This is a genomic window from Agromyces sp. Y558 (assembly GCF_059445415.1).
This window is the reverse complement of the sequence record NZ_JCAIUH010000001.1, coordinates 1,375,578-1,826,490: the sequence shown is the minus strand read 5'-3', so window position 1 is coordinate 1,826,490 and position 450,913 is coordinate 1,375,578. Positions and strand designations below refer to the sequence as shown.

Annotated in this window: 438 protein-coding genes, 1 tRNA gene and 2 pseudogenes (2 of these 441 only partly in view); 182 read left to right on the top strand and 259 right to left on the bottom strand. The window is 68.1% G+C overall.

Annotated elements, in window-relative coordinates; all coding sequences use genetic code 11:
- The 3 genes from AC1C2T_RS08610 to AC1C2T_RS08600 all read left to right on the top strand — a co-directional run.
- Nucleotides 1-940, top strand: the 3' portion of a protein-coding gene (locus tag AC1C2T_RS08610) for an FAD-dependent monooxygenase (RefSeq protein ID WP_495384986.1). It extends 242 nt beyond the left edge of the window; only the last 940 of its 1,182 coding nucleotides appear in the window; its start codon lies beyond the left edge, outside the window; the stop codon is at nt 938-940.
- A 58-nt stretch (nt 941-998) separates the two neighbouring features.
- Nucleotides 999-2,330, top strand: a complete 1,332-nt coding sequence (locus tag AC1C2T_RS08605; protein ID WP_495362150.1) for a GNAT family N-acetyltransferase — start codon at nt 999-1,001, stop codon at nt 2,328-2,330.
- 152 nt (nt 2,331-2,482) lie between these two features.
- Nucleotides 2,483-4,024 carry a peroxidase family protein gene (locus AC1C2T_RS08600; RefSeq protein WP_495384985.1) on the top strand — a complete coding sequence of 514 codons (1,542 nt, stop codon included), beginning with the start codon at nt 2,483-2,485 and terminating at the stop codon, nt 4,022-4,024.
- Nucleotides 4,025-4,066: 42 nt separating this feature from the next.
- On the opposite strand, the gene AC1C2T_RS08595 is transcribed toward AC1C2T_RS08600, so the two are convergent.
- Nucleotides 4,067-5,209 (bottom strand): AI-2E family transporter, encoded by a 1,143-nt coding sequence (locus tag AC1C2T_RS08595; protein ID WP_495362148.1) that lies wholly within the window; start codon nt 5,207-5,209, stop codon nt 4,067-4,069.
- Between the two features lie 186 nt (nt 5,210-5,395).
- A complete protein-coding gene (locus AC1C2T_RS08590) occupies nt 5,396-6,835 on the bottom strand; it encodes a lipase maturation factor family protein (RefSeq protein ID WP_495384984.1) in 1,440 nt (479 codons plus the stop codon).
- Nucleotides 6,836-7,183: 348 nt separating this feature from the next.
- On the opposite strand from AC1C2T_RS08590, the gene AC1C2T_RS08585 reads away from it, so the two are divergent.
- Both AC1C2T_RS08585 and AC1C2T_RS08580 read left to right on the top strand, forming a co-directional pair.
- Nucleotides 7,184-8,119, top strand: a complete 936-nt coding sequence (locus tag AC1C2T_RS08585; protein WP_495384983.1) for a hypothetical protein — start codon at nt 7,184-7,186, stop codon at nt 8,117-8,119.
- Nucleotides 8,116-8,562, top strand: coding sequence for a GntR family transcriptional regulator (locus tag AC1C2T_RS08580; RefSeq protein WP_495384982.1), 447 nt, complete (start codon nt 8,116-8,118; stop codon nt 8,560-8,562). Before AC1C2T_RS08585 ends, AC1C2T_RS08580 begins: the two co-directional genes overlap by 4 nt.
- A gap of 69 nt (nt 8,563-8,631) precedes the next feature.
- Here the strand turns inward: AC1C2T_RS08580 and AC1C2T_RS08575 are convergent, their stop codons facing one another.
- The gene (locus AC1C2T_RS08575) at nt 8,632-10,080 is read right to left on the bottom strand and encodes a phytoene desaturase family protein (RefSeq protein WP_495384981.1); all 1,449 of its coding nucleotides are present in this window, start codon (nt 10,078-10,080) and stop codon (nt 8,632-8,634) included.
- 21 nt (nt 10,081-10,101) lie between these two features.
- The gene (locus AC1C2T_RS08570; protein WP_495384980.1) at nt 10,102-10,830 is read right to left on the bottom strand and encodes an NUDIX hydrolase; all 729 of its coding nucleotides are present in this window, start codon (nt 10,828-10,830) and stop codon (nt 10,102-10,104) included.
- A gap of 78 nt (nt 10,831-10,908) precedes the next feature.
- Between AC1C2T_RS08570 and AC1C2T_RS08565 the strand changes: the two genes are divergently transcribed.
- A complete protein-coding gene (locus AC1C2T_RS08565) occupies nt 10,909-11,730 on the top strand; it encodes an MBL fold metallo-hydrolase (RefSeq protein WP_495384979.1) in 822 nt (273 codons plus the stop codon).
- A 5-nt stretch (nt 11,731-11,735) separates the two neighbouring features.
- On the opposite strand, the gene AC1C2T_RS08560 is transcribed toward AC1C2T_RS08565, so the two are convergent.
- Nucleotides 11,736-12,308 carry an NADPH-dependent F420 reductase gene (locus AC1C2T_RS08560; protein WP_495362141.1) on the bottom strand — a complete coding sequence of 191 codons (573 nt, stop codon included), beginning with the start codon at nt 12,306-12,308 and terminating at the stop codon, nt 11,736-11,738.
- A gap of 101 nt (nt 12,309-12,409) precedes the next feature.
- Between AC1C2T_RS08560 and AC1C2T_RS08555 the strand changes: the two genes are divergently transcribed.
- Nucleotides 12,410-12,928, top strand: a complete 519-nt coding sequence (locus AC1C2T_RS08555; RefSeq protein ID WP_495362140.1) for a MarR family winged helix-turn-helix transcriptional regulator — start codon at nt 12,410-12,412, stop codon at nt 12,926-12,928.
- 166 nt (nt 12,929-13,094) lie between these two features.
- Here AC1C2T_RS08555 and AC1C2T_RS08550 read toward each other — a convergent pair whose 3' ends face one another.
- Complete coding sequence (locus AC1C2T_RS08550; RefSeq protein ID WP_495384978.1) at nt 13,095-13,397, bottom strand: DUF1540 domain-containing protein; 303 nt, start codon at nt 13,395-13,397, stop codon at nt 13,095-13,097.
- A gap of 176 nt (nt 13,398-13,573) precedes the next feature.
- Between AC1C2T_RS08550 and AC1C2T_RS08545 the strand changes: the two genes are divergently transcribed.
- Nucleotides 13,574-14,056, top strand: a complete 483-nt coding sequence (locus tag AC1C2T_RS08545; RefSeq protein ID WP_495362138.1) for a hypothetical protein — start codon at nt 13,574-13,576, stop codon at nt 14,054-14,056.
- Between the two features lie 67 nt (nt 14,057-14,123).
- On the opposite strand, the gene AC1C2T_RS08540 is transcribed toward AC1C2T_RS08545, so the two are convergent.
- A complete protein-coding gene (locus AC1C2T_RS08540; protein ID WP_495385408.1) occupies nt 14,124-15,059 on the bottom strand; it encodes a cytochrome b/b6 domain-containing protein in 936 nt (311 codons plus the stop codon).
- Between the two features lie 230 nt (nt 15,060-15,289).
- Between AC1C2T_RS08540 and AC1C2T_RS08535 the strand changes: the two genes are divergently transcribed.
- Nucleotides 15,290-15,931, top strand: coding sequence for a ClpP family protease (locus AC1C2T_RS08535; protein ID WP_495384977.1), 642 nt, complete (start codon nt 15,290-15,292; stop codon nt 15,929-15,931).
- Complete coding sequence (locus AC1C2T_RS08530; protein ID WP_495362136.1) at nt 15,928-16,554, top strand: ClpP family protease; 627 nt, start codon at nt 15,928-15,930, stop codon at nt 16,552-16,554. The genes AC1C2T_RS08535 and AC1C2T_RS08530 overlap by 4 nt, the downstream gene beginning before the upstream one ends.
- Here the strand turns inward: AC1C2T_RS08530 and AC1C2T_RS08525 are convergent.
- The 3 genes from AC1C2T_RS08525 to AC1C2T_RS08515 form a co-directional block, all read right to left on the bottom strand.
- Nucleotides 16,536-17,060, bottom strand: coding sequence for a helix-turn-helix domain-containing protein (locus tag AC1C2T_RS08525; protein WP_495384976.1), 525 nt, complete (start codon nt 17,058-17,060; stop codon nt 16,536-16,538). The genes AC1C2T_RS08530 and AC1C2T_RS08525 overlap by 19 nt on opposite strands.
- Nucleotides 17,061-17,136: 76 nt before the next feature.
- The gene (locus tag AC1C2T_RS08520) at nt 17,137-17,370 is read right to left on the bottom strand and encodes a hypothetical protein (protein WP_495384975.1); all 234 of its coding nucleotides are present in this window, start codon (nt 17,368-17,370) and stop codon (nt 17,137-17,139) included.
- A 388-nt stretch (nt 17,371-17,758) separates the two neighbouring features.
- Nucleotides 17,759-18,397 (bottom strand): NAD(P)H-binding protein, encoded by a 639-nt coding sequence (locus AC1C2T_RS08515; protein ID WP_495384974.1) that lies wholly within the window; start codon nt 18,395-18,397, stop codon nt 17,759-17,761.
- Nucleotides 18,398-18,471: 74 nt separating this feature from the next.
- On the opposite strand from AC1C2T_RS08515, the gene AC1C2T_RS08510 reads away from it, so the two are divergent.
- The gene (locus AC1C2T_RS08510) at nt 18,472-18,945 is read left to right on the top strand and encodes an NUDIX hydrolase (protein ID WP_495362132.1); all 474 of its coding nucleotides are present in this window, start codon (nt 18,472-18,474) and stop codon (nt 18,943-18,945) included.
- A 153-nt stretch (nt 18,946-19,098) separates the two neighbouring features.
- On the opposite strand, the gene AC1C2T_RS08505 is transcribed toward AC1C2T_RS08510, so the two are convergent.
- Nucleotides 19,099-19,806 (bottom strand): NAD-dependent deacylase, encoded by a 708-nt coding sequence (locus AC1C2T_RS08505; protein WP_495362131.1) that lies wholly within the window; start codon nt 19,804-19,806, stop codon nt 19,099-19,101.
- 74 nt (nt 19,807-19,880) lie between these two features.
- On the opposite strand from AC1C2T_RS08505, the gene AC1C2T_RS08500 reads away from it, so the two are divergent.
- Nucleotides 19,881-20,852, top strand: a complete 972-nt coding sequence (locus tag AC1C2T_RS08500; RefSeq protein WP_495384973.1) for a hypothetical protein — start codon at nt 19,881-19,883, stop codon at nt 20,850-20,852.
- Nucleotides 20,853-21,121: 269 nt separating this feature from the next.
- On the opposite strand, the gene AC1C2T_RS08495 is transcribed toward AC1C2T_RS08500, so the two are convergent.
- Both AC1C2T_RS08495 and AC1C2T_RS08490 read right to left on the bottom strand, forming a co-directional pair.
- Nucleotides 21,122-21,322, bottom strand: coding sequence for a hypothetical protein (locus tag AC1C2T_RS08495; RefSeq protein WP_495362129.1), 201 nt, complete (start codon nt 21,320-21,322; stop codon nt 21,122-21,124).
- A gap of 97 nt (nt 21,323-21,419) precedes the next feature.
- On the bottom strand, nt 21,420-22,025 hold the full coding sequence (locus tag AC1C2T_RS08490; RefSeq protein ID WP_495384972.1) for a class I SAM-dependent methyltransferase: 606 nt from the start codon (nt 22,023-22,025) through the stop codon (nt 21,420-21,422).
- A gap of 89 nt (nt 22,026-22,114) precedes the next feature.
- Here AC1C2T_RS08490 and AC1C2T_RS08485 point away from each other — a divergent pair, with 89 nt between their 5' ends.
- Entirely contained in the window at nt 22,115-22,906 is a 792-nt protein-coding gene (locus AC1C2T_RS08485) for an EI24 domain-containing protein (RefSeq protein ID WP_495384971.1), read from the top strand.
- Between the two features lie 33 nt (nt 22,907-22,939).
- Here AC1C2T_RS08485 and AC1C2T_RS08480 read toward each other — a convergent pair whose 3' ends face one another.
- Nucleotides 22,940-24,106 (bottom strand): epoxide hydrolase family protein, encoded by a 1,167-nt coding sequence (locus tag AC1C2T_RS08480; protein ID WP_495384970.1) that lies wholly within the window; start codon nt 24,104-24,106, stop codon nt 22,940-22,942.
- A 61-nt stretch (nt 24,107-24,167) separates the two neighbouring features.
- On the opposite strand from AC1C2T_RS08480, the gene AC1C2T_RS08475 reads away from it, so the two are divergent.
- A complete protein-coding gene (locus AC1C2T_RS08475) occupies nt 24,168-25,160 on the top strand; it encodes a helix-turn-helix transcriptional regulator (RefSeq protein ID WP_495384969.1) in 993 nt (330 codons plus the stop codon).
- Nucleotides 25,161-25,203: 43 nt separating this feature from the next.
- On the opposite strand, the gene AC1C2T_RS08470 is transcribed toward AC1C2T_RS08475, so the two are convergent.
- A complete protein-coding gene (locus AC1C2T_RS08470) occupies nt 25,204-26,388 on the bottom strand; it encodes a hypothetical protein (RefSeq protein WP_495362124.1) in 1,185 nt (394 codons plus the stop codon).
- 91 nt (nt 26,389-26,479) lie between these two features.
- Between AC1C2T_RS08470 and AC1C2T_RS08465 the strand changes: the two genes are divergently transcribed.
- On the top strand, nt 26,480-26,881 hold the full coding sequence (locus AC1C2T_RS08465) for a RidA family protein (RefSeq protein WP_495362123.1): 402 nt from the start codon (nt 26,480-26,482) through the stop codon (nt 26,879-26,881).
- 39 nt (nt 26,882-26,920) lie between these two features.
- On the opposite strand, the gene AC1C2T_RS08460 is transcribed toward AC1C2T_RS08465, so the two are convergent.
- Entirely contained in the window at nt 26,921-27,913 is a 993-nt protein-coding gene (locus AC1C2T_RS08460) for an ArsR/SmtB family transcription factor (protein ID WP_495384968.1), read from the bottom strand.
- A gap of 80 nt (nt 27,914-27,993) precedes the next feature.
- Here AC1C2T_RS08460 and AC1C2T_RS08455 point away from each other — a divergent pair, with 80 nt between their 5' ends.
- The 5 genes from AC1C2T_RS08455 to AC1C2T_RS08435 all read left to right on the top strand — a co-directional run bounded on the left by AC1C2T_RS08455 (nt 27,994) and on the right by AC1C2T_RS08435 (nt 32,519).
- Nucleotides 27,994-28,419 carry a cupin domain-containing protein gene (locus tag AC1C2T_RS08455; RefSeq protein ID WP_495384967.1) on the top strand — a complete coding sequence of 142 codons (426 nt, stop codon included), beginning with the start codon at nt 27,994-27,996 and terminating at the stop codon, nt 28,417-28,419.
- 267 nt (nt 28,420-28,686) lie between these two features.
- Nucleotides 28,687-29,463, top strand: a complete 777-nt coding sequence (locus AC1C2T_RS08450; protein ID WP_495385407.1) for a class I SAM-dependent methyltransferase — start codon at nt 28,687-28,689, stop codon at nt 29,461-29,463.
- Between the two features lie 31 nt (nt 29,464-29,494).
- On the top strand, nt 29,495-29,734 hold the full coding sequence (locus AC1C2T_RS08445) for a hypothetical protein (protein ID WP_495384966.1): 240 nt from the start codon (nt 29,495-29,497) through the stop codon (nt 29,732-29,734).
- 71 nt (nt 29,735-29,805) lie between these two features.
- Nucleotides 29,806-31,968, top strand: coding sequence for an ATP-binding protein (locus AC1C2T_RS08440; RefSeq protein ID WP_495384965.1), 2,163 nt, complete (start codon nt 29,806-29,808; stop codon nt 31,966-31,968).
- A 32-nt stretch (nt 31,969-32,000) separates the two neighbouring features.
- Nucleotides 32,001-32,519: a gluconokinase gene (locus tag AC1C2T_RS08435; RefSeq protein ID WP_495384964.1), complete on the top strand. Its 519-nt coding sequence runs from the start codon at nt 32,001-32,003 to the stop codon at nt 32,517-32,519.
- A gap of 48 nt (nt 32,520-32,567) precedes the next feature.
- On the opposite strand, the gene AC1C2T_RS08430 is transcribed toward AC1C2T_RS08435, so the two are convergent.
- Nucleotides 32,568-33,173 carry a TetR/AcrR family transcriptional regulator gene (locus tag AC1C2T_RS08430; RefSeq protein ID WP_495362117.1) on the bottom strand — a complete coding sequence of 202 codons (606 nt, stop codon included), beginning with the start codon at nt 33,171-33,173 and terminating at the stop codon, nt 32,568-32,570.
- 229 nt (nt 33,174-33,402) lie between these two features.
- Between AC1C2T_RS08430 and AC1C2T_RS08425 the strand changes: the two genes are divergently transcribed.
- Genes AC1C2T_RS08425 through AC1C2T_RS08415 form a run of 3 tightly spaced genes read left to right on the top strand, consistent with a single transcriptional unit; the run spans nt 33,403 to nt 35,721 of the window.
- Nucleotides 33,403-33,966 (top strand): hypothetical protein, encoded by a 564-nt coding sequence (locus AC1C2T_RS08425; protein ID WP_495384963.1) that lies wholly within the window; start codon nt 33,403-33,405, stop codon nt 33,964-33,966.
- Nucleotides 33,963-35,411, top strand: a complete 1,449-nt coding sequence (locus tag AC1C2T_RS08420) for a dihydrolipoyl dehydrogenase family protein (protein WP_495384962.1) — start codon at nt 33,963-33,965, stop codon at nt 35,409-35,411. The genes AC1C2T_RS08425 and AC1C2T_RS08420 overlap by 4 nt, the downstream gene beginning before the upstream one ends.
- Nucleotides 35,412-35,415: 4 nt before the next feature.
- Entirely contained in the window at nt 35,416-35,721 is a 306-nt protein-coding gene (locus AC1C2T_RS08415) for an EthD family reductase (protein ID WP_495384961.1), read from the top strand.
- A 141-nt stretch (nt 35,722-35,862) separates the two neighbouring features.
- On the opposite strand, the gene AC1C2T_RS08410 is transcribed toward AC1C2T_RS08415, so the two are convergent.
- Nucleotides 35,863-36,456: a helix-turn-helix domain-containing protein gene (locus tag AC1C2T_RS08410; RefSeq protein ID WP_495384960.1), complete on the bottom strand. Its 594-nt coding sequence runs from the start codon at nt 36,454-36,456 to the stop codon at nt 35,863-35,865.
- 67 nt (nt 36,457-36,523) lie between these two features.
- On the opposite strand from AC1C2T_RS08410, the gene AC1C2T_RS08405 reads away from it, so the two are divergent.
- The gene (locus AC1C2T_RS08405) at nt 36,524-37,480 is read left to right on the top strand and encodes an NAD(P)/FAD-dependent oxidoreductase (RefSeq protein WP_495384959.1); all 957 of its coding nucleotides are present in this window, start codon (nt 36,524-36,526) and stop codon (nt 37,478-37,480) included.
- A gap of 9 nt (nt 37,481-37,489) precedes the next feature.
- Here AC1C2T_RS08405 and AC1C2T_RS08400 read toward each other — a convergent pair whose 3' ends face one another.
- Together AC1C2T_RS08400 and AC1C2T_RS08395 are read right to left on the bottom strand one after the other, a co-directional pair.
- On the bottom strand, nt 37,490-38,122 hold the full coding sequence (locus AC1C2T_RS08400; protein ID WP_495384958.1) for an MBL fold metallo-hydrolase: 633 nt from the start codon (nt 38,120-38,122) through the stop codon (nt 37,490-37,492).
- 82 nt (nt 38,123-38,204) lie between these two features.
- Nucleotides 38,205-38,432 carry a hypothetical protein gene (locus tag AC1C2T_RS08395; RefSeq protein WP_495384957.1) on the bottom strand — a complete coding sequence of 76 codons (228 nt, stop codon included), beginning with the start codon at nt 38,430-38,432 and terminating at the stop codon, nt 38,205-38,207.
- 248 nt (nt 38,433-38,680) lie between these two features.
- Here AC1C2T_RS08395 and AC1C2T_RS08390 point away from each other — a divergent pair, with 248 nt between their 5' ends.
- Nucleotides 38,681-39,289, top strand: a complete 609-nt coding sequence (locus tag AC1C2T_RS08390; protein ID WP_495384956.1) for a dihydrofolate reductase family protein — start codon at nt 38,681-38,683, stop codon at nt 39,287-39,289.
- A 118-nt stretch (nt 39,290-39,407) separates the two neighbouring features.
- Here the strand turns inward: AC1C2T_RS08390 and AC1C2T_RS08385 are convergent, their stop codons facing one another.
- From AC1C2T_RS08385 to AC1C2T_RS08370, 4 genes are all read right to left on the bottom strand, one after another.
- On the bottom strand, nt 39,408-40,931 hold the full coding sequence (locus AC1C2T_RS08385) for an ATP-dependent DNA ligase (protein WP_495384955.1): 1,524 nt from the start codon (nt 40,929-40,931) through the stop codon (nt 39,408-39,410).
- A 46-nt stretch (nt 40,932-40,977) separates the two neighbouring features.
- Nucleotides 40,978-41,463 carry a hypothetical protein gene (locus tag AC1C2T_RS08380; RefSeq protein WP_495384954.1) on the bottom strand — a complete coding sequence of 162 codons (486 nt, stop codon included), beginning with the start codon at nt 41,461-41,463 and terminating at the stop codon, nt 40,978-40,980.
- 157 nt (nt 41,464-41,620) lie between these two features.
- The gene (locus tag AC1C2T_RS08375) at nt 41,621-42,508 is read right to left on the bottom strand and encodes an alpha/beta fold hydrolase (protein ID WP_495384953.1); all 888 of its coding nucleotides are present in this window, start codon (nt 42,506-42,508) and stop codon (nt 41,621-41,623) included.
- A gap of 23 nt (nt 42,509-42,531) precedes the next feature.
- On the bottom strand, nt 42,532-43,158 hold the full coding sequence (locus AC1C2T_RS08370) for a TetR/AcrR family transcriptional regulator (protein ID WP_495384952.1): 627 nt from the start codon (nt 43,156-43,158) through the stop codon (nt 42,532-42,534).
- An 84-nt stretch (nt 43,159-43,242) separates the two neighbouring features.
- Between AC1C2T_RS08370 and AC1C2T_RS08365 the strand changes: the two genes are divergently transcribed.
- A complete protein-coding gene (locus AC1C2T_RS08365) occupies nt 43,243-44,043 on the top strand; it encodes an alpha/beta fold hydrolase (RefSeq protein ID WP_495384951.1) in 801 nt (266 codons plus the stop codon).
- Between the two features lie 77 nt (nt 44,044-44,120).
- On the opposite strand, the gene AC1C2T_RS08360 is transcribed toward AC1C2T_RS08365, so the two are convergent.
- Entirely contained in the window at nt 44,121-45,836 is a 1,716-nt protein-coding gene (locus AC1C2T_RS08360; protein ID WP_495384950.1) for a siderophore-interacting protein, read from the bottom strand.
- Nucleotide 45,837: 1 nt separating this feature from the next.
- Nucleotides 45,838-46,833 carry an ABC transporter substrate-binding protein gene (locus tag AC1C2T_RS08355; protein WP_495384949.1) on the bottom strand — a complete coding sequence of 332 codons (996 nt, stop codon included), beginning with the start codon at nt 46,831-46,833 and terminating at the stop codon, nt 45,838-45,840.
- 104 nt (nt 46,834-46,937) lie between these two features.
- Here AC1C2T_RS08355 and AC1C2T_RS08350 point away from each other — a divergent pair, with 104 nt between their 5' ends.
- The 3 genes from AC1C2T_RS08350 (at nt 46,938) to AC1C2T_RS08340 (ending at nt 49,872) form a co-directional block, all read left to right on the top strand.
- Nucleotides 46,938-47,966, top strand: coding sequence for a FecCD family ABC transporter permease (locus tag AC1C2T_RS08350; RefSeq protein ID WP_495384948.1), 1,029 nt, complete (start codon nt 46,938-46,940; stop codon nt 47,964-47,966).
- Between the two features lie 68 nt (nt 47,967-48,034).
- The gene (locus AC1C2T_RS08345) at nt 48,035-49,051 is read left to right on the top strand and encodes a FecCD family ABC transporter permease (protein WP_495384947.1); all 1,017 of its coding nucleotides are present in this window, start codon (nt 48,035-48,037) and stop codon (nt 49,049-49,051) included.
- A complete protein-coding gene (locus tag AC1C2T_RS08340) occupies nt 49,048-49,872 on the top strand; it encodes an ABC transporter ATP-binding protein (protein ID WP_495384946.1) in 825 nt (274 codons plus the stop codon). Before AC1C2T_RS08345 ends, AC1C2T_RS08340 begins: the two co-directional genes overlap by 4 nt.
- Before the next feature lie 53 nt (nt 49,873-49,925).
- Here the strand turns inward: AC1C2T_RS08340 and AC1C2T_RS08335 are convergent, their stop codons facing one another.
- From AC1C2T_RS08335 to AC1C2T_RS08320, 4 genes are all read right to left on the bottom strand, one after another.
- Nucleotides 49,926-52,520, bottom strand: a complete 2,595-nt coding sequence (locus tag AC1C2T_RS08335) for a purple acid phosphatase family protein (protein ID WP_495384945.1) — start codon at nt 52,518-52,520, stop codon at nt 49,926-49,928.
- Between the two features lie 257 nt (nt 52,521-52,777).
- The gene (locus AC1C2T_RS08330) at nt 52,778-53,512 is read right to left on the bottom strand and encodes a hypothetical protein (protein ID WP_495362101.1); all 735 of its coding nucleotides are present in this window, start codon (nt 53,510-53,512) and stop codon (nt 52,778-52,780) included.
- Nucleotides 53,509-54,294, bottom strand: coding sequence for an ABC transporter permease (locus AC1C2T_RS08325; RefSeq protein WP_495384944.1), 786 nt, complete (start codon nt 54,292-54,294; stop codon nt 53,509-53,511). The genes AC1C2T_RS08330 and AC1C2T_RS08325 overlap by 4 nt, the downstream gene beginning before the upstream one ends.
- Nucleotides 54,291-55,007: an ABC transporter ATP-binding protein gene (locus tag AC1C2T_RS08320; protein ID WP_495351861.1), complete on the bottom strand. Its 717-nt coding sequence runs from the start codon at nt 55,005-55,007 to the stop codon at nt 54,291-54,293. The genes AC1C2T_RS08325 and AC1C2T_RS08320 overlap by 4 nt, the downstream gene beginning before the upstream one ends.
- A gap of 184 nt (nt 55,008-55,191) precedes the next feature.
- On the opposite strand from AC1C2T_RS08320, the gene AC1C2T_RS08315 reads away from it, so the two are divergent.
- Together AC1C2T_RS08315 and AC1C2T_RS08310 are read left to right on the top strand one after the other, a co-directional pair.
- Nucleotides 55,192-55,992, top strand: coding sequence for a sensor histidine kinase (locus tag AC1C2T_RS08315; RefSeq protein WP_495384943.1), 801 nt, complete (start codon nt 55,192-55,194; stop codon nt 55,990-55,992).
- 29 nt (nt 55,993-56,021) lie between these two features.
- Nucleotides 56,022-56,666: a response regulator gene (locus tag AC1C2T_RS08310; RefSeq protein WP_495362097.1), complete on the top strand. Its 645-nt coding sequence runs from the start codon at nt 56,022-56,024 to the stop codon at nt 56,664-56,666.
- Between the two features lie 246 nt (nt 56,667-56,912).
- Here the strand turns inward: AC1C2T_RS08310 and AC1C2T_RS08305 are convergent, their stop codons facing one another.
- Nucleotides 56,913-57,374, bottom strand: coding sequence for a MarR family winged helix-turn-helix transcriptional regulator (locus AC1C2T_RS08305; protein WP_495362096.1), 462 nt, complete (start codon nt 57,372-57,374; stop codon nt 56,913-56,915).
- A 20-nt stretch (nt 57,375-57,394) separates the two neighbouring features.
- Entirely contained in the window at nt 57,395-57,901 is a 507-nt protein-coding gene (locus tag AC1C2T_RS08300) for a MarR family winged helix-turn-helix transcriptional regulator (protein WP_495384942.1), read from the bottom strand.
- 88 nt (nt 57,902-57,989) lie between these two features.
- Between AC1C2T_RS08300 and AC1C2T_RS08295 the strand changes: the two genes are divergently transcribed.
- The 9 genes from AC1C2T_RS08295 to AC1C2T_RS08255 all read left to right on the top strand — a co-directional run bounded on the left by AC1C2T_RS08295 (nt 57,990) and on the right by AC1C2T_RS08255 (nt 66,657).
- Nucleotides 57,990-58,922: an SDR family NAD(P)-dependent oxidoreductase gene (locus AC1C2T_RS08295; RefSeq protein ID WP_495384941.1), complete on the top strand. Its 933-nt coding sequence runs from the start codon at nt 57,990-57,992 to the stop codon at nt 58,920-58,922.
- Between the two features lie 10 nt (nt 58,923-58,932).
- Nucleotides 58,933-59,814 (top strand): amidohydrolase family protein, encoded by an 882-nt coding sequence (locus AC1C2T_RS08290; protein ID WP_495384940.1) that lies wholly within the window; start codon nt 58,933-58,935, stop codon nt 59,812-59,814.
- 4 nt (nt 59,815-59,818) lie between these two features.
- On the top strand, nt 59,819-61,009 hold the full coding sequence (locus AC1C2T_RS08285; RefSeq protein WP_495384939.1) for an acyl-CoA dehydrogenase family protein: 1,191 nt from the start codon (nt 59,819-59,821) through the stop codon (nt 61,007-61,009).
- Nucleotides 61,010-61,030: 21 nt separating this feature from the next.
- Nucleotides 61,031-61,483, top strand: coding sequence for a MaoC family dehydratase (locus AC1C2T_RS08280; protein ID WP_495384938.1), 453 nt, complete (start codon nt 61,031-61,033; stop codon nt 61,481-61,483).
- A gap of 69 nt (nt 61,484-61,552) precedes the next feature.
- On the top strand, nt 61,553-62,542 hold the full coding sequence (locus AC1C2T_RS08275) for an ABC transporter substrate-binding protein (protein ID WP_495384937.1): 990 nt from the start codon (nt 61,553-61,555) through the stop codon (nt 62,540-62,542).
- Nucleotides 62,543-62,617: 75 nt separating this feature from the next.
- Nucleotides 62,618-64,171, top strand: a complete 1,554-nt coding sequence (locus AC1C2T_RS08270; RefSeq protein WP_495384936.1) for an acyl-CoA synthetase — start codon at nt 62,618-62,620, stop codon at nt 64,169-64,171.
- Entirely contained in the window at nt 64,168-65,019 is an 852-nt protein-coding gene (locus AC1C2T_RS08265) for an ABC transporter permease (protein WP_495384935.1), read from the top strand. Before AC1C2T_RS08270 ends, AC1C2T_RS08265 begins: the two co-directional genes overlap by 4 nt.
- Nucleotides 65,016-65,792 carry an ABC transporter permease gene (locus AC1C2T_RS08260; RefSeq protein WP_495384934.1) on the top strand — a complete coding sequence of 259 codons (777 nt, stop codon included), beginning with the start codon at nt 65,016-65,018 and terminating at the stop codon, nt 65,790-65,792. Before AC1C2T_RS08265 ends, AC1C2T_RS08260 begins: the two co-directional genes overlap by 4 nt.
- Nucleotides 65,782-66,657, top strand: a complete 876-nt coding sequence (locus tag AC1C2T_RS08255) for an ABC transporter ATP-binding protein (RefSeq protein ID WP_495362086.1) — start codon at nt 65,782-65,784, stop codon at nt 66,655-66,657. Before AC1C2T_RS08260 ends, AC1C2T_RS08255 begins: the two co-directional genes overlap by 11 nt.
- A gap of 140 nt (nt 66,658-66,797) precedes the next feature.
- On the opposite strand, the gene AC1C2T_RS08250 is transcribed toward AC1C2T_RS08255, so the two are convergent.
- Nucleotides 66,798-69,212, bottom strand: a complete 2,415-nt coding sequence (locus AC1C2T_RS08250) for a tannase/feruloyl esterase family alpha/beta hydrolase (RefSeq protein ID WP_495384933.1) — start codon at nt 69,210-69,212, stop codon at nt 66,798-66,800.
- Between the two features lie 119 nt (nt 69,213-69,331).
- Here AC1C2T_RS08250 and AC1C2T_RS08245 point away from each other — a divergent pair, with 119 nt between their 5' ends.
- A complete protein-coding gene (locus AC1C2T_RS08245; protein WP_495384932.1) occupies nt 69,332-69,817 on the top strand; it encodes a 2'-5' RNA ligase family protein in 486 nt (161 codons plus the stop codon).
- A 152-nt stretch (nt 69,818-69,969) separates the two neighbouring features.
- Here AC1C2T_RS08245 and AC1C2T_RS08240 read toward each other — a convergent pair whose 3' ends face one another.
- The 6 genes from AC1C2T_RS08240 to AC1C2T_RS08215 all read right to left on the bottom strand — a co-directional run bounded on the left by AC1C2T_RS08240 (nt 69,970) and on the right by AC1C2T_RS08215 (nt 74,385).
- Nucleotides 69,970-70,770, bottom strand: a complete 801-nt coding sequence (locus AC1C2T_RS08240) for an ABC transporter permease subunit (RefSeq protein ID WP_495384931.1) — start codon at nt 70,768-70,770, stop codon at nt 69,970-69,972.
- Nucleotides 70,763-71,704, bottom strand: a complete 942-nt coding sequence (locus AC1C2T_RS08235; RefSeq protein WP_495384930.1) for an ABC transporter ATP-binding protein — start codon at nt 71,702-71,704, stop codon at nt 70,763-70,765. The genes AC1C2T_RS08240 and AC1C2T_RS08235 overlap by 8 nt, the downstream gene beginning before the upstream one ends.
- 39 nt (nt 71,705-71,743) lie before the next feature.
- Entirely contained in the window at nt 71,744-72,445 is a 702-nt protein-coding gene (locus AC1C2T_RS08230; protein WP_495384929.1) for a TetR/AcrR family transcriptional regulator, read from the bottom strand.
- A gap of 94 nt (nt 72,446-72,539) precedes the next feature.
- On the bottom strand, nt 72,540-72,917 hold the full coding sequence (locus AC1C2T_RS08225; RefSeq protein WP_495384928.1) for a PLDc N-terminal domain-containing protein: 378 nt from the start codon (nt 72,915-72,917) through the stop codon (nt 72,540-72,542).
- A 34-nt stretch (nt 72,918-72,951) separates the two neighbouring features.
- Nucleotides 72,952-73,827 carry an LLM class flavin-dependent oxidoreductase gene (locus tag AC1C2T_RS08220; RefSeq protein WP_495384927.1) on the bottom strand — a complete coding sequence of 292 codons (876 nt, stop codon included), beginning with the start codon at nt 73,825-73,827 and terminating at the stop codon, nt 72,952-72,954.
- 126 nt (nt 73,828-73,953) lie between these two features.
- Complete coding sequence (locus AC1C2T_RS08215) at nt 73,954-74,385, bottom strand: hypothetical protein (protein WP_495384926.1); 432 nt, start codon at nt 74,383-74,385, stop codon at nt 73,954-73,956.
- A 313-nt stretch (nt 74,386-74,698) separates the two neighbouring features.
- Here AC1C2T_RS08215 and AC1C2T_RS08210 point away from each other — a divergent pair, with 313 nt between their 5' ends.
- Together AC1C2T_RS08210 and AC1C2T_RS08205 are read left to right on the top strand one after the other, a co-directional pair.
- Nucleotides 74,699-75,061 (top strand): hypothetical protein, encoded by a 363-nt coding sequence (locus AC1C2T_RS08210; RefSeq protein ID WP_495384925.1) that lies wholly within the window; start codon nt 74,699-74,701, stop codon nt 75,059-75,061.
- 166 nt (nt 75,062-75,227) lie between these two features.
- Nucleotides 75,228-75,518: a DUF4287 domain-containing protein gene (locus AC1C2T_RS08205; protein WP_495362078.1), complete on the top strand. Its 291-nt coding sequence runs from the start codon at nt 75,228-75,230 to the stop codon at nt 75,516-75,518.
- On the opposite strand, the gene AC1C2T_RS08200 is transcribed toward AC1C2T_RS08205, so the two are convergent.
- Both AC1C2T_RS08200 and AC1C2T_RS08195 read right to left on the bottom strand, forming a co-directional pair.
- Complete coding sequence (locus AC1C2T_RS08200) at nt 75,427-76,968, bottom strand: MFS transporter (RefSeq protein WP_495384924.1); 1,542 nt, start codon at nt 76,966-76,968, stop codon at nt 75,427-75,429. The two genes, AC1C2T_RS08205 and AC1C2T_RS08200, sit on opposite strands and share 92 nt — an antisense overlap.
- On the bottom strand, nt 76,968-77,258 hold the full coding sequence (locus AC1C2T_RS08195; protein WP_495384923.1) for a putative quinol monooxygenase: 291 nt from the start codon (nt 77,256-77,258) through the stop codon (nt 76,968-76,970). The genes AC1C2T_RS08200 and AC1C2T_RS08195 overlap by 1 nt, the downstream gene beginning before the upstream one ends.
- A gap of 65 nt (nt 77,259-77,323) precedes the next feature.
- Between AC1C2T_RS08195 and AC1C2T_RS08190 the strand changes: the two genes are divergently transcribed.
- Complete coding sequence (locus AC1C2T_RS08190; RefSeq protein WP_495384922.1) at nt 77,324-77,959, top strand: TetR family transcriptional regulator; 636 nt, start codon at nt 77,324-77,326, stop codon at nt 77,957-77,959.
- Nucleotides 77,960-78,002: 43 nt separating this feature from the next.
- On the opposite strand, the gene AC1C2T_RS08185 is transcribed toward AC1C2T_RS08190, so the two are convergent.
- The 5 genes from AC1C2T_RS08185 to AC1C2T_RS08165 all read right to left on the bottom strand — a co-directional run bounded on the left by AC1C2T_RS08185 (nt 78,003) and on the right by AC1C2T_RS08165 (nt 80,607).
- On the bottom strand, nt 78,003-78,686 hold the full coding sequence (locus AC1C2T_RS08185; protein WP_495362077.1) for an NUDIX hydrolase: 684 nt from the start codon (nt 78,684-78,686) through the stop codon (nt 78,003-78,005).
- Between the two features lie 25 nt (nt 78,687-78,711).
- Nucleotides 78,712-79,122, bottom strand: coding sequence for a DoxX family protein (locus AC1C2T_RS08180; protein WP_495384921.1), 411 nt, complete (start codon nt 79,120-79,122; stop codon nt 78,712-78,714).
- A gap of 65 nt (nt 79,123-79,187) precedes the next feature.
- Nucleotides 79,188-79,610 carry a hypothetical protein gene (locus AC1C2T_RS08175; protein WP_495384920.1) on the bottom strand — a complete coding sequence of 141 codons (423 nt, stop codon included), beginning with the start codon at nt 79,608-79,610 and terminating at the stop codon, nt 79,188-79,190.
- 137 nt (nt 79,611-79,747) lie between these two features.
- Nucleotides 79,748-80,287, bottom strand: coding sequence for a PspC domain-containing protein (locus AC1C2T_RS08170; protein ID WP_495384919.1), 540 nt, complete (start codon nt 80,285-80,287; stop codon nt 79,748-79,750).
- The gene (locus AC1C2T_RS08165) at nt 80,284-80,607 is read right to left on the bottom strand and encodes a PadR family transcriptional regulator (RefSeq protein ID WP_495362073.1); all 324 of its coding nucleotides are present in this window, start codon (nt 80,605-80,607) and stop codon (nt 80,284-80,286) included. Before AC1C2T_RS08165 ends, AC1C2T_RS08170 begins: the two co-directional genes overlap by 4 nt.
- A gap of 249 nt (nt 80,608-80,856) precedes the next feature.
- Between AC1C2T_RS08165 and AC1C2T_RS08160 the strand changes: the two genes are divergently transcribed.
- The gene (locus AC1C2T_RS08160; protein ID WP_495384918.1) at nt 80,857-81,510 is read left to right on the top strand and encodes a class I SAM-dependent methyltransferase; all 654 of its coding nucleotides are present in this window, start codon (nt 80,857-80,859) and stop codon (nt 81,508-81,510) included.
- Between the two features lie 141 nt (nt 81,511-81,651).
- Here the strand turns inward: AC1C2T_RS08160 and AC1C2T_RS08155 are convergent, their stop codons facing one another.
- The 5 genes from AC1C2T_RS08155 to AC1C2T_RS08135 form a co-directional block, all read right to left on the bottom strand.
- Complete coding sequence (locus tag AC1C2T_RS08155; protein WP_495384917.1) at nt 81,652-84,726, bottom strand: sugar-binding protein; 3,075 nt, start codon at nt 84,724-84,726, stop codon at nt 81,652-81,654.
- 130 nt (nt 84,727-84,856) lie between these two features.
- A complete protein-coding gene (locus AC1C2T_RS08150) occupies nt 84,857-85,675 on the bottom strand; it encodes a carbohydrate ABC transporter permease (RefSeq protein ID WP_495362070.1) in 819 nt (272 codons plus the stop codon).
- Entirely contained in the window at nt 85,672-86,577 is a 906-nt protein-coding gene (locus AC1C2T_RS08145; protein WP_495362069.1) for a carbohydrate ABC transporter permease, read from the bottom strand. Before AC1C2T_RS08145 ends, AC1C2T_RS08150 begins: the two co-directional genes overlap by 4 nt.
- Nucleotides 86,570-87,925 (bottom strand): ABC transporter substrate-binding protein, encoded by a 1,356-nt coding sequence (locus AC1C2T_RS08140; RefSeq protein ID WP_495384916.1) that lies wholly within the window; start codon nt 87,923-87,925, stop codon nt 86,570-86,572. Before AC1C2T_RS08140 ends, AC1C2T_RS08145 begins: the two co-directional genes overlap by 8 nt.
- Complete coding sequence (locus tag AC1C2T_RS08135; RefSeq protein ID WP_495384915.1) at nt 87,922-89,019, bottom strand: carbohydrate kinase family protein; 1,098 nt, start codon at nt 89,017-89,019, stop codon at nt 87,922-87,924. The genes AC1C2T_RS08140 and AC1C2T_RS08135 overlap by 4 nt, the downstream gene beginning before the upstream one ends.
- Nucleotides 89,020-89,136: 117 nt before the next feature.
- On the opposite strand from AC1C2T_RS08135, the gene AC1C2T_RS08130 reads away from it, so the two are divergent.
- Nucleotides 89,137-89,886, top strand: coding sequence for a DeoR/GlpR family DNA-binding transcription regulator (locus AC1C2T_RS08130; RefSeq protein WP_495362066.1), 750 nt, complete (start codon nt 89,137-89,139; stop codon nt 89,884-89,886).
- The gene (locus AC1C2T_RS08125) at nt 89,883-91,211 is read left to right on the top strand and encodes a 6-phospho-beta-glucosidase (RefSeq protein ID WP_495384914.1); all 1,329 of its coding nucleotides are present in this window, start codon (nt 89,883-89,885) and stop codon (nt 91,209-91,211) included. Before AC1C2T_RS08130 ends, AC1C2T_RS08125 begins: the two co-directional genes overlap by 4 nt.
- Nucleotides 91,212-91,326: 115 nt before the next feature.
- On the opposite strand, the gene AC1C2T_RS08120 is transcribed toward AC1C2T_RS08125, so the two are convergent.
- Nucleotides 91,327-92,688, bottom strand: coding sequence for a serine hydrolase domain-containing protein (locus tag AC1C2T_RS08120; RefSeq protein WP_495384913.1), 1,362 nt, complete (start codon nt 92,686-92,688; stop codon nt 91,327-91,329).
- A gap of 214 nt (nt 92,689-92,902) precedes the next feature.
- Between AC1C2T_RS08120 and AC1C2T_RS08115 the strand changes: the two genes are divergently transcribed.
- From AC1C2T_RS08115 to AC1C2T_RS08080, 8 genes are all read left to right on the top strand, one after another.
- Nucleotides 92,903-93,340: a DUF4190 domain-containing protein gene (locus AC1C2T_RS08115; RefSeq protein ID WP_495384912.1), complete on the top strand. Its 438-nt coding sequence runs from the start codon at nt 92,903-92,905 to the stop codon at nt 93,338-93,340.
- Between the two features lie 212 nt (nt 93,341-93,552).
- Entirely contained in the window at nt 93,553-94,395 is an 843-nt protein-coding gene (locus AC1C2T_RS08110) for an alpha/beta fold hydrolase (RefSeq protein ID WP_495384911.1), read from the top strand.
- A gap of 31 nt (nt 94,396-94,426) precedes the next feature.
- Complete coding sequence (locus tag AC1C2T_RS08105; protein WP_495362057.1) at nt 94,427-94,768, top strand: ArsR/SmtB family transcription factor; 342 nt, start codon at nt 94,427-94,429, stop codon at nt 94,766-94,768.
- Nucleotides 94,769-94,772: 4 nt separating this feature from the next.
- On the top strand, nt 94,773-95,279 hold the full coding sequence (locus tag AC1C2T_RS08100; RefSeq protein WP_495384910.1) for an SRPBCC family protein: 507 nt from the start codon (nt 94,773-94,775) through the stop codon (nt 95,277-95,279).
- On the top strand, nt 95,279-95,899 hold the full coding sequence (locus AC1C2T_RS08095) for a dihydrofolate reductase family protein (RefSeq protein ID WP_495384909.1): 621 nt from the start codon (nt 95,279-95,281) through the stop codon (nt 95,897-95,899). The genes AC1C2T_RS08100 and AC1C2T_RS08095 overlap by 1 nt, the downstream gene beginning before the upstream one ends.
- Nucleotides 95,900-95,978: 79 nt before the next feature.
- Complete coding sequence (locus AC1C2T_RS08090; protein WP_495384908.1) at nt 95,979-96,707, top strand: TetR/AcrR family transcriptional regulator; 729 nt, start codon at nt 95,979-95,981, stop codon at nt 96,705-96,707.
- Entirely contained in the window at nt 96,694-97,446 is a 753-nt protein-coding gene (locus AC1C2T_RS08085) for an SDR family NAD(P)-dependent oxidoreductase (RefSeq protein WP_495384907.1), read from the top strand. The genes AC1C2T_RS08090 and AC1C2T_RS08085 overlap by 14 nt, the downstream gene beginning before the upstream one ends.
- A gap of 103 nt (nt 97,447-97,549) precedes the next feature.
- Nucleotides 97,550-97,945, top strand: a complete 396-nt coding sequence (locus tag AC1C2T_RS08080; protein ID WP_495384906.1) for a nuclear transport factor 2 family protein — start codon at nt 97,550-97,552, stop codon at nt 97,943-97,945.
- Nucleotides 97,946-97,972: 27 nt separating this feature from the next.
- Here the strand turns inward: AC1C2T_RS08080 and AC1C2T_RS08075 are convergent, their stop codons facing one another.
- Entirely contained in the window at nt 97,973-98,548 is a 576-nt protein-coding gene (locus AC1C2T_RS08075; RefSeq protein WP_495384905.1) for a hypothetical protein, read from the bottom strand.
- Nucleotides 98,549-98,780: 232 nt separating this feature from the next.
- Here AC1C2T_RS08075 and AC1C2T_RS08070 point away from each other — a divergent pair, with 232 nt between their 5' ends.
- Together AC1C2T_RS08070 and AC1C2T_RS08065 are read left to right on the top strand one after the other, a co-directional pair.
- Nucleotides 98,781-99,356, top strand: coding sequence for a hypothetical protein (locus tag AC1C2T_RS08070; protein WP_495384904.1), 576 nt, complete (start codon nt 98,781-98,783; stop codon nt 99,354-99,356).
- A 203-nt stretch (nt 99,357-99,559) separates the two neighbouring features.
- Nucleotides 99,560-100,834, top strand: a complete 1,275-nt coding sequence (locus tag AC1C2T_RS08065) for a matrixin family metalloprotease (RefSeq protein ID WP_495384903.1) — start codon at nt 99,560-99,562, stop codon at nt 100,832-100,834.
- 117 nt (nt 100,835-100,951) lie between these two features.
- On the opposite strand, the gene AC1C2T_RS08060 is transcribed toward AC1C2T_RS08065, so the two are convergent.
- Nucleotides 100,952-103,612 (bottom strand): ATP-dependent Clp protease ATP-binding subunit, encoded by a 2,661-nt coding sequence (locus AC1C2T_RS08060; protein WP_495384902.1) that lies wholly within the window; start codon nt 103,610-103,612, stop codon nt 100,952-100,954.
- Between the two features lie 163 nt (nt 103,613-103,775).
- Here AC1C2T_RS08060 and AC1C2T_RS08055 point away from each other — a divergent pair, with 163 nt between their 5' ends.
- A complete protein-coding gene (locus tag AC1C2T_RS08055; protein ID WP_495384901.1) occupies nt 103,776-104,891 on the top strand; it encodes a GmrSD restriction endonuclease domain-containing protein in 1,116 nt (371 codons plus the stop codon).
- A 683-nt stretch (nt 104,892-105,574) separates the two neighbouring features.
- On the opposite strand, the gene AC1C2T_RS08050 is transcribed toward AC1C2T_RS08055, so the two are convergent.
- Nucleotides 105,575-106,741: an SAVED domain-containing protein gene (locus AC1C2T_RS08050; RefSeq protein WP_495384900.1), complete on the bottom strand. Its 1,167-nt coding sequence runs from the start codon at nt 106,739-106,741 to the stop codon at nt 105,575-105,577.
- A 112-nt stretch (nt 106,742-106,853) separates the two neighbouring features.
- On the opposite strand from AC1C2T_RS08050, the gene AC1C2T_RS08045 reads away from it, so the two are divergent.
- From AC1C2T_RS08045 to AC1C2T_RS08030, 4 genes are all read left to right on the top strand, one after another.
- Nucleotides 106,854-107,840, top strand: coding sequence for an SMODS domain-containing nucleotidyltransferase (locus AC1C2T_RS08045; protein ID WP_495384899.1), 987 nt, complete (start codon nt 106,854-106,856; stop codon nt 107,838-107,840).
- Nucleotides 107,841-108,499: 659 nt separating this feature from the next.
- Nucleotides 108,500-109,525 carry a ThiF family adenylyltransferase gene (locus AC1C2T_RS08040; protein WP_495384898.1) on the top strand — a complete coding sequence of 342 codons (1,026 nt, stop codon included), beginning with the start codon at nt 108,500-108,502 and terminating at the stop codon, nt 109,523-109,525.
- A gap of 231 nt (nt 109,526-109,756) precedes the next feature.
- Nucleotides 109,757-110,140, top strand: a complete 384-nt coding sequence (locus AC1C2T_RS08035) for an SDR family oxidoreductase (RefSeq protein WP_495384897.1) — start codon at nt 109,757-109,759, stop codon at nt 110,138-110,140.
- A complete protein-coding gene (locus tag AC1C2T_RS08030) occupies nt 110,083-110,709 on the top strand; it encodes a Rossmann-fold NAD(P)-binding domain-containing protein (RefSeq protein ID WP_495384896.1) in 627 nt (208 codons plus the stop codon). The genes AC1C2T_RS08035 and AC1C2T_RS08030 overlap by 58 nt, the downstream gene beginning before the upstream one ends.
- 50 nt (nt 110,710-110,759) lie before the next feature.
- Here the strand turns inward: AC1C2T_RS08030 and AC1C2T_RS08025 are convergent, their stop codons facing one another.
- Nucleotides 110,760-111,074, bottom strand: coding sequence for a DUF6966 domain-containing protein (locus tag AC1C2T_RS08025; protein WP_495384895.1), 315 nt, complete (start codon nt 111,072-111,074; stop codon nt 110,760-110,762).
- An 87-nt stretch (nt 111,075-111,161) separates the two neighbouring features.
- Between AC1C2T_RS08025 and AC1C2T_RS08020 the strand changes: the two genes are divergently transcribed.
- Nucleotides 111,162-111,512 carry a hypothetical protein gene (locus AC1C2T_RS08020; RefSeq protein ID WP_495384894.1) on the top strand — a complete coding sequence of 117 codons (351 nt, stop codon included), beginning with the start codon at nt 111,162-111,164 and terminating at the stop codon, nt 111,510-111,512.
- On the opposite strand, the gene AC1C2T_RS08015 is transcribed toward AC1C2T_RS08020, so the two are convergent.
- Together AC1C2T_RS08015 and AC1C2T_RS08010 are read right to left on the bottom strand one after the other, a co-directional pair.
- The gene (locus AC1C2T_RS08015) at nt 111,509-112,081 is read right to left on the bottom strand and encodes a DUF6036 family nucleotidyltransferase (protein WP_495384893.1); all 573 of its coding nucleotides are present in this window, start codon (nt 112,079-112,081) and stop codon (nt 111,509-111,511) included. The two genes, AC1C2T_RS08020 and AC1C2T_RS08015, sit on opposite strands and share 4 nt — an antisense overlap.
- The gene (locus AC1C2T_RS08010; protein ID WP_495384892.1) at nt 112,078-112,656 is read right to left on the bottom strand and encodes a helix-turn-helix domain-containing protein; all 579 of its coding nucleotides are present in this window, start codon (nt 112,654-112,656) and stop codon (nt 112,078-112,080) included. Before AC1C2T_RS08010 ends, AC1C2T_RS08015 begins: the two co-directional genes overlap by 4 nt.
- A 304-nt stretch (nt 112,657-112,960) precedes the next feature.
- On the opposite strand from AC1C2T_RS08010, the gene AC1C2T_RS08005 reads away from it, so the two are divergent.
- From AC1C2T_RS08005 to AC1C2T_RS07995, 3 genes are all read left to right on the top strand, one after another.
- Complete coding sequence (locus AC1C2T_RS08005; RefSeq protein WP_495362037.1) at nt 112,961-113,482, top strand: hypothetical protein; 522 nt, start codon at nt 112,961-112,963, stop codon at nt 113,480-113,482.
- Between the two features lie 239 nt (nt 113,483-113,721).
- On the top strand, nt 113,722-114,897 hold the full coding sequence (locus AC1C2T_RS08000) for a Fic family protein (RefSeq protein WP_495384891.1): 1,176 nt from the start codon (nt 113,722-113,724) through the stop codon (nt 114,895-114,897).
- Nucleotides 114,894-115,814 (top strand): SDR family oxidoreductase, encoded by a 921-nt coding sequence (locus AC1C2T_RS07995; RefSeq protein WP_495384890.1) that lies wholly within the window; start codon nt 114,894-114,896, stop codon nt 115,812-115,814. The genes AC1C2T_RS08000 and AC1C2T_RS07995 overlap by 4 nt, the downstream gene beginning before the upstream one ends.
- A 21-nt stretch (nt 115,815-115,835) precedes the next feature.
- Here AC1C2T_RS07995 and AC1C2T_RS07990 read toward each other — a convergent pair whose 3' ends face one another.
- Together AC1C2T_RS07990 and AC1C2T_RS07985 are read right to left on the bottom strand one after the other, a co-directional pair.
- The gene (locus AC1C2T_RS07990) at nt 115,836-117,074 is read right to left on the bottom strand and encodes a type II toxin-antitoxin system HipA family toxin (RefSeq protein ID WP_495384889.1); all 1,239 of its coding nucleotides are present in this window, start codon (nt 117,072-117,074) and stop codon (nt 115,836-115,838) included.
- Complete coding sequence (locus tag AC1C2T_RS07985; RefSeq protein ID WP_495362033.1) at nt 117,067-117,348, bottom strand: helix-turn-helix domain-containing protein; 282 nt, start codon at nt 117,346-117,348, stop codon at nt 117,067-117,069. The genes AC1C2T_RS07990 and AC1C2T_RS07985 overlap by 8 nt, the downstream gene beginning before the upstream one ends.
- Nucleotides 117,349-117,558: 210 nt before the next feature.
- Here AC1C2T_RS07985 and AC1C2T_RS07980 point away from each other — a divergent pair, with 210 nt between their 5' ends.
- Both AC1C2T_RS07980 and AC1C2T_RS07975 read left to right on the top strand, forming a co-directional pair.
- Nucleotides 117,559-117,735 (top strand): hypothetical protein, encoded by a 177-nt coding sequence (locus AC1C2T_RS07980; protein WP_495384888.1) that lies wholly within the window; start codon nt 117,559-117,561, stop codon nt 117,733-117,735.
- Between the two features lie 41 nt (nt 117,736-117,776).
- Nucleotides 117,777-118,568, top strand: a complete 792-nt coding sequence (locus AC1C2T_RS07975; RefSeq protein WP_495384887.1) for an aminoglycoside adenylyltransferase domain-containing protein — start codon at nt 117,777-117,779, stop codon at nt 118,566-118,568.
- Between the two features lie 152 nt (nt 118,569-118,720).
- On the opposite strand, the gene AC1C2T_RS07970 is transcribed toward AC1C2T_RS07975, so the two are convergent.
- Nucleotides 118,721-119,239, bottom strand: a complete 519-nt coding sequence (locus AC1C2T_RS07970; protein ID WP_495384886.1) for a nitroreductase family deazaflavin-dependent oxidoreductase — start codon at nt 119,237-119,239, stop codon at nt 118,721-118,723.
- Nucleotides 119,236-119,760, bottom strand: a complete 525-nt coding sequence (locus tag AC1C2T_RS07965; protein WP_495384885.1) for a tryptophan-rich sensory protein — start codon at nt 119,758-119,760, stop codon at nt 119,236-119,238. The genes AC1C2T_RS07970 and AC1C2T_RS07965 overlap by 4 nt, the downstream gene beginning before the upstream one ends.
- Before the next feature lie 59 nt (nt 119,761-119,819).
- On the opposite strand from AC1C2T_RS07965, the gene AC1C2T_RS07960 reads away from it, so the two are divergent.
- From AC1C2T_RS07960 to AC1C2T_RS07950, 3 genes are all read left to right on the top strand, one after another.
- Nucleotides 119,820-120,422, top strand: a complete 603-nt coding sequence (locus AC1C2T_RS07960) for a TetR/AcrR family transcriptional regulator (RefSeq protein ID WP_495384884.1) — start codon at nt 119,820-119,822, stop codon at nt 120,420-120,422.
- A gap of 192 nt (nt 120,423-120,614) precedes the next feature.
- Nucleotides 120,615-121,205, top strand: coding sequence for a hypothetical protein (locus AC1C2T_RS07955; protein ID WP_495384883.1), 591 nt, complete (start codon nt 120,615-120,617; stop codon nt 121,203-121,205).
- Between the two features lie 73 nt (nt 121,206-121,278).
- Nucleotides 121,279-121,851: a dienelactone hydrolase family protein gene (locus tag AC1C2T_RS07950; RefSeq protein ID WP_495384882.1), complete on the top strand. Its 573-nt coding sequence runs from the start codon at nt 121,279-121,281 to the stop codon at nt 121,849-121,851.
- 17 nt (nt 121,852-121,868) lie between these two features.
- Here AC1C2T_RS07950 and AC1C2T_RS07945 read toward each other — a convergent pair whose 3' ends face one another.
- A complete protein-coding gene (locus tag AC1C2T_RS07945) occupies nt 121,869-122,219 on the bottom strand; it encodes a metallopeptidase family protein (RefSeq protein WP_495384881.1) in 351 nt (116 codons plus the stop codon).
- A 255-nt stretch (nt 122,220-122,474) separates the two neighbouring features.
- Between AC1C2T_RS07945 and AC1C2T_RS07940 the strand changes: the two genes are divergently transcribed.
- The gene (locus AC1C2T_RS07940; protein ID WP_495385406.1) at nt 122,475-124,481 is read left to right on the top strand and encodes an acyl-CoA dehydrogenase family protein; all 2,007 of its coding nucleotides are present in this window, start codon (nt 122,475-122,477) and stop codon (nt 124,479-124,481) included.
- A 48-nt stretch (nt 124,482-124,529) separates the two neighbouring features.
- On the opposite strand, the gene AC1C2T_RS07935 is transcribed toward AC1C2T_RS07940, so the two are convergent.
- Nucleotides 124,530-125,405 (bottom strand): RNA polymerase sigma-70 factor, encoded by an 876-nt coding sequence (locus AC1C2T_RS07935; RefSeq protein WP_495384880.1) that lies wholly within the window; start codon nt 125,403-125,405, stop codon nt 124,530-124,532.
- Nucleotides 125,402-125,995 (bottom strand): carboxymuconolactone decarboxylase family protein, encoded by a 594-nt coding sequence (locus tag AC1C2T_RS07930; RefSeq protein ID WP_495384879.1) that lies wholly within the window; start codon nt 125,993-125,995, stop codon nt 125,402-125,404. The genes AC1C2T_RS07935 and AC1C2T_RS07930 overlap by 4 nt, the downstream gene beginning before the upstream one ends.
- 372 nt (nt 125,996-126,367) lie before the next feature.
- Here AC1C2T_RS07930 and AC1C2T_RS07925 point away from each other — a divergent pair, with 372 nt between their 5' ends.
- From AC1C2T_RS07925 to AC1C2T_RS07915, 3 genes are all read left to right on the top strand, one after another.
- Nucleotides 126,368-126,976 carry a hypothetical protein gene (locus AC1C2T_RS07925; RefSeq protein ID WP_495384878.1) on the top strand — a complete coding sequence of 203 codons (609 nt, stop codon included), beginning with the start codon at nt 126,368-126,370 and terminating at the stop codon, nt 126,974-126,976.
- A 49-nt stretch (nt 126,977-127,025) separates the two neighbouring features.
- Nucleotides 127,026-127,805 carry a PspA/IM30 family protein gene (locus tag AC1C2T_RS07920; protein WP_495362020.1) on the top strand — a complete coding sequence of 260 codons (780 nt, stop codon included), beginning with the start codon at nt 127,026-127,028 and terminating at the stop codon, nt 127,803-127,805.
- A gap of 205 nt (nt 127,806-128,010) precedes the next feature.
- Entirely contained in the window at nt 128,011-128,649 is a 639-nt protein-coding gene (locus tag AC1C2T_RS07915; RefSeq protein ID WP_495384877.1) for a TetR/AcrR family transcriptional regulator, read from the top strand.
- Nucleotides 128,650-128,668: 19 nt separating this feature from the next.
- On the opposite strand, the gene AC1C2T_RS07910 is transcribed toward AC1C2T_RS07915, so the two are convergent.
- From AC1C2T_RS07910 to AC1C2T_RS07895, 4 genes are all read right to left on the bottom strand, one after another.
- Nucleotides 128,669-129,652: an NAD(P)H-dependent flavin oxidoreductase gene (locus tag AC1C2T_RS07910; RefSeq protein WP_495384876.1), complete on the bottom strand. Its 984-nt coding sequence runs from the start codon at nt 129,650-129,652 to the stop codon at nt 128,669-128,671.
- 26 nt (nt 129,653-129,678) lie between these two features.
- Nucleotides 129,679-131,868 (bottom strand): 3-hydroxyacyl-CoA dehydrogenase NAD-binding domain-containing protein, encoded by a 2,190-nt coding sequence (locus AC1C2T_RS07905; RefSeq protein ID WP_495384875.1) that lies wholly within the window; start codon nt 131,866-131,868, stop codon nt 129,679-129,681.
- A gap of 80 nt (nt 131,869-131,948) precedes the next feature.
- Complete coding sequence (locus tag AC1C2T_RS07900) at nt 131,949-133,157, bottom strand: acetyl-CoA C-acetyltransferase (protein ID WP_495384874.1); 1,209 nt, start codon at nt 133,155-133,157, stop codon at nt 131,949-131,951.
- 9 nt (nt 133,158-133,166) lie between these two features.
- Entirely contained in the window at nt 133,167-134,342 is a 1,176-nt protein-coding gene (locus AC1C2T_RS07895; RefSeq protein ID WP_495384873.1) for an acyl-CoA dehydrogenase family protein, read from the bottom strand.
- Between the two features lie 212 nt (nt 134,343-134,554).
- Here AC1C2T_RS07895 and AC1C2T_RS07890 point away from each other — a divergent pair, with 212 nt between their 5' ends.
- Nucleotides 134,555-135,862, top strand: coding sequence for an acyl-CoA dehydrogenase family protein (locus tag AC1C2T_RS07890; RefSeq protein ID WP_495384872.1), 1,308 nt, complete (start codon nt 134,555-134,557; stop codon nt 135,860-135,862).
- Nucleotides 135,846-136,637 (top strand): SDR family oxidoreductase, encoded by a 792-nt coding sequence (locus AC1C2T_RS07885; RefSeq protein WP_495384871.1) that lies wholly within the window; start codon nt 135,846-135,848, stop codon nt 136,635-136,637. Before AC1C2T_RS07890 ends, AC1C2T_RS07885 begins: the two co-directional genes overlap by 17 nt.
- An 83-nt stretch (nt 136,638-136,720) precedes the next feature.
- Here the strand turns inward: AC1C2T_RS07885 and AC1C2T_RS07880 are convergent, their stop codons facing one another.
- Nucleotides 136,721-138,361, bottom strand: coding sequence for an alcohol dehydrogenase catalytic domain-containing protein (locus AC1C2T_RS07880; RefSeq protein WP_495384870.1), 1,641 nt, complete (start codon nt 138,359-138,361; stop codon nt 136,721-136,723).
- 7 nt (nt 138,362-138,368) lie between these two features.
- Entirely contained in the window at nt 138,369-139,943 is a 1,575-nt protein-coding gene (locus AC1C2T_RS07875; protein WP_495384869.1) for a long-chain-fatty-acid--CoA ligase, read from the bottom strand.
- Between the two features lie 149 nt (nt 139,944-140,092).
- Between AC1C2T_RS07875 and AC1C2T_RS07870 the strand changes: the two genes are divergently transcribed.
- Nucleotides 140,093-141,388 (top strand): TetR/AcrR family transcriptional regulator, encoded by a 1,296-nt coding sequence (locus AC1C2T_RS07870; protein WP_495384868.1) that lies wholly within the window; start codon nt 140,093-140,095, stop codon nt 141,386-141,388.
- Nucleotides 141,389-141,406: 18 nt separating this feature from the next.
- Here the strand turns inward: AC1C2T_RS07870 and AC1C2T_RS07865 are convergent, their stop codons facing one another.
- The 10 genes from AC1C2T_RS07865 to AC1C2T_RS07820 form a co-directional block, all read right to left on the bottom strand.
- The gene (locus AC1C2T_RS07865) at nt 141,407-142,915 is read right to left on the bottom strand and encodes an aldehyde dehydrogenase family protein (protein WP_495384867.1); all 1,509 of its coding nucleotides are present in this window, start codon (nt 142,913-142,915) and stop codon (nt 141,407-141,409) included.
- Between the two features lie 90 nt (nt 142,916-143,005).
- Nucleotides 143,006-144,169 carry a phosphotransferase family protein gene (locus AC1C2T_RS07860; RefSeq protein WP_495384866.1) on the bottom strand — a complete coding sequence of 388 codons (1,164 nt, stop codon included), beginning with the start codon at nt 144,167-144,169 and terminating at the stop codon, nt 143,006-143,008.
- Complete coding sequence (locus AC1C2T_RS07855; RefSeq protein ID WP_495384865.1) at nt 144,166-145,617, bottom strand: cytochrome b/b6 domain-containing protein; 1,452 nt, start codon at nt 145,615-145,617, stop codon at nt 144,166-144,168. The genes AC1C2T_RS07860 and AC1C2T_RS07855 overlap by 4 nt, the downstream gene beginning before the upstream one ends.
- Nucleotides 145,614-146,678: an electron transfer flavoprotein subunit alpha/FixB family protein gene (locus AC1C2T_RS07850; protein WP_495384864.1), complete on the bottom strand. Its 1,065-nt coding sequence runs from the start codon at nt 146,676-146,678 to the stop codon at nt 145,614-145,616. Before AC1C2T_RS07850 ends, AC1C2T_RS07855 begins: the two co-directional genes overlap by 4 nt.
- A gap of 10 nt (nt 146,679-146,688) precedes the next feature.
- On the bottom strand, nt 146,689-147,465 hold the full coding sequence (locus tag AC1C2T_RS07845; protein WP_495384863.1) for an electron transfer flavoprotein subunit beta/FixA family protein: 777 nt from the start codon (nt 147,463-147,465) through the stop codon (nt 146,689-146,691).
- The gene (locus AC1C2T_RS07840) at nt 147,462-148,685 is read right to left on the bottom strand and encodes a CaiB/BaiF CoA transferase family protein (RefSeq protein ID WP_495385405.1); all 1,224 of its coding nucleotides are present in this window, start codon (nt 148,683-148,685) and stop codon (nt 147,462-147,464) included. The genes AC1C2T_RS07845 and AC1C2T_RS07840 overlap by 4 nt, the downstream gene beginning before the upstream one ends.
- A 184-nt stretch (nt 148,686-148,869) precedes the next feature.
- On the bottom strand, nt 148,870-149,499 hold the full coding sequence (locus tag AC1C2T_RS07835; RefSeq protein WP_495384862.1) for a TetR/AcrR family transcriptional regulator: 630 nt from the start codon (nt 149,497-149,499) through the stop codon (nt 148,870-148,872).
- A gap of 113 nt (nt 149,500-149,612) precedes the next feature.
- Entirely contained in the window at nt 149,613-150,677 is a 1,065-nt protein-coding gene (locus AC1C2T_RS07830) for a winged helix DNA-binding domain-containing protein (RefSeq protein ID WP_495384861.1), read from the bottom strand.
- Nucleotides 150,678-150,714: 37 nt separating this feature from the next.
- Nucleotides 150,715-151,197 carry a recombinase family protein gene (locus AC1C2T_RS07825; protein ID WP_495384860.1) on the bottom strand — a complete coding sequence of 161 codons (483 nt, stop codon included), beginning with the start codon at nt 151,195-151,197 and terminating at the stop codon, nt 150,715-150,717.
- Nucleotides 151,198-151,436: 239 nt separating this feature from the next.
- Nucleotides 151,437-152,507: an epoxide hydrolase family protein gene (locus AC1C2T_RS07820; RefSeq protein ID WP_495384859.1), complete on the bottom strand. Its 1,071-nt coding sequence runs from the start codon at nt 152,505-152,507 to the stop codon at nt 151,437-151,439.
- Nucleotides 152,508-152,651: 144 nt separating this feature from the next.
- On the opposite strand from AC1C2T_RS07820, the gene AC1C2T_RS07815 reads away from it, so the two are divergent.
- A complete protein-coding gene (locus AC1C2T_RS07815; protein WP_495362017.1) occupies nt 152,652-152,966 on the top strand; it encodes a hypothetical protein in 315 nt (104 codons plus the stop codon).
- A 36-nt stretch (nt 152,967-153,002) separates the two neighbouring features.
- Here the strand turns inward: AC1C2T_RS07815 and AC1C2T_RS07810 are convergent, their stop codons facing one another.
- The 4 genes from AC1C2T_RS07810 to AC1C2T_RS07795 are packed head-to-tail and all read right to left on the bottom strand — an operon-like array spanning nt 153,003 to nt 154,761.
- Entirely contained in the window at nt 153,003-153,329 is a 327-nt protein-coding gene (locus tag AC1C2T_RS07810) for an ArsR/SmtB family transcription factor (protein ID WP_495384858.1), read from the bottom strand.
- Nucleotides 153,326-153,793, bottom strand: coding sequence for an SRPBCC family protein (locus AC1C2T_RS07805; protein WP_495384857.1), 468 nt, complete (start codon nt 153,791-153,793; stop codon nt 153,326-153,328). The genes AC1C2T_RS07810 and AC1C2T_RS07805 overlap by 4 nt, the downstream gene beginning before the upstream one ends.
- A gap of 36 nt (nt 153,794-153,829) precedes the next feature.
- Nucleotides 153,830-153,961, bottom strand: coding sequence for a hypothetical protein (locus AC1C2T_RS07800; protein WP_495384856.1), 132 nt, complete (start codon nt 153,959-153,961; stop codon nt 153,830-153,832).
- A gap of 5 nt (nt 153,962-153,966) precedes the next feature.
- Nucleotides 153,967-154,761, bottom strand: coding sequence for an SDR family NAD(P)-dependent oxidoreductase (locus AC1C2T_RS07795; protein ID WP_495384855.1), 795 nt, complete (start codon nt 154,759-154,761; stop codon nt 153,967-153,969).
- Nucleotides 154,762-154,976: 215 nt separating this feature from the next.
- Here AC1C2T_RS07795 and AC1C2T_RS07790 point away from each other — a divergent pair, with 215 nt between their 5' ends.
- From AC1C2T_RS07790 to ectB, 6 genes are all read left to right on the top strand, one after another.
- Nucleotides 154,977-156,323 carry a glycosyltransferase gene (locus AC1C2T_RS07790; protein ID WP_495384854.1) on the top strand — a complete coding sequence of 449 codons (1,347 nt, stop codon included), beginning with the start codon at nt 154,977-154,979 and terminating at the stop codon, nt 156,321-156,323.
- A 218-nt stretch (nt 156,324-156,541) separates the two neighbouring features.
- Nucleotides 156,542-157,423 (top strand): RNA polymerase sigma-70 factor, encoded by an 882-nt coding sequence (locus AC1C2T_RS07785; protein WP_495384853.1) that lies wholly within the window; start codon nt 156,542-156,544, stop codon nt 157,421-157,423.
- On the top strand, nt 157,410-157,775 hold the full coding sequence (locus AC1C2T_RS07780) for a hypothetical protein (protein WP_495384852.1): 366 nt from the start codon (nt 157,410-157,412) through the stop codon (nt 157,773-157,775). Before AC1C2T_RS07785 ends, AC1C2T_RS07780 begins: the two co-directional genes overlap by 14 nt.
- A gap of 95 nt (nt 157,776-157,870) precedes the next feature.
- Nucleotides 157,871-158,629, top strand: coding sequence for an SDR family oxidoreductase (locus AC1C2T_RS07775; RefSeq protein ID WP_495384851.1), 759 nt, complete (start codon nt 157,871-157,873; stop codon nt 158,627-158,629).
- A gap of 6 nt (nt 158,630-158,635) precedes the next feature.
- Complete coding sequence (locus AC1C2T_RS07770; protein WP_495384850.1) at nt 158,636-159,418, top strand: SDR family oxidoreductase; 783 nt, start codon at nt 158,636-158,638, stop codon at nt 159,416-159,418.
- Between the two features lie 189 nt (nt 159,419-159,607).
- Nucleotides 159,608-160,882, top strand: coding sequence for a diaminobutyrate--2-oxoglutarate transaminase (gene ectB / locus AC1C2T_RS07765; RefSeq protein WP_495384849.1), 1,275 nt, complete (start codon nt 159,608-159,610; stop codon nt 160,880-160,882).
- A 79-nt stretch (nt 160,883-160,961) separates the two neighbouring features.
- Here ectB and AC1C2T_RS07760 read toward each other — a convergent pair whose 3' ends face one another.
- The 9 genes from AC1C2T_RS07760 to AC1C2T_RS07720 form a co-directional block, all read right to left on the bottom strand.
- The gene (locus AC1C2T_RS07760) at nt 160,962-161,528 is read right to left on the bottom strand and encodes a hypothetical protein (protein ID WP_495384848.1); all 567 of its coding nucleotides are present in this window, start codon (nt 161,526-161,528) and stop codon (nt 160,962-160,964) included.
- 66 nt (nt 161,529-161,594) lie between these two features.
- The gene (locus AC1C2T_RS07755) at nt 161,595-163,226 is read right to left on the bottom strand and encodes an ABC transporter ATP-binding protein (RefSeq protein WP_495384847.1); all 1,632 of its coding nucleotides are present in this window, start codon (nt 163,224-163,226) and stop codon (nt 161,595-161,597) included.
- Between the two features lie 7 nt (nt 163,227-163,233).
- Nucleotides 163,234-164,346: a serine hydrolase domain-containing protein gene (locus AC1C2T_RS07750; protein ID WP_495384846.1), complete on the bottom strand. Its 1,113-nt coding sequence runs from the start codon at nt 164,344-164,346 to the stop codon at nt 163,234-163,236.
- Entirely contained in the window at nt 164,343-164,864 is a 522-nt protein-coding gene (locus AC1C2T_RS07745; protein ID WP_495384845.1) for a GNAT family N-acetyltransferase, read from the bottom strand. Before AC1C2T_RS07745 ends, AC1C2T_RS07750 begins: the two co-directional genes overlap by 4 nt.
- 3 nt (nt 164,865-164,867) lie before the next feature.
- A complete protein-coding gene (locus AC1C2T_RS07740) occupies nt 164,868-166,040 on the bottom strand; it encodes an anhydro-N-acetylmuramic acid kinase (RefSeq protein ID WP_495384844.1) in 1,173 nt (390 codons plus the stop codon).
- Complete coding sequence (gene murQ, locus AC1C2T_RS07735) at nt 166,037-166,948, bottom strand: N-acetylmuramic acid 6-phosphate etherase (protein WP_495362001.1); 912 nt, start codon at nt 166,946-166,948, stop codon at nt 166,037-166,039. The genes AC1C2T_RS07740 and murQ overlap by 4 nt, the downstream gene beginning before the upstream one ends.
- Nucleotides 166,945-167,832, bottom strand: coding sequence for an ABC transporter permease (locus AC1C2T_RS07730; RefSeq protein WP_495362000.1), 888 nt, complete (start codon nt 167,830-167,832; stop codon nt 166,945-166,947). The genes murQ and AC1C2T_RS07730 overlap by 4 nt, the downstream gene beginning before the upstream one ends.
- A complete protein-coding gene (locus AC1C2T_RS07725) occupies nt 167,829-168,800 on the bottom strand; it encodes an ABC transporter permease (protein ID WP_495384843.1) in 972 nt (323 codons plus the stop codon). The genes AC1C2T_RS07730 and AC1C2T_RS07725 overlap by 4 nt, the downstream gene beginning before the upstream one ends.
- Nucleotides 168,801-168,879: 79 nt before the next feature.
- Nucleotides 168,880-170,430 carry an ABC transporter substrate-binding protein gene (locus AC1C2T_RS07720; RefSeq protein ID WP_495361998.1) on the bottom strand — a complete coding sequence of 517 codons (1,551 nt, stop codon included), beginning with the start codon at nt 170,428-170,430 and terminating at the stop codon, nt 168,880-168,882.
- A gap of 190 nt (nt 170,431-170,620) precedes the next feature.
- Between AC1C2T_RS07720 and AC1C2T_RS07715 the strand changes: the two genes are divergently transcribed.
- Together AC1C2T_RS07715 and AC1C2T_RS07710 are read left to right on the top strand one after the other, a co-directional pair.
- Nucleotides 170,621-171,523 carry a MurR/RpiR family transcriptional regulator gene (locus tag AC1C2T_RS07715; protein ID WP_495361997.1) on the top strand — a complete coding sequence of 301 codons (903 nt, stop codon included), beginning with the start codon at nt 170,621-170,623 and terminating at the stop codon, nt 171,521-171,523.
- Nucleotides 171,524-171,576: 53 nt separating this feature from the next.
- Nucleotides 171,577-174,426 (top strand): FAD-binding and (Fe-S)-binding domain-containing protein, encoded by a 2,850-nt coding sequence (locus AC1C2T_RS07710; RefSeq protein WP_495384842.1) that lies wholly within the window; start codon nt 171,577-171,579, stop codon nt 174,424-174,426.
- Between the two features lie 278 nt (nt 174,427-174,704).
- Here the strand turns inward: AC1C2T_RS07710 and AC1C2T_RS07705 are convergent, their stop codons facing one another.
- A complete protein-coding gene (locus tag AC1C2T_RS07705; RefSeq protein ID WP_495384841.1) occupies nt 174,705-175,745 on the bottom strand; it encodes a ScyD/ScyE family protein in 1,041 nt (346 codons plus the stop codon).
- Between the two features lie 390 nt (nt 175,746-176,135).
- Between AC1C2T_RS07705 and AC1C2T_RS07700 the strand changes: the two genes are divergently transcribed.
- Nucleotides 176,136-177,539, top strand: coding sequence for an HNH endonuclease signature motif containing protein (locus AC1C2T_RS07700; protein WP_495384840.1), 1,404 nt, complete (start codon nt 176,136-176,138; stop codon nt 177,537-177,539).
- A gap of 530 nt (nt 177,540-178,069) precedes the next feature.
- A complete protein-coding gene (locus AC1C2T_RS07695; protein ID WP_495384839.1) occupies nt 178,070-178,708 on the top strand; it encodes a hypothetical protein in 639 nt (212 codons plus the stop codon).
- Nucleotides 178,709-178,899: 191 nt separating this feature from the next.
- Here AC1C2T_RS07695 and AC1C2T_RS07690 read toward each other — a convergent pair whose 3' ends face one another.
- From AC1C2T_RS07690 to AC1C2T_RS07675, 4 genes are all read right to left on the bottom strand, one after another.
- Nucleotides 178,900-180,492 carry an ABC-F family ATP-binding cassette domain-containing protein gene (locus AC1C2T_RS07690; RefSeq protein WP_495360853.1) on the bottom strand — a complete coding sequence of 531 codons (1,593 nt, stop codon included), beginning with the start codon at nt 180,490-180,492 and terminating at the stop codon, nt 178,900-178,902.
- An 88-nt stretch (nt 180,493-180,580) separates the two neighbouring features.
- The gene (locus tag AC1C2T_RS07685) at nt 180,581-181,360 is read right to left on the bottom strand and encodes a TetR/AcrR family transcriptional regulator (protein ID WP_495384838.1); all 780 of its coding nucleotides are present in this window, start codon (nt 181,358-181,360) and stop codon (nt 180,581-180,583) included.
- 75 nt (nt 181,361-181,435) lie between these two features.
- Nucleotides 181,436-182,233 (bottom strand): SDR family NAD(P)-dependent oxidoreductase, encoded by a 798-nt coding sequence (locus AC1C2T_RS07680; RefSeq protein ID WP_495384837.1) that lies wholly within the window; start codon nt 182,231-182,233, stop codon nt 181,436-181,438.
- A 74-nt stretch (nt 182,234-182,307) separates the two neighbouring features.
- A complete protein-coding gene (locus tag AC1C2T_RS07675; RefSeq protein WP_495384836.1) occupies nt 182,308-183,294 on the bottom strand; it encodes an AraC family transcriptional regulator in 987 nt (328 codons plus the stop codon).
- 137 nt (nt 183,295-183,431) lie between these two features.
- On the opposite strand from AC1C2T_RS07675, the gene AC1C2T_RS07670 reads away from it, so the two are divergent.
- Nucleotides 183,432-184,247: an NAD(P)H-binding protein gene (locus tag AC1C2T_RS07670; protein ID WP_495384835.1), complete on the top strand. Its 816-nt coding sequence runs from the start codon at nt 183,432-183,434 to the stop codon at nt 184,245-184,247.
- A 97-nt stretch (nt 184,248-184,344) separates the two neighbouring features.
- On the opposite strand, the gene AC1C2T_RS07665 is transcribed toward AC1C2T_RS07670, so the two are convergent.
- Nucleotides 184,345-185,634, bottom strand: coding sequence for a DUF2254 domain-containing protein (locus AC1C2T_RS07665; RefSeq protein WP_495384834.1), 1,290 nt, complete (start codon nt 185,632-185,634; stop codon nt 184,345-184,347).
- A gap of 276 nt (nt 185,635-185,910) precedes the next feature.
- Between AC1C2T_RS07665 and AC1C2T_RS07660 the strand changes: the two genes are divergently transcribed.
- Nucleotides 185,911-186,957, top strand: a complete 1,047-nt coding sequence (locus AC1C2T_RS07660) for an NADPH:quinone reductase (protein WP_495384833.1) — start codon at nt 185,911-185,913, stop codon at nt 186,955-186,957.
- On the opposite strand, the gene AC1C2T_RS07655 is transcribed toward AC1C2T_RS07660, so the two are convergent.
- The 5 genes from AC1C2T_RS07655 to AC1C2T_RS07635 form a co-directional block, all read right to left on the bottom strand.
- The gene (locus tag AC1C2T_RS07655) at nt 186,954-187,667 is read right to left on the bottom strand and encodes an ABC transporter ATP-binding protein (RefSeq protein WP_495384832.1); all 714 of its coding nucleotides are present in this window, start codon (nt 187,665-187,667) and stop codon (nt 186,954-186,956) included. The two genes, AC1C2T_RS07660 and AC1C2T_RS07655, sit on opposite strands and share 4 nt — an antisense overlap.
- The gene (locus AC1C2T_RS07650; protein WP_495360858.1) at nt 187,664-189,439 is read right to left on the bottom strand and encodes a branched-chain amino acid ABC transporter ATP-binding protein/permease; all 1,776 of its coding nucleotides are present in this window, start codon (nt 189,437-189,439) and stop codon (nt 187,664-187,666) included. Before AC1C2T_RS07650 ends, AC1C2T_RS07655 begins: the two co-directional genes overlap by 4 nt.
- A gap of 2 nt (nt 189,440-189,441) precedes the next feature.
- Complete coding sequence (locus tag AC1C2T_RS07645; RefSeq protein WP_495360859.1) at nt 189,442-190,317, bottom strand: branched-chain amino acid ABC transporter permease; 876 nt, start codon at nt 190,315-190,317, stop codon at nt 189,442-189,444.
- A 106-nt stretch (nt 190,318-190,423) separates the two neighbouring features.
- Entirely contained in the window at nt 190,424-191,596 is a 1,173-nt protein-coding gene (locus AC1C2T_RS07640; RefSeq protein ID WP_495360860.1) for an ABC transporter substrate-binding protein, read from the bottom strand.
- 245 nt (nt 191,597-191,841) lie between these two features.
- The gene (locus AC1C2T_RS07635; RefSeq protein ID WP_495360861.1) at nt 191,842-192,369 is read right to left on the bottom strand and encodes a GNAT family N-acetyltransferase; all 528 of its coding nucleotides are present in this window, start codon (nt 192,367-192,369) and stop codon (nt 191,842-191,844) included.
- Nucleotides 192,370-192,734: 365 nt separating this feature from the next.
- Here AC1C2T_RS07635 and AC1C2T_RS07630 point away from each other — a divergent pair, with 365 nt between their 5' ends.
- The 3 genes from AC1C2T_RS07630 to AC1C2T_RS07620 all read left to right on the top strand — a co-directional run bounded on the left by AC1C2T_RS07630 (nt 192,735) and on the right by AC1C2T_RS07620 (nt 196,028).
- A complete protein-coding gene (locus tag AC1C2T_RS07630) occupies nt 192,735-193,826 on the top strand; it encodes a 1-deoxy-D-xylulose-5-phosphate reductoisomerase (RefSeq protein ID WP_495384831.1) in 1,092 nt (363 codons plus the stop codon).
- A 209-nt stretch (nt 193,827-194,035) separates the two neighbouring features.
- A complete protein-coding gene (locus AC1C2T_RS07625; RefSeq protein ID WP_495384830.1) occupies nt 194,036-194,611 on the top strand; it encodes a GNAT family N-acetyltransferase in 576 nt (191 codons plus the stop codon).
- A gap of 55 nt (nt 194,612-194,666) precedes the next feature.
- Nucleotides 194,667-196,028, top strand: coding sequence for an FAD-binding oxidoreductase (locus AC1C2T_RS07620; RefSeq protein ID WP_495360864.1), 1,362 nt, complete (start codon nt 194,667-194,669; stop codon nt 196,026-196,028).
- A gap of 68 nt (nt 196,029-196,096) precedes the next feature.
- On the opposite strand, the gene AC1C2T_RS07615 is transcribed toward AC1C2T_RS07620, so the two are convergent.
- Genes AC1C2T_RS07615 through AC1C2T_RS07600 form a run of 4 tightly spaced genes read right to left on the bottom strand, consistent with a single transcriptional unit; the run spans nt 196,097 to nt 197,871 of the window.
- Entirely contained in the window at nt 196,097-196,585 is a 489-nt protein-coding gene (locus AC1C2T_RS07615) for a GNAT family N-acetyltransferase (protein ID WP_495384829.1), read from the bottom strand.
- A gap of 35 nt (nt 196,586-196,620) precedes the next feature.
- Entirely contained in the window at nt 196,621-196,809 is a 189-nt protein-coding gene (locus tag AC1C2T_RS07610) for a hypothetical protein (protein ID WP_495384828.1), read from the bottom strand.
- Nucleotides 196,806-197,417 (bottom strand): TetR/AcrR family transcriptional regulator, encoded by a 612-nt coding sequence (locus tag AC1C2T_RS07605; RefSeq protein ID WP_495360867.1) that lies wholly within the window; start codon nt 197,415-197,417, stop codon nt 196,806-196,808. The genes AC1C2T_RS07610 and AC1C2T_RS07605 overlap by 4 nt, the downstream gene beginning before the upstream one ends.
- 49 nt (nt 197,418-197,466) lie before the next feature.
- Nucleotides 197,467-197,871 carry an NIPSNAP family protein gene (locus tag AC1C2T_RS07600; protein WP_495360868.1) on the bottom strand — a complete coding sequence of 135 codons (405 nt, stop codon included), beginning with the start codon at nt 197,869-197,871 and terminating at the stop codon, nt 197,467-197,469.
- A gap of 109 nt (nt 197,872-197,980) precedes the next feature.
- Between AC1C2T_RS07600 and AC1C2T_RS07595 the strand changes: the two genes are divergently transcribed.
- Nucleotides 197,981-199,186 (top strand): DNA glycosylase AlkZ-like family protein, encoded by a 1,206-nt coding sequence (locus AC1C2T_RS07595; protein ID WP_495384827.1) that lies wholly within the window; start codon nt 197,981-197,983, stop codon nt 199,184-199,186.
- On the opposite strand, the gene AC1C2T_RS07590 is transcribed toward AC1C2T_RS07595, so the two are convergent.
- Nucleotides 199,167-200,000, bottom strand: coding sequence for an alpha/beta fold hydrolase (locus AC1C2T_RS07590; RefSeq protein WP_495384826.1), 834 nt, complete (start codon nt 199,998-200,000; stop codon nt 199,167-199,169). The two genes, AC1C2T_RS07595 and AC1C2T_RS07590, sit on opposite strands and share 20 nt — an antisense overlap.
- Before the next feature lie 138 nt (nt 200,001-200,138).
- Here AC1C2T_RS07590 and AC1C2T_RS07585 point away from each other — a divergent pair, with 138 nt between their 5' ends.
- Both AC1C2T_RS07585 and AC1C2T_RS07580 read left to right on the top strand, forming a co-directional pair.
- Nucleotides 200,139-200,639 carry a CGNR zinc finger domain-containing protein gene (locus AC1C2T_RS07585; RefSeq protein WP_495384825.1) on the top strand — a complete coding sequence of 167 codons (501 nt, stop codon included), beginning with the start codon at nt 200,139-200,141 and terminating at the stop codon, nt 200,637-200,639.
- Nucleotides 200,640-200,684: 45 nt separating this feature from the next.
- Nucleotides 200,685-201,611: a prenyltransferase/squalene oxidase repeat-containing protein gene (locus AC1C2T_RS07580; protein ID WP_495384824.1), complete on the top strand. Its 927-nt coding sequence runs from the start codon at nt 200,685-200,687 to the stop codon at nt 201,609-201,611.
- 126 nt (nt 201,612-201,737) lie between these two features.
- On the opposite strand, the gene AC1C2T_RS07575 is transcribed toward AC1C2T_RS07580, so the two are convergent.
- From AC1C2T_RS07575 to AC1C2T_RS07525, 11 genes are all read right to left on the bottom strand, one after another.
- Nucleotides 201,738-203,177 carry a sulfatase family protein gene (locus tag AC1C2T_RS07575; protein WP_495384823.1) on the bottom strand — a complete coding sequence of 480 codons (1,440 nt, stop codon included), beginning with the start codon at nt 203,175-203,177 and terminating at the stop codon, nt 201,738-201,740.
- A gap of 120 nt (nt 203,178-203,297) precedes the next feature.
- The gene (locus tag AC1C2T_RS07570) at nt 203,298-204,317 is read right to left on the bottom strand and encodes an aliphatic sulfonate ABC transporter substrate-binding protein (RefSeq protein WP_495360874.1); all 1,020 of its coding nucleotides are present in this window, start codon (nt 204,315-204,317) and stop codon (nt 203,298-203,300) included.
- Nucleotides 204,318-204,339: 22 nt separating this feature from the next.
- Nucleotides 204,340-205,149: an ABC transporter ATP-binding protein gene (locus AC1C2T_RS07565; protein ID WP_495360875.1), complete on the bottom strand. Its 810-nt coding sequence runs from the start codon at nt 205,147-205,149 to the stop codon at nt 204,340-204,342.
- Nucleotides 205,146-205,964 carry an ABC transporter permease gene (locus tag AC1C2T_RS07560; protein ID WP_495384822.1) on the bottom strand — a complete coding sequence of 273 codons (819 nt, stop codon included), beginning with the start codon at nt 205,962-205,964 and terminating at the stop codon, nt 205,146-205,148. Before AC1C2T_RS07560 ends, AC1C2T_RS07565 begins: the two co-directional genes overlap by 4 nt.
- A 28-nt stretch (nt 205,965-205,992) precedes the next feature.
- Nucleotides 205,993-207,234 carry an ROK family transcriptional regulator gene (locus tag AC1C2T_RS07555; RefSeq protein ID WP_495384821.1) on the bottom strand — a complete coding sequence of 414 codons (1,242 nt, stop codon included), beginning with the start codon at nt 207,232-207,234 and terminating at the stop codon, nt 205,993-205,995.
- On the bottom strand, nt 207,231-207,461 hold the full coding sequence (locus AC1C2T_RS07550; RefSeq protein WP_495384820.1) for a hypothetical protein: 231 nt from the start codon (nt 207,459-207,461) through the stop codon (nt 207,231-207,233). The genes AC1C2T_RS07555 and AC1C2T_RS07550 overlap by 4 nt, the downstream gene beginning before the upstream one ends.
- Before the next feature lie 334 nt (nt 207,462-207,795).
- On the bottom strand, nt 207,796-208,851 hold the full coding sequence (locus AC1C2T_RS07545; RefSeq protein ID WP_495360879.1) for a family 43 glycosylhydrolase: 1,056 nt from the start codon (nt 208,849-208,851) through the stop codon (nt 207,796-207,798).
- Between the two features lie 33 nt (nt 208,852-208,884).
- On the bottom strand, nt 208,885-211,617 hold the full coding sequence (locus AC1C2T_RS07540; protein WP_495384819.1) for a family 78 glycoside hydrolase catalytic domain: 2,733 nt from the start codon (nt 211,615-211,617) through the stop codon (nt 208,885-208,887).
- Complete coding sequence (locus tag AC1C2T_RS07535) at nt 211,614-212,528, bottom strand: carbohydrate ABC transporter permease (RefSeq protein ID WP_495384818.1); 915 nt, start codon at nt 212,526-212,528, stop codon at nt 211,614-211,616. Before AC1C2T_RS07535 ends, AC1C2T_RS07540 begins: the two co-directional genes overlap by 4 nt.
- Before the next feature lie 3 nt (nt 212,529-212,531).
- Entirely contained in the window at nt 212,532-213,416 is an 885-nt protein-coding gene (locus AC1C2T_RS07530; protein ID WP_495360882.1) for a carbohydrate ABC transporter permease, read from the bottom strand.
- A gap of 115 nt (nt 213,417-213,531) precedes the next feature.
- Nucleotides 213,532-214,842 (bottom strand): ABC transporter substrate-binding protein, encoded by a 1,311-nt coding sequence (locus AC1C2T_RS07525; protein ID WP_495360883.1) that lies wholly within the window; start codon nt 214,840-214,842, stop codon nt 213,532-213,534.
- Nucleotides 214,843-215,079: 237 nt separating this feature from the next.
- On the opposite strand from AC1C2T_RS07525, the gene AC1C2T_RS07520 reads away from it, so the two are divergent.
- Nucleotides 215,080-216,084, top strand: coding sequence for a LacI family DNA-binding transcriptional regulator (locus tag AC1C2T_RS07520; RefSeq protein WP_495384817.1), 1,005 nt, complete (start codon nt 215,080-215,082; stop codon nt 216,082-216,084).
- Between the two features lie 238 nt (nt 216,085-216,322).
- Here AC1C2T_RS07520 and AC1C2T_RS07515 read toward each other — a convergent pair whose 3' ends face one another.
- The 4 genes from AC1C2T_RS07515 to AC1C2T_RS07500 all read right to left on the bottom strand — a co-directional run bounded on the left by AC1C2T_RS07515 (nt 216,323) and on the right by AC1C2T_RS07500 (nt 218,742).
- A complete protein-coding gene (locus AC1C2T_RS07515; protein WP_495384816.1) occupies nt 216,323-217,327 on the bottom strand; it encodes a CPBP family intramembrane glutamic endopeptidase in 1,005 nt (334 codons plus the stop codon).
- A 70-nt stretch (nt 217,328-217,397) separates the two neighbouring features.
- On the bottom strand, nt 217,398-217,697 hold the full coding sequence (locus AC1C2T_RS07510; RefSeq protein ID WP_495384815.1) for a transcriptional regulator: 300 nt from the start codon (nt 217,695-217,697) through the stop codon (nt 217,398-217,400).
- An 8-nt stretch (nt 217,698-217,705) separates the two neighbouring features.
- On the bottom strand, nt 217,706-218,143 hold the full coding sequence (locus tag AC1C2T_RS07505; protein WP_495384814.1) for a hypothetical protein: 438 nt from the start codon (nt 218,141-218,143) through the stop codon (nt 217,706-217,708).
- Nucleotides 218,144-218,238: 95 nt separating this feature from the next.
- The gene (locus AC1C2T_RS07500) at nt 218,239-218,742 is read right to left on the bottom strand and encodes a MarR family winged helix-turn-helix transcriptional regulator (RefSeq protein ID WP_495384813.1); all 504 of its coding nucleotides are present in this window, start codon (nt 218,740-218,742) and stop codon (nt 218,239-218,241) included.
- A gap of 162 nt (nt 218,743-218,904) precedes the next feature.
- Between AC1C2T_RS07500 and AC1C2T_RS07495 the strand changes: the two genes are divergently transcribed.
- Both AC1C2T_RS07495 and sufU read left to right on the top strand, forming a co-directional pair.
- Nucleotides 218,905-220,200, top strand: coding sequence for a SufS family cysteine desulfurase (locus tag AC1C2T_RS07495; RefSeq protein ID WP_495384812.1), 1,296 nt, complete (start codon nt 218,905-218,907; stop codon nt 220,198-220,200).
- A complete protein-coding gene (gene sufU, locus AC1C2T_RS07490; RefSeq protein ID WP_495384811.1) occupies nt 220,197-220,676 on the top strand; it encodes a Fe-S cluster assembly sulfur transfer protein SufU in 480 nt (159 codons plus the stop codon). The genes AC1C2T_RS07495 and sufU overlap by 4 nt, the downstream gene beginning before the upstream one ends.
- 57 nt (nt 220,677-220,733) lie before the next feature.
- Here the strand turns inward: sufU and AC1C2T_RS07485 are convergent, their stop codons facing one another.
- The gene (locus AC1C2T_RS07485) at nt 220,734-221,393 is read right to left on the bottom strand and encodes an NAD(P)H-dependent oxidoreductase (RefSeq protein WP_495384810.1); all 660 of its coding nucleotides are present in this window, start codon (nt 221,391-221,393) and stop codon (nt 220,734-220,736) included.
- A gap of 90 nt (nt 221,394-221,483) precedes the next feature.
- Between AC1C2T_RS07485 and AC1C2T_RS07480 the strand changes: the two genes are divergently transcribed.
- On the top strand, nt 221,484-221,927 hold the full coding sequence (locus tag AC1C2T_RS07480) for a MarR family winged helix-turn-helix transcriptional regulator (protein ID WP_495384809.1): 444 nt from the start codon (nt 221,484-221,486) through the stop codon (nt 221,925-221,927).
- A gap of 62 nt (nt 221,928-221,989) precedes the next feature.
- Here AC1C2T_RS07480 and AC1C2T_RS07475 read toward each other — a convergent pair whose 3' ends face one another.
- Genes AC1C2T_RS07475 through AC1C2T_RS07435 form a run of 9 tightly spaced genes read right to left on the bottom strand, consistent with a single transcriptional unit; the run spans nt 221,990 to nt 230,540 of the window.
- On the bottom strand, nt 221,990-222,568 hold the full coding sequence (locus AC1C2T_RS07475) for an NUDIX hydrolase (RefSeq protein ID WP_495384808.1): 579 nt from the start codon (nt 222,566-222,568) through the stop codon (nt 221,990-221,992).
- A 27-nt stretch (nt 222,569-222,595) separates the two neighbouring features.
- The gene (locus AC1C2T_RS07470; RefSeq protein ID WP_495384807.1) at nt 222,596-223,975 is read right to left on the bottom strand and encodes a class I SAM-dependent methyltransferase; all 1,380 of its coding nucleotides are present in this window, start codon (nt 223,973-223,975) and stop codon (nt 222,596-222,598) included.
- Entirely contained in the window at nt 223,972-225,351 is a 1,380-nt protein-coding gene (locus AC1C2T_RS07465) for an FAD-binding oxidoreductase (protein ID WP_495384806.1), read from the bottom strand. Before AC1C2T_RS07465 ends, AC1C2T_RS07470 begins: the two co-directional genes overlap by 4 nt.
- Before the next feature lie 59 nt (nt 225,352-225,410).
- Nucleotides 225,411-226,217, bottom strand: coding sequence for an alpha/beta fold hydrolase (locus AC1C2T_RS07460; RefSeq protein WP_495384805.1), 807 nt, complete (start codon nt 226,215-226,217; stop codon nt 225,411-225,413).
- Between the two features lie 28 nt (nt 226,218-226,245).
- Nucleotides 226,246-227,226, bottom strand: a complete 981-nt coding sequence (locus AC1C2T_RS07455) for a VOC family protein (RefSeq protein ID WP_495360896.1) — start codon at nt 227,224-227,226, stop codon at nt 226,246-226,248.
- Nucleotides 227,223-228,311, bottom strand: a complete 1,089-nt coding sequence (locus AC1C2T_RS07450; protein ID WP_495384804.1) for a 4-oxalomesaconate tautomerase — start codon at nt 228,309-228,311, stop codon at nt 227,223-227,225. Before AC1C2T_RS07450 ends, AC1C2T_RS07455 begins: the two co-directional genes overlap by 4 nt.
- On the bottom strand, nt 228,308-229,105 hold the full coding sequence (locus tag AC1C2T_RS07445; protein WP_495360898.1) for an NAD(P)-dependent oxidoreductase: 798 nt from the start codon (nt 229,103-229,105) through the stop codon (nt 228,308-228,310). The genes AC1C2T_RS07450 and AC1C2T_RS07445 overlap by 4 nt, the downstream gene beginning before the upstream one ends.
- Complete coding sequence (locus tag AC1C2T_RS07440; protein WP_495384803.1) at nt 229,102-229,806, bottom strand: 4-carboxy-4-hydroxy-2-oxoadipate aldolase/oxaloacetate decarboxylase; 705 nt, start codon at nt 229,804-229,806, stop codon at nt 229,102-229,104. Before AC1C2T_RS07440 ends, AC1C2T_RS07445 begins: the two co-directional genes overlap by 4 nt.
- A gap of 2 nt (nt 229,807-229,808) precedes the next feature.
- A complete protein-coding gene (locus tag AC1C2T_RS07435) occupies nt 229,809-230,540 on the bottom strand; it encodes a PIG-L deacetylase family protein (protein ID WP_495360900.1) in 732 nt (243 codons plus the stop codon).
- Between the two features lie 173 nt (nt 230,541-230,713).
- On the opposite strand from AC1C2T_RS07435, the gene AC1C2T_RS07430 reads away from it, so the two are divergent.
- The 5 genes from AC1C2T_RS07430 (at nt 230,714) to AC1C2T_RS07410 (ending at nt 234,937) form a co-directional block, all read left to right on the top strand.
- On the top strand, nt 230,714-231,370 hold the full coding sequence (locus AC1C2T_RS07430) for a GntR family transcriptional regulator (protein ID WP_495384802.1): 657 nt from the start codon (nt 230,714-230,716) through the stop codon (nt 231,368-231,370).
- A gap of 151 nt (nt 231,371-231,521) precedes the next feature.
- Nucleotides 231,522-232,496, top strand: a complete 975-nt coding sequence (locus tag AC1C2T_RS07425) for an ABC transporter substrate-binding protein (RefSeq protein WP_495384801.1) — start codon at nt 231,522-231,524, stop codon at nt 232,494-232,496.
- On the top strand, nt 232,493-233,338 hold the full coding sequence (locus AC1C2T_RS07420) for an ABC transporter permease (RefSeq protein WP_495384800.1): 846 nt from the start codon (nt 232,493-232,495) through the stop codon (nt 233,336-233,338). Before AC1C2T_RS07425 ends, AC1C2T_RS07420 begins: the two co-directional genes overlap by 4 nt.
- Nucleotides 233,335-234,108 carry an ABC transporter permease gene (locus AC1C2T_RS07415; protein WP_495384799.1) on the top strand — a complete coding sequence of 258 codons (774 nt, stop codon included), beginning with the start codon at nt 233,335-233,337 and terminating at the stop codon, nt 234,106-234,108. The genes AC1C2T_RS07420 and AC1C2T_RS07415 overlap by 4 nt, the downstream gene beginning before the upstream one ends.
- 25 nt (nt 234,109-234,133) lie before the next feature.
- The gene (locus AC1C2T_RS07410) at nt 234,134-234,937 is read left to right on the top strand and encodes an ABC transporter ATP-binding protein (protein ID WP_495385404.1); all 804 of its coding nucleotides are present in this window, start codon (nt 234,134-234,136) and stop codon (nt 234,935-234,937) included.
- Nucleotides 234,938-234,987: 50 nt separating this feature from the next.
- On the opposite strand, the gene AC1C2T_RS07405 is transcribed toward AC1C2T_RS07410, so the two are convergent.
- Both AC1C2T_RS07405 and AC1C2T_RS07400 read right to left on the bottom strand, forming a co-directional pair.
- A complete protein-coding gene (locus AC1C2T_RS07405) occupies nt 234,988-236,874 on the bottom strand; it encodes a subtype B tannase (RefSeq protein ID WP_495384798.1) in 1,887 nt (628 codons plus the stop codon).
- A gap of 298 nt (nt 236,875-237,172) precedes the next feature.
- Nucleotides 237,173-238,054 (bottom strand): sigma-70 family RNA polymerase sigma factor, encoded by an 882-nt coding sequence (locus AC1C2T_RS07400; protein WP_495384797.1) that lies wholly within the window; start codon nt 238,052-238,054, stop codon nt 237,173-237,175.
- Between the two features lie 78 nt (nt 238,055-238,132).
- Here AC1C2T_RS07400 and AC1C2T_RS07395 point away from each other — a divergent pair, with 78 nt between their 5' ends.
- The gene (locus tag AC1C2T_RS07395) at nt 238,133-238,915 is read left to right on the top strand and encodes an SDR family oxidoreductase (RefSeq protein WP_495384796.1); all 783 of its coding nucleotides are present in this window, start codon (nt 238,133-238,135) and stop codon (nt 238,913-238,915) included.
- A 22-nt stretch (nt 238,916-238,937) separates the two neighbouring features.
- Here the strand turns inward: AC1C2T_RS07395 and AC1C2T_RS07390 are convergent, their stop codons facing one another.
- The 5 genes from AC1C2T_RS07390 to AC1C2T_RS07370 all read right to left on the bottom strand — a co-directional run bounded on the left by AC1C2T_RS07390 (nt 238,938) and on the right by AC1C2T_RS07370 (nt 243,555).
- A complete protein-coding gene (locus AC1C2T_RS07390) occupies nt 238,938-239,303 on the bottom strand; it encodes a nuclear transport factor 2 family protein (protein WP_495384795.1) in 366 nt (121 codons plus the stop codon).
- A gap of 28 nt (nt 239,304-239,331) precedes the next feature.
- Nucleotides 239,332-240,366 carry a DUF2804 domain-containing protein gene (locus AC1C2T_RS07385; RefSeq protein ID WP_495384794.1) on the bottom strand — a complete coding sequence of 345 codons (1,035 nt, stop codon included), beginning with the start codon at nt 240,364-240,366 and terminating at the stop codon, nt 239,332-239,334.
- A 66-nt stretch (nt 240,367-240,432) separates the two neighbouring features.
- Nucleotides 240,433-241,326 (bottom strand): carbohydrate ABC transporter permease, encoded by an 894-nt coding sequence (locus AC1C2T_RS07380; protein WP_495384793.1) that lies wholly within the window; start codon nt 241,324-241,326, stop codon nt 240,433-240,435.
- Complete coding sequence (locus AC1C2T_RS07375) at nt 241,323-242,243, bottom strand: carbohydrate ABC transporter permease (protein WP_495384792.1); 921 nt, start codon at nt 242,241-242,243, stop codon at nt 241,323-241,325. Before AC1C2T_RS07375 ends, AC1C2T_RS07380 begins: the two co-directional genes overlap by 4 nt.
- A 4-nt stretch (nt 242,244-242,247) precedes the next feature.
- Nucleotides 242,248-243,555: an ABC transporter substrate-binding protein gene (locus AC1C2T_RS07370; RefSeq protein ID WP_495384791.1), complete on the bottom strand. Its 1,308-nt coding sequence runs from the start codon at nt 243,553-243,555 to the stop codon at nt 242,248-242,250.
- Nucleotides 243,556-243,805: 250 nt separating this feature from the next.
- On the opposite strand from AC1C2T_RS07370, the gene AC1C2T_RS07365 reads away from it, so the two are divergent.
- A complete protein-coding gene (locus AC1C2T_RS07365; protein ID WP_495384790.1) occupies nt 243,806-244,909 on the top strand; it encodes a LacI family DNA-binding transcriptional regulator in 1,104 nt (367 codons plus the stop codon).
- A gap of 17 nt (nt 244,910-244,926) precedes the next feature.
- Here AC1C2T_RS07365 and AC1C2T_RS07360 read toward each other — a convergent pair whose 3' ends face one another.
- Nucleotides 244,927-246,792: a glycoside hydrolase family 2 protein gene (locus AC1C2T_RS07360; RefSeq protein WP_495384789.1), complete on the bottom strand. Its 1,866-nt coding sequence runs from the start codon at nt 246,790-246,792 to the stop codon at nt 244,927-244,929.
- 105 nt (nt 246,793-246,897) lie between these two features.
- On the opposite strand from AC1C2T_RS07360, the gene AC1C2T_RS07355 reads away from it, so the two are divergent.
- Nucleotides 246,898-248,280: an MFS transporter gene (locus AC1C2T_RS07355; protein WP_495384788.1), complete on the top strand. Its 1,383-nt coding sequence runs from the start codon at nt 246,898-246,900 to the stop codon at nt 248,278-248,280.
- Nucleotides 248,277-249,287, top strand: coding sequence for a DUF2804 domain-containing protein (locus tag AC1C2T_RS07350; protein WP_495360917.1), 1,011 nt, complete (start codon nt 248,277-248,279; stop codon nt 249,285-249,287). The genes AC1C2T_RS07355 and AC1C2T_RS07350 overlap by 4 nt, the downstream gene beginning before the upstream one ends.
- Nucleotides 249,288-249,350: 63 nt before the next feature.
- Here the strand turns inward: AC1C2T_RS07350 and AC1C2T_RS07345 are convergent, their stop codons facing one another.
- Nucleotides 249,351-250,289, bottom strand: coding sequence for an RNA polymerase sigma-70 factor (locus AC1C2T_RS07345; protein WP_495360918.1), 939 nt, complete (start codon nt 250,287-250,289; stop codon nt 249,351-249,353).
- Nucleotides 250,290-250,490: 201 nt separating this feature from the next.
- Here AC1C2T_RS07345 and AC1C2T_RS07340 point away from each other — a divergent pair, with 201 nt between their 5' ends.
- Nucleotides 250,491-251,831 (top strand): FAD-binding oxidoreductase, encoded by a 1,341-nt coding sequence (locus tag AC1C2T_RS07340; RefSeq protein ID WP_495384787.1) that lies wholly within the window; start codon nt 250,491-250,493, stop codon nt 251,829-251,831.
- Between the two features lie 27 nt (nt 251,832-251,858).
- Here the strand turns inward: AC1C2T_RS07340 and AC1C2T_RS07335 are convergent, their stop codons facing one another.
- The 3 genes from AC1C2T_RS07335 to AC1C2T_RS07325 form a co-directional block, all read right to left on the bottom strand.
- A complete protein-coding gene (locus tag AC1C2T_RS07335) occupies nt 251,859-252,662 on the bottom strand; it encodes a GNAT family N-acetyltransferase (RefSeq protein ID WP_495384786.1) in 804 nt (267 codons plus the stop codon).
- A 75-nt stretch (nt 252,663-252,737) separates the two neighbouring features.
- Nucleotides 252,738-253,265: a bifunctional nuclease family protein gene (locus AC1C2T_RS07330; RefSeq protein ID WP_495360921.1), complete on the bottom strand. Its 528-nt coding sequence runs from the start codon at nt 253,263-253,265 to the stop codon at nt 252,738-252,740.
- A gap of 58 nt (nt 253,266-253,323) precedes the next feature.
- The gene (locus AC1C2T_RS07325; RefSeq protein WP_495384785.1) at nt 253,324-254,199 is read right to left on the bottom strand and encodes a lytic transglycosylase domain-containing protein; all 876 of its coding nucleotides are present in this window, start codon (nt 254,197-254,199) and stop codon (nt 253,324-253,326) included.
- A gap of 172 nt (nt 254,200-254,371) precedes the next feature.
- Here AC1C2T_RS07325 and AC1C2T_RS07320 point away from each other — a divergent pair, with 172 nt between their 5' ends.
- Entirely contained in the window at nt 254,372-255,052 is a 681-nt protein-coding gene (locus AC1C2T_RS07320) for a YdeI/OmpD-associated family protein (RefSeq protein ID WP_495384784.1), read from the top strand.
- Between the two features lie 12 nt (nt 255,053-255,064).
- On the opposite strand, the gene AC1C2T_RS07315 is transcribed toward AC1C2T_RS07320, so the two are convergent.
- From AC1C2T_RS07315 to AC1C2T_RS07290, 6 genes are all read right to left on the bottom strand, one after another.
- A complete protein-coding gene (locus AC1C2T_RS07315; protein WP_495384783.1) occupies nt 255,065-256,282 on the bottom strand; it encodes an oxygenase MpaB family protein in 1,218 nt (405 codons plus the stop codon).
- 251 nt (nt 256,283-256,533) lie between these two features.
- Nucleotides 256,534-256,665, bottom strand: coding sequence for an LPXTG cell wall anchor domain-containing protein (locus AC1C2T_RS07310; protein ID WP_495384782.1), 132 nt, complete (start codon nt 256,663-256,665; stop codon nt 256,534-256,536).
- Between the two features lie 126 nt (nt 256,666-256,791).
- Entirely contained in the window at nt 256,792-258,999 is a 2,208-nt protein-coding gene (locus AC1C2T_RS07305) for a glycoside hydrolase family 43 protein (protein WP_495384781.1), read from the bottom strand.
- 2 nt (nt 259,000-259,001) lie between these two features.
- On the bottom strand, nt 259,002-259,850 hold the full coding sequence (locus tag AC1C2T_RS07300) for a carbohydrate ABC transporter permease (protein WP_495384780.1): 849 nt from the start codon (nt 259,848-259,850) through the stop codon (nt 259,002-259,004).
- A gap of 2 nt (nt 259,851-259,852) precedes the next feature.
- Nucleotides 259,853-260,731 carry a carbohydrate ABC transporter permease gene (locus AC1C2T_RS07295; RefSeq protein WP_495384779.1) on the bottom strand — a complete coding sequence of 293 codons (879 nt, stop codon included), beginning with the start codon at nt 260,729-260,731 and terminating at the stop codon, nt 259,853-259,855.
- Nucleotides 260,732-260,827: 96 nt separating this feature from the next.
- The gene (locus AC1C2T_RS07290) at nt 260,828-262,138 is read right to left on the bottom strand and encodes an ABC transporter substrate-binding protein (protein WP_495384778.1); all 1,311 of its coding nucleotides are present in this window, start codon (nt 262,136-262,138) and stop codon (nt 260,828-260,830) included.
- 147 nt (nt 262,139-262,285) lie between these two features.
- On the opposite strand from AC1C2T_RS07290, the gene AC1C2T_RS07285 reads away from it, so the two are divergent.
- Nucleotides 262,286-263,311, top strand: coding sequence for a LacI family DNA-binding transcriptional regulator (locus tag AC1C2T_RS07285; RefSeq protein ID WP_495384777.1), 1,026 nt, complete (start codon nt 262,286-262,288; stop codon nt 263,309-263,311).
- 36 nt (nt 263,312-263,347) lie between these two features.
- Entirely contained in the window at nt 263,348-265,330 is a 1,983-nt protein-coding gene (locus AC1C2T_RS07280) for a glycoside hydrolase family 2 protein (protein ID WP_495384776.1), read from the top strand.
- Between the two features lie 104 nt (nt 265,331-265,434).
- Here the strand turns inward: AC1C2T_RS07280 and AC1C2T_RS07275 are convergent, their stop codons facing one another.
- The 4 genes from AC1C2T_RS07275 to AC1C2T_RS07260 form a co-directional block, all read right to left on the bottom strand.
- A complete protein-coding gene (locus AC1C2T_RS07275; protein WP_495384775.1) occupies nt 265,435-266,352 on the bottom strand; it encodes a ferredoxin family protein in 918 nt (305 codons plus the stop codon).
- Nucleotides 266,349-267,584, bottom strand: coding sequence for a cupin domain-containing protein (locus AC1C2T_RS07270; protein WP_495384774.1), 1,236 nt, complete (start codon nt 267,582-267,584; stop codon nt 266,349-266,351). The genes AC1C2T_RS07275 and AC1C2T_RS07270 overlap by 4 nt, the downstream gene beginning before the upstream one ends.
- Complete coding sequence (locus tag AC1C2T_RS07265; RefSeq protein ID WP_495351342.1) at nt 267,584-267,841, bottom strand: BatC protein; 258 nt, start codon at nt 267,839-267,841, stop codon at nt 267,584-267,586. The genes AC1C2T_RS07270 and AC1C2T_RS07265 overlap by 1 nt, the downstream gene beginning before the upstream one ends.
- 178 nt (nt 267,842-268,019) lie before the next feature.
- A complete protein-coding gene (locus AC1C2T_RS07260; protein ID WP_495360928.1) occupies nt 268,020-268,967 on the bottom strand; it encodes a LysR family transcriptional regulator in 948 nt (315 codons plus the stop codon).
- A gap of 77 nt (nt 268,968-269,044) precedes the next feature.
- Between AC1C2T_RS07260 and AC1C2T_RS07255 the strand changes: the two genes are divergently transcribed.
- From AC1C2T_RS07255 to AC1C2T_RS07240, 4 genes are all read left to right on the top strand, one after another.
- On the top strand, nt 269,045-270,802 hold the full coding sequence (locus AC1C2T_RS07255) for an L-aspartate oxidase (RefSeq protein ID WP_495384773.1): 1,758 nt from the start codon (nt 269,045-269,047) through the stop codon (nt 270,800-270,802).
- 74 nt (nt 270,803-270,876) lie between these two features.
- A complete protein-coding gene (locus tag AC1C2T_RS07250; RefSeq protein ID WP_495360930.1) occupies nt 270,877-271,284 on the top strand; it encodes a VOC family protein in 408 nt (135 codons plus the stop codon).
- Between the two features lie 213 nt (nt 271,285-271,497).
- A complete protein-coding gene (locus AC1C2T_RS07245) occupies nt 271,498-272,214 on the top strand; it encodes a TetR/AcrR family transcriptional regulator (RefSeq protein ID WP_495384772.1) in 717 nt (238 codons plus the stop codon).
- On the top strand, nt 272,211-273,212 hold the full coding sequence (locus tag AC1C2T_RS07240; protein ID WP_495384771.1) for an N-acyl homoserine lactonase family protein: 1,002 nt from the start codon (nt 272,211-272,213) through the stop codon (nt 273,210-273,212). The genes AC1C2T_RS07245 and AC1C2T_RS07240 overlap by 4 nt, the downstream gene beginning before the upstream one ends.
- Before the next feature lie 76 nt (nt 273,213-273,288).
- On the opposite strand, the gene AC1C2T_RS07235 is transcribed toward AC1C2T_RS07240, so the two are convergent.
- Nucleotides 273,289-274,440: an enoyl-CoA hydratase/isomerase family protein gene (locus AC1C2T_RS07235; protein ID WP_495384770.1), complete on the bottom strand. Its 1,152-nt coding sequence runs from the start codon at nt 274,438-274,440 to the stop codon at nt 273,289-273,291.
- A 328-nt stretch (nt 274,441-274,768) separates the two neighbouring features.
- Here AC1C2T_RS07235 and AC1C2T_RS07230 point away from each other — a divergent pair, with 328 nt between their 5' ends.
- Both AC1C2T_RS07230 and AC1C2T_RS07225 read left to right on the top strand, forming a co-directional pair.
- Nucleotides 274,769-275,830: a linear amide C-N hydrolase gene (locus AC1C2T_RS07230; RefSeq protein ID WP_495384769.1), complete on the top strand. Its 1,062-nt coding sequence runs from the start codon at nt 274,769-274,771 to the stop codon at nt 275,828-275,830.
- Nucleotides 275,831-275,932: 102 nt separating this feature from the next.
- The gene (locus AC1C2T_RS07225) at nt 275,933-278,101 is read left to right on the top strand and encodes an FUSC family protein (RefSeq protein ID WP_495384768.1); all 2,169 of its coding nucleotides are present in this window, start codon (nt 275,933-275,935) and stop codon (nt 278,099-278,101) included.
- Between the two features lies 1 nt (nt 278,102).
- On the opposite strand, the gene AC1C2T_RS07220 is transcribed toward AC1C2T_RS07225, so the two are convergent.
- Entirely contained in the window at nt 278,103-278,477 is a 375-nt protein-coding gene (locus AC1C2T_RS07220; RefSeq protein ID WP_495384767.1) for a DUF1048 domain-containing protein, read from the bottom strand.
- Nucleotides 278,478-278,616: 139 nt separating this feature from the next.
- Between AC1C2T_RS07220 and AC1C2T_RS07215 the strand changes: the two genes are divergently transcribed.
- Nucleotides 278,617-279,234: a TetR/AcrR family transcriptional regulator gene (locus AC1C2T_RS07215; protein ID WP_495384766.1), complete on the top strand. Its 618-nt coding sequence runs from the start codon at nt 278,617-278,619 to the stop codon at nt 279,232-279,234.
- A 30-nt stretch (nt 279,235-279,264) separates the two neighbouring features.
- Here the strand turns inward: AC1C2T_RS07215 and AC1C2T_RS07210 are convergent, their stop codons facing one another.
- From AC1C2T_RS07210 to AC1C2T_RS07190, 5 genes and pseudogenes are all read right to left on the bottom strand, one after another.
- Entirely contained in the window at nt 279,265-280,008 is a 744-nt protein-coding gene (locus tag AC1C2T_RS07210) for a formylglycine-generating enzyme family protein (RefSeq protein ID WP_495384765.1), read from the bottom strand.
- On the bottom strand, nt 280,005-280,595 hold the full coding sequence (locus AC1C2T_RS07205; RefSeq protein WP_495384764.1) for a DUF6036 family nucleotidyltransferase: 591 nt from the start codon (nt 280,593-280,595) through the stop codon (nt 280,005-280,007). The genes AC1C2T_RS07210 and AC1C2T_RS07205 overlap by 4 nt, the downstream gene beginning before the upstream one ends.
- The gene (locus AC1C2T_RS07200; RefSeq protein WP_495384763.1) at nt 280,576-281,178 is read right to left on the bottom strand and encodes a helix-turn-helix domain-containing protein; all 603 of its coding nucleotides are present in this window, start codon (nt 281,176-281,178) and stop codon (nt 280,576-280,578) included. The genes AC1C2T_RS07205 and AC1C2T_RS07200 overlap by 20 nt, the downstream gene beginning before the upstream one ends.
- A gap of 84 nt (nt 281,179-281,262) precedes the next feature.
- A pseudogene (locus AC1C2T_RS07195) lies at nt 281,263-281,815 on the bottom strand (formylglycine-generating enzyme family protein); the annotation flags it as partial.
- Between the two features lie 26 nt (nt 281,816-281,841).
- Nucleotides 281,842-282,315 (bottom strand): DNA alkylation repair protein, encoded by a 474-nt coding sequence (locus AC1C2T_RS07190; RefSeq protein WP_495360944.1) that lies wholly within the window; start codon nt 282,313-282,315, stop codon nt 281,842-281,844.
- A gap of 225 nt (nt 282,316-282,540) precedes the next feature.
- On the opposite strand from AC1C2T_RS07190, the gene AC1C2T_RS07185 reads away from it, so the two are divergent.
- Nucleotides 282,541-282,732, top strand: coding sequence for a hypothetical protein (locus AC1C2T_RS07185; protein ID WP_495384762.1), 192 nt, complete (start codon nt 282,541-282,543; stop codon nt 282,730-282,732).
- Between the two features lie 430 nt (nt 282,733-283,162).
- On the opposite strand, the gene AC1C2T_RS07180 is transcribed toward AC1C2T_RS07185, so the two are convergent.
- Nucleotides 283,163-283,510: a hypothetical protein gene (locus tag AC1C2T_RS07180; protein ID WP_495384761.1), complete on the bottom strand. Its 348-nt coding sequence runs from the start codon at nt 283,508-283,510 to the stop codon at nt 283,163-283,165.
- 162 nt (nt 283,511-283,672) lie between these two features.
- Between AC1C2T_RS07180 and AC1C2T_RS07175 the strand changes: the two genes are divergently transcribed.
- Complete coding sequence (locus AC1C2T_RS07175; RefSeq protein WP_495384760.1) at nt 283,673-283,954, top strand: immunity protein CdiI family protein; 282 nt, start codon at nt 283,673-283,675, stop codon at nt 283,952-283,954.
- Nucleotides 283,955-284,076: 122 nt separating this feature from the next.
- Nucleotides 284,077-284,238, top strand: a complete 162-nt coding sequence (locus AC1C2T_RS07170) for a hypothetical protein (protein WP_332064384.1) — start codon at nt 284,077-284,079, stop codon at nt 284,236-284,238.
- A 66-nt stretch (nt 284,239-284,304) separates the two neighbouring features.
- On the opposite strand, the gene AC1C2T_RS07165 is transcribed toward AC1C2T_RS07170, so the two are convergent.
- Nucleotides 284,305-284,541: a hypothetical protein gene (locus AC1C2T_RS07165; RefSeq protein ID WP_495384759.1), complete on the bottom strand. Its 237-nt coding sequence runs from the start codon at nt 284,539-284,541 to the stop codon at nt 284,305-284,307.
- A gap of 239 nt (nt 284,542-284,780) precedes the next feature.
- Entirely contained in the window at nt 284,781-285,383 is a 603-nt protein-coding gene (locus AC1C2T_RS07160; RefSeq protein ID WP_495384758.1) for a DUF998 domain-containing protein, read from the bottom strand.
- Between the two features lie 423 nt (nt 285,384-285,806).
- Here AC1C2T_RS07160 and AC1C2T_RS07155 point away from each other — a divergent pair, with 423 nt between their 5' ends.
- Nucleotides 285,807-287,060, top strand: coding sequence for an FAD-dependent oxidoreductase (locus AC1C2T_RS07155; protein ID WP_495384757.1), 1,254 nt, complete (start codon nt 285,807-285,809; stop codon nt 287,058-287,060).
- Nucleotides 287,061-287,403: 343 nt separating this feature from the next.
- Here the strand turns inward: AC1C2T_RS07155 and nrdF are convergent, their stop codons facing one another.
- From nrdF to nrdH, 4 genes are all read right to left on the bottom strand, one after another.
- Complete coding sequence (gene nrdF / locus AC1C2T_RS07150) at nt 287,404-288,426, bottom strand: class 1b ribonucleoside-diphosphate reductase subunit beta (protein WP_495384756.1); 1,023 nt, start codon at nt 288,424-288,426, stop codon at nt 287,404-287,406.
- An 88-nt stretch (nt 288,427-288,514) separates the two neighbouring features.
- Complete coding sequence (gene nrdE / locus AC1C2T_RS07145; protein ID WP_495384755.1) at nt 288,515-290,620, bottom strand: class 1b ribonucleoside-diphosphate reductase subunit alpha; 2,106 nt, start codon at nt 290,618-290,620, stop codon at nt 288,515-288,517.
- Between the two features lie 32 nt (nt 290,621-290,652).
- Nucleotides 290,653-291,069 (bottom strand): class Ib ribonucleoside-diphosphate reductase assembly flavoprotein NrdI, encoded by a 417-nt coding sequence (nrdI, locus tag AC1C2T_RS07140; protein ID WP_495360950.1) that lies wholly within the window; start codon nt 291,067-291,069, stop codon nt 290,653-290,655.
- A 68-nt stretch (nt 291,070-291,137) separates the two neighbouring features.
- Complete coding sequence (gene nrdH / locus AC1C2T_RS07135; protein WP_495360951.1) at nt 291,138-291,371, bottom strand: glutaredoxin-like protein NrdH; 234 nt, start codon at nt 291,369-291,371, stop codon at nt 291,138-291,140.
- Nucleotides 291,372-292,065: 694 nt separating this feature from the next.
- On the opposite strand from nrdH, the gene AC1C2T_RS07130 reads away from it, so the two are divergent.
- Nucleotides 292,066-292,863: an alpha/beta fold hydrolase gene (locus AC1C2T_RS07130; protein WP_495384754.1), complete on the top strand. Its 798-nt coding sequence runs from the start codon at nt 292,066-292,068 to the stop codon at nt 292,861-292,863.
- A gap of 162 nt (nt 292,864-293,025) precedes the next feature.
- On the opposite strand, the gene AC1C2T_RS07125 is transcribed toward AC1C2T_RS07130, so the two are convergent.
- Nucleotides 293,026-293,610 carry an HhH-GPD-type base excision DNA repair protein gene (locus AC1C2T_RS07125; RefSeq protein ID WP_495360953.1) on the bottom strand — a complete coding sequence of 195 codons (585 nt, stop codon included), beginning with the start codon at nt 293,608-293,610 and terminating at the stop codon, nt 293,026-293,028.
- A 229-nt stretch (nt 293,611-293,839) separates the two neighbouring features.
- Here AC1C2T_RS07125 and AC1C2T_RS07120 point away from each other — a divergent pair, with 229 nt between their 5' ends.
- Nucleotides 293,840-294,223, top strand: coding sequence for a VOC family protein (locus tag AC1C2T_RS07120; RefSeq protein ID WP_495360954.1), 384 nt, complete (start codon nt 293,840-293,842; stop codon nt 294,221-294,223).
- Nucleotides 294,224-294,374: 151 nt separating this feature from the next.
- On the opposite strand, the gene AC1C2T_RS07115 is transcribed toward AC1C2T_RS07120, so the two are convergent.
- The 5 genes from AC1C2T_RS07115 to AC1C2T_RS07095 all read right to left on the bottom strand — a co-directional run bounded on the left by AC1C2T_RS07115 (nt 294,375) and on the right by AC1C2T_RS07095 (nt 300,589).
- A complete protein-coding gene (locus tag AC1C2T_RS07115; protein WP_495384753.1) occupies nt 294,375-295,451 on the bottom strand; it encodes a LacI family DNA-binding transcriptional regulator in 1,077 nt (358 codons plus the stop codon).
- Between the two features lie 24 nt (nt 295,452-295,475).
- Nucleotides 295,476-296,507, bottom strand: coding sequence for a galactofuranose ABC transporter, permease protein YjfF (yjfF, locus tag AC1C2T_RS07110; RefSeq protein WP_495384752.1), 1,032 nt, complete (start codon nt 296,505-296,507; stop codon nt 295,476-295,478).
- On the bottom strand, nt 296,504-297,550 hold the full coding sequence (locus AC1C2T_RS07105) for an ABC transporter permease (RefSeq protein WP_495384751.1): 1,047 nt from the start codon (nt 297,548-297,550) through the stop codon (nt 296,504-296,506). The genes yjfF and AC1C2T_RS07105 overlap by 4 nt, the downstream gene beginning before the upstream one ends.
- Nucleotides 297,547-299,259, bottom strand: coding sequence for a sugar ABC transporter ATP-binding protein (locus AC1C2T_RS07100; RefSeq protein WP_495360959.1), 1,713 nt, complete (start codon nt 299,257-299,259; stop codon nt 297,547-297,549). Before AC1C2T_RS07100 ends, AC1C2T_RS07105 begins: the two co-directional genes overlap by 4 nt.
- 340 nt (nt 299,260-299,599) lie before the next feature.
- A complete protein-coding gene (locus AC1C2T_RS07095) occupies nt 299,600-300,589 on the bottom strand; it encodes an ABC transporter substrate-binding protein (RefSeq protein ID WP_495384750.1) in 990 nt (329 codons plus the stop codon).
- A gap of 276 nt (nt 300,590-300,865) precedes the next feature.
- On the opposite strand from AC1C2T_RS07095, the gene AC1C2T_RS07090 reads away from it, so the two are divergent.
- Nucleotides 300,866-301,621: a hypothetical protein gene (locus AC1C2T_RS07090; RefSeq protein WP_495360961.1), complete on the top strand. Its 756-nt coding sequence runs from the start codon at nt 300,866-300,868 to the stop codon at nt 301,619-301,621.
- An 8-nt stretch (nt 301,622-301,629) separates the two neighbouring features.
- On the opposite strand, the gene AC1C2T_RS07085 is transcribed toward AC1C2T_RS07090, so the two are convergent.
- The 12 genes and pseudogenes from AC1C2T_RS07085 to AC1C2T_RS07030 form a co-directional block, all read right to left on the bottom strand.
- On the bottom strand, nt 301,630-302,697 hold the full coding sequence (locus AC1C2T_RS07085; RefSeq protein WP_495384749.1) for a LacI family DNA-binding transcriptional regulator: 1,068 nt from the start codon (nt 302,695-302,697) through the stop codon (nt 301,630-301,632).
- Nucleotides 302,698-302,725: 28 nt separating this feature from the next.
- The gene (gene mmsB, locus AC1C2T_RS07080) at nt 302,726-303,967 is read right to left on the bottom strand and encodes a multiple monosaccharide ABC transporter permease (protein WP_495384748.1); all 1,242 of its coding nucleotides are present in this window, start codon (nt 303,965-303,967) and stop codon (nt 302,726-302,728) included.
- 46 nt (nt 303,968-304,013) lie between these two features.
- Nucleotides 304,014-305,540, bottom strand: coding sequence for a multiple monosaccharide ABC transporter ATP-binding protein (gene mmsA, locus AC1C2T_RS07075; protein WP_495351399.1), 1,527 nt, complete (start codon nt 305,538-305,540; stop codon nt 304,014-304,016).
- 134 nt (nt 305,541-305,674) lie between these two features.
- A complete protein-coding gene (gene chvE, locus AC1C2T_RS07070; protein WP_495385403.1) occupies nt 305,675-306,754 on the bottom strand; it encodes a multiple monosaccharide ABC transporter substrate-binding protein in 1,080 nt (359 codons plus the stop codon).
- A gap of 190 nt (nt 306,755-306,944) precedes the next feature.
- Nucleotides 306,945-308,459, bottom strand: coding sequence for an L-arabinose isomerase (gene araA / locus AC1C2T_RS07065; protein WP_495384747.1), 1,515 nt, complete (start codon nt 308,457-308,459; stop codon nt 306,945-306,947).
- 45 nt (nt 308,460-308,504) lie between these two features.
- Nucleotides 308,505-310,121, bottom strand: coding sequence for a xylulokinase (locus AC1C2T_RS07060; RefSeq protein WP_495384746.1), 1,617 nt, complete (start codon nt 310,119-310,121; stop codon nt 308,505-308,507).
- A gap of 164 nt (nt 310,122-310,285) precedes the next feature.
- Nucleotides 310,286-310,999, bottom strand: a pseudogene (locus AC1C2T_RS07055) (L-ribulose-5-phosphate 4-epimerase); the annotation flags it as partial.
- Nucleotides 311,000-311,465: 466 nt separating this feature from the next.
- Complete coding sequence (locus AC1C2T_RS07050; RefSeq protein ID WP_495384745.1) at nt 311,466-312,584, bottom strand: substrate-binding domain-containing protein; 1,119 nt, start codon at nt 312,582-312,584, stop codon at nt 311,466-311,468.
- A gap of 77 nt (nt 312,585-312,661) precedes the next feature.
- Nucleotides 312,662-314,017 (bottom strand): multiple monosaccharide ABC transporter permease, encoded by a 1,356-nt coding sequence (gene mmsB / locus AC1C2T_RS07045; protein WP_495360968.1) that lies wholly within the window; start codon nt 314,015-314,017, stop codon nt 312,662-312,664.
- The gene (gene mmsA, locus AC1C2T_RS07040; RefSeq protein ID WP_495360969.1) at nt 314,014-315,558 is read right to left on the bottom strand and encodes a multiple monosaccharide ABC transporter ATP-binding protein; all 1,545 of its coding nucleotides are present in this window, start codon (nt 315,556-315,558) and stop codon (nt 314,014-314,016) included. The genes mmsB (AC1C2T_RS07045) and mmsA (AC1C2T_RS07040) overlap by 4 nt, the downstream gene beginning before the upstream one ends.
- Before the next feature lie 207 nt (nt 315,559-315,765).
- Nucleotides 315,766-316,854: a LacI family DNA-binding transcriptional regulator gene (locus tag AC1C2T_RS07035; RefSeq protein ID WP_495384744.1), complete on the bottom strand. Its 1,089-nt coding sequence runs from the start codon at nt 316,852-316,854 to the stop codon at nt 315,766-315,768.
- Between the two features lie 97 nt (nt 316,855-316,951).
- A complete protein-coding gene (locus AC1C2T_RS07030; RefSeq protein WP_495384743.1) occupies nt 316,952-317,641 on the bottom strand; it encodes a TetR/AcrR family transcriptional regulator in 690 nt (229 codons plus the stop codon).
- A 104-nt stretch (nt 317,642-317,745) separates the two neighbouring features.
- Here AC1C2T_RS07030 and AC1C2T_RS07025 point away from each other — a divergent pair, with 104 nt between their 5' ends.
- Nucleotides 317,746-318,633, top strand: a complete 888-nt coding sequence (locus AC1C2T_RS07025) for an alpha/beta fold hydrolase (RefSeq protein ID WP_495384742.1) — start codon at nt 317,746-317,748, stop codon at nt 318,631-318,633.
- A gap of 79 nt (nt 318,634-318,712) precedes the next feature.
- On the opposite strand, the gene AC1C2T_RS07020 is transcribed toward AC1C2T_RS07025, so the two are convergent.
- The 6 genes from AC1C2T_RS07020 to AC1C2T_RS06995 form a co-directional block, all read right to left on the bottom strand.
- Nucleotides 318,713-320,191, bottom strand: coding sequence for an MFS transporter (locus AC1C2T_RS07020; RefSeq protein WP_495384741.1), 1,479 nt, complete (start codon nt 320,189-320,191; stop codon nt 318,713-318,715).
- Between the two features lie 57 nt (nt 320,192-320,248).
- Nucleotides 320,249-321,079 (bottom strand): aldo/keto reductase, encoded by an 831-nt coding sequence (locus AC1C2T_RS07015; protein ID WP_495384740.1) that lies wholly within the window; start codon nt 321,077-321,079, stop codon nt 320,249-320,251.
- A gap of 215 nt (nt 321,080-321,294) precedes the next feature.
- Nucleotides 321,295-322,248: a cyclase family protein gene (locus AC1C2T_RS07010; RefSeq protein ID WP_495384739.1), complete on the bottom strand. Its 954-nt coding sequence runs from the start codon at nt 322,246-322,248 to the stop codon at nt 321,295-321,297.
- Complete coding sequence (locus AC1C2T_RS07005; RefSeq protein ID WP_495384738.1) at nt 322,245-323,717, bottom strand: APC family permease; 1,473 nt, start codon at nt 323,715-323,717, stop codon at nt 322,245-322,247. Before AC1C2T_RS07005 ends, AC1C2T_RS07010 begins: the two co-directional genes overlap by 4 nt.
- A gap of 258 nt (nt 323,718-323,975) precedes the next feature.
- Nucleotides 323,976-325,172: a cystathionine gamma-synthase gene (locus AC1C2T_RS07000; protein WP_495384737.1), complete on the bottom strand. Its 1,197-nt coding sequence runs from the start codon at nt 325,170-325,172 to the stop codon at nt 323,976-323,978.
- 102 nt (nt 325,173-325,274) lie between these two features.
- The gene (locus AC1C2T_RS06995; RefSeq protein WP_495360976.1) at nt 325,275-326,642 is read right to left on the bottom strand and encodes a cystathionine beta-synthase; all 1,368 of its coding nucleotides are present in this window, start codon (nt 326,640-326,642) and stop codon (nt 325,275-325,277) included.
- A gap of 327 nt (nt 326,643-326,969) precedes the next feature.
- Here AC1C2T_RS06995 and AC1C2T_RS06990 point away from each other — a divergent pair, with 327 nt between their 5' ends.
- Nucleotides 326,970-327,653, top strand: coding sequence for a thioredoxin-like domain-containing protein (locus AC1C2T_RS06990; protein ID WP_495384736.1), 684 nt, complete (start codon nt 326,970-326,972; stop codon nt 327,651-327,653).
- Nucleotides 327,650-328,345, top strand: a complete 696-nt coding sequence (locus tag AC1C2T_RS06985) for a DUF305 domain-containing protein (RefSeq protein ID WP_495360978.1) — start codon at nt 327,650-327,652, stop codon at nt 328,343-328,345. The genes AC1C2T_RS06990 and AC1C2T_RS06985 overlap by 4 nt, the downstream gene beginning before the upstream one ends.
- A gap of 46 nt (nt 328,346-328,391) precedes the next feature.
- On the opposite strand, the gene AC1C2T_RS06980 is transcribed toward AC1C2T_RS06985, so the two are convergent.
- Nucleotides 328,392-328,946, bottom strand: a complete 555-nt coding sequence (locus AC1C2T_RS06980; RefSeq protein ID WP_495384735.1) for a CGNR zinc finger domain-containing protein — start codon at nt 328,944-328,946, stop codon at nt 328,392-328,394.
- Nucleotides 328,947-328,972: 26 nt separating this feature from the next.
- Between AC1C2T_RS06980 and AC1C2T_RS06975 the strand changes: the two genes are divergently transcribed.
- Nucleotides 328,973-329,635 (top strand): LysE family translocator, encoded by a 663-nt coding sequence (locus AC1C2T_RS06975; protein WP_495360980.1) that lies wholly within the window; start codon nt 328,973-328,975, stop codon nt 329,633-329,635.
- 122 nt (nt 329,636-329,757) lie between these two features.
- Here the strand turns inward: AC1C2T_RS06975 and AC1C2T_RS06970 are convergent, their stop codons facing one another.
- A complete protein-coding gene (locus AC1C2T_RS06970; protein WP_495384734.1) occupies nt 329,758-331,764 on the bottom strand; it encodes an ABC transporter ATP-binding protein in 2,007 nt (668 codons plus the stop codon).
- Between the two features lie 390 nt (nt 331,765-332,154).
- On the opposite strand from AC1C2T_RS06970, the gene AC1C2T_RS06965 reads away from it, so the two are divergent.
- A complete protein-coding gene (locus AC1C2T_RS06965) occupies nt 332,155-333,009 on the top strand; it encodes a type IV toxin-antitoxin system AbiEi family antitoxin domain-containing protein (RefSeq protein ID WP_495384733.1) in 855 nt (284 codons plus the stop codon).
- Between the two features lie 287 nt (nt 333,010-333,296).
- Here the strand turns inward: AC1C2T_RS06965 and AC1C2T_RS06960 are convergent, their stop codons facing one another.
- The 3 genes from AC1C2T_RS06960 to AC1C2T_RS06950 form a co-directional block, all read right to left on the bottom strand.
- On the bottom strand, nt 333,297-334,286 hold the full coding sequence (locus tag AC1C2T_RS06960) for a carbohydrate ABC transporter permease (RefSeq protein WP_495360983.1): 990 nt from the start codon (nt 334,284-334,286) through the stop codon (nt 333,297-333,299).
- Complete coding sequence (locus tag AC1C2T_RS06955; RefSeq protein WP_495360984.1) at nt 334,283-335,251, bottom strand: carbohydrate ABC transporter permease; 969 nt, start codon at nt 335,249-335,251, stop codon at nt 334,283-334,285. Before AC1C2T_RS06955 ends, AC1C2T_RS06960 begins: the two co-directional genes overlap by 4 nt.
- 114 nt (nt 335,252-335,365) lie before the next feature.
- Nucleotides 335,366-336,724, bottom strand: coding sequence for an ABC transporter substrate-binding protein (locus AC1C2T_RS06950; RefSeq protein ID WP_495360985.1), 1,359 nt, complete (start codon nt 336,722-336,724; stop codon nt 335,366-335,368).
- A gap of 270 nt (nt 336,725-336,994) precedes the next feature.
- Here AC1C2T_RS06950 and AC1C2T_RS06945 point away from each other — a divergent pair, with 270 nt between their 5' ends.
- A complete protein-coding gene (locus AC1C2T_RS06945; protein ID WP_495384732.1) occupies nt 336,995-338,017 on the top strand; it encodes a LacI family DNA-binding transcriptional regulator in 1,023 nt (340 codons plus the stop codon).
- A gap of 118 nt (nt 338,018-338,135) precedes the next feature.
- Nucleotides 338,136-339,026 carry a hypothetical protein gene (locus AC1C2T_RS06940; RefSeq protein ID WP_495384731.1) on the top strand — a complete coding sequence of 297 codons (891 nt, stop codon included), beginning with the start codon at nt 338,136-338,138 and terminating at the stop codon, nt 339,024-339,026.
- A gap of 255 nt (nt 339,027-339,281) precedes the next feature.
- Here the strand turns inward: AC1C2T_RS06940 and rplL are convergent, their stop codons facing one another.
- Together rplL and rplJ are read right to left on the bottom strand one after the other, a co-directional pair.
- Nucleotides 339,282-339,665: a 50S ribosomal protein L7/L12 gene (gene rplL / locus AC1C2T_RS06935; RefSeq protein WP_495384730.1), complete on the bottom strand. Its 384-nt coding sequence runs from the start codon at nt 339,663-339,665 to the stop codon at nt 339,282-339,284.
- 50 nt (nt 339,666-339,715) lie between these two features.
- Nucleotides 339,716-340,231 carry a 50S ribosomal protein L10 gene (rplJ, locus tag AC1C2T_RS06930; RefSeq protein ID WP_108594454.1) on the bottom strand — a complete coding sequence of 172 codons (516 nt, stop codon included), beginning with the start codon at nt 340,229-340,231 and terminating at the stop codon, nt 339,716-339,718.
- A 355-nt stretch (nt 340,232-340,586) separates the two neighbouring features.
- On the opposite strand from rplJ, the gene AC1C2T_RS06925 reads away from it, so the two are divergent.
- The 4 genes from AC1C2T_RS06925 to AC1C2T_RS06910 all read left to right on the top strand — a co-directional run bounded on the left by AC1C2T_RS06925 (nt 340,587) and on the right by AC1C2T_RS06910 (nt 343,848).
- Entirely contained in the window at nt 340,587-342,311 is a 1,725-nt protein-coding gene (locus AC1C2T_RS06925; RefSeq protein ID WP_495384729.1) for a DHA2 family efflux MFS transporter permease subunit, read from the top strand.
- 1 nt (nt 342,312) lies between these two features.
- Entirely contained in the window at nt 342,313-342,786 is a 474-nt protein-coding gene (locus AC1C2T_RS06920; protein WP_495360990.1) for a MarR family winged helix-turn-helix transcriptional regulator, read from the top strand.
- 70 nt (nt 342,787-342,856) lie between these two features.
- Complete coding sequence (locus AC1C2T_RS06915) at nt 342,857-343,366, top strand: MarR family winged helix-turn-helix transcriptional regulator (RefSeq protein ID WP_495360991.1); 510 nt, start codon at nt 342,857-342,859, stop codon at nt 343,364-343,366.
- A gap of 92 nt (nt 343,367-343,458) precedes the next feature.
- Nucleotides 343,459-343,848: a RidA family protein gene (locus AC1C2T_RS06910; protein WP_495384728.1), complete on the top strand. Its 390-nt coding sequence runs from the start codon at nt 343,459-343,461 to the stop codon at nt 343,846-343,848.
- 148 nt (nt 343,849-343,996) lie between these two features.
- Here the strand turns inward: AC1C2T_RS06910 and AC1C2T_RS06905 are convergent, their stop codons facing one another.
- On the bottom strand, nt 343,997-345,928 hold the full coding sequence (locus tag AC1C2T_RS06905; protein WP_495384727.1) for a M64 family metallopeptidase: 1,932 nt from the start codon (nt 345,926-345,928) through the stop codon (nt 343,997-343,999).
- A gap of 355 nt (nt 345,929-346,283) precedes the next feature.
- Nucleotides 346,284-347,498, bottom strand: coding sequence for a PucR family transcriptional regulator (locus AC1C2T_RS06900; RefSeq protein WP_495384726.1), 1,215 nt, complete (start codon nt 347,496-347,498; stop codon nt 346,284-346,286).
- Between the two features lie 364 nt (nt 347,499-347,862).
- Here AC1C2T_RS06900 and AC1C2T_RS06895 point away from each other — a divergent pair, with 364 nt between their 5' ends.
- Together AC1C2T_RS06895 and AC1C2T_RS06890 are read left to right on the top strand one after the other, a co-directional pair.
- Nucleotides 347,863-349,542, top strand: coding sequence for an MDR family MFS transporter (locus AC1C2T_RS06895; protein WP_495385402.1), 1,680 nt, complete (start codon nt 347,863-347,865; stop codon nt 349,540-349,542).
- A 10-nt stretch (nt 349,543-349,552) separates the two neighbouring features.
- Complete coding sequence (locus tag AC1C2T_RS06890; protein ID WP_495360996.1) at nt 349,553-349,996, top strand: MarR family winged helix-turn-helix transcriptional regulator; 444 nt, start codon at nt 349,553-349,555, stop codon at nt 349,994-349,996.
- Nucleotides 349,997-350,043: 47 nt separating this feature from the next.
- Here the strand turns inward: AC1C2T_RS06890 and AC1C2T_RS06885 are convergent, their stop codons facing one another.
- From AC1C2T_RS06885 to AC1C2T_RS06855, 7 genes are all read right to left on the bottom strand, one after another.
- Nucleotides 350,044-351,897, bottom strand: a complete 1,854-nt coding sequence (locus tag AC1C2T_RS06885; protein ID WP_495384725.1) for a Xaa-Pro dipeptidyl-peptidase — start codon at nt 351,895-351,897, stop codon at nt 350,044-350,046.
- Nucleotides 351,898-352,071: 174 nt separating this feature from the next.
- Nucleotides 352,072-353,304 (bottom strand): PucR family transcriptional regulator, encoded by a 1,233-nt coding sequence (locus tag AC1C2T_RS06880; RefSeq protein ID WP_495384724.1) that lies wholly within the window; start codon nt 353,302-353,304, stop codon nt 352,072-352,074.
- 149 nt (nt 353,305-353,453) lie between these two features.
- Nucleotides 353,454-355,016, bottom strand: a complete 1,563-nt coding sequence (locus AC1C2T_RS06875) for a sensor histidine kinase (RefSeq protein ID WP_495384723.1) — start codon at nt 355,014-355,016, stop codon at nt 353,454-353,456.
- The gene (locus tag AC1C2T_RS06870; protein WP_495384722.1) at nt 355,013-355,762 is read right to left on the bottom strand and encodes a response regulator transcription factor; all 750 of its coding nucleotides are present in this window, start codon (nt 355,760-355,762) and stop codon (nt 355,013-355,015) included. The genes AC1C2T_RS06875 and AC1C2T_RS06870 overlap by 4 nt, the downstream gene beginning before the upstream one ends.
- Nucleotides 355,763-355,843: 81 nt before the next feature.
- The gene (locus AC1C2T_RS06865; protein ID WP_495384721.1) at nt 355,844-356,662 is read right to left on the bottom strand and encodes a TrmH family RNA methyltransferase; all 819 of its coding nucleotides are present in this window, start codon (nt 356,660-356,662) and stop codon (nt 355,844-355,846) included.
- 462 nt (nt 356,663-357,124) lie between these two features.
- On the bottom strand, nt 357,125-358,195 hold the full coding sequence (locus tag AC1C2T_RS06860) for an alpha/beta fold hydrolase (protein WP_495384720.1): 1,071 nt from the start codon (nt 358,193-358,195) through the stop codon (nt 357,125-357,127).
- 9 nt (nt 358,196-358,204) lie between these two features.
- Nucleotides 358,205-358,654 carry a hypothetical protein gene (locus AC1C2T_RS06855; RefSeq protein ID WP_495384719.1) on the bottom strand — a complete coding sequence of 150 codons (450 nt, stop codon included), beginning with the start codon at nt 358,652-358,654 and terminating at the stop codon, nt 358,205-358,207.
- Nucleotides 358,655-358,907: 253 nt separating this feature from the next.
- Here AC1C2T_RS06855 and AC1C2T_RS06850 point away from each other — a divergent pair, with 253 nt between their 5' ends.
- On the top strand, nt 358,908-360,350 hold the full coding sequence (locus AC1C2T_RS06850; protein WP_495384718.1) for a DUF1254 domain-containing protein: 1,443 nt from the start codon (nt 358,908-358,910) through the stop codon (nt 360,348-360,350).
- A 61-nt stretch (nt 360,351-360,411) separates the two neighbouring features.
- A complete protein-coding gene (locus AC1C2T_RS06845; protein WP_495384717.1) occupies nt 360,412-361,125 on the top strand; it encodes an amidase domain-containing protein in 714 nt (237 codons plus the stop codon).
- 6 nt (nt 361,126-361,131) lie between these two features.
- Here AC1C2T_RS06845 and AC1C2T_RS06840 read toward each other — a convergent pair whose 3' ends face one another.
- The 7 genes from AC1C2T_RS06840 to AC1C2T_RS06810 form a co-directional block, all read right to left on the bottom strand.
- Nucleotides 361,132-362,211, bottom strand: coding sequence for a sugar phosphate isomerase/epimerase family protein (locus AC1C2T_RS06840; RefSeq protein WP_495384716.1), 1,080 nt, complete (start codon nt 362,209-362,211; stop codon nt 361,132-361,134).
- A complete protein-coding gene (locus AC1C2T_RS06835) occupies nt 362,208-363,077 on the bottom strand; it encodes a sugar phosphate isomerase/epimerase family protein (protein ID WP_495384715.1) in 870 nt (289 codons plus the stop codon). The genes AC1C2T_RS06840 and AC1C2T_RS06835 overlap by 4 nt, the downstream gene beginning before the upstream one ends.
- Nucleotides 363,078-363,274: 197 nt before the next feature.
- Complete coding sequence (locus AC1C2T_RS06830) at nt 363,275-364,480, bottom strand: substrate-binding domain-containing protein (RefSeq protein ID WP_495384714.1); 1,206 nt, start codon at nt 364,478-364,480, stop codon at nt 363,275-363,277.
- The gene (locus tag AC1C2T_RS06825; protein WP_495384713.1) at nt 364,480-365,718 is read right to left on the bottom strand and encodes an ABC transporter permease; all 1,239 of its coding nucleotides are present in this window, start codon (nt 365,716-365,718) and stop codon (nt 364,480-364,482) included. The genes AC1C2T_RS06830 and AC1C2T_RS06825 overlap by 1 nt, the downstream gene beginning before the upstream one ends.
- Complete coding sequence (locus AC1C2T_RS06820) at nt 365,715-366,794, bottom strand: ABC transporter permease (protein ID WP_495384712.1); 1,080 nt, start codon at nt 366,792-366,794, stop codon at nt 365,715-365,717. The genes AC1C2T_RS06825 and AC1C2T_RS06820 overlap by 4 nt, the downstream gene beginning before the upstream one ends.
- A complete protein-coding gene (locus tag AC1C2T_RS06815; protein WP_495384711.1) occupies nt 366,791-368,434 on the bottom strand; it encodes a sugar ABC transporter ATP-binding protein in 1,644 nt (547 codons plus the stop codon). Before AC1C2T_RS06815 ends, AC1C2T_RS06820 begins: the two co-directional genes overlap by 4 nt.
- A complete protein-coding gene (locus AC1C2T_RS06810) occupies nt 368,431-369,546 on the bottom strand; it encodes a Gfo/Idh/MocA family protein (RefSeq protein WP_495384710.1) in 1,116 nt (371 codons plus the stop codon). The genes AC1C2T_RS06815 and AC1C2T_RS06810 overlap by 4 nt, the downstream gene beginning before the upstream one ends.
- A gap of 107 nt (nt 369,547-369,653) precedes the next feature.
- Here AC1C2T_RS06810 and AC1C2T_RS06805 point away from each other — a divergent pair, with 107 nt between their 5' ends.
- The 3 genes from AC1C2T_RS06805 to AC1C2T_RS06795 all read left to right on the top strand — a co-directional run bounded on the left by AC1C2T_RS06805 (nt 369,654) and on the right by AC1C2T_RS06795 (nt 372,542).
- Nucleotides 369,654-370,841, top strand: coding sequence for an ROK family transcriptional regulator (locus tag AC1C2T_RS06805; RefSeq protein WP_495361013.1), 1,188 nt, complete (start codon nt 369,654-369,656; stop codon nt 370,839-370,841).
- A 205-nt stretch (nt 370,842-371,046) separates the two neighbouring features.
- Nucleotides 371,047-371,745 (top strand): YqaJ viral recombinase family protein, encoded by a 699-nt coding sequence (locus AC1C2T_RS06800; protein ID WP_495361014.1) that lies wholly within the window; start codon nt 371,047-371,049, stop codon nt 371,743-371,745.
- Complete coding sequence (locus AC1C2T_RS06795) at nt 371,742-372,542, top strand: alpha/beta fold hydrolase (RefSeq protein WP_495361015.1); 801 nt, start codon at nt 371,742-371,744, stop codon at nt 372,540-372,542. Before AC1C2T_RS06800 ends, AC1C2T_RS06795 begins: the two co-directional genes overlap by 4 nt.
- A 25-nt stretch (nt 372,543-372,567) precedes the next feature.
- On the opposite strand, the gene AC1C2T_RS06790 is transcribed toward AC1C2T_RS06795, so the two are convergent.
- A complete protein-coding gene (locus AC1C2T_RS06790) occupies nt 372,568-373,533 on the bottom strand; it encodes a capsular polysaccharide synthesis protein (RefSeq protein ID WP_495384709.1) in 966 nt (321 codons plus the stop codon).
- Between the two features lie 16 nt (nt 373,534-373,549).
- A complete protein-coding gene (locus AC1C2T_RS06785) occupies nt 373,550-373,789 on the bottom strand; it encodes a hypothetical protein (RefSeq protein ID WP_495384708.1) in 240 nt (79 codons plus the stop codon).
- Between the two features lie 150 nt (nt 373,790-373,939).
- Here AC1C2T_RS06785 and AC1C2T_RS06780 point away from each other — a divergent pair, with 150 nt between their 5' ends.
- Nucleotides 373,940-374,854: an NADP-dependent oxidoreductase gene (locus AC1C2T_RS06780; RefSeq protein ID WP_495384707.1), complete on the top strand. Its 915-nt coding sequence runs from the start codon at nt 373,940-373,942 to the stop codon at nt 374,852-374,854.
- Between the two features lie 152 nt (nt 374,855-375,006).
- Here AC1C2T_RS06780 and AC1C2T_RS06775 read toward each other — a convergent pair whose 3' ends face one another.
- Nucleotides 375,007-375,966, bottom strand: coding sequence for an ArsR/SmtB family transcription factor (locus AC1C2T_RS06775; protein ID WP_495384706.1), 960 nt, complete (start codon nt 375,964-375,966; stop codon nt 375,007-375,009).
- Between the two features lie 56 nt (nt 375,967-376,022).
- Between AC1C2T_RS06775 and AC1C2T_RS06770 the strand changes: the two genes are divergently transcribed.
- Both AC1C2T_RS06770 and AC1C2T_RS06765 read left to right on the top strand, forming a co-directional pair.
- Nucleotides 376,023-377,396, top strand: a complete 1,374-nt coding sequence (locus AC1C2T_RS06770) for an MFS transporter (protein ID WP_495384705.1) — start codon at nt 376,023-376,025, stop codon at nt 377,394-377,396.
- Nucleotides 377,397-377,461: 65 nt separating this feature from the next.
- Complete coding sequence (locus AC1C2T_RS06765) at nt 377,462-378,850, top strand: ATP-binding protein (RefSeq protein WP_495384704.1); 1,389 nt, start codon at nt 377,462-377,464, stop codon at nt 378,848-378,850.
- 161 nt (nt 378,851-379,011) lie between these two features.
- Here the strand turns inward: AC1C2T_RS06765 and AC1C2T_RS06760 are convergent, their stop codons facing one another.
- From AC1C2T_RS06760 to aceA, 3 genes are all read right to left on the bottom strand, one after another.
- Nucleotides 379,012-379,572, bottom strand: a complete 561-nt coding sequence (locus AC1C2T_RS06760) for a GNAT family N-acetyltransferase (protein WP_495361022.1) — start codon at nt 379,570-379,572, stop codon at nt 379,012-379,014.
- A 90-nt stretch (nt 379,573-379,662) separates the two neighbouring features.
- Nucleotides 379,663-381,363, bottom strand: coding sequence for a malate synthase A (gene aceB / locus AC1C2T_RS06755; protein WP_495384703.1), 1,701 nt, complete (start codon nt 381,361-381,363; stop codon nt 379,663-379,665).
- Between the two features lie 123 nt (nt 381,364-381,486).
- A complete protein-coding gene (aceA, locus tag AC1C2T_RS06750; RefSeq protein ID WP_495384702.1) occupies nt 381,487-382,893 on the bottom strand; it encodes an isocitrate lyase in 1,407 nt (468 codons plus the stop codon).
- Between the two features lie 322 nt (nt 382,894-383,215).
- Here aceA and AC1C2T_RS06745 point away from each other — a divergent pair, with 322 nt between their 5' ends.
- Together AC1C2T_RS06745 and AC1C2T_RS06740 are read left to right on the top strand one after the other, a co-directional pair.
- A complete protein-coding gene (locus tag AC1C2T_RS06745; RefSeq protein WP_495384701.1) occupies nt 383,216-384,733 on the top strand; it encodes a helix-turn-helix domain-containing protein in 1,518 nt (505 codons plus the stop codon).
- A gap of 276 nt (nt 384,734-385,009) precedes the next feature.
- On the top strand, nt 385,010-386,458 hold the full coding sequence (locus tag AC1C2T_RS06740) for an NAD(P)/FAD-dependent oxidoreductase (protein WP_495384700.1): 1,449 nt from the start codon (nt 385,010-385,012) through the stop codon (nt 386,456-386,458).
- Nucleotides 386,459-386,512: 54 nt separating this feature from the next.
- Here the strand turns inward: AC1C2T_RS06740 and AC1C2T_RS06735 are convergent, their stop codons facing one another.
- The 4 genes from AC1C2T_RS06735 to AC1C2T_RS06720 all read right to left on the bottom strand — a co-directional run bounded on the left by AC1C2T_RS06735 (nt 386,513) and on the right by AC1C2T_RS06720 (nt 390,285).
- Complete coding sequence (locus tag AC1C2T_RS06735; protein WP_495361027.1) at nt 386,513-387,157, bottom strand: hypothetical protein; 645 nt, start codon at nt 387,155-387,157, stop codon at nt 386,513-386,515.
- 116 nt (nt 387,158-387,273) lie between these two features.
- Nucleotides 387,274-387,987: a winged helix-turn-helix transcriptional regulator gene (locus AC1C2T_RS06730; protein WP_495361028.1), complete on the bottom strand. Its 714-nt coding sequence runs from the start codon at nt 387,985-387,987 to the stop codon at nt 387,274-387,276.
- Nucleotides 387,988-388,000: 13 nt separating this feature from the next.
- Nucleotides 388,001-388,462 carry a VOC family protein gene (locus AC1C2T_RS06725; RefSeq protein WP_495384699.1) on the bottom strand — a complete coding sequence of 154 codons (462 nt, stop codon included), beginning with the start codon at nt 388,460-388,462 and terminating at the stop codon, nt 388,001-388,003.
- Nucleotides 388,463-388,611: 149 nt separating this feature from the next.
- A complete protein-coding gene (locus AC1C2T_RS06720; RefSeq protein WP_495384698.1) occupies nt 388,612-390,285 on the bottom strand; it encodes a PucR family transcriptional regulator in 1,674 nt (557 codons plus the stop codon).
- Between the two features lie 141 nt (nt 390,286-390,426).
- On the opposite strand from AC1C2T_RS06720, the gene AC1C2T_RS06715 reads away from it, so the two are divergent.
- The 3 genes from AC1C2T_RS06715 to AC1C2T_RS06705 all read left to right on the top strand — a co-directional run bounded on the left by AC1C2T_RS06715 (nt 390,427) and on the right by AC1C2T_RS06705 (nt 394,932).
- On the top strand, nt 390,427-391,911 hold the full coding sequence (locus AC1C2T_RS06715; protein WP_495384697.1) for a CoA-acylating methylmalonate-semialdehyde dehydrogenase: 1,485 nt from the start codon (nt 390,427-390,429) through the stop codon (nt 391,909-391,911).
- Nucleotides 391,912-392,162: 251 nt separating this feature from the next.
- Entirely contained in the window at nt 392,163-393,368 is a 1,206-nt protein-coding gene (locus AC1C2T_RS06710) for an aminotransferase class I/II-fold pyridoxal phosphate-dependent enzyme (RefSeq protein WP_495384696.1), read from the top strand.
- 76 nt (nt 393,369-393,444) lie between these two features.
- A complete protein-coding gene (locus AC1C2T_RS06705; protein ID WP_495384695.1) occupies nt 393,445-394,932 on the top strand; it encodes a flavin monoamine oxidase family protein in 1,488 nt (495 codons plus the stop codon).
- On the opposite strand, the gene AC1C2T_RS06700 is transcribed toward AC1C2T_RS06705, so the two are convergent.
- The 4 genes from AC1C2T_RS06700 to AC1C2T_RS06685 all read right to left on the bottom strand — a co-directional run bounded on the left by AC1C2T_RS06700 (nt 394,829) and on the right by AC1C2T_RS06685 (nt 398,110).
- On the bottom strand, nt 394,829-395,587 hold the full coding sequence (locus tag AC1C2T_RS06700) for a Pr6Pr family membrane protein (RefSeq protein ID WP_495384694.1): 759 nt from the start codon (nt 395,585-395,587) through the stop codon (nt 394,829-394,831). The two genes, AC1C2T_RS06705 and AC1C2T_RS06700, sit on opposite strands and share 104 nt — an antisense overlap.
- 90 nt (nt 395,588-395,677) lie before the next feature.
- Nucleotides 395,678-396,517, bottom strand: coding sequence for an amino acid ABC transporter ATP-binding protein (locus AC1C2T_RS06695; RefSeq protein WP_495384693.1), 840 nt, complete (start codon nt 396,515-396,517; stop codon nt 395,678-395,680).
- 1 nt (nt 396,518) lies between these two features.
- On the bottom strand, nt 396,519-397,181 hold the full coding sequence (locus AC1C2T_RS06690; RefSeq protein WP_495361036.1) for an amino acid ABC transporter permease: 663 nt from the start codon (nt 397,179-397,181) through the stop codon (nt 396,519-396,521).
- A 110-nt stretch (nt 397,182-397,291) separates the two neighbouring features.
- On the bottom strand, nt 397,292-398,110 hold the full coding sequence (locus AC1C2T_RS06685) for an amino acid ABC transporter substrate-binding protein (RefSeq protein ID WP_495361037.1): 819 nt from the start codon (nt 398,108-398,110) through the stop codon (nt 397,292-397,294).
- A gap of 298 nt (nt 398,111-398,408) precedes the next feature.
- Here AC1C2T_RS06685 and AC1C2T_RS06680 point away from each other — a divergent pair, with 298 nt between their 5' ends.
- From AC1C2T_RS06680 to AC1C2T_RS06665, 4 genes are all read left to right on the top strand, one after another.
- Nucleotides 398,409-398,735 carry a hypothetical protein gene (locus AC1C2T_RS06680; protein ID WP_495361038.1) on the top strand — a complete coding sequence of 109 codons (327 nt, stop codon included), beginning with the start codon at nt 398,409-398,411 and terminating at the stop codon, nt 398,733-398,735.
- Between the two features lie 133 nt (nt 398,736-398,868).
- Entirely contained in the window at nt 398,869-399,333 is a 465-nt protein-coding gene (locus AC1C2T_RS06675) for a DUF6069 family protein (protein ID WP_495384692.1), read from the top strand.
- Nucleotides 399,320-400,495, top strand: a complete 1,176-nt coding sequence (locus AC1C2T_RS06670; RefSeq protein WP_495384691.1) for a sensor histidine kinase — start codon at nt 399,320-399,322, stop codon at nt 400,493-400,495. The genes AC1C2T_RS06675 and AC1C2T_RS06670 overlap by 14 nt, the downstream gene beginning before the upstream one ends.
- Complete coding sequence (locus tag AC1C2T_RS06665; RefSeq protein ID WP_495384690.1) at nt 400,492-401,106, top strand: response regulator; 615 nt, start codon at nt 400,492-400,494, stop codon at nt 401,104-401,106. The genes AC1C2T_RS06670 and AC1C2T_RS06665 overlap by 4 nt, the downstream gene beginning before the upstream one ends.
- A gap of 21 nt (nt 401,107-401,127) precedes the next feature.
- On the opposite strand, the gene AC1C2T_RS06660 is transcribed toward AC1C2T_RS06665, so the two are convergent.
- Together AC1C2T_RS06660 and AC1C2T_RS06655 are read right to left on the bottom strand one after the other, a co-directional pair.
- Nucleotides 401,128-402,405: an acyl-CoA dehydrogenase family protein gene (locus tag AC1C2T_RS06660; protein WP_495384689.1), complete on the bottom strand. Its 1,278-nt coding sequence runs from the start codon at nt 402,403-402,405 to the stop codon at nt 401,128-401,130.
- Nucleotides 402,402-403,646 carry a CaiB/BaiF CoA transferase family protein gene (locus tag AC1C2T_RS06655; RefSeq protein WP_495385401.1) on the bottom strand — a complete coding sequence of 415 codons (1,245 nt, stop codon included), beginning with the start codon at nt 403,644-403,646 and terminating at the stop codon, nt 402,402-402,404. Before AC1C2T_RS06655 ends, AC1C2T_RS06660 begins: the two co-directional genes overlap by 4 nt.
- A gap of 193 nt (nt 403,647-403,839) precedes the next feature.
- Here AC1C2T_RS06655 and AC1C2T_RS06650 point away from each other — a divergent pair, with 193 nt between their 5' ends.
- The 3 genes from AC1C2T_RS06650 to AC1C2T_RS06640 all read left to right on the top strand — a co-directional run bounded on the left by AC1C2T_RS06650 (nt 403,840) and on the right by AC1C2T_RS06640 (nt 406,828).
- Nucleotides 403,840-404,610, top strand: coding sequence for a FadR/GntR family transcriptional regulator (locus AC1C2T_RS06650; protein WP_495384688.1), 771 nt, complete (start codon nt 403,840-403,842; stop codon nt 404,608-404,610).
- Entirely contained in the window at nt 404,591-405,355 is a 765-nt protein-coding gene (locus AC1C2T_RS06645) for a PDC sensor domain-containing protein (protein ID WP_495384687.1), read from the top strand. Before AC1C2T_RS06650 ends, AC1C2T_RS06645 begins: the two co-directional genes overlap by 20 nt.
- A gap of 108 nt (nt 405,356-405,463) precedes the next feature.
- Complete coding sequence (locus tag AC1C2T_RS06640) at nt 405,464-406,828, top strand: NAD-dependent succinate-semialdehyde dehydrogenase (protein WP_495384686.1); 1,365 nt, start codon at nt 405,464-405,466, stop codon at nt 406,826-406,828.
- Nucleotides 406,829-406,908: 80 nt separating this feature from the next.
- Here the strand turns inward: AC1C2T_RS06640 and AC1C2T_RS06635 are convergent, their stop codons facing one another.
- Both AC1C2T_RS06635 and AC1C2T_RS06630 read right to left on the bottom strand, forming a co-directional pair.
- The gene (locus tag AC1C2T_RS06635; RefSeq protein ID WP_495384685.1) at nt 406,909-408,531 is read right to left on the bottom strand and encodes an amidohydrolase; all 1,623 of its coding nucleotides are present in this window, start codon (nt 408,529-408,531) and stop codon (nt 406,909-406,911) included.
- Between the two features lie 124 nt (nt 408,532-408,655).
- Nucleotides 408,656-410,500: a flavin-containing monooxygenase gene (locus tag AC1C2T_RS06630; protein WP_495384684.1), complete on the bottom strand. Its 1,845-nt coding sequence runs from the start codon at nt 410,498-410,500 to the stop codon at nt 408,656-408,658.
- 190 nt (nt 410,501-410,690) lie between these two features.
- Between AC1C2T_RS06630 and AC1C2T_RS06625 the strand changes: the two genes are divergently transcribed.
- Nucleotides 410,691-411,140 (top strand): MarR family winged helix-turn-helix transcriptional regulator, encoded by a 450-nt coding sequence (locus AC1C2T_RS06625; protein ID WP_495361050.1) that lies wholly within the window; start codon nt 410,691-410,693, stop codon nt 411,138-411,140.
- 98 nt (nt 411,141-411,238) lie between these two features.
- Here AC1C2T_RS06625 and AC1C2T_RS06620 read toward each other — a convergent pair whose 3' ends face one another.
- The 5 genes from AC1C2T_RS06620 to AC1C2T_RS06600 form a co-directional block, all read right to left on the bottom strand.
- A complete protein-coding gene (locus AC1C2T_RS06620) occupies nt 411,239-411,595 on the bottom strand; it encodes an iron chaperone (protein ID WP_495384683.1) in 357 nt (118 codons plus the stop codon).
- A 92-nt stretch (nt 411,596-411,687) separates the two neighbouring features.
- Nucleotides 411,688-412,452 carry an amino acid ABC transporter ATP-binding protein gene (locus tag AC1C2T_RS06615; RefSeq protein ID WP_495384682.1) on the bottom strand — a complete coding sequence of 255 codons (765 nt, stop codon included), beginning with the start codon at nt 412,450-412,452 and terminating at the stop codon, nt 411,688-411,690.
- Entirely contained in the window at nt 412,449-413,462 is a 1,014-nt protein-coding gene (locus AC1C2T_RS06610; RefSeq protein WP_495384681.1) for an amino acid ABC transporter permease, read from the bottom strand. Before AC1C2T_RS06610 ends, AC1C2T_RS06615 begins: the two co-directional genes overlap by 4 nt.
- Nucleotides 413,463-413,471: 9 nt before the next feature.
- On the bottom strand, nt 413,472-414,440 hold the full coding sequence (locus AC1C2T_RS06605) for an ABC transporter substrate-binding protein (RefSeq protein WP_495384680.1): 969 nt from the start codon (nt 414,438-414,440) through the stop codon (nt 413,472-413,474).
- An 88-nt stretch (nt 414,441-414,528) separates the two neighbouring features.
- Complete coding sequence (locus tag AC1C2T_RS06600) at nt 414,529-416,112, bottom strand: amidohydrolase (protein ID WP_495384679.1); 1,584 nt, start codon at nt 416,110-416,112, stop codon at nt 414,529-414,531.
- Between the two features lie 113 nt (nt 416,113-416,225).
- Here AC1C2T_RS06600 and AC1C2T_RS06595 point away from each other — a divergent pair, with 113 nt between their 5' ends.
- Together AC1C2T_RS06595 and AC1C2T_RS06590 are read left to right on the top strand one after the other, a co-directional pair.
- Nucleotides 416,226-417,155, top strand: coding sequence for a LysR family transcriptional regulator (locus AC1C2T_RS06595; protein ID WP_495384678.1), 930 nt, complete (start codon nt 416,226-416,228; stop codon nt 417,153-417,155).
- A 162-nt stretch (nt 417,156-417,317) separates the two neighbouring features.
- A complete protein-coding gene (locus AC1C2T_RS06590; RefSeq protein WP_495384677.1) occupies nt 417,318-418,847 on the top strand; it encodes an APC family permease in 1,530 nt (509 codons plus the stop codon).
- Between the two features lie 135 nt (nt 418,848-418,982).
- Here the strand turns inward: AC1C2T_RS06590 and AC1C2T_RS06585 are convergent, their stop codons facing one another.
- Complete coding sequence (locus AC1C2T_RS06585) at nt 418,983-419,444, bottom strand: Clp protease N-terminal domain-containing protein (protein ID WP_495361058.1); 462 nt, start codon at nt 419,442-419,444, stop codon at nt 418,983-418,985.
- Between the two features lie 260 nt (nt 419,445-419,704).
- Between AC1C2T_RS06585 and AC1C2T_RS06580 the strand changes: the two genes are divergently transcribed.
- Nucleotides 419,705-420,916 carry an FAD-dependent monooxygenase gene (locus AC1C2T_RS06580; RefSeq protein WP_495384676.1) on the top strand — a complete coding sequence of 404 codons (1,212 nt, stop codon included), beginning with the start codon at nt 419,705-419,707 and terminating at the stop codon, nt 420,914-420,916.
- A gap of 99 nt (nt 420,917-421,015) precedes the next feature.
- The gene (locus AC1C2T_RS06575) at nt 421,016-421,285 is read left to right on the top strand and encodes an acylphosphatase (protein WP_495384675.1); all 270 of its coding nucleotides are present in this window, start codon (nt 421,016-421,018) and stop codon (nt 421,283-421,285) included.
- A gap of 21 nt (nt 421,286-421,306) precedes the next feature.
- On the opposite strand, the gene AC1C2T_RS06570 is transcribed toward AC1C2T_RS06575, so the two are convergent.
- The 6 genes from AC1C2T_RS06570 to AC1C2T_RS06545 form a co-directional block, all read right to left on the bottom strand.
- The gene (locus AC1C2T_RS06570; RefSeq protein ID WP_495361061.1) at nt 421,307-421,531 is read right to left on the bottom strand and encodes a hypothetical protein; all 225 of its coding nucleotides are present in this window, start codon (nt 421,529-421,531) and stop codon (nt 421,307-421,309) included.
- Nucleotides 421,532-421,708: 177 nt separating this feature from the next.
- Nucleotides 421,709-422,398, bottom strand: coding sequence for a 50S ribosomal protein L1 (rplA, locus tag AC1C2T_RS06565; protein WP_495361062.1), 690 nt, complete (start codon nt 422,396-422,398; stop codon nt 421,709-421,711).
- A 135-nt stretch (nt 422,399-422,533) separates the two neighbouring features.
- The gene (gene rplK / locus AC1C2T_RS06560) at nt 422,534-422,962 is read right to left on the bottom strand and encodes a 50S ribosomal protein L11 (protein ID WP_108594416.1); all 429 of its coding nucleotides are present in this window, start codon (nt 422,960-422,962) and stop codon (nt 422,534-422,536) included.
- Between the two features lie 157 nt (nt 422,963-423,119).
- Nucleotides 423,120-424,064, bottom strand: coding sequence for a transcription termination/antitermination protein NusG (gene nusG, locus AC1C2T_RS06555; protein WP_495361063.1), 945 nt, complete (start codon nt 424,062-424,064; stop codon nt 423,120-423,122).
- 65 nt (nt 424,065-424,129) lie between these two features.
- Complete coding sequence (gene secE / locus AC1C2T_RS06550) at nt 424,130-424,405, bottom strand: preprotein translocase subunit SecE (protein ID WP_495361064.1); 276 nt, start codon at nt 424,403-424,405, stop codon at nt 424,130-424,132.
- Between the two features lie 40 nt (nt 424,406-424,445).
- A tRNA-Trp gene (locus AC1C2T_RS06545) sits at nt 424,446-424,518 on the bottom strand.
- A gap of 238 nt (nt 424,519-424,756) precedes the next feature.
- On the opposite strand from AC1C2T_RS06545, the gene dgt reads away from it, so the two are divergent.
- From dgt to AC1C2T_RS06525, 4 genes are all read left to right on the top strand, one after another.
- On the top strand, nt 424,757-426,274 hold the full coding sequence (dgt, locus tag AC1C2T_RS06540; protein WP_495384674.1) for a dGTP triphosphohydrolase: 1,518 nt from the start codon (nt 424,757-424,759) through the stop codon (nt 426,272-426,274).
- 123 nt (nt 426,275-426,397) lie between these two features.
- Entirely contained in the window at nt 426,398-426,802 is a 405-nt protein-coding gene (locus tag AC1C2T_RS06535) for a DUF7144 family membrane protein (RefSeq protein WP_495361066.1), read from the top strand.
- Between the two features lie 86 nt (nt 426,803-426,888).
- Entirely contained in the window at nt 426,889-428,127 is a 1,239-nt protein-coding gene (locus AC1C2T_RS06530) for a pyridoxal phosphate-dependent aminotransferase (RefSeq protein ID WP_495384673.1), read from the top strand.
- Between the two features lie 266 nt (nt 428,128-428,393).
- Entirely contained in the window at nt 428,394-428,609 is a 216-nt protein-coding gene (locus AC1C2T_RS06525) for a dodecin (protein ID WP_495361068.1), read from the top strand.
- A 133-nt stretch (nt 428,610-428,742) separates the two neighbouring features.
- Here AC1C2T_RS06525 and AC1C2T_RS06520 read toward each other — a convergent pair whose 3' ends face one another.
- Complete coding sequence (locus AC1C2T_RS06520; RefSeq protein ID WP_495384672.1) at nt 428,743-429,636, bottom strand: LysR family transcriptional regulator ArgP; 894 nt, start codon at nt 429,634-429,636, stop codon at nt 428,743-428,745.
- Nucleotides 429,637-429,666: 30 nt separating this feature from the next.
- Here AC1C2T_RS06520 and AC1C2T_RS06515 point away from each other — a divergent pair, with 30 nt between their 5' ends.
- Entirely contained in the window at nt 429,667-430,482 is an 816-nt protein-coding gene (locus tag AC1C2T_RS06515) for a LysE/ArgO family amino acid transporter (protein ID WP_495384671.1), read from the top strand.
- Between the two features lie 20 nt (nt 430,483-430,502).
- On the opposite strand, the gene AC1C2T_RS06510 is transcribed toward AC1C2T_RS06515, so the two are convergent.
- The gene (locus tag AC1C2T_RS06510) at nt 430,503-430,880 is read right to left on the bottom strand and encodes a YciI family protein (protein WP_495361073.1); all 378 of its coding nucleotides are present in this window, start codon (nt 430,878-430,880) and stop codon (nt 430,503-430,505) included.
- Nucleotides 430,881-430,884: 4 nt separating this feature from the next.
- Nucleotides 430,885-431,226: a YciI family protein gene (locus tag AC1C2T_RS06505; protein ID WP_495384670.1), complete on the bottom strand. Its 342-nt coding sequence runs from the start codon at nt 431,224-431,226 to the stop codon at nt 430,885-430,887.
- A gap of 233 nt (nt 431,227-431,459) precedes the next feature.
- Here AC1C2T_RS06505 and AC1C2T_RS06500 point away from each other — a divergent pair, with 233 nt between their 5' ends.
- From AC1C2T_RS06500 to AC1C2T_RS06460, 9 genes are all read left to right on the top strand, one after another.
- A complete protein-coding gene (locus AC1C2T_RS06500; protein ID WP_495384669.1) occupies nt 431,460-431,879 on the top strand; it encodes a YciI family protein in 420 nt (139 codons plus the stop codon).
- A gap of 16 nt (nt 431,880-431,895) precedes the next feature.
- The gene (locus AC1C2T_RS06495) at nt 431,896-433,266 is read left to right on the top strand and encodes an RNA polymerase sigma factor (RefSeq protein WP_495384668.1); all 1,371 of its coding nucleotides are present in this window, start codon (nt 431,896-431,898) and stop codon (nt 433,264-433,266) included.
- An 80-nt stretch (nt 433,267-433,346) separates the two neighbouring features.
- A complete protein-coding gene (locus AC1C2T_RS06490) occupies nt 433,347-434,294 on the top strand; it encodes an ABC transporter ATP-binding protein (protein WP_495384667.1) in 948 nt (315 codons plus the stop codon).
- Nucleotides 434,291-435,148: an ABC transporter permease gene (locus AC1C2T_RS06485; protein ID WP_495384666.1), complete on the top strand. Its 858-nt coding sequence runs from the start codon at nt 434,291-434,293 to the stop codon at nt 435,146-435,148. The genes AC1C2T_RS06490 and AC1C2T_RS06485 overlap by 4 nt, the downstream gene beginning before the upstream one ends.
- Nucleotides 435,149-435,281: 133 nt before the next feature.
- On the top strand, nt 435,282-436,175 hold the full coding sequence (locus AC1C2T_RS06480) for an ABC transporter ATP-binding protein (RefSeq protein ID WP_495361080.1): 894 nt from the start codon (nt 435,282-435,284) through the stop codon (nt 436,173-436,175).
- Nucleotides 436,172-436,987 carry an ABC transporter permease gene (locus AC1C2T_RS06475; protein ID WP_495384665.1) on the top strand — a complete coding sequence of 272 codons (816 nt, stop codon included), beginning with the start codon at nt 436,172-436,174 and terminating at the stop codon, nt 436,985-436,987. The genes AC1C2T_RS06480 and AC1C2T_RS06475 overlap by 4 nt, the downstream gene beginning before the upstream one ends.
- 21 nt (nt 436,988-437,008) lie before the next feature.
- Complete coding sequence (locus AC1C2T_RS06470) at nt 437,009-438,328, top strand: sensor histidine kinase (RefSeq protein ID WP_495384664.1); 1,320 nt, start codon at nt 437,009-437,011, stop codon at nt 438,326-438,328.
- A complete protein-coding gene (locus AC1C2T_RS06465; protein WP_495361083.1) occupies nt 438,325-438,963 on the top strand; it encodes a response regulator in 639 nt (212 codons plus the stop codon). The genes AC1C2T_RS06470 and AC1C2T_RS06465 overlap by 4 nt, the downstream gene beginning before the upstream one ends.
- A gap of 132 nt (nt 438,964-439,095) precedes the next feature.
- A complete protein-coding gene (locus AC1C2T_RS06460; RefSeq protein ID WP_495384663.1) occupies nt 439,096-440,790 on the top strand; it encodes a long-chain-fatty-acid--CoA ligase in 1,695 nt (564 codons plus the stop codon).
- A 209-nt stretch (nt 440,791-440,999) separates the two neighbouring features.
- Here the strand turns inward: AC1C2T_RS06460 and AC1C2T_RS06455 are convergent, their stop codons facing one another.
- Both AC1C2T_RS06455 and AC1C2T_RS06450 read right to left on the bottom strand, forming a co-directional pair.
- Nucleotides 441,000-441,668, bottom strand: coding sequence for a LuxR C-terminal-related transcriptional regulator (locus AC1C2T_RS06455; RefSeq protein WP_495384662.1), 669 nt, complete (start codon nt 441,666-441,668; stop codon nt 441,000-441,002).
- Nucleotides 441,661-442,824: an ATP-binding protein gene (locus tag AC1C2T_RS06450; RefSeq protein WP_495385400.1), complete on the bottom strand. Its 1,164-nt coding sequence runs from the start codon at nt 442,822-442,824 to the stop codon at nt 441,661-441,663. The genes AC1C2T_RS06455 and AC1C2T_RS06450 overlap by 8 nt, the downstream gene beginning before the upstream one ends.
- 262 nt (nt 442,825-443,086) lie before the next feature.
- Here AC1C2T_RS06450 and AC1C2T_RS06445 point away from each other — a divergent pair, with 262 nt between their 5' ends.
- Nucleotides 443,087-444,844: a PspC domain-containing protein gene (locus AC1C2T_RS06445; RefSeq protein ID WP_495384661.1), complete on the top strand. Its 1,758-nt coding sequence runs from the start codon at nt 443,087-443,089 to the stop codon at nt 444,842-444,844.
- A 2-nt stretch (nt 444,845-444,846) separates the two neighbouring features.
- Nucleotides 444,847-445,245, top strand: a complete 399-nt coding sequence (locus tag AC1C2T_RS06440) for a hypothetical protein (protein ID WP_495384660.1) — start codon at nt 444,847-444,849, stop codon at nt 445,243-445,245.
- Nucleotides 445,246-445,385: 140 nt separating this feature from the next.
- On the opposite strand, the gene AC1C2T_RS06435 is transcribed toward AC1C2T_RS06440, so the two are convergent.
- The 6 genes from AC1C2T_RS06435 to AC1C2T_RS06410 all read right to left on the bottom strand — a co-directional run.
- Nucleotides 445,386-446,618: a UDP-N-acetylmuramate dehydrogenase gene (locus tag AC1C2T_RS06435; RefSeq protein WP_495361088.1), complete on the bottom strand. Its 1,233-nt coding sequence runs from the start codon at nt 446,616-446,618 to the stop codon at nt 445,386-445,388.
- A gap of 1 nt (nt 446,619) precedes the next feature.
- Nucleotides 446,620-447,075 (bottom strand): MaoC family dehydratase, encoded by a 456-nt coding sequence (locus AC1C2T_RS06430; protein ID WP_495361089.1) that lies wholly within the window; start codon nt 447,073-447,075, stop codon nt 446,620-446,622.
- Nucleotides 447,075-447,521: an FAS1-like dehydratase domain-containing protein gene (locus AC1C2T_RS06425; protein WP_495384659.1), complete on the bottom strand. Its 447-nt coding sequence runs from the start codon at nt 447,519-447,521 to the stop codon at nt 447,075-447,077. Before AC1C2T_RS06425 ends, AC1C2T_RS06430 begins: the two co-directional genes overlap by 1 nt.
- Before the next feature lie 636 nt (nt 447,522-448,157).
- On the bottom strand, nt 448,158-449,711 hold the full coding sequence (locus AC1C2T_RS06420) for an APC family permease (RefSeq protein ID WP_495384658.1): 1,554 nt from the start codon (nt 449,709-449,711) through the stop codon (nt 448,158-448,160).
- Between the two features lie 46 nt (nt 449,712-449,757).
- Nucleotides 449,758-450,639, bottom strand: coding sequence for a universal stress protein (locus tag AC1C2T_RS06415; protein ID WP_495384657.1), 882 nt, complete (start codon nt 450,637-450,639; stop codon nt 449,758-449,760).
- Nucleotides 450,639-450,913, bottom strand: partial view of a flavin monoamine oxidase family protein gene (locus tag AC1C2T_RS06410; RefSeq protein ID WP_495384656.1) — the end only. It continues 1,090 nt past the right edge of the window; 275 of the gene's 1,365 nt are visible here — the last part of the coding sequence; its start codon lies off the right edge, out of view; it ends in the stop codon at nt 450,639-450,641. Before AC1C2T_RS06410 ends, AC1C2T_RS06415 begins: the two co-directional genes overlap by 1 nt.

Below are 450,913 nucleotides of genomic sequence, written 5' to 3'. Positions count from 1 at the left end.
CGACCACGTGAACGCCGTCGTACCAGGCGAGTTCATCGGCGGCGACGTCGAGATTCCGCGCGGTGACCTCGCCGGCATCCTGCATCGACTCTCCGCCGCCGACGCCGAGTACGTGTTCGACGACGAGATCACCGCGATGGCCGAGACGGTTGCCGGCATCGACGTCGCCTTCGCGCGCCGGCCGAGCGAACGATTCGACCTCGTCATCGGGGCCGACGGCGTGCACTCCGCGGTGCGACGCCTGGCATTCGGGCCCGAGGAGCAGTTCGTCGAGTCGCACGGGTACTACTACGCGATCACGAGCGGAGAAGCGCCGCTCGGCGACCTCGAGACGCGGCTCGCCAGCGGGCGCGGCATCGCCTACGGCTACAACGAGCCCGACCGACTGGCGCTCCTCGGAGGCCAGAAGGCGCCGAACCTGTTCGTCTTCCGAGCCGAACACGCCGACTACGACCGGCGCGACACCGCATCGCAGCGCGCCTTCCTCGAGTCCGCCTTCGCGGGAGTCGGATGGCGGGTGCCCGCCGCGCTCGCGGCGAGCAGAGGGGCATCCGATTTCTACCTCGACGGTCTTGCGCGCACGCGCATGACGTCGTTCACCCGGAGTCGTGCCGCGCTCGTCGGCGACGCCGGCTATGCGAACACCCTCGGCGGGTTCGGCACGGGGCTCGCACTCATCGGCGCGTACATCCTCGCCGGCGAGCTGATCGCCGCCGGCGGCGACCATGAGGCGGCGTTCGCAGCGTACGACCGCCGCATGCGCAAGCCCACGAAGATCGCCCGCTCCGGCAACGCCGGCCCCTTCCTCGCACCATCGTCGTCGTGGCGCATCCGGATGCGCGACTGGACGTTCGCGAACCCCCTGATGTACCGCTCGATGATGTGGATGACCGACACGTTCGCGACGGACGACAGCATTCCCGACTACCGGATGCGGTGACGGCCGGCGGGCCACCACGTCCCGCACAGGCGGCCGAGCCCCCGACTACGATGGATTGATGTCGTTCGACCTGCAGGGCTTCCCCGCCGATTCCGCGGCGTTGGCCACGCTCGCTGCGAAGGGCCTCGCGTACCGACTCGTCGATACGACCGACGTCGCCGCCACCTCGGCGTGGGTGCAGGCCGACTTCCGCGGCTTCCACCACGCGCGTCCGCGTCAGATCGACCTCGACTTCGACCTCGGGATGCTCGCCGACCGTCGCGTGCACGGTGTCTACGACCCGACGATCGCCGATCCGGCGGTGCCGGTCGCCACCGTCTCGAGCTGGCCCACGGGCCTCAGCGTGCCCGGCGGCCGCAGCGTCGACGCGTGGGCCGTGAGTTCGGTTACCGTCTCACCGACGCATCGGCGACGCGGCATCGCCCGGGCGCTCATGCTCGCGGAGCTCGCGAACGCACGCTCGGCGGGCGCCGCACTCGCGATGCTCACGGCGACCGAGGCCACGATCTACGGCCGGTTCGGCTACGCTCCGGCCGCGCGTGCGGCGACGGTGTTCGTCGATCGCCGTCGGGCGCACTGGATCGGGCCGGATGCCCCGGGCCGCGTGCAGTTCGTCGATGCGACCTCTCTGCGCGAGATCGCACCGGCGCTCGCCAGGCGCTCCGTCGCGCGCACGCCCGGCGAGATCGATCGCTGGCCGGGACTCCTCGACCGCGTGCTCGGACTCCACGACCCCGAGGGCGAGCGTTCGCGTTCGCGGCGAGCTGTGCGCTACGACGACGAGCGCGGCCAGCCGCAGGGTTTCGCCGTCTTCCAGATCACCCGCGAGCCGAACGAGCCGGGTGTCGCGGAGTTCGATTTCCTCGCCGCGGCCACCGATGACGCCGAGCGGGCTCTGTGGCGATTCCTCGTCGAGCAAGACTACGTGTCAGGCACGCGCGGCTTGCTGCGTTCGGTCGACGAGCCGCTGCCGTGGCTGCTCGAAGATCCTCGTGCTGTGACCGTCTCCGACGTCGTCGACCACTTGTGGCTGCGCATGATCGATCCGGTCGCTGCGCTCTCCAAGCGCCGATACAGCACGCCCGGGCGCCTGATCATCGAAGTCGACGATCCGGTCGGCATCGCGGGCGGACGATTCGATCTCGTCGTCGACGACGGCGGCAAGGCCGAGGTGACCGCGATCGAGACGACGGATGCCGCGGCATCCGCTCGGGGCGTTCGCAGCATCCGCCTCGGGGCCCGCGAGCTCGGCGCGATCTACCTCGGCGGGGTGCACCCGTCGGTGCTGGCGCGGGCCGGACGCATCGTCGAGCTCGTTCCTCGATCGATCGACCTCGCCGACCGTATGTTCGCGTCGCAGCGAACCCCGCATCTCAGCATCTGGTTCTGATCTCAGGGGCAACCCTGATGAGGAATCCTCAGTTCAGCGCGTAGCGTCGCGCTCGTCAACAGCCGTGACTGCGACGAGATGGAAGCCCCGACTCCGGCGATCGAACCGCCGGTACATCCGTGCGTTTGCGACGTGTCTGAAGGGCCAAAGCCATGCAACATGCGAACGCGCACTCCATCGTGCCATTGAACGTCCCCCACTCGAGAAGCCACGAAGGGCGCTTCGGTCGCCTCTTCGGTCGCGGATTCACCACGTGGTCGCCACCGGGCGCTACTGAGGCCGAGAAGTCGCTCGCGATCAGCACCTTCGCGGTCGACCAGATGTTCACCGACGACCCGCTGCCCGAGAGCGCCACCCCCGTCGGGTACACCTACTTCGGGCAGTTCATCGATCACGACATCACCTTCGATCCGCAGTCGAGCCTGACCAAGCACAACGACCCCGACGGGCTGCAGAACTTCCGCTCGCCGCGGTTCGACCTCGACAGCCTCTACGGCCGCGGGCCCGACGACCAGCCGTACCTGTACGACCGCGCCCGTTCGCTGCATGACGGCTACCACGGGTTCCTCAAGGTCGGAACGGGCGAGTCCCCGAAGGAGCCGGATCTGCAGCGCAATGCCGACGGGGTCGCCCTCATCGGCGATCCCCGCAACGACGAGAACCGCATCGTCGGTCAGCTGCAGCTCGCGTTCGTACTCGCGCACAACAGCACGCTGCAGAAGCTCGCGGATGCCCCGGATGCGGGGCTTCGATCGGGCCACGAGTTGTTCCTCGAGGCGCAGCGCATCACCGTGTGGTTCTACCAGTACCTCGTGTGGAACGACTTCGTCTCGAGGATCGTCGCACCGTCGGTGTTCTCGAAGGCGATCGCCTTCGACGAGGATGCCGGGGACGGCGATGGGCCCTTCTACACCGTGACCTACGGCCTCAAGGACGTCTACGACTGGAGCGAGAACCCGTTCATGCCCGTCGAGTTCTCCACGGCGGCCTACCGCTTCGGGCACTCCATGATCCGAGCCGAGTACCAGTTGAACTTCCCGATCCAGGGCGGCATCGGTGCACCGTTCGGCAAGCCGATCTTCTCGACGCCGGGTGTCATCCAGCCGATCCAGCCCGTGCCGGGGCCGTCCGACCTGCGCGGAGGCTCACCGCTACCCGACCGGCACTCGCTGCAGTGGGACTGGTACTTCAGGTTCCCGTCCTCGGGCGGTCCGTTCCCGCAGCTGGCGCACAAGATCGACACCCACCTCAGCAAGGCGGTCTTCACGATCCCGGGCGGACCGACGCCGAATCCGCTGGCCGAACTCAACATCCGGCGCGGATGGCGCATGGGCCTGCCCCCCGCGACGGAGGTCGCGCACGCGCTGCACATCCGCCCGCTCGAGGGCCTCGACCCGCTGGAGGAGTCGCTCTGGGTCTACATCCTCAAGGAGGCAGCCGAGCAGGCCGACGGCGAGCACCTCGGCGCCGTCGGTTCGACGATCGTCGCCGCGGTGTTCTCGGGGCTGCTGCGCGGCGACGCGTTCTCGTACCTCAACCGCGACCCGCATTGGACGCCCGCGAAGGAGCAGTCCGGCGGCACCGCGCTGTTCGAGAAGATCTCGCTCGACCCCGAGAAATGGGAGATCACCGACCTGCTGAAGGCCGCGGGCGTGCCGATCACCGGAGACGACATCGACGCCCTGTTCGCCTGAAGAACTGGGCCGAATCATCCGACTCGGCGAACGGTGCCGGGGCTACATGTTGTCTTGGCGGGGGAAGACGACCTTCTGCACGATGATGATGAGCGACGCCGCGACGGGGATCGCGACGAGCGCGCCGAGTACGCCGCCGAGCGTGCCGCCCGCGACGGCCGCGATCACGACGAGTGCGCCGGGCACCGCGACGGCGCGGTTCATGATGCGCGGGCTCAGCACGTAGGCCTCGACCTGCATGTAGATCAGGTAGTAGATGGCCGCGGCGAGCGCGGTCGCGGGCGACGCCGCGAATGACACCAGGGAGATGATGACCGCGCCGCTGAGTGTACCGATGAGGGGCACGAGCGAGAAGAGGAACGCGATGAACGCGAGCAGGATCGGCGCCGGCGCCCCGATGATGGAGAGGTAGATGAGGCTCAGCACGCCGTTGATCGCACCGAGGGTGACCTGGCCGATGACGTAGCGACCGACCGAGCTGGTGATCTCCTCCGACACGTCGCGGAAACCGCTTCGCGAACTCGCGGGCACGAATCGCGCCGCGTACCGCTTCATCGAGTCGAGGGAGGCGAGGAAGTACAGGGTGAGGATGAGCACGATCGTCGCGCCCGTGAACCCGCCGGCGATGCCGGCACCGACGGCGAGGATGCCGCCGCCGAGCGAGCCCAGGTTCGCGGGGTCGGCGAGCCACTTGCCCGCGGACTCGATCGCGTCCTGGATGGCGTGCTCGCTGCCGCCGAGGGTGTTCAGCCAGGCCACGAAGTCGCTGTTCTGCACGTTCTTGAGGATGTCGTCCCAGTTGTTCACGATGTTCGTGGTCTGTTGGACGACGATCGGCACGATCGTCGCGATGAGTCCGACGAAGATGCCGATCACCCCGACGAACACGATGACGATCGCGACCCACCGCGGCATGCCTCGCCGTTGCAGCCAGCTCACGATGGGATCGAGGCCGAGCGCGAGGAAGAGCGCGAGCGCCACGTAGAGGATGACCGTGCCGAGCTGACCGAGGATGCTGCCGAGGAGGAGTGCGAGCAGCACGCCGAGCGCGCCGATGAAGCCGATGCGGAATGCTCGGATCCTCAACTCGGGCCCTCGGGAGCCTGCGTCGCTCGTGATCTGCGCCGCGGCAGGCGCTGTCTCCGGCGCTGGTTCCGGCGCCACTCGCTTCGTTCGGATCCGCATGAGTCCGACGGTAGCGGCAAGCTGCCCAGCGAGCACGTGGTTGACTCGGCGAGTTCGATCCGATAGTGCACCCCCGGCAACGGCTCGAATGTAGGACATCAGTCGGTATGTAGGACGTTCCTGCGCGCGAACGTCCTACATACCGCCTCGTGTCCTACACAACTCGGAGGAGCCGCGGCGACCGACTCAGCCGAGCCCCGACGGCGGCACCACCTCGCCCTGCAGCGTGCGCACCCAGCGGTCCCCCGTCGCCCGAAATTCCGCACGTGTCGCGAAACGATAGTGGTGGGCCCGGGCGCGCACCCAGCGGGGCGCCGACCCCGCGAACGGGTCATGCGCGAGCAGCGCGAGCGTCGAGGCATCCGCTTCGAGCAGGCGAAGCAGGAACACCTCGAACCAGGGCTCCCACATCCGCCCGAGCGGCAGGAACCACATGAGCCAGTCGAGGCGCAGATGGTACGGCGCCCACTGCCGCGGCACGGCGCGCAGCGCCCCGGGTTTGCCCTTGAAGCCGTATTCGCGCCAGTCGGCGTCGTCATCGGGCGCGTCGGCCAGCGTGCCCTCGATGACGATCTCGATGCGCCGCTTCGTCACAGTGCCGAAGGCGCCGTAGGCGTTCACGAGCATCCAGCGGTTGAACGACGCGTTCATGAGCTGACGGCGCGAGAAGAGGTTCTTGATCGGCCAGAAGCTCAGCACGACGAGCAGGGCGGATGCCGCGAGCACCACGATCGCCCACCAGAGCGGCGTCGCCGCGGCATCCGTACCGAGTTCGACCGGAATCGCCGGGATCAGCCAGTGCCAGGCCGAGTCGGTGATGGCGGATGCCGCGAGCACGACCGTGATCCAGTTGAGCCACGCGAAATTGCCGGTGACGATGAGCCAGAGCTGAGTGAGGATGACGATCGCCGCGGCCGTCGAGCCCACGGGCCCCGGCACGAACAGCAGGAACGGCACGACGAGCTGCGCGAAGTGGTTGCCGAGCACCTCGCTCTTGTGGAACCAGCGCGGCAGCAGGTGCGCCTGGCGACTCAGCGGATTCGGCATCGGCTGCGTCTCGTGGTGGTACATGAGCGCCGTGAGGTCGCGCCACTCACGGCCGCCGCGGATCTTGATCATGCCGGCACCGAATTCGAGCCGGAACACGAGCCACCACACGGCGACGATGATCGTGACGGGCGGCGGCGTCTCGTTCGAGCCGAGGAATGCGACCGTGAAGAGCGCTTCGCAGAGCAGCATCTCCCACCCGAAGCCGTAGAAGGTCTGGCCGACGTTCACGATCGAGAGGTACCCGATCCAGAGCGCGAGGAAGACGAGCATCGGCAGCCACGGCGGGCCGAGCTGTGGAAGCCCGACCACGACGGATGCCGCGAGCACGAGCCCGGCGACGGCGAGCACCACGAGCCGCCGATCGGTGTAGCCCCAGCGGAAGAGACTCGGTCCGCGCAAGCGCGGCGCGAGGCGGAGCAGCTCGGGCACCGGCAGCAGTCCGTGCTCGCCGAGGAGCGGCCGGAACTGGTTCAGCGTCGACAGGAACGCGACGAACGCGAGCGCGCCGACGCCGCGCTGCAACACTTGGCGCGCGATCTCGTAGTCGTGCGCGTCGAACCAGTCGAGCCAGTCCACACCCTCACGCTACGCCCGTCGCCCCTGTTGGTTGAGCCCGTCGAAACCCGCCCACCGTGGAAGTTCCACAGCTGCGGGTTGAGCTCGTCGAAACCCGCCCACCGTGGAAGTTCCACAGCTGCGGGTTGAGCCCGTCGAAACCCGCCCACCGTGGAAGTTCCACAGCTGCGGGTTGAGCCCGCTTTTGCGAGTACTCCCGGCGTAGCTTCACCGGTTGCTTCACAATCGGTCGTTCTTCACACCCCTGAAGGTCTCAGAGCTATTGAAGCGAAGGCGCTCTCCATCAGTTGTGTATTGCTTAATGTATTGCACCCTTGATACATTCGTCATACACAAAGGAGGCGCACTGTGGATGTCATCAGCGACATGATTGCACACGTCCTGCCCTCGACCTGGCTCGCGGCAGCAGTGCTCGTTGCGCTGTCGATAGTTGCGCTTGTCGCGGTCCAATTGCGCCCCGTCCGCCGACAGCTAACAAATTGGTTCGTCCGGCATATCGACGTGGAAGTGCCGGCTTCGATCACCTCGGGGCTGATGATCAGCGAGCACAGACGGGTCTCGGGAGCGGTGTTAGGAGGGATCATCGGACTTGCAGCTGCCACCTTTTTCGTCTACCTCGTCGGCGCCGATCGAGCTCAACCAGCCACTCTCTTTCTGCTTGGCTCGTACGCAGTGAGCGCGGTGGTTGGGCGCTCAATCGCGTCCTGCATCGGAGCTCTGTCAATCACTTCTTCCACCGTTCGAGTTGCAAACGTGCGTCACCGCGAAATGCTGGACTACCTTCCGGCGTGGGCCGGCATCACAACTCGAGTCACAGTGGCGCTGTCCGTCGCAGTGTTGGCGATACTCGCCCTCTCACCCCTGCTTTGGCAAGTCGAGCTCGCTGTATTTCCAGCCTCCTTCAGCGTGGCCGCCATTGTTACCGCGCTGGCCGTCGTCTCGCTCATCGCATTCGAGGCTGGCTCTCGCCTCATTGCCCGCTCCCCCCAGCGGCAGGACTCAGAAGTCACGTTGGCGTGGGATGACGCACTTCGTTCGTCGGCTGTCCGAGATCTCGCTTCGGCGACGTGGTTGCTAGGCCTATTCGGTCTATTCTTCGGATTCGGGGAGGTCGCACTCGCGCTGTCGCCCGCCCAGCCGCCGGCCATAGCAAGCGCGTCGGCGTTCAATATTGTTGGGACAACGGCTTTGATCGCTGTGATCGGCGTAACACTTCACCCACGCACTCGCACGTATGCATTCCGTCGACTTCACCCGGAGTTGATTGGAAACAGTGCCCGGTGATCATCAGTGTGGACGCCTCCTCAGCAACACCGCCCTTCGACCAGGTACGAGTGCAGCTGATCTCAATGATCAACTCGGGCGCTCTGATGCCTGGCACTCGTTTGCCGACAGTGCGCGCTCTGGCCGCGGATCTGCACCTGGCACCAAATACGGTCGCGCGGGCCTACAAAGAACTCGAGGAAGCGAGATTCGTCCATACCCGGGGCCGAGCGGGCACCTTCGTGGCAGCCGGAAGTGACAGTTCAAAAACGCAGGCCATGGAGGCGGCGCGCGAATACGCCGAAACGATGCAGAGCCTTGGGGTATCCCCCGCTGACGCGATCAACTTCGCCACAGCTGCACTCACAGCCAATCGCAGCGTTTCACTCGCAAGCCCGATGGAGCTCCAACCTCGGAGCGACGTCGCCGCCAGCGGCGAGCAGATTCCCGCCAACGCGACCTGAAAGTCACGGGTTGAGTCCGTCGATACCCGCCCACCGTGGAGGTTTCGGCAAGCTCAACCCACAGACGCGTCAGCGAATGCCGAAGCGCTCTCGCAGCGCGAGCTTCGCGGCGAACCAGCCGTTCATACCGTGCACGGCGGGCCCGGGCGGTGTCGCGCTCGAGCAGAGGTACACGCCGTCGACCGGCGTGCGCCACGGCGCGGTCGAGACGACCGGCCGTTTCACGAGTTGCGCGAACGAGAGCTCGCCTGCGTAGATGTCGCCGCCGAGGTAGTTCGCGTTGTACCGCCCGATCTCCGCCGCCGAGCTCGCGGCAGAGGCGAGCACGACGTCACGGAATCCGGGCGCGAACCGCTCGACCTCGGCGGTCACGAGTTCGGTCGCGTCGAGTGTCGAGCCCGCCGGCACGTGCGTGTACGCCCAGAGCACATGCTTGCCCGCCGGCGCACGGCTCGGGTCCGCGACCGTCGGCTGGGTGACCAGCACATACGGATGCCGCGGCGCCCCGCTTCCCCCACCACCGGCCGGCACCCCGGGCTGCAACCCCCGCGACACCGCGTTCTCGGCGGCGGCGATCTCGGCCCTGCTGCCGCCGAGGTGCACCGTCGGCGCCAGCCCGACCTCGGCATTCGCCCACGGCACCGGGCTGCTGAGCGCGAAGTCGACCTTCGCGACCCCCGATCCGTAGCGGTAGCGGCGCAGGGCGCGCGCGTACCGCGCAGGGAGGTCGGCGGTGAAGAGCAGCTCGGGCGAGGTGTCGAGCAGCACCGCGCGGGAGCCCGCCACCTCGGACAGCGAGGTCACCGCGGCATCCGTCACGATCTCGCCGCCGCGCTCTCGGAGCTCGTCGGCGAGCGCATCCGCGATCGTCTGCGAGCCGCCGACCGGCAGGCCCCAGCCGACCCCGTGCCCGTGCATTGCGAGCAGCAGCCCCGCGCCCGCCGAGGCGAGTGAGGGCATGCCGCCCGCGGCATGCGCTACGGCGCCCGTGAAGAGCGCGGGTGCCACGTCGTCGCGGAAGCGCGTGTTCCAGGCGGGGCTGCCCTGCTCGAGGGCGCGCAACCCGAATCGCACGGCGGCGATCGGGTCCCGTGGCACACGCAGCAGCTGCGAGCCGGTGAAGTCGACGACCCCGCGGCTCCGCGCGAGGAGCGGGGCGATCAGTTGCCGCCATGCCCGGCCGTCGACGCCCAGGCCATCGACGGTGCGGTCGAGGTCGCGCCAAGCGAGCCCTGCGCGGCCCCCGTCGAGCGGGTGCGCGTAGGACAGCTCGGGCACGATCCATTCGATGCGATCGAGCAGGCCGAGCTTCTTGAACACCGGCGAGGCGAGGGCGGCAGGATGCACCGCCGAACACACGTCGTGCAGGAACCCGGGCAGCGTGAGCTCCGCTGTGCGCAGCCCGCCGCCGACCGTCGGCGCAGCCTCGAGCACGCGCACCGAGAGCCCGGCGCGGGCGGCGAGCACTGCGGCGACGAGCCCGTTGGGCCCACTGCCGACGACGGTGACGTCGATCATGCGCTCACGTCGATCATGGGATCAGAACGAATTGAGGTAGACCCACGGCAGACGGTCCATCATGAGTCGGTGCCGGTTGCCCTCGGCATCAGGAGCGTCGTCGGGCACGGCCGGCTCGCGATCGCGGTGCTTCTGCTCGTCGGCGTACTCGTCGTCCTCCTGCCAGAGGATCGTCGATCCGCCGTGCGCGATCTTCGCGACGTAGGGCCGCACCTCACCGCTGCGCAGTTCGGCAAGCGCTTCGTCGACGGATGCCGCGTGCGCCAGTCCGTGCAGGGTCACGTAGGTGGGCGGCCAGAGCGTCATCGATCCGGCGGTGTGGCGATCGAGCGCGTCGATCGGGCGCAGCCATTCGGCGGCGGCGACCTCATCGGGTGCGAGCCGCAATTCGCCGTCGGGCACCCGCACGGCGAAGAACGTCGTGGTGAGCTGCTTGGGTGAGCCCTTCGGCGGTGTCCAGTGCGAGAACGGCACGAGCTCGGCGGGGTCGAGCACGAGGCCGACCTCTTCACGCGTCTCGCGCACGGCGGCGCGGCGAGCGGCGTCGATTCCGTCGAGAGAGCCCCCCGCCGCATCCGTGTCGTCGACTGCGCCACCCGGGAAGACCCACGCACCGGCGAACGAACCTCGATCGCGTGGCCGCTCGGCGAGGAGCACCTCGAGCCCGCGCTCGCCGTCACGCAGCAGCACGACGGTTGCAGCGGACCCGGTGGTGGCCGGGTCGGTCAAGGATTCGAGATCGCTGTCCATGCCCTCAGACTAGGCCGCGGATTGCTCAGGCGCACCGGTCGCTCACTCTCCCGCCGAGCCGCGGGATACACTGCCCGGATGGATCAGGACACCGGCCCCGGCGAGCGCGTGTCGACGTTCGCACGGCTCGTGCTCGCGCCCAACGCCGGGCCGATGACCCTCGACGGCACCAACTCCTACGTGTTGCGAGCGCCAGGTTCGGCGGGCGTCGTCGTGGTCGACCCGGGCCCTGCCGATGCCGCGCATCTCGCGGCGCTCGCGAGCGCCGGCCCGGTCGAGCTCGTGCTCGTCACGCACCACCATGCCGATCACTCCGAGTCGCTCGAAGCGTTCCATGCGCTGACGGATGCCCCGGTGCGCGCGATCGACCCGGCCCTCTGCATCGGCGGGGCGCCGCTGGCCGACGGCGAACGCATCCACGCCGCCGGACTCGAGATCGAGGTGATCGCGACCCCCGGCCACACGGCGGACTCGGTGTGCTTCGCCCTTGCCGCCGACACGATCGCGGGTGCGACTGCGGGATCATCCGGAACCGTGCTCACAGGCGACACGATCCTCGGCCGCGGCACGACGATCATCGCCGATCCCGACGGCGCCCTCGGCCCCTACCTCGACTCGCTCGTACGGCTGCGCGGCGCCGGCACGCCGGGTCCGGTGGGCGTGCTGCCCGGTCACGGACCTGCGCTGCCCGACCTCGCGGCGATCTGCGACGCCTACCTCGCCCACCGCGCCGAGCGCCTCGAGCAAGTGCGGAACGCCCTGCGCGCGATCGGCTCGGACGCCTCGGTCGGCGCTGTCACCGACGTCGTCTACGCCGACACGGATGCCTCGGTGCGAAGCGCAGCCGAGGCATCCGTTCGAGCGCAATTGGCCTACCTGCGGCAGCAACCGCTCGCCTGACCTGATCAGGCGACGAGTGCGAGTCCCGCGTTCCAGCCGACCTTCTCCTGCACGGCGAGGGTGAGCTGCAAGAAGCCGATGGACTCGAGCTCGCGTGCCCGCGAGAGGCGGCCCGCGTCGACCGCGACCACGCCGCCCGCACGCACGATGTCGGCGAGTGCTCGCTTCGCGTCGTCGTCATCGCCGGCGATGAGCACGGTGGTGGGGTTCGAACCGATGGTCTTCGCGGCCAGGGTGGCGGCGAAGTTCGTGTTGAAGGCCTTGAGCACCTTCGAGTCGGGCAGGGCTGCGGCGAGCTCGTTCGCGGCTGAACCGTCGGCGGGAACGACGAGACCGTCGAAGGTCTCGAAGTCGAGCGGGTTCGTGATGTCGACGACGATCTTGCCGGCGAGTTCGGCGCCGCGTGCGGCCACGATCTCGGCGAGGGCGGGGTGCGGCACAGCGAGCACCACGATGTCGCCGGTGATCGGCTCGACTGTGTCGCGGCCGACGTACTCGACGGTGTTTCCGCCAGCGGCCACGATGCCTCCGATGGCCGTACCCATGTTGCCGTTTCCGATGATGCTGACGGTCGTCATGTTGATCCTCTCAGCGCCGTTCGACGCGATTACTTGTCCCGACAACCATCACCATACGCGGAATCAGTTGTCGCGTCAACCAATGAGGTAGACTCGCGGATATGACGGATGAGACGCGGTGGCTCGACCCCGAAGAATCCGCCGCGTGGGTGCGCCTCGTGGCGCTCGCCGAGCTGCTCCCCGGCGCCCTCGATGCGCAACTGCTGCGCGATGTCGGACTCACGCACTTCGAATACGGCGCACTCATGGCGCTCGCGTCGGCACCGACGCGCACCATGCGCATGACCGTACTCGCGTCCAGCACGAACGCGACGCTCCCCCGCCTCTCCCATGTCGCCCGCCGTCTCGAGGAGCGCGGACTCATCGAGCGCTTCCCCTGCCCCGAAGACCGTCGGGCGACGAACGCCAAGATCACCGATGCGGGTCTCGCACTGATCGCCGAAGCCGCCCCGGGCCACGTCGCGACCGTGCGAACGAAGGTGCTCGACGCGCTCGCACCCGAGCAGCTCGAGCAGCTCTACGACATCGCCGGCGCCGTGCTCGCACGACTCGACCCCGACGGGCGGCTCGCTGCGACCTCATGCCAGTTCAGCGAGGGCCCCGTCACCCCCGTCAACTGACCCGATTCGGTCTACCCGCACATCGAGAGTGCGCTAGATGTCGGAATCCGGCGCCGAAAACGACAGTTGGCGCACTCTCGACGAGCGGCGGGACGACGGGCGCGATGGGCGCGCGCGGTGGGGGCGGTCGGAGGGGTAGTGACGATGTGCACTCGGGAACGCGCGCTCAGCGCGGTTCGTAGGTGAGGCAGTCGGCGTCGTCGCTCCCGGGCCCGATGCGAACGGATGCCGCGGTGCACTCGAGCTTCGAGTTGTGGATGCACTCCGACCGCTGGCAGGCCCCGACGTGCGTCACGACCTTGTCGAGTCCGCCCTTCTTTCCGAGCGGGATGAACGTGGCGCACTCGGCATCGCCGACGGAGCCGCCGATCGTGACCGCGGCCGCGTGGCAGTGGGAGTGGTCGTTGTAGGAACATCCGGCCACCGAGCATTCGGCAACGGCGGGCAGTTCGTCGAGCGTCATGCTCATGGTGACCTCCAGTGCGGTGCGCGGCTGTTCGTTGGGGCGATAGTACGCCCGCGCGTGTCGGCCGCACAGCGTCTCCGGGACAAGTTTCCGCAGATCATCGCCACTTTCTTCTGAGGCGAGGCTTACCTATCCAGCAGCCGGGCCCGAATGTCGGAGGGGTGCGGGAGGCTGCCTCCATGGCATCCGACGACTTCGAATTCCTCTACGGCGAGTGGCACGTGCGCAACCGCAAGCTCCGCGACGTCACCGATCCCGACTGCACCGAATGGGTCGAGTTCGATGCGACGGCCGAGGTGTACCCGATCCTCGACGGCTTCGGTCACGTCGACCGCATGACCGTGCCCGAAGCGCCCGACGGCGGTGCGTTCGAGGGGTTCACGCTGCGCCTGTACGAACCGGGCGCCGACCTCTGGCGCATCTGGTGGAGCTCGACGCGGTTCCCCGGAATACTCGACACCCCCGTCGAAGGTCGGTTCACCGACGGGCATGGTGTGTTCGAGGCCGACTTCGAACTCCGCGGCGCGCCCGCGCGCGAACGCTTCGAGTGGCTGACGAGCGACCCCGAGCATCCGCACTGGCAGCAGTCGTTCTCGCTCGACGGGGGTGCGAATTGGCAGCCGCCGAACTGGCACATGCACCTGACGCGCCGCGCGTCGTAACTCAGCACATGCCCTGACACCCGCCTGCCAGAGCAACCGCGGCTCGGCTCGACTCAGCTCACCCAGCTCACCGCGAGACGGTGCCCATGCGGCCCGCGATCGGCTTCAGCACGGCGGGGCGCACGGCGAACCAGCCGGCCACGAGCACCACGAGCGACGCGGCGAAGATCCAGAAGCCCGCCCACGATGCGTCATCGCGGCTCGCGTACATCGCGTCGAGGTTGCGCAGGGCGCCGGTGGCGAAGACGAGCGTGACGTGCACGATGACGAACGCCACGAACACGAGCATCACGGGGTAGTGCAGCGCACGCGCGAGCGACGCGGGATAGACGCGATTCAGGCGTTCGGCCCGCTGCGGCCACACCGACGAGAGGCGCAGGCCCGTGATCACGGCGAGCGGAGCCACCACGAACACGATCGCGAAGTAACTGAGCAGCTGCAAGCTGTTGTAGTTCACCCACGCGTGCTCGATCGGCCAGTCGAGCGAGGCGTACTGCAGCCCCGCCGACACGGCGTTCGGCCAGATGTCGGCGCTCGTCGGCACGATGCGCATCCATTGCCCAGTCACGAAGAGCAACACGATGAAGACGATGCCGTTGAGCACCCAGAGCGCGTCGACCACGTAGTGCAGCCAGAGGTAGATGCCGATCCTCCACGGCGGGGTCTTGGTGCGCACCAGGCCCTCGTTGTTCCGCACCCACCTGGCCGGCGGCCGGCCGCCCTTGCGCAGCAGCAGACCGGAACGCACGAGCAGCACGAGGAAGAACCCGTTGAGGAAGTGCTGCCACCCGAGCCACGCCGGAATGCCGACGGGCGCATCCTCGGGCAGCGGAGTCGTGCCCGGATACCGCGTGATGAACTCCTGCACCGACGGCTGGGCGCGCAACCAGATCGCGAAGAGCACGACGGCGGCGAGCAATGCGAACCCGACGAGTACCGCCCACACGAACGGAAGCCACCGACTGCGCCGACGGGTCGCGTGATGCGGGGTCGGGTCGCTCAGACGGGTCACCGACACATTTTGACACGACGGCGCGTGCGCACGCCGAGCGCCAGAGCCGAAGAGTCACGGATGCCGCGGCATGCCCACTGCCCGCACGGCCGTTCTGCCCGCAAACCGTGCCGACAACTGTGCTGCTGTCAGCAGCACTGCCCTCGGCAGTACCGCTCACGGCAGCACTGCTCTCAGCGGCATCCGCCCCACGGCCGACGGCCCGCGCGCACGCTGGAAGCATGAGCGACAACGAATCCCCACCGATCCAGTCGATCGACGCCGAACTCACGAAGCGCCTCTTCCACGAGCGCATCATCGTGCTCGGCGACAGCCTCGACCAGCAGGTCGGCAACCGGCTCTGCGCGCAGCTCGTCACGCTCGCGGCCGATGACCAGCGCCGCGACATCCGCTTCTGGATCAATTCGCCCGGCGGCTCGGTCTCCGCCATGCTCGCGATCGCCGACCTCATGCGGTCGATCCCGAACGACGTGTCGACGATCGCCGTCGGCATCGCGGCGAGCGCGGGGCAGTTCCTCCTGAGCGCCGGCACGAAGGGCAAGCGGTTCGCACTGCCGCACGCACGCATCCTGATGCACCAGGGCTCGGCCGGCATCGGCGGCACGGCCGTCGACGTCGAGCTGCAGGCCGACGACCTGCGCTACACCCGTGACACGGTGCTCGGCATCACAGCCGAGAACACCGGCCAGCCGATCGAGCGCATCGCCGAGGACTCCTTGCGCGACCGCTGGTACACCGCCACCGAGGCCGTCGACTACGGCTTCATCGACCGCATCGCCGACGGCTTCGGCGAGATGTTCCCACAGGGACGCGATCCCCAGGTCGGACTGCAGGCGCAGACCGGATTGCGAGTGCCGGCATGAGCAGCTACACGATCCCCTACGTCGTCGAGAAGCGCGGCAACAGCGAGCGTTCGCTCGACGTCTACAGCCGCTTGCTCTCGGACCGCATCGTCTATCTCGGCACCGAGATCGACGATGGGGTGGCGAACGTGCTCATCGCACAGTTCCTGCATCTCGCCTCGGAGTCGAGCGAGACGCCCATCAGCCTGTACCTGAACTCCCCCGGCGGCTCGCCCGGCGCTGCGCTCGCGGTGTACGACACGATGCAGCACATCCGCCCGAATGTCGCGACGACGTGCGTCGGCCAGGCCGTCGGTCCGGCGGCCGTGTTGCTCGCCGGCGGCACGAAGGGGCAGCGGGCGATCCTGCCGCACGGCCGGGTGGTGCTGCACCAGCCGTCGACGCAGGGGCGCGGCACGATCCCCGACCTCATCCTGCACGCCGACGAGGTGGTGCGCGTGCGCGCCGAGCTCGAGGCGGCCCTCGCGGCTGACACCGGCCGTGACGCGGTGACCCTCCGGCACGACACCGACCGCGATCTCATCCTGCCTGCGAGCGCTGCCGTCGAATACGGGCTCGCCGATCACGTGCTGACGACGCAGGTCGAGGTGGCGGCGTCGCGAGGTTACGCGGCGAGCAGGTAGACGCCCGGTCCGGCGGGCGCGTGCAGCCCGCTGGGCAGGACGACGGCCAGCGGATGCTCCCCAGCCGCGCCGACCGGGTCGACCCTCTCGACCCTCTCGACCAGGTCGACTCCGTCGACCGCGTCGGCCCGGAACGCGAACGACGCCTCGACTCGCAGTAGTTCGCGCCGCTCGGCTTCGCGTCGCTCGGCCTCCTGACGCTCGGCGAGCGACGAGCCGACGCGCTGCACGACGTCGACGAGTTCGAGCCCGAGCGACTCGGCGACCGAGCCGAGCACCTCCGACGAGGGCTCCTTACGTCCGCGCTCGATCTCGGAGAGGTACTGCGGCGAGACACCGGCAGTCGCTGCGACCTCCGTCAGGATCCGCTCCTGGCCGAGCCGTTCGCCGCGCAGCACCTCGCCGAGCGCGTGTCGCCACAGCGGCTTCGCTGCGTTCGGCCTCGGAGCACTCGGCTCCGAGGCGCGTCGGTCAGTGGCCCGTGTGAACTCGACGACCTTGCCCATGACCCCGAGGTTAGCCGCGGCATCCGCTCGCCGTCAGGCCGATCCGCTCAGAGCAGAACGCATCGACCCTGCTCGGTCACGCCGGCGGGTTGGCGGGATCGACCGTCTCGATCGTGTCGGCCTCGACGGCGTTGTCGGCATCGAGGTCGTTCGGGTCGTCACCCTGCGGTGCTCCGTTCCGGGCGGCGTCTGATTCGGCCGTCTCCGTGTCGTCGGCCGCGTTGCGCTGCTCGGCGTCGAGGTCGTTGGCACTGGTGTCGACGATGCCCCGAGCTTCGTGTCGTTGCGTCGTATCTCGTGGATCGGTCATGATGCCTCCGCGGTAGGGATGCATCCAGCGTGAGCGGGGTCCGCGGCATCCGTCAAGAGCTTGACGTGACGCCGAATTCGTTCATCGAACTGAGCTACGCCGCTGGCAGCCGCGGGCGCTCTTCACCGTGCGGGTGAGCCCGAACGACCGCAACTCGATCATGCTCGGCTGAACGCGACGCGCTGCAATGCTGGCGCTCGAGCCCGCTCGCGGGCAGAATGAACCCACTGACGTGGAGGTGCACGATGACGATTGATGCAGTGCTGTGGTCGATTCTCGGAACGTTCTTGACGGTCGGCGGGGTGCTGCTCCTCGCGGCACTCTGGTCGCTCATCCGCCGGCCACGCGAGCACTGACCCGGCGTGAGGCCGTGCTCGGCAGCACCCGCTCAGCCGAAGGCGTCGGCGATCGGCGTACCGTCGCCGTTGAACCGGATGGTGCGGTGTGCCGTGTGCGGTCGATGCAGCACTTCGGCCGCGACCGCTGCGACATCCGCTCGGTCGACGGTACGGCTCTCGGATGCCTCGGTGTCGATGCGTCCCGTGCCGTCGCCGTCGGTCAGTCGGCTGGGGCCGAGAATCGTCCAGTCGAGCTTCGTGGTCGCGAGGTGCTCGTCGGCCGCGGCCTTCGCCTCGGCGTAGGCGTGGAACGAGTTGTCCTCGGGCACCGTGTGGTCGGGCGATTCGAAGTACGACACCATCACGTAACGCCGAACGCCCGCGCGTTCGGCCGCGGTCATCGACCGGATGGCGGCGTCGCGATCGACGGCGTACGTGCGTTCGGGACTGCCGCCGCCGGCACCGGCCGACCAGACCACGGCATCGTGTCCGTGCAGCAGTTCGGCGAGCGTGTCGACGTCGAGCTGCTCGATGTCGGCGACGACCGGGTTCGCTCCGGCCGCCTCGACGTCGGCGGAGTGATCGGCGTTGCGGATGATCGCGTCGACGACGTCGCCGCGATCGGCGAGCAGCCGTTCGAGTTTCAGGGCGACCTTGCCGTGGCCCCCGATGATGATGATGCGTGCCATGTGCAGCTCCTTCAGCTCGTTCAGCTCGTTCAGTCCACGCTACCCCCGGCACGCGAAGGCTCGCGCGGTGAACGATGTCGGTGACGAGCGCGGGTCTGCTGCTGTTCCGTGAGTCGCCCGGGCTCGAGGTGTTCATCGCGCACATGGGAGGGCCGTTCTGGGCGCGGAAGCAGGCCGGTGCCTGGTCGATCCCCAAGGGCGGGTACGCTGACGATGAAGGGCCGCTCGCGGCGGCGCAGCGGGAGTTCGCCGAGGAGATCGGTACGCGAGCGCCCGACGTCGACGTCATCGATCTCGGCGACTTCCGGTATTCCTCAGGCAAGCGCGTGCGCGTGTTCGCCGGCCGGGCTCAGCGCTTCGAGGTCGCCGAGGTGGCCTCGAACACCTTCGAGCTCGAATGGCCGCCACGGTCGGGCCGGCTTCGCGAGTTCCCTGAGGTCGATGCAGCTCGATGGGTGCCCATCACCGAGGCGCACGAGCTGTTGGTCGCAGGTCAGCGCCCCGCGCTCGACGCACTCCGAGCGCGGCTCGACGCAGAGCACGACTGAACGCGAGCGCGGCTCGGCGACGTCGATGGCCGTGCCGGCGGCGGCAGCAGCGGCAGCGGCGCGGGCGACGTTGCCGACGCTCACGCGACGACGCTCGCGCCGTTCACGCCCGTGCGTCGAGCCGCCCGTCACGCCCGTGCGTCGAGCATCCCGTCACGCCCGTGAGTCGAGCATCCCGTCGACCCACTCGGGCACCACGAGGCTCGCCGGGCCGTGCCGCACCTCGTCGAACAGCATCGTGATCTCGCTCGGCGCGAGGTTCAGCTCGACCGTGCGCGCGCCGTACTCGGCGGCCGTCGAGACGAACCCGGCAGCCGGGTACACCGCCCCCGAAGTGCCGATCGCCGCGAAGACGTCGCACGCGGCGAGCGCTCGCTCGATACGGTCGAGCTCGTAGGGCATCTCGCCGAACCAGACGACATCGGGGCGCAGCATCCGCTCGCCGCAGGCTGGGCACTGCGACCACTCGATGAGGTCGGCCGCCACCGGCGACCGGCCGCCGCAGGCGGCGCAGAGCGTCGAGCCGAGCTCGCCGTGCATGTGCACCACACGGCGGGACCCGGCACGCTCGTGCAGGTCGTCGATGTTCTGCGTGACGATGAGCAGCTCGTCGCCGAGGCGGTCGTCGAGTCGCTGTTCGAGCCGTACGAGCGCGTCATGGGCGGGGTTCGGAGCGACCGCCGCGACCGCGCGCCGTCGCGCATCGTAGAACCGCTGCACGGTGTCGGGGTCGCGGTCGAACGCCTCGGGCGTCGCGACATCCTCGACGCGGTGGTTCTCCCACAGCCCGCCGGCGTCGCGGAAGGTCGGCACCCCGCTCTCGGCAGAGATGCCGGCCCCCGTGAGCACCACGATTCGCATGCACCCAGTACATCGCACCCGCGTGCGCCGCGCCGGTCCTTCCTCCCTGACCCGGGATCGGCGAGGATGAGTGTGTGCCCGGGCAATCGTTGACCGACATCGCCGAGGAGTTGTACGCGCAGCTGCCCGATGCGTTCACCGCGGCGCGCAACGAGCACGCCAAGTCGGTCGCTGCCGACGATCGCGAACTGGCAGCCGGTGTTCGCGAGCTGCGTCGCCCATCGCCTGCGGCGTGGCTCGTCAACCAGCTCGTTCGGCATCGCGGCGAGCAGGTCGACTCGATCATCGGCCTCGGAGCCCAGCTTCGCGATGCCGGCGACGAACTCGACGCCGGAACGCTCGCGCAGTTCGCCCGGCAACGCCGCCAGCTCGTCTCCGCACTGGCCCGCGAGGCCGGCGAGCTCGCCGAGTCACTCGGCAACCCGGTGCGCAGCCCGGTGCTCGACGAGGTCTCCCAGACGATGCAGGCGGCGATGTCGGATGCCTCTGCCGCCGACGCCGTGCGCACCGGACGGCTCGTTCGCAGCCTCGAGGCCGTCGGCCGCGAGGTCGATCTCGACGGCGCGGTGGCCGGCGGCGATGCGGATGCGGATGCGCCAGGCCGCAGCGACGCTCACGGCCGGCGATCGGACGGCACGACGGCGCCGAGTGCCGGAGACGAGACCGAAGACGACAGCGGCGGCACCGGCTCGGGGGCGAAGGCGAGCACCCGAGCGGCCGAGCAGGTGAGCGCGGAGGCGGCACGACGCGACGCGCGAGAGCGGGCCGAGCGGTCAGCACGGGAGGCACGGGAGGCCGTCGCTCGAGCGGCGGAGGCCGAACGAGCGCTCGACGATCTCGAGCAGCGCATCGCGACGCTCGGCCGACTGATCGACGATCGCTCCGAGCAACGCGACGACCTCGAGAAGCGATTGCGCGAGGTCGAGACCGAACTCGGCGATGCCGAACGCGAACTCCGCCCGCTCGGTCGGGAGCACGACCGCGCGGCGCGGTCGGCGAGTGAAGCTCGCGCCGCAGCCGATGAGGCGCAGGCCGCGCTCGACTGACCGGCCGTCAGCCGCGGGTGCCTTCGCCCGTCCCGACGCGAACGGCGCGGAATGCTTCGGCTCCGCGCCGTCGCCGCGTCAGTCGCGGGACTGCTCGAGCAGATCGGCGACGTACGTCGTGATGTCGACGGGCTGGGTGGGCGGCAGCGAGACCGCCGCGGGGTCGATGGAGTTCGCAGGCATTTTCGATTCCCTTCGTGCGCGAGTGCGCGCACTCAGGGATGTCCGGCAGCCGGCACCCGGTTCCACGAGCCGTGGACGAATGGCGCTCAGCGCTCGATCGAATCCTGTCCATCGGAACCGCGACGCGCGAACACGCTTCGCAGCACGAAGAACACGATCACGGCGACAATGGCGACGATCACGAGCTTGCCGACGAACCAGAGCAGGCTGAACAGGACGTCGACGAGGAACCATGCGATGACGACGGCGACGATCACGCCGATGACGGTCCAGACGGTGCGGCTCATGGTTCAAGGGTAGTCGAGGGCGACGGATGCCTCACGGCGGGCGCGATTCGCCCGCTGGCGCCGCTCGCCGGCGGGGGCGACTCGACCGCCGTCGCCATCAAGGCGCGTGCCCGTCGAAGAGCAGGGTCGGCACAGCGCCGAACGGCATCGAACGCACGCGGAGCGGGCGCACGTCGTCGCCCACGAACCCCGCATCGGCAAGCGCCCGCCCGGTGTCGCGGTCCCAGTGGCATCCGTGGCAGAACCTTGCCGTGAACGGAGTCGCGACGCGCTGCAGGGCGCGCTTCGCGGTGCGCGGGGGCGCGGCGACGTGATCGATGAACACCACCCGGCCGCCGGGCGCGAGCACGCGCCGCACCTCGGCGAGCGCCATCGCCAGGTCGTCGACCGAGCACAGCACGTAGGTGGCGACGACGGCGTCGACCGAGCGATCGGGCAACGGAATCGACTCGGCCCGCGCGTCGAGTGGTTCGCCGTGATGGCGCCACTCGCGGGCGCGCGTGGCGAGTTCGGCCCGCCGCGCGGCATCCGGTTCGAGGCCGACCCAATCGACGTCGGGATGCAGCGCGCCGAAGTTCTCGCCCTCCCCCGCGCCGATCTCGAGTACCCGCCCGCGCACGCGACCGACGAACTCGCGCTCGAGGTCGTCGAGCTCGTCGTCACCGATGAGGCCGGATGTCGCGGCAGGGCGTCGTTGTTCCATGCCGCCATGCGAGCACGTCGGCGGGCGCGCGTCAACTCGCGCTCCAGAGGACGAGACATCTGTCCGGAGCAGATCGCTAGGCTGGTGCGATGCTCAGGCGATTCCTGTCGGGCGCGGCCCTGCTCGTGCGCGGGTTCGGCTTCTGGCGGCGGCGACCCGGCGTCATGCTGCTCGGGCTGATCCCTGCGGCGATCGTCTTCGCGGTCGTGGTCGCCGCACTCGTCGCGCTCGGCATCCAGCTGCCGGCCATCGTCGACTGGGCGACGCCGTTCGCCGATGCGTGGCAGGAGTTCTGGGCTGCTTCGCTGCGCATCGCCCTCGCCGCGGTCACGTTCGCGGGCGCGGTGCTGCTCGCCGCCGTCACGTTCACGGCGCTCACGCTCGCCGTCGGCGATTCCTTCTACGAGCGCATCTGGCGCGCCGTCGAACTCGAACTCGGCGGCGAGGTGCCCGATCGCGGAGCCGGGTTCTGGCGCGCAGCCGCGGATGCCGCCGGGCTCGTCGCCCTCGGCGTCGTCTCGGCGCTCGTCGTGGGCCTCGTCGGGCTCGTGCCGCTGATCGGTGCGATCGCCGCGCCCGTGCTCGGCGTCGCGCTGTCGGGATGGCTGCTCGCCCGCGAACTCACCGCGCGAGCCTTCGAGGCCCGAGGCATCACCTCGGAGGCGCGCAGGGCACTGCTGCGCGGGCATCGCGCCGAGATGCTCGGCTTCGGCGTCGCCACGCAGCTGTGCTTCATGGTGCCGCTCGGAGCGGTGGTCACCATGCCGGCGGCGGTCGCCGGTTCGACGATGCTCGCCCGGGCCGCACTCGACTCGGCGCCAGTGGTTCTCCGACGAGATTCAGGATCAGCGGCCGATCACCGCCGCCAGGGCAGTGCGTGATCGCGCTGATCTGCTCGCTTCACAACCACGCGCTCAGCTCGGCGCAACTGGTCGGACGGAGGGTGTCGCGCTGAAGAAGGCACGGATGTCGCCGGCGACGAGTTCCGGCACCTCGAGCGCCGCGAAGTGGCCGCCCTGCTCGAAGCGACTCCAGTGCACGATGTTCGAGTTGTCGCGCTCGGCGAAGACCTTGATTGTCTGGAAGTCGTCCTTGAAGACCGCGACTCCCGTGCGCGCAGCGCTGACCTGCGGCTCGGCGGCGGCACGGGCGTTCTCGAGGTAGCTGCGACTCATGCCAGCCGCGGCATTCGCGAACCAGTTGACGCTCACCTCGGTGATGATCTGCTCGAGCGAGACGAGCGAGGTGCCGTTGCCGAACGAGTTGAAGAGCTCGCTGTACGCGAGCAGTCCGATGGGCGAGTCACTGAGGCCGACCGCGACGGTCTGCGGGCGGCTCGCATTCATCGTGTTGTAGCCGCCGACCGACTGGAACCACTGCATGTGCTCGAGCCCCACGTAGTCCTGCGGCGTGAGGTGCTCGAACTCGGTGGGGTCGCCGCTCGGGAACGAGAAGAGCTGCAGCACGTGCAGTCCCAGAAAGCCCTCGGGGTCGAGGAGTCCGAGTTCACGGGCGACCATCGCGCCGTTGTCGGAGCCGTGGATGCCGTACTCGGCATATCCGAGGCGACGCATGAGCTCGTCGTAGGCGAGGGCGACGCGGGCGACGGTCCAGCCCGCTTCGGCGACCGGGTTCGAGAAGCCGTAGCCCGGGGCATCAGGAATCACGACGTCGAAGGCGTCTTCGGCGCGACCACCGTGCGCGACCGGGTCGACGAGCAGGTCGATGAGCTCGAGATAGTCGACGGACGAACCCGGGTAGGTGTGGGCGAGCAGCAGGGGGGTCGCACCGGGATGTGCCGAACGCACGTGGATGAAGTGGATGTCCTGACCGTCGACCTCGGTCACGAAGTGCGGGAACGCGTTGATGCGGGCCTCCACAGCACGCCAGTCGAGGGTGCGCCATGCGTCGAGCGCCTCGCGGAGGTAGGAGTTCGGGGTGCCGGCGTCCCAGTCGTCGGTCGGTGCGGGCTGCGGCAGGCGGGTGCGGGTGAGACGCTCCATCAGGTCGTCGATCTCGGTCTGGGCGACCTCGATCCGGAAGGGGCGGATGTCGGTGCCGGTTGCGGTGGTGTCGTTCATGTCTTCGACGGTACGGTGCATATAGGCACGTTCAGTTCCTAATCAAAACAGTTCCCGGAGATTGTTTCCCGGAGCCCTCCGAGAGGCTCTCGTCATCGCCGACACTGCCACACGATTGCTCGCCCTGCTCGCCCTGCTGCAGACGCGGCCCGACTGGACGAGCACCGAACTCGGCGCCCGACTCGGCGTGACGCCTCGCACCATCCGCAATGACATCGACCGGCTGCGCGAGCTCGACTACCCGGTCGACGCGACCCGCGGCGCCGCCGGCGGCTACCGACTCGGGGCCGGCGCGAAACTGCCCCCACTGCTGCTCGACGACGAGGAGGCGGTCGCCGTGGCGATCGGTCTGCGCGCCGCGACGGGCATCTCGGGCGTCGAGGAGTCGAGCTCCCGCGCGCTCTCCAAGCTCGAGCAGGTGCTCCCCTCGCGACTGCGGCCGACAGTTGCAGCCCTCGCGACCGTCGTCGAGCGAGCGCCTGAGAACACTGGCACCGACGCGCCCGACCCCGAGGTCGACGCGGCCGTGCTCACGGCGATTGCCGGCGCCATCCGTGACATCGAATGGTTCCGGTTCGACTACCAAGGCGCATCCCGCCTCATCGAGCCGTACCGGCTGCTCAGCTGGCAGCGCCGTTGGTATCTCGTCGGGCGCGACCCGTCGACCGAGGAGTGGGGCACGTTCCGGGCCGACTGGATCGAACCGCGCATGCCGACGCGACGGCGCTTTGCGCCCGCCTCGTTGCCGGGCGGGGACTACACGGCGTTCGCCATGCGCTCGATCGCCGCGAGCGGGTGGAAAGTGAACGCACGCCTTCGTATCGCAGCACCCGCCGACGCCGTGCTCGCACGCATCAACCACGCGGTGGGCGTCGTCGAAGTGGTCTCCGACACAGAGTCGGTCCTCGTCACCGGCGCCGACTCGCTCGACACGATCGCCGCCTATATCGGAATGCTGGGCATGGACTTCTCGGTGGATTCGCCGGCCGAGCTCCGGCCGCTCTTGCTGACGCTCAGCGAGCGGTACGCACGTGCAGCGAACATCACCGTCTGAAGCGATCGGACGCCGATCGATTCGAGAGCGTGCAGGCTCGAGCTCAGCGGCACGTCTTCGAGCGCTCGATGAGCTCGTCGGAGGGATGACCGTAGAGCCATTCACCGTTGCCGTTGGGGTCGGTATGTCCCATGCCGATCGCCCACGCAACGGCCCACGGCTCGTTGTTGTCTGCGTATTCGCCGACGATGTCGTAGCACTTCGAGGTGATGGCGTGACCCACCTCGTGCGTGACGAGCGCGACCATGAGCGGGTCGCCCCACTGCTCGGCGATGCTGTTCGAGAGCGTGATCGTCGAGAGGCCGCCCTCCCACGTGTCCCACGTGGCCGTTCCACCGGCCGAGCCGTTGTCACCGTAGCCGATGACGATCGGCGCCCAGTCGAACTCGAGCAGCACACCGCCCGCGATCGAACGCGCGTACGCCTCGACGGCGACCCGCTGCCCGTACAGCGGCCCGGCCTTCTCGGCTTCCTCGGCGGCGTGCGTCGACTGCAGCGCAGTGGCGGCGACCACGTATTCGTCGACCCGCGCAGGAGCGTCGTAGCCCCAGGTTCCACCCGCGAGCTGCTCGACCGCGTTGCGGAAGTCGATGTGCTCGATATTGCGCGCCGAGCCGTTCGCCGCTTCGATCGAGGCTGCGACGGGGGCGATCGCCTCGACGAACACGAGCCCCGAATCGGCGGTGGCGCTGTCGGCCTCGGCCACGGATGACGCGTGGCGCTCTGATTCGTCGGCGCCGTCGTGCAACCGCTCGGTCTCGGCGGTGAGCGCTTCGGAGGCGGCATCGAGATCGGCGTACCAGACCGGGCGCGGCAACGGCCCCGTCGGTTCAGCTGATTCGACTTCGAAGTCGGGTGCCGCCTCGATCAGCGCGCCGAGCTCGCCGGCCACGGCCGACAGATCGGTTTTGGCGACGGTGTCGACGAATCCGTCGGGTGCGGCGAGCAGCGATGTCGCGATCTCGGCGGTCTCGGCGGCATCCGCTTCGACGACGCCCGTCGAGTCACTGACCACCTTCGCCTCGGCCACCGCTGCACGGTGGGCGGCGACCGCCGACGTGAACCTCAGGTTCGCGATCGTATGGGTCGTGAGGATCGCTGCGGCGGCGAGGAGGAACAACGCCGCGCCGATCACCAGCCACGTGATGGTGCGCCGCAAGTGGGGCGCGGCAGAGGATGAGGGCACGACGGCTTCGGGCGCCGGGCCCGCGATGGGTTCGAGGGTCACCCGTGCAGTATCGCTGTTCACGGCCCGGTTGGGCAATCCGGTCGTCACGGCTTGCCGCGTGTTGTCAGAGGTTCATGCAAGCGTCAAGCCCATGGAGATCACCCTTTTGCAACCCGCCGGGCTCGTCGTGAGTCCGGCGTTCAGCCACGTCGCCATCGTGCCCGCCGGCGCCGCGACCATCTTCGTGGGCGGCCAGAACGGCGTCGACACCACTGGCGCGGTCGTCTCGAGCGACGTTGCCGAGCAGTCGATCCGCGCGATCGACAACGCGGCCATCGCACTCGAAGCGGCGGGCGCATCGCTCGCCGACGTCGTGCAGTGGACCGTGCTCATCGCCGCCGACGCCGACCTCGGTGCCGCATACGGCGCCATCGCGCCGCGGCTCGCCACGGGCGGCGCTCCGCCGCTCGTCACAGCCGCACGGGTTGCGGCGCTCGGCGTGCCGGGCGCCCTCATCGAGGTGAGCGCCATCGCTGCGGTGATTCCGGCCTGAGTGAGCAGATGCCGTCGCCGCGTGCCCCTCGACATCCGCTCAGCGAATCGCGGCGCCGACCATCGCCTCGCCGAGTGGCGTGCGCGAGTGCAGCACTCGAGCACCGTCGCGCACGCTCGCGATGAGTCCGCTGTCGCGCAGCACCGAGAGGTGATGTGAGGCCGTCGAAACGGCGATGCCACGATCGGTGGCGACTTGCGAGGTCGTGCGGGGGTCGTGCGAGCTCAGCAGGATCTCGGCGCGCGCCGGACTGATCAGGGCACCGAGCGAGCGCGATGCCGCCGCGGGATCCTGCGCCCACGTCTCGGTCACGCCCTGCGCCGGGTAGAAGAGCGTCGGCTGCGCCGGCCGCTCGGTCAGCACCGTGCATCCCAGTCCGCTCATAACCGAGGGGACGAGCACGAGCCCGCTCCCTCGGCAGTCGACGAGCTCGCTGTGCTGGCGCAGACGCACGCGCACGGCATCGCTGTGCCACGTGACCGATTCGTTCAGCCCGGCCACCATCACGGCGATTCCCTCGGTCGTGACGCGGCGAGCCCGCACAGCGATGTCTGCGCGCAGGATCCGCTCGAGGTGCGGCCAGACGGGGGCGAGGAGCGAGTCCCAGAGTTCGCCCCACGCGTCGGCGATCATGCCTCTGGCGCGGATCGGGTGCTCGATCATGCGGGCGATCGCCTCGTGCCGGTGGCCGCTTGAGCGGGCGAGCATCTTGGTGAGGTCGGCTCGGAGCAGCTCTGGGCGCACGGCCCGCAGTCGCGCAGCTTCATCGGCCGGGCTCATGTCCCAGCTCGGCGTCGCGGTGAGGAAGTCGGGGAAATACCCGGCCTCGCCGACGATCACGGCCATGAGTTCGAACGGCTGCTGCGATACCCGTTCGCGCACGCTGCGCAGCCAGCCCCACTGCCTCGGCTGCTCGGCGGGCCGCTGCAGTACGCGCATCGCATGGCTCAGTTCGTGCCCCGGCGAGACACCGAAGCGGATCGCCGAGATGTCATCGGGTGCCAGTCTGAAATCCACGAACTTTCGATCCACATCGAAATGCTATCGAGTCGGATGACGCGGGCGGAGCCTGTTCTCAACGAATTACCGCTCATGTCGACGAAAGGCACCCCATGAACCTCGCAGCACCGACGCCCGCAACCGTGGCTCCAGTCACGCCGACCCTGCCGAGCACGGCGTCGACGAAGACGCCCGCGCCGACACCACCCATCGTGCCCGCCGAGCTCATCCGGCTCGGAACCGGCCGCACCCTGCGCTTCGTCGGGCGTGAGCACGGCGCCGCCGTCTCGTACTTCCTCGTCGACAACGAACCCGGGCAGGGGCCGGGCCTGCACCGCCACCCGTACTCCGAGACGTGGATCGTGCTGGACGGCGAGGCCCACCTGACGATCGGCGACGAGGAGTTCGTCGCCACTGCCGGCGACACGGCCACCGCTCCGGCCGGAGCGTGGCACCGCTTCGTCGCGGGTGGCGCCGGGCGACTGCGCATGGTGTGCATCCACGCGTCGGACGTGATCGAGCAGGAGTTCGCCGAGTGACCACGCGCGAGGTCGGGCGACCTCAGCCGAAACTGGTCAGCACTGACACTGAGTAAATCTCAGTGTGCTGCACGGATGCGGCGCCAGTCGAACGCGCGCACGATTGGCGGATCCTTCTCATCCGAGTGCGTCGAGGAGACGACCATGACCGAATCACCCGTGAACCTGCAGGTTGAGCCTGCCGAAGCCTCGCCCGAGCAAGTGTCCCGACACGCTCGACCCGCAGCAGACCCGGCCGATCAGGCCCTCAAGGCGAAGCACCGCACCATGTGGGCGTCGGGCGACTACCCGACACTGGCCTCAGACTTGGTCTGGAGTCTCGGCGCCACCCTCGTCGACGAGGTCGGGGTGAACCCGGGCGACCGCGTGCTCGACGTGGCGGCCGGCTCCGGCAACGCAGCCATCCCCGCCGCACTTCGGGGCGGCACCGTCGTGGCGAGCGATCTCACGCCCGAGCTCTTCGATGTCGGCCGACGACGCGCACAGGAGGCGGGGGCTGCGCTCGAGTGGCGTGAGGCCGACGCCGAGTCGCTGCCGTTCGACGATGCGGCCTTCGATGCGGTCGTCTCCTGTCTGGGCGTCATGTTCGCACCGCACCATCGGCAGGCCGCGGGCGAGCTGCTGCGCGTCACCCGCCCCGGCGGTCGCATCGGCCTGCTCAGCTGGACGCCCGACGGCTTCATCGGCCAGATGTTCCGAACCATGAAGCCGTTCGCGGCCCCCTTGCCCCAGGGCGCCGAGCCTGCACCGCTCTGGGGCGACGAGCACCACGTGCGGGAACTGCTCGGCGACGGCGTCGACGAGTTCACCGCACGACGCGAGAGCGTCACCATCGACCGGTTCGACTCACCCGAGGAGTTCCGCGACTACTTCAAGCGAAACTACGGTCCGACGATCGCGGTGTACGGCCGCATCGCCGACGACCCCGACCAGGTTCGAGCCCTCGACGATGCTCTCGTCGAACTCGCCCGATCCCACGGCCTCCGCTCAGCCGGCGACGCGATGCAGTGGGAGTACCTGCTCGTCACCGCTCGCCGAACCTGACGCGGTCAGGGCCCCACCCGAAGGAGCTGTCATGTACCAGAGCGAGGACTACCTCGTCTTCGAGTTGCATCAACGAGGCGAAGAACGCCTGCTGCGGGAGCTCGAGCAGCGCCGCGTCATCGCGGAGCGCGCCGCCGAAGAGGCGGAGGTGCAGGTGACGGATGTCGCGCGGCCGCCGTTCCTCGTGCGCTGGCGCCGCCGCCTCACCTGGGCGGTGCACTCCACGAGCCACGCAGCCCCGGGCGGCGGCCCCACCCCGATCGCGTCGTGACGCTCGCCGATGCCGATTCCCGGGTGGACGCACCGGTGCGGCGCGCGACGCCCAGGCCTACACTGGGCGTCGTGGCCGGCCACCCGCTCACGCCACGCGAAAGCGCGGTGCTCGCCGCCATCGAGCGGCGCCTGAGCAACCCCGAGATCGCCGCGGAGTTGTTCATCTCCGTGCGCACCGTCGAGAGCCACGTGGCGAGCCTTCGCCGCAAGCTCGGCGCCGACAGCCGGGCCGCGCTCATGGTCGCCGCGGGCGACCGGCACGAAGCATCCGTTCGCCTGCCGCGCAATGCTTTCGTGGGGCGTACCGCCGATCTCGGGGCCGTCGCCGATCTCGTCGATCGCCATGGGTGGGTGACCATCGTCGGCCCCGGCGGCGTGGGCAAGACACGGCTCGCGCTCGAGTTCGCGAGGAGGCGCCATGGCGAGCGCGCACCCGTCATCGTCGAACTCGAGCACGCGGAGCCCGACGATGTCGTCGCCCGCATTGCGCGAGCGCTCGATCTCGAATCGGCGCCGGGCGCCGACGTCTCGGCCTCGATCGCCGTCGCCCTGGGCGCCCGCCCTTACCTGCTCGTGCTCGACAACATCGACCGGGTCGGCCCGATGGTCGGTGAGGTCGCCGCGTTCATGCAGGCGACGACCCCGAGCCTCAGAATCCTGACCACCTCGCGCACCCCGATCGGCGACACGGCCGAGCAAGTGCATACGCTCGCGCCGCTTGCGGTCGAGGGTACGGATGCCGCGGCGACCGAGATGCTCCTGGACCGCCTCGGTGATCGAGGGCAGCTCACCACCCCCGCCGAACGCGACCTCGCCGGCGAGATCGCGACGCGGCTCGACGGACTGCCGCTCGCGATCGAACTCGCGGCCGCCTGCGCGCGGCACCTCTCGCTCGCCGAACTCGCCTCGCGTCTCGAACGGGACTTCGCGATGCTCGACCGCGCGGTGCCGATGGGCCGTCATCGCACGCTCGACACGGCGTTCGAATGGACGTGGGACCTGCTCACCGACGATGAGCGAGAGGTGCTTTGCCGACTCGGCGCACTCCCCCGAACGTTCGACGTCGATCTCGCCGCGGCCGTCACGCACCCGGGCGCCGAGGGGGTCGTGCTGCGCTTGCTCGACCACTCGATGCTCGTGCCGACCGGCGGGCACCCACGCCGGTTCCGCCTGCTCGCGGTCATGCGGGAGTTCGTGCTCGCACGCACCGACGCCGCCACGGTGCGCGAAGTGCTCGAACGCCATGCGGAGTACTACGCCGCCCTCGCATCCCAGTTCATCGTTCGTGCACGCGTCGATGACAGTGCCGAGGCCATGAGCCTGTCGGCGCGCGTCTGCCCCGAGGTGAACGCGGCACTTCGTTGGGCGCTTGCGGCGGGGCATCCGTGCGCCCTGGTACTCGCCGCCGACCTCGCGATCGGCATCGAGCAGTACGGGTCGGATGTCGACAGCGTGCGCACGCTCGCGAGAGCCGCGCGCGACGAACGGCTGCTGTCCACGGCATCCGCCGACCAGTTGCTGGTCATCGGCAACGGGCTCTCGTACTACGACGTGCAACTCGTCGAAGAACTCGCCGAGCGGGCCCTCACGATCGCCGACGACGACCGGTCGCAGCTCGCCGCTCATCATCTCGCCGGAATCGCCGACGCCTACCGCAGTCGCACCGACGCCGCGATCGTGCATCTCGCCGTGGCAGAACAGCTCGCGCTGGCCCTCGACGACGAGTGGGAGCTCGCTGCCGTGCATCAGATGCGTGGCATCGCGTTGCGCGGCCCGTCGACCGCCGAGGCAGCGCGTGCGATCGCCGAGTTCGACGCGGCCATGCGCGGGTATGCGCGGGCGGGCGACGCGACCCATGTGAGCAATGCCCGGTACATGATGGCCCACACCGCGGCCGTGGCTGGGATCGAGCGTGATCGTGCGGTCGTCTGGGCGGCCGAGTGCGCCGAGTACGCGCGCGCCGCGGGCAACGTGCACGAGCTCGCGCACGCCGAGCTGGTGCAGCAGACGCTCCGGGTTCCGGATGTCGCGAGCGGTCTCGATGAGCTGGTCGACGTCTTTCGCCGGCTCGGCGACGTGCGCTGCACGACGCGCAGCCTGATCCTGCAGGCCGACCGGGCGGAGCCGGCCGAACGGAGCCGCCTGCTCGAGCGGGCGCTCGAGTTCGCCGACTCCGCCGGTGACCAGGCGAACCAGTCTGCGATCCGCGAACGCCTCGCGATTGCCGGCTGAGCGCGCGACGTGCACGCGGTTAGGCTCTGACGATGGGCATCTACGTCGTCGTCATGGGCGTCTCAGCCGTCGGCAAGTCGACGATCGGCCGAGCGCTCGCCGACCGTCTGAACGTGCCCTTCCGCGATGCCGACGACCTGCACCCCGAGGCGAATCGGCGGAAGATGGCGTCGGGAGTCGCTCTCGACGACCTCGACCGCGGGCCATGGCTCGACCTCGTGGGCGCTGAGATCGGGTCGGCGGACACGGGCATCGTCATGGCATGCTCCGCCCTGAAGCGTGCGTACCGCGACCGCATCCGTGCCGCCGCGCCGTCGACCGTGTTCCTGCACCTGCACGGCTCGCCCGAACTGCTCGCCGCGCGCGCGGCCGCCCGCACCGGTCACTTCATGCCGCCGAGCCTGCTCGCTTCGCAGCTGGCGACACTCGAGCCCCTTGCGTCAGACGAGGCCGGCTGCACGATCGACGTCACCGGCGGCTCGGTTGCGATCGTCGAGCGGGCGCTCATCGCGCTCCACCCCGACGTCGAGTCGCTCACACCCCGATCGTGAGCGCCGCCGCGTTCCTGTGCCCACGCAAGTCGATCGAATCGGAGGTTTTCACCGTCCGCTGTCGTCGACCGGCCTGAGGATCGAGGAGAATCCCGCCTCGAGAGAGTCTGCGATGGCGGATGGATCCCCCAGGTAGCCGTTGACCATTGCGCCGTCACGGAGAATCATGAGCTGATTCGCCACCGACCGCACGTCGCTCCCGCCGGTTTGCGCGGCTATCGCGGCGAAATGATCGAGCATCCAGGCCCGGTGTGCATCGACGGCGCGGCGAACGGGATCCTGGGGGTCGGGATACTCTGCAGCCGCGTTGATGAACGCACATCCGCGGAAGCCTGGGCTGCAGCTCGCTGCTCCGATGCCGGCAGCGATGGTGCGTGCCGTCGCAAGCGGGTCTCCCGCGTGGACGGTGCTCTTCATCCAAGCCTGTTCGGCCTTCGACTGCTGCTCCAGGTAGGCGACCACGAGGTCGCTCTTCGTGCGGAAATGGCGATAGAAGGTGACCTTGGTGATGCCGACCTGCTCGATGATTCGGTCGGCGCTTGTCGCCCGGATGCCGTGGTTGTAGAAGAGTTCGTTGGCGGCATCGAGAATTCGCTGTCGTGTGTTCGCGCCGCCCGATGTCTTCGCCGCGGGGGCGGTTGTCTCATCGTGCACTTCGGGCTCCGCTCAGGAATTGGACTGATCACGTCAGCGCTCGCGCATCCCCTGGCGACATAGACGTACTAGTAACCATACTCGCGGAGCCGGTCCACTCGCAACCAATTCAGACAGCCGACGAGGGGAACAAACGCCACGTTTGCGCTTCCCCGATGACAGGGCTATCGTCTCTCGGTAGACGTACTAGTAACTCTACATACGCACTATTCGAAATGAGATGTTGAAGATGTCAGATACCACCTCCTCGACGGGCATGAGCAGCACGTTGCGCAGCCTGTACTTCGTCCGCTTCGGGTTCACCGTGGTCTGGGCGATATTGCTGTTCCTGACCGGCGGGGCCGCGGGAGCCTTCCTCACGACCCTGCTGATCGTGTACCCGCTGTTCGACGCAGCATCCGTCTTCTGGCAGATCCGCTCCGAAGGCGACAACCGTCGCGCGAAGGTCTCGGAATGGATCAATGTCATCGTCAGCGTTCTCGTGGCGATCGCCCTCGGCTGGGCATCGACGGTGTCGGCTTCCACCGCGCTGACTGTGTGGGGCGTGTGGGCCATCGGCGCGGGTCTCCCCCAGCTGATCACCGCCATTCGCAACCGCCGCACCGGTGGGCAGGTGCCTCAAATGCTGTCCGGCGGCATTTCCCTCCTCGCCGGCGGGGCATTCATCGCGCAGGGTCTTCAGGGCAACGGGATGATCACGGGAGTGGCGGGTTATGCCCTTCTGGGTGCGGTCTTGTTCCTGATCTCCGCCATCCGTCTGTCCATCGTGCTGCGGAAGAAGGTCGCAGCATGACCGCCGGCTCCATCGCACACGACTACGATCTGATCGTCGTCGGCGGCGGAGCGGTCGGCGAGAACGTCGCCGACTACGCCACGAAGCGCGGCATCCGCGTCGCGATCGTGGAATCCGAGCTCGTCGGAGGCGAGTGCTCCTACTGGGCGTGCATGCCCTCCAAGGCGCTCCTGCGCAGCGGACACGCGATCCGCGCCGCACGCCGCCTGGCGGGAGCGCGCGAGGCGATCACCGATCACATCGATGCCGCCGCCGTCCTTGCGCGACGCACGTCCTTCACGGACGACTGGAACGACGACGGCCAGGTCTCCTGGATCGAATCCGCCGGCATCGACCTCATCCGCGGGCACGGCCACATCACCGGCACAGGGCAGGTCACCGTCGGCGATCGCGTCTACACGGCCAAGGCCGTCGCAGTCGCGACCGGCTCCGTTCCCGTCCTCCCTCCGATTCCCGGCCTGGCAGAGGCCTCGCCGTGGGGCACCAGGGAGGCCACCTCCGCTGACCACGTACCTCCCCGGCTCGCCATCATCGGGGGCGGCGTGGCCGGCACCGAACTCGCGTTCGCGTTCTCGTCTCTCGGCTCACAGGTCACACTGCTCTCCCGCACTCGCCTGCTCGAGCGCGAAGAGCCGTTCGTGGGCGAGCATGTCGCCGCAGCGCTGATTGCTGAAGGCGTGAAGGTCGACACCGCGGCGGGCCTCGCCAGAGTCGACCGCGACGCCGTTGGCATCGTCACGATAACCTTTGCCGACGGCACCACCCTCAGCGCGGACGAGCTCCTCGTGTCGACGGGGCGACGCCCGGCCACCGACAACCTCGGTCTCGAAGCACTGGGACTGGATGTCAGCCGCGGAATCACCGTCGACGACACCATGCTCGCGCACGGCACCGACTGGCTGTACGCAGTCGGTGACGTGAACGGACGTGCGATGCTCACCCATCAGGGCAAGTACCAGGCACGCGCCGCGGGGGAGGCGATCGCGGCACGGCTGAGCGGATCGCCCGTCGCCAACGAGAAGTGGGGACAGCACGTCGCCACCGCCGACCATGCGGCAGTTCCGCGCGTCGTGTTCACCGACCCTGAGGTCGCCGCCGTCGGTCTCACCGAGGAAGGCGCCAGGCAGAAGCAGCTCAACTACCGCGCGGTCGAGTACGACCTCGGCTGGGTCAGCGGAGCGAAGCTCCATGCCGACGGCTATACCGGACGCGCAAAGCTCATCGTCGACGAGGACCGGCAGCTGATCGTCGGCGCGACGTTCGTCGGGCAGGACGTCGCTGAACTCGTGCACGCAGCGACCATCGCCATCGTCGGAGAAGTCCCCATGGAACGGCTCTGGCACGCGGTGCCCGCGTATCCGACCATCAGCGAGATCTGGCTCCGGCTCCTGGAGACCTACGGCCGGCCGGCCGAAGCACAAGTACGCGACCAGAAAGGAATGTGACATCATGCCCACGAAGATCACCATCATCATCGAGAACCCCGCCGACTCGGCCCAGTTCGAAAACGCCTACCCGGAGATCGTCGCCCTCGCCGAGCAGCTGCCCGCGCTGCAGCGAATCGAGGCGGCAAAGGTCTGGCCCAAAGAGGACGGAACACCCACTCCCGCGCATCGCACCCTCGACCTGTACTTCGAGTCGTACGAAGCCGCCTCGGCGGCCGTCGCGACGCATGTCGCGGGAGAGTTCTTCCAGCGACTGATCGGCACGGGAGTACCGTTCAGCGGCTTGTTCTCCGACATCGAACGAGCCTGACCAGCGTCGGGCGCGCAGCACTGAAGACTGCGCCCCGGCGATCATGCCCCTTCTTCTCGCGCGTGTGGGATGCGCGAGAAGAAGGGGCATGACGCCGGTCGAAGTCGCCGCGTACTTGCGCGCCGACACATGGTCGATCGCTCACGCGCGTGCGTCGTCCGCCGACCCGGTGCGCAGGTGCACCCGCTCCCCCTGCACGCTCAGTAGGTTGAGGATCTCGGCCGGCTCACTCGAGGCGCTCGCGTGGCCGTGCGGAACACGAGTGTCGAACTCCGCTGCCTCGCCTGCTTCGAGGATGATCTCCTCGTCGCCGAGCGCGAGACGCACCCGGCCGCTCAGCACGTAGATCCAGTCGTAGCCCTCGTGGGATCCCTGCGCGACGGGCTGATCGCTCGGATACCCCGGCAGCACCATCTTGAAGGCGCGCAGCTCGGGGTTCTGCCTGGTGAGCGGGATGATCGCCCGCCCGTCGCGGTAGAAGGGCTTCGGGTGGATGCGGGGGTCGGCGATCTGAGGTGCGCCGACGAGGTCGTCGAGGTTCGCCCGGTAGGCGGCGGCGATGCGAACGAGGAGTTCGAGGGTGGGCCGGCGCAGCCCCGATTCGAGGCGCGAGAGCGTACTCGTCGAGATGCCCGTCTCGGCCGCGAGCTCGGCGAGCGTGTACCCGCGGCGGCGGCGGAGCCCACGAAGCCGCGGGGCGACCGAGTCGAGCATGGCTTCGATGTCGTCGACCATCTGACTCCTCCTTGCCGTTTCGGCAACGTGCGTTGCGTCGATTTCAGACTATCGCGAGGGTGGACGCATGCAACGTGAATCGTGGGATGTCATCATCGTCGGCGGCGGCAGCGCCGGGCTCAGCGCCGCCCTCATGCTCGTGCGCGCTCGGCGCCGGGTGCTGGTGCTCGACGGCGGTGCACCGCGCAACCGCTTCGCCGCCCACATGCACGGCGTGCTCGGCCGTGACGGCTGGTCCCCGCGCGAACTGCTCGCGCGGGGCCGCGAAGAAGTCGAGCGCTACCGCGGTGTCGTGCGCGACGGCGAGGTCGCCTCCGTCGAGGTCGCGCGCAGCGGCGCCGTGGCCGCCGACGAGGGTGGCTTCACCGTGACCCTCGACTCCGGCGAGGAGCATTCCGCACGTCGCCTGCTCGTGGCGACCGGCCTTCGCGACGAGCTGCCCGAACTGCCCGGCCTCGCCGAGCAATGGGGCACCGGGGCGGTCGTCTGCCCCTACTGCGACGGCTGGGAGGTGCGCGACGGGCGCATCGGCGTCCTCGCCACCGGCGAGCGCAGCGTGCACCAGGTGCAGTTGCTGCGGCAGTGGTCGTCGTCGGTGACCTTCTTCACCAACGGCACGGATGTCACGACCGACGCCCTGGCCGGGATGACCGCTCGGGGCATCGCCCTCGATGACCGGCCGTGGGCTGAGGTGCTCGCCGATGATGACGGGCGACTCCGCGGCATCCGCCTCGCCGACGGCGCCGTCGTGCCGCTCGACTCGATCTTCCTCGGCCCGCGTTTCGTGCCGAACGACGCACTGCTGCTCAGCCTCGGCGCCGCCTCGGGCCCGGCCTTCGGCGAGGGCGACTGGGTCGGCGTCGACCCCACCGGGCGCACGAGCGTGCCCGGGCTCTGGGCGGCGGGCAATGTCGTGAATCCGATGGCCTCGGTGCCACTCGCCTCAGGCGCCGGCAATCTCGCCGGCGCGGCGGTCAACGCAGATCTGATCGAGGAGGAGATCCACGCCGCGCGCGCCGCGTGATCGTGCCGCCTAGGCGAGCGTGACCGACTCCCCCACCGCAAGGCGGCGAATCTCGGCCCCGGCGTGTTCGGCCTCGTGCTCGAGCCAGCCGTCGATGTGCGCCAGCCCGTGCTCGTTGAACAGGCCGTCGTGGGTCGCGTAGGCGCGCTGCGGCCCGATCTCGCGCAAGTACGCGACCATCTCGGCCCCGAGCATCCACGGTGCCTGGGCGGGCAGGAGCAACGTGGGCACCGGCACCCCCGGCACCGTGAGCGCGTCACCTGGGTAGAACACTTCGTCGTCGACGAGGAAGCCGAGGTTCGTCGAGATCGGGTTGTCGGGATGACTCCGGGCGTGCCACTCTCCGAAGACGCGAACCGGGAAGCCGGCGGCCTCGAACCGATCCCCGTCGCTCACGACGTGCACGGTCGCGGGAATGCCGGCGAGCAGTTCGGCCACCGCGGCGGACGTCCACACCTCGACCTCGGGGCCGCACGCCGCGAGCCGCTCGACATCCACGTGGTCGGAGTGCCCGTGCGTGATGAGCACCGCCTCGACCCCGTCGAGAACCGGCCCGTCGGCGAACACGCCGGGGTCGATCACGAGAGCACGCCCGTCGCGTTCGAGTCGCGCGCAGGCGTGGCCGTACTTCGTGAGCTCCATGTGTCCACCCTTCCGATCCGCTTCGTCGCCGATCCTACGGTGAGATCCGATAGCGTCGGCGAGTCGAGTCCGGCTGCTCGGCTCAGATCTCCGTGTGGCCGGGATCCGCCGCCGCGAGCGTGCGGATGACCGGCTCGGCGATCGCCTCGAACTCGAGCACCGCGACCTCGTTGCCGCCGGCGCGCGTCACGGGCCCCGGCACGAACAGGGTGCGTTGCGGTCCGCGGCGCCAGTAGCGGCCGAGCAGGAAACCGTTGACCCAGACGAGGCCCTTGCCCCAGTGCAGGGTGTCGAGCAACAGGTCGGGCACCGACTTCGAACTGGCCCGCGGCGAGGAACGGGTCGGCCAGGAACAGCGCGCCGGCCGCGCCGGCCGCGCCGCTCGTCGTGCGCGCGAGTTCCGCGAACCCGCAGCGCTGAGCCCGCTCCCGTCGACGAGGGGCTCGCGGCGGGCGGCGATCGGTCGTATCGTGCAGACGGGATCCGCTTCAGGACCGACCGAATGATCGACGGATCCGACCGCACGTCGAACGCCGTCTCACCGCGAAGGAGCAGATCATGGGAATCATCGTCGTCGACCTCTTCATCACCCTCGACGGGGTGTATCAGGCCCCGGGCGGCCCAGACGAGGATCGTGATGGCGGATTCGAGTTCGGCGGCTGGCAGGGCGCGTACTTCGACGACGAGTCGGGCGAGTCGATCGGTGCCGGCATCGATCGCCTGCAGGCGTTGCTGCTCGGCCGCAAGACGTACGACATCTTCGCCGGCTACTGGCCGAACGCCGGCGACCAACCCATCGCGACCAAGTTCAACGCGGTGCCGAAGTTCGTCGCCTCGAACACGCTGACCGATCCGAGCTGGGCTGGAACGACGGTGGTGACGGATGTCGCGACCGACGTGGCCGCGATTCGCGACCGCTTCGAAGAGATTCACGTCATCGGCAGCGGTGACCTCGTGCAGTCCCTGCTCAGGGAACATCTCGTCGACCGACTGAATCTCTGGGTCTACCCGATCACCTTGGGCACCGGCAAGCGACTCTGGATCGACGGCCTGGTGCCGTCGGCCTTCACACTCGCCGAGCCGCCCAAGGTCTTCCCGAAGGGTGCGATCCAGCTCGTCTACGAGCCCGCGGGCGAGCCCGTTACCGGCATCGACATCTCGGAGTAGCCCTGACCCGCGCGCCCAAGCGCCCGCCGATCAGGGCTGCATCAGGGGCATCAGTATCGGGGCGCATCGAAGAGATCAGGAGCACTCGGGAGTTGTGTGCCATCCACCCATTCACGCGCTATCCCCGCAACAGCCCGCGCAGCGTCTGGATCGTGTCGGCCTCGGCCGCACGCTTGTCATCGCGATAGCGCTTGACGCGCGCGAAGCGCAGCGCGATGCCGCCGGGGTAGCGACTCGAGCGCTGCACCCCGTCGATCGCGATCTCGACGACGATGCTCGGCTCGACCCACACGGTGTTCGCGGTGCGCCGGGTCTCGATCTGTGGGAACCGCTCGGTCTGCCATCGCAGCAGCTCGTCGGTGAGCCCCTTGAACGTCTTGCCGACCATCACGAACTCGCCCGGCTCGCCGAACTCGCCGACGGGGTCGAGCGCCCCGAGGTGCAGGTTCGAGAGCCATCCGGTGCGCCGCCCCGAGCCCCACTCGCACGCGAGCACGACGAGGTCGTAGGTATGCACGGGCTTCACCTTGATCCAACTCGACCCGCGCCGGCCCGCCGCGTACGGCGAGCCGATCGCCTTGACGACCACGCCCTCTTGCCCCGCGGCGAGCGCGTCGCGGGACACCCGCTCGGCGACCTCGGGGTCGGCGGTCACCTCGCCGGGGATGCGCTGGGCGGGCGCGATGCGCTCGAGTTCGGCGAGCCGCGCCGAGAGCGGTTCGTCGAGCAGGTCGCGCCCGTCGACGTGCAGCACGTCGAAGAACCACGGATGCAGCAGGGTGTCGCGCGCGGCATCCGCACCGAATCGCGACATCGTCTCTTGGAACGGCCGTGGCGCACCGTCTTCGTCGAGTGAGAGCGTCTCGCCGTCGAGGATGACGTCGCGCACCGGCAGGCTTCGCACGACGTCGACGACTTCGGGTAGGCGGTGCGTGACGTCGGCCAGGTTGCGGGTGAAGACGCGCACCTCGTCGCCGGCACGATGCACCTGGATGCGTGCGCCGTCGAGCTTGAACTCGACGGATGCCTCGCCGGTGGTCTCGAGGGCGGCCGCCGCACTCGACGCGGTCGCCGCGAGCATCGGCAGCACGGGCCGCCCGACGACGAGGCCGACGGCTTCGAGTTCGGCTTCGGTGCCGGTGAGCGCGAGCCGGGCGGTCTCGCCGAGATCGCCCGAGAGCATGGCGGCACGGCGTACGACGTCGCCGGGGCGATCGGCGGCGCGTGCGATCGCGTCGGTCAGCACCCCCTCGAGTGCGCCGGTGCGCACCTCGCCGAGCAGCACCCGGCCGATGAAACCCTGCTCGCGTTCGGTGGCACGCCCGATCAGCTCGCGCAGCTCCCGAGCGCGCTCACCCGATGACCCGGCACCGGATGTCGCGGCCAACCGCCCGAGCGCGGCGTCGAGCTCACCGATGGTGATGCCGGCCTGATCAGCGGGTGCCGCTGCCGCTGCGGCGACCCCGCGCCATCCGACGCCAACGCGGCCTTGCCGAGGCTTGCCCACCAGAAAGCCGACCGCCGGCGCGATCTCGTCGGGTTCGAGGCGGCGCAGCAGTTCGGCCAGCGCGTCGACCTTCGCGAGTCGCGAGCGGGTGGACGCAACGGTGTCGGCAGTCAGCACGAGTTCGTCGAGCAGCACACGGCCAGTCTCGCACCGACGACCGACATGCCGGCGGCCGAACGGGTCACGCGCCAGAAGACGAGGTGCTCGTCATCTCGCGAGGCTTGCCGGCGCGCTTGGCGCTCGTCAGGTACGCGCTGGCCGTCGGGCTGAACATCGCGGCCGTTGCCACGATGACGAGCAGGATGTGCGCCATCCGGACGACGAGGAAGACCGCTCCGAGCGGGCCCCCGCTTCCGAAGGCCTCGAGCATGGTCTCACCGTCTGCAAGAGCGAACGCGGCCGGAACGACGAGCGATGCGAGTCCGATGACGCTCAGCAGCACGGTCAGCCCGATGCGGGCGGCGCGACTTCCGCGGAGGAGGCGGGTGATCATGACGATGGCGACCGTGTACGCGACGACGCGGAAGCCGAGACTGAGCCAGGCCCCTGCGTCCAGCCCTCCCTGCCCGGCGATCTCGCTGATGGCGAGGACGGATTCGATGGCTCCGGCGGCGACCGCCGCGAACCATGCTGACACTGAGATTCTCACGCTGGTTGGTGTGTTCATGCGGCGACACTACGAACGGCATCGTCGTCGTCGCATCCCTCAGAGGAGCCATCTCGCCCCGTACTCCGGTAGGGCGCGCGGGCGAGTCGAAGCTCAGCGTGTGCCGCCGTGCATTCGGTCGAGCGGGTCCAGATGATCGGTGCTGGACTCGACCCGACTACTCGAGGAACACTGCAACAGACGCGGTGAACCGATCGGGGTCGTCGAGCCACGGGAAGTGACCGGCGCCGGCCTGCACGACGAGTTCGGCGTTCGGGAACAGTGACGCGAACTCGGCCACCATCGCCGAAGGCGAGTTCAGGTCGATCTCCCCGGCGAGCAACAGCACGGGCGGGTCGAATGCGCCGAGGGCCGAACGCGTGGCCTCGGGATCGAACGCGCACTCGGCTCCGAAGACGGCAGCGGCCTCGTTGTTGCGATGAGCGTCATCGGCGGCCCGATGCGCCTGCGCCGCGGCATCCCATCGCCCGTAATAGAAAGGCCCGACAGCCTGCCAGCTGTCGTCGGTAGCCTCGCCGGCGACGATGGCCTGGAGGGCTGCAAAGGATGCCTCGAACCACGGCTCTTCGGCGCGCAGCCGCGCGGTGGTGATGCGCATGTCGGCGGTGACCACTAGCCCGACGGCCGAGGGACTCGGGGTGACGAGCACGAGCCTGCCGACTCGATCGGGGTGGCGGGCGGCGTACAGCACCGCCACGTTCGTGCCCGCGGAGTGCGCCAGCAGGTCGAACCGTTCGAGTCCGAGGTGCTCGCGCAGCGCCTCGAGGTCGTCGACGAGACGATCGCAACGGTACGACGAGACATCCGTCGGCACGGCCGAGTCTCCGGTGCCCCGGGGGTCGAGCAGGATCAACTGCCGGTACGCGGAGAGGCCGCTGAGATCGCCGAGGTACACCGAATCTTGCATCGGCCCCCCGGGCACGCAGATCAGTGGAGTGCCGTCTCCGCGCAGGTGGTACGCGAGTTCGGTTCCATCGTGTGCAGCGAAGGGAGGCATCCCGTCGATCATGGCATCGTCGCCCGTCACAGGGGCGGTGTCGTCCATTGGAATCACCGGAACGATCATCGTCAGGCGCCATAGGCGGCGAGGAACACCCGCGTCGCGTGCGCGGCGTGTCGGCGCATGGCCTCCGGGGAAGGAATGGCGGCATCGCCGAGGAGCATCGCCTCGTTCACCGGCGCCCCCAGGACGAGCCAGTTGAAGGTCGTCGCCGCCTCCAACGGATGCTCGATGCGAAGCAGCCCGCGCTCGGCCAATGAAGTCATGACCTTCGCGAGGGAGCGGATGGCGCGCTCCGGACCGTTCTCGTACAGGGCTCGGGCGAGGTCGGGAAAGCGGCCGACTTCGCCGATCACCAGGCGGCGCAGGTTGAGCAGCCTCGGGGTCATCACCACGGCGAGCTCGTTCACGGCGTAGCTCTCGAGGTAGCGGGCCACATCGCCGTCGGGAGCCGGCTCATCGTCGAGGTCGTGCAGGCCGTCGCCCGCACTGCCGGTCATCGAGGAGACGAGTTCGACGAAGAGCGCCTCTTTGCTGCCGAAGTGGGCGTAGACGGTCTGCTTCGACACCTGCGAGAGCTCGGCGAGTTCGTCCATGCTCGTGCCGAGGTAGCCGTTGCGCAGGAAGAGCTGCTCGGCCGCGGCGAGCATCGCGCGGCGTTTCCGCTCCGATCGGGGCAGTTCCGTGGCGACCATGGTTCCTCCTCTTGACGCGCAGTACTGAACAGTCTAGTTTGATCAAATCAAACTGGTCAGTCCATTTCATGAGAAGAGGAATCCATGTCCGAGTTCGTAACCACCTCCGCCGGAGACCGAGTCGCCTACGACCGGCGCGGTGAGGGGCCCGCGCTGATCTTCGTGGTCGGCGCCGGGCCGTGGCGGGCGATCGATCCCGACACCACGCGCACGGCCGAACTCGTCGCCGAGCGTGGCGTCACGACGATCGTCTACGACCGAGTCGGTCGGGGCGAGAGCCCCGCCGACGGCACGATCTCGCTCGAGCGCGAACTCGCGGCGATTGAGGCACTGATCGAGGTCGCCGGCGGCAGCGCGGTGCTCTGCGGCCACTCCTCGGGGTGTTCGATCGCCCTCCGTGCCGCGGTGAACGGGCTCGCCGTCAGTGGGCTCGCCCTCTGGGAGGCCCCATTCGCCCCGCCGAACAGCGGCGCACGCGACTGGGCCGATGAAGTGAACCGGCGCATCGATGCGGGCGACTTCGGCGGTGCGCTCGACGAGTACATGAAGGACATGCCGCCCGAGATCCTCGAGATCGTGCGCAGCATTCCCGCCATGATCGACCAGGCGCCGAGCCTTCGGCCCGATGGCGAATCCCTCGCCTGGGCCGAGTCGGCACCGCATGCCGAGCTCTTCGGCGGCATCCGCGTGCCCGTGCTCGCGATGGTCGGCGCCGATACCTACGACATCATGACGCCGGCCGCCGAGTCCATCGCGAACGCCGTGCCCGGTGCCACCTGGAAGGCGATGCCGGGCAGCGAGCACGGCTGGGAGCCCGAGGCCATGGCCACCGAGCTCGCCGCGTTCGTGCACGCGGCGCAGCGAGTTACACCGCTTCGAGGCTGACGGCCTGCGCCACGTCCTTGTTCGGCCAACAGTCGACTGTCGCATGAAGGCCGGCTGGGGCGAAGGCCGCGCCGCGCTCAACGCGCGCGCAGCACCGCAGCTTCGATGCCCCACCCGAGCGCGATCGTGCGCTCGTGACGCCAACCGGCGACTGCTGCGAGGGCGGTTAGCGCCACTTCATCGCGGAGTCCGACGCCGTTCGCCGCCAGGGCCAGCACCGGCGATTCGTGCGCCGCCGGGTTGAGCGAGTCGGCGCGAGCCGCGTCGACGACCACCAGCACGTCGACCCGTTCGCGGAGCCGACCGAGCAGCTCGCGCGCCTCGGCATCGGTGCGATGCCCCAGGGCGAAGGCCGCGATCGCGAGATCGGCGACGCCGCCGCCATCTTCGCCGAGCTGGTCGCTGCGGTTGGCGAGTGCGGATGCTCCGTCCCCGGTCACATGGAACGTCGCCTCGATCCCGGCCTCCGCGGCGAGGTCGGCGACCTCCGCCGATCCTGGACCGGTGAGCAGCACGCGCGAAGCATCGCGCCACAGCTCGTCGCGGAACAGGGCGCCGCCGACGAAGCGCAGCACCTCCGCCGCGTGACACAGCTCGTCGAACGTCTCGGCGTCAGCCGCGACCTCGGCGGCAAGAGTCGCCCGGTTCGCCTTCTCCCACGGCGAGCCGCCATCGAGGAGGGCGGGCGCGAGCTCGGTGAGCGCGAGCAGCACGTCGGCCTCGTGCCCGTCGAACTCATCTCGTTCGTGCTCGTCGGCCAGCAGCGATTCCCCGGCGGCATCGAGTCGGAATCGCCCTCCGTCGACGGCGATCATGCCGTGGTGGATGAGCGTCGGCGTGAGCGCATCGAGGGCGCCGCGGGAGAGCCCGAGGCGGGCGGTGATCTCGTCGCCACTCGCATCGGGGTGATCGGCGATCTCATCGAGGAGACCGCAGCGCAGCGCCGCTCGCACGACGAACCAGGCCAGCGGCGAGGCGACCTCGGGATGCTGCGGGGTATCCGCTTCGTCGACGGCGTGCCAGTAGCCGGTCAGATTCATCCGGGTCTTCGCGAGGCCGCGCTCCTTCGTCAGGAACCGCCGGGTCGGCAGCAGCGTGCGGCTCTCGGCGCCCGCCCAGACGAACCCGTCGCCCCCGCTCGGCACGGCCGCGCGAACCGCGGCCTCGAGCGCATCGCGGTCGGTCGACGGCGCCACCACCCAGGAGATCGTGTCTCCGTCGCGCAGCGCGAGTTCCTGTCGAGCGGATGCCGCAGCGATCGTGATGACCGCATGCACCGGGGCATCCGTCGGCCGCTCGTCGAAGAATCGGCCGATCGCGGGCAGCGCGGTCTCATCGCCCACCAGCGCGACCCAGTCCATCGACGCCGGAAGGACGATCGACGACTTGGGTCCGACGAGCCAGAGCGCATCGCCCGGCTCCGCTGAACGCGCCCACGACACGGCGGGCCCGGCGCCGTGCAGGACGAAGTCGAGGTCGACCTCGCCGTCCGCGACACGTCGCGGCGTGTAGTCGCGTGCCTGCCGATCCGGGGCCGGGATCCACTCGATCCCCTCGGCCAGCTGCACCGGCAGCACGTTCTCGACGTCACCGTGCTCGGCGAAGATCACCTTGACGTGATCGTCGAACCCCGGCGCATGGAAGGGGCCGTGCGCGAGTCCATCGCGCTCGAATGCGGCGGCCTCCGCGCCGCCCAGGGTGACCCGCCGCATGCGTGGAGTGACGTCGCGGACGGCGGTCACCTCGAGCCGTCGCAGAACGAGCGGATGCGTGACGAACTCGCGCAGTGCCATCTCAGCCGAAGAGTGCTTCGATGACGTCGAGCGTGGCCAACGCCTCGTCGTAGTCGCCCCGCAGCGACCAGTACGGGAGCGTGTAGACACTGTCGTTCTGGAATGCGGGAAGCGCCGCGTAGACGGGGTTCTGTCCGAGCGTCTCGGCATCCATCGTGTCGCCGTTGAAGCCCATCACGAACAACGTCGGCTGCGTGAGCGTCTGCCCCGCCTGCTCGGTGGAGAGCTCGAACATGTCGCCGCCGCCGCCGTAGACCTCGAAGTCGCCGTCTGCGAAGATCGGAGCCGGTTCCAGGCCGACCTCGGCCAGTTCCTTCGGCAGGCCGACCGACTCGACGAGCGGGTAGGCAGTGCCGTCGCCCGTGAACGCGATGTACACCACCGGGGCTTCAGGCGGCGTGATCGCATCGCGCACCTCGGCGACCCGTGATTCGTACGCCGCGACGGCCTCGTCGTAGTCGTCCTTCTGACCGAAGACGTCATCGGCGAGGAAGGAGAACTGCTCCTTCCACGTGTCGAGGGACTTGCCGACGAGCACGGTGGGGGCGATGTCGCTCAGTTCGTCGTAGACCTTCTCAGCCTGGAACAGCGGGAAGCCGATGCCTCCGCCGATGATCAGGTCGGGGTCCTGCGCGAGGATCGCCTCGAGGTCGAAGCCGTCGACGGTCCACGGGAGGAAGACCGTGCCGTCCCCCTCCGGCGCGTCGCCCCAGAGCTCGGAGAACTCGCCCTCCGTCGCATCGGCGCTCTCGGGGATGGTCGCGGTGACGGGCTGGTCGAGGTCGTAGAGGTACCCGGCGAGCGCGTAGTTGAGCACGACGATCTTGCTCGCGTCGGTCGGGACCTCGACGTCGCCGTAGTCGGTCGTGACGACGCGCGTCGCGGGCGTCGCGGCGGCCGGCTCGTCCGCGTCGGCCGGGGCGGCGGCGCACGCGGTCGCGCCGAGGGCGACCGATACGAGGAGAGCGGTGGCTGCGAGCAGGCGTGAAGGGCGCATGAAATCGCTTTCGGTCTGGGCGGAGGTTGGCGGCCTGGGAGGTGGCGCACCGGTAATGTTAGCCTTACCTTAGCGACGATTCGAACCCGGTCACCTCCTCCTCCATGCCTGCAGCCACCGTCTTCACTGCGCCTCGTCGCGGTGCCACGAACGTGCTTCTCCCCTTCCTCGTCGGCGTCGTCATCCTCGCCGTGCTGTGCGTCGCGAGCCTGGTCATCGGGTCTGCTCCGATCCCGCTCGCCGAGTTGTGGAAGGCCGTCACCGCACCCGAAGACCCCATCGCCGAGGCCACCCTGCTCGGACTCCGCGTGCCGCGGACGATCCTCGGAGTACTCGTCGGCGCGGCGCTGGGTGTCTCGGGCGCACTCATGCAGGCGCTCACCCGCAACCCGCTCGCAGACCCCGGCATCCTCGGCGTCAACGCCGGTGCGGGCTTCGCGGTCGCCGTGGGCGTTGCCTTCCTCGGCGTCACCCGTATTCACGAGTACCTTCCGCTCGCCTTCCTCGGCGCGTTCCTCGCCGCCGTGCTCGTCTACCTGCTGGCGGCGCTCGGCGAGCGGCCACCGTCGCCCATGCGGATGACCCTGGTCGGCGTCGCGACGAGCGCCGTGCTCATCGGCTTCTCGCAGACGCTTGCGCTCGTCAACGTCGAGACCTTCGATCGGATGCGCTTCTGGGGTGCCGGTACCCTCGCCGATCGCCCCGCAGGCACGATCGAAGCCGTCGCCCCATGGATCATCGTGGGCCTCGTGCTGGCGCTGCTGAGCGGCCGAGCGCTCAATGCCATCACGCTGGGCGACGACGTCGCTCGCTCCTTCGGCGCACGGGTCGGCCTGGTTCGGGTCGGGGTCGCCGTGTCGATCACGCTCCTCTGCGGCGCGGCCACGGCCGCCGTCGGACCGATCGGCTTCATCGGGCTCATGGTGCCGCATCTCGTGCGCCCGTTCACCGGCCCCGACCAGCGGCGCATCATCGCCTTCTCGGCGATCGTCGCGCCGATCCTGCTGCTCGGCTGCGACGTCCTCGGCCGCGTCATGGTCGACAGCGAGTTGCAGGTGGGCATCGTGACCGCCCTCGTGGGCGCGCCGATCCTCGCACTGCTCGCCCGGAACCCGCGCACGGTGCACCTGTGACCGGCGGGCCGGCGCCCGCGAAGCTCCTCAAAAGGGAGGCTCCGCGACGAGCACCGAATCGAACACTGGTGCTGCGCGGCGGCGGCGCGAGCGTCCGCATCGATCGGCGCGCACTCATCGTCGCCGTCGTGCTGCTCATCGTGATCGCCGCGCTCGCGATCTGGGGACTGACACTCGGCTCGTTCCCGATCTCGGTGCCCGAGGTCGTCCAGGTGCTCACCGGCGGCGGCGACGACTCCGCGAAGAAGGTCGTGCTCGAGTGGCGCGGTCCCCGCGTCCTCGCCGCGATCATCTTCGGCGCGCTGCTCGGCATCAGCGGAGCCATCTTCCAGTCGCTCACCCGGAACCCGCTCGGCAGCCCCGACATCATCGGCTTCAACGCCGGCTCCTACACCGGCGTCATCGTCATGCTCATGCTCGGGATCACCGGGTACGCGGCCACTGTCACCGCCGCGATGGTCGGCGGTCTGGTCGCCGCGGCCATCGTGTACCTCCTCGCGTTCCGGCAGGGGGTGTCGGGGATGCGACTGATTCTCGTCGGCATCGCGATGAGCGCCTTCCTCGGCGGCATCAATCAGTGGTTCTCCGTGAAGGCCGACGTCGACGAGGCGATGCGCGCGGCAGTTTGGGGTGCGGGCAGCCTGACTCTCGCCGACCAAACCTCCGTGATCTTCGGGGCGATCGTCCTCGCGCTCATCGTGCTGACGCTGCCGCTGGCCCAACAGCGAATGCGCCGCCTGGAACTCGGCGACGATGCCGCCGCCGCGCTCGGCGTGACCGTCGAACCCACCAAGGCGCTGCTCGTCGTCATCGGCGTGGCCGCGACGGCAGTGGTGACCGCGACGGCGGGGCCGATCGCCTTCGTCGCGCTCGCCGCACCGCAGATCGGCCGGCGTCTGCGCGGACGCGGCACGTCGGTGGACGTCGTGTCGGCGGCCCTCGTGGGCGCGGTGGTGCTGCTGTCTGCGGATCTCATCGCGCAGCACGCGATTGCCCACATCCAGCTTCCGGTGGGCGCCGTCACGGTGTGCATCGGCGGCATCTACCTGCTGTGGCTGCTCATCGTCGAAGGGAGACGGAAGTGACGGATTCCTTCGAACATGGTGCCGCGGTGTCGGCTCCGCCGGCCCCCACGCTCACCGGCAGCGGGCTGCGTATCGGATACCGCACCGGGGCGGCGATCATCGACGGCGTCGACGTGAAGATCCCACCGGGCGAGCTGACGGTCATCATCGGGCCGAACGCCTGCGGCAAGTCGACGCTGCTGCGCTCGCTCGCCCGTCTGCTGCGACCGGAGCAGGGCACCGTACTGCTCGACGGAACCGACATCCGCTCGGTGCCGACGAAGGAGCTCGCCCGAAGACTCGGCCTCCTTCCGCAGGCGCCGATCGCCCCCGACGGCATCACGGTTCAGGATCTGGTGGGCCGCGGCCGTTACCCGCACCAGAGCATTCTGCGCAGCTGGTCGGTGGACGACGAGAACGCGGTCGCCACCGCCCTCGCATCAACCGGTGTCGCCGACCTCGCCGAACGGCGCGTCGACGAGCTCTCCGGCGGCCAGCGGCAGCGGGTGTGGATCGCCATGGCGCTTGCGCAGGAGACTGCCGTGCTGCTGCTGGACGAGCCGACGACCTTCCTCGACATCGGCCACCAGAACGACGTGCTCGAACTCATCTCGGGGATGCGCGATGGCGAGCGCACGATCGTGGCCGTGCTGCACGACATCAACCAGGCGGCGCGGTTCGCCACCCACCTCATCGCGATGAAGGACGGACGCATCGTCGCGGAAGGCACACCCCAGGACATCGTGACGACCGAACTGATCCACGAGCTGTTCGGCTTGTCGGCGCGCATCATCTTCGACCCGGTGTTCGGCTCCCCGGTCGTGCTGCCCGGCGCCGCCTGAGCAGGCGCAGTCGAGCGGATGCCGCGTGCGCCGCGACATCCGCTCGACTCGTGCTAGCCCAGCGAGACCGAGCCGGTGGTGCGCCGCCGCCGGTGAATCGCGACCGCGGTCACGAGCCCGCCGAGCGCGAGCAGCGCCCCGGCGGCCCAGATCGCGGCGGATGCCTCGGCTCCCGTGCTCGCGAGGTCGCCGCTTGCACCAGCACCTGCACCACCGCCATCTGCGCCGGCGGCCGCGTCGACCTGAACGGCATCCCAGCCGATGAGCGAGCCGTCGGCCGCCTGGACGACGAGGCGGTGCTCACCCGTCGCGGTGCCGACGGGCACCACGGTGGTGAACTCGCCGCTCGAGTCGGCGGTCGCGCCGCCGAGCAGGGTCGGCTCGGAGTGGAGCCACGCCCACACGCCGGTGCCGGCGCGCTCGTCGCCGAGGCCGACGGTGAAGGGCTCGCCGAGAGTCACCGTCGCCGGCACGGTGACGCCACCGCGATTCGCGTCCGTCAGCTCGGCCGGGTCGATCGGGTCGGGTGCGTCGCCGGGCTCGCCCGGGCCGGGCAGCTCAGGGTCGACGGGCGGTTCGACGCCAGCTTCGGTGACCCATTTGCGACCGTCGTCCTTCTTGGTGACGGTGAACTCGTCGTAGACCGCGCCGACCGGCAGCTCGGTCGTCGCGTTCGGCTGCTTCTCAGCGAGGTACGAGCGGTAGACGAGCTTGTCGTCCGACACGTTGACGACTTGGTACGTCGTGACGCCCGCGCCCCGCAGCACCTGGGTGGCGTTGTTGTTCGTCCAGACGTTCTTCTCGTCGGACTCGAGCTCGTAGTGCTTCGCACCCGAGTTGGAGACGATGTAGACCGGGCCATCCGTGATGCCGGGGGTCTCGGTGACGTCGTCGTTGTTGTAGCCGCGAGCGTAGGTGTGGTCGTGGCCCATCATGACGAGGTCGATGTCGTGCTTCTCGAAGATCGGCACCCAGTACTCGCGCAGCACGGGCTCGTCGCGCCCCTCCGAGGCGGAGTAGACGGGCTGGTGGAAGGTCACGACGTTCCACTTCGACGGGCTGGACTCGAGCACGTAGTCGAGCCAAGCCGCCTGGAACTGCGTCCACAGTTCGGAGACCTTCGTCGACGGGCAGTCGGTGCCGGCGCAGCCGGGCAGCACGTCGGGCGTGAGGAACGTCGTGTCGCGGGTCGCGTTCAGGGTGATGAAGCGCACGTCCTGGTAGTCGGTGAAGTACACCGTCTCGGCGGCGAACTGAGTCCAGTGCTCGAAGTACGCGGCGTACTGCTTCGCGACATCCGTGTCACCGTCGGCGAGGTCGGCGAGTTCACCGGTCGTCTCGGTCGTCGGGTTGTTGCGCGGGTACTCGAAGTTCGCCTTCCACGACTTCAGGAGCTTGTCGCCCGAGTACTCGTGGTTGCCTGGAGCGGCCATGACGTTCGTCGTCGCCGCCGAGTTCTCCATGCCCTTGAACCAGTTGAGCCACTCGGTCTCGTTGCTGCCGGTGTTGATGAGGTCGCCCGCGTGCACCGAGCCGATCGAGTCGGGCGCGGTCTCCTCGGCCTGTCGCACGACCGACGGCCACGTCGTGTCGAGGCCGATCTGCGCGTCGCCGTAATAGACGAACTGGAACTCGTCGGCGTTCGGGTCGGCGGTGCCGAACTCGAACCAGTCGCTCCAGCTGCCTTCGAGGCCGACACGGTACTCGTACTCGGTCGCGGGCGTCAGCGTGTCGACGGTCGCCGAGAAGTGCTGCTTCGGGTTGCCGTTGACCGTGCCGGCCGCGTACGCGTCGATGGTGCGGATGTCGGTGGAGCCGGCCGTGCGGATCTGCACCTGGCCCGACTCGTGCGAGACGTCGCCGGCGAGCCACGAGAACGACTGCGAGGTCATCGGCGTCTCGGTCGGGGTCAAGATGACGCGTGTCGGCGGCGCCACGACGGGCACACCGGGCTCACCCGCCGGCAGCAGCCGGATCGAGGGCACGTCGAGGTAGATGTCCGAGCTCGTCTCGCGGTCCTGGTAGAGCGCGATGGCCACGGTGTTGGTGCCGTCGACGAGCACGTCGCCGTCGACCTCGAAGTGGCCGGGCGCGGGGTCGGATGAGCCCGAGCCGGCGTACTGCACGTTGCTCGTCTCGCTGACGCGGTCGGCGTCGAAGCCGGCGACGCGTTCGCCGTTGATCCACACCACTGCGCCGTCGTCGTAGAGCAGTTCGCCGACGATCGATCCGACCTCGTCGGAGACGCCCGTGGCGAGCTCGAACGTCGTGCGGAAGAAGAAGGTCGGCACGTCAGGCGCGGCCACGCCGTCGAGGTACTGGTTCAGCAGGGTCTTCGGCGTCTGCGGGCCCACGGGCGCGAGCTTGCCGTTCTTCGCGCCGAAGCTGCCCTGCGCCGACTTCCAGGTGCTGTCGTCGAAGCCGGTCGTCGTCCAGACGCGCAGCGGCTCCGCGCCGCGCGCGGGGTCTGTGCCGTCGTCGAGGTACTTCCAAGTGGTGGTGCCGGTGCTGATCACGGGCTCGGTCGGTACATCGGGGGCGGCCAGTGCCGGCACCGGCGCCGCGAGCACACCGCCGAGCAGGGCGAGCAGCGCAGCGGAGACCGCACCTCGCCTCCCCCAGCGTGTCGCGTTCTTCGTCGTGGTCATCTGATTCCTTCGTCGCATGGGTAGGCGGGTGGGCATGGTCACGCACGGCCCTCGCTCGCGGGGCGGCGGGCGCAGGTCGCGCGATCTTGTCCCGCGCCCATGCAATCGGGGTCGGATGTCTCGGGGCTGGCCAGCAGGCATCCGCGAGGTGAACCGGCATGAATGCCCGCAAGAACCAAAGGATCCGCATGCAGGCGTCCGATCACCGCCAGGCTTCCGATGCGTGCGGTCGTCCTGAGTTGCGACTTTGGCTGGGATTACGGGTCGCGACGGATGAACTGTGTGATTCCGAGTGCGCCGATCAGAATGATCCAGGCGCTGGCCACGAGTGCGCCAGTTCCCGTGGTGAGGAAGGGGTCGGTGGGGTCATAGAGCTGTGCCGCCGCACGGTCGGGCAGCCAACGGGCATGCTCGGTGAGGCCTGCCAGGACGGGCGAGATGATCAGCACGAGGCTGAGCATGCCCACGAGTGCGGGTACCAGGTGCCGGACGATGAGGGCGACGGCGTGGGAGAGCAGGCCGATCAGTGTGAGGTATCCCGCTGCTCCGACGAGGGGCCACAGTTCCGTATCTCCCGTCGGTTGCGGTACGGCGAAGAGGGCACGGGTAATCGAGGCGGCGGTCAGTGCCGCCGCGATTGTGGCTATAGCGGTGAGTGCGATGGTAGATCCTGCCGCGACTGTCTTGCCTGCGGCTAGGAGGCCACGGCGCGGCACCACGGTGAGGCTTGTGCGGATCTGACGGCCGATGTATTCCTGGGTGGCGGGGAGGATGCCGAGCAGAACGAACCCGGCTTGGATGAATGGCACTGCACGACGTGCGGCATCCACAGCCGTCACCGACGCCCCCTGGCCAATCGCGCTGGCGGCAATAGCTGCGGTGATCAGCGCTCCGATGAGGATCGTGCCGAGAATGGTGAGGATGGTGACGGGGAGGGTTCGCAGCTTGTCGAGTTCGGACGCGATGACGTTTCCGATGCGCACCGTGCTCACGCATCCCGGTGGCGGAAGACGACCGCTGCGATCACCAGAAGCAGAACGACCCAGCCGGTCATGATCAATGCCCCTGGACCGGCATCCAGTCCGCCCTCGACGGTGCGTAAACCGAAGAGCTTGAGTCCTGCCATGTCGGGGAGCCAGTGCGCAGCTGGGGTGAGTTTCGTCAGGAGGAGTGAGACCGACACTACGGAGCTGTTCAGGATGAGGATGATGAGCGGGATGATGCCGTTGCGGGTGAGGACGGTGATCGTGAAGGCGATGAGTCCGGTGAGGGTCCAGTAGAGCGCACCGCCGAGGCAACGGACGAGTGCGTCGGCTAACGTGATGGTCTCGGTTTCCTCATCGCCGATGACAGCGCGTGCGATGCTGATGGCGAGGGGCATGGCGACCGCCGCGACGACAATGATGAACAGGCAGACCGTGATTGCCTTCGCGATCAGGAGCCGCACGCGATGCGGCATCGCGGTGAGAGTCGCGGTGATCTGCTGTCCTCCGCCGACATCGGTGCTGTTGGCGGTGTATTCGCTGCTGAACACCATGACTCCGATGACGACAGCGCCGACCGTGCCGAGTGGCATCGCGGCGAATGCCGTCTCGAACGGCGACGTGGATGCGTGCATCTCAGGCTGACCCGCGCCGAGCGCGGCACGAGTCGACAACGAGTTGAGCAGCGTGATCGCGACCGATCCCGGCAACGTCACGGCGATTCCTGCCCAGACTCCGGGCAACGTTGCGGCCTTGTGCAGTTCAGCGCCAATGGCGCGGATGAGGCTCATCGTCCGTCCTCGACCCGGGTTGATTCAGTGAGGGCGAAGAAGGCGGTCTCGAGCGTCGGATACCCCGCGGTGACTTGAGCCAGCGAGCCGTCCGCGACGATGTGTCCACCGGCGATGACCACGAGGTCGTCGGCGATCTCCGCGACCTCGCTCATCAGATGGCTGGACAGCAGGACGGTGCCACCCGCGTCGGCATGGTCACGCAGCAGCCCTCGTATCCACCGGATGCCCTCGGGATCGAGGCCGTTCACCGGCTCGTCCAGCACGAGCGCCGCCGGCTCGCCAAGGAGTGCCGCGGCAAGGCCCAGTCGTTGCCCCATGCCGAGGGAGAGATTGCTGACGCGGGTGCGCCCAGCGTCTGCGAGGCCCACCTGTTCAAGCACGTCGTTCACGCGGCGCTTCGGGATGCCATTGCTGCGTGCTACCCAGGCGAGGTGGTTGCGGGCGGTGCGCGAGCGGTGTGCGCCCGAGCCGTCCAGCATGGATCCGACCGTGCGCAGCGGATCACGCAGGCTTCGGTACGGCCTCCCATCGATCAGTACGGACCCTGCAGTGGGACTGTCGAGGCCGAGGAGGATGCGCAACGTTGAGGACTTGCCCGCCCCGTTCGGCCCGAGAAATCCGGTCACTCGGCCGGGCAACGCCTGGAAACTCGCATCGGAAAGCACGGTGCGCGAGCCATGCCGTTTGGTGAGCGCGTCGATGGAGAGCATGACACCATGTCAGTCGAGAACCGCCCGAGCGTCATCGGACCAGTGACCTGTCTTTCGAGGTCTTCTCGGTCTCAGTTCTCTCCGACCCAGGGCCGATGCTCGCGAAAGCGCCGGAATATAAAATTGGTTGATGGACTCCGCCCGCCCCACGTGGCGCTCACGCGTCTGGCTCGTCGCGTTGATCGTGCTCGTCGCGATCGTGCTGGTTCTGGCGATCACCGGGACCGACAGACCTGTTGCGGGCTGGATCGCGTTGGTCGTGTCCGCGATCATCATCGTCTTGGTGATGGGCTGGGCCTTTGCCCGCTCACGGTCGCAGCGCAAACACTATGAAGACGACTTGGCAGCGTGGGCGGCCGAGCGTGCGACGCAGCGCGAACGGCTGCGGATCGCTGCCGATCTGCATGACCTGGTCTCCCACGGAATCGGACTCATCACCGTGCGCGCCGCCACTGCCCGCTGCATGACAGGTCCGAACGGCGAGTCCGAACGGATGAGTGCGCTGACCGACATCGAGCACGCCAGTCGTGAGACCACCACCGAGCTTCGCCGGATGCTGGGGGTTCTCCGCACCCCAGGCGTGGCCCCCTTGCGTCCCGCCGACACTCTCGACGACCTGCCCTCGATCATCACGGCCGCGAATGCAGCCGGCGTCACCGCCAGCCTCGACCTCGACTCGGGAGGTGATGTGTCACCCGGTGCACAGCTCACCGTCTGCGCCATCGTCCGTGAGGCACTCAACAACACCCTCCGACATGCCGGCCCCACGACCGCGCGCATCAGCGTCCACCGGGACGGCGACGCGATCGTCGTCGACGTTCACGACGCCGGACCGCGAGAGGGCTGGTTCCCACACCCCGGCGCAGGCCACGGACTCAACGGCCTCCGTGAACGCGTCACCGCACTCGGAGGCACCATTCACACCCACACCAAAGGAAAGGGCTTCCACCTGACTGCGCGCTTCCCCGATCAGGGGAACCCGTGAACAACGCATTAGACACAGCCGCGATCCGAGTGCTCATCGTCGACGACCAACCGCTGCTCCGCCACAGCCTCACGATTCTCGTCAACGGGACCTCAGGCCTTACGGTGGTCGGGGAAGCCGCCACAGGTACGGACGCCGTGCGCCTTGCACGCGAACTCACCCCCGACGTCACCTTGATGGACATTCGCATGCCCGGCGGCGATGGCATCGAGGCGACACGCAATATCGCTGCGGACCCCGCACTCGCGTCCTGCCGAGTGCTCGTGCTCAGCATGTTCGAGCTAGATGAGTACGTCTACGGCGCACTTCGAGCCGGGGCCAGCGGCTTCCTTCTCAAAGACGCTCACCCAGACCAGCTCCTCGACGCCATCCGCCGTACCCACGCCGGCGAATCCCTCTTCGCACCAACCATCCTGACCCGGCTCGTCGAGCACTACGTCAACCGCCCAGCCGCTACACCGGCTCGAAAACTGGATCCGATCACCGAGCGGGAGACCGAAGTGCTCACCCTCGTCGGACAAGGGCTGTCCAACGACGAAATCGCCACCACGCTCATCATTTCGATCAAAACCGTCAAGACCCACATCGGCAACCTCCTCGCCAAACTCCACGCCCGCGACCGCGCCCAACTCGTCATCACCGCCTACGAAACCGGCCTCGTTGCCCGCGCATGATCCCTCAAATCGCTCCTGTCCTGCTGCATGAACGCAGACCACGGCGAAACCTAGGGTTGACGATTACGGTCCGAGGCCGTGTTCGTGCTGCGGTCCAGGGTGTCAATTTCAGCTCACGCACACGTTTCAGCTCACGTCTGCACAGCTCGCTCCGGCCTGTGGTTTGCTGACGAGTGGCGGTGTTCTTTTGACCAACAGTCCCGATAGAGCCCTGCGGACCACCCTGCGGACCACCTGCCCGCAGAATCAGTCCTCCAAGGCCACCCGGCGGAGCAGTCGAAGCAGTTCGGCACGCTCCACTGCATCGAGGCGGGCCAGCGCCTGGTCCTCGGCACCCTGGGCGGCCGCTCTCGCCCGCGCGTAGAGCTCTTGTCCCGCGGGCGTCGCCGTGATGACGTTCGACCGCCGGTCCGCCGGGTCTGCACTGCGCCCAACTAATCCATCTCGCTCCAGTTCATCGACGATTCCGACGATCTGACTCGCGTCCAAACGTAGGAAGTCCGCGAGTTCACGCTGCGAAGGGGCGGCACCGCTGCAGGCGAGAGAAAGTACGGAATAGGGCCGCACCTTGAGACCCAATGGTGTCAAGGCGGCGTTGGCGAGGGCGGTTCCGATCGACCGCGCCCGCGCTGCCAAGAACTCGACTTCATCAGTCAGCGAAGTAGCGGCGAGCCTCGCAGCCCTCGTCGACACGTTCACTTCGGTCACGGATCCACCTCCGCGACCGATTATCCCGTGCGCTCGACGTTCAGGGCGACCGAGCCGCCTGCGCGCCGGGAATCGAGGGGCTCGATCTCTTTGCCGCTGAACGTCGACTGCAGGAGCACAAGGAGTTGGGCACGGTCTGGCTCGTCGAGGTCGCCGTGCGCAGTACGTTCCGCGACACCCGTCGCGGCATGCGCTCGCGCAAAAAGAGAATTGCCACTCGGTGTTGCCACCACCACTTTTGCCCGGCGATCCGAGGGATCGGGCTGGCGGACCACAAGCCCCCGCCGCTCTAGGTCGTCCACGAGGGCTACGACCTGGCTGGGATCGAGTTGTAGCAACTCTGCGAGTTCCCGCTGCGATGCCCCGATCGCTGAGACCGCGATGGCAAGCACGGAGTACGAACGCACCGTCAGCTGGAGCGGTGAGAGCACCCGGTTTGCTGCCGCATTGGCCCTGACACTCGCCCGCGCCAGCATGAACCCGAGATCGCCATGAAGGGCCGTTCCGCGCAGCTGGTCGCTCGTCATGACCCAACCGTATCAATACATGGTTGCTTCAATCATTGACATATTCAATGGATATGTGGTCTCATGGCCAACAACAAAGGAGTTGTCTATGTCACTCGACGGCAAAGTAGCCATCGTCACAGGTTCGGGCCGCGGCCTCGGCCTCGCATACGCACACGAACTCGCGAAGCACGGCGCATCCGTCGTCATCAACGATATGGACGCCGCCACTGCCGACGAAGCCGTCGCTTCGATTCGCGCTGCAGGCGGCACCGCGACATCGGTTGTCGCCCCGGTTGGACCGACTGAGACCGCCCGAAAACTCGTGGCCACCGCGATCGACGAGTTCGGCCGTCTCGATATCCTCGTAACGAACGCCGGCGTCCTTCGTGACGCCGTGCTCTGGAAGATGAGCGACGACGACTTCGACACCGTCATCGGCGTTCACCTCCGCGGCACCTTCACGTGCGTCCGGGAAGCGGCTTCGCACATGCGAGAGAGCGGCTCAGGCGGTCGCATCATCTGCATCGGATCCCCCACGGGCCAGCGCGGCAATTTCGGTCAGACGAACTACGCGGCGGCGAAGGCTGGCATAGTCGGGATGGTTCGCACGTGGGCACTCGAACTCAAGAAGGCCGCAATCACCGTGAACGCCGTCGTACCGGTAGCAGCGACGGCTATGACCGCAACCGTGCCGTACTTCGCTGCCGCCGTCGAGGCGGACCGCGCCGGGGAGCCTATGTCCCCGTTCTTCCGGCAGGAGCTCGGTTTCGGAACGTCCGAGGATGTCGCCGGTACGATCGCCTATCTCGCCTCGGACGCCGCCGCGGGCATCAGCGGCCAAGTGATCGGTGTCGGCGGCGACAGGCTCCAGATCTGGTCGCATCCTGAACCGGTCGTCTCGGTGTACCGCGACGGCGGCTGGTCGTACGAGGTCCTCGAAGCCGACTTCCCCACGATCATCGCCGGCAACCTCCAGTCGGTCGGTGAGAAGTTCCCGCCGCTGCCCGACGACCTTCAGCGCACGGCGTCCACTGCCTGACCAACCGGCCATGTCCCGTTACGAGCCAGCCATCGATCTCGGTTCCCTCACCGCGATCGACATGCACGTGCACATCGAGGTGGACCACGACGGGCACACGTCGCTACCCGGAGACCTCATCGATGCGGCATCGCGGTACTTCCGTACCGACGGGCCACGCCCCGACCTCGATTCCGTCGCGGCCTACTACCGCGAGCGGAGTATGGCTGCCGTCGTGTTTACGGTCGATGCCGAGACGAACCTCGGCCACCCCGCGCTGTCCAGCACCGAGATCGCCGAGGGTGCGGCGCGCAACAACGACGTGCTCATCCCGTTCGGCTCCGTGGATCCGCATCGCCCCACCGCCGTCGAGGAGATCCGGCGCCTGACTGAGGAGAGCGGCGTCCGCGGTTTCAAGTTCCACCCGACCGTCCAGGGATTCGACCCAAGCGACGAGCAGTGGTATCCGATCTACGCCGCGGTTCAGGATGCAGGCGTGCCGGCCCTGTTCCACACAGGACAGACCGGCATCGGCGCCGGCGTGCCCGGCGGTCGCGGCCTCCGGCTCGGGCTCTCGAACCCGATGCTGCTCGATCCTGTCGCCGCGGACTTCCCCGACTTGCAGATAATCATGGCCCACCCCTCGGTGCCCTGGCAGGACGAGGCACTCTCGGTCGCCACTCACAAACACAACACCTGGATCGACCTGTCGGGCTGGAGCCCCAAGTACTTCCCGTCGGAACTGGTGCGCTACGCCAACACGCTTCTCAAAGATCGTGTGCTGTTCGGCTCCGATTTCCCCTTGCTGACGCCCGATCGTTGGCTCGCCGACGCCGCGGAGACGGCTCTCAAGCCCGAACGGCTGCCGGCGATCCTCAAAGACAATGCCGCCCACCTCCTCGGGCTCGGGTGACGCCATGGCCGCCATCGACTCCACTTCCCCCATCGGCATCGATCCGTTTGGATTCGCGGACGCCCACCTGAGCGCCGCTGCGGCGGGCATTCTCTCGACCCTGCAGGAGACGCTCGATCGCGACATCCGGCCACTGATGACGGATGCGTGGGAGGCGGCGGCGATGCCCGCCGCCGTACTCGACGCACTCGTGCCGCTCGACCTCATGTCCCCGGAAGGCGTCTCGGCCGACGAGGCACGTTCCAGCATGTTCGCGGGATTCCGCAACTACGTGCTGGCTCGCGCGGATGTCTCCGTCGCGACGTTGTACAACGCACAATCTGGCCTGTTTCGCACCACGGTGCTGCTCGGAGGTTCCCCGGAGCAAGCAGCGATGCTCGACCCCCAGGTGATGAGCTTCGCGCTGACTGGCGTATTCGCGCTGACGGAGCCGGATCACGGCTCCGACATCGCGCGCGGGCTGGCCACTACCGCTCGGCGGGACGGCGACGACTGGGTGATCGACGGCGCGAAGCGCTGGATCGGAGGTGCGGCCGACGCCGATGTCCTCGCGGTCTTCGCGCGCGATGTCGACGACGGGAACGTGAAGGCGTTCCTCGTGCCGCGCGCGGCGTCCGGCGTCTCGGTCGAGCCCATGCGCGGCAAGATCTCCCTGCGGCCGATGCAGAACGCATCCGTCGTCCTCAATGGCGTGCACGTGGCCGAGGGCGATCGCCTCCAGCGGGTCGACTCGTGGTGTGACGTCGCGTCCATCCTGCGAGCCATGCGATCGGATGTCGCGTGGATCGCCACCGGTCTGCAGGCCGGCGCGCTCGAGAGCACCCTGCGCTACGTGAGCCGACGGGAGCAGTTCGGGCGTCCGATCGCCGGGTTCCAGCTCGTGCAGGAAAAACTCGCCCGGATGCTCGGGAACCTCACGGCATCACTCGGCATGGTCGTCCAGCTCTCCGCTCGCCAGGACGCCGGTGATGCGCGCGACGAGAACTCGTCACTCGCAAAGATGCACACGGCGCGCATGGCCCGCGAAACCGTAGCACTCGGGCGGGAACTGCTCGGCGGCAACGGCATCCTCCTCGAGCACGATGTCGCCCGCTTCTTCGCGGATGCCGAAGCCGTCTACTCCTACGAAGGCACCCACGAAATCAACTCCCTCGTCGTCGGTCGCGCATTGACCGGCGCTTCCGCATTCGTCTGAACCCTTGGAAAGGCCCCACCCATGACCACGACCGTCACCTACGACGCCCTCCCCGGCCTCGCCGGAACCGAACTCGGCTACTCCGACTGGCTCGAAGTGAGCCAGGACCGCGTCAACCTCTTCGCCGATGCGACCGATGACCACCAATGGATCCACGTCGACCCGCAGCGGGCCGCTGACGGCCCCTTCGGCGGTGCTATCGCCCATGGTTTCCTCAGCCTCTCGCTGACCGTGAAGTTCTGGACGGAACTCCTCGAGGCCGAGGGGGTCGCTACGAAGGTGAATTACGGACTTGACAAGGTCCGGTTCCCCTCACCCGTGAAGGTCGGCGCGCGCGTGCGCATGAACGCCGTCATCGCCGAGGTCACCGAGGTTCCGGGCGGATATCAACTGCACGTGGATCAGACGATCGAGATCGAGGGCGCATCCAAACCCGCGGTCGTCGCCCGCGGACTGTACCGCTTCTACGCCTGACCCGTCTGTCTTTACTGCACCACCCCACCCGCCTCGGCGGTCCATTCGAGTAACGAAGGAGTCACTTTCATGGCAAGTATCAGTAAGTTCGGCATATTGGCAGCAGTGGCGGCAGTCAGCCTCGCGCTCGCCGCCTGCTCGAGCGGTTCGCCCAGCGGCGACACCGCGGCCCCTGAAGGGGAATCCAGCGACCTGACGCCCATCACCGTCGGCCTCCTACCCATAGCACCCGCCGCTGCCGTGCAATACGGCATCGACCAGGGCATCTTCGAGGAGCACGGGCTCGACGTCACGACCCAGATCGCGCAGGGCGGCGCCGCCATGCTTCCGGCCGTCTCGACAGGCCAGCTCGACTTCGGAGTCGGCAATCCGCTCTCCGTACTCGTCGCGGCGAGCCAAGGAGTCGACGTGCACGTCGCCAGCGGATACTCGTTCTCCCTCGAGGAAGGTGAGGACATCAATGCGGTAATCACCCGGACGGGCGACGGCATCGAGTCGTGGTCCGACCTCGACGGCAAGCGTGTCTCCGTCAACGCCGTGAACACCCAGGGCGACCTCACCATCAAGGCATCGGTCGACGCCGACGGTGGCGATTCCGAGTCCATCGAGTTCATCGAGATCGCCTTCCCAGATGCCCTCGCCCAGCTCGACAGCAACAACGTCGACGCCGTCTGGGTCCCCGAGCCCTTCCTGTCGCAGGCCACTGCCGCGCCCGACAAGTACTCGGTGCTCGGCTACCCGAACCAGAACACCATCCCCGGTCTGCCGACGATGGTCACCTTCACCTCGGGGACGGTCGCGGACGACGAGAGCGACACGGTCCAAAAGTGGCGCGATGCCATCGCCGACGTGCTCGCGGCCGCCGCAGCTGATCCCGAGGGCTTCTCGGCGACCATCGCGGAGTTCACTGGCATGCCCGCGGAGGCAGCGCAGAACCTCCGTCTCGAGCGCTTCTCCGCCGATCTCGATCCTCAATTGCTCGCCGACCTGACCGACTTGGCATTGGAGTATGGATTCATGGAGTCCGAGCCCGACCTGGACACCGTGATCATCCCCTAGGGACACCGGGTTGGGGGCGCCGCGCAGGCGCTCCTATCCCGACACTCCTCCACCGAATGCAATGAGGCATATTCCATGAAGAACGCGGGACTCGGCACCTGGATTTCTCGACGCCGGGCGAAGTCGTACGGGGACGTCGCGATCGTCTCCTCCGGCGGGGCTCTTCGGTACGAAGAACTCTCCGAGCGCATCGCGCGCCTGGCGAGCGCACTCACGAGGCGGGGCGTGGCCACGGGCGACCGCATCGTGTTCGTCGGCAATAACCACCCCGACTTCCTCACGACCTTCTTCGCGTGCGGAGCCATCGGTGCGATCTTCGTGCCTCTGAACACCCGGCTCGCCCCCCGCGAGCTCGAGTACATGATCGAGGACTCCGGCGCCACGACTCTCGTGACCCTCCAGGCCACACGGGAGCTCGCGCGCGCCGCCGCCTGGTCGAGCGTTCTCACGCGCCGCTTCGTCATCGATGGCCCAGCCGAACTTCCGGCTGTCGAGTCTTTCGAGGACGCCATCGCCGCAGCCTCGGCAGAGCTTCCCGACGTCGCGGTATCGCTCGAGGACCCTGCGATGATCCTCTACACCTCCGGAACCACCGGCCGCCCGAAGGGCGCCGTCCTGACGCACGGAAACCTCACCTGGAACTCGATCAACGCGCTGGTCGACTACGACATCACCTCGGACGAGGTGACGTTGCTCATCGCCCCCATGTTCCATGTCGCATCGCTGAGCATGGGCGCACTGCCGACGCTCCTCAAGGGAGGAACGATCGTGCTGCATGAGAGGTTCGATCCCGGGGCCGTGCTCGAGGCCATTCAGGCCCACGGTGTCACGAGCCTCTCTGGTGTGCCGACGACGTTCCAGATGATCGCCGAGCATCCCGCGTGGGCAGAGACCGACCTCTCTTCCATCCGCAAGCTCACCTGCGGCGGATCGAGCGTCCCGCTGCGCGTGGTCGAGGCCTACGAAGAGCGCGGCCTGAGTTTCTCCTCCGGGTACGGGCTGACCGAGACGGCGCCCGGAGCCACGGCGCTGCCGTATCGCAAGGCGCGCGAGCACATCGGCTCATCGGGCATCGCCCACTTCTTCACGGACGTGCGCATCGTCGGCGAAGACGGCCGGGTCCTGCCCGCCGGCGAGGCGGGAGAGATTCAGATCAGCGGACCGAACGTCATCCCGGAGTACTGGAATCGGCCGGAGGCGAGCCGCGAGGCGCGCGACGGCGTATGGTTCCGCTCCGGCGACATCGGATTCTTGGACGACGACGGCTATCTGATGGTCAGCGACCGCCTCAAGGACCTGATCATCTCCGGTGGCGAGAATATCTACCCCGCTGAAGTGGAACAGCTGATCATGGAGATCAGCGAGATCACGGCCGCCGCTGTGATCGGCGTCCCCGACGACCGATGGGGAGAAGTTCCGATCGCGATCGTCGCCCTGCAGGAGGACGCGCAGCTTTCCGCGGAGGCCGTCATCACGCACTTGACGGGACGCCTGGCCAAGTACAAGATCCCGCGAGCCGTGGTGATCGTGGATGACCTTCCGCGCACCGCCAGCGGGAAGGTGCGCAAGGTCGACCTGAGGGAGCGTTTCCGTTCCCTGCCCGAACTCCATGGAGAGGTGATCTCATGAGCGCTCCCGCAGCGCCGGTCGACACCGTCACACGGAGCATTGCCGCAGCGGACGCGTCGCGTCGTCGGCGCCGGTTCCGTCCCCGTCGCATGCTGCTCGGAGCCGCCGGCGTGCTCACATTCCTCCTCGTCTGGGAGATCGCATCCCGCACCGGCCTCGTCGATTCCACCTACCTTCCCCCAGCCTCGGTCGTCATCGCGACGCTGTTCTCGAACGCGACCCTGACGGGCTTCTGGATCGCGGTGGGGCAGACGCTCACCTCCTGGGCTCTGGGTATGCTGCTCGCCACCGCCCTCGCCGTGCCGCTCGGTATCCTCATCGGCCTGTCGCCGTTCCTGCAGAAGGCGACTCGGTCCACAGTGGAGTTCCTGAGACCGATCCCCTCCGTGGGCCTTATCCCCTTGGCCGTCCTTCTCTTCGCCGTCCCGCTGCAGCAAAGCCTGCTCATCGTGACGTACGGGGCCTTCTGGCAGGTGTTCATCCAAGTGCTGTACGGGGTCGCAGACGTCGACTCCGTCGCGATGAACACCGCGCGGAGCTTCGGATTCACCTGGTGGCAACGGGTTCGCGACGTCGTCTTCCCGACAATGCTCCCCTACCTGCTGACAGGCATCCGACTCGCCGCAGCGGTTGCCCTCATCCTCGCGGTCACCGCAGAACTCGTCATCGGCACCCCGGGGCTCGGCAACCAGATCGCGTTGGCGAAGGAGGCCGGCCTCTACGCCTCGACGTACGCGCTCGTACTCGCCACCGGCCTGCTGGGCGTACTCATCAACGTCGGCGTCCGCGCGCTCGAGCACCGCCTGCTCGGTTGGCACCAGTCGGTGCGAGGGGAGGTGGCCGCATGAGGAAGACACTCGTCTCCTTCGGTTATGCGCTCGGGCTGCCGCTGATTCTCATCCTGATCTGGTGGGCGCTCGGCCTGAATGCGACGAGCATCTTCGTTCCCAAGCCGGGCGAACTCCTCGCAGAGTTCTTCGAAACCTGGGTCGGCGATCGCTTCTTCACGGATGTCCTCCCGAGCCTCGCTCGGTTCGCGGTGGGCACCGGCATCGCGATCGTGTTCGGCATCCTCATTGGACTGCTCGTCGGACTCAGCCGCGACCTTCGCGCCTTCACGGAGCCGACCTTCGAGTTCTTCCGCGCGATCCCACCGCCAGTGCTCATCCCGATCTTCGGCCTGCTGATCGGCGTGAGTGACGGCATGAAGGTGGTCGTCATCGCCGCAGGGGCAATCTGGCCGGTCCTGCTCAACACCATCGAGGGAGTGCGCGCAGTCGATTCCGTGCAGAGCGAGACGACGCGTTCCTACGGCATCCAAGGATTCTCACGCGTGCGCTTCCAAGTGATGCCTGCGGCCGCACCCAGCATCCTCGCCGGCGTTCGACAAGCACTTCCGATCGGGATCATCCTCATGGTGATCAGCGAGATGTTCTTCTCGTCCTCAGGACTGGGCTTCTCCATCATTCAGTTCCAGCGCCGCTTCGCGATCCCCGAGATGTGGTCGGGAATCCTGCTGCTGGGACTGATCGGCTACGCCGTCTCGATGATCTTCAAGTTCGTCGAACACCGCATCCTCCACTGGTACTACGGATTGAAGGACATCGAGAATGCCGCCTGAGAGCACCCCCGGAATCTCCCCCACTCCACGCGGGCGCAGCCTCCCGGCCGAACAGACGCTGCTGTCGGTGCAGGGCCTGCAGAAGGTCTACCGAACGGATGCGGGCGACATCGAAGCCGTGCGCAACCTGACCTTCGACCTCGGCAAGAACGAGCTCACATGCCTCGTCGGGCCATCGGGCTCCGGCAAGACGACGCTGCTCAAGTGCATCGCCGGACTGCTCGAACCGACAAGCGGCGAGATCGTCCTCGACGGCAAGCGCGTGACAGGCCCCCCGAAGAAAATGGCCGTCGTGTTCCAGGAGTACGGCCGGTCGCTGTACCCATGGCTCCGCGTCGAGGAGAACGTCGAGCTTCCGCTCCGGAATGCGAGAGTTCCGAAGCCCGAACGGAAGCGACTCGTGGCGGAGGCGATCGAGAGCGTTGGCTTGTCCCACGTTCCGAAGTCCTACCCGTGGCAGCTGTCCGGCGGGATGCAGCAGCGCGTCGCCATCGCGCGCGCCATCGCCTACCAGCCCGAGGTGCTGCTCATGGACGAGCCGTTCGCGGCCGTCGACGCCCAGACTCGCGCCGACCTCGAGGACCTCGTCCGGGCCATCCGGAAACGGCTGGGCGTGACCGTGCTGTTCGTGACCCACGACATCGACGAGTCGGTGTACCTCGGCGAGCGCGTCATCATCCTGTCTTCGTCGCCCACCGTCGTCCAGGAGGACCTCGTGATCGACCTCCCGCAGGATCGCGACCAGCTCGAGACACGTGCGCTGCCGCGGTTCACCGAACTCCGCCACCACGTCTACGAACAGATCCAGCTCGCGAAGAAGGGGTTCCGCCCCGACTCGGCTCGAGCCCAGGCACCCGCCCGGTGAGCTCCACGGCGGGATCGCCTCTGCACGCAGCGATGGCAGCCCGACCGCCGGCTGAGTTCGCCAACCGTCGCGCGGTGCCGCTCACCGACCGTTCGGGGACCCGACCGTGGCGGCCGAGTCCCCGAAGCGTCAGCGAGTGATCACCGCACCACGAGCGCGATGCCGATTCCCCTCGTCGGCGAGACGGTCGCATCGCCGGAGTACGACGCGACGATCGAGTGCGCACCCCGAGTCAACGTCCCAACGGGGATGCTGGCTTTACCGTCAGCAATCGTGCCGGTCACGGTCCTGCCCGCCACGGTCACGGTCACGGTGCCAGTCGCCTCCTTCCCGACCGGCAGTATCCGCACCACGACGGTGACGGGCCTGGAACTCGAGGACAGCAGCGGACTGGTGGTGACGAGCGCCGCCGACGCGCTGCGCACCGTGAGCGGCGTGCTGCTGGCGGCGCTGGAGTCACCCTCCCCAGAACGAGCGGTCACCCTCACGCTCAACTCGCTGCCCTGGTCAATGAGCCTGACGGTGTAGCTGGACCCGGTTGAGCCGGCAATCGGTCGACCGTCCCGCATCCATTGGAAGCTGAACGTTGCTCCCGATCCCGTCCAGTCGCCTGCGGTCGCCGTGAGCGTTCGGCCCACGTCGGGGCTTCCCGTCACGACCGGCGCGGAGATATTCACTGGCGTGGACGTCACCTCGCATGTGAAGCTGTCGGCGCGGTCACGATCCCCGCCGCCATAAACGGCAACCGAGGGGTACGGGCAGAGCGGTCGCGTCAGGTCGGGTGACCAGCTTGCGGGCACCTCGGGGTTCGTCGGATCCAGCGAGGCGACGATCCGATCCGGAGGCGTTCCTCCCTCGACCCACTCGACGAGCGCCGCGAGCGCGGCGTACCGATCGGTTGCAGGTCCGCCTTGAACGTGGCCCATACCCGGGACCTCGAAGTAGCGAGCGAACTGGTCCGCCTTGTCACCGTAGCCGGCCTGAAGCCCTTCGTACCAAGAGGCGGTGTCATCCGGCGAGAACACGCCGTCGGCGGCGCCGTGAATGACGATCATCTTGCCGCCGCGGTTGCGGAGCGTATCGAGGTTCGTCGGGTTGGGCGGCGTCATGAACGACATAGCGCTCTCGGTGTAGACCCCGTTGGTGGTGTAGATCTTCGAGGCAAGAGCATCGATGTCCACGCTCATCGCGTACTGCCCCAGGCCAGGAAGCGCCGGCGCATCGGGCGGGGTTGTGAAGATGTAGCCGGCCGCACCCGGGTCCCGGGTCACGGATGCGTTGAACTCCCACCCTGCCCAGCCTGACTGAACGATGCCAGGATCGAAGGGGAAGGAGCTATAGATCGCTTCTCCGGTGCGGGTGCGGGCACCGCCGAAAATGTCGGTCACCACCACCTTCTGCGCGGCAGTCAAGCATGTTCCATCGCGGGCCGCCGTGCACGTGGGCACATCGCGATCAAGGGAGAACACCTCTTGGCAGAGCGAACTTGCTTGGACCGCTCCGTCTTCGAGCCCGTCGAGGGCGTCGCAGCGCGTCAACACGGCGCCCGCAATCGTTGCGCGCTCCGCAGGCGTCAGTGCGCTCGACAGGTTCGCCGGGTCTGTTGCCACGGTGGCGTAGCGCTGCGCGCCCCAGATTTGAGCCACAGCGGCTTTGGGGAGATTGAAGCCGGGCGCCAACGCGAGGAAACCGTCGTATTGGTCGGCATATCGGGCGGAGCCGACCATGGTGTGCCGGCCGCCATTCGATCCTCCGGTCATGTACGAGCGGTCGGGTCCACGTCCGTAGCCCGCGGTGATGAGCGCCTTCGCCATCGGGGTCAGTGTGCCTACTGCTTGGTACCCATAGTCGAGCCGCGCCTGGGGATCGAGGCCGAAGGTTGGATTCTGGCTGCCGGAGTGTCCTGCATCCGAACTGATCACCGCGAAGCCCGTCTGAAGGCCACTCTCCCCGCCACCGACGCGCCCGAGCGCCGTCGCAACAGATCCATCGATGCCTCCGTTGGCCTGATACAGGAATCGCCCGCTCCACTCCACCGGCAACCGCATCTCGAAGCCGATGGCATAGGACTGACCGTCGACAGAGCTCACCCTCTCGTTCATCACGCCCTGTACGAGACAGTGCTCGCCGACGGATACCCCTGCGACCGGCCCAACGGGCACTCTTTCCGCGATGGTGATCCTCGTGTGCGGAAAGACGAAGCCCGCGAGGGACTCGCACTGCTCAAGGGAACTCTGCCGCGCAGGGCTCAGCTGCGGGAGTCCCCCCTCGACTGTCGCCCCTGCCGGAGCCGCCGAGGCGGGAACCGCCACTGAAGAGAAGAGCAGCGTTGTCGCGGCGATCGTCGCACCGACGGTGGTGATCCAGCGCTTGCGCGCGTTCATTGCGAACTCCCGATGACGACTGACGCCGTACCCCTGCACTTCGTTGTGACTGACATGTCGATTCCTCTCCATGCGTCGCCGACGAGGCAGCCCGCCGACGACGGCGGTGAATTCGACGGGCAACACTGCCCGGCGTACCGCCAAAGTATCGCCGTTGATTGGAAATTGCAATCATTGGATTCTTCCATTACTCGAACGCCAGTCGGTCAGTATTTGCGCTCGCTCACCCGGAGAGTCAGGAGATTCCTCTGAGGCCGTATATCGTCGAATTCCGCAGCTAGCCTCGGGGAATGGAAGAAAGGCGTCTGCTCGCCGTGATGGCGACCCCGCTCGAGGTCCCCGCGCTGGTTGAGCGGAATCGCTGGCCTGTGCACGTAACCATCGCTGGCAACTTCCACGTCGATGACGGCCGGGTCAATGATGTTTCAAACCAGCTCGCGGCTGTCGCCAGTGATGTCCTCGCATTCGACGTCAACCTTGGGCCGACGGCTCAATTCGGACTGGAGCAGAACATCGCGGTGCTTCTGGCTGAACATCCGGCCCTTTACCGTCTGCACGAGTCGTTGGCCGCCGCGCTGAAGCGGACACCCGGGTTCGCAGCCGTCGAGCCGGACTTTTGGGAGGTCGGTTATCGCCCACATGCGACTCGTGGTCCGTTTATCAGCGTCGGCGAAGGAGACATTTTGTCGATCAGATGGTTGACGTTGGTGTCGCTCGATGAATCCACAGGGCGGAGGATCACAACCATCGAGCTCGACCTACATGACGCCCGGTGAAGGGTCCTCGAGCGCTCCCAATCCCGGCCGGATTGACTGCTCGTCGCGCGCTCGATACGGGATGCCCGTTTACCCCGCCCGTGAATCACCACTGACGTTGTGGCGGGTTCGGCGATGGGGTGCGGCAGGGTGCCGCACCCCATCGCCTGTTCTCAGCCGGTGATGTCGCGCCGGCGGAGGATCAGGGTCGCCCCGACGACGAACACGATGCTGAGGCCCCACAGCATCACGAGGCCCGCCCAGTCCGTGCCGTCGAGCAGCGGAAGCTCGCGATATGCCCATGAGTACGGCGACAACGCACGCAACCAATCACCGCCGTCGACCTGGTTGGCGATCGCGTTGAACACATAGCCGATCACCGCGACCCCAGCGCCTGCGGCCGTCGCAAGGATGCGTCGGCCCGTCGCGGCACCGACCATGAGCGCTATCGTGCCGGACATGAACGCGAGACCGACCAATGCAGCCGAGGCCCCGAACACGTTCGGCGGATCTATACCGAGTTCGGACGGTTCGTTCAATAGCAGCACGATGACAGCTGCAAGCAGCCCCAGCCACGCGAGCCGTACCAGCACGGAGAGCGCCGATTCGAGGGCGTACTGGCTGCGGCCTACCCCGTGGGCGAGCGTGAGTTCCAGCGTGCCGGATTCCTCTGCGCCGGCAATCGCGGATGAACCCCAGGACGTGGCCGCGATGACGAGGAGCAGGAAACCGATCAACCCGAAGAACGTGCTCTGCGCGTACCCCGCCCCGGAGGCGATCTGCTCGAACCCGAGCGTCGTCACGAGTTCCTCGGGCATGCTGTCGATGATCTGCTGCATCTCCCCGTTCCCACCGATGCTCGGGAACAGCGGGAGGTACATGAACAGGGCTGCAGCGACACCGAGGCTCCATCCGATCAACGATCGCCATGAATCGCCGAGCGAACGGCGAAAGACCGGAAGCACCCTAACCACGGTTCACCTCCTGGTCGCGCCCGTTGCCGGTCGATCCGCCATAGAGCTGCAGGACGGACTCCTCGAGGTCGGGCTCCTCAACGACGAGGTCAGTGACCCGGTGCCGTGCGAACAGCTTCACGAGCGGGTCGATGTCACCGTCGAGCGTCGCGGTCAGCCGCGTCTCACCCTCTCCGGTGATCACGACATCTCGAAGACCTGGGATGGTCGCGAGCTCGTCGCGGACCGCGCCGGGATCCGCCCCGCCAAGGCTCACCCGTACACGCCTGATCTGGCCCAGCCGCAGCGAGGCGACCGCGCCTTCCGCGACGATTCGCCCGCCGTTGAGCACGGCGACATGGTCCGCGATCTGTTGGATCTCACTCAGCACATGCGAACTCAAGAGCACGGTCTGCCCACCGGCGCGGGCCTCGCGCACCATCTCGAGGAACTCCCGTTGCACGAGAGGATCGAGCCCACTCGTCGGTTCATCCAGCACGAGCAGCTCTGGGCGATGCATGAACGCTTGAATGAGTCCGAGCTTCTGCTTGTTGCCTTTGGACAGCGTCCGAACTTGTCGACTCAGGTCCAACCCAAGCCGGTCGGCGAGATCCCCGACCGCTCCGGGCGCGACCGTGCCGCTGATCTCGGCGTAGTGCCGCAGCAGCCTGCGGCCACGGATGCGCCCTTCCAGACGAAGCTCGCCAGGCACATAGCCGATCCGGCGTCGAAGCGCAGAACCACCGGCCCGTGGATCCAGCCCAAGCACCCGAGCCTGACCAGCCGATGGCCGAATGATGTCGAGCAGCATCCGGAGGGTGGTCGTCTTTCCGGCCCCGTTCGGGCCGATCAGCCCGAACACGGTTCCGGGCTCCACAGCGATGTCGAGGTCGTGAATCGCCGGATGCGATCCATACCGTTTCTTCAGACCGATTGTTTCAATGGCAGGGGTCATCGCCCATGCTCCTTTCAAGGAAGAGAAGTCTCCGAGTGATCAAGAACCGGTGCCGTGCGGCGGGTCGGGGTCTTGATTCGGGTCGTTCTCGCCCTTGTCGGAGCGAGGGCCGCTCGTTCGCGCGAGCGCCTCTTGCGCGGCGACGAGGAACCGATCGTCCGCGTACAGTCCATGCGTGTAGAGATCGAGGATCGGAATCGTGGAGCGACGAATCCCCGCAGCACTGAGCTGCTCCACGCCGAGGGTACGTGCGATCTGGCGGTGCATCACCAACGGCACCACCCCATACAGGGTCAGGTACAGCGCGGTCACCGAGCGGTCGATCGGCTCACGCATGATGCCCGCCGCCACCTGCTCGTCGACCATCGCCGAAGTCCCCGCGCGAAGCGCGTCGAAGAGCTGATCGGCGGCGGGGCTGTTCGACGTAAGCATGCGCGCCGTGTAGTCGATCAACGGACGATACGTGTCGACATCCGCGAGCCAACGATGAATCGCCGACGACGAGTCAACGCCCGCGAGCTCGTCCTTCCGCCCGAGAAACTGGCTCACGACGTACTCATCGCACGCGACCCGCAGCCCATCCTTCGACTCGAAATGATGCACCACCAGCCCCGGGCTCACCCTAGCTAGCGTGGCGACCGCGCGCACCGATGTTGCCGCAAAACCCTCGCGCCCGAAGAGGTCCACCGCCGCAGCACGGATCCGCGCCTTCGTGGTGAGATCTTCGTCGGCTGAACGCATGTTCAATACCCTAAACGATCGTTCAACCACGGGCAAGCAGAACTCGCGCGCGGGAGGCGCGACCCATCACGGGATCGTTGGGTCTTCCCCCGTGTCAGCTCGCGGGGTCGCCGTCGGCTTCCCGCTTCCGCCGTTCGAGTTCGGCTCGGCGCTCGTAGTACTCGATCTCGCGGTCGAGGTCGGCGAGCTGCTGCTCGGTGGAATCGACCTGCGGCATGGCGGGCCCGTAGTTCGGCTGCGATCGCTGCGATCGCTGCGCCATGAGCGAGCCGATGCCGTCACCGGCCGACGACCCGCCGTACTCGCGTCCGATCACGAACCACAGCAGCGTGCCGATGAGCGGCAGCAGCACGACGAGCAGGATCCAGGCGAACTTCGGCAGATGCCGCACCTGGGACTCGTCGCGCGTGATGATATCGATCAGCGCGAACACCATCGCGGCGACCACGATGACGGGAAAGACGGCAGCCATGGCCGTCAGCATATTGGGCCGGGCGAATGCGGCGCTACGGCGAAACCAGCCGAGCCACCTCGCCGACCTCCCGCATGAATTCCTCGACGTCGGGCTCGTCTGAGGTGGGTTGCAGCACGACCGCGTCGACGCCGGCTGCGAAGAACCGCTCAGCGGCCTCGGCGACGGCGGATGCGTCGCCGACGGCGGCCAGTCGCTGGTCGTCGGGCATGTTCCACTGCGTGAGTTCTCGTGCGACCCGCTCGTCGGCCTCCTTGCCGCCGAACGCGGCCATCAGGTAGACGACCACCTCGTTGCGCCCCTCACGCCCGGCGGCGCTGCGCCCGGTCGCGATCGTCGCCACGGCCTCTGCGGCGCGATCGACCGTCGTGCCGCCGGTGAGCGCTGTGCCATCGGCCACCTCACCGGTGAGCTGCAGCGTCTTGGGGCCTTCACCAGCCGCGTACACGAGCGGCGCCGTCGCCGGTGGCCAGTCGAGCTTCACTCGATCGAGCTTCACGTATCGACCGTCGGTCGTGACCTCCTCGCCTGTGAGTAGCTGCCGCAGCGCCGGAACATACTCGCGCATGAGCGTCAGCGGCGAAGCGACACGGCTGCCCGTCTGCGCCATCCATCGCTGCACGCCATGGCCGACGCCCGGCAGCAGACGGCCCGGGAACATGCGCTCGATGGTCGCGATCTCCATGGCGGTGATCGCGACGTTGCGCAAGGGCATCGGTGCGACGCCGATGCCCACCCGCAGACGCTCGGTCCACGCGAGGGCCGCGGCGGCGGTGGCGAAGGCCGACTGCTGAAAGCAGTCCTCCCAAAGCCAGAGTTCGGGCACGCGCGCCGCTTCGGCGGCCTCGACCGCGGGTCGGAACTGCTCAGGTGGGAACGCAGGCTGGAAGATCGCTCCGATTCGACGCATGCGACAACTCTGGCAGCACCCGCCGGCATGCGCCCACTGTCGTTCACCGAGCGGATGCTTGAACCCGGCGTCTCGCCCGGCTCGACATCGCGGTCCCCGAATCGACCAGCTGTTCTGGCCGCAAGCTCAGATGGAGAGCTGGATATCGGCGTGCCTGTTCCCGCCACACTGTTCCGTGCCGTCGATTCGCTCCCAGTCGGCCTCGATTCCGCCTTCTGCGATGACGGCTCCATCTTCATCGGTGAGCCGGTAGCCGAGAACGGGAAGGCCGCTGTTCAAAACTGCGGACCAGCCATTCGTGCTGTCGCCCGAAAGATCAAAGACTCCGGTCGGCAGGGGCGTCTCGGTCGAACCCACCTCGAGCGGCAGCTCCACCGGGCCAGGAGTGCAGGACTCCCCTTCGCACAACGCGAGTTCAAGGCCCGGCCGGGGATCGAGAAGTTCGATGCGTGCGGCGCTGCTGTGGCCGATCGTCGTGCAGGCGAGGAATGGGGGCACACAACCGGTGAGCAACAGAAGCGACACCACGAACAGTGGCACCACCTTCAACAGTCGCATCCAATCAGGCTACGAGCCTGACGATCGCGGTCCGCCGAATGTTGTCGGACCGTGACACCCAGAGAGCTCAGCGGCCCCTTTGACGTTGACGGCGACAATCACCGGAGAACAACCGACTCAGACGACGATGCCTCTGCGAGCCAGGAGTGCCCAGAGGCCTTCGGAGCTCGATCCCTCAGCAAACGGTCCGCGCCGAGGTGCCACGCGCTTGGGCGCAGCTTGCGTATTTCTCGGCAAGCAACTCTGACAGCACCGCCGGCATGCGCCCACTGTCGTTCACCGAGCGGATGCTCCGATCGGGGATGATGGGGCGATGACCGACCGTTCCGCGCCATCCGTCGAGGCCCGCCCGAGCACCAATTTCAGACTGCTCGGGGTGATCGCCTTCGCCGTCGGAGTCGCGAGTGTCGTGATAACCCGCCTGCTCGGTCTCGTCACACCGTTCCTGATCAGCACCGCACTGCCGATGGCGTACGAACTCATCACCACGCTGGGGCTCGTCGCCAACGTGCTCTCACTCGTTCTCGGCATCGGGGCACTCGTGCTCGGCCTGATCGTGCTGCTGCGGCGCGACGCCCCGAAGGGATTCGCCGCCGCCGGCACCGCACTCGGCGGGGTAGAGGTGCTCAGCGCCCTCATCGGACTCGGGCAGTCCGCGGTGTACTCCAGGATGTGACCGAGGTCTCGAGGGGGCGGCATGTACGAGCTCGAAGTACGCGACGACCATCGGCTGATCAACTCGATCTTCGATCCACGTCGAAATGATGGCGATCGGATGCCGCGAGCCGCAGTCTGGACTCAACGGATGCCACGCGGCATCCGCCCGCGAAAGGAAGCACCGCATGTCATTCCAGGCCTACCTCGATACCATCGAGAAGAAGACCGGACTCACCCCCCGGCAGCTCGTCGACCTGGCCGCCGAGCAGGGCTTCGGCCCGGGCACGAAGGCGACACCGATCGTCGCGTGGCTGAAAGCGGACTACGGCCTCGGGCAGGGGCACGCGATGGCGCTCGTGCACGTGATCACGAAGGGTCCGCAGATCAGCACGAAGCACGTCGGCACCGACGGCGTGCACAGCGACGCCACCGACACCCTCTGGCTCGACGGCGCGGCGACGAACCCGAACGGTTAACCGGTTCGCGCCGCAGCACGCCGAGGGAGACCACCCCCAGCACGGTGACGAGGGCGGCCCCGACCTGAAAGGCCAGCGCGTACCCGCCGGTGAGGGCCACGGATGCCGCGGCGCCCGCGGACTCGAGCGCGCGGGCATGCCCGAGCGAGAGTGCCACGAGCGCGGCGAGACCGAGCGCCCCGCCCACCTGGGCCATCACGTTCTGCACGGCGGATGCGAGGCTCGCGTCGGCATCCACGATCCCGTGGAAGGCGGCATTGGCCGCCGCGGGCATCAGCACTCCCGATGCGACACCGAGCACGAGCATGCCGGGCAGGATGCCACCGGCATAGGAGCTGCCGACGTCGATGCCCGACGAGAGGACCAGTCCGGCGGCCACGCCGAGGAGACCGGTACCGAGCAGCCTGCCGGCGCCCGCTCGGGGCATCAGGGCGGTGCTGATGGCGAGCCCGGCCCCGATGCCGAGGCCGAGCGGCACGTACGAGAGTCCGCCCTGCAGCGGGGTGAACCCCAGCACCTGCTGCTCGAACAGGGTCAGCAGGAACACGTAGGAGAAGAAGACGGCGGAGTTCACCACGATCGCCGCGTAGGTGATCGCCCGCACCCGATCGGCGAAGAACCGCGCCGGGATGAGTGGCCGGCTCGACCTCGACTCGACGAGCAACATGGCTCCGACCAACACGACGCCGGCCAGGAGTGGGCCGAGCGCTTGCGGCGACGCCAACGACGACGCGGGAATCTGCAGGAGGCCGAAGACGATGCCGACGAGGCCGAGGGTACCGAGAAGGGCGCCGGTGAAGTTCACCCCGTGTGCGGCGCTTGCTACCCTGCTCCTGCCCACGATGAACGGCACGAGCACGATCGCGACCAGGGCGATGGGCAGGTTCACCAGGAAGATGAATCGCCAATCGGCGAGGTCCGTGAGCAAGCCCGAGATGACCGACCCCGAGACGCCGCCGAGACCGCTGAGTCCGCCCCAGGTGCCGAGCGCTTTCATCCGTTCGCGAGGATCCTGGAACAGCAGCACGATGAGCCCCAGCCCCGCGGGCGCCGCCAGGGCTTCGCCGAGCCCCTGAACGAAGCGGCCGCCGACGAGCATGCCCGGACTGAGGGCGGCACCGCAGGCGAGCGACCCGACCGCGAACACGATCACGCCGAGCAGGAAGATCCTGCGCTGGCCGAACACGTCGGCCAACCGCCCGCCCAGCAGCAGCAGCCCGGCGGCGGTCAGCACGTAGGCGTTCACCACCCACGCGAGCCCGGCATCCGTGAATCCGAGTTCTTCGTGGATGCGCGGCAGCGCCACGTTCACGACCGTCAGATCGAGCACCAGGATGAACTGGAACAGGCCGAGCACGGTCAACGCGCGCCACCGCAGTGGATTGCGTTGACCATCGATCGGCGCCGGGAGCGCCTGCTCCGCGGCTGGTGTCCGCTGCGCGTCGGACATCAGTCGAACGCCGGGGAGGCGTGATCGATGGCGTACTTCGTGATGTCGCCGCCCAGAAACTGCACCTCGAGTCGCGGCGCGTTCGCCCTGACACGCCAGGCCTGGAGCGCCTGCTCGCTCTCCCATCGTTCGAAGAGGTTCACGCGTCTCGTGTCCACCGAGTCCACTGAGATGGCGAGGTCGAGGCATCCGTCGGCCCGACGAGCGCGCACGAGCAGCTCGGCGTGGGCCGCGACGTAGTCGTCGCGCACCTTCGGTTCGAGCTCCAGGTATCCCGCGATGATCAACATGATGATTCTCCTTATCACTGCTAAGTTGCCTGCAACCTACCCTTACCACCGATAAGGTGTCAACCGTGGCATCCAACACTCGACCGCCCCTCACACGAGCAGGAATCGAACTGGTCGCCCTCGACCTGGTCAACGAGGTGGGCCTCGACGCACTGAGCATGCGCCGCCTCGCCGACCGCCTCGGCGTGCAGTCGCCCGCCCTGTACTGGCACTTCCGCAGCAAGCAGGAGCTGCTCGAGGGCATGGCCGAACGCATCTACCTCGCGGGCGGCATGGGTGCACCGTCAGCCGAGGAGGCGTGGCAGGACTGGGTCATGCGTCGCTCGGCCGCCTACCGTGCTGCATTGAACTCCTGCCGCGATGGTGCGCGCATCGCGGCAGAGGCCAGCGGCGCCAGCCCCACCCTCATCGGTCTCTTCGACGAGGAGATCACCGCGATGGTGGGCTTCGGCTTCACACCGGCGCTCGCGCTGCACACCATCTCGGTGATCACCCACTACATCTCGGGCTTCGTGCTGAAGGAGCAAGCGCCCGCGAACCAGGCGCCCCCAGCCGGTGACGCCCCGCTCGACATCTCCGACACGCTGAAGAGTGCCTTCGCCGAAGGAGGCGCACCGCTCAGCACCGAGGTGTTCGAACACGGCATCCGAATGATCGTCGCCGGCGTCAACAGCGAACTCGGCTCGATTCCACCGGCGTGACCAGGCCTGGCCGGCACGGCCAGCGTGTCACCAGTGCAGCGCGTCACCGGCCTACGTTGTCGGGCTCCACGGTGCGTGCCTGGTCCCACGGCTCTGCCCAGCCGAGATCGTCGAACATGCGGTCGAGCACGAGCGCGGTGAAACCCCAGATGAGGCGACCTCCGACGGTGAACGCCGGCGAACGGTACGTGTGCGAATCGAGCTTGAACGCCGTGTTCGCCCGGTTCGCCGGGTCGAGCAGATCGCCGACCGGCACGCGGAACACATCGACGGACTCGTCGTGATCGACCGCCGCGACCTCTGAAGGCCGCGTCCACCACGCCGGCACGGGCGTGACGAGGTGATTGCTCACGGGCACGGGCATCGGCGGCAGCGTGCCGAGCGGCTCGACGCCGTCGGGGTCGACGCCGGTCTCTTCACGGGCTTCCCGAAGCGCCGCGGCGATCGGTCCGTCATCGGATGCATCGAGCCGGCCGCCCGGGAACGCGATCTGCCCCGCGTGGCTGCGCAGCGTCGCCGCGCGGCGGAGCAGCAGCACATCGAGGTCGCGCGCGACCGCCGCGTCGGTGCGGGCGGGGATCGCGTCGAGCACTCCGAACAGCACGAGCACTGCCGCCGGGCGTGCGGTCGAGGCATCCGAGAGGTCGCGTGGCATGTCGGGGTGCCAGTCGAGGCCGCGCTCGCAGAGGGCGATGAGTTCGGCGCGAGCGTCGGTGGTCACGGGCATGGCTCCACCATACGGATCCCCGCTGTCAGCGACGCGGCTCAGCCGTCGACCAGATCGCGAGCGCCACGAGCAGCGGCTGGAACAGCAGGCGGATGCCTCGGGCACGATCGGAATCCAGGCCGAAGGCCGCCCGCCTCTCGGTGAACTGCGCGATGTTGCCCGGGAACACGGCGACGAAGAATGCCGCGACGATCCATCCGATGCGCCGGCGCTCGCGCGGAAGCGCCACGAGCGCGCCGCCGAGCCCGATCTCGACCGCGCCCGAGGCCACGACGACGGCATCGGCATCCATCGGCACCCACGACGGCACCTGCGCGCGAAACTCCTTGCGCGCCCAGAACAGATGACTCACCCCGGCGAACACGAGCCCTGCGGCGAGCGCGATTCGCGCGATCGTGCGGGGCGTGGTGCTTGTGGGAACGTCGCTGCGTGCCATGTCGACCTCCGGCCCTGGTCTGTACGCCCACACTACGGCGTTGTGTTCGTCGCCGCGCCTGTGCGCTATTCCTTCGCGAAGACGTTCGGGGCGATCTCGACCGAGTCTTCAGGAGCCGGTGCTCCATCAGGTCCATCGACTCTGACGACATAGCTGCCGCTGGCCCCTCCGCCACCGAACTCCGGCGCCCCACCGCAGACGATCACCCATTCCTCGGAGTTCGGATAGACGAGGAGGCAGACACGATCAGCTTCCTTGCCCTTCGCCAAGTAGAGGGTGTCGCCGTCGTGTTCGGCCACGAGGCGGCTGCTTTCCGGGTCCAGATCGTCGTAGGCGTACTCCGGTAGATCAGGCGGGAGAACGTCACCCTCCTCGGCGGCACGGTCGAGGGCGGCGAAGCCGGACCCTGAATGGATGCATCCCGCCAGCGCGAGCACCGCGAACAGTGCGACGCCTGTCGCCGATGCGAGCTTCCTGTTCGATCTCATAGCCGAATACTGGCACGTGGGGAAAGAGGATGGGCCGCACTGGCGGCAATGAAATCCGCTCGCGCTGCGAATCGATGCGGCCGGGGCCCGCTGAGGGCCTGACCTCACTCGGATAGGGAAAGAATCAGAGCTTTCCTTCAGGCCGTTTGCGTTCTCGGAGCGTCGCGAAGTCTCCGGTACTCGTCGAGAGTTTCGACGCGGGGAACGAAGAGAAGCATTGCAAGGTAGACGATTCCGATGAGGCCGCCTGTCACCAGCGCAAGGAAGACGGCTATGGTGCGTACCCAGTCGACGCGAAACTCCCCGCGGGCTGCGATGCCGAGGCAGAGTCCTCCGAACCACTTTCCCTGATCGATGCGGCACCAGAACGGACCCCGCGCTTGCGCTCGAGAGGACCCGGTCGCCTCGTCATCAATGTTGACTGCGCCAGCGCCAGCCAGCAGTTCACTCATGCGTGTATCGCTGATCGGGACGCCGGACGCGTCGACGACGTGGCGCATCTGCTCACCGAGGGAGGCTTCCAAATCGCGGATGGTTTCGTCCGCGTCGGGGTCTGATGTCAGCGCCAGGCGAGCGTCGTCGATATACCGAAGGAGTCGCCGGTATGCGGCGGCCGTCATGGCAATCGCTTCCGCGTGTCCGCTGAGCGTGATGTACCGAGTCTGTTGCATCGTCATCGTCCAATCGTTTCAAGAGTGCCCGTGAGAGCCCGCCAGTAGTCACGGAAATCGGTGAGTTGTGTTCGTCCCGTTTCGGTAAGGGAGAAATACTTCCGGGGCGGCCCAGATGATGACTCCTCCCACTCGTGCTCCACGAGTCCGTCGCGCCGCAGCTTGTTCAAAAGCGGGTAGAGCGTTCCCTCCTGAACGGGGAATCTCGCCTCTCGCAGGGCGGCGACGATTTCGGCCGCGTAGCGGCGGCGGTCTTCTATCGACGCGAGAACCAAGGGTTCGAGCATGCCTCGGCGCAGCGCAGCGAGCTTGCTATCGTCTTCCATACCGGTACTGTATCACCGCAAGGTACCTGTAACTGTATTCAATGCGAGATCGCCCCGAGTCGGCGCACCCTGACGAGCGGTTCCATGGCGAGCGGCTCGAGCTGGCCGGGTGACCGACGGGCGGGGCATCGGGGCATCGGGGCAGCGGGGCATCGGGGTGTTGCCGAAACGGCAAACCGGTGTGCCATTCGGAGGTCGGGTCCGTACGCTCTCAGCAGCAGAGCAGAGCACCCGGAAGGAAGCACACCGATGAGTCGACACGAGCACGAGCCCACCGAGGCCGAGGCGGCAGAGCTGTTCGAGCCGTCGAGTTGGGAGGAGCGCTACTCCGGCGAGCAGACGGTGTGGAGCGGTAATCCCAATCCGCAGCTGGTCGCCGAAGCATCGGCGCTGACCCCGGGCACCGCGCTCGACGTCGGCTGCGGTGAGGGCGGCGACGTGATCTGGCTCGCCCGACAGGGGTGGAAGACGACGGGAGCCGACTTCTCGGCCAACGGCCTCGCCCGCGCGGCCCGGCATGCCGACGAGGCAGGCGTCGCCGACCGCACCGACTGGTGGCAGGTCGACGCCCGCACGTTCGCCGCCGAGAGCCGGTCGTACGATCTCGTCACGACGCACTTCCTGCACCCGCCCGACGGCGGGATGGTCGAGGTGACCCGCCGGCTGGCGCAGGCCGTCGCACCCGGCGGGCACCTGCTGGTGGTCGGTCATGCGCCGTCGGAGGTGTTCACGCACCTGTCGACGAGTCATCGCAAGGCGATGTTCCTCGCCGAAGAGCTGCTGCCCGCCCTGCCCGACGACTTCGAGGCGCTCGTGGTCGAGCAGCGCCCGCGCACGATGGTTCGCGACGGCGTGACGGTCGACGTGCACGACGCCACCCTGCTCGCGCGACGGGCGTCATGACGCGTCCCAGTTGGATATACATACCACCTGAGTGGTCTCGATGCCTCCGTCGCCGACCTCGGTAGGCGAGTCGGCATTCCGGTGTGACGAATCATGAACGCCCGGCTCCCGTGACGGGAGCCGGGCGTTCACGAGCTGAACTCAGCCCTTGCCGGGCCGGTGCGCCTCGATCGGGAAGCTCCACGCGTTCACGCCATCCCCCGATGTCGAGTCACCCGAAGGCTCCTCGGCGTAGGAGACGAGGATCTGCGCGTCGTCGGCGAGTGCAGAGCGGATGCTCGCATCGATCGGCACCGTCAGCTTGCCCTTGCCTGCGTCGACCTCCTGCTCGAACGACGCCAGCAGCCGACCGCCCATGTCGGGTGCCCACGGCGGCGCCGCACCATCCGACGGAGAGCAGGCTTCGAAGCCGTAGACATCGCCGGCGCAACTCGACGTCCAGACGGGGATGAATGACGTGTCGCCCTTCCAGAGGAAGACGCGCACCGTTCCGGCCTCGACGGACCGGTACGAGATCTGCACCTTCTTCTGCTGGATCTTCAGGTCGCCGATGCTCATCGCATCGCTCGGCTGCACTCCCGAGATCGTGCCGCCCCGCGTCGCCGACTGCGCGATCGTCTGGGGCGACTGCACACCCTGCAGGGCGGTGTCGGGAATGATCGGCTCAGTCGACTCGACCGGCCGGTCGGCAGGCGGCGCGTACCCGTCGAGGTACGCGTGACCCCATCGATACGGCTCCGACTGCTGGCTGCCGAAGGCAGACCATGCGGTGCGAGTCTGACCGATGAAGTCCTGCGTGTCGGAGTCGTACGGCGTGACGTTCAGCCCGAGATACCCCGGGTCGACGTCGTTCAGCGCTGCGTCGCCCTGCGGCACCGCGCTCGTCGGCCCGACGGCTGCCGGAAGTGCGGCGAGCGGCACCTTCACCTCGACGTCGTAGCCCCCGCCGGCGAACGTGCCGTCGGCCTGGCGTGCGACCTCGACGGCCACCTCGACGCCCTCGGCGTTCAGGCCGCCCTCGACGGTCTCGGCGAGCGGACCCGTCGAGAACCCCTGGTGGTTGTCGGCGTCGCGAGACCAGCACGGCCCGTCTGCCCCGTTACCGTTCGTCGCCTCAGCGTCGTCGGTGAAGGGGAACATGCCGAGCTTGAAGGTCGACGAGGTGTCGATCGAGTCACCCCGCGGGTCGAGCAGCAGTTCGACCGAGTCGACCAACCAGTGGCCGAAGCAACGGTCGGGCGTCGAAGCGGCACTCGCCACGTCGTCGGTCACATGGATCTGCGCGTACAGCGCATCATCGTGCCAACCGAGCCGGGCGATGCTGCCCGCACCGCAGTCCACGCCGTCGTCGGCGCAGGCCGCGCCCTCCCAGCGCGTGCCCACGTTGACCGGCGTGCCGGTGTAGACGTCGTCGGCGGTGCCGTCGATCGTCGGCGCGGCATCGAGCTGCGGGATGACCACGGTGGGCACGACGTACACGGTCTCGTTCTCGGTCGACGTGCCGGCACCCGAAGTGGTCGTCGCCGTGAACGTCGCCGTTCGGCTGCCGGGGTCCGCCGGATCGGTGTGGGTGACGACGAACTCGATCGTCGTCGTCTCGCCCGGGGCGAGACCCGCGAAGGGCTTCACCGCCGCATCAGCGACGAAGCCTGCCGGCACAGTGAGGGCGATCTCGCCCGACTCGGCGCCGGCGGCGCGGTTGGTCACCTCGACCGGCACGGTCACCGTCTCACCGGCACCGACCTGGGCGACCGCCACTGAGCGGCCACCGACGTAGGCATCGTGATCCTGCGTCCACTGCTCGTACTCGGCCGCAGTGCCCCAGCGCTCGAAACGCCCCTCGACCGGCGCGACGAGGTCGATGCGCGTGTCGTTGTACGCGGTCACTCCGTCACCGGCGAACTCCGCCGCGATCTTGTACGTGGCGGGGGCCGCGTCGGCCGCGGGAGTGACGGTGAACGTCGCCTGCGCGGCATCCTCATCGCTGATGCCGTCGATCTCGACCGGGTCGGAGACCTGCCAGCCGTCGGGCACGACGAGACTCACCGCGCCGCCGCCGAGCTCGCCGTCACCCGAGCGCAACGCGACGGTCGCGGTGAACGGCTCGCCTGCAGCCTCGTAGTACTCCTCGGCCGAGAGCGAGAACTCCGAACCGAGCGGCATGCCGCCCGGGTCGGCGACGACAGCGCCGTAGAGCACCGCGTCGTCGTTCGCGGCATCCGGCGAGGTGTTCGGCTGCATCGGCACGATCGACTGCGAGACGCCGTAACGCTGGCACGTCGGATCGACGAGCGTGGTCTGCATCGTGCGCGCCTGTGTGGGGTGCGCCCTGCCGCCCTCGCGGCCGACCTGCGCCCAGGTCTTGGCCGATCCGGCCGCCTGGCCGGCGAGATTGCCGTCGGCCCACGCATACGGCGATTCGTAGCCGGTCCACGTGCCGACGACGGTGAACGGGTTCGTCGCCGCGGGCACGAAGCCCGTGTTGCAGGCCGGGCCGGCGGTGCCACCGGCGCCCGTCGTCAGCCCACCGGCGAGCACCTTCTTCACCTGCCACGGCTCGACCGCGCCGACGCCGGTGAGCTGCTCGGGGTACATGTTCGGGTCGGCGGCCGCAGCCGCGGCTTCCCAGACCATGCGCCCCTGTGCGTACTGGTGGTTGCCGTGCCCGACGGCGAGCGACGGCGTGCTGCCGACGAGGATCTCGGGCTGCGTCTCACGGATGATCCGCACGGTGCGGCTCAGCGTCTCTTCGGCGTTCCACACCTTGGCCGTGAGCGGCGCCGAGGTGTTGTAGAAGAAGTCGACGCGGTCGAGGTTGAAGATGTCGATGGTGCCGGATCGGACGTGCGACGTGCGATCTTCGTTCTCGCGACGCACGCCGAGGTCGGGGCCCGCCTCGGGGCCGACCGAGTTCGAACCGCCCTCGCCTCGCGTCGCCATGATGATGCCGCACCGCACGCCGTAGAGGTCGTGCCAGACGCCGCAGGGGGTCGTGAACCCGGCGTCATCGTCGGGGTGGGCGTAGATGCCCATGATGTCGATCTTCTCACGCTCGGTCTCCGTGGCGATCGAGGGATCTCCGACGTCGAACTTCAGCGCCGCGTCTGGTGGGCCTGAGTCTCCGTTGCCCATCGTCGCGGCGACCGCGTTGCCCGGGCCCATGAGCGCGACGACCGTGATCAGCGACGTGAGCAGGATTGCGTGGTGACGTTTCATGCGGTCCTCCATTGGACGCTCAGGACGACTGACTGCCACCCTGAATCGCGTCCCACGCTAGAGCAGATTCGATCACGCGCGCAAGCAGGTGCGTGCAGATTCGCGCAGCTTGATGCGCGAATCTGCTCGCTCACTCGCGCACTGCGCCCTCGATCATGCCCTTGATGAAGTGGCGCTGCAGGAAGATGTACAGCGCGACGACCGGCAACGCGACCATCACGGCACCCGCGGCGAGCAGGGCAGTGCCTTGCGTGTACTGCCCCTGGAAGAACGCGAGGCCGAGCGGTGCCGTTCGCACGTCGCCGTTCGGCGACATCACGAGCGGGATGAGGAACTCGTTCCACGTCCACATGAAGACGAGCAGCACGAGGGTGAGGATTGCGGGTCGCCCGATCGGCACCAGCACCTGCCAGAGGATGCGCATCGAATTGGCGCCGTCGAGACGAGCGGCCTCGATGAGGGCCCGGCTCGAGGAGCGGAAGTACGTTCGCATCCAATACGTGCCGAAGGCGATCGACATCGCGATCTGCGGCGCCGCGACTCCCCAGACGGTATTGGTGAGGCCCAAGACGCGCAGGTCGAAGTAGAGCGGCACGATGAACGCCTCGGTCGGCACCATGATGCCGAGCAGGAACAGGTAGAAGACGAGCGTCGCCCCGCGGAAGCGCATCGTGCCGAGCGCATACCCGGCGAGGATCGAGGCGAGCACCGAGACGACGACGACGATCGCGGCCACGACGACGGAGGTCAGCATGTACTGTCCGAACCGCCCGACCTCCCACGCCTCGGGGAAATTCTCGGGATGGAATATGCTCCCCTCGCGGGCGGCCGAGGCGTCTTTCGGCCCGAAAGCGAGAGTGATGATCACACCGATGGGGCCGAGCACGACAAGAGCGAACGCGATGAGCACGACGTAGTTCGCGCCCCGTTCGATCGGGGAGACCTTCATTTCCGCTCTCCGATCATGTTGACGATGGCGTTGATGGCGAACACCACGAGGGTGAGCACGATGCCGACGGCGGTGGCGACACCGACATCCCCGAGTTGGAAGGCCCGGCGGTAGATCTCGTAACTCGGCACGGTCGTCGAGGTGCCGGGGCCTCCGCTCGTCGTGACGTAGACGAGGTCGAAGGTCTTGAGGGCGGCGACGATCGTGAGGGTGAGCGCCACCGTGATCTCACCGCGCACAGTGGGCAGGGTGATCGCGAAGAACTCGCGCACTGGGCCGGAACCGTCGAGTCGTGCCGCTTCGTACAGTTCGCGCGGCACCCGGCTCATGCCTGCCATCAGCAGAACGGTGACGAGGCCGGTGCACACCCAGGTGCCGATGAGCCCGACGGCGGGCAGGGTGAACGTGTAGTCGCCGAGCCACGGGCGGGTCAGCGAATCGAGTCCGATGAGGCGCAGGAAGCCGTTGAGCGGGCCGTCGGGCGCATAGATCTGCCGCCAGGTCACGGCGACGACGACCATGGCGATGACCTGGGGCAGGAAGATGACGCTTCGGAAGAACCCGAGCCCCCTGACCTGCGAGCGAGTCAGCAGCGCAGCGAGCACCAGCCCGATGACGAGGGGCAGCACGGCGTAGAAGAACACGAGCACGAGGGCGTGCCAGAACGCCTCGCGCAAGCGCTCGTCGTAGAGGATCTCGACGTAGTTGTCGAGGCCGACGAACGTCGATTCCCCGAGGCCGTCCCAGTCGAAGAGGGAGTACTGGGCGGCCCGGCCCAGCGGGAAGAGCAGGAATCCGCCGTAGATCAGCAGGGCTGGAGCGAGGTACGCCCACGCCACCCAGCCCGATCGGGCGGGACGCCGAGTGGCGCCCCGCCCGACCGTTGTGGAGCCGTCAGCCATTGCTTGCGACGAACTCCGCATAGTCGGCCTCGAGCGCCTCCGTGAACTGCTCGGGAGTCACCTGGCCGGCCAGCAGGTCTTGCAGCGACTGCCCCATGGTGTCGGCGAAGGTCGGCGTCGCGTAGTCGAGGTACGGCAGCAGGCTGCCCTCGCCCGTGACGGTGCCGAACACGGTGAACACGTCGGCCATCACGCCCGAGGAGGGCGCGAGTTCGGCCGTGCGGTTCACCGGCAGGTTGCCGGTCTCCGCGAGAACGTCCATCGCGTCGTCGTTCGTGATGAAGTCGATGTACGCGGCCGCCACGTCGTTGTTGTCCGCGGCCGAGGTGATCGTGAAGGGCAGGCCGGTGCCGCCGGTGGTCGCCGGCGTGCCGTCGGCCGTGTTCGGGATGAAGAATCCGACGTCGTCGCCCATCGCATCAGCGAGGTCGGCTGCCAGCCATGAGCCGCCGATGAGGAACACCCCGTCGCCCGCAGCGAGCGCCTGCCACGCCGCGTCGTAGTCGGTGCCGTTGACTCCCTCATTGAAGTACCCCGCGTCGACCCAGCCCTGCATCGCAGCGGCCGCCTCGACGTTCTCGGGGGTGGTCCAGCTCTGGCCGGCGTTGCCGAGTCCGAGGTCGGTGATCACCTCGGCGTCGACGTAGTCACCCTGCAGCGGGCCGAACACGTGGAGTGCCGGCCACTGCTCGATGTTGCCGAGCTGCATCGGGGTCTCCCCCGCTGCAGCCGCCGCCTTCAATGCGGCATCGAACGCACTCCAGTCGGCGGGCACCTCCAAGCCGAGCCCTTCGAGCTTGCTCTTGGAATAGAAGACGCCCACAACCTCACCGACCTGCGGCAGTCCGTACAGATTGCCGTCTCCGAAGACCTTCGCATCCTCGCTGTAGGTCGAGTACTGCAGCACCGACGGCGAGTACCGGTCGAACCATCCGTAGGCCTCGGCGTAATCGTCGAGCGGGCGCAGCTGGCCCGCGCCGACGAACTGCCCCATCGTGTTGCGGCCGTTGTTCGCCTGCACCACGTCGGGCGCGTCGGCATCGGTGAGGGCCAGCCGAAGGGTGGTCGCGAGGTCGTCGAACGACTGCGAGTTTCGATCGATCGTCACGTTCGGGTACTTCTCCATGAACGCGGCATTGAGCTGTTCCATCTGCTCGTTCTGGCCGCCGCGCACCTCTTGGTCCCACACCGTGAGGGTGACGTCGCCGACGCCCGAGATGTCGGTGCTGATCTCTCCCGTGTCCGCGGAGTTCTCAGGGCCGCCGCTTCCGGGTGCGCAACCTGCGAGGGCGAACATGAGCGCAGCACCTCCCAGGGCAGCTGCGGTCAGTCGGATGTTTCGCTTCATGATGTACCTCTCTTGTCGTGGAACGATCGCCGGGCTGCTGCTGCCCGGTAGTCGGCGAAGGGGAAGGTGAATTCCGATCTGCGACGACCGGATGTCTCGGGGAGCACGTCGTTGAGGAACGAGAAACGCGCGACGAGCTCGCGGCCGCCGGCGCGGCGCGTTCGATCCCACCAGTCGGCGAGGTCGCCCCAGCCGGGCGCGGCAAGCGCTCCGCCCGGGAATTCGACGGCGAGGGCGGCACACAGCGCGGCGAACGAGAGGCTCTGCTCGAGCGGCCACTCGCGCAGCGTTCCGAGCACGAGTGATGCACCGAACACGTCGCCGGCGCCCGTCGCATCGCGCCCGTTCGCGGGAACGGCAGGCACCGTCACCTCCTCGCCGCGCGCTGAGTCGATCGCGACTGCTCCGGCTTCGCCGCGCGTCACGACGACGAGCGGCACCCGGTCGGCGAGGGCTCGTGCAGCGGCGACGGCGGAGTCCGTGCGTGTGTAGGCGATGGCCTCGGACTCGTTCGGTGTGAACGCGAAGCAATCGTCGAGGGGCTGCAGGTCGGCAGGGTCCCACCGCTCCGATGAGTCCCAACCGATGTCCGCGAAGATCTTCGTGCCGGCGTGCGCCGTCGCGCGCCACCAGTCGTCTGCGCGAGCCCCGCGAGACATCGCGCGCAGATCGGCGAACGTCGCGCGCGCCGTGACGCCGACGCCGACGAGCTCGCCGGGCGTGACAGGGGCCGCGACCTCGTGCGTGATCATGCTGCGATCGCTGCCCGACGCGATCGAGACGGTGACCGGAGTAGGCCAGTTCGGCACCAACCGCGACGAGCTGAGGTCGATGCCCTCCCGATCGGCGAGGAACTCCCAGCACCAGCGACCGTAGACGTCGTCGCCGAGGGTCGCGGCGAGCGCGGTGCTCAGGCCGAGGCGGGCGGTCGCGACCGCGAGATTGGCGACACCGCCGGGACTGGCGTCGAGCGCGTCGGCGTGCACTTCCGTGCCGGGCCGGGGAGTTGCGTTCACGTCGGTGAAGACCAGATCGAAGAAGACCGGCCCGGTGAGGAGCACGTCGACGGCATCGCTGACAGCTCGTTCAGCCACGAATCCTCCTTGACTGCGATCACGTGCGCGATCGTCGATCGGGTTTGACTGAACATACTCTCGAATGAACGCTTCTGCGTCAATTCATGCTCGAAGTTGACTGCTACGATCGTCGACATGCTCACAGCAACGCGACAGGCGCACATCCTGAACTCCCTGCGCAGTGACGGCGAAGTCACCGTCGAAGAGCTCGCAGAACAGTTCGGCGTGTCCCTGTCCACCATCCGTCGCGACCTCAACGCGCTGAGCGCCGAAGGCCTGCTCCGACGCGTGCGCGGCGGGGGCAGCATCGAGCCCGACCAGATTCCGTTCACCGACGTCGAACGGCAGCATCACCCCGAGAAGGCGCGCATCGCCGAGCGGGCCGCCGCACTCGTGGCCGATGGAGACGTCATCATCATCGACATCGGCACGACGACGGCGCTGCTCGCCCGGCAACTCCGCGGCCGACGCATCACGGTCATCACCTCGAGCCTCGCGGTCATCGACGAACTGCGAGACGACGACGTGGTCGAACTCATCGTGCTCGGCGGCGCCGTGCGCAAGAACTACAACTCGATGATCGGCACCCTCACCGAGCAAGCGCTCGCGCAGATTCGCGCGACGACCTGCTTCCTCGGCACGAGCGGCATCAGGGCCGACGGCACCATCTCCGATACGACGGGCATGGAGGTTCCGATCAAGCGAGCGATGATCGAGTCATCCCAGCGCACCGTCGTGCTGGCGGACGCCTCGAAGTTCCCGGGTGTCGGGGTCTTGAGCGTCTGCGGCCCCGAACTGATCTCGGCCGTCGTGACGAACGACGATGCGGATGCCGCGACACTCGGCGTGTTGCGCGAGGCGGGCGTCGAGGTGAGCGTCGCGTGAAGCTCACCATCATCGGGGGCGGGGGGTTCCGCGTTCCCCAGGTCTTCGAGGCCGTCTCCGCCGATGACGCTCCCGTGCGCATCGATGAACTGCGCCTCTACGACGTCTCGGAATCACGCCTGCAGACGATCGGCGCGATCCTTTCGAGCCTTGCGAAGCAGCGACGGCATGTGCCGACCATCACGCTGACGACCGACCTCGAAGAAGCCCTTCGCGGCACCGACTTCGTATTCAGCGCGGTGCGCATCGGCGGCACCCAGGGGCGCATCCTCGACGAGCGCACCGCACTCGACCTCGGCGTGCTCGGTCAAGAGACGGTCGGCCCCGGCGGCCTCGCGTACGCGCTCCGAACGGTGCCGTTCATGACCCGACTCGCCGAGACCATTCGCAAGGTCGCCCCCGAGGCGTGGGTGATCAACTTCACGAACCCGGCGGGCATCGTCACCGAGGCGATGCAGCGGGTGCTGGGCGACCGGGTCGTCGGCATCTGCGACACCCCGATCGGGCTCATCCGTCGCGCAGCCACCGGCGCCGGCGGATCCCCCGACCACACCGGTTTCGACTACGTCGGCCTGAACCACCTCGGGTGGCTCCGCTCGATGACGGCGAGCGGCGAAGATCTGTTGCCTCGGCTGCTCGCGTCCGATCAGGCGCTCGAGAGCATCGAAGAGGCCCGCCTGATGGGCTTCGACTGGGTGCGGGCACTCGGCGCACTGCCGAACGAGTACCTCTACTACTACTACTTCACGCGCGAGGCGACCGAACGCATCCGCTCGGCCTCTTCGACCCGCGGCGAGTTCCTCGACCGCCAGCAGTCGGCGTTCTACAGCGCCCCGGGCGAAGACCCGCTCGCGACGTGGCTGACCGCTCGACGCGAGCGCGAGTCGAGCTACATGGCCGAGAGCCGGGCAGCCGACGAAGAGCGCCACGAGTCCGACGTCGACGGCGGCGGGTACCACGAGGTCGCCCTCGACCTCATGGCCGCCCTCGCCACCGGTCGATCCGCGACGATGATCCTCAACGTGCGGAACAACTCGCTCGTGCCGCAGCTGCCCGAAGACGCGGTCGTCGAAGTGGGCTGCGTCGTCGACGCCGAAGGCGTGCACCCGTGGCCGATCGCACCGGTCACGGGAGAGATGCTCGGACTGATGACGCAGGTGAAGTCGGCCGAGCGGCTCATCATCAGCGCCGTTCACGAGCGGTCGCGGGAGCAGGCCTGGCGGGCGTTCGCGGCGCATCCGCTCGTCGATTCGGTCACCGTGGCGCGTTCGCTCCTCGACCGCTACCGCGAGAACTTCCCCGAGATCGGCGCGCTGCTGCCCTGAGCCTGAAGGCCGCCGGCGGTACGACGAAGCCATCGGGTTGGCGCGAACCTCTTGCATCGATGGTCGGTTGCGGATCCCCCTCGCGGGCAGGCGTGGACGCAGGGGCTCGCCGCCCTCAGCCGAGCGCGGCGACGGCGTCGGCGACCAGTTGCACTTCGGAGGGCTCGTCGGCGACGGCGGGGGTGAAGCCCATGCGCACCACGACGAGGTCTTCCGACGGCACCATGATGACCTTCTGGCCGTCGTGCCCGTTCATGGAGTACGTGTCTTCGGGCAGCTCGGGCCAGCGCAGGCTGCCGTCGGGCAGCGTGTTGGTTCGGAAGCCCATCGCCAAGCCGAAGTCGTCTGTCTCCTCGTAGTCGAGGTTCGTGAGGGTCTGCTCCATCCAGCCGTCGGGCAGCAACTGCTCGCCGTTCCATTCGCCGTTCTGCAGGGTGAACTGGCCGATCGCGGCCCAGTCGCGCGGCGCCGCCCAGAGGTACGACGAGCACACGGGCGTGCCCACGGCATCGGGTTCGAAGATCGCCGACGAGAGGCCGAGCGCGCCGAGGATCGTCTGCCTGGGCAGGTCGGCGCCGAGCCCGGTGCGCTCGGTCAGCACCGAGCAGAGCAGCGTCGTGCTGCCGCTCGAGTACTCCTGCACCGTGCCGGGCTCGTTCTCGAGCGGCAGGCTCGCGACGTAGGCGCCCATGTCGGGCTCGAGGTAGAGCATGCGGGTGATGGGCGTGCCGAGGTCGTAGGTCTCGTCCCACTCGAGGCCGCTCTGCATGCGCAGCAGGTCTTCGACGGTGATGTCGGCGCGCTCGTCGGTCCACTCGGGTCGTAGGTGGTCGTCGTCGAGCGAGACGACGCCCTGCTTCACGAGCATGCCGGTCATCAGCTCGGCGACGCTCTTCGACATCGACCAGCCCAGCTGCGGCGTTGCGGCGTCGAAGCCGTCGGCGTAGCGCTCGGCGACGAGCTCGCCGTCTTTCACGACGACGACCGCGCGGGTGCCGAGCGCTTCGATGTCGGATGCCGCGAGCTCGTCGCCGAACGCACGGCCCATCGCCTGCTCGAGTGCAGCGTCGACCTCGGGTGTCGCCGCGGCGGGGGCTGCGACATCCGTGAACGGATTGCCCGTCGCGTCGATCGCGGTGGCATCGCCGAGCTCGGGCCGATGGTCGGCGAGCGTGCAGCCGAAGCCCTCGGCGTACCACGCCGTCTGGTGCGCGATCGCGCCGACGATCGAGGCGGTGGCCTTGCCGGCATCCGTGTCGACGTCGACCTGCAGGTAGGGCACGAGCGGGTTCAGCGGCAGGTCGGTGGCGGGGTCGTCGCGGCCGGCGACCTCGGTGACGGCGCACGCGTTGTGCGCGGCGTACCCGGTGCCGGTCAGCAGGATCGGCTGCTGCCAGAGGTAGACCCCGGTGAACGCGGCGATGAGAACGAGGGCGGTGACGGCGACGATGACGATCACCCGGCGGAGGATGTGCACGAGCGGATGCTAGCAAGTACGACACGTGCGGCCCAATCGCTGTTCGATTTCCACCAACGGAGCAACCATTCGCCCCCTCGACGCGAGCCTTCTCGACATTCTCAGCACGTCTGCCATCATCGTCCAGGAGGCATTCAGCATCGGCAGAGCGGTCTCGCTCGCACCAGGTGCCTTCGCTATGCCATCACAGCACCGTCCACAACAGAGGAGCACCATGACCGACCCGAGCCAGCAGCCCCAGCCGGGCATTCCCCAGCCGCCCGCAGCCGCGCCGACCGCGCCCGGCTACCCCGCCGCGCCCGGCTACCCCGCGGCGCCGGGTTACCCCGCCGCGCCGGTCGCGCCCATGGCTGCCCCCGTGGCTCCCGGGAAGGGCCTCGGCATCGCGGGCCTCGTTCTCGCGATCGTACTGCCGTTCGTCGGCCTCATCGTGAGCCTCGTCGCGAGGTCGCAGTCGAAGAAGGCGGGCGTGAAGAACACCCCGGCGACCGCCGGTATCATCGTCGGCTCGATCCTGACCGCGGTGGCCATCATCGTCACGATCATCGTCATCGCGGTCAGCGCATCGCTGATCGGCGGCGTCGTCGACATGTGCAGCGAGCTCGGCCAAGGCGTCTGGGAAGTCGAGGGGGTCACTTACACCTGCGGCTGATCGCAGCGCGTATTCAGCACGGCGACGCCCGACCCTCGAGGGGGTCGGGCGTCGCCGTTGTGAAGGATCTCGATGCGCGCTTGGCGCTCGACACTCACAGGCTCGAAGCTTCAGGGCCTCGCACCACTGCGCTCTTCCGAGTTCGCCATTCACCGCTCTGGCGAACTCATGGTGCAACGTCACCCGAGTAGAAGCCGAGTTAGCCTGAGGCCATGGAGCAAGCCGCGCAGCCCGACCGAACACTGGAGTGGCGCGGTCGAACCGTCGCGTGGCAGAGCTTCGGCGAAGGCCCTGCGCTGGTGTTCCTGCACGGAACCCCTTGGTCGTCCGCGCTCTGGCGGCCGCTGGCCGAAGCGCTCTCGGCGAGGTTCACCGTCTACCTGTGGGACATGCCGGGGTATGGCGCTTCGTCGAAGCATCCGGATCATGCCGTCGACCTGGGGCTGCAAGGCGAGCTGTTCGCCCAGCTGCTGCAGCAGTGGGAGCTCGATCGCCCGCACGTGATCGCGCACGACTTCGGCGGCGCCGTCGCGCTCCGCGCCCGGCTCCTGCATGGTGCCCGGTACGCCTCGCTCTGCCTCGTCGACGTCGTCGCGCTGCGCCCGTGGGGCTCAGCGTTCTTCACCCTGGTGCAGCAGCATGCAGACGTTTTCGCCCAGCTCCCGGCGGCGATCCACCGCGGCGCCATCGAGGCCTACATTCGGGGCGCGAGCCACCGGGGCCTCAGTGAAGCGGAGCTCGAGATGCTCGTCGCCCCGTGGACCGGGGAACTCGGCCAACCCGCCTTCTACCGGCAGATCGCGCAGGCCGACGAACGGTTCACCGAGGAGGTCGAGGGGCGCTACACCACCGTGATCGAGCCGACGCACATCGTCTGGGGCGTCGATGACACCTGGATTCCGGTCGACCGGGCTCACCGGCTCCACGCGCTGATTCCGGGTTCGACGCTCGCCCTCATCGAGGGAGCGGGGCATCTGATCCAACTCGACGCCCCCGCGCACCTGTCGGCCGAACTCACCCGGTGGACCGAATCTGTGCGCGGCTCCGGTTTGTGACACTTGCCGATATGGGTATATGTTTGCTGTCATGGCACGAGCAGCGACCACGTCGGACGTCTTCAACGCCATCGCCGAGCCCCGGCGTCGGGACATCCTGACGCTGCTGCGGGCAGGCGAACGACCGGTGACGGAGGTCGCCGAGGAGCTGGGGATGTCCCAGCCCGGTGCGTCGAAGCACCTGCGGGTGCTCCGAGAGGTCGGGCTGGTGCGGGACCGCAAGGTAGGCAAGCAGCGCCTGTACGACGTGGACGCCCGTGGGCTGCAAGCGGTTCACGAGTGGACCGGCGGGTTCGAGCAGTTCTGGAACGAGAGCTTCGATCGGCTGGACGCATACGTGCAAGACCTCAAACAGGAAAGACAAGAGGAGTAGCTGAATGACGACGACTGGACGAGAATCGCGGGCGCACTCCGCGACAGCCGACCGCGAGACCGTGATCTCCCGAGTGATCGACGCCCCGCGGGAGCTGGTGTTCGAGGCGTTCACCGAGGTGCGGCACCTGTCGCAGTGGTGGGGGCCGGAAGGATTCACCACCACCACGCGGGCCTTCGAGTTCCGCGTCGGCAGCGAGTGGGACTTCGTGATGCACGGGCCGGACGGCACCGACTACAGCGAGTGGATCACGTGGACCGAGATCGTCCCGCCGGAGCGGATCGCGATGCTCCACGGCGAGTACCGCGGTGACCCGCATGCGTTCGAGTCGGTGCTCACGTTCGCGCCCGACGGGGAGGGGACCCAGATCGAGATGCTCACGGTGTTCCCCACCAAGGAGCTGCGTGACGAGGCGATCGAGAAGCACGGTGCGATCGAGGGTGGTCAGCAGACCCTGGGCAACTTGGCTGCCTACGTCGCAGAGATCGTTCGGAAGGTAGCGGAGGGCTGATGACCGGCAAAGTGTTCTTCAGCGTGTCGATGTCGCTCGACGGGTTCATCGCGCCTGAGTCCCCCGACGAGCTGATGGGGCAGCAGTGGATGGAACTGCAGCAGTGGGTGTTCCGACAGCGGTTCTTCCGAGAGAACTTGAAGCTCGGCGAGGGCGGCGAGGAGGGCCGTGGCAACGACATCGTGCGGGAGACGTTCGAGCGCACCGGTGCGAGCGTGATGGGCAAGCGCATGTTCGACGCCGGTGAGCAGATGTGGCCGGAGGAGCCCCCGTTCCACACGCCGGTGTTCGTCGTGACGCATGAGAAGCGCGACCCGTGGGAGCGGCAGGGCGGAACCACCTTCCACTTCGTGAACGACGGTATCGAGTCCGCGCTCGACCACGCCCGCAAGGCCGCCGGCGAGCAAGACGTCCGCATCGCGGGAGGCGGAGAGACGATTGTGCAGTATCTCAATGCCGGCTTGATCGACGAATTCCATGTCGCGCTCTCGCCCGTGCTGTTCGCCTCTGGAGTCCGCTTGTTCGAGGGCGTGGACGCGGGCCGAGTAGCTCTTGACCTGGTCCGTGCAGAGCCTTCGCCGAAGACGACGCATCTCACCTACACCGTGCATCCGCGGTAGGCGCGGAGAGCGGCGCGGGCGCTCGCGTTGCGCCGCTCTCGCTGCAGGTTTACACTGTAAACAACGAAGGGAGCACGAGATGGCGGCACGCCTCGACGCCGATGCGATCGCCGACGCAGCCATCGTCATCGCCGACCGCGACGGCTTGAGCGCAGTCTCGATGCGCCGCGTCGGCGCCGCACTCGGCATCTCGGGCATGGCCCTCTACCGCCATATCGCCGACCGCGACGATCTCGTCGTGCGCATGGCAGCACGAGTGGCAACCGAGCACGCGCTGGTTCCGAGCGGCGACGCGAGCTGGCGCGACTCTCTCGAGCACCTCGCATCGCACATGTGGAATGCGTTCGAACGCCATCCGTGGCTCCTCGGCGCCGTGATCTCCCCCGGTCGCGTGCTCGACCTCGCGAGCGTCGAGCAGACGGGCCTGGTGCTGCACCGCTTGAGCGCGGCCGGGGCCGACGACGACTCCGCGGGTGACGTGTTCATCGGCACCGCCGCGATCGTGATGGGTGCGGCCGCATTGACGCTTACCCCACTCCCCCATGAGCGCGCCATCGACTACAGCATCGATCGACTCTCGACCGATGCCGATGCCGATGCCGACGCCGCCTCTGACGTCAACTCCGCCGCCGCACTCGCATCCGACCCGCAGGTCTCGCGATTCCGCGCCCGCCCGCTCAACGCGGCCCGCGGGCGGCACATCCTGCAGACCACGCTGACCCGCTTCCTCGACGAGGTCGAGGCAAGCCTCACCCCGCCTCCAACTCGGGGGCATGACCGAAAGGAACCCCAAAATGCGTCTCTCTGAGAAGGTCGCCATCGTCACCGGCGGTGCCGGCGGCATCGGCCAGGGCATCGTGCGCCACTTCCTCGTCGAGGGTGCTTCCGTGCTCGTCGTCGACCTGATCGACCAAGCGGCGGGTGAAGAGGTCGTCGCGGGCCTCGCGAAAGGCCGCCCGGCCCGCTACCTGCAGATGGACATCTCGAAGGCCGAGAACGCTCCCGTCATCGTCGCCGCCGCGGTCGAGGCGTTCGGCAGGCTCGATGTGCTCGTGAACAACGCCCACGCGTCGCAGCAGGCACCCATCATGGAGACCACACAGGAGATGTGGGATCTCTCACTGGGCAGCGGCATGTACGCGACGTTCCATCTCATGCGCGCCGCGCACCCCGAACTCGTGAAGACCAAGGGCGCGATCGTGAACTTCGCCTCGGGCGCCGGCATCAAGGGCATGCCCACGCAGGTCACCTATGCCGCCGCGAAAGAGGCGATTCGGGCGATCACGCGCGTTGCCGCACACGAGTGGGCCGCCGACGGAGTGCGCGTGAACCTCGTCTCACCCGTGGCGCTCACGCCGGGCATCCGCCAGTGGGCGGAGGCAGCCCCCGCCGAGTACCAGAAGGTCGTCGACGGTGTTCCGCTCGGCCGACTCGGCGACCCCGAGCACGACATCGCCCCGGTCGTGGCGTTCCTCGCGAGCGATGACTCCCGTTATATGACGGGCCAGACCCTCATGACCGACGGCGGATCGACCATCATGCCCTGAGCGCCGAGCGCCGAGCGCTGTGCGCCGTGCGTCGTTCGCCGATTCCGACTCTGAAGAGCACTCGGTGATTGTGCGCGGCCGTCTACCGGAGCATCCTGAACTCATGAGCGACCGCGAAGAGTTCTTGATTTGGCTGCAGAGCGAGTTCGTGCGGGCCGAGCGCGCCATGTTCGACGGCGACGACGGCCCGCGTCGCGCGATCTGGTCGGAGCACGAGCCGGTCAGCGTGCTCGGCGCGTGGCGCAACGCCACGAATCGCGCCGAGCTGGCCGAGGCGTTCGAGGTGCTTGCGACGAGCTTCTCGGACTGCACCGACTACGCGTTCGACCTGATCGCCTTCAACGTGCTCGGCGAGATGGCCTACACCGTGGGCTACGAGCGCGCGTCAGCCTCGATCGACGGCGAGCCACGCACCTTCACGCTGCGCGCCACTCAGGTCTATCGCCGCGAGTCCGACGCATGGCGCGTCGTGCACCGGCACGCGGACACGGCCGGGTAGTTCGACGAACACCGAGTGCGATTGGCGCTAGTCGTCGCCGTCGAACAGCCCGCCATCGAGCAGCCAGTGGTGACGCAGGCGGAGCGCGCGTTCGGTGCTGGCCAGGACGGTGGCCACCAGGAGCGTGATGTTGAACGCGGCCGGGAGCTGGATCGGAGAGGTGAAGGAGCCGACATTCTGGGCGACGGGTGGGATCTGGGAGATCTGCTCCACGATCTGCGGGACACCGAGGATCAGGGCGACGATGAGCACAGCGATGGACGTGAGCCCGATGGCACGGCCCATAGCCGGGTGCTCGCGATCCAGGCGCGCACGCCGGCCCTCGGCTGAGGCGGGATCGGGTACCAGCTGCTGCTCGACCCCGGCATCGCTCAGGTAGTGGCAGCGCTTCAGCCCGTAGCTGCTGGCGACCACCTCGACGGTACCGCCCGGCACCGGGAACGCCGCGGGGAGCTTGGATCCGGCGTGATGCAGACCGTCGCGGTAGAGCTGCGCCCAGACTTCGCCGTTCGAGTCGCCCGCGAGCCGCACGTCGACGGACCAGATCTGACGCAGGCCGTCGTCACGAATGAGGCGAAGATGGAACAGCGCGCGAGAGAACATCTGCCACCACCGAAAACGCTTGAGCGCGTGCCCATCACCAGGCTTGACCTTGCGAGCAGCGCGCCGACGCTTCCGATCCGAAACCACATCAGCCACCCTAGCGACTCGCTCTGCGGCAGCGACCGAGCGCCATGACCACCTCGAGTGCGGTCGGCGCCATTCGAGCTCGTTGCGGACGAGTCCGGGGGTTTTCCGGATTCCCCGTGTTGCACGCGCTCTCTATGTTCGAAACATGCCTCTCGCCGCCCTCCTTCGAACGTGGCTCGCCTCCGTCGTCGCCTGCCTTCCGCTCTTCGTCTTGCTGCTCATTCCCGAACTCATGCGCAGTCGGGCGGGCAGCGAGCAGCTGCTCATGATCGGCATCGTCGCCATGCTTGTGCTCGTCGTCGCGGCGTTCACGGTCGCGCCGGTGTTGAGTGCGATTGCAGCGCCGAGCGCTGATGGATGGACGCCGCGGTCGGCCTTGCGGGCGACACGAGCGGTGTGGCACTCACACGCCGCCCGCGCCTGGCTGGCCATCGGAGTTGCGGTGCTCATCTACGCGATCGGGCAGGCCGTCGGCTACTGGGTCGGCGCGCTCGTGCCATCGGTGAGCGACAACCCGGCGGCGATCGGCACCGATCCATCTGAGCCGCGGTGGCTGATCGACTACCCCGCATACGCGCTGCAAGCCGTCGTGATCTACACCTTCACGACCCTCGCGGTCGCCTGGTACGGATGCCGCATCCGCTCGCTCTCCCTCACCCTGGCCGCTGGTGCTGTGTCCCTTCACGGTTCTCGGCCACCCCGTGCGGCGTCCACAAGCTGAGCTTCGACCTCCTGTGACCGAGTGACCCCCTCGCGAATCGTGCGCATCATGGCCTTCCCGGAATTCAGCGCCTCAGCGCCGGCCGTGGCATCCCCTGAACTCGGGGTCTCGGGCTCGGCCGCGCCGTGAGTATGCTGCGGGTGTCCGCGCAGCGCCGCATGGGGCGACCGGGCTCATCCGCACCGCGACGCTTGGGGACACGCATGTCGAATCAGAATCAGTCGCTCGAAAAGCTCAGCTTCTCGGGAGGCGTCATCACGTATCGGATGACGAACGCGCCGACGGCGCCGCCGGCGCTCACGCCGGCCGAGGTCGCCGCACAGCTCACTGAGGCCTTCGCCCGCTGGGAAGAGGTGTCCAACTTCGACTTCCAGCAGGTCGATACCGGCAGTGCGCTCTTCTCCCTCTCCTTCACCGACTTCGATCGAGCCGACTGGGCGGACTGGCGCAAGGACAATCCGAACGCGATCGCGCGCATGACGCCCGGCAGCGGCGACCATCGCAACATCGTCTTCGACGATGGCGAGAACTGGACGAAAGCCGGGCAGGGCGCCGCAGGCCATGCAGTCAACCCGGCACTGTGGCTCTTCACTGCGCTTCTCCGCAACTCCACCGTGAAGAACCTGACCGCGGTGGCCGTGCACGAAATCGGGCATGCGCTGGGGTTGGAACACACGACCGACACGCAGTCGATCATGCAGCCCACGGTCACCGTGCGCGACGGGTCGCTCTTCTACTACCTCAGCGACCAGAGCCTGCGGCAGGTCGATGTGGAGGCGCTGGAGCGGCTCTACGGCGATCCGCACGCGGCGGCACCACCTGCCGCTTCGCCCGTCGGGTACGCGATCGTCGGTTCGACGTTCAGCGTCGCCAAGGAGGACTCGTCGTCACCGCGCACGCTCGTCGCTGCCTGTTGGGGTGAACGCCAGGGCTCGTCGGTCGAACTGATGCGCGCATACGCCTGGGACCAGGAGCGCGGCGCGCAGGGCTATGCGCAGTGGATGCTCTACCTGCGCAGCACGAACGACCTCTTCAATCGCTGGTACGTGGTGGGCGGAGGCACGTACGTCGCGAACTCCCCCAACGTGCACCTCACGATCGGCGAGCGACCAGACGGCACGAGCGCGACGCTGAGCGCGACGGACTTCAGGGTCATGGACCAATGGGGCGATCAGAGCGGGGTGCATCGGCTCGTGGCCCGGGCCCGAACGTACAACGATGCGGCCAAGACCGACTGCGACAGCATCATGTACTTCTCAGTTCATCGAGGGCTGGGAAAGTCGACGGCGGCGTTGGTCGGCAGCTTCACGAACATCGGCACCGCCGGCTTCAACGATCAGTACCGGGCGCGGGCGTGGGGCGAACCCTCCGGTGCACACCAGCACCGACTCGCTCGCGCGCGCACCTGGCCCGACGGTGGCAGCCTGCCGAAGTACGACAACGCGTTCTCCGAGACCTACGGCTGGTTCGCGACGTAAGCCGATGGCGCCGGGCGACGACCTCGCGGCGCCACGAAGGCCCGGCCGCTCGTGAGCGGCCGGGCCTTCGGGTTGGGGGGTCTCGATACGGCGCTGGCGCGCCTACTCGACCGACGATTACGCGGCGAGCTGCACGATCGCGTTCGGCACGGGCGCGACGACGAACTCGCCGTCGACCGCATCCACCTGCACGCCCTCGCCGTCACCGACGCCGCCGCTCACGAACAAGTCCGCGATGCGGTCATCGATCTCGCGCTGGATGACCCGGCGCAGCGGGCGAGCACCGTACTCGGGCTCGTAGCCGCGTTCGGCCAGCAGCGACACCGCGGCATCCGTCACCTCGAAGGTGACCTCGCGCGATGCGAGCCGACGCTCGGTGGCACCGAGCATGAGGCGCACGATCTGCTCGAGCTGCGGCTGGTCGAGCTTCTTGAACAGCACGATCTCGTCGATGCGGTTCAGGAACTCGGGGCGCATGGCCTCGCGCAGCTTGCCCATGACACGGTCACGCAGGTCCTTCTCGGAGGAGAAGCCCGAGGCATCCGCCCCAGCGACGAAGCCGAGCGCACCCGACCGCGACGCGAGGAACTCCGAGCCGACGTTCGAGGTCATCACGATCACCGCGTTGCGGAAGTCGACTGTGCGGCCCTGGCCGTCGGTCAGGCGTCCGTCGTCGAGCACCTGCAGCAGCAGGTTGAACACGTCGGGGTGCGCCTTCTCGATCTCGTCGAACAGCACGATCGAGTACGGGTTGCGCCGCACGCGCTCGGTGAGCTGGCCGGCCTCGTCGTAGCCGACGTATCCGGGAGGGGCTCCGACGAGTCGCGACACGGTGTGCCGCTCGCCGAACTCGCTCATGTCGAAGCGAATCACGGCGGTCTCGTCGTCGAACAGCGACGACGCGAGCGACTTCGCCAGCTCGGTCTTGCCGACACCCGTCGGCCCGAGGAACAGGAAGCTGCCCACCGGGCGATTTGCGTCGCCCATGCCGGTGCGGTTGCGTCGCACGGCCTTGGCGACCGCGGTGACTGCGTCGTCTTGGCCGATGACGCGCCCGTGCAGCTCGCCCTCGAGGTCGCCGAGGCGCTCGCGCTCACTCTCGGTGAGGCGGTTCACCGGAATACCGGTGGCCCGCGAGATCACCGCGGCGATCTCGGCCTCGTCGATGACGACGCTCTGCCGGTTGGGCTTCTCACTCTGCTGGTTGAGCTTGTCACTCTGCTGGTTGAGCTTGTCGAAACCCCCACGAGCGGACGCCTCGTCGAGCTTCCCCTGCACCTTCGAGATCTCATCGCGAATGCGCGAGGCCTCTTCATAGTGCTCGCCCGTGACGGCGGCGTTCTTGTCGGCCTCGAGCGACGCGAGCCGCTCGATGAGCGCCGACACGTCAACCTTCACGCCGAGCCGCAGGCGCAGTCGCGCCCCGGCCTGGTCGATGAGGTCGATGGCCTTGTCTGGCAGCACCCGGTCGGTGAGGTAGCGCGCGCTCAGTTCGACGGAGGCGCGCAACGCGGCATCCGTGTACTCGACACCGTGGTGCTCTTCGTACGCCGACTTCAGACCGTGCATGATGAGCACGGCGTCTTCGATGTTCGGCTCGCCGACCTTCACCGGCTGGAACCGGCGCTCGAGAGCGGGGTCCTTCTCGACGACGCGGTACTCCTTGAGCGTCGTCGCACCCACGAGGTGCAGGTCGCCACGCGCGAGTCGCGGCTTCAAGATGTTGCCCGCGTCGGTACCGCCATCGCCCGAGCCGCCCGCACCGACCACGGTGTGGATCTCATCGATGAAGATGATGAGCTCGCCCTTGTGTGCGGCGATCTCGTCCACGGTCTTGGTGAGGCGCTCCTCGAAGTCACCGCGGTAGCGGGTGCCGGCGAGCATGCCGGGCAGGTCGAGTGAGATGACGCGCTTGCCGAGCAGTGCCTCGGGCACCTGCTCTTCGACGATCGCGCGGGCGAGGCCCTCGACGATCGCGGTCTTGCCGACGCCGGCCTCGCCGACCAGCACCGGGTTGTTCTTGGTGCGGCGGCTGAGGATCTCGATGGTCTGCTCGATCTCGTCGGCGCGCCCGATCACGGGGTCGAGCTCGCCGTTCTCGGCCAGCTCCGTGAGGTCGGTGCCGAACTTGTCGAGCATCGGCGTCTCGGATGCCTCGGACTCACCCTCTGCGGATTGAGCCTGTCGAAATCCCTCACCCTCAGCGTCAACCGTCTCCCGCATCCCCTGCGTGAGCGCCTCGGCGGTCACACCGGCGCGGGCCAACACCTGGCCGGCCGGAGCATCCTGCCCCAGCACGAGCGCGAAGAAGAGGTGCTCGGGGTCGATGTACGTCGATCCGCTCGAGCGCGCGACCTGGTAGCTGTGGAACAGCGCGCGGCTCGCACTCGGCGTGATCGTGGCAGAGTTCGCCTTCTCCTGCTGGTTGAGCCTGTGTTCCTGCTGATTGAGCTTGTCGAAATCAGTCGCCGCGGGCAGCCGCGCCTCGGTCGCGGTGATGAGCTGCTCGGGGGCGACGCCGATGCGGGCGATGGCCTGCTTGACGGCGTCGTCTTCAACGATCACGCGCAAAATGTGCAGTGCGTCGAGCTCGGTCTGGCCGCGCTCGAGCGCGAACTTGCCGGCGCGCTGCAGGATGCCCTGGGTGCGCGCGGTCAAGAAACGGCTGAGGTCGATCGAACGCGCCTGGCGCGAGCGCTCGCCCTCGAGGTAGCGGTTCAGAAACTCGTCGAATGAGTTGGTTTCGTCACCGTTCTGGGGTGTGAAGTCTTCGGGCACCAATCCTCCTGAAGTAGAACTTGAGTTGGGTACGCTCAAGTTCAACAAGATGAGGGCGTGGGTATTCCCAATCGATCGAACGCCACGACGCGGAGCATCTGCTCGGTCGTCACACCCGCCGAGGGCCAATGAGAGACAGCAACGTCGTCCCTATGATGTGACCATGACGATCTCCCTCACGCCGACGACGCATGTGACGCTAGACCTGCTCGCATGGCATGAGTCAGGGGGCCTCGAACTGAGCCCCAAGTTCCAACGTCGTCCGGTCTGGAAACCGACTGCAAAGAGCTACTTCATCGACTCGTTGCTGCGCGGATACCCAATTCCCCCCATCCACGTACGTCTTGGACTAAGCAGAACGGGTACTGCTCGCCGAGAGATCATCGACGGCCAGCAGCGCTTGAGGGCTGTCTTCGACTTCATCGCGGGCAAGTACCGGCTTTCGCGAACACTCGAGGCGCCGTGGGCAGGGAAGTCGTTTGCCGAACTTGATGAAGCCGACGCGGCAAACCTAAAGATGTACAAGTTCCACGCATTTCAGTACGACGCGATCGACGACTCAACCGTCCTAGAAATATTTGCCCGCATCAACACCTACTCGGTTGGGTTGAATAAGCAGGAGCTCCGAAACGGAAAGTACTTCGGCGCGTTCAAGAACACGATGTACGACCTCGGCCGAGCTCATCTCGGGTTCTGGCGCGACACCAGGCTGTTCTCTGAAACGTCGATCGCTCGGATGCTAGAGGTAGAATTTGTTAGTGAGTTGACGATCCTCCTTCTTGACGGCGTTCAAGATAAGAAGACAAGCATCGACACTTTCTACAGCGGACTCGACGAGGACTGGGGAGCGAGTCCAGTCCAGTGGAACTATCGAGGCAATGGGCTGCCTGCCGAGTACCTCTCGCGGCGCGACACCACTGCCCGGTTCGACGCGATTCTCGATCACGTTTCTGAGATTGCCGGATACCTGATCCCGGAGTCTGAGTTCCGACGAATTCCGTTGTTCTACTCGCTGTTTGCGGTCGTCGCTCACCACATGTATGGCCTTCCTGGCGTCACAATGACCAGCCCACAGCGTCGATTCTCCGACGACGAAGCCCTGAATGTCCGCGATGCAATGGAGCGTCTCTCGGCCGTGCTCGTTGAACGCGCACCGATCGAGGAGTTGCCCGCTTGGCAGCGTGAATTCCTCATTGCCTCGTCGCGCCAGACTGACAACGTTGGGCCGAGGATGACGAGATTCGAAACCCTCTGGGACCAGGCGAATCTGGCTAGCTGATGCCGGCGAGTCTTCAACCGGCCATTGATCGGTTTACAAAGCAATCGAGGTCGACACTCGAATGGCTCGGGGCCACAGAGGCCCTCTGGCAGCTCGCCCCGCCGACTACTCAGGTTCGAATCAACCTACGGGCGCCCCAGATGGAAGCCCTCTACGAAGCCGCATTCCTTCGAATCTTCACCTCATGGGAAGTCGTCATCGAGGAGCTGACTATTCGGATGATGGCCCGCGCCTCAACGCCGACGTGGACCCCTCAAGCTCCCAGCGACAAGACGCTCTACCAAACCCAGCTGGACGCCAAGTCTGCGCTTTACGGACCACGAGACTACCTTCTCTGGCACGACCCGCAGAAATCCGCAACCCGGATCGCGACCCACCTTACAAGTTCGCCCGTGGAGGCCGAACTTTTGTCATCACGAGTCTGGCTGGAGGGCATCGGTCAAGTTAGACACCGTATAGCCCACTCATCGGACGATGCCGCTCACAAGTTCGAGACCGCCGCTCAAGCCCTCACTGGCACAACTCACCGAGGCTCACCCGGTCGTTTGCTACGCGCTCAGGATATCTCCGACCCGCTAAACCCAGCGCGATGGATCAAGCGGTTCGACGATCAGTTGGCTGCAATCCTCGGGCGGATGTGCGCGTAGCGCATCCATACCCGTCTGCCGCTAATTAGTCTGCCGCTAATTAACGGTGACGGCGACCTCGTAGCCATTCTCGTTCCGCTGGTACACGTGGAAAGCGGGATGAACGTCTCGCATCCGGGCACGCCCGATCTCAATGGCTGCCAAGGTTGGCACGGCGAGAACCAGATGCAATGTAGTCACCTCCGGCAGCCGCTGTTCAAGCTCTGCGAGGCAGTCGCGCCAAGCCGCTGCGAACGCTTGGACACCGGCCTTCCCTTCCAGCACTGAGGGCCCGCCGGGCGTGCTGGTCAGCTCGACGATTGGGAGGCGGCCCAGCTCGGTGGGGAGCGCCTCGGCCGAAACGCGCCCCGACACGTTCACGATCACAGTGGCCTCGCTTGCAACGGTGTCTGCTCCGCGAAAGTCGAAGCTGAACGATGGCGCTGGAGACTCCTCGACCAGCCAGGACCAAAGGAGCGGGCCGTCCCCCCGTGAACGGCCGAACAGCTGCACATCGTACTTATCGTCGAGCCGGGACCCCAGATACACGAGCAGCGGGAGCGGAGCGATGGCGAACACACTGAGCGTATCGGCGAAGCCCCGCTGCAACTGGCTGATGCTGGCCGACATGCCCTCATCGATCTTCGTTTGGCCCCGCCCCCACGCCCACGGCTCGGACTCGGCGTCCGGCAATTCGACGTTGACCGTTTCGCCCCGTGGGTCCTCACCGAACGCGGTCAGGTTTGCGAGACGGAGCGCTTCGGCGATCTCACGGTCCGTCGCCGGCATGTACGTACCACGGATGGCACCGGTGACTCGGAGGACCGCGGTCGGCGTGAGCGTGCTGAAGTTGGTTACCTGGCGCACGCGCTTCTCGTGTGCCGCCTTGCTCGCCATGAGGAACTCCAAGGTGTAGTGACCGGAAAGTGACGCGTCGTCGGCCTGTTTGTGGCAGGGGTCGCACAGCAGCATTAGGTTCGACTCTTCGGCGCGCTCCTGCTCCGTGAGGTCGGACTCGCCGCGAGGAGAACTGTTCCCGTCGGTCGCGCCAACGGCATGTGCGATTTCGCCGACCGGCTTTGAGTAGAAGTACGAGTCCGACCCGATGAGCCACTCCGCGCAGATCACGCAGCGCCCGGCGGACTTCGCCCAAATCGCCCGTTTTACTGGCTCGGGAATTTGAGCTCGCTTCATCGTCTCGATGGTGCCCGTCGTTTCGCTCACAGGGGACACCCCGCTTCAATGTCGGTGGTCGCGCGTAGCATAGTTACACCAGTGTAGTTCCTCCAAATCGAGTGCCCGCTCGGGAGGGCGACTCACCCGACTAGGAGGATCAATGAATCTCACGAACCACTTCGACGTGTTGCTGAACGACACGGTGAATCTCAGTCCCTTCCGGCTGAACCTGCTGTCTGAACGCGTCGACAGCATCTATGGCGCGCTCCAGAACGACGAGGAGATCGGGAGCTACATCCGAGGGAAGTCACCTCAGGGCTCATGGGCGCACCGCACCATCATCAACCCGGTCGGCGACAAGGAGTTCGACGCGGACTTCATGCTCGTGATGGACGAGGTCGAAGGGTGGGAGCCCGCTGAATACATCGACCAGGTGTACAAGGCGCTCCACAGACATTCGACCTACAAAGACATGCCGCACACTCGCAAGTGCCGTTGCGTCCGGCTCGTCTACGCGAACTCCTGCCATGTCGACATCGTCCCCACCATCCATCTCCTGAGCGGCCAGCACATCGTTAACCGAGACGAGAATGAGTGGGAGCCCGCCAACCCGCAGGGGTTCACTAACTGGATGCGGGAACGCGACGAGATCACCAACCGCAACTTGCGGAAAGCCATCCGACTGATGAAGTTCCTGCGCGATCACAAGAATTCCTTCACCGGCACCCGGTCGGTCATACTCACCACTCTCCTCGGCGACCGGGTCGACGGCCTCAAGCCGATACTGAATCCTGGTTATTACTCAGACGTCCCAACCACGCTCGTGAATCTCGTCACGGACCTCGACGAGTGGCTGCAGGCACGACCGAACCGGCCGTCCATCGCGGACCCGTCCGGATCAGGTCGCACGTTCGACCATCGTTGGAGCGACGTGAGTTACTCCTTCTTCCGGCAGCGCATCCATGTGCACGCCGCCGAAATGATCGACGCGTACAACGAGACGGACAAGGACGAGAGCGTCCGGAAGTGGCAGGCGATCTTCGGTGAAGGGTTCAGAGCCCCAGCGACCACCGAGAGCAGCGGTCGCTTCGGAAAGGCGGCCACCCCCGTGGTGGGTGCCGCGTCACTCTCCGGGCGAGCGGGGTGAGCGGCGAGCACACGCCGTGGCAGAAGATTGCGTGGGCGGAGTTCAAACGAATACAGAACGAGAACCCTCGTTCGCTCCGAGTCATCGGCAGACGAAAGCTCGACGCGGACGGCCGACTTCCCGTCGAGATTGAGCTGCCCACCGTGGAAATTCCTCACCGCGAAGGCGGCGCCGTGCTCGGAGCGTCGGAGCGGTTACTCGTCCTTGTCCCAAAGCACGACATCAGCTCATTCCAAGTCGTCACCGAGCACCTGCGCTTCATCGACGTCCCGCATGTACTGCAGGGCACGCGACTCTGCATCTACCTCGACCCGTCACGTGAATGGGACCCAGTAGGTGGCACCGCCGCGTTCCTCGAACGACTTTGGGCGTGGCTCACTGACGCAAGCATGAACTCATTTGACCCCAGCACCGCGTTGTACCACGCTGTCGGCGGTGTCCTCCACGAAACAGACGGAGCACCCACCCACGTATTCCGAGAAGAGCTTCCGCTGTCACCGAAACTGATGCACGCGGTGTTTCGGAACGATCACCGCATCGACCTGAGCGCAACCGGGAACCCGGGTGCCCACGCGGTCGCCATGGGCCACTCAAGCCATGCCCTCCCTCTTGGCGCCAGCCGCACCCTCGAGGGTCTGACCGCGAGTCTGCGGACCCCCTTGAGCCCTGCAGCGGCCGCGCGGACGGGCATTCACCACACCTACAACATCGGCGACCGCCTCCGCGCGGCGGCGAAGCGAAACCCCGACGGCACCCCGCTCAGCTTCGTCGTCACCGTCGCGCACCCCGCAGGCGGTCCTCCGCATGTGCTCATCGGGCGGGTCAGCGCTGAGCACGCCGACATCCTGCGGTCCATCCCCTCGATCGGAGGCACCCTCCCGAACGTCGACATCACGTGGTGCCCGGTGTCCGATGAACGGCCGAGTGTAACGACGCGAAGAGACTCGGCACGCCCCGTCTCGACCCTCGACCAGAAGGCGCTCACCCTGATCGGGTGCGGCGGCCTCGGATCATGGGTCGCCGAGTTCGCTGTGCGCGCCGGAATCCGCCGCATCCGGCTCATCGACCCGGGCCGCATCAGCGGCGGTCTCCTCGTTCGCCAGAACTTTACGGAGGAAGACATCGGACTGAACAAGGTCCACGCCCTCTCGGCCCGGCTCCGCCTCATCTCTGACAATCTCGAGATCATCAAGAACAACGACCTCCACACCGCCCTAGTCGAAAGCCGGGACGAAGACGACATCATCATCGACACGACCGTCACACGCTCCGTCGCCCGGTACCTCGACCTCATCGCCGAACTCGGTCCCCGCCGCGCCACCATCGTGCAGATGGCAACCGACTCTCGAACTGGCAGCCTCGGACTCCTCACCATCGTCGCGCCCAACGGAACGCGAACTCCACTGCAGGTCGACAACCATGCTCGAGCCATCGTCGAAGCCGACCCCGAACTCGAACCATACGCAAACTTCTGGTCACTCTCGGCGGCAGGTCAGGTCGTGCCAACCCGCGGATGCTCAATCCCCACGTTCCACGGCTCTGCCGCTGATCTCGCCGCTATCGCCGGTAGCCTGCTCTCACTGCTCGGCGTGCAGCTACGCGAGCCGCAGTCAGGCCTCCACCTGATTGCCCTCCCGCACGCGGCCGACAACGTCCCGCGACACCTGTTCATCGCCGCACCGTAAAGGACCGACAGTTGGGTCGCGGTTCCCGACGATTGGCTAGACAATCGAGCGACGGTCGTACCGCCTCCGTGCGGCCGCTTGATTTCGCCAGCGCTAACACGGATATCTCCGGTCGCGCAGGATCCGCGACTTGGCCTGGCGATCGAGTGGCCACCATCGCCAAGGTATGACTCGACCCACACGGGTAGACGTACCCTCGGGCGTGCTCAAGAGCGTATTAGCGTCTCACCTATGACCCACCCCCGTACCGCGATCACCGGCGGCACCGGATTCGTCGGACGCCACCTGGCCGAACGGCTCGGGCTCGAGGCATCCGTCGTCATCTCTCGCCGCACCAGCGACGTCGACGCACTCACCCGCGCGTTCGAGGGGTGCGAGGTCGTCGCGCACTGCGCGGGCATCAACCGCGAGATCGGTGACCAGACCTACCAGCGGGTGCACGTCGAGGGCACCGCGAACGTGATCGAAGCGGCCAAGCGGGCCGGGGTGCGCAAGGTCATCATGCTGAGCTTCCTTCGGGCGCGACCCGACTGCGGATCGGCCTACCACGAGACGAAGTGGGCGGCCGGGTCTCGATACGCGTCGCTTCGCGGCGCTACTCGACCAACGGGGTAGGTGACTCGGGCCTCGACTACACGATCCTGAAGGCCGGCATGATCTACGGCCGCGGCGGGTCTCGAGACGCGCGCTTCGCGCGCTCCTCGACCAGCGGAGGGCGCCACCTCAGCCGCACCGTGCAGACCCTTCCGGTGTTCGCGACCGTCGGGTTCCACGAGAAACCCATCCGCCCCATCCCGATCGACGACCTCACCGACATCCTCGAAGCCGCGATCGACGGCCGGATGCCGTGTGAGACCGTCGCCGTCATCGGCGTCGAACAACTCACCTTGTCGAAGGCCGTGCGGCGCGTCGCATCCGTGCTCGGCCGCCGCGTGGTCGTGTTGCCGTGGCCGGTGTGGGCGCAGTACGCACTCGCGCAGGCCACCGAATGGACCATGAAGGTCCCGCTCGTTGCGAAGGCCCAGGTGCGCATGCTCGCCGAGGGCGTGACGGATGCCGCACCGCCCGCGGCATCCGTGCCCGATGATCTGCTGCCACGGCGCAGGTTCACGGCCGAGCAGATTCGGCCGAGCTTGCCCGAGCCCGGCGGGTTCGGGTGGAAGGACCTGCGGGTCGGTCGCTGAGGCGCATGTCAAGTGAGGTGTTCTCACCCAGCGTCCGATTGCAACGCTCGCTAGCTTCTCCGATGCAGAACGATTTGAAGACTCGTCGCCTCTGACCAGACCTCGTTCCGGATCGCGACGAGCTCCTCGTTGATCGCGTCAATGTCCGCCTCGGCAATGTCATGACCGTTCAGAGGGTGCAGGACGAGATCGTTCAGACTTCCCAATCCCCCGAATGCGCTGAGGAGATGGTCGAGTCCGGTCGCATCGCCGGATTCGAGTCTGCGAAGATCTGTGCCGATCCAGTTCGACCACCCTTGCTCGCCGTGCCTTTCAAGCAGCGCAGATAGTCGGGCGAGAGCGTCGAACAGAGGTTCATCGGTCACTGGCCAAGCATCGCATCAACTCGGGCCGACGAGAGCGACCGGTTGAAAGATGCGGGACGCACCTCGCGAGCCCCACCCCGTTCGCGGATGCCGCGTGAGACCGTCGCCGTCGTCGGCGCCGAGCAACTCCTGCTGGCGAAGGCCGTGCGGCGCGTGGCATCCGTTCTCGGCCGCCGTGTGGTCGTGGTGCCGTGGCCGGTGTGGGCGCAGTACGCGCTCGCGCAGGTCACCGAGTGGACCATGAAGGTGCCGCTCATCGCGAGGGCGCAGGTGCGCATGCTCGCCGAGGGCGTGACGGATGCCGCGCCGCCCGCAACATCGGCGTCCGACGACCTGCGCCCGCGACGCACATTCACGGCCGAGCAGATCTGCAGCGCGCTGCTCGCCGAGGGCGGCCGCTTCAGATGGCGCGACCTGCGGGCTCGTCGGAGCGCTTAGAGCCGAACCGGCGGAGGCGTCGCCGGCGGATCCAGCGGCCCATCCGCGAGGATGCGCTCGACCATCGACCATGCACGCTCAGTGAGCGCGTCACCGGGGAAGTACTCGCTGAACAGGGCGTCAGCCGCTTCGACTGTGTCGATCTCGCAGATCGCGAGCAGCTGGCGGATGTCGTCGGTGTCGCGGCCTGGTCGACTGGCCTTGAGCTTCATCGCGAGCAGCGCTTCGGCGGACGCAACCTCGATCGTCACGAGTTCGTCGCGATGGATCGTCTCCCATTGGATCTCGCGACCCCACCACGGCGCCAAACCCGCCGCCTTGAAGTTGAGCCAGTCGCGCTGCCATCCGCGCCGATCGGCTATGTGCTCGGCGGCGGTCACGACGGCTGCCTCAGATCCTGGCCGAACCTGCACGGCGTCCAGATCGACCGTCGTTCGCCGATCGAAATGGCGCAGCACGAGCGCCCCTCCACCGACGATCCTGAGTCCGACGGGTTCGCCAGCAGCATGCAGCTCCTCGACAAGCTCGCGTAAGCCGTCGATCAGGTCGTCACGGTCGAAGAGGATCACACGCTCTCCAAAGAATCTCGCCAGATCAAGACGCCGTGCTCGAGGAACTCGGTCGGCACATCACCGCGAGGCGGTGCCGGATCGGCAGGGTCGATCTGAAGCACACGGGCGCGTTCAAGGCTCCGCTCGGGCGCGTGTACCCAGGTCGGTAGTGGGACGCGCTGCGCATTCAGCCGGTACGCGACGAGAGCCGCGATCGCCGAGTCCCACGTCTTCGACCCCGTCGTCTCGGGCTCCGTGATCGCCAGCACGCCACGGAGCAGCCCCCGTTCCGCGACGAGATTGTCATTCATCTGGATGAAGTACCGGAACGCCAGCTGCGCGTCGTCACGCTTCACGGCGCTTCGGATGGCTGCCGCGACCGTGGCGACATCGTCACGCGTCGTCGCGGCCGCGTACAGACGGTGACCGCCTCCGGCGAGCAGTCGGCTCGCCGTATCGAAGCGCGGAGTCTCATGCCGCCCCTCGACGAGCGCCACACGACTCTGCGAAACCCCCGACCGGTCGGCAAGGTCACGCTGCGTCAGCTTGCGAGCACGCCGAGCGGAGCGAACGAGCGTCGAGATCTCAGCCATGCGTCTCCCCCGGGGATATTGATGCGGTAGTCGCAATCATAGCTAATTTAGTGGGTTAAAGGGGTGGATGCACCCGACCTCGCCGAAGGCCTGACCGATACGGCGGCGACTCGTAGGCTGGGAGCGTGCCCCGACTTCACTCAGAGCCCGATCTCTCCAAGTGGGTGCCGATCACGGACTCTCTCGGATTCCGCTGCGAGCAGCGAGAAGCACACATCGACCTCGAGCCGCGGTGACATCCGCTTGCCCGGGTCCCGAAACAGCTGTCACGATGCCTGTAGCCCAACGAGACCGGAGATCGCCGATGCCCGACACGCTTGACCGCGCGCCAGCTGCCACACTCTCGACGCTGCCAGGCGCGGCGATCATCCGCCGCATCCGAGGCATGCTCTTCTCAGCAATCGGCACGGCGTTCGTCTACTCCATCCTCGGCACGGCGAGCAAAGGCCGCTGCTCCGGCGGACTCAGCGGCGATGGCGGGTACGTCGATGGGAGCGGCGATCCGACGGCCGTCGTCCCGATGTGCGTGAACGTCACGCTGCGGCCGAGCTCGATCGTATTCTTCGCGATCGCGGTGATCGTCATCGTTGCGTTGACACTCGTGCTGCGACGCGCGGACTCCGAGGCCGCGGCCCTTCGAACCATCGACCGAGCGATGATCGTCATCGTCGCCGGCACGATCGCGTGGGCGGCGTTGGCACTGATGTCGTTCCTTGCGCTCCCGTTGGACTCCTGGAATGGCGTTGAGCCCTTCACGATCCCGTTCACGTTCGGCAACATCGACATCGACATCTCGCCGGTGCAGTCTCTACCGACGGCCGAGTGAGACGGACGCGGTGGCGCCGTTGCGCGCCCAGTAGGCCTCACTCGCGTGGCGCCCTCAGGCGCAGCTGATCCCGCCATCGCGGCGCGCGCGGCGATCTTCATACTCCGGATTCCGGATGCTCCAAGCGATTCATTGCTGGAATCACGCACCTCTGAATCGCAAATCTCTAGACCATTCGATCGGTGCAGACCCGCGGAATCTAGCCGAATCCAGCACTTTGACGTAAAATACGGACCATCATGGCCGCAAATACTCGCATCGAGTCGAGCAACAATGAGTTCACGTTTCCGAGCTTCGAATTCGATTCGCCACTCGCTGCCGCCGTTGTCGAACTCGAACGACTGCGAGGAGAGATCGGCGTCGGAACGACCCCCGCCCAGGTCTTCCATGAGCTGCACGGGCTCTTCCAGTTTCTCTCGAGCATGATCTCCGCGCGCATCGAAGGCAATCGCACGACGATCTTCGACGCGATCGCCGGGGCACAAGCCGCAGAGACCGAGCCCGACCAGGTCGATGAGACCGTTCGCGAGATCCTGAACCTCAACGAGGTCATGGAGTTCATCGACGAGACCGACCACGTCCGACCGATCACACATGCCTTCGTGCGTGAGCTGCATCGCCGAGCGGTTGACGGACTCATCCGCGAACGCGACCCGAGACCGGGCGCCTATCGCAATCGCGATGTCGCGATCCAAGAGGCAACGCATCGACCGCCGCTCGCGCAATCGGTACAGAGTGAGATGGACCGATTCCTCGAGTTCGTGAACCGGCCAGTGCAGACGCATCAGCAGCTCCTGCACGTCGCCATCGCACACCACCGTTTCCTCTGGATCCATCCATTCCAGAACGGCAATGGGCGCGTCTCGCGCCTTCTCAGCTACGCCATGCTCGGCCGCCATGGATTCGTCAGCCCGATCGGTCTTCGCGCCGTCAACCCCACCGCGGTGTTCGGGGTATCGCGCGCCGAGTACTACGACGCCCTCGCGGCGGCCGACGATCTCAGCGACGCCGGCACGATCGCGTGGTGCGAGTTCTTCATCAGCGGGCTCCTCACCGACCTGCGCCGACTGCACCGCCTGCAGAACATCGAGTTCGTGCGGAAAGAGCTCATCGCACCCGCCCTCGAACGATTCGTGCGCTCTGGAGGCATCTCCGCGCGGGAACGCGAGGTGATGCTATTCACGTTCGATCAGGAGCTGGTCAAGGCGGGCCAGCTCGAGCATCTGCTCCCGGGCAGCCCGTCGATCAGAAGTCATGCGTTGCGGCCGTTGCTCGATCGTGGGCTGCTCAGGCCGACACATGTCGGTGGTCGTTCATACTTCGTTTCGTTCGGTCCGAATGAGTTGACGCCTTTCCTGATCCGTGAACTCGACCGGGCAGGATTCCTGCCACCGCTTCTGAAGGAGTCGGTATGACCGCGACCTACCCCCGCACCGCGATCACCGGTGGCACCGGATTCGTCGGACGCCACCTGGCCGAACGGCTCGGGCCCGAGGCATCCGTCGTCATCTCTCGCCGCACCGGCGTCGACACCAGTGACGTCGACGCGCTGACGCGAGCGTTCGAGGGGTGCGAGGTCGTCGCGCACTGCGCCGGCATCAACCGCGAGATCGGCGACCAGACCTACCAGCGAGTGCACATCGACGGCACCGCGAACGTGATCGAAGCGGCCAAGCGCGCCGGCGTGCGCAAGATCATCATGCTGAGCTTCCTGCGGGCCCGGCCCGACTGCGGATCGCCGTACCACGAGTCGAAATGGGCGGCCGAAGAGCTGATCCGTAACTCGGGTCTCGACTACACGATCCTCAAGGCCGGCATGATCTACGGCCGCGGCGACCACCTCATCGACCACCTCAGCCGCACCGTGCAGACCCTGCCGGTGTTCGCGACCGTGGGCTTCCGCGAGAAACCCATCCGCCCCATCCCGATCGACGACCTCACCGACATCCTTCAAGCCGCAGTCGACGGGCGGATGGCGCACCCTTCGACAAGCTCAGGGAGCACCTATGCCGTCGTCGGCGCCGAGCAACTCCTGCTCTCGAAGGTCGTGCGGCGCGTCGCATCCGTTCTCGGCCGTCGCGTGGTCGTGGTGCCGTGGCCGGTGTGGGCGCAGTACGCGCTCGCGCAGTTCACCGAGTGGACCATGAAAGTGCCGCTCGTCGCGAAGGCCCAGGTGCGCACGCTCGCCGAGGGCGTGACGGATGCCGCGCCGCCCGTAGCATCGGTGCCCGACGACCTGCGCCCGCGGCGCATGTTCACGGCCGAGCAGATCCGCGAGAGCCTGCCCGAGCCGGGCGGGTTCGGGTGGAAGGACCTGCGGGTCAGCCGCTGAACGCGGCCGACCGCGCACGCGTCAGGCGGTCGGTTCGCCGGCGCCACGCCCTTCGATCAGGTTCGTCGTGAATGCCCGGATCTCGTCAACCAGACCGGGATGGGCACGCGGATGCGGCACCGAGACATCCACCGCTTCGAGCACTGACGCCAGCGTCTCGTCGACGACCGCTTCGGCGTCGCGGAGCCCCCACCCGCGCCCCTCCAAGATGAGATGCTCGCGCGTGATCACGCGATGCCGATACTCGCCATCGACCGCGAGCCCGAGCTCGCCGTCGTTCGACTGGTGCACCTGCGGCACCACATCGTAGGCGGGTGCGAGCATGATCGAGCCGTCGATCGGATGCAGCAGCGAGACGTTCTTCGCGTGCAGGTCGAGGTTGCCCACGGCAACCGACAGCACCACCAGGCGCAGCAGTCGAGTCATCGATGCGCGGTCAGCGACCGTCGAAAGCACGGCAGCCATGCGCGCCAGGCTCGTTCGACCGCCGTATCGCTGGTGCTTCTCGATGCCGACCGCTCCGAGAGCCTGATTGAAGTCTTCCTGGTGCACCCGCGCCTGCGGGGCATCCGGCGCCCGGTCGTAGCGTTCGATGACGAGCGCCGCGACCCCGTTGAACTCCTCGATGCCAGTCTCGTAGGCCAGCAGACCGACCGCGCGAGCGAGGCGAGCACCGTACTCCTCGTCGAAGATCACGGTCGGGAGTTCGCGGGACTCGGGCTTCAGGATGTGCGTTGAGGGAAAGCCGTCGAGCGCTCGGCTCCATCCCTTGCCGTCACGGACGAGGACGATCTTGTCTTGCACACCCGCCAACGAGGTCTTGCCGCCGATCGGCTTGTTCCCGAGCGGATTCTCCTGCACATGGCTGAGCAACTCGGAGACATCAGCGGTCGAGAGGGCCTCGATCGATGGCTGGCGCGGCTCACCCGGCACCTCCGGATCCCAGATCTGCAGGGCTCCAGCGACGTCGCGACCGTATCGGCGCAGCATGCCGATCACATCTTGCTCTGCAATGCCCGCCTCGTGAGCCAGACGGGTGAGCATTCGCCCCTCAGGAAGCAGTTCGCGGAAGAAGGCCTGCCGCCGAGCCTTGCGCGCGCGAGTCGGCACTGCGGCGAGCGGGATCGAGACAGAGAGCACCGGACTGTCGAGGCCGAACGTCGCGACGGCGGCAGGATCGGTCACGAAGTCGAACGTGCGCCACGTGCCGGTCAGTACCCCGACGGGTACGCCATACAACTCGACGACGAGATCAGCCACGGTCGTCGACCTCACCACGGGATTCAGGGGAATCGCTCGGGACGATCGATTCGGCGGGGGTGATCGTCGCGGTGAGCTCGACGCCGGTCTCGCGCATCATCGCGAAGAGACGGTCGACGAAGATCGACGGCTTGCCTGCCTCGATCTCCCAGATGTAGCGCTGGGTCGTGCCGAGCCGCTCGGCGAGTTCGCGCTGCGTCAGGCCGTTGAGCAGCCGCGCCTGCTGCAGGATGCGCCCGAGCGAATCGGGGCTCGTGACCTTGCCTGTGTACATGGCTTCACCTCGCTGACGTGGAAATCGTAGTCATGCTACGTGACTACGATTTCGGAGTCAACTGGCCTGACTACACTATCGGAGTCAGCCCATCCCGATCGACGACCTCGCCGACATCCTCGTCGCCGCGATCGACGGGCGGATGCCGCGCCCTTCGACGGACTCAGGGAACATCGGCGCAATACCGCTCGCACAGGTCACCGAGTGACCATGAAGGCGAAAGCCCAGGTGCGCATGCTCGCTGAAGGCGTGACGGATGCCGCGCCGCCCGCGGCATCCGTGCCCGACGACCTGCGGCCGCGGCGCAGGTTCACGGCCGAGCAGATCCGCGAGAGCCTGCCCGAGCCCGGCGGGTTCGGGTGGAAGGACCTGCGGGTCAGTCGCTAGGCCCACACTGTTGCGACGGCCCACCTTGCTAGCGTGGCGGCATGGAGGAGCTGCTCGAACCCGTGCTGAACCATCTCGACGAGGCCGGTCCCGGTGAGATCGTTGGCGTTTACTTGTACGGCTCGGCCGTGTCGGGCGGTCTCCGCCCAGACAGCGACATCGACATCCTCGTCCTGGCGCGCCGCTCGCTCACCGCCGAAGAGCGCGGGGCGCTCACGCGGGTGCTGCTCGGTGCCTCGAGCGGATCGGCGCATACGCGCACGTTGTCGGACGGCAGTCGCGGCCGCCCACTCGAACTGACATGCGTGGTCATCGACGACGATCGCCGCGGCCCGGAGCCTGCCGCACACGACTTCCAGTTCGGCGAATGGCTGCGGGCCGACATCCTCGATGGGCAGACTCTGGAGCCGACCATTGACCCCGACGTGCCGATCCTGCTCGCGACGGCGCAAACCGCGCACCGGGTACTGCGCGGCCGCCCGCTCACCGAAGCCGTCGACCCCGTGGCGCCCGCAGTGCTGCGCGAAGCCATGCTCGCGATCATCCCCGACATCCTCGAGGAGATCGGCGGCGACGAGCGGAACACGCTGCTCGCCTTCGCCCGTATCGTGACGACGCTCCGCACCGGTGAGATCGTGCCGAAGGATGTCGCCGCTGCATCGGTCTCGGCCACGTTGGAGCCGAGGGAACGGGCGCTCCTCGAGCGCGCACGGGCCGGCTACCTCGGTGAGGCGGTCGACGACTGGACTGGCCTCGGCGACGAGGTCACCGCGCTCTCTCACGCGTTGGCGACGCAGGCGCAGCAACTCGCAACGACCGACGGGAACGCGTAGCGGTTCACAGATCACCGAACACCTGCGCGCATGGCGGGTGCGAGGAGGTCTGGCCCCCTCGAGATCGGGGATGTACCGCAGTGCGAAGCGTATTGATTAGATCAATCGAATACTGGAGGTGACACGATGCCGGCCCATCCCGATCGACGACCTCACCGACTCGGGGTGACCCGGTAGACCGGGTGCGCCTCGGCAAGACGATCGAATGTTGCGAGCGGGGCGTCCGTCTCGCACCCGATGTGCGGACGCGCGCCCGGCGCGATCGCCACATAGCGGCGGAGGATCGGGGCCCGCTCCCTCACCGGCACGAGCTCGAGTCGCACAGCCTCCTCCTGACGGTGTCGGACGAGCACCGCCTGTCCGTCCGCAGCCTCGACGTTGCGGACCCAATTCACCATTGGACCGAGCATCGACACCACGTATTCGGAGCCGTTGAGCCCGATCACCACGATCGGCACGTCGGCCATCAGGCCAGAGCGCCGACCGCGGACTCTCAGCACGGCGGTGCGGTCGGACCACACCAGCCCCTTCGAGTAGAGCACTGCGTCGAGCCGATTCCACCATCGCATCACGCCGGCCGGCCGGCCGCGCCGGTACATCCTGCGTTTCAGAGCGCCGAGCCAGCCGGCCACGGCGTCAACGGCCACTCGGAGCGCGGCCGTCGCGGTCACGGTCGCTTTCGGTTCAGCAGCACCACCGCCACGACCCCCGCGGCGATCGGCACGAATTGCAGCCAGCCATGCAACGGAGCCAACCCGACATCCCCCGAGGTGTCGACGACCGTGAGCGCTGCGGCCGCGATCACCACCGCGACGAGCACGAGTCCGCTGGCCAGCCAGCCCACTCCGCGCCGGCCGGTTCGGGTGAACCAGATCGTGACGAGCCAGCCGGCCACGCCCAGCACGCCGACGGTCGTCAGGATCGCCAGATAGGCCGAACCCGCGGCATCGATCGCTCCTGCATCAAGCGTTGGGTACGACGAGCGGATGTGGGCGGCAAGCACCTGCGTCGTCGCGCGATCGATGAATGCGTAGGCCGTCACTGCGATCGTGAGCACCAAGCCGGCCCACATCACCGGAATCGCTCCAGAACGGGTCGTGCTCGACGGGGTCATCGTTTGCGTGGTCATTTCCATCCCTTGCGTGTCGTGCAAACCTTCATTTGAGAAAGTCACTGTCTTATAGACCGTCACTGTACAAAGGTTTTGAGATAGCCGCAAGCAACCAGACAGTGACCTGCTAGCGTCGCCGTATGGCAGGACTCAGAGAGCAGTGGAGGCGAAGCGCCCGAACGGCCATTCAAGAACGCGCCCTCGACCTCTTCGATGCACGCGGATTCGACGCCGTGACCATCGAAGAGATCGCGGCCTCGGCCGAGGTGTCGCCCTCGTCGGTGTACCGCTACTTCGGTACCAAAGAGGGTCTGCTCGTCGCCGACGAGTTCGACAGCATGAGCCCTGAGTCCCTCGCAGGCATCTTCGATCCGACCGATCCAGTCGAGAGCCTCGTGCACGTCGTCCGCCGGTACGAAGCCGCTCCCGGTAAGACGACGACCAGCGCCACGACCATCACCGGGTCCCTCGAGGCGAGCCCGTGGCGCAGGGTGCGCTACTTCTTCACGGAACCGTCGGTGCGGATGGCAGCCACCGCATCGCTCGACAAAGCCGCCCAGCGCATTGCGCCTCTGCTGGCCACCGAGGGCGGGCTGACTCCGGCGCAAGCGCACGTTGCGGCGAATGCGCTCGCATTCGGCTACTTCGCTGCCCTCGAAGCGTGGTTCGAAGACGGCGGCACCCGCCCGATCGCCGAGTACGTCGAGGATGGCCTCGCCCCGTTGCGCCGGATCTGGGCCTGAGGTCTCGCAGAGCGAGGACTCCCCCGAAGCGTCGGACGGGCTGCAGCGTTGTAGCGCTCAGTCGTGGCGCCTCCCTTCGACAAGCTCAGGGAACAGTCGACAAGCTCAGGGAACAGTCGACAAGCTCAGGGAACACAAGCTGGAGGCGGGTGACGGGCCTTGCGGGTCAGCGCCGACTCGTAGGCTGGATGCGTGCCCCGACTTCACGCAGAGCCCGATCTCTCCAAGTGGGTGCCCATCACGGACTCCCTCGGATTCCGCGGCCGCCGCCACCGCAAGGCGGCGATCGCAATGCTCCTGTCGCAGGCCAAGGGACCCGACGCCGCACCGCCCGGCGCGGGCAGCGGCTTCAGCGCCTGGGCGATGAGTCAGGCCGTTCCGTTCCTGATGCGCAAGGCCGCGGGCCGGGTACTCGTGTGGGTCTGGAAGGCGGAGCCGGAGCTGCTCGTCGTGATGGCGCAGGTGCAGGAAGCGACACCGCAGCTGCGGACGGCGCGGGCATCGATGCCGATCGAGTACGACGACACCGAGGAGTTCCGCGCCAATTACCTCGGCGTCGGTGAGAAGCTCGCGATGCCACTGCCGCCGGGCGGCCGCCCGCCGTTCGCAACGTACACGTGGGATCTCGGTTCGCACTTCGTGAGCGTGACGGCCGTGTGCAACGATCGCGAGCGATTCGGCACCGTCATCGGAGCCGTTGACGAGCTCGCGCGCGGCATCCGCGTCATCGACGACCTCACCATCGGGGAATCGGCGACGGTGCTGCGCATCGACCCGGCCTGAGTCGACATCGTCTGATCAAGCGAGTAGCTTCTCGATCGGAACCGGAGAACGCTCGGCGAACGGGGAAATCACGATGTCAGAGGTACTGCTCTTCCACCACGCACTCGGCCCCACCGAGGGGCTGCACGCCTTCGCGAACGAATTGCGCCAGGCGGGCCACGCCGTGCACACGCCTGATCTGTTCGAAGGGCGCACATTCGCCTCGATCGAAGAGGGCGTCGGATACGCCAACGCGGTCGGATGGGGCGAGATCATGGCGCGCGGCGAGCGCGCGGCGGAGGCGCTGCCGAGCGGGCTCGTCTACGCGGGATTCTCGCTCGGGGTCGTGCCCGCGCAGAAGCTCGCCCAGACCCGCCCCGGTGCGAAGGGCGCGCTGTTCTTCTACTCGTGCCTTCCGCCCGCGGAGTTCGGCGCGTGGCCGGCCGGCGTCCCGGTGCAGATTCACGGCATGGACGCCGATCCGATCTTCATGGAGGAAGGCGACGTCGACGCCGCCCGTGAGCTCGTCGAATCCGCCGACGACGCCGAACTCTTCCTCTATCCCGGCGACCAGCACTACTTCGCGGACTCCAGCCTGCCGAGCTACGACGAGGGCGCGACCGAGCTCCTCCTGCGGCGCGTGCTCGAGTTCCTCGCGCGCATCTGACGGTGCGGTGCGGCGCCCTACGCCCAGCCGAGCTCGCGGAGCCGAGCATCGTCGAGCCCGAAGTAGTGACCGATCTCGTGCACGAGCGTGATGTGCACCCGCGAGCGCAGCGCCTCGAGGTCGGCGCTATGCTCCGTCAGGTTGTTCTTGTACAACGTGATGCGGTCGGGAAGCTCACCGAACCCGTAGACCCCGCGTGTGGTCAGCGGATGCCCGCTGTACAGGCCGAAGAGCCGCGGGCGCTCCCCCACCGGCTGGTTCTCGATCATGATCGCAACATTCTCGACCCCACGCACCATGTCGTCGGGGAGCGCGTCGAACTCGTCGGCGACCAGTCGCTCGAAGTCGTCATCGGAGATCTCCACCACGTGCCAATTGTGCGCTCGGAGTTGCACCCTTGCTTCGGGGCTCGCGGGCGTGCTCGGCCTCGGCGTGATCTCGCGAGGTCGGGCGCGTTGACGCACCGCGGCCGCGGGGCGTATACCTGAGCGATAACCAGCGCGCCACACAGCGGTTGCAGTCGATGATGTGACGACCCGCCAGGGGAACGCCCCAGCGGGTCGACTCGACCCGGTGGCTGGGAGCGGGAGACGTGGCGCAACGAGGAGGTTCGCGTGAGCAGCATCCCTGAGTCTTCTGATTCCCCTGAGCGCTCTGAGCGCTCTGAGCGCCCTGAGCGCTCTGAGCCCACCGGCTCCCCCGTCGGCGAGATCGACGAGCAGCAGTCGCGCGCGGTTGCCGAGGCAGCGCGCGAGCAGGACTGGCGCAAGCCGAGCTTCGCACGGGGCCTCTACCTCGGGCAGTTCGACCTGTCGCTGATACATCCGCACCCCCGACCCGCCCCTGGCCGCCGCGAGCGCGGCGAGAGGTTCCTCGCTGAGCTCGAGTCGCTCCTGCGCGCGGTCGACGTGGCGCGCATCGAGCGGGAGTCGCGCATCCCCGACGAGACCTTCCAGGCGCTCGCCGACATCGGTGCATTCGGGATGAAGATCCCGGTCGAGTACGGCGGCCTCGGGCTCGGGCAGTTCTACTACAACCGCGCGCTCGTGATGATCGGGTCGGTGAACGCCAGCCTCGGCGCGGCGTTGTCGGCGCACCAGTCCGTCGGTCTGCCCGAGCCGCTCGTGCTCGCGGGCACGGAAGAGCAGAAGCGGCAGTTCCTGCAGCGCTGCGCGAAGGGCGCGATCAGCGCCTTCCTGCTGACGGAGCCGGAGGTCGGCTCGGACCCTGCACGGCTGCGGGCCACAGCAGTACCGACCGAGGATGACGCGGCGTACGTGCTGGACGGCACCAAGCTGTGGACCACCAACGGGGTCGTCGCCGAGCTGCTCGTCGTGATGGCGCGCGTGCCCGAGTCCGACGGACACCGCGGCGGCATCAGCGCGTTCATCGTCGAAGCCGACTCTCCCGGCATCACCGTGCACCGCCGCAACGCGTTCATGGGGCTGCGCGGCATCGAGAACGGGCTGACCTCGTTGCAGAGTGTGCGCGTGCCGCGCGAGAACCTGATCGGCCGCGAGGGCCAGGGCCTCAAGATCGCGCTGACCACCCTCAACGCCGGCCGGTTGGCGATCCCCGCTATTTGCGCCGGCGCCGGCAAGTGGAGCCTCAAGATCGCACGCGAGTGGTCGCAGGAGCGGGTGCAATGGGGGCGACCGGTCGGCGAGCACGCCGCAGTCGCACACAAGATCGCCTTCATCGCCGCGACGACGTTCGCACTCGAGGCGGTGGTCGACCTGTCGGGGGTGCTCGCCGACGAGGACCGCAAGGACATCCGCATCGAGGCGGCGCTCGCCAAGATGTGGGCTTCGGAGATGGGATGGCGCATCGCCGACGAGCTCGTACAGATACGCGGCGGCCGCGGGTTCGAGACCGCGGCGTCCCTCGCCGCCCGCGGCGAACGCGCCGTCGGCGCCGAACAGGTGCTGCGCGACATGCGGATCAACCGGATCTTCGAGGGCTCGACCGAGATCATGCACCTGCTCATCGCGCGGGAGGCCGTCGACGCGCATCTCACGGCCGCCGGAGACCTGATCGATCCGCATCTGGACGTCTCCCGCAAGCTGAAGGCCGCCGCCTCCGCCAGCGGGTTCTACGCCCGCTGGCTTCCGCAGCTGGTCGCCGGCAAGGGCGACCTGCCGACGTCGTACGACGAGTTCGGGGCGCTCGCGTCGCACTTGCGCTACGTCGAGCGCACCAGCCGCAAGTTGGCGCGCGCGACCTTCTACGGGATGGCGCGCTGGCAAGGCGCCCTGGAACGCAAGCAGGGGTTCCTCGCCCGCGTCGTCGACATCGGCGCCGAACTGTTCGCCGTGTCGGCTTCGTGCGTGCGCGCGGCGATGATCGCCGCCGACTCGCCAGAGCGGGGCAAGGCCGCATACCAGCTCGCCGACACGTTCGCCGAGCAGTCCCGCCATCGCACCGAACTACTGCTGGATGCCCTGTGGCACAACACCGATTCCGCCGACGAACGCCTTGCCGCCCGAGTGCTCGACGGCCGCTACACCTGGCTCGAGGAAGGCATCATCGATCCCAGTGAGGGCACCGGTCCGTGGATCACCGAGGAGCTGCCCGCCGACGCGACGGAGAACGTCGCACGCCGCGTCATCCGGCCGACGAAGGAGTCGTAGTCCCGTCGAGGGAGCTGCGAAACTCCGCATCGGCAGTCTCGTCGCGAGTCACCGAGCCAGCTCGGCCTCCGCCCCCAGCCACCCCAGCTTGTCGGGGTTCGCCATCGAGAAGATGCGCGTGATCCGCCCACCCTCGACGGTCAGGCTCACGACCCCCGCCACCTGTCCGTCCAAGTCGACCCGGATGCCCGGCTGCCCGTTCAGCCACGTCGGAGAGGCGACGAACACACCGGGGTACTTCGCGAGCCCGGAGACCAGGTACCTCGCGATGCGGTCGGCGCCGATGATCGGTCGAAGTGCGGCGCCCTTCACCTTGCCGCCGCCGTCGGCGACAGACACCACGTCGGGTGCGAGCACGTCCATCAGCCCCTGCAAATCGCCCGTATTCAGGGCGGCGACGAATCGCTCGACCGCCTCCTCGTGCTCCGAACGCACGACGTCCATGCGCGGCCGACGCGCGGCGACGTGGTCCTTCGCCCGGTGCGCGATCTGCCGCACGGCCGCCGGCGACTTGTCGACGGCGACCGCGATCTCGTCGTACGGCACGTCGAACACCTCGCGCAGCACGAACACCGCGCGCTCAGTCGGCCCGAGCGTCTCGAGCACGGTGAGCATCGCGATCGAGACGCTCTCGGCCAACTCGACATCGTCGGCGACATCCGGACTCGTGAGCAGCGGCTCGGGCAGCCACTGCCCCACGTACGACTCGCGGCGGCGCGCCACCGTGCGCAGGTGGTTCAGCGCCTGCCGCGTCACGATGCGCACGAGGTAGGCGCGCGGGTCGCGCACCTCGTCGCGTGCGACATCCGCCCAGCGCAGCCATGACTCCTGCAGCACGTCTTCGGCGTCGGCCGCCGAGCCGAGCATCTCGTACGCGACCGTGAAGAGCAGGTTGCGGTGGGTGACGAACGGATCGTCGGTCATGCCGCCGAGCCTACGTCAGCCGGCCGGGACGCGAGCGGGGGCAAACCGCACGAGTCGGAGAACCCTTCCGAGCGAATGCCGAGCGTGATGTTCATGCGCGCACTCATGTTCATGAACGCTACCCGGGCGGTGAGCTCGATGAGCGCTGCCGGCCCGAGCGCGTCGAGCAGCGCGGCCGACTGCTCGTCGGTCACCGCGGGCGGGGTCTGGCTCATCGCCTCGGCGTACTCCATCACGCTGCGCTCCAGTGGCGAGAAGACGGATGCCTCGCGCCAGCGCGGCACCTCGCGCACCTTCGCCTCGTCGAGCTTGTCGTTGTGCGCCATGAAGTAGTTGAGGTCGAGACAGGCGCTGCAGCCCACGTACGCTGCTGCGGCCATGACGGCGTACGAGTCGAGGCTGGGGTCGAGCTCCTTCCAGCGCAAGACCTTCTGGCCGATGCCCATCGCGTCTTTCATCACGCGCTGGTGGTGCCACAGCACGCCGAGCGAGTCGGGCACCTGACCGATCATCTTGCGGGCGCCGAACTTCACGAGCGCGCCGTACAGACCGGTGACTTCGGTCGGGGGGATGCGGGTGTCGGTGGTCATCGTGTCCTCCAGAGGTGTCATCGACGGGCGGTACGTTCTCCCCGTCGACATGGAGACACCGGCCGGCCGACGGATGTGACATCCACCCGCACCGCGTCGCGTTCTCCGAGATCGATCCGTTCCAGCATCTGAGCACCGGCAACTACGCCAGGTACGTCACGGACCACCGCATGCAGGGAGGCCCAACGCCTCCGAATTCGCACAGAGCCCTAACGCTTCGGCTGCGGCAAGCGTAGATTGCGTTATATCGCGTTTACGACATGGCTCTGACGCAGTGACGAAGCTGGACGAAGGCGGACACATGGACCCGAATCACGAACGACGGCTCACAGCGGGCAACGCCCTCGAGCGCACCGACGGGAGGTGGGAGTCGTGGAGGTCCTGCTCTGGATATTCCTCTCGTTCCTGATCTTCGTCGTCGTCGCGATCACCGCAGTCGTCTTCATCCTGCGAGCGGTGTACCGACGGCTTCGCCGCAATCGCGCTCTGGCCGACACGGCGCTGCGAACACGCGCCGGTTTCAGTCGGGGTCCGCAGCGAAAGATCCTCTCCCTGCGGGTGCGGCTCGCAGAAACGCTCGAAAGCGGGCAGGCCGCGGTCGACCTCGCAGGTCGCAGCGAAGGGCCGCGGGGCGAGCTTCCGCGACTCTTCCGCCGCATCCAGGAGGAGTGCGTCGCTCTGGATCTGCAACTGCGGCTGCTGGAGAGCGAGAAGGATTCCGCCGTGCTGGCCGAGGAACTGCCCGCGGCCGCCGATCGCGTCGATCAGGTAGCAGGACTGGTGCGGCGGTTGCGTTCCGCGGTCGCGTCGGGACTCACGGGCTCGACCGACGACACCCTCACCACTCTCCACGCCGACATGGAACGGGAGGTCGCCGCACTGCATGCCGGCGTGCAGGAACTGCACCGACTCAACCAACGGGACGAACGCTTCGAGCCGACTCGACAGCCGGTCACCGACCGCGTCCGCCGTCCGAGATAAGTCAGTCGTCCGAGACAAGTCCGTCGTCCGACATTAAGGGGACCCAACCATGAGCAACACCTCGCGGATCAAGACCATCTTCCGGAGCAAGACCACCAAGGCCCTCGACAAGGTGGAAGACCCTCGCGAGACCCTCGATGACAGCTATGAGCAGCAGGTGAAGCTGTTGCAGGAGGTGCGAAAGGCCGTCGCCGAGGTTGCCACGGCGAAGAAGCGCATCGACCTGCAGGGGCAGGAGATGGGAACCCGGTACCAACGCCTGGGCGACCAGGCCCGTGAGGCGATGGTGCAAGGCCGCGAGGACCTCGCCCGCGCGGCGCTCGAGCGCCGCGCACTGCTCGAGAGCCAGGTCGCGAAGCTGCAGGAGCAGTACACCGTGCTCCAGAAGCAGACGTCGCAACTGCAGGAACGGGAACGTCACCTCGACGAGCAGGTCGCCGCGTTCCGCATCGAGAAGGAGACCATCAAGGCCACCTACACCGCCTCGGAAGCGCAGGTGAAGGCGAATGAGACAGTGGCGGGCATCGGATCGAACATGAACGATATCGGCGTCAGTCTCGACCGCGCCCGCGACCGGGTCGCCCAGATGCAGGCGCGTGCCGCCGCCACCGACGAACTCCTCGCCAGCGGGGCGCTCAAAGACCTCACCGCCGCACCGGATGCCGACATCGAGCGACAACTGGCAGTGCTCTCGGCGAAGGCCGACGTGGATCGTCAACTGCAATCCATGAAGCAGGCCGGCACAACCAGCACCAGCCCCGGATCCGCGAGTCGCCGCGACGGGCCCGACGCGTGGCTGAGCATCGGACAGGCGCCGAACACGCCCTGAGTCGCTTGCCGCGCGGGTGCGACTGCTCGAGCTCCCCGAGCGACCCCGCCATAGATTCGCCACGTGACGCACCTCCGCACCGCGCTACCTGCCGAGGGCGGCGGCTTCGGGTGGGCGACCTGCGCGTCGGGCAGAGGCCGAGGAGCCGGTTGGCCGAGCCGCAGAACGCCCCATCGAGCGCGGAATCTAACTAGAATTCGAAATCATGGCGAACCCGGTCGACGACGTCGCGGCACCGACAAGCAAGTCGGCCCGCAAGTCGGAGCGCACGCGCGAGCGCATCCTCGATGCCGCCGCGCACGTGTTGAGCCGCAAGGGGTACGCGGGCACGCGCCTCGTCGACGTCGCGACGCACGCGAAGCTGCAGGCACCGGCCATCTACTACCACTTCGCGTCGCGCGACGAGCTGATCGAAGAGGTGATGTGGGTCGGTGCCGCGCGGGTGCACTCGCACGTCGTCGCCGAGCTCGAGGCGCTGCCCGCCGCGCTCACGCCGCTCGACCGCATCCTCACGGCCGTCGAGGCGCACCTGCGGTACGAGTTGCTCATCTCCGACTACACGACCGCGTCGATCCGCAACGCCAACCAGGTGCCTGAAGGGTTGCGCGCGAAGGCCGCCGCCGAAGAGGCCGCCTACGCGAAGCTGTGGCGCGACCTCTTCGTCGCCGCGATGGATGCCGGTCAGCTGCGCGCCGACCTCGACGTCACGGTGTCGCGGATGCTCCTGCTCGGGGCGATGAACTGGGCCGCCGAGTGGTGGAACCCCCGGCATCGCACCCTCGAAGACCTGGTCGCCGCGACACAGGACATGGTGCGGTACGGCATGGCACCCGCGCGCGGATAACGCGTCAGCGCGGCATCCGCTACACCGCGACCGGCTCGCCGAACAGCGCGAGCTTGCCGCGCAGCACCTGCTCCGCCTCGACGACGGTGCGCCGCACCACTTCGCCGGCGGTCGGGATGTCGCGGATGATGCCCTGCACGAGCCCGACCGACCAGATGCCGGCGTCGAGGTCGCCGTTCTCGAAGACCGTGCGCCCGCGCGCCCCGGCGACCAACTCGCGCACGTCGGGGAACTGCCCGCCCTTCGCGAGGATCTCGACCACTTCGTCGCTCACCGCGTTCTTCGCGACGCGCGCGGTGTTGCGAAGGCTGCGGAAGATGAGGTTCGTGTCGAGTTCGGATGCCTCGACGATCCGCTCCTTCACGGCCGATGCGATCGGCGACTCGACTGTGCACATGAACCGCGAACCCATGTTGACCCCGTCAGCGCCGAGGGCGAGCGCAGCGGCGAGGCCGCGCCCATCGGCGAATCCGCCCGACGCGATGAACGGGATCGACAGCACATCGGCGGCTGCCGGGATGAGCACGAGGCCCGGCACGTCGTCTTCGCCCGGATGCCCCGCGCACTCGAACCCGTCGATGGAGACCGCCGTGACGCCCACGCGCTCGGCCTTCAGCGCGTGCCGCACGCTCGTGCACTTGTGGATCACCTTGACGCCATGCGGGGCGAACGCCTCGACGTGCGGTTCCGGGTTCGAACCCGCGGTCTCGACGATCGTGACTCCGGCGTCGATGATCGCCCGGCGGTACTCGTCGTACGGCGGCGGGTTGATCGACGGCAGGATCGTGAGGTTCACCCCGATCGGCTTGTCGGTGAGGGCGCGCGCCCGCTCGACCTCTTTCACGAGATCGGCGGGGGTGGGCTGCGTGAGCGCCGTGATGATGCCGAGGCCGCCTGCCTCGGAGACCGCGGCCGCGAGCTCCGCGCGCCCGACCCACATCATCCCGCCCTGCACGACCGGGTGCTCGATGCCGAGCGCCTCGGTGAATCGCGTGGTCAGCATGCTTCGTTCCTTCCTCGCCCTGCGGCTTACTCGTAGGTCTCGCCGGTCGCGGCACGTGCCACGAGCGAGTCGGGCGGCAGGAATCGGTCGCCGTAGGCCGCAGCGAGCTCGCGGGCACGGTCGACGAAGCCCGGGAGGCCACCCTCGTACTGGTTGACGTACTGCAGCACACCGCCCGTCCACGCGGGAAACCCGATGCCGTAGATCGAGCCGATGTTCGCGTCGGCGACACTCGTGAGCACGCCGTCGTCGAGGCAGCGGATGGTGTCGATCGCCTCCGCGAAGAGCATCCGCTCCTGCAGGTCGCGGAACGGCAGCACCGTGCGGCCCGAGCCGTACTTCGTCCGCAAGCCCGGCCAGATGCCGGCGCGCTTGCCCTGCTCGTCGTAGTCGTAGAACCCGCGCCCGGCCTTACGACCGGTGCGGCCCTCGACATCGACCATCCAGTCGACGACCGCGTGCGAGGGGTGCCCCGCCCAGGCGCCGCCCTCGGCCTCGACGGCCGCGAGGGTCTCGTGGCGGATCTTCTGCGTGAGTGACAGCGTCAGCTCGTCGAGGAGTTGCAGGGCACCGGCCGGGTACCCGGCCTGAAGCGCCGCCTGCTCGACCGACGCGGGCTCGACGCCCTCGCCGACGGCGGCGACCGCCTCGGCGATGAACTCGCCGATGACGCGCGAGGTGAAGAACCCGCGGGCGTCGTTCACGACGATCGGCGTCTTGCGGATCTGTTGCACGAAGTCGAACGCCTTCGCGAGCACCTCGTCGCTCGTGCGCTTGCCGCGCACGATCTCGACGAGCGGCATCTTGTCGACGGGCGAGAAGAAGTGGATGCCGATGAAGTCCTCAGTGCGCTCGACCCCTTCGGCGAGCAGCGTGATCGGCAGCGTCGAGGTGTTCGATCCGAGCACCGCATCTGGTTCGACGATGTGCTGGATCTCACCGATCACGGCCTGCTTCAGCTCCACCGACTCGAAGACCGCCTCGATCACGAAGTCCACGCCCGCGAATTCCGCTGGGTCGCCGGTGGGGGTGATGCGGCCGAGCAGGGCGGCGCTGCGCTCGGGCGTCGTCTTGCCGCGGGCGAGCGCGCGATCTTCGAGCCCACGGGCATAGTCCTTGCCGCGCTCGGCCGCCTCGACCGAGACGTCCTTCAGCACGACGTCGATGCCGGCCTTCGCCGAGACGTACGCGATGGCCGCGCCCATCATGCCGGCGCCGATCACGCCCACCTTCTTCGCCGTGAACCGCGGGTAGCCGTCGGGGCGGCTGCCGCCCGTGTTGATGTGCTGCAGGTCGAAGAAGAGCGCCTTGATCATGTTCTTCGCGACCTGGGTGTGGGTGAGCGAGACGAGGTAGCGCGTCTCGATCTTCGAGGCAGTGTCGAAGTCGACGTAGGCGCCCTCGACCGCGGCCGCCATGGCCGCTCGCGGCGCGGGCATGGGCGCGCCCTTCAGCTGCTTGCGCAGCATCGCCGGCATCGCGGGCAGCATCGAAGCGACTCCGGGCGAATTCGGCGCGCCGCCGGGCAGCTTGAATCCCTTCTGGTCCCACGGCTTCACCGCGGTCGGGTTCGCGGCGATCCACGCCTTCGCCGCAGGCACGAGTTCGTCGGCAGACACCACGAGCTCGTCGACGATGCCCACGGCGAGCGCGTCGGTCGGCGAGAACTTCGTGCCGGGCAGGATCACCTCGGCGAGCGCGCGCTGCAGGCCGAGCATGCGCACGAGGCGGGTGATGCCGCCGCCGCCCGGCAGCAGGCCGAGTGTGACCTCTGGCACGCCGAACTGGGCGCCTTTCGCGTCGACCGCGATGCGTCGGTGGCACGCGAGCGCGACCTCGAGGCCGCCGCCGAGCGCGGTGCCGTTCATGGCCGCGACGACGGGCTTGCCGAGCAGTTCGAGGCGCCGCATGTCGCGCTTCACCGCGTCGATGTGCGCCGTTTCTTCTGCGGCGTGAGCCGGGTCGGCCGCGCGAAGCAGGTTGAGGTCGCCGCCCGCGAACCAGCTGCGCTTGGCCGAGACCAGGATCACGCCGGCGATGTCGTCGCGCTCGGCCTCGAGCCGGTCGACGGTCGCCTCGAGCGATTCGCTGAAGTGGGCGTTCATGGTGTTCACGCCGCTCTCGGGGTCATCGAGTGTGACGATGACGACCCCCTCGTCATCGCGCTGCCACGCGTAGCCTTTCGCCATGCGCACGTCTTCGATGGTGCTGCTCATCCGTGTCTCCTCCGCGTCATCCGCATACTCGAACCCACTGCTCGAACCCGCTACTCCACCCGCTGTTCGAACCCGCTTGCTCACACCCGCTCGATGACGGTCGCGATGCCCATGCCGGCGCCCACGCACAGCGTCGCGAGCCCGCGGCGCAGATCCCGCCGCTCCAGCTCGTCGAGCAGGGTGCCGAGGATCATCGCGCCGGTCGCCCCGAGCGGATGCCCCATGGCGATCGCCCCGCCGTTGACGTTGACCTTCTCGTGCGGAATGTCGAGATCGTCCATCCACCGCATGACCACGGCCGCGAACGCCTCGTTCAGCTCGAACAGGTCGATGTCCTCGACCGTGAGCCCGGCCTTGGCGAGCGCCTTGCGCGTCGCCGGGGTCGGCCCGGTCAACATGATCGTCGGCTCGGAGCCGGTGACGGCCGTCGCGACGATGCGCGCCCGGGGCGTCAGGCCGAACCGTTCGCCGATCTCGCGACTGCCGACCACCATGAGGGCAGCGCCGTCGACGATGCCCGAGGAGTTGCCGGCCGTGTGCACGTGCGAGATGCGCTCGACCGCGTGGTACTTCTGCATCGCGACCGCGTCGAACCCGGCGTTCTCACCGAGCGACGCGAACGCGGCCGGAAGCTCGCCGAGAGTCGCGGTCGTCGACCCCGGGCGTCGGTGCTCGTCGGTCTCGAGCAGCGCCACGCCGTTCTGATCCCGAACGGGCACGATCGACCGATCGAACCAGCCGTTGCTCCACGCGTGCTCGGCCCGCCGCTGCGACTCGGCCGCGTACGCATCGACGTCTTCACGGCTGAAGCCCCCGAGCGTCGCGATGAGGTCGGCCCCGATGCCCTGCGGCACGAAGTGGAGGTCGTAGTTCGTCGTCGGGTCCTGCGCATACGCGCCGCCGTCGGAGCCGATCGGCACGCGCGACATCGATTCGACGCCGCCGGCCAGCACGAGGTCTTCGAACCCCGAGGCGACCTTCTGGGCTGCGACGTTCACCGCCTCGAGGCCCGACGCGCAGAACCGGTTGAGTTGCACCCCCGCGACGGTCTCGGGCAGCCCGGCGACGAGGGCCGCCGTTCGCGCGATGTCGCCGCCCTGCTCACCGACCGGTGAGACGACGCCGAGCACGATGTCGTCGATCGCGGCGGGGTCGATGCCCGGATTGCGCTCACGCACGGCATCGATCAGACCGACGACCAGGTCGACCGGCTTGGTGCCGTGCAGCGAGCCGCCGCGATTGCGCCCGCGCGGTGTGCGCACGGCGTCGTAGATGTAGGCCTCGCCCATGCTTGCTCCTCAGAGTCCGAGGCTCCGACCGACGATCTCTTTCATGATCTCGGTCGTGCCGCCGTAGATGGTCGTGATGCGCGCGTCTTCGTAGTCGCGCGCGATTCGGTATTCACGCATGTACCCGTACCCGCCGTGCAGTTGCAGGCAGCGGTTCACGATCTGCACGTATTGCTCGGTGGTCCAGAACTTGGCCGCCGCGGCATCCTCGGCTGACAACTCGCCGTTCGCGTGGCGCGTGATGCACTGGTCGATGTACGCCCGGCTCACCTGCACGCCCGTGAACATCTCGGCGAGCTCGAACCGGGTGTTCTGGAAGGAGCCGATCGGCTTGCCGAACGCGTGGCGCTCCTGCACGTACGCGATCGTGCGGTCGAGCACGCCCTCGCTCGATGCGACGGCGGCCGCGGCGATCGACAGCCGCTCCTGCGGCAGGTTGCGCATCAGGCCGAGGAAGCCCTGCCCTTCGGCGCCGAGCAGGTTCTCGGCGGGAATGCGCATGTCGGTGAAGACGAGCTCGGACGTGTCTTGCGCGTGCAGGCCGATCTTCTCCAGGTTGCGGCCGCGTGAGAACCCGGGCAGCTCGGTCGGAATGACGATGAGGCTCAGGCCCTTGTGCGAGTCGGCCGATGTTCGCACGGCCGTCACCACGAGATCGGCGTTCTGCCCGTTGGAGATGAAGATCTTGGTGCCGTTGACGACGTAGTGGTCGCCGTCGCGAACCGCGGTCGTGCGGATGCTCGCGAGGTCGCTGCCCGTGCCCGGCTCGGTCATCGCGACAGCGGTGATGAGCTCGCCGGCCGCGATGCCCGGCAGCCAGCGCTGCTTCTGCTCGTCGGTCGTGAGCTCGACGAAGTACGGGATGACAATGTCGTTCGACAGCGCGATGCCGGCCATGCCGCTCGAGACCGGGTTGCGGGCGAGTTCCTCGCCCATCACCGCGTTGAAGCGGAAGTCGTCGGCGCCGCCCCCGCCGTATTCCTCGGGGATGGTGTACCCGAGGATGCCGGCCTCAGCGGCCCGGGCGAACAGTTCCCGGTCGACCTTGCCCTCGGCCTCCCACCGGTCGGCGTGCGGGCGAGCGTGGCGCTCGACGAAGTCGCGAACCAACTCGCGAAACTGCTCGTGCTCCTCGTCGTAGACGGTGCGAACGCGGTCCACCGCTGCGAGCGACGTCTGGGACATGTGCCTCGATCTCCCTCGATCCATCGGGGCGAGTGCCCCGGCATGCGTCGAGTGTACGTCGATCGCTCTCGGTTTTCTATATTGGATTAGAAAATATTCGCGCTGCTCTTGAGGATGCCCGAGACGTCCACCAGAATCGGATCGTCGGATTTTCGAATCCGAATGAGAAGACGGATGCCGCGCCGCGGCGCCGCACCGACGCGAGGATGCGCATGGACCAGACGGCAGAAACCACCACCCCCACCCCTCCCTCGACGTCCGCGCTTCCCTCGACCTCCGCGCTCGTGCGACGGGTGCGCGACTTCGTGCGCGAGCAAGTCGTTCCGGTCGAGGAGGCGCAGCTCGGCGTGCTCCACCGGGCGAATGACGGCCCCGCCATCGACGAGGACGAGCGGGCGCTCCGCCGAGACCTCCAGGCCGCCGCGCGCGATGCCGGCCTGCTCGCGCCGCACCTGCCGCCCGAGTGGGGTGGCCACGGCCTCACCCACCTCGCGCGCGCCGACGTGTTCGAGGCCGCCGGATACTCGCTCTTCGGGCCGATCGCGCTCAACATCGCCGCGCCCGACGAAGGCAACATGCACCTCCTGCTCGAAGCGGCATCCGGCCCGCAGCGCGAACGCTGGCTACGGCCGCTCGCGGCCGGCGACATCCATTCGGCGTTCGCGATGACCGAACCGCCGCCGGGTGCCGGAAGCGACCCGCGCGCGCTCGCGACACGCGCAGAGCGGGTCGCCGGCGGCTGGCGCATCTCGGGCGAGAAGTGGTTCATCACCGGCGCTCGCGAGGCGGGCCTCGTCATCTGCCTCGCCCGCACCTCGGGCGAACCGGGCGAGCCTGGGGGTGCGACCATGTTCCTCGTCGACGGGGCGAGCGGGGGCATGACGATCGTGCGCGACGTGCACACGCTCGACGCCGGGCTCTACGGCGGGCACAGCCTCGTGCGCTTCGACGGATGCTTCGTGCCCGACGATGCCGTGCTCGGTGAAGTCGACCGCGGCTTCGAAGCAGCCCAGGTGCGTCTCGCACCAGCGCGGCTGACCCACTGCATGCGCTGGCTGGGGCTCGCGTGCCGCGCCCACGACCTCGCGCTCACGCACGTGGTGGGGCGCCGGGCGTTCGGAGCGGCGATCGCCGACCTCGGGCTCGCGCAACAGCACCTCGCCGACAACGAGATCGATCTCGCCGCGGCGCGCGCCATCGTCAGGGAGACTGCCCGGGTGCTCGACGCTGCTGAGGCCGGCGCACCCGCCTCCGATGGGGCCGATGGCGGGGCCGACCCCGGCGCGGCATCGTCGATCGCGAAGACCTTCGTCGCCGAGGCGGTCGGCCGGGTCATCGACCGCAGCGTGCAGCTCGCCGGCGGTCAGGGCGTCTCCGACGAGCTGCTGCTCTCGCGCTACTGGCGCGAGGTGCGCCCGTTCCGCATCTACGACGGATCGAGCGAAACGCACCGCTGGTCGATCGCGAAGCGCGCCGTGCGCCTGCACCGGAAGGGATACCTCCATGACTTCCCAGCCTGACCGAGAGTCCGGCCGCGACGCCCGGCCTGACCGCGACCCGCAGTCGCGCCGCGCGGCGCTCGTCACCGGTGGTTCGCGCGGCATCGGCCGGGCCATCGCGGCGCGGCTCGCGGCAGACGGCTTCGACCTGACGATCGCGGCGCGCTCGCGCGACGCACTCGACGCGGCATCCGACGAACTCACGGCGAGCGGCGCACGGGTCGTCGCCGTCGAGGCGGATGTCGCCGACAGCGAGGCGATCGAGCGACTCGTCGCGCGTCACGAAGAGACATGGGGCCGCCTCGATGCGCTGGTGCTGAATGCCGGTATGGGCTTCGCGAGCCCCATCGCCGAGACCCCGCTCCGCCGCGTCGACAAGCACTACACGCTGAACCTGCGCGGTACGTTCGCAACCGTCGCCGCGGCCCTGCCACTCCTGCGGAAGACGGCCGCCGAGGAGCCGAACGGTGCCCGCGTGATCGCCCTCGCCTCACTGGCCGGGCTGATGGCCGAACCCGGACTCGCCGCGTACAGCGCGACGAAGGCCGCCGTGGTCTCGCTGTGCGAGTCGATCTGCATCGAAGAGCGGGCCACCGGAGTCAGCGCGACGGCCCTCTGCCCCGGCTACGTCGACACCGACATGGCGGTGTGGAAGCACGACGAGATCCGGGCCGACGAGATGATCCGGGCCGACGACATCGCCGAGCTCGCGGTCTCGCTCACGCGCCTGTCGCGCCACGCTGCGGTTCCCGTCATCGGCGTGCACCGCGCCGGCGGCGGCCTGCGCGGCGCATGACACTCAGCCGGGTCGAGTGACGCTCGGCCGCGGGGCGTTCGCCCGGCCGGGTTCGCCTCGGCGGTCGGCGACGCCTCGACGGCTCAGTCGGCGCCGGCCCCGAGGTCGCGCACCTCTCGGTCGGCGATGCGCTCGAGCAGGAAGTGGTATGCCCGGCCGTCGTCGAGCGTGCCGCGACCGGTCATGACGCCAAGCACCACCCCCGGCGCGATACGCACGAAGCAGTCGACGATCGGCTGGCCGTCGTAGGCCATCGCGGCCGTCACGACGCCGTCGTGCTCGACCCGCAGCAGGCTCGCTCCGCCGCGTGCCAGGCCCGGGTCGACGACGAGGTCACCGGACTCGGTCTCGCACACGATCGGCGCGACCTCGTCGTCGGAGCGGAAGAGCTTGCCGAACCACCGGCTGCGGGTGAGCATCCGGTGCACCCGGTGTCGTTCGCTCAGCCCGGTTCCGCGCCAGAGGCCCCGAAGCTCGGCCGAGGCGACGGGCGGCAGCGAGCGCCAGAGCTCGGGCAGGTCGTCTTCCGCGACGCCGCCGGCTCGCAGCCGCACGAGCAGGTCGCCCGGCGCACGCGTCGGCGCCGCGCGAGTCACCTCGTCGGCGGTCGCATCGCCGACGGTCGCATCGCCGACGGTCGCATCGCCCTCCTCGCGCATCCGCAGCACTGGCTTGATCGCGCGCCCGCTGCGGGCCGCGGCGACCGCCTCCTGCACCTCGGCGAACGCGTAGTCGGTGATGAGGCGCTCGACGGGCAGGCGGCCCGCCCGCCACATCGCGATGAGCACGCGAATGTCGCGCGCGACGTCGGCGTCGCCCTCGATCACGCCCGTGAGGGTGCGACCCCAGAGCAGTCGTGACTGCGAGATCTCGACGCGATTCGCACCGGGCTTCAGCGCCACGGTCGCCACGACCCCGCGCGGTGCGATCGCGGCGAGCGCGATATCGATCGCCGCCTGCGAGCCGACGGTGTCGAGTGCTCGCGTGAAGGGTGCGCGCTTGGCGAGTGCGGCGAGGTCTTCCGGGGCGTGGGCCTCGGTCGCTCCGAGCTCGAGAGCGAGCTCGCGGCGCGCCGGAATCGGGTCGCTCACCACGATGCGCGCGACCCCACGGTGGCTCGCCGCCATCACGGCGGCGAGCCCCGTCGTGCCTGCGCCGATCACGAGCAGCGCGTCGCCTGGTGCGGGTCGCAGCACGTTGAGCACCGCGCCGGCGCCGGTGAGCACCCCGCATCCGAGCGTCGCGGCGACCGTCCATGGGACATCCGCACCGATCGCCACCGCGCTCGCCTCGTCGACGACGACGTGCGTCGCCCAGGAGGACTGACCCATCCACCCGGTCGTCACCGATTCGCCCGCCACGCCGGCCGCGTCGGAACGTGCGGCGTAGTTGAGCTCCGCGAACCGCTCGCAGTACGCCGGATGCCCGTCGCGGCATGCATCGCACTCCCGGCACGACGCGAAACCCAGCACGACCCGGTCGCCGGGCCGGAAGGTGGCCACCGCGGTGCCGACGGCCTCGACGATGCCGGCGCCCTCGTGTCCGAAGACCGCGGGGAACCGATCGCCGGCGCCGCCATCGATGCCGAACATGTCGGTCGGGCACACGCCCGACGCCATCACCCGCACCACGATCTCCCGGTCGCCGGGCGGGCGGATCTCGATGTCGGAGAGCGACACGGAACCGCCGCGCTCCCTGACGAGCGCAGCCACTGCCGCAGTCATCGCCGACCTAGGCAGGGGTCGGTTCGAGGTCGGCTACGCGCAGCGCGACCTTGTTCACCTTGCCGCCCGCGTTGCGCGGCAGCACCTCGAGGGTCACGACGTGCTTGGGCTGCTTGAACCGGGCGAGCCCGTCGGCGAGGAACCCGGCGAGGCTCTCGACGGTGACCGTCGCGCCGGGAACGACGACGATCGCAGCGACCGGCACCTCACCCCAGCGCTCGTCGGCGCGGCCGTAGACGGCGGCCTCGACGACGTCGGGGTGCGCCGCGAGCGCGTTCTCGACTTCGGCGCAGTACACGTTCTCGCCGCCCGAGATGATCATGTCTTTCTTGCGGTCGACCACCCACACGAAGCCCTCGTCGTCTTGGCGCACGAGATCGCCGGAGTGGAACCAGCCGCCCGCGAACGCCTCGGCGGTCTCGTCGGGCTTGCGCCAGTACCCCTGCATGAGCGTCGGGCCACGGTAGACGATCTCGCCGATCTGGCCCGGCTCGACGTCGTTCATCTCGTCGTCGACGACGCGGGACTGGATGGTGGGGATGGGCCGGCCGACGGAACCGAGCTTGCGCAGGGAGTCAGGGCCACGCAGCACGCAGGTGATCGGCGACATCTCGGTCTGGCCGAAGACGGCGACGTTCATCGCGTTCGGGAAGCAGTCCTCCATCTGGCGCAGGAGCGTGTCGGACGCGGGCGCTGCGCCCCAGCTGATGATCCGCAGTGCGAGGTCGCGCTCGCGGATGCCGGGGAGCGCGCAGATCGCCTGCCACTGCTGCGGCACGTTGAAGACGATCGTCGCCCGCTCGGCCTCCCAGGCGTCGACGATCGCGGCCGCGTCGAAGGCGCCGAGCGGGTGGATGACCGTCGGTATGCCCACGATGAAGTTCGGCGCGATCGAGCCGAGGCCCGCAATGTGGAACAGCGGGGCGGTCATGAACGAGATGTCGGACTCGTCGACGACGGCGTTCGCGCGGATGCACGTGACGGCCTGCGCGAACAGGTTGACGTGGTCGAGCATCGCGCCCTTGGGCCGGCCCGTGGTGCCGGAGGTGTACATGATGAGCGCCGTCGTGTCTTCACTCACGTCGGGCGCCTCGAAGCCGCCCAGATCTTCGGCGATGAGCTCGGGAACCGACTCCTGCCCTTCGCCGGCCTGGCCGAGTACGAACACCTGCCGAATGCGCGAGGTGAGTGCGCCGACGACGCCGACGAGCGGAGCGAGCGGCACGTCGACGATGATGACCGAGGCGTCGGCGTCATCGACGATGTACGCGATCTCGGGCGGGCTCAGACGCACGTTGATGGGCACCGCGATGGCTCCGAGCGTGTTGATCGCGAAGATCGCCTCGACGACCTCGGTGGAGTTCAAGGTCAGCAGGAGCACCCGGTCGCCCGCGCCGACGCCGCGTCGCCGGAGTGCTGCGGCGAGATGCGTGACGCGGTCGTGGGTCTCGGCCCATGTCGTGCTCCGGCCGAGGTAGCGGAAGGCCACCGAATCCGGCCGGTTCGCTGCGTGCGTCGCGATCTGGTTCATCCAGTGGTTGCGGCGGGCTGCGGGCGGGATGGGGAGGGTTTGGGTGTTCATTCGGGGTCCCTTCGTACGGCGCTGTACCCTCGCCTGTCCGACCCGGGCGAGCGAGGTGAAGCCCAGTATGCCGCCATCACGGCCGGATGTCACGCATTTTGTTAATCCTGATTCACATCGTTCGACCCGCCCTGCGCTAGCCTGAGGTGATGACCGCGTTCGCAGCGACCACCGCTCACGGGCGCACCAGACCGAAGGATCGGCGCCAGCAGATCGCGATGGCCGCCGCCGCCGCGTTCTCCGAACGCGGCTACCACCAAGTGAGCATGGGTGAGGTCGCGGCCGCCGTCGGCATCTCGGCGCCTGCGCTCTACCGTCACTTCCCGAACAAGTACGCCCTGTTCCTCGACGCGGCTGAGCGTCTCGCGCACGGGCTCCTCGACGCGACCGAGGTGTTCGACGAGACATCCGACTCCGCCGGGGCGTCCCTGATCACCGGGGCATCCGTCACCGGGGCATCCGTCACCGGGGCTTCCGTGGTCGGCGCGGTCGCTGCGCGCGCCGAGTTCGACGCCGTCGTCGCGGCGATCGTCGAAGCGACGATCGACAACCGGCGCACGGGCGGCCTGTACCGCTGGGAGGGCCGCTACCTCGAGCCCGGCGACCGGGCTCGACTGGGCGCGGACTTCGCGCAGCTCACGGCACGCGTGGGTCGTCCGCTCGAACGGATGCGCCGGGCCGACGGCCTTCCCGTGTCGCCTGACGACACGCAGGTGCTCGCCGCGGCCGTGCTCAGCGTGATCGCGAGCATCACCGCCCACCACACGAACCTGCCGCGCCGGGCGCTCGCCGACCTCCTGCTCGACACGGCGCACGATGTCGCGGCGACCCGACTCCCGCCTTCGGCGCCCCCGGCCGAGGCCGACACGGGCGGCCTCGCAAGCGCCTCCAAGCGAGAGCTCATCATCCGCGAGGCGCTCGTGCTCTTCCACCGGCGCGGCTACCACGACACCGGCATCGAAGACCTCAGCGCGGCCGTCGGACTCACGACGTCGGGCTTCTACCGGCACTTCGCGAGCAAGTCCGACCTGCTCCTCGAGGCTTGCCTGCGCGCGAGCGATCGGCTGGTCGCGACCACCGCCGATGCGCTCAGGGGCGCCGACTCGCCCGCACTCGGCCTCGACCGGTTGATCGGCGCGTACGTGGCCCACAGCTTCACCCATCACGACCTGATGAGCGTCTACTTCTCCGACGCCGGCGCGTTGCCGGTCGCCGAGCAGGAGCGGTTGCGCACGCTGCAGCGCAACCACCTCGACGAGTGGACGGCGCTGCTGCGCGCTGTGCGGCCTGATCTCTCGCCCGCAGAGGCGCGGTTCCGGGTGCACGCGGGCCTGAACGTGGTCGTCGACATCGGCCGGCTCCTGCACTTCGACCCGTCGGAGGCGACCCGGCTCCGGGTAACGGCGCTCGTGCGCTCGGCGCTCGGCGTCGCGGCATCCGACTGAGGCCGGCTCGGCGCCGCCTCAGCGCTTGCCGCGGCGGCCGTGCATGAGGTGCAGCATCCGTTCGGTGAGGTGCATGTCACGCGCCGACCGGTCCATGGTCAACAGGTCGAGCATGGGCTTGCGCTTCTGCACAGCCACCGACTTCGCGACGCTGAACTCGCGCAGGCCGTCGGCGCCGTGTATGCGGCCGAAACCGGACTCGCCGCGACCGCCGAACGGCAGGCCCGGGATGCCGGCGAAGCCGAGCACCGAGTTCACGGTGACCGCGCCCGCGCGGAGCCGATTCGCGACGGCTCGGCCCTTCGCGAGGTCTTTCGTGAAGACGGATGCCGCGAGCCCGTAATCGGTCGCGTTCGCACGGGCGATCGCCTCGTCGAGGTCGGCGACCGGGTTCACGACGAGCACGGGGCCGAATGTCTCTTCGCGAATGACGGCGCAGTCTTCGGGCACGTCGCGCAGCACGACGGGCTGCACATACGCGCCCTGCACCGACTCGGGGCCGCCGATCACGGCGGTCGCGCCGCGCGCGATCGCCTCGTCGATGTGCCTGGCGATGATGCCCGACTGGCGATCGAGCGTCATCGGCCCGTAGCTGTCGGTGGCTTCCGGCCCCGGGTGCAGGCGCCGGGTCGCGGCGGTGAGCTTGTCGAGGAACGCTTCGGCGACGGAGGCCTCGACGTACACCCGCTCGACGCCGGCGCAGGTCTGCCCGGCGTTGCCCATGCCGCCGAACACCGCGAACCCGACGGCCGCGTCGAGGTCGGCGTCTGCTGCGACGATCATCGCGTCTTTGCCGCCGGCTTCGACGACGAGCGGCGTCAAGCGCTCGGCGCAGGCCGCCATCACGCGACGGGCGGTGCCGGGTGAGCCGGTGAACGCGACCTTGTCGACGCCGGCCGCGACGAGCGCGGCGCCGGTCGTCGCGCCGTCGCCGATGAGCACGGTGAAGACCGAGTGGCCGGGCACGGCCCGGTTCCACGCCGCCTCGATCCACTTGGCCGTCGCCGGCGCGAGTTCGCTCGGCTTGAAGACGATGGCGTTGCCTGCCGCGAGTGCGTACGAGATCGAGCCCATCGGCGTGTAGAACGGGTAGTTCCACGGCCCGATGACGCCGACCACGCCGAACGGCTCGTAGCCGACGCTCGCCGACTGGTTGATGTTCGCGATGCCCGCGGCGACCTTGCGCCGTGAGAGCACCTTGCCGGCGTGCTTGGACGCCCAGTCGAGGTGCGTGAGCGAGAGCACGACCTCGAGGAGCGCGTCGCCCTCGGGCTTGCCGGTCTCGCGCGAGATGACGGCGGCGAGATCGCGCGCGCCCTCGGCGATCTCCGTCTTCCAGGCCTGCAGGTGCTTGCGTCGGCCTGCGAAGCCCTGCTCGCGCCACCACTGCGCGACATTGCGCGCGGTGCCGACCGCTGCGTCGACCTGCGCCGGGCCGTCGACCGGCCAGCTCCCGATCTGCGACCCGTCGCGCGGGTCGGTCGAGACAAGCTGCGAATCCGTGTGGTCATCCGCGATGAGCGTCATGGCCGTCCCTTCGTCGTTGAATGAACCGGAGTCTAAGTGAATCCGGATTCACTTTACGGTCTGTCGAGCCGCAAGACAAGCGCCAGCCGTTCAGGGCGCGGATGCGAGCTCTCCCGCGACCGCGAGAAGCTGCGGAACCCCGTGTTCGAGCCCCGGGGCGAAGCCCGTGTCATCCGGCCGCTCCCCCTCGCGCCAGCGCGTGTAGATCGCCTCGCTGAACACCGCCGACTTCCAGAGCGCGAGCGCCTGGTACCAGCCGAGCCCGGCGAGATCGGCGCCCGTCAGCTCGGCATACCGCTCGGCGAGTGTGGCGCGGTCGGGGAATCCGTCGAGCCGGGTGACCGGTGAGAGCTCCATCGTCGTTGCGGACGCGCCCCGCTCACTCCACGTCGCGGTGAAGTAGCCGAGATCCGCGAGCGGGTCGCCGAGCGTCGCCATCTCCCAGTCGAGCACCGCGGCGACCGTCGCGCGGCCTTCGGGAGCGAACATCAGGTTGCCGAGCCGGAAGTCGCCGTGCACGACCGAGGCGCGGTGCGTTCGCGGCATCGTCGCGGCGAGCAGATCGGCGACTTCGTCGACCTCGGGTAGCCGCCGCCTCGAGACCTGACTCCAGAGCCCGCGGAACCTCCCGACCTGGCGTTCGAGGTACCCGTCGGGTCGGCCGAGCTCGGCGAGCGGCCCGGCCGTGACGTCGATCGCGTGCAGTCGCGCGAGCGCCTCGACCGCGGCCTCGGCGATGCCTCGCCGGCCATCGACGTCGTCGAGGCGTGCCGGCAGCGACTCGGTGACGACCTCGCCGTGCAGGTACTCCATGACGTAGAACGGCACGCCGAGCAGCTCCTCGTCGTCGCAGGCCGCGAGGATGTTCGGCACCGGGTAGCCCGCATCGCGGAGCATCCGTTGCACGCGGGCCTCGCGGAGCATGTCGTGCGCCGATCGCGGCAGCGGCGGACGCGGCCCGCGGCGCAGCACGACCTCGGTGTCCCCGCGGCGGAGCAGGAAGGTGACGTTCGACTGCCCGTCACCGACGCGCGACCAGCCGATCGGCCCGTCGCCGATGCCACGCTCGTCGAGGAACCGGGCGACGCGGTCGAGCACGAGCAGCGGTGGCGACGACAGCTCCGACGCGTCCGCCCAGGTGGCGACCACATCCCGCCCGTCGGGCTCGTCGTGAACGACGGGCCCGGTCACGCCCGAGGCATCCGTCACGCCCGGCGCATCCGTCACGCCCGAGGCATCCGTCGCTTCGCTCATCGGTTGCTCACCCGCCCGAACAGCCCTGCGATCGGCGCGAGCACGAGCGGCCTGGCGGCGATCCAGCCGGCGGCGATCACGACGAGGGATGCGACGAACACGCCGAAGCCGACCCAGTTCACCGCGTCTTGACCGCCGAACATGTGGTTGAGGTTGCGCAGAGCGCCGGTGGCGAGCACGAGCGTGACGTGCACGATCACGAACCCGACGAAGTACAGCATCACCGGGAAGTGGATCGCGCGCGCGACCTCGACCGGGTAGGCGCGGCTGAGCGCGCTCGCCCGGGCGGGCCAGAGTCCCGACATCCGCACGCCCGTGACGACCGCGAGCGGCGCGGCGACGAAGACGGTCGCGAAGTAGGCGAGCTGCTGGAGGCCGTTGTAGTTCACCCAGCCGTTCTCGGTCGGCCAGTCGAGCGATGCGTACTGCAGCGCGGCCGACAGCGCGTTCGGCACGACCTCCCAGCTCGTCGGCACGATGCGCATCCATTGCCCGCTCGCGAACAGGGCCGCGACGTAGATCGCCCCGTTGACGAGCCACAGCAGGTCGAGCGATTGGTGGAACCAGAGCGTGAGGCTGATCTTGCGCTTCGCGTTCCAGCGCGGTGACCAGAAGGCCGACGGGCGGCGCTCGGAGCGAACCTGCACGCCCGAACGCACGATCAGCACCATCAGGAAGACGTTGAAGAAGTGCTGCCATGCGAGCCACGCGGGGAAGCCGACGGGCGCGCCCTCCGGCAGCGGAACCTCGCCGGGATGATCGACGACGAACGCCGCCACGGCGGGCAGCTCGAGCAGCAGTCGGGCCGCGAGCACGACGGCGCCGACGAGCACGATCGCGCCGACGAGGAGCAGGGCCCAGCGGGTAGTGCGGCGCGTAACCGGGCCCCGCGGCGCTGCCGCATCGGAGTCGCCCGCCTCGGTTGCGGGGATGGGCGCGGCTGCGGCATCCGCTCCCGGGAGCTCGGCGTCGCTCCCGGTGGGCGACCCGGCCGGATCGACCGCCGGAAGCACCGCCGGAATTTCGGCCTGAGTTGCAGCCAAGACGGATGCCTCAGTGACGACGGCTTGCACCGGTGCGAACCCCGACGGCGGCCAAAGCTCGCCGCCGGGTCGGCGGGGCAACCCCCGACGCAATGGCACGGCGCCGGATCCCCCAGCCGACGCCGCGACCGAAGCTGTGGGCACCGCAAGAAGGACGGATGCCACACCGGCGACGCCTGACCCGGCGGTGGGCGCAGCGGATGCGCGAGGCATGGCCGACTGAGCGGCCGCCGTGGATGCCTCGGATGCCCCGGCTGCCTGTGCCGTTGCCGTTGCCGTTGCCGTCACCGCACCGACCAGCACCGGTGCATCCCGCGCGGGCGGCCAGGGCTCACCGCCTGAGCGGCGCGGCAGCCCCCGGCGTACCCGGCGCCCCTGGCGAGCCTGGCCCACCGGCGCTGTCATGCCCGCCTCGCCTCGAGCGCTGCGATGAGTTGCGGCACGACCTCGAACACGTCGCCGACAACGCCGAAGTCGGCGATCTCGAAGATCGGGGCATCCGCGTCGGTGTTGATCGCGACGATCGTCTTCGCCGTCTGCATGCCCGCGCGGTGCTGGATCGCCCCCGAGATGCCGAGCGCGATGTAGAGCTGTGGCGACACCGAGACCCCGGTCTGACCGACCTGGTGCGACTGGGGGATGTAGCCGGCGTCGACCGCTGCACGCGAGGCGCCGACGGCAGCGCCGAGCGTATCGGCGAGCCGCTCGACGAGCTCGAACCGCTCCCCCGAGCCGAGGCCGCGGCCGCCCGAGACGACTCGGGCGGCCCCGCGCAGTTCGGGTCGGGTCGAGACCGCGACGGATGCCTCGACCGATTCGAGCACCGCGGCCCGGCGCCCGCTCGGCGGTACCGCGAGCGTCTCGACGGCCACGGGTCGCGCCGAGGCGCGCGCGTCGATCGCACCCTGCCGGATGGTCACGACGGGTGCGCCGAACGTGACCGCCGATCGAACGTCGTAGGCCCCGCCGTACGCAGAGTGGAGCGCGACGACGCCCTCGTCGTCGCGCGAGACGCTGACGGCGTCGACTGCGAGGCCCGATCGGGTGCGAGCCGCGAATCGGCCGGCGATCTCGCGACCGAGCACCGAGTGCGAGCACAGCACCGCATCGGGCCGCACTGCTTCGGCCGCGGCCACGAGGGCGTCGACCACTGGCACGACGAGCGGGCGACTGGATGCCGCGGGGGCCGAGCCGCCCGGTTCGGCCGACCCGCCCGATTCTGCCGATTCTGCCGGCCCGGCCGGCATGGCGACGAGCACGCGTGCTGCGCCGAGCTCGGCAGCGGCCGCGGCGAGCGCCGCCGCATCGGCAGCGCCTGCGCCTTCGCCCGGCTCCGGAACGACGAGCGCCACCGGCGTGCCCACGAGCGCCGCAGCACCGAGCAGGCCCGCCGCGGACTTCGCGAGCCCGCCGTCGAGGTTCGTCTCGAGGAGCACGAGGATCGGGTCTTCGGGGAGGTCGGTCACGGTCGTCCCTTCACGCGAGGCGGTTGTCGAGGAGGAACGCGGCGAGCTGCTCGCCCGCCTCGCCTCCATCGGTGATCTTGGTGCCGGCCGTGCGCGGCGGGCGCTCGGCGATGGCGAGCACGATGGAGCGCGAGGCATCCGCATCGTCTGCGTCGACGCCGAGCTCGTCGAGCGTCAGCCGCTCGATCGACTTCTTCTTCGCCGCCATGATGCCCTTGAAGGTCGCGAAGCGCGGGTCGGGCAGCTGTTCCGTGATCGAGATCACCGCAGGGAGCTCGGCGACGATGCGGGCGGCGCCGCCGTCGATCGCGCGCATGCCCGACACGATGCCGTCGCCGATCTCGACCGAAGCGAGGCTCGTGGCCTGCGGCACGTTCAGATGCTCGGCGATCATTGCGGGAACGACCCCGCCGGATCCGTCGGTGGACTGGTCGCCCGCGATGACGAGGTCGAAGCCGATGCGCTCGATCGCCCGGGCGAGCGCCTCTGCGGTGAGGCCGAGGTCGGCGCCGAGCAGGCGCTCGTCGACGAGTTGCACCGCACCGCCCGCGCCCATCGCGAGCAGCTTGCGCACGGTCGCGGCAGCTGCCTCGGGTGCCATCGTGAGCACCACCACCTCGGTCTCCGGGTGCCCGTCGGCGTGCTGCAGGGCGACCTCGAGCGCGCGCTCGCCGATCTCGTCGGGCACCCGGTCGTTCGCATCCCGGTCGGCGAGGCCGGTCTCGAGGTCGAGCCGCCGGTCGGCGTAGGTGTCGGGCACCTCCTTCACGAGCACCACGATCTTCATCCTTCGTTCCTTCCGCGGGTGAGGACGGTCGCGTCGTCGGCATGGCCGGTGCCGGCGACGGCGGCAGGTGCGGCCCCCGGGGCATCCCACTCGGCGATGGCCTCGTCGAGCTCGCCCACCCGACGCGGCGGGAACACGGGTTCGGCGCCGCCCGAGCGTTCCAGACGCGGCGCCGGCGCGGGCGCCGCGCGGCCGCCCCACTCTCCGGTCCAGCCGCGGGCGACCAGATGCGGATGCCCCGCCGCCTCAGTCATCGTCAGCACCGGCGTGACACATGCGTCGGTGCCATCGAAGTGTCGTGCCCACTCGTCTCGGGTACGGCGCTCGAAGGCGGCGGTCAGGGCGACCCGCAGCTGCGGCCAACGCGCACGGTCGAGGTGGTCGATCGGCGCGGCGGCGGGGTCGAGGTCGGCCCCGAGCCCGTCGACGAGCGCGTCGAAGAACGCCGGTTCGAGCGCTGCGACCGCGACGTGCTTGCCGTCGGCGCAGGCGTAGACGTCGTAGAACGGCGCGCCGCCGTCGATGAGGTTGGCGGCGCGTTCATCGACCCAGTCGCCGGCGCCGAGCATGGCGCGGTGAACGTGACCCAGTTGCCCGACACCGTCGACCATCGCCGCGTCGACCACCTGGCCACGCCCCGAGGATGCGCGCTCGACGAGCGCCGCGAGCACGCCGGTGACGAGGAACATCGCGCCGCCGCCGTAGTCCGCGACGAGGTTCAGCGGCACGGTCGGGCGCTCGGCCGGTCCGATCGCGTGGAGCATGCCCGTGATGGAGAGGTAGTTCAGGTCGTGACCGACGCGTTCGGCCCATGGGCCTGATTGGCCCCACCCGGTCATGCGTCCGTAGACGAGCCGCGGGTTCCGGGAGAGCAGTTCGTCCGGGCCGAGGCCGAGTCGCTCCATGACGCCGGGACGGAACCCTTCGAGCAGCACGTCGGCGCGGTCGACGAGATCACGCACACGATCGCGCTGCTCGGCACGCTTCAGGTCGGCGGCGACGAGCGTTCGGGAACGGAGCATCGTGTCGCTCGCGTCGACGGCCGGCCCACTGCCATCGGGCGCCGGTCGGTCGATACGCACGACCTCGGCACCGAGGTCGGCGAGCATCATCGCGGCGAACGGGCACGGGCCGAGTCCCGCGAACTCGACGACGCGGATGCCCGCAAGCGCGCCGCCCCGCAGCGTCGGGGCTTCGACCGTCTCGGCCGGCTGTGTCATCGGGTTCACGCGCTGATCGCTCCTTCGGGACCACGCCGGTCTGATCGACCGGCACGCCGCTATTCTCGCCACGAAGACAAGAACAGTCAAGCCTGACTCTTCTTGGATCGGCCAGATCAAGAGATCGGCGAGATGCCGAGGGGCCACCGGGGTGAGCTTCGAGGTCACGGGCGGGCGCGAGGCGTCAGCCGAGCAGGAGCCGCTCCCGGGCGATCGTGCGCCACAGGGCCAGATTCGGCTCGCTCGCCGGGTCCGCGCCGGTGATCGCATACGTCATAGCCGTGCCGCGCATGCTCGTCACCAGCAGTTCCATGAGTGGCACGAACCCGGGCCGCGCCGACAATTCGGGCCCGAAGAGCCCTCGCTGCGTCTGCAGCATGATGACGCCCATTCGCCGCTCCGTGGGCAACAGCGCGGCCCGGAGCCCCTCGTCGTGCCGAGCGGCGAGCCAGAGCTCGAGGGAGGCGAGAAAGTACGGCTGCCCGTTCGAGGCCCACATGGCCGAGATCGCCGCATCGATGCGCGCACCGGGTTCTTCGGGCAGGTCGAGCCCGCCGAGCTGCTCGTCGAGCCGCGCGGCGGCGAGGTGATGCACGGCCGCGACGAACAGCTCGTCGCGCGACGGGAAGTGATGCAGCAGACGGCCGCGCGAAACTCCGGCCCGCTTCTGCACCCGCACGGTCGTCGCCGCGGCGTAGCCGTCTTCGGCGAGCACCTGCACCGCGGCATCCAGAATCGCCGCCTGGGTGCGCAGTCCCCGCTCCTGTACGGGTCGACGGACCTGCCCGGACGAACCCGGTGCATCCACAGTCATCTCGTGCTCCTCGAGGTAGCGGTGTGCGCCAGAGGCTACCAGCCGCGGCGGCGCCGGCCACAGCACGGGCGGTGGAGGATCGCGTCGCAAAGCACGGTGACGCCTCAGAACCCTCAGGCGCCGAGCTCCACCCGCGCCTCGAGCCCGAGATAGGCGCCGTACCGCGCCGCGGCATCCTGAACCGCCTCGACCTCGCGCTTCCGAAGCGCGCGATGCGGTCGCACCGCGAACGTGACCGCCTTCGCCGTCACCGTACGCTTCATTCCGGCGACGAGCTGCGCGTCGACGAGCGCCATGCCGATCGCCGTCTCACGAGCCCGCGACACCACACCGTCGGCGTCGAGCACCCAGCGCGAGTCTTGATAGCCGCGGTACATCTCGTCGAGCACCTGCAGCAGATGGCCGGCGGGGGCAGCGGATGCCGGTGCGTCGCCGGGTGCGTGCCAGAACGTGCGGCCGTCGTGCTCGAAGGAGTCGAGCCGGTCACCGACCGCCGCGAGGCCGCGACGCACGTCCGTCACGGTGAGGGTGGCCCAGTAGGCGAGGTCGCGCTCGGTGGCCGGACCGTGCGAAGTGAAGTACCGCAAGGCGAGCTCGGCGAGCGCCTCGTGACGGTCGAGGCGTCGTGGCGCGGGCACGCGATCGGCGAAGCGGGCGTACGTGTGCTCGCCATCGCGCGGCACCCCGCTGCACACGAGACCGAGCACCTCGAGTCGACCGAGCATCAGCATGAGCTGCTGGCCCGTGAGTTGCTCGCCACGCTCGGCCAAAGCGTCGGCGAGATCGCCGCGCGTACGGTCGGGCGACTCCGCGAGCACTGCCTCGACGGTGTCACCGAGAACGCGCACGCGGTCGCCCAACGGCTGCAACTGCTGCTCGAACACGGGCATCACCCGCGGCGCGGTGAGCTCTTGCAACCACTGCGCGTCATCGGCGTGCACGTAGTGCCAGGTCGAGCGCAGCACGTGGATTCGCAGCACCCGACCATCGGCGATGGCCCTGCCCAGATCACCTGGGCTCGGCGAGGTCGTGCGCGTCGCGACTGCCCACGCCGACTGCGACGGGTTCTCAGCCTGCACGGCCATCAGGGTGCGCACCACCTCTTCGGCGGTGCCGGCTGGTGCGGCGAGCAGCTGCGAGTGCAGCCGCCAACGGGCGATGTCTCGGTCGGTGGTCACCATTGCAGGGTATGAGTGATGCGAGCGGACCGCGCGTTCAGGCCTGTGCGTCTTCGAGGTGCGGGGCGCCGTGGCTCAGCACCTTCACGACCAGGTTGTGCCGGGCCAGGGTTCGAATCGTGCGCGTGACCTCGTCGCGATCGCGGCCGAGTGCGCGTTCGTTCGCCACCACGAGCACGTCACCGGCGCGCAGCGTGCCGAAGAGGCGGCCGAGCCGCTGCTCCCACGTCTCGGGCGCCTCGGCAGCGGGGTGCTTGAAGTCGAGGATCGCGACGCCGAAGTCGGCCAGGTCGTTCCGCTGCTCGACGACCGACGGCATGTCATCGCGCGCGACGACGAGGCCGACGAGACGCGCCCCCTCGGGCCGCGCCTTCCACCAGTCGCGGTTGCGCTGCAGCTCCTCGAAGCACTCGGGACAATCGAGAGCGTGGTGTCCGGGCCCGTGCGGTGCGCGCGAGGCAGCAGGCGCGGGCGTCGACGCCGCGGCATCCCTCGTCGAACCTGTCGTGCGCTCAGCCATGCCGTGCCCCTTCGCGTCGACTTCCATTCTGGCCCTCATCGCGGCCGGCTGCGACCCGCACGCCGGATCGCGGCGTCGGCGGGCTCCGCGGAGCAGCTCGCCGCGACTGCCGCAACGCCGCAACCTGTGCCGCGACGAAGCGCCGAACAGCCGAACACGAGGTGGCGGATGCCCCGCCTCGATCCGCGCGGCACCGACTCGAGCGCGACGGCGGTGCGGACTGACCGCGGCCCTCCCCCTCAGCCGACCTCGCGCATGAACGCGTTGAGCTCGTCGGCCACGAGCTGCGGCTCTTCGAACGCCATGAAGTGCCCGCCGCTTTCGGCCGACGAGTACCGGCGGATGTCGCTCGCCGCGCGTTCGGCGATCGAGCGCGGGAAGAGCGGCATGTTCCACTCGTGGCTCTGCGTCACCGCGACCGGCACCGTGATCGTCGGCCGCTTGCCGTTCTGCAGCCGATCGAGGTCTTGCCGGAACGAGGTGCCGATCGAATCGGTCACCCAGTACAGCGTCAGCATCTCGCACAGGCTGTCGCGGTCGAAGCGAGACTCGAGGTCGCCGCCGCAGTCGCTCCACGCCCAGAGCTTGTCGATGATGAAGGCGGCCATGCCGGCCGGTGAATCGACGAGCGCCGCCGCGATCGTGTCGGGCCGCGTGCCGATGATGGCGCCGTACCCGCTGTCCTGTTCGCCGCGCTCGTCTTCCGAATCGAGCCAGACCTGCTCGGCGGGAGTGATGGGTTCTTCGTAGTCGGCCGGGAACGGCCCGTGGATGACGTGCAGCCCGGCGACCTCATCGGGGTACATCGTTGCGAGCCATCCGCACGCCGAACCACCGATGTCACCGCCGAAGGCGAAATACCGCTCATAGCCAAGCGTCTCGGTCATGAGCGTGTGGAAGGTCTCTGCGACCGCACGACGGGTTGCAGGCTCATCCGGCAACTCCGACCACAGATACCCGGGCAGCGACGGGACGACGACGTCGACGTCGAGCAGGTCGGCCAGGCGCAGCAGTTCGAGGTAGGTGCTCGGCCAGCCGTGGGTCAGCAGCACGGGCGGTCTGCTCGAATCGCGACGGATATGCACGAAGTGCGTGCCACGTTCGATGAACTGCGGATAGGTGTTGAGTCTCGCCTCGGCGGCACGCCAGTCGAACGCGCCGCCCCAGTACTCGACGAGCGTGCGCAAGTAGGCCGGATCTACGCCGGCATTCCAGCCCTCCGCGCTCGGTTGCGTGAATCGGGTGCGTGCGAGCCGTGACCGCAGGTCGTCGAGCACATCATCGGGTACGGCGAGAGTGAATGCAGGCATTCACTCATCCTGCAGCATGCGGGGCAGCCGTTAGCCTGAGTCGGAGCGAACCACGAAAGGCAGTGCGGATTGAGCGAGGACCGACCCCAGCGGGGCGCGCGGTCGCGCTCGTGCCGCGTGACACCCGATGAACCGTGAGACCCGATGAACTCTGACGACCCGACGGCACGCCGAATTCAGCTGACACTGCGCAAGCCCTGGTTCGCGCTCTACGCCCGAATCAAACCGACGCTCGTGATCGCCGGGCGCGGCCAGCCCGCCCAGTGGGGAATCGGCACGTGGCAAGTGCCGGCCGACGAGACGGTCGTCGTCGGGGTGTTCCTGTTCAACCGGCTTTGGCGCTTCGGCCGCGCCGAGTTCGCGCTCGACCCGCAGCATCCGCCCGCGCTCGTGTACCGGGCGCCGGCGCTCCCCTTCCTGCGCGGTCGCATCCGCACGAACGCGGGTTCGGTCTCGTAACGGCCCGACCGCCCGAACGGTTGGTCGTCGGAGCCGCTAGAGCGAGAGCCCCTCGGCGATCTGCTTGATCGCCGCCAGACGGTTGTCCCACTCCGCCCCGATGGCGTCGAGCCGGCGAGCGGCGTCGCTCAGTTGCGAGCCGAGCACCCGGTATTGCACCTCGCGCCCGACGCGAATTGGTTCGACGAGGCCGACCTCCTGCAGCACGGCGAGGTGCTTCGCGATCGCCTGCCGGGTCACGGGCAAGCGCCCGGCGAGGGCCGACGCCGAAGCGTCGCCCTCACCGAGTGCGGCCAGAATGCTCCACCGGGTCTCGTCTCCGAGTGCGGCGAACATCGGAACCAGCGTTCCGGTGGTCGTCACGCGTCGCCCTCGAGCAGCGCGACGAGCTTGTCGAGTTCGGAGACCCAGCCTTCGGCATTGCTCGCCATGTTGGCTGCCGGGTCGGAGGTGCGGTCGAACCCGGTCTCGACGACCGTGAGCTGCGTGCCCTCGGGCACCGGCTCGAGGGTGAACGTGAAGACCGTCGAGCGGTCGACGGCATCGGGCAGCCGCTCGGCCGCGTCGTCATTGCCCCAGCGGTACGAGACCATGCGCGGGGCATCCATTGCCTCGACCCGCAAGGGCACGGAGCCGTAGTTGGGGAAGGTGATGGTACCGGATGCTCCGACTCCCGTTCCATCGAGCACGGTGCGCCCGAACCACTTGGAGATGTGCTCGGGCTCGGTGACGGCGGTCCACACCTTTTCGATGGGCGCGGCGATGCGGATGGTGCGCCGCACCGTGAAGCTGCCCTCGTCGATGACGGATGCCTGATTGTCGGTCATAGTCACAATGATCTTCCTTTCGATGGTTGCCTGCAGCTATTGGGTTGCCACAGGTTCTAGTGCGGCGATCGACGCAGGCTTGAGGAATCCTGTCGCCCGTGCGGCGATGATGGCGATCACCGCCACGACTGCACCGGTCAGTACGGCCGCCTGCAGGACGGATGCCACCAGGCTCAGTCGACGAGCGCCCCCGCCGAGAGGTTCGCGATCGCCCCGGTCATCGAGCGCGCACGATCGGATGCCGCGAATGCGAGGTACTCCGCGACCTCCTCGAGCACCGGCAACCGTCCGAGCAGTGTCGTGCCCACCAACCCCGTGAGCCATTGCTCCAAGGGGATGCCGCCGGCTTGGGCGGTGCGGCCGAACATCCCGCCCGTGTACGAGGTTTCGAGGGCGTCCGACATGGCGTGCGGACGCACGCAGACCACCCGCACCCCATCGGGCCCGAGCTCGCCGGCGAGCGCGCGCGAGAAGCCCTCGAGCGCTGCCGACTGGGCCGCGTTGCCGATGAGCCCGCGACCGGTGAGCCGCGCACCGGGCGTCGAGATCGTGAGGATCACACCGCTGCCCTGCGCGATCATGTGCCGCGACACGGCCTTCGCGGTCACGAAGTTCGTCTGCAGGTACCCGACGACGGGGTGCAGGTAGTCCTCGAGCGACGTCTCGGCGATCGGCAGGCCCTGCACGTGGTCGAATCCCACCGCGTTCAGGGCGATGTCGATGCGGCCGGCAGCATCCGCCGCTTCTTCGACGTGCCGGTCGACCGCGGCCTGGTCCATCGCGTCGACGACGGTGATTGAGACATCCGCCCCCTCGGCTCTGGCGACGGATGCCGCAGCCTCGAGTCGCGGCAGGCTCTTGCCTGCGAGGAACAGCCGTGCGCCCTCGCGGGCGAACACTCGCGCCGCCGCGGCGCCGATCGAACCGCCACCGCCGTGAATCACGGCCACCTTGTTCTGCAGCAGCATCTCGCCGCCTCCATCTCCGTCGTCGTCCGTTCGATTCTGGGTTGTTGCAACCTAATGGTTGCAGGTCGGGCAGAGAAGTGCAACCCGTAAGTTGCAAGTCTTCACGGCAGGTGCCGACCGTCGCACATCGTGCGTCCCGACTGCGTGATGTCGGCGCATCCGCCCCCCGAGTTGGTGTCTGGTGCGCATGCCACCCGATGCGTACCATGACCGGCATGACCGGCATGAGCGACGGCGAGTCGGCACCCGGCACTGGCCCTCACGCCGCTTCAGCCGCCCGTCGCACCTACCTCTTCGTGCTCACGGATGCCGGCGGCACCGTTCCCCCCGAGCTCGGCGTCGTGCGCCGACTCGTCGACCGGGGTCACCGCGTCACGGTGCTCGCCGAGGAATCGATGGCCGACCAGGTACGCCTGACGGGCGCGTCGTACCTGCCGGGAAACGCAGAGCCCTCGGGCGAGTTTCGCGACTGGGAACTCAAGACGCCGACGCGCCTCGCCCGGGGCATGGCCGAGCACATGATCTCCGGACCCGCTCCCGGTCAGGCACGTGACACGACCGCGGTGATCGAGGCGATCGGGCCCGACCTCGTCGTGACCTCCGCCTTCGCCGTCGGCGGGATGATCGCGGCCGAGGCGCGAGGAGTTCCCTACGATGTGCTGCTGCCGAACATCTACCCGCTGCCCGCGCCGGGCATGCCGCCGTTCGGTGCAGGGCTGTCGCCCGCGCGCGGGCCACTCGGCCGGCTGCGGGATCGACTACTCGGCCCCGCAGGCGGCCGGCTGTTCGACCGGTATGCGCTCGCGCAGGTCAACGAGGTGCGCGCCGAGCACGGCCTCGATCCGATCGCGACGACGTGGAGCCAGCAGCATCGGGCCCGGCGTCTACTCGTGCTCACCTCTGCGGCGTTCGACTTCCCGGCGACCCTGCCGGAGAACGCCGTCTACGTGGGGCCCATCCTCGACGACCCCGCGTGGGCGATCGACGACGACTGGACGGCACCCGCAGGCGACGGGCCGCTCGTGCTCGTGGCCATGTCCTCGACGTTCCAGAACCACCTCGACTGCCTGCAACGCATCACCGACGCGCTCGGTGGCCTTCCGGTTCGCGGACTCGTGACCACCGGGCCGGCAGTCGCCGCCGACGCGATCCGCGCCTCGGCGAACGTGACGGTCGTCGCATCGGCGCCGCACCGTGCGGTGATGCGGCAGGCCGACCTCGTCATCACGCACGGCGGTCACGGCACCGTGATCAAGACCCTCGCGGCGGGACTGCCGCTCGTCATCCTGCATCACGGCCGCGACCAGGCCGACAATGCGGTGCGAGTCACGACCCGCGGAGCCGGCGTGGCCGTGGCGCGCCGGGGGCCGGCGAAGAAGATCGCCCGGGCCATCGCCGAGGTGCTCGACGACCCCGGCTACCGACGTGCTGCGACGGAACTCGGCGAGGTCGTGGCGCGCGACGCCGCGAGCACGTTGCTGGTCGACGAGCTCGAACAGGTCGCGCCGCCTGAAACCCAGTGCTCCCGCTCTTGCCTCACGACTCGACCGAGCCTGTCATGAGCCAAGACCGGGCACGCGCCGAATTTGTGACAGCCGGGGCCGAACGGATGCCGCGAGCACGCAAGATTCGAAATTCGGGATCTCGCGCGCCCGAAGCATCCGGAATATCATCCGAAGATCCGAACGAATTCCTCGGATGCTGTCACATCCGTGGGAGGCGCCCGGTCTCAGTTGAAAGGGACGACTACGCTCCCAGCTGTCGACTGACGGGATCAGACATGGATGCGAACCTCGACGACGCCCTCGCCGTCTTCCAAGGCGTGCGCGGGCGTCTCTTCGGCATCGCCTACCGAATGCTCGGCAGCGCGAGCGAGGCTGAAGACATCGTGCAAGACGCGTGGTTGCGCTGGCAGGGCACCGACCGCTCGGTCGTGCAGGATCCGCCGGCCTTCTTGGCCACAGCCACGACCCGACTCGCGATCAATGCGCTGCAGTCGGCCCGCGCTCGTCGCGAGACCTACATCGGCCCATGGCTTCCCGAGCCGATCGATACGAGCGCCGACCCGACGCTCGGCGCCGAGCGCGCAGAGGCCCTCGGCTTCGCCGTGCTCGTCATGCTCGAGCGGCTCACCCCGACCGAGCGGGCCGCCTACGTGCTGCGCGAGGCCTTCGCCTACCCGTACGACCAGATCTGCGAGATCGTGCAGGTCTCAGAGACGGCCGCTCGACAGCTCGTCAGTCGCGCGCGCAAGCACCTCACCGGCGAGCGGAAGCGCGACGTGCCGCAATCAGAGCAGCGGCGACTGCTCACCGCCTTTCTGACCGCAGCGAAGACGGGCGACCTCGTCGAGCTCGAGCGACTGTTCGCCGAAGACGTCGTGTCGTACTCCGACGGCGGCGGGCGCGTGCGGGCATCGAAGTTCCCGGTGGTCGGCCGCATGCGGGTGGCGAAGTTCGTGCGTGCCTTCCACACCCACTTCTGGAACGGGGTGGACATCACGGAGGCCGATACGAACGGCCAGCCCTCGGTGCTGCTCTCGAAGGACGGCACGACGTTCGCGGTGATCACCGTGATCACCGGCGCGCAGGGCATCGACCAGGTGCTCTGGATGATGAACCCCGACAAGCTCGGCGCCGTGACCTCTCGTGCCTCAGCATGACCTCGCCGCTCGCCTGCTCGCCGCGCTCGAACACCGTGATGAGCTTGCGCTGGCGAGCGCCCTGAACCGCGACGTGTTCCTGATCATCGACTCCGGCGATGAGACCGGGGGCGAACTGCTCGGGCGCTCACGCGTCATCAGTGCGCTTCATGAGCAGGTGGCGAAGCATCCGGATGCCTCGTTGCAGGCCGTGCACGTCAACGGGCGGCCGGGGCTCGCACTCCGCCGCCTGAACGGCGAGGTCGTCGGCGTGATCGGCATCGACGGCGCGGCGACGATCGAGACGCTGTGGCTCTCGACGGCGCCCCTGAAACTCGCCCGCTGGAATCGCCGCCGCCCCGAGATCGAATGACGAGTTTCGCCGCCTCGTCACAGATCGGGCGGCAACCCGGTCTGAGCTTCATGACAGCAGCGGAACCACCGCGGCCCTGACGGAAGGCACCAGTCATGAAGATCGTCGTCATCGGAGGCACCGGCCTCATCGGCTCCAAGGTCGTCGAACACCTCACCGAGCACGGCCACGAGGCCGTCTCCGCCTCGCCGAACTCGGGCGTGAACACCATCACCGGCGAAGGGCTCGCCGAGGTGCTCGTCGGCGCGAACGTCGTGGTGGATGTCTCGAACTCGCCGTCGTTCGCCGACGACGACGTGCTCGCGTTCTTCACGACCTCGACCAGGAACCTGCTCGCCGGCGAGCGGGAGGCCGAGGTCACCCACCACGTCGCCCTCTCCATCGTCGGCGCGGAGCTCCTGCCCAACAGCGGGTACCTGCGTGCGAAGGTCGCCCAGGAGAAGCTCATCGAGGAGTCGGGCCTGCCGTACTCCATCGTTCGCGCGACCCAGTTCTACGAGTTCATGGGCCGTATCGCCGACGAGGTGACCGTCGATGGCGTCGCTCGTGTGTCGACCGGGCTCATGCAGCCGATCGCGGCAGCGGATGTCTCGGCCACCGTGGCACGGGTCGCCGCGGGCACGCCCCTCAACGGCACGCTCGAAATCGGCGGACCGCAGCGCATCGGCCAAGACGAGCTCGTCCGCACCATGCTCGAGGCCAAGGGCGACACCCGCACCGTGATCTCCGACCCCGAGGCGCACTACTTCGGTACGAAGCTCTCGGGCGGCGAACTCACCCCCGGTGCCGATGCCCAGCTCTCGACCGCGTCGTTCTCCGACTGGCTCACCGCCCAGTCGGCCTCGGTGAAGTAGCCCGCCATGCGCATCTCGGTCATCGGCGGTACCGGCCTCATCGGCACGCGACTCGTGGCACGGCTCACCGCCGACGGCCACGACGTCGTCGTCGCGTCACGCGCGACGGGCGTCAACTCATACACCGGCGAGGGTCTCGCGGAGGCTCTCGCCGGGGCGGAGGCGCTCATCGACGTCTCCAACTCGGACTACCTCGACGAGGCGGCCGCGAACGAGTTCTTCTACGGCTCGACGCTCAACCTGCTGACGTACGGCGCCGCGGCGGGGGTGGCGCACCACGTGGCGCTCTCGGTCGTCGGCACCGATCGACTCGCTCGCACCGAGGGCGGGTACTTCGCCGCGAAAGCGGCGCAGGAGCGTCTCATCGTGCAGTCGGGTCGACCGTACTCGATCGTGCACGCCACCCAGTTCTTCGAGTTCATCGCGAACATCGCCGACGCCGGCACGAGCCGGAACGTCGTGCGGCTCTCGCAGGCACTGTTCCAGCCGATGGCGGCCGACGACGTCGCCGCCGCGGTGGCCACGACCGCCGTCGGCGCGCCCCTGAACCGGATGGTGGAGTTCGGTGGGCCCGAACAGTTCCGGCTCGAGGAGCTCGTGCGCCGCCAGTTGCGCACTCGAAACGACCTGCGCGACGTGAAGGTCGACCCGCTCGCCCGGTACTTCGGCACCGACCTCGACGAACGCGAACTGCTTCCCGGCGCCGACGCGACGATCGCGCCGACCCGGTACGAGGAGTGGCTCGCGGCCGGCGGGCGTCCGAGTGTCGACCTCGAAGGAGTCTCGTGACACCGGCCACAACGTCCCGCAAGAGGCTCCCGCCGCATTCGCGGCAGCGGTCGTCGAGGTGACGCGACTGGCCTGACGGTCGCTCGACCGAACACCAGAGCCCCTGACGGCAGACCGCGTGCAGGGAACGGTCGGCCGGAAGCCGTACAGTCGAGTCACCCCCCGTGTCTTGAGAGGAGACCGCCTGCCATGAGCAGCGACGCAGCCCTGGAAGTCTTCGACCGTCGTGAGTCGGAGGTGCGCGGGTACATCCGCTCATTCCCGACGGTGTTCGACCGCGCGACCGGTTCGACTCTCACCGACGCCGACGGGCGCGAATACCTCGACTTCTTCGCCGGCGCCGGCGTGCTCAACTACGGGCACAACAACCCCGCGTTCACTCGCGCCCTCATCGAGTACCTCGAGCGCGATGGCATCATCCACGGCCTCGACATGGCCACTTCCGCGAAGAAGGCGTTCATCGAGGCCTTCGAGCAGTACGTGCTCGAACCGCGGGGCCTCGACTACAAGATCCAGTTCACGGGGCCGACGGGCGCGAACGCGGTCGAAGCAGCACTCAAAGTCGCCCGCCAGGCGACCGGCCGCTCCACGGTCGTGGCGTTCACGAACGCGTTCCACGGGCTCAGCCTCGGCGCGCTCGCCGCGACAGGCAACAGCCACTACCGCGGCGCAGCTGGCGTCGGCCTCGACAACGTCACACGCCTGCCCTACGACGGCTACCTCGGAGCGGATGTCGACACGCTCGACCTGCTCGAGAAGATGCTCGACGACCCGGGTTCAGGTCTCGACCTGCCGGCAGCGGTCATCGTCGAAGCTGTGCAGGGCGAGGGCGGCATCAACGTCGCGAGCGCGCCGTGGCTGCGGCGGCTCCGGGAGATCACGGCCGCACGCGGCATCCTGCTCATCCTCGACGACATCCAGGCCGGCGTCGGCCGCACCGGCACGTTCTTCGCGTTCGAAGAGGCTGGAATCGTGCCCGACATCGTCACGGTCTCGAAGTCGATCTCGGGCTCGGGGCTGCCGATGTCGCTCGTGCTGCTGCGCCCAGAGGTCGACGTGTGGAAGCCGGGCCAGCACACCGGCACGTTCCGCGGCAACAACCTCGCCTTCGTCTCCGCGCGGGCCGCGCTCGAGACCTACTGGGCCGACTCGGCGTTCACCGACGCGATCGCCGTGAAGTCTCGGTTGCTGCGCGCCGAACTCGAGCGCATCGCCGCCGACCACCCCGACCAGGGCTTCGTCGTCCGCGGCCGCGGCCTGATATTCGGCCTCGCCTGCGACGGCGACCGCGCGCTCGCGGGAAGCATCTCGGCCGAAGCGTTCCTTCGCGGCCTCGTGATCGAGACCTCGGGCGCCCACGATGAGGTGCTGAAGTTCCTGCCTGCGCTGACGATCTCAGAGGATGAGCTCGGCCGCGGCCTCGCCATCGTGCGCGAAAGCCTCGACGCGGTGCTCGCGCGCTGAGCTGCACGCGCTGACCCGGGTGCGGGTGCGGGGTGACGATGGTGACAGCGGCGCCCAGGGCCGCTGAACGGGCGTCTGCTCACTGACCGCCGCGCTGCTCTCGGATCCAGCGGCGCCGCTCGGCGAGCATGACCTCGATGTCGCGCACACGCTCGAGTTCGACCTCGTCGATGGGATGCCCTGTCGTCTCGATCACGACGGTGACACCGCCGATGCGCCCTGCCGCTCGTGCGGCGTCACCGCTCGACCAGAGTTCGAACGGCTCGGCGACGCCGTCGACCGCGAGCGCGATGACTGCGTCGGGAGTCGGTGCCTCCTCGGCCGGCCACTGCGGTTCGAGCATGCGTGCGAACGCCTCATGCGCGATGCGCTCGGCGACCATGCTCCTCGGCTCGGTGACGTCGACCAGCACACCGACGCGCGGCCGGATGCCGGAATCGTCGAAGTTCGCGCCGTCCCACCCGACGGGGAGGAACATGATCGAGCGGATGCCGCTGCCGAACGCCCACTCCGAGAGGATCACCCGACCGGGCCATCCGCGAACTGCGTAGGCCGGTCGCTCCGCGAAGGAGCGGCGGATGTGCTCGTCGCCGTCATCGATGAGCGCCCAGAATTCGTCGGGCGTGAGTTGGCCTGCGAATTGCATGCCGCCACCCTGACGGAATCCGGCATCGCCCGCAAGGGCGACCGAGTCATCGCCGCCGGACTCAGCTCAGGACGCCAGCGCGGCACCCGGAATCGCGGCCAGCAGCTCTTGCGTGTACGGGTCTCGGGGGTGGTCGAAGATCTGCTCGGGCGTGCCGCTCTCGACGATGCGCCCCCGCTGCATGACGTGCACCTCGTCGGAGATCATGCGCACGACCGCGAGGTCGTGGCTGATGAAGAGGTAGCTCAGCCCGAGGCGGGCCTGCAGGCCGGCGAGCAGTTCGAGGATCTGCGCCTGCACGAGCACGTCCAGCGCCGACACCGCCTCGTCGAGCACTACGAGGTCGGGCTCGAGGGCGAGGGCGCGGGCGATCGCGACACGCTGGCGCTGACCACCAGAGAGTTCGTGCGGCAGCCGAGACGACATGGCGACCGGCAGCGCGACCTGCTCGAGCAGCTCGGCGACACGCTTCCGGCGTGCGGCCGAGTTGCCGACGCGGTGCACCTTGAGCGGCTCGGCGATCGACTCCTCGACCGTGTAGCGCGGGTCGAGGGAGGCGTACGGGTTCTGGAACACGGGCTGCACGCGACGGCGGAACGCGAAGAGCTCGCGACGCTTCAAGCGCGTCAGGTCCGTTCCGTCGAAATCGATGCGGCCGGCCGTGATCTGCTCGAGGCCGAGCACGAGGTTCGCCGTCGTCGACTTGCCCGAACCCGACTCCCCCACGATCGAGACCGTCTTGCCACGTGGAATCGTGAAGCTCACACCGTCGACGGCGGTGAACTTCGTCGGTTCGCCCGCCTTCGGAGACCGCAGTGCGAACTCCTTGCGCAGATCGGTGACCTCGACGAGCGGGCGGGCGTCGACGTCGCCCCCGCGGACCGGCAGCGGCTCTCGCCTCGAGGCGAGACTCGGTGCTGCAGCCAGCAGCAGCTTCGTGTACTCGTGCTTCGGGTTCGTCAGTACCTCTGCCGAGGTGCCGGTCTCGACGACGTTGCCCCGGAACATCACGACGATGCGGTCGGCGCGCTCGGCGGCGAGCGCGAGGTCGTGGGTGATGAGGAAGACGGCCGTGCCCATCTCGCCCGTGAGCTCGTCGAGCTGGTCGAGGATGCGGCGCTGCACCGTGACGTCGAGCGCCGAGGTCGGTTCGTCGGCGATGAGCAGGCGCGGCTTGCAGGCGAGGCCCATGGCGATGAGGACGCGCTGCCGCATACCGCCGGAGAACTCGTGCGGATACTGGCGGGAGCGCTGCGCGGGGTCGGGAATCCCGACGAGCTCGAGCAGTTCGATCATCCGGGCACGCACGGCCTCCGCGGTGCCGTACCCATGAACCTCGAGCGCCTCGCCGATCTGTTCGCCGACGCGCATGAGGGGGTTGAGGTTCGACATGGGATCTTGCGGCACGAGGCCGATGCCGACGCCGCGCAGCTGCACAAGCTCGTTCTCGCCCAGCTCGGTGATCTCGCGACCCTCGAAGCGGATGCTGCCCGCGGTGATGACGCCGTTGTCGGGCAGCAGTCGGTTGATCGCCGCGGCCGTCGTGGACTTGCCGGAGCCCGACTCGCCGACGACCGCAACAGTCTCCCCCGCCGCGACGTCGATGGAGACGTCGTTGACTGCGGTGACGAGTTCGCCGCCGGTGCGGAAGGCGACCGAAAGCCCGCTGATGCGGAGAACCGGTTCGTTCGAGGTCATGCGGCATTCACTCCTGTGTGCTGAGGGTCGAGGCGAGCGCTTCGAGCGCGCGCTGCCAGTGGAAGTCGGTCGGCTGCGGCTCATCCGCGAGCAGGCGGTTGCTCGCGAAGGCCACGGCGATGCGCCGGCCGGGCACGAAGCCCACGGCGCAGCCGGTGAATCCGGGGTGCCACAGCAGCGGCATCTGCTCGCCCCGCAGCACGAGCTCGCGGCGCCGCCAGCCGAGCGCCTGCTCGGGGTCGGGCCCTGCTGCGACGATGTCCGCGGTGATCGCGGAATTCCAGAGCTCGGGTTGATCGTCGGCCCGGCTCAGTGCGGCCGCGACATCGAGCAGGTCGTCGATGGAGCCGAAGAGCCCGGCATGACCCGCGACCCCGCCGAACGCGTGGAAGCAGTTGCCGTCGTTGGCCGTGCCGTTCACCGACGCGGTACGCCAGGCGAACCCGTCATCGGGCCACAGGGCGGGGTACGGATGCCCCGTCGCGACCATGCGGCGTTCGACCTCGTCGCCCCGGGCGCTCGTCGCAACTTCGCCCGTGACGGGTCCGTAGCCGAGGGTGCTGAGCGCGAGCGGTCGCACGACGAGCTCGTCGACGGCCGCGACGAGCGACATGCCGGCGGCCGCCTCGACGACCCGGCCGAGGGTCATGAAGCCGAGATCGGAGTAGTGCCGCTCGGTGCGGGGCGCGTACCGGAGCGGGAGAGCGTCGAGCGCATCGAAGGGATCGGAGTCGGGGGCGAGGTAGAGCGGCTGCCACTCCCAGAGGCCCGCGCGATGCTGCAGCAGATCGCGAATGCTCGTGTCGGGCGCACCGCCGAAGCTCGGAACGAAGCTCACGACCCGGTCGTCGAACGAGAGCACGCCCGCCGACGCGAGGCGGTGCAACGCGGTCGTCGTGCCGACGACCTTGCTCACGGAGGCGAGGTCGTGCAGCGTGCCCCGGCTCATGGGCGCGCCATCCGGCTGTTCGGGAGCAGCGAGGCCGGCAGCGGCGACGGAGCGCTCACCGTCGATGTCGACGCCGATCACGCAGCCGGCCGGAGCGGCGGCATCGGCCGCCACCACGGCTTCGGCAGCGGCCCGGAGGATCTCCTCGGTGCTCATGAGATCGGCGCTCATGAGGTCGACTCCTCGCCGCGGCGCAGCCGCAGTTCGGGTTCGCCGAACTCGTCTTGCGTGCGGGCTCCCCCATCGGGCAGCCAGCCGCGGCCCCGGTAGAACGCGATCGACGGCGCGTTCGCCTCGAAGACCCAGAGCGCGACCGAATTCGCACCGTCGTCACGCAGCGTCTCGTACGCGGTGTCGAGCAGCCGCGTGCCGAGTCCGAGGCCGCGAGCGTCGGGAGAGACGTAGAGCGAATGAACGGCACCGCCGTGGCCGTCGCGATCGCGGTCGCCCCGAGGCTCCGCCGCGAACCGCGTGACGCCCTGCACGACGCCGTCACTCTCGGCGACGAGCACGGTGCCCACGGGCGAGACGAGTACCCGGCGCCAGAGCGCCTGCGCATGTGCATCCGTCATCGCATCGATCGCAGTGGCCGGGAGCACGCCGACGTAGCTCTCGCGCCAGCAGGCGAGGAAGACGGCGACGATGCCGTCGCGGTCGTCACTCGTCGCTGCGCGGAGCGTCACTGGCATGGCTCAGGCTCCCGCCTCGAGCACGAGGGAGCGCAGACCACCCGCGAGCGGCTGCGGCAGCACGAGCGGGCCATCGCCCGGCGTGATCGTGCCGAGGATGCGCGGTGCGCGCGCACCGGTGCCGCCCGGCACGGTCGCCGCGACGCCGTGCAGCGTGCACCAGCCGATGAGTGCGAAGGCGATCGCCTCTTTGCTGTCGGCCGGGGCGCCGAGTTCGTCGGCGAGCACGATCTCGACACCGGGCAGCGCTTCGCGGAGCCCTCCGAGAATCAGCGGATTGCGACATCCGCCGCCCGAGACGGCGAGGAAGCCGATGCCGGCCGACCGCACGTCGCGGGCGACCGTGCGCACGGTCAGCTCGGTGAGGGTGCGGATGAGGTCGGGGACCTCGAGCGAACGGCCGATCCGCGCCTCCGCGGCGCGCACGTAGGCGAGGTGGAAGTGCTCCTTGCCCGTGCTCTTCGGCGCGGAAAGCGCGTAGTACGGGTCGTCGAGGAGCAGCGCGAGCAGCTCCTCGTCGACGGAGCCGCTCGCCGCGATACGCCCGTCTTCGTCGTAGCCGAGGGCATTGAGCGAGCTGTCGACGACGACCGCGTCGACGAGGGCGTTGGCCGGACCGATGTCGTAGGCGACGAGGGAGTCGCCGCCGATGACCGTCATGTTCGAGATGCCACCGAGGTTGAGCGCGGCCGAGACGCCCGCGTGATCGCGCAGCAGCAGCTCGTCGAGGAACGACACGAGCGGTGCACCATGCCCGCCGGCGACGATGTCCCTGATGCGCAGGTCGGAGACGACCGGCACGCCGAGGAGCTCCGCGATCCACGCGGGCTGGCCGATCTGCAGTGTGCCGAGTGCGTGGGCACCGTCGACCCAGTGATACACGGTCTGGCCGTGCGACGTGACGGCGTCGACGCCACCCACCGCGTCGCGAGCGACGAGTGCGGCATCGGCGAACGCTTGGCCGATGAGGGTGTCGAGCTCGCCGATCTCGGCGAGCGTCGTCGGAGCCGGCGGCAATGCCGAGATGAGCCGCTCGCGCAGCTCGGGCGCATACGGGGTGCTCGCCTCGTGCAGTACCCGCCCCGAGAGAGCGCCTTCACGCTCGGTGAACTCGACGACGGCGACGTCGATGCCGTCGTGCGAAGTGCCCGAGATCATGCCGAGAACGCGCATCATGCACCTTCCATCGCGGGTCGGAGCCTGCCATCGGCAGCGGCGAGGCGCGCCGCCGCATCGCTCGGCGACAGGCCGAGGGCGAGGATGAGCACCGAGGACTTCACGTCGTAGCCGGTCTCGACCAGGGTCGCCACCGCGCGCTCGCGCGGCACCTCGGCGATCTCGGCCACCATACGCACCGCGCGGTCGCGCAGCTTGTGGTTCGTGGGCTTCAAGTCGACCATGAAGCTGCCATAGGTCTTGCCCTGACGCACCATCACGATCGTCGAGAACATGTTGAGCACGAGCTTCTGCGCCGTGCCGGCCTTCAGCCGCGTCGAACCGGTCAGCACCTCGGGGCCGACGGCCACCTCGATCGGGAATTCGGCGACGGCGCTCAGCTGGGTGTCGAGGTTGCACGACAGCCCGACGGTGAGGGCGCCGAGCGCACGCGCACGCTCGATGGCCGCGATGACGTACGGGGTGCGACCGCTCGAGGCGATGCCGACGACCGTGTCGAGCGGCCCGATGCGAGCCTCGTCGATTGCGGCGGCTCCGGCCGGCGCATCGTCTTCGGCCCCTTCGGTGGGCGTCACGATCGCCGATGCCCCGCCTGCCATGATCGCGAAGACGAGCTCGGGCGGCGTGCTGAACGTGGGCGGGCATTCCGAGGCGTCGACCACGGCGATACGGCCCGGAGTACCGGCGCCGACGTAGACGAGACGCCCGCCACGCGACATCCGCTCGCTTGCTGCCTCGATCGCCGGAACGATCTGCGGCAGCGCACGGCCCACCGCGCCCGGAACCGTCGCGTCGGCCTCGTTCATGGCGCCCGCGATCTCCGCGACGGTCATGCGGTCGAGCTCCGCGTAACGCGGGTTGCTCGCCTCTGTGGCGAGGGTCGCCAGGTCATCGCCTTGCGTACTCATTTCTTTCCTCTGTTTCTGGGGTCGAGAGCGTCGCGCAGTCCGTCACCGAGCAGGTTCAGGCCGACGACGAGAAGGACGATGACGACGCCGGGCGCGAACATCGTCCACGGCGCGATGCCGATGAGGGTTCGTGCCTCGAAGATCATGGAGCCGAGCGACGGGGCCGGCGGCGGCGTGCCGAGGCCGAGGAAGCTGAGCGACGCCTCGGTCAGCACCGCCCATGAGAGCGAGAGTGTGACCTGCACGATGATGATCGAGGTGATGTTCGGCAGCACGTGGCGGAACATCACCATCGCCCGGCTCTGGCCGGTGCTCGTGGCCGCCTTGACGTACTCGATCTCGCGGAGCGACAGCACTGGGCCGCGCGTCACGCGGATGAAGATCGGCACATACACGATCGCGATGGCCACGGCGATCGTGAACCAGTTGCGGTCGAAGACCGAGGCGAGCGAGAGGGCGAGGAGCAGCGGCGGGAACGCGAACAGCACGTTCGTGAACCCCGAGATGACGCCGTCGGAGACGCCGCGGTAGAAGCCGGCGACGACGCCGCAGAGTGTGCCGACGACCGTCGCGAACGCCACGGCGACGAGCGAGATGAGTGCCGAGTTGGCGACGCCCGCTGCCACCCGCGAGAAGACGTCGCGGCCGAACTGGTCGGTACCGAACCAGTGCGCGGCCGACGGCGGCTGCAGGCGCGACGGCGGGTCCTGCGCGATCGGGTCGTACGGCAACAGCCCGAAGGCCGAGAGCAGGCTGAGCACGCCGAGGATGATGACGAGGATGAGACCGATGAGGCCGCTCCTGCTGCGGAGCAGGAGCCGAACCCGCTCCATCGTGCGCCCGCCGCCGGGAGCAAGGGTCGCCGATTGCGTGATGTCGGTCATGATGCACGCACCCTGGGGTCGATCATTCGATAGAGCAGGTCGGTCGCGAGGTTCACGAGCACGAAGGCGAGTGCGATGACGAGCACCGTGCTCTGCACGAGCGCGTACTCCTTCTGCTGGATGCCGAGCAGCACCTGGCGGCCGATGCCCGGCAGGGAGAAGATCTGCTCGACGACGACCGCGCCGCCGAGCAGGTAGCCGAACTGCAGGCCCGTCATCGTGACGATGGGCACGAGTGCGTTGCCGAGCACGTGCTTGGCCTGCAGCCGTCGCAGCGGAACGCCCTTCGCCTTGGCGGTGCGGATGAAGTCGTTCGAGCGGATCTCGAGCACCGCGGTGCGCGTCGTGCGCATGATCGGCGCTGCGATGCCGAAGCCGAGCACGATCGACGGCAGCAGCATCTGCTGCAGGTTCAGCCACGGGTTGTCGAAGAAGTAGGCGTAGCCCTGACCGTTCGGATTGAACCCGAACGTGGAGGCGAGCCACGCGAGGAGCGTCGTCGCGAGCAGGAACGCGGGGATCGACAGGCCGGCGAGGCCGACGACCTGCCCGAACGCGTCGCGCGGTGAGTCGGGCTTCGACGCCGAGAGCATGCCGAGCGGGATGCCGAGCGCGAGCGCCAGCACGATCGAGAAGATCGCCAGCTCGATCGTGACGGGCAGCGACTGGGCTGTCAGCTCGAGCACGCTCTGCTGCGCGCGGGCCGAGAAGCCGAGATTGCCGGTGAAGATGTTGCCGAGCCAGCTGAAGAACTGCACGAAGAGCGGCTGGTCGAGCCCGTAGTACGCCTCGAGCGCCTGCTGCTGCGCCGGGGTGAGCGCCGCGGCCTCGGTGCCGAGACCGGCCGTGATCTGGTTGCCGGGGATCGCCCGCAGCATGATGAAGACGAACACGGCGACACCGAGCAGCGTCGCCAGTGCGGCGAGGACGCGCCGGAGTACCGGGTTCCTGATGAGTCGTCGAAGCATGGTCTTCCGGGTTGAGCGAGGGTGAGCCGAGTTGAGCCGAACGGCGCGGCGCATGTGTGGTTGCCGCGCCGTTCGGGGCCTAGTTGACCGTCGTGGTTCGGAGGTACTGCAGCGAACCGTTGGCCATGGGAGTGAAGCCCGCCACCTCGGATGCCGCGGCGGTGTAGGTGTAGCTCGTGAAGAGCCAGATCCACGCCGCGTTGTCTTCGAGGTTCTCCGAGACCTGAGCGTAGATCTCCTTGCGCTCATCCGCGTCGGCGCTCTGCCTGCCCTCGGCGAAGAGCGCGTCGAGTTCGGGCGAGCTGTAGCCGGCGACCTGGTTCAGGTTGCCCGTGCTGGTGAAGTACCGGCCGTACATGCCGTCGGGGTCGGGGCGTCCGCCGTTGAGGGCGACGGCTGCGTCGAAGTCGGCGGCGACCCAGCGGTCGACGTATGCGCCCGACTCGAGTACTTCGAGGTCGAGCGTGATGTTCGCCTCGGCGAGCTGGGACTTGAGGTTCTGCGCCTCGTTGACGCTCGTCGCGTACTCGCCCTGCGAGACGATCGTCTTGATCGTCACGCCGTCGGACTTGCCGGCCTTGTCGAGGTAGTCGGCGGCCTTGTCGAGGTCGCGCTCAGGGCAGGGGCGAGCGTCGGGGTCGGAGCGATACGCCGGTGAGGTGATCGGACCGGTCACTTCGCCCTCGCCGAGAGCGGCGGTGTCGAGCACCTCCTGGCGGTCGACGGCGCACTGGATGGCCAGGCGCACGTTCACGTCGGCGAGGTCGCCGCGCCGGGTATTCAGCTGCAGTGCGTGGTAGCTCAGCTGCGGCGTCTTCTCGACTGTGACGGCGGAGCCCTCAGCGGTCTGGGCGACGAGCGGGTCGTCGAAGATCGCGAGCTGCACGTTGCCGGACTGCATGGCCGAGACGATGGAGGACTCGTCGGGGATGACTCGGAACTCGACGGTGTCGAGCTTGACGGCATCGCCCCAGTACGCGTCGTTCTTGGCGAGGGTCAGCGACTGGCTGGGCTTGCGGTCGTCGAGCACGAACGGCCCGGTGCCGTTCGGGGTGGTGTTGAGGTCGGCCTCGGTGTCGTCGGAGGAGAGCATCGCCATGTTGACGACAGCGAGGTTCGCCGGCAGGCCCGAGTCGGGCGCGGTCAGGCTGAGCACGACGGTGTTCTCGTCGGGTGCCTCGACGGCGGCGACCGACGCGAGCGAGCTGCGCGCGACGGCTGCCGTCGCTTCGTCTTGGATGGCGTCGAGCGAGGACTTCACGTCTTCGGAGCCGAAGGTCGAACCGTCGGCGAACGTGACGCCCTCACGCAAGTGGAAGGTCACGGTCAGGCCGTCTTCCGAGACCTCCCACGACTCGGCGAGACCCGGCACGACCTCGAGGTCGGCGTCGAACTCGGTGAGCGTGCCGTAGAGGTTCTGCAGCACGTTGACGGCCTGGAACTGGGTGGCCTTCCAGGGGAAGAGCGTGTCGGGGTCGCTCGTGACGCCGAGGACGAGCGAGCCGCCTGCGGCCCCTGCGTCGGACGGGGCGGGCTCGGACGACGAGCAGCCGGTGATCGTCAAGGCGACGGCTGCGGCCAGGCCGACCGCCGCGAGGGCGCCGCGCGTGGCGCGGTTGCCTTCGTTCATGGGGGAACTCCTCAGGGCTAGTGCTGCCTCGTCCGGTGGTACATCGCTGTGGTGCGCCGGCTCGAAGAGCATCGATGATCTCAGTAGGTCACGAAAGTACATCACATGGACTACCCATGTAACAAACTTTCTCCTAGTGTTGTCTGCACGCGCCCGTGGCGGGCAAGAGCGTTGTCGACGAGGAGAACCCATGCCTGCACAGGAGGCCCGCACCGCGGAGCCCGGCCAACGCGCTGTGCTCGTGCGCATCCGGGCGATCCTCCCCGAGCTGCGCCCGAGCGAACAGCGCATCGCGTCGCTGTTCGTCACCGAACCGAGCGTGATCGCCGAGCTCTCGATCGCCGAACTCGCCGCGCGCTGCGACACCTCGACCACCTCGGTCGTGCGCTTCTGCAAGCGCATGGGCTATGAACACCTCAAAGACCTGCGCATGGACGTGCTGCGCGACATCGCCCGCGAGACGTTCGAGACGGCCGCCCTGCCCGAGGTCTCCGGCGACATCGACCGCGACGACAGCCTCGACGACATCGTGGCGAAGGTGTCGATGGCCGAGACGCTCTCGATCGCCGACACGGCGAAAGTGCTCGACATCGCCGCCCTCCAGTCGGCCGTCGACACGGTCGGCGCCGCGCACCGCGTCGACATCTTCGGTGTCGGAGCGAGTTCCTTCGTCGGGCTCGACCTGCAGCAGAAGCTCACCCGCATCGGTCGAACCGCCCTCAACTGGTCCGACCCGCACGCCGCGTGGACTTCGGCGGCGACGCTGCGCGCCGGAGCCGTCGCCATCGCCGTCTCGCACAGCGGAAGCACCGTGGACACCATCGCGTTCCTTGCGATCGCGCGAGCAGCGGGGGCGACGACGATCGCGCTCACCAATCACGGCAGCTCCCCCCTCGCTGAGCACGCCGACATCGTGTTGACCACGGCCGCGCGTGAGACCGGCTTCCGCTCAGGCGCGCTCGGCAGCCGCATCGCGCAGCTCATGGTCGTCGACTGCGTCTTCATCGGCGTCGCGCAGGCCAGCTACGACGAGTCGATGGATGCGATCCGCAACACCTATGCCGCCGTCCACCATCTCCGCGCGCGCGCCTGACATCTCCGCGCGCGCCTGACCGCCCGACCAGCCTCCACAGGAAGCCGCAACGCATGACCTCGCCCGCAACCGCCCAGCGTTCCGCCGTCGGCCCAGGCGACGAACGACTCGCCGCCGAGCTCGGCCGACTCCTCGGCACGACCGGGTCGGATGTCTCGGTCGCCGAGTTCGACCGCATCGTCGCGGGCGTCGACGCATCCCACGTGCTGCTGACCCCCGCTGCAGTGGTCACGGCCCGAAGCGTCGACCAAGTCGCGGCCGTGTTCGGGTTCGCGGCCGACGCGGGCCTCGGCGTCACCGTGCGATCGGGCGGTACGAGCCTCTCGGGGCAGGCGGCGAGCGAGGGGATCCTGCTCGACACACGCACCGCCTTCCGACGCATCCAGCCCGAGGCCGGTGGCGAGCGGGTGCGCGTGCAGCCGGGCGCGACCGTGCGCCAGGTGAACGCCCGACTCCTCCGGCACGGCCGCAAGCTCGGCCCCGACCCGGCCAGCGAGATCGCCGCGACCATCGGCGGCGTGATCGCCAACAACTCCAGCGGCATGGCGTGCGGCACGCACCACAACAGCTACCGCACGCTCGCATCGTTGACGTGGGTGCTGCCGAGCGGCACGGTCGTCGACACATCCGTGCCCGATGCCGACCGTCGACTCGCCGAAGCCGAGCCCGAACTGCACGCCGGCCTCGCCCGGCTCCGCGATCTGGTGCGGGGACGCGCCGATCTGCGCGTTGAGATCGAGCGTCAGTATCGCGGCAAGAACACCATGGGGTACGGCCTCAACTCCTTCCTCGACTTCACCGAACCGGTCGAGATCCTCGCGCACCTCATGGTCGGCAGCGAAGGCACCCTCGGCTTCGTCGCCGAGGCCGTGTTCGACACCGTGCCGATCGCCTCGAGCATCGCCACCGCCCTCCTGGTCTTCCCGACCCTCGAGGCGGCCACCGGCATCCTGCCCGTGCTCGTCGAGACCGGCGCCGCGACCCTCGAGCTCATGGACGCGGCGTCGCTCCGAGTCATCCAGGCCGACCCCGCGGCATCCGGCATCATCGACGACCTCGTGATCGACGGCCACGCCGCCCTCCTCGTCGAGTACCACGGCAGCGACGACGCCGACCTCGCCGAGCAGCTCGACCGGGCCGGTGTCGCGCTCGCTGCCGCAGGTGCGCCCTCGCTCGATGTGACGCGCGATGCGAAGGAACGCGCCCGGCTCTGGCACTTCCGCAAAGGCCTCTACGCCGCGATCGCGGGAGCCCGCCGGCCGGGCACCACCGCGTTGCTCGAAGACATCGCGGTGCCGGTCGAGCAACTGGCGGCGACCTGCGCCTCACTGCAAGAGCTGTTCGAGCGACACGGCTACGCCGACGCCGTGATCTTCGGGCACGCGAAAGACGGCAACATCCACTTCCTGCTCACCGAGGACTTCACCGCCGAGGGCTCGGTCGCGCGGCAGGCTCGCTTCACCGAGGAGCTCGTCGAGCTCGTGCTCGGCGCGGGCGGAACGCTGAAGGCCGAGCACGGCACGGGCCGCATCATGGCGCCCTTCGTCGAGCGGCAGTTCGGCGCCGAGCTCTACGCCGTCATGCGCGAGGTCAAGGCACTCTGCGACCCCGATGGCGTCTTGAACCCCGGCGTGCTGCTCACCGACTCGCCGACCGCCCACCTCGAGCACCTGAAGCTCACGCCCGAGGTCGAGGCCGAGGTCGACCGCTGCGTCGAATGCGGCTACTGCGAGCCGGTCTGCCCGAGCAAAGACGTCACGATCACCCCGCGCCAGCGCATTGCGGTGCGCCGGGCGCGAGCCGCGGCAAGGGCTGCGGGAGACACTGCGCTCGACGCACGCCTCGCCGCTGCCGAGGAGTACTCCTCGGTCGAGACCTGCGCCGCCGACGGAATGTGCCAGACGGCGTGCCCGGTGCTCATCAACACGGGCGATCTCGTGCGGCGACTGCGCGAGCAAGATGCGAACGCGCCGACCCGCACGATCGCGGCCGGACTCGCCGACAGCTGGGGCGTCGTGAGCCGAGGCGCATCGCTCGCCTTGACCGCGGCGAAGGCCGTTCCGCCGATCGCCACCGCGGCGAGCGCCGCCGGGCGCGCGGTGCTCGGCAGCGACGTCGTGCCGCAATGGACGAGCGACCTGCCGCGCGGCGGTCCGAAGCGGGCGCATGCCTCCTCCGCCTCCGGCGAGGTCGTGTTCTTCTCCGCCTGCGTCGGCTCGATGTTCGGCCCCGCGGAGGGCGGCATCGGCGCGGCATCCGCGTTCCGGCTGCTCTGCGAACGGGCCGGCGTCGAACTCATCACGCCCGCCGGCATCGACGGCCTGTGCTGCGGCACGCCCTGGAAGTCGAAGGGCCTCGCGGCCGGCTACCGCACGGCGATCGAGAAGACCGTGCGGGCGCTGCTCGCTGCTTCCGACGGCGGGCGATTGCCGATCGTCTGCGACAACTCCTCGTGCACCGAGGGGCTCGTGCACGCGCTCGAGAACGTCGGCGAGCTCGACGGCACCCCTGTCTCGCTCCGCATCGTCGACGCGGTCGACTTCGCCGCCGAGCACCTCCTCCCAGCGCTCGACGTCGGCGAGCAGCTCGACTCGCTCGCGCTGCATCCAACGTGCTCGAGCACCCGGCTCGGTTCGAACGACCACCTCCGCGAACTCGCGAGCGCCGTGGCCGTCGACGCGGTCGTGCCGGATGCCTGGGGCTGCTGCGCGTTCGCCGGCGACCGGGGCATGCTCCACCCCGAGCTCACGGCATCGGCCACTGCCGCTGAGGCGGCGGAGCTCGCCGAGCGCGACTTCGATGCACACGCCTCGTGCAACCGCACGTGCGAGATCGGCATGACGCGCGCGACGGGCGAGCCGTACGTGCACATTCTGGAGCTGCTCGAGCTCTCGACCCGCTGAGAACCGGAGCCGGTCACGCGCCGTCAAGCGCCGTCAAGCGCCGTCAAGCGCCGTCAACCCGGCTCGTGAGGATCGGCAAACACCTCCAGGCTCTCGAAGAGGCGCTCGCGTTGAGCTTCGATCAGTGCACGCGCAGGAGGACCGTCCGGATGCGATCGCCGCCGCGATCGGCCATCGGGCGGAGCGGCACGGGCTTCGCTGACGCGCTCGCCGTCGGCACCGGCGGCACCGGCGGCACCGGCTCGGTGACGCATCGAGGCGCACGTCAGCCCGTCCCATCACCACCAGCCGTGGCCGCGGCATCCGTCCCGCCAACCGCGATCGCCCGAGAACACGTCGTCGATCCGCCAGACTTCACCGTCGAGAGTGACGACGAAGGCGACGTCACGTGTGAAGTCCAGCGACGTCGGGCGGTCGAGTCCGTCGATGACGACCTCGAATGTGCCGCCCCGGTCGACCTTCAGCAGCCCTCCGGTGTCGGGCAGGGCGGGCGACCCCTCGGGCTCGCCTTCCGGCCAGTCTCCCTGCGAAAGGGCGTAGAGCCCGCACTTGCTTCCCTCTACGTCAACGAGGAGGGGGAATCCGGATGCCACGGCGCGAGGTGTCGGGCGCCAGAGGCTGAGCGAGACGACCTTGCCGTCCTCCGGGTTGTGCGGAACAGGTCCGGCTTCGGCGACGTAGAGCTTCGGCCCGACGAGGTCGAGTCCGGTGGGCACGATGTTCTCGAATTGCGTCAACTGCGTGACCCGGCCCGACAGAGCCGCGAACACCAGGCGGTTGTGATGGCCGTCGGTGACCAGGAACCCGCCCGGTACCGGCTCCATCGCGTACTGCACACCACCCGGGATGAAGGATGCCGTCGGGGGTGGATTCGCGATCGACCATGCGCCGATGTCCGCGACGAGGGTGTTACTGTCTGCGTCGTCGATGCGATAGATGCCGCTGACCGAGGTGCCACCCGCATCGGGTCCGACCAGCGTCACGAGCGCGTACGCGGTCTTTCCGAGGAACCCGACATCGATCACGCCGCCGATGGGATTGACCGCCGGCGGCAAACCGGTGGCGAAGGTCGATACGGTCCCGGTCTTCGTATCGATGCGGGCGATCTCGCCCGTCGCCCCCTCGGCCACGTAGAGGGCGCCGTCCGGCCCGATCGTGCTGCCGCTCGTGCCCTGCAACCCCGATGCGAGCAGCGTGGCCACCGGCTCGGACTCGTCGTCGTGTCCGCCGCTCGCGTTCGCGATCGACGGCATGAGGAGCGAAGGCAGCAATGCCACCGTCATGACTGCGCCGAGGAGCGCAGTCCGCTTGAGACCCATTTCTCTACCTCCCGTTACCTGCGAGAAGGCCGGCCACACCGCTGCTGCGGTCGTACCCCCAGGCGCTGCCCTACGTCGGTTCACGGAAGTCCTCGCTGCACCTCTGGGCAGCTCGTCGCCAAGCATGCTCCTGCATGAGGGAATCGTCAAGGAATCCTCATGTCTGCATGTCTTCGGAAACTGCTTCAGAGACGAAGTGCAGGTGAAGGACGCCGTCGCTGTGTCCGGTGCTTGTTCTTTGCTGATGCCGCCGCGGACTTCTCCCCCGGCTTCTCCTCCGACTCCTCCTCCACAGGCGGTCGTGAGTCGAAGTTATTCACAGGCTGATCGGCGGTTTCGCGTCGGTTTCGGGGCGGTTGGAATGTCGGTGGGTGCCGGCAGGATGGGGTCATGACCACCACCGCCGAAGCGTTCGAGCAGTTGCGATCCTCGCTGCTCGACGTCGCGGGGTTCGATGATGCTGCGCGGTGGTCCGATGACGAGTTGCTCGCCGTGACGGCCGCGATCGAAGCGGCCGGGCGGGTCCTCGACGCACACCGGGTGGCCTGCGCGGGTGAGATCGGGGAACGTTCCCGGGTCGAGCTCGGCAGTGAACGGTTGTCGACCCGCCGCGGGTGCCGCTCGCCCGGCGAGCTCCTCGAGCGAGTCAGCCAGGTCTCCGGCGCCGAAGCCCGGCGACGCATGACGCTCGGTGCTGCGACCCGGGCGCGCCAAGGGTTGACCGGCGACCCGATGCAGGCACGGTATCCCGAGGTCGCCGCGGCACTGACCGGCGGTGAGCTCGGGGCGGACGCCGCGGGCACCATCGTCCGCGAGCTCGATGCCACCCGGCGGGCCGCCGACCCCGCCGCCCTCCGTACCGCCGAACACGAACTCGTCGCAGCTGCGATCGCGTCGGGTGACGCGTACCCGGTGCGGTGCACGGCCGATGAGGTTCGGGTGCAAGCGCAGGCGTGGGCCGCGTTCCTCGATCAAGACGGCCCCGAACCCGACGACGAACGCGCGATGCGGCGCCGAGGGTTCCGCCTCGGACGGGCCCGCGACGGCCTCATCCCCGTCACCGGTGAACTCCTCCCCGAAATCGCAGCCGGGCTCCTCCGCCTCTTCGATGCGCACCTCGCACCCCGATCAGGTGGCGGGTTCATGACCGCCGAAGAACGCGCCGACATCACCCGTAACGGCGAGCAGCGGACCGCCGACCAGCAACGCCACGACGTCATCGCCGCGATCATCGCCACCGCCGCCCGCTCCAGTGCACACCCCACCATCGGCGGCACAGCACCCACGGTACTCGTCAGCGTCCGCGCCGCCGACCTGCAGACCGGCCGCGGCGTCGCCCACGCCGACGGCATCGAGATCCCCATCTCCCTCCGCGCCGCCCGACAACTCATCTGCACCGGCGGAACCCAGCAAGTCACCTTCGACGGACACGGCCGCATCATCCGGCTCGGCTCACCCGTGCGCTGCTTCACCCCCCACCAACGCCGAGCGATCACCCTCCGCGACGGCGGCTGCCTCATCCCCGGCTGCAACGTGCCCGCATCCTGGTGCGAGATCCACCACGTCATCCCCGACACCGACGGCGGACCCACCCACCCCGACAACGGCGTCCTCCTCTGCTGGTTCCACCACCACACAATCGACACCTCCGACTGGGGCATCCGCATGATCAACGGGACACCACAAATCCGCCCGCCCACATGGCTCGACCCCAACGGCCGATGGCGCAACACCACGAAATCCCCAACACGACTCGCCGACCAACTCGAACGAAGACCCCCCGCAGTCGCATGACCACACCCTGCGTACGGAGGGGCCACACCGGCACCGTCGAGCCAATCGACGACGATCGGTGAACTCTCCCGTCATGCCGCACCGGCTCGAGGAAGATCCGCCGCGGTCGCGTGACGGCGCTGGCACGCGGGCTGTCGAGGCGGTCGACGCGATCAACGATCACTCTCGTCATGCCGCACCGGCTCGAGGAAGATCCGCCGCGATTGCGTAACGGCACCGGCACGCTCCGTCACGCCAGTCGACGATATCCGTGATCACGCTCGTCATGCCCGCACCGGTCGGTGCCGGTCGACGAGATTGGTGATCATTTGTCGTGCCGAGGCGTGCCGGCGTCGCGGCCACAGCGTCACAGGCTCAGCGACGCACCGGGGCATACGTCGACGACGTCCGCGGCGGGCATACACCAGCGGGCGTACGGCGGATGCCTCCCCCAGGCGGATGCCGATGCGATCCCGCGCGGCGATGCTGGTGCGAGCACTCATGACACGAGCGACCACCCGACACCCACGACACTCACGACAGGAGCGACGATGTCGACGACCACGGGCCGTTCAGCCGCACCAGCTGCACCGGCCGCACCGCTGCCCCCGAGCCGCTTCCGCCTGTCGCCACGCACGAGGAAGCTCGTGCTCGTCACCCACATCGCCGCCGCGGGATCGTGGCTCGGACTCGACCTCGTGCTCGGCATCCTGGTCTTCACCGCGTTCACCGCGGAGGCGCAGCCGGCGGCGGCCGCCGCCGCCGCGAGCATCGCCACGTTCGCGACCTGGCCGCTCATCACGATCGGGCTGCTCACCCTCGCAAGCGGCGCCGTGCTCGGCCTCGGCACGAAGTACGGCCTCGTGCGCTACTGGTGGGTGCTCGCGAAGCTCGCCCTGAACCTCGTGCTCGTCACCCTCGTGGTGCTGGTGCTCGCTCCCAGCACCGAGGAGCTCGCCGGCACGGCGTTCGACGCGCTCGCGTCCGGCGCCTCGCTCGAGGTGACCTCGACCATGGTGTTCCCGCCGCTCGTCTCGTCGACTGCCGTGATCGTGGCGATGACCCTCTCGGTGTTCAAGCCATGGGGCCGAGTGGGCGCCAGACGCCGCAGGCGAGCGGCCGCGACATCCGTCGACCGAGCAGTCACTGACGCACCGCCGGACCCGCTCCTTCGTCACCCGCGCGTGTAGCGCCGGCCCTGCGCAGTGCGCCGGCTCCCGGGCCCAGCCCGGAGCTGGCCGCGACCGGTACAGATGAGCTACCGATGAGCTACCGATGAGCTACCGATGAGCTACCGATGATGTTCCTCGGTGCGGGCGCACTCGCGCTGCTCGTCGTCGGCGGCGGCGTCCTGCTCCTCCGGCGGCGCGGTCGGCTGAGGTCAGAGCGCCCCGGTCGCCGCCGTCTCGCGCACGCGAGGCGTGCCGTCGAAGACGAGCAGGCGGTCGGCGAGCTTGTCGACGAAGAACCGGTCGTGACTGACGACCACGACTGCACCCGGGAAGTGCGTGAGCGCGCGCTCCATGACCTGCGTCGAAGTGATGTCGAGGTGGTTCGTGGGCTCGTCGAGCACGATCACGCCGGCCCCCGAGAGCAGGCACTGCGCGATCGCCACGCGGGCACGCTGACCGCCCGAGAGGGTGCCGATCTTCTGCTGCAGGTCGGCATCGGAGAACTGCAGCATCGCGAGGAACCGGTTCACGCTCTTCTTCGTCGCGGTGAACGCCAGCGACTCGGGGTAGGCGTTCACGGCATGACCGACCGTGTCCTCCAGGTCGAGCGACGCGTAGACCCGGTTGTACGAGACGAACCTGACACCCTTGGCCCAACGCACGGTACCGGCATCCGCTTCGGTCTCGCCCGTGAGCACGTCGAGCAGCGTCGACTTGCCCGAACCGTTCGACCCGAGCACCGCGACACGGTCGCCGCGCTGCAGGTCGAACGACAGGTTCTCGAAGAGCGGCGTGCCGTTGAATCCCTTCGTCAGCCCCGACACCGTGAGCAGGTCGTTGCTGACCCGCAAGCCGTCGTAGATGCCCGTGATGATCTGGTCGATGGGGCGCGGCGCCTGGCGCTTCTTGATGTCGGCGAGTCGGCGGGTGACCGCGTTGGATGGGTTCCGAGCTGCCTCGCGACGAGCAGTCGACGCTGCCTGCTCGTAGGCCAGCAGCTCCTCTTCGTGCGCGAACTGGCGCTCGAGCATCTTCAGGCGCGACTGCTTGGCGTGCACGTAGGCCGAGTAGTTGCCCTCGTACTCCTGCAGGCGGTAGTTCTCGATCTCGACGATGCGGGTGACGACCCCGTCGAGGAACTGCCGGTCGTGCGAGACGACGAGCACTGCGCCGGCGAAGCCGCCGAGCCACCCCTCGATCCAGCGCACCCCGTCGAGGTCGAGGAAGTTCGTCGGCTCGTCGAGCAGCAACACGTCGGGCGCCTGCACGAGGATCAGCGCGAGCGCGGCACGGTTGCGCCATCCGCCCGACAACCGCCCCACGGGAAGGTGCCGCCGCTCCTCGTCGAAGCCGAGGCTCGTGAGCACCGTGTCGATGGTGTTCTCGTAGGTCCAGCCGCCGATCGCGTCCATGCGTTCGAAGAGCTCGCCCTGCTCGGTGAGCAGGCGCGTCATCGCCGCGTCGTCCATCGGCTCGGCGAGCAGCATGCCGATCGCATCGAGGCGCGCCTGCGTCTCGTGCACCGCGGCGAAGTGGCCGCTCAACGTCTGCTGCACGGTCAGTTCGCCGTCGAGTTCGGAGAACTGCGAGAAGTACCCGATCGTGGTGCCGAGTGTGGCGTCGACGGTGCCGCCCGAAGGCTCGAGGCGCCCGAGCACGAGCTCGAGGAAGGTCGTCTTGCCCGTGCCGTTCTTGCCGATGAGGCCGACGCGATCGCCCTGCCGCAGCTTGAGGAACGCCTCCCGCAAGACAGGTCGCCCGTCGAACTCCATGCTCACGTCGTTCAGGCGGATCAGGCTCACTGGGGTCCTAGCGTCGGGATGGGGGATGAGGGCGAGACGGATGCTTCGAGCCCGCGCGTTCGAGATGGCACTGCCGCGCCGGGCGAGTCTACCTGTCGGCAATGCGGCCGGGGCCAGAGGCATCCGCTGACCGGTCGAGGTAACGCTCCACCCCGTCGAGGATGCGAGCGAGGCCGAAACCGGCGCCGTCGAAGCTCCCGTCGACGAGCGCACCGCTCACGAGCGTCGCGTGCAAGGCGGGGAATCGCTCTGCCGTGACGAGTTGGCCGAGCAGCCGCGCCTCGGCCTGCAAGACCTGCCCAGGTGGCTCGCCGGCCTCCTCCGCGCGCTGCTCGTACCCGCGCTCGACGGCGGCACGGAACCGCGCATGCCCCGTGACTTCGAGCACGACGGCGATGCGCTCCTGCCCGGTCAACCCCGTGCCGTCGAGCGCGGTCAGCCCGGCGTCGAACCAGGCGAGGTTGTTCGGAGTGCTTACGATGCCCTGGATCGCGATGTCCAGCATCCAGGGGTGGCTCCGGTAGACCGCGACGGATGCCGCTGCGTGCGCCTCGAGCCCGGCCCGCCACCCCGTCGTGCGAGCCACGGAGTCGGGCGGCGACCCCATGGCCCGCTCCTGCAGGAGCAGCACGAGTGTGTCTTTCGAACCGACGTACCGGTAGAGCGACATCGCGGTCAGGCCGAGCGCCGAGGCCACCGAGGGCATGGTCACCGCATCGATGCCGTCAGCGTCGGCGATCGCGAGTGCGGTGCCGAGCACCTGGTCGAGGGTGAACTCGCGCTTCGGACCGCGCTGGGCCGACGGCACCCTGCCCCAGGCGAGGGCCAGCTCGGCCGGAAGGTCGGAGACCACCGAGTCGTCAACCACGGCACCCTCCTCAACTCGGCCCGTTCCAGCTTAGGCGCGGCGCCGGGGCCGGTCTCGCCCCGGCTCCGGCGTCACTCAGGCCGCAGACCAGCCACCGTCGGAGGCGAGGATCACGCCGTTGATGTTCGCGGCGGCATCGCTGGCGAGCCACGCGACGGTGCCGGCGATCTGCTCGGCGGTGGCCGGCGGCGACATTGTCGCCTGCATGATCGGGCCGACCCGACCGGGGCCGTACTCGGACTTCAGCGACATGTCGAGTCCCGTCACGACCGCGCCCGGCGCCACGGCGTTGGTGCGGATTCCCTGCGGCCCGTACATGACGGCGCAGCTCTTGGTGAGCCCGGCGACGGCATGCTTCGAGGCCGTGTACGCGGCGCCGCCGACTGAGCCGCGGAGCGCGGCCTCGGAGGCGATGTTCACGATCGCGCCCGAGCCGCGCTGGCGCATCAGGGGGATGGCAGCGCGGGTCGTGCGCAGCACCGCGGTGACGTTGATGTCGAAGATCCGCTGCCAGGTGGCGTCGTCGACCTCATCGGCCGGCACGACGCCGTCCATGACGCCGGCGACGTTGGCGAGCACGTCGATCCTGCCCGCTGCGGCTTCGACGAGCTCTCGCACGGTCGTCTCCTGCGTGATATCGCCGGTGACGATGCGCACGTCGTACTCGCTCAGCTCGGCGGCGAGATCGCGCAGGCGGTCGGCGGCGACATCGGTCGCGACGACCGTCGCGCCTTCACGCGCGAGGATCTGCGCCGTGGCCCAGCCGATGCCGGAGCCGGCTCCGGTCACGATGGCGGTTCGGTCGGTGAAGCGGGCAGTGCTGTGGTCGGTCATGGTGTCCTCGAGGTCGATGGGCTTTTCTCGTACCGTCATAAACAGTATATGTAAGTACGTGTTTCTTCAACCGCCCTCGGGCCCGAGTCCAGCGTCGTCATCGCGCCCGTCGGCTACTGCTCGCCACTCGCGCGCAGGGTTCCAGGTGCGCCCGCGGGATGCATCCGCCGAACGGCACCGGGCGTCGCGCCGTGGCGACGCTTGAACGCTCGACTGAATGCGGCCTCCGAGGAGTAGCCGACCCGACTTGAGATCGATGCGATCGGATCGGTCGTGCGGGTGAGTTCCGAATGCGCCTGCTGCAGTCGCCAATCGGCGAGATAGCGCATCGGTGGTTCTCCGACGAGGGCCGTGAACCGCTCGGCGAAGGCCGAGCGCGACATGTTGGCCTGCCGCGCGAGTTCCACGAGGGTCCAGTCGTGATCCGGTCGGGCGTGCATGCGACCGAGGGCACGCCCGACCTGCGGATCGCGAAGGGCTGCGAGCCAGCCGCTCGCCGTCGTCTCGGTGTTGCGCAACCACCAGCGCAGCACCTGGATGACGAGCACGTCTGCCAGCCTCGTCATCACGGCCTCCCCGCCCGGCTGGATGTCCTCCGCCTCACGCGCGAGCATTCGCAGGACGGCCTGGAACGAGCCCGACTCGGTGTCATCCCAGGCGTCGACGCGAATGAGACCCGGCAACTCCTCGATCAGGCGGGCGGTGAGCGGGGCGTCGACCTGCATCGCGGCGTAGGCGATCTGAGTGCGATCACCGCCACCACCGAACCGCATGTGCTCGTACGTCTCGCTGACCTGCTCCACCGGGATGTCGAACAGCGGTGTGCTCGAGGCATCCGCTGCACTCAGGATTCGGTGAGGCACTGCCCTGGTGATGAGCGCCGCACTTCCGGCCTCGAGCGCGTGCCGCTCACCCTCGATCTCGAGGATGCACCGCCCGGCGAGCACGACCGGAAGCATCATGTGCCCATCGAGTGCAGGAAACTCCACACCCCATGGTGCGGAGAGTTCGGCGCGGCAGTAGAGCGCGCCGGTGAACCGAAGGAGATGGAGTCCGTCGCCGAGCTGATCGCCTGCGCCGGGATTACGGGGATTGACCATGCGTCCACACTGGCATGCCGAACAGCCAGAAATCCCAGTTCATGGACGATCAGCATAGAAGTACGAACTTCCGGCGATTGTACGTCCGCGTCGCTGGGGCGACAGTGGACGACAAGACAACGAAGAGGAGTTCCACCATGACCCCAACCATCGCCGTGATCGGCGCCACCGGAAAGACCGGTCGCCGCATCGCACCCCTGCTCGACGCACAAGGACACGCAGTGCGCCGCCTCGCCCGCAACACCAGCCCGGCCTTCGACTGGGAGCGCCCGGAGGGATGGGCGGCGGCACTCCGCGACGTCGATCGGCTGTACGTCGCCTACGTGCCCGATCTCGCGGCGCCCGGATCGGAACTCGCCATCACCCGCCTCATCGAGGTCGCACGCGACGCCGGCGTACGACGCATCGTGCTGCTCTCGGGCCGCGGCGAAGACGGCGCACGCCGGTGCGAAGACATCCTGTTCGCCTCGGGCATCCCGGCGACCGTTGTGCGTGCGAGCTGGTTCATCCAGAACTTCACCGAAGGCGCACTGAGCGACGCGGTGGGAACCGGAGTGCTCGCGCTTGCGGCAGGGAGTGTGCGCGAGCCGTTCATCGACGTCGACGACATCGCCGAGGTGGCCGTGGAAGCGCTCACCGGCGAGGGCCACGAAGGCCACGTCTACGAGGTGACGGGTCCGCAGTCGCTCACGCTCACGGAGGTGGCGGCACTGTTGTCCGAGATCAGCGGACGCGACGTCGGCTACATTCCCATGGGATTCGACGACTTCCATGCCGCCGTCGCCTCCGAGCAAGGGCCGGAGGTCGCGACGCTGCTCACCGAACTGTGCCGTGAGGTGTTCGACGGTCGCAACGAGAGCACCACCGGAGGTGTCGCCGAAGCGCTCGGCCGCAGCCCACGCGACATGCGCGCTGTGCTCACCGAGGCGGCCTCGGCGGGAGCCTGGGCATGAGGTCCGGAATGTTTCACTGAATCCGAGTCGTTCGTCGTCTCACTGCTGACGGCCGTGCTGTTCGGCGACGCGGTCCACCTCGGTGGATTCTTCTCCGTCACGCTGGCCTGCGCTGCTCATCGACCGCCGCGCCGATCCCACTGCCGTCGACGCCGGAAGCAAGCTCGATATCGCTGTCGTCGTCGTACCGTCTCTCGACAGCAGCGAGCAGGAGGCCGCGCTGCAGCTCCAGTGGCGGGCGCCGGTCCTCATGCGCCACGGTGAGCAGATCGTCGATGGCTGAGTGGATGCGGCGGGCCACCTGCGGCGAGCCGACGCCGGCAAGTCGCACCTCGGTGAAGGCCAGGGTGACGTAGTCGCCCCACGACATCACTTTCTCCGTCAGGCGCAACTCCCCGTCCTCATCGTGGTGGCGACCGTCCGGAAACTCCCGCCTGACCAGCTCACGCAGGCAGTCGTGCAGACGGTCGATGGCCTGCACCGCCGTGGTCGGGTCCTGCCACGGCGCGTCGGAGAGTGCACGGATGGCCATGTCGACCAGCAGTCGCATCCCGTAGGCGACGTCGTGCTCCAACGTGCGCTCCGGGCGGAGCACGATGGCCCCGTGCACCTTCCGGCGGTCGAGACGCGCAGGGTCACCGTGAACAGTGAACAACCGCCCGCCGGACGGCACGAAATCGCCGAGGGCGGGGACGAGCTCCAACGCGCAGCCGGCCCGCCGCGCGGCCGCGACGAGCTTCTTATACCTGACCGACGTGACGACGCCGGACTGTTCTGCCACGACGACGGTCGCGTCGACGACATCGGGCACCGGCTCCTCGTTCGGGTAGACCTTGTTCACCATCTTGCGGGTGTTGTCCCCCGCGATCTCCACGAGCGCCGAGACCCGCAGCGCCTGGCCGATGTGGTGGATGTACACCACGAGAACAGCGATGCTGACCAGGGAAAGCAGGAACGTCGTGACGATCGCGACGCCCGGCACCTGGCCCGGATCACCGCCGACACCGATCCGGACCTCTCGGATCGTCAGGAGCGTGTGGACGAACGTCGCGACGAACAGGCCGATGGCGAACTGGCTCGGGCGGTCTCGGAGCAGCCGCTGCACGATACGCGGGGAGAACTGCCCCATCGCGAGCTGCACCACGACCAAGACGATGGTCAGCACCAAGACTGTGAGGTTGACCATCGACGTGGCGACCGTGGTGAGGATCTCCAGAGCGGCCTCGGGGCCGCCGACGATATCTTCAGGCACGAGCTCGTAACCGGTGGCCCGGTCGATCGCGATCGTCGTAAGGGAAATCACGAACCCGACCAGGACGCACAGAACTGGGATCAACCAGAGCGAGGTCAGGACGTTGCGCATTGCCTTGTAGACCGTGTTCTGCATGCCGCTCCTTCGCGACGTACCCGAGAACGAGCCGAGCCGATCGCCCGTGACTCGACGCTGCGTGCTTGCTCAGGTTCGCGGGGTGACGTCGCCTCAGGCTACTGACGCCCGACGATCGGGGCTATGGGCTTGACGAGTCGCCGATCATGCCGTCAAGACGACCGGCACCCCCGGGTCACGCAGCTCGGACGTGAAGTAGATCACGGCGACGAGGTAGGCGGACACGAATTCGAAGCGCCAGGAAGAACCACCGCCCTCACCGCGTTGGCTTCGAGTATGAGAGCGATCGTGTACTCGCAGTCCGGTGATTCGTCCGTATTGAACCTGGTGGAGCGCGAACTCCCCGAGCCCGGCGCGGGTGAGGTGCGAGTGCGGGTCGTGGTGTCGGGCGTGAACCCCACCGATTGGAAGGCGCGTGCCGGCGGGCGGCCGGGCAGGCCGACCCTGTTCCCCGAGGTCGTCCCCGATCAGGATGGCGCGGGCGTCGTCGATGCGGTCGGCCCCGGCGTGAGCGGCCTCGAGGTCGGCGATCGGGTATGGCTGTTCCTCGCCGCCCACGAGCGGCCGACCGGCACAGCCCAGGAGGTCACGGTAGTGCCGGCAGAGCGGGTCGTGCCGCTTCCGGATGCCGCGAGCTTCGACATCGGCGCCAGCCTCGGCGTTCCCGCGATGACCGCGCACCGTGCCCTCACGGTCGCCGAGGGCGGCCCGTCGCGACTCGGCCCCGGAGCCCTCGACGGTCGCACCGTGCTCGTCGCCGGGGGCGCCGGTGCCGTCGGCCATGCGGCGATCCAGCTCGCCCGCTGGTCGGGTGCGCGGGTCATCACGACCGTGAGCTCGCCCGAGAAGGCAGCACTCGCGACGGCAGCGGGCGCGCACCACGTGGTGAACTACCGGGCGGGCGACACGACCCGCGCCATCCGCGCGATCGCTCCCGACGGCGTCGACATCGTCGTCGAGGTCTCGCCGGCCCGCAACGCGCAGCTCAACTCGAGCATCATCGCCAACCACGGCACGATCGCCGTGTACGCCACCGACGGCGGCAGCGAGATGACCCTCGACGTGCTCCACCACTTCTCGCTCAACGTGCGCTACCAGTTCCTGCTGCTCTACACCGTCGGCGCCGAGCCCCTTGCCGCGGCGGCTGACGACATCGGCCGGGCGCTCCTCGACGGAGCGCTCGATGTCGGCGAGCGGGCCGGACTCCCACTGACGCGCTTCCCTCTGGAGCGCACGGCCGAAGCTCACGACGCCGTTGAAGCGGGCACCGTCGGCAAGGTGCTCATCGATGTGGCGGCACCGAGCGACCGAACCGAGCGCTAACCGAGCCCGAGGTACGCCTCGATCACCCGCTCGTCCGACAGCAGTTCGTGCGCCGGCCCGGAGTGGGTGATCTCGCCGGTCTCGAGCACGTGGCCGATATCGGCGGCGGCCAGTGCCCGCCGGGCGTTCTGCTCGACGAGCACCAAGGTCGTGCCTGCGTCGCGGATCTCGGCGATCACGGCGAAGACCTCGTCGACGATCTTCGGCGCGAGCCCCATTGACGGTTCGTCGAGCAGCAGCACCTTCGGCTCGGCGATGAGCGCTCGTGCGATCGCGAGCATCTGCTGCTCGCCGCCCGAGAGCGCGCCGGCCTGCAGTTTTCGACGCTCCCGCAGGATGGGGAATCGCTCGTAGGCGCGAGCGACGCCATCGTGAACCGCCTTGCCGCGATGCCAGCCACCGAGACTCAGGTTCTCATCGACCGTCAAGGTGCCGAGGATCTCGCGGCCTTCCGGCACCTGCACGAGCCCCGCCTTGACGAGGCGGTGCGCGGGCCACCGCGTGACATCCGTGCCGTTGAAGCGCACCGCGCCGCTGCGCGGGCGCACGAGACCGCAGACCGCGTCGAGGATCGACGTCTTGCCCGCCCCGTTCGCCCCGATGAGGGCGACGATCGCCCCGGGCTCGACCGTGAACGAGACGTCCCGAACCGCGTCCACGCGCCCATAGCTCACGTGCAGGCCCTCGACGCTGAGAATCGGCGTGCTCATCGTGCGTCCTCCGTTCCGCCCTCGTCGCCGTCGCGAGTCGCCGTGTCGACGGCCACCTCGGCGACCACCTCGGCCAGCTCCTCCGCGGCGAACTCGGCTGTCGCGTCGCCGTCGGCTCCGAGATATGCCTCCAGCACGCGCGGGTCGCGCGCGACCTCGGCCGGAGTTCCCTGCGCGATGACCTCGCCGAAGTCGAGCACCATGATCCGATCGCACGTGGCGAGCATCATCCGCACGTTGTGCTCGATGATGAGCACCGCAACACCGTCGGCTGCCAGCGAACGAATCAGCTCGGAGAGGCGCTCCGCCTCCACCTGGTTCATGCCCGCGGCCGGCTCGTCGAGCACGAGCATCGTGGGATGCGACGCGAGCGCACGAGCGATCTCCAGCCGACGCTGATCGCCGTACGACAGGTCACCGGCGGCCGTGGCCGCCTTGTCGCCGAGGCCGACACGGATCAACTGAGCGGATGCCACGGCCGCCGCCTGCCGTTCGAACCTGCGGGCCGACGGGAGGAAGATCAGCCTCCTGAGCAGCGTGTCACGACTGATTCGGTACCCGCCGACGAGCACATTGTCGAGTGCCGAGAGCCGGTCGAAGAGCTTGACCTGCTGGAACGTGCGTGCCACACCCGCTCGCGCGATTCGGTGCGCCCGTGTCTTGGCGGTGAGCTCGACGCCCAGCACATTGCCCGACCCGGTCGACGGAACGGTCACACCGGTGACCATGTTCACGAGCGTCGTCTTGCCGGCTCCGTTGGGCCCGATCAGGCCGAGCACCTCTGCGCCGGTGAGGGTGAGGTCGACGTCGTGAACGGCTCTCACCCCTCCGTACGATTTGCCGAGAGCGTGCAGGCGCATGATCTCCGTGCCTGCCGCCGGGAGCGGCGCGAGTTGCGGCATCGACGCAGGGTCGCTGACGAGCCGGCTCGACGACCTCCACCTTCGCGGGATCAACCCCGAGAGCCCGCCGGGCAGGAACAGGATGACGACGAGGAGCAGTACTCCCGACACGACCGGTCGTATCCATCCCGCGTCGATGCCGAGACTGCGCTGGAGTTCGGGGAGTGCTGAGAGGAAGATCGAGCCGAGAAGCGGCCCGATGAAGAGCGTCGTTCCGCCGACCACTGCCGTGACCAAGCCGTCGACCGCCGCCGGGAACGAGAACTCGTTCGGGTCGGCGAACCGCGTGAAGTGCGTGAAGAGCACCCCGTACAGGCCCGCGACCGCGCCCGCGATGACGAACGATGCCATTCGATACCGGGTCACGTTGATGCCCATGGTGGTCGCAGCGAGCTCGTCTTCGCGGATCGCCGCGAACGCGCGCCCCATGCGCGAACCCGACAGACGCCAGAACCAGAAGGCGACGAGCGCGAGTGCGATCCATGCCGTCTCGGGGCCGACGAGCTTCGGGAAGCTCATGCCCTGCGCTCCGTTCGTCCACGACTGGTTGATCAGGAAGATCCGCACCATCTCGCCGAAGGCGAGCGTCGCGATGGCCAGGAACACTCCGCGCAGTCGCATGACGGGCAACCCGATGATGAACGCTGCGATGACGCCGACCGCCATTCCGAACACGACCCCGACGGCCAGCGGCGGGATGACACCGAACAACGGTTCGGTCGGCACGACGAGGCTCGACGTGAACGCCGCGAGGGATGCGAGGCCGAGTTGCGCGAGGCTCAACTGCCCGGCGATGAGCACCGCGTAGAAGCTGAAGGCGAGGATCGCCGTCAAAGCGATGAAGGTGAGCAGTGACGAGTACTCGAACATGTCTAGACCTCACGCACCTTGCGTGCTCCGAAGATGCCTTGCGGCCTGATGATGAGAATCAGGAAGAGCAACCCGAATGCGACCATGTCGCGCCACGAGCTGCCGACGGTGTTGACCGCGTACACCTCAGCGAGCCCGAGGATGAGTCCGCCGACGAGGGCGCCGGGCAGTGACCCCAGACCGCCCACGATGATCACCGCGAGTGCCTTGAGTTCGACCGCATGCCCGATGCCGAGGTTGGCGGCATTCACGTTGAGGGCGAAGAGCACGCCTGCCACCGCCCCGAGGGCTGAGGAGATGGCGAAGGTGATGCTGCTGATCCGGCCCACGTTCAGCCCCAGGACGGCGGCCGCATGGGGGTTCTCGGCGATCGTGCGCATGCCCCTTCCGAGCTTGGACTTCGCCACGACCCACGTCAGCACGACCATGAGCGACACGCTGACGACGAGGATCACGAGTTGCAGGAGCGAGAACGACGCGCCCAGGAAGTCGAGCCGGGTCGTGGGGAAGGCATCCGCCGGGAACCGCACCGTGTCGGCGCCGTAGAGGGCCAGCAGCACGGAGAGGACGATCGCGCCGAACGCGATCGAGGAGATCAGACCGGCGAAATGCGCGTCGTGCCGACCCGCGAGCGGGCGAAACGCGATGCGCTCGATGAGCACCCCGAGCACGGCTCCGATCACGAAGACGATCGGGATCGCGACCCAGATCGAGACACCGAAGCGGGTGACGACCTCGATGCCCACAAGGGCGCCGGCAGAGAACACCGCGGCGTGCGCGAGGTTCAACCGGTCCAGAATGCCGAAGACGAGGGTGAACCCGATGGCGAACAACGCATAGATCGAGCCGAGGAAGATCCCATCGACGAAGAGCTGCATGATATGTCCCTAGATCGAGCCGTGCTTCAGATCGAGCCGTGCGTCATCCGAAGCATCCGGACGACGCACGGCTCACGCTAACGGTTGCGTGCCGCAGTGACGAGCACTACTCGAGGATGACGAACTCACCGCCCTCGACGATCTGCACGAGTGCCTCGTGCACGGCATCCCGGTTCTCGTCGATCGACACGTCGCCGAGCACCGTGGGAACGTCGGTGATCCCGGCGAGCCCCGCCGTGATGTCTTCGCGCTCACCGGAGCAGTTCGCACGGACCGCCTCGTCGATGATCTGCATGCCCGCATACGCCTGCGCCGAGAACTGGTCGGGCGCAGCGTCGAATCGCTCGGTGTACGCGTCGATGAACGCGACGTTCTGCTCGTTGTCGGAGGCCGAGTTCCACGCAGCACCGACCACCACGCCCTCAGCGGCTTCGCCGGCGCCCGAGATGAGCGCAGGCGAGTTGAACCCGTTGCCGCCGATGATCGGCACGTCGAGTCCGATCTCGCGAGCCTGGGTCACGAGGGGCACCGCCGCATCGATGAGCGCCGACACCACGATCGCATCCGGATCGGATTGCTTCGCCTTGTCGAGCAGAGCGCGGAAGTCGGTGTCGGCCTTGAGGAAGGTCAGGGTCTCGGCGATCTCGACCCCCTCCTCTTCGAGAGCTGCGGCGAACGCCTGGTAGCCCGACTCGGTGAAGGCGTCGTCGTTGCTGTACATCACGACGACCTTCTCGAGTCCGAACTTCTCGACCGCGGCCTGCACGGTCTGCGGGATCACCGCATCCTCCGTGAGCGAGTCGCGGAAGATGTGGTCTCCGATCTCGGTGATGCCGGCGGCGGTGTTCGAGACGCCGAGCACGGGCACACCCGCGTCCTGCGCGACCGGATCCGTCTGCATCGCCGTGTTCGAGAGCGTCGGGCCGATGATGACGCTCGCGCCGTCGGCGATGAAGCCGTCGAACACCTGGATCGCCTGCTTGGGGTCGGTCTCGTCGTCTTCGACCGTGAGCGCGTAGGCGACCCCGCCGACTTCGTTGAGGTCGTCGACGGCCATCTCGAGGGCGTTCTTCTGGCTCGCACCGTATTGCGCGGCGGCACCCGTCAGACTGAACGCGGCGGCGATGGGGATCTCTGCGTCGATCGTGCACTCGGCGCCGGTTCCGGTGCCGACGAGGCCCCCGGCATCCGACCCGCTCTCCGGCGTGGACGAACATGCCGCGAGCGCGAGCAGCAGGAGAGAGCCGCCTGCGGCGGCGGACAGTAGTTTCGTTCTCATCGTTGAGGGCCTCCCTGGCCTGATTCGAAAACGTGGCGTGCATTGCGTCGCGTGCGAACAGTGCACACCGATACAGGTGGGAAGTGCGCCCACGACGCCGATTCGTGCGCCATGCTATTGCGCGCTCGCGGCGTCGGCCTCAGGGTATCCCCCGAACGAGGGACAATCGTTACATCGAAGGTGCGTGCAGCGAAGCTACATCGCGATCGACGCCGCGGGTAGGCTGACGCCTCAGCGACGACCCCTCACGGCATCAGCGATTTGACGAAGAGCAGGCTGGGCTCGTCGTAGAAGTCGTGAGTGATACCGCGCCATTCCATCCCGAGGCGGGAGCACACCCGTTGGGAGGCGATGTTGTGGGGATCGGTAACAGCGACGACGGTGCTGAGCCCGTTCCGGGCGGCGTCGGCCAGGACCGCATCGGCAGCTTCTGTGGCGTAGCCGGCACCTTGGGTCTCGGGGTGCAAGTGCCATCCGACTTCCACCGGCGCGTTTATGGTCGTCTTGTTGGACAGCGGTGCCGGCTTGAGGAGAAGGTTGCCCAGCGGCCCGCCTGCCTCACGGTCAACGATCACCCAGATCCCGTGAATCGGATGGTCGATGGCCCGGCGACGTTGAATTGACTCGACGGCTTCCCTCTTGTCCACCATCGGCTTTGCCTGCGGACCGAGATACTGAACGGTCTCCCGACGCGATTCCAGATCGAACAAGAAGTCGGCGTCGTCGGTCTGCCACGGACGCATCACCAATCTGTCGCTGACGATCGTTCGCATGCAATCAGTATTCCTGACTCCCGACGTACAGCCCACACACGACCCGCGCGAGCTACGCGTGCGGCCGGCCGGCCGGCGAAAATGCCAGGGCCGCCGCCCGCAAGGTGCGACCGTGCGAACTGCGGATACATTCGCCATTTCCGGCGGTGACCACTCACGCTGGTCGACCGTGCTCTATGTCACGAGTGCCATCTCGTCGGTCGGCGCACTCGTTCCGCTAGTGGTTCGTGCCGTCCGAACTCGCCGCACCCCCATCGCGCTCGAGCACTGATTCGTACGCGTCGTGACTTCCGCGGTCCGCGATCCCTGAGGGCCACATTGACGGTCGACGTGTAGCGGCAATCAAGTGCGGCAAAGTTGTGTACATGAAACGAGTGGTGGTTCTCGGCTCGACTGGCTCGGTCGGCCTTCAAGCGCTTGACGTTGTGCGCGCATTCTCATCGGATCTCACGATCGTTGGTCTCAGCGCGGGCACCAACCGCGAGTTGCTCGATTCCCAAGCAGCCGAGTTTGGTGTGGCAGATACCGCACTCGGGACCACGGATGCCGCAGACCTCGCTGGCTCCGTGGAGTGCGACATCGTCGTGAACGCGATCGCGGGATCGGCTGGGCTTGCCTCAACACTCGCCGCCCTTCGCAACGGACGGACGGTTGCGCTTGCGAACAAGGAGTCGCTCATCGCTGGCGGCGACCTCGTACGAGCGGCCTCGTCGCCAGGCCAGCTCATCTCAATCGACTCCGAACACGCCGCACTCGAGCAAGCACTCCGAGGCGGTTCGGCCGATGAGGTCGAACGATTGCTCGTCACAGCCTCAGGTGGGCCATTCCGCGGCAAGTCGCGGGCAGACCTTCGGAACGTGACGCCCGCCGAAGCATTGCGCCACCCAACGTGGAAGATGGGTCGCTTGATCACGACGAACTCCGCAACCCTCGTCAATAAAGCCCTCGAAGTTCTTGAAGCGCATTACCTCTTCGATGTACCGCTTGACGACATCGAGGTCGTCGTTCACCCTCAGTCGATCGTCCACTCGATGGTCGAGTTCGTCGACGGGACCACACTCGCCCAAGCGGCGCTCACCGATATGCGCCTGCCCATCCTGGCCGGCCTCTTCTGGCCCGACCGCATGCCAACACCATGGCCGCGGATCGACTGGACGGAATCGCACACGTGGACGTTCGAGCCGTTGGACCACATCACGTTCCCAGCCATCACCCTCGCGAAGGCGGCGTCCAGCTCCGGCTCAACATTCCCAGCTGTCTACAACGCCGCGAACGAGGTCCTCGTTGACTTGTTCCACGAACACACCATCGGCTTCCTCGAGATCGTGGACGGCATCGAACGGACACTCCAAGCTCACGAACCCGAGCCGGGCCCCATCAGCATCGAGAGCCTGCAGCGAGCCGAGTCGTGGGCACGAGCGTTTGCAGAGGGACTGTCCGCGCTCACCCAGGTATAACGCCCGCGGCACGGGAATTCCATACATCGAACGGCCGGATTCCGCGGTACTTGTCATCAATGACAAGTAGGTGCCAAGTGTCGCGGAATCTGCCATCTTCGCGCGGAACCTACACTTCGGGCGCCGCGGATTTCGCCGTCACCGATATGGGCGCCCGCGGGTCGCCGCGGCTGTTGCCCGCTGTCGGCTGGCGATGGGAGGCTGACGACATGACGATCGAGGTGCGCGCGGCCACGGAGTTCGACGATGTGAAGACGATGGTCGGGCCGAAGAATCCCACGTCGAACGTGTGCTTCTGCCTGAGCTACCGATTGCTCTCGTCGAAAGAGAACCAGGCGTTGCGCGGGGCCGAGCGGGCCGAGCGCGTGCGAGGGCTGTGCGAGCTCGACCCGCCGCCCGGCGTGCTCGCCTACGACGGCGACGAGGTGGTCGGCTGGGCTGCGGTGCATCCGCGCGCCGACACGAGTTTTGCGAAGAACCGCCTGATCCCGCACGTCGACGACCTCGATGTGTGGTCGGTGTGGTGCTTCCGCGTGCGGCCCGGGCACCGGAAGAGCGGCATCTCGCACCACCTGCTCGCCGGTGCGGTCGACTTCGCTCGCGAGCACGGCGCGCCGGCGATCGAGGGTTATCCGGTCGACAACCGGGGCGAGAAGGTCGACTTGACCATGGCCTATGTCGGCACCCGCAAGCTCTTCGAGCAGGCGGGGTTCACGAAGGCGGCCGACACCGGCTCGGTGCTGAGCGGGTTTCAGCGGGTGCTCATGCGCCTCGAGCTGCCCTGACGCGCTGCGGATGTCGGAGCCCATCGCTACCGTGGCACACGACGAAAGGACCCCGATGACCTCCTCATCCGGCTCAGCCCTGCTCGACCTTCGCTCAGTGCTCAGCGGGCCGCTCATCCTCCCCGGCGACACCGACTACGAGACGGCACGCATGGCATGGAACCTCAGTGTCGACCAGCGTCCGGCGGCGATCGTCGAGCCGGCGGATGTCGCTGACATCAGTGCGATCGTCCGCGCGGCGTCCGCGACCGGGCTCGGCGTCACCACCCAGCCCAACGGCCACGGAGCCTACGACGACCTGGCCGGAGTCATCGTGATCCGTCCCTCACGGTTCGACGAGATCGTGGTCGACGAGCAGGCACGCGTGCTGCGGGCGGGCGCCGGCGTCAATTGGGGTCGCGCGCTCGAGCGGCTCGACGGCACTGGGCTCATCGCGCTTGCGGGATCGAACCCCGAGGTCAACGTCGTCGCGCTCGCGATCGCGGGCGGGCACTCCATGTTCAGCCGCCGCTACGGCATCACGGCGCGCTCGATCATCTCGGTCGAGCTCGTCGATGCCGCTGGCGAGGTTCGCCTGGTGACCGATGCCGACGATGCCGAGCTCATCTGGGCACTGCGCGGCGGCGGCGGGATGTTCGGCGTCATCACTGCGATCGAGCTCGCCCTCTATCCTGGCGACGCCATCTTCGGGGGCGGCCTCATCTTCCCGGCCGAGTCCGCCGAAGCGGTCGTCGCCGCAGCCTTCGCACTCGCAGGCGACGAGCCCGAACTCGGGCTCGACATCGGCATGATGCGCTTCCCCGATGCGCCGATGCTGCCTCCGCACCTGCGTGGCCGCACAGTCGCCACAGTCGGCCTCGTGCACGTCGGCGACGAACTGACAGGGCGCGCATACGCCGACCGGCTCATCGCCGTCGCCGAGCCGATCGCGAACACGCTCGTACCCTTCACGATCGGCTCGCTCGCCGCCGTGGCCGCCGAGCCCGTCGACCCGATGCCCTCGGCCGATTTCGGGGGCGCGCTCGGCGGGCTCGACGCTGCGTTCGCACACGAGTTCGTCGAAGCGTTCCTTCGCGGCGCAGACCACGGACTCATGCGCTGCAGCATCCGCGCAATGGGTGGGGCGATCGCCGACGAGCTCGGTGCAGAGTTCTCAGCGGTCGGCGCGATCCACGCCGAGGGCCTGCTCAGCTCTGGAGTGCTCCTGTTCGACCCGTCGATCGATGTCGCGGCAGCGTTCGAGCCGCTTCGCGATCTTGTGGCGAAGTACCCGGGCGGCGGCACCGTGCCGACCTTCCTCGGGGCCGGCGCGCCGCTCGCCGATGCCTACGACCGCGAGGTGCTCGACCGGCTCGCCGCGGTGAAGCGGCGCGTCGATCCCGAAGGCGTCATCCGCAGCAACCGCACGCTCGGCTGATTCGAACGAAGCTCGAGATGGCCCGCGAGCAGACGAACGGTGCTCAGCATGGGGCTGACGGCGGATCGTCAGAGGAACAGCTTGAAACCGACGTGCGACGCTTCGAAGCCGAGCCGCTCGTAGAAGCGATGCGCGTCGGCTCGGCGGGCGTCGGAGGTGAGCTGCACGAGCCCCGCTCCGACCGAGCGCGCGTGGTCGACCGCCCAGCGGATCATCTCGGTGCCGAGACCCAGTCCGCGAGTCGACTCCGCGACTCGCACCGCTTCGATCTGCATACGGGTCGCACCGCCGCGCGCGAGTCCGGGGATGAGCGTGAGCTGCATGGTGCCGACCAGCTGCCCGTCGGCACCGTCGACAGCCACCAGCGTCTGCGCCGGATCGGCGTCGATCGCCTCGAACGCGCGCTCGTAGCGCACCAGGTGCTCGGGGTCGGCACTGTCATCGTTCGCACGCAGCGCGTCGGCGGCGATGAGCTCGACGAGCGCGCCCAGGTCCTCTCGGCGAGCACGGCGAAGCGTGAATGAGGAACCTCGGGCATCGATCGTCGCAAGCACCATGCATCAAACCTCTCATGGTGCGTGAACGCGCCGGTTCAGGCGATGGCGAATCGTGAGATGAGTCCGCCGGCGAGCTGGAAGGTGAACTCAGCCGGCCCGTTGTACCCGTTGCCCGAAACGGTCACCGTCAACACGTACTCGTCGGGAGCGTCTCCCGGCAACACGCCGTCGACCTCGAAGTGCTCCTGCCGGCCGATGTTGTCGGACTCGTTCCAGCTGCTCACGCGTGGTGCGGCTCCGTCGCGATCGTCGTCGCAATCGAGCGCAGGTATCCCGTGAGCTCCACTCGGGAGGGTCGAGGAAAACCCGGACCGGATGCCGCGAGGTTGTGGACTGCACCGGTGATCGCGAACCCGAACGCCGCGGTGTCGACATCACCGCGCACGCGCCCGGCTCGCTGCTCACCGATGAGGTAGTCGGCGACGGCGACACCCAGCGAGTCGAAGAACATCGAAGCCTCGGCGGATTCGGAGAGCCGAGCCGTCAGGCGCGCTCCGTCGAGTGACTCCGCGTGGACGAGAGCCGGGGTCTCGGCGTCGAGCAGGATGCTCGCGTAGTGGTCGAGGTTCTCACTCAGGGAGCGAGCGCCGGCCTCGGCGACCCAGGCGGCCATACGGCGGCCCAGGTCGCCGAGCTCCGACACGGCGACTTCGATCACGAGCTCCTCGCGATCGGCGAAGACTTTGTAGGGCAGGCCCACGGCGCAGCCCGCCTCGCTTGCGAGCCCGCGCATCGTCAATGCCGATGCACCTTCGCGTCGCACGAGAGCCCGCGCTTGATCGATGAGGTCCGCCCGGAGACGTTCGGTCGCCTCAGGCGTGCGGCGGGGCACAGAGTGAATCGACGATCGTCACGGGCGGATTCATGGCGTGTTCAGGGTATCAGCGGGCGGAGGCGCCGAGGCTGACGAAGCCCTTTCGACACTCGACGACCGTCACGCGCGCGCCCGCTGAGCGGTTCGCGTCGAGGGCAGCGGTGAGTCGAGGGCCGGGAGCACCGACCACGGTGATCGTCTCGATGGCTGCCAGCTGGAAGGTGCGTTCGATGAACGGAGCGATAGTGGCGAGGTGCTCCTCCATCGCATTCGGGTCTGCGTGCAGCGCGGAGACGGCGAAGCTCGCGTCGCTCAGGCCGACCGACAGCGCGAGGGCGCCTGGCCCTTCAGCGCGAACGGATTCCACGAACTCGGTGACGAGATCGGCCAGCTCGTCGTGCGCTCCGGGATTGACCCGGTAGACGGCTGAGAAAGCGAGTGGGACTTCTGTGACTGGTTTCTGTGAACTCATGTTCACGATGATACTGTGAACGCTCGTTCACGACAACTCCTCATTGAGACATCCGCTGCCCCCGCCTAGGTGACGCGACCCGCAGATGCCCGACGAGTACCGTGACCGTATGGAGCCGCACCACCTCGACCGCACCCAGGCGCGGCGCATCGCCATCAGCGCGCAGCTGCTCGACGCCTCGCGCCCGACGGAGCTGATCGACGTCGTGCAACGACTCACGCTGCTGCAGGTCGATCCGACCGCCGCGATCGCTCCGAACGCCGACCTCGTGGCGTGGAGTCGACTCGGCTCGGCGTACCGGCCGGCCGATCTCGTGCATGCGCTCGAGGTCGAGCGCAGCCTGTTCGAGGTCGACGCGCTCATCCGCCCGATCGAGGATCTCGCGCTCTTCCGGGCCGACATGGCGACGTGGCCGACCTGGCCGAGATCGCGCGAATGGCTCGAACAGAACGAGACGTTCCGCCGCGACATCCTGGCGAGGCTCGGCGAATCGCCCGTGCCGCTGCTCTCCCGCGACATCCCCGACACGAGCGTCGTGCCGTGGCAGTCGACCGGTTGGAAGCACAACCGCAATGTCGGTCAGATGCTCGAGCTCCTCATGATGCGGGGCGAGATCGCCATCGCCGCACGGCGCGGACGCGAGCGGCTGTGGGACCTCGCCGAACGCGTGTACCCGCCGCATCGGTCCGCGCTCCCTGCTGAGGAGGCGCTCCGGGTGCGCAACGAACGTCGCCTCACAGCGCTCGGCATCGCGCGCGAGAAGAGCACGACCATGCCGCTCGAACCCGTCGACGTCGGCCAGGCCGGTGAACCCGCCGTCGTCGACGGCGTGCCCGGGATCTGGCGAGTCGACCCCGCCGCGCTCGGCCGGCCGTTCAACGGCCGCACTGCACTGCTCTCCCCGTTCGATCGTCTGACCTACGACCGCGTGCGCGCGCAGCAACTCTTCGACTTCGAGTACGTGCTCGAGATGTACAAGCCGGCCGCCAAGCGTCGCTGGGGCTACTTCGCGCTGCCGATCCTGCACGGCGATCGACTCGTCGGCAAGCTCGACGCCAAGGTCGACCGCAAGGCGGGCGTGCTCACCGTGAACGCGATCCACGAGGATGTGCCGTTCACCCGCGACATCCGCCGCGCGGTCGATGAAGAGGTGCGGGGCCTCGCGGAGTGGCTGGGGGTCGAGCTGCGCTCCAGTGAGCATCGCGGCGCAGCGATGCCCCGAAACCGGGGCTCCGGGGCATCGCCGTCTGCGAGGGGTGCAGACCGACGTCTCCTCGCTCTACGTGCGCAGGGCTCTACTTGCGCAGGAAGGTGAGCAGCGCTTCGGTGACCTCTGCCGAGTGGGTCCAGAGCAGGCCGTGCGGCGCACCCTCGATCTCGATGTAGTCGGCGCTCGGCAGTCGCTTCGTGAACTCGCGCGCGGTGGCGTCGATCGGAAGGATGCGGTCGGCGGTGCCGTGCAGGATGAGTGCGGGCACGTCGATCTTCTCGATGTCGGCGCGGAAGTCGGTGAGCCAGCTCTGCACGACACCCGCTGCGGTGAACCATGACGACGAGGCCGCGACCGCCCAGCTGCCGCGCACGGCGGCCTCGCTGATGCGGGTGCCGAGGTTTTCGTCGAGGTTGTAGAAGTTCTGGAAGAAGTCGTCGAACCAGGCATAGCGGTCGGCCGTGGCAGCCTGCTCGATGCCGGTGAACACGTCGACCGGCACGCCGGTGGGGTTGTCGTCGGCCTGCAGCAGGTAGGGCTCGAGCGAGGCGAGGAACGCGGCCTTGGCGACGCGCTCGCTGCCGTAGGTGCCGAGGTAGCGACCGACCTCACCGGTGCCCATCGAGAAGCCCACGAGCACGACGTCGCGCAGGTCGAGGGTCTCGAGCACGGTGTTGAGGTCGGCGGCGAAGGTGTCGTAGTCGTAGCCGACGGTGGGCTGGCTCGATTGCCCGAACCCGCGGCGGTCGTAGGTGATGACGCGGTAGCCGGCCTCGAGCAGTGCGGCCGACTGCAGCTCCCACGAGTGGCCGTCGAGCGGGTAGCCGTGGATGAGCACGACCGGCTGACCGGTGCCGTGGTCTTCGTAGTAGAGGTCGATGTTCGTGGAGTTCTCGGTTCCGACGGTGATGAACGACATGGTTCCCCTTCGATCTGACCGGAGTATCTAACCGGCTTCGATTGTTGCAGTGGTTATATGGACATGGAACCACCGTTGTTCCAACCTGTCAAGTGAACTTATGGGGTTAGAATCGGACGAAAGATGAAGGATGCCGCCATGACCACCCGCCAGCAACCGCTGCTGCTCGACCTCGTGAACTCGAGGCTCGTCTACGACGACCACGTCGCCGACGAGATCGGCGATGACCGGTCCGCAGCAGCCTGGCTGCGTGAGCACGGAGCCATCGGCAGCCCCGGCGAGATCACCGACGCCCGCGCCGTGCGCACGGCCCTCGTCGAACTGCTTCGCGGCGAGGCATCCGTCGCCGTGCTCTCACCGTGGGTCGAAGCCATGCGTCGCCGAGCCGAACTCACCGACCACGGTGTGCACTGGCGCGATGACGTGCCCGCCGACCGTGCAATCGGCGCCCGTGTCATCGAGGAGTGGGCGGCGCTGCAGGGGCCGGCTGGCTCACGCATCCGCCCCTGCGCGGCATCCGACTGCCAGCACTTCCTCATCGACCAGAGCCGCTCCAACGCCCGCAGGTGGCACTCGATGGAGACGTGCGGCAACCGCGAGAAGGCCCGCCGGCACTACGCCCGCGCCAAGCAGGGCTGAGTTCCGACACTGGCCGCGGTGAGCGAAGTTCGGCAGCATGGGCGCATGGATGTCCCAGAGTGGCTGCTCGACTCCGATCCCGCGATCCGCTGGCAGGTCATGCGAGACCTGCTCGACGCACCGCCAGCAGAGACGGCCGACGAGCGCTCGCGCATCACGACCGAAGGCTGGGGCGCGAGGCTCCTCTCCCTGCAGCCCGATGGCGGCTACTGGGGCGGCGACGAATACGGCCCGAACGGTGAGCGCACGAGCGTCACCTGGACCCTGCACCTGCTGCGCCGGTTCGGCATCGACCCGGATGCGCCGCGGACCCGATCGGCCGTAGCGCGCGTGCGCGACGGGGTGGCCTGGAGGGAGTGGGACGATCTGCCGTACTTCCACGGCGAGGTCGAGGAGTGCATCAACGGCGGAGTGCTCGCGCTTGCGGCGTACTTCGGTGAACTCGGCGCGGGGAGCGACCGCATCCTCGAGCTGCTGCTGCGCGAACAACTCCCAGACGGCGGGTGGAACTGCGAACCGCGCGAGGAGTCGGACCGGTCGTCCTTCGACACGACGCTGTGCGTGCTCGAGGGTCTACTCGCCTACGAGCAGGCGAGTCCGGATGCCCCGGCCGACGTGGTGAACGCCCGTCGCCGTGGTGAGGAGTACCTGCTCGAGCGAAACCTCTTCCGCCGCCGCTCGACCGGTGAGATCGTGCGCCCCCGGTATGCGAACTTCATGTTCCCGCCCTACTGGCTCTACGACGTGCTGCGCTCCCTCGACTACTTCCGCACCACGGGTGACCAGCCCGACCCCCGGGTCGCCGACGCGATCGAGTTGCTGCTCGCCGGGCGCGGCGACGACGGTCGCTGGCCGGCCGGCGTGCCCTGGCACGGCGAGGTGCATTTCGCCGTCGACGCGCCGCAGGGCGAACCCAGCCGGTGGAACACCTTCCGCGCCCTGCGGGTGCTGCGCTGGTACGACGCCCGATGACCGACGTAGCAGCTGAAGCACTCGCCGACCTCCCCTGCGTCGAGCGGTTCGAGCAGCTCCAGTTCCGCCTCGCCCAAGTTCTCCGGCGGGGCCGGGCGACCGGTGCGGGATCAGACCGGTGCGGGATCAGACCGCTGCGAGCCGCTCCGGTCGGGGCTGCGAGGGGTGCGGCACGTCGAGCAGTTCGGCCTGCAGCTCCCACAGCACGACCTTCAGGTCCTCACGTAGTTCGAAGTGCGCGGGGTCGAAGTAGACGTTGTTCAGCTCGTCGGGGTCGGCTTCGAGATCGTACATCTCCCACTCGGGCGGGTAAGCGTGCGGCGAAGCGCCCGGCAGCCCGAGGCCGTCGTTGTAGAAGTAGATGAGCTTGTGCCGGTCGGTGCGAACGCCGTAGTGGGCGAACGCGTGATGGTTGGCGTCGTCGTTCTCGAAGTAGCGGTAGTACATCGCCGGGCGCGTCGGCAACTCGGGCTGCTCTGTCAGCTGCGCCCAGAAGCTCGCGCCCTGCATGCGTGGATGCGCTCCGAGGCCGGCACTCTCGAGAATGGTCTGGGCGAAGTCCACGTTCGTGACGATCTGGGTGAGTGGTTCCTCGCGATGGGGAATCCGCGACGGGCAGCTGATCACGAGCGGCATCCTGAGCGACTCGTCGTACATGAACCGCTTGTCGAACCACCCGTGATCGCCGAGGAAGAACCCCTGATCCGACGTGTACATCGTGAGGGTGTCGTCGAACGCGTTCCGCTCCCGCAACCAGTCGATCACCCGGCCGACGTTGTCGTCGACGGATGCCACGCAGGCGAGGTAGTCCTCCATGTACCGCTGGTACTTCCAGAGTGCCGCCTGCTCGTAATCGAGCCCCTCGGGCGGCGCCTGCTTCAGGTCGGCGAGCGTCAGGTGATCGGCGATGCGCATCGCCGCCCGGTGCGCGGCCGACGACCTCGTGCGGTAATCGTCGTCGAAGGTCGCCGGCACCGGGATCGGCTCGGTGTACATGCCCCGATGCTTCTCGTCGGGCTCCCACGGCCGGTGCGGCGCCTTGTGGTGGATGAGGAGGCACCATGGCTCGTCGCCTTCGAGCGACTCCAGCCAGGCCAGCGAGAGATCGGTGATGACATCGGTCGCGTAGCCCTCGACGATCTGCACGCCGTCTTCGGTGAGCACCTGCGGATCGAAGTACTCGCCCTGGTCGCGTAGCACGGCCCAGTAGTCGAAGCCCTGCGGATCGTGTCCCGGCCCCTCGCCCATGTGCCACTTGCCGACGATCGCGGTGCGATAGCCGGCCTCGCGCAGCTGCGAGACGAACGTCGGCTGCGCGGCGTCGATCGGCGTCTCCAGCGTGGTGACCCCGTTGACATGACTGTAGGTGCCCGTGAGGATGGACGCCCGACTCGGTGTGCAGAGCGCATTCGTGCAGAAGCAGTTGTCGACGCGCACGCCCGCCTCCGCGATCTCATCGATGCGCGGGGTGCGATTGACGACGGAGCCATAGGCGCTGATGGCGTGCGACGCGTGATCGTCGGTCAGGATCACCACGATGTTCGGGCGACGTTCGGTGGTACTCATTCGTCTCATTCGTCTCGTGCGGGATGGGCAGGCCGAAGCATCCGCAGATCGGCCTGCACGTCGCGCGGCGGAGTCTGAACTCCGCCGCGCGACGGGATGCGGATGGTGCGGTGCGCTCCCCTACTCGCCCGCCTCCACGAACTGCTCGCCGAGGTAGTACTCGGCAGGATCGGTCGGCTCGGTCAGCTTGCCGGCGGTCACGAAGTACTCGTTCAGCGCCGTCAGCCAGGCCACGACGGTGCCGTCTTCGGTGAGCACGTCGAGTTCGGCCGCCGTCATGTACTTGGCGTTCTCGGCCTCGACCGTCAGGGCCTCGACGTCGATCTTCAGCATGTCGGAGGTGAGCTCGATCGACTCCTCGAGGTTCTCGGCGCGGTAGTCCATCGCGTCCCGCAGCACGGCGAGCACCTTCGTGGTCGCTTCGGGGTTCTCATCGGTGAACGTGGGGTTCGCGACGAATGCGCTCGGGAAGGCGACGTCGTCGATGAAGTCCTCGTTCTCGGCGAGGATCTCGAGGTCGGGCACCTGCTCCTGGATCGTGTCGATGAGCGGGTACCAGATGCCGGCCGCGTCCACCTGCTTCGAGGCGAACGCCGACACGACCGTCGCCGGGTCCATCGCGACCTTCTCGACGTCGTCGATCGTCATGCCGGCCGAACGCAGGGCCATCGTGAGGATCATGTCACCCGAGGTGCCTTCGGGCACCGCGACCTTCTTGCCCTTGAGGTCTTCGATCGAGTTGATGCCGGCCTGTGCGATCACGCGGTCGGCGTTGCCGAGGCTGTTGATGGCTGCGACCTTCGCCTGACCGGATGCCGGCAGCCACATCGCGCCCGGGCCGATGTAGCCGAAGTCGAGGTCGTTGGTGCCGAGCGCCTGGATCTGCAGCGGGCCGTTCGTGAAGACCGGTGTTTCGACCTCGATGCCGTGCTTCTCCCAGAGGCCCTGGTCTTCGGCGATGGCGAGCAGGCTCGCGCCGTTGAAGTCGGCGATGTAGCCGAAGCGCACCTTCTCGAGCTCTGCCGAGGCGCCGGTGGCGCCGTCTCCGGCAGCACTGGTGGCGCAGCCCGCGAGGGTGAGGGCTGCGATTGCGGCAGCAGCAACGGCGATGATGCCGCGCTTGCGGTGTGAGTGGGTCATGACATTCCTTGGTGTCGTGCTGTCAGTCGACAGCGGTGTGGGCCGTGCTGGGGTTCTGGTGGTAGACCGCGTTCCAGACGCGGTTTCGGAGCGCCGCGAACTCTGGGCTGAGTCGCATCTCCTCCGTGCGCGGGTACGGCAGGTCGACATCGACGATTTCGAAGATGCGCCCGGGGCGGGCCGCCATGACGACGACGCGGTTCGCCAGGAACACGGCCTCGTCGACGTCGTGGGTGATGAACACGACGGTGCGCTTGTCACCGCTCCAGGTGTCGAGCAGCTGCTCCTGCAGCTTCACCCGGGTGAGGGCATCGAGCGCGCCGAACGGTTCGTCCATGAGCAGGATGCTGGGATCGACCGCATAGGCGCGGGCGATCGCGCAGCGCTGCTTCATGCCGCCCGAGAGCATCTTCGGCAGCGCGTCGGCGAACTGGCTGAGACCGACCATCTCGATGAAGTGCTCGGCCTTCTCACGGCGATCCTTCGCGCTGAGACCCGCGGTCTTCAGCCCGAACTCGACGTTCTTGCGCACCGTGAGCCACGGGAAGAGCGCGTACTGCTGGAAGATCACGCCGCGTTCGGGCCCGGGGCCGGTGACGGCGCGGCCGTCGACGAGCGCCTCGCCCGACGAGGGCATGTCGAGGCCGGCGAGGATGTTCATGAGCGTCGACTTGCCGCATCCCGACGGCCCCACGACGGTCACGAACTCGTTGTCGGCGACGTCGAGGGAGACGTCCCCGAGGGCGACGAACTCCTCGCCCTTCAAGTCGAAGGTCTTGCGCACGTGACGCACCGAGATGCGGGCGTCGGTGAGCTGGGCGGTTGCGGTCATCGGCGTTCCTGCCATCCGGTGAGTTTCTTTTCGGCGAACAGCAGCACCCGGTCCATGAGCAGGCCGAGGATGCCGATCGCGATCAGGCCGACGAAGATCGTCGGGAGGTCGTAGTAGAGCTGGGCCTGCTGCATGCGGCGGCCGAGTCCGTCCTGCGCGGCGATGAGCTCGGCTGCGACAAGCGTCGCCCAGGCCGCGCCGAGCCCGACCCGCATGCCCACGAGGATGAACGGCACGGAGGCCGGCACGACGACCCTGAAGAAGATGCCCCCGTCCTTCGTGCCGAGCACCCTGGCGGCGTTGATCAGGGTGCGGTCGATGTTCACGACGCCCTGGAAGGTCGAGATCACGCACGCGAAGAACGCTGCGAGGAAGATGACGAAGATCTTCGGTACCTCGCCGATGCCGAGCAGCACCAATGCGAGGGGGATGATCGCGAGCGGCGGGATGGTGCGGAAGAACTGGATCCACGGCTCGATGAGGCCGCGCGCCCAGCCGTACCAGCCCATGAGGAAGCCCACCGGGATCGCGACGAGCGTGCCGAGAGCGAATCCGATGAGCACGCGCGAGAGGCTCGCGACGGTGTCGGTGAGCAGGGTGCCGTCGATGAGCAGTTCCCACCCCCGCACGGCGACCTCGACGGGCGACGGCAGCCGCAATCCCGAAGCGGAGAGCGCCCACCAGAGCAGGATCCCGGCGGCGACGCTGATGAGGTTCAGCGCGAGCATGCGACGGCGGGGCGCGGCATCCTTCTTCTTCGGTGCCGTGCGTTGGGAGGCCGCCTGCCGCACGGTGGCGTCGGTCACTGCGACCATGCGCGGCCTCCTCGGTTCTGGGGGGACATCAGGTGCTGCTCCTTCGCAGTCGGGTGGCCGCGGGGGCGGCGTTCGTCGCCGCAGGCTGGTAGCCGGCGAGCAGTGGGGAGTTCTGGAAGATGGCGATGATGCCGCCGATGGCGCCGCCCTCGTCGCCGAGCGCGGCAGGGCGAATACGCGGCGAGTACTCGCCGACGGGCAGCAGTTCGTAGGCGGTGGTCGCGGCGGCCTGCTCGACGATGACGTCGGAGATCTGGGCGACCTCGCCGCCGATGACGATCTCCGACGGGTTGAGCGCCACCGCGAGGGAGCCGAGCACTCGCCCGACGGCCTCGCCCGCCTCGCGGAGCACTCCCATGACGATCGGGTCGCCCTTCGCCGCGGCATCCGACAGTCCGTCGAGGGAATCCATGGGCACACCGGCTTCGGCACAACGACGGAGGATCGCGCCCGTCGAGGCGACGGTCTCGAGACATCCGCGCTTGCCGCAGCGGCAGAGCTCGCCGTGCCCGCCGAGGCTGATGTGCCCGAACTCCCCGGCGAGGCCCGATGCGCCAGTCACGAGCCGCCCGCCGACGACGAGCCCGCCGCCGACCCCATCGGACAGGCGCAGGTAGAGCAAGTGCTCCACCCCAGCGGCGTTGTCCCAGGTCGCCTCGGCGAGGCCCGCGAGACGCGTGTTGTTGTCGAGGAGTACGGGCGCCTCGAAGCGCTCGGCGAATGCGGTGCGCATGAAGACCGCCCCGGCCCGCCGCGCGTCGGCGACTGGTTCAGATGCTTCGTGCGGCACCCGCGGCGAAAAGGGCCCGGGAAACCCGATGCCGACCCCGAGCACCCCGTCGAAGTGCAGCTCACGGTCGACCGCGAGGCGATCGACGAGAGAGAAGGCGGCGTCGATGCGGTCGCCCCACGATGCCGATGCGTCATACGCGACGGCGTCAGAGGCGATCAGTTCGTGTGCCGCATTCGCGACCACGATGCGCACGCGACGACGGCCGAAGTCGACGCCGAGGTACTGCCCGGCGGCTGGGTCGAGGGTGAGTCGTTCGGCCGGCCGCCCGCGCCCGAGCCGCGGGGTCTCGTCGGCCGCGACCGAGATCACGCCGCGTTCGAGCAGGTTCGACGTGATCTCGGAAAGGGTGGTGCGGGAGAGGCCGATGCGCTCGGCGAGTTCGCCGCGCGTCATCGCGCCGTGCTCGCGCAGCACCTGGAGAACCCGGTCTTCATGGGTTCGTCGGACGAGTGCGTGCACTCCACTGGGCAAGGTCACACGGACACGCTAAGAGGGCGGATTTTTTCCGTCAACACACCGACATAATTCGCATCGTAATTCGACGCAGTGCGGATGAATGTGCTCAGCGCGGGCAGCAGCCAGCCGCGCCAGACGATCTCCTCACCGAAGGCGAACGGCGCGTTGATGATCCCACCGATCGGGATCATGACGAGCTGGAGCACGACGAGCAGCACGATCGGCGGCACCGGCGTGCCGGGGGGCAACTGCGATTCGATCAGCGCGGCGAAGCCCGAGAAGCCGACGAGGTCGAATTCCGCGAGGCCGAGCAGGCCGACGACGAGAAGCCCGACCGCGACGAGGAAACGCGCACCCGGTGCACATCGCGTTCGTGCGCGACCGCTGGGCGGCCGAGGTCGACGACTTCCTCGAACTCGACTACGTGCCGCTCGGCGGCTGAGGCCGGAACCGCCATCTCGCCAGGCCCCTACTCGAACGCTTCGACGCGCGCGACGGATACGCCGCGCCGGCGCGACTCGGTGCCACTGCGCGAGCTGTCGAACAGTACGGTGAACGCTGACGGAGGGCGATGCGGGCGGATCAGCTCGGCAACTCGTCGAACTCCTCGATCGTCCATTCGGCGTGCCAGTCGATGGAGGGGCGGTCGCCGTCGAAGCGGATCGGCAGCCACACGTAGTCGGCGAGCGAAGTGTTGGGCTCGCCGAGGTCGATCGCGCCCCATTCGCGCGGTCCTTCGAGGTCGACGCGGAAGACCTCCTCGAAGAGGGCCGGGATGTCGGGCAGGTCGTCGGGCGGCGACACCACCCATCGGTCGGCGATCGCGATGTAGAGGTCACGCCGCGTCGGGTGCTGGAAGATCGACGAGATCTGCGAGCGGAACGAGGTGCGCGACTCGTCGTCGGGATGGGCGTCACCGAGCACCGTCCACGGGCCGTGGTACGAGGGCGCGCTCGCGAATTCCGATGGATTCGGGAAGTAGCCGGTCGTGCCGGATGTCGCGAGGTGGTGCCGCCCCTTCCGGCGGAAGTACGCCGGCGCCTCCCGAACGAACGGCGGCTGCAGGCGCGGGAAGTGCGTCGAGTAGTAGCCGGTGACATCCGTGTAGTCGTCGTTCAGGTCGGCGACGATGAGCTCGCTGTGCACGCGCTCGAAGATGTAGTACGCCTTTCCATCCGACGGCTCGACGACGAGGTCGAAGTCGCCGGCATTCATGCCGAGCGGCTTGATGCCCTGCGTCACGAGCTCGTACGGCCCGAGCAGATCGTCGGCGGTGAACACGCTCGAACGCTGCTCGCCGTTGCGGTGCATCACCTTGACCCAGCACACGAACTTGCCAGAGGCCTGGTTGTGGATGATGTGCGGCCGGTCGGCCAGCTGCGAGGGGTGGAGCGGGTGCGTCTCGTCATCGAGCACGGGTGGCAGGATCGTGCCGAGGTCCTCCCAGTTGTAGAGGTCTTTCGACGAGTAGCAGCGGATGCCCCAGTGCCAGATGCCGTTGCCCGGCGCCGTCTTCTCCTTGTTCTCGCCGTACCAGTAGAAGATGTCGCCGACGGTGATGATCGACCCGCCGTGGGCCTGGATGCGGTTGCCGTTCGTGTCGAGCCACGGCTCGCCGGGACGGATCGAGTGCTGCACTACGGTTCCTTTCGTGGGGGATCGAGCTGACCATCATGCCGCGCTGGAGACCGTCGCGGGGGCGGCCGGCGCGGCCGAGTCGTCGGACCCTTCCGGCGGTGGCCCACCGCGCCACCGCTTCGGCGGCCGGGGTGGATCGTCGGCCGCCGCCCGAACGGCGCTCGCGAAGGTGTGCCGCCCGGCCGGCACTTCGGCGATGACACGCCCGTCTGGCAGCTCCACGGTCGCCGTGGCACCGACCGGAACGACCACGTCGAGCGTCAAGGCGGTGCCCTCGCGCCGCCAGGCCGACGACGCGAGGCCGAGCGGTCCGCGATGACTCGCTGAGGCGCGGGTGAGCCCCCCGCCCGGGCGCGGGGCGATGCGCAGCGCGCCGCCACCAGGTGCGGCGAGGTCGAGCCCGGCGACCACGCGGTGCATGAATCCGGCCACCGCGCCGAGCGCATAGTGGTTGAACGAGGTCATGTCCCCGGGGTTCACCGTGCCGTCGGGCAGCATACTGTCCCAGCGCTCCCAGATCGTGGTCGCGCCCATCGACACCTGGTACAGCCACGACGGCAGCTCCTCCTGCAAGAGCAGGTGGTACGCGGCATCCATGCCGCCGACCATGGCGAGCGCGTCGCAAATGATGGGCGTGCCGACGAAGCCGGTGCTGATGCGGAAGTCGTTCTGCGCCACGAGTTCGATGAGTCGCTCGCCGGCGCGCTGCTGCTGCTCGGGCGTCGTGAAGAGCCCGAAGACGACGCACAGCGCGATGGACGTCGGGGTGTCGCTGACCACCCGCCCGCTCGCGGAGAGGAACTCGTCCTGGAACGCCACAAGCGCGCGCTCGTGGATGGCGCCGTAGCGCTGCTCGTCATCGCTGCGGCCCAGCAGCGCGGCGGTCTCGGCCATGATGCGCGCGGTGCGCACATGGTAAGCCGTCGCGACGAGGTACTTGTCGGTGTGCGAGTCGCCTGGGTTCTCAGGCGGGGCTGCCGGGTCGAGCCAATCGCCGAGCTGGAACCCGGTGTTCCAGAGGCCCGTGCCCCCGGCAAGACGGTCGACGAGGTCGACCCAGGCCCGCATGCTGTCGTACTGCTCAACGAGCACCTGCCGGTCGCCGTCGTGCTGGTACAGCTCCCAGGGCACGATCACCGCGGCATCCCCCCATGCGGCAGTAGGGAAGTTCGGGAACCCGCAGTCGACCCACGGCACGAAGTTCGGCACATGGCCCTGCTCGGCTTGTTCGGCGGCGACATCGCGCAGCCAGCCGGTGAGGGTGCCATGCGCCGCGTACAACCGAACGGCGGTGGGTGCGAAGACCTGGATGTCCCCCGTCCAGCCGAGCCGTTCGTCGCGCTGCGGGCAATCGGTGGGCAAGTCGACGAAGTTGTCGCGCATGCTCCACACGACGTTCTCGTGCAAGCGGTTCAACCCGGCATGCGAGCTCTCGAACCAGCCGGTGCGCTCCATGTCGGTGTGCACAACAAGCGCCTCGACATCGACCGAGGTGAGGTCGCCCGGCCAGTTCTCGAGCTCCGCGTAGCGGAAGCCGTGGATCGTGAACCGCGGCGACCAGCTTTCGACATCGCCGGTGCCGCCGTCGACCGGGCCGGCGCAGACGTATTCGTCGATCGAGATCGCGGCACGGAGCGGCCGCACGCCGAGCGAACCGTTCTCGAGCACCTCGGCGTGGTGCAGCCGCACGGCGTGGCCGGCGGGTCCTCGCAACCGGATCCGTAGCTTGCCCGAGATGTTCTGGCCGAAGTCGAGGCGGATGCGGCCACCCTCCACCTCCTCAACCGACACCGGTCGCAACGTCTCGATGACGCGCACAGGCGGCCCGGTCGGCACCTCGAGCCGCGCCGGGAACTCCGCCAGCGGCAGGAGCGTCGGGGCGCACCACTCCTCGTCGTCGAACTCGGGTTCGCTCCAGCCCGCGGGCAGAAGGCGTGCGTCGAAGCGCTCGCCCTCGTACAGGCCCGCCTCGGTGATGGGCGACGGATGCCACTTCCAGCGCTCCTCGAGCGGCACCCGCACGACCAATCCATCTTCGAGGGTCAGTTCGAGTTGCAGCAGCAGCGCGACATCCGCGCCGTAGACGTTCCACAGGCCGCCGTCGAAGCCGATGCGGCCGCGATACCAGCCGTCGGCGAGCCAGGCGCCGATCGCGTTGCGACCGTCGCGCACGAGATCGGTCACATCGAACGTCTGGGTGCGCAGGCGATGCCGATAGCTCGTCCATCCCGGTGAGAGGAGGTCATCGGCAACCGGCACGCCGTTGAGCTCGAGCTCATAGACACCGTGTGCGCTTGCGTAGACGCGGGCATGTCGCACCCGACTGGGCGCGACACCGAGTTCCGCGGCATCCCATGTCGCTCGCAGCAGGAAGCCGGGGCGCAGCGCTCCGGTGGGCGCCGAGGCCGACGGCGAGACGAACGGCACCTGCCAGTCGGTGCGCTCGAGCAGCCCGGCCTCGACCCGAAGGAGTGCGCTCCACGGGGCATCCGGCATCGAAGCCCGAACCCGCAGCTCGCCGCCGCGCCGCGACCGGAGCGGGGCGAACGGCCAGACGACCAGCCTGGTCGATCCCGACGGCACCTCGGCACGCTCGACGTCGCCGTCATCGCCGCGGAATTCGACGTCCCAGGCCGCGGACTGCCCGTCCGCGATCCACGAGATCCGCGGCGCGGCCTCGCCGATACCGAGTCCGAGGGCGAGTTCCGGAGCAGTCCTCCGATTCTCGAGCCAGATCTCCTCGATCGCCACGCGTTGCATCGTCATCCCTTCACCGAGCCCGCCGTCAGGCCCTTCATGACCTGCTGGTTGAGGAAGAGGTAAAGCGCGAGCGTGCCGAAGACGTTCACGGCGATGGCGGCGAAGGTCGGCCCGTACTGCACGGCACCGTACTGGCCGGTGAAGTTGAGCAGCCCCACCTGGATGGTGCGCAGGTCGCTCGACGTCGTGAAGGTCAGCGCGATCAGCAGGTCGTTCCAGATGAAGAAGAACTGCACGAGCCCGACCGTGAAGATCGCGTTGCGCACGAGGGGGATGCCGATGCTCCAGAAGGCGCGCAGCATGCTCGCCCCGTCGAGCGTTGCCGCCTCGAAGATCTCGCGCGGCACCGAGCGGAAGAATGTGGCCATCATGAACACCGTCAGCGGCAGGCCCGTGGCGATGTAGGTGAGGATGAGCGGCCAGAGGCTGCCGGTGAGTCCCGTGCGGAAGTAGATGGTGAAGAGCGGCAGCAGGATCATCTGCGCCGGCACCATGATGCCGGCGAGGAAGAGCAGCAGCACGGTGCCCCGTCCCTTCCACACCATGACCTCGAGGGCGAAGCCGGCGGCGACGCCGAACAAGAGGATGCAGAACAGCGACGGGAAGACCGCGATGACGCTGTTCAGGATGTACTGCCCGAATCCGCCGGTCGTGAAGACCTCGATGTAGTTGTCGAACGACCACGATGACGGCAGCGCCCAGAACGGCTCGCTCAGGAACTCGCTCTGGGTCTTGAAGGAGCCCAGGAACATCCACAGCATCGGGTAGATCTCGATGACGAGAAGGATCGCAATGATGACGCGGATCGGCAGTCGGGAGAAGAAGTCGCGAACTCCACGCCGCTCGCGCGGGGCGCGCGGCGATGGCGTCGCGACGGTGCGCAGGTCGTGGGAATCGAACGCGGTGGTGGCGGTCACGGCTCAGCCCTTCGTGAGGTCCCGGCGCGTGGACCGGAAGATGAAGACGGTGAACAGGAGGCAGAGGATCGTGAGCATGAGCGCGACGGTCGATCCGTAGCCGTAGTCGCCGTACGTGAACGAGGTCTGGAACATGTACACGGTCAGCGGCGTCGTGGCGTTGCCGGGTCCGCCGTTCGTGAGGGCCACGACCGTATCGAAGACCTTGAGCGTGCCGTTGATGCTGAAGATCAGCGAGGAGAGCAGCACCGGCAGCGAGAGCGGCAGCACGATGCTGCGAATGAGCTTCCACCCGGATGCCCCGTCGAGGCGCGCCGACTCGAGCAGCTCATCGGGGATGTCGACGAGACCGGCGTAGAGCAGTACCGCGTAGAAACCCATCGATCGCCAGAGGTCCATGAGGATGACGATCCAGAATGAGGCGGCGGGCGTGCCGAACCAGTCGACCGACTCGAGCCCGAAGGAGTTCAGCAGGGCGTTGACCGGGCCCGTCGTGGGGGCCGCCTCGAACAGGCGCTGGAACAGCAGCGCAACGGCGACCGTTGGGAGTACGACCGGGAAGAAGACGATCGTGCGGATGACGCCCGAGGCCTTCCGCAGCCAGAACACGTAGAGCAGCGCGAGCAGGAGGCCGACGCCGACCTGCAGCACGGTGAGCACGAGCGCGTAGCGAAGGGTGAACCAGACGGCATCCCACGCTGAGGGGTCGCCGAAGAACTTCACGAAGTTGTCGAAGCCGTTGAACTGGAACCCGATGATGGGGTTGCCGTCCATCACCGTGTAGCCAAGCGACCACACGATCGGCACCAGCATGATGAGCGTGTAGACGAGGAGCGCCGGCCCGAGCAGGATCAGGATGGCGCGCTTGTCGCCGAGTGTTTTTTCCATGACAGCGCAATCTGGTCGGTCGGCCGCGGGCGCGGTGATGGCTGATGCCGCGAGCGGCGGTGGGGCCGGGCCGCGACGACGTATCGCGGCCCGGCGATTCAGCGAACGGAGCGGGTCAGCCGTCCTCGTTCGCGGACTGCACGAGTTCCATGAACTCCGCGCCCGTGAGGGTGCCGTTGCCGAGACCGCCGCCGTTGGTCTGGCTGACGGTGGTGCCCTTCGAGGTGAAGAGCGCCTCGAACCAGAGCACGCTCGACGGAGCGTTCGCGATGACATCCTGCACGATCTGGGTGGTGGCCGGCAGGTCGGCGGGCTGGTTCTCCACGGCGAAGCCCGAGACGACACCGCTCTCGGAGAGCACCGTGTCGCCGTAGTTCTCGGCGATGCACTGCAGCCAGTCGGCCGTCGTGTCCGTGTAGCCCTCCTTCGACAGCATCACGGGGATCCCGACGTTGGCCGGAACCTGGTCGATGCTTCCGGCGCCGCCCTCGACCTCAGGGAATGCCGTGAAGCCGATGTTGTCGGCACCGATCTGGTTCTGCTCCTCGTCGTTGAAGTTCGCGAGCGCCCAGCTGCCCATGTAGAAGAAGGCGGCGCCGCCGGTGAGGAACTGGTTCAGCGCGGCGTTGTAGTCGACCGAGCCGACGGCGTCGCCGAAGTATCCGGATGCACCGAGCTCGGCGACGGCGTCTGCGGCGGCGACGTACTCGGGGTCGGTGAGCTTGGCATCACCGTCGGCGACATTCTTGAGCGCATCCGGTCCGAGGTCTCGCACGAGGTAGTCGCCGACGAGTCGCGTGATCGGCCAGCCGTCTTTTCCGGCGGCGGCGAACGGCTGCACGTCCGCGGCCTGCAGGGTTGCCGCCGCGGCGACGAGGTCATCCCACGTCTGCGGCGCCTCGATACCGTGGTCGGCGAGCAGCTGCTTGTTGTACCAGAACCCTTCGATGTTGAGTTCGGTGGGCAGGGCGTAGAGCGTGTCGCCGCCGTAGAGGGCCTTGATCGTCGATTCGGCGGCGGGCAGGATCTTGTCGGCCACGCCGAGCTCGTCGAGGGCTTTTGAGAGGTCGAGCACCTGGTCGGCGTCGATGAACTGCTGCATGAGCGACGGGGTGCCGGCGGCCATCGACATGTCGGAGAGCGCATCCTGACCGGCCAGCAGCTGCAGCTTCTGGTCCCACTGGGTGCCGGCGATGCTGTCGGACTCGAGGGGGGCCGCCTTCTCCTCGGCCGCGCATTGGTCGGCGCCGAGTGTTTCCAGCGTGTTGATGATGGTGGTGTTCTCGGTCTGGCCGAGGTAGCTGAACGAACTGTCGTCCGCTCCCCCGCCGGAACCCGCAGGGCCGCAGGCGGTGAGCGTCAACGCTCCCGCACCGAGCAGCGCGCCGAGGGGCAGCAAGCGCCGCCGCATAAGTGCTGTGGTCACGATTCCTCCTTGAATCATCGCTTCAATTGAAGCGCTTCACGGGTACTGTAACCTTATCTTCGGCGCCTGTCACGGAGTCTTGGTCAGATTCTTGAAACGCTTCATCGTGTTCAGTCTCCTCGGGCCCCGACCGTGGGACCATATCGAACGAAACCGCGGCCGGCATATCGGTCGTGCAGCACATGGAGGTGCCGCATTCCTGCAGAACGTCGCAGAGGCGCGAGGGCTCAGCCGAGCATGACGGATGTCGCGCGCCACGCCGGTGTTGCGCTCGGCACCGTGTCGAACACGCTCAACAATCCTGACAAGGTCTCGGAGACCACCCGCAGGCGCGTGCTCGCCGCGATCGCCGAGCTCGGATTCGTGCGCAACGATGCCGCACGCTCCCTCGCCGCGGGCAGCAGCTCCACCGTCGGTCTCGTGCTCGCGGACCTCGACAACTCGTTCTTCGTCGACATAGCCCGCGGCGCAGAGACGATCCTGCGCCAGCACGGCATGAACCTCCTCATCGCGAACACCGACGTCGACCCAGCGAGAGAGCAGCGCAACCTCGAGCTGTTCGAGGAATCACGAGTGGCTGGCATCCTGATCACTCCGACCCCTTGGGTCGCCGCCCGCCGGCCGGCGATCCGCAGCACCCCCCTCGTCTACGTCAACGCGCTCCCGGGCGATCCATCGAGCTCCGGGGTCGTGGTCGATGAACGTCGCGGTGGGTATCTCGCCGCCCGCCACCTCATCGACGTCGGCCGCACCCGACTGCTCTTCGTCGGCGGACCCTTCCTCCTCGAGGCGGTGGCGGCCCGCCGCGACGGTGCGCAGCAGGCGGTCGCCGAGTCCACTGGGGTCTCACTCGCCGTGCTCGAGACCCGCGGCCTCAACATCCCGCACGGACGCCGAGCCGGATACGAGATCGTCGAGGGCGGCGCCGGCCGGTTCGACGGCATCGTCGCCGCATCCGACCTGCTCGCCATCGGCGCGATGCAGGCCTTTGACGACGAGCCCGGCTTCAGCGTGCCCGCCGATCTCGCCATCACCGGGTACGACAACAACCACTTCGCGTCCGAGAGCGCAACGCCGGTGAGCACCATCGCCCAGCCGGGCGAGGAGATGGGCCGGGCCGCGGCCCAGCTGTTGATCAATCAGATCACCGCACCCGACACAGCCCGCCCGCGCACGGTCACGCTCGAGCCCCACCTCATCGCACGGCGATCAACCCTCGGCGAGGCCTGGCGACGCGACTGAGGCGCGCCCCCGCTCCTCGTGCCGGTTGAGCCGGAATGCGAGGGCGGCGATCGTCGCGGCCGCCGCAAGGCGGTATCTGACTGGCATGGCATGCTCCTCGTCGAGACGCTGGTGAAGTGGTGCCTCACGCTAGAGTCGCCACTTTGTCCGTCAACACTCCGTCAGAATTCGGATGCCACGGGCCCGCCACCTCGTGCTCCTGCGACGGCCGAACTCACGTCATGGACACCGCGGAGAATCAGCCCAAGCGAGCGTCGACGCGGCCGCGGCGAAACTGCCCGGCAGCCACGAGCACCGCGGCGACGGCCGCGAAGATGGCGCACATGACGAGGCCGAGCGGGCCCGCGACCCAGGCAGCCGGCACGGGCGAGTCGACCGCGACGAGCAGCGCGCCGAGCCCGGCCGAGGCGTTGAAGGCGCCGTGGCCGAATACCGCGGGCCACACCGACGCGGTGCGGAGGCGCGTCCACCCGAGCAGCACGCCGAGCAGCATGCACGAGAGGATCATCAGGAGCACGCCGGTCACGTCGGTGAGCCCGAAGTTGTAGCCGAGCAGGATCAGCGGCGCGTGCCAGAACCCCCAGAACGCGCCGGAGACGAGCAGCGCCGGCCAGACGCCGAGCGGCCGCAGCGCGGGCAGCAGCCAGCCGCGCCAGCCGATCTCCTCACCGAAGGCGAACGGCGCGTTGATGATCCCACCGATCGGGATCATGACGAGCTGGAGCACGACGAGCAGCACGATCGGCGGCACCGGCGTGCCGGGGGGCAACTGCGATTCGATCAGCGCGGCGAAGCCCGAGAAGCCGACGAGGTCGAATTCCGCGAGGCCGAGCAGGCCGACGACGAGAAGCCCGGCCGCGACGAGGAGCGGCAGGACGACGATGGCCGCCGCCGACAGACCGAGTGTGCGGCCCACCGGTCGCAGCGGCCACATGCCGAGGTCGCGCAGGATGCCGCGGGCACCGCGATTGCCGCGCTGCCGCCGCTCCACCAGCAGCGCTGCGACGGTGGCAATCGCCGGGGTGAGCATCATGACGGCCGCGAGCACCGGCAGCAGGGGATCGGACAACCCCATGCCGCTCGCCCAGAGCGGGGCGGCGACGAGCCACGCGAGCCCGCAGGAGACGACTGCGAACACGGCAACGGCCGCCCACGGCACTCGACGAGGTTCCTCGATCTCGACGGTTTCGACCGCCGGGCTCATGCTGGCGGGTTCGCTGACGGCGTTCGGTGCTTCATTCACACTCGTCACGCTATCGATCCCGATGCATCCGCGAATCCGCCGCGCGACGGAGATCAACGGGGAGACCGCATCAGATTCTGGTGAGTCGGCGCAGTGCTCGGATGTGGGATGCGTATGCCGTGCGGCCCTCTTCGGTGAGGGCGAGCCAGGTTCGGAGGCGGCCGTCTTCGGCGAGTTTGTAGACGTCCACGTATCCGGCTTCCCGCAGGGTCGACACGTGTTTGCTCAGCGAGGAGTCGCTGATGTGGAGGGAGTCGCGGACCGTAGCGAACTCCGCTTCCGCCACCTCGGATAAGAACGCGCAGATCGCGAGACGCCAAGTGGGGTGGATGACCTCGTTCAGTTCGAACGGTAACGCACGAGCTGCCATTGCGTCGGCTATCGGGTCTGACGTGCTGGGCGTTCGTAGAGCCGCCCGGCAGCGACGGCGACGCTGAAGACCAGGGCGCCCACAAGCCAAGCCACCCACGGCAGGTCCCAATTGTCGACGATGAACAGCCCGGTGGCTATGGCGGCCGCGGCGATGACCCCGAGCACGACCCCCGGGACGACCGCTCGCCAACGCCGGAACTCTGCTCGTCGCGGCCCCATCACGCGGCGGCGCGCGACATCGAGAAGTCGCATCAGCACGACCATGACGATCAGTGTGAGGCCGGGCCAAATGCCGCGCGTGAGCAGCACGACGACAGTCGCCAGTCCGAGCATGACGCCCTGGGTCGGGTAGTACCACCAGGGAGAGCGCAACCGATCGACAGCTGCGCGCCGTGCCCTGTCGGCGATCGCCAGGGATTCCGCGGCCGAGGACACGATTTCCATGTTGGAAAGCCAACACCCAGGTTGATGGAAAGTCAACGCCTTCTCAAGCGGTCGTCGTCACCTGAGGGGTGCATCGATCGGCGCTGACGGTCCCCTCAGTCGCGTTCGTGCCCGAGGCGTCGCAGCAGCGCAGCCAGGGTCGCCTGCTCTTCACGACTGAGCCCGCGCAATTCCTCGGCCTCTCGCTCGGCGAGCAGCCGCATGGCATCATCCACGCGCGTCGCCCCGTCGGGCGTGAGGCGAACGAGCACGCTGCGCCCGTCGCGCGGGTTGGGCCGTCGCTCGACGAGACCGCGCCGGGAGAGGTTGTCGAGTCGGTTCGTCATCGCCGCGCTGCCGATCATGGTCGCCTCGATGAGCTGCGCCGGGCTGAACTCGTGCGGGGGCTCGGTGCGGCGAAGCGCGGCGAGCACGTCGAACTCCCATGCCGCGAGCCCGGCGCCGCTGAACGCGCTCGCCCGCAAACGGCCGAGATGGTTCGCGACCCGCCGCAGACGCGACATCACGTCGAGCGGGGTCAGATCGACATCGGGCAACCGGCGTGACCACGCGTCGATGAGCAGGTCGACCTCGTCATCGCGGTCATCGTGCTCACTCACGCTCCGGGGCATACCGCCACGGTATCCCGACGAGACGGCGCGAGCCCACCCCGCGACCGCATCGACCGTTCGACCGCCGCGCGGCGATGACCGAGCGAAACTGCGTCAGACTGGAAGGTAGCCGCCGCGTGGATCGCCCGCATCGGCATGCTGGGAGGAACAATGACCCTCGATCGAACGACGACCATCGACGGTCTGCTGCCGACGGAGCTCCGGCAGGACTTCCCCTACCTCGCGCAGGAGCTCAACGGGCATCCGCTCGCTTATCTCGACTCCGGCGCGACCGCGCAGCGACCGCTCGCGGTGCTCGATGCCGAACGCCGCTTCCTCGAGCACTCCAACGCCGCGGTGCACCGTGGCGCGAGCACCCTCGTCGGCACCTCGACGACCGCGTTCGAAGACGCCCGCGAGACGGTGGCCCGGTTCGTGGGCGCAGGCGCGCGAGAGATCGTCTGGGCCCTGAACGCGACCGATGCCATCAACATGGTCGCGCTCGGCATGGCGGATGCCGCGGGCGGCCTCGCCGGCCCCGAAGCCGACGTCTTCAAGCTCGAGCCCGACGACGAGATCGTCGTCACCGAGGCCGAGCACCACGCCGACCTCATCCCATGGCAGCGCCTTGCTGCGAAGACCGGGGCGAAACTGCGCTGGATCCCCGTCGCGGACGACGGCACGTGGTCGATCGACGACGCTGCATCCGTCATCGGACCGCGCACGCGGCTCGTCGCCTTCGCGCACGTCTCGAACGTGACCGGCTTCGTCGCACCCGTCGCGGAGGTCGTCGAGCTCGCCCACCGCCACGGCGCGCTCGTCATGCTCGACGCGTGCCAGTCGGTGCCGCATCGCCCGACCGACTTCGCCGAACTCGGCGTCGACTTCGCCGCGTTCTCGGGCCACAAGATGCTCGGCCCGACCGGCATCGGCGTGCTCTACGGCCGCGAGCACCTGCTCGACGCCCTGCCGCCGGCCCGCACCGGTGGTTCGACGATCACGACCGTGACGATGGAGTCGGCATCCTTCCTGCCCTCACCGCAACGCTTCGAGGCCGGTACCCAGCCGGTGTCGCAGGCCGTCGCACTGGCCGAAGCCGTACGCTACCTCGACGCGCTCGGCATGCAGCAGGTGCACGCGCACGAGACGGCGCTCGCCGAGCTCCTCGTCGAGGAGACGTCGAGGGTCGCCGGCGTGCGCCTCATCGGGCCGGCGCCCGGCACCGAGCGCGCGGCGCTCGCAAGCGTCGATGTGCCCGGCGTGCACGCCCACGACGTCGGCCAGTTCCTCGATGCGCAGGGCATCGCCGTGCGCGTCGGCCACCATTGCGCCCAGCCGCTGCACCGGCGCCTCGGCCTGCGGGCGACGACGCGAGCTAGCGCATACGTCTACACCACGACCGACGAGGTTCGCCGATTCGCCGCCGCGCTCGGCGAGGTGCGCGGATTCTTCGGGGTCGGCGCATGAGCGATCTGTCGGGGCTCTATCAGGAGCTCATCCTCGACCACTCACGTCGCCGGCTCGGCGACGGCGAGCTCACCGAGCCTCACGCCACCCACCATGAGCTGAACCCCACGTGCGGCGATGAGATCACCGTCGGCATCCGCCTCGACGCATCCGGTACCGTGCTCGAAGAGATCGGCTGGACCGGCGACGGATGCAGCATTTCGATGGCCTCGGCGTCGGCTATGACCGAGCTCGCGGCAGGCGCCGACCTCGACCGGGTGCGGCAGCTCATCGACGGGTTCCGGTCGATGATGCGCTCGCAGGGCGCCGGCGAGCCCGACGAAGAGCTGCTCGGCGACGCGATCGCCTTCCACGGCGTCTCGAAGTACGTCATGCGCGTGAAGTGCGCGATGCTCGCGTGGGTCGCGCTCGAGGCCGCCGTCGCGGCGGCGGCCGCGAGCGCGACACCCGCAGCGCAGACTGAACACCGCGCATAGCGAGGGGCGAACTCAGCGATCAGCGAGCGGATGCGACGGCGCTGATGACTCGGCGCCTCAGCGCGACAGCGCGCCGACGGCATCGGCGACGCGATTCAGGGCTGCGAACCGTTCCTCAGTCTGCTGCAGCAGGCGCTCACGCTCCTCGACGGTCTTCTCGGTGATCGAGTCGTAGTTGACCCAGCGCAGGTTCTTGACGCCGATCTTGCCGAAGGTCCCTTTGAACAGGATCTTCGTGAGGGGGTCACGGTACCACCAGCGATAGGCCTTGTCGGGAGTGGTCATGATCGAGAGCACGGTCACGCCGCCGAGCCTGGTCATCAGGTTGCGGAACGGATTCCCCTTCGCGTCGGGGAGTTCCTCGAAGACGATCCCCTTGGTCAGCGCTCGGTCGAGAAAGCCCTTGGTCGAGGCCGGCATCGCCTCCCACCACACGGGGAAGGCGAAGACCAGGTGGTCGGCCAGCATCAGCCGCTCCTGGTAGTCGGCGACGATTGGGTCGACGACCTGCTTCAGGCGCCAGGCCACGAGATCGTCGCGGCTCATGACGGGGTCGAATCCGTCGGCCGCCAGGTCGACGAGGTCGACCTCGTGCCCGGCCCTGCGTGCGCCGCGCATCGCTGCCTCCGCCACGGCCGCCGTGAAGCTGCGCCGATGCGGCACGTTGTCGGCGGACTCGATCGTGTACGGGTGGTCCAGAACGAACATGATCCGCATGGGGAGCGCCTTCTTCCACATCGTTGGTTTCTCACTCAACCGTTGCATATGCAACGGTCGCTTGTCAAACGATTCGATAGGATGCATGCCATGGACAAGGTGGATCTGCCCGACGAGCAGGCGCAGCTCGCGTACCTCATCCGTCGAGTTGCGGGGCTACTCGATCGAAGCGGCGACGCGCTGTTCCGTCGGGAACTCGACGTGACGATGGCGCAGTTCCTCGTGCTGAGCGTCGTGGACGCGCATCCCGGTCCGCTCAACCAGCAGTCCATCGCCGATCGACTCGGCCTCACGAAGGGCACGGTCAGCCGTCAGATCGAGCAAGCCGTTGCGGCAGGGCTCATGAACGTGGAGACCAGCGCGCACAATCGGCGGGAGAACATCCTGAGCCTCACCGCTGAAGGCACCGCGCTGGTGCGTCGCGGCGATGCGCTCTTCGAGCAGACGCGTCGCGACAACCTGCCCGCTCCCGACCCGTCCGACCTGCGAGCCGCACTGCGGATCCTGAATCAACTGAACGAGGCCCTGAGCTGAGCCGAGCTGAGCCCATCCCGACCTTCGAGTCCCGGTCTCGTTGTTCACGCCAACTCTTTCGCTTATTCAGTGCCGACGACCGGCGCTCGCGCCCTCCACAAGGTCGCGTTCCTGAGCTGCTCGACGGCGAGCAGCGCGTTCGACAGGTGGAACGACTGCTGCAGCAGCGTCGGCGAGAAGTCATCCAGAGGAACGAGAGAGATCTCGATCTCTTCGTTCTCGTCCAAGGCCTGAGGTGCAACGAAGGCGCACTCGAGTGCCAAGAAGAAGTGCACGCGATTCGTCTGGTTTCCCCAGTTGGCGAACGCGGAGCCGATCTCGACCATCTCGGTGGCGGCGTAGCCGGTCTCTTCCAGGAGCTCTCGTCTCGCTGCCGCGATCGGCGTCTCGCCTCCGTCGCCGACCGCGCCCCCTGGCAAGCCGATCCCGACCACGCGGGCGCCGTGGTGGTACTCCGAGACGAGAATCACCTCACCGGCGACGGTGACCGCGAAGACGCTCGCCCACTCCGGGTACTCCAAGACGTAGTAGGGGCCGACGACTGCGCCGTTCGACCTCCGACAGTAATCCGCCCGGACCTTCATCCATCGATCGTCGACGACCCGACTCGAACGTTCGATGCTCCAGGGTTGAAGCGACACTGTGCTCCTCTGTCAGTCCGGAAAATCCTAGGGAGTCCACCATGGCCTCAGCGGCAGGTCGCCGTTGCCGCCACGCGCGTCGGGGTTGACCGCCAGCACCTGGTGCAACTGAATGCCGCCGCTTTCGAAGGCGAGACGGGAACCGGCCATGTACAGGCCCCACACCTTCGCGGTCGGCAACCCGACCTCGGCCACGGCCTCGTCCCAGTGCGCGACGAGGTTGGCGCACCAGTCGCGCAGGGTCAGCGCGTAGTGGGGGCGCAGATTCTCCTCGTGCAGCACCTCGAAGCCGACATCCTGCGCCTCGGTGATGATGCGGCCCGAGCCGGTGAGCTCCCCATCGGGGAACACATAGCGGTCGATGAACCCGCGGGCCGACGGTTCGGAACGATTGTCGGGCCGCGTGATGCAGTGGTTGAGCAGCAGTCCCCCAGGCCGCAGCCTCGACTGCAGAAAGCGGAAGTACGACGGATAGTTGCGCACACCGATGTGCTCGAGCAGCCCGATCGACGACACCGCGTCGAAGCCGCTCTCGGCGATGTCACGGTAGTCGCCGTAGCGAACCTCGGCGAGGTCGGAGAGCCCTTCCGTGGCGATCGCCTGCTGCGCCCAGGCCGTCTGCTCTCGCGACAGGGTCACGCCCGTTGCCCGCACGCCCTGGCGCGCGGCGTAACGCACCATGCCACCCCACCCGCATCCGACGTCGAGCAGTCGGTCACCCGGCTTCAGCCGCAGCTTCTCGAACACGAGCCGGTACTTGTTCTCCTGCGCCTCGTCGAGCGACGCGTCGAGCCCGGGGTAGCACGCGCACGTGTACGTCATCGAGGGGCCGAGCACCCATTCGTAGAAGGTATTCGAGACGTCGTAGTGATGGTGGATCGCCTCGGCGTCGCGGCTCTTGCTGTGCCGGAGTCCCTCGGCGACACGACGCCAACGCGCCGGTACCTCTTGCGGCGGCGGCGCGATCGGTCGTAGGTGCTCGACGCCGATGGCGCGGATGATGCGGGCCATCATCCGCGGCGGCGGGAGCTTGAAGACCAGCTCGTCAGCCAGGGCCTTGAGCAGCACGTACGGGTCGCCGGGGTGCACGCCGTGCACCTCGAGATCGCCCGCGATGTAGGCACGGGCGAGACCGAGATCGCCGCGCCCGGTCGCGAGATACGTCGTGCCCCGAGGCGTCTTCAGTTCCAGCCCGAGGGCGGCGTCAGGGGGCCCTGCCGAACTCCCGTCGTAGGCGGTGAATTTCAGCGGGAGTCGACCGGCGACGACGATCTCGAGGATCTCGGCGAGGCTGAGTTTCGCCGACGGGTCCGGCGCGTCCGCCGACGGGTCCGGTGCGGCCGCGGCATCCGTCGAGGCCGGCGTTTCAGCCTGCTTCACCGGCGCCTGTCCTTTGGTCGTGGTCATCGTCGTTGCACCGCCTTCGCATAGAGATCGAGCAGACGTGAGTCGGGGTCATACTGCCGCTTCACGGCCGAATAGTCATCGCCGCCGTAGAGCTCGTCGAACTCTTCCGGCGAATAGTACGAGTCGGAGTAGAGCGACTTGTGTCCGTCGAATTCGCTGACGGCTTGCTCGATCGAGCGGTTCGTCGCGCCTTCGGTCACGCCCACCGGAACCGTCGACCAGAACCCGACGTTGACGTAGGTCTGCTGCGGCCGGATCGGATAGAGCGGCCAGCCGCGCTCGCCCCGCAGCCGCAGCGGGCACAGCCAGATCGGCTCGATCGGCACGTTCGCGAGGAACCACTCCAAGAACTCGACGGTGCGCCCGATCGGCACCTCGACGTCTTGGATGACGCGTTCGCGCGGCGGGCGGCCCTTGAGCCTCTCGAGACGATCACCGAGGTCGAAGCGCCGTTCGAGGCGCATGAGGGTCGCGTAGGAGCGACTGCGCCGGTAGCGCCGCGGCCAGAACCGGCGAACGAGCGGATGCTGCGCGCCGAACGCCTGCGAGCACCAGAACCAGTCGGTGTCCCAGCGCCACAGGTAGTCGTGAATGGTGAGGCGATCGTGCTTCGCCCCGTCGTCGTGCTGGATGGAGCGATAGTAGGTCTGCTGGCGGGTGTAGTCGCTGACGGGGCCGGATGCCGCGGTCTGCATGCCGACGCACAGGTAGCTCTCCTCGGCGCTGAACACCACGCCGTCGAGGTAGTCGACGGGAACCCCGTCGAGGCGACCGGTTTCGATGATGCGGTCCATCGCCTCCACGAGCTCGGCGAGCGCGTGGAATCGCAGGTGCGTGAGCGCGACGAACGGCTCGACCGGCTCCAACTCGATGCGCAGGCGCACCGCGTAGCCGAGCGTGCCGTACGAGTTGGGGAAGGCGCGGAACAGCTCGGTGTGCTCGACCGGCGATGCCGTGATGACCTCGCCGGCGCCGGTGAGGATGTCCATCTCGAGCACCGACTCGTGCGGCAGGCCGTTGCGGAACGACGTCGACTCGATGCCGAGACCCGTCACCGCGCCGCCGAGGGTGATGGTCTTGAGCTGCGGCACCACGAGCGGTGCCAGCCCGTACGGCAGCGTCGCGGCGACGAGGTCTTCGTAGGTGCACATGCCGGCCACGTCGGCCGTGCGCGTTTCGGGGTCGACCGCGATGACGTGCGTCAGGCCCGAGGTGTCGAGGCCCGGGGCATCCGTCGTCGCCCTCGACCGGAAGAGGTTCGAGGTGCGCTTCGCGAGCCGCACCGGCGCCCCCTGTGGCACCGCCCGAGAGCTCTCGAGCAGTCGCTCCACGCCGTCGGCGTGAGCGGTCCGTGCGTCAGTCGCGGGAGCGGACACATCTCCACGCTAGTCCGCGCGAGGATTCACCGCATCGTCCTTCGGCATCGGCACGCTGCTCAGGCGCCCGCCGCCGCACGCGTGAAGAATTCGAGCGCGGCCTTTTTGAACACGCGTGACCCCGGTGCATTGAAGTGGTGCCGCCGGGGCAGCTCGACGAAAGTGCCGTCGGGTGTGGACGCCGCCAGTTGCTTCGACTGCTCGAGGATCGCGTCGTCGCTGCCGGTCGCGAACAGGATCGGCTGCATCGGCGGATGCGTCACATCGGGGTCGGCGTCGCCGAAGCGCATGCCCTCGGCGAGCGCGATGAGCGCCCCGAGGTCGTTGCCCGCCACCCGTTCGGCGAGCGTGATGTAGTTGCGGGTGACCGGATCTTCGACCGGAGTGCCGTGCTCGGCGTACGCGCGCGCCTGCTCGATCTGCAGCCGAGCGAGCGGCCGCCCGTCGGGGATGCCGCCGAGCACCGCACGCTCGACGTGCTGGGGCAGCTGCACCGCGACCTGCCAACCGACGCGCGCCCCGAGCGAGTAGCCGGCGAAGAGCACCGTGTCGAGCAGGTAGGTGTCGAGCACGACCGCGATGTCGTTCACGAAGGCGTCCATGCCGTAGGCGGACGCCTTCTGCGGCTTGGCGCTCGCCCCGTGGCCGCGCTGGTCGATGCCGAGCACGCGGAACCCGGCACGCAAGAGGTCGCGCACCCACCCGGTGTTCACCCAGTTGTCGCGGCAGCTCGAGGCGAACCCGTGCACGCACAGCACCGTCGGCGCATCGTCGTCACCCCAGAGGTAGGTGGCGATGCGGATGCCGTCGGACAAGACGTACTTCGGCGACGGCATCTCGGTCAGGGGCGGGATCGCTGCATCCATGTCAGCCATTCTCGCCGTCTTCGGGCCGTCACACGATGGGCGTGCCGTGCGTGTGGAAGGTCTCGATCGTCTGCAGACCCCAGGCCTGGCCCTTGGCGCGTTCGGCGGCGGTCCAGCTGATGGTCTTCCAGTCAGGGGCGAGGATGACGCGGGCGCCGGCGTTGCACAGCTCGATCCGGTTGCCGCCGGGCTCCCAGACGTAGAGGAAGAAGGTCTGCTGGATCGCGTGCTTGTGCGGCCCGGTCTCGATGTGGATGCCCGCCTCGAGGAACACGTCGGCGGCGCGGAGGATGTCTTCGCGGGTGTCGGTCGCGAAGGCCACGTGGTGCAGTCGCCCGTGCGACCCGGTCCAGTCGACGGTGTACACGAGGTCGTAGGTCTTGTTGCCGAGATTGAACCAGACGGCGCTGGGTTCGCCGTCGTCGGTCACGATGCGCTCGGTGCAGCGGGCGCCGAGCACGCCGCCGAGGAACTCGGCCGTCTCGGGCACGTGTCCGGTCAGGTAGTTCACGTGGTCGAGGCGGCGCACGTTCGCGCCCCGGCCCGGGAAGGCGGCCGCCTGGTTCTTCAGCGCAGGCGTGTCCGTCTCATCTGCCTCGTACCAGTCGACGTCCCAGTACAGCCCCATCGGGTGCCCGTCGGGGTCGTCGAACAGCAGCACTTCGCCGAGGCCCCGCACCGAGTCGTCCGTGCCGCGCGCGAGCCCGGCCGACGCGATGCGCTCCCCCACGCGCTCGACCGCCTGCGGACTCGCGCCACGGAGGTACGTACGCCCGATGCCCGGTTGCTCCCGCTCGATGAGCCGCACGGTGTACGACTGGTAGTCATCCCACGCATGCAGGTACACGGATGTCTCGTCGCGGGCCACCTCGCGCATCGCCATGAGATCGACGAAGAAGTCGCGGCTCGCTTCGAGCACGGGGGTGTAGAGCTCGATGGGCCCGACATGGGCGATGTCGCGACGCGTTTCGGGATCGTGCGTCAGACGCGGGGTCGCATGCTCGTTCACGTGGCTCCTTCATCGGGCGCGTCAGCTGCCGTTCTCTGCGGGCGAGGCCAGACCTGCCCATCCATGATCTTGCGGGCGGTTCGCACGAGCGTACTCCGGGCGACGGACGTCGCGGCTCCGGCCTCCGCCAGTTCGACGTCGACCTCGAGTGCGCCGGTCGGATGCTCCACCCGGCACGGGCCCGAAGCGGGTGCGTCGACGGTCGCGATCGTGCCTTCGGCGAGGCATCCGACGGCGACCGAGACTGCGCCGAGAACGCCGATCGCCTCGTGCACGCGATGCGGAATGAAGGTGCGCGTGGTCACGAGGCCGCCGTCGCGTGCGGGCGAGACGATCGTGAGCTTCGGCACCGTCGAGTCGCGCACTTCGCCGAGACCCATGGCTCGGCCGGCGGCGAGCCGGATCCGCTCGAGGCGGCGGCGGAGGTCGTCGTTCGCTTCGAGTTCAGCGGGCGACTCGTCGCCGTCGAGGCCCAGGTCGGATGCGCGGAGGAGGACGACCGGCATGCCGGCGTCGACGCACGTCACGTCGATGCCGTCGAAACGGTCGACGAGCCGCCCGGTCGGGAACGCGGGCCGGCCGTCGCCCGGGAAGTCGAGCGGAATCGCGGCCGCGGGGAACGGCGCGCCCGCCATCTCGGTGTCGCCGTCGTAGCGCACCGCGCCGCCCGGGGTCTCCACACGGGCCACGACGATGCTCGGAGTCGGGTTCATGATGCGGATGCGCACCTCGGTCTCCTCGCCGCCTGCCGCCACGAGCCCGCGCTCGATCGCGAACGGCCCCACGCCCGCGAGGAGGTTGCCGCAGGTCTGCCGATCGCTGATGATCGGCCGGTCGGGCACCACCTGGAGGAAGAGGTAGTCGACATCCGCGTCGGGATGCGTCGACGGGCCGACCACGGCGACCTTGCTCGTCAGCGGGTGCGCCCCGCCGAGCCCGTCGATCTGGCGCGGGTCGGGCGAACCCATCACCCGGAGCAGTAGGTCATCACGCACGGCGTCGTCCTCGGGAAGGTCCGAGGCGAGGAAGTAGGCGCCCTTCGAGGTGCCGCCGCGCATCAGCATGCACCGGATGCCGTCGGTCACAGGTGCCCTCCGTTCGGAACCCCGTCGCTTGCGACGGAGCGCAGAACCTCGGCCACGGCGCGCGCGATGTCGGCACGGCCGCCCTCCGCCTCGACCATCTCGGCCGCCGCCGTCATCTCCTCGACGCGCCGCCCGCTGTGCTGCCGGGTGCCGTCGAGCAGGCCCGCGAGCGTCGGCCGATCCAGCCGTTCGAGGGTCTCGACGAGATGCTCGCCGAACCAGTCGGAGAGCCCCTGCGCCTCGGCCGCGCGGAGCGATTCGATCATCACACCCGTGAGTCCCTTGACGAGGAGGCTGCGCAGCAGCTTTCGAGCAGCGGATGTCCCGGCGGGGCCGTCGAGCACCTCGACGGGGTAGCCCGCCTCGCCGAGGATGGCACGCAGCGCCTCGGTCGCGACCGGTTCGCCGGAGACCAATACCGGCGTGCGGTCGGCACCACGACGGACGGGTGCCATGATCGCCGCGTCGGCGAATCGAATGCCGGCGGCCGCTGCGCGTGCCGCGAGTTCCGCCTTCGCGCGCGGCCCGGCGGTGGCGAAGTCGGCGTGCACGGCAGATCGCGGCGCGGCGGCGATGGTCGTCGCGAGTGCGTCTGCGCTGTGCTCGGCGGTCGTGAAGGCGAGCACCGCATCCGCTTCGGCGACGGCCTCCTCGCCGGATGCCGCGATTCGCACACCGTCGACCGCGCCCGTCGCGAACGGATCCCACCCGGTCACCACCGCCCGCGCCGAGAGCGAGGTCGCGAACGCACGACCCGCCTCGCCGAGGCCGAGCACCGTGATTCGGCTGCTCATCGATCGGTGCCTTCCGGAAGACGATCCACGTAGGCGACGCCGAGTTCGGCGAGGAGAGGTCGCAGCTCGTACAGGTCGACCCCGAGGGTGCCCGACGCGAGCGTGGCGCGCTTGGCCTCCTCGTTCGCTCGGCGGCGGTCCGCGGCATCCGCGACCTCGGCGCCGCGTCTGATCGGCAACACGACCACGCCGTCGTCGTCGGCCACGATGATGTCGCCGGGGTGCACCGCCTGGCCCGCGATCACGACGGGCACGTTGACCGATCCCGGGCTCGCCTTGACCGTGCCCTGGGCGTGCACGGCGCGCGACCACACCGGGAAGCCCATCTCGCGCAGGGTCGCGACGTCGCGCACCCCGGCGTCGATCACGAGTCCGACCACCCCGCGGGAGCGCAGCGAGGTGGCGAGCAGATCGCCGAACATGCCGTCGGTGGACCCGCTCGTCGTCGCGACGACGAGCACGTCGCCCGGTCGGCACACCTCGACGGCGGCGTGGATCATGAGATTGTCGCCGGGGTGGCTGAGCACGGTGACGGCCGAGCCTCCGACCGACGCTCCCGGAAGCCGGGCGATGATCCGCGGCCCGACGAGGCCGACGCGGCCCGCCGCCTCGTGGACGCTCGCAACTCCGGCGTCGGCGAGGCGTTCGATCACCTCCGCCGGTGCACGGTCGATTTCGCGGACGACGTAGTGGCGGCCCATGGTCAGGCCAGTTCCGATGCGACCTGCGGGTAGTACCGCTGGAACGCCTCGGCGTAGGCGTGCACCGGCAAGCCGAGGTTCGGACCGCTGTTGCGCTTGGCCTGCACGCCACGGCGCTTGCCGAGGTCGGTGTAGTACTCGACGAGGTGCCCCTGTGCGCCGAGCGCATGCATGGCGGCGACCTTCTTCTCCCAGACTTCGCTGATGTCGAGCAGCACGTTCGGAACGAAGCCGCACACCTCGCTCTGGTGGGGCTCGAACGCGAACACGGGCGGCGCGCCGATGACCTCCCCGGGGCCGGAGACGCCGGGAGCCTGCGCGAGCACGCGAGCGTGGAGCGCGATCTCGGCGGCCTTCGGGTGGTCCATGTTGTAGGGGTCGGCGGCGGCGTGCGTGAGCACGACGTCGGGTTGCACCTCACGATAGAGGCCGATGAGGCTCGCCAGGAGTTCGTCGCTCTCGCGGAGCGGATAGTCGCCGGCGTCGAAGAACCGCACCTCGGCACCGAGCGCGTCGGCCGCGGTCTGGCCCTCTTCGCGGCGGAGCTCCTTGATCTCGTCGAGGCTCTTCCCCGCGCGCCAGGCGCTCGCGGATTCACCCCGTTCGCCGAAGGACAGGCAGGCGATGACCGCGCGCTGCCCGCGTGAAGCGGCGAGAGCGATCGCACCGCCGGCTCGCCAGACGAAGTCGCCAGGGTGCGCGGTGACCACGAGAAGGGGAGACTGATTCGACATTGAACCTCCAGATCGATGTGCGACACCACTCTGCCGAGTGTCGCAACTATTGTCAACAATTTTGCTGACGACCCGTCGGGCGACAGAATGAGTCGAGCGAAGCTGCGTGGCGGATGTCTCGGCGTGACCGAGAATCGCAGATCATCGATGTCGATTCAGAGAAGGGGCGGTCGGTGAGCAACCTCCAAGATGTCCATGCCCAGTTGCGGAGTGCGATCCTCCGCGGGGACTTCGCCCCGCGCCAGCGGCTCATCGAGGCCGAACTCGCCGAGCGCTACGGCGCCGGCAGGTTCGTCATCCGCAACGCGCTGCTGCAGCTCGCAGCCGACGGCCTCGTCGAGCTGCAGCCGAATCGGGGCGCTCGCGTGCGCGAGATCTCGGTCGACGAAGCGGTCGAGATCACCGAGATCCGGCAAGCCGTCGAAGCACTGGTCGCGGCGCGGGCCGCCGAGCAGGTCGGCGATGCCGAGATCGACGAGCTCCGCGTTCTCGGCGAGAGCATGCGCGTCGCCGTCGAGCAGGGCGAGCTCATGCGCTACTCCGACCTGAACGCCACGCTCCACTCCCGTCTGCGAGAAATCGCGCACCACGCCGCCGCGGCCCGCATCATCGAGCAGCTCAACGGCCAGATGGTGCGACATCAGTTCCGGCTCTCCCTCGTGCCCGGCCGCCCGAGTGTCTCGCTGCCCGAACACCTGGCGATCATCGACGCGGTCTGCGACCACGACGCAGAGCGGGCCGGTCGACTCATGGGCGACCACATCGGCAGCGTCATCACCACGCTGCACACGCTCGACGACCACGGGCAGTCGATACCGCAGCTCCGGTGAACAGCGACGGGCATTGCATCCGATTGCTAACAATTCTGGTCACATTATTGACAGTGATTCTTGAACAGTCGTAGGGTCGCCGCAGACACGGCAACCAGCCCGGCCGGACGAAGCGTCCTGGCGGGGCCGCCTTCCCTCACAACGGAGTGACATGAATCGCATCAGCATGATCGGGGTCGCCGCGGTGGCCCTGCTGGCCCTTTCCGGATGCACCGACTCCGAACCCGGCACCGAGGCCCCGGCCGCGAGCGCCAGTGCGGCCGAGCTCACCCCCGTCACGGTGGGCGTGATCCCGATCGCCGACACAGCACCCCTCTACCTCGGCGACGCGCAGGGCTTCTTCGAGGAGGCCGGGCTCGATCTCACCATCGAAACCGCCACCGGCGGTGCCGCCATCGTGCCGGCCGTCGTCGCAGGCGACTACCAATTCGGCTTCAGCAACATGCTCTCGCTCATGGTGGCGGCCGAGAAGGGGCTGCCCCTCAAGGCTGTGAGCTCCGCCGTCGCGACGACCGGTGACACCGATTCCGACTTCGGCGCGATCATCGTCAAGGGCGACTCGCCGATCCAGTCCGTGACCGACCTCGCCGGCAAGACCGTCTCGAGCAACAGCCTCGGCAACATCAATGACACGATCGTGCGCACCCTCGTCGACGATGCCGGAGCGGATTCTTCGACCATCTCCTTCGTCGAGGTGCCCTTCCCCGACGCCATCGCGGCGGTCGAGAACAGCCAGGTCGACGCGGCGTTCGTCGTCGAGCCGTTCGTCACCGCGGCGATCGAGGCCGGCGATCGGGTCGTCTCCTACGCCTACGCCGAGTTCGACCCGAAGCTCGACGTCGCGTCGTACTTCACGACGACCGATTTCATCGAGAGCGACCCCGAGACCGTCGAGAAGTTCCAGTCGGCGATGCAGAAGTCGCTCGAGTACGCGCAGGAGAACCCCGACGCCGTGCGCGAGATCATCGCGACGTACACCAAGACGCCGCCCGAGACTCTCGAGAAGATCGTGCTGCCGACCTGGCCCCTCGAAATCGATCGCGGTGCCATGGAGAAGCTCGCCGAGGCGGCGCAGTCCTACGGGGTGCTCACCCAGGCGCCCGATCTCGACGCACTGCTTCCGTGACCCTGACGGGTTCGGAGCCAACCACCACAACCGCGGCCTCCCCGGGACGGCGGCGCGCCCGCCGTCCCGGGCGGGGCCGCACCGCGCTGCTCGGTTCGGCCGGCATCATCGGGTTCCTGCTCCTCTGGGAGGCGGTGTCCCGACTCGGCCTCGTCGACCCCCGGTTCCTCCCTCCCGCCGGAGAAGTGCTCCTCCAGCTCGCCGGCGACCTCGCCGACCGAGCATTCTGGCGCAGTGTCGGCGCCACGATGACGAGCTGGGCCATCGGCCTCGCGATCGCCGTCGTCGCCGGAACGCTCCTCGGGTTCCTCATCGGGTCGAGCCGTTTCCTCGAGCGGGCCACGCGGTCGACGATCGAGTTCCTGCGGCCGATCCCCTCCGTCGCCCTCATCCCCCTCGCCGTCCTCCTCTTCGGGACGAAGATCCAGTCGAGCCTGCTCCTCATCGTCTACGCCGCGTTCTGGCAGGTGCTGCTCCAAGTGATCTACGGCACCCAGGATGTCGACCCGGTGGCCGACGCCACCGCGCGAAGCTATGGACTGCGACGATTCAGCCGCATCCGTCACGTCGTCTGGCCCACCACACTGCCGTATCTCATGACCGGGGTGCGACTCGCCGCGACCATCGCGCTCATCCTCGCCATCACGTCGGAGCTCATCATCGGCACCGACGGCCTCGGCAAGCAGATCGCCCTCGCCCAGTCCGGCGGCGCCGTCGTGGAGATGTACGCGCTCGTGCTCGCGACGGGCCTCATCGGCGTCGCCATCAACCTTCTCGCACGCCTGGTCGAGCGGCGGGCCCTCGCCTGGCACACCTCGGTGCGATCGGAGCTCGAGGCATGAGCGCTCTGAAGTCGTTCGCGTACGTCATCGGCCTTCCGCTGGTCCTCATCGCTGTCTGGTGGGCGGCGACCGTGGGTGGCGCTTCGTTCTTCGTACCGACGCCCGATCAGTTGCTCGAGACCTTCGTCACGACCTGGTTCGGACCGCGCTTCTGGGAGGACGTGCTGCCAAGTCTCGGCCGCCTGTTCACCGGCCTCGCATGTGCGATCGTGCTCGGCATCGTGATCGGCGTCGTCATCGGATCCGCCCGCACGATCCGCCGGCTGCTCGAGCCGCTGCTCGAGTTCTTCCGGGCGATCCCACCGCCGGTGCTCGTGCCGCTCCTCATGCTCATCATCGGGGTGAACGATCAGATGAAGGTCGCGGTGATCATCTCGGGCGCGATCTGGCCGGTCCTCCTCAACACCGTCGAGGGCGTCCGCGCGACCGACGAGGTCATGCGCGAGACCAGCCGCAGCTACCACATCGAAGGAGGCTTCCGGCTGCGCCATCTCGTGCTGCCGTCGGCGGCCCCGCAGATTCTCACGGGCGTACGGCAGTCGCTGTCGATCGGCCTGATCCTCATGGTCATCTCCGAGATGTTCGCCTCATCGTCGGGGCTGGGGTTCACCATCGTGCAATTCCAGCGCAATTTCGCCGTGCCCGAGATGTGGAGCGGCATCCTGCTGCTCGGCCTCATCGGACTGGGCTTGAGCGCCGTGTTCCGACTCATCGAACGGCGGATCCTCCGCTGGTACCACGGACTCAGGGAGGTCCAGCGTGAATCCTGAACCCTCGCACGCCGACGCGGCGCCGATGCTCGTCGTCGACGGGCTGCGGAAGGTCTACTCCTCGCCGACCGGCGACGACGTTGAGGCGGTGCGCAACCTCACCTTCACCGTGCCTGCCGGTCAGCTCGTCTGCATCGTCGGGCCATCGGGCGCCGGCAAGACGACCCTGCTGAAATGCATCGCCGGGCTCCTGCCCGCGACGAGCGGCCGGTTGGAACTGCACGGCTCGCCCATCGTCGGCCCGCCCAAGACGATGGCGGTCGTGTTCCAGGAGTACGGGCGAAGCCTCTTCCCCTGGATGAGCGTCGAGGCGAACGTCGAGCTGCCGTTGAAGTCCGCTCGGATGCCGAAGGCCGAGCGCCGCCAACGCGTCGCCGAGGCACTCGAGGCGGTCGGGCTCTCAGACGCGGCGACCAAGTATCCCTGGCAGCTGTCGGGTGGCATGCAGCAGCGCGTCGCGATCGCACGCGCAGTGGCGTATCGGCCGCAGGTGCTCCTCATGGACGAACCGTTCGCGGCGGTCGACGCGCAGACGCGCGCCGACCTCGAGGACCTCATCCGGCGCATCTGGAAGACGCTCGGCGTCACGATCCTCTTCGTCACCCATGACATCGACGAGTCGGTCTATCTCGCCGAGCGGGTCATCGTGCTCACCAGTTCGCCGACTGTGGTGCTCGATGACGTGACGATCGACCTTCCCGCAGAACGCGACCAGATCACCACCCGGTCGGCCGAGCGCTTCGGTGTGCTGCGCACGCGGATCTGGGAGGAGATCCAACGCGCGAAGACCATGACGGGGGCGATGACCGGCATCGCATCCGACCGCTGAGACCGCACGAAGCCCCCTCCGCCGCGCGGCGAAGAGGGCTTCGAGCCATCTCAGCGACCGGGCTTCACACTGAGGGTGTAGCTGCGTCGATCACTTCCATCGGCAGAGGTGACGACGATCTCCGCTTTCGCATTCCGGTGGTGCGATGACACCTGCACGGACTTCGGCGCCTTGACCGAGGCATCCGCTGATGTCGCGGTCGCAGCGACGGAGACCCGGCTGACTCCCTTCGGCACCATGACCTTCACTTCGCTGCCGGTCACCACGACCGTCTGCGACCACGACCCGCTCGACACCGTCACTGTCGCGAGTCGCGCATCGGCCGCGGCGAGCGCATTCTCGATCCACTGCATGGCCTCGGGCACGTCGTAGTTGCCGGAGTGCGGGCGATCCCAGGCGAGACGGTAGTTCACGCCGCGCACGTCGCGATCGGATTCGAGCGCCCGGTCGAGGTTGAGCGAGATCGTGAGCGCAGTATCGCGGTCGCGCGTGCCGTGGCGCACGTACCAGTACGGCGCCGTGTCGGCGCTCGTGCCGATGAAGCGCATGGGATCGACGAGGTCGACCTGCTCATCGACGACGGTGCTGCGCTGACGGATGAACCGCGCCCACGTGAGCCCGGTGTCGTCGAGGCCGACCCCATCGCCCGCGATGGCGTTGTGCTCCCAGCTGTACTCGGTGAAGTTCGAGTAGACCTGCGCGGAGGTGCCGAACAGGCTCGACTCCCCCGCCGTGAGGTTGTTCACCCCGGTCTGGTCGAACGAGGGTGCCTGCTTGAGCGTCGCCTGCGTGCCGAGGAACGCGAGATAGCGCTCCATGTCCATCGAGAGCACGGTGTTCGCGTCGTTGTCGACGTCGATCCAGTCGTTCGTGTAGGTGCCCGACTTCGGCGGCGACCCCGGCGACCCCGGGCTCGTGTAGACGATGTCCTCGCCGAGGTCGGGGACGACGTTGGCGGGATCGGCTCGCATGTACGTGACGGCCGAGTTGATGACCTCGCCCCTGATCTCGTCGAGCATGTTGTCGGCGGTGAGCCGGGTACCGCCGGCTGCCGTCAGGCGAAGGGACTTCTCGTAGTCCGGAAAGTCAGCGGCGAGCGCGGCACTCGTCGCCGGGTCGGCGGTGGATCCGACGGTTGCCCGTGTGCCGAGCGTCGAGAACAGCCATTCGTACGAGATGTCGGCGTGGCCGAGGTCGGTGATCGGGCAGTACGCGGCCACGGCGAACACGTCGTCGTCGATCGTGCTCTTGCCTCTCGACGAGATTCCCGCTGCGCCGATCCCGGCGAGGAAGGGGTCGTAGTCCGGGCTGTTGCCGGAGGCGCCGAGGATCGAGACGAGTGCCCCGCCCCCACTCGTTCCGTTGATGACGACGCGCTCGGCGCTGCCGGGCATGACGGCGTCATTGAGGCGCAGGTACCGTACGGCGGCCTTCGCGTCGACGACGGGCGCCGGGGCCTTCCCGGCATAGCTCGCGTCGGCTGCCACGACGCCGCGCGAACGCGAAGCGACGTCGACGAAGACGAATCCGGCCTTGAGTGCAGCGCCGACGTTGCTCGTGGTGCTGTCGAACTGGGCGCCGTCGGTCACCGATGCCCGGATGTAGCTCGCGAACCATCCGCTGTTGTTGACGGCGAAGTAGATCGCCGCGTCCTGGTCGGCGGCGGCGCTCTCTGGCACGAAGACGTTCATGCTCTGATAGCCGCAGGCGGGGTTGGCGATGGTGTTCTGACCCTGCGTGCTCGACATCAGGATCGGGTCCGCGACGTAGCAGACCTCTTTGTACCAGCGCACCTGCGTGGGGGTGCCGTCGATGGCGACCGTCAGGGTCGTGTAGGCGGAGTCGTCGAAGGCGAGCTTCGCGTCTTCCGCGTCGGGTGCAGAGCGATGTGCGGATGCCGCGGCGGTCGCCATCGGCGCCCCACCGAGCATGACCATGAGCGCAGCCGTGCCGAGGGCGGTCGCCGCCCGGCCGAATGCGCGTGCCGCTCGACGAGCGGATTGAGGACCCTGTCTCTCCGAATCTCTTCGGGGTTGGTTGCCTGCCACGATCTTCCTCTCCATTGGGGAAAATGCCCGGCGGGGAAACGCCGCGCTTGCACGCACCATACTCAGATTGTCAACATTATGGCAAGCAATTTCGTGAACAACATCGTCTGCAAGTGGAGTTCGCCGACGTTCGCTAGCATTCGCAGGCGCAGCGCAAGCGCAGGCGAAGACGCGAGCGCTGCCGCGATCAGCTTGCGCCGCCGCCCACGATCCGGTCGACGCCGAGCGACTCGAGCCGGCTCGGGTCCGCGAGCACCTCCAGGCCGACTATCCGGTCGCCGTCGAGCTCGAACGCCATGATCGAGACGACGCGTCCGTTCATCACCGCGGCGACACCCGGTCGGCCGTCGATCAGGATCGGCGTCGAGTGCGCGGCGAGACGGCCCGAGAGCACGGCCTGCTCGGCGATCGCCCGGGAACCCTCGACGAGCTGCATCGACGTGCCGTAGTCCGCGCGCAGCACCGCGCCGTCGTCGAGCAGCTCGAGCAGCGCGCCGATGTCTCCGTGCTGAGCGGCGGCGAGCCACGCATTCACGATGCGCCTGCCACGTTCCCGATCCGGCCGCGCAGGCTCTTCGGCGCCGCGCACACGCCGGCGGGCCCGAGAGGCAAGCTGCCGCACAGCCTCTGGCGAACGATCGAGCACGACCGCGACCTCGTCGAACGACTGGCCGAAGACGTCGTGCAGCACGAGCGCGATCCGCTCCGCGGGGCTGAGCATCTCGAGCAGCACGAGCAGCGCGACGCTCACGCGGTCGCTCTGCGCGGCGAGTTCGGCGGGGTCGGCCTCGGTCGCAACCGGTTCGTCACGCCAAGGCTCGACCTGCCACGAATGCTCGCGCTTGCGCCGCGGCGCGCGCAGCAGGTCGAGGCTGACCCGCGAGACCACGGTCGTCAGCCACGCCTCGAGATTGTCGATGCCCGCGGCATCCACTCGCTCGAGCCGAAGCCAGGTCTCCTGCACGGCGTCATCGGCATCGGCGGCGGAGCCGAGCAGCTGCGTGGCGATGGCCCGCAGCCTCGGCCGCTCGGTTTCGAACCGCCGAGCCAAGATTCTTCGATCGGTCATGTCACATCTCCTCGAGTTCGATCGTCGGGATATCGACGAGGGAACGCCCTCGAATGTGACATGAGAGGAACTCGACCAATGAACGCACCTCTGCTCGTGACCGGCGGTACCGGCAACATCGGCAGCCGCGTGGTGCCGCTGCTGCGCGAGGCCGGCCGCGATATCCGAATTCTGTCGCGGCATCCGCGTGGTGCCGAGCCCGGCATCCAGCATGTCGCAGGCGACACCGTCGCCGGGCATGGACTCGCCGCCGCGCTCGGCGGCGTCGACGTCGTGCTGCACCTCGCCGGAGGAGCGAAGGGCGACGACATCGCCGCGCGAAACCTCGCTGTCGCGGCGCGCGAGGCCGGGGTGCGTCACCTCGTGCTCATCTCGGTCGTCGGCGCCGACCGCATGCCGATCGGTTACTTCCGGGCGAAGGCGGAGGCCGAACGGGTGATCGCCGAATCAGGAGTGCCGTGGACCGTACTGCGTGCCGCACAGTTGCACGAGTTCGTGCTCCCGGTCGCACGAGGCATGGCGCGGATGCCGCTGCTCCCGGTACCCGGCGGCCTCCGCTTCGAGCCGGTCGACCGCGACGAGGTCGCCGCCCGGCTCGCCGAGCTCGCACTCGGCGCGCCGGCCGGCCGAGTCGCGGACCTGGCCGGACCTGAGGTGCTCGATGTGGCACAGCTCGTGGCGACCTTCACCGAGGTGACGGGTGCTCGGCAACGGCGCGGCCGCCTCCCGATCCGCATGCCCGGCGCCGTCGGCCGCGCCTACCGCGCGGGTGAGAACCTCGCGGGTGCGGGAGCCGACCGCGGCGCGCGGACCTGGCGGAGCTTCTTGACGGAACTCGAGGTCCCGGCCGTCAGGTCGTGAGCGCCGTGGCAGCGGCGCAGCGTCACGGCCGGGTGCCGTCTGGAGCGGCCTGGTCGACGTCAGTCCACACTTCGGTCATCTCGGCGATGAGGCCACCGCGCACTTCGATGAATGTCGCGACCTCGAAATGCTGCATCTGTCCCTCGCTCAACCCGCTGACATGCGCCCGGGCTGCGGCACGTTCGCCGTCGGCCACGCAGTCCTCGAGCACGAAGTTCTGGAACCCGGGGTACTCCGCATTCACCCGAACCCAGCTGTCGCGGTCGAATGTCTCCCCGGTGTGCACGTATCGGCATGAGAACTCGGGATGGAGCAGTCCGGCGAGGGATTCCCACTCATGTGCATCGATGATTCGGGCGAGTTGTTGCATCAGTGCGGCTGCGGGCATGTCTACAGTGTGCCAGCAGTTCGCGTGATCACCACCGCCGCTCGACCTCCTCGACGTGGCCGAAGACGTCGGCGAACTCCACGATGTCGCCGTCATCGAGGGCGATGACCCCTGAGAAGTGACCGAAGCACGTGTCGCCTCGGCTCTTGACGATCCAGCGGTCGAACAGGTGCCTGAGGTGGCGTTGCGGCGTGAACACGACGGCGACGCCCGGACCCCGCAACGACCACGGCGCGAGCCAGTCGTTCGGGTCGTAACGCCAGTCGAGATGCGAACTGATCTTGGAGAGACGTCCGCCGATGCGCACCCAGTTCTCGGTCGAGGGCGTGCCGTCGGTCCATTTGCCGCCGAACTGCAGACCGAGTTCTTCGCCGTTCGCGGTGCGCCCGTTGCCGGCGCCCCAGTTCCAGAACGTGAAGTACGGCCAGCGTCCGCGACCCCGATCGTGCACGGCGTACGACGTGGCGGCATCGATCTCGTGCGTGACGCCGTCGACCACGATGTGGCCCTCGGCGCGCAGGCAGTTGTCCTTCTTCGTGTACTGGAAGTGGGTGTCGCTCCACGGCACGACGACGCCCATGGATTCGTGGCCCTCCTCGGCGACCACCCGCACGTCGACCTCGATGCGGGCCGACCTCGCGTGCAGCACGGTGCCGTCTCCCGCCGGGGTCATGCGAACGACGACGTCTTTGCGCGACGCCTCCATCGGCTCGCCGACCTGAGTGTCCTTGAGCCCGCCGCGGCGCGGGAACCAGGTGTTTCCGCCCTGCCGGATCTCTTCGTACGAGGTGCGATCGATGTGCGTCACCGAGACGTTCGCCCGGTAGTCGTGGTGGGAGATGTTCATGGTGAAGATCAGGGTGGGTGTGACGATCGACCAGTATTCGAAGCGCTTGTTCCGCCCCCACCCCCGCAGCTTCGTGCGGTGGAGCGCGGTGCGGGTCCACCCGACGGCATCGGGATTCAGCCGGCCCGAGTCCAGGCAGAGGTCGACCGGCGAGATGATCTCCCGCTCGGTGATGCGTTCCCCGCCCTGCATGACTTCCTTGAGGGGGAGTCTCACTTCAGTTCTCCATTCGATCGTTGGTATCTCTTCCGCCGGGGCCGGCGTTGGTTGGTCACGTCCGCGTCATCCCTTCGTGGCGCCGTCGGCGAGGCCGCGGATCAGCCACTTCTGCACGATGAGGGCCAGGATGACGACCGGCACGACGGTCAGCATGCCGGCGGCCGACAACGCTCCCCAGTTCGCGCCGTTCTCGGTGTCACCGGCCATGCCCGCGATGGCCACCGGAATGGTGGTCGCGTTGCGGTTGGTCAGCACGAGCGCGAACAGCAGCTCTTCCCAGGCGAGGATGATGCTGAAGATGAACGTCGAGATCAGGCCCGGTGCCGAGATGGGCACGATGATGCGGAAGAACGCGCCCATTCTGGAGCAACCGTCGAGCATCGCCGATTCCTCGAGCTCCTTCGGCAGCGCGAGGAAGAATCCTCGCATGAGCCACATGACGTAGGGGATGACGAACGAGCAGTAGGCGAGGATCAGCGTGATGTGCGTATCGGTGATGCCGAGCGTGCGCGCCACCAGGAACATCGGCACGGCGAGGGCGATCGGCGGCACACCGCGCGACACGAGGATCAGCACGCCGATCGTCGCAGCGCCCTTGATCTTGAGCCTCGACAGCGCGTAGCCGGCCATCGCCCCGGCGAAGAGCGACAGTACTCCGGCGCCGAGCGCGACGATGATGGTGTTGACGAGCTTCGGCCCGAGATCGCCTCGCTCGAACGCCCAGAAGTACTGGTCGAGGGTCGGTTCGAAGAAGATCGTGGGCGGAATCGTGAAGATGTCGCGCTGCTCCTTGAACGACGTCAGCAGCATCCACAGGAGCGGCAGGAGGAACAGCACGCAGATGATCACGCCAGACCAGATGCGAGCGCGTTCCCCACGCGGCCGACCCGTGGCGAGGCGGCGTGGCGGCGAGTCGACTCGCTGTTCTTCCCGTTGCCGAGTGCTGAGCGCGGTCACAGTCGGTCCTCCAGCTTCTTGCTGCCGTAGAGAAAGACGAAGGTCAGGATCATCGTGATGACGAGCACGATCACGGCCATGGCGGATGATTCGCTGAACTTCAGCAGGCGGAACGCCTGCTGGTAGATGTAGAGGTTCACGACATTGGTGGCTTCGCCCGGCCCGCCATTCGTCGTCGCCAGCACGACGTCGAACATCTTCACCGCGCCCAGCCATCGCACGATGAAGGTCGCGGCGATGATCGGTGCGAGCAGCGGGAGGCTGACGGAGCGAAGCGTCTGCCACCAGTTCGCCCCGTCGACCTTCGCCGCTTCGAAGATGTCCTTCGGCAGCGCGAGCAGCGCGGCCGAGGCGATGAGGGCGACGAACGGGACGGAGCGCCACGTGTCGATCATCACGATGCTGATCATCGACATCGTGGCGTCTCCGAACCAGTCGATCGGGGGGACTCCGAATAGCCCCAGGAACCAGCTGACGCCGCCCCAGAGCGGGTCGAGGATCATCTTCCAGATGCCGCCGGAGACGACCGGTGCCACGACCATCGGGATGAGGAAGAGTGCGCGGATCACTCCGCGCCCCCTCCACTCGGCGTTCATCAGGTACGCGATGGCGAACCCCAGGATGATCTGGATCGGCAACGCCAGCACGAGGTAGATGCCGGTGACGACCAACGAGTTCTGGAAGGTCTCGTTCTTGAACGCCGCCGTGTAGTTCTCGAAGCCGACCCACCCGGATGGAGCGAACGACGCGAGATCGAACTCCGAGAAGCTGATCTGCAGTGTGTAGATCAACGGGTACGCCAGTACCGCGACCAGCAGCAACGTCGCGGGCAGCATGAACATCCACCGGCTGGAGATGTCGCGCCATCGTGACCGCAGTCGTGCCGTGGTGTTGCTTCTCGAGAGTTCGATGCTCATGCGTCTACTTCTGCAGCAGTTCGTCGATCTGCGTGCTCGCCTTTTCGAGCGCCTCCGCAGGTGACAGTTGCCCCTCGACTGCTGCGCTCGTCTGATCGGCCAGGATCTCCTGGATCGCGTTCGACTCGGGAGTGCGCGGTCGCCACATCTCGCCCTCGGCGGCGACGTCGTACGCCTCCTGGAGCGTGCTCAACACCGGAACCAGCCACTCCTCGGTCGGGGTGGCGGCAAGCGTCGACTTGCGAGCGGGGAAGGAGCCGAGGGCGTTGGTGGTCCACACTTCGCCCTCCTTGGAGCTCATCCACTGCAGGAACGTCCAGGCGGCTTCGGGGCTCTTCGAGTTCTTGAAGACCGACCCGCTCCAGATGCCGCGGTGCGTGCTCGCGCTCGCGTCGCCGACGGGCATCGTCTGGATGCCGACCTGGTCCGGGGTGAGCGTGGTGACCTCAGGGTCGACGGCCGCGCTTTTGAAGGCACTGCCCCACGTGAAGATGCTGGCGACCTTGCCCTGGCGGAACGCGTCGAGGGGTTCGGTGTAGTTGTAGGTGTTGGCTCCCGGGGGTGCGTATTCGAGCAGGTCCACCTGCATCTGCAGCGCCTCTTCTCCGTCCTTCGTGTCGAAGGTGGGATCGAGCTCATCGTCGAAGAGGCTTCCCGCGTCCGCGTTGAGCGCGGCCTGCCAGAAGGGGGGCGAGAGCACGCCGCGCACCCAGGTGAGGCCGACCGCCCACGAATCGTCCTTGCCGTCGCCGTCCGTGTCCTGCACGAGCTCGGGAGCCTGCTCCATGTACTCGTCCCACGTGAGCTCCGGGGTGGGCGCATCGAGACCGGCTTGCGCGTACAGGTCCTTGTTGTAGATCATGAGGAGCATGTTGGAGCGGAGCGGCACCCCGTACTGGTCGCCCTCCCACTCGCTCGAGGCGAGGGGTGCGGAGTTGAAGTCGTCCCAGTCGTACTCGGCATCAGTCCACTGGTCGGCGTCATCCTTCAGCTCGTAGAGCACGCCCGCCTCGGCGAGCTGAGGCGTCCACGGGTCGTCCAGCGTGATCAGGTCGTACTCGGGATCCGTGTCCGTGCCGTTCAGCAGGCCCTTGGCGAGCAGCTCGGTGTACGGGATCGAGTCGATCGTGACGTCGATGTACGGGTACTCCTTGTTGAACTCCGGTACGAGCTGCTCCTGCCACTGCTGGGCGAATGCGTCATTCGACATCATCGTGATCTCGACGTGCTCGTCGGCGGTGCCGACGCCGCCGCCGTCCGTCGTCGCCGCCTCGCCCGATCCGCTGCATGCCGTCAAGGCAAGCATCGACATGAGAGTCACTCCTGCGAGGAACGTCGCGCGCTTCCGCGGACGCCTCCGATCTGTCTGAGCCATGCTCTTCATCTCCTCGTCATTGAATGGATGCGCGGCGACTCGTGCGGAGCGTCCGAGTGTGGTGCGCATCGGATGTTCCTCGACTTCGCGACGTCGGGTTCTCGCCCGGCGGCGGCCGCAGACACACTCAAGCAGACGGAACGGGATATTGCAACGTTGAAACAATCGCTTCTGTCAACGTTGCAACATGGGTCACTACGATGTGATCGTGGAACGGACTCCTGAAATCCCCACCCCGAAGAGGGCCGGCCTGCCGACGCTCAAAGACGTCGCGGCGGTCGCCGGCGTCTCGTATCGCACCGTCTCGAACGTCGTCAACGGGCACAAATACATCAGCGACACCACGAGAACGAAAGTGGAAGCGGCGATCCGAGAGCTGGGGTATCGCCCCCAACTCGCGGGGCGGCAACTTCGAAGCGGCAGAAGCAAGCTGCTCACCTTCTCGGTGCCGTTCATCTCGCATCCGTACTTCGCGCAGTTGGCTCACGCGGTGGTCGCTGAGGCCGAGAGTTTCGACTACGACGTCGTCATCGACGAGACGCGAGGACTGCTCGAACGGGAGCTTCGCGTCGCGTCGGGCTTCCGCACGATCCTGACCGATGGAATCCTCTTCAGTCCGCTCTCCATCGACCTGAAGCGGTTCGAGGCCGAACGGGGCGAGACGCCGCTCGTGCTCCTCGGCGAGCGCTTCCGGAGCGCCGAGATCGACAGTGTCGTGGTCGACAACGTGCAGTCCACCTACGACGCCACCACCTGCCTCATCGACGCGGGCCGGCGTCGACTCGCGTTCCTCGGCAAGGTGCCTGCCGGCACGATCGGCGCGGCACCCGCCGACCTGCGAATCCGCGGTTTCGAGCTGGCGCTCGAAACGCATTCGCTGACCGTCGATCCCACGCACATCATCGAGGTCTCGAGGTGGGACCAGCTCCACCCCGATGGCGACTACTCCCGCGAAGAGGGATACGAGCGCACGAAAGAACTCATCCCGCACCTGTCGGAGATCGACGGACTCGTCTGCGCCAACGACCTGCTTGCGATCGGAGCCCTCCGCGCATTTCGCGAGGCCAGCATCGGCGTGCCCGACCAGATCGCGGTGGTGGGCTGGGACAATACCGCCGAAGCCGCATACGCTGCACCATCGCTCACCACGATCGCACCCGACCTCAACGAGATCGCCCGCCTCGCAGTCGTTGCGCTCCTTCGAAGGCTCGATCAGCCCGAAGCCGCGCCGGCGTCGTACACCGCACCGTATTCGCTCGTGCGACGTGCCTCGAGCGAAACGCGACCCTGATCAGAAGCCCTCCCGCACTACGACGCCCGCCCGTCGCCGGAAGACTCGGTGGCCGGCGAATCGGCGGTCGCGGCGGCGCGGGTCTGACGGTCGAACTCGTCGCGCAACTCCCGCAGAACGGCCCGCACGCGCGCCGCCTCGGCCTTCACGACCGAGCGGTCCGCCGTGAGCAGACCGTTGAGCTCGTCTTCGACGTCGGACAGCTGCGTGTAGACGATCGCTGAGAGGCCGCGCCCGATGGCCGGCCTCACTTCGTCACGGTGCAACGTCTCGAACGCCGCGGTGAATGCTTCCCTCGTGCTCATCTTGCGGTATCCGAACTCGCGCCGGCTGAACTCGTGACCGTCGAGCCGGAGGCTGTAGCCGCCGTACTCCGACACGACAACGGCCCGTCCATCCTTCGCCCAGTTCCGCGCGGGACGAATCGGGCGGAAGTACACGTGCAGGCTGCGCACATCGCCACCGCCCTGATCGTGCCAGCCGCTTGCATGGTCGATCACCCGGTGCGGATCCAGCTCCCGAATCCGCTCGACCGCGTCGAGCGCGTCGAACTGCCCCCAGCCCTCGTTGAACGGCACCCAGCATGCGATACTCGTCGCGCTCTGCAGCAGTTGCACCGTCTGCTCGAGTTGCCGGCCGAACTCCGCCCGACCCGCGGCATCCTGTCGCCCGAAGGCTCGGTGCCGCCGATCGTTCAGTCGCACCGGCGTCAGCACCGGGGCCGTGATCACCAGCGGGTTGTACGCCCGTCCGCCGTTGACCATGTCCTGCCAGACCAGCATGCCGAGCCGATCGCAATGGTGGTACCAGCGGAGCGGCTCCACCTTGATGTGCTTGCGGAGCATCGTGAAACCGAGCTCCTTCATCGAGCGGATGTCGTGCACCAACGCCTCGTCGGACGGCGCGGTGTACAGCCCGTCGGGCCAGTACCCCTGGTCGAGCACTCCCGCTTGGAAGTACGGCTCCCCGTTCAAGAGCAGTCGCGGTACACCAGCTCGGTCGGGACCGACCCCGAACGAGCGCATCCCGAAGTAGCTCGTGACCTCATCGGCATCGAGCAAGATCGCGAGGTCGTACAGGAACGGGTCTTCGGGGCTCCATGGGCGAATATCCGGGATCGGAATCCGCAGCGCCGTGCCTGCGGGGCCGCGCGCCTCCCCCACATGGACGTCGCCGGCGAAGACCCCGACCACCGCCTCCGCCTCCGCACCGGCGTTCGCATGCACGGTCACTTCGACGACTCGCTCCTCGAGCAGCGGCCGGATGTCGAGGCGCTGCACGTGCACCGCCGGGACCGCCTCCAACCACACCGTCTGCCAGATGCCCGACTGCGGGGTGTACCAGATGCCCCCGGGCTTCAGGGATTGCTTGCCCCGTGAACGGAACCCGGCGTCGGTCTCATCGGTGACCGCGACGGTCAGCACGTGGGCCTGCCCGTCGCCGAGGTGCTCCGTCACGTCGATTGCGAACGGCCAGTATCCACCGCTGTTCGTACCGACCGGCATATCGTCGACGAACACCTCGCAGTCCTGGTCCACGGCCCCGAAGTGCAGCAGCAGTCGCTCGTCGGCCCCGCCGCTGAACCCGTCGGGCAGCGCGAGCTCTCGGCGATACCAGAGCGTCTGGCCGGGCAGCAGCCGCCGACCCACTTCGGAGAGCGCCGCCTCCGGAGAGAACGGCACGACGATTTCGCCGTCCCACACGCTCGGCGCAGCGCCATCCGTCATCGCGTATCGCCAGACCCCGTTGAGGTTGAGATAGCTGTCGCGAACAAGCTGGGGCCGGGGGTATTCGGGGAGCGGGCGGGTGCGGTCGAGGGCGGCCGCCCACGGTGTGCGGCGGTCGGTGGAGACCGCAGGGTCATGACGGGCGCGAATGACCAAGGCGTTCCTCACTTGCAACGTTGAAATGCGGGCAACTTTACACGGTCTACGTGTCACGTTAGAGTCGAGCGTCAGTGGTTTCAACGTGGAAATGGCGAGGACGTAGTGACCCGAGATCCGCGCTCCGTCGGCGATGCCGCGAACGCTCCGTCTACTGCAGGCACCTCCCCCGGACCGGCCGCGCTGCTCGAGAGGTCGACTCGGTTCGGCCCGCGCAACTGGGTCGCGGTCGTGACCGTCGGGCTCGCCGGTCAGCTCGCGTGGACCGTCGAGAACCTGTACCTGAACGTGTTCGTCTACGACACCATCACCTCCGACCCGACGGCGATCGCCGTCATGGTCGCCCTGAGCGCGGTGGCCGCGACGATCGCGACACTGGTCGCAGGGGCTTGGTCGGATCGTCGCGGAAAGCGGCGCTCACTCATCGCCGGGGGCTACGTGCTCTGGGGCCTGTGCACGATGGCGTTCGGCTTCGTCGGGGTGCCCGAGGGCGCCGAAGCCGCCCCGGCCGTTGCGCTGGCCGCGCTCGTCGGCGTTATCGTGCTGGACTGCGTGATGAGTGCGATCGGCTCGACGGCGAACGACGCCGCGTTCAACGCCTGGGTCACGGATACGACCAAGCCGGCGAACCGAGGGCGGGTCGACGGCGTCCTCGCCATCATGCCGCTGATCGCGATGCTGCTCGTGTTCGGCGCCCTCGACGGCCTCACCCGGAACGGCGACTGGAAACTGTTCTTCGGAATCGTCGGCGCCGTCACATTGGTCGTCGGCGTGGCCTCCTGGTTCCTCGTGCGAGACAAGCCCAGCGACATCCGTCACACCGAAGGCCTTCTCGCCGGCACGATTCGCGGACTGCGCCCGTCGGTCATCCGCGCAGAGCCGGTGCTGTACCTCACGCTCGCGGTGTGGGCGGTCATCGGCATCAGCTCGCAGGTGTTCCTGCCGTACATCATCATCTACATCCAGCGCACCCTCCAGATCGACGACTACGCGCTCCTCCTCGGCATCGCGCTCATCGCCGCTTCCGTGCTCAGCGTCATCGGCGGCAGGGTGATGGATCGAATCGGCAAAGAGCGGTTCCTCATCCCGGCGGTCGTGTTCTTCGCGGCAGGGCTCGTGGCGACGTGGCTCACTCGCGACTTCGTCGCGGTGGCGATCGCAGCCACGATCATGATGGCGGGCATGATGGCCTCGTTCGCCGCCGTCTCAGCTCTCACCCGCGACGCAACGCCGCCAGGGCGGGCAGGCTCCGTGCAAGGCCTGCGGATGCTGCTGGGCGTGATGGTGCCCATGGTGATCGGCCCGTTCATCGGCGCCGCCGCCATTCTCGGAGGCGGCGAGACCTTCGTGGAGCTCGGGCAGGTCCGGCCGGTTCCCAGCTCGGGCATCTTCCTGGCCGCGGCCGCGGTGCTCGTCCTGGTGCCGGTCTTCACGACGCTCCGCTCCCGCGCAGTGCGCAAGACTCAAGGAACAGGAGCCCGACTATGAGCAAGCCGATCGATGAAACCGAGTTGACCGATCCCGTCGCCCTCTGCTTGCCGAACGGCGACCTCAACCCACGCGCAGTCGGCTGGACCCGCACGCCGTTGCACGACACCGCCGGCATCGGTGGCCGGTCGGGGTGGGGTCGGAACAAGCGCTGGGAGTACTGGGCGGTGACTTCGCCCACTCACCTGATCGCCGCAACCGTGTCGTCTCTCGACTACGCGGCCGTGCCCTCGATCATGGTGCACGACCGGCGCACAGGCGAGACGATCGAACGCGGTGCCGTGGTTCCGTTCGGTCGCGGTGCCGACCTTCCCGCAACCTTCGCTTCGGGCTCCGCCCACGCCCGAGCCCGCGGGCTCCGCATCGACATCGAAGAGACCGCCGAAGGCACACTGCTCAGCGGCGAGACCGCGGATGTCTCGTTCGAGATCCTCGCCGCCCTGCCACCCGGACACGAGCGGCTCGCCCTTGTCGTGCCGTGGTCACGGCGCCGCTTCCAGTACACGGTGAAAGACGTCGCCCGCCCGGCGAGCGGCACGCTCACGGTGAAGGGCGAGACCATCGCGCTGCCCGCCGGTGAGAGCTGGGCCGTCGTCGACCACGGTCGGGGTCGCTGGCCGTATCGCGTGCACTGGAACTGGGGTGCCGCATCGGGCACCGTCGACGGACGAACCGTCGGGCTTCAGCTCGGCGGCCGCTGGACCGATGGCACCGGAATCACCGAGAACGCCACGGTGCTCGACGGGCGCCTCCACAAGATCAGCGAAGAACTCGACTGGATCTACGACGAGCACGACTGGCTGCGCCCGTGGCGGATCCGCGGCACGAACCTCGATCTGACCTTCACGCCGTTCTGGGATCATGTGAGCTCGACGAAGCTCGGCATCCTCTCCACCGCCGGCCACCAGTGCTTCGGGCACTACAGCGGCACAGTGCCCACGGTTGCAGGGCCACTCGAGGTGAGCGGCCTGCTCGGGTGGGCCGAAGACGTCAGGAACCGATGGTGAGCCGCCGTCACGGCCGCTTGTGAGATTCCACTCGAGGTCCGGTCCATTCGACCCGGCGTGCACTCAGCGGCGCAGCGCGGTCTCCTCGTCGAGACGGGACAGCTTCTCGGGATTGCGCACCGCGTAGAGCCCGACGACGCGGGAGTCTTCGATGTGGAGCGTGATGACGGTGTCGATCTCGCCGGCGAGTCGGATGATCAACGCCGGCCGGCCGTTGACCTGCGCCTGTTGCAGCGACGCTGCGGCCGAAATCCTCCCCATCACGGACAGGACTCCGTCGACGCCGACAATGGGCGAGAGGGAGGCCTGCACGACTCCCCCGCCGTCGCCCACGAGCACGACATCCGGGGCGAGGATGTCGAGGAGACCCCGCAACTCGCCGGTCTCGATCGCCTTCTGGAACGCATCGAGTACGCCTCGGGTCTCGGCCGCGGAGACGACGACACGGGGTCGACGCGCTGCGACGTGCGCCCGCGCCCGGTGCGCGATCTGACGCACCGCGGCCGGGCTCTTGTCCACGGTTCCGGCGATCTCGTCGTACTCGACGTCGAACACCTCTCGCAGCACGAACACCGCCCGCTCGGTCGGGGTGAGTGTCTCCAGCACGAGCATCATCGCCGTCGAGACGCTCTCGGCCAACGCGACGTCGTCGGCCACGTCGGGCGCGGTCAGCAGGGGCTCCGGCAACCACTGACCGATGTATGTCTCCCTGCGGCGACCGAGTGATCGCAGTCTGCTGAGCGCTTGGCGCGTGGCGATCCGCACCAGGTACGCACGCTGATTCTGCACGCTGTCGTGGTCGACGCCTGCCCAGCGCAGCCACGTCTCCTGGAGGACGTCTTCAGCGTCGTCCGCCGAGCCGAGCATCTCGTATGCGACGGTGAACAGCAGATTGCGGTGGGCGAGAAACACCTCGGTCGCAGGATCTGGACGCCGGTGAGCACTCACACCACGCGGGAAATCTTCGTCGGCGGTCTCGGATGTCTCGGACGTCTCGGCCATCGGTGCTCCTCTTCGCTTTCACGTGTCATTCATCAGACGCCGGGCCACGCCGTTTTGTGACATCGGAGGTCATGAAGCCGAAGTGTGTCACAGGGATCGGATCGGCGGCGTCTCATGTTCATCAGCACGCCGTACGCACGTCCCAACGGCCTGTTCATCAAGGAACGCGAGGAGAAGCCCTCGCCATGAAAGGAAGCTCCGATGAGCTCAGCACTTGAAACTCTTCGCCGTGAGTCCGTCGGCGACCTCATTCAACCAGGCGAATCGGAATACGAATCGACGCGCCACTCGATGTTCGTGCCGGGGAGCCCGGCCGTTGTACTGCGGCCCGATGGCGTCGGCGACGTGCAAGCGGGCGTCAGATTCGCCGCCAGTGCAGGCCTCCCGTTGTCTGTGCGAGGAGGCGGCCACGGATTCCCGGGCTTCAGCACGAACGACGACGGCATCGTGATCGACCTCGGCGGACTTGCGAACGTGGAAGTCATCGACGAGGTTCGCCACCTCGTTCGGATCGGCGGCGGTGCCACCTGGGGTCACGTTGCGAAGTCCCTGGCGCCGCACGGTCTGGCGATCTCCTCGGGCGACACCAAGAGCGTCGGAGTCGGCGGATTGACCTTGACCGGCGGCATCGGCTGGAAGGTCAGGAAGTACGGTCTGGCATTGGACAACCTGGTCGCCGCCGATGTCGTCACCGCCGACGGCGAGCTCGTGCATGCGAGCGCGACGGAGAACCCCGAGCTGTTCTGGGCGATTCGTGGTGGCGGCGGCAACTTCGGCATCGTGACCGCCTTCGAGTTCGAGGCGCATCCGACGACGGCTGTGTTCTACGGCAGGATCCGCTTCCCGGCATCGGAAGCTGCGATCGTCCTGCAGGGATGGGCGGACTACCTGCGAACCGCTCCCGAAGAGCTCACCTCCCATGCGAGTCTTGCCAATCCATTCGCCGGCGGATCCGAAGCACCCGTCGAGATACAGGTCGCGTTCGACAGCGACGACCCGGAGCGCGCCGCTCGCGCGATCGAACCGATTCGCAAACTCGGCACGATGATCGACGACACCGTCGCACTGACGCCGTATTCGGACACGCTCGTGGACGGCGCGACGCCACCGCCCGGCATCCGATTCGTCACTCGAAGCGCATTCGTCGACCGGGAATCCGTATCGGATGTGCTGCAGTTGCTTGCAGAGATCGCGGCGGCGGAGTGGTCGCCGTCCATCTCCATTCGAAGCGTCGGCGGCGCGGTCTCCCGCGTTCCCGACGACGCCACGGCGTATGCGCATCGCCGGGCGGAGTTGATGTTCGTGACGGCCGTTGCCGGCCCGGAGCCGGTCGTCGAGGCCGTTCGGCCCGCTCTGGAAGCGATCTGGGAACGGCTCGGATCTCGCGTGCGCGGCGCGTACGCGAACTTCCTTGCTTCAGCAACCGAGGCGGATGTCGCGGCGATCTACCCGCCCGAGACGTATCAGCGACTCGCGGCGATCAAGCGTCGGTACGACCCCGGCAACCTCTTCGCATCCAACCACAACGTCCGACCCCAGTAGCAACAAGAGCCCGCCGTCGGGAGGGCCTCAACGGGTCCAGCGGTACGGCGTCGTGGTCGACACCTTGACGAGTCCGGAGCGTTCGAGGATCGGACGTGAGAACTCGGTCGAGTCGCTGTTGATGAGCGTCTTTCCCATGGCGAGCGCCGAGCGGGCGCGGGCTGCCGTCAGCGCACGGTAGATGCCGCGCCCGCGCCACTCCTGACGGGTTGCTCCGCCCCAGATACCGGCGAAACCGGTGCCCGGCACCGGCTCCAGACGCCCGGTCGTCACGATCTGGCCTTCGAATTCGCCGACCCACAGTTCCATGCCGTCATCGAGCGCGAGCCGGCGCAGCAGGGCATTCGCCATCTCGTCCGAGACAGGATCGCCGAAGACCTCGTCGGCCATCGCGCTCATCGCGCGCACGTCGGACTCCTCGGTGACTCGGCGCACCGTCACGCCCTCGGGCAGTGCAACGTCGACGGCCAGCCCGATCGCCTCCCCGATCATGATCGACTCGGTTTCATCGGGGACGAAACCATGCTCGAGCAGTGCGTCGTGCAGCCCTGGGGCGTGATCGTGCCCACGGGTCTTCCACTCGACCCGGCTGATCTCGGGGTCGGGCTCGTAGTGGCTCAGCGCCTCGGTCACGAGGCCGCGGATCGCGCCCGCATCTGCCCCATCGAGGTTCTGGTAGGTGACGAATCCGCGCCCACCCGCAAAGGTGATCAGGCGCAGCGGGCCGAGGCGGGTCACGGAGATCGCGCTCGGCGTCTCGGCATCGGTGCGCAATTGTTCGTCGTAGGCCTCGAGGAGCCGCGCAACCCGAACTGATTCGTCGTGTGTCATCAGTCCATTCTGGCCGAAAGCTCGGCAGCCGGATGCCACCTGCTCGCGCTTCTCGCGCTGCTCCGTGCCGGGATCTCAGCCCTGGAAATCCTCCGGGTCCACCTCGTCGAGGAACCGCTTGAATTCGTCGAGTTTCGCATCAGCCTCGTCATCGAGCCGCTCGACCGTCTCGGCCGTCTCGACCGTCTCGGCCATCTCGGCGGGGATTCCGGCATCCTCCAGCACCGCCTCGGCGACGAAGATCGGCGCTTCGGCGCGTACGGCGAGCGCGATCGCGTCTGATGGCCGCGCGTCGACGACGTACGGGCCCGACGTCGAGTCGAGGGTGATCTCTGCGAAGAAGGTGCCGTCCTCGATGCGGGTCACGTCGACGCGCTCGACCGTGGCGCCCAACGTGTCGAGCAGCAGCTTCATGAGGTCGTGCGACAGCGGACGCGGCGCCTTCTCGCCTGAGATGGCGATGAGAATGGATGTCGCTTCCTGCACGCCGATCCAGATGGGCAGCACCATGCCCGCACCCGGCTCCTCGAGCATCGGCTTCAGGAGCACGAGGTGCTGCCGGCTGCCATCGAGAGCGATCCCGAGCACGCGAACCTGGATCATGGCGCCTCCCGTCAGGCGATCGGGCGTGACACTGCCGCCGTCTCGAAGGTCGGCGGCTCTATTCGACCGCAGCAGCGTACTCGTTCGCAACCTTCGCGACGTCGTCGACGTAGTCGTTGTCGTGGTTGTAGGAGTACACCGCCGCCCGCCAGCCTTCGACGCTGGTCATCGACCCGGATGCGCACAGGTACTGCGCCGTGGCCTGAGCGGCATCGTCGATCTGGTTCGGGTCCGCGACGCCGTCGTCGTTCGCATCGCTCCCCCACTTCGCCCAGGTCGACGGAATGAACTGCATCGGTCCGACTGCGCGGTCCCACGTGACGTCCTCGTCGAACTCCCCGCCGTCGGTGTCGGCGATCTTCGCCACTCCGTTGCCGTCGAGTGGCGGGCCGATGATCGCGGGCTCGGCGAAGCCGTCGTCATCGAGGACCGCCCCTCCATGGCTGCCGTGACCCGATTCGATCGCACCGATGGCCGCGATCGTGGTCCAGTCGAGCCCGCACTCCGGCTCCTCTTCGGCGATCGAAACGTGCGCGAGCGCATACGCCGAAAGGGCGCGCTCCGGAATCCCGGTGGCCGTGCCGATCTGCGACGCCCATTCGGGATCGACCTGAGATATCGGTGCGACCTCTGAGCTCGTGACCGCCGCGGGCTCTTCTATCGTCTCGAGCTGGCGGTCTCCCTCTTCGGCCGTGATCACAGGAGGCAGCGCCACGCGCGCGCCGCTCGCCGCGGGTGCCGCGAATCCGCCGGGCTTGGCAGCGAGCCCGATGGCGCTCACCGCGAAGACCGCACCGACCGTCACCGCGATGGCCCCGGCCACGAGGCCCGTATATCCCGTCACACGGCCGACGACCTGCCGCTTCGAGGCCTTCGCTCGAACCGGTCGACGCTCGCCGTACTCGTCGACGTCGGTGTCGTCATCCCAGGACATGATGAGCCGCTCCGTTCGGGCGTTGGTTCTCTGGTCGCCCGCCGGGTCGATCGCCGCCCTCTCGACTGAGATTCGCGTCACCGACCCGCCCTTTCAGAATACTCACGCATCGTGAACCCCGCACGAGAAGAAATTGACACGCACTGACGGTGCCTGCTGGCAGACTCGTGCCATGACCATCAGCCTCGGCGCTCCGGGCGGCACCCCAGAACGGCCGGCCGTCTTCTTCTCAACACCCGAGGAGTTCCGCGCCTGGCTCGAGGCCAACCACGCCACCGAGACCGAACTGTGGATGGGCCTCTACAAGAGGCACGTGCCCGATCGCGGGCTCACCTGGCAGCAGGCGGTGCCCGAGGCGTTGTGCTTCGGGTGGATCGACTCGGTTGCCCAGCGCATCGACGAAGATGCGCGTCGCCAGCGCTGGACGCCGCGCAAGCCGACGAGCATCTGGTCGAGCGTGAACATCGCCCTTGTCGAGCAGCTCACGGCCGAGGGGCGCATGCACCCCGCCGGCGTCGCCGCGTTCGAGCGGCGACGCGAAGACCGGTCGGGCGTGTACTCCCATGAGAACCCCGACCGCGAATTGCCGCCCGAAGCAGCAGCACGGCTCGCAGCGCATGTCGCGGCATCCGCATTCTGGGAGGCCGCAACTCCGACCTACCGGCGCCAGGTCACGCACTGGGTGCTCACCGCGAAGCAAGAGGCCACGCGCGAGCGACGGCTCGGGCAGGTCATCGAAGACAGCGCGGCCGGTCTGCTGGTGTCCTTCCAGCGATACGGCGAGACACCGAAGTGGGTGGCTCGCGCCGCGGCGGCAGCGCGAGCCGCGGCATCCGAAGATCTGCCCGGCTGATTCCGCGCCCGTTCAGGCGGTGGGCCGGTTCATGTCGGGGATCGTGATGGGGGTCGTGGTGCCCGAACTGCCCCTGTTGAGGAACGCCATGCCGAGCGCTCGCACGAACTGGTCGAACAGGTAGAAGCTGACGGGCGCGATCGGCAGCAGTCCCTCGCGGAAGGCGATGTACGTGGGCCATCCGACGCGGATCGTCGCGGCCGAGATGTAGTCGCGCTTGAGCCCCAGCCAGTCGCCGACGTCGTTGCCGAGCTGGTACCGCACGAACTCGTTCAAGAAGCCGCGGGTGACCCCGAGGTCGATTTGCGCTGTCAGTCCCAGCAGTACCTCGGCGAGCTCCTGGCCCTCTTGCGTCCAGGTCAGTTTCGGCGTGAGGATCTGCGCGGCCTGCGCGTGCGCGGCGTCCCAGGTAGCGGGGATGTACTCGTCGTGAACGCCGAGGAAGTGCAACGCCACCTGCCACGAGTGCAGGAACGCCTCCTCATCGAGCCGCGACATCGGCACCTTCCACTCCTTGAGCTTCTTGTGCGCGAACGTGCCGGTGCTGTGGAAGGTGGTCAGGATGTCCTGGTTGCTGATCGGGATCGTCTCGTCGGCCACGGCCTTCCAATGGGGCGACATCGGCAGCATGTGGCGCACGGCGGCGTGCACCATGCGGGTCTTGTTCGAGGTCACGACGAACTGACCGCTCGTCTCGAAGGCGTTGATGTCGCTCAAGTCGTAGCCGAACGAGAACGTCTTGGCGGCGCGGTCCTGCATGTCGGCGCCGCCCTTCGACCAGTAGACCGACTTCGCTTCGCGCGGGATGACGGTGCTCATGATGCCGCCACCGAGGCCGTAGATCAAGAAGAGGTAGAGGTCTTTGCGACGGTTGAAGTCCGCCGCACGGCGCAGCTTCGTCATGTCCGCCCACGCCGGCATCTGCGTGCTCTGCGCCAGCCAGGCCGAGAGCTCGGTCGGCAACCCTGTCGGCAGGGCCTGGGAGTTGTGCACCCAGGGCGTGATCGCCGCGTTGACCGCCGGCACCTGCCCGTTGTCGATCACCGATGCCAGGATGCGGTCGATGTCATCGTCCCAGACCCACTGCGGGTCGGTCCCACTCCCGCTCCCGAGCACCGACCGGGCCGAGGGCCACGACCAGGCGGTCTGGGCCGCTTGAGCGGCGCTCGGGGCGAAGGCGCCGGTGAGCCCGAGAGCGGCTCCCAGCGTCAAGACGGTACGTCGGTTCATGTCGGCCACGTTGCCTCCTGCAATCCGAAGGGGATGGACCCCGCCGCGGCAACTTCGTCGACACCGCTCAGCACTCGCAGCCCATCCGCATTATGTGAATAGCCGTTAACTTAGGGAAGTGAACGGCAATTCACAAGACCCTCCGAAGAATCAACGGTTCTCGATCGGAGAGGGACCGCATGTGAGCGGGTGCGAACGGCTCACCGATGAGGCGAGCGAGCGGATGCCGCGGCATCCGCTCGCTCGCTCGGCTACTGCTCCGAACCGACCTCGGGCTGCACGATCCGCCGACGCCGTCGGAGGAGGTATGCGGCGGCGCCAAGCACGAGCAACGCGACTCCGATGGCCAGCGGCAGGGCGATCGCGAATCCGGTCTCGGCCATCCCATCATGCGAACCGGCGTTCCCAGGCTCGCCACTTCCGTTGCCGGGGTCGTCGGCTCCATCGTCGCCCGATCCCGGACCGCCAGGCCCTCCCGGATCATCCGGGTCGTCCGGGTCTCCGGGCGTCTACGTCGTGGATTCGGTCGCGACGTGCAGCGACTCGATCCGGAGATCGGCATTCGAGGTGCGGATGCCGATCTGGCCGAACAGGTGCGGGAGCGGCTCGTCATACTCGATGACTCGTGCCCCGTCGAGGTCGGCCGTGAGTGTGCTGCCGAGCGTGCGGACGACGACGACGTGGGAGATGGTGTCATCGATCGCCGTCGGTACTGCGGCGAGCGTTCGCTCGTCGTAGTCGTGACGCGCGAGCACGATGCGATCACGATGGAGTTGGACCGAGTAGCCGAGGAGGAAGTCGATGCCCAAGCGGGTGTCGTCGCCCTCGCCGCCTTCGGACAGCTGGGTTGCTCGGAGAATGATGTCTGCGTGCGAATCAGCCGAGCTCAGCCGGATCGACACGGTGGTGGAGAGCGTGAAGTCGTCCCAGTTCCCCGGAACGAGAACGACCTTCCCGTATCCGGACTGCTCACCGCTCGCCGTCGCTGTCGCCGGGGTGCGCGTGGCCCTCTTCGCTGTCGTGACGAGTGTCAGCAGGGGGCGACCGTCGACGGCTCGCACTGCGAGCGTCTGCTCGGGAGCCGTGAAGTCCACCTCGGCCGAGACCGCATGGGTCGTCTGGTCGACATGCACTCGGCTCTGCTCGTGGCCGTCGATTTCGAGCGCGAGCACATCGCCTTCCGTGAACGCACCCGAGAGGTAGACGACGTGGCGGCCGTCGCGTTGCACGTGGAGGTCGTACGTCACCGACGAGTCCGGGGGCAACCTCACCGACTCGAACGGCACCTCTCCAGGTGTTCCGTTGGATGAGGCCACCGCTAACGGAGCCGCCTCGGCGCTCAGCGCCGCCCAGAACCGGCCCGGGACGGGCTTCGCCGCGATTCGATCAGCCCGGGTGGCGACCGTGTTGGTCAGAGCGCAGAAATGGATCTGGATCGGCCCGCCCGAGGCGACGACCCCGATCATCGAACCTGGTCGTACGTGTGCCGGGACGGCGGCCTGATGCCGTCCGTCGAGGAACAGGTGCAGGAGGCCCTCATCGAAGACGAGCCGCCAGCAGTGCAGCACATCGTGAACGAAGGTGCGCGGGAGGGGCGCGCTCATCGCAATCACGGTGCGATCGGCGGCGACCCCGTCGACTCTGACCGCGTGCGTGCCACGGTCCACCCGAAGCGTCAGCCGATCGGCGTTCTCGGGGTCGCTCACCGACAGTCCATAGCTCCCCGCCGCCGTGGAGGGGGTCAGGTTGACCTCGGCGGTGAACGCCTCACCCGTTGGCGCGACATGCCAGACGGCACTCGGATCCTCGCCGAGAAGATGCCCGGCTCCATCACTGTCGGCGAGTTCGCCTGACCGGGCGAGCCAACCGTCGGCGGATCCCGCAGTCCAGTCGCACACGACATCCGCTGGCCTCGGCACCGGGGCTGACGATGTCGGGCCCAGCGCTTGCAGCGATCGCCCGTTCCAGACCTGGCGGTCGATGTCCAAGTCCCGCGAGAGGTCGGGGTTCATGTTGTGATAGACGAGGTACGTCGAGACGAGATCAGGGCCGCTCACGCTGCTGCTGTGCCCGAGGCCGAGGAACCCCTGCTCAGTACTGATGAGGATCGGGTTGAGGGGATCGTTCCGGTAGCCGGCCAGTGGGTGCGCGCTGTAGGCGGCATTGATCCGGTAGCCGGGGCTGAGGTAGTGGTTTCCGGTGAGCGTCATGTGGTACCAGCCGTCGCGCTTGCTGACGAACGGTCCCTCGGTCCACCCGTTCATGTGGATGCCCGTGAACACCGGTTCCCCGAACTCGGTCGGCGACGGCATCTCGCATCCCCAGATGCCCTCGTCGCCTGCCCAGTAGAAGTACCACTGTCCGTCGTCGTCGATGAAGACGTTCCCGTCGATGGCGTGACCGACGTTGCCGGTGACGGCACGGAACGGCCCGGTCGGTGATGCCGATTGCAGGGCGTGGTGCCCGTGGCCGGAGGGCGATGTGTACATGGTGAACACGCCGTCGGCGTAGACCACCTCGGGCGCGAATGGCACGAGTCCCGGGAACTCGTCCTCGTCGATGGTGGGGCCTTCGAGGGTCCAGGTGACGAGATCGCTCGAGCTCCAGCACCGGACGTCGGGGTTGGTGCAGTAGAGGTAGTAGCGCCCGTCGTGACGGAGCACGAAGGGGTCGGCGAAATCGCCGTTCGTCGCGATCGGGTTTGCGTAGGTTCTCATGGTCAGCCTTTGATGCCCGAGATGGCGAACGAGTCGACGAAGTACTTCTGCGTCGCGATGAAGAGGATCACGACGGGAAGCACTGCGATGATCGATGCGGCCATCACAATGGGGAAGTCGGTCTGTTCGGCGTAGTACGACGTGAGCGATGCGATCACGAGCTGCACGGTCGAGTTCTCGGGTGAGTTGGTGAAGATGAGCGGCCCCAGGTAGTCGTTCCAGGTGGCCATGAAGACGATGATGACGTTGGCGGCGATGGCCGGCTTGCAGAGTGGGAGGAAGATGCTCCAATAGATCCTCAGGAAGCCGGCGCCATCCAGTTTCGCGGCGTCCATCAGCTCCGTCGACAGGCCGAGCATGTACTGGCGAAGGAAGAAGATCATGGTGATGTTGCCGAGCATCGCGGGCACGATGAGCGGCAACAACGTGTCGATCCAGCCGATCTCTGCGAACACGAGGAACTGCGGGATGATCAACACGACCATCGGGATCATCATGGTGGCGAGGAGCGCGACGAAGATGGCACGCTTCCGAGGGAAATCGAGCTTCGCGAATGCGAATGCCGCCATGGTCGATGAGAACGTGCCCACGACGACGACCGACACCGTGACGATCGTGCTGTTGAGGAGACCCGTCGCTAGCGGGGCGATCTGCCACACCTCGACGTAGTTCGCCCAGTCGACGGGGTTCGGGATCCACTGCGGGGGGTACTCGAAGACGAGCTTCGATTCCTTCAACGATGTGGAGAGCATCCAGAGGAAGGGCACCAGCATCGCGAGCGCACCGATGAGCATGAGCACGAAGGAGATCGTGGTCAGCGAGCGCTGCCGGGAGGTTTCAGAGGAAGCCATTGTCACTCGCCTTCGTAGACCCAGCGGCGGGAAAGTCGGAACTGGAACAGTGTGACCGCCAGGATGGCGAGGGCGAAGAAGAGCGCGACCGCGGAGGCGAATCCCATCTCGTTCGAGACGAACGCCTTCTCCCAGATGTAGTAAGTGACGGTCGCCGCGCTGTACTCCCGTCCACCGTCGGTCGTGAAGAGCTGCACCTCGACGAACGTCTGGAGCGAGCCGATCACTCCGATGACCGTCAGGAAGAACAGCACGGGAGAGAGCATCGGCAGCGTGATCTGGAAGAACTGGCGCATCGTCGAAGCACCGTCGAGACGCGCGGCCTCGTAGTAGACGTGGGGGATGTTCTTGAGCCCGGCCAGCAAGTAGATGGAGGTGATGCCGATCATCTTCCACGCGATCATCATCACGATGGTCACCTTCACCCAGTCGGGATCGCCCAGCCAGTTCGGACCCTGGATGCCGAACCACGCGAGCAGCACTTGGTTGACGAGCCCGTACTCGTAGTTGAACAACCACTTCCACATCACGACGAGCGCGACGATCGACGAGATGTACGGCAGGAAGAAGAACAGCCGGAAGACCTTGCTGCCCGGCGTGTTCCGGTGGCAGCCGATGGCGAAGAGGAGCCCGAAGAGCAGGTAGAACGGAATTGGCAGGAGCATGAAGATGGTGTTCCAGACCGAGGTCCAGAACTTCTCGTCGGTGAGGAAGCCGACGAAGTTCTCCAGCCCGACGAAGTCGTAGGTCCCCCGCAAGACGTTCCAGTTCGTGAAGGCCGCCAGCACCGCGATCACGACGGGGACGACGCAGAAGAGCAGGATCTGGAGCGAGATCGGAGCGATGAACGCCAAGCCCCAGAGTCGCTCTCGGCGCTTCATCTCCCCTGCTCGTTGCTTTGCCGCCATCGAACCGCAACCTCTTTTCATGTCGAGGGCGCGCCGCCCGACGGCGGCGCGCCCCGATGGGGAGTGAACCTACTGGCCTTGCTCTTCGATGCCCTTGTCGAGCAGCGCCTGCATCTCGTCCTCGATGGATGCGGTGTACTCCGCGGCGGTCTGCTCGCCGAGCATCACGCTGGCCGAGTTGGCATTGAACTCGGTGAACCACTCGCTGTTGTAGGTGTACGTCTGCGTCGCGCGGCGACCGTAGTCCTCGATGATGCGGATGAATTCTTCTTTGTTCGCCGGCGGCTTGTCCATCGCGAGGTACTCGTCTTTGGCCATGTCGATGAGGTTCGGAACGGCCTGCCCCTTCTCCATGTTCGCTCGCTGCGCATCCTCATTGAACGCGAGGAACGCGGCGAGGTTGGAGGCATCCTCCTTGTGCTCGCTGCTGTTGGCCACGGCGAAGCCGATGCCGCCGTACCAGGTCGCGCGCTCCTCGGTGTTCGGGCTCACGGGCCACGGCATGATGTCCCAGTTGAAGTCGGCGTCCTCCCAGAACTGGCCCTGACTCCATGGCCCGATGCCCATCATCCCGATCTTGCCATCGAGGAATCGCTGGAAGCTCCCGAGCGAGCCCTCCTCCTCGGCCGAGGGCACGACGCCCTCCACGAGGCCGAGGTCGGCAACCCATTGCATCGCCTCGACGAACTCCGGGTCGGTGACGGTGACCTTCGTGTGGTCCTCGTTGAGCCAGTCGCCCCCATTGGACCAGACGGCGGATTCGAGCGAGTAGGGCGCCGAACCGTAGACCTTGTCACTGCCTTCGCCGGTCGTCAGCTTCTCGGCCGCGGCGACGAACTCGTCCCAGGTCCAGGGGGTCTCGGGGTCGGGTGCGGTGATTCCCGCCGCATCGAAGAGATCCTTGTTGTAGGCGAGGGCGAACGGTCCGATGTCCTTCGGGAGACCGTAGATCGCGCCCTCACCGGGCGTTGTGCCGTCGTAGCGGTACATGCTGATCGCGTTCTCCCAGACGTTCGACTCGTCGAAGACGTCGTTGTCGGCGACGAAGTCGCTCAAGTCCGTGATGATGCCGCTGTCAGCCCAGGGCATCACGTTTTCAGGAGCGAGGTAGAAGACATCGGGTGTCTTCTTACTGGCGATCATCGTCTGCAGCTTCGTTGCGAAGTCGGCCGCGGGGACGCTGATGTAGTCGACGGTCACGTCGGGGTTCTCCCCCTCGAACTGGGTGATCATGTCCTCGAAGACGGCGACCTCTTGAGGTGACCCCCAACCCATGAACGTGATCGTGCGGTCGCCCGAATCGGACTGTCCGCCGGCGCATCCGCTCAAGGCAAGGGCTGTTGCCGCTGCTAGGGCAACCATGGCTGTGCGAGTGTTCATGTGCTCTCCTGTCGGCTCCCGGCCGCTGCACTGCGGCTCTTGGCGCTCGGCACTGACGCGCCGGCTCCCTCGGTTGACTTCGAAAGCTAATGTATAGCGCTGTAAATGTCAACGCAGTGCGCGGGCACGAGGTTCTAGGATGGGGCAATGAATACCGGCAGATCGGGTGGGCGCGTGCGGCTGCTCGACGTGGCAACGTGGGCTGGCGTCTCGATGAAGACGGTGTCGAACGTCGTGCACGACTACCAGCATGTATCGCCGAAGACCCGGGAGAAGGTACAGGCTGCGATCGAGGAGCTCGGTTACAAACCGAACCTGACGGCTCGTCGTCTCGCGACCGGCAAGACGGGCATGATCGCGCTCGCGATCCCCGAGATGGATCAGCCGTACTTCGCCGAGCTCGCGCGCCAGATCGGAGAGGAGGCCGGTCGTCGCGACTACCGGGTCATCGTCGAGCAGACACTGAACGACGTCGAGGCCGAGCGAGCCGTCATCCGCGATCGTGAAGAGGGGCTGGTCGACGGGGTCATCTTCCATCCCGCTCGGATCGACACGATGGAGATCGCGCGCCTCAGGCCCGACACGCCTCTCGTCTTGCTCGGCGAAGCGGCGCGCCCGCTCACCACTGACCACGTCATGATCGACAACGTCAGAGCCGCCCGCGATGGCGTGGAGATGCTCTTGGCACGGGGCCGATCGAGGATCGCATTCCTCGCGAGCGTGCGCGGCGATATGACGGAGTCCACCCATCTGCGCCTCCTCGGATACCAGGAGGCGCTCATCGCCGCCGGCATCCCGCTCGACCCGCGTCTCGTGCTGGAGACTGATGGATTCGCGATCGACGACGGCGTTCGTGCGATGTCACGCATGGTCGACGAGGGTATCGAGTTCGATGCTGTGCTGTGTCGCGACGATCTCTTCGCCATGGCGGCGATCAAGGCGCTCGCGCAGTCGCGGATCCGCATCCCAGACGACGTGGCCGTGCTGGGTTGGGATGACACGGCGCTCGCCCGCTACAGCACGCCGGCGCTCTCATCGGTCTCGCCCGACAAACGGGAGATCGCCGCAATGGCCTTCGAGCTGCTGGAGAGTCGCATGAGCGGCTTCACGGGCGTCGGCCGTCACCAGATCGCGCCGCACACCATCATTGAACGTTCGACAACCAGGCGGTAATTTTCCAGCGCTGGAATTTGGGGCTAGGCTTCACGCATGCTTCACGAGACCTCGTTTCTGGCAAGCCGCCAAGATGGAACGCACCCGCGCCCGCAGCTCGTTCGCGCGCGCTGGCATGACCTCTCCGGGCAGTGGCGTTTTGCCTTCGATGACGACGACTCCGGTCTGGCCAACGGGTGGATGCACGACACGGAAGCGTTCCCTCTCGAGATCACCGTGCCGTTCCCACCCGAGTCCCCCGCATCCGGCATCGGCGACACGAGGTTCCACCGCGTGATGTGGTATCGGCGAACGGTGACCGCTGCCGACCTCGCAGCAACGGGCCATGCTGCCGGCCGCACACTCGTGCTGCACTTCGGTGCGGTCGACTATCGGGCAGATGTATGGGTCGCAGGGCACCACGTCGGCCACCATGAAGGCGGGCACACGCCCTTCGACGTGGTGATTCCGTACGCCGACGGCGACGGCGACGCCGAAGTGGATGTCGTCTTGCGCGTCGAGGATGATCCGCACGACCTCGCCCAACCCCGGGGGAAGCAGGACTGGTCAGAGCGCCGGCATGTGGTCTGGTACGACCGCACGAGCGGCATCTGGCAGCCGGTATGGCTCGAGTCGATGCCGCGGCAGCACATCACGCGGCTGGTATGGCGCCCGAGCATCGGGGCCGGCTCCGTGCAGCTCGACGTCGAGTTGTCGGAGCGACCGGTCGCGACCACTGTGCTCCGTGTCACCCTGCGCAAAGGCGACGATGTGCTCGTCACCCAATCCGTGCGCCTCACGGAACCACGGGCGAGCGCCGTCTTCTCGCTGCCCGGCCTTCGCAACGGGCAGGGCCATGATGACTACCTCTGGTCTCCGGAATCGCCCACCCTCATCGACGCGACGATCGAACTCGAGACGACCGAACAAGATGCCGACACCGTTCACTCCTACTTCGGGCTCCGCGACGTCGGGCAGGATGGCGGCGCGTTCCTGTTGAACGGCCGTCCGTACCCGATCAGGGGAATCCTCTCCCAGGGCTACTGGCCCGGCTCGCACCTCGCTGCACCGAACGCCGATGCGCTGCGGGCCGAGGTGCAGCTCATCAAGGATCTCGGGTTCACGACCGCTCGAGTGCACCAGAAGATCGAAGACCCTCGCTTCATGTACTGGGCCGACCGGCTCGGCCTGCTGCTCTGGACGGAGATGCCGAGCACCTACGAATTCTCCGTGACGGCAACGAGCCGGCTGGTGAGCGAATGGATCGACGTGATCCGCCGAGATGCCTCGCACCCGAGCATCGTTGCCTGGGTTCCGTTCAATGAGAGCTGGGGTGTTCAGCAGGTCGCGACGAGTGCACAGCAACGCGAGGTGGTTCGCGCGCTTTACCACCTCACCAAGGCGATCGACGATTCCCGCCTGGTGATCTCGAACGACGGATGGGAGCACACGCTCTCCGACCTCTTCACGGTCCACGACTACGAGAACGATGCGACGCGCCTGCTCGCCGCGTACTCCACGCCGGAAGCGGTGCAGCGGAGCCTCAACGGCATCGCCCCGAGCGGTCGCCGCACACTTGTCGGCACACCGGAGGAGTCTGCGGCCACGACCGCGAAGCCGGTCATCCTCAGTGAGTTCGGTGGTGTCAGTGTCGATCTGCCCGGGAACGGCGCTTGGGGCTATCGCGTGGTGGAATCCACCGACCAATTCCAAGACCACCTGACGGCACTCTTCGACGCCGTGCGAGCCAGCGATGGACTTGCGGGCTGGTGTTACACGCAGCTCGCGGACACCGGTCAGGAGACGAACGGGCTCGTCGACGAGAACCGCCACCCGAAGCTCCCCATCGAGATCATTCGCGCGATCGTCGAGGGCGAGCAGCGTCCGAAGCAGGCGGAGGCCGTCTTCGCCTCCGATCGCACGGATGCGTCGCATACGGATGCGTCGCGGTCGAGCGCGGATTCCACGACACGGGCTGGTACGGGCCCGCGAGCCGGGGCGCCGAACTCACCGTCGGGGGCCGCCGCGGCATTGCCTTGAAAGCTGCCCGGTACGTGGGGTCAACGAGGCTGCCGGCGTCTTCGTCGACCCCCCGGACCCTCACGACCCAGGCTGTGGCAACAGCCTAGAGCCCGCGGCCGCGCTCAATCCGGGAGTTTGCTCCGAACTTCTGGCGCGCTCGTCGTGATCGACCGAAGCGCGTACTGCCGCACGCGCACGAACCGGGTGGCGGTGCACGTCGACAGCAGGGGTTCGGAGCGGGCCTCCTCCAGCTCCACCACGAGCTCGCCCTCAGCGCCCTCGAGCCGCACGCGCCAGCCCGCATCGGCCGCCTCCTCGGCGATCGGCGCATACGCCTCGATTCGCTCGTCGCCGAAGGTCTCGCGCGCGAAGTGCTGGGCAGCCTGCACCGGATGCGTCAGCGAGCTGCGCCCCCGATACCGCTCGGGCACGATGCGACCGTCGTCGAAGGCCTCAGCGATGCGCACCGGGTCGCCGTCGTCGGCATACCCGTAGTAGAGCCCGTGCGGAAAGACCACCATCGTGCCGGCGAACCTGTCGCCGCCGAGGTGCGAGCACTCCCACGTCTCGTCGGGGCGCGCTTCGGCGAGCGCCGTCACCACGCGGCGGCCGCGCACCGCGCAGCACTGGTCGTGTCGGGCGTGGGTGCACACGCAATAGATGGGCCGGGGCGACGGGATGCCGGTGGACCCGTCGAGCGGCACCTCGAGGAGGGCCGCGGCATCCGCCACCTCACCCCACACGACACTCTCGTGACCCGGCCGCGAATCGACGATCGCCCAGCGCTGTGCCGTCGGAGCAGCCCGCCGGCCGGTGCGCCGGATCGCGAGCGGTCGCATGCCGTCACCCTCGATGCGTTTCACGAGCGCACGGCCGAGCGCGCGATCGAACGGTTCATCGAGCAGGGCGTTCTGCCCCCAGCTCGCCGCGACCTCGACGAGGAACCAGCGCAGCCCGCGCGGCCCGGTGCCGACGAGCGGATCGCTCCGCTCTCGCGCGCGATCGCTGCACGGCGCCCAGTGCTCGGCGGCCAGGGTCACGCGGGCGCCACCACAAATCCCTCGCGCACGAGCCTGCGCACGACGACGACCGCGCTCTCGGTGTCGAGGCCCGGGAGCTCCCCGGCCGTAGCGACCTCACCCGTGGCGAGTCGGCGTACGGCCTGCTCCGCTTCGGCCGGGAGCGACAGCGTCTTCGTGCGCGCCACGATGCGCACCCGGTCGTCGACCGTCGTGACGCGCACGGGAAGCGACGCGCGCCACCGCACCGGGGTCGATGCATCGAGCGTCGCGAGCGCCTCGAGTGTCGCGAGCGGCGCGACCGGCTCCGCGCGGGTTTCGGCGTCGAAGCGTGCACTGAGAATGGCGGCCGGCCGCGAGGCATCCGTCTGCTGCAATGTTTCGACGAGTGCCTGCACCGTCTGCTCGACGATCGGCGCGAGCGCCTCGGGGTCGCGCAGGTCGACGCCGAGCGGCAGCGACGCGCGCAACTCGGCGTTGTCGCCGACCTGACGCAGCAGCGCGTCGGCGAGGTCGGCTCGCGTGTACGCCGCCATGCCGATGGTCAGGTGCACGGATGTCTCGCCGAGCGCGGTCGCCGAATGGATCCACCCGCGCGGGAGGTACAGCGCATCGCCCGGTCGCAGCACCGCGTCGATCACGGGTTCGTGCGTGGCCTCCCGGGCGACGGCTGCCTGGTGCTGCTGCCACGGCTGGGTGCGCAGCGGATCGACGAGCACGGGCGCGTGGATGCGCCAGTGCTTCTCGCCCGAAATCTGCAGCACGAAGACATCATGGGTGTCGTAGTGCGGGTCGAACCCCTGCGACGACGGCGGGGTGACGTAGGCGTTCACCTGCGCCGGGTGGCCGATGTCGTCGATGAGCGCGCGGGTGAAGTCGATGATCGGCGGCCACAGGCGGTGCAGTCCCTGCAGCACGATGGTCGCGCCGCCCGCGAACTCGGTGAGCACCTTGTCGCTCGAGATCTGGTCGGCGATCTCTGCACCGAAACCACCTGAGGCGGTGTAGTCGGATGCCGCGAGCACCGAGCCTTCGTTCGCCATGCGGATGAACGGGGTGCGCACGCCGCGCCGCGTGACGAGTTCGTCGACGGCCTGAGTCGAGAACAGGTCGTCGAAGCGTGCGTCGAGCTCGTCGGCCGTGGAGAGCAGCGGCTCGCGCCCCCAGTAGCGGCCCGCGAACTCCTCAGCCGAGATACGGATGCAGCGCGAAAGCGCGGGCCGACTTTTCGACCCGCGCTCCGGGCTGGTCACTACGCGGAACCGTCAGCGCCGCCGTCGTGGCCACCGGGGTTGGCGCCGCCATCAGCGGTACCCTCGCCCGCAGCCGCGGATCCGTCAGCGCCACCGTCGTGGCCACCGGGGTTGGCGCCGCCATCGGCAGTGCCCTCGCCCTCGGCGGCGGATCCATCGGCGCCACCATCGTGACCCTTCGGGTTGGCGCCCCCATCGGCAGTGCCTTCGCCCTCGGCACCCGGCTCGAGGGTGATGTCGTCATCGTTGATCGTCATGAGAGTTCCTCTCGTTGCGTGCTCGCCCAGCGTATCGAGAGCATCCGTTCGGCGGAATGGGTTGACGTGAACCGGCAGACAACCACACCGCGATCATCGACTTCCTCGTGACTGACGTGGAGACGGTCGCCGCCGCGCGGTGCTGGTGGATGAGATCAGCTTCCGAGATCGCCAGCCCTCAAGTCTGGCGTCGTGCGCTCGGGTCCGCGAGCCGCATGGTCTCCCCCGCTCGCGCCGCGAACGCCGTGGCGCCCGCGGTGATCGTGCGCCGCATGACCTCGACGGCCGTGGTCGGTGCCACGTCAGCGGGGCGGGCGACGCTGATCGTGCGCTCGAGCGTCGGGCCTGCGAGCCGCACCGATCGCAGTCCCGGGCGATCGATGAGCACCATCGCCGGCACGATTGCGACCCCGAGCCCGCGCTCGACGAACCGCAGCACGGCATCCATCTCCGCCCCCTCGAGCACGACGTCGGGTGTGAGGTCAGCGGCAGCGAAGGCGGCATCGGTCGCGCTGCGCAGGTCATAAGTCGAGCTGAAGACGATCTGCGGCAGCGCCGCGACATCCGCAAGTTCGATGGTGTCGCGAGTCGTGACCGGCGGTGCGCCGGCCGAAGAGACCACCACGAGTTCTTCTACGAGCAGCGGAGTCACCGTGAACCGCTCGGCCGACGAGGCATCCGTCGTCGTGATCAACGCCAGGTCGAGCTCGCCGCTCGCGAGTTCGTCGAGCAGCCGGCGCGAGCCCTGTTCCGAGAGGTGCAGCTCGATGGCCGGATGCTCCGCGTGGAACGCGCTGAGCACCTCGGCGACGAGGCTGATGCAGAGGGTCGGCGTGGCGCCGAGCCGCACCCGGCCGCGCTCGAGGCCCGCGAGTTCGGCGAGTTCGCGCCTGACCGATTCAGCGTCGGCGAGCATGCGCCGCGCCAGAGGCAGCAGCGATTCGCCCGCGACCGTCAGCGTGCTGCCGCCGCGGGCGCGGTGGAACAGCTCGGCGCCGAGATCGTGTTCGAGCGCGGCGATCTGGCGGCTCAGCGAGGGCTGGGCGAGGTAGAGCTCTTCGGCGGCACGGGTGAAGTTGCCGAACCGGGCCACCTCCACGAAGCTGCGCAGCTGTTCGAGGTTCATGTCGATAGCGTACGCGCATCATGACTACGTCATATATGCATTGGAGTAATCCAATGGTCCAACCTAGCGTTGAACGCATGACCACCTCGACCACCTCAGGCAGCACCGCTTCAGAGCGGCAGATCTCCACGACCGTGCTCGTGATCGGCACCGGCGGATCGGGCCTGCGCGCCGCCATCGAGCTCGCCGAGGCCGGCGTCGACGTGCTCGCCCTGGGCAAGCGGCCCAAGTCCGACGCCCACACCTCGCTCGCGGCCGGCGGCATCAACGCCGCCCTCGCCACGATGGATACCGACGACAGCTGGCAGCAGCACGCCGCCGACACGCTGAAAGAGAGCTACCTGCTCGCGAACCCCCACACGGTCGAGATCGTCACCTCGGGCGCGGCCCGCGGCATCGAAGACCTCGAGCGTTACGGCATGCCCTTCGCCCGCGAAGACGACGGCCGCATCTCGCAGCGCTTCTTCGGCGCCCACACCTACCGCCGCACGGCGTTCGCGGGCGACTACACGGGGCTCGAGATCCAGCGCACGCTCGTCAACCGGGCCGCGCAGCTGAACGTGCCGATTCTCGACACGGTGTACGTCACCCGCATCCTCGTCAACGACGACGGCGCGGTCTTCGGCGCCTACGGTTTCGACCTCGAAGACGGCACGCGCTACCTCATCCACGCCGACGCGGTCATCCTCGCGGCAGGCGGCCACAACCGCATCTGGCGCCGCACCTCCTCACGGCGCGACGAGAACACGGGCGACTCATGGCGGCTCGCCGTCGAGGCCGGCGGGCGAGTGCGCGACCCCGAGCTCGTGCAGTTCCATCCCTCGGGCATCATCGAGCCCGAGAACGCGGCCGGCACCCTCATCAGCGAGGCGGCCCGCGGTGAAGGCGGCATCCTCACCAATGGCCTCGGCGAGCGCTTCATGGCCAAGTACGACCCCGAGCGCATGGAGCTCTCAACGCGCGACCGCGTGGCCCTCGCCTGCTACACCGAGATCAAGGAGGGCCGCGGAACCCCCAACGGCGGTGTCTGGCTGGATGTCTCGCACCTGCCCCGCGAGACGATCATGACGCGCCTCCCCCGCGTCTACCAGACCATGCTCGAACTGCAGATGCTCGACATCACGAAGCAGCCGATCGAAATCGCGCCCACCGCGCACTACTCGATGGGCGGCGTGTGGGTGCGCCCCGACGACCACGGCACGGATGTCCCGGGCCTCTACGCCATCGGCGAGGCATCCAGTGGTCTTCATGGCGCGAACCGCCTGGGCGGCAACTCGCTCATCGAACTGCTCGTCTTCGGACGCATCGTGGGGCAGGCCGCTGCCGCGTACTCGGCCGCGCTCGACGCGCAGCAGCGGTCGGCGACCGCCGTGCAGACCGCGCGCGACGAGATCGCTGGGCTCGTCGCATCCGATGGCGCCGAGAACGTGCGCGCCCTGCAGCGCGCCATCCGCGACACCATGACCGAGCACGCCGGAGTCGTGCGCGACGAGACCGGCCTGCTGGCCGGCCTCGCCGAGCTCGACGCGATCGAGGCGCGCATGGCGGATGTCGGTGTGCACCCCGACATCGCCGGCTACCAGGATCTCGCACACGCCTTCGACCTCAAGTCGGCTGCCCTCGCCGCGCGCGCCACGCTCGAGGCGGCGCTCGAACGACGCGAGACCCGCGGATGCCACAACCGCAGCGACTACCCCGAGATGGATGCCTCGCTGCAAGTGAACCTCGTCTGGTCGCCGTCGACGGGGGTCACCCGTGAGACGATCCCGCCGATCCCCGAGGAGATCGTGGAGCTCATGCGCGAGGTCTCGACGGCCGGCAAGCTCGTCGAGTGACCGCCCTCGGTCATTCCCTCACAGTTCTGCGGCGGGCATCCTCACCCTGAAATGGTCCCCCATATGATGGCCGGATGCCTCTCTTCGACCATCTCGGCGTCACCGTCGACGACTTGCCCCGCTCCATCACGCAGTTCGATCCAGTGATGGTGGCGCTCGGCTGCACTCGGCACGATGCTGACAACAGCGTGTCCTGGTACAAGGGCGAGGAGGAGCTGATCCTCTTCCCCGCCCGCGAAGCGGGCAGTGGACCGCACCAGCACGGCCAGGTCGGATGGCAGCACCTCGCGTTCCCCGTCGATTCACGCGCGGAGGTCGACCGTCTGCACGAGATCGCGGTCGCCGCCGGCTGGACGGCCGTGCGCGATCCGAAGGTGTTCACGAGGTTCAGCGACCGCTACTACGCGTCCTTCGTCGAAGACGACAACGGCATCCGCATCGAGTTCATGTACAACCCGCCGCGAGAGGCCGCCGCGGTCTGAATCCCTGGACCCGAGCTCAGCAGCCGGACGTACCAGGGGCAGCGGTTGCGCTCCGAATTGACCCAGCCGATGACGGCGAGAGACTGACGATCCCGATCCACAGCGCGAGGTAATTCGCGACGTACTCGGTTCCTCCGAGAAGCCGTTCGGTTGCGGAAGCAGACCGAACGTGTATTAATAGACCGTCGGTCGGTTTATTAATTGGAGGCAGGTATGGCGCGAACTCTCAACGCCGGGGCGCACGCGGCAAAGCGAGACTCCATCCTCGACGCAGTCGACCAGTTGATCGCAACGAGCGGATACGAGAATCTCACGATCCTCGACCTGGTCACTGCCGCCGGGATGTCAAAGGGTGCCTTCTACCACTACTACCCGTCGAAAGCCGACGTGCTCGAGGCACTCCTCGAGCGACGGCTCGACCAATGGCAGGGGCTCATCGGGCCGATCGCGGAGTCCGACGCACCGGCAACGGATCGAATGCGCGGCATGTTGCAGGCAATCGGCGTCGCGAAGCTGCGAGACCGAGAGTTCCTGGTCGACTCGCTGCGCGCCCTCTACGCCGACGAGAACGTCCTCGTCCAGCGCCGAACCCGAGTGGGCGCCGCCACCCGTTTCACGCCCCTCATCGCAAAGGTCGTCGAAGCTGGCGTCGAGTCCGGTGAATTCCGGGTGGATGACCCACCAAGCACCGCGCGCGTCGTCGTCTCTCTGCTCCAAGAATGTGCAGACAACATCGGGATGACGCTGCTCGACATGAGCGAGGGGCGAGCGAGCCGAGACATCCTCACCTCGATCACTCGCGCGTACGTCGACGCGATCCACGCTGCGCTCGGCGCCGCACCAGGCGCCATCGACTTCATCACCGACAAGGACCTCGCGAGCTGGACCCACGCGGCCCGCCCATCACCATCGAAGGAGAGCACTACATGAAAGTGAGCGTGCTGCACGTCGGCGACACCAAGGTGCCATTCGGCCAGTTCTACGGCGGTTCCAACGGTGAGTGGCTCGGGCTGCGGGCGATCTCGAAGTTTCTGACCGACAAGAGCCACTACATCATGGTGCCCTTGTTTGCGTTTCTGATCGAGCACCCACAACACGGGGCGATGCTGGTCGATACCGGTATCAACCTGCGTCAGGCGCACGATCACCGCGAATATTACGACGGGCCGCTGCTTCGCGCCGCCTTCGACGACGACGAGTACTCCCTCGACGAGAACCAGCAGCTGCTCGTGCAACTGCGCGAACGCGGCCTTGACGCGAACGACATCAAGACGGTCGCGCTCACCCACTTGCATGAAGACCACCTGGGCGGAGTGCGCGACCTTCTCGGCGCGCGTTTTCTCGTATCCGATGCGGACTGGACCTCACGAAACCTCGGTATCTTCTTGTTCCGCCGTACCCCGTCTCTCAAGGGTGTATTGACCGACCCAGAGCGTGTGCGATTCACAGACGGCCCATTCCACACATTCGAGTCGAGCCAAGATGTGTTCGGTGACGGCAGCGTGGTGCTGCTTCCGACCCCGGGCCACTCGGCGGGCCACATGGCGGTGCTCATCGACGGGGGCGACTGGCAACTGTTGTGTGCGGGCGACACCCTGTACACATTGCGGCACCTCGCGAGCGGCCAGTTGCGACCGATCATGCTGGGCAAGAAAGCGCAGTCGAATCAGCTCGACTCGATTGACCGGATCCGCGCGCTGCGCGCGGCGATGCCTGGGCTCATCGTCGCGCCCGGTCACGACCACACCGATTACGGTACAAAGCTCGAGCGCACATTCAAGGGCACACCAAGCGCCGCCCAACTCGCGGAACTTCGGGACTACGCCGACCGGATCATCGACCACGACGGACGTCTTCGCGAGCCGTCACACGCCGTCTATCTGCCCGACCCTCAGGGCGGACCCGTGGGCACGGTCGGCTTCGAGTAGTTCGCTCAGCGGCGTCTCGGCGCCCATGGCGACTTCGACCGGCGTGAACCATGGTGCAAGGTCACGACGCACTACATCAGGACTCTGGTGCCTCTTCGGGGATGGCAAGGTCGCGGCGGAACACGCTGTGGCGGAGTGGGGTCTCCATGGCCGCAGTGATGTCGGAGCTCTTGACGTCCGCGAGATCTGCGGGTCGCCATTCAGGCACGGTCCCCTGGTGGAGCGTGCCGGTGCTCTGCGCTACAAGCGCCTGCACTCCGGTGAACAGGTCGGGCTGCATCGTGAACCAGCGGGCGAGGCGGAGTTCACGCTCCAGCGCGTCGCGCAGCGTCTCGCCGTTGCGCGCGGCCCGCACCGAGCGCAGGGTCGCCACGAGAGCCGTCGGTGACAATCGGAGCAGCGTATCGGCGGCATCGGCCGCGTTTGCCGCGGCCCCGGAGTCACTCGAATCGGCGGCGCGGAGTCCCTCGACCTCCTCTCCGTTCGAGAACGCCCAGAGCCGCGTGAGGATCGCCTCGACCGTGTCAGCCGAATAGCACGCGTCGATCCAGTCACGCCGATCGAACAACGTCGATGGACCGGGGTCGGCCGCGAACCGCCGTACCTTTTCGTCAGGTGCGGTCGAATCGTCGCCGTCCGTGAGCGCCGCGGTCAGCTCCGGGATCCGCCCGATCGGCACCATCACGTCGGCGAAGCCGAGGGCGATCGCGTCCGCGGCGGTCATGTCGACCGAGTTCATGGCCAGATACGTGCCGATCTCGCCGGGAACACGCGCGAGTCGCCAGGTCGCTCCGCCGTCGGGAACGAAGCCGTAGCCGGTTTCCCCTTGCCCCAGTTTCACCTGGTCGGTCACGACCCGTGTTGAGACGTGGCCGCCAAGCGAGATGCCGCCACCCATCGTCATCCCGTGCATGATCGACACGACCGGCTTCGGGTATTCGGCGAGCTTCGCGATCAAGCGGTACTCGTCGCGAAAGAAGACCGCTCCGATCGTCATACCCCCAGCCGCACCTGCCAAGACCTCACGGAGGTCTCCGCCCGCGCAGAACCCGTAGTCGCCGACGCCGTCCAGCAAGATCGCCGAGATGGCGGGATCGACCGCCCACCTGTCGAGGGCTTCGGTCAAGGCATGCATCATCGCGAGGTCGATCGCGTTGATCCACTCCGGACGGTTGAGACTCAGGTGGCCGAGGGTTCCGACCGCGACGGCGCTGACAGGTGAATTCACTCGCACAACGGTACGGGAACCTGGCCTATGGCGATGACCCAGCTCCGGATGCCGCGTGTGACGCGGAACACGCGATACGCGTCGTCGCGGGCAGGATCGAGCAGGTCCCAGCACCGCCGCATCCGCCCCATGGATCCCGGGTGAGGCGGGAGTGAGACCCGGGTGAAGCAGAGGGCGATGCCGAGGATGAATTCCCCTGATCCTCGCGCGAAAGAAGAGTATCGCTCGAGAGACTGAACGTGTACTTCTGCCGAACACCTGAATCAGAAGCCAGAAGCCCGAAGCCCGAAGCCCGAAGATCTCGGAGATCTCAGAGAAGGAGACAGATATGTGTACTCGGGTGATGTGGCCGAACGCCAACGGAGCGGTCATCGTCGGCCGCAACATGGATTTCCACGAGGACCTGCACACGAACGTGTGGACACAGCCGAAGGGCATCTCGCGTGACGACGGCGTAGAGGGCCGGCTCACCTGGACCTCGAAGTACGGCAGCGTCGTGGCGACCGCGTTCGACATGATCTCAGTCGACGGTCTCAACGAAGCAGGCCTCGCCGGTCACGTGCTATGGCTCGCGGAGTCCGACTACGGCACCCCCGAGACTGACCGCACCAAACTGAGTCAGGCCGTGTGGATGCAGTACTTCCTCGACAATTTCGGCACCGTGGCAGAAGCCGTCGCGTGGGTCGAGGAGACGAACGTCCAGGTCGTGCAGATGGTGGACCCGACCGGCGGCAAGCCCCCGGCGATCCACCTCGCGCTCGACGACGCCACTGGCGACTCGGCGATCATCGAGTACAGCGACGGCAAGCCGAAGGTGTACCACAGCGCCGAGTACACGGTCATGACGAACTCGCCCACGTACGATCACCAGCTCGAGCTCGTGAAGACGATCACCGGTCTCGGCGGCGACAAGCCGATCCCCGGGTCGACGCTCGCGAGCGACCGGTTCGCACGGGCGTCGTACTACGTGTCGCGTCTCGAGCAGCCGAAGACGCAGCTCGCTGCCATTGCAGCGATGTTCAGCGTCATCCGCAACGCGGCGCAGCCGTTCCGCGAGCCCGACCCGGGCAAGCCTGACGCATCGCAGACACTGTGGCAGGTCGTCAGCGATCTGACGAACAAGCGCTACGTGTTCGAGTCGACGACCTGCCCGAACATCGTCTGGATAGACCTGGATGAATTGGATCTCAGCGAGGGTGCACCGCAGCTCAAGCTCGATCTCGTCGACGACCTGGCCGTCAAGCACGGCATCGCCGGCGACGTCAGCGACAAATTCGAGGACAAAGGGCCGCTGAACCTGCTGACGTTCGCGATGGAGAAGCAGTTCCTCGCTGCAGCGCAGGCGCAGGCGCAGGCGCAGGCTACTGCTGGTGCTGCTTCTGCGAAGTAGCCCGCGCACATTCCGACCGCGTCGCCCCTACTGTTCCCAGAGAACAGCAGGGGCGACGAGGTCGATGCGCGTGACGAGACAGGCCAGAACGAGGGCGGCACCATGAGCGCCACCAATCGCGTTTCATACGTGCTCGGTGCACGTGATCCAGGTCGAGCGCGCCTGACTGCTGCCGCCGCGGTGTCGGCAGGGGTGCTCGGGAGTGCACTCTTCGCGTTGACGGTGGTGCACCTGCTCAACGCAGACAGTGCGCTTCTGGCCATGGCGGTCTTCCTTTCTGTTCAGGCCGGCAACATCGTGAAAGACCGGAGCCCTGGGGGCCGTGTCATCACGGCGGCGCTGCTCGTACCGGTCGTGCTGCTCGCCGTACTGCTCGCCGCAGTACTCTCTGCGTGGCGGCCCGCGGTGGTCGTGGTGTTCGTGCTCCTCACCGGGGTCGCCATGTGGATCCGCCGGTTCGGTCCCCGAGCCACGGCGCTGGGGACGATGGGCTTCCTCGCGTACTTCTTCACATTGTTCATGGCGCCCACGACGGCGGAGCTGCCGGCATACTGCCTGCTCGCAATCGGAGCAGTTTCGACGCAGCTGGTGGCGCGACTACTGCTCGGCATCCAGCGACCGCGACGTGAGCTCGCAGTGCTCTTGACCGAGCTGCGGATCGCCTCGGCGTCGGCTCTTGAAGCAGCGCTCGCTCCTGAGCACACCCGCACGTTGCGCGCACGCCTTGCACGGATGGACGCGATCGGGCGTGCCGTCACGTCGTGGCAGCAGAGATTTCGCACAGATCAGTACATCGACTGCGACGAGGAGACCTTGGCCGAACGGGTTCTCGACGCCCGCATCGATACAGAAGAGGTGTGCTTCGAGCTGACTGGAGTCGCCGGCTCGAAGCACGGCGCAGCATCCGCTGTCCAGGGCCGGCCACTCACCTCTACACTCACGATGCTCGATGAACAGGCATCTGATGCGCAGATCGCGGAGGCTGCATCGTGGGCCGAACAGGTCCTCGCCGGTGTGCATCACAGCGAGGACGGCAGGTTCGCATACCCCATGGCCCAGAGCACCCTCGCTCATGCGCGCGTTCGTGCCCTCGATCTCAGCCAGGGGTCGTCGACGCAGTCGAAAGTGAGCCCCACGCGGTCGCCGGCTTCTCACCGTTCTGACGCCACGGCCCCAGAGCGGGCGCTGCGATGGAGGCCATGGCGCGAATGGACTCCGACGAGTCGGCTCGCAGTACAAGCCATGATCGCCGCGTCGATCGCCACCATCGCAGGAGAGGCCATTTCCGCGTCGCGTTGGTACTGGGCGGTACTCACGGCGTTCGTGATCTTCCTCAGCACCACCACACGCAGCGGCATCCTCACACGCGCGTATCGCCGCGTCACGGGGACAGCAGCGGGAATCCTCGTCGGTGTCGGCGCTGCGTACCTGGCGCACGGAAACACCGCCGCTCTCATCGCGATCTGTGTGGTCGGCATCTTCGGGATGCTCTACTTCGGACCGCTCAACTACGTGTACTCGTCATTCTTCATGACGGTCATGCTGGTGGCGATCTACGGCATGCTCGGAGTGCTTCACGGCAACATTCTGGAGCTGCGCCTCGAGGAGACCCTCATGGGTGCGGTCATCGGCGTGCTCTGTGCCTACCTGATCCTCTCGTCGAACTCGCGCCCGGCTCTCGTCACCAAAGTGAATGCCTACTTCGACGCCCTCGATGAGCTGCTGCAGCAGGGGTCGGATCTCCTTGCGACACCAGGCGGGAGCAGCGACGTATTGGCGCGAGTGCAGGCGCTGGAAGCTGCGCAGGAGGACGTCGACCAGACCGTCTCGGCGATGTCGGCGGCATTCCTGGCCGGCCGGCACGAGCGCGAAGAGTCCGCCATCCATCTCATGTACATTGCGACGAGGTCGGCAGTCCGGTTCGCTCAGATGGCCATGGCCCTGGCCATGGCCGGGGCCGGGGCCGGGGGCTCTCCACTCGGGCACCAGCGTGCGCTGCAGGGCGCCATCGCCGACACTCGCGACATGGCGGCTCGTGTTCGTCGGCAGCTGGATGGCTCAGTCGAGTCCTCCACCATCGCTCAGGAACAACCTTCTGGTCTTCCGGCCATCGACCGATCACCGTCCGGTGGCGATTCGCCCGCCGCCGCGGCGCTGCTTGCGCTCGAACGACTCAGCTGGGCGATGGGACGCCTCAGCGAAGTTGTCGCCCCAGCAGATCGCCGCAGCAAGGACTCCAGAGCGATCGAGGAATCATCCGCTCCGGGCTAGATTAGGTCGACCGACGGCCGACGATCGCGTCGATCGTCTCGCGGAGTCGGCTCCGCTCGGCATCGATCGCCTCACCCTCGGCGTAGTTGCCGAGGAACAGGTCGGCGAACTCCGCCGGGTCCTCCCCCACGATCGAGCGCACCGCGACGCCGTCGGCCGCGCTCTGCTCGAACAGGTCGGCCAGGTCGTCGAGCAGGCGATCGAGGATGTCGCCGTTGGTGAGGTCGCCCCGGCGCACCAGGTACCGCTCGACGGTATCGATGGCTGCGCGGTACTGGGCCGGCAGCTGACGCCTGCGGGCCTCGGGCTGTTCGGTGTTCGCCACGTCGGCGGATGCGTCGGCAATCGCGCCGGGCCATCCAGTTGCCACGCTCATGTTGCTCCTCTGCTCCGGCGCGACGCCGCCCGGGCGCCACCACTGCTTCCGTAACGACACGCTACGTGTCGTGTTGGTCAGAAAGTAGCAGATGGCCGAGCGTCAATGCAACACGACACGTAGCGTGTACTCTGATCGAGTGACCACGCCGCAGAATTCGGTGACCACGTCGCCCGATCCCAGCAGACGCAGCGAGCGTGCTCGCGTCGCGGTCCTCGAAGCCGCGATGGCACTCTGCCGCGAGACCGGATTCGCCCGGTTGACGATCGAGGCGATCGCGAAGCGCGCCGGAGTCAGCAAGAAGACGATCTACCGATGGTGGCCCTCGAAGGGCGCGGTCCTGCTCGAGGCGGTCTCCGACCTGACCGCGAGCACGGCGAGCCACGCCGACACCGGCGACCTCGCGCGCGACCTGCACACGCAGTTGACCGCGGTCGTGGCGCTCTACATCCCGCAGGACACCTCGCCGGTCGCCGCGATCATCGCCGCGGCGCAGCGCGATCCGGCGCTCGCGACCCAGCTCCGCGAGCAGATCATCCGGCCGAACATCGTGCTCTTCGAAGACCGCTTGCGGTCGGCGCAGCGTGCGGGCGAGATTCCTGAGGATGCCGACCTCGGCGTCGCCCTCGACCTGCTCTACGGCCCCATCTACCACCGCCTTGCCTTCCACCTCGGCATGCCCGACGCCGACGAACTCCGCACCCGCATCGCCCATGTGCTCGCAGGTCTGCGCCACGTCGGCGACACGGCCGGCTGACACACGCCGCTCGCGGCATCGGTCGTTCGGTCAGCCGCGAGGCGTCCATCCGAATGGCAGCGGGCCGTCGATCGCCGCGCGCTCCAGGTCTGCCTCCGCGGACCATCCCTGCGCGGCATCCGTCGCATCGAACCCGCCGCGCGCGACGCGGAACCCGACGTCTTCGTGATGCATGCGCGGAGCGCCGCCCCGCCGGGTCGACGCCCGCACGCTCCAGGCGTCGTCGGCGAACCCGCCGCCGCGGAACACGCGGTAGGCGTCGTAGCGGGCAGGGTCGAGCAGGTCCCAGCACCACTCCCACACGTTGCCGAGGGTGTCGAAGAGCCCGTTGAGGTTCGGATGCTTCCCGCCGACGTCTTGCGGTGCGGTCACGCCGTCGGCGCTCGTCCAGGCGATCTCGTCGAGCGGGCCGTAGTGCGGGCGCGTCGACCCCGCCCGGCACGCGAACTCCCACTCCGCCTCGGTCGGCAGGCGGTACCCATCGGCGTCGACGTGCCACGTGACATCCTCACCATCGAAGGCGTAGACGGGGTCGAGCCCCTCCCACTCGGATGCCGCGTTGCAGAACCGAATCGCACGCAGCCAACTCACATCCGTGGCGGGCCGGTAGGGATGCGTCGCGGTCTCCCCGATCATCTCCGCGAGCTGCTCCTGCGTCACCGGGTACACCCCGATCTCGAACGCCTCAAGGTCGACGCTCCACCGCACCTTGCGGCGCGCGTCGTGGAGGGTGACCGTGCCGGCCTCGATGCGCGCCATCTCGATGTCCGTCACCGAGGCAGTCTCCCCTCGGGCCATGCCAGCCGCAGCATCTCTTCAGCGAAGAGGGTGAGATCTTCGGGGGTGTCAGTGAGGATCATCGACTCGTTGCCGTGAACCTCGATCGTCCAATCCACGATCGCATCGGCTCTATGGATGTCGAGAAAGCGAATCAGCTCGATGATGTCCTGTCGGTCTTTCATCCTTCCGGCGGCCATTTTCATTGCAAGCAACCATTTCGGAGAAGCCAGTCGGATGGTGATTCCGCGCAACTCGATGACGCGCGCTTCTTTGTCATCTGTCTTCGCCCAAGTGGGGATGTACGAACGAACTCGAGTGCTGAGCCACGAAGTGGGGATGCTCCGTTCACCAGCGATCTCTTCTGCCAGTTCGAGTACCAGATCGTGGTTCGAGAACAGCCCATCAACATCGTCGGTACTCGTTCGGAAGCCGAGGTTGAGCGCTATCGCCACGCCTCCGACGATGTACGCATCGACATGTTCGTGTCGATCAGCGATGCGGTTTCCGAGATCTTCAAGAATCTCGCGGATCTCGTCGGCGGTGAAGAGCCCGTCCTCGTTCTCAGGCCGTCGCAAGGTCACGTTCTCTCAGCAGGATTCCCTTCGTGAGGAACTCTGGGTCGGCCTGCCGCCGGATCATTTCTAGATATTCGTCTGACGGTCGACCCGGAGTCCCCGGGAGCCACTCCGTTCGGAGCGCCGGCATGCGCGTCCAGGCCGGTCTGGGTCTGCCAAGCCGCTGAGCCTTCCAGCCAATAGCAGTAGCGAGCAACGTGTCCCACTTCAGATCGCCAGTCGAGTTCGGCCTGCGAAGGAAATCTGCTCGCTCCGTAGGAGTCTCGGCCGAGTCGAAGTGTTCGAGTGACTGAATCGCAATACGAAGCGCGGTGTCCTCGTCACGCTCCTTGAGCTTTCGAGCGATCGCCTCTGCTGCCGACCTGGAAGTGAGCATTCGCTTGGCTGCCATCGGAGCGTCGTACGCTTCTGAAGCCATATCGGCCCCCATGGCCTGAAGCGCTCGCTTCAGAGTCATGACCCGAATTGAATCGTCTCGCTCGGACTTCTCCATCTGCGACACTGCGCCAGGGGTGACGCCGAGAAGCCGCGCGAGCTCGTATATCGTGAGCCCCCGCTTTTTCCGCGTGTCTCTGATCAGTGTTGACATCCGCCCCTCCTGTATAGGAATAACTATACTTGACTACGGCTCAACTCTCGCTGAAGCGATGCTCAGTAGTTCCCTGCGCTGTACTCGTACGGTCGACGCCCTGACGCTCCAGGCGTCATCGGCGAACCCGCCGCCGCGGAACACGCGGTAGGCGTCGTAGCGGGCAGGGTCGAGCAGGTCCAAGCACCACTCCCACACGTTGCCGAGGGTGTCGAAGAGCCCGTTGAGATTCGGATGCTTCCCGCCGACGTCTTGCGGCGCGGTCACGCCGTCGGCGCTCGTCCAGGCGACCTCGTCGAGCGGGCCGTAGTGCGGCCGCGTCGACCCGGCCCGGCACGCGAACTCCCACTCGGCTTCCGTCGGCAGGCGGTACCCATCGGCGTCGACATGCCACGTGACATCCTCGCCATCGAACGTGTAGACGGGGTCGAGCCCCTCCCACTCGGATGCCGCGTTGCAGAACCGAATCGCACGCAGCCAACTCACGTCGGTCGCTGGCCGCCGGGGATGCGTCGCGGTCTCACCGATCATCTCGGCGAGCTGCTCCTGCGTCACCGGGTACACACCGCACCTTGCGGCGCGCGTCGTGGAGGGTGACCGTGCCGGCCTCGATGCGCGCCAGCTCGATATCCGTCACCGGTGCAGTCTCCCCTTCATGCCGAGTCAGAGCAAGCCGGCGGCTCGGCGCAGGGTCGGCTCACTGGACTCCGACCAGCGATCGATGATGCGCCGGGCGCGCGTGGCATCCGGCTCCTCCAAACGTTCGAGCAGCGGACGAACCACGTCGATGGCCAGAGGGTCGATGAGCCCGGGGACACGCGCCTCACGAACGAACTGCTCGATCCGGGTGAGATCACTCCCCCGCAGCCTCGGCAGCGAGCGCTGCAGCAGGACGATCGCCGCGAGCCGGCGCTCGTAGACCGGCTCCGCCCACAACTCCGCGGCGAGCGCGGTGACCTCGTCGTGCGACATCCCGGGATACCGTCGGTCGGCGTCCCGCACCGTGCCGCGCACAGCGCCGACCGACGCACCGTAGAACCTGAGGCCATTGCCGATCCGGCTGGCCTCCGCCTGCGCCCGCACTTCGGAACCCTCGGCTTGGAGCGTGCGGTCGATGAACTCGGCCGGCGTCGTCATGCTTCGATTCTCCTCTTCGGCGACACCGGTGGACGCGACACGAACGTCCTTCTTCCGAACGCTGATCTTGGTCGCAGCCGAATACCGTCTGCCGTTGAGCCAGTGTGAGTCCCGCAAGCGGATCCCCAATCGCGACAGCAAGCCAAGTGGAAGTCGAAGTAGGAGCCGGCCGATCTCCGTGTTCAGAAAGCCGGGTCGCGCCATGAGGGCGGGTACCCTTTCGCCATGATCACACCCGGTGCAAGAACAGCGTGGCTCTTGGTTTCAGTCATTACGGCCATCGTCGTGGTAGCCGCGCTCGCCTTCGCTCTGATTTTCGCGAGACCCATCTTTGCTGTGATCGTGGCACTCCCCGCGTTGCTTTGCTGGGGCACCTACTTTTTCGTCTCCCGCTCCCCCCGGCAATCTCAAGAATGAGATCACCTTCGCAGGCATAGGGAGATCGTCCGGTGACCGATCGTCTATAGACGATCTGACGTTGGCCGATACGGTCGATGCATGAGAGCAGCGCTCATCGATCCGCGGGATCAGACGCAACAAGTTGATGATCCGAGCTACCGGGTCTACTTCTGGGCTGAGGACGGCAGTGCGAAGGAAGAGTGGGAGCTGACGGATACGGACCTCGATGGAGTGCTCGAATGGATTCCTTCACAGTCCCGCGGTCGGTCTCACAGTCTGTGGGCGGTGACTCGATCAGCGCGTGATGTGTGCTTGATCCGATTGCAAGGGATAGACCTCGACGCTGATTCCGATGTTTGGCCTACCTGGGCACGGCAGGTGTGTCGGTAGCGCCCGCTGATGGATCCAATTGCGGGCGCCCACTCATGGCCGTCCTGAGGTCGTCTACCTATGGCTTCTGTCCATCGAACGGCGAGTGTCGGCCGGTCGCCGCGCGACGACGAACCCGCGCCCAGAAGGCAGCCTCCCATTTACGTGGGTCAGCATCGTGCGCGTGGGCAGCGGCTTGATAGTCCTTGAATCGAGCCTGCGCAGTTTCGGCGTCCCAAGGCCGAATGGTGGAGTCGTTCAAGAGCTGCGCTCCGTAGTGAACGATCTCGTCACGGTAAACGGAGAGAGCCATGGTGATCCATTGTCCGTGGTCATCAGCGGTTTCGCCCGTTGACAGGTACTTCTCCCACCGGGAGTCCAACTGGGCCCGGAAGGGGTCGGCTTGCTCGTCCAGGCCCTCGATCATGCGTGGAGCGTATCGGACCCGCAACCGCGCACGCTATGCGCGGGCGGGCCAAACTTTGCGGCTCCATCTACGTTTCTGGGAGGCATACTGACCTGCATGGTGAGTGTTCGATTCTTCTTCGAGGCAGGGTCTGGTACGACCCTTTGGGTCGACGATGCCTCCGTGGCCGACCGCGAGTACTACGGGTATCCGTTTGTCGACCACCAGCGTCTGCCAGTTAGCCAAAATCTACGTGACGAGCTCGATTCACTCGCCCATTCCTATGATTCTGCGGTCGACTGGGAGGACCCGACCGGCGAATGGCTTTGGAGCCAGGCTGAGCTCTACAAATTCGATACCGCAGTCCGCGCCACCGTGGCCTGGTTGAGAGAAGAACTGCCCAGTGGGTGGCAGGTCACGGATCACTTCGAGCCCCTGCAGTTGCGCTCGGCAACCTCGGACTGAATCTCAGCCCGTATTGGACCTGAATTTGGCCCGATAGCTGGTCGCTACCGGGCAGGTCAGATGCCTGATCGTGAATCAGATGGTGTGATCATGTGAGACGGCTTGTGCACAGGAGGATTTCGATGGACGAGTTGAACGTTGCACGCGCGTTAGCGACAGTGATCGCGGAGGAGATCGATGCTCAACTCGGCGTACATCGGAGGCTGGAAGACATGTCACCGCTGATTGCGGACGCCGTCCTTGACGCATTCACCGTGCAGCTTCGCGATGGCGTCTCGGTCTAGACCACTGGGCTCGAACGCCCGTCTCCGATCGTTGTGAGCAACATCGCAACGGCGGCGTTTCCGCCGTCAAGTCAATGCGGTGCGCGGTGGATGGCCATCTAGGATCCAGGCGACGCTATCGGACCAGTCGTCCCACGCCGCCGGGTCCGTGGGCCCGCCATCCGATTCGATGCCGGTGTCGCCAATCAACGCAAGCAGATCATCGCCAGCCGACTGGGCATAGCGCCAGATGAACTCTGTCATGGCTAGGAACGCCTGCCGAGAGGTGAGCGTAAGAGATGAGGGGTCTTCGAGCGAATCCATCAATGCCTCCGTTGGTACCTGCTCGTGCGCATCTGCCCATTCTCATCCCGACAGTGGGTGATTGTGGTCAGCCGTGCGAGCTGTCTTAGGTCGCCTGTCCGCAAGCCGATCCGCATGCGGTCACGTCACGAGCGGCACCTCACTGCGGGAATCGATCTTCCGGCGTGTCGCCGCGACCGAATGGGACGCGCGCATGGCGGACGTGGGCCACGTTGGGCTTGTAGGCGGGCGCACTTGTGTCACATGGCGGACAGCACGCCGACAGCGGCCAGCACCACCCATGCCAAGTAGGCGAGGAGGCAGAACCTGTCCGGCCATCCGATTCGGATCTCAGGCGAGCCACCCTGCCCGTGGGCTGGGGCCGCGGCGATGAGGAACCACACCAGGCCGGCCAACGGAACAACGGATACGATCGCCAGCGTCCAGCCGAGCGCGGTCGCCACCCCAACCCCCGCGAACAGCGCGGCAGGAGGGAAGCCGGCGAGCAACACCCCGCCCAGCACCGTGTGCGCCCTGCCCACGGGCGTAGCCTGAGCGCGCGGAGTCATGATCGGATCGGCGTCTATGAACGCGGCACCGAGCGCACCCATTGCGACGGCGGCCAGGATGGTGGTCCACGCGCCGCCGAACGGCCACAAGGCGACACTCGTCGCCGCAAGGCCGATGGCCATCGTGACGAAGGCGAGGCGCATCACCCACCCGTATCGCCCCAAGGAGTATTCGCTGATCATCCGCCAGGACGGGTCGTACTCGGGCTTGAGAACGTGAAGGATCGCGATCAGGCCCGCCGTGATCCCGCCGGCGACGAGCGCCGTCACGGCGGCGATGGCAGCGACGCTCAACAGGCCAAACCTCCAGCGACCACGGGCATCCTCCTGCGGCGTGGGTTCAGTCGATCCGTTGAAGTAGCATGTCCGCCGCGGTTGAGCGGTGCCACAGTGCCGCGACGGCTTTGATCGGGACGGTGGCGGTCTGCGCTGTGCTCATCCCCGCATGGTAGCGGTCACCGTGACTACAAATCGAGAGCCAATGTGCCCGCGGGCGGATCCGTCATCGGCCAGTCGTGCAGCGATGACCGGCCGGCTTTGGAGGCGCCCCGTGTCGGCGTCCAGACGCCTGGTCTGGCATGGTTAGGCTCGGGACCAATCGCTTGGTCTTCTGCGACTTCGATGGCACCTTGGCGTATCGAGGGGCTCTGGTCCTCGACCTGAGAAACGGCTTTGCAGCCGATCGCTCCGGCGGCTCAGAGAGAACGGTGCACACACATGCGGATAGGCATCATCGGGGGTGGCGCGGCCGGCCTGGCGACGGCCTGGCTGTTGGAGCAGCATCACGACGTCACCCTGTTCGAGAAGGACGACCGCCTCGGCGGTCACGCCCACACCGTCGACATCGAGGTCGATGGGCAGACTCTCGCCGTGGACGCGGGATTCCAGTTCTTCGGGCGGAGCGCCGCGTATTCGACGTTCAACCGACTGCTCGACGCGCTCGACGTGCCGCGCACCACGTATCCGGCGACGCTCACCGTCGCTCGCGGTAACGGCAGCCGACCGGTCGTGATGCCGCCGCTGAACAGCGGCCGCACGGTGTGGGCGTCGCTGACACCGCGCGCTGTCATGCATCTGCTGCGCTTCCGGGCGTTCCTGTCGGGCATCCCCGCGTTCCTCGCCGAGCATGACACGACGATCACGATCGCCGATTATGTCGAGCGCTGCCGGCTGCCGAAGTCGTTCGTCGATGACTTCCTGTTCCCGCTGCTGCTCGCATTCTGGTGCGTCGACCTCGCCGATTTCCGCCGGTTCGCTGCATACAACGCGCTGTACTACCTGGGTGCGAATCTACCGAAAGGTTTCGCGCCGCCGGAGCAGAGCGAGGTTCCCGGCGGCCTCCGGGTCTACGTTGACGCCCTTGTCTCCTCGCTCGAGCGCGCGCAGCTGTTCCCTGGTGCGCCGGTCGATTCCCTCACTCGGGATGCGGACGGCTCATTACTCGTCGAGGCGGCAGGCGTGCGGCATCCCTTCGATCATGTCGTGCTGGCCTGCGATGCCCGCACCGCGCTTGACCTGCTCTCGCCGCTGCCGGAGCTGTCCGAAACCCGCGAGCAACTGGCGCGCTTCGGATACTTCGACACGACCATCGCGATCCACGGTGACCGGCGGCTCATGCCCCGCGACGAGACTGCGTGGTCGGTCGTGAACGTGCGCACAGACGGGGCGCACAGCTCGCTGTCGGTGTGGAGCCCTGCGCGCGGAATGCCCATCTTCAAGAGCTGGGTGACGTTCGACGACGAACTGCCGCAGCCGCTGTACGCGACCGCGACCTATCGGCACGGGCTCATCGACACCGCGTACTTCGACGCGCAGCGGCGGCTGCGCCCCCTGCAGGGCGCGCACGGCGTGTCGCTGGCAGGGCTGTACACCGCCGACGCCGATTCGCACGAGAGCGCGATCCTGTCGGCGGTCGCCGTCGCCGCGCGCCTCGCGCCCGACGCGCCGCGCCTCGCGCGCCTGCGCGCTTGACCCGTCGCGGTCGCCGGTCAGCCCGGCTGCCTGGTCGTCCCCGGTCGCTGAGCTTGTCGAAGCGCCCCGATCCAGGGAGTTGAACCGTACCGAGCAACGATGCCGCCCGGTGAAGAACATGCACCCCCTGTTCTAGAACATGCCTCGGCAGCGCCGGAAGCCGGTCCATCAGCGCAAGGCTTAGCGGGTGCCCCGCGGAATGGGTCACCGCCGATGATCCGCTGGTTGCCCATTCTCGTAGAACCCGCCCGCGAAACGGCCCGGTTAAGCTACCTCAATCGCTTCAGCCTCGACACGCTCTCCGCCGTCTCCTTGGCCTGTCGGTCGAAAGCTCTCACAAGCTCTAGAAGTCCCAGTCCTCATCCTCGGTGACCACGGCCTTGCCGATCACATACGACGACCCGCTACCCGAGAAGAAGTCGTGGTTCTCATCCGCGTTCGGGGAGAGCGCCGAGAGGATCGCCGGGTTCACGTCGGTGACGGTCTTCGGGAACATCGGCTCGTAGCCGAGATTCATGAGGGCCTTGTTGGCGTTGTAGTGCAGGAACTTCTTGACGTCTTCGGTCAGGCCGACACCGTCGTAGAGGTCTTGCGTGTACTGCACCTCGTTGTCGTAGAGCTCGTAGAGCAGCGAGAACGTGTAGTCCTTCAGGTCGTCGCGCTCGGCCTGCGAGAGCGGCTCGAGCCCCTTCTGGAACTTGTAGCCGATGTAGTACCCGTGCACGGCCTCGTCTCGAATGATGAGGCGGATCATGTCGGCCGTGTTGGTGAGTTTCGCCCGCGACGACCAGTACATCGGCAGGTAGAAACCGGAGTAGAACAGGAAGCTCTCGAGCAGCGTCGAGGCGACCTTTCGCTTCAGCGGGGAGTCGCCCTGGTAGTACTCCATGACGATCGCGGCCTTCTTCTGAAGGTTCTCGTTCTCGACCGACCAGCGGAACGCGTCGTCGATGTCCTTCGTCGAGCACAGCGTCGAGAAGATCGACGAGTAGCTCTTCGCGTGCACCGACTCCATGAACGCGATGTTCGTGTAGACGGCCTCTTCGTGCGGGGTGATCGCGTCGGGAATGAGCGAGACCGCACCGACCGTGCCCTGAATGGTGTCGAGCAGCGTGAGGCCCGTGAACACGCGCATCGTCAGAATCTGCTCGTCGCGGGTCAACGTGTTCCACGACTGGATGTCGTTGGACAGCGGAATCTTCTCGGGCAGCCAGAAGTTGTTGACCAGACGGTTCCAGACCTCAAGGTCTTTGTCGTCTTGAATGCGGTTCCAGTTGATCGCATTGACGTGGCTGACCAGCTTCAACTTGCCGCCCGTGTGGGCGGGATCGTTGCTGGCCGAATTCACCGGGTCTGTGAGAGTCATGTCATTTCCTTTTGAGCGGATGTCTCGTGGTGGATGTCTCGGGTGGGGTGGGTTTCGACAGGCTCAACCCACAGTTGGTGAGAAATCCTCACAACATGCAGCTGACGCACTCCTCCAAGTTCGTTCCTTCGAGGGCCATCTGACGCAGGCGGATGTAGTAGATCGTCTTGATCCCCTTCTTCCATGCGTAGATCTGCGCCTTGTTGATGTCGCGCGTCGTCGCCGTGTCCTTGAAGAAGAGCGTGAGCGAGAGGCCCTGGTCGACGTGCTGCGTCGCCGCGGCGTAGGTGTCGATGACCTTCTCGTAGCCGATCTCGTAGGCGTCCTGGTAGTACTCGAGGTTGTCGTTCGTCATGAACGCCGCCGGGTAGTAGACGCGGCCGAGCTTGCCCTCTTTGCGAATCTCGATCTTCGACGCGATCGGGTGGATCGAGGCCGTCGAGTTGTTGATGTACGAGATCGAACCGGTCGGCGGCACGGCCTGCAGGTTCTGGTTGTAGATGCCGAACTCGGCGACCGACGCCTTCAGCGCCTTCCAGTCCTCCTGCGTCGGAATGTGCACGTTCGAGTCGGCGAAGAGCTGCGTGACCTTCGCGGTCTCGGGCACCCACGCGGCATCCGTGTACTTGTCGAAGAACTCACCCGACGCGTACTTCGAGTCGGCGAACCCATCGAAGGTCTCGCCGCGTTCCTTCGCGATGTTGTTCGACGCCTGCAGGGCGTGGAACAGCACCGTGTAGAAGTAGATGTTCGTGAAGTCGATGCCCTCTTCGCTGCCGTAGAAGATGCGCTCGCGGGCGAGGTAGCCGTGCAGGTTCATCTGGCCGAGGCCGATGGCGTGCGACTTGTCGTTGCCGTCTTCGATCGAACGCACCGAGGTGATGTGGCTCATGTTCGACACGGCGGTGAGGCCGCGGATGGCGGTGTCGACGGTCTTGCCGAAGTCGGGCGAGTCCATCGTGAGCGCGATGTTCAGCGAACCGAGGTTGCACGAGATGTCTTTGCCGATCTCGTTGTACGAGAGGTCTTCGTTGTACGTCGTCGGCGTGTTGACCTGCAGAATCTCGCTGCAGAGGTTCGACATGTTGATGCGGCCCTTGATGGGGTTCGCCTTGTTCACCGTGTCTTCGAACACGATGTAGGGGTAGCCGCTCTCGAACTGAATCTCGGCGAGGGTCTGGAAGAACTCGCGGGCGTTGATCTTCGTCTTCTTGATGCGGGGGTCGTCGACCATCTCGCGGTACTTCTCGGTGACCGAGATGTCGCCGAACGGCTTACCGTAGACGCGCTCGACGTCGTACGGCGAGAAGAGGTACATGTCTTCGCCGTTCTTGGCGAGCTCGAACGTGATGTCGGGCACGACGACACCGAGCGAGAGCGTCTTGATGCGGATCTTCTCGTCGGCGTTCTCACGCTTCGTGTCGAGGAACCGCATGATGTCGGGGTGGTGGGCGCTGAGGTACACCGCACCGGCACCCTGGCGAGCACCGAGCTGGTTGGCGTAGCTGAAGCTGTCTTCGAGGAGCTTCATCACGGGGATGATGCCGCTCGACTGGTTCTCGATCTGCTTGATCGGGGCGCCGGCCTCGCGAATGTTGCTCAGGGAGAGCGCCACGCCGCCGCCGCGCTTCGAGAGCTGCAGGGCGGAGTTGATGCCGCGCGAGATCGACTCCATGTTGTCTTCGATGCGCAACAGGAAGCAGGAGACGAGCTCGCCGCGCTGCGCCTTGCCCGTGTTGAGGAACGTCGGGGTGGCCGGCTGGAAGCGGCCGCCGATGATCTCCTCGACGAGGTTGACGGCGAGCTTCTCGTCGCCCTGGGCGAGACCGAGCGCGGTCATGACCACGCGGTCTTCGAAGCGCTCGAGGTAGCGCTTGCCGTCGAAGGTCTTGAGTGTGTAGCTCGTGTAGTACTTGAACGCGCCGAGGAACGTCTCGAAGCGGAACTTCTTCGAGTATGCGCGGTCGTTGAGCTTGGTGATGAACTCGAACGAGTACTGGTCGAGCACGGCCTGCTCGTAGTACTCCTTCTCGACGAGGTAGTCGAGCCGCTCTTTCAGCGAGTGGAAGAAGACGGTGTTCTGGTTGACGTGCTGCAGGAAGTACTCCCGCGCGGCCTCGCGATCTTTCTCGAACTGGATCTCACCGTTCGGACCGTAGAGGTTCAGCATCGCGTTCAGGGAGTGGTAGTCCATGCCGCTCGCCGATCGCGGTGCGTCGATGAGCGCTACGCCGTCAGTTGTCGCTGTGTTTGCCAAAATACGTCCAATCCATCGTTGACGGCGCGAACGTCGTCTGGTGTTCCGAATACTTCGAAGCGGTAGAGGTGCGGCACCCCGGTCTTGGCGGCGATGATGTCGCCGGCCAGGCCGAAAGCCGTACCGAAGTTGGTGTTGCCCGCGCTGATGACGCCGCGGATGTTCGAGCGGTTGTCGGGATCGTTCAAGAAGCGGATGACCTGCTTCGGAACGGCACCCTTGCCGTCGCCGCCGCCATAGGTCGGCACGACGAGCACGTACGGCTCGTCGACGTGCAGTGCTTCTTCACGCGCATGCAGCGGGATGCGGGCCGCAGTGCGACCGAGCTTCTCGACGAAGCGCTTCGTGTTGCCCGAAACGCTCGAGAAGTAGACCAGGTTCGTCATGGTTACCCTCCCTCGTTCGCTGAGCCTGTCGAAGCGAACCCCCGCTCCTTCGACAGGCTCAGGGAGCCTCAGGCGAGTCGAGACGCGAGTTCGGCGATCTTGTCGGGCCGGAAACCCGACCAGTGGCCTTCATCGGTGATGACGACCGGAGCTTGCAGGTACCCCAGTTCCTTGACCTGCGCGAGCGCGCTCTCGTCGACAGAGAGGTCGAGCACTTCGTACTCGATGCCTTTGCTGTCGAGGGCGCGGTACGTCGCGTTGCACTGCACGCAAGAAGGCTTGGTGTAGACCGTGACCGTCATTGTTTTCCCCTCGTTCTCAGGCTCTGGAGGAGCCCGTCCCCCGGTGTTTCTTTCGTTCTTCAATACTACATCTAGTGTTCGTGGAACTCGAATGCCACAACATGCAGTAGTTACATTCGTGTAGTTATCCACCGGGTTATCCACCGGTTGTGAACATGGATGCCGCGGCGACCGGCGGATTCTCGGGGGCTTCGACCCGGGTTATCCACACCCGCCGAGTTCGAAATCTCTTGGCCTGTGGACGGATGCCGGGCGTGTCGCGAATCGGAACCCTTGGGGGCGATTCGCCTCACCGACCCCTACATATGGTGTTGTAACCCCCACGATGCCACCACCCACCGACATTCCCGCTCTGCAGGTTGAGCCCGTCGAAACCCTCTCTCTGCAGGTTGAGCCCGCCGAAACCCCCTCTCTGCAGGTGGAGCCTGTCGAAACCCCCTCTCTGCAGGTTGAGCCTGCCGAAACCCCCTCTCTGCAGGTTGAGCCTGCCGAAACCCCCTCTCTGCAGGTTGAGCCTGCCGAAACCCCTCTCTGCAGGTTGAGCCTGTCGAAACCCCCTCTCTGCAGGTTGAGCCTGTCGAAGCCCCTGTGGTGCTGGGTTTCGACAAGCTCAACCCGCACAGACGACACCCTCAACCCCCGGCAGAATGCGCCCAGCAGGCGTAACCTGACCCCGAGCGAAGGGGCCCGCCTGATGACCGAGTACGTGACATCCGCCGACGGCACACGCATCGCCTACGACCAGCAGGGCTCGGGGCCGCCCGTGATCCTCGTCGACGGGGCGATGCAGTTCCGCGCCTTCGATGCCGCCACGACCGAGATGGCCAAGGAGCTCGCCGGTCACGGCTTCTCCGTCGTGCACTACGACCGGCGCGGCCGCGGCGAGAGCCCCGCCGAGCCGCCGATCACCCTCGAGCAGACCCTCGACGACCTCCGCGCGCTCATCGCCGAAGCCACCGAGGGCGCCGACGACGCCGTCGCGCTGTTCGGCAGCTCGTCAGGTGGGGCGATCGCCCTCGCCGCGGCATCCGCGGGTCTGTCGATCTCGAAGCTCGTGCTGTGGGAGGTGCCGCTCAACGCCGAACTCGGCCCCGAAGGCGAGCAGTTTCTTGCCGGTCTTCGCGAACGCATCGCGGTGGGCGACGGCGACGCGATCATCGAGTACTTCATGAAGGACATGCCGCCCGAGTGGCTCGCGGGGTCGAAGGCGAGCCCCGGCTGGCCGATCATGACCGCGATGGGGCCGAGCCTCGAGCCCGACTCCGAGGTGCTCGCCTGGACGCAGAGCGCGCCTCGGGCGTCGCTCTGGGCCGGCATCACGCAACCGACGCTCGTGCTCATCGGCGAGCAGACCCTCGAAACCATGCGCCCCGCCGCCGACTCGCTCGTCGCGAACCTGCCGAACGCGGTGGCCGGCACGGTGCCCGCCGCCCAACACGCTTGGGAGCCGAAGTCGATGGCGCTGACGATCGCGGGATTCCTCGTCGGCTGAGGGCTCTCGCCTGATTCGGCGGCTGCAGCGGCGGCTGCAGCGACGGCTGCAGCGGCGCCAGCCGGATCGGCGCCAGCCGGAGGCGTGTCAGCCGGATCGGCGCCAGCCGGAGGTGTGCCAGCCGGATCGGCGCCAGCCGGAGGCGTGCCGGCCGGAGGGCTGTCAGCCCTTCGCGGCCTTCGCCGCCGCCTTCGCCGCCTGCTTCGTCGCGCGCACCTTGGCGAGCGACTCGGGGTCGACGATGTCGGCGACCGAGCGGAACGCGCCCTCGTCGCCGTACGCGCCCGCGGCCTCGCGCCAGCCCGGCGCGGTGAGGCCGCGCTGCTTGCCGAGGAGCGCGAGGAAGATGCGCGCCTTCTGGTCGCCGTAGCCCGGCAGCTTCTTGAGTCGAGCGAGCACTTCGGCACCGTCGGGGTCGCCCTGCGTCCAGATCGCGGATGCATCGCCGCCCCAGTCGGCGACGACCGCCTCGGCGAGCGCCTGCACACGACCGGCCATCGATCCGGGGAAGCGATGCACGGCCGGCGTCTGCTTGAACGCCTCGACGAAAGCCTCGGGGTCGTACCCCGCGATCGTTGCCGGGTCGATCGAGCCGATGCGTGAACGGATCTTCTCCGGCCCGGCGAACGCCGACTCCATGCTCACCTGCTGGTCGAGGAGCATTCCCGTGAGCAACGCGAACGCGTCGTCGCTGAGCAGTGCGTCGGCGGCCGGATCTCCCGTGATGTGCAATGCCATGCGTCCCATCCTTCCACCAAGCGGCACGGGCCGCCCAGACGAGAGTGCACTCCGCGCCCACCACACGGCAACAACTGCACTCTCGACCGAGCTCGACGGCCGAATGTCGCGGCGTGAGCCGCGGCATCCGTAGCGCTCGAATGCGGACGGAAACTGACCGCATCGTTGTCTACCGTGAAGGCAAGCGATTCGATGGAACGAATCGCACCTCATCGCATCGAATCCCCGAGGAGTCACCATGGACTGGAAGATCGAACTCATCCACGTGCCCGTCACCGACATCGACCGCGCGAAGGACTTCTACGTGAACAAACTCGGCTTCAACGCCGATCACGACCAGGTGGTCAGCGAGGGACTGCGCTTCGTGCAGCTGACCCCGCCCGGATCTGCGTGCTCCATCGCCTTCGGCGAAGGCCTCGGCGGCACGCTCGAGCCCGGCACGCTCGACGTGATCCAGGTTGTGATCGCCGACGCCGACGCCGTGCTCGCCGACCTCCGCGCGAAAGGCGTCGAGGCCGAGGGCGTCGACGAGCAGGCGTGGGGCCGCTTCGTCACGGTGAAGGATCCCGACGGCAACACATGGACGCTGCAGCAACTGCCGGACTGGAGCCAGCAGGGGTAAGACCCGCAGTCGCGGCGGTCGCGGCCGCGCATAACTCCGGAGATCCGGACGCAACCACGGCGCGCCGCGTCCAGGTGAGCGGCGTGTCTACGGCGAACTCCGGAGTTGTGCACGGCAAGCGGGACAGGATCTCGCGGCGCTCGCCCCTCGATCAGCGGAATACGGGGTCGATGGCCCGCGTCGACGCCCGCACCACGAGGGTCGGCGCCCGCACAGGCAGGTCTTCGGCCTGCTCGTCGCCGAGCACCGTCAGCACCGCCGAGACCGCGTCGCGGCCGAGCAGCGCGAAGTCTTGCCGCACGGTCGTCAGCGGCGGCGCGATGTGCTCGGCCTCGGGGATGTCATCGAAGCCGACGACGCTCACGTCTCCGGGCACCGAGCGCCCCGACTCGGTCAGCGCGTGGATGAGCCCGAGCGCCATCTGGTCGTTGCCGACGAACACGGCGGTGAAGTCGGGGTCGGATGCTGCGAGCTCGAGCCCGAGCCGGTACCCGCTCGCCGGCGACCAGTCGCCCACGAGCGGCTCACGCGCGACGAGCGAGTGCGCCGCGAGCACATCGCGCCAGCCGCGGGCGCGCTCGGCGGCATCCATCGAGTCGGCAGGCCCGGCCAGGTGACGGATGTCGCGGTGCCCGAGCTCCACGAGGTGCGACGCCGCCCGGCGCGCCCCCTCGAACTGGTCGAGCGTGACCCGGTGCGCGAGCCCCCCGTCTTGCGAGGCGACGGCGATGAGCGGCACCCCGAGCTCGATGCCCTGCACCGCGTCGACGGCCGTGCGGTGCGCCGCGATGAGCACGATGGCCTCGACGTTCTGCCGCACGAGCATCTCGGCCGCGGCACGTAGCGACGCGGCATCCGTCTCGAGCAGGCTCGCCATGATGACCGCATAGCGGGCGTCGCGCGCGGCCTGATTGAAATGCAGCGCCGTGGCCGAAGGGCCGAAGTCGGGCGCACCTGTCGTGATCAGGCCGAGGGTGCGTGAGCGTCGGGTGACGAGTGCGCGCGCCGCTTGCGACGGCACGTAGCGCAGCTGCTTGATCGCCTTCTCGACGCGGTCGCGTGTGGCCGGCCGCACGTTCGGCAGGTCGTTGAGCACGCGTGACACCGTCTGGTGCGATACGCCGGCGAGCCGCGCCACATCGAAGATGGTGGCCGCGCGCGCCTTGTCGTCTTCACTCACCGGTTCCGTCGGCTCCTGCCCGGCGCTTCCGCGCGCACTCTGCTGCACCTCATTATCCGAGACGGCGGGCCGCTACCGCCGCCGCGACGTGAGCACCTTCTGCAGGATGATGAACACGAGCAGCAGCGCACCGATGAAGATCTTCGTCCACCACGAGCTCAGTGTGCCCTCGAAGGTGATGAGCGTCTGGATGACCCCGAGCACGAGCACCCCGAGCACCGAGCCGAGCACGAAGCCGTAGCCGCCCGTGAGCAGCGTGCCGCCGATGACGACCGCCGCGATCGCGTCGAGCTCGGTGCCGACCGCCGTCAGCGAGTAGCCCGAGAGCGTATAGAAGGAGAACAGCACGCCCGCGAGGCCCGAGCAGAAGCCCGAGATCACGTAGACGAGCACCTTCGTGCGGGCGACCGGCAGGCCCATGAGGCGCCCCGACTGCTCGCTGCCGCCGAGCGCGTAGACGGTACGCCCGAGCCGCGTGGCGTGCAGCACGACCACGGCGATGAGCACCGCGACGATCGCGATGATGACGCTCGGCGTGATCGACAGGTTGCCCCCGAGCGGGATGCGCGTCACGGCGAGCGAGACGAACGAGGCATCCGTGATCGAGATCGAGTCTTTGGAGATGACGTAGCAGAGCCCTCGTGCGAGGAACATCGCCGCGAGTGTCGCGATGAACGGTTGCACTTGGAAGACGTGGATCATGAGTCCGACCGCGAGTCCGAGCACCGAGGTGAGCACGAGGATGAGCGGGATGACGGCGCCTGCCGTCCACCCGGCCTGCAGCAGGCTCGCGGTGATCATCGTCGAGAGGGCGACGACCGCACCGACCGAGAGGTCGATGCCGCCGGTGAGAATCACGAACGTCATGCCCACGGCGAGCACGATCAGGTAGGCGTTGTCGACGAACAGGTTCAGGAACACCTGCCCAGAGAAGAACCCGCGGTAGCGGATGCCGCCGATCACGAACACAGCGATGAAGAGCACGAGCGTCACGAGCACGGGCCCGTACTTCGGGCTCGTCAGGGTCGAGCGGATGCCGCCGACGATGCGTGAACCGAGGGAGACGCCCGCGCCCGTGGCGCCGGTGGCTTGGATGCTGCTCATGATGCGGCGATCCCCTTTCCGGCTCTGAGTGCCAGTCTTCGGCGGAATCCGGCGAGCGCGGCGTTCGTCGTGGGCGATTGGAGCAGGCACACCGCGGTGACGACGGCAGCCTTGAAGACCATCGTCGCGATCGGCGGGATGCCGACCGTGTAGACGGTCGTGACGAGGGTCTGGATGACGAGGGCGCCGACGAGGGTGCCGGTGAGCGAGTAGCGCCCGCCGGCGAGCGAGGTGCCGCCGATGACGACCGCGAGAATCGCGTCGAGCTCGATGAACAGGCCCGTGTTGTTCGCGTCGGCCGCGGTCTGGTTGGCCGTGAGGATGAGCCCCGCGATCGCGGCGGAGAACGCGCAGAACGTGTAGACCGCGAACAGCAGCCCCCTCGCCCGCACGCCCGCCTGGCGGCTCGCCTCGGGGTTGATGCCGACCGACTCGATGAGCATGCCGAGTGCCGTGCGCCGGGTGAGCAGCGCCGCGACGCCGAAGACGACGGCCGCGATGATCACCGCGATCGGCACGCCGAACCAGAAGCCCGAGCCGATCGCCTTGAACGGCGGGCTGTTCACCGTGAGGATCTGCCCCTCGGTGATGAGCATCGCCATGCCGCGGCCCGCCGTCATCAGAATGAGGGTCGCGATGATCGGCTGGATGCCGAGCACGGCCACGAGAAATCCGTTCCACACGCCCATGACGAGCGAGATGAGGAGGGCCACCGTCACGGCGACGGCTACCGTCGCGGGGCTGCCCGGGTCGGGCGAGCCGAGAATGATCGAGCACGCCACCGCGCCGGCGATCGCCGCGACGGCGCCCACCGAGAGGTCGATGCCGCGCGTGGCGATGACGAGCGTCATGCCGACCGCGATGATGAGCGTCGGCGCACCGTTGCGGAGGATGTCGACGAGGCTGCCGAAGAGGTGCCCGTCTTTGATCGTGATCGAGAAGAAGCCGGGGAAGGCGACCACGTTGATCACGAGCAGTGCGACGAGCATCACGACCGGCCAGAAGAGGCGGCTCGCGACGATGCGAGCGATGATGGCGCTCATGGGCGGTCTCCGGTCGGGTCGGTGGGTGAGTGAGATGGGGGTTCGCTCCCCGAGTTCCCTGAGCGCGTCGAAGGGGGTTTGTTCCCTGAGCCCGTCGAAGGGGGTTCGCCATCCCCAGCGGCATCCGCTTCGACAGGCTCAGCGGGCGAATCAGAGCCCTCGGCGATGAGGGCGAGCAGTGCCTCGACGCCGAGGTCGTCGTTGATGAGGTCGGCGACGATGCGCCGGTCGCGCAGCACCGCGACCCGGTGACTGAGCCGCAGCACCTCTTCGAGCTCTGCGGAGATGAAGAGCACGCTCATGCCGTTCTCGGCGAGCGAGTAGACGAGCTTCTGGATCTCGGCCTTCGCGCCGATGTCGATGCCGCGCGTCGGCTCGTCGAGAATCAGCAGGTGCGGGGCGATCGCGAGCCACCGGGCGAGCAGCACCTTCTGCTGGTTGCCGCCTGAGAGGTTGCGCACGAGCGCGTCGGGGTTCGCCGGCCGAATATTGAGGGCCTGGATGTAGCTCTGCGCGAGCTCCTCCTGCCGTTTCTTCGGGATCGGGCGGAACCAGCCGCGGTCGGCCTGCAGCGCGAGCACGATGTTGTCGCGCACCGTGAGCTCATCGACGACACCCTCGGCGCGACGGTTCTCGGAGGAGTAGGCGATGCGCCGCGAGATCGCCTGCCGCGGGGTGCGCAGCTTCGTCGGCGTGCCCTCGATCGAGAGAGTGCCGGCGTCAGCGCGGTCGATGCCGCCGAGGAGGCGGGCGAGCTCGGTGCGTCCCGACCCGAGGAGGCCGGCGAGGCCGACGACCTCGCCCGGCGCGATGTCGAGATCGAACGGGGCGATCGCGCCACGACGGGCGAGGCCGGCCGCGGCGACGAACGGCGGCTCAGCGACATCCGTCACCGCCTCGCCTTCGCCGCCCGCGGCGGCCGCGTGCGCCCGCCGCTCGAGGGCGTCGAGGGTCTCGAGCTCTTTGCCGATCATCTTCTGCACGAGGTCGATGCGCAGCAGCTCGTCGGTGAGGTACTCCCCCACGAGCTTGCCGTTGCGGAGCACGGTGAGGCGGTCGCAGATCTCGTAGACCTGGTCGAGGAAGTGGGAGACGAAGAGGATTGCGACACCCTGCTCCTTGAGCGAGCGGATGACTCGGAAGAGCTCGGCCACCTCGTCGGCGTCGAGGCTCGAGGTCGGCTCGTCGAGAATCAGCACCTTCGCCTGCACGTCGATCGCGCGGGCGATCGCGACGAGCTGCTGCACCGCGAGCGAGTGGTCGCCGAGCAGTGATCCGGGATCGATCTCGAGGTTCAGGCCGTCGAGCAGCTCGGCGGCGCGGCGCTTCGTGGCACGCCAGTCGACGAGGCCGAAGCGACGAGGTTCGCGCCCGAGCATGATGTTCTCGGCGACCGTGAGGTTCGGCAGCAGGTTCACCTCTTGGTAGACCGTCGAGATGCCGGCCGCCTGCGCCTGGGCCGGGCCGTTGAACGAGACCCGTTCGCCCGCGAGCATGATCGTGCCGGCGTCGATGCCGTAGACGCCCGTGAGGGCCTTGATCAGGGTCGACTTGCCGGCGCCGTTCTCGCCCATGAGCGAGTGCACCTCGCCCGGGAACATGCGGAAGTCGACGCCGTCGAGGGCTTTGACGCCCGGGAACGTGATCGAGATGCCCTGCATCTCGACGACCGGCGCGGCAGCGGGTGCATTGGTCACGAGTCTCTCCATCGAGGGGGTTATGCGGGTTGAGCCTGCCGAAACCAGATCGAACCCTGCGGGTTGAGCCAGCCGAAACCAGTCCAACAGGTTGCAGTCTGTGCGGGTTGAGCCTGCCGAAACCAGATCGAACCCTGCGGGTTGAGCCAGCCGAAACCAGTCCGACCGGTTGCAGTCTGTGCGGGTTGAGCTTGCCGAAACCAGATCGAACCCTGCGGGTTGAGCCAGCCGAAACCAGTCCAACGGGTTGCAGTCTGTGCGGGTTGAGCCTGCCGAAACCCTACTGCCCGGTTTCGTCGAACCGACCCAGAACGAGCGAGCGGATGCCGCGGCATCCGCTCGCTCGAATCTCTCAGTACTGGCGGTCGGGCAGCGCCTCGATCGCCTGCTCCTGCGTGAAGGTCGTCTCTTCGGTGATGATGCGCTTCTCGGGCTCTTCACCGTCGTTGATCTGCTTCACGATGTCGACGAGCTGCGCCCCGAGGAGCGGCGAGCACTCGACGATGAAGTTGATCTTGCCGTCGGCGAGGGCCTGCATGCCGTCTTTCACCGCGTCGACCGTGACGATCTTGATGTCTTGCCCCGGAACGAGCCCGGCCGCCTCGATCGCCTCGATCGCACCGAGACCCATGTCGTCGTTGTGCGCGTAGATGAGGTCGACGCCCGGGTTGGACTTCAGCAGCGCCTCGGTGACCTGCTTGCCGCCGGCACGCGTGAAGTCACCGGTCTGGCTCGCGACGACCTCGAGGTTCGGGTTCTCGGCGATCACGTCGGCGAAGCCCTCGGCGCGGTCGATCGCCGGAGCGGCGCCCGTCGTGCCCTCGAGCTGGATGATCTCGACGGGCTCGGTCGCGTCGGCGTACTCCTCGAGCACCCAGGCGCCGGCCTTCTCGCCCTCTTCGATGAAGTCGGAGCCGAGGAAGGAGACGTAGAGCGAGTCGTCTTGCGAGTCGACCGCGCGGTCGGTCAGCACCACGGGGATGCCGGCGGCCTTCGCCTCGTTGAGCACTGCGTCCCATCCGGTCTCGACGACCGGGGAGAACGCGATGACATCGACCTGCTGCTGGATGTAGGAGCGGATCGCCTTGATCTGGTTCTCCTGCTTCTGCTGCGCGTCGGAGAACTTGAGCTCGATGCCGGCCTCTTCGAAGGCGGCCTGAATGTCTTTCGTGTTCGCCGTGCGCCAGCCCGACTCGGCGCCGACCTGGGCGAATCCGACGACGAGTTCGTCGAGCGCCTTGGGGCCTTCGGCGGAGCCCGTGCCGCCGTCGCCGCTCGCGCAACCGGCGAGGGCGAGAGCGAGTGATGCCGCTGCGGCGATGCCGATCAGCTTCTTCATCATGAACCTCCTTGTTCAGGGATCCGGCTCGGATGTGCTGCGAGCTCCTGGCGCCGGCCGACCAGATCGTTCTGGCCGTGCTAGGGATGTTAGCGCTCACTTGTGAGCGCTCACAAGTACGAGTTTCATAACGTCTTGGTCACGACGTTGCCATTGCTCTGGCTGGGATAGGCGCTCGAGAGGTCAACGAGCGCGTGCGCCGATGTGAGCGCTCATATCCGCGGCCCGCACGCGAGCCGATCCATCCCCGAACGGAGTGCCGGCGCGTAGGCTGGCGGCATGTCCGACCTCTCGCGCCACCTGCCGCTCAGCCAGCGGGCGCAGCAAGACGAGTCGGGTGTGTCCTCGCACTGGGATGCCGAACTCGCCGCCGTTCTCGGTTCCCTGGTCGACGGTCTCCGCACGCAGCCGCCTGAAGCGTGGCACGTCCCGACGCTCCGCCGCGGCTGGACGGTGCGGATGTCGGCCGCCTTCATCGTGCAACAGCTCACCACGCCCTTCACAGGCCGCATCACCGCTGCCGCCCTCGGCCTCGCCGAGCACGTCTTCAGCCGGAACGCCGCCGAGGCGGCCTCCGCCCTGAAGGCAGCCGATGCGACGAACCCCGAGGAGACGCTCGACGCCCTCGCCGCCGTCATCACCTCCGCCACGGCGGCCGCAGCGCTCGGCGTCGGCCATATGGGCATCCGCCAACTCGAGACGGCCGTCGTCGGCGGCCTCGACATCGCACTGCCACTCGGCATCGAACTCGCCCTCCCGGCATCGGCGACCGGCCCCGTCGCCCTGCGGCGAGCCCTGGCTGCGCCGGTGGAGATCAAGGCCGTCATCCGCGGCCACTCGCTGCGCGCCACGGATGCCGGTTGGAGCTTCGGTCGCGGACCCGAACTCGTTGACACGGCTGCCGGCCTGCTCCTGTTCCTCTTCGACCGCAGCGACGTGCCGCCGCATCCGCGCGGCGACCTGAGCACTGACAACGGCAGTGCGAGCGCCGACGGCGACGGGGCGACAGACGGGAACAGCAGCGCACCGCGCTGACCGTCGACTCAGACTCGCGCCGTACTGCTGCGCACCACGAGCTCGGGAAGTCGGGCGATGCGGTCGGGAGCATGCTCCTCATCTCCGAGCACGTCGAGTACATTCGCCATGATGTCGCGCCCGAGCCCCTCGAAGTCCTGCCGCATGGTGGTCAGCGGTGGGGCGAAGTGCGCGGCCTCCGGAATATCGTCGAAGCCGATCACGCTCACGTCTTCGGGCACGCGGATGCCCGCGTCACCGAACGCGTGCAGCACGCCGAGCGCCATCTGGTCGTTGCCGACGAATACCGCCGTGAATTCGCCGCCGTCGATCTCTCGGTTCGCGGCGAGCGCCTGCCCGGCACGATAGCCGGACTCCGACGTCCAGTCCCCCACCATCGGCTCCGACGCCGGAAGGTCGTAGTCCCGCAGCGCTGCGGCCCAGCCGCGCACGCGCTCGCCTGCGTCCATCGCATCGGGAAGCCCGGCGACGTGGCGGATGCGCCGATGCCCGAGGCCGATGAGGTGCTCCACTGCGACGCGGGCGCCGTCGTACTGGTCCATGGCCACCTGGTGCATGCCGTCGACCGGCTCCGAAGCCAACCCGACGAGCGGCACCTCGATCTCGATGCTGCGGGTGGCGGTGATCGCGGCCCGCTCACCCGAGATCAGCACGATCGCCGAGACGTTGTGGCGCACCATCATCGAGACAGCGGCACGCAACGAGGTCGCATCCACCTCACGCATCGCCACCTGGGTGACCGTGAACCCCGCCTCGCGGGCGGCCTCGTTGAAGCCGAGCGCTGCGTTCGACGGCCCGTAGTCCGGCCGGCCGGCCGTGATGAGGCCGATCGTCTGGGAACGGCGGGATGCCAGAGTGCGTGCGGCCGGCGATGGCGTGTACGACAGCTCGCCCATCGCCTGCTGCACTCGCGTGCGGGTCGAGGCCCTCACGCCAGGCAGGTCGTTGAGCACCCGCGAGACGGTCTGGTGCGAGACGCCCGCGAGCTTGGCGACGTCGAACATCGTGGCCGGCTGATCACGGCGCGCGGATGCCGCGGCGGAAGGCGCAGGCGCAGGCGCAGGTGCATCCGTCATCGCATCCCTCTCCCCCACCACGCGGGATCTACGCGCCGCCGGAGCGGCGCTTGTTGTACACGTCGAACGCGACGGCGAGCAGCAGCACGAGACCCTTGACCGCCTGCTGCCACTCGATGCCGATGCCCATGATCGACATGCCGTTGTTCAGCACGCCGATGATGAGACCACCGATGATCGCGCCGCCGATCGTGCCGACGCCACCCTGCACCGCTGCTCCACCGATGAAGGCGGCGGAGATGGCCTCGAGTTCGAAGCCGTCACCGGCCTTCGGGCCGGCGAGGTTGAGGCGGGCGGTGAAGATGAGACCGGCGAGTGCGGCGAGGAAGCCCATGTTGACGAACAGCCAGAAGTCCACGCGGCGGGTCTTGATGCCTGAGAGTTCGGCCGCGTGACGGTTGCCGCCGATGGCGTAGATGTGGCGGCCGAAGACCGAGCGGTTCATCACGACGCCGTAGACCATCACGAGCACCGCGAGGATGATGAGCGTCACCGGGATGCCCTTGTACGAGGCGAGGGCGTAGACGAAGAAACCGATGGCCAGCGAGACGAGCACGAGCTTCGTGACGAACCACACGATGGGCTCGACATCCTGGCCGTACTTCTGGCGTCCGCGGCGAGTGCGCGCCTGCTGCACGATGAGCGCGAGGATGGCGATGACGCCGATGCCGAGGGTGAAGATGTCGGGATCGGACTCGCCGAAGATGCCGTTGACGAAGCCGTTGCCGAGGGCACGGTACTCCGTCGGGAAGGAGCCGATGTTGGCGTTGCCGAGCACCACGAGCGCGAGACCACGGAAGATGAGCATGCCGGCCAGCGTCACGATGAACGCGGGTATGCCGACGTAAGCGATCCAGAATCCCTGCCAGACGCCGACGAGGGCACCGATTGCGAGAGAGAGGATGACGGCGAGCCACCACGGGAGGCCCCACGTCACGGCGAAGAGGCCGGAGCAGGCACCCACGAAGGCGGCGACCGATCCCACTGACAGGTCGATGTGACCGGCGATGATGACCATCACCATGCCGATCGCAAGAACCAGGATGTAGCCGTTCTGCACGATCAGGTTCGAGATGTTCTGCGGTCGCAGCAGGATGCCGTCGGTCAGGAAGGAGAACAGCACCACCACGATGATGAGGGCGATGAAGATGCCGTTCTTGCCGAGGTCCGACAGGATGTGACTCAGGCGGTCGGTGAATTTGTTCTCGACCGGATTGATGTTGCCGCCGACGGCCTCGGACTCCGTCTGGGTCGGCGTTGGGTCTGACATTTTGTCTCCTCTGAGGGGCTGGAAGGAAAGGCCGCGAGCGTCGGCGCTAGCGGGGCTTCTCCATGGTCATGAGCTTGAGAACCGATTCGGGGCTCGCTTCCTCGATGGGAAGCTCGCCCGTGATGCGTCCTTCGGAGAGGGCGTAGATGCGGTCGCAGATGCCGAGCAGCTCGGGCAGCTCGGAGGAGATCACGATGACGCCCTTGCCCGCTGCCGCGAGCCGGTTGATGATCGTGTAGATCTCGTACTTCGCGCCGACGTCGATGCCGCGAGTCGGCTCATCGAGGATGAGCACATCGGGGTCGGAGTAGATCCACTTCGACAGCACGACCTTCTGTTGGTTGCCGCCCGAGAGCTTGCCGGTCTTCACGAGCACGCTCGGCGCCTTGATGTTCATCGAGGTGCGGTACTCGTTGGCGACCTTGAACTCCTCGTTGTCGTGCACGAGGCCGAACTTCTCGAGTTTGCCGAGCGACGCCATCGAGATGTTGCGCTTGATGTCGTCGATGAGGTTGAGACCGAAGGTCTTGCGGTCCTCGGTGGCGTAGGCGATGCCGTTGCCGATCGCCTCCGACACGGTGCGCGTCTTGATCTCCTGGCCGCGCTTGAAGACCTTGCCCGAGATGCGCGATCCGTAGCTCTGGCCGAACAAGCTCATCGCGAACTCGGTGCGACCGGCGCCCATGAGGCCGGCGATGCCGACGATCTCGCCGGCGCGCACATTGATGCTCACGTTGTCGACCATCACGCGCGAGGTGTCCTGGGGGTGGTGCGCCGTCCAGTCCTCGACCCGCAGCAGCTCTTCGCCGATGTTCGGCGTGTGCTCGGGGTAGCGGTGCTCGAGGTCGCGGCCCACCATGTCTTTGATGATGCGCTCTTCCGAGACATCCGCCTTGGAGATGGTCTCGATCGTCTTGCCGTCGCGGATGACCGTGACCGTGTCGGCGATCTTCTTGATCTCGTTGAGCTTGTGGCTGATGATGATCGACGTGATGCCCTGCTCTTTGAGGTGCAGGATCAGGTCGAGCAGGTGATCGGAGTCCTCGTCGTTCAGCGCCGCGGTCGGCTCGTCGAGGATGAGCAGCTTCACGCGCTTCGAGAGCGCCTTGGCGATCTCCACCAACTGCTGCTTGCCGACCCCGATGTTCATGATCTTCGTCGTCGGGTTGTCGCGGAGGCCGACGCGGTGCAGCAGCGTCTGAGCTTCGTGGTTCGTCTTGTTCCAGTCGATGAGCCCGCCGCGACCCTTGACCTCGTTGTTGAGGAAGATGTTCTCGGCGATCGACAGGAAGGGACTGAGGGCGAGCTCCTGGTGGATGATGACGATGCCCTTGGCTTCGCTATCGGTGATCTCCTTGAACTCGACCACCTCGTCTTCGAAGACGATGTCTCCTTCATAGGTACCGTGGCCGTACACGCCCGAGAGCACCTTCATGAGGGTGGACTTGCCGGCGCCGTTCTCGCCGCAGATGGCGTGCACCTCGCCGCGCGCGACCTCGAGGGTCACGTCCGAGAGTGCCTTCACGCCGGGGAAAGTCTTCGTGATGCTGCGCATCTCGAGAATGTTCGTCATTGATTCTCCTGCTTCCTTGACGGATGCCTGGACTGCTCGGAGGCGTCCGCGTGCCGGGGCTTGGTGCGAGAGTACTCGCCACCGGGCCCCGGCACGCGACCGTCGATCAGCGCGTGATCGGGAAGACCGGGCGATCAGCCCGTGATGTCTTCTTCGGTCCAGTAGCCGCTGTCGACGAGGATCTCGTTGATGTTGTCCTTGACGACGATCTGCGACTCGAGCAGGTACGACGGAACGACCTTCTTGCCGTTGTCGTAGTCCTCGGTGTTGTTCACCTCGGGCTCTTCACCGTTGAGCAAGGCGGTCGCCATGTCCACGGCCACGACCGCGAGCTTGCGGGTGTCCTTGAAGATGGTGGCGTACTGCTCGCCGGAGTTGATGGCCTTGACCGAGTCGAGCTCGGCGTCCTGGCCGGAGATGATCGGCCACTCGGCGCCCACGGTGTAACCCGCGTCCGTCAGAGCCGAGATGATGCCACGCGACAGGCCGTCGTAGGGCGAGAGCACCGCGTTCACCTTGGAGCCGTCGGAGTAGCTCTTCGTGAGGATGTCCTCCATGCGGCTCTGGGCGACCTCGCCGTCCCAGCGCAGCGTCGCCGCCTGCTCGAAGTCGGTCTGGCCGCTCTTGACGACGAGCGTTCCGTCGTCGATGAGGGGCTGCAGGGTGTCGATCGCGCCGTCCCAGAAGAACGTGGCGTTGTTGTCATCCGGCGAACCGGCGAACAGCTCGATGTTGAACGGGCCGGCGGGAGCACCGTCGACCGGCTCGCCCTCGAGGTCCGTCAGGCCGAGGCCGCTGAGCAGCGAGGTGGCCTGCTGCACACCGACCTTGTAGTTGTCGAACGAGGCGTAGTAGTCGACGTTCTCGCTGTCGCGGATGAGGCGATCGTAGGCGATGATCGGGATGTCGGCGTCAGCCGCATCCTGCAGCACCTGCGTGAGGGTCGTGCCGTCGATCGAGGCGATGATCAGGGCCTCCGCGCCCTTGGTGATCATGTTCTCGATCTGCGAGACCTGCGTGGGGATGTCATCCTCCGCGTACTGGAGGTCGACCTTGAAGCCCTGCTCCTCGAGCTGCTCTTTGACGGCGTCGCCGTCCTGGATCCAGCGTTCGGAGCTCTTGGTGGGCATCGCGACGCCGATGAGGCCGCCGTCGCCGCCCCCGTCGCCCGCGTTGTCCCCGGATCCGCCGGAGCAGGCCGCGAGCGCGAGCATCGAGCCCGCTGCCAGCGTTGCGAGAAGAACCTTCTTGGTGGTCTTCACTGTGTTTCCTTTCACTGATGGACGTCGTTGTTCACCTGGGCGGTGTGCGGCTTCGATGTCGTCCATGAAGCATCGAATCCGCTGCCGACGGCCGAAGCGACCGTACGGCGGGTGTTCAGTTGTGTGAATCGGCTGTGCTTCGTCACAGTCCTTGCGCCAGGCGGTAGTACGCCTGGTTCCAACGCACCTCGCGCGCGAAATCGCGCTGGGTGGTGGTCTCATCGATCACGAGCAGCTCGGTGCGAGCGATCTCGGCGAAGTCACGGAACACGTCGACGCCCACAGCGGTCGACATGACGGTGTGGTGCGCGGCACCGGCGGTCAGCCAGCATGCGGCACTCGTGGCGAAGTCGGGCGCCGGCTTCCAGACGGCGCGCCCGACGGGCAGTTTCGGCAGATCGGGCGCCGACACGTTCTCGACCACGTTCGCCGTGAGGCGGAAGCGGTCGCGCATGTCGGAGAGCGCCACGACGACGGCCGGGCCGGGGTCGGCAGTGAAGACGAGGCGCACGGGGTCGTCCTTGCCGCCGATGCCGAGCTCGTGGATCTCGAGCGTCGGCTTCGACGTCGTCAGCGACGGGCTCACCTCGAGCATGTGCGCGCCGAGGATTCGCTCCTGCCCGGGCACGAGGTCGTAGGTGTAGTCCTCCATGAGACTCGCGCCGCCGGGCAGGCCTGCACCCATGACGTTCGCGATGCGCACGAGGATGGCCGTCTTCCAATCGCCCTCCGCGCCGAAGCCGTAGCCCTCGGCCATGAGACGCTGCACGGCGAGGCCTGGAAGCTGCTTGAGGGCGCCGAGGTCTTCGAAGCTCGTGGTGAAGGCCCCGAACCCACCCTCCTCGAGGAAGGAACGCAGTCCGATCTCGATGGCGGCGCCGTCGCGCAGACTCTGGTGGCGGTCGCCACCGGCACGCAGCTCGGGGACGACCTCGTAGAGCTCCTCGTATTCGGTCACGAGGGCGTCGATGGCCGTCTCGGATGCCGCGGCAACGGCATCCGCCAGTTCGTTGACGCCCCAGGTGTTGACCTGCACACCGAAGCGCAGCTCGGCCTCGGTCTTGTCGCCCTCGGTCACGGCGACGTAGCGCATGTTGTCGCCGAAGCGGGCGAGCTTGAGGGTGCGCGATGCCGCCCAACCGGCCGCTGCGCGCTGCCAGGTCTCCACCTGCTGCTGCACGGTGGGGTTCGACACGTGGCCGACGACCGTCTTGCGGGCGATGCCGAGGCGGGTCTGGATGTAGCCGAATTCGCGGTCGCCGTGAGCGGCCTGGTTGAGGTTCATGAAGTCGAAGTCGATCTCGCCCCATGGCAGCTCGACGTTGGCCTGGGTGTGCAGGTGCAGCAGCGGCTTCGCCAGTGCGTTGAGGCCGGCGATCCACATCTTGGCCGGGCTGAAGGTGTGCATCCAGGCGATGACACCGATGACGTTGTCGACTGCATTGACCTCGAGCGCGAGGCGGCGGATCGCATCCGAGTCGGTGAGTACGGGCTTCCAGACGACCTTCACCGGAACGCCCGTGCCGAGTTCGTCGGCGATCGCGCGCGACTGCTCGGCCACTTGGGCGAGCGTCTCCTCGCCGTAGAGGCCCTGGCTCCCGGTGAGGAACCAGACCTCGTACTCGTCGAGGGAGGTGGTGAGGGGCGAGCGGGTCATGTGTCGTCTTCCTGTGTCGGTTCGTTGGATTCGGATGCGCCGGGGTCAGAGTGCTTCGACGGCGGCGGCCTCGGCCGAGAGGCCCGCTCGGTAACGGTCGAGGAACACCGCGAAGCCGGCCACGTCCTCCGCGACGGGTGTCACGGTGTCGAACTCGGCCCGGGCGAAGACGCTCTCGGCGAGGTAGGCGCCGAGGTCGGCGTCGGGCGCAGCCGAGAGATATGAAGCGAGCACGGCGATCCCCCATGCACCGCCTTCCGAGGCGGTCTCGCCGACGGCGACCGGGGCGTCGAGTGCGCCGGCGAGCAACCGCTGGGCGACACCGGCGGTACGGAAGATGCCACCGTGAGCGAACAGCCGCTCGATGGCGACGTCTTCACCGGCGAGCACGCGCATGCCGAGGCTGAGGGTTCCGAAGACGCCGTACAGCTGCGCGCGCATGAAGTTGGCGAGCGTGAGCCGACTGTCGGGAGTGCGGACGACGAGGGGCCGGCCCTCCGTGAGCCCGGCGATCGGCTCCCCGGCCAAGTGGTTGTAGGCGAGCACCCCGCCGGCGTCGGCCTCGCCATCGAGCGCCTCCCGGAAGAGCACCTCGAAGACGGCGTCGGTGTGCGCTTCAGCCCCGGATGCCGCGGCGAATCGGGTGAACAGGCCGACCCAGGCCGCCAACTCGCTCGCGCCGTTGTTGCAGTGCACCATGGCGACGGGATCGCCTGCCGGAGTCGTGACCACGTCGAGTTCGTGGTGCGCGTGCTGGAGTGGTCGTTCCAGCACGACCATCGCGAAGATGCTCGTGCCTGCGCTGACATTGCCCGTCCGCGGCGCAACCGAACACGTCGCGACCATGCCAGTGCCGGCGTCGCCCTCAGGAGGGCACAGCGGCGCACCCGGCTGCAGGCTTCCCGAGGAGTCGAGGAGCGCCGCGCCCTCGGCAGTGAGCCGTCCGGCCTCGCGTCCGGCGACGAGTACCTCCGGCAGCAGCTCGGCCACGCGCATGCCGGGCGCCCGCTCGGCGACGAATTCGTCGAAGTTCGCGAGGAGCCGCTCATCGTAGTCGAGCGCCCCGGAATCGATCGGGAACATCCCGGATGCATCGCCGACGCCGATCGCCTTCCGGCCGGTGAGCCGCCAGTGCACGTATCCGGCGAGAGTGGTGAGGAAGCTGATCGCGGGAACGTGCGGCTCCTCGTCGATGATCGCCTGCTGCAGGTGGGCGATCGACCATCTCAGCGGAATGTTGAGCCCGAACCGCTCGCTCAGCTCGGCGGCCGCCGGCCCGGTCGACGTGTTGCGCCACGTACGAAACGGCACGAGCAGCTCGTCGTTCGAATCGAACGCGAGATAGCCGTGCATCATCGCCGAGATGCCGATGGCGCCGAAGGTCTGTGGCACCACGTCGTAACGGGCTCGCACGTCGGCGACGAGGTCTGCGTACGCCGCCTGCAAGCCCGACCAGACGTCTTCGAGCGAATAGGTCCAGACGCGGTCGACGAAGCGGTTCTCCCACTCGTGGCTCCCGATGGCGAGCACGACGGTCGGATCCTCGCCGACCAGGCACGCCTTGATGCGGGTCGAACCGAGCTCGATGCCGAGCGAGGTGCGTCCCTCGAGGATCGCCGCGGCCGCATCGGCACGGGCCCGCTGGTTCGTCGGCTCGGCCATCAGCGCGCATCCCCCGCCTGCGCGGCTGTGCCGGTCTGCCCGGCTGCGCCTTCTGGACGGGTATCCCCGGTCTGCCCGGCTGCGCCTTCTGGACGGGTATCCCCGGCCTGCCCGGCTGCGCCTGCTCGACGGGCATCCCCGGCCTGCCCGGCTGCGCCTTCTGGACGGGCATCCCCGGCCTGCCCGTACACGTTCTGATACCGGTCGTAGAGGCGGTCGATCGCGTCCTGCGGAATCGGGATGAGCGGCCCCGCCTCGCGGGCGAAGTGCACACTGCGCGCGACATCCTCGACCATGACGGCAGCCTTGACCGCGGCCTTCGCGTTCGCTCCGATGGTGAACGGACCGTGGTTCGCCATCAGCACGGCAGGAGAACGGTGCCCCGTGAGGGTCTCGACGATGCCGCGGCCGATCGAGTCGTCGCCGATGATCGCGAACGGGCCCACCGGGATCGGCCCGCCGAACTCGTCGGCCATCGCCGTGATGACGCACGGGATCTCTTCGCCGCGCGCCGCCCACGCGACGGCGAAGGTCGAGTGGGTGTGCACGACGCCGCCGACCTCTGGCATATGCCGGTACACGTACGCGTGCGCCGCTGTGTCGCTCGACGGGCTTCGGTCGGAGCCGGGCGTGCCCGGGATCACGTTGCCGTTCAGGTCGCAGAGGATCATGTTCTCGGGTGCGAGCTCGTCGTACGAGACGCCAGAGGGCTTGATCACGAAGAGGTCGGCGCCCGGCACCCGGCCCGAGACGTTGCCGCCCGTCCAGACGACGAGTCCGTAGCGGGTCAATTCGCCGTGCAGCGCGGAGACATCGTCGCGAATCCGCGTAATCGCGGCCTGGACCTCGCGCGCGAACTCGGGCGCCGTGCCGCTCATAGAGACTCCTTCGTCGATTGCGTTAGCGCTAACGAAGCCCTATGTTAGCGCTCACGACGACCGCTGCAAAACCTCGGCTCACGCTGCCCGATTCCGACTCAGGCGGGCGGATGCCGCGGCATCCGCCCGCCCTGCCGTGCACAATTCCGGACCACGGATGCCTCGCCCGGCGAGTCGTGACCCGTTGACGGCGTGTCGGCACGCCTGCTCCGGAGTTGTGCACGGTCGCTCCGGGCCCGCGTCAAGACGAACCGCCACCACGCAGCATCCGCACCCACCACAGCACCCGCCACCACGCAACATCACCACACAGCACCCGCCACCACGCAGCATCCGCACCCACCACAGCACCCACCACCACGCAGCATCCGCACCCACCACCACGCAGCATCCGTGACACGAAGCACCCGTGGCACGACGAAGGCCCCCGCTCCCGAAGGGGCGAGGGCCGACGTGCGTGGGGTGACTAGCCCGCCGCGTTCACGATCTCGAGGAGGTTCGGGTTGTTGGCGTATGCCTCAGCCGCGTTCTCCTTCGTCACGATGACCGGCGCGAGCAGGAAGGCGGGAACGATCTTCTCGCCGTTGTCGTACTGCTCGGTGTCGTTGACCTCGACCTCTTCGCCCTTCTGGAGCTGCTGGATCATCTTGATCGTCTGCTCCACGAGGAGGGTCGTGTCCTTGTTGATGGTCGAGAACTGCTCCCCGGCCATGATCGACTTGACCGACTCGACCTCGGAGTCCTGACCGGTGACCGTGATGGTCGCGATGTCCTTGCCGGCCTGATTCACCGACGTGATGATCGCGCGAGCGAGCGTGTCGTTCGGCGAGAGCACACCGTCGATGGCGGCGGTCCCGTACGTCGAGGTCAGGATCGAGTCCATGCGGCTCTGGGCGTTCTCGGCTTCCCAGCCCTGCGTCGCCGTCTGGGCGATGTCGGTCTGGCCCGAGGCGACGACGAGGGTGCCGTCGTCGATCTTCGGCTGGAGAACCTCCATGGCGCCGTTGAAGAACACGGCGGCGTTGGCGTCGTCGGGCGAGCCCGAGAACAGTTCGATGTTCCACGGAGCCCCGTGGCCCGAACGCTGCTCGAGACCGTCGAGGAGCGCCTCGCCCTGCAGCTGGCCGACCTTGAAGTTGTCGAACGCGACGTAGTAGTCGACGTTCGGCGTGTTCTCGATCAGACGGTCATAGGCGATGATCGTGACGCCGGCGTCGGCAGCCTGCTGCAGCTGCGTTCCGAGCTGCTTGCCGTCCTTCGCACCGATGACGATGACCTTCGCACCGTTGGTGACCATGGCCGAGATCTGGTTCTGCTGCTCGGCGACGGTGTTCGAGGCGGGCGCGTACTGCACGTCGCCCTTGAAGCCGGCCTCTTTCAGTCCGTCTTCGAACAGGCCGCCGGCCAGTACCCAGTTCTCCGACGTCTTGTCGGGCAGTGCGACACCGATCGTCGAATCGGCTGCGAAACCGGCAGCGTCGGACGCTTCGCCCGTGTCGCCGCCACGGTCGCCACCCGCGCAACCCGCGAGGGCGAGTGCAGCGACCGCAGCGAGGGCGGTAGCCGCAAGAGTGATTTTCTTCATTGATCATTCACTTTCTGATTGGGATTGTCGGACTTCTCTTGGACGGTGACGAATGAGCGGATGCCGCGGCGGTGACCTCAGCGCCGTGAAAGGTCCTCGGGCCGCGACGACACGTTGGACGGCCCTGTCGGGGCGACCGTCGGCGCCTCGTCCGGTGCCTGCGTCTCGAGCCGCGCCTTGCGCCGCGTCGACCAGATGCCGAGGATCGACGGGCGGCCCTGACGCTTGCTCCACACGTCGACCGCGACGGCGAGGAGGAGCACGAGCCCCTTGATGATCTGCACGACGTCGGCACCGGCACCGATGAGTTGCAGGCCGTTGTTGAGGAACGCCATCACGAGACCACCGACGATCGAGCCGATCACGGTGCCGATGCCGCCCGAGACGGCCGCGCCGCCGATGAAGACCGCGGCGATCGCGTCGAGCTCCCAACCGTTGCCGTCTTGCGGGCCCGAGGCCGTCGAACGGGCGACGAAGATCATGCCCGCGAGCGCGGCGAGCACCGACATGTTCATCATGACGAAGAAGTCGACGCGTCGGTCCTTGACACCCGAGAGCGTCGCGGCGAGGCGATTGCCGCCGACCGCGTAGATGTGACGGCCGAAGATCGTGTTGCGGGTGATGAAGGAGTACAGGATGACGAGCACCACGAGGATGATGCCCGAGATCGGGAAGCTCGTGCCGGGGCGTCCCGTGGCGAACAGCCACGCCGCCCAGAGCAGCACGCCGGCGAGCACGATGACCTTCACGACGCTCACCCAGACCGGCGCCGAATCGGAGCCCAGCTTCTTCTGCACCCGGCGCATGTGGATCTCGTTCCAGACGATCCAGCCGGCACCGATGACGCCGAGCAGCATCGTCAGCACGTTGAAGTTCAGGGGCAGCGCGAGCTCGGGCAGGTAGCCGGCACCGATCTGGCCGAACTCCGGCGGCACCGGCGTCGTCGTCGACTGCCCGATGAACTGGTTGCCGCCACGGAAGATGAGCATGCCGGCCAGGGTCACGATGAATGCCGGCACGCCGACGAACGCCACCCAGAATCCCTGCCAGGCGCCGATCGCCGCCCCGACGGCGATGCCGAGCAGAATCGCGAGCGGCCACGGGAAGTTCCACTCCGCCATCGACTTCGCCACGATGATGCCCGTGAAGGCGGCGACCGACCCGACCGAGAGATCGATGTGGCCCATGATGATGACCATCACCATGCCGATCGCGAGGATCAGGATGTAGGAGTACTGGTTGACGACGTTGATGAGGTTCGTCGGCGAGAGCGTCAGACCGCCCGTCCAGATCTGGAAGATCACGATGATGAGGATGAGGCTGCCGAGGATGCCGAACTGGCGGAGGCTCGACTGGCCGCCTCCGAAGATCTTGCGGATGTCGGAGAACCCGCCCTTCTTCTGGGCGGTCGGGTCGTTCGCCGTCGTGCTCATGCGTTCGCCTTCTTCTTCGTCGAGGTCATGCTGCGCATGAGCGCCTCGGGGTTGGCTTCGGATGCGGGGATATTGTCGGTGATCTGACCTTCGAACACCGTGTAGATGCGGTCGGCGATGCCGAGCAGTTCGGGCAGCTCGCTCGAGATGAGGATCACGCCCTTGCCTTGCGCGGCGAGCGCCTGGATGATCGTGTAGATCTCGTACTTGGCGCCGACGTCGATGCCGCGCGTCGGTTCATCGAGGATCAGCAGGTCGGGGTCGGTGAACATCCATTTCGCGAGCACGACCTTCTGCTGGTTGCCGCCCGAGAGCTTCGAGACACCCACATCGACGCTCGGCGTCTTGATGCGCAACTGCTTGCGGTAGTCCTCGGCGATGCCGAACTCCTGCGACTCGTCGATCACGCCTCGCTTGGCGATCTTCGAGAGCTTCGCGGCGACGATCGAGCGCTTGACCGTGTCGAGCAGGTTCAGCCCGAGCTGCTTGCGGTCTTCGCTGACGTAAGCGAGGCCGTGGTTGATCGCCGACTCGACGTCTTTCAGCACGATCTCCTTGCCGTCTTTCACGATCGTGCCCGAGAGGTAGTTGCCGTAGGAGCGGCCGAAGATGCTCATCGCGAGTTCGGTGCGACCGGCACCCATGAGCCCCGCGAGCCCGACGATCTCGCCGCGGCGTACGTTCAGGTTCGATCCCTTGGCGACGAGCCGCTCGGGCACCTGCGGGTGCTGGATCGTCCAGTCCTTGACCTCGAAGAACACCTCGCCGATGTGCGGCGTGCGGTCGGGGAAGCGGCTTTCGAGCGAGCGGCCGACCATGCCGCGGATGATGCGGTCTTCGTCGACCCCGCCGGAACTGACGTCGAGAGTCTCGATCGCGTGGCCATCGCGAATGATCGTGATCTCGTCGGCGACCTCTTCGATCTCGTTGAGCTTGTGCGAGATCATGATCGAGGTGATGCCCTTGCCCTTGAGGCCGCGGATCAGGTCGAGCAGGTGCTGCGAGTCGTCTTCGTTGAGGGCGGCGGTGGGCTCGTCGAGGATCAGGAGCTTCACGTCTTTCGCGAGCGCCTTGGCGATCTCGACGAGTTGCTGCTTGCCGACGCCGAGGTGCTTGATCTGCGTGTCCGGGTCTTCGGCGAGGCCGACGCGCGCGAGCAGGTCGATGGCCCGCACCTTCGCGGCGCGCCAGTCGATGCGACCGCCGTGGTTGATCTCGTTGCCGAGGAAGATGTTCTCGGTGATCGACAGCTCGGGTATGAGCGCGAGCTCCTGGTGGATGATCGCGATGCCGGCCTGTTCGCTCTGGCGGATGTCCTTGAACTGCACCTCCTCGCCGCGGAAGATGATCTGGCCGGTGTAGGTGCCGTGCGGGTAGACCCCGGAGAGCACCTTCATGAGGGTGGACTTGCCGGCGCCGTTCTCACCGCAGATCGCGTGGATCTCGGCGGGCATCACCGTGAGCGAGACATCCGCAAGCGCCTTGACGCCCGGGAACTCCTTGGTGATGGAGCGCATCTCGAGAATGGGCTGCGGGCTCATCGGGCGTCTCCTGTGGCGGGTCGACGACGTGCGGACCGGCCCGCGGGCATGGCTTCGACCGATCCACGCTCGCGGGGTTCCGCAAGGGGCGTCGTCGGCGACTCGTTCACGTGCGACCTCGATGTCATTCGTTCGGGGCGGTATCTGCGTGCGATCACGTGTGACCGTTCACATCGATCCCTATGGTGCATCTGAGATTCCTCCCTGTCAAGCCGAGCCAGTCACGCTTGCATAACGAGGGCGCCGACCGGATGCCTCCGCCGTCGACCCTCGCGCGACGAGCCTCGGTACGATCTCCTCGACCTCGGCCACCTCGCGCCCGTGCACCTGGTTCAGGAGCAGCGCCACGGCGCGGCGCCCGATCTCGTGAAAGTCCTGGTGCACCGTCGTGAGCGGCGGCCACACGTGCTGGGCCACCGGAATATCGTCGAAGCCGACCACGCTGACCTCCCCCGGCACGTCGAGGCCGACATCGCGGAACGCGTGCATGAGGCCGATCGCCATCACATCGTTCGCCGCGAACACCGCGGTGAAGTCGAGGTGCCGGCTGAGCTCGCGGCCGGCGAAGTAGCCGAAGTCGGCGCTCCAATCACCGAGGATCGGCGGGTGCAGCGTGAGGTCGGCATCGTCGATCGCGTCGAGGAAGCCACGCATGCGGGCCTCGGCTTCGATCCAGTCCTGCGGACCGGCCAGGTGCACGATCTCGCGGTGTCCGAGGCTCACGAGGTGCTGCGTGGCGCGGCGCGCACCCGTGACCTGGTCGACCGAGAGAGCGAGATGATCGCTGCGCCCGGTGGATTGGAGGCTCACGAACGGCACCCCGATGGGCGAGGTGGCGAGCACGTCGAAGACTCGCACCTGCGGGGCGATGACGACGAGCCCCTCGATCGCCTGCAGCATGAGGTGCTCGAGCGCGTCGGCGATGCCCTCGGGCGTGGCCTCGGTGAGATTCGCGGTGTTCACGTAGTAGCCGTGCTCGCGCGCCGCGTCTTCGATCGCCGCGATGCTCGTCGCCGGACCATACTCGCTGCTCCGGGCTGCGAGCACGCCGATCGTGTGCGAGCGGCTCGTGACGAGCGCCCGCGCAGCGCGATTCGGCCGGTACTGCAGCGTCTCCATCGCGGCCAGCACGCGCTCTTTGGTCTCGGGCCGGATGCTCGGGTGGTCGTTCAGCACCCGGGAGACGGTCTGATGCGACACCTCGGCGAGGCGCGCCACATCGCGAATGCTGGGCGCCCGCCCTTTGGGAGTCTCAGGAATCACAACCAAACCGTTCACCTCAATGTGCACGTTCACATCGGCGGCGGTTCCATTATGCACGCGCGCGCCGGTTCCCGCGCATTGCGGATCGTGTGACAGTCACATGGGGGTGTCACGGCGACCCGAGGTCACGTCATACGCGCTGCGACGGCGTTCGATCCGAGCTCGCACGGTCATCAATCAGGTGGTCGAGCAGTCGGTCGGCCACCGCGAAGGCCTCCCGCGGTGCTAGGCGGCCGGCCACGACCGATTGGGTGAGGCCTGCGACGGATGCGAGCACGAGCTCCGCGTCCCGGGCGGTGTCCTGTTCATTCCGTGACTCCGGAGCGGTGTCCCGGGAGTTCGGAGCGGTGTCCGGGGAGTTCGGAGCGGTGTCCGGGGAGTTCGCTCGGTCGAGCTGCACAGCGATCACGTCCACGAGCATCGCCGGGGCAGGGAGGAGCGCCTCCTTGTCGATGCCGGTACGGGTCAGCGCCGCCGCGTGGAAGGCGGTCAGGACGACAGCGTCGGAGTGCCGCGACGCATCGAGGGGGAGGAGCGCGGCGACGATGCCGCGCAGCAGATCGCGTGGGGACGCCGGCGCCGCTGTCCCTGGCGCCGTTCCACTGAATCGCGCCGCCGACGCATCGAGCACTGCACGGTGGGTCGCAACCAGGAGTCCTTCTTTATTGCCGAAGTAGTACTGGACCAGTCGCACCGAGACGCCCGCCTCGGCCGCGGTGGCTTGGAAGGTCACACCATCGAGACCGTCACGCACGACGACCCGGCGCGCCGCGTCGGTGATCTGCGCTCTGCGCTCTGCATGGTCGACCCGCCGTGGCACGAATCCGGCTCCTCTCGTCGCGGACTACATCTCACCGCCGGTGGTTGATGATATCCATGTACCATCATTATGGTACGCACATACCATCAAGATTGGAGATCTCGATGACCACCGCCACCGCCACCGCCATCGGCAGCTTCACCAGCGACAGCGCGCGCGAGACGTACGAACGGGCATACGAGGCCGTCGAAGCCCAGTGGCCCCTGCCGTCGACCGACCTCATGGTCGAGACCGAGTTCGGACCCACCCACATCCGCAGGTCAGGTGCGGGAGAACGTACTCCGCTGGTGCTCCTGCATGGGCTCAACGGCAGCGGCCTGAGCTGGCACGGCGTCGTCGCACGTCTGGCTGCCGAACGGGTCGTCTACGCACCCGACGTCGTGGGCACGGCGGGCAAGAGCGTGCAGACCGCACCACTGTCCCGACCGTCGGATTACGCCGCCTGGGGCGAACAACTGCTGGCCGGACTCGGGGTCGAACGTGTGCATCTTCTCGGCTACTCGGAAGGTGCCTGGTTCGCGGCCCTCGTGGCGGGCCGGGCCCAGAACCGATTGGCGAGCCTCACGCTGGGCGAGGGCATCACCACTCTGGTCAAGCCCTCGCAGGCCGTGCTCGTGCGCATGATCGCCGCCGCCATGTGGCCGACGAAGCGGAGTTTCGCCCGTCTCGACGCATGGCTGGCTCCCGGCGTGTCCATGACCGAGGAGGACCGCGCACTTGCCAGGGCTGCGATGCGCTACCGCAGGCGGACCCCCTGGCCGAGCCCATTGAGCGACACGGAATTGGCGGCGATCACCGCCCCGACACTCGCTGTGTTCGGTGCAGAGACGCGGCTCGGCGATCCGGCCGCAGCCGCACGTCGCGTGAGTGACCAGGTGGCCGACGTCGAGATCGAGATGGTCCCCGGAGGCGGGCACAGCGTGTTGTGGCAGATGCCCGACCATGTCATTCCGGCCGTTCAACGATTCCTGCGACGGCACGACGCAAGCTGAGAGCGGCACATCTCGACCGCAGGTTCAGCCTCGACCGGCGGCCGGCGCCGAACACCGGCGGCCCCGGGGCATCCGACGATCACTCGCCGACGGATGCCCCGCCGCGGGGCTTCACGCGCGACGCGAGCACCACCGCCACAAGCGCGATCACGACGGTCACGGCGAACTCGGCCGTGAACGCCCCGCCCACGACCGCGCTCGCAACGAGGGCGGTGACGGCGAGGGCGACGGATGCCCCGAGCGACTCGCCGATCGACAGCGCCGCGCTGTTGAACCCCTGCGCCGAGACCGGCGAGAGCTTCAACACCGCCACCGAGAATCGTGGATACATGAAGCCCATGGCGCCGCCCGCGAAGGTCCACGCGACGAATGCGATCGCGGGCGTCAGGGTGAATGCCGCGACGAGCAGCACGATCGCCAGCGACACCGTGAGCAGCGCGGCACCGATCTGTACCGCCTGCGTGTTCGACACACGGTCGCCGAGTCGGCCCTGCAGCCACGACGCGGCAGCCCAGCTGACGCCCGCGCCGGTGAGCACCGCCCCGGCGAGGCTGGGTGAGAAGTCGTATCGCTCGATGAAGAGGTACGGCAGATAGATCTCGGAGCCGAAGAACGCACCGGCGACGATGAGCCGGAGCAGCACAGTCGCCGGCATGCCGCGCGCGGCACGCAACGTGCCGGCGGGCAGCAGCGGCCGTACGGCCACGGCGACGAGCACGATGGCAACGACGGCGATGACCCAGCGCCACGGCTCCCCGACCTCCTTCGAGAGCGACAGGGCGAGCGCGGCTGCGGCGGTGAGCACCGCCCAGCCAACGCGTCCGAGGCTCCAGCGCACCGACGTGTCACCCTGCACCTGGTCGCGCACACGGAGCATCGGCCGCAGCATCATCGCGGCTGCCGGCACGATCAGCACGATCACGCCGAGAAACACCCAGTGCCAGCTGGTGGCTTCCGCGACGACGCCGGCGAGCGCCGGCCCCACGATCGACGGAATGACCCACGCTGCAGCGAAACCCGCGAAGACCCGCGCCCGCAGCTCCTCGGGGTAGACCCGACCGACGATGACGTAGAGGGGCACGATGACGGCGGCGCCAGCGAGTCCGTGCACGAAGCGCCCGACGACGAACACTTCCATGTTCACAGCGGTGCCCGCGATCACGAGGCCGAGCACGAACAGCACGGCCGCGGTGACGAGCGACGGGATCGGCCCCGACCGGTCGGTCCAGTTGCCCGCGAGCACCATGCCGATGATGCCGGCAGCGAGCGGCACTGCGAACGCGAGCGCGAAGAGCGACTCGCCGTCGAGCTGCTCGGCGACGAGCGGCATGATGGTCGTGACCGCCATCGCCTCGAACGCCGCGAGGAAGATCAGCGAGAACATGCCGATCGAGAGCCAGCGGTACGGCATCGCCAGCGGACCGCCGGCAGGCACCGGCGATACTGCAGCGGCGGATGCCTCGGCTGATGCGCCCCGCGAGGTCTCGGCATCGTCGGTCGAGGTCGGTGTTGACGTCTCAGCGGTCGGTGTTGGCGTCTCAGCGGTCGGTTCGGTCACTCTGTCGAGCCTACGACTTCAAGCGGGCTTGAACTCAAGCCGAGAGGCGCGGCGACCTCAGAGCTCTTCGTGCGTGTCGGGGTCTGCGCCCCAGATGCGCCCGCGAGAGAGCGACGAGATGGCGTCGACCTCTTCGGTCGTGAGCGTGAACCCGAAGACATCGAGGTTCTCACGTCGGCGCGCGGCATCCGACGATTTCGGAATCGGTACCGACTCGAGTTCGACGTGCCAGCGCAGCACCGTCTGCGCCGGCGAGACGCCATGCGCTCTGGCGATCGCCGTGACGACCGGCTCCTCGAGGAGTTCGGTGCGGCGAGCGAGCGGGCTCCAGCTCTCGGTGCGGATCTCGTGCTCGTCGTGGAAGGCGCGCAACTCCCGCTGGGGGAAGTAGGGGTGCAGTTCGACCTGATTGACGACCGGCACGACACCCGTCTCGTCGATGAGGCGGCTGAGTTGCGCCGGCGTGAAGTTCGAAACGCCGATCGCGCGCACGAGGCCCTTCTCGCGCAGCGAGATCATCGCTCGCCAGCTGTCGACGTACTTGTCGATGCGCGGCAGCGGCCAGTGAATGAGGTACAGGTCGACCCAGTCGAGGTCGAGGCGGGAACGCGACTGCTCGAAGCTCGCGATGGTCTCGTCGAACCCGTGATGACGGCCCGGAAGCTTCGTCGTGATCTCGAGGTCGCTGCGATCGACGTCGGTGCGGCGGATCGCCTCGCCCACGGCCTCTTCATTGCCGTAGTTGAATGCCGTGTCGATGAGGCGATAGCCATCGGCGATGGCCCCGGTTATCGCGTCGATGCCCGCTTGATCGTTGAGACCGTAGGTGCCGAGCCCGAGTGCCGGGATGGTGTTGCCGTCGCGGAGGGAATACTCGGGTGCGATCATCTGTCCATCCTCACGCACTCGAGGGGCGGTGCCAACACTCCGACATGCTCGATTCGACCGATTCGCGATTTCTGCGGGTTGAGGAGGCGCGCCAGCGCCGTCTCGAAACCACAACACGAACACCGAGCGGGTTGAGGAGGCGCGCCAGCGCCGTCTCGAAACCTCAACACGAACACCGAGCGGGTTGAGGAGGCGCGCCAGCGCCGTCTCGAAACCTACGACAGCGGCAACTCAGCGAACGCGCGAACCGGGAAGGTGCCGAAGCCTGCGACGCGAGGCGGCACCGCCGTGAACCGCGCCCCGCGCGGCGGCACGTCGGCCAGCGCGGTGAGGTGTTCCACCACGTGGATGCCCGCCGCGAGAAGAATCGAATGCGCCGGCCGCTCGCCCCCCGACTCGGTGTCGTCGATGTTGAGGGAGTCGATGCCGACTATCGCGACTCCGGCATCGGCGAGGTGTCGGGCGCCCGCCTCGGTGAGGAACGGCGATCCGTGCGCGTACTCGGGCCGCCCGAAGTGACGGCTCCAGCCGGTGTGCAGCAGCACGGCCGTGCCGGCGAGGTCACGGTCGAAGAAGACCTCGGCGGGGATGCCGCGCTCGGCGGCATCCGTCAACCTGAAGACCTCGGCGGGCACGCCGACGAGCGTTTCGAGCGACAGGCTCGCGAGATCGCCGCCGCCGTCGTAGCGGTGGAACGGGCTGTCGAGGTAGGTGCCCGTGTTGCCGGCCATCGCGATGACGTCGATCTCGAATTCGGTGCCGGGCGCGTAGACCGCGCGTGACGCCTCGCGCGTGAGGTGCGGTGTGATCACCGGTACGGGAAGGCCGGGGTAGGTCACGAGCCCGGCGCTGATCGTGTGGCTGAGGTCGACGAGACGACCGCGCTGCGTGACGTCGAGCCCAGCGGATGCCGCCTCGCTCGTCTCGTTCGCATGCACGCCTGCATCGGCCACGCCACGAGACCCGCGGTGCGCCTCTTCGACGATCGCGAGGTTCGAGAGTTCGATGCTGCCGACGAGGGCGAGGCCGAGGTGGCGTACGAGCAACTCGCCGATCTGGCCCTCGGTGAGTTCGGCCGACGGCACGTCGAGCCGGAAGGCCTCGGCGCGAAGGCCGCCCCCGTTCACGAACGCGATATCGGCATCGAAGTGGGCTCTGTAATCGGTCACAGTGGTTCCTCTGCAATTGTCGGCGTGCGCGACTTCGGCGTGCGCGACGTCAGCGTGGGCGACGTCAGCGTCGGCGTGGGCGGCGTCGGCGTGCGCGACTTCGGCGTGCGCGACTTCGGCGTGCGCGACGACGGCGTGCGCACTCGGCGCACCACCGTGACGATGACGGCGGCCACGGCGAGCACGAGCGGCACGACGAGGTTCGCCCAGGCGAGCACGAGGAGCCCGGCGGTCATGACGGTCGCGACGACGGCGAGCCACCAGCCGAACGACCAGCGGCGCAGCAGCAGGGTCGCGGCGAGCATGCCCACGGCGTAGATCGCGACCATGTTGCTCGTGTGAATGAGGATGAAGCCCGTGAGGTCGAGGTCGTTGAGCAGCATGAGCCCGAAGTAGACGACGATGAGCACTCCCGTGAGCGCGAGGGCTCGGCGCGGTACCTCGCCGTCGGCCGCGCCTTTCGCGAAGAACCGCGGCAGGTCCCCGTCGCGACCGAGCGCGGCACCGAGCTTGCCGAAAGCCGGCAGGTACGCGTTCATCACGCCGACCGTGACGATCGCCGCGATGATCGCGACGAGCACCGGCCCGATGCCGGGCGCGGTCGTCTCGACGAGGTCGAGCAGCGGCACCTGCCCCTCGCCTGCACGATCGCCGAGCACTGCGACGGTGACGAATTGCAGTGCGAGGTAGCCCGCGCCCACCACGACGACGGCGATCGCCGTCGCGAGTGGGATCGTGCGCCGTGGGTTTTTGAACTCACCGGCGAGATGGGTGCCGACCTCCCAACCGGCGAACGCCCACACGAAGAGACTGATCGCGATGCCGACGCCGCCCCAGCCGTTCGGCAGGAACGGCTCGAAGTTGGCCGCGTCGACCGCCGGGAACGTGACGGCGACGACACCGACCACGACGGTGATCAACAGCCCGGTGAGCACGAACTGCACCCAGCCGGCGACGCGGATGCCGAACCAGTTTGCGATGAACGGTGGCACGAAGACCGCGAAGCCGATGATCGGCACGGCTGCACGGTCGACGCCGAGCACGGCGACGACGTACTCGCCGCCGAGGATCGCGAGCACGGGTGCGCCGACGCAGACACCGAAGAAGAACCAGTAGCCGGCCATGCGTGCGGCGGTGCCGCCGAGTGCACGGCGCACGTAGCTGGCCACCCCTCCCGCGTCGGGGTAGCGCGAGGCGAGCGCCGCGAAAGTGCCGGCGAGCGGGATGGAGAGCACGAGCACTGCAGCCACGGCGACGATCGACGCGGGGCCCGCCGCCGCAGCCGCGAGCCCCGGGAGCACGAGGATGCCGGTGCCCAGCACGCTCGCGATGTACAGGGCCGTGCCCTGCACGAGACCGAGGGTGCCGCGATGCCCCTGCGGGGGCGAGGCGGCGCCGGTCGGCGCGCCGACAGCGCCTGCGACGGCGGCTGCGGTGCCGGCCGCCACGGAAGTATCATTCGAAGTCACCAGCACATTCTGGGGCATCCCACCGACGGTCACCGCTGGCAGTCCGGACATGCTACGTCGATAAACTGCCAACCCTGCGCGGCCCATGCGCGACCGTAATCCGCGCCCACCGCAAACGGGCACGCCCACTGACTCGCATTCGTGGCCGCCAGTCGCCCACCGCCGGTCGAGCAGCGACGAAGGAGCGTATCGAGACCCACCCGCGAGGGGTCTCGATACGCGTCCTCCTTCGGCGGGCGCTACGCGACCAGCGTGGGCCTACAGGCGCGCGAGCGCTCCGTCGATATCGGCGAGCAGGTCGGCGACGTCCTCGATGCCGACCGACAGACGCACGATCGACTCGGGCACCTCCGCCTCGGTGCCTTTCACCGAGGCGTGCGTCATCTCCGAGGGGTAGTTGACGAGCGACTCGACGCCGCCGAGCGACTCGGCGAGCTGGAACAGCTCGGTCGATTCCGCGAATCGTCTGGCCGCCTCGCCGCCCCCGGTGAGCGCGATCGACAGCATGCCGCCGAAGCCCGACATCTGCCGGGCGGCGAGCTCGTGTCCTTGGTGCGACTCGAGCCCCGGGTAGTAGACGCGCTCGACGCCCGCGTGACCCTCGAGACGCTGCGCGATCGCGAGGGCGTTCTGGCTGTGCCGCTGCATCCGTACGCCGAGGGTCTTGATGCCCCGCGAGGTGAGGAACGCGTCGAACGGCCCCGAGACCGCTCCCGCCGCGAACTGGGTGAACGTCACCCGCTCGACGAGGTCGGCGAGCTCGGCTCGCCCGGCACCCGTCTCCGAGCCGAACACGAGCGCGCCGCCGACGACATCGGAGTGGCCGCCGAGGTACTTCGTCGTCGAGTGCACGACGATGTCGGCGCCGAGTGCGAGCGGCTGCTGGAGCGCCGGTGAGGCGAAGGTGTTGTCGACGACCACGAGCACGCCGGCCTCACGACCGAGCTCGGCGAGCGCCGCGACATCCGAGATCTTCATGAGGGGGTTTGACGGCGTCTCGACCCACAACACCTTTGTGCCGGGCTCGATCGCCCCGCGCACCGCATCGAGGTCGCTCGTGTCGACGGTCGTATGCCGCACGCCCCATGCGCCGTGGATGCGACGGATCAGCCGGTGAGTGCCGCCGTAGACGTCGTTGCCGATGACGACGTGATCGCCCGGCACGAGCACGGTGCGCAGCAGGGCATCCTCGGCAGCGAGGCCCGACGCGAACGACAGGCCGCGCACGCCGCTCTCGAGCGCGGCGAGCTGGGTCTCGAGGGCCGTGCGGGTCGGGTTGCCGCCGCGCGAGTACTCGTAGCCGCCGCGGAGGCCTCCGATGCCGTCTTGCACATACGTCGACGTGGCATAGATGGGTGGAATGACCGCGCCGGTCGTCGGATCGAACTCCTGGCCGGCGTGGATCGCGCGGGTGTCGAAGCGGGCCCCTGGCGCGCCGTTTTCAGGAGTTTTCATGAGCGTGCTGCTGCTTTCTAGTCGAGATGAGGGGTGAGGACTTGATCGGTGGTCGGCCTGCCGGAGCAGCCGGAGAACTTCCTGAGAAAAGCAGAAAGCGCGTCAGGCCGAGAGGTAGCTGAGCAGGTCGGTGCGGGTGATGACGCCGAGCGCCTTGCCGCCATCGGTCACGAGCATCGCGGGCGCCGCCCCGAACGCAGAGCGAGCGGATGCCACGGGCTCATTGACCCCGATGAGCGGAAGTGAGTCCCCCACCACGCTCGAGACCTTGTCGGTCAACTTCACCTGGCCTGAGAACACCAGGTCGAGCAGCGTCTCTTCATTCAGCGCACCGAGCACCTCGCCGAGCACGACGGGCGGTTCGGCGGTCAGCACGAGCAACTGCGAGACCCCGGTCTCGGTCATGCGGTCGATCGCCTCGCGCACCGTGTCGTTCGGGTGCACGTAGACGAGGGGTGCCGTGCGGTCGGCCTTCGCCGCGAGCAGCTCGGCGATCGTGTGGCCGGCGGGCGCGTTCGAGAAGCCGTAGGCGCGCATCCACTTGTCGTTGAAGATCTTGCCGAGGTACCCGCGACCACCGTCGGGCAGCAGCACCACGAACACGTCGTCGGGGCCGGCGGATGCCGCGGCCTTGAGCGCCGCAACTACGGCCATGCCGCTCGAGCCGCCGACGAGCACGCCCTCTTCACGAGCGAGCCGCCGGGTCATGTCGAACGACTCTGCGTCGGAGACGGCGATGATCTCATGCGGCACCGCGGGGTCGTACGCCGTCGGCCAGAAGTCTTCGCCGACGCCCTCGACGAGGTACGGTCGGCCGGTACCGCCCGAGTACACCGAGCCGTCAGGGTCGGCGCCGACGATGCGCACGCGATCTTCGGACACCTCACGCAGATACCGTCCGGTTCCCGTGATCGTGCCGCCCGTGCCCACGCCGGCGACGAAGTGCGTCACCTTTCCCTCGGTGTCGCGCCAGATCTCGGGGCCGGTGGTCTCGTAGTGCGAGCGCGGCCCGTTGGGGTTGGAGTACTGGTCGGGCTTGAACGCCCCCGGAATCTCACGGGCGAGTCGATCGGAGACGCCGTAGTACGACTCGGGGCTGTCGGGTGCGACCGCGGTCGGCGTCACGACGACCTCAGCACCGTAGGCCGTGAGCACGTTGCGCTTGTCTTCGCCGACCTTGTCGGGGCACACGAACACGCAGCGGTAGCCGCGCTGCTGCGCGATGAGCGCGAGCCCCACCCCGGTGTTGCCCGAGGTCGGTTCGACGATCGTGCCGCCGGGCTTCAGCTTGCCCTCGCGTTCGGCCGCGTCGATGATGCGAGCCGCGATGCGGTCTTTCGATGAGCCGCCGGGGTTCAGGTATTCGAGCTTGACCAGCACCGTGGCATCCGTCACCCCCTTCGTGACGTGCTGCAGCTTCACGAGCGGGGTGTCTCCGACGAGATCGACGATGGATTCTGCGTACTTCATGCTGGTGTCCTAGCTGGTCGGCTCGGTCCGCTTCGTGGGCGGACGAGAGCGGCGAACGATCGGGCGTGCGGGGTCGGTCGACGTCAGCGGCGACAACACAGCGCGAGGATCGCGAGGCCATCCTACTGTGCCCCTCGAGCCTGACTATTATGCCCCCTGAGCCTGCCTATTATGCCCCCTGAGCCTGTCGAAGGGCGTTCGAACGGGCGGCCTTCGCTTCGACGGGCTCAGCGAGCAGAAGAGGCGAGCGGATGCCGCGAGCAGGGTGTTCTCCCAGCGTATGCGTTCGTATGATTGAAACGACAACCTTTCGAGAGAGGCCCACGCGTGAGCGCGACCCCGCCCGTTCCCCCCGCAGTCAAGAAGCAGCTGTCGATCAAGCAGCAGCGCGCCGAGGAGCGCGCGCGCAAGCTCGAGGAGTTCAGGAAGCGTGAGGCGCGCACCAAGCGCAATCGGCGCATCGGCATCTGGTCGGCCGTCGTCGGCGGCGTCGCGGTCGTCGGGCTGCTCGTCGCGGCGATCGTGCTGACCCCGCAGCCGGTCTCGTACAGCGCTGGCGGCGATGGCACCGAGATCGAGGGTGTGGAGACGTTCGACAACCCCGCCGGCCACGTCGAGGGCGTCGTCGACTACGCCCAGACCCCGCCCGCGGGCGGCGAGCACAACCAGATGTGGCTGAACTGCGGCGTCTACGAGCAGCCCGTGCCGAACGAGAATGCCGTGCACTCGCTCGAGCACGGCGCGATCTGGGTGACCTATGACTCCGAGCTGCCCGCAGGCGAGCTCGAAGCGCTCAAGAAGCACCTGCCATCGACGTATGTCGTGCTCTCTCCCTTCGAAGACCTCCCCTCGCCGATCGTGCTGAGCGGCTGGAACACGCAGCTCGCCGTCGACGATGCCGGCGACACGCGCATTCCCGCGTTCTTCGAGGAGTTCTGGAAGAGCCAGAACGTGCCCGAGCCCGGCGCGCTCTGCACGGGCGCATACGACGCGCCCGGCAAGGTGTCGTGACCGCCGGCACCGAAGCCCCGAGCCCCGAGCCGCGCCGCGGCGGCCGGGTCGCCGTCATCGTCGTGGCATCCGTCGCCCTCGTCGTCGTCGCGATCGCCGCGTTCTCGATCGGCCGACTCTCGACGCTCGCCGAGCCGACGCCCACCGACACGAGCGCCGAAGCGGGGTTCGCCCGCGACATGCAAGTGCACCACCTGCAGGGCGTCGAGCTCGCGATGATCGTGCGCGACGCGACCGACGACTCCGAAGTGCGCCTGCTCGGCTACGACATCGCGACGACGCAGGCCCAGCAGGCCGGGCAGATGTACGGCTGGCTCTCCGAGTGGGGCCTCTCGCAGGCCGGCAGCGAGCCGTCGATGACGTGGATGACCCGGCCCGCGGCCGACGGCGCGTCCGGCCATGACGCCCACGCCACCGACCCCGCCGCTCATGAACCGGGCGCGCCGATGCCCGGCCTCGCGACGCCGGCCCAGGTCGAAGAACTGCGGGGCCTGACCGGGATCGACGCTGAACGGCGCTTCCTCGAGCTCATGATCGCCCACCACCAGGGCGCGGTCGAGATGGCGGATGCCGCGCTCGCGCGCTCCTCGAACGACGTCGTCGTCTCGCTCGCACGCTCGATCGTCGACAGCCAGACCTCGGAGATCGAGCTCATGACCGGGATGCTCGCGGAGCGCACGCCGGCCGGGTAGCGTGCGTCGTTCGACATCGCCGTGCAGAACTCAGCGCTCACTCTGCTCACTCGGTGCTGGGCGCTGGCTTCGCCGAACGCGCACGATGCCTGCGCACGGCATCTCGATTCGCGCAGCGCACGGAGCAGTAGCGTTGGCGGCCGTTGCGGGTCACGTCGACCACGACGTTCCTGCACGGGTCGCCGGCCGTGTGCCCCGCTGCGCATCTGCCCAGCCGATGCATGCCGCGGGTACTGAGATGCAGCGCGGTTCCGACGCTGATCACGGCAACCATCACCTGCGGAAGAGGCTGATCGAGATCGCGATAGTGCAGGTGCCAGCCTTCGCCGTCGTGGTCGGTCAGGCGCGGGTATGCGGCGGCGGAGGCCATCTGAGCATTCAGTCGTCGTGAACGGTTCTGGGAATCGGGTTCGTCGACGACCAAGAGCCATTCGTCGACGACACGTCGGGTCAGCGAATGGTCGTCATCGGCGACGGGGAAGTCCATGGTCATGCCGAACTCGCGCGTGCGGTCGACGATGCCATCGCGGTCTTCCGGCCAGTCATTGGCCAGCGATGCAGCGAGCAGCACTGCGTACTCGCCGTAAGGGTTGAGATGCATAGTGCCATTACATCATCGTTGACGCCATGATGCTCTTCGGAAGTGCCGTCTCCTTGGTGGCGGCGGGCGGCATGGCACTGACCGCCCTCGGAATGGTCCTCACACCCGGCCCGAACATGGTCTACCTCGTCTCGCGAAGCGTGAGCCAAGGGCGGCGGGCGGGAATGATCTCACTCGGCGGCACCGCAGTCGGCTTTCTGATCTACCTGACGATGGCGAACCTCGGACTCGCAGTGGTGTTCGTCGCCGTGCCATGGCTGTACACCAGCCTGAAGATCGCCGGAGTCCTCTATCTGATCCACCTCGCGTGGCAAGCGCTCAAACCAGGCGGACACGGCCCGTTCGAAGTGCGCCCCCTCCATCGGGATTCTCCCGCGACGCTGTTCCGGGTCGGCCTGCTCACCAACCTCCTGAACCCGAAGACGGCCGTCATGTATCTCGCGCTCATCCCCCAGTTCATCGACCCGAGCCGCGATGGAACGACCGCGCAGGGCTTCATCCTCGGTGCGATCCAGATCGTCGTGAGCATGGCGGTGAACGCAGTGATCATCTTCGGCGCAGGCTCCATCTCGGGCTTCCTCTCCCAGCGGCCGAGCTGGACGAAATGGCAACGGCGCGTCACCGGTTCGATGCTCGGAGCAGTGGCCGTTCTCCTGGCGCGAGACGTGCCAGAGCGAGCACAGGCCTGACCGGGCTCGCGGCGGCCGGCTCGCTTCGGTCGTCCGCGGCGGCGGGCTCGCGGCGGCCGGATCGCTTCGGCGGGCTCGTGGCGGACGCGCGTCGGCTGGCTCGGCCGGCCGGCCGGATCGGGTCAGCCCTCGAGCACCGGCCGTTCCTCCTGCTGGCGGTAGAGCGAGGCGTAGACACCATCGACGCCGACGAGCTCGGCGTGCGTGCCCTGCTCGACGATGCGGCCCGCAACGACCACGAAGATCACGTCGGCGCCCACCACCGTCGAGAGGCGGTGGGCGATCGCGATGGTCGTTCGACCACGCGCGGCGTCGTCGAGCGCCTGCTGCACGACGCGCTCCGAGATCGTGTCGAGGGCGCTCGTCGCTTCGTCGAGCACGAGCACCGCCGGGTCTTTCAGAAGCACCCGCGCGATCGCGATGCGCTGCTTCTCGCCGCCGGAGAGGCGGTAGCCGCGTTCGCCCACCACGGTGTCGTAGCCGTCGGGGAACGAGGCGATCGTCTCGTGGATGTTCGCGGCACGCGCCGCGGCCTCGAGTTCGGCATCAGAGGCATCCGGTTTCGCATACCTCAGGTTCTCGCCGATCGTCGCGTGGAAGAGGTAGGTCTCCTGACTGACGATGCCGATGTGTGAGATGAGCGATTCCTGCACGAGGTCGCGCACGTCGACTCCGGCGAAGCGCACGGCGCCGGCGGATGCCTCGTACAGTCGTGGCACGAGATACGACACCGTCGTCTTGCCCGCGCCCGACGGCCCCACGAATGCCGCGAACTGCCCCGGCTCGATCGTGAAGCTCACCCGATCGAGTGTGGGGCGAGAATCGTCGTCGGCGTCGGGGTAGCGGAACGAGACCTCGTCGAACTCCACCCGTCCGAGCATCCCGCCCGCATCCGTTGGTCGAGTGGCGCCCGACGAAGGAGGACGCGTATCGAGACCCCCCGCCGAGAGCACGATCGCATCGGGCTTGTCGGTGATCGCCGGCTTCAGGTCGAGGTACTCGAAGATGCGCGCGAACAGAGCACTCGAGGTCTGCAGATCGAGGGCCACACGCATGAGCCCCATGAGTGGGAACAGCAGGCGCGCCTGCACGGTCGTGAATGCGACGATCGTGCCCGCCGTGACATCCGCTGCGCCGCCGGTGACGAGCCACCCTGCGACCAGGTAGACGATCGCGGGAATCGACGACATGAAGATGTTGACCATCGCGAAGAACCACTGGCCCGTCATCTGCTGCTTGACCTGCAGCTGGATCTGGTTCTGGTTCTCGTCGGCATAGCGCTCGATCTCGCTCTGCTGCCGGGTGAAGCTCTTCGAGAGCAGGATGCCCGAGACGCTCAGCGTCTCCTGCGTGATTGCGGTCATCTCCGACAGCGACTCCTGCGTCTTGCCGGCGATGCGCGCCCGCACCTGCCCGACCCGGCGCTGGGCGATGACCATGAACGGCATGAGCACGAGCGCGATGATCGTCAGCTGCCAGTTGAGGATGAGCATCGCGATGAACGCCGAGATCACCGTGACCGTGTTGCCGAGCACGCTCGACACGGTGTTGGTGAGCACGCCGGCGACGCCGCCGACGTCGTTCTGCAGCCGCGACTGGATGACACCCGTCTTCGTGCGGGTGAAGAAGCTGAGCTCCATCGCCTGCAGGTGCGTGAAGAGGCGCACGCGCAGCGCGCCCATGACCTTGTTGCCGATCGTCGCGGTCAAGTACGTCTGCCACACACCGAGCAGCGCCGAGACGATGTACACGGCGATCATCGCGATGACGAGCCACATGAGCACAGGCAGGTTCGGTCCGGATACCTCGCCGCTCGCGTCGACTGGGAACAGTCCGTCGTCGAACGCTCGCTGGGTCAGCAGCGGCGGGATGATGGCGAACGCCGCGCCGATGAACACGAGCACGACCGTCGTGATGAGTGCGGCCTTGTGCGGGGCGAACAGCTCGGAGATGCGGCGCAGCAGGTGCGGCACCCGCGGGGCCTCGGCATTCGCGATGCGCTGGGCCTCTTCATCGCCTGAGAACACGCGGCGCGAGCCCCCGCCACCGCCGCCACCAGCACTGCCGCCGCCGCCGCGACCGCCACCGGCGCCGCCTCCGCCTCGAGGCGCTCCCCCGTGCATGCTCATGCGTTCACCCTATGCCGCGCCCCGCACCCACCTCCGCTGTTCGCCTGCGGCGCAGCGGGCATCCTGTTACCCCAACCCGAACGCTCGCGCCGCTCGCCGCTCGCCGCTCGCCCCGCCCCATCCCTCGCCCCGCCCCATCTCTCGCCCCTCGCCCTCGCCCCTCGCCCCTCGCCCCTCGCCCCTCGCCCCTGCAGCAATTCAGGAGGGGAGGTGTGTCGCGCGCCATCCGACGCCGGTTCGGGGCGCGACACGCCCTCCCGTCCTGAATTGCTGCAGGGGCGAGGAGGAGGAACGGCCAACCCGCCCTCCACAGCGCTGCCGGGCGGCGAGACATCCACAGGTCGCCGTCTTCGAACCACGGATGCCTCGGCGCCACGTTACTCAAGAGTGATGAATCCCATCCCAATGGTGCGTCGGCTCGGCGGTATCGCAGAGACCCGGGAGCTCGTCGCGCTCGGAATCGAGCCGCACGCACTGACGGCTGCTGTACGCCGCGGTGATCTCCTCCGCGTGCGCCGCGGCTGGTACTCGCTCCCCGAGACCGACCCCGTGCTGCAACAGGCAATTCGAGTCGGTGGCAGGCTCGCCTGCGTTTCGGCTGCGGCCCACTACGGCTGGGCGACCCCGGAGCGCCACGGTCTCCACGTCTGCGTCCCCGAGAACAGTTCGAGGCTCAGATCACCCTCGAGCTTCGGCGCGAGTGCCGCGCCCGCCCTCGTGGTGCATTGGACGTCTCCACTGGCGTCTGCCGCCCGTCCGCGCTTCGTGACGGACCGCTTCGAGACCGTGACCCAGATCGTGAGTTGCCTGCCGCCCGAGTTCGCCATCGCCGCGTTGGACTCATTCCTGCACGACGACCCTGTCGGCAGCCGCGATCTCGAGGCCTGGCTGAGCACCTTGCCGGCCTGGCTGGTTCGCGAGCTTCCGGCCAGAAACGCGCTCTGTCACAGCTTTCTCGAGACGATCGGACGCATCAGGCTCGAACAGGCCGGCATCACCGGCCAGCATCAGGTCGACTTCCCCGGCATCGGACGGGTCGACCTCGTCATCGGCGATCGGCTCGTCATCGAATGGGACGGCGGCACACACCGCACTGCCGCGCAGCAAGACGAGGACTGCCGCAGAGACGCGCTGCTCGCGACGATGGGGTACCGCACACTGCGTTTCTCGTATCGCCTCGTCATGGATGAGTGGCACGTGGTGCTCGCCGCCGTGCGCGCGGCGCTCGCCGCCCCGGCGCTCTGACCCGGGTCCGCCCTCAGGTGGGTGCGCTCGGACGCAACCCCCTGCGGTCGAGCGCACCGTCTGCAGTCGCATCACTCATAGTTACTCGTCTGCCGCGCAGCAATTCAGGATAGGAGGGCGTGTCGCCCCTCCGCGCGAGCTTTGGGACGGCGCGACACACCTCCCGTCCTGAATTGCTGCAGGGTGGAGCAGCACGAGCGGCAGCGAAGGCCGAGCGGCAGCGACGGATGCCGCGAGCCTCCGCCCGCGGCATCCGTCGCCCCTGCCCGTCTGCGACGTCGTTGGGACTACCCCTTCGTGGATCCGGCCAGCAGGCCGCGCACGAAGTAACGCTGCAGACCGAAGAACACGGCGAGCGGAACGATGATCGAGATGAACGCCGCGGCCGTGAGCCGTTGCCAGTCTTGACCTCTCGTGCCGACCATCTCCGCCAATCGCTGGGTGAGTGGTGCGACGTCTTGCGTACCGCCCGAGAAGATCAAGGCGACGAGCAGGTCGTTCCACACCCAGATGAACTGGAAGATCGCGAACGACGCGAGCGCCGGGGTCGCGAGCGGCAGCACGATACGAAAGAAGATCTGCCCGTGGGTCGCGCCGTCGACCCGCGCCGCCTCGATGACGTCGGACGGGATCTCGGAGATGAAGTTGTGCAGCAGGAAGATCGCGAGCGGCAGGGCGAACATCGAGTGCGCCAGCCACAGCGGCAGGTAATTCTGCTCGGGGATGATCGGCACGACGTCGTGCAGCCACGCCTGCATCGGACGAAGCCAGGTCGAGAAGATCTGCAGCAGCGGCACGAGCGCCATCTGCAGCGGGATGATTTGCAGCGCGAACACGAAGATGAAGAGCCAGTTCACCCATTTGAACCTGATCCAGGCGAAGGCGTAGGCCGCCATCGATGCGAACACGAGCGGGATCAGCGTGGCGAGCAGCGAGATCGCGATCGAGTTGACGATGTACGCGCCGAGCTGCGGAGATGACGACGAGGTGGAGAGCAGCACGTCACGGTAGTTGTCGAGCGTGAAGCCCGGGTTCTGGAAGATCGTCCACCAGCCGGTCTCGCGAATGAGCTCGGCGGGCCGGAACGACGAGACGAGCAGCCCGAACGTCGGGATCGTCCAGACCACCGCGATGATGAGCGCGATGATGGTCGCCGTGCGTGAGGTCAGCCGCTTCTTGACTCGAGCCGTCTTCGTGCCGTATTCGGCCACCTCGGCGGACTCGATCGAGCCGAGCTTCTGGCCGGTCGGGAGGTCGGCGGGGGCGACGCTGCTCATCGGATCTCCCTCTGCTTGCGAAGCACATTGACGTTGTAGATCACGATCGGGAGCACCAGCACGAACAGGATCAGCGCGAGCGCCGAACCTCGACCCACTTCACTCGCGCGGAACGCCTGGGTGTACATCTCGTTCGCGATGACGCTGGTGTTGAAGTTTCCGGCTGTCATCGTGCGGACGATGTCGAAGACCTTCAGCGTGGCGATCGAGATCGTCGTGAGCACCACGACGAGCGCGCCCCGGATGCCCGGCACCGTCACGTTCAAGAAACGCTGCCAGCCGTTCGTGCCGTCGAGTTGTGCCGCCTCGATCTGCTCGGTCGGAACGCCCTTGATGGCCGCGCTGAGGAGCACCATGGCGAACCCGGTCTGGATCCAGATCATGACGACGATCAGCAGGATGGTGTTGATCGGGTCGGACTGCAACCACTGCACCGGTTCGCCACCGAAGGCGGTCACGATCGCATTCAACAGGCCGATCTGCTCACGATCGCCCCCGCGGTATTCGTAGACGAAGCGCCAGATGACACCAGCGCCGACGAAGGAGATCGCGATCGGCATGAACAGGATGACCTTGTAGTAGCGCTCACCCCGCGATCTGTCGATGAATACGGCGTACGCGAGGCCGACGGCCGTCGAGATCGTCGGCACGAGCGCCACCCAGATGATCGTGTTGATCAGCGTGCGGATGGCCGCGGGCTGCGTGAAGGTCCAGACGAAGTTGTCGAAGGTCCAGTCGCCGCTCGAATCCTGGAATGCCAAGAGGCTCGTGCGGATCGCCGGATACACCAGCCCGACCACGATGAAGAGCATCGCCGGCAGCAGGAACAACACGAGCTGCCAGTAGTCGCGGCCCTTCTTCGGGGCCTTGTCGATGAAGAAGATGAGGAGACCGACCACCGCGGCGAATACTGCGAGACCCATCACCACCTGGAGGAGCTTGCCGAGCAGATCGGCCGTGGTCATGGTGCCTCCCATGTTCTTCGTTGAAATCGGAGTCGTTCGTGCAGTCGGGTGACGAGGGGCGGGGTTGAAAGCCCCGCCCCTCGATCATGCCGGTATCGGCGTGAGTTGCGCCAGCTAGCTCGCGGGCCAGCTCGACTCGATGGTGTCGAGCACCTGTGCGGTGTCTTCACCCGTGACCCATGCGACGATGCCCTTCCAGAAGGAGTCGGCACCCACGGCGCCGGGCATCAGGTCGGAACCGTCGAATCGGAACGTCGTCTCGGGATCTTGGAGGATCTCGATCGACTGCGTCAGCAGCTCGCTCGACGCGACCTGGGGGTCGAGCCCCTTGTTCGCGCTGATCACGCCACCGAGGCTCACCCGGTTGTTGGCCCAAGTGTCGCTCGCGAGGTACGTGCGGAACGCCTCGACCTCTTCGGCGTCGCGGAATGCCACCGGGAACTCGCCGCCGCCGGTGACCGCTTGCGGGTCGTCGGCATTGACCGGCGGAAGCAGGAACGCGAACACGTCGCCGTCGGACGCGACGGTCACGTCGTCGCCTCCCTCGGGGTTCCAGAAGGTCTCGTAGAACGACGCCTGGTGGTGCAGCGAGCACTCCCCGTCGAGGATCGGCAGTCCGGCGGTCTGGAACGCTTCGCTGACCTGTGTCGACACGTTGCCGATGCCGCCGTTGACCATGTCTTCGTTCTTCAGGTACGCCCCGGCCGCGTCGAACGCTTCAGCGACCTGCGGGTCGTTGAACGGGATGCCGTGCGTCACCCACTGGTCGTACACGTCGGCGCCGTGGAGGCGCAGCATGTAGTCCTCGATCCAGTCGGTGCCCGGCCAGCCGGTGGCGTCGCCCGACTCGAGGCCGACGCACCACGGCTTGTGGTCGCCCTCAGCGGCGATCGTCTCGGAGAGATCGGTCAGCTCGTCGAGGGTCTTGGGGATCTCGTACCCATTCTCCTCGAACTCGGCCGGCGAGTACCAGACGTAGCCCTTGATGCTGGCCATGAGCGGTGCGGCGTAGAAGGTGTCTTCGTAGCTGCCGTACTGCTTCCAGTCTTCGGACCACCACTCGTCGACGTTGTCTTCGACGGTCTGGGAGGCCGGGATCAGCCAACCACCGGCGGCGAGACGCGCGAGCAGGCCCGGCTGGGGCACGATGCCCACGTCGGGGGCGTTGCCGCCCTCGGCGAGCACGGCGATCTGCGCCTCGAACTCGCTGGAGCCCTGGTAATCGACCTCGATGCCCGTGCAGGTTTCGAAGTCGGCCCACGACTCATTGAGGCGATCCGCTTCGAGGTCGAGGATCGTGCCGGCAACCGTGACCGTGGCATCCTCGAACGTGCCGTACTCCTCGTAGGGGCCGCAATCGACGTCGGCGGAACCTTCGTCCGCGACGTCACCCGTACAGCCCGTCAGGGCGAGGCCGACCGCCGCGGCCGCCACCACGGGGGCCATCCAACGGCGATGCCGTCTGATTCTCATGTCATCTCCTCGTTGAGTGAGTGTGGTGCAAGGGAAACCGGGAACCGGTTCCAGCCTCCACGCTAGGTCAACCGCGGCCCTCCTCACAAGTGATCGGAGGTCACGGTTCGGCCACCGCCGCCGAAACGCCGTCGAAACTGGAAGAGAGCGCTCCCAGCGCGCATCCCGAAGTTCGTTCGCCTTTGTCCCCGCCCTTCGGGAAACGGTTCCACATTCGCTCTGCCGAGCAGTACACTCTGCAGCGGAGCAGCCCGACGAGGGGAGGCACGGATGCCAGTGATCGGCGACGTCGCGCGCCTCGCCGGCGTCTCCAAGGCGACGGCATCACGAGCGCTCAGCGGCAAAGGCTACGTGGCCGATGACACGCGTCGACGCGTCGAGGCGGCCGCGGCCAAGATCGGATACATCGTCTCCCCCGATGCGGCGAGCCTCGTCACCGGACGCACGAAGAACGTCGGCGTCGTCATCCCCTTCGTCAACCGGTGGTTCTTCGGCGAAGTGCTCGAGGGCATCGAGCGCGCGCTCCTCGCCGCCGGCTACGACCTCACCCTCTACAACGTCGCCGCCACCGGCCCCGAGCGCGACCGCGTCTTCGACTTCTTCCTCGCCAGGAAGCGGGTCGACGCCGTGATCGCCGTGGGCGTCGACCTCAACGAGCGCGAGGTGTCCTCGCTCGATCGTCGCGAGAAGCCCCTCGTATGCCTCGGCGGAAGCGGCGGCGCGGCAGCGCGACTCTCGGTCGACGACCGCGCGGTCGGTATCCTCGCCACCGAGCACCTGCTGCACCTCGGGCACACCGGCATCGCGCACCTCGCCGGCAACGGTGCCATCGATCGCCCCTCGAGCGTGCAGGGCCTGCGGCGGCAGGGGTATCTCGAGGCGATGACCGGTGCGGGCCTGCCGCCGTCGGCGGGCGACGTCGTCGAGACCGAGATGAGCATGCCGGGCGGCTACCGCGCCGCCCTGCAGTTGCTCGGGCATCCCGGGCGTCGCCCGACGGCGCTGTTCGCAGCATCCGACGAGGTGGCCTTCGGTGCCATGCGCGCGGCCGAACGGCTCGGCATCGACGTGCCCCGAGAGCTCTCGATCGTCGGCGTCGACGGGCACGAGTATGCCGAGATGTTCGACCTGACGACCATCGAGCAGCATCCCGGCGAGCAGGGCCGATCGGTCGTCGACGTCGTACTCCGCCTGCTCGGCGACAGCACCGTCGCCGATCCGCTGCCCGATTCCGGCGCCCCGATGCCGACCCGACTCGTCGTGCGGGCGAGCTCGACGGCCGCCCAGCGCTGAGCTGAGAAGGTGCGGGCGAGCGGATGCCCCGATCGCGACGACTCACCAGAAAGCCCTTTCTCGAAAGTTCGGTGATTTTCCCTGGTTCCTCAGGCTCGCGCTCGTCACGGTCGGGCCGATGGTCGCCTCGCTCGTGCTCTCGTTCACCCGCTACAACCTGTTGAGCCCCCCGAAGATCAACGGTCTCGACAACTTCGCGCGCATGCTCGAAGACGAACGGTCACCGGTATCGACGACATTCCGCTCGTCCGCTTCGCGGCTCCGGCGCCCACGACCATGTCGGTGCCGCGGGTCGAGCTCGGTGCGCAGTCGTGGCGCCGACTCCGTGATGCCGTCGCACCGTCGACGGATGCCGCGGGCGGGTCGACGCACGCTCGACGGTGTTCCCGTGGTCGATGGTGTCGTGACGAACCCGCTCGCCCATGCGGTCGCGACGGGGCTCGCCGTCGCCGGGGCTCGCCTCGAAGCCGACGTCGCGAACGTCGAGCTCGACCTGTACCGGGCCAACGACATCGAGGCCGACGACACTTCGTCGCTCATCGTCGATCTCATCGACGGCTACCGTTTGGCGAGTGCCCTCAGCCTCACCGCGTCCCGGCGAAGCGAGCCGAGCATCATCGTCGAGGGCACCCGTGGCCGCCTCGTGCTCTGGTACACCCTCGACATCGTGCAGCTCATGCGACCGGGCGCCGCCATTCCGACGACGACCGCGTACTCGCGGCGCGGGCTGCTGGCGAATCTCGTCGACCACGTCGTCGATGGCACACCGCTGCTCGTGGCTGCGTCGTCGACGGGTGCGTTCATGCGGGTGTTGGAGGCGGTGCGCACGGGGCCGCCGGCCTCGCCGATCGACTCGCGTCACATCGATCGCCGCGTCGATGATGACGGCGAGCACCTCGTCGTGCACGACCTCGAGCAGTGGAGCGAGCGCGTCGTGACCGAAGGCCCGGACCTTCGCCGAAGTCGGGGCGCCTTGGGCGAACGGGCACTGCTCCTGACACCTCGCTGAGACGACGGATGCCCCGTGGCTCGTGAGCCACGGGGCATCCGTGTATTCAGGTGACGCTCGTCATCTCAAGCAGCAATCCTCTCGCGAGGGTGGCGACTACTTGATGTTGACGGCTGCCGTCTGAGTGCTGCCTTCTTCGAAGGCGGCGACTACTTGATGTTGACGGTTGCCGTCTGAGTGCTGCCTTCTTCGAAGGTGGCGACTACTTGATGTTGACGGTTGCCGTCTGAGTGCTGCCTTCTTCGAAGGCGGCGACTACTTGATGTTGACGGTTGCGCCGGCTTCTTCGAGAGCAGCCTTCGCCTTGTCAGCGGCTTCCTTGGACGCGCCCTCGAGCACGGCCTTGGGGGCACCGTCGACGACGGCCTTGGCCTCGCCGAGGCCGAGCGAGGTGAGCTCGCGGACGACCTTGATGACCTGGATCTTCTTGTCGCCGACCGACTCGAGGACGACGTCGAACGCCGTCTTCTCTTCGACCTCTTCGACAGCGGCAGCGGGGCCCGCAACGCCGGCAACGGCGACGGGAGCAGCAGCGGTGACCTCGAAGGTCTCCTCGAATGCCTTGACGAACTCAGAGAGCTCGATGAGGGTCAGGCCCTTGAACTGCTCGAGCAGCTCTTCAGTGGACAGCTTCGCCATGATTATTCTCCTTAGATTCTGTGGTTACTCACCGCTTGAGAGGCTCTCGCCTACGCAGCGGACTCCTGCTTCTCACGCAGCGCGTCGACCGTGCGAACGGCCTTCGACAGCGGTGCGTTGAACAGATATGCGGCTCCGAACAGCGAGGCCTTGAATGCGCCGGCGAGCTTCGCCAGCAGCACTTCGCGGGACTCGAGGTCGGCGAGCTTGCCTACCTCTTCGGCGGTCAGGGGCTTGCCATCGAAATAGCCGCCCTTGACCACGAGGAGAGGGTTCGCCTTGGCAAAGTCACGCAGGGCCTTCGCGACGGCGACCGGGTCACCGTGCACGAATGCGATCGCGGACGGACCGGCGAGCTCGTCGTCGAACGACGAGATTCCGGCCTTGTTCGCTGCGATCTTGGTCAGCGTGTTCTTCACCACGGCGTAGCTCGCGTCCTCACTGATGGACTTGCGCAGCGTCTTGAGCTGGGCAACAGTGAGGCCGCGGTATTCGGTCAGCAGAACGGCGGTCGAGCTCTCGAACAGGTTCGTGAGTTCGGCAACCGAGGCTTCCTTGTTCGCCATGGCCACTCCTTGTGTCTTCAACGTGCAACGCGGAAGCGGTGCACGGCCTGGAGCGCTGGAACGTGAATGGGAAAGAAAAAAGCTCCGGCGCAGTTGCGCGGAGCTTGGCCGGTCACCCGGAAGTCTTCGTCACACCTGCGCGGGCCCTTGCTTTCGCAAGACTTCGATCGCACATCTCTTTCGAGGCGCACGACAACCAGCGGTCTTCGGCTCCGTAGAGACTAACGGATGCCGCGGCATCCGCCAAATCGCAAACCGCGATGGGAATAGTTGACATAGATCGATAGTTGACAAAGCGCAACGACAGTTTTATTGTTGACGTCGATCAACTTTCTTTCGCAGGAGCAACCTCACCTTGACTGCAATTTCAGCAACCCCGCCCGAGACCACCCGATCAGCTCGAGAGGTCTTCACTGCCATCTCCGGACTCGTCGTCGGCATGTTCGTCGCCGTGCTCTCCGGAACAATCGTATCGACCTCGTTGCCGGTGATCATCGCCGACCTCGGCGGCACCCAATCCCAGTACACCTGGGTCATCACCGCGAGTCTCTTGGCCACGGCGGTCTCCACCCCGATCTGGGGCAAGCTCGCCGACCTCGTCGATCGCAAGATCCTCATCCAGGTCGCGCTCGTTCTCTTCACCGTCGGCACCGTCATCGCCGGCTTCTCGACCGACACCAACATGCTCATCGCAGTCCGGGTCGTGCAGGGTCTCGGCGTCGGCGGCCTCATGTCGCTCGTCATGATCGCGGTCGCCCTCATCATCTCGCCGCGCGAGCGAGGCAAGTACATGGGCGTCGTCGGCGGCATCATGGCCCTCGGCACCATCGGCGGCCCGCTGCTCGGCGGCGTCATCACCGACTGGTGGGGCTGGCGCGCCAACTTCTTCGTCGGCGTCCCGTTCGCGATCGTCGCGCTCGTGCTGCTGCAGTTCACGCTGCACCTGCCCAAGCCGAACCGCTCGAAGAAGATCTCGATCGACTACTTCGGCATCGTGCTGCTCGCCGTCGGCGTCTCGCTGCTCCTGATCTGGGTGTCCATGGGCGGCAGCCAGTTCGACTGGGACTCAACCACGAGCTGGACCATCGCCATCGGCGCGGCCGTGGCGATCCTCGGCTTCATCGCCGTCGAGTTCTTCGTGAAGGAGCCCATCGTTCCGATGACGCTCTTCAAGAACCGCACCTTCACCCTCTCGGTGATCGCCTCGATCTCGATCGGCGTCGCGATGTTCGCCACCTCGGTGTTCCTCGCGCAATACTTCCAGCTGGCCCGGGGCGCCACCCCGACGGAGTCGGGCCTCATGACGATCCCGATGATCATCGGCCAGATGGGTGCCTCGATCATCATCGGCCAGCTCGTGAGCCGTTTCGGCAAGTGGAAGGGCTGGATGGTGACCGGCTCGGTGCTGACGATCGCCGGCGTGAGCCTCATGGCGACCCTGCGCTACGACACGCCGTTCACGTTCGTCGCCGTCTACATGATCGTGCTCGGCGCGGGCCTCGGCATGGTCATGCAGAACCTGACCCTCATCGTGCAGAACGACACCCCGGCCGCCCAGCTCGGCGCCGCATCGTCGAACGTGAACTTCTTCCGCACGATCGCCGGCACCATCGGCGTGACGATCATGGGCTCGCTGCTCGCCACCAGCGTGACGAGCTACATCACCGACGGGCTCGCGAACTACACGCCGGGCTCGAAAGGCGAGGTGACCGCGCTGCAGAAACTCGCGTCCGGCGAGGTGCCCACCGTGTCGGCGCTGCCCGACGCGCTCCGCTCGGTCGTCGAGAGTGCCTACGGCCACGGCATCGCCGATGCGTTCGTCATCGCGATTCCGCTCGCCGTCATGGGCTTGATCGCGATCGCGTTCGTGCCCAACAAGACGCTCTCGACGAAGTCCGCGGGCGACGAACTGCGCGAGCAGGTCGAGGAATCGATCATCGAGACCGCCGAGGCCGAGGTCGGCGCGGCTGCGACCGGTTCCATTTCCGCGATCCGCGCCGCGGACTCCGGCATGCCGACCACCGCGACCGGTTCGATCGCCGTGCTCGAGCGCACCGACGGCGAGGAGCGGACCCGCTGAGATGACGACGGCAACCGGTGGGCCCGCCGTCGCCGAGACGGCGCTGAGCGAACTCGACGACGCGATCGCCGAGGTCGAGGGCCGGATGAACGTCCTGTTCAACCGCGTTCGCCTGATCTGGAAGGAGTCGGCGGCGCGGGTCCACCCCGAGTTGCAGCCCGCCGGCTACAAGCTGCTGTCGTTCATCGCCCGCACCGGCACCGCGAACGCGCACCTGCTCTCCGACGTCTTCGAGATGGACAAGTCGGTCGTCAGCCGCCAGGTTCGGATGCTCGAGGAGTTCGGTCTCGTCGATTCGCAACCCGACGAGCGCGACGGCCGGCAGCGCGTGCTCACGGCGACACCCGGCGCGATCACCGCCCTCGACGCGGCACGCAGCGACAACCACGCCCGGATGCGGCGGGCACTCGCCGAACTCGAGCCGTCCGAACTGCTCGCGGCCGCCCACGTCTTCCGGTGCCTCGCCGAGGCGTGAACCACGGCGATGACGGCCCGCTCCTGTGGGGGCGGGTCGTCGTCGTCTCCGCCCCCGTACACTCATGGGCATGACCGCCGACGCCGCGCACCCCGACGCGACCGAGGCCGATGGAGCCGCCGACGCGGCCGTCGGCAACCGCGACGACGACCGCCCCGAACTCGATCGCGCCATCGCCGTCGTCGAGCAAGAGCTCGGCGCCCTGTTCGCGCGCATCCGCGCCGGGTGGCGCGAGGCCGCAGCGACCGTGCATCCCGAGTTGCAGCCGCTGGGCTACCAGGTGCTGGTCTCGATCGAAAGCGGCAAGGCCGACAACGCCGGCGCCATCATCGAGCGCCTGCAGACCGAGAAGTCCGCGGTGAGCCGGCAGGTGCGCCAGCTCGAGGAGCTCGGACTCGTCGAGAGCCTGCCCGACCCCGCCGATCGCCGCGCCCGCATCCTCGTTGCCACCCCACTGGCCCAGGAGCGCGTGCGGGCCGCGCGCGAGCGCTACGAAGCACGCCTCGGCGAACGGCTGCGCGCGTGGTCGGTCGACGACCTCGCGCACTTCGCCGACCTCCTCGGACAACTCGGTCGCTGAGCGTCGCGCGGCAACTCCTCGCACGCGGCGACCTGCGTGAGCTGCGCCGAACAGGGCTAGCCCAGGCCGGGCGAGAAGAGCAGAATTGCCAGATGGAGATCACACACCTGAACCCCGTGAGCCTGCACGCGAATCTGGCCTTCAGCCAGGGAGTGCTCGTGAGCGGGTCGCACCGCACGCTGCACGTCGGCGGGCAGAACGGCACGGATCCCTCCGGCGCCATCGTGCCGGGCGGCCTCGGCCCGCAGACCGAACAAGCGATCAGGAACGTGCTCGCGGTGCTCGCCGAGGTCGGCGCCGACCAGGCGAACGTCGTGCGGCTCGCGGTCTACCTCGTCGCGGGGCAGTCGGTCGACGACGCGTATGCCGCGTCCGCGCGCGTCTGGGGCGCGACGCCGACCGCGCTGACCGTGCTCATGGTCGCCTCGCTCGGCCGCCCCGACGCGCTCATCGAGCTGGAGGCTACAGCGGCCATCGAGTGAGTCGCGGTGGCGAGCGGGCATCTTGACATCAGGCAGCGGGAACGGCGGGGCGCAGCGCTGCACACGCAGCGGGGCACCCGGGCCGTCGACCCGGGTGCCCCGCGCGATCAGACGCGCGACGATGCGCCGATGCGGCGCATCGGCCCGCTCAGGGGCGCACCTCGACGGTGAACTCCCCGACCGGACCGATGTTGCCCGCGGCATCCGTCGACCGGTACTCGACACGGTGCGGTCCGTAGCCCGGCTCCCGCTCCTGGAACGGAGAGAGGGACATGCCGCCCGTGCCGAGGTTGCCGTAGATGAGGTCGTCGACGTTCGTACCGGTCGGCGTGAACAGGAACGGCGCCTCGGCGTCCGTCGGCCAGCCGTAGTAGTTGTGCCAGCCGTCGCCGTCGAGGCGGAACTCGGTCACGAGCGCACCCGCCTGGTCGTCGCTCGCCGTCAGCTTCATCGTGAACGACTCGTCGACGACGAAGTGCGGCTCGCCGTTCGCGCCGACCGAGGTCTCGACCGGTGCGGAGACGACGGACTCGACGGTGGGCCCCTCGGCGTCGACGGTCCACGTCCGGGTCTCGGCGGCGGCACCGGGGCGCTTGGAGTCTCCGACCGACGCGGTGACCGTGTGCGTGCCCGCCGCGAGCCCGAGTTGGGCGAGCTCGAGGGTGCGCGCGTTGTGCGGGTTCGGCTGGCGGACGCCGTCGACCGTCCAGATGACGTCGAACACGCGGTCGGGCCGGTGCGTGGTCTCGACGTAGAGCACGTCGAGTGAGCCGACCGGGCGCTCGGTCCGGGTCGACTCGGTGAACGCCGGCTCGACGCCGGTGGCCGCAGACCGGTCCGTGCCCACGGTCCACGACCGCGCCTGGGTCATCGACGCCGAGTCGCGGAGCGCGGGGTCGCGCACGAAGGGCGTGTTGTCGACGACCGTGACCGTCACCACGTCACCGGGCTTCGCCCGCGTCTTCTTGAGTTCGAGCTGCGTCGTGTTGTGGGGGTTGGGGACTGCCTTGCCGTTGATCGCCCAGTCGACGTCGAGCTCATGGTAGACGGGGTGCGCGACGTCGATCGAGATCACCTCGTCGGCCGCGACGGGCGTCGCCTCGTTGGGCGCGTCCGCGATGAGCGGGATCTTCGACGAGATGCGCTCGGTCATGATCTCGCGGGAGACCTGGTCCATCTGGTACCCGAGGGTCTTCATCATCGAGTGGCGGCTCGGGCGGAAGATGCCGGTCGAGTAGTACTGGCCGCCCTCGTACGCGCCGATGATGCCGCCGGCCTCGCTCGGCTCCCCGAGCCAGCGCCACCACTTGGCCTGCTGCGCGGCCATCTCCTCGACGGTCATGATCGTGTGGTGCTTCGAGCGGGGCTCGCCGCCCGTGTAGTCGCCCGTCGTGATACCGCGCGTGTAATAGTCGTACTCGTCGGCGAGTCCGCCGAGCGAGTGCCCGATCTCGTGCGGCGAGATGAGTGCCGAGAGCGAATTGCCGCCGCTCGCCGTCGCGTAGCTGCCGCCCGCGCCGCCGTACGTGTCGCTGTTTGCGAGGGCGAGCACCTGGTCGACCTTGGGCGCGGCCGTCGCGTACTCGCGGGCCTTCGCGCTGTCCATCGTGATCAGCCGCTGCACGCTGTTCGGGTTGCAGCCGCCCCAGAACGACATCTTGAGCGGGGTGTCACGGCGGGGCGAGTCGAGGGACGAGTCGCAGCTGATGCCGGACTCCCCCGAGATGATCTCCACCGCGTAGACGTTGAAGTAGTTGCGGTAGCTCTTGTACGGCTCGATGCTCCACATCGTTTCGAGGTGCTTCTCGACCTGCTCGCGGAAGAGCGGCTGCTCGTCGGCGGTGTACCCGTCGCCGAGGATCACGAGCGAGAAGCGCTCGGAGGGGTCGCCAGTCACCTGGATGGGGACGAGAGTCGAGCTACCGACGGCGGGCTCGTCGGCGTACGCGGCCTGGGCCGCGGTGACGGTCAGGCCGGTGGTCAGCACTGCGGCGAGCGCGAGGGCGCCGGCGCGACGACGCCGCGCGCGCGGCGTGGCCGTACGCGCAATGAGTGGCGGGGCGAGCGGTTGGGAGTTCATGCGATGGTTCCCTTCATCTGGATGTCCCGCGGCGCTGCATTGCGGCGCGGTCGGAGGAGTATCGCCGCATGGATGGTGCGACGAACTGGTCCCGCTGCGGTGACGGCGGTGGTGCTCTCTTCGCCGGACGACGCGGCCGGCCTGCGGCCCTGGATCATCAGCGTCCCCGTTCTTACCCGTGTCAGGTGCCTCACAGCCTAGAAACACCTCGGCGAACGGTCATCGACCAGCTGTCGAGCAACCGCGCGCGCTCCTCCGACAGTTGTCGAACGACGCACCGGCGTCGCACGACCGGCGCCGCACGACCGGAGCCGGACCGGCGGGACCGGCGACGCATCCTCGGCAGCGGATCCCGTCAGGCCGTGAGATTCGCCTCGATGGCCGCGGCGACCTCGATCCGGCGCAGGAGCAGCGCTAGGTGGAGCCCGAGGTGCTCGAGCCCGTCGCGCAGGTCGATGCCGAGGATGCGCTCGATGCGGGCGAGCCGGTGGTAGACCGTCGCCCGGTGCACGTTCAGCCGCCCCGCGACGTCGCGGAGGCGACCCCCGTGCCGGAAGTAGGCCTCGAGCGTCTCGAGGAGCACGTCTCCGTCACGCTCGTCGAACAGGCTCGCGAGCCCGGTCGAGAAGTCCGTCGAGCGCATGCCCAGCGCGGCCGCGGACTGCAATCCGCGGTACACGCCGAGCTCGTCCCAGGCGACGGCGGGCCCGGGCAGGCGGAAGGCCGCGGCGATCGCGAGCGCACGCTGCGCCTCGCGGTGGCTCCGGGCGGAGTCGGGCAGGTGCACGACGGCGCCGCCGATGGCGACGAGCGGATCGCTCAGGGTGCCGCCGCCGCGCGCGGCGGCCGACCGCAGACGCTCGACGATGGCGTCCACGGCCGGGCGCAGGCGCCCGCCGTCGTCCGGCACGATGACGACGACGCCGCTGGCGGTCACGAGCGTGAGCGGGCCGAGGCCCGCGAGGGCCCGGCGGATGCGCCGATCGGCCGCCTCGAGGTCCTCCCGCCCGAGCGCGCCGGGCTCGCGCGTGGTCAGGAGGTAGGCCCGGAGTGCGCCCGAGGCGTCGATGTCGCCCGAGGCGACCAGCTCGTCGGCCGCGAGGAGTCGCTCGCGCGCCTCCCCCATGAGCAACACCCGGGTGCGCTCCGCCCGGCGCGCCGACTCGTCGTCCCGCAGTGAGAGCACGCGGGCCCATTCCTCAGCCAGCCGCCCGGCGAGCTCGACGGCTCGAGCGACCTCCTCCGGCCACATCGAGTCTGGCTCCTCGATGAGCCAGAGGTGCGCACGGGCGCCGTCCTGGGTGCGGATGGGGACGTAGAGGCGTTGCAGCATGCCCAGGCCGGGGTTCCGCGGTACGTGCATGGCCTCCTCGGAGCGGTAGACCCCGAGTCCGGCGAGCCAGGAGTGCACGCCCGGACCGGCGTGGTGCTCGAGGATCGAGCGCCGCCGCACCTCGTCGATGACCTCGAACTGCGGGCTGAACGCGACGACGCGGTAGCGACCGTCTTCGAGAAGCGCCGGGCGGCCGAGTTCGCGGGCGATGAGATTGACGAGCTGACTGACGGTCACCGGCTGCCTCCGAGGTGCGCTGCTCAGGGGGATTCCGACGGAGGTAGGTGTCGCATCTGGGATCTCAGGATACCGTGCCCACCAGCCGAAACAGTTGACCAACGTCGAAGGTCGAAGCCGAGCTGCGGCACCGCACTACTGAGGCCTGACACCCAGCTCGCCGATCCTGTCGCGAAAGCCCGCGCCCCTTCCAGGCGGGGGTCTTCGATAGTTGATATAAGTCCACTACTTGAGCTATAGTTGACGATAGTCAATCAATCTCAGGAGTTTAATGGCATCCGCCTCGCGCGATCGCGCGCCGAAGAAGTCCGCACCGAAGAAGAGCCTCGATGCCGCGGCATCCGTCGAACTCACCGAAAGCGGCATGACGCATCGCGAGGTTCTCACCGCACTCTCGGGCCTGCTGCTCGGCATGTTCGTGTCGATGATCGCCTCGACGGTCGTCGGCAGCTCGCTGCCCGTCATCATCTCCGACCTCGGGGGCGACCAGTCGGCGTTCACCTGGGTCGTCACCTCGACTCTGCTCGCGACCACCGTGTCGACCCCGATCTGGGGCAAACTCGCCGACCTCTTCAATCGCAAGCTGCTGCTGCAGCTCGCCCTCGTGATCTTCGTCGTCGCCTCGGCACTCGCCGGTTTCTCGCAAGACGCCGCCACCCTCATCACGATGCGCGTCTTCCAGGGCCTCGGCGCCGGCGGCCTCGCCGCCCTCAGCCAGATCGTCATGGCCGACATCATCAGCCCGCGTGAGCGCGGCAAGTACGCCGGACTCTTCGGTGCCGTCATGGCCGTCGCGACCGTCGGCGGCCCGCTGCTCGGCGGTGTCATCACCGATGTCGCGGGCTGGCGCTGGAACTTCTTCGTAGGCCTGCCCATCGCGGTCGCGGCCATCATCCTGCTGCAGCGCACGCTGCACCTCCCGAAACGACCGAAGACCAAGGTCTCGATCGACTACTTCGGCATCGTGCTCATCTCGGTGGGTGTCTCGCTTCTGCTTCTCTGGGTCACCTTCGCCGGCAACGAGTTCGATTGGATCTCCGTACCGAGCTTCCTCATGGCCGGGAGCGCTGTGCTGCTCCTGATCATCGCGGTCGTCGTCGAGCTGAAGGTCAAGGAGCCCGTGATCCCGCTCGGCCTCTTCAAGAGCCGCACCTTCACCCTCGCCGTCGTGGCCTCACTCTCGGTCGGCGTTGCAATGTTCGGCACCTCGGTGTTCCTCAGCCAGTACATGCAGCTCGCGCGCGGCGCGACACCGACCGAGTCCGGTCTGCTGACGATCCCGATGATGGCGGGCGTGCTCATCTCCTCCACGATCGTCGGCGCCCTCATCAGCCGCTTCGGCAAGTGGAAGTCCTACATGATCGTGGGCAGCGTGCTCCTGACGATCGGCGTGCTGCTGCTCGCCCAGCTGCACCACGACACGAACTTCTGGTACGTGGGCGTCTCGATGTTCTTGCTGGGCGCCGGCGTCGGCATGGTCATGCAGAACCTCGTGCTCGTCGTGCAGAACACGACGGCCGTGAAGAACATGGGCGTCGCTACGAGCTCCGTCACGTTCTTCCGCAGCCTCGGCGGTACGATCGGCGTCTCGGTGATGGGATCGATCCTCGGCACGGTCGTCGCCGAGAACATCAAGACCGGCATCGGCGGGCTGCCGCCCGAGCAGCAGGCGCAAGCGGCAGAGGCGCTCGGCACCGGCGGCACGATCCCCCAGATCAGCGCCCTGCCCGGTTTCCTCCGCGTCGTCGTCGAGTCGGCCTACGGCACGGGCATCGGCAGCGTCTTCCTGGCTGCACTGCCGCTCGCGATCGTCACCCTCATCGCGGTGATCTTCCTGCCGAACATCGACCTCGGCACCCAGAGCGCCATCCAGCGCGCGAAGGCCGAGCAGCGCTCCGGATCGCCGCTCGAGCGTGAGCTCGAGCAGGCCGGCGAAGAACTGTTCGAGGTGTCGGAAGCCTCGGTCGCGGTTCCCGTGACCGGCGCCATCCCAGCCGTCGACGCCGTCGACGCCGATGCAGGCGTGAGAGGCGGGCGAGCTTAAAATGACCGGCATGACCACCGAACCCGCCCTCGACACCGAGCAGGCCATCGCGGCCGTCGAGCAGCAGTTCGGTCGGCTGTTCCACCGCGTGCGTGCCAACTGGAAGCGCTACGCCACGCTGCTGCACCCCGACCTGCAACCCCTGGGCTACAAGGTCGTGTCGTCCCTCGTCTCGATGGGGCCCTCACACGCCGGCTCCCTCGTCGAGGAACTGCACACCGACAAGAGCGTGCTCAGCAGGCAAGTGCGCGTGCTCGAAGAACTCGGGCTCATCGAGTCACGCGTCGACGAGCTCGACGCCCGTGCACGACTGCTCGCCGCGACGCCGGCCGCGACGGAGCGGATCAACACCATCCGACGCGACAACCAGGCCGAACTGCGCGAACGGCTCAGCACCTGGCAGCCGCACGAGATCAAGATGTTCGCCGAGTTGCTCGGTCGCCTCGGCGACTGACCGCGAGTGCCGGCCGCCTCACTGGAGGCAGCCGGCACCCGCTCGCATCACTTCGCCGCGTGCAGTGACTTCTGCAGTGCGCCCATGCCGCCGACGAGCGGCAGGTGCACGGTCGATGCCGACGGCTTGAGCGTCAACTCGGTGCCGGGCGCCGGGCGCACGGTGTACTCGTTGTCCGACGACATGATCACCACTCCGATCTGCGAGCCGGCGGAGAACACGTAGTCCTTCGGCTCGAAGTCGAAGTCGAAGGTGTACGACTTCCCCGGTGTGATCGGCTCGGTCACGGCCGAAGAACCGCGGTTCTCGACATCCATCCAGCCGCGGGTGATGATCTTCGGCGTTCCCGTCGCCGGGTACTCCACGAGCAGCGCCGAGAGGTTCGCCTTCGAGCGATCCACCGCGACTTCGAGCGAGACCGACGGCGTGCCGGAGAGGCGCATGGGCTTGCCGAGCACACCTGTGCGGTAGGCGAGCCGGTTCGGCGAGGACTCCGCCGCAGCGAGCACCGATGCCCGGATGCCCGCGTCGTCGATGAGGTTCTCGGTCGCACGCGAACCGTTTCGGGAGACGGCGAGCCCGCCGACCCCGTCGGCCGCGGTTGCCGGTGCGAACTTCAGCTTGACCGAATCCGCAGCCTGGTCGGGCCACTCCGGGTACTCGGTGAGCGTCTTGTCCTCGCGGACGACGTACGCCTTCGGCAACTGCTCGACCCCGTTCTCGACGTCGTAGAGATAACGCGTGAACCAGCGGTTGAGCAACGTGTCGTTCGGGTTGCCTCCATGGCCGCCCTGGTGCAGGTAGATCTGGTGCGGCACTCCGCGCGCCTTCAGGGCCTCGTAGAGGTCGGAGGCGTTCTTCGTCATGACGTTCCAGTCGTTCAGACCGTGTGCGACGAGCGTGGCGGCCGTGATCTGGTCGGCGTCAGCGAGATAATCGCGCTCTTCCCAGAACGCGCTCGAGTCGCCGGTGGCGCGATCCTGGTTCGCACGGAGCTCGTCGATGACCGGCTTGCAGATCTCCTGGTCGAACCGCGTGTACACGTAGTCGGCGAGCACGTCGAGGTCTTCACCCTGGTAGCCGCCCGGTGCACGAACCGTGCCGTTCGAGCGGTAGTAGTTGTACCAGTTCGAGATCGCTGACACCGGGACGATCGCCTCGAGGCCCTCGACGCCCGTGCTCGCAACGCCGATCGGCAACGTGCCGTTGTACGAGGTGCCGATCATGCCGACGTTTCCGGTCGTCCAGTCTGCAGAGACCGTCGACGCTCGATCGGGGGCGGTGTACGCAGTCGCTCGGCCGTTCAGCCAGTCGACGACCGCCTTGCCTGCGAGCGACTCGTTCTCGCCGCCCGAGGTCGGGCATCCCTCGGACCAGCCGCTGCCGAGCCCCTCGGCGTGCACGACCGCGAATCCACGAGGCACCCACGTGCTCTCGAGCGAGCCTGAGATGCGCGGGCTCGTGCGATTCGTGGGTGTGAAGGTCGGCCACGCGGGTTTCTCCGTCGGCGGGGAACCGATCTCGTGGTCGACCGGCCAGTTCGAGACATCCGTGCCGCCGGCGTAGTAGGGACTCATCTCCATGAGCACCGGCACCTTGAGGCCATCGGCGGTCTCCGGCACGCGGCTCACATCGATGTGCACGAGGTCCGGCCTGCCGTCGCGATCCGAGTCGACTTCGCTCTCGACCCACGCCTCCTCGTTGATCCACTCGGTCGACACCTTCGTGAAGACCGCCTGCGAGAGGCCGTCCTGGAACGTCGGCTCGACCGGTGCCGCCTCGGGTGCCGCCTGCGCGGGAGTCGCCGCGACGACGAGGCCGCACGCGAGTACCGAGGTCAGGGCGATGGCGACGACGCGACCGCGCCGTCGGCCGCCGGCGTATGGGACCGCTGGTGTCATGGGGTGCTCCTTCGAACGTGGTCGGGGGGCATCCGCGTCCGCTGATGCGGGCGAGGGCGACCACCCGTGGCATCCACAGGCTAGGCACAGGTGCCTCCGAGGGCACGCGTCAGATGTTGCGGCGGGCTCGAGCACCGATCGACAGATGTCGACGCAGCACCGGAACCGGGCCGTTCACGCGACCTCGGAGGCTCCGCCGACGTGGCTCCCGCCATCCCCCGCCTCGCCTGCCCACAGCAGGAGCGCGACGTGCAGGCCCAAGCGATGCAGACCGTTGCCGAGGTCGATGTCGAGGATTCGCTCGACACGGGCCAGCCGGTTGTAAAGGGAGGTCCTGTGCACGCCCAGGCGCGCTGCAGCCGCCTGCACATGCCCGGCCGCCGCGAGGTAGCACTCGAGCGTCTCGATCAGGGCGTGGCCGTCTCGCTCGGCCGCGACGCGCTCGAGCCCCGGCTGGAAGTCGCTCGACCGGAGCCCCAACTCGGATGCCGCGTCCAAGCCTCGATAGACACCCAGGCGATCCCAATGCAAGACGGCGCCGTCGAGGCGGAACGACTCGGCGATGCCGAGTGCGCGGCGAGCCTGCCGGTAACTCTCGCGAGCGGCGACGACCGACGCCTCACCGCCGACCGCGATCCGCAGCGTGCCGAGGCCGGCGGAGGCCGTGTCGACCGCCGACTCCGCGATGACCCCCGCTATGCGGTCGTAGTCGGCGAAGCGCCCAGGCGAGGACTGAACGACGACTGCCGCGTGGTCCCGCCTGACCAGTGCCAATACTCCGCGACCGCCGAGCGACTGACGTGCGCGGCGCGCGGTTCGCTCGAGCGCCTCGCGGACCGATCCGTCGTGCGCGATGGACGACGACCCGGCATCCAGCACGTAGACGCGGAGCGATCCGCTCTCGAACCGGCCCGACTCGACGAGTTCGTCGGCGGCTCTGCGCCGCACCTCGGCGCGGCCGAGCACCAGCTCGCGGGCCAGCTCGTGCTCGTGTGCGGACTCGAGGTCCTGTGACATCCGCACGCGCGCCCACTCGTCGGCGACCTGCTCCGCACAGTCACCGACTCGCGCGAGGTCCAGCCGTTTCGCGAACCCCGCCGGCTCGATGAACCAGAGATGGCCGAACACGACACCGGATCGACTGATCGGCACGCACACGCGCGGGAGCATGCCGAGCTCGGAACTGCCCGGAACCCGGACGGCGGAGACCGCCGAGTAGACGCCGAGCCGGCTCAGCCAGGCGTGGACCGCTGGATCTGCCCGATGCTCGAGGATGGAGCGCCGGCGCACATCGTCGATCTCGTCGGGATGCGGACTGTAAGCGACGACGCGACGGCGATGGTCCTCGACGAGGGCCGGGCACCCGAGTTCGACGGCGATGCGGGTGATCAACTGCTGCAGGCTCATGTGAAGTCTCGGGTCGCTGCGATGGCGGACGACACCAGCCTAAGCGTGAGCGCCGCGGGAGCGCCGCGTGAGCGCCGCGGGATCGCCGCGGGATCGCAGTTCGATGCCCTCCAGCGCCGCAGCCCGCCCGGCCCAACCCGGGTGCAGCGCTACCCTCCGCGTGCGGCGGGCACGTCCTCCGAAGCGAGAGGCAGCTCGACGACGAACTCGGTGCGCCCGGGCTCGCTGGACACCGACACGTCGCCGCCGTGCGCCTCGACCACCGCACGCACGATCGCGAGCCCGAGACCGGTGCTTCCGGCAAGACGCGATCGTGACGAGTCGCCGCGCGCGAAGCGTTCGAAGAGCGAGTCCACCTGCTCCGGTGGGATGCCGGGCCCGTCGTCTTCGACGGAGAGCACGACATCGTCGCCGACGCGCGCGAGCGACGCGACGACCGAGGTGCCCTCTGGCGTGTGCACGCGGGCATTCGCGAGCAGGTTCGTCACGACCTGGCGCAGGCGCGGCTCATCGCCGATCACGGTCACCGGGGCATCCGGAAGCCGCACCTCCCAATCGTGGCCGGGGCCGGCTGCCTGCGCATCGCCGACCGCCTCGACGACGACCCGGCCGAGGTCGACAGGCAGCGCCGAGAGCTCGCGCCCCTCGTCGAGGCGAGCGAGCAGCAGCAGGTCTTCCACGAGCTCGGTCATGCGCACCGACTCCGACTCGATGCGGCCGATCGCGTGCATGACGTCGGGCGGCAGCTCACCGCCGTGCAGGCGAGTGAGCTCGGCGTAGCCGCGGATCGAGGCGAGCGGCGTGCGCAACTCATGGCTCGCGTCCGCGACGAAGCGGCGCACCTTCTGCTCGCTCTGCTCACGCGCCGAGAGAGCGGATGCCACGTGGCCGAGCATGCGGTTGAACGCACCACCGAGCTGCCCCACCTCGGTGCGTTTGTCGTCGATGTCGACCCGTTCGGCGAGTGCGACGTCGCCGTGATCGAGCGGGAGCTCCGAGACGCGTTGCGCCGTCGCGGTGACCTCGGCGAGGGGGCTGAGCGCCCGCCGCACGACGACGGAGCCGACCGCGAGAGCGAGCACGAGTCCTGCGAGTGCCACGATCGCGATCGTCCAGGCCAGCTGAACGGTCTGAGCGTTGAGATCGGTGAGCGGCAGTGCGAGCACGACCCGGTACTCGGGCTGCGTCTGCACGGCGAGTGCCCGGTAGTCACCGAGCGAGCCTGCGGTGATCGTGTGCGGCTGCCCGTCGGCGGGCACCTCGGCCAGCGGGAGTGTCGCGCCCTCGCCCGGGTCGGGTAGCTCGCCTCCTGTCGAGATGTACTTCGCGAAGACCCTGCCGTCGGGGAGGATGAGCGCGCCGAGCGTGCCCTCCGGCTGGCCAGGCACCCGGAGGAATTCGTCAACGCTCGCTGAGGGGTCCAGGGACGTTCCGGACGGGGAGGCCTCGACCGCGCGTGTCGCCGTCGCACGCAGACTCGCGTCCAGGCGATCGACGGACGAGGTATGGAACACGAGCACCGTCGCCACGCCGATCACCGCACTCACGGCGATGAGCAGCGCGGCGACCACGACGAGGAGTCGACGGTGCAGGGTCCAGGGGTGGCGTCGGCCCGGGGCATCCGCTGCCTCGTCGTCGCCGAGCGCGGGCGTCGCCGCGGTCACGGTCGCCCGCGCAGACGTCGCATGGCCGGGATCGCCCGGCCGGGTCATCCGACGGCCTTCAGCATGTAGCCCGCGCCGCGCACGGTGTGGATCATCGGCTCGCGGCCGGCATCGATCTTCTTGCGCAAGTACGAGATGTAGAGCTCGACCACGGATTCCTTGCCGCCGAAGTCGTACGACCAGACCCGGTCGAGGATCTGCGCCTTCGAGAGCACCCGGCGCGGGTTGCGCATGAGGAAACGCAGCAGCTCGAACTCGGTCGCGGTGAGCTCGATCGGCACGCCGGCGCGGGCGACCTCGTAGGAGTCCTCGTCGAGCGTCAGGTCGCCGACGACGAGCACCGGGTCTTTCGCCTGGGCGAGAGTGAGCGTCGAGCGGCGGATGAGTCCGCGCAGGCGCGCCATGACCTCTTCGAGGCTGAACGGCTTGGTGACGTAGTCGTCACCGCCCGCGGTGAGACCGGCGATGCGATCGTCGAGCGCGTCCTTCGCGGTGAGGAAGAGCACGGGCGTCTCCGAACCATCGGCCCGCACCCGCTGGAGCACCTCGAGCCCGTCGATGTCGGGCAGCATGATGTCGAGCACGATCGCGTCGGGGCGGAACTCGCGCGCGATCTTGACTGCGGAGTAGCCGTCGCTCGCGGTACGCACGTCCCAGCCCTCGTAGCGCAGAGCCATCTTGAGCAGTTCGGTGAGCGAGTGCTCGTCATCGACCACGAGCACTCGCACCATCGACCCGTCGCCCTTCGCGATGGCGGGGGCGCGGTGCGGGGCCGAGGCCGGTGCAGTGCTCATGTTTCCAGTATCCGCGCGCGGCTTTGCGTTTCCTATGACTTCCATGAGCGGATGCCGCGTGGCCACGAGACGCAGCAGATGTCACGCGAGCCGCTGGCGCCTCGCCTCGTAGAGCACGATCGAAGCCGCGTTCGCCGCATTGAGCGAGCTCGCCGCTCCCGTCATGGGGATCGACAACGTCACATCGGCGGCCTCACGCCAGCTCTGGGACAACCCCGACGTCTCGTTGCCGATGAGCAGCAATATCGGCTGCGTCAGATCGAACGCGGACACGTCGGCGTCGCCGACCTCATCGGTGGCGACGACGACGATCGGCGTGCCCGCCACCCGTTGCGCCTCCACCCACTCCATGACTTCGCGCTGCGAGGCTGCACGCACGGTTGGCACGGCGAAGAAGGATCCCGTCGACGCGCGCACGGACTTCGGATCGTACGGGTCAGCGGCATGGCCGGTGGTGACGACCCCGTGCGCGCCGAACGCGTCGGCGGAGCGGATGATCGAGCCGATGTTCCCCGGTTGGGTGGGCCGGTCGAAGACCACGCCGAGGAAGTCGGGGGCGACCGGGATCCTGTCCAGGTCATCGGGGCGCATCGCAACAACGGCGAGCATCTCGGCGGCACCGTCGGATTTCTCGCTCAGCTCCATGAGGAGCTCGGGTGACATGGCGATCTCCTCGGCGTCCCGGCTGCGGTCGAGGAGGTCGCGGGCCCACGTTGAGAGCTTCCGGTCGACGTCGTGGATCAGGCTTCGGATCTCCCAGCCGTGCTCGACGGCCAGGTTGATGGGTCGCACACCCTGCACGATGAACTCGCCGGCGCGGTGCCGCTTCGTGCGGTTCGTCAGCAACGTCTGGAGCAACTGGAAGCGGGCGTTGCGTGAGGTGATCCGGATCGCAGGCACTCGTTCTCCACGGGAATTCGGCGCGCAGCGCGGGATGCCGAGCGGTCCGTCGGTCAAGACTACTCGCGCGTCCCCACCTCGGCATCCGCTGCGGGGTATGCAGCAATTCAGGTACGGGCCGCCACTCGCGGACGTACCGCGGGGCGATGCCCGTGGTCGTCGCGAAGGCGGCGGCCGTGGTCGGGGTCTCGGCCATCGTCGGTTCCTTGCGTCATGGTTCGGCCGGCGGATGCGCGGCACGAGAGGCACGTCAACGCCGCAGTCGCGTCGTGCGGAATCGCCCGAACCGGCCAACTGCGGGTGGCCGGAACCGGCCACCCCGCGGCATCCGCTCTTTACAGCAATTCAGGTTCGGAGGTGTGTCGCGGCCACGACACGCCGGCCGATCCGTCGACACGCCGACTCCGTTCCTGAATTGCTGCACAAGCTCGGCGGGCGCAGGCAGGCGCAGGCGGGTGGGCCTCAGATCAGCTCGTTTCGGAGCGCCCACGCGGCCGCGGCAGTGCGCGACGGGACGCCGAGCTTCGTGCGGATGTTGGCGATGTGGCGATGCACGGTGTGCGCAGACAGCACGAGGTGGGCGGCGATCTCGGCGTCCGTCTCGCCGCGGGCGACGAGACGCAGCACCTCGCGCTCTCGCTCGCTGAGCCGGGCGGGCGCGCCGGATGCTCCGGGTCCGCCTGCCGCGCTCCCGGACTGCGCCGCCTCGACGGGCACGCCGAGGAAGGCGAGCGTCTCGCGGACGACGGAGTCCGAGTCGCCCCGCCACGGATAGTGGTCGTCGCCTTCGAGCGCGACGAAGCGGGCATTGCGGATGCCGCTCGCCACCTCTTTGCCGAGGGCGAACGGGATGGCGCGGTCATCACGACGGTGCAGCACGAGCGTCGGCCCGAGCACGTCGCCGAGATGGCCCGTCGAGTCGAAGTCGTACACCGCCTGCAGCGAGGCGCGTGCGACCTCACGGGAAGCGGAACGTCGCTGGAACTCGGCGAACTCACTCCGCTCCTCGGCCGTCGCGTCGGGCAGGAACAGATCGGCGAGCACACGCGAGCCGAGACCCCAATGCTGGTCGATGACGGCGAGCATCGTCTCGCGGGCGGCGGGCGATGCGAGGTCGACGCCGCGGGCGTAGCTGCCGTACAGCACGAGCCGGTCGACGCGTTCCGGATGCCGCGCCGCGAACAACGACGCGACCCCGCCGCCCGACGATGCGCCGAAGAGCGAGATCACCGCCGGAGCCGGAGCAGCCTCCTCGACGAGTGCCTCGAGGGTCGCGAGCTCCTCCTCGAGCGAGCGGGCGGGAAGCGCGCCCCGATCGGAGACGCCCGCTCCCGGTCGGTCGTAGCGGATCACCGTCCGATGTCGCGCGAGCAGCGCGACGAACCGCCGGAACTTCGTGTTCCGCCAGTCGTATTCGAGATGGCTCGACCACCAGCCGCCGATGACGAGGGGCGGGCCCGAGCCGATCGCGGACCACGCGATCGACGAACCGCCGAACTCCGCATAGCGGATGACCTGATCCTCGGGCTGCACGCTCCAAGTCTAGGAAGTCGAGGGATCCTCGGACCACACCACGCTGGACAGCACGCGCGGCAGTTCGGCGCGGTGCTCGGCGAGGAGCACGCGGGCACTGTCGAGCTCCGGTCCGCCGTGATCGCCGAGCAGGATCGGCACGTGCTCGCCCGGGAGCAGCAGCTCCTGGCGGTCGCCGGTCGGGGCCCCGACGACGCGGAGCACTCCCGCCGCGCGCTGCTCCTCGAGCCAGGCGCGCGCGAGGTACTCCGGCACGGCGGCGAGCGCCGCGAAGGTCGGGACATCCACGGGCCCGGCCTCGAACAGCAGCCGGTAGTAGCCGCGCTTGCGCCCGAAGGCGATCGAGGCGCGCGTGCGGCGTTCGGCGGCCGTCTGGCCGGCCGTCGTGTCAGTGTCAGTGTCGGTGTCGGTGTCGGTGTCGGTGTCGGTGTCGGTGTCGGTGTCGGTGTCGGTGTCCATGATGACTCCCTTGGAACGGTGCCACCCCGGTCGGGGCGATTCAGCACGCTCCGATTCCACCGCGGCCGGCCCTCACCGGACATCGCGCGTTCCGGCCACTCGCGAATGGCCGGAACGGGCCACGAAGCCGGGCTGGGCGGATGCCTCGGCGCGCCTCGTCCGCCCGCGGCATCCGCTCGCTCGTCGACGCCCCTTGTCAGTGAACCGGTCCGCTGCCAGAGTGAGCGGAGCGGCCGTCGATGATGGGGGAATCATGTCAGAGCCCGACCAGGTCAGTTCAGGACTGAACGCAGATGAGATGGCGAAAGCAGTTGCGTCGCTCAGTACCGCCGACACGGTGTCGTCGCCGTTCGGCGAGCTGCGCTTCTTCGACGGGGTGCCGCTGCCCGAGACGGTCGACACCGCCTACGACGCGCTCGACCTCATGCGAGGCATCGAAGTGTTCCTGAATGCCGTGCCGGGTGCGTCGCTCGTGGCGTTCCGAAAGGGCCTGCACGCTGCGGGTGTCACTACGGCTCGGCAAATCGGCATCACCGAACCGAGGGCGACGTCGAAGGCGTTCTATCTCACGCCGAACACGGAGACGACCTACGGTGTCACGATGCTCGACCTGAAGGCCTGGGGCCCCACGGTCATCGAAGCGCCGCCGCAGTCGCTCTGCGTCGTCGACGACTTCTGGTTCCGGTACGTGGCCGACATGGGCATCGCCGGGCCCGATCGGGGAGCCGGCGGCAAGTACCTGTTCCTCCCGCCGGGCTACGACGGCGAAGTGCCAGACGGGTACTTCACATATCGGACTCCGACCTTCACGAACTTCGTCGTGCTGCGAGCACTCGGCGGGGTCCCGGCCATGAAGCAGACGCGCATCTATCCGCTGGCGCAGGCCGAGAATCCCGACGCGAACGAGTTCATCAACATCTCCGACCTCGCGATCAACACGGTGCACGCCAACGATTTCTCGTTCTACGAGGAAGTGTCAGAACTCGTGCAGGAAGAGCCGACCGACGCACTCGACGCCGAACGGGCCGGGCAGCTCGCCGCGATCGGCATCGTGAACGGACAGCCGTTCGCGCCCGACGCGCGGCTCAAGGCCATCCTCGAGCGGGCCGCACCGATCGCCGCCGGCATCGCACGCGTGATCGCCTACGCGCCGCGCGACCCCGACGCCGTGCTCTACGGCTCGTGGCGCAACGGTTTCGTCGGCGGCAGCTACGAGTTCCTGCGCAACGGAGCCCGCCTGCTCGACGCCCGAACCCAGTTCCACTACCTCGCCACGGTCATCACCCCGGCGATGGCGCACGCCCAGGTCGGTGCCGGATCGGCGTACGCCTACACGGTGCACGACGCGAACGGCGACCTTCTCGACGGCGCGCGCACCTACAGGCTGCACGTCGATCCGAACCCGCCGGCGAAGAACTTCTGGGCGGTCGACGTCTACGACACGCAGACCCGGTCGCTCCTCGTCGTTCCATCGACCCCTTACCCTGCCGTTGCCAGCAACGACGGCAAGGTGGCGGCCAACGACGATGGTTCGTACGACCTCTACTTCGGCCCGCAGGCGCCCGAGGGCAAGGAATCGAACTGGGTCGAGACGATCCCCGGCAAGTCGTGGTTCCAGCTCTTCCGCATCTACGGCCCTCTGGAGCCGTGGTTCGATCAGAGCTGGCGGCTCAACGAGTTCGAGCCACAGGACTGACGGCACGGCGGCACGGCGCGGCGCGGGCGTCTGCACAGCTTCATTTCGTACCGTGGAAGCGATGGCCCCTACCACGACCGACCGTACCTACCGCCTTCGCCGCACGCTCGTCGCGCTCGGCCTGGTCGGCATCCTCGCCATCGGCGGCGGCGCATGGGCGATCGTTCAGGCGAACTCGGCCGGTGATGCTCAGGCGTCGACGTCCGGTGACACGACCACGGGTGTCGACGGCGACGACCGCGAGGCATCCGAATCGGAAGCCCAAGTGGCCGACTTCTCCGCCTACTCGACCTCGGTCGCCGCGCAACTCGAGTACGCCTACGAACACTGGAACGACACCGAGAGCGACCAGTTCGGATACGTCGACGAGAACGACTGCGTGAACTTCACGAGCCAGTCACTGCTCGCCCGCGGCTGGATCGAAGACGACGAGTGGTGGTACGACGAGTCGGGCAACGCCTACGACAGCGCCGATGCGTGGATCAGCTCGACCGCGCTCATGAACTACCTCGAGGAGCACCCCGAGCGCGCGACCGCGCTCACCGATGATGAGCGCGCCTCGGTGAAGGTCGGCGACGTCGTGCAGTTCGACTGGGATGACTCGGGCGATCGCGACCACACCGGCATCGTCACTTCCGTCGAGCCGGAAGCCGACGGTTCGGTCACGATCCTCTACGCCGGGCACACGGATGCGACGTGGGACCGCTCGGTCGACATGGCGATCACCGAGCTGCACCCCGGCGGCGTCGCGTACTACTGGAGCATCCCCGACTGACGGAACCTACTGGTTCGAGAAGGCCGCGTCGAACGACGTTGCCGGCTTCGGCCAGAGCAGCGAGCGGATGTATCCGACCGCCTCGGCTGCACCGTGCAGCCGGTCCATGCCCGCGTCCTCCCACTCGACCGAGATCGGTCCGTCGTAGCCGATCGCATCGAGCGCGCGGAATGCGTCCTCCCAGGGCACGTCGCCGTGGCCCGTCGACACGAAGTCCCAGCCGCGGCGCGGGTCGCCCCATGGCAGGTGGGAGCCGAGCACCCCGGCGCGGCCGTTGGTCGGGCGCATCCGCGTGTCCTTGCAGTCGACGTGGTAGATGCGGTCCTTGAAGTCCCAGATGAAGCCCACCGGATCGATGTGCTGCCACATCATGTGCGACGGGTCCCAGTTGAAGCCGAACGCCGGTCGCCGATCGATCGCCTCGAGAGTGCGCACCGAACTCCAGTAGTCGTACGCGATCTCCGAGGGGTGCACCTCGTGGGCGAACCGCACGCCCTCGGCATCGAAGACGTCGAGGATCGGGTTCCACCGGTTCGCGAAGTCCTCGAAGCCCGCGTCGATGACCGATTCGGGCACGGGCGGGAACATCGCCACGTAGGGCCAGATCTTCGAACCCGTGAACCCGACGACGGTGTCGACGCCGAGCGCCCGCGCGACGCGAGCCGCGCGCTTCATGTCGTCGGCGGCACGTTGCCTGACCCCCTCGGCGTCACCGTCGCCCCAGGTGTAAGGCCGCACGATGGCCTGGTGGCGGAAGTCGATCGGGTCGTCGCAGACGGCCTGGCCGGTCAGGTGGTTCGAGATCGCGTACACCTCGAGCCCGTGTCGCTGCAGGATCTCGCGCCGCTCGTCGAGGTAGCCGGGCTCCTCATCGGCGAGTTTCAAGTCGAGGTGGTCGCCCGAGCAGGCGATCTCGAGGCCGTCGTACCCCCACTCGGCCGCGCTGCGCGCGACCTCCTCGAACGGGAGGTCGGCCCACTGGCCCGTGAAGAGCGTGACCGGGCGGGTTGCGGGACCGCTCGCTGCGCTCGTCGAAGCGGCCGATGTGTTCCCTTCGACAGGCTCAGGGGGCTCTCGAAAGCTCATCGTCGTTCCCTTTCGTCTTGCAGCGCGGTGAGATAACGGATGCTCCGTGCCGCCAGTTCGTCTTGCGACACGGCGAGCGGGCGCCACACCGAGGCGGCGACCGCGATGGTGTCGTTGTCGCCGGTGAAGCTCTCGAGGCCGAGCGGGCCGCCGTAGCCGACGTCGTCGAGCGCGTCGAGGAAGGCCGGCCAGTCGATGTGGTCGTCGCCGACCGCGCCGCGGTCGTTGCCGCACACCTGCACGTATGCGAGATGCTCGCCCGCCAGGCGGATCGCGTCGCCGATGCGCTGCTCCTCGATGTTCAGGTGGTAGCTGTCGAGCGCGAGGCCGAGTCCGGGGCCGAGCAACGGGCCGAGCGCCTCGAGCGCCTGCTCGACGGTGTTGATGAGGCTCGTCTCGTAGCGGTTGAGTGGTTCGATGGCGAGACGGATGCCGCTGCGCTCCGCCGCCCGCACGACCGGCCCGAGGCTGCCCCGGAGCTCGTGATAGCGCTCCTCGCGTTCCTCGGCATCCATGCGCCAGGTGCGCCCGGTGGCCGCGGTGAACGGGCCGGCGACGATGCGGGCGCCAAGGCGCTCAGCAACGCCGACGCAGTGCACGAGGTAGTTCTGCGTGGCGACGACTTCGGAGCCGGGCGCCGCGATCAGGTTGCGGCCGGGGCCCATCGCGCCGACCACGACTGGAGCGAGTCGGTGCTCGTGCAGCACCTCGGCCGCGGCATCCGGTGACCAATCGCCGGGATTCTCGACCGGCAGTTCGATGGCGCCGAAGCCCATGCCCGCCGCCTTCGCGGCGATCTCGGCGAGCGCGACATCATCGAGCGGCGATGTCCAGACCCAGGTGTTCACACCGACGATGCGGCGCATGCTGCCTCCTTGCAGTGAGGGAACCGCCAGTCGGTCCCCGCTGGTCGAACGCCGGATCGAGTAGGCGCGCCGGCGCCGTATCGAGATCTAGCGAGCGAAGCGAGCGTATCGAGACCCGGCCTCCTGAGCCCGAAGGCCGGTCGCCGGGTCTCGATACGGCGCTTTGCGCCTACTCAACCAACGAGTCTTCCCGCCGGTTACGGGATGATGCGCTCCTGCCACACCTGCGGGTAGCCGGGCAGGTCCTCTCCACCGAACTTCGCGTAGTGGCCGTCGGGCATGCCGTCGTTCGCCTCGAGGTACTGGTCGACCTCTTCTGCGGTGATCGGGCTCTGCGGCAGCACCCACTCCTTCGGGATCTCCTCGCCCGCGAAGATCTTCTGCGCGGCGAGGAGCGGCGTGCGCCACTGGAAGTTGGAGTACACCGGTGCGAGACCGGTGAGGCCCGTCTCCTTCCACTTGCGCAGGAAGCTCATCTCGTCTTCGCCCGTCATGACGGGGTAGTCGACGCCGGCGTCCTCGAACGCCTCGATGGCCGCGACGGCGCCGTCACCGGCATCCATCCAGATGCCGTCGACGTCGCCCTTCGCGAGTTCGTCAGAGATGATCTTCTTGATCTCGGCGGGGTCGCCCCCTGAGAAGTAGTCGACCGCCTCGATGTCGTTCTCCTCGAAGAGCTTCTCGGCCGCAGCCCAGCGCTGCTCGAGCACGTCGACGCCCGGAAGGATCCGGAGTGCGACGACCTTCGAGCCCGGTTCGAGCTCCTCGATGAGGAACTCAGCGGTGTCGATGCCCCACGCGAATCCGCCGATGGGGTGGATGAACGTGACGGGGCAGTCGGTCTGCACTCCGCGGTCGAAGACCACGACGGGCTTTCCGGTGTCGCACGCACGCTCGACGGCCGGGGTCATCGCCGCCGTGGAGTTCGGCGAGATGAGGAAGATGTCGCAGCCGCCCTCCTCGATGAAGTAGTCGATGTCGGCGATCTGCGTGTCGTCGGAGTCCTGCGCGTCGCGGGTCTCCATCTCGGAGATGACCCCCGCGTCCTGCATGACCTTCAGCTGCTGGTTCATGGTGATCCAGCCGGTGGTGCGCCACGGGTTGGAGATCGAGGCGTTCGCGAAGCACGCCTTCTTCGCGCCCGTTCCCGCGTACTCCGCCGTGTCGGTCATCTCGGCGTTGATGTACTGCAGCCATGGCTGCCCCTCGGGCCCTTCGGGCACGACGGATCGTTCGGCGTCCTGCTTGTCGAAGAGCTCTTGGTCGAACCACTCGACCGCTTCCTCCATGGCTCCGGCGTCATCCGACGGCGCGGCCACATTCGGGTCGGTGGTACATCCGGCCAGTGCGATCATCGCGAGAGCGGCGACCATGGCGGATGCCACTGCATACCTGCGTCGCATCACGAACCTCCCTTGGTTTCGTTGTCTTCCCTCAGCGTTGAGGGAATGGGTGCAGGGCGAGCGGATGCCGCAGCATCCTGCTCCTCCGCCGGTGCCGGCGAAGTCTGGGTCGCCGCGGACGGCGAAGTCTGGGTCGGCACGTCCGACGAAACCGACGGCGAGACCGTGGTCGCGGCGGACGGCGAGTCGGGGGCATCCGGTGCTGGCGGAGTCGTCGGCGCTTCGAGCGCACGACCCTTTCGGCGCGCGCGGATGGTGGTTGCCGCATAGGCGACGGCGAGGATGATGATCGCGCCCTGCACCGCGTCGCGGTACGTCGATGGCACGCCCGCGAAGTTCAGGAGGGTGAAGAGTGCTTCGAGCGCGAACGCGCCGGCCGCCGCAGCGACGACCCAGCCGCGACCGCCGCCGAGCACCACGCCGCCGAGCACGACCGCGGTGATCGCGGTGAACTCGTAGCCGCGACCGACGCTCGGGTGCACCCCGGCGTAGCCGACGAGCAGCACGCCCGCGATGGTCGCCGCGAGCGAGGAGATCACGAAGGTCGAGGTCTTCACCCACCACGTGCGGGTGCCCGAGTAGCGCGCCGTCGTCGGGTTGTCGCCGAGCGCGATGATCGTGCGGCCGAACGGTCGTCGCGCGAACCAGATCGCGATGACGAGCACCACGACGAGCACCACGACCGACCACGGCAGGATCTCGATGACCGGAAGACCGCGGATGCCGCCTCGGCCGATCTCGCGGAACCCGTCTGCGGGGTTGCCTGTGGCGGCGCCGCCTGTCCAGTAGAGGATGGCGCCGAGGAGGGCGAGCATCATGCCGAGCGTGGCGATGAAGCTCGGCACCTTGAGCAGGGTGACGATGAGGCCGTTCACGAGGCCGATGAACGCGCCGAACGCGAGCATGAACGCGAGCACCGGCAACGACTTCGCCTCGTCTTGGCCGATGAGGTTGCCGGCGATCACAACCTGGGCGGTGACGACCGAACCCATCGAGAGGTCGAACTCACCGCCGACGATCACGAAGTACTGGCCGATCGCGACGATGGCGACGGGCGCCACACGCTGCACGAAGCGGATGAACTGGCTCGGCTCGGCGAACGACGGGTTCAGCACCGTGATCGCCACGAGCAGCACGACGAGCAGCAGGAAGACGGCGCCGCGGGGGCTCACGAGGTTGCGGCCGAAACCGGCGAGGCGCTGGCCGGCCGTGGGCTGGTCGGATGTCGCGGCGCTCATGACGATGCCTCCTTCGAGTCGTCGCTCGCTGAGCCAGCGGCGCCCTGAGCCTGTCGAAGGGTCGAAGCGAGCCCGCCCGCGCCGAATCTCGGCCGTCGCCGGTCGAGCGATCGGCTCGTGTAGACCGCGACCGCGGCGACGATGACGACCCCGCGCACGACGTCCTTCAAGAAGGGGTTGACCTGCATGACGCTCATGACGTTGTCGACGACCGCGAAGATCGCGACACCGCCGATCGTGCCCCAGATCGAACCGCGGCCGCCCAAGAGCAGCGTTCCGCCGAGCACGACCGCGGCGATCGAGAGCAGGTCGTAGCCGCCCTGGGTGCCGACGGTCGGGCTGCCCACGCCGAGCCGGCTCGCGAGCAGGAGACCGGCGAGCGCCGCGGTGATCGAGCACAGCATGTGCGCCACGATGACCGGCCGCGCCGTGCGGATGCCCGAGAGGCGCGCGACCTGCTCGTTGCCGCCGACGGCGAACATGTGGTTGCCGACTCGGGTGCGGGCGAGGAAGAACGCTCCGGCGAGTGCGACGACGAGCATGATGAGCGTCGACACGGGCACCGGCCCGACGCCGGTCGCGCCGATCAGCTGGAACTCCCACGGCACTTCGCCGCTCGTGCCCTTGTAGTTCGTGTCGAGATAGCCCTTGATGATGAGCCCGGTACCGAGCGTCGCGATGAACCCGTTGACCTTGAGCTTTGTGACGATGAGCCCATTGGCGAGGCCGATGAGCGCAGCGACGACGAGCACCGCGAGTACCGCGACCGGGATGTTCGCGGGGTTGCCGGCCATCATGTCGGCCGCGATGAGGCTCGAGAGGCTCACGACGTAGGGCACCGAGAGGTCGAGCGAGGCGCAGAGGATCACGAGCGTCTGGCCGATCGCGACGAAGCCGAGCACGCTCATGCCCGTGAGGATGTCGCGGATGTTGCCTGCACTGAAGAAGTTGCGCCCGATGCTTGCGACGAGGATGGCGCCGATGATGATGACGCCCACGAGCGCGATGCCCACGATGAGGCTCGCGTCGAGGCGGCGACGACCTCGGCGAGCGGATGTCGCGGTGACGGTGCTCATCGGTCGTCCTCCTCGCCCGAGGCATCCGATTCGCTCGCGGGGCTCGCGGTACCCTGAGCCTCGGCCGCTGCGGGCCCTGGCTCAGGAAGCCTCAGCGTGCCGGTGGCCGCCGAGAGGATCGTCGCCTCGTCGCTGCGAGCCTGCAGCTCTGCCGAGGCGCGGCCGTCGTGCATGACGATGATGCGGTCGGACATGCCGATGACCTCGGGCAATTCGGAGGAGATCATGAGGATGGCGACTCCTTCTTTCGCGAGCCGCCGCATGAGCGTGTAGACGGCGACCTTCGCGCCGACGTCGATGCCGCGGGTCGGCTCGTCGAGCAGTACGACGCGCGGCTTCGTGGCGAGCCACTTCGCGAGCACGACCTTCTGCTGGTTGCCGCCCGAGAGATACTGCACCTCTTGGTCGACTCCGCGCGAGGCGACCTCGAGCGAGGAGAGCACGCCGGGCAGTTCACGTCGCGCCTCGCTCGTGCGACGAGCGAAGACCGAGCGGATCACGAGCAGCGCGTTGTCACCGACCGACTGGTTCAGGGCGAGCCCTTGGGCCTTGCGGTCTTCGGTGATGAGCGCGACGCCCGCCTTCACGGCCTGCCGCGCCGAGGTCATGCGAACGGGCCGTCCGTCGAGGAGCATCTCGCCGCGGGTGAACGGCGCGATGCCGAAGAGCGCTTCGACGAGCTCGGTGCGACCCGAGCCCTGCAGGCCGGCGACACCGACGATCTCGCCGGCGCGCAGCTCGAGGTCGATGCCGTCGACGTAGGCGTTGCCCGCGCCGCGCAGTTCGAGCCGCGGATCGCCGACGACGGTGCCCTCCTCCGCCCCCGGGAAGTAGGCGGAGATCGGTCGACCGACCATTCGGCGCACGAGTTCGTCGGTGTCGAGTTCGGCGGCCGGTCCGCTCGAGATGAGTGCGCCGTCTTTCAGCACGGTGATCGTGTCGCAGAGGTCGAAGATCTCCTTCAGCCGGTGCGAGACGTAGAGAATGGCGACGCCGCGTTCGGAGAGGCGACGCACGATCGTGTAGAGCAGCTCGACCTCGTGGTCGGCGAGCGCGGCCGTCGGCTCGTCCATCTGGATGACCCGCGCGTCGACCGAGAGCGCCTTCACGATCTCGACGATCTGCTGCTCGGCGACGGTGAGCGTGCGCACCGGGGCATCCGCGTCGATCGTGTCGATGCCGAGGTCGGCGAGCAGCGACCTCGTCTCGGCGAGCATCGCCCTCTTGTCGACGAAGCCGCCGCGCCGCGGCTCGCGGCCGAGGAAGACGTTCTGCGCGACGGTGCGCTCGGGCAGCAGGTTGAACTCCTGGAAGACCGTGGCGAGCCCCGCGCGTGCCGCCTCGACCGGGTGGCTGAACGCCACGTCGGCACCGCCGAGCGTGATGGTGCCCGCGTCTCGTTCATAGACGCCGGCGAGGATCTTCATGAACGTCGACTTGCCCGCGCCGTTCTCACCGACGAGGCCGTGCACCTCGCCCGGCCGGAGCGTGAGGCCGACTCCCTGCAGCACCGTGACGCCGAAGAACGACTTCTCGAGGCCCGTGGCGACGAGCACCGGGTCGGCGTCGAGCACGGGGTCGGCGTCGAGCACGGTGCCGCGCCCGGTGTCGCCCCTCGGCTCCTGCTGTTCCGCGCTCATGCGGCCACCTCCACCCAATTGCCGGATGCCGCGGACTCCAGTACCGCCTCGGTCACGCGCACCGCGCGCAGACCGTCGTCGAAGCGAGGCAGCCCCTCTGGCGACGCGCCGCCGATCGCCGCGTAGGCGTCGGCGATGAAGGCGTTGAACGCGTCTTGGTAGCCCATCGGATGCCCCGCCGGCACGATCGCCAGCCGTGCTGCGTCTTCGGCGAGCCGTGCCGGGTCGCGCTCGATGATGCTCGACGCGTCAGTGCGCCCGAGCCACAGGGTGTCGGGGCGCTCCTGCTCGAACCGCACGCTCGCCTCGGTGCCGGCGAGCTCGATCGAGAGGGCGTTCTTGCGGCCCGGCGCCACCTGCGAGACGAGCAGTGTGCCGACAGCGCCCGAAGAGAGCTCGACGACGACGGCGACGAGGTCTTCGGTGGCGATGTCGTCGTGCGTAGCGCGGGCCTCGTAGACGGTGCGGGTCGAGGCGCTGAGCCGTTCGATCCGCTCCCCCGAGACGAACTCGAGCAGGTCGACGAGGTGCGAGCCGATGTCGGCGAACGCGCGCGACGGGCCGCCGAGCGCGGCGTCGACCCGCCAATCGTCGTCATGAGGTGCGGCGAGCCAGTCCTGCAGGTATGCACCCTGCACGCTGAGCAGCCGCCCGGTCTCGCCGCGGGCGACGCGGGCACGTGCCTCGCGCGCCATGGGGTGGAAGCGGTAGACGAACGGCACGGCGGCCACGAGGCCCCGATCGGCGGCGAGTGCGGTCAGCGCCGCGGCATCCGTCGCCGACGTCGCGAGCGGCTTCTCGCAGATGACGTGCTTGCCCGCCTCGAGTGCGGCCCGAGCGATCGCAGCGTGCGTCGCGTTCGGCGTGCAGACGTGCACGACGTTGATCCCGGGGTCGTCGAGCAGCGCGGCGACCGAGTCGAACGCCGTGGCGAACCCCAGCCGTTGTGCGGCGTCGCGAGCGCGATCGGCCGACGATGAGGCACCGCCCGCGAGCTCGGCCCGCGCGGTGCGAGCAGCCCGGGAGTGCACGGCGGCCATGAAGCCGCCACCGACGAAGCCCGCACGAAGAGTGCGGACCGGGGCGACGACATCCATTGTCATGGTCGACATGGTGGCACAAGAATGATGACTTCTGCTAGCCGTTCATCAAAAGTTGCAGAAGTCGTTACATCTTCGAGATTTGTGTGCGCGCGAAGACCGTGTGCTTTACTCAGTGCATGGTTGACATCAGCCGGGGATCAGCACTCGGTGCCTCGGGGGCGAGCGAGCTCTTCCAGCTGCTCCGCGACGGCGCACCCCGCACCCGCGCGTCCCTCGCGGCCACCACCGGTCTCGCGCGATCCACGATCGCGGCGCGCGTCGACGAACTCATGCGGCTCGGGCTCGTCTCCCCCGTGGCCGATGCCGCCTCGACCGGCGGCCGCCCGCCATCGCAGTTCGCGCTCAACCCCGCGGCGCGCATCGTGCTCGCCGCCGACCTCGGTGCCTCGCACGCCACGATCGCCGTGACCGATCTCACCGGCACGGTGCTCGCTTCACGCGGCGAGCGCATGGACATCGCCGAGGGCCCCGAGGCGGTGCTCGGCTGGATGGTCGACGCCGGCCGAGCACTCATCGAAGGGCTCGGCCGCGACCGGCACGAGCTCGCGGCCATCGGCATCGGCGTGCCCGGACCGGTCGAACACTCCACCGGTCGCCCGGTGAACCCCCCGATCATGCCCGGCTGGGATCGCTTCGACGTGCCCGGCTGGGTGCAGCAGCACCTCGAGGTACCCGTGCTCGTCGACAACGACGTGAACATCATGGCGCTCGGCGAACGCGCCCTCGCCTGGCCGCAGGTCGAGCACCTCATGTTCGTGAAGGTCGCCACGGGCATCGGCTCCGGCATCATCTCGGGCGGCCTGCTGCAGCGCGGTGCGCAGGGCATCGCGGGTGACATCGGCCATGTGCGCGTCGCGCGCGGCAGCGAGGTGCCCTGCCACTGCGGCAACCGCGGATGCCTCGAAGCCCTCGCCTCGGGCCCCGCCATCGCCCGGGCGCTTCGCGAGCAGGGCGTCGACGCGACATCCGGCAACGATGTCGTCGAGCTCGTCAAGCGCGGCGACATCGATGCGATCCAGGCGGTGCGCCAGGCCGGTCGCGACATCGGCGAAGTGCTCACCGCGTGCGTCAGCCTCGTGAACCCCTCGGTCGTCGCGATCGGCGGTTCGATGGCGAGGGCCGGCGAGCACCTCATCGCCGGCGTGCGAGAGGTCGTCTACACCCGTTCGATGCCGCTCGCGACCGAGCACCTCGCGATCGTGCAATCGGCCGCGGCGGAGAATGCGGCCGTGCTCGGGGCGAGCATGCTCGCGATCCACCACGCGCTCTCACCCGAGGGCATCGACGCGCTCGCAGCGCGCTGACGCGGCATCCGCTGCCCCCTGTTCGCGGCCACCTCGCCACCTCGCCACCTCGCCACCTCGCCACCTGCAGCAATTCAGGTCCGGAGACGTGTCGCACCCCTGATTTGCCGCCGACACGCCGCGACACGCTGCTCCCGTCCTGAATTGCTGCAGGCGACCGCGAGTATGGCGCACCGACGACCGAGCCCAGCGGTACGCTCGAGGGGTGCCCGACACCCCCTTCGCCTTCTTCGATCTCGAGAGTGTGACGACGGCGGTCGCGGTCGAGGAGCGCCCGCGGCATCCGTGCCAGTCGCGCGTCGTGGCCGACTCGAGCGATCGGGTCGCCTGGCTGCGGGCGCGATCACAGGGCATCACCGCGACGGATGCCGCGAAGCTCGCGACGCGCGAATCGGTGCGCACCGCCGCGCACGAGAAGCTGCACGGCAGCCGGTACAGCTTCGGCGGGAGCCGTTACACCGACCACGGCCGGGCACGCGAACCCGTCATCGCCGAGTGGGCACGACACAGTTACAGCATCGAGCCGTCGACGCTGCTGTACCACTCGGAATTCGAACGCCGCCACCTCGCGACACCCGACGGCCTCAGAATCGCGCCGAACGGCACCCTCGAACTCTGCGAGATCAAGACCACCTCCAAACCGTGGCGCGGAATCCCACGCGGATACCTGCGTCAGGTCTGGTGGCAGCAGTATGTGCTGGGCGCCGAGCGCACGCTCGTCGTGTGGGAGCAGCACGACGACTTCATTCCGGTCGCCGCCGAGCCGCAGTGCCGGTGGGTCGACCGCGACGACGATCAGATCGCGATCCTCGTCGGGTTCGCGAACGAACTGCTCACGGCGATCCGGCCAGCCGGCGCCGACCACGACCCACGTGCGATCTACCGGCCGGGTGCTCTCGCGTGACGACCGTCCTCCTGCACGGCCTCGGTGCCGACCGACGCCAGCCCCTCGACCTCTTCACGCCCGCGGTGCACGCGGCGATCGGATCCGACGAACTCATCGTCGCACCCGACATCCGCGCGCACGGCGGGTTCCTCACGGTCGGCGAACCCGACGACTTCCGAATCGACCGGCTCGCCGCTGAAGTCGCCGCGACCGTGCGGGAGACGATCGCCGAAGCGGGCGAACCTGCGCCCGAGCCATCCGCCCCGCTCACCATCATCGGCGTCTCGCTCGGTGCCGCGCTCGCGCTGCGGCTCGCGCTCGACGAACTGCTGCCCATCGAGCGGGCGATCTTCGTGCGGCCGTCCTTCAGCGACGAATCGCTGCCCGAGAATCTGCGCCCGTTCCCCGTGATCGGACAGATCCTCGCCGACGCCGGGCCGGCGGGCATTCAAGAGTTCCGCGAGCGCGCGATCTTCCACCACGTCGCCTCCGTCTCGCCCTCTGGCGGGCGAGCGCTCCTCGCGCAGTTCACCGCTCCCGATGCCGCGCGGCGGGCGATGCGCCTCGTCGAGATCCCGCGCAACCGAGCGTTCACCGCCGACTCCGAGCTCGCCGGGCTCGGAGCCCGCGGCATCCGTTCACTCGTCGTCGGCGCACCGCGCGACCCGGTGCATCCGTACGCGCTCGCCGAGCGATGGGCTGCCGCGCTCGACGCGCCACTCGTCGAGCTGCCGGCCCGCGACGACGGGCTGCCCGTGCAGACGGCGCTGCTGCGCGAGGGCATCGCCCGCTGGCTGCAGCACACGCGCGCCTGAGCCTTCCCGGCGCGAATCGCGATCGTCAGCGTTGAGGCTGAGTCGGCAGCTCACCCGCGAGCAACCGAGCGAGGACGGAGCCCTCGGGCACCGCGTCGGCGTCGTACTTGTAGCTGAGCTTCTGCACGAGTGCCACGTCGAGGATGCGGGCGACCTCATCGGTGTCGTACGTCCGCAGCATCGCGAGTTGCAGCAGATGACTCGGAATGGTGCTGCGCTTCGGCATTGCGCGCGCAATGCGCCGCGCTCCATCGTCGGCCGCGATGATCGCCGTGAACAGTCGGTGGTAGAGGAAGTAGTCCGGCAGCTCGTCGCGCTCGCGCCACCACGCCTCGAGGGCGGCGCGTTGCAGCGCGATCAGGCGATTGCCCGGCCGGGCCGCGATGAACCAGTTCGAGATCTCGTTGCCCGCCCAGCGCAGGTAGAACGAGCCGGCTCCGAGCAGCGGTTCAATTCGCGGCGTCAGCGGCCGGGGCGCGTATGCGGTGGCATCGACCCAGATGCCGCCGTGCCGCTCGAGCAGTGAGACCCGGATGAGGTCCGAACGCTGCGCAGGACGCTCGGCCAGCCGCTGCTCGACGATCGGCGGCAGCCGGACGAACTCGGCGACGGTCTCTGCGTCGAGGATGCGAACCTCAGGATGCACCCGCCGCAGCTGGGCGAGACAGGCCCGCACGAGCGGCGGCGCGGACTCCTCGGGCCCGTCCCAGTAGCTCCAGACCGGCATCCGATCGCCGTCGAGCTCGACGACCCGATCGGCGGCGATCTCTGCGGCCTCCTGCAGCACGGCGAGATGCGAATCGACGAAGGCGCGAGCCTCGACGGCCGCTCGCGCCGAAGCGGCCGGATCGATCGTCGGCACGTAGTATTCCTGTGCACGGCGCAACTGGGTGCGCAGTCGCTCGATCGGGCCGGCGCCATCACCGGCGCCGTCACCGGCGCCGTCACCGGCGCCGTCGCCGTCGCCGTCGCCGTTCGCCGGGTTCGTCATCTGCCGGCTATCGCGCTCATGCGGCCGCGGGCTCCTCGGGCGCCGTCCGGTACGCCCAGGCCGCCCGGCTGATGCCGAGGATGCCGGCGCCGACGAGCAGGAACGCGGCGATCGCGATGACGTAGACGGTCACGCCGTCGTAGCCGACGCCGGGCGCGATGTCGGGGTTCAGGAACGGGTACGGGTACCAGCCGACGATCGCGGTGACGATGCCGGCCGCCGCCGCGATCCTGATGACCCCCCATTCCGCACGCATTCGCACTCCCCCTGTTCGGCGACGCCACCGGTCACCCGGGTGTCGGTGCGATCATAGCGATGGCGGATACTGGGCGAAGGACAATCTCGGGAGGGTGTGTCGATGCGGGCATTGGTGATCGATCAGACAGGCGGAGCCGACGAGCTGCATATGGCAGAGATGCCCGAGCCGATCCGCATCAGCGACGAGGTGCTCGTGCGGGTCGTCGCAGCCGGCGTGAACCCGATCGACGCGAAGACTCGAGCCGGGCGCGGAGTCGCCAGGGCGATCCCCGCCTACCCGGCCGTGCTCGGCGGCGACTTCGCCGGCGTGGTCGAGGCGGTGCCCTACACGGCCCATCCGCTGCAGCCTGGTGACCGCGTCTACGGCATGGGCCGGGTGCCCCGGACCGGCGGCAGCTACGCCGAACTGATCTCGGTGAGTTCGATGGGCATCACCCGCATGCCGGCTTCCCTCTCCTTCGCCGAGGCGGCGGCGGTGCCGCTCGCGGCGCTCACCGCGTGGGGCGCAGTCGTCGACACGGCGCGCGTGCACGACGGGCAGCGCGTGCTCATCCACGCGGGTGCAGGCGGGGTGGGCCACTTCGCCGTGCAGTTCGCCGCCTACTTCGGGGCCGTCGTCACCGCCACAGCTTCCGCCCGCAACGCCGACTTCGTACGCGGCCTCGGTGCACGCCGCGTCATCGACTACAACGTCGAACGATTCGAAGAGGTCGTCACCGACCAAGACGTGGTCATAGACCTGATCGGCAATGTGACGGATGCCACGGGCTCCCGTTCCCTCGACGCGCTCCGGCCGGCCGGCCTGATCGTGACGGTACCCACGGGATCCTGGCCGACCATGGCCGAGGAGGCCGCAGCCCGGGGCATCCGTTCGAGCGGCTACACCGTCTCGCCCGATGCCCGCACGCTCTCGGTGATCACGCGGCTCATCGACGACGGTGCCGTACGTGTGTACGTGGAGAGAGAACTCCCCCTCGAAGAGGGCGCCGAGGCGCACCGCCTGCTCGAGGCCGGGCACGTGCGCGGCAAGCTCGTGCTGCGGGTCTCGCCCGACCCCGCCTGAACAGCCGCAGGTTGAGGAGACGCGCCAGCGCCGTCTCGAAACCCCCGGGTCGCGAAAAGGGGTTTCGAGACGGTCGCTTCGCTCCCTCCTCAACCCGCGGGCCCATAGGTTGAGGAGGCGCGCCAGCGCCGTCTCGAAACCCCCGGACCCGGTCAGCCGGTACGGGCGTCGAGCAGGGCGCTGCCGAGTTCGCTGCGGAGGTAGAGCACGCTGTGCCCGTACCTCGTCGAGACGAGCAGGCCGGCATCGCGTAGGGCGCGGAGGTGCTGGTTGACGGCCGATGGGGTGACGCCGAAGCGCACGCCGAGCTCTGTCGACGAGGCCGGGTCGCCGAGAGCGGAGAGCAGGCTCGCCCGCGTCTCGCCGAGGATCGCAGCGACCGCGGCGGGGTTGGCCGACCGCTCGGTCTCCCAGAGCGCGCCCTGGCCGCGCGCCGGGTACATGATCATCGGTGGGCCGTCGCCGACCGGCGCGGAGCCCCGGCGCGTGAACATCGTGGGCACGAGCGTGAGGCCGAGGCCGTCGATGCGCTGCAGGCGGTCGTTCGGGTCTCTCAGCCGCACCGAGACGACCCCGTCGGCGTAGTCGACCGTCGACGAGATGCCATTCAGCATGGTCGACAGCCCGCTCTGGGCGATCTGGCGGCCCCGGTAGACGACGTCGGCCTCGAGCACCGCACGCATGCGCGGCCAGTACGGCGCGAACGAGGCGTCCCAGAGCTCGTGCAGCGCACGCACGATGCGCCGAATCGCGGTCTTCGGCGAGCCGGCGAACACGGCCGGCACATGCCCGTGCACCGCGACGAGGTCGCCGATGAAGGTCTGCGGAGGTGTGGCGAGCAGTTGCTCGAACTCGTCGTCGAGGCGCGTCAGCGGCGACTCGGGGCGCGGGTTCATGAAGTCGGGCGTCCACAGCCGCTCGTCGATGAGGCCGTGCAGTGCCTCGACGTCGAGGTTGGCGCGCGCTGCCTCGGTGCGGCGCAGCCACGGCAGCTGCAGGGGGAATCGGGCGGGGTCGTCGATCGCGCGCAGCGACAGTCCGAGTTCGCAGAGCGGTGAGATGCCGAAGCGCACGGCCGCGACGTCGCCCTCGTTGAGCACGTATCGCAACATGAAGCAAAACGCTACATCAATTTCGACCCGACGGCGGTTCTGGAAGAACTGTACGAGTGAGCCCTACCCCCGCATCGCCCCCCGACACGGGAACCGTGCCGACCGTCAACCCCGAGTCACCGCCGAAGCCCTCGCTCGTCGCCCGCGTCGCGGCATCCGTGTCCGACCCGGTGCTGCGCATCCTCGTCGGCGCGACCCTCATCTCGCGCGTCGGCCGCGGCATCTTCCTCACTGTCACGGTGCTCTACTTCACCTTCATCGTCGGCCTGGCGCCGCACGAGGTAGCGATCGTGCTCTCCGCGTCGAGCGCCGCGGCAGTCGGCGCGACCCTCGCCGGCGGATGGCTCGCCGATCGCTTCAGCGCCAAGCGCCTCCTCATCGTCTTCACCACGATCGAGGGCCTCGCGCTGATCGCGTACGTCTTCGCCGGCGATTTCATCACCGCACTCATGGTCGCGGTCGTCTGCGGCGCCTTCGGACAGGCCGCGAACTCGACGCGGGCGGCGATCATCGCCCGGGCGTTCGAAGGTCAGGGTCGTGTGCACGCGCGGGCGGTGCTGCGCGCAATCACCAACATCTCCATCGCCGTCGGCTCAGGACTCGGCGCGCTCGCGCTCGCCATCGGCACAGCCGAGGCGTACCGCGCGCTCATCCTCGGCGCAGGCGCGCTCTACCTGCTCGGCTTGATCCAGCTCGTCAAGCTCCCCTCGAGCGTCGATGCGCCCGGGAGGGTCGCGACGCCGCCGGTGACCACCGCGACCGGGTCGTTCGATGCCGCCGCCAGCGCCGAGGCAGCCGCGGCTGAGCGTCGCAGCTGGCGCCGGCACTCCCCGTGGCGCGACCCGAGGTATCTGCTGCTCACCGCGCTCACCGCGGTGTTCGGCATGCAGTTCGGCGTCGCCGAGTTGGGGGTGCCGCTCTGGATCGCGAACGAGACCACGGCGCCCGAGGCCCTCATCGCCGCACTACTCATCCTCAACACCGTCATCGTCGTGATCTTCCAGGTGCCGCTCTCGAGGGGCACGCACGACCTGCGGGTCGCGGCCCGAGTGTCTGGCATCGCGGCGTGGCTGATGGCGGCCGCCTGCCTCGTGTACGCCTCGGCCGCAGGGCTCCCCATCGGCTTCGCGATCACCGTGCTCGTGATCGCCGCGATCACGCACGCCTTCGCCGAGGTGTTCTCGCAGGCCGGTGGCTGGGGGCTCAGTTTCGAACTCGCCGACCCCGTGCAGGCGGGCAGCTACCAGGGCGTGTTCGGCATGGGCTTCTCGGTCGGCGCGCTCGCCGCCCCGCTCGTCGTCAACGCGACGGCGATCTCGAACGGCTTCTCGGGTTGGGTCGTGCTCGCCGCGATCTTCCTCGTTTCGGGCCTCGGCATCTGGTGGCTCGCGCGCCGCGCGGCACGCACGGCCGAGGTCACGGCGGCGTAGCCGGCACACCGCGACATCCGCCAGCGCACTGTCGCATTGCGCGGCGTGCGTGGCATGATCGGCGCATGGCCGAGCCCAGCACGCCGCTTCCGGCGCACTCCGACGACGGACGATCGTTCACGATTCCGGATGCCTCGGGCACCCCGTTCATCGCCGGCACCCTGCTCGTCATCACGACCGACCGAGGTCGGCAGCTCGCCCTCGTCGAGGAGCGTGAGACAGGTGAGGCGAGCGGGCCCGAGGCCCTGCGCGGACGCCTCCTCGGCGTGATCGACGGCGAGCGTTTCGACGCACGCGGCAGCCACGGGTTCGCCGTCGGCGCCGTGGCAGCGGCCGACGCGGCCACGATCGACCTCGTGCACACGGCGCTCGGGGCGACCCTCGAGATCGGCGTGAACCTCAGCCCGCCGAGCAGGCCGGCACGACTGCTGTCGCATCGATTCAATCGGCACACCTTCTGGTGCGGCCAGAGCGGCTCGGGCAAGACCTACGCGCTCGGCGTGGTGCTCGAGCAGCTCATTGCGCACACGGCGCTGCCCGTCGTCGTGTTCGACCCCAACTCCGACTTCGTTCGGCTCGGCGAGCTGAACGCCGATGCGAGCGGGCCCACCGCCGAGCTGCTGGCGCAACGCGACATCCGGGTGCTCCGTCCGAACACGGCAGGTGCCGATCTGCTGCGCGCCCGGTTCACCGCGATGACGACCGAGGCGAAGGCGGCGGTGCTCCGCCTCGACCCGGTAGTCGACCGCGAGGAGTTCAACGCGGCCGTGCACCTCCGCGACACGCTCAGCGTGGTCGAACCGGGCGAGTTGCTGCCCGAATTGCTCGGCTCCGACGAACCGGCGCGTCGTGCGCTCGGCCTCCGTATCGAGAACATGGGCATCCTGACATGGGAGGTGTGGGCCGGCCACGACCGTGAAGCGACACTCGTCATCGATGAGCGAGCGGATGCCACGGTGCTCGACCTCGGCGGCTTCTCGACGCCCGACCAGCACCTCGTCGTCGCACTCTCGGTGCTCGACGAGCTGTGGGCCCGTCGAGAGGAGCGCCGACCGGTGCTGCTCGTGATCGACGAGGCTCACAACCTCTGCTCGCCCGAACTGAGCTCACCGCTCGCGGTCGCAGTACGCGAGCGCATAATCCAGATCGCCGCCGAAGGCCGGAAGTTCGGTCTGTGGCTGCTGCTCTCGACGCAGCGGCCATCGAAAGTGCACCCGGGCATCATCTCCCAGTGCGACAACCTCGCCCTCATGAAGATGAGTTCCCCCGTCGATCTCGATGGACTCGCGACGTACTTCGGGTACGCGCCCGAGGCTCTCATCGCGCGGTCGCCGTGGTTCCGGCAGGGCGAGGCGCTCTTCGCCGGCGGATTCGTGCCCGCGCCGACGTTGCTCGCGATGAACGCACGGCTCACGCCCGAGGGCGGCAGCGACGTCGGTGTGCCCCTGCGCTGACCACACCCCCGCCGGTCGAGTAGCGACGCACCCGCCGGTCGAGTAGTAGCGACGCAGGAGCGTATCGAGACCCGTCACGAGGTCTCGATACGGCGCTGGCGCGCCTACTCGACCGACGAACACTCCTACTCGACCGACGAAAAGGGACGGTGCTGGCGCGCCTACTCGAGCAGCGAGCGCGCCAGCACCCAGTCGTCTTCGACGCGACCGCCGACGACGAAGTGCTTGCGTCCGACCTTCGAGAAGCCGTGCCGCTCGTAAAACGCGATCGCCCGCGAATTCTCCTCGTTGACGCCGAGCCAGGCCGTAACGGCTCCGGTCGCCTTCGCCGCGTCGAGCGACGCGCGCATGAGCGCGGCGCCCGCGCCGGTGCCGTGCGACTCCGACAGCACGTAGACCTTGCTCACCTCGATCGCGGGCCGCGCCGTCACCGCGCGAGCGGCGTCGGCGTCGCCCGGTTCGCCGCCGACGAGCATCGTGTATCCGAGGAGACGGCCTGCATCGGGCTTCGCGACGACCAGCAGCACGCGCTCGGGGTCGGCGAGGTAGCGCTCGAAGTTGCGCACGGCGAAGTTCTCGGCGATGAAATCGGCGATCGCCTCGGCGGTGGTGTGGGGCGGGCACGCGAGCGGGAACGTCTCGGCAGCGAGCGACGAGAGCGCAGCTGCATCCGACATCGCTGCCGGTCGGATTCGCACGGCGGTCTCGTTCGGCAGGGTCACGATCATCGATTCTGGCAGACCAGTGCGGGCTGAGCATGTCGAAGCCTGCCCGGGAGGGACGGTTTCGACAAGCTCAACCCGCATTCCGTCTCAGAGGAAGCGCGCGTAGGCACCCACCGTGAGGAAGGTCGGGAACTCGGGCTCGAGTGCGACACTGCGGAACACCGAGATCGCGTCGTCGAACCGGTCGCCCTCGAAGCGCGGCAGCTCGGCGACCGCGGCCGCCATGAGGCGCACGATCGACGTCTGGTCGATGCGCGTGCCCTCGGCAGTGACCGTGTTCTCATTGAGCCATTGCCAGACCTGCGAGCGTGAGATCTCGGCCGTCGCGGCATCCTCCATGAGGTTGTCGATCGCCGCAGCGCCCGTGCCGCGCAGCCACGACTCGATGTAGCGGATCGCGATCGAGATGTTGCCCCGCACGCCGCCCTCGGTGACCTCGCCGCCGATCGACGGGATGTCGAGCAGCTCCGCCGCCGTCACGTGCACGTCGTCGCGGAGGCGCCCGACCTGGTTCGGCCGGTCGCCGAGCACGGCGTCGAACTCGGCACGAGCCGTGGGGATGAGGTCGGGGTGCGCCACCCAGGTGCCGTCGAAGCCGTCGCCGGCCTCGCGACGCTTGTCGGCCGTGACGGCGGCGAGCGCGCGCTCGGTGACCTCGGGGTCGCGGCGGTTCGGGATGAACGCGCTCATGCCGCCGATGGCGTGCGCCCCGCGCTTGTGGCACGTGGCGACGAGCAGCTCGGTGTACGCCCGCATGAACGGCACCGTCATCGTGATCGCCTTTCGGTCGGGCATGACCCAACGACGACCGCGCGAACGGAACGTCTTCACGATCGAGAAGATGTAGTCCCAGCGGCCGGCGTTCAGACCCGCGCAGTGGTCGCGCAGTTCATAGAGGATCTCGTCCATCTCGAACGCGGCCTGGATCGTCTCGATGAGCACCGTCGCGCGCACCGTGCCCCGCGGGATACCGAGCCGCGTCTGCGCGTAGACGAAGATGTCGTTCCAGAGCTTCGCCTCGCGGTGCGACTCGAGCTTCGGCAGGTAGAAGTACGGCCCGCGCCCCGCGGCGATGAGCGCGTGCGCGTTGTGGAAGAAGTAGAGCCCGAAGTCGACGAGCGAGCCCGAGGCGTGCATCGCGCGCCCCGCACGGTCGTGGAACTTCAGGTGCTTCTCGACGAGGTGCCAGCCGCGCGGGCGCATCACGATCGTCGGGGTCTCGGCGAGCGGGCGCTCGACGCGATACTGCTTGCCCTCGGCACTGGTGTACTCGAGGCGGCCACGCAGCACGTCGAAGAGGCTCAGCTGGCCCTCGATGACGTTCGGCCAGGTCGGGCTCGTCGCATCCTCCTGGTCGGCGAGCCAGACCTTCGCGCCCGAGTTCAGCGCATTGATCGCCATCTTGCGATCGGTCGGCCCGGTGATCTCCACGCGGCGGTCCTCGAGGCCGGGTCCGGCGCCGGCGACGCGCCAACTCTCGTCGTTCCTGATCCACTCCGTTTCCGGCAGGAACTTCGGATCCCGCCCGTTGGCGGCGTCGACCCGCGTCTGCAGGCGGGCGGCGAGCAGCTCGTGCCGGGTGCCTGCGAAGCGGTCGTGCAGCTCCGCCAGGAAGCGGAGCGCCTCGGGCGTGAGGATCTCCTCGTAGCGTTCGCCGAGCGGCGAGGTGATCTCGATGCGGGGTTCGACGGTCTGGAAGCTGCCTGTGGCGGGCTTGGGTTCGGGCAGCCGAGCGGATGCGGCATCCGCTCGCTCTCGCTCGAGGGTCATGCTGGGCGTCGTGTTCATGGTCATCTCCTCCGTTGCACTCTTTTCAGGAGAAATTCGCTCGGGAGCGGCGTTCGCGCCGAAAACTCCTGATAAGTGTGCGATTCTGACCCACTTGTCCTGAGAAAAGTGGGTTGGGGTGCGTCAGTGGTTGAACTGTTCTTCCTCGGTCGATCCGACGAGGGCGAGCGTTGCGCTGTTGGGGTTCAGCGCGGTGGCGATCTGGTCGAAGTAGCCGGTGCCGACCTCGCGCTGGTGGCGCGTCGCGGTGTACCCGTGCTTCTCAGAGGCGAATTCCGCCTCCTGGAGTTCGACGTAGGCGCTCATGTGCCGCTCGTTGTAATCCTTGGCGAGCGTGAACATGGAGTGGTTGAGGGCGTGGAAGCCCGCGAGGGTGATGAACTGGAACGCGTAACCCATCGAGGCGAGCTCGCGTTGGAACTTCGCGATCTGGTCGTCGTCGAGGTGACTCTTCCAGTTGAACGAGGGCGAGCAGTTGTAGCTCAGGCGCTTGCCCGGGAACTTCGCGTGCACGGCCTCGGCGAAGCGCCGCGCGAGGTCGAGGTCGGGCTCGGCCGACTCGACCCAGAGCAGGTCGGCGTACTCGGCATAGGCGAGGCCGCGGGCGATGACCGGCTCGATGCCGTTCTGCACCTCGTAGAAGCCCTCGGCGGTGCGCTCGCCCGTGACGAAGGGTCGGTCGCGCTCATCGTGGTCGCTCGTGAGCAGGGTCGCAGCGAGCGCGTCGGTGCGGGCGATGATGATCGACGGCACGCCGGTGACATCCGCCGCCAGGCGTGCGGCGTTGATCGTGCGGATGTGCTGCGACGTGGGCACGAGCACCTTGCCGCCCATGTGGCCGCACTTCTTCTCGCTCGCGAGCTGGTCCTCCCAGTGCACACCTGCGGCGCCGGCCTCGATCATCTGGTGCATGAGCTCGTAAGCATTGAGCGGGCCGCCGAAGCCTGCCTCGGCGTCAGCGACGATGGGGGCCATCCAGTCCTTGCTGGTTGAGCCTGTCGAAACCGAGCCAGTCGAAACCGAGCCTGTCGAAACCGAGCCTGTCGAAACCGAGCCCCCTTCGACAGGCTCAGGGCGCGATTCGATCTGCCCGGCGCGAAGGAGCGCGTTGTTGATGCGGCGCACGACCGCGGGTACCGAGTTCGCAGGGTAGAGCGACTGGTCGGGGTAGGTCTGGCCGCTGAGGTTCGCATCGGCCGCGACCTGCCAGCCGCTCAGGTAGATCGCCTTGAGCCCGGCGCGCACCTGCTGCACGGCCTGATTGCCCGTGAGGGCGCCGAGCGCGGCCGACCACTGCGGTTCCTCCTGGCGCTCGAACGCCGTACCCGTGTTCTGCTGAATGTCGTCCCACAAGCGCTCGGCGCCGCGCTTGGCGAGGGTGCGCTCCTCCCGAACCGGACCGCGCAGGGCGACGACGTCGTCGGCCGTGTAGTCGCGGCTGACGCCTTCCCAACGCGAGTCGGCATCCCACTCGAGCTGCAGTTCGGCAGCGGTCTGGGTCTGGTCGCCGGGGCGGTTCGTGGTGCTCATGGTGTCCTCCGAGTGGTGCTGAGCGGATGCTTCGGTGTCCCGTCCGACGTCTGCCTCGACGTCGTTCGGGGTCTGTGGCATCCACTCTGCGCCCGCTCGGTACCTGCTCACCCACGATCCCGTGGGTGAACTTTCCCACTCTTTCTGCGTGACGGAACAAGCGCGCCGCACGACCCCAGGCCGAGCGAATACTCCAGAAGCGCGTTCTTTCCGTTGAGAAGCGTGAGCAATCGACCGATTCGCGCGCCAGTTGCATGCGAGTCGGAGAAGAATCGCGATTCTTCCGTTTGCGGCATCCGTTCGCCCGTGTGACCATCGAAGCATGGTCATCGCGGATCGCACGGGCTCGGCGGCACTCACCGCCGCACTCGCTGCGCCCGCCGCCGTCGGCGAGACCGCCGATTTGGCCACCGAGGAGGTCGACGCGCTCACCCTCGGCCGCCGCATCCGCGAGCGTCGCACCGCCCGCGGCATGACCCTCGGCGAGCTCGCCGCCGCGATCGGCCGAGCGCCGAGCCAGGTCTCCGCAATCGAGAACGGCAAGCGCGAGCCCCGGCTCTCGATGCTGCGCACGATCGCACTGGCGCTCGGGACATCCGTCGACGAACTGCTCCGAACGGATGCCCCCTCTGCCCGTGCCGCCCTCGAGATCGCCGTCGAACGCGCTCAGCGCGGGCCGGTGTTCGCCGCCCTCGGCTTGCCCGCCTTCCGTGTCGCGAAGGGCATGAACGACCAGACCCTGCAGACGATCCTGAGCCTCGCCAACGAGATCGACCGGCTGCACCGCGAACGCGCGGCGACGCCCGAAGAGGCGCGACGCGCCAACGCCCAGCTGCGCGCCGAGATGCGCGCCCGCGACAACTTCTACCCCGAGCTCGAGGCGAAAGCCGCCGAGCTGCTCGAAGCCGTCGGCCACACCGGCGGCCCGGTCTCCCACCAGCTCGTCGCCGACATGGCGAGCCATCTCGGCTACTCCCTGCACTACGTGGGCGACCTGCCGCACTCGACCCGATCGGTGACCGACAAGCGCAACGGACGCATCTACCTGCCGACGCAGCAGTCACCGTCGCGCGACTCGCGTTCACCCATCCTGCAGGCGCTCGCGAGCCACCTGCTCGGCCACGAGGAGCCCGGCGGCTACGCCGACTTCCTCCGCCAGCGCATCGAGACCAACTACCTGACGGCGGCGATACTGCTGCCCGAGCAGGCTGCCGTTCGCTTCCTCGCCGAGGCGAAGAACCTGCGCCGAATCTCGATGGAGGAGCTGCGCGACCACTTCGCCGTCTCGTACGAGACCGCCGCGCACCGGTTCACGAACCTCGCGACGGCGCGGCTCGGTATCCCCGTGCACTTCATCAAGGTGCACGAGTCGGGAACGATCATCAAGGCGTACGAGAACGACCGCGTGCGCTTCCCGTCCGACGCGCTCGGTGCGATCGAGGGCACGACGATGTGCCGCAATTGGACGGCCCGCACGGTGTTCGACGTCGAAGACCGCTTCAGCCCCTGGTACCAGTACACCGACACCCCGTCGGGCACGTTCTGGTGCACCTCGCGCATCGAGAAGGCGAAGGAGGGCGAGTACTCGGTGTCGGTCGGCGTGCCGTTCGAGCATGTGAAGTGGTTCCGCGGGCGCGAGACACCGCATCGTGCGGTGTCGCGCTGCCCCGACCCCGCATGCTGCCAGGCGCCGTCCAGCCTCGCCGATCGGTGGGCGGATGCCTCGTGGCCCGCCGCCCGCACACCGACCTCGCTGCTCGCCGCGCTGCCGACGGGCACCTTCCCGGGCGTCGACCAGACCGAGGTCTACCAGTTCCTCGAGGCACACGCCCCGCACTGACCCGCCCGCCCCGCCACACTCGCCGCACTCGCTCTGCAGCTCCCGCGACGCTTTGCGCCTCCCACGACCATTCGGAAACCCCCGCATACCGGCAAAACGTCGCATGAACGGGCGGGCAGGGGCAGGGGCGGGCAGAGGGCAGGGGGCAGAGGGCAGAGGGCAGAGGGCAGAGGCACCCTGTCCGGGAGCGAGCGGATGTCGCGACAGCACGCTCTGGTGCTCGGTGCACGCCCCGCGGGAAGATGAGACCATCACAACCGCATCGGAGTGATCCCCGTGGGAACGACCGTCTTCGAACGACGCCGGCCACCGGCATCCGTCGTCACTCATTCGCTCGAGCACACCGCGCGGTCGGTGTTCTGGCTCGACGACCTGCCCGCCGGCGCCGTGGGTGGCCGGCCGAAGCTCGCGGGCCACCATGTCGCCGATCTCGTCATCGTCGGCGGCGGCTACGCCGGTCTCTGGAGCGCGGTGCTCGCCAAGCGCCGCAACCCGAGGACCCGCATCGTGCTCGTCGAGGCGAAGACGATCGGCTGGGCGGCCTCCGGTCGCAACGGCGGCTTCTGCGAGGCGAGCCTCACCCACGGGCGCGAGAACGGCATGGCGCGGTGGCCGAAGGAGATGGCGACGCTCGACCGGCTCGGCATGGCGAACCTCGACGCGATCGAGGCCGCCGAGGCGGAGTACGGCATGGACTTCCACTTCGAACGCACCGGCGAGCTCGCGCCGGCGATCGAGGAGCACCAGGTCGCGTGGCTGCGCGACTGGCACGCCGAGGCCGTCGAGCGCGGTGAGGAGGGCGTCATCTTCCTCGATGAACGCGAGGTGCAGGCATCCGTCGCCTCACCGATCTTCCTTGCGGGCGTCTGGGAGCAACGCACGAGCGGCATGCTGCACCCTGCGCGCCTCGCCGCCGAGCTCGCACGCGTCGCCGAGGAGCTCGGTGTCGAGATCTTCGAGCACTCCCCCGTCAAACGCCTCGAGACGCCGGGCTCGACCGGGGCCGTCTCCGCCATCACCGATGCCGGGCGAGTCGATGCGAGGCAGGCGGTGCTCGCGACGAACGTGTTCCCGTCGCTCCTGAAGCGCAATCGCCTGATGACAGTGCCGGTCTACGACTTCGTGCTCATGACCGAGCCACTCACGAAGCAGCAGCTCGCCGAAATCGGCTGGAAGGACCGCCAGGGCATCGGCGATCTCGCCAACCAGTTCCACTACTCCCGCCTCACGAAAGACAACCGCATCTTGTTCGGCGGCTACGACGCGATCTACCACTACGGCCGCAAGGTGCGCGCGCAGTACGAGAACCGGCCCGAGTCCTGGCGGAAGCTCGCAAGCCACTTCTTCACGACCTTCCCGCAGCTCGATGGTCTGCAGTTCAGCCACAAGTGGGCCGGCGCGATCGACACGAGCACGCAGTTCACGGCATTCTTCGGCACCGCACGGGACGACCGCGTCGCCTACGCGGCAGGCTTCACGGGGCTCGGCGTCGGGTCGACTCGGTTCGCGGCCGAGGTCATGCTCGACCTGCTCGAGGGTCGTGAGAACGAGCGCACCTCGCTCGAGATGGTGCGCAAGCGCCCGCTGCCCTTCCCGCCCGAGCCTGCCGCGTCAATCGGCATCAACGCGACCCGATGGTCGCTCGATCGAGCCGACCACGACGGCGGCCGGCGCAACCTGTTGCTGAAGACCCTCGACGCGCTCGGACTCGGGTTCGACTCGTGAGCACGGCAGAGCGGGCGACACCCTGCGTCTCATCGCCGGCATCACGGATGCGGGTCAGCCGCAGAACTCCTTGGGCACGCCCGCGACATCTTGCACGCCGATGAGAACGACGACGCCGTCTTCGACGAGGAAGTCGAGGTACCCGTTCGCATCATCGCCGACGGCGTAGCCGAACGAGTCTGCCCCAGTCTGGTTCACCGGCTGGAGATCGGGGTAGGCGGTGGTGAGCTCGTCCATCGTCGACCCGACCACGATGCCGGCCTCCGTCGACGGAGACGCCGGGATGACGCCCGCTTCATCAGCCCGTCCGTTGACCCACACCGATGTGATCTCCTCGCCGCCCTCCGGGTGGGTCAGGAGCATGGAGGCCGCACCCTCGGTGGTGAGCCCCGCCACCCATGCACACCACTCCGACACCTCGAACGACGGCAAGCCGGCGATGACCTCTTTGTATGGGGCGCCACGTTCGATCGGACCGATGCCCGCGGTGGTGATGACCCACGTGGTCACGTCGGCGGGATCGACCGCGGCCGGCGTGGTCTCGGACGGCGTGGGTGTGGGTGGCACCGAGGACGTGGCCGTCGTCGGCTCACTGGCGACCGCCTCGCCGGGCGACGCGCACCCCGCGAGACCGAGCACGGCGAGAGCTGCCGTGCCGAAGACTACGGCCATCGAGGCGAGTGGACGGATCCGTGACATGGGTTCTCCTTGTGTCGAGCGCCTGCGGGGGAACCGCCTGGCCTCAGCGTATTGGCCGGTTCACCGGTTTGACAGGAGTCCTGATATCACTTCCATAACTCCCGTGGCATCCGGCTTCAGGCCACCGCCGCGTCGATGGAGGAGGCCGCCGGCCCCGGGGGGTCGATGCGGAACGTCACGGTGAACCGGTCGAGGAGCTCGGGATCGCCCACGAACCCGCTCGGCGCGGCGGACTCACCGGCGAGCAGCGCGCGCAGCAGCCCGGGTTCGAGTTCCAGTTCGAGCACCGCCTGCGGTATCGGTTCGAGCGCCGAGCGCCGGCGCGGCTGCGGCAGCGCGCCCGCGCCGACCGGCACCACGTCGAGGCTCGGGCCGACCACGATCGCGGAGACCGAGGTGGCCGCCACGTGCAGCACGTACTCGGTCGGCGGCAGCGTCGCCGCGGCATCCGGCCGGAATGCCGCTCGCAGCGAGACCGCGAGTGCATCAGCGCTGACCGCCTCTTCGGCGCCGGGCTCACCGAGCACCGCCCACCCCCAGCGCTCGAGCGCGACGACGACGGGCTCGAGCCCGCGACCAAGCGCCGTGAGCTCGTACCCGCCGCGCACTGTCGGCACCCGCCGCACGACCCCCGACTCCTGCAGCTCTTTCAGCCGGTCGCTGAGGATGTTCGTCGGGATGCGGGGCAGCCCGGCCTTCAGGTCGCCGTAACGGCGCGGGCCGACGAGCAGGTCGCGGACGATGAGCAGTGCCCACCGATCCCCGACCCGCTCGAGCGCCCGTGCTGCGCCGCTGTACTGGCCGAAGCCGCGTGCGGCGCGTGTTGCCATGGAACTCGCCCGGTCAGGCCGACGCCGAAGGCGCCGGAGCTCCCTGCTCGGCCAAGTATGCCTCGGGGCCCTTGTCTGCGGCCGCCGGGTCCATGTAGAGGAACTCGAGGATGTTGCCGTCGGGGTCTTCGAGGTCGCGCGAGTACATGAAGCCGTAGTCCTGCGCCTCGCGCGGCTCGTTGCCGCCGGCGGCGAGACCCCTGCCGAGCACTGCGTCGACGTCGTCGCGCGACTCGCGACCGAGCGCGATGAGGGCCTGGGCGTGCGTCTTCGGGTCGATGATCTGCTTGTCGGTGAAGGTGCCGAGGTACTCACGGGTGAGCACCATGAAGTAGATGTTCTCGCCGAGCACGACGCACGCCGCGTTCTCGTCGGTGAACATGGGGTTGATGCTGAACCCGAGCGCCTCGTAGAACGCCTTCGAGCGCTCGAGGTCGGTGGTGGGCAGGTTCACGAAGATGTTGGTTGCGGTCATGATCTCCTCCGGACGATCGTCATTGGTCTGCGGGATGCTGCATGCCCAGCTTGCTCTTTGCAAGTGCACTTGTCAATAGCAAGTAACACTCTGCTAGTCGAGTAGTCGCGCCAGCGCCGGATCTCCTCCGTCGCGACTCGACGAACGATTCAGGGCACGACGCTGCGCCGCACGAGCAGCGCGAGGTGCAGCGCCGTCAGCGTCTCCCCATCGTCGAGATCGACGCCGAGCAAGTCACCGATGAGCGCGAGCCGCTGATAGAACACTGAACGCGACAGGTGCGAAGCGGATGCCGCGGCGGTGCGATTGCCCGGATGCGCGAGCATCGCAGCGAGCACGTCGAGCAGGTCGCCGTTGCGGGCGAGGTCGTAGTCGATGAGCGGCTCGAGCATGCGCTCGCCGTGCTCGAGGAGTCGGTGGTCGTCGCGGAGCGAGGTCACGAGTCTCATCAGCGGACGATCGTCGGAGCGGCGCAATACCGGGCCACGCGAGGCGCGAGGCGCCACGCCCCGCGCCACGTCGATCGCCTCCTGAACCGAGCCGAGCAACGCGTCGAGCGAGCCCGCCTCGGATCCGATCGACAGCACGAGCAGCTCGGTCGCCGCGGAATCGCCTTCGACGAGCGCTCGAGCGAAGGCCCGCGCCGACGCGTCGTCGAAGTCACGCGTGATCGGCAGTGAGAGGAGCACGATCGTGGCGGGTGCTGCGAGCGCGCCGTCGGGAGCTGCGCCGGCGATCGCGCGGCCGCCGAGATCGCGAGCCGCGGCATCCGCTGCTGCCGCTGCCACCGCGACCCCTGTCACCACGACGGCGAAGAGCCGCATGCGGTCGAGCGGCAGGCCGGCCGCCTCGACGCGGGCGGATGCGGCCGACAGGCCGGCGAACCTGCCGGCGAGGAGCCCGTCGAGGAGTCGCTGCCGGCCGAGACGAGTCCACTCGTCGGCGTCGCCGTCGGCGAGGCGTCCGAGGGCGAGAGCGATGGCGCCCTGCTCGAGCACACTCGTGCGCCCTGCCGGATGCGTCGGGCCCGGCAGTGCGATGAGGTGACCCCACCGGATGCCTCGCGCCTCGACCGGCACGATGAGCCACTCGTCGACCGAAGCCCCGAGGTCATGCCGCCGCCCCGAGCGCTGCCGATGCGCGAGCCGCGACCGCGCCTCCCACCCGGAGAAGAGATCCGCCTCCGCGGCCAGCGGCACCTCAGCGGCCACGACCTCGTGCGCAAGGTTCTCGAGCACGACCGCAGCGCCGAGCGTCTGCGCCAATTGCTGCACGATGAAGTCGGTCGGCGAGCCGCGCAGCGCGAGTGCGGTGAATCGCTCGCGCACCTCGTCGCGGGCACGCAGCGCCGCGGTCTGCTCCGAGATGATCCGGCTGTGCACCGCCTCGGTGAGGGTGACGAATTTCACCTCTCGGTGCAGGGCGACGAGGGCCAGCCCATGCTCGCGCGCTGCCGACTCGACGACCGCGGGCACGTGCTGGTAATGCGCCCCGAGTTCGAGCACGATGCCCGACAGCCCGGCACCCGCGAGCCCGCCGATGAACCCCGCGAGCTCTGCCGGCTCCGTCGGCCACCCCGATCCCGTCGAGAGCAGCAGCTCCCCGCCATCGAGCAGTCGGGCGACGCCAGGGCTGTCGGAAACGTGCGCCCAGCGCACGTGGGCGTCGAGCGCCTCGGCACTCGAGAGCACCTCGGGACGGCCCTGCGCGACCGCGGGGATCGCGAGGATCTCGCGGACGGTCGGCAGACCGTCGTCGGCCGTCTCGACCTCCGGACGATTCGTCCGGATCACCTCATCTTCGCGACGGTCTGCCAACGGCATCGCCCTTCCTCCTCTGTCAGGCTGGGAGCACCAGCCTAGGTGCTACCCAGTCAATCTGTATGGTCGGCACCGAATGGCGACACGATTCGCGCGGCACTGCTCCGCGACATCCGCTGCCGCCGCCTTCGAAGGAGTACACGCATGCCCTTGGTTCAGCACTTCATCGACGGTCGCGAGACAGCTGTCGCCGAACGCACCGGCCCGATATTCAACCCGGCGACCGGCGCGAGGCAGCACGAGGTCGCGTTCGCGTCCGCCGCCGAGGTCGAGCAGGCGATCGCCATCGCGAAGGCCGCACTGCCAGGGTGGCGCGCGACGGGGCTGGTGAAGCGCGCCGACGTGTTCTTCCGCTTGCGGCAGCTGCTGAAGGAGCGCACGCCCGAGCTCGCGGCCATCGTCACGAGCGAGCACGGCAAGGTGCTCTCCGACGCCGCGGGCGAGATCTCGCGCGGCATCGAGAACGTCGAGTTCGCCGCGGGACTCGTGCACCTCTTGAAGGGCGAGCACTCAGAGCAGGTTGCGCGCGGCGTCGACGTGCACTCGACGAAGCAGCCGGTCGGGGTCGTCGGCGCGATCACGCCGTTCAACTTCCCGGTCATGGTGCCGCTCTGGATGATCGCCTCGGCGATCGCGTGCGGCAACACCGTCGTGCTGAAGCCGTCGGAGAAGGATCCGAGCGCCTCGGTGTTCCTCGCGAAGCTCTTCCAAGAGGCCGGGCTGCCCGACGGCGTGCTGAACGTCGTGCACGGCGACAAGGTCGCGGTCGACGCGATCCTCGACTCCCCCGACGTGCGGGCGGTCTCGTTCGTCGGCTCGACGCCGATCGCCCGCTCCATCTACGAGCGGGCCGCGAAGCAGGGCAAGCGCGTGCAGGCCCTCGGCGGCGCGAAGAACCACATGGTCGTCATGCCCGACGCCGACCTCGAGGGCGCGGCCGATGCCGCGATCTCGGCCGCCTACGGTTCGGCCGGCGAACGTTGCATGGCCGTCTCTGTGCTCGTCGCCGTCGGCGACGTCGCCGACGACCTCGTCGAAGCGGTGCGCTCGCGCATGGGCGCGCTGCAGATCGGCGACGGTACGGATGCCGCGAGCGAGATGGGTCCGCTCATCACCCGCGAGCACCGTGACAAGGTCGCCTCCTACGTCACGGGTGCCGCTGCCGAAGGCGCGACCGTCGTCGTCGACGGCACCGCCGCGCAGTTCGACGGTGACGGGTTCTTCGTGGGCGTCAGCCTCGTCGACCACGTCAAGCCCGGCATGAAGGTCTACGAAGACGAGATCTTCGGCCCCGTGCTCTCGGTCGTTCGCGTCGAGAACTACGACGAGGCCGTCGCGCTCATCCACGCCAATCGCTACGCCAACGGCGTCGCCGTCTATACCCGCGACGGCGGCACCGCGCGACAGTTCGAGATCGACATCGAGGTCGGCATGGTCGGCGTGAACGTGCCGATCCCGGTGCCGATCGGCGCCTACTCGTTCGGCGGGTGGAAGGACTCGCTCTTCGGCGACTCGCACATCTACGGCCCCGAGTCGGTGCACTTCTACACCCGCACGAAGGTCGTGACGAGCCGTTGGCCCGAGCCGAGCGAATCGCAGATCAACCTCGGCTTCCCCTCGAACCACTGACCCCTCTCGCAGGTTGAGGAGCGCGCCAGCGCCGTCTCGAACCCACTTCCCGGCAACGGGGTTTCGGTGGCTCCTCCGTCGCTCCTCAACCCGCGAATGCCGGGTCTCGATACGCGTCCTCCTTCGCCGGGCGCTACTCGACCAGCGATACGGGACATCCCTGAGGGCGCGCGGCTGGCTGCGGAGTAGCATGGCGGCATTCACGGGAACTCCGTGTCGGCGGAGCCTCCCAGATCCCGAGGGAAGCGCTCATGGATGACCGACTCACTTCCGATCGCGTCGCGAACGTGCAGGCCGCGACGCCGTTCCAATTGCTCTACGAGTTCTACCGGCTCTCGGGCTACGAACGACGACGACATGAACCCGGCGTGCTCGACTTCACGTTCGGCGACCCGCACGAACCGGCGTCGACGGCCTACGTCGAGATCCTGCGCGACGCGCTGATCCCGCAGCACGAACTGTGGTTCGCCTACAACTTCGGCGATGCGACGGCGATCGCGGCTGCGACCGAATCCCTACGACGTCACGTCGGCATCCCGTTCGAGACCGACGACGTGCACCTCACGACCGGTGGGTTCGCGGCGATCTCGACCGCGCTGAAGCTCGTCGGCGATGCGGGCGACGAGGTCGTCTACAGCCTGCCGCCGTGGTTCCTCTACGAGGGACTCGTCCGCGAGGCCGGCCTCGTGCCGGTGAAGGTGTCGATCGATCGCGAGACCTTCGACCTCGATCTCGACGCGATCGCGGCCGCCATAACCCCGCGCACGCGCATCGTCATCGTCAACAGCCCCAACAACCCCACCGGCCGCATCTATCCGGTCGAGACGCTCGAACGGCTCGCCACCTTGCTCGACGAGGCCTCCGAACGGAACGGCCGGCGCATCTTCCTCATCTCCGATGAGGCCTACAACCGCATCGTCTTCGACGGCGCGCAATTCAGGAGTCCGGTCGAGTTCTACCCGTGGAGCTTCCTCGCGTACAGCTACGGGAAGACGCTGCTCTCGCCGGGCGAGCGCATCGGCTACCTCGCCGTATCGCCCGCGATGCCCGACCGCGAACCACTCCGCGACGCGATCGAGGCGATCCAGATCACCGGCGGATGGCTCTTCCCCAACGCCTCGATGCAGTACGCGCTACCCCGCCTCGAGACGCTGGAGTTCGACATCCAGGGATTCCAGCGCAAGCGCGACGTCATGGTCGCGGCGCTGCGGGAGATCGGATACGACATCACCGTGCCGGAGGGCACCTTCTACCTGTTCCCGACCTCGCCGATCGCCGACGACGCCGCATTCGCCGCCTCGCTCGACCGGGAAGGTGTGCTCGTGCTGCCCGGGCGGATGTTCGAGACACCCGGATTCTTCCGCATCTGCCTGACCGCCACGATGGAGACGATCGAGGCGAGCCTGCCGCGCTTCGCGGCCGCGTTCCGCGCGAGCGGCTCGCCGTCCGCGCAGTGAGCGGGCGGCCCGATTCCGAGTGACCGGCATGCGCCACTCCGGGTAGGCGCGCCGAGCGGTCGGCTAGCCTGAACCCATGGAATCACGGGGAGCGCCGGGCGGCATGGCCCGGCGAACCTTCCTCGCCGCCTCGCTTTCGGGACTCGCGACACTCACCCTCGCGAGCTGCACCTGGCCCGAACCCAAACCGAGCCCCGTGCCCACGGCACCGCCCACGACCGCCGCACCGCCCGCCCCGACGAACGGCGTTCCGCTGCCAACTGCGATGCGCCGTTCACGTTGGGGAGCCGATCCGTTCGCCCGTGGCGCGTTCAGCTTCGATGCGGTGGGAAGCACGCCCGAATTACGGCGCGCGCTCGGCGAGCCGGTCTCCGGTCGACTCGTCATCGCCGGCGAGGCGACCGACCCCGACGCGCCAGGCACCCTCGAGGGCGCGCGGGCGTCGGGCATCCGAGCCGCCGCCGACGTCGCACGACTCGGCGAAGCCGGCGAGCGCGTCGCCGTGATCGGTGCCGGCATCGCGGGGCTCACTGCGGCCCGTGAACTCGTCGACGCCGGGTTCGAGGTCGTCGTCATCGAGGCGCGCGACCGGCTGGGCGGCCGCGCCCACTCCGTGGACGCCGCGGGGTTCGACGCACCGGTCGAACTCGGCAGCCTGTTCGCGGGCGACGACGACGGTCTGCTCGACGCACTGCACGAGGCATCCGTCGACACCCGACAGTTCGTGCCGGTCGTGGCGGCCGCCACTCCCGCGGGCGTTCGCGTGCCCATCCCCGCGACCGGAGCCGACGCGATCGCCACCGCGCAGCAGTGGGCGAGCAGCCAGCTGCACGATGTCTCGCTCGCGACCGCTCTCGCGGGTTCGGGCGCAGCGCCGCTGTCGGCGGAACCGGGCGCCGACGGCGTGAGCCCGGCCGACTGGCTCGCGCATTCGATCAACAGCGGTGTCAAGCCGTCGACGGGCGCCGCCGCCGCAGTCGTCTCGGCCGGCCAGTACGACTCGCGTCGCCTCGAGCAGCTCGGCAATCTCATCACCGGGCGTCTCTCCGACTACGTCGACGAGCTCGCGGAGCCGCTCGACATCGCCGTGTCGAGCGTGGTCACTCGCATCGCCTACAACGACAGCCGGGTGAGCCTGCGCCTCGACTCCGGAGAGTCGCTCAACGTCGATCGGGCGATCGTCACGGTGCCGCTGGGCGTGCTGAAGACCGACACCGTGCGCTTCAGCCCGGCGCTGCCGCTCATGCATCAGCGCGCGATCTCCCTGCTCGGCATGGGCGTCGTCGACACGGTCTGGCTGCGCTTCGAACAGGCATTCTGGCGAGCGGATGCCGCGGACCAGCCCGAGGATCCCGAAGCTGAGCCCGCCGCCGATGTACTCACGATCGTCGGCGAGTCGCCCGCGGTCGCGGCTTGGATCGACGCCGGACTCGACTCCGGCGAACCCATCCTCATCGGCATCATCGCTGCAGAGCAGGCGACTCGGCTCGAGGCGCTCGACGATTCGGAGTTCCAGGCCGAGGTGCTCGACGACCTCGTGCCCTACGCCACAGCCACCGGTTGACGGCCACGAGCGCGGCCGTCAGTGTGACGAAGATCACGACGATGAGCACGCAGTAGAGCGCGACTCCCACGGGCCCGCCTACCTGCACTTCGTCGAGGAAGAAGTACGGGTACCAGCCGGTGTCGGCGCCGCGGAACAACGTGTACACGAGCCAGATCGTCGGGAAGACGAGCACCCAGCCTGCAGTCGCCCACGGCACGCGAGGGTTCACTGCGAGCACACTGTCAGTCGTCCACGCGATGACGGCGAGCGCGGGAACGACGAAATGCAGCACGGTGTCCGACCACGGCACCTCCATGCGGTAGTCGCGCGTCGACGCATGCGCGACGATGATCGCGAAGACGATGCCCGAGACGAGCACGTACACGGTCACCATGGTGCGGAGCACGCCGAGCCACGCCGGGTCGCGCGGAGCCGACAGTGCGAACACCCCGGCGAGGGCGAGGGTCACGACCGCAGCGAAGGCCGACTGCACCGTGAAGTAGCTGAAGAAGTTCGCCGTCGCGAACAGGCGGAAGCCGAGCACGTACTGGAAGTTGCCGACGAGTGCCGCGATCTCGAGCGCCGCGATCGTCAGCCGGAAGACGCCGAGCATCCGACGCATCCGCCGCGCCCGCACCCCATTGTCAGCGCGGATGCGTGGCGAGCGGGGCATGCTTCAACGCTAGCCGCCCCCCGTCGCTCGCTGAGCTTGTCGAACCGGAGGCGGGAGCTCGCATCGACTGGCTCAGCGAGCGGATGGTGCTCAGTCGAGCGGCCGCAGAATACGGTCGAGGAACTTGCGTGTGCGCTCGTGCGTCGGGTCGGTGAAGATCCGCCCGGGCGCGCCGCGTTCCACGACGACACCTCCGTCCATGAACAGCACCTCGTCGGCGGCCTGCCGCGCGAAGCTCAGCTCGTGGGTGACGACGACCATCGTCCAGCCCTCGTCGGCGAGCTCCTTGATGACCTGCAGCACCTCGCCCACGAGTTCGGGGTCGAGTGCGCTCGTCGGTTCGTCGAAGAGCAGCAGCTGCGGCTTCAGGGCGAGCGCCCGCACGATGCCCACGCGCTGCTGCTGCCCGCCCGAGAGCTCGAACGGATAGGCGTCGCGCTTCTCGGCGAGCCCGACCCGGTCGAGCAGGGCGGATGCTTCGGCGATCGCACGCGCCTTCGGCACTCGTTGCACGCGCACCGGTCCCTCGATGACGTTCTCGATGACCGTCATGTGCGGAAAAAGGTTGTGCTGCTGGAACACCATCGCCGAGCGATCGCGCAGAGCGAAGCGCTGGGCCTTCGAGATCGGCTTCGCGAAGTCGAGCTCCGGCCCGCCGGTGAAGTCGATCGTGCCGCCGTCGGGCGTCTCCAGCCCGTTCAGCGTGCGCAGCACAGTGGTCTTGCCCGAGCCGCTCGGACCGATGAGCACGACGACCTCGCCGCGGCGCACCTCGAGGTCGATGGAGCGGAGCACCTCGTTGTCGCCGAACGACTTGCGGATGCCCCGTGCCGAGAGCAGCACCGAGTCGTCGGGAGCGGCCAGCGGGGCGAGCGGGTCGCCGCCCGAGGCATCCGGCCGCTTCATGTCGCCGGGGTCACTGTTCGACATGTCACGTCGCGACATAGCGGTCCAACCTCTTCTCGAGCATGCCCTGCCCGCTCGCGAGCACGATGCAGATGAGCCAGTAGATGAGCGCAGCTTCGAGGTAGAGCAGCATGAACTCCTGGCTGAACGCCGCGATCTCCTGCGACACCCGGAACAGCTCGGTCACGAGGATGAGCGAGGCGAGCGAGGTGTCCTTCACGAGCGAGATGAAGGTGTTCGAGAGCGGCGGCACCGAAACCCTCGCCGCCTGCGGCAGGATGAGCCGGCGAAGCGTCATGCCGTTCGACATGCCGATCGTGTACCCGGCCTCCCATTGCCCCTTCGGCACCGAGAGGATCGCGGCACGGATCACCTCGGCACCGTACCCGCCGACGTTGAGCGAGAAGGCGATGATCGCGCTCGGCCACGGGTCGATGACGAGCCCGAGCGACGGCAGCCCGTAGAAGATCACGAAGAGCTGCACGAGCAGCGGCGTGCCCCGGATCACCGAGATGTAGAACCGGGCGATGCCCGAAACCACCCGGCTCTTCGAGAGCCGCATGAGCGCCACCCCGAGTGCGAGCACGAGACCGATCGCGAACGAGGCGAGGGCGAGCGGGATAGTGCCGCTCACGGCGCCCCACACGAGGGGCCAGAAGGAATCGAGGAACAGCTGCCAGCCGCTCATCGCCTCACCGCCTTTCCGGCTCAGCTGGCCGATGTTTCCGTTCACGCACGGTGTTCCCGCCGGAGCGGAGACATCCGGCGCGTACGGAAACGTCGGCAGGTGCCGAAAGACTACTCGGAGACGTCGGCGCCGAAGTACTTCTCGCCGAGTTCGGCGAGCACGCCCTCGGCGCGGAGCTCGGCGAGCGCCTCGTCGACCGCGGCGACGAGGTCTTCCTTGTCCTTCGTGAACGCGAGTGCGCTGAGTGACGGGTCGTCGGTCTCGGCGGCGATCTCGATGCCCGAGGTGCGGTTGGTGTTCACGTCGTCGAGGTAGGTGAGCTTGTCGTTGATGGTCGCGTCGACCCGGCCCTGCTTGAGGAGCGCCACGGCCTGTGCCCAGCCCTCGACGGCCTCGACGTTCGCGCCCGACTCCTGGGCGAGCTCGTACCAGTTGCTCGTGAGCGACTGGGCGGTCGTCTTGCCGGCGAGGTCGGCGAAGCTCGAGATCGAGGTGTCGCCCTCCTTGACGACGATGACGCCCGGCGAGACGGTGTACGGCTCGCTGAAGAGGTACTGCTCCTCGCGTTCGGGGTTGATCGACACCTGGTTCGCGATGACGTCGAACCGGCCAGCGTCGAGGCCCGCGAAGATCGCGTCCCACTGGGTCTCCTGGAACTCGACTTCGAGGCCGAGCTTGTCGGCGACCGCCTCGGCGAGCTCGACGTCGTAGCCCACGAGGTCGCCGGAGCCGTCTTCGTGGAAGCTGAACGGACGGTAGGTGCCCTCGGTCGCGACGGTGAGCGTTCCGGCCTTCACGAGTCCGAACTCGTTGTCGGTCGCAGCGTCGCTCGATGCCGGCGCACCACTCGAGCAGGCGGCAAGGGCGACGACGGCGACGGATGCCGCTGCGAGACCGAGCAGGGTGCGAACGCGGGGTGCGCGAGACATGTGGGGCTCCGTTCGTTGGGAGTGCTGTGCCCGCACCGTGGTGGCGTGCGCGGGGGTCGAGTTCGGGTCGAGTCCATCACGGCCTCGACAGTGACGGAAACGGCGTTACCTCCGGTTTCATTCCGATGCACGCGGATCCGAATGGGTTCGATCGCATTCCGCTCGCGGCATACCGTGCGAAGCCCACCTCCCGCAAGCCCTTCCTCGTGCGCTCACCCACGGATACGCTGGCCGCGGCGATGGAGTCCTCTCCGTCGTCGCGGTGCCTACCCACACCAACCGGAAGGACCCTTCACCCGTGATCACCCTGTCATGGCTCCTCCTCATCGCGCTCGTCGGCGGCGTGCTCGCCCTCATCGACGGCATCAGACGTCTCCGCGGGCGCGGCGGCTCGGTCGTCGGCATCATCGAGATCATCGTCGCCGCACTGTTCGTGCTGTCACTGTTCCTGCCGGGAATCCCGTTCGGGTCTCTCGTGCTGGGCATCGCCACGCTCGTCGTGCTCGTGGTCGCACTCATCGCCCGCGGCCGAACGGGCCTGACGCTCACGGTCGCCGCGATCGTGCTCGTCGCAGTCTGGCTCATCCTCGTGAACCGTTGGCTCGTCATCCCCGGCATCAACTGAATGCCCGGCGCGGAGGGGCGGCCCCTCGGGGCCGCCCCTCCGTGTCGACGACGGCCGATGTGACATTCGTCCTCCCGATCTCGGGACGACGGCACCTGTCGGCGCCTGGGGCGACATCCGTAGCGTCGATGACATGAACAATTCGACTGCAGAGACCACGACGGCCACGATTCCGGATGCCGCGGCGCCGCATCGCCCGACACCGCACCGCCGAGGCATCCGTGCGTTGATGCTCGTGGCTGCGGCCCTGGCGGGACTCGCCGTCTGGGTAGTGAGTGTGCCACTCCTCGGCATCGACCTCGCCGTCGGAGCCGGGCCCGCCGCGCAGACGATCGCCCCGATCCCGATCGTGCTCGCTTCGATTTTCGCGGGCGCCATCGCGTGGGGACTGCTCGCGCTCCTCGAGCGGCTCTTCCGCCGGGGGCGCCTCGCGTGGCTGGTCATAGGCTGGGTCGTGCTGGCCCTGTCGCTGGCCGGGCCGTTCTCGATGGGGGCGGCGGGCGCAACCCTGGTGAGTCTGGTCGCGATGCACCTCGCGGTCGGGGTGACGCTGATCCTCGGACTCACCACGTGGAGCGACCGTCGTGTCACGAACTGATCGGGTGGATTCCATGCAGGTCGACGAACGAAACGAACTCTGCAACGAGTTCGACCCGTTGCTCTCCCGAATCGCGCGCCGGCCGGGGCCCTGGTTCGCGCTCGTGTGGGCGCCGTTGCTCCTCCTCGGGCCCGTGGTCGACGCCATCGGCACGGCCGACCCCGTGCGCGTCGCCGCCCTCGCCGTCCTGGCGGCGGTGTTCGCGATCACCGCGTGCCTGCCGTTCCAGAGCATCGGCCGTCCCCGGTGGCGATCCGAAGCCGTGTTCGTGCTCTTCATGGCGCTGGTGACGGCATACGTCTACATCTGGCACACCGATCAGGAGTTCCTCTTCCCGCTCATCGCGATCGCGGCGGCCGTCGCCGTGCGCCGCCGTTGGGCGCTCAGCGTCGTGGGAGCTGCGGCGATCAGCGGCGCCATCGCAACGGGCATCGAGCGTGAATCCCTCGACGCGGCGCTCTTCCTCGGCTTCTCCACGTACATCGCTGGAGCGGCGACCTTCATCGTGCAGTACCTCGTGGAGGTCGTCGCCGAACTCCGACGCACACAGGAGCGGCTCGCGAACACCGCGGTCACCGAGGAACGCCTGCGCTTCTCCCGCGACCTTCACGACCTGCTCGGCCACACGCTCTCGGTCATCGTCGTGAAGGCAGAGGCGATCCGGCGAGTCATCGACACGCAACCCGACGCCGCCCGGGCCCACGCGGCAGACGTCGAGACGATCGGCCGCCGCGCCCTCGCCGATGTGAGAGACGCCGTCACGGGATATCGCGCGGTACGGCTCGGCGAAGAACTCGACGCGGCGCGCGCGGCACTCGCAGCGGCCGGCATCGAGTTGGAGGTCGCAGTTCCGCCCGATGGGCTCGCTGCGCAGGCCGACGCCGTCCTCGGCTGGGTGGTGCGGGAGGGTGCGACGAATGTGCTGCGCCACTCCGGAGCACGACGATGCCGCATCGTGGTCACCGCGGAACGCGGCGTCGCACGCATCGAGATCACCGACGACGGGCGCGGCGGGGGCGGCGCACCGGAAGGCGGCGGACTCACCGGCCTACGGGAACGGCTTCAGGCGTTCGACGGAGAGCTCTCGGCGGGCACGACCTCCGACGGCTTCCGCCTGACCGCGATGATCACCGACGCGGCGATGGCAGGGAGGCGACGATGAGCGAAGCCACGACCATCCTGATCGCGGAGGACCAGGGCATGATGCGCTCGGCCCTGGCCAGCCTCCTCGAACTCGAGCCGGACATGACGGTCGTCGCCGAAGTCGCCCGCGGTGATGAGATCATGGCTGCCGCGCGTCGCACGATGCCGGATGTGGCACTCCTCGACATCGAACTGCCCGGGCGGAGCGGTCTCGACGTCATCCCCGAGCTGCGGGCGGCGGTGCCCGAGTGCGTCATCGTGATCGTGACGACGTTCGGCAGGCCCGGGTACCTGCAACGGGCGATGCAGGCAGGCGCGCGCGCATTTCTGATGAAGGACGATCCCGTCGAACAGCTCGCCGCAGCCATCCGGCGCGTCAGGGCCGGTGAGGTCGTGGTCGACCCGAAGCTGGCGACCCAGGCCCTCAGCATCAGCCCGAATCCGCTGAGCGATCGCGAACGCGAGGTGCTCGGGTCATCCGTCGACGGCGCCACCATCGCCGACATCGCGGGCGAGGTCAATCTCTCGCCGAGCACGGTGCGCAACTACCTGTCGTCGGCGATCGGCAAGACAGCGACCCGCAACCGATCGGAGGCGCTCAGCGTCGCCCGCGACAACGGATGGCTCTGACCCGTCGAGCTTGCACACACGTCAGAACGCGCTCAACCCCGTGAGCTCGCGCCCGAGGATCAGCTGGTGGATCTCGTCGGTGCCCTCGTAGGTGCGCACCGATTCGAGGTTGGCCGCATGACGCATGACGGGCCACGCATTCGTGATGCCGTCGCCCGCGAGGATCGCACGCGCCTCGTGCGCGATCGTGAGCGCCTCGCGCACGCTGTTGAGCTTGCCGACGGAGATCTGTGCGGGCGTGAGCGTGCCGCGCTCTTTCAGACGGCCGAGGTGCAGCGCGAGGAGGATGCCCTTCTCGACTTCGAGGAACATGTCGGCGAGTTTCGCCTGGATGAGCTGGTTCGCGCCGATCGGCTTGCCGAACACTTCACGCGACGTCGAGCGTTCGATCGCCGCCTCGAGGCAAGAGCGGGCAGCGCCCATGGCGCCCCACACGATGCCGTAGCGCGCTTCGTTCAGGCAGCCGAACGGACCCGAGAGCCCCTTCGCACCCGGCAGGATCGCGTCGTCGCCGACCCGCACGCCGTCGAGGTCGATGTCGCACTGCACCGAGGCGCGCATCGAGAGCTTGCCGTCGATCGGCGTCGCCGTGAAGCCCGGGGTCGAGGTCGGCACGAGGAACCCGCGCACGCTGCTCCCTGAGCCCGGGCCCCCTTGAGCTTGTCGAAGGGTCGATGGGCGCCCTTCGACAAGCTCAGGGAGCGGGCCAGGCCCCGGGAGCGAAGCCCGCTCAGGGAGCGAGCCCTCGTCGACCTTCGCCCATACGACGGCGACGTCGGCGAACGAGGCGAGGCCGATCCAGCGCTTCGCGCCGTCGATCACCCACCCGTCGCCGTCGCGGCGGGCGGTCGTCGTCATGCCGGCGGGGTCGGAGCCGCCCTGCGGCTCTGTGAGCGCGAAGCATCCGACGAGGTCGCCCGCTGCCATGCCCGGCAGCCACCGCTGCTTCTGCTCCTCCGAGCCGTACTTGTGAATGGCGCTCATCGCGAGCGAGCCCTGCACCGACACGAACGTGCGCCAGCCCGAGTCGGCGGCCTCGAGCTCGAGGCACACGAGCCCGTATGAGACGGCGCCCGCGCCGGCGCATCCGTAGCCCTGCAGGTGCATGCCGAGGAAGCCCAGGTCGCCGAGCTCCTTCACGAACTCGCGGCGGAAGTGCTTGGCCTCGAAGTCCTCCTCGATGACCGGGAGGATGCGCTCCTGCGCGAACGCGCGCGCCTTCAGCTGCCACTCGCGCTCCTCGGCGCTCAGCAGAGCATCGAGGTCGAACACGGCGTCGATCGTGGGGGCGGAGGTCACAGGTGCGGTCCTTTCGAAGGGGTCGGATGCCAGTCGGCGCCCGCATGCTCGTCGAGCGCGGGCGGCGGTATGCGGTAGACGGCGGGGCTCGCCGAGAGGCCGATCGGGTTCGCGATCGTGCGACTGACCTGTTCCCTGAGCTTGTCGAAGGGAGCTCCGGGAATCGCTTCGACCGGCTCAGCGAGCGACACGGTGATCTCGGCCACGGGATCGAGGCCGAGCGATTCGCCGAACGCGATCGCCTCGGCGACGTCGTTCACGAGGCCCGCGGGCACGCCGGCTCCGTTCAGCACTTCGACCCAGTGCGCAGCGGATGCCGCGGCGAGCCGCTCCTCGATGAGCGCCGTGAGCTCGGCGTGATGGGCGACGCGATCGCTGTTGCTCCCGAATCGCGGGTCGTCGGCCAACGCTGGTCGAGTGGCGCCTGACGAAGGAGGACGCGTATCGAGACCCCCTGACGACGACTCGAGCACCGCGGCGAGCGCGCGGAACTGCTTGTCGTTGCCGACCGCGATGACGAGTTCGCGGTCGGCCGCGTGGAACACCGCGTAGGGCGCGATGCTCGGGTGTGCGTTGCCGAGGCGTCGCGGCGGCGTGCCCGTCGCGAGCGTCGATGCCGCTTGGTTCGTGAGCGCCGAGAGCAGGCCCTGCATGAGGTTCACCTCGACGAGCTGACCAATGCCCGTGCGGTCCCGCTCGCGCAGCGCGAGCAGGATGCCTGCCACCGCGTTCTGCCCGGTGAGCACGTCGACGAGGGCGACGCCTGCCTTCGCGGGTTCACCGTCGGGTGCACCGGTGATCGACATGAGCCCGCCGACGGCCTGCACGAGCAGGTCGTACCCGGCGAGCGCAGCGCCCTCCCCCGTGCCGAAGCCAGTGATCGAGCAGTAGACGACACCGGGGTTCGCCTCGCGCAACGCCCCGTAGGCGAGCCCGAAGCGATCCATGACGCCGGGCCGGAAGTTCTCGATGACGACATCGGCGGATGCCGCGAGCCGACGTGCCTCGGCGAGCCCCGCGTCATCCGTGAGGTCGAGCGCGACCGAGCGCTTGTTGCGGTTGACGCTGCCGAAGTAGGTGGCCTGCCCGTTGGCGTCGACGGGCGGCCGCCAGTGCCGGGTGTCATCACCTGTGGGCGACTCGATCTTCACGACGTCGGCGCCGAAGTCGGCGAGCATCATCGTGGCGTAGGGCCCGGCGAGCACCCGCGAGAAGTCGGCGACCCGCACACCGGAGAGCACGCCCGCAGGTCTGGTCGGCGCATCGATCGGCGCATCGATCGGCGGCACACGCGTCTCGTCGTCGGTGCGTCGCTCGTGCATCCCATCCGCCTTCGCATGTCAGTGGCTGCCCGGCAACACTAATTCATCCTATCTTGAATGATTTCCGCGCGCGCCGCCAGCCGGGCGAGGTCCGCTCGGCTAGCCTGAACGCATGGAGTCGAGGGTGGGGCCGGGCGCTCGCGAAGCCGTGTTCGCCCAACTCGCCGACACGGGCCGCGCCGAGCAGGTCGCGCAGCGCCTCACCGACGGCATCGTGCTCGGGGTACTGGGCGCCGGAGAGCGCCTGCCGAGCGAACCCGATCTCGCCCGCCGCTTCGGCGTCGCGCTCATCACTGTGCGAGAGGGACTCGGCATCCTCCGCGACGCGGGTCTCGTCGAGACCCGCCGTGGTCGCGACGGCGGCAGTTTCGTCGTCGCCGACGACGCCGACCACCGCTCGCTCATCACCACCCGCTTGCGCGGCCTCGCCCAGGTCGAGCTCAGCGACATGGCGGTCTTCTTCGGGGCCATCCTTGCGGGCGTCGCCGAGCGCGCCTCGGAGCGGGCTTCAGCCGCCGATGCCGAGCGCCTCACTACCTGGCTCGCCGCGGCCGACTTCGGCGCAGCGGCATCCGCTCGCACCAATCAGGGCGGCTTCTTCCTCGAACTCGCGGTACTCAGCCAGTCGGCCCGGCTCGTTCGCGAGCAGATCCGCCTGCAGGCCGAGTTCGGCCCGTTGCTGCTGCTCGGCCTCGACGGCGAACAGGCCCGCGCGGATGTCGCGGCGCACGACGCTGCCATCATGCACGCCGTCGCGTCGCACCGCCCTGCACCTGCACGCGAAGCGGCCGGCGACCTCGTGCGAGGCCTTTCGGAGCACCTGCTCGCGGCGAAGGCCCGCATCGAACGGGGAGGTGGTCTCGATGAGCCGAACAGCGCATGACGTGGCCGCCGGCGTCGGCGAGGTGTTCGCGGGCGTGTTCGAGCAGCTCGCCGAATGGCGGCGACCCATCGAGGCCGTCATCGACGCATCGCCAGAAGTGCGGCCCGCCGAGCTCGATACCGTGGTCTCGGAGCTCGTGCTGCCCCGTCTCACCGAACCCGACCCACTGCTCGTCGGCGCCGGCTTCATCGCCGACGGCGCGATCGTGCGGGGCCGCGACGTGCACTTCGCTTGGTGGCTCGGCCCGCTCGACGCGAACCCCGTACTCGGCTCGACGACCGAGCCGACCCGTCTCGACCTCTCGACGCGCGGCTACACCGAGTACCTGCGCGACTTCCGCGCGCTCGAGTGGTACTCGATTCCGGCGACCACGCGGCACGCGCACGTCACGGGCCCCTATGTCGACCACTTGTGCACGTGCGACTACATCCTCACGCTGACGATGCCGGTGCACGCCGCGGGGAGCGACGCAGCGCCCGGCGACGACGTCGCACGCATGGTCGGCGTCGTCGGCGCCGACATCGCGGTGCGCCGCCTCGAACAGGAGCTGCTCGGCGCGTTCCTCGATGTGCCGGAGCCCCTCGCGCTCGTGAACGAGGCCGGGCGCGTCGTGCTCTCGACCGATCCGGCGCTGCAGGTCGGGCAGCTCGCCGGCCGAGCGTTGCACACCGAGCCGTGCCCTGGCACACCGTTCCGGGTGCTCGTCGACCCCAACGCGCACCCCGCGGCATCCGGGTCGAAATGAATCATCCGCTGTTATATCTTTGACGTGAGCGTATGCATCGCGGCAGACGACCCCCTTCGTGAAGGTCAAGGACTCGCTGGCGTGTGTGCACCCGAGAAGGAGAACCCCATGAGCTATGCCGTGACCAATCCTGCGACAGGTGAGACCGTCAAGACGTACCCGACGATCACCGACGCCGAGCTCGAGGCCGCCATCGCCTCGGCCGACGAGACGCACCGTACCTGGTCGCGCTCGACCACCGTCGCCGAGCGCGCCGCACTCGTCCGCCGCGTCAGCGAGCTGCACCTCGAGCGCCGCGACGAACTCGCCGCGATCATCGTGCGCGAGATGGGCAAGCCGATCGAGCAGGCCTACGCCGAGGTCGATTACAGCGCCGACATCTACGCGTTCTACGCCGACAATGCCGAGTCGCTGCTGAAAGACGAGCCGATCGAGCTGCTCGCGGGCGAGGGCTCGGCGCTCATTCGCCGCGATTCGCTCGGTGTGCTGCTCGGCGTCATGCCGTGGAACTTCCCGTATTACCAGGTCGCCCGCTTCGCCGGCCCGAACCTCGTGATTGGCAACACGATCCTCTTGAAGCACGCCGAGCAGTGCCCCGAGTCGGCCGCCGCGATCGAGCAGATCATCCGCGACGCGGGCTTCCCCGAGGGCGCCTACGTCAACATCTACGCGTCGCACGACCAGATCGCCACGGTCATCGCCGACAAGCGCGTACAGGGCGTCTCGCTCACCGGGTCCGAGCGTGCGGGCGCAGCGATCGCCGAGATCGCCGGCCGCCATCTGAAGAAGGTCGTGCTCGAGCTCGGCGGCAGCGACCCCTTCATCCTGCTGTCGACCGACGACCTCGATGCGACCGTCGAAGCGGCCGTCGCGGCACGCCTCGACAACAACGGTCAATCCTGCAACGCCGCGAAGCGCTTCATCGTCGTCGATGAGCTGTACGAGCCCTTCCTCGACAAGTTCACCGCTGCGATCACCTCGGTCGAACCGGGCGACCCGACGAAGGAGGGCACCGGCCTCGGCCCGCTCTCGTCAACGAAGGCGACCGAGACCCTCGCCGAGCAGGTCGAGCGCGCCGTCGCGCAGGGCGCCACGCTCGTCGCGGGAGGCACCGCTGATGGCAACTTCTTCACCGGCACCGTGCTCACCGATGTGAAGCCCGGCTCCGACGCGTTCCACGAGGAGTTCTTCGGCCCCGTGGCGCAGATCTTCAAGGTCGCAGGCGAAGCCGAGGCCGTGCAGCTCGCGAACGACACCCCGTTCGGGCTCGGCTCCTACGTGTTCACGACCGACGCCGAGCAGGCCCTGCGCGTTGCCGATTCGATCGAGGCCGGCATGGTCTTCGTGAACGTCGTGGGCGCCGACGGCGCCGAACTGCCCTTCGGCGGCATCAAGCGTTCGGGCTCCGGCCGCGAGCTCGGCCGCTTCGGCGCCGACGAGTTCGTCAACAAGAAGATGATCCGCATCGGCTGATCACCGGAACATGAGCGGATGCCCCGGGGCCGGCGCCCCGGGGCATCCGTCGTCTCAGCAGCTCGTGCGAGCGCGGCCGCTCAGTACCGCGACCGGGCCGCTTGGCTGCGCGTCGACGCCTCTCGCTGGAATCGCACCTCGCCGCCGACCACCGTCGTCGCGACGCGCAGCTCGCGGAGCTCGGCCGGCTCCACCTCGAAGGGGTCGCGTTCGAGGGCGACGAAGTCCGCGAGCTTGCCGACCTCGAGGCTTCCCTGGCGCCCCTCGCGGTGCGCGGCGTAGGCACTGCCGGCCGAGTGGGCGGCGAGTGCCTCGGCCACAGTGATCCGCTGCTCGGGCTCCCAGCCGCCGATCGGCCGCCCCTCGGCGTTCTGGCGGGTGACCGCCGCGTGCACGGCGTATATCGGGTTGGGGCTCTCGACCGGCGCATCGGAGCCGAACGCCAGGTGCGCGCCGGAGTCGGCGAGCGCGCGCCACGCGTAGTTCGCGAGGCTGCGGCCGGCGAGCAGGGTCGACGCGAGTGCGATGTCCGAGGTGCAGTGGGTCGGCTGCAGTGAGGGGATCACGCCGAGCTCTGCGAAGCGCGGTACATCGTCCCAGCGGATGTGCTGGGCGTGTTCGATGCGATGCCGTAGGCCCGCGGCTCGGCTGAGCTCGGTGACCTCCTCGTAGGCGTTCAGCACGAGGTGATTGGCCTCGTCGCCGATCGCGTGCGTCGCAACCGCGATGCCCGCCGCGGCGGCCTTCCGCACGAGTTCGCGCAAGCGAGGGTAGGGAATCACCTCGATGCCGCGATTGCCCGCCTCGCCGATGAACGCCTCGCCCATGTGCGAGGTGTGCGAGCCGAGCGCGCCGTCGGAGAAGAGCTTGACGGGCCCGGTCTGGAACCAGTCGTCGCCCTGGCCCGTGTACCGGCCCTCGGCGATCGCCGCATCGAGATGGTCGGCGGGGATGGCCTTGTGGACGCGGAGCTTCAGTCGCCCGTTTCGCTGCAGCTCGAGGTATGCCGCACGGGCGTCTTCGCCGTCGATGTCGTGCAGCCCGGTGAGCCCGACGGCGAGCAGGTGCTCTTGCTCGGCCGCCAGCAGTTCGACGAGATCGACGACGGAGGGCCCGCCGATGAGCGCGTCGAACGGACGCTGCGCCTCCTCCCGAAGGATGCCGGTGGGCTCGCCATGCGCATCGCGCACGATCTCGCCGCCGATGGGGTCGGGGGTGGCCGCGGTGATCCCGGCCGCCGCGAGGGCGAAACTGTTGGCCCAGACGGTGTGCCCGTCGACGCTCGGCAGCACGACCGGGCGATCGGGGCACACCCGGTCGAGGCTGTAGCGGTCGGGTTGCACCGGCACATCCCAGGTGTTCGAGTCCCAGCTGCCCCAGAAGATGCCCTGGCCCACCGGAAGTCCTGCCGCGCGCGCACGAACGGCGGAGAGCGCATCATCGAGGCTGTGCACCCCACGCAGGTCGAGCTCACCACGCTCGCTCGCGAGCAACGCCGTGTGGATGTGCGCGTCGATGAATCCCGGCACGACCGCGAGACCGTCGAGGTCGACCTCGACCGTGCCCGGACCCGCGAGCCGCCGGAGCTCTGCATCTTCGCCGATCGCGGCGATCACCCCGTCGACGGCGAGCAGGGCCTCGGCGGGCGCGGGCCGGCCGGTGAGCGTGTGGATGCGGGCATGCCGGAAGAGCGTCGAGGGCAACTGTCGTCCTTGCGTCGGGATCGGATGTTTCCTGCAAGGCTAGCGAGCCGACCGGGCCGGTGCGGGGGCGGTGTCTGGCGACATCCGCCCCCGCAGCATGCAAGATGCCCGCGAGCTGATCACCTCACGAGGCGGCCTCCGCGAGGCTGCTGTCGCGCGCACGCAGCTCGTCTTCGTCGCGGACGAGGAGCTCGCTCAGGTCGCCGTCGCGCTGGGCGCGCAGCAGCCGATGGAATGCCACGGGGCCGGGTGAGTAGGTGAATCCCGTGATGGCCTGCGTGCCCTCGGCGTTGTAGTAGCCGGGAGTGCACGCGGCCTGGAATGCCGACACGTCACGTGCGGTGTCGTGAACGGTGCGCAGCCAGTCGGCTTCCGCCTCTGCGGTGGGTTCGATGCGTATGGCGCCCTCGAGGTCGGCACGCGAGATGACGGCGGCGATATGCTCGGCCTGCTCCTGGAGGATGTGCGCGAAGTTCACCGAGTTGGCGTTCTGGAGCGCACCGAGCTGGAACAGGTTCGGGAACCCGTGTGTGGAGTAGCCGTGGAGCGTGCGGGGGCCACGCGCCCACGCCTCCAGCAGCGCACGCCCATTCCGACCGACGACGGGCAGCGTCCCCGACATGACGCCGGAGACACCGGTCTCGAATCCGGTCGCGAACACGACGCAGTCGACCTCGTATGCGGTATCGCCGACCACGACCGCGTTCTCGGTCATCGCCGTGATGCCCTGGAAGCTGGCAGTGTCGACCAGGGTGACGTTCGGGCGGTTGAACGACTGCAGATAGAGATCGCTGAATCCCGGGCGCTTGCACATGTAGCGGTACCAGGGCTTGAGTGCCTCGGCGGTCGCAGGGTCGTCGACGACCTCGTCGACGCGGGCGCGGATACGGTTCATGGTCGCGGCGTCGTCGAGCTCGTCCTGGCGCTCGCGTTCAGCTGGGTCGAGGGACTCGTCGAGGGAGCCCGAGAGGATGTGTCGCTGCAGGCTCGTCGTGGCCGTCCACCCGTCGGTCACGAGCGACTCCGGCACCGGCTCTCCGGCCAGAACGGAGAGGAAGTTCTCCATCCGCTCGCGCTGCCAGCCCGGCTGCAGTGAGGCCGCCCACGCAGGATCGGTCGGTCGGTTGTCGCGCACGTCGACCGTGGAAGGTGTGCGCTGGAAGACGATGAGCTCTTTCGCGCTCTCGGCGAGATGGGGGATGACCTGCAGACCCGTCGCGCCGGTTCCGACGACGGCGACGCGCCTGCCTGCGAGACCCGTGAGGTCGCCGTCAGCGCTACCACCCGTGTACGCGTAGTCCCATCGGCTGGTGTGGAAGGTGTGGCCGCGGAACGACTCGATGCCCGGGATGCCCGGCAGCTTCGGCTGCGTCAGCGTGCCGGACGAAGTGATGACGTACCGGGCGCGGAAGCGATCGCCCCTGTCGGTCTCGATGAGCCACTCCGACGTGTCGTCATCCCAGGTGAGTGCGGTCGCACGAGTGTGCGGCACGAAGTCGCGGTACAGGTCGTAGTGCTCGGCGATGCGCACGGCGTGCTGCCGGATCTCTTCGCCTGGCGCGTAGCGCTCCTTCGGCAGATACCCCGTCTCCTCGAGGAGCGGCATGTAGACGTACGACTCGATGTCGCAGCGGACGCCGGGGTAGCGGTTCCAGTACCAGGTGCCGCCAACGTCGCCCCCCTCGTCCATGACGCGGACTGAGTCGGCTCCCGCATCCCGCAGGAACGCGGCGGTGAGCAGACCGCCGAAGCCGGCGCCGATGACGAGCACCTCGACGCGGTCGGTGACGGGTTCGCGGTCGACGCGCGGGGTATACGGGTCGACCGCGTAGTAGCCGAATTCGCCCGCGGCGCGGCGGTACTGGCGGGCCCCGTCCGGGCGGATGCGGCGGTCGCGCTCTGCGGCGTACTTCTCGCGGATCGCGTCGATGTCGATCGAGGCGGTTGCCTCTGCTGCGAATCGGTTCATACTGTTCTCCTTTCGCCCGTCGTCGAGTCGAGAGCGGATCGAGGGCGCACGCGCGGGCGCCCACAAAGGGCGGGCGCGCTCCGATCTGGGCCCGACACGACTCCGGATCGGAACTTCTCCTGGATAAAGGTTAGTCGCAAGCTAAGGAAATGTAACTGGGTATCGACTGGCAAGCCGCTACCGTGAAGACGTGGGTGGCGACGAGAGAGACGAGGTGCAGCGGCGCATCGAGTCGCTGACGATCGCGATCACGGTGCGCTCCATTCCGCGGATCCTGGGGCCTCTGCTGCAGACCGATCTGACCATCCAACAGCTCAAGACGCTGACGTCGCTCGTCGTCGCCGACGGGATGACGACGAGCGAGCTCGCGCATCGCTTCTCGGTGTCGATGGCGACGGTATCGAAGCTCGTCGACCGACTCGTCGGCCAAGGGCTGGTCGAACGCATCGCCACTCCGGCTGATCATCGCGTGCGCCGACTGCACCCCACGAAGCTCGGACGCACCGTCGTCGCCGAGATCCTGGGCGCCCGCCCAGAACTCGGCAACGACGTACTGCAGGGATTGACCCTCGAAGAGCTCAAGGCGCTCGAAACAGGCTTGCGGGCGATCAGCAGGGAGTTGCACGCGCCCCGCGGATGACGTGCCCTCCGTGATTGAGGTCGCCGGTCGGGGTCGGGACAGACACCGCCACTAATGTGTCACATGTCACTTGCTGCTGCCTCGCCGGCTCCCGCCGATTAGCGCTTCTTCTTCTCGTCGATCTCGTCGCGCCGCAGCAGGATGATGCGGTCGACGAGCGAGTCGGGCAACGGGTGCTCGGGCGTGAACCTGATCGTGCCCTTCGCCCACGAATACCCTTCGAGCTCCGACGAGACCGCCTCGATCACCGGCGGGCTGTACGGGTAGAGCCCGATGTGACCCTTCGCCTTCATGATGCTCAGCAGTGGTGAGTCCCGGTACCGCAGTGCCGGCATGCCGTAGCTCACACCCTCGACGGCATCGGGCACGAGCGCCGCGGCTCGAGCCCTGATGTGCTCCATGACGTCGCGCTCGGGCTCTTCGAGCCCGGCGATGTAGTCGCTGACTTCCCCCATGGCGGCCATCGTACGCGCGCGGGGATACGCGTGCCGCGACGGCCATCGCCGACATCCCACCGAAGACGTCCATGGGACCGAATCTCCGTACCTCAGAGCACCTTGTCGAGGAACGCACGAGTACGCGGTGAGACGGCAGCCTTCACGACCTGTTCCGGGGTGTCGCTCTCGACGATCACACCCTCATCGAAGAAGCTCAGCGTGTCGCCGACTTCACGCGCGAATCCGATCTCGTGCGTGACCACGACCATGGTCATCCCGCCCTCGGCGAGCACCTTCATCGACTCGAGTACCTCGTCGACGAGTTCGGGATCGAGGGCCGAAGTGGGTTCGTCGAAGAGCATGAGCGCGGGGTCCATGGCGAGCGCGCGCGCGATCGCGACACGCTGCTGCTGTCCTCCGGAGAGCTGATGCGGACGCTTCGACGCGTGATCGGCGAGACCGACCCGATCGAGCTCCTCGAGTGCCCGCAGACGGGCCGCGTCCTTCCGCATCTTCTTCACGTGCACGAGGCTCGCGGCGACGTTCTCCGCGGCATCGAGGTGCGCGAAGAGGTTGAAGCGCTGGAAGACCATTCCGATCCCGGCACGGAACCGTGCGAACTCGCGATCCGCCCAGGGGTGATAGCTCCCCCCGCGCAGCGAGTAGCCGACCTGCTCGCCGGCGACCGTCAGATCGCCGTCGTCGACGATCTCGAGGGCGTTGATGCAACGCAGGAACGTCGACTTGCCGGAGCCCGACGGGCCGATGATGCAGCTCACCTCACCGGCGTTCACCGAGAAGTCGACGCCCCGCAGCACGAGGTGCTCGCCGAATGCCTTGGTGACACCGGCTGCGTGGACGAGTGGCTCGGTCATCGCACGTGCTCCTTCTTCTTGTCCGTCTTCTTGTCCGTCGTGTCGCGGACCTCGACCATGGCGCGAGTCGCCGTCGTGACGTCCCGAGTGCCCGAGACCCGCCGGAGCATGGACTGCGTCCACGTCGGACCGCGGACGAGCCGTACTGCATCGACTCCGAACCGCCGTTCCAACCTCGACTGCAGGTAGGTCGCGATCGCCGTGAGCAGCATGTACCAGAGGCTCGCGACGATGAGCAGCTCGATGATGAGGTTGTTCTGCTTGTAGATCTGGCTCGCGTTCGTCATGAGGTCGTTGCCGGCGACCACGACGATGAGCGACGTGGTCTTCAGCATCGAGATGAACTCGTTCCCAGTCGGAGGAATGATGATGCGCAGCGCTTGTGGGAGCACGATGATCCGCATATTCTGCATCGCCGTCATACCGCCCGCGAGAGCAGCCTCGGTCTGTCCGCGGTCGACGGCCTGGATGCCCGCCCGCACGGTTTCGGCGAAGTACGCGGCGAGGTTCAGGCCGAGGCCGAGCATCGCAGCGGTGAAGCCCGTCATGACCTGGTTCGTGTCCCACCGCACACCGATGTCGGTGAACGGCACCTGCAGGGTGAGGTAGGGGAAGAGGAACGCGAGGTTGTACCAGAAGATGAGCTGCACGAGCACTGGCGTGCCCCGGAAGAACCAGATGTAGAGCGTCGCGAGCCAGCCCAGCACCGGATTCTGCGACAGCCGCATGATCGCGAGCACGACGCCCAGCACGAGGCCGATCACCGTCGCAAGCACGCTGATCCCGATCGTGACGACCACGCCGCTCAGGATCTTGGGCGCGAACAGGTACTCGGCGACACGGTTCCACTTGATGTTGTCGTTGAAGACGACCGCCGAGACGAGCCATGCGACGAAGAGCAGGGCCAGGCCACCGACGACCCATCGGCCCCAGTGACGCCGCGGCGTGATCGGGATCACTCCGCCGTCGGCGCGGGCGAATGGCGCGATGCGCCGGTTTGAATACGGCATCTGCTGCTCCTATTGGCCGTCGTTGACGACGGCCGAGTCGACGGCCATCTGGCCGACGCCCCATGCGTCGAGGATCTCGGCGTAGGCGCCGGAGTCGATGAGTTCCTGCAGCGCGGCCTGGATGAGATCGACGAGCTCGGTGTTCTCCTTGTCGATCGCGATGCCCCACGGGCTCTCGCCGCCCTCGATCGCGATGGCTTCGACGCCCGAGTCGGCCTCCGCGGCCCGCGCGACTGCGACCGGGTAGTCGGAGATCGTCGCGGCGGCACGGCCGCTCCTGACGGCGAGGATCGCTTCGCCGTCGCCCTCGAACTTCAGGATCTCGACGGCAGCGGCACCGTCGGTCGCGCACTGGGCGTCGATCTCCTCCGCGAGGAGCATCGATGAGCCGTTGTCGACGACCGACACGATCTTGCCGCACAGGTCCTCGGGCACCGCGACGCCGCCGGGGTTGCCGGTCTGCACGAGGAATCCGTTGCCGGCACTCACGTAGTCGACGAAGGTCACCGTTTCGCGACGCTCCTCGTTGTCGGTCATCGAGGACATCACCGCGTCGAAGCGACCCGTGAGCACACCCGGGATCTGGGCGTTGAACTCCTGGTCGGTGAGCGTGATGCCGACGCCGAGCACACGGGCGAGGGCGCGGGCGAGCGAGGCGTCCAGGCCGACGATCGTGGTGCCGTCGGTGCCGAACATCTCCATCGGCGGGTAGCCGACCGAGCTCGTGATCTTGAGCCCTGCCGACGAGAGGCTCGCGGGCACGAGGTCGACGAGGTCGGCCGAAGGCTCGATGCCGTCGATGACCGACTTCGCGAGGTCTTCCGCGGGTGTCTCCGCGAGCTCAGCCGCAGGCCCGTCGGATACCCCGTCGTCGGAGAGGCTCTGGGCACCGCACGCCGAGGTACCGAGCAGCACGGCGCCGAGAACGAGCGCGAAGCCGGCGGTTCGCGCCCGCCCGAGTGAGGAGAGTGCAGACATGGTGGTGCTCCATTCCTGATGGGGTTCCCGATTCGACCGGGCTGTGGTGGGGCGAGCTGGAGACCCGCCTGTTGCTGGCTTCATCGCGTCATCGCCGGAATCGCACTGCGCCGCCGACGACCGTGGTGACGACGCGGAGGTCGCGGAGCTCCTCGGGCTCGACCTCGAACGGATCCTGCTCGAGCGCGACGAAGTCGGCGAGCTGCCCGGGCGCGAGCCGCCCCTGCCGATGTTCGCGATTCGCAGCGTAGGCGCTGCCGGCCGAGTGGGCCGCGAGCGCCGCGGCGAGGGAGATCCGTTGTTCCGGCTCCCAGCCGCCCGCGGGGCTCCCGAGGGCGTTCTGGCGGGTGACGGCCGCGTGGATCCCGTGCATCGGGTTCGGGTCTTCGATCGGCGCATCCGATCCGAATGCGAGATGGGCACCGGCGTCGGCGAGCGAGCGCCAGGCGTAGTTCGCGAGGTCTCGCCCCGCGAGGAGCGATTCGGAGAGCGGGATGTCGGACGTGCAGTGGGTCGGCTGGAGTGACGGAATGACGCCGAGCGAGGCGAAGCGCGACACGTCGTCCCAGCGGATGTGCTGCGCGTGCTCGACGCGATGGCGCAGCCCGGCCGCTCGGCTGAGCGGTGCGACCTCCTCGTACGCGTTCAGCACGAGGTGGTTCGCCTGGTCGCCGATCGCGTGGGTGGCCACGGCGATGCGGGCGGCTGCTGCCCGGCGCACGAGATCGCGAAGCTCCGGGTACGGGATCACCTCGATGCCGTGGTTGCCCGCGTGACCCGCGAAGTCCTCGCCCATGTGGGAGGTGTGGGAGCCGAGCGCCCCGTCTGAGAAGAGCTTCACGGGGCCGGTCTGGAACCAGTCGTCGCCGTCGCCCGTGTACCGCCCCTCCGCGATCGCGGCATCGAGGTGGTCGGCGGTGATCGCCTTGTGGACGCGGAGCTTCAGCTCGCCGCGGGCAGCGAGCTCGAGGTATGCCGCGCGCGCGTCCTCGCCGTCGATGTCGTGCAGTCCCGTGAGGCCGAGCGAGAGCAGGTGCTCCTGGCTGGAGCGGAGCTGGTCGATGAGTTCGCCGGCGAGCGGGGAGCCCATGAGTTCGCGCAGTGGATAGCGGGCCGACTCGCGCAGGATGCCCGTCGGCTCGCCCCGGTCGTCGCGAACGATCTCGCCGCCGACCGGGTCGCGCGTCTCGGCGGTGTAGCCGATCACGGCGAGTGCGGCGCTGTTCGCCCAGATCGTGTGGCCATCGACGCTCGGCAATGCAACGGGGCGATCCGGGCAGATGCGGTCGAGGGAGTGACGATCCGGTTGCACCGGCACCTCCCAGGTGTTCGAGTCCCACCGACCGGCGAAGATCCACTGGCCCGCCGGCAGTTGCTGCGCGTGCGTCCGAATCCCGTCGAGCGCTTCCTCGAGGCTCCGTGCGCCGCGCAGATCGAGCGCGTCTCGCTCTCGGGCGTATGAAGCGGAGTGGATGTGGGCGTCGACGAAGCCCGGCACGACGGTGCATCCGTCGAGATCGACCTCGCTCGTGCCGGGGCGGGCGAACTCGCGCACCTCAGCGTCGCCGCCTGCGGCGACGATGACCCCGTCGATGGCCAACAGTGCCTCGACCGGCGTTGCCGGGCCGGCGAAGGTGTGGAATCGGGCATGGCGGAAGAGCGTTGAAACCAACAGTGTTCCTTGCGTTGATGTCCGGACAGGTACGAGGTTTCTGCAAGGTTAGGCGAGCTCGTGCCCCTTGCCCATAGGCTGTGGTCGAGACCTTCCTGCGCTGAACATTAGGAATGCTGTTGCTGAATCCGATCCACCTTCGCACGCTCCTCGAGACCGTGCGCCTCGGCTCATTCGCCGCCGCGGCGAATCGGCTCGGCTACACCCCGTCCGCCGTTTCACAGCAGATGGCAGCACTCGAGCGCGAGGTCGGGGTTCCGCTCTTCGAACGTTCAGCGCGTAGCGCGCACCCGACCGATGCCGCCAATGCCATGGCACGCCACTCGGTGCGCGTGCTCGCCGACATCGACGCGCTCCTCGCCGCGACGTCGAGCGCCCACTCCTCGATCACGCAGGAGCTGCGGCTCGCCGTCTTCCCCAGCCTCGCGACTCCGCTCCTCGAACGGCTCTTCGAGCTCCCGGAATGGCGCAGCTCCGACATCGACCTGCAGCTCTGGGTCGCCGACCCCTCCCCGACGATCCAGCAGCTCCGCTCGGGCCGCGAATTCGACGTCTCGCTCGTCTACCAGGTCGGTGACAGCGGTCTCTCCTGGCCGCAGTCGGTCGCACCCGAATGGCTGGGCGACGATGCGTTCCGCATCGTCGTGCCGAGTGCGTGGGGGTTCGCCCCGAACGAACCGGCTCCCCTGCACCGCCTCGAGAATCGCCCGTGGATCTTCCATCACTCCGGCACGAGCGACGCCGCGGTCATCGACCGTCTCTTCCGAGGCCTCGACCTGCGTGCGCGGGTGGTCGCACGCTCCGACGACTTCGCGGTCACCCTCGGGCTCATCGCCGGGGGCTTCGCCGCGTCTATCGTCCCCGACATCGCCCTGCACCGACCGCCTCCCGGCGTGAGCGTGCTCGACGTTCCCGAGTTCCGGCTCGATCGCAAGGTCTTCGCCCTCGTTCCGCGCGAATCCGAAGGCGCCCAGCTCGGCGTATTCATGACCGCCGTCGCGGCGATCCTCGACAGTCTCGGCATCGCCAAGCCGAAGCGCTGATAGTTCCGCCCCGGCGCCATCACGCCGAGCGTCGGCCGCTCGCGCTAATCATCCGGAACTATAGCTTTATGACCGGATGTCTGGCTAAGCTGGCGCGACACCACGACGGCGTGGTGTCGTCGGCGGGGGCGGTCGACGCAGCGATGACAGTGGAAGGCAGCGATGTCCGAAGACCGCCAACCCGCAGCGAGCCTCTCCGACGGCGAGCACCTCAGCGTGCTCGGCTACGAGGATACGTTCAACCGCTCGATGAGCCTCTGGGCGAACTTCGCCCTGGGTTTCACCTACCTCTCCCCGCTCGTCGGCGTCTACTCGCTGTTCGCGGTCGCCCTCACCATCGGCGGGCCGCCGTCGATCTGGTGGATCGTCATCGTCGGCACGGGCCAACTGCTCGTCTCGCTCGTGTTCGGCGAGGTCGTCTCGCAGTACCCGATCCACGGCGGCATCTACCCGTGGGCCCGGCGCCTCTGGGGCCGCCGCTACGCCTGGATGGCGGCGTGGGTCTACATCTGGGCGATGATCGTCACCATCACGGCGGTCGCCGAGTTCGGATCCGGATTCGCCGCGAGCCTTTTCGGCATCGAGCACACCAATGACTCGACGCTGTGGCTGACGCTCGCCTTCCTTCTCATCGCGCTCGCGATCAACTTCACGGGCACGAAGTGGCTCGCTCGCGTCGCGCGCATCGGACTCGCCGCCGAACTCATCGGCGTCATCGGGCTCGGCCTCTACCTCCTGATCTTCCAGCGCAAGCAGGAGTTCAGCGTGTTCTTCGACACCATGGGCGTCGAAGGCGACGGCAGCTACGCGGCGGCCTTCATGGGCGCAGCCCTCGCCGGTCTCTTCCTGTTCTACGGCTTCGAGGCGTGCGGCGACGTCGCCGAGGAGGTCGAGAACCCGGCCCGGCGCATTCCCAAGGCGATGATGCTGACGATCCTCGTCGGCGGCGTCTCGGCGCTGTTCTCATTCGGCGGCTACGTGCTCGCCGCTCCTGACCTCGCATCGATCGTCTCGGGCGACGATGCCGACCCCATTCCCGGCATCCTCGAGGCGACGCTGGGTACGGCTGGCGCGAAGATCTTCCTCGTCATCGCCATCACCGCGTTTCTCTCGTGCGTGCTCAGCCTCCAGGCGGCGGCCAGCCGTCTGCTGTTCTCCTTCGCCCGCGACGGCATGATCCCCGGCCACCGCTGGCTCGCGAAGGTCTCCGAACGCAGCAAGGTGCCGACGAACGCGCTCATCGTGGCGTGCACCGTGCCCGCGCTCATCGCAGTCCTCGTGTGGATCAATGCCGATCTCCTCGTGCCGATCACCTCGTTCGCCGTGCTCGGCATCTACGTCGCGTTCCAGATGGTCGTGCTCGCCTCGCTCCGTCAGCGCATCAAGGGCTGGAAGCCGGCGGGTCCGTTCTCGCTCGGGCGCTGGGGCTTCGCCGTCAACGTCGTAGCGCTCGCCTACGGCATCTTCGCGATGGTGCTGCTCGCGACGCCGGGTACGTCGGGCGACTTCTTCACCGATTTCGTCGTGCTGATCGGAGTCGGCGTCGTCGCGATCACCGGGCTCTTGTACCTCTTCATCGCTCGCCCCGACCGCAAGTCCGACGCACCTTCGGACGACGCGATCGCGGTGGCGGAGCGGCTTCGATCGCACCACGGCGCTGCAAGCGAACGCGCCGAGGAGCCGGTCGCCTGACCGACGACCGCGGGCGAAGGGCCCCGAGTTCTTGAGTTCTCGGGGCCCTTCTCTGCGCATGGCGCGTCGTTTCGGCGGCTCAGCACAGTCGCGCGTCATTCGCGTCGACCGCGTCGGCGAGTTCGGCGTAGGGCGCTAAGCGGCTGCGGCGAGGCGTTCTCGCAATTTCGGCTGGTCTACGAGGAGTGCTGCGAAGAGGGTCGCTGCGGGGTCGGGTTCGTGCCGGTCGAGTAGGGCAAGCAGGATATGCCGCGTCGTAATGGCTCGCGCTTTCTCGGCTGCCGCGTATGCGAGGGTCTGTTGGATCACCGTCTTGGCGCCCGACGTCAGCGGGACGTGTCGGCCGAGCGCAGCACTCCCGGTGGGCTGGAAGTCGCCGAGCGTGAGTCCAATCGCGGCGAGTGCGGCACGGTCGAGTTGATCGACTGTCTCGTGCGCGGTTGCGGTGTCGACGCCCACGATCTGTGCGAGTGCGTCGTCTTGTAAAAGGGCGAGCAGCAGGTGGTCGGTTCCGATTCGCCGGTCGCCGCGACGACCGGTCTCGTACCGTGCATTCTCGACCACGGCTCTGGCCGACTGGGTGAACCTCTCAAACATTGCTACCTCGCCTTCCGTATTTTGCGTGCACCGACTGGCGCGTGACTCCGAGGGCGTCGCCGATCTGCTCCCATGACCACCCCGCGCGTCGCGCTTCGGCAACGTGCACTGCCTCAACGCGCTCGGCGAGGCGGTGCAGCGCGCCCACGGCGCGCAGTCCACTCGCCGGGTCGGCGGTGTGCAACGGTCCAAGATCCCATGAATCCATGCCTGTCAGTCTGGCTTGACACGCTTTTGCTTGTCAAGCCAGACTGACAGCCATGATCATTGAGACTGACACTCCGCATCCGTGGGACGTTGCAATCGTTGGAGCCGGCCCGACCGGCCTGCTGCTCGCCGGTGAACTCGCCTCGCAAGATATTCGCGCTGTGGTTTTCGAGCGCGCCGATTCGTCGTCGCCGGTTCCCAAAGCAAACGGCATCGTCGGACACTCGGCCCTCGAGCTGGCCAAGCGAGGTGTCCTCGCCGGCACGGGCCTGCGCGTGGTGACCCCGCCGCGTTTCCAATTCGGCCCTCTCGCACTCGATCTCGGCCTTGGCCGCCGAAATCCGCTGCACATCCTGCCAGTCCCGCAACGCCGCCTCGAGGAGCTGCTTGAGCACCGGGCAACACGACATGGCGCCTCGGTGCGCCGTGGGCAGGAGGTCATCGGCTTCACCCAGGACGACACCGGGGTCGCGGTTGAGGTTCTCAGTGGCGACACCACAACGCAGATTGCAGCACGTTATCTGGTCGGCTGCGACGGCGCACACAGCTTCGTTCGGAAACACGCGGGCATCGGCTTCCCGGGCTTCACAAGCGATCAGATCGCCTGGATCGCACGGGTCACCATCCCCTCAGAGCAGATCACTCGCACGGGTGAGGACTTTGACATCACCGGTATCGGCCGAGTGGCCGCGATGCGGCTGAACCAAATGCTTGGCGGCGGTTTCTCGATCGCGTCGGCATCCGTTCTCGACCATGGTGCACCTGAGGACCTGTACGTGATCAGCGCGCACGAGCCGCGCGGTGATGCCGGCCCGAGCGATACGGTCTCGATCGACGAGCTTCGGGCCAGCTTGCAACGAGTCCTCGGCGCTGATCTGCCGTTCACCGCGGCCACCGCGATCCGGAGTACCGTCGGCAACAGCCGCCAAGCGGACGCCTACCGTCGTGGCCGCGTATTCCTCGCTGGGGATGCCGCGCACGTCTTCAACGCGGGTGGCTCCGCTCTCAACGTCGGCCTACAAGACGCGCTCGATCTCGCACGCCGCCTCACCGCAGTGCAGCGTGGAGGGGCGGACATCGATGAACTCGATGCCTATGAAGCGTTCCGGCAGCCCGCGGGCAATCGCGCACTGCAGCACACCCGCGCACAGGCCGCGCTCGCACGCAACGATGACAGCAGCCGTGCCGTCCGCGAGATCTTCAGCGACCTCATCGCCAACCGCGCCTCCGCCCGATCGATCGCACAAATGATCGAGAACGCCTAAGCAACCCTCTGAGCCAGTTGAGCCCAGCTCCACAGCATCATCTCTCACAGAATGCCGCCAAAGATCACCGGCGGCCGCCCACGGCCTACGCTGAATCGCATGATCCGCAGACACGTCGTCGTGCACGGAGTCGTGCAGGGCGTCGGCTTCCGCTACTCCGCGCAGCGCGAAGCCCGACGGCTGAGTGTGGCCGGCTGGGTGCGCAACGCCCCCGACAGCACGGTGGAAGCCGAGATCGAGGGGGATGCGGCATCCGTCGATGCCATGCTCGAGTGGCTTGCGCACGGTCCGCCCGGCGCGGTCGTCGAGCGAATGGATGTCTCGGAGCGTGTGACGCTCGGCGATCGGGCGTTCGTCATCACCGGGTGATGACATCCCGGCGGACGCCGGTCAGAGCCAGTACACGCGTTCGCTGCGGCGGAACGACTCATCGTCGACCGGGTCGAGGGCGCGATGCCGTTCGGCCGCAATGAGCAGCCAGACGATGATGAGCGCCAGCACGACGGTGTAAACGGCGGGCCCGAAGGCACCGATGAGGGTCATCCAATATGCGGCGGCTGCAGCGACCACGATGGTGCCGACCGACGCGAGGACCGCAGTGGTTCGTTCACTCATGCCGTCAGCGTACGCCTCACCGCCGACGCCGCAAGGGGCCGCGTTGTCAAGGGTCATCGTCAACGGTACGGGACTGCGCCTGGCGGCCTGATCCATGGAGCGATGAGCTGGCCGATCGACACGGCAAGACGACGAAGGGCCCGTCGGCGAACCGGCGAGCCCTTCGATCGAGTGAACCTAGATGGCGTTGACGTCCAGGGGGATGCCCGGGCCGAACGTGGTCGACACGACGCCCTTCTGGATGTAGCGGCCCTTGGAGCTCGACGGCTTCAGACGCACGATCTCTTCGAGAGCGGCGTTGGCGTTCTCTTCGAGCTGCTCCTTGGTGAAGGAGGCCTTGCCGACGACGAAGTGCACGTTGGAGTGCTTGTCGACGCGGAACTCGATCTTGCCGCCCTTGATGTCGGAGACGGCCTTGGCGACGTCGGGGGTCACGGTGCCGGTCTTCGGGTTCGGCATGAGACCACGCGGGCCGAGCACCTTACCGAGACGGCCGACCTGGCCCATGAGCTCAGGGGTCGAGACCGCCGAGTCGAACGCGGTGTAGCCGCCGGCGACCTTCTCGATGAGCTCGGCGCCGCCGACCTCATCGGCGCCCGCCGCGATCGCAGCCTCGGCCGCAGGGCCGGTTGCGAACACGATGACGCGGGCGGTCTTGCCGGTGCCGTGCGGGAGGATGACGGTGCCGCGCACCATCTGGTCCGCCTTGCGGGGGTCGACGCCGAGCTTCAGCGCGACCTCGACGGTCGAGTCGAACTTCGCCGAACCGGTCTCCTTCGCGATGGCGACTGCCTCGCTCGGGGTGTAGAACTTGCCGTCTTCGATCTTCTCGGCCGCGGCGCGGTAGGCCTTTGACTTCTGTGCCATGTTGTTTCTCCTTGAGAGAGTGTGGTCATCTGCGCCTGGCGGGCGCTGCCACGGATGCTGAGTTCTGGAGAGCTCGCTGAGCTTGTCGAAGCGGGCGAGCGTGCGTTCCCTTCGACGAGCTCGGGGAACTGAGGCCTATTCGACCGTGATGCCCATCGAGCGAGCCGTGCCCGCGATGATCTTCGAGGCGGCGTCGAGGTCGTTCGCGTTGAGGTCGACCATCTTCGCCTCGGCGATCTCGCGCACCTGTGCCTGGGTCAGCTTGCCGACCTTGGTGGTGTGCGGAACGCCGGAGCCCTTGGCGACGCCGGCAGCCTTCTTGATGAGCTCCGCGGCAGGCGGGGTCTTCAGGACGAAGGTGAACGAGCGGTCTTCGTAGACCGTGATCTCAACGGGGATGACGTTGCCACGCTGGGCTTCGGTCGCCGCGTTGTAGGCCTTGCAGAACTCCATGATGTTCACGCCGTGCTGACCCAGGGCCGGGCCGATGGGCGGGGCCGGGTTCGCAGCGCCGGCCTTGATCTGAAGCTTGATCAGACCGGTGACCTTCTTCTTCGGTGCCATGATTTCTCTCTTTCTGTTCGAACGCCCCGGATGCCGGGGCACTCTCCCGCACGCCCGGCCGTTCCGGGATGCGGTGATCTGTGTACTGACTCAGCACTGCTGACGCAGCACAACCCTCCGATGATACCGGAGGGCCGCTGCCGGCTGTCTGTGAGGTTTAGAGCTTGGTGACCTGGTCGAAGCTGAGCTCGACCGGGGTCTCGCGCTCGAAGAGCGAGACGAGCACGGTGAGCTTGCCGCTCTCGGGCTTGATCTCGCTGATCGTGCCGGGCAGGCCGGCGAATGAGCCGTCTTTGATGGTGATGGTCTCGCCGACCTCGAAGTCGACCTCGGCGGGAATCGCGCGCGTCGCGCCGGCGACGGCGCCGCCCTTCGCACCCTTGACGGGCGCAACATCCTTGATCTCGACGAGGCTCTTCAGCATGCCGAAGGCCTCCTCGAAGCGGAGAGGAGTCGGGTTGTGCGCGTTGCCGACGAAGCCGGTGACCCCGGGAGTGTGGCGGATGACCGACCAGCTCTCCTCGTTGAGGTCCATGCGCACGAGCACGTAGCCGGGGATGCGGACGCGCGTGACCATCTTGCGCTGGCCGTTCTTGATCTCGACGACGTCTTCCATGGGCACTTCGACCTGGTAGATGTAGTCGGCCATCGCCATCGACTCACGGCGCTGCTCGATGTTCGCCTTCACGCGGCGCTCGAAGCCCGCGTAGGAGTGGATGACGTACCACTTGCCCGGGAGGAAGCGCAGCTCGGCGCGGAACTCCGCGTACGGGTCGGCCTCCTCTTCCTCTTCTTCGGTGACGGCCTCTTCTTCGATGACGGCCTCGACGGCGGCCTCGGCCTCGTCGGCGGAGTCGATGTCGAGGGCGTCGTCGATCACGGCGTCGGCCTCGGGGTCGCTCGACTCTGCCATCGCGTCGAGCACGGCGTCGAGGTCGACGTCGTTGCCCTCGTCGTCGACGACATGCACGGCACGGTGCTCGGCCGGTTCGACCGATTCCTCTTCGCGCTCGAGCATGTTGCCCGTCTGCGCCTCGTCGTCTTCGGCCGACTGCTCTGCAGCCGTGGCCCAATCGACGTCGTCGCCCTCAGTCCTTGACACTTCTCTCAAATCCTTTTCTCCTGCGCGCCAGCGGCGAACCGGATCAGTCGAACCCGAAGGCTCGATCAGCCCCCCGGTGTTCCGAAGACGACCAGCACGAGCCATCCGAACACCTGGTCGAACGCCCACACGATCGCCATCATGATGATGACGAACACGAGCACGACAGACGTGAAGCTGACGAGCTCTTTGCGGGTCGGGGTGACGACCTTCTTCAGCTCGACGATGACCTGGCGAACGAACAGGGCCAAGCGCGAGAACGGATTCCGACGCGCTGCGCGATCGCGCTTCGCGTTGGCAACGACGTCTTCGCTGGGCTCTTCGATGATCTTCCGTGCCACCTCGTACACCTTTCGTGGGCCGGCAATCAATGCCGGCTCGCAGGGCGGACAGGACTCGAACCTGCAACCTGCGGTTTTGGAGACCGCTGCTCTACCAATTGAGCCACCGCCCTATGGAACGACCGGGTGACCGGGGCTGTTCCACCGATTGTCGAGGCACCACGATTCACTACGTTTCTCACCAGGTGAAATCCGAAAATAGGCGCAGAAAACCTTGGCTGACTTCAACAACCTCACCAAGTGTATGCGACGCCGGAGGGAGAGTAAAGCCGAGCGGATGCCGCCGCCGCACCGGTGCCCGCGGCGTCCACGATGCGGGCGCCCGCGAGTCGATCGGCATAGATTGGGCGTATGCCCATCGACCGCGCATCGCGCCTGGTTCCCGAGCCGCGCAGCAGCGCCGAGGTCACCGGCGAGCACTCGCAGTTCCGGCTCGACCTCGAGCGCATCCGGTTCTCCCCGTACTTCTCACGCCTGTCGGCCGTCACCCAGGTGATCGCGCAGCCCGGCGCCGGCCCGCTCATCCACAATCGCCTCACCCACTCGATCAAGGTGACGGCGGTGGCCCGCGCGATCGCCGTGAAGCTGACGACTACCGGGTCGCCGGCCCGTGCGTTCGCACTCGAGCACGGCTGCGACGCTGTGGTCGTGCAGGCCGCGGCGAGCGCTCACGATCTCGGGCATCCGCCGTTCGGCCACCTCGGCGAACGAGTGCTCGACCGCCTCGCGCGCGATACGCTCGGGCTCGTCGATGGCTTCGAGGGCAACGCGCAGAGCTACCGAATCCTGACTGCGCTCGACGTCAGCGAGGCGGCCCCGCGCGGGCTCAATCTCACTGCGGCGGTGCGAACCGCCGTCGCGAAGTATCCGTGGACGCGCTTCGTCGACGGGGCCGCCCTCGGCGACGGCCCGCTGCCGCGCGGGCTCCGCCGCTCGGAAGACGGCGTGGAGGTGCTGAAGTTCTCCGCGTACGGCATCGACGCCGTCGATCTCGACCAGGCTCGCGCCGGGCAACCGCCGATGCAGCAATCACTCGAGTGCTCGATCATGGACATCGCCGACGACATCGCCTACTCGATTCACGACGTCGACGACTTCTACCGTGCGGGGGTGCTCAGCCAGGGCGCCGTCGCACGCGAGTTCCGCGGCTGGATGGAGAACAGCGCGGAACTCCGCGAGCTCGACGACGACGCGCTCGTCGAGCGCACCGCTCCGCCGGGAGGCTCCCTCGAGGGCCTGCGCCGCAAGATCCGGCGCAGCGATGCGTGGGTCGCCGACGACGACGCGTTCGCAGCCGCCGTCGACGTCGTGGCCGACGACCTCGTCGACGGACTGCTCGCCATCCCGTTCGACGGCTCGATCGCCTCGGAGCGGGCATTGTCGTCGTTCACGAACCGCTGGATCAGTCACCTGCAGTCCTCCGTCGTGCCGGCGCCGACCGACGTGGTGCGTGCCGGTCTCGTCACCCTCGATCGCCGCGCCTGGCACGAGGTGGAGATCCTGAAGTTCGTGCACCGGCATTTCATCCTCGCCCGGGCAGACATCGTGATGTATCAGCGAGGGCTCAGCCGGGCGCTCACCCGGGCCGTCAAGGGGCTCACCGCCTGGGCGACCGACCAGCACGACCGCGACCGTGTGCCGCAACGCCTGAAAGAGCTCATCGAGATCGCGACCGACGGCTACGCGCGGGTTCGCTACTCGCGTCCTGACGGGCACCCGATCCCGGCGGCCGGCGACGTGCGGCGGTTCGGGGTCGGCCGCGGCGTCATCGACTACGTCGCCTCACTCTCCGACGACCAGGCGCTCGCGGTGTCGGAGGCGATCGACGGGCGGCCCGATCGGCTGTGGGGCATCGGCCAGAACCTTTGAGCGACACCCGGGCGGCTCATCCGTTGCCCTGCTCCGCCGCCGCGCGATAGCGTGACGCCCAGCACCATCTGCGCCGTCGCAGATTCGCGCCGACGCTGCTTCGATGCGAAAGGGAGTAGCACCATGAGTGATACGCAAGTAACCGGCTGGGTCGGCTGGGGAGTGTTCGCGGCGATCGTGCTCATCATCGCGGGCGGCTTCGACATCCTGTACGGATTCATCGCGCTCGCCATGCCCGACAGCGCATACCTCACGACCGGCGGCGGAGCGCTCTTCCTGTTCGACGTGCAGGGCTGGGGCTGGTGGCACGTGATCAGCGGCGCCCTGCTCGTCATCATCGGCGCAGCCCTCTTGTCGGGCGCGACCTGGGCTCGCGTGGTGGCCGTGATCCTCGTGATCCTCAACGCCATCGGGCAGCTCTTCCTGCTGCCCGTGCAGCCCTGGTGGTCGCTCATCGTGCTCACGCTCGACTTCCTCGTGATCTACGCACTCACGGTGCACGGCCGAGAGCTCAAGACGCGCAACTGACGCGAACGACGGCTTGGATGCCGCGGCTCCCGCCCGTGGCATCCAAGCCCTGTCATGCGCAGCCCGTGCGCCGTAGGCTGGTGATCGTGACCGAATTCCCGCGCTTGTCCGCCCGCATCGCCGCCATCGCCGAGTCCGCCACCCTCAAGGTCGATGCGAAGGCGAAGGCTCTGCAGGCCGAGGGTCGCCCGGTCATCTCGTACGCTGCCGGCGAGCCCGACTTCGCGACGCCCGAGTACATCGTCGAGGCGGCGCTCGCGGCCACGCACGACCCGAAGAACTACCGCTACACGCCGGCGGCCGGCTTGCCCGAGCTGCGTGAGGCGATCGCCGCGAAGGCGCTGCGCGACTCGGGCCTCGAAGTTTCACCCGGGCAGGTCGTCGTCACGAACGGCGGCAAGCAAGCGGTCTACCAGTCGTTCCAGGCCCTGCTCGACCCGGGCGACGAAGTGCTCGTGCCGACGCCGTACTGGACCACCTACCCCGAGGCGATCAAGCTCGCCGGCGGCGTGCAGGTCGACGTCTTCGCCGGCGCCGACCAGGGATACCTCGTCCAGGTCGACCAGCTCGAAGCCGCACGCACCGACCGCACGAAAGTGCTGCTGTTCGTCTCGCCGTCGAACCCGACCGGCGCGGTCTACCCGCCCGAGCAGGTGCGAGAGATCGGCGAGTGGGCGCTCGAGCACGGTATCTGGGTCGTCTCCGACGAGATCTACCAGAACCTCACGTACGCCGACGCTTCGACGGAGCTCAGCGCAGGCGACAGTGAGAGGCCGCCCCGCGCCGTGTCGATCGTCGAGGCGGTGCCCGAGCTCGCGAACCAGACGATCCTCGTCAACGGCGTTGCGAAGACGTATGCGATGACGGGCTGGCGACTCGGCTGGATGGTCGGCCCCGCCGACATCATCAAGGGCGCCGCGAACTTGCAGTCGCACCTCTCGTCGAACGTGTCGAACATCTCCCAGCGCGCCGCGATCGCCGCCCTCAACGGCCCTCAAGACGCGGTTGAAGAGATGCGGCAGGCGTTCGACCGTCGCCGGCGCACGATCGTCGCCGAGCTCTCGAAGATCGACGGGCTCGCAGTGCCCGTGCCGCAGGGCGCGTTCTACGTCTACCCAGACGTGTCGGGGCTGCTCGGTCGTGAGTGGGGCGGCGTCACGCCGACCACGTCGCTCGAGCTCGCCGACCTGATTCTCGACCAGGCCGAGGTCGCCGCGGTGCCGGGCGAGGCGTTCGGCCCGTCGGGCTACCTGCGCTTCAGCTACGCGCTCGGCGACGCACCCCTGCTCGAGGGCGTGCAGCGCCTGCAGCGCCTCTTCGGCTGACGCATCAGCACGTCGCGCGCGCCGTTGCACCCACCCGCGCGGACCTGAGTCCGGGAGTGCAGTCCGCGCCCGGTTCACGGGCCGCGACTGCACGCTCGCCGGGATCGCAAGGCGCGACGGCGCGAAGGCGCAATCACGAGTGCACTCGTGCCCAACCGAGGGCGGCAATCGCACTCTCGGTCTCAATCGCACGATTTCCGAGCACGCGACCACGGAGTAACGTCGGCACCAGCGGGTGCAACGGCGCCCCCGCGGAGGAGATCACGATGAGCAATCACACCTATCGCGTCACCGAGATCGTCGGCACCTCGCCCGACGGCATCGACACCGCCATCAGCAACGGCATCGCCCGTGCGGCCGCCACCATCCGCAATATGGACTGGTTCGAGGTCGTCTCGGTGCGCGGCGAGATCGAGGACGGTGCGCCCGCCCACTTCCAGGTCACGCTGAAGGTCGGCTTCAAGATCGAGGACCCTGAGTAGTTCGCTCCGCAATGGGGTCGTCGACACCCAGCGTCGAACTCCTTCCAGAGCGATGGGAGTCTGCCGCGCCTCGCTTCCAGTGAACGCGGTGAAGGCCGGGAGCGGCATGCGTTGCCGCACGGCTTCCGACGCGCTACGCGGGCATGAGTCCGTGCCGCGCCTCACGCCCGAGCTCGTCGGCGATCGCATCGAGCAGCGGCGACCGCAGGTTCCACTGCTGCCAGTGCAGCGGTACGTCGATCGGCGCGCCGCCGAGACGCACGAGTTCGCCGCGCTCGAGTTCGGCTGAGGACTGGAACCCCGGGAGCATCCCCCACCCCAGTCCGAGCTTGACCGCGATGGCGAAGTCGTTCGATGCCGGAACGTAGTGACGCGGCGGCGAGTCGGGGTCGACGCCCTGCGTCTGCACGAAGTCACGCTGCAGGTCGTCGCGGCGATCGAAATCCACGAGCGGAGCTGCGGCGAGTGCCGCAGGCGACAGGCCCGCGAGCGACCACCTCGCCACGAATGCCCTGGTCGCCACGGCCTCGTACCGCATGACCCCGAGGGTGCGCACAAGGCATCCGGCGACCGGGGTCGCCTGCGAGGTGACCGCGCCCATGACCGTGCCCGATTCGAGCAGGCCCGCGGTGAACTCCTGGTCGTCGCGGTGCAGGTCGAAGACGACCGGATGCCGCTCGGCGACGCGCGCGAGGGCGGGGAGGAACCAGGTGCCGAGCGAATCGGCATTCACTGCGAGCGGCACCGAGATCGGGCGAGCGGATGCCTCGTCGAGGCCGAACTCGGCGAGCGCGTCGTGTTCGAGCAGGGCGAGCTGTCGCGCGAGGCGCACGATCGGCGCGCCCGCCGAGGTGGCTCGCGCCGGCTTCGAGCGCACGACGAGCACGCGACCGAGCCGCTGTTCGAGAATCTTGATGCGCTGCGACACGGCTGACGGCGTGATGCGCAGACGCCGGGCCGCCGCGTCGAAGGTGCCCTCGTCGATGACGACGGCGAGCGTGCGAGCCAGGTCGAGTGGAATGTCCATCTGAAGCCATGCTAATGGCCGTGAAGAATCATGAGCTGGATTGAACACCGACGACACCGTACCTTCGATCTCGTGCTCCTGTCTCCCGCGCTCGCCGGCCTCGGCCTCGGCCTCTCGCTCATCGTCGCGATCGGCGCGCAGAACGTCTTCGTACTGCGGCAGGGCATCCGGCGCGAGCACGTCTTCGCGGTCGCGGCGATCTGCGCCCTGAGCGACTTCGTGCTGATCATCGTGGGCGTCTCGGGCATCGGCGCTGTGCTCACGGCCGTGCCGTGGCTCGTCGACGTGATCCGGTGGGCAGGCGCGGCCTTCCTCGTCGGATACGGGCTCCTCGCTGCGCGACGCGCGATCCATCCAGGCGGCGAGGCGCTCGTCGCCGAAGAGGAGCTCTTCGTTCCCGCGGGTCGAGGAGGCGCGGAGCGCCGGCTCGAGACCCCCCGATCGATGCCCGCGGGCGCCGGGTCTCGAGACGCTCCTGCGTCGCTCCTCGACCAGCAGGAAGACGCTCCTGCGTCGCTCCTCGACCAGCAGGAAGACGCCCCTGCGTCGCTCCGCCGGGGTTTCGCGGCCGCGGTGCTCACGTGCCTCGCCCTGACCTGGCTGAACCCGCACGTCTACCTCGACACGGTGTTCCTGCTCGGCTCGGTCGCGAACACGCACGGCGAGGGCCGGTGGGCCTTCGCCGCGGGTGCGGGTGTCGCGAGCATCCTCTGGTTCTTCGGACTCGCCTACGGCGCACGACTGCTCGGAGGCGTGCTCGGCAGCCCCCGGGCCTGGCGTGTGCTCGACGCGGTCATCGCGGTCGTCATGGTCGTGCTCGGCGTGCTGCTCGTGCTGCCGCACTGAGCGATCGGGCGGCCAGCGCGCTATCCGGCCTCAGGTCGCGCCTGCGACACCGACTCGGGCTCCGCTGAGCCGAGTGGCCAGGCCCGACGCAGCTCGATCCGCCCGAATCGGGCCATCGGATGCTTCGACGCGACCTCGATGGCCTCGTCGAGGTCGCGCACCTCGATGACGTCGAACCCGGCGATCCACTCCTTCGACTCGGTGAACGGGCCGTCGGTGACGATGGCGTCCTCGCCGCGAACCCTCACTGTCTTCGCGAACTCGGGTGGCCGCAACCGGTCGCCCGCGACCGCGACGCCTCGCTCCGTCATCTCCTCGACCCACTCGCCGATGTTGTCCTCCTCTGGCCGGTACGGTTCGGCGTCGGGGTCGGTCGCGACGAACATCATGAACTCCATCGCGTCACTCCCCCGACCCGATCGGCCAGACCGGCCGCAGCTCGAGGGCGCCATGGCGGGCCAGCTCGTCGCCCTTCGCGATCTCGATCGCCTCATCGAGGTCGGCGACCTCGAGCAGGTCGTAGCCGGCGATCCACTCCTTCGATTCGGTGAACGCGCCGTCGGTGACGAGTACCTCGCCGCCTCGCACCCGCACGGTCACCGCCTCGTCGACGGGACGCAGGCGCATCGCGCGCTTGAACACCCCGCGCTCGGCCATCGCGCGATCCCATTCTGCGGATGCCTCCTGGTCGACCTCACCGGCGTCGACCCCTGGGTCGGCGACCACGAACATCATGATTTCCATCGCACGCTCCTTCTGCGTTCACGGTATGCCCATGCGACGAACGGCGGCAGGGGGAATCGACACCCAGTGGAGCGGTGTACCGCATCGGACTGTTCCGGCAACAAGATTCTGTACGGATGTCGATTCCCCCTGCCACCGTTCGTCGTGCTGGCATAACGTGACGATCGGAAGGAAACGGAAACCCGACGTCACCCCGTCGAATTTCCGAATCCCCAGCACTGAAGGAGCAACCGATGCAGTACGTGATGTTCGTGGCGACCGACCCCGAGGCCGAGCCGTTCGTGCCGGCCGAAGACAACATCGGCGAGTGGGCCGCAGACGTCGAGGCGCGAGGAGTGCACGTGTTCGGCGAGCGCCTGCGCCCGGTCGAAGACGCGACGACGGTGCGGATGCGCGGAGGCGAGCTCATCGTCACCGACGGCCCGTTCACCGAATCGAAGGAGTGGATCGCGGGCTTCGACATCATCGACTGCCGCGACCTCGACGAAGCGATCGAGATCGCGAGCCGGCATCCGATGGCGAGATTCGGCCGTATCGAACTCCGCCCGACCTGGCCGCTCGACGTCACCGAAGACCCGGAGATCCGCGAAGAGCGCCAAGCACGAGAGGCCGAGGGTCGCGATCGCCGCACGGAGCCGGCGGTGGGTGCGTGACGACCACGGCAGGGCGATGAGCGACACCGACGATCGGGCGACGGACGCCCCGAAGCGAGCGGATGCCGCAGGGCGAGCCGATGCCACCGTGCGAGCCGATGCCGCAGACGTCGCCGCGACCGTGGCGGGCGTGTACCGCGAGGAGTGGGCGCGCATCGTCGCGACGCTGATCAGGGCGACCGGCGACTGGGACGTGGCGGAGGAGGCGGCCGCCGACGCGTTCGAACGGGCGGCACGGCGGTGGCCGGTCGAGGGCAGCCCGCGCAACCCCGGTGCTTGGCTCACGACGGTGGCGCGCAATCGGGCGTTCGACGTGCTGCGCCGCCGCGGGGTCGAGTCGGGCAAGGTCAGGGAGTGGATCGCGATGGACGACATGAGAGGGGGCAAGGCGCCGACCGATCCGGCCGAGATCGCGGCCGCCGTGCCCGAGTGGGACGACCGATTGCGGCTCGTCTTCACGTGCGCGCACCCTGCCCTGCCACTCGAGGCCCGTGTGGCGCTCACCCTCCGCACGGTCGGCGGGCTCGAGACCGGCGAGATCGCCCGGGCGTTCTTCGTGCCCGAGGCGACGATGGCGCAGCGACTCGTGCGCGCCAAACGCAAGATCAAGAACGCCGGCATCCCCTATCGGGTGCCGGAGCCCGAAGACCTGTCCGAGCGGCTCGGCGGGGTGCTCGCCGTGCTCATGCTCGTGCACAACGAGGGCTATCTCGCCACCTCGGGTGACCGGCTGCTGCGCCTCGATCTGCAGGAGGAGGCGATCCGGCTCGCCCGGCTCGTCGCCGGCCTGCTGCCTGACTCGAGCGAGGCGCGCGGCCTGCTCGCCCTACTCCTCCTGCAGCACGCACGTTCGGCAGCCCGCGTCGATGCCGGCGGCGAGCTCGTGCCGCTCCCCGAGCAGGACCGCTCATTGTGGAACGCGGCCGAGATCGACGAGGGACTCGCGCTCCTCGACCCACCGGCGGACGGCCCGCCGCACGGGGCATCCGGCGCATACCGATTGCAGGCCGAGATCCAGGCGGTGCACAGCCGCGCACGCACCGCCGACGAGACGGATTGGGCGGCAATCGTCGGGTGCTACGACCGACTCCGTGCGGTCTCGCCGTCGCCGGTCGTGGAACTCAATCACGCGGTCGCGCTCGGCCTCGCCGGCGAACTCGCCGGCGCACTCGACGCACTCGCCGAGCTCGAGGCATCCGGCCGGCTCGCCGGCTATCACCTGCTCCCAGCCGCCCAAGCCGACCTCCTGCGCCGAAGCGACCGACCAGCTGCAGCGGCGGCGCGCTACCGCGAGGCGATCGCTCTCGCACCGACCGGGCCCGAGCGCCGCTTCCTGTCGCGCCGTCTCGCCGAACTCGACGAGCCGCCCCAGCCGCTCCGCGGCTGAGGCATCCAACGATCGGTGGAAGCCCGCATCGACCGCAACGGGGGCTTCCGCGGCATCCGTTGAACCGGCAGTCTCGGAGCATGGAAACCACAGCGCCCGCGACGGGCACAACCGCCTCCGACCGCGCAGATGCCGCGATACGGATCCGCGGGCTTCGCAAGGTGTACGGCGGGGTCGCCGCCGTCGACGGCATCGATCTCGACATCGCCTACGGCGAGACGTTCGCCCTGCTCGGACCGAACGGAGCCGGCAAGTCGACCGCCGTCGAGATCCTCGAGGGGTACCGCCTGCGCACCGCGGGCGAGGTGAGCGTGCTCGGCATCGACCCCGCCCACGGCGGCCTCGACTGGAAGGCGCGTCTCGGCATCGTGCTGCAGTCGGCGACCGAGAGCGGTGTCTACACCGTGCGAGAGCAGCTTGCGCATTTCGCGAGGTTCTACCCGTCGCCGCGCGACGTCGACGAGGTGATCGCCGCCGTCGGCCTCGAGGCCAAGGCCGGCACCCGGGTCTCGAAGCTCTCGGGCGGGCAGCGCCGCCGCGTCGATGTCGCGCTCGGCATCGTCGGACGGCCCGAACTGCTCTTCCTCGACGAGCCGACCACGGGCTTCGATCCAGAGGCCAGGCGCGAGTTCTGGAAGCTCATCCGCACTCTGAAGTCGGAGGGCACCACGATCCTCCTCACGACCCACTACCTCGACGAGGCCGCCCAGCTCGGCGACCGCGCCGGCATCATCCTCGGCGGGCGGCTCGTCGACGTCGGACGCGTCGATGAGCTCGGCGGGCCCGAGGCCCGCGTGCCCATCGTGCGGTGGCGCGACCCCGATGGCACCCCTCGAGAGGTACGCACCGAGCAACCGGCGGCGCTCGTGGCATCCCTTCGACAAACTCAGGACGGCGCCGTCGCTGCAGGCCTCAGCGGCGAGCCGGAGGGGCTCGAGGTCATCCGCCCGAGCCTCGAGGACATCTACCTGCAACTGGTGCACTCGGCCGGGGCCGAGACTCGCAACGACGAGGAGGCGCTCGCATGAGCGAGACGAGCACCCCCTCGACCGCCGGCGCGAAGCGAGTCTCCCGACCCGGCCCGCTGCGGATCGGCACGGCGCGCATCGGGTACGAGGTGCAGGGCTACTTCCGCTCGCCCGACACACTGTTCTTCACGTTCCTCTTCCCACTCGTCATGCTCGCGATCTTCTCGGCCGCGTTCGCCTCGGCGGGCGAGATCGGCGATCCAAGTGGTGAGACGATCACCGTCGCCGAGTACTACCTGCCCGCGATGCTCGCGGCCGGCATGCTGCTCTCCGGCGTGCAGAACCTCGCCGTCGACATCGCCGTGGAGAAGAGCGACGGCACACTCAAGCGCCTCGGCGGCACGCCGCTCGCCCCCACGAGCTACTTCCTCGGCAAGATCGGCCAGGTGTTCGTAACCGGCACCGCGCAAGCGGCCCTACTGCTCGCGTTCGGCGCGCTTGTACTCGGCATCGAGCTGCCGGCCGAGCCCGAGAAGTGGTTCACCTTCGCCTGGGTGTTCGTACTCGGCATCATCACGTCGGCGCTGCTCGGCATCGCCCTCTCGGCGCTTCCGCGGTCGGGCAAGAGCGCGAGCGCCGTCGTCATCCCGATCATGCTCGTGCTGCAGTTCATCTCGGGCGTCTACCTGCAGTTCTACATGCTGCCCGAATGGATGCAGAACCTCGCGAGCGTATTCCCGCTCAAGTGGATGGCACAGGGCATGCGGTACGTGTTCCTGCCGGAGGACTTCGCCGCGCTCGAGCAGAACGGCTCGTGGGACGTCGAGTGGGTCGCGGTCGCCCTCATCGCCTGGCTGGTGGTGGGGCTCGTCGTCAGCCGGCTCACCTTCCGCTGGATTCGGCGTGACTCCTGAACCGCATGCGAAAGTAGCAGCATGCTGAACAGACGGTGGCGGGTCTCCAACTGACATATCCACCGACCGGTGGATGCGCGAATCGACCGGCCGGGGGCTGCCGGGCAGTGCGGGCGAACGGCACGCTTGCAGCATGGACATCACACGTACGGACGCCGCGGTGCGGATTCGCGGGCTCCGAAAGGACTACGGCAAGGTCGCCGCCGTTGACGGGCTCGATCTCGATATTGCACACGGCGAGACCTTTGCCCTGCTCGGCCCGAACGGGGCGGGCAAGTCGACGACTGTCGAGATCCTCGAGGGGTATCGGCTGCGCACCGCCGGCGAGGTGAGCGTGCTCGGGATCGACCCCGCGCGCGGCGGCCTCGACTGGAAAGCGCGGCTCGGCATCGTGCTGCAGTCGGCGAACGAGGCGGGCCTCTACACCGTGCGCGAGCAGCTCACGCATTTCGCGAAGCTCTACCCGAATCCTCGCGATATCGATGAGGTGATCGCCGCCGTCGGTCTCGAGCAGAAGGCCCGAACACGGATCTCGAAGCTCTCGGGTGGTCAGCGTCGCCGCGTCGACGTCGCACTCGGCATCATCGGGCGACCGGAGCTGCTCTTCCTCGACGAGCCGACGACCGGGTTCGACCCCGAGGCACGCCGTGACTTCTGGGCGCTCATCCGCCGGCTGAAGGCCGACGGCACGACCATCCTGCTCACCACCCACTACCTCGACGAGGCCGCGCAGCTCGGCGACCGGGCGGGCATCATCCTCGAAGGCCGGCTGGTCGACGTGGGACCCGTCGCGACACTCGGCGGCGCAGAGGCGCGCGTTCCGATCGTGCGGTGGCACGCGGCCGACGGCACCCCACGCGAGGTGCGCACCGATCGGCCTGCGGAGCTCATTGCGTCCATCTCCGCCGAGCTCGGTCGCGAGCCAGTGGGGCTCGAGGTCATCAGGCCGAGCCTCGAAGACATCTATCTGCAGTTGGTGCGGGCCGCCGGCGCGGTCGTCCGCGACGAAGAGGAGGTGCTCGCATGAGCACGGGCATCATGGCCATCGGCACCACGCGCATCGGGTACGAGACGAAGGGCTACTTCCGCTCCCCCGACGCCGTGTTCTTCACCTTCCTGTTCCCGCTCATCATGCTGGGAATCTTCACGGCCGCCTTCAGCTCGGGTGGCGAGATGCAGGCGACCCCGGGCGGCTCGTCGATCTCGGTCGGCGCATATTACCTGCCGGGCATGCTCGCGGCCGGCATGCTGCTTTCGGGCATGCAGAACCTCGCCGTGGACATCGCGACCGAGAAGGGCGACGGCACGCTCAAGCGACTCGGCGGCACGCCGCTGTCACCCGTGTCGTACTTCCTCGGCAAGATCGGGCAGGTCTTCTTCACCGGCGTCTTGCAGGCCGCACTGCTGCTCCTCGCTGCCGTGACGATCTTCGGCATCGCGTTGCCGACGAGCGCCGAAGCCTGGCTGACGTTCGCGTGGGTGTTCGTGCTCAGCGTCGCGACATCCGCCCTGCTCGGCATCGCCCTCTCGGCGGTGCCGAGATCCGGCAAGAGCGCGACCGCGGTCGTCATTCCCATCGTGCTGGTGCTGCAATTCATCTCGGGCGTCTACCTGCCCTTCGCCCAACTGCCCGAGTGGATGCAGAACGTCGCCAGCGCCTTCCCCCTCAAGTGGATGGCGCAGGGCATGCGGGCGGCGTTCCTGCCCGAAGACTTCGCAGTGCTCGAACAGCACGGGTCATTCGAACTCGGCTGGGTGGCGTTCTGGCTCGTCGTCTGGCTCGTCGTCGGACTCGTCGTGAGCCGGTTGACCTTCCGGTGGATCCGGCGCGACGCGTAGGCCGCATGCGAAGGTAGCAGCATGCACAGACTCAAGTGGTGGGATCTCGCGGCGGTCGGCGTCACGGTGGTGACCCTGCTGATCACGCTTCGAGATCCTCCATACGGGCCGGCGGAGTGGGGCACGTGGATCGTCCTCGGGGCGTTCCTCGTGTTCTACGCCGCGTACGCGCGCTGGTTCATCCCGCCGCCGGGGCAGGTTGGCTCGAGAGGCCACTTCATCGTGATCACGGTCGTGTTCGCGATGATCATCGGCTTCGGATCCACCTTCGAATCGGCGTTCGCCATCATGCAGACGTTCATCTACCCGTTCCTGTGGTTCACCGCGCCGAATACGCGCTGGGCCGTCGGCTCGAACGTGATGGTCGCCTTCTCCCTCGCCATCGGGTACGCCCTGCTCGACGGGCCCGACGACATCTTCAGCGGAGTGCCGACCGCGGTGTTCTCGGTGGGCTTCAGCATCGCGCTCGGTCTGTGGATCACCCGCATCGCCGAATACGGCGAAGAACGCGGCCGGCTGCTCGACGAACTGCAGTCGACGCAGGGCCAGCTCGCCGCGATGCACCGGGATGCCGGTGTCGTCGACGAGCGGGGGCGGCTGGCGAGAGAGATCCACGACACGATCGCGCAGAGCCTCACGGGGCTCGTGATGGTCGCCCAGCGCACGGGCAACCGGCTCGCTCCGCTCGAGGGCGAGGCAGCGGCATCCGCTCGGGCCGATGTCGAACTCATCGAACAGATGGCGCGCGATGCGCTCACCGAGGCGCGCGGGCTCGTCGCCTCCATGGCACCGGTGGATTCGACGGCGGGGCTCGCCGATGCACTGCGGCGGCTCGGCGCGGGCTTCGAACGTGAAACGGGAGTGCGGGTCACCGTGACGACGGACGGCACTGAGCTCGCTCGCGACACCGAGGTCGTGCTGTTGCGCTCGGCGCAGGAAGGACTCGCGAACATCCGCAAGCACTCCCGAGCGTCGCGCGCCTCGGTGACCGTCGAGGCAGGCGACGGCGACGTCGTGCTCACCGTCGCCGACGACGGCGTGGGGCCCGGCACCTCAGCGCCCGGGGAATCGGGATTCGGCCTGGTCGGCATCCGCGACCGCACCGCCCTCGTCGGCGGGTCGTTCTCGATCGAGCCGGGCGAGGCCGGCGGCACCGTGCTGCGCGTCGGAATTCCCCGCGCGCCCGACACCCCTCCCGCTCTCGATACTCTCGCTTCGCTGGCGACTCGACCAACGAACACTCCCACCGGTCGAAGCGCGCCCGACGCCCCTCCCGCTGGTCGAGTAGTGCCCGACCGAGGAGGACGCGTATCGAGACCCACCACAAAGGAGACCCCATGACCCCCGCGATCCGCATCGTCGTCGCCGACGACCACCCGATCGTGCGCGCGGGCATCGTGGGCCTGCTCGAATCCGAACCGGGTCTCGAGGTCGTCGGCGAGGCCGCCGACGGCGCGGAAGCGGTTGCGGTCGCGACATCCGAGCGCCCAGACCTCGTGCTCATGGACCTGCGGATGCCTCAGCTCGACGGCGCAGCGGCCACCGCGCGCATCGTCGCGGAGGTGCCGGGCGCCCGCGTGCTCGTGCTCACGACCTATGAGACCGACGACCACATCCTCGCCGCGATCGAGGCCGGCGCAAGCGGTTATCTGCTGAAGGCGGCGCCGCACGCGGAGATCGTCGCGGGCATCCGTGCGGTCGCCGCCGGGGAGACGGTGCTCGCCCCGTCGATCGCGGCGAAGCTCGTGTCGCGAGTGCGTGCGGATGCGGCATCCGTCGACCTGCCGTCGCTGTCGCCGCGAGAGCTCGACGTGCTGCGCCTCGTGTCCGACGGGCGCTCGAATCCCGAGATCGCCCGCGCACTCTTCATCGGTGAGGCAACCGTGAAGACGCACCTCCTGCACGTGTTCGAGAAGCTCGAAGTGAACGATCGCACTCGCGCTGTGACGCGCGCGATGGAGCTCGGCATCATCTGAGGCGGCAGCGCCGGCTGACTCGGGTCGGGCACAGCGGATGCCGCCTACGCTGGAGGTGGCATCCGCACGCGCCGTAGCAACGGCGGGCTGCTCCCGTAGTCGACGAGTGCGCGGTGGCCTCGAGGGAGAAGCATGAACTCGTACGAACATCGGCCGTGGCTCGACCACTACGCCGAGGGCGTGCCGCCCACGATCGACGAGCCGAGCCAGACCCTCGTCGACATGATCGATGACGCCGTCGGCCGGTTCCGACGACGCACGGCGCTCGAGTTCTTCGGGGCCGAGACCAGCTACCGCGAGCTCGGGGCGCAGATCGCTTCGGCCGCCGAGGGGCTGCGCCGGCTCGGCGTCGGTCAGGGCGACCGGGTCGCACTCGTACTGCCGAACTGCCCGCAGCACGTCGTCGCGTTCTACGCGGTGCTGCGGCTCGGCGCGATCGTGGTGGAGCACAACCCGCTCTACACGCCGCCCGAGCTGCGGCACCAGTTCGAGGACCACGGCGCCCGCGTCGCGATCGTCTGGGACAGCATCGCCGACACGGTCGCGGAGTTCCCCAGCGATATCCGGCCGGAGCACACCGTGGCCGTCGACCTCACGCGGGCGCTCCCGCTGGGCAAGCGGATGGCACTGCGCCTGCCGCTGCCGAAGGCGCGACGCTCCCGTGCCGCGCTCACCTCGAAGCCGCGCGCACGTGGACTCGTGCCCTGGGAGCGTCTCACCTCCCGGCGGGCACTGGCCAAGCGGCATCCGCGACCCTCGCTCGACGACACGGCGGTGCTGCAGTACACGAGCGGCACCACCGGCAGCCCGAAGGGCGCAGTGCTCAGCCACCGCAACCTGCGCGCCAATGCGATGCAGGGTCGTTCATGGGTGCCTGGACTGTTGGAGGGCGACGAGGTCTTCTACGGCGTGCTGCCGCTCTTCCATGCCTACGGCATGACCCTCTGCCTGACGGTCGCGATGAGCATCGGCGCCAGGCTCGTGCTGTTCCCGAAATTCGACTCAGGCCTCGTGCTCGATGCCGCACGCCACTCGCCGCCGACGTTCCTGCCAGCGGTGCCGCCGATCTACGACCAGCTCGCGCGTGCCGCTGTGCGCCAACCGCGCGCGCTCAGGAGCATCCGCTACGCGATCTCGGGGGCGATGAGCCTGCCCATCGCGACCGTCGATCGCTGGGAGAGCGCCACCGGCGGACTGCTCGTCGAGGGCTACGGCATGACCGAGTCCTCGCCGATCTCGCTCGGCAACCCGATGGGTCCGACCCGGCGGCCCGGCACGGTCGGCGTGCCGTTTCCGAGCACCGAGATCCGCGTGATCGACCCCGACGACCCCGACGTCGACCGGCCAGCGGGCGAGGCCGGCGAACTGCTCGTGCGCGGCCCGCAGGTCTTCCAGGGGTATTGGCGCCGACCGTCGGAGACGGCCGAGACCCTGCTGCCGGGCGGGTGGCTGCGCACCGGCGACATCGTGCGCGTCTCCGACGACGGCTTCGTCACGATCGTCGACCGTGTGAAAGAGCTCATCATCACGGGCGGGTTCAACGTCTCGCCGTCGGAGGTTGAGGCCGCACTGCTCGCGCACCCCGACGTGCGCGGTGCAGCGGTCGTGGGTCTGCCACGCGCCTCGGGTGGGGAATCCGTTGCCGCCGGTGTCGAGTTGCGCGAGGGCGCTGTCTTCGAGGAGTCGGCGCTGCGCGACTTCTGCCGCACGAGCCTCACTCCCTACAAGGTGCCGCGCCGCATCGAGCTCTTCGACGAGCTGCCGCGCTCGCTCATCGGCAAGGTGCAGCGCCGCGAGGTGCGCGACGTGCTGCTCGAGCGCGGCTGAGCCCCGCGCCCCGCTCCCCGCTCCCCGCTCCCCGCTCCCCGCTCCCGCGCCCCGCTCCCCGCTCCCGCGCCCCGCTCCCCGCTCCCCGCTCCCCGCTCCTGCGACGGTTTCCGCGTTCACGGTCGGTTGGCACGCATCCTCCAGCCCGCAAACCGTCGCACGAATCCCGCGCGCGGGGCGGGCGCGGGGGCGCGGGGGCGCGGGGCGGGTTAGAGCAGGCGCCGCGCGTTCGCCCACGCCGTGAGCTCGTGCCGGCTCGAGAGCTGGAGCTTGCGCAGCACCGCTGAGACGTGCGTCTCGACCGTCTTCGTCGAGATGAAGAGCTCGGCCGCGACCTCTTTGTAGGCGTAGCCGCGGGCGATCAGCCGCATGACCTCCTGCTCGCGAGCCGAGAGCCGGTCGAGCTCATCGCTCGCCGAGGCCGTCTCGCCGACGGCAGCTCCGAAGGCATCGAGCACGAAACCCGCGAGCTTTGGTGAGAACACGGCGTCGCCACCGGCCACGGCGTGCACGGCGCGACTGACGTCTGCCCCCGACGAGCCCTTCGTGATGTAGCCCCTGGCCCCGGCACGGATGACGCCGACGACGTCTTCGGCCTTGTCCGAGACCGACAGCGCGAGAAATCGCGTCGAGGGCAGGGATGCCGCGGCCCGCCGGATCACTTCGGCACCGCCGCTCGTGCCCGCCGGCACGGCCACGCCGGGCAAGTGCACGTCGAGGAGGACGACGTCGGGCGCGGCATCCGTCACCGCCGTGACCGCGGACTCCACATCGTGAGCCTCGCCGACGACCTCGATGGAATCGTCGAGGTCGGCCTTCAGGCCCGACCGGAAGATCGAATGGTCGTCGACGATGACGACCCGCACGCGCTCAGCCACGAACCGTCTCCGTCCGCTCGGCCGGGAACCGCAGGCGCACCTCGGTGCCGACACCACCGACGCCCGTGCGCACTTCGCCGGAGCCACCCGAACGTCGCATGCGGCCGATGATCGACTCGCGCACACCGAGCCGGTCACCCGGCACCTCGGCGATCGCGAATCCGGGCCCGCGATCGCGCACGAACACCTCTACCGTCTCGGGGGTCGACTCGACGTACACCGACACCTCCCCGCCCGCGTGCCGCGCGGCATTCAGCATCGCTTCACGCGCGGCTGCCGCGACTTCGCCGCTCGCGCTCTCGCGCGACTCCCCCACGACGACGACATCGACGGTCACCGCGTAGTCGATCTCGAGCGCTGCCGCGAAGTCTCGCAGGTCGGTGCCGAGATCGCTGTCGGCCGGAGTGTCGCCCTCGAAGAGCCAGTCGCGCAACTCCCGCTCCTGTGCACGTGCGATGCGTGCGACCTCGCTCGTCGCCCCGGCCCGGTTCTGGATGAGGGCGAGCGTCTGCAGCACCGAGTCGTGCAGGTGCGCGGCGATCTCGCTGCGCTGCTCCTCGCGGATGCGCTTCGTGCGCTCCGCCGTGAGGTCGCGCCACGCGGTCACGAGCGTCGGCGCATAGACGAGCCCGACGCCGAGCACCGCGGCGAGCGCTGCCGCGAAAGTCGGCACCGGGTACCAGGCCGCATTCGGGCCGAAGACGAGGGCGAGGGCGGTGATCGCGAGCAGAGCCGTAGCGACGATGCGGATCGCGAGTTCGTTGCGAGGGCCGCGATCGGGGTCGGGTCGATCGATGAAGGTCGCCCACGCCCCGGATGCCGCAGCGAGGCTGACCCCGGCGAGCACCGCGCCGAGCCACCACTCGAGGCCGTTGCCGCCCGCCTGGGCGACGCGCCAGCTCATGACCCAAGCGATGAGGAGCGACACGGTCGAGGCGACGACGAGTAGCCAGGCGACGGGCGCGCGTCGGGTCGGACGCTCATCGCCCGGCGCCCACGGGGTGAACACCCAGAGCCACACGTAGAGCAGGAGTCCGGCACCACCGGCGAGACTCGTCACGACGAACGCGGTGCGAACGACCCAGACCGGCCAGCCGAGATGAGTTGCGAGCCCCGCGGCGACGCCGGTGGCCATGCATGCGCGGGGCCGCGTCAGGCGAGGTTGGCCCCCTGTGCCGGTCGGGTCCCCTGAGCCTGCCGAGCCCCCTGAGCCTGCCGAAGGGGGCGCCTGCGCGCGGTCGCTCCCTCCGACAGGCTCAGGGAACGAAGCGGCATCCGTCACCTGTTCCGCGCTCGACTCCATGCCTGCAATCCAAGCAGACCCGGCCACGATCCCCCCGGCCCCGGCCGCACGCTCAGGGTCGAATCAGGGATTCACCCCATGGCGGAGCATCCGTCATCGCTGCCAGCATCGAAGCATGGAGACGAACTCGACTGCCCCAGAGGCGGAACCAGTGCCGGACGACGCGAAGGGGGACTCCGCGGCGCCCGGCCCCTCGGCCGAAGGGGCGGTCGGTTCGGCTCCATCCTCCGGTGCACCCGGCGCGGCGACACCCGCGCCGGGCACCGGCACCGGCTTCTACCCGTGGCTGCGCCGACTCGGCGTGCCGCGCCGTGCGGGGTGGCTCGGCGGGGTCTGCGCGGGCGTCGCCGCTCGCCTCGGCATCGACCCGATCATCGTGCGCGGCATCGTCGTGGTCGTCGCGGTGCTCGGTGCGCCGTTCGTGCTGCTGTACGCGATCGCCTGGCTGCTGCTGCCCGATACCGACGGCGAGATCCACTTCGAGCGACTGACCCGGGGCGTCGTCGACCCGGCGATCGTCGGAATCGCCGTCATGGGCGTCATCGGGCTCATCCCGCTCGTTCAGGGCGGATGGCTCGGCTGGCGCTGGTGGCCCGACTGGACGCCGTACTCGTGGGGCTCGGTCGCCGGCATCGACATCGCCTGGCCACTTCGCGTGCTGTGGGTGCTCATCGTCGTCGGCGCGATCGTCACGCTCGTCATCTGGCTCGCACGGCGAGCCTCCCAGAACTCCCCGGACGGCGGTGGGCCGCGAATGGCTTCCGCGGCGACCGCCGCCGCTCCGGGGTACCACTCGACGACGGCGTTCGCGACGGATGCCTCGGCGGCGACCGGGCCGGGAACCGCCAGTTCCTCCGCGTCACCCGCCAGTTCCTCCGCGTCACCGACCAGCACCGCCTACCCTGACATTGGCACCGACCCCGTCGACGGGTTGACCCCTCCGCCTGCCTCCGCCGCACTCGGTACCGCCGCAACCGTGCCGAACGTCGAACCCGCCGTTCCCGCCGAGGGCGCCGATGCCGCCGCGATCGCCGAGTGGCGCGCGCAGCACGAGGCGTGGCGCGTCTCGCACGCCGAGTGGAAGGCGGGCCACGACGACGCCGAACGCGCCGCACGAGCCCTCGCTGCCGCGGAGAACAAGGAGAAGGCCCGCCTGCTCACGGCACAGGCCGATGAGGCGCGAGCGGCGCGACGCGCCTGCCGGCCTCGCGCGAGCGCCGCGTTCGTGTTCACGTTCCTCGGCCTCGCCGTCGTCGCCGGATCGATCGCCGCGATCTGGTCGCTCGGCACGCCGAGCGTGGACGGGTACGCGATCCCGATCGCGTTCTCGGTCGCGACGCTCCTCCTCGCGGTCGGAATGGTCGTCGCAGCGCTCCGGAGACGACGCAGCGGAGCTCTCGCCTTCACCACGACCCTCGCCACGGTCTCGATGTCCATCGCGGTGCTCGTCGCCTCGATCATTCCGCAGGGATCACTCGTGCCGCCCGGGTACGGCATCTCGCTCGATCATTCGCAGCGACTCGTGCAGCCGTTCGGCGACGCGTTCTTCTATGCGACACCCTCCCTCTTCGGCCCCTATGCACCCGTCATCGAGCTCCGACAAGGCGCCGGCAACTCGTGGATCACGATCGAGGCGGACTCGCAGATCCTGCTCGATGCGAGCGAGGCCGGCCCGATTCAGCTCTTCGTCTACCCTGCCGATGGCTCGGTGAGCACGACCCCCCAGCTCGAAGGGCTCGACCGCGGTGCCCTGATGCTCGGCGGCGAGACGGGGGTCAGCGAGTACCGCCCGGGCGATTCCCCCGCCGACGCGAAGATCGTGCTCGAGCAGGGGTCCGGCATGGTGTACATCGAGATCCGCGAAGGAGCATGACCATGACCACGAGCACCCCGAACTCCGGCGAGCAGGCGCCTGCACCCACTCCGAATGACGCGGATGCCGCCGTCACCGCGATCCTCGCAGACTGGGGCGACCCCGCACTCTCCCCGCCGGCGGCCACGCCGCCCGCGAGCGGTGACTCCCACGCGAGCGCGGCCGCGCCCCGCCCGACGGTGCGATGGGGGGCCCTCGTCTGGGCGTTGCTCTTCGGCGCGATGGCCGCGACGACCCTCTGGGTCATCGTCGAACCCGTGCGCCGCGATGCGGTCGGCGACTGGCTCACGACACTGAGTCCGCTCACCGCCGTGCTCTACGCGGTCGTCGCGGTGGGAATCATCGTGGCGCTGTTCGGCATCGTCGGCCTCATCCGCCGCGGCGAGCGTTCCCGCCGGTGACACCGGTGCCAGCGGCATCCGCTCGCTGAGGCGCCGCCAGTCGACCCCGGTCACATCACCGGGGTCGATTCGCGTCGCTTCGCCGTCTGAACCGTCTGAACCGTCGGAACCGTCGGAACCGTCGGAACCGTCGGAGGCTGCTACAGCTCGACGCCGACGAGTACCGGCTCGGGCCGCAGCAGGATGCCGAACTCGGCTTGCACCCGGCTCTGAACGAACCGTGCGAGCGCCGTGATCTCATCGGCGGTCGCGCCGCCGCGGTTCGTGAGCGCGAGGGTGTGCTTCGACGATATCGCCGCCCGCGAGCCGGGCAGGGCGAACCCGCGGCGGACGCCGGACTGCTCGATCAACCACGCGGCCGAGAGCTTCACGAGCGGTTCGTCGGCCGGGGCATCCGTGACGGTGACGGATGTCTCGAGCTCGGCCTGGTGCGCGAGGAACGCGTCGAGCGGCGACTCCGACGCGAGCGAGCCGAGCGGGGTCACCACGTCAGCCGCCTCGGGCTCGACGTACCACCGCGGAGCACCGGCGGGCAACGACCGGGCGACGTGCTCGGAGACGATCGGGTTCGTGAAGAACGAGCCGGCGCTCACCGAGTCAGGGTCGGCGGGGTCGAGCACCATGCCCTTCGAAGCACGCAGTGCGAGCACGCTCTCGCGAACCTTGGCGATGGGCACCCGGTCACCCTGCTGCACGTGCAGCGCGTCGGCGAGCTGCCCGTAGGCGATCGGCCGACCGAGGGCCGCTCCGAGCACGGCCCGCTCGGCTGCGGTGTCGTGCAGTTCGAGCTCGACTGTGACGACGATGCCGCGCAAGCCCTGCTTCAGCACCGAGGTGCGGTAGCCGAGTTCGAGCTCGGCGGCGGTCATGCGACGCGGGGCGTCGGCCCCCTCGTCGAGGAACTCGATCGCGACGAGCGTCGACTCGAGTTCCTGCCCGTAGGCGCCGATGTTCTGCACGGGCGCCGCACCGACCGAGCCGGGAATGCCCGAAAGAGCCTCGACGCCCGAGTAGCCGTGCTCGACGGTCCACGCCACGAGGTCGTCCCACGACTCGCCCGCCTGCACGCGCAGTCGCGCGGAGTGCTCGCGGTCTCGAGACGCTCGATCGTCGATCCTCGATCCGAGGCTCGACTCATGCGGAGGCAGCACCTCGATGCCGCGCGTCGCGACCCGGATCACCGTGCCGTCGAAGCCCTCGTCGCCGACGAGCAGGTTCGAGCCGCCGCCGAGCGCGAGCCACGGGGCATCCGTCGCCCATGCCTCGCTCGCGAGGTCGACGAGGTCGCGCTGCGTCGTCGCCGTGACGAGCCGGTCGATCGGCCCGCCGACCTGCAGGGTCGTGAGCTCCGAGAAGCGGATGTCGCCGCTCATGTCAGGCGCTGGGATCGAGTAGCGCGGAGCGCGTATCGAGATCGACGCGCACTTGCGCCTTGCCGAGCACCGTGTCGTCGCCGAGCTTGACGGTGAGGTCGATGCGGGCGACGGCTGTTGTCTCGTCGAGCAGGCCGACCTTCGCGGTGACCGCGACGGTCGCACCGGTCTCGGGGTCGACGACGACGGGGCGGGTGAAGCGCACCTGGTAGTCGGCGATGCGGCCGGGGTCGCCGGCCCAGTCGACGACGGGCTGCACGGCGAAGCCCATGGTGAGCATGCCGTGTGCGAGCACGCCGGGCAGACCGACCTCGGCGGCGATGTCGTCGCGGTAGTGAATGGGGTTGAAGTCGCCAGAGGCTCCGGCGTAGCGAACGAGCGAGTCACGCGTGAGCGGGAACGACTGCTCGGCGACGACATCGCCGACGGCGAGGGACGCGAAGACGGGAGTGGGCATCAGTCTTCTCCTCGCACGACGAGCTGCGACAGGGCGGTGACCACGTGGGCGCCATCGGCATCGACGATGACCGATTCGGCAACGACGATCGAGTGGGCGCCGAGCGTCTTCACGCTCGAGACGGTGAGGGTCGCGGTGAGCAGGTCGCCCGCGACCACCGGGCGGGTGTAGCTGAAGCGCTGGTCGCCGTGCACGACTCGCGTGAAGTCGATGCCCGCGTCGGGTTCGGCCAGCAGCTGGGCCAGCGTGCGCTCCTGCACGACGATCGGGAACGTCGGCGGCGCGACGACATCGGCGTACCCGGCAGCACGCGCCGCTTCGGGGTCGAGGTTGATCGGGTTCGTCGCGAAGACGGAACGGGCGAACTCGCGCACCTTCTCACGACCGACGAGGTAGGGCTCGGTTGGCGGGAGGACCCGCCCCTGCAGCTCGGGGTTCACTGGCACCCAGTCAGTCTATGCGGGGGGCGAATCCCGTCCTGCGGGTTGAGCAGCCTCCGCGGGGGCGACTCCCGCCCTGCGGGTTGAGCAGCCTCCGCGGGGGCGACTCCCCACCTGCGGGTTGAGCAGCCTCCGCGGGGGCGACTCCCCACCTGCGGGTTGAGCCTGTCGAAACCCGTGCCGCCCGCCCGACCCCGAGGCCTCGATACGCTCGATTCGCTCGCCCCTGGACCAGCGGGACGTAGAACCGCCCCACGCACACAGCACGAGAGATCCGAAATGACGTATGCCAGTTCCGCCTCATCGATGAGGCGGAACTGGCATACGGATTCAGCGACTGAGATTGAAGCGTCGCAGGCTGAGATTGAAGCGGCGAGACCGAACGGCGACACCCGGTACACCGAGAACCCGCGCCCTCGAACGGTCAAGCGTTTGCCGCCGCCGGGCAGGGCGCCCAAGCCGCATACGCAGTGCGTCGAGCAGGAGTTCGAGGCCGCTCGCCGAGTCGATCGTGCATGAGGGGTGACGGCGATTCCGTCCCGCGGTCAGGGCTCGAGGTAGGCAGAGAGGTTCGACAGGGAGGACGTGAGCCCTTCGAACTCGACCTCCTGCAGGCGCACGACGAGCCCAGCGCTTGAACGCTCAGTCCTCCGCGACCGCGCGTGAGAGCGTCTCGCCGCGGAAGAATGCCGGGCGCTTGCGCCACTGCCAGAGCATGATGACGACGCCCGAGAGCAGCACCACCATGCCAAGCACGAAGACGAGACCGAGCCCTGCGACCGACGAACCCGATCCGTAATCGGGGTCCATGCTGTCGATCAGGGTCGTGAAGAACAGCACGCCGAGGATCACGCCGCCGACGAGCGGGAACAACAGCGTGAAGAAGACGTTGCGCACCGAGCGGAACCACACCGAGCGGAAGAACCACACGCATGCGAACGCCGTGATGCCGTAGTAGAAGCAGATCATCATGCCGAGGGCGGTGATCGTGTCCCACAGCACGTTCTCGCTCACGAAGCGCATGACCGCGTAGAAGGCCGATGCCACGATCGCCGAGACGATCGTCGCGTACCCGGGCGTGAAGAAGCGCGGGCTGACCGTCGCGAACTTCTCTGGCAGTGCACCGTAGTGCCCCATCGCGAGCAGCGTGCGGGCCGGCGAGACGAAGGTCGACTGGAGTGAAGACGCCGAGCTCGTGAGCACGGCGAGCGAGACGAGCACCGCGAGCGGCCCGAGGATGGGGCCGGCCAGGTGGAAGAACACGTTGTCTTGGATGTCGGGGTTGCCGAGACCGAACTCGCCGGTGCCGACGCCCGCGAAGGCGATGAGCGAGACCGCGATGAGCAGGTAGAGCACCACGATCGTGACGACGGTGATGGTCGCCGCGCGGCCGGGCGTCTTCTCCGACCCGCGGGTCTCCTCGTTCATCGTGAGCGTGACGTCCCAGCCCCAGAAGATGAAGATCGAGAGCGAGAGGCCTGCCGCGAACGCCGAGAACGACTCGACGGCGAAGGGGTTGAACCACGACCAGTCGATCGCAGTCCCATCGAACGCGTCGCCGTTCGCGACCTCGACGAGCGCCGCGACGGAGAAGATCAGGAGCACGAGCACCTGGAAGCCGACGAGCCAGTACTGCAGCTTCTGCGTCGTCTGCATGTCGCGGTACGAGATCCAGGTCGCACCGAGCATGAACAGCAGGCACACGACGACGTTGACGAGCGGGTTCGCGGCGATGCCCGCAATGTCGGGATTGCCCGAGATCTGCGAGATCAACAGGAACAGGAAGTCGACCGCGATACCGGCGAGGTTCGACAGCACGAGGATCGTCGCGGCGACGAGCCCCCACCCGGCGAGCCAGCCGACCCATGGCCCGAACGCACGGGTCGCCCACGTGAACGAGGTACCCGAGTCGGGCATACGGCGGTTCAGCTCGCGGTAGCCGAAGGCGACGAGCAGCATCGGGATGAAGCCGACGAGGATGATCGCCGGCACCTGCACCCCGACCTCCGACACCGTCGGGCCGAGCGCAGCCGTCAGCGTGTACGCGGGCGCGATGCACGAGATGCCGATGACGATCGCGCCGATGAGGCCGACCGATCCGGCCGAGAGACCCTTCTTCGAGATGCCGTGTTCGGAGCCGTCGATGGCGCGAGACGCCTCAGTGAGCGGCGCGGTCGGTTCTGCGGGATGCGTCATTGCGGTCTCTTCCAGTGGAAAGCGTGCGCCGGGCGTCTTCAGTGGGTCAGCGTGCGCCGGGCGTCGCGGTGCGCGGCACCACGATCATCGGCACCGGCAGCTCGCGCAGCATCTTCGCCGCCGTCGAGCCGAGGAACAGGCGGCTCGACGTCGCGAGCCGGTTGGAGCCGACGAGCACGAGCTCGCCCGCGTGCCAGTCGAGCGATTGCACGGCGGCCTCGATCGTGGCGCCCTTGGCGGTGACGACGGTGGCCTCCACGCTCGCTGGCAGCGCGAGCCGAGCGGCGAGCAGCACCTCTTCCGCGTGCACGGTGCTCGTCAGGTCGGCGAGTTCCTCGTCCATGCCGGCCGGCAGGTCGATCGAGACGAGCGAGAGCAGGCGCAGCGGTGCGTGTGTCTGGCGTGCAAGGCGAACGGATGCCTCGAGCAGCCCCTCAGCGCCAGGTCGCGTGCCGACCGCGGCGGTGATGCGGGTGACGCCCTGTCCGGGCGACACCTCGCGCGAACCAGCCGGGGCAAGCGCGACCGGCACGTCGGAGGAGTGCAGGAGTTCGTTCGCGACCGAGCCGATGCGCGAACGCCCGAGGATGCCGCCGCGCGCAGCGCCGACGACGATGAGCATCGCCTCGAACTCGTGCGCGGCCGCGATGAGCCCCTCGGCGAACGACTCCGCGTAGCGGATGTGCAGCGACTGGGCAACGTCGTCGCCGAGCGCGGCGGAGGCCTCGGCCAGCCACGTGCGCGAACGTTCTCTGAGGAACCGTTCGTATCCGGCATCCGTCGGCACGACGCTCGTGCGCGCCTCGCTCGGCAGCACGATGACGACCTCGAGCACGGCCTCGCTCGCTCGCGCGATGCGGGTCGCGAGCGCGAGCGCGTCGGCGCCGCTGTCGTTGGCGATGTAGCCGACGACGATGCGGGTGGGCATCACTCGCTCCTGAGAATCTCGGCGGCGACTTCGCGGCCGACGCGGATGGCACCGTCGACGTGCTGGTAGCCCTTGCCTGCCATGTCGGAGCACGAGAAGTGGATCGGCCCGACCGGCGTGCGGAGGTCGGCGCCGTAGCGAGCGAGCCCGCCCATGTCGAAGCTCGCGGCGTAGGCGCCGCGCGTCCACTCCTCGGAGCCCCAGTCGCTCTCGTAGTAGACGACCGGGTTCAGCGTCTCGGGGCCGTAGTAGTGCGACATCGACTCGAGGATCT

Coding starts and splice junctions, on each gene's coding strand:
- AC1C2T_RS08605 (WP_495362150.1), top strand. CDS start 999: ATGTCGTTCGACCTGCAGGGCTTCCCCGCCGATTCCGCGGCGTTGGCC.
- AC1C2T_RS08600 (WP_495384985.1), top strand. CDS start 2,483: ATGCAACATGCGAACGCGCACTCCATCGTGCCATTGAACGTCCCCCAC.
- AC1C2T_RS08595 (WP_495362148.1), bottom strand. CDS start 5,209: ATGCGGATCCGAACGAAGCGAGTGGCGCCGGAACCAGCGCCGGAGACA.
- AC1C2T_RS08575 (WP_495384981.1), bottom strand. CDS start 10,080: ATGATCGACGTCACCGTCGTCGGCAGTGGGCCCAACGGGCTCGTCGCC.
- AC1C2T_RS08570 (WP_495384980.1), bottom strand. CDS start 10,830: ATGGACAGCGATCTCGAATCCTTGACCGACCCGGCCACCACCGGGTCC.
- AC1C2T_RS08565 (WP_495384979.1), top strand. CDS start 10,909: ATGGATCAGGACACCGGCCCCGGCGAGCGCGTGTCGACGTTCGCACGG.
- AC1C2T_RS08560 (WP_495362141.1), bottom strand. CDS start 12,308: ATGACGACCGTCAGCATCATCGGAAACGGCAACATGGGTACGGCCATC.
- AC1C2T_RS08555 (WP_495362140.1), top strand. CDS start 12,410: ATGACGGATGAGACGCGGTGGCTCGACCCCGAAGAATCCGCCGCGTGG.
- AC1C2T_RS08550 (WP_495384978.1), bottom strand. CDS start 13,397: ATGAGCATGACGCTCGACGAACTGCCCGCCGTTGCCGAATGCTCGGTG.
- AC1C2T_RS08545 (WP_495362138.1), top strand. CDS start 13,574: ATGGCATCCGACGACTTCGAATTCCTCTACGGCGAGTGGCACGTGCGC.
- AC1C2T_RS08535 (WP_495384977.1), top strand. CDS start 15,290: ATGAGCGACAACGAATCCCCACCGATCCAGTCGATCGACGCCGAACTC.
- AC1C2T_RS08530 (WP_495362136.1), top strand. CDS start 15,928: ATGAGCAGCTACACGATCCCCTACGTCGTCGAGAAGCGCGGCAACAGC.
- AC1C2T_RS08525 (WP_495384976.1), bottom strand. CDS start 17,060: ATGGGCAAGGTCGTCGAGTTCACACGGGCCACTGACCGACGCGCCTCG.
- AC1C2T_RS08520 (WP_495384975.1), bottom strand. CDS start 17,370: ATGACCGATCCACGAGATACGACGCAACGACACGAAGCTCGGGGCATC.
- AC1C2T_RS08515 (WP_495384974.1), bottom strand. CDS start 18,397: ATGGCACGCATCATCATCATCGGGGGCCACGGCAAGGTCGCCCTGAAA.
- AC1C2T_RS08510 (WP_495362132.1), top strand. CDS start 18,472: ATGTCGGTGACGAGCGCGGGTCTGCTGCTGTTCCGTGAGTCGCCCGGG.
- AC1C2T_RS08505 (WP_495362131.1), bottom strand. CDS start 19,806: ATGCGAATCGTGGTGCTCACGGGGGCCGGCATCTCTGCCGAGAGCGGG.
- AC1C2T_RS08495 (WP_495362129.1), bottom strand. CDS start 21,322: ATGAGCCGCACCGTCTGGACCGTCATCGGCGTGATCGTCGCCGTCGTC.
- AC1C2T_RS08490 (WP_495384972.1), bottom strand. CDS start 22,025: ATGGAACAACGACGCCCTGCCGCGACATCCGGCCTCATCGGTGACGAC.
- AC1C2T_RS08485 (WP_495384971.1), top strand. CDS start 22,115: ATGCTCAGGCGATTCCTGTCGGGCGCGGCCCTGCTCGTGCGCGGGTTC.
- AC1C2T_RS08480 (WP_495384970.1), bottom strand. CDS start 24,106: ATGAACGACACCACCGCAACCGGCACCGACATCCGCCCCTTCCGGATC.
- AC1C2T_RS08465 (WP_495362123.1), top strand. CDS start 26,480: ATGGAGATCACCCTTTTGCAACCCGCCGGGCTCGTCGTGAGTCCGGCG.
- AC1C2T_RS08455 (WP_495384967.1), top strand. CDS start 27,994: ATGAACCTCGCAGCACCGACGCCCGCAACCGTGGCTCCAGTCACGCCG.
- AC1C2T_RS08450 (WP_495385407.1), top strand. CDS start 28,687: ATGTGGGCGTCGGGCGACTACCCGACACTGGCCTCAGACTTGGTCTGG.
- AC1C2T_RS08445 (WP_495384966.1), top strand. CDS start 29,495: ATGTACCAGAGCGAGGACTACCTCGTCTTCGAGTTGCATCAACGAGGC.
- AC1C2T_RS08435 (WP_495384964.1), top strand. CDS start 32,001: ATGGGCATCTACGTCGTCGTCATGGGCGTCTCAGCCGTCGGCAAGTCG.
- AC1C2T_RS08425 (WP_495384963.1), top strand. CDS start 33,403: ATGTCAGATACCACCTCCTCGACGGGCATGAGCAGCACGTTGCGCAGC.
- AC1C2T_RS08420 (WP_495384962.1), top strand. CDS start 33,963: ATGACCGCCGGCTCCATCGCACACGACTACGATCTGATCGTCGTCGGC.
- AC1C2T_RS08415 (WP_495384961.1), top strand. CDS start 35,416: ATGCCCACGAAGATCACCATCATCATCGAGAACCCCGCCGACTCGGCC.
- AC1C2T_RS08410 (WP_495384960.1), bottom strand. CDS start 36,456: ATGGTCGACGACATCGAAGCCATGCTCGACTCGGTCGCCCCGCGGCTT.
- AC1C2T_RS08405 (WP_495384959.1), top strand. CDS start 36,524: ATGCAACGTGAATCGTGGGATGTCATCATCGTCGGCGGCGGCAGCGCC.
- AC1C2T_RS08400 (WP_495384958.1), bottom strand. CDS start 38,122: ATGGAGCTCACGAAGTACGGCCACGCCTGCGCGCGACTCGAACGCGAC.
- AC1C2T_RS08390 (WP_495384956.1), top strand. CDS start 38,681: ATGGGAATCATCGTCGTCGACCTCTTCATCACCCTCGACGGGGTGTAT.
- AC1C2T_RS08380 (WP_495384954.1), bottom strand. CDS start 41,463: ATGAACACACCAACCAGCGTGAGAATCTCAGTGTCAGCATGGTTCGCG.
- AC1C2T_RS08375 (WP_495384953.1), bottom strand. CDS start 42,508: ATGGACGACACCGCCCCTGTGACGGGCGACGATGCCATGATCGACGGG.
- AC1C2T_RS08370 (WP_495384952.1), bottom strand. CDS start 43,158: ATGGTCGCCACGGAACTGCCCCGATCGGAGCGGAAACGCCGCGCGATG.
- AC1C2T_RS08365 (WP_495384951.1), top strand. CDS start 43,243: ATGTCCGAGTTCGTAACCACCTCCGCCGGAGACCGAGTCGCCTACGAC.
- AC1C2T_RS08360 (WP_495384950.1), bottom strand. CDS start 45,836: ATGGCACTGCGCGAGTTCGTCACGCATCCGCTCGTTCTGCGACGGCTC.
- AC1C2T_RS08355 (WP_495384949.1), bottom strand. CDS start 46,833: ATGCGCCCTTCACGCCTGCTCGCAGCCACCGCTCTCCTCGTATCGGTC.
- AC1C2T_RS08350 (WP_495384948.1), top strand. CDS start 46,938: ATGCCTGCAGCCACCGTCTTCACTGCGCCTCGTCGCGGTGCCACGAAC.
- AC1C2T_RS08335 (WP_495384945.1), bottom strand. CDS start 52,520: ATGACCACGACGAAGAACGCGACACGCTGGGGGAGGCGAGGTGCGGTC.
- AC1C2T_RS08325 (WP_495384944.1), bottom strand. CDS start 54,294: ATGAGCCTCATCCGCGCCATTGGCGCTGAACTGCACAAGGCCGCAACG.
- AC1C2T_RS08320 (WP_495351861.1), bottom strand. CDS start 55,007: ATGCTCTCCATCGACGCGCTCACCAAACGGCATGGCTCGCGCACCGTG.
- AC1C2T_RS08300 (WP_495384942.1), bottom strand. CDS start 57,901: ATGACGAGCGACCAGCTGCGCGGAACGGCCCTTCATGGCGATCTCGGG.
- AC1C2T_RS08295 (WP_495384941.1), top strand. CDS start 57,990: ATGTCACTCGACGGCAAAGTAGCCATCGTCACAGGTTCGGGCCGCGGC.
- AC1C2T_RS08290 (WP_495384940.1), top strand. CDS start 58,933: ATGTCCCGTTACGAGCCAGCCATCGATCTCGGTTCCCTCACCGCGATC.
- AC1C2T_RS08285 (WP_495384939.1), top strand. CDS start 59,819: ATGGCCGCCATCGACTCCACTTCCCCCATCGGCATCGATCCGTTTGGA.
- AC1C2T_RS08280 (WP_495384938.1), top strand. CDS start 61,031: ATGACCACGACCGTCACCTACGACGCCCTCCCCGGCCTCGCCGGAACC.
- AC1C2T_RS08275 (WP_495384937.1), top strand. CDS start 61,553: ATGGCAAGTATCAGTAAGTTCGGCATATTGGCAGCAGTGGCGGCAGTC.
- AC1C2T_RS08270 (WP_495384936.1), top strand. CDS start 62,618: ATGAAGAACGCGGGACTCGGCACCTGGATTTCTCGACGCCGGGCGAAG.
- AC1C2T_RS08265 (WP_495384935.1), top strand. CDS start 64,168: ATGAGCGCTCCCGCAGCGCCGGTCGACACCGTCACACGGAGCATTGCC.
- AC1C2T_RS08260 (WP_495384934.1), top strand. CDS start 65,016: ATGAGGAAGACACTCGTCTCCTTCGGTTATGCGCTCGGGCTGCCGCTG.
- AC1C2T_RS08255 (WP_495362086.1), top strand. CDS start 65,782: ATGCCGCCTGAGAGCACCCCCGGAATCTCCCCCACTCCACGCGGGCGC.
- AC1C2T_RS08245 (WP_495384932.1), top strand. CDS start 69,332: ATGGAAGAAAGGCGTCTGCTCGCCGTGATGGCGACCCCGCTCGAGGTC.
- AC1C2T_RS08235 (WP_495384930.1), bottom strand. CDS start 71,704: ATGACCCCTGCCATTGAAACAATCGGTCTGAAGAAACGGTATGGATCG.
- AC1C2T_RS08230 (WP_495384929.1), bottom strand. CDS start 72,445: ATGCGTTCAGCCGACGAAGATCTCACCACGAAGGCGCGGATCCGTGCT.
- AC1C2T_RS08225 (WP_495384928.1), bottom strand. CDS start 72,917: ATGGCTGCCGTCTTTCCCGTCATCGTGGTCGCCGCGATGGTGTTCGCG.
- AC1C2T_RS08220 (WP_495384927.1), bottom strand. CDS start 73,827: ATGCGTCGAATCGGAGCGATCTTCCAGCCTGCGTTCCCACCTGAGCAG.
- AC1C2T_RS08215 (WP_495384926.1), bottom strand. CDS start 74,385: ATGCGACTGTTGAAGGTGGTGCCACTGTTCGTGGTGTCGCTTCTGTTG.
- AC1C2T_RS08210 (WP_495384925.1), top strand. CDS start 74,699: ATGACCGACCGTTCCGCGCCATCCGTCGAGGCCCGCCCGAGCACCAAT.
- AC1C2T_RS08205 (WP_495362078.1), top strand. CDS start 75,228: ATGTCATTCCAGGCCTACCTCGATACCATCGAGAAGAAGACCGGACTC.
- AC1C2T_RS08200 (WP_495384924.1), bottom strand. CDS start 76,968: ATGTCCGACGCGCAGCGGACACCAGCCGCGGAGCAGGCGCTCCCGGCG.
- AC1C2T_RS08195 (WP_495384923.1), bottom strand. CDS start 77,258: ATGTTGATCATCGCGGGATACCTGGAGCTCGAACCGAAGGTGCGCGAC.
- AC1C2T_RS08185 (WP_495362077.1), bottom strand. CDS start 78,686: ATGCCCGTGACCACCGACGCTCGCGCCGAACTCATCGCCCTCTGCGAG.
- AC1C2T_RS08180 (WP_495384921.1), bottom strand. CDS start 79,122: ATGGCACGCAGCGACGTTCCCACAAGCACCACGCCCCGCACGATCGCG.
- AC1C2T_RS08175 (WP_495384920.1), bottom strand. CDS start 79,610: ATGAGATCGAACAGGAAGCTCGCATCGGCGACAGGCGTCGCACTGTTC.
- AC1C2T_RS08170 (WP_495384919.1), bottom strand. CDS start 80,287: ATGACGATGCAACAGACTCGGTACATCACGCTCAGCGGACACGCGGAA.
- AC1C2T_RS08165 (WP_495362073.1), bottom strand. CDS start 80,607: ATGGAAGACGATAGCAAGCTCGCTGCGCTGCGCCGAGGCATGCTCGAA.
- AC1C2T_RS08160 (WP_495384918.1), top strand. CDS start 80,857: ATGAGTCGACACGAGCACGAGCCCACCGAGGCCGAGGCGGCAGAGCTG.
- AC1C2T_RS08155 (WP_495384917.1), bottom strand. CDS start 84,726: ATGAAACGTCACCACGCAATCCTGCTCACGTCGCTGATCACGGTCGTC.
- AC1C2T_RS08150 (WP_495362070.1), bottom strand. CDS start 85,675: ATGAAGGTCTCCCCGATCGAACGGGGCGCGAACTACGTCGTGCTCATC.
- AC1C2T_RS08145 (WP_495362069.1), bottom strand. CDS start 86,577: ATGGCTGACGGCTCCACAACGGTCGGGCGGGGCGCCACTCGGCGTCCC.
- AC1C2T_RS08140 (WP_495384916.1), bottom strand. CDS start 87,925: ATGAAGCGAAACATCCGACTGACCGCAGCTGCCCTGGGAGGTGCTGCG.
- AC1C2T_RS08130 (WP_495362066.1), top strand. CDS start 89,137: ATGCTCACAGCAACGCGACAGGCGCACATCCTGAACTCCCTGCGCAGT.
- AC1C2T_RS08115 (WP_495384912.1), top strand. CDS start 92,903: ATGACCGACCCGAGCCAGCAGCCCCAGCCGGGCATTCCCCAGCCGCCC.
- AC1C2T_RS08110 (WP_495384911.1), top strand. CDS start 93,553: ATGGAGCAAGCCGCGCAGCCCGACCGAACACTGGAGTGGCGCGGTCGA.
- AC1C2T_RS08105 (WP_495362057.1), top strand. CDS start 94,427: ATGGCACGAGCAGCGACCACGTCGGACGTCTTCAACGCCATCGCCGAG.
- AC1C2T_RS08100 (WP_495384910.1), top strand. CDS start 94,773: ATGACGACGACTGGACGAGAATCGCGGGCGCACTCCGCGACAGCCGAC.
- AC1C2T_RS08095 (WP_495384909.1), top strand. CDS start 95,279: ATGACCGGCAAAGTGTTCTTCAGCGTGTCGATGTCGCTCGACGGGTTC.
- AC1C2T_RS08090 (WP_495384908.1), top strand. CDS start 95,979: ATGGCGGCACGCCTCGACGCCGATGCGATCGCCGACGCAGCCATCGTC.
- AC1C2T_RS08085 (WP_495384907.1), top strand. CDS start 96,694: ATGCGTCTCTCTGAGAAGGTCGCCATCGTCACCGGCGGTGCCGGCGGC.
- AC1C2T_RS08080 (WP_495384906.1), top strand. CDS start 97,550: ATGAGCGACCGCGAAGAGTTCTTGATTTGGCTGCAGAGCGAGTTCGTG.
- AC1C2T_RS08075 (WP_495384905.1), bottom strand. CDS start 98,548: ATGTTCTCTCGCGCGCTGTTCCATCTTCGCCTCATTCGTGACGACGGC.
- AC1C2T_RS08070 (WP_495384904.1), top strand. CDS start 98,781: ATGCCTCTCGCCGCCCTCCTTCGAACGTGGCTCGCCTCCGTCGTCGCC.
- AC1C2T_RS08065 (WP_495384903.1), top strand. CDS start 99,560: ATGTCGAATCAGAATCAGTCGCTCGAAAAGCTCAGCTTCTCGGGAGGC.
- AC1C2T_RS08055 (WP_495384901.1), top strand. CDS start 103,776: ATGACGATCTCCCTCACGCCGACGACGCATGTGACGCTAGACCTGCTC.
- AC1C2T_RS08045 (WP_495384899.1), top strand. CDS start 106,854: ATGAATCTCACGAACCACTTCGACGTGTTGCTGAACGACACGGTGAAT.
- AC1C2T_RS08035 (WP_495384897.1), top strand. CDS start 109,757: ATGACCCACCCCCGTACCGCGATCACCGGCGGCACCGGATTCGTCGGA.
- AC1C2T_RS08020 (WP_495384894.1), top strand. CDS start 111,162: ATGCCGCGTGAGACCGTCGCCGTCGTCGGCGCCGAGCAACTCCTGCTG.
- AC1C2T_RS08010 (WP_495384892.1), bottom strand. CDS start 112,656: ATGGCTGAGATCTCGACGCTCGTTCGCTCCGCTCGGCGTGCTCGCAAG.
- AC1C2T_RS08005 (WP_495362037.1), top strand. CDS start 112,961: ATGCCCGACACGCTTGACCGCGCGCCAGCTGCCACACTCTCGACGCTG.
- AC1C2T_RS08000 (WP_495384891.1), top strand. CDS start 113,722: ATGGCCGCAAATACTCGCATCGAGTCGAGCAACAATGAGTTCACGTTT.
- AC1C2T_RS07995 (WP_495384890.1), top strand. CDS start 114,894: ATGACCGCGACCTACCCCCGCACCGCGATCACCGGTGGCACCGGATTC.
- AC1C2T_RS07985 (WP_495362033.1), bottom strand. CDS start 117,348: ATGTACACAGGCAAGGTCACGAGCCCCGATTCGCTCGGGCGCATCCTG.
- AC1C2T_RS07980 (WP_495384888.1), top strand. CDS start 117,559: ATGAAGGCGAAAGCCCAGGTGCGCATGCTCGCTGAAGGCGTGACGGAT.
- AC1C2T_RS07975 (WP_495384887.1), top strand. CDS start 117,777: ATGGAGGAGCTGCTCGAACCCGTGCTGAACCATCTCGACGAGGCCGGT.
- AC1C2T_RS07960 (WP_495384884.1), top strand. CDS start 119,820: ATGGCAGGACTCAGAGAGCAGTGGAGGCGAAGCGCCCGAACGGCCATT.
- AC1C2T_RS07950 (WP_495384882.1), top strand. CDS start 121,279: ATGTCAGAGGTACTGCTCTTCCACCACGCACTCGGCCCCACCGAGGGG.
- AC1C2T_RS07935 (WP_495384880.1), bottom strand. CDS start 125,405: ATGACCGACGATCCGTTCGTCACCCACCGCAACCTGCTCTTCACGGTC.
- AC1C2T_RS07930 (WP_495384879.1), bottom strand. CDS start 125,995: ATGACCACCGACACCCGCATCCCCCCGACCGAAGTCACCGGTCTGTAC.
- AC1C2T_RS07920 (WP_495362020.1), top strand. CDS start 127,026: ATGAGCAACACCTCGCGGATCAAGACCATCTTCCGGAGCAAGACCACC.
- AC1C2T_RS07915 (WP_495384877.1), top strand. CDS start 128,011: ATGGCGAACCCGGTCGACGACGTCGCGGCACCGACAAGCAAGTCGGCC.
- AC1C2T_RS07910 (WP_495384876.1), bottom strand. CDS start 129,652: ATGCTGACCACGCGATTCACCGAGGCGCTCGGCATCGAGCACCCGGTC.
- AC1C2T_RS07905 (WP_495384875.1), bottom strand. CDS start 131,868: ATGAGCAGCACCATCGAAGACGTGCGCATGGCGAAAGGCTACGCGTGG.
- AC1C2T_RS07900 (WP_495384874.1), bottom strand. CDS start 133,157: ATGGGCGAGGCCTACATCTACGACGCCGTGCGCACACCGCGCGGGCGC.
- AC1C2T_RS07895 (WP_495384873.1), bottom strand. CDS start 134,342: ATGTCCCAGACGTCGCTCGCAGCGGTGGACCGCGTTCGCACCGTCTAC.
- AC1C2T_RS07890 (WP_495384872.1), top strand. CDS start 134,555: ATGGACCAGACGGCAGAAACCACCACCCCCACCCCTCCCTCGACGTCC.
- AC1C2T_RS07885 (WP_495384871.1), top strand. CDS start 135,846: ATGACTTCCCAGCCTGACCGAGAGTCCGGCCGCGACGCCCGGCCTGAC.
- AC1C2T_RS07880 (WP_495384870.1), bottom strand. CDS start 138,361: ATGACTGCGGCAGTGGCTGCGCTCGTCAGGGAGCGCGGCGGTTCCGTG.
- AC1C2T_RS07875 (WP_495384869.1), bottom strand. CDS start 139,943: ATGAACACCCAAACCCTCCCCATCCCGCCCGCAGCCCGCCGCAACCAC.
- AC1C2T_RS07870 (WP_495384868.1), top strand. CDS start 140,093: ATGACCGCGTTCGCAGCGACCACCGCTCACGGGCGCACCAGACCGAAG.
- AC1C2T_RS07865 (WP_495384867.1), bottom strand. CDS start 142,915: ATGACGCTCATCGCGGATGACCACACGGATTCGCAGCTTGTCTCGACC.
- AC1C2T_RS07860 (WP_495384866.1), bottom strand. CDS start 144,169: ATGAGCGAAGCGACGGATGCCTCGGGCGTGACGGATGCGCCGGGCGTG.
- AC1C2T_RS07855 (WP_495384865.1), bottom strand. CDS start 145,617: ATGACAGCGCCGGTGGGCCAGGCTCGCCAGGGGCGCCGGGTACGCCGG.
- AC1C2T_RS07845 (WP_495384863.1), bottom strand. CDS start 147,465: ATGAAGATCGTGGTGCTCGTGAAGGAGGTGCCCGACACCTACGCCGAC.
- AC1C2T_RS07840 (WP_495385405.1), bottom strand. CDS start 148,685: ATGACACAGCCGGCCGAGACGGTCGAAGCCCCGACGCTGCGGGGCGGC.
- AC1C2T_RS07835 (WP_495384862.1), bottom strand. CDS start 149,499: ATGACTGTGGATGCACCGGGTTCGTCCGGGCAGGTCCGTCGACCCGTA.
- AC1C2T_RS07825 (WP_495384860.1), bottom strand. CDS start 151,197: ATGGCTGAGCGCACGACAGGTTCGACGAGGGATGCCGCGGCGTCGACG.
- AC1C2T_RS07820 (WP_495384859.1), bottom strand. CDS start 152,507: ATGCCTGCATTCACTCTCGCCGTACCCGATGATGTGCTCGACGACCTG.
- AC1C2T_RS07815 (WP_495362017.1), top strand. CDS start 152,652: ATGAACTCTGACGACCCGACGGCACGCCGAATTCAGCTGACACTGCGC.
- AC1C2T_RS07805 (WP_495384857.1), bottom strand. CDS start 153,793: ATGACCGACAATCAGGCATCCGTCATCGACGAGGGCAGCTTCACGGTG.
- AC1C2T_RS07795 (WP_495384855.1), bottom strand. CDS start 154,761: ATGCTGCTGCAGAACAAGGTGGCCGTGATTCACGGCGGTGGCGGTTCG.
- AC1C2T_RS07790 (WP_495384854.1), top strand. CDS start 154,977: ATGACCGGCATGAGCGACGGCGAGTCGGCACCCGGCACTGGCCCTCAC.
- AC1C2T_RS07785 (WP_495384853.1), top strand. CDS start 156,542: ATGGATGCGAACCTCGACGACGCCCTCGCCGTCTTCCAAGGCGTGCGC.
- AC1C2T_RS07775 (WP_495384851.1), top strand. CDS start 157,871: ATGAAGATCGTCGTCATCGGAGGCACCGGCCTCATCGGCTCCAAGGTC.
- AC1C2T_RS07770 (WP_495384850.1), top strand. CDS start 158,636: ATGCGCATCTCGGTCATCGGCGGTACCGGCCTCATCGGCACGCGACTC.
- ectB (WP_495384849.1), top strand. CDS start 159,608: ATGAGCAGCGACGCAGCCCTGGAAGTCTTCGACCGTCGTGAGTCGGAG.
- AC1C2T_RS07760 (WP_495384848.1), bottom strand. CDS start 161,528: ATGCAATTCGCAGGCCAACTCACGCCCGACGAATTCTGGGCGCTCATC.
- AC1C2T_RS07755 (WP_495384847.1), bottom strand. CDS start 163,226: ATGACCTCGAACGAACCGGTTCTCCGCATCAGCGGGCTTTCGGTCGCC.
- AC1C2T_RS07750 (WP_495384846.1), bottom strand. CDS start 164,346: ATGAGCGCCGATCTCATGAGCACCGAGGAGATCCTCCGGGCCGCTGCC.
- AC1C2T_RS07745 (WP_495384845.1), bottom strand. CDS start 164,864: ATGCCAGTGACGCTCCGCGCAGCGACGAGTGACGACCGCGACGGCATC.
- AC1C2T_RS07740 (WP_495384844.1), bottom strand. CDS start 166,040: ATGATGCGCGTTCTCGGCATGATCTCGGGCACTTCGCACGACGGCATC.
- murQ (WP_495362001.1), bottom strand. CDS start 166,948: ATGAGTACGCAAGGCGATGACCTGGCGACCCTCGCCACAGAGGCGAGC.
- AC1C2T_RS07730 (WP_495362000.1), bottom strand. CDS start 167,832: ATGACCGACATCACGCAATCGGCGACCCTTGCTCCCGGCGGCGGGCGC.
- AC1C2T_RS07725 (WP_495384843.1), bottom strand. CDS start 168,800: ATGCTTCGACGACTCATCAGGAACCCGGTACTCCGGCGCGTCCTCGCC.
- AC1C2T_RS07720 (WP_495361998.1), bottom strand. CDS start 170,430: ATGAACGAAGGCAACCGCGCCACGCGCGGCGCCCTCGCGGCGGTCGGC.
- AC1C2T_RS07715 (WP_495361997.1), top strand. CDS start 170,621: ATGCCTGCACAGGAGGCCCGCACCGCGGAGCCCGGCCAACGCGCTGTG.
- AC1C2T_RS07710 (WP_495384842.1), top strand. CDS start 171,577: ATGACCTCGCCCGCAACCGCCCAGCGTTCCGCCGTCGGCCCAGGCGAC.
- AC1C2T_RS07705 (WP_495384841.1), bottom strand. CDS start 175,745: ATGGGTCTCAAGCGGACTGCGCTCCTCGGCGCAGTCATGACGGTGGCA.
- AC1C2T_RS07700 (WP_495384840.1), top strand. CDS start 176,136: ATGACCACCACCGCCGAAGCGTTCGAGCAGTTGCGATCCTCGCTGCTC.
- AC1C2T_RS07695 (WP_495384839.1), top strand. CDS start 178,070: ATGTCGACGACCACGGGCCGTTCAGCCGCACCAGCTGCACCGGCCGCA.
- AC1C2T_RS07680 (WP_495384837.1), bottom strand. CDS start 182,233: ATGACGGTACGAGAAAAGCCCATCGACCTCGAGGACACCATGACCGAC.
- AC1C2T_RS07675 (WP_495384836.1), bottom strand. CDS start 183,294: ATGGTCAATCCCCGTAATCCCGGCGCAGGCGATCAGCTCGGCGACGGA.
- AC1C2T_RS07670 (WP_495384835.1), top strand. CDS start 183,432: ATGACCCCAACCATCGCCGTGATCGGCGCCACCGGAAAGACCGGTCGC.
- AC1C2T_RS07665 (WP_495384834.1), bottom strand. CDS start 185,634: ATGCAGAACACGGTCTACAAGGCAATGCGCAACGTCCTGACCTCGCTC.
- AC1C2T_RS07660 (WP_495384833.1), top strand. CDS start 185,911: ATGAGAGCGATCGTGTACTCGCAGTCCGGTGATTCGTCCGTATTGAAC.
- AC1C2T_RS07655 (WP_495384832.1), bottom strand. CDS start 187,667: ATGAGCACGCCGATTCTCAGCGTCGAGGGCCTGCACGTGAGCTATGGG.
- AC1C2T_RS07650 (WP_495360858.1), bottom strand. CDS start 189,439: ATGTTCGAGTACTCGTCACTGCTCACCTTCATCGCTTTGACGGCGATC.
- AC1C2T_RS07645 (WP_495360859.1), bottom strand. CDS start 190,317: ATGCAGCTCTTCGTCGATGGGATCTTCCTCGGCTCGATCTATGCGTTG.
- AC1C2T_RS07640 (WP_495360860.1), bottom strand. CDS start 191,596: ATGAGAACGAAACTACTGTCCGCCGCCGCAGGCGGCTCTCTCCTGCTG.
- AC1C2T_RS07635 (WP_495360861.1), bottom strand. CDS start 192,369: ATGCGAACGATCGTCAGCGACAGATTGGTGATGCGTCCGTGGCAGACC.
- AC1C2T_RS07630 (WP_495384831.1), top strand. CDS start 192,735: ATGAAACGAGTGGTGGTTCTCGGCTCGACTGGCTCGGTCGGCCTTCAA.
- AC1C2T_RS07625 (WP_495384830.1), top strand. CDS start 194,036: ATGACGATCGAGGTGCGCGCGGCCACGGAGTTCGACGATGTGAAGACG.
- AC1C2T_RS07620 (WP_495360864.1), top strand. CDS start 194,667: ATGACCTCCTCATCCGGCTCAGCCCTGCTCGACCTTCGCTCAGTGCTC.
- AC1C2T_RS07615 (WP_495384829.1), bottom strand. CDS start 196,585: ATGGTGCTTGCGACGATCGATGCCCGAGGTTCCTCATTCACGCTTCGC.
- AC1C2T_RS07600 (WP_495360868.1), bottom strand. CDS start 197,871: ATGAGTTCACAGAAACCAGTCACAGAAGTCCCACTCGCTTTCTCAGCC.
- AC1C2T_RS07595 (WP_495384827.1), top strand. CDS start 197,981: ATGGAGCCGCACCACCTCGACCGCACCCAGGCGCGGCGCATCGCCATC.
- AC1C2T_RS07590 (WP_495384826.1), bottom strand. CDS start 200,000: ATGTCGTTCATCACCGTCGGAACCGAGAACTCCACGAACATCGACCTC.
- AC1C2T_RS07585 (WP_495384825.1), top strand. CDS start 200,139: ATGACCACCCGCCAGCAACCGCTGCTGCTCGACCTCGTGAACTCGAGG.
- AC1C2T_RS07580 (WP_495384824.1), top strand. CDS start 200,685: ATGGATGTCCCAGAGTGGCTGCTCGACTCCGATCCCGCGATCCGCTGG.
- AC1C2T_RS07575 (WP_495384823.1), bottom strand. CDS start 203,177: ATGAGTACCACCGAACGTCGCCCGAACATCGTGGTGATCCTGACCGAC.
- AC1C2T_RS07570 (WP_495360874.1), bottom strand. CDS start 204,317: ATGACCCACTCACACCGCAAGCGCGGCATCATCGCCGTTGCTGCTGCC.
- AC1C2T_RS07565 (WP_495360875.1), bottom strand. CDS start 205,149: ATGACCGCAACCGCCCAGCTCACCGACGCCCGCATCTCGGTGCGTCAC.
- AC1C2T_RS07560 (WP_495384822.1), bottom strand. CDS start 205,964: ATGGTCGCAGTGACCGACGCCACCGTGCGGCAGGCGGCCTCCCAACGC.
- AC1C2T_RS07540 (WP_495384819.1), bottom strand. CDS start 211,617: ATGACGATGCAACGCGTGGCGATCGAGGAGATCTGGCTCGAGAATCGG.
- AC1C2T_RS07530 (WP_495360882.1), bottom strand. CDS start 213,416: ATGGAAAAAACACTCGGCGACAAGCGCGCCATCCTGATCCTGCTCGGG.
- AC1C2T_RS07520 (WP_495384817.1), top strand. CDS start 215,080: ATGACGGATGTCGCGCGCCACGCCGGTGTTGCGCTCGGCACCGTGTCG.
- AC1C2T_RS07510 (WP_495384815.1), bottom strand. CDS start 217,697: ATGGCAGCTCGTGCGTTACCGTTCGAACTGAACGAGGTCATCCACCCC.
- AC1C2T_RS07505 (WP_495384814.1), bottom strand. CDS start 218,143: ATGGAAATCGTGTCCTCGGCCGCGGAATCCCTGGCGATCGCCGACAGG.
- AC1C2T_RS07495 (WP_495384812.1), top strand. CDS start 218,905: ATGACCCTCGATCGAACGACGACCATCGACGGTCTGCTGCCGACGGAG.
- sufU (WP_495384811.1), top strand. CDS start 220,197: ATGAGCGATCTGTCGGGGCTCTATCAGGAGCTCATCCTCGACCACTCA.
- AC1C2T_RS07485 (WP_495384810.1), bottom strand. CDS start 221,393: ATGCGGATCATGTTCGTTCTGGACCACCCGTACACGATCGAGTCCGCC.
- AC1C2T_RS07480 (WP_495384809.1), top strand. CDS start 221,484: ATGGACAAGGTGGATCTGCCCGACGAGCAGGCGCAGCTCGCGTACCTC.
- AC1C2T_RS07470 (WP_495384807.1), bottom strand. CDS start 223,975: ATGACCACGACCAAAGGACAGGCGCCGGTGAAGCAGGCTGAAACGCCG.
- AC1C2T_RS07460 (WP_495384805.1), bottom strand. CDS start 226,217: ATGGATGCAGCGATCCCGCCCCTGACCGAGATGCCGTCGCCGAAGTAC.
- AC1C2T_RS07445 (WP_495360898.1), bottom strand. CDS start 229,105: ATGAGCAGCCGAATCACGGTGCTCGGCCTCGGCGAGGCGGGTCGTGCG.
- AC1C2T_RS07440 (WP_495384803.1), bottom strand. CDS start 229,806: ATGGGCCGCCACTACGTCGTCCGCGAAATCGACCGTGCACCGGCGGAG.
- AC1C2T_RS07435 (WP_495360900.1), bottom strand. CDS start 230,540: ATGTCGAATCAGTCTCCCCTTCTCGTGGTCACCGCGCACCCTGGCGAC.
- AC1C2T_RS07425 (WP_495384801.1), top strand. CDS start 231,522: ATGAATCGCATCAGCATGATCGGGGTCGCCGCGGTGGCCCTGCTGGCC.
- AC1C2T_RS07415 (WP_495384799.1), top strand. CDS start 233,335: ATGAGCGCTCTGAAGTCGTTCGCGTACGTCATCGGCCTTCCGCTGGTC.
- AC1C2T_RS07410 (WP_495385404.1), top strand. CDS start 234,134: ATGCTCGTCGTCGACGGGCTGCGGAAGGTCTACTCCTCGCCGACCGGC.
- AC1C2T_RS07405 (WP_495384798.1), bottom strand. CDS start 236,874: ATGGTCATGCTCGGTGGGGCGCCGATGGCGACCGCCGCGGCATCCGCA.
- AC1C2T_RS07400 (WP_495384797.1), bottom strand. CDS start 238,054: ATGACCGATCGAAGAATCTTGGCTCGGCGGTTCGAAACCGAGCGGCCG.
- AC1C2T_RS07395 (WP_495384796.1), top strand. CDS start 238,133: ATGAACGCACCTCTGCTCGTGACCGGCGGTACCGGCAACATCGGCAGC.
- AC1C2T_RS07390 (WP_495384795.1), bottom strand. CDS start 239,303: ATGCCCGCAGCCGCACTGATGCAACAACTCGCCCGAATCATCGATGCA.
- AC1C2T_RS07375 (WP_495384792.1), bottom strand. CDS start 242,243: ATGAGCATCGAACTCTCGAGAAGCAACACCACGGCACGACTGCGGTCA.
- AC1C2T_RS07370 (WP_495384791.1), bottom strand. CDS start 243,555: ATGTCGATGCTTGCCTTGACGGCATGCAGCGGATCGGGCGAGGCGGCG.
- AC1C2T_RS07365 (WP_495384790.1), top strand. CDS start 243,806: ATGGGTCACTACGATGTGATCGTGGAACGGACTCCTGAAATCCCCACC.
- AC1C2T_RS07350 (WP_495360917.1), top strand. CDS start 248,277: ATGAGCAAGCCGATCGATGAAACCGAGTTGACCGATCCCGTCGCCCTC.
- AC1C2T_RS07345 (WP_495360918.1), bottom strand. CDS start 250,289: ATGGCCGAGACGTCCGAGACATCCGAGACCGCCGACGAAGATTTCCCG.
- AC1C2T_RS07340 (WP_495384787.1), top strand. CDS start 250,491: ATGAGCTCAGCACTTGAAACTCTTCGCCGTGAGTCCGTCGGCGACCTC.
- AC1C2T_RS07335 (WP_495384786.1), bottom strand. CDS start 252,662: ATGACACACGACGAATCAGTTCGGGTTGCGCGGCTCCTCGAGGCCTAC.
- AC1C2T_RS07330 (WP_495360921.1), bottom strand. CDS start 253,265: ATGATCCAGGTTCGCGTGCTCGGGATCGCTCTCGATGGCAGCCGGCAG.
- AC1C2T_RS07325 (WP_495384785.1), bottom strand. CDS start 254,199: ATGTCCTGGGATGACGACACCGACGTCGACGAGTACGGCGAGCGTCGA.
- AC1C2T_RS07320 (WP_495384784.1), top strand. CDS start 254,372: ATGACCATCAGCCTCGGCGCTCCGGGCGGCACCCCAGAACGGCCGGCC.
- AC1C2T_RS07315 (WP_495384783.1), bottom strand. CDS start 256,282: ATGAACCGACGTACCGTCTTGACGCTGGGAGCCGCTCTCGGGCTCACC.
- AC1C2T_RS07310 (WP_495384782.1), bottom strand. CDS start 256,665: ATGGCCGAGACCGGATTCGCGATCGCCCTGCCGCTGGCCATCGGAGTC.
- AC1C2T_RS07305 (WP_495384781.1), bottom strand. CDS start 258,999: ATGAGAACCTACGCAAACCCGATCGCGACGAACGGCGATTTCGCCGAC.
- AC1C2T_RS07300 (WP_495384780.1), bottom strand. CDS start 259,850: ATGGCTTCCTCTGAAACCTCCCGGCAGCGCTCGCTGACCACGATCTCC.
- AC1C2T_RS07295 (WP_495384779.1), bottom strand. CDS start 260,731: ATGAAGCGCCGAGAGCGACTCTGGGGCTTGGCGTTCATCGCTCCGATC.
- AC1C2T_RS07290 (WP_495384778.1), bottom strand. CDS start 262,138: ATGAACACTCGCACAGCCATGGTTGCCCTAGCAGCGGCAACAGCCCTT.
- AC1C2T_RS07285 (WP_495384777.1), top strand. CDS start 262,286: ATGAATACCGGCAGATCGGGTGGGCGCGTGCGGCTGCTCGACGTGGCA.
- AC1C2T_RS07280 (WP_495384776.1), top strand. CDS start 263,348: ATGCTTCACGAGACCTCGTTTCTGGCAAGCCGCCAAGATGGAACGCAC.
- AC1C2T_RS07265 (WP_495351342.1), bottom strand. CDS start 267,841: ATGACGATCAACGATGACGACATCACCCTCGAGCCGGGTGCCGAGGGC.
- AC1C2T_RS07260 (WP_495360928.1), bottom strand. CDS start 268,967: ATGAACCTCGAACAGCTGCGCAGCTTCGTGGAGGTGGCCCGGTTCGGC.
- AC1C2T_RS07255 (WP_495384773.1), top strand. CDS start 269,045: ATGACCACCTCGACCACCTCAGGCAGCACCGCTTCAGAGCGGCAGATC.
- AC1C2T_RS07250 (WP_495360930.1), top strand. CDS start 270,877: ATGCCTCTCTTCGACCATCTCGGCGTCACCGTCGACGACTTGCCCCGC.
- AC1C2T_RS07245 (WP_495384772.1), top strand. CDS start 271,498: ATGGCGCGAACTCTCAACGCCGGGGCGCACGCGGCAAAGCGAGACTCC.
- AC1C2T_RS07240 (WP_495384771.1), top strand. CDS start 272,211: ATGAAAGTGAGCGTGCTGCACGTCGGCGACACCAAGGTGCCATTCGGC.
- AC1C2T_RS07230 (WP_495384769.1), top strand. CDS start 274,769: ATGTGTACTCGGGTGATGTGGCCGAACGCCAACGGAGCGGTCATCGTC.
- AC1C2T_RS07225 (WP_495384768.1), top strand. CDS start 275,933: ATGAGCGCCACCAATCGCGTTTCATACGTGCTCGGTGCACGTGATCCA.
- AC1C2T_RS07220 (WP_495384767.1), bottom strand. CDS start 278,477: ATGAGCGTGGCAACTGGATGGCCCGGCGCGATTGCCGACGCATCCGCC.
- AC1C2T_RS07200 (WP_495384763.1), bottom strand. CDS start 281,178: ATGTCAACACTGATCAGAGACACGCGGAAAAAGCGGGGGCTCACGATA.
- AC1C2T_RS07190 (WP_495360944.1), bottom strand. CDS start 282,315: ATGACGACGCCGGCCGAGTTCATCGACCGCACGCTCCAAGCCGAGGGT.
- AC1C2T_RS07185 (WP_495384762.1), top strand. CDS start 282,541: ATGATCACACCCGGTGCAAGAACAGCGTGGCTCTTGGTTTCAGTCATT.
- AC1C2T_RS07180 (WP_495384761.1), bottom strand. CDS start 283,510: ATGATCGAGGGCCTGGACGAGCAAGCCGACCCCTTCCGGGCCCAGTTG.
- AC1C2T_RS07170 (WP_332064384.1), top strand. CDS start 284,077: ATGGACGAGTTGAACGTTGCACGCGCGTTAGCGACAGTGATCGCGGAG.
- AC1C2T_RS07165 (WP_495384759.1), bottom strand. CDS start 284,541: ATGGATTCGCTCGAAGACCCCTCATCTCTTACGCTCACCTCTCGGCAG.
- AC1C2T_RS07155 (WP_495384757.1), top strand. CDS start 285,807: ATGCGGATAGGCATCATCGGGGGTGGCGCGGCCGGCCTGGCGACGGCC.
- nrdF (WP_495384756.1), bottom strand. CDS start 288,426: ATGACTCTCACAGACCCGGTGAATTCGGCCAGCAACGATCCCGCCCAC.
- nrdE (WP_495384755.1), bottom strand. CDS start 290,620: ATGGACTACCACTCCCTGAACGCGATGCTGAACCTCTACGGTCCGAAC.
- nrdI (WP_495360950.1), bottom strand. CDS start 291,069: ATGACGAACCTGGTCTACTTCTCGAGCGTTTCGGGCAACACGAAGCGC.
- nrdH (WP_495360951.1), bottom strand. CDS start 291,371: ATGACGGTCACGGTCTACACCAAGCCTTCTTGCGTGCAGTGCAACGCG.
- AC1C2T_RS07130 (WP_495384754.1), top strand. CDS start 292,066: ATGACCGAGTACGTGACATCCGCCGACGGCACACGCATCGCCTACGAC.
- AC1C2T_RS07125 (WP_495360953.1), bottom strand. CDS start 293,610: ATGGGACGCATGGCATTGCACATCACGGGAGATCCGGCCGCCGACGCA.
- AC1C2T_RS07120 (WP_495360954.1), top strand. CDS start 293,840: ATGGACTGGAAGATCGAACTCATCCACGTGCCCGTCACCGACATCGAC.
- yjfF (WP_495384752.1), bottom strand. CDS start 296,507: ATGAGCAGCATCCAAGCCACCGGCGCCACGGGCGCGGGCGTCTCCCTC.
- AC1C2T_RS07105 (WP_495384751.1), bottom strand. CDS start 297,550: ATGAGCGCCATCATCGCTCGCATCGTCGCGAGCCGCCTCTTCTGGCCG.
- AC1C2T_RS07100 (WP_495360959.1), bottom strand. CDS start 299,259: ATGGAGAGACTCGTGACCAATGCACCCGCTGCCGCGCCGGTCGTCGAG.
- AC1C2T_RS07095 (WP_495384750.1), bottom strand. CDS start 300,589: ATGATGAAGAAGCTGATCGGCATCGCCGCAGCGGCATCACTCGCTCTC.
- AC1C2T_RS07090 (WP_495360961.1), top strand. CDS start 300,866: ATGTCCGACCTCTCGCGCCACCTGCCGCTCAGCCAGCGGGCGCAGCAA.
- AC1C2T_RS07085 (WP_495384749.1), bottom strand. CDS start 302,697: ATGACGGATGCACCTGCGCCTGCGCCTGCGCCTTCCGCCGCGGCATCC.
- mmsB (WP_495384748.1), bottom strand. CDS start 303,967: ATGTCAGACCCAACGCCGACCCAGACGGAGTCCGAGGCCGTCGGCGGC.
- mmsA (WP_495351399.1), bottom strand. CDS start 305,540: ATGACGAACATTCTCGAGATGCGCAGCATCACGAAGACTTTCCCCGGC.
- chvE (WP_495385403.1), bottom strand. CDS start 306,754: ATGCTCGCGCTCGCGGCCTGCTCCGGCGGATCCGGGGACAACGCGGGC.
- araA (WP_495384747.1), bottom strand. CDS start 308,459: ATGACCCGCTCGCCCCTCACCACCTCCCTCGACGAGTACGAGGTCTGG.
- AC1C2T_RS07060 (WP_495384746.1), bottom strand. CDS start 310,121: ATGGCCGAGCCGACGAACCAGCGGGCCCGTGCCGATGCGGCCGCGGCG.
- AC1C2T_RS07050 (WP_495384745.1), bottom strand. CDS start 312,584: ATGAAGAAAATCACTCTTGCGGCTACCGCCCTCGCTGCGGTCGCTGCA.
- mmsB (WP_495360968.1), bottom strand. CDS start 314,017: ATGAGCACGACGGCGAACGACCCGACCGCCCAGAAGAAGGGCGGGTTC.
- mmsA (WP_495360969.1), bottom strand. CDS start 315,558: ATGAGCCCGCAGCCCATTCTCGAGATGCGCTCCATCACCAAGGAGTTC.
- AC1C2T_RS07025 (WP_495384742.1), top strand. CDS start 317,746: ATGACCACCGCCACCGCCACCGCCATCGGCAGCTTCACCAGCGACAGC.
- AC1C2T_RS07015 (WP_495384740.1), bottom strand. CDS start 321,079: ATGATCGCACCCGAGTATTCCCTCCGCGACGGCAACACCATCCCGGCA.
- AC1C2T_RS07000 (WP_495384737.1), bottom strand. CDS start 325,172: ATGAAAACTCCTGAAAACGGCGCGCCAGGGGCCCGCTTCGACACCCGC.
- AC1C2T_RS06995 (WP_495360976.1), bottom strand. CDS start 326,642: ATGAAGTACGCAGAATCCATCGTCGATCTCGTCGGAGACACCCCGCTC.
- AC1C2T_RS06980 (WP_495384735.1), bottom strand. CDS start 328,946: ATGCATCTCAACCCTTACGGCGAGTACGCAGTGCTGCTCGCTGCATCG.
- AC1C2T_RS06975 (WP_495360980.1), top strand. CDS start 328,973: ATGATGCTCTTCGGAAGTGCCGTCTCCTTGGTGGCGGCGGGCGGCATG.
- AC1C2T_RS06970 (WP_495384734.1), bottom strand. CDS start 331,764: ATGAGCATGCACGGGGGAGCGCCTCGAGGCGGAGGCGGCGCCGGTGGC.
- AC1C2T_RS06965 (WP_495384733.1), top strand. CDS start 332,155: ATGAATCCCATCCCAATGGTGCGTCGGCTCGGCGGTATCGCAGAGACC.
- AC1C2T_RS06960 (WP_495360983.1), bottom strand. CDS start 334,286: ATGAGCAGCGTCGCCCCCGCCGACCTCCCGACCGGCCAGAAGCTCGGC.
- AC1C2T_RS06955 (WP_495360984.1), bottom strand. CDS start 335,251: ATGACCACGGCCGATCTGCTCGGCAAGCTCCTCCAGGTGGTGATGGGT.
- AC1C2T_RS06950 (WP_495360985.1), bottom strand. CDS start 336,724: ATGAGAATCAGACGGCATCGCCGTTGGATGGCCCCCGTGGTGGCGGCC.
- AC1C2T_RS06945 (WP_495384732.1), top strand. CDS start 336,995: ATGCCAGTGATCGGCGACGTCGCGCGCCTCGCCGGCGTCTCCAAGGCG.
- AC1C2T_RS06940 (WP_495384731.1), top strand. CDS start 338,136: ATGGTCGCCTCGCTCGTGCTCTCGTTCACCCGCTACAACCTGTTGAGC.
- rplL (WP_495384730.1), bottom strand. CDS start 339,665: ATGGCGAAGCTGTCCACTGAAGAGCTGCTCGAGCAGTTCAAGGGCCTG.
- rplJ (WP_108594454.1), bottom strand. CDS start 340,231: ATGGCGAACAAGGAAGCCTCGGTTGCCGAACTCACGAACCTGTTCGAG.
- AC1C2T_RS06920 (WP_495360990.1), top strand. CDS start 342,313: ATGACGACGGCAACCGGTGGGCCCGCCGTCGCCGAGACGGCGCTGAGC.
- AC1C2T_RS06915 (WP_495360991.1), top strand. CDS start 342,857: ATGACCGCCGACGCCGCGCACCCCGACGCGACCGAGGCCGATGGAGCC.
- AC1C2T_RS06910 (WP_495384728.1), top strand. CDS start 343,459: ATGGAGATCACACACCTGAACCCCGTGAGCCTGCACGCGAATCTGGCC.
- AC1C2T_RS06905 (WP_495384727.1), bottom strand. CDS start 345,928: ATGAACTCCCAACCGCTCGCCCCGCCACTCATTGCGCGTACGGCCACG.
- AC1C2T_RS06895 (WP_495385402.1), top strand. CDS start 347,863: ATGACGCATCGCGAGGTTCTCACCGCACTCTCGGGCCTGCTGCTCGGC.
- AC1C2T_RS06890 (WP_495360996.1), top strand. CDS start 349,553: ATGACCACCGAACCCGCCCTCGACACCGAGCAGGCCATCGCGGCCGTC.
- AC1C2T_RS06885 (WP_495384725.1), bottom strand. CDS start 351,897: ATGACACCAGCGGTCCCATACGCCGGCGGCCGACGGCGCGGTCGCGTC.
- AC1C2T_RS06880 (WP_495384724.1), bottom strand. CDS start 353,304: ATGAGCCTGCAGCAGTTGATCACCCGCATCGCCGTCGAACTCGGGTGC.
- AC1C2T_RS06875 (WP_495384723.1), bottom strand. CDS start 355,016: ATGACCCGGCCGGGCGATCCCGGCCATGCGACGTCTGCGCGGGCGACC.
- AC1C2T_RS06870 (WP_495384722.1), bottom strand. CDS start 355,762: ATGAGCACTGCACCGGCCTCGGCCCCGCACCGCGCCCCCGCCATCGCG.
- AC1C2T_RS06855 (WP_495384719.1), bottom strand. CDS start 358,654: ATGGACACCGACACCGACACCGACACCGACACCGACACCGACACCGAC.
- AC1C2T_RS06850 (WP_495384718.1), top strand. CDS start 358,908: ATGTCAGAGCCCGACCAGGTCAGTTCAGGACTGAACGCAGATGAGATG.
- AC1C2T_RS06845 (WP_495384717.1), top strand. CDS start 360,412: ATGGCCCCTACCACGACCGACCGTACCTACCGCCTTCGCCGCACGCTC.
- AC1C2T_RS06840 (WP_495384716.1), bottom strand. CDS start 362,211: ATGAGCTTTCGAGAGCCCCCTGAGCCTGTCGAAGGGAACACATCGGCC.
- AC1C2T_RS06835 (WP_495384715.1), bottom strand. CDS start 363,077: ATGCGCCGCATCGTCGGTGTGAACACCTGGGTCTGGACATCGCCGCTC.
- AC1C2T_RS06830 (WP_495384714.1), bottom strand. CDS start 364,480: ATGCGACGCAGGTATGCAGTGGCATCCGCCATGGTCGCCGCTCTCGCG.
- AC1C2T_RS06825 (WP_495384713.1), bottom strand. CDS start 365,718: ATGAGCGCCGCGACATCCGACCAGCCCACGGCCGGCCAGCGCCTCGCC.
- AC1C2T_RS06820 (WP_495384712.1), bottom strand. CDS start 366,794: ATGAGCACCGTCACCGCGACATCCGCTCGCCGAGGTCGTCGCCGCCTC.
- AC1C2T_RS06815 (WP_495384711.1), bottom strand. CDS start 368,434: ATGAGCGCGGAACAGCAGGAGCCGAGGGGCGACACCGGGCGCGGCACC.
- AC1C2T_RS06810 (WP_495384710.1), bottom strand. CDS start 369,546: ATGTCGACCATGACAATGGATGTCGTCGCCCCGGTCCGCACTCTTCGT.
- AC1C2T_RS06805 (WP_495361013.1), top strand. CDS start 369,654: ATGGTTGACATCAGCCGGGGATCAGCACTCGGTGCCTCGGGGGCGAGC.
- AC1C2T_RS06790 (WP_495384709.1), bottom strand. CDS start 373,533: ATGACGAACCCGGCGAACGGCGACGGCGACGGCGACGGCGCCGGTGAC.
- AC1C2T_RS06785 (WP_495384708.1), bottom strand. CDS start 373,789: ATGCGTGCGGAATGGGGGGTCATCAGGATCGCGGCGGCGGCCGGCATC.
- AC1C2T_RS06780 (WP_495384707.1), top strand. CDS start 373,940: ATGGCAGAGATGCCCGAGCCGATCCGCATCAGCGACGAGGTGCTCGTG.
- AC1C2T_RS06775 (WP_495384706.1), bottom strand. CDS start 375,966: ATGTTGCGATACGTGCTCAACGAGGGCGACGTCGCGGCCGTGCGCTTC.
- AC1C2T_RS06765 (WP_495384704.1), top strand. CDS start 377,462: ATGGCCGAGCCCAGCACGCCGCTTCCGGCGCACTCCGACGACGGACGA.
- aceB (WP_495384703.1), bottom strand. CDS start 381,363: ATGAACACGACGCCCAGCATGACCCTCGAGCGAGAGCGAGCGGATGCC.
- aceA (WP_495384702.1), bottom strand. CDS start 382,893: ATGAGCACCACGAACCGCCCCGGCGACCAGACCCAGACCGCTGCCGAA.
- AC1C2T_RS06745 (WP_495384701.1), top strand. CDS start 383,216: ATGGTCATCGCGGATCGCACGGGCTCGGCGGCACTCACCGCCGCACTC.
- AC1C2T_RS06735 (WP_495361027.1), bottom strand. CDS start 387,157: ATGTCACGGATCCGTCCACTCGCCTCGATGGCCGTAGTCTTCGGCACG.
- AC1C2T_RS06730 (WP_495361028.1), bottom strand. CDS start 387,987: ATGGCAACACGCGCCGCACGCGGCTTCGGCCAGTACAGCGGCGCAGCA.
- AC1C2T_RS06725 (WP_495384699.1), bottom strand. CDS start 388,462: ATGACCGCAACCAACATCTTCGTGAACCTGCCCACCACCGACCTCGAG.
- AC1C2T_RS06720 (WP_495384698.1), bottom strand. CDS start 390,285: ATGCCGTTGGCAGACCGTCGCGAAGATGAGGTGATCCGGACGAATCGT.
- AC1C2T_RS06715 (WP_495384697.1), top strand. CDS start 390,427: ATGCCCTTGGTTCAGCACTTCATCGACGGTCGCGAGACAGCTGTCGCC.
- AC1C2T_RS06710 (WP_495384696.1), top strand. CDS start 392,163: ATGGATGACCGACTCACTTCCGATCGCGTCGCGAACGTGCAGGCCGCG.
- AC1C2T_RS06705 (WP_495384695.1), top strand. CDS start 393,445: ATGGAATCACGGGGAGCGCCGGGCGGCATGGCCCGGCGAACCTTCCTC.
- AC1C2T_RS06700 (WP_495384694.1), bottom strand. CDS start 395,587: ATGCCCCGCTCGCCACGCATCCGCGCTGACAATGGGGTGCGGGCGCGG.
- AC1C2T_RS06695 (WP_495384693.1), bottom strand. CDS start 396,517: ATGTCGAACAGTGACCCCGGCGACATGAAGCGGCCGGATGCCTCGGGC.
- AC1C2T_RS06690 (WP_495361036.1), bottom strand. CDS start 397,181: ATGAGCGGCTGGCAGCTGTTCCTCGATTCCTTCTGGCCCCTCGTGTGG.
- AC1C2T_RS06685 (WP_495361037.1), bottom strand. CDS start 398,110: ATGTCTCGCGCACCCCGCGTTCGCACCCTGCTCGGTCTCGCAGCGGCA.
- AC1C2T_RS06675 (WP_495384692.1), top strand. CDS start 398,869: ATGAACAATTCGACTGCAGAGACCACGACGGCCACGATTCCGGATGCC.
- AC1C2T_RS06665 (WP_495384690.1), top strand. CDS start 400,492: ATGAGCGAAGCCACGACCATCCTGATCGCGGAGGACCAGGGCATGATG.
- AC1C2T_RS06650 (WP_495384688.1), top strand. CDS start 403,840: ATGGAGTCGAGGGTGGGGCCGGGCGCTCGCGAAGCCGTGTTCGCCCAA.
- AC1C2T_RS06645 (WP_495384687.1), top strand. CDS start 404,591: ATGAGCCGAACAGCGCATGACGTGGCCGCCGGCGTCGGCGAGGTGTTC.
- AC1C2T_RS06640 (WP_495384686.1), top strand. CDS start 405,464: ATGAGCTATGCCGTGACCAATCCTGCGACAGGTGAGACCGTCAAGACG.
- AC1C2T_RS06630 (WP_495384684.1), bottom strand. CDS start 410,500: ATGAACCGATTCGCAGCAGAGGCAACCGCCTCGATCGACATCGACGCG.
- AC1C2T_RS06620 (WP_495384683.1), bottom strand. CDS start 411,595: ATGGGGGAAGTCAGCGACTACATCGCCGGGCTCGAAGAGCCCGAGCGC.
- AC1C2T_RS06615 (WP_495384682.1), bottom strand. CDS start 412,452: ATGACCGAGCCACTCGTCCACGCAGCCGGTGTCACCAAGGCATTCGGC.
- AC1C2T_RS06610 (WP_495384681.1), bottom strand. CDS start 413,462: ATGCCGTATTCAAACCGGCGCATCGCGCCATTCGCCCGCGCCGACGGC.
- AC1C2T_RS06605 (WP_495384680.1), bottom strand. CDS start 414,440: ATGTCTGCACTCTCCTCACTCGGGCGGGCGCGAACCGCCGGCTTCGCG.
- AC1C2T_RS06595 (WP_495384678.1), top strand. CDS start 416,226: ATGCTGTTGCTGAATCCGATCCACCTTCGCACGCTCCTCGAGACCGTG.
- AC1C2T_RS06590 (WP_495384677.1), top strand. CDS start 417,318: ATGTCCGAAGACCGCCAACCCGCAGCGAGCCTCTCCGACGGCGAGCAC.
- AC1C2T_RS06585 (WP_495361058.1), bottom strand. CDS start 419,444: ATGTTTGAGAGGTTCACCCAGTCGGCCAGAGCCGTGGTCGAGAATGCA.
- AC1C2T_RS06580 (WP_495384676.1), top strand. CDS start 419,705: ATGATCATTGAGACTGACACTCCGCATCCGTGGGACGTTGCAATCGTT.
- AC1C2T_RS06575 (WP_495384675.1), top strand. CDS start 421,016: ATGATCCGCAGACACGTCGTCGTGCACGGAGTCGTGCAGGGCGTCGGC.
- AC1C2T_RS06570 (WP_495361061.1), bottom strand. CDS start 421,531: ATGAGTGAACGAACCACTGCGGTCCTCGCGTCGGTCGGCACCATCGTG.
- rplA (WP_495361062.1), bottom strand. CDS start 422,398: ATGGCACAGAAGTCAAAGGCCTACCGCGCCGCGGCCGAGAAGATCGAA.
- rplK (WP_108594416.1), bottom strand. CDS start 422,962: ATGGCACCGAAGAAGAAGGTCACCGGTCTGATCAAGCTTCAGATCAAG.
- dgt (WP_495384674.1), top strand. CDS start 424,757: ATGCCCATCGACCGCGCATCGCGCCTGGTTCCCGAGCCGCGCAGCAGC.
- AC1C2T_RS06535 (WP_495361066.1), top strand. CDS start 426,398: ATGAGTGATACGCAAGTAACCGGCTGGGTCGGCTGGGGAGTGTTCGCG.
- AC1C2T_RS06525 (WP_495361068.1), top strand. CDS start 428,394: ATGAGCAATCACACCTATCGCGTCACCGAGATCGTCGGCACCTCGCCC.
- AC1C2T_RS06520 (WP_495384672.1), bottom strand. CDS start 429,636: ATGGACATTCCACTCGACCTGGCTCGCACGCTCGCCGTCGTCATCGAC.
- AC1C2T_RS06515 (WP_495384671.1), top strand. CDS start 429,667: ATGAGCTGGATTGAACACCGACGACACCGTACCTTCGATCTCGTGCTC.
- AC1C2T_RS06510 (WP_495361073.1), bottom strand. CDS start 430,880: ATGGAGTTCATGATGTTCGTCGCGACCGACCCCGACGCCGAACCGTAC.
- AC1C2T_RS06505 (WP_495384670.1), bottom strand. CDS start 431,226: ATGGAAATCATGATGTTCGTGGTCGCCGACCCAGGGGTCGACGCCGGT.
- AC1C2T_RS06500 (WP_495384669.1), top strand. CDS start 431,460: ATGCAGTACGTGATGTTCGTGGCGACCGACCCCGAGGCCGAGCCGTTC.
- AC1C2T_RS06495 (WP_495384668.1), top strand. CDS start 431,896: ATGAGCGACACCGACGATCGGGCGACGGACGCCCCGAAGCGAGCGGAT.
- AC1C2T_RS06490 (WP_495384667.1), top strand. CDS start 433,347: ATGGAAACCACAGCGCCCGCGACGGGCACAACCGCCTCCGACCGCGCA.
- AC1C2T_RS06485 (WP_495384666.1), top strand. CDS start 434,291: ATGAGCGAGACGAGCACCCCCTCGACCGCCGGCGCGAAGCGAGTCTCC.
- AC1C2T_RS06480 (WP_495361080.1), top strand. CDS start 435,282: ATGGACATCACACGTACGGACGCCGCGGTGCGGATTCGCGGGCTCCGA.
- AC1C2T_RS06475 (WP_495384665.1), top strand. CDS start 436,172: ATGAGCACGGGCATCATGGCCATCGGCACCACGCGCATCGGGTACGAG.
- AC1C2T_RS06470 (WP_495384664.1), top strand. CDS start 437,009: ATGCACAGACTCAAGTGGTGGGATCTCGCGGCGGTCGGCGTCACGGTG.
- AC1C2T_RS06465 (WP_495361083.1), top strand. CDS start 438,325: ATGACCCCCGCGATCCGCATCGTCGTCGCCGACGACCACCCGATCGTG.
- AC1C2T_RS06460 (WP_495384663.1), top strand. CDS start 439,096: ATGAACTCGTACGAACATCGGCCGTGGCTCGACCACTACGCCGAGGGC.
- AC1C2T_RS06445 (WP_495384661.1), top strand. CDS start 443,087: ATGGAGACGAACTCGACTGCCCCAGAGGCGGAACCAGTGCCGGACGAC.
- AC1C2T_RS06440 (WP_495384660.1), top strand. CDS start 444,847: ATGACCACGAGCACCCCGAACTCCGGCGAGCAGGCGCCTGCACCCACT.
- AC1C2T_RS06435 (WP_495361088.1), bottom strand. CDS start 446,618: ATGAGCGGCGACATCCGCTTCTCGGAGCTCACGACCCTGCAGGTCGGC.
- AC1C2T_RS06430 (WP_495361089.1), bottom strand. CDS start 447,075: ATGCCCACTCCCGTCTTCGCGTCCCTCGCCGTCGGCGATGTCGTCGCC.
- AC1C2T_RS06420 (WP_495384658.1), bottom strand. CDS start 449,711: ATGACGCATCCCGCAGAACCGACCGCGCCGCTCACTGAGGCGTCTCGC.
- AC1C2T_RS06415 (WP_495384657.1), bottom strand. CDS start 450,639: ATGCCCACCCGCATCGTCGTCGGCTACATCGCCAACGACAGCGGCGCC.